At 64.1% G+C, this 405,239-nt stretch carries 375 protein-coding genes, 3 tRNA genes, 13 pseudogenes and 2 riboswitches (1 of these 393 only partly in view); of the genes and pseudogenes, 181 read left to right on the top strand and 210 right to left on the bottom strand.

The genetic code is table 11. The features are described 5' to 3' along the window. Positions 1-601 (bottom strand): aromatic amino acid lyase (locus tag ACOJB8_RS04765; protein WP_475011210.1); only part of this gene is annotated, 601 nt, incomplete at its 3' end. A 266-nt stretch (positions 602-867) separates the two neighbouring features. On the opposite strand from ACOJB8_RS04765, the gene ACOJB8_RS04760 reads away from it, so the two are divergent. From ACOJB8_RS04760 to ACOJB8_RS04730, 7 genes are all read left to right on the top strand, one after another. Next, a complete protein-coding gene (locus ACOJB8_RS04760) occupies positions 868-1,626 on the top strand; it encodes an ABC transporter substrate-binding protein (protein WP_342948657.1) in 759 nt (252 codons plus the stop codon). Positions 1,627-1,691: 65 nt separating this feature from the next. Continuing rightward, positions 1,692-2,381 (top strand): ABC transporter permease, encoded by a 690-nt coding sequence (locus ACOJB8_RS04755; protein WP_254315089.1) that lies wholly within the window; start codon positions 1,692-1,694, stop codon positions 2,379-2,381. Next, on the top strand, positions 2,378-3,091 hold the full coding sequence (locus tag ACOJB8_RS04750; protein WP_368618253.1) for an ABC transporter permease: 714 nt from the start codon (positions 2,378-2,380) through the stop codon (positions 3,089-3,091). The genes ACOJB8_RS04755 and ACOJB8_RS04750 overlap by 4 nt, the downstream gene beginning before the upstream one ends. A 30-nt stretch (positions 3,092-3,121) precedes the next feature. After that, positions 3,122-3,889: an ABC transporter ATP-binding protein gene (locus ACOJB8_RS04745; protein ID WP_342948656.1), complete on the top strand. Its 768-nt coding sequence runs from the start codon at positions 3,122-3,124 to the stop codon at positions 3,887-3,889. A 265-nt stretch (positions 3,890-4,154) separates the two neighbouring features. After that, entirely contained in the window at positions 4,155-4,520 is a 366-nt protein-coding gene (locus ACOJB8_RS04740; RefSeq protein WP_368618254.1) for a hypothetical protein, read from the top strand. Between the two features lie 98 nt (positions 4,521-4,618). After that, positions 4,619-5,152: a helix-turn-helix transcriptional regulator gene (locus ACOJB8_RS04735; protein ID WP_475011207.1), complete on the top strand. Its 534-nt coding sequence runs from the start codon at positions 4,619-4,621 to the stop codon at positions 5,150-5,152. A gap of 27 nt (positions 5,153-5,179) precedes the next feature. Next, positions 5,180-5,593 (top strand): VOC family protein, encoded by a 414-nt coding sequence (locus ACOJB8_RS04730; protein ID WP_342948654.1) that lies wholly within the window; start codon positions 5,180-5,182, stop codon positions 5,591-5,593. A gap of 255 nt (positions 5,594-5,848) precedes the next feature. On the opposite strand, the gene ACOJB8_RS04725 is transcribed toward ACOJB8_RS04730, so the two are convergent. Then, positions 5,849-6,304: a MarR family winged helix-turn-helix transcriptional regulator gene (locus tag ACOJB8_RS04725; RefSeq protein WP_069263201.1), complete on the bottom strand. Its 456-nt coding sequence runs from the start codon at positions 6,302-6,304 to the stop codon at positions 5,849-5,851. Positions 6,305-6,550: 246 nt separating this feature from the next. Between ACOJB8_RS04725 and ACOJB8_RS04720 the strand changes: the two genes are divergently transcribed. After that, entirely contained in the window at positions 6,551-7,069 is a 519-nt protein-coding gene (locus tag ACOJB8_RS04720; RefSeq protein ID WP_083245191.1) for an SET domain-containing protein, read from the top strand. A 47-nt stretch (positions 7,070-7,116) separates the two neighbouring features. Here ACOJB8_RS04720 and ACOJB8_RS04715 read toward each other — a convergent pair whose 3' ends face one another. From ACOJB8_RS04715 to ACOJB8_RS04700, 4 genes are all read right to left on the bottom strand, one after another. Then, the gene (locus tag ACOJB8_RS04715; RefSeq protein WP_475011205.1) at positions 7,117-7,953 is read right to left on the bottom strand and encodes a hypothetical protein; all 837 of its coding nucleotides are present in this window, start codon (positions 7,951-7,953) and stop codon (positions 7,117-7,119) included. A gap of 375 nt (positions 7,954-8,328) precedes the next feature. Continuing rightward, entirely contained in the window at positions 8,329-9,045 is a 717-nt protein-coding gene (locus ACOJB8_RS04710) for an SDR family oxidoreductase (RefSeq protein ID WP_368618257.1), read from the bottom strand. Between the two features lie 45 nt (positions 9,046-9,090). Next, the gene (locus ACOJB8_RS04705; protein WP_069263558.1) at positions 9,091-9,972 is read right to left on the bottom strand and encodes an NAD(P)H-binding protein; all 882 of its coding nucleotides are present in this window, start codon (positions 9,970-9,972) and stop codon (positions 9,091-9,093) included. A gap of 76 nt (positions 9,973-10,048) precedes the next feature. Beyond that, complete coding sequence (locus ACOJB8_RS04700) at positions 10,049-10,621, bottom strand: TetR/AcrR family transcriptional regulator (RefSeq protein WP_069263191.1); 573 nt, start codon at positions 10,619-10,621, stop codon at positions 10,049-10,051. 282 nt (positions 10,622-10,903) lie between these two features. On the opposite strand from ACOJB8_RS04700, the gene ACOJB8_RS04695 reads away from it, so the two are divergent. From ACOJB8_RS04695 to ACOJB8_RS04685, 3 genes are read left to right on the top strand one after another with little or no spacing between them, the layout of a single operon-like run. Further along, on the top strand, positions 10,904-11,359 hold the full coding sequence (locus ACOJB8_RS04695) for a (2Fe-2S)-binding protein (RefSeq protein ID WP_475011203.1): 456 nt from the start codon (positions 10,904-10,906) through the stop codon (positions 11,357-11,359). 1 nt (position 11,360) lies between these two features. Further along, positions 11,361-13,625, top strand: coding sequence for a xanthine dehydrogenase family protein molybdopterin-binding subunit (locus ACOJB8_RS04690; RefSeq protein ID WP_342948650.1), 2,265 nt, complete (start codon positions 11,361-11,363; stop codon positions 13,623-13,625). Positions 13,626-13,636: 11 nt separating this feature from the next. Next, on the top strand, positions 13,637-14,959 hold the full coding sequence (locus tag ACOJB8_RS04685) for a c-type cytochrome (RefSeq protein WP_475011200.1): 1,323 nt from the start codon (positions 13,637-13,639) through the stop codon (positions 14,957-14,959). A 70-nt stretch (positions 14,960-15,029) separates the two neighbouring features. Here the strand turns inward: ACOJB8_RS04685 and ACOJB8_RS04680 are convergent, their stop codons facing one another. From ACOJB8_RS04680 to ACOJB8_RS04645, 8 genes are all read right to left on the bottom strand, one after another. Continuing rightward, positions 15,030-15,833, bottom strand: coding sequence for a transporter substrate-binding domain-containing protein (locus ACOJB8_RS04680; RefSeq protein WP_069263183.1), 804 nt, complete (start codon positions 15,831-15,833; stop codon positions 15,030-15,032). A gap of 228 nt (positions 15,834-16,061) precedes the next feature. After that, positions 16,062-16,871 carry an N-formylglutamate deformylase gene (gene hutG / locus ACOJB8_RS04675; protein ID WP_475011196.1) on the bottom strand — a complete coding sequence of 270 codons (810 nt, stop codon included), beginning with the start codon at positions 16,869-16,871 and terminating at the stop codon, positions 16,062-16,064. A 27-nt stretch (positions 16,872-16,898) separates the two neighbouring features. Then, positions 16,899-18,317, bottom strand: coding sequence for a formimidoylglutamate deiminase (locus ACOJB8_RS04670; protein WP_475011193.1), 1,419 nt, complete (start codon positions 18,315-18,317; stop codon positions 16,899-16,901). A 4-nt stretch (positions 18,318-18,321) separates the two neighbouring features. Further along, on the bottom strand, positions 18,322-18,963 hold the full coding sequence (locus ACOJB8_RS04665) for a HutD/Ves family protein (RefSeq protein ID WP_475011192.1): 642 nt from the start codon (positions 18,961-18,963) through the stop codon (positions 18,322-18,324). Beyond that, positions 18,960-19,727, bottom strand: a complete 768-nt coding sequence (locus ACOJB8_RS04660) for an amino acid ABC transporter ATP-binding protein (protein ID WP_368618262.1) — start codon at positions 19,725-19,727, stop codon at positions 18,960-18,962. Before ACOJB8_RS04660 ends, ACOJB8_RS04665 begins: the two co-directional genes overlap by 4 nt. Continuing rightward, positions 19,724-20,392 (bottom strand): amino acid ABC transporter permease, encoded by a 669-nt coding sequence (locus ACOJB8_RS04655; RefSeq protein ID WP_069263172.1) that lies wholly within the window; start codon positions 20,390-20,392, stop codon positions 19,724-19,726. The genes ACOJB8_RS04660 and ACOJB8_RS04655 overlap by 4 nt, the downstream gene beginning before the upstream one ends. Before the next feature lie 17 nt (positions 20,393-20,409). Continuing rightward, positions 20,410-21,165, bottom strand: coding sequence for a transporter substrate-binding domain-containing protein (locus ACOJB8_RS04650; protein ID WP_069263170.1), 756 nt, complete (start codon positions 21,163-21,165; stop codon positions 20,410-20,412). Positions 21,166-21,235: 70 nt separating this feature from the next. After that, the gene (locus ACOJB8_RS04645) at positions 21,236-21,985 is read right to left on the bottom strand and encodes an IclR family transcriptional regulator (protein ID WP_475011189.1); all 750 of its coding nucleotides are present in this window, start codon (positions 21,983-21,985) and stop codon (positions 21,236-21,238) included. Positions 21,986-22,156: 171 nt separating this feature from the next. Between ACOJB8_RS04645 and ACOJB8_RS04640 the strand changes: the two genes are divergently transcribed. Then, positions 22,157-23,152, top strand: a complete 996-nt coding sequence (locus tag ACOJB8_RS04640; RefSeq protein WP_475011188.1) for an ABC transporter ATP-binding protein — start codon at positions 22,157-22,159, stop codon at positions 23,150-23,152. Further along, complete coding sequence (locus tag ACOJB8_RS04635; RefSeq protein WP_042270119.1) at positions 23,149-23,910, top strand: ABC transporter permease; 762 nt, start codon at positions 23,149-23,151, stop codon at positions 23,908-23,910. The genes ACOJB8_RS04640 and ACOJB8_RS04635 overlap by 4 nt, the downstream gene beginning before the upstream one ends. Before the next feature lie 34 nt (positions 23,911-23,944). Here the strand turns inward: ACOJB8_RS04635 and ACOJB8_RS04630 are convergent, their stop codons facing one another. The 4 genes and pseudogenes from ACOJB8_RS04630 to ACOJB8_RS04615 form a co-directional block, all read right to left on the bottom strand. Continuing rightward, on the bottom strand, positions 23,945-25,300 hold the full coding sequence (locus tag ACOJB8_RS04630; protein WP_475011185.1) for a tryptophan leader peptide: 1,356 nt from the start codon (positions 25,298-25,300) through the stop codon (positions 23,945-23,947). 101 nt (positions 25,301-25,401) lie between these two features. After that, positions 25,402-25,962, bottom strand: a pseudogene (locus ACOJB8_RS04625) (ParA family protein); the annotation flags it as partial. A 289-nt stretch (positions 25,963-26,251) separates the two neighbouring features. Beyond that, entirely contained in the window at positions 26,252-26,776 is a 525-nt protein-coding gene (locus tag ACOJB8_RS04620; RefSeq protein WP_475011184.1) for a nucleoside deaminase, read from the bottom strand. Between the two features lie 38 nt (positions 26,777-26,814). Then, positions 26,815-27,927, bottom strand: coding sequence for a BMP family ABC transporter substrate-binding protein (locus ACOJB8_RS04615; protein WP_069263165.1), 1,113 nt, complete (start codon positions 27,925-27,927; stop codon positions 26,815-26,817). Between the two features lie 207 nt (positions 27,928-28,134). On the opposite strand from ACOJB8_RS04615, the gene ACOJB8_RS04610 reads away from it, so the two are divergent. Then, entirely contained in the window at positions 28,135-28,572 is a 438-nt protein-coding gene (locus ACOJB8_RS04610; RefSeq protein ID WP_475011182.1) for a cupin domain-containing protein, read from the top strand. A gap of 19 nt (positions 28,573-28,591) precedes the next feature. Here the strand turns inward: ACOJB8_RS04610 and ACOJB8_RS04605 are convergent, their stop codons facing one another. After that, positions 28,592-29,932, bottom strand: coding sequence for a polyhydroxyalkanoate depolymerase (locus tag ACOJB8_RS04605; protein ID WP_406951287.1), 1,341 nt, complete (start codon positions 29,930-29,932; stop codon positions 28,592-28,594). A gap of 265 nt (positions 29,933-30,197) precedes the next feature. Between ACOJB8_RS04605 and ACOJB8_RS04600 the strand changes: the two genes are divergently transcribed. Both ACOJB8_RS04600 and ACOJB8_RS04595 read left to right on the top strand, forming a co-directional pair. Beyond that, the gene (locus tag ACOJB8_RS04600; RefSeq protein WP_069263162.1) at positions 30,198-30,857 is read left to right on the top strand and encodes a glutathione S-transferase family protein; all 660 of its coding nucleotides are present in this window, start codon (positions 30,198-30,200) and stop codon (positions 30,855-30,857) included. 157 nt (positions 30,858-31,014) lie between these two features. Then, a complete protein-coding gene (locus ACOJB8_RS04595; RefSeq protein ID WP_406951480.1) occupies positions 31,015-32,463 on the top strand; it encodes a circularly permuted type 2 ATP-grasp protein in 1,449 nt (482 codons plus the stop codon). 37 nt (positions 32,464-32,500) lie between these two features. Here ACOJB8_RS04595 and ACOJB8_RS04590 read toward each other — a convergent pair whose 3' ends face one another. Further along, complete coding sequence (locus tag ACOJB8_RS04590) at positions 32,501-33,574, bottom strand: zinc-binding metallopeptidase family protein (RefSeq protein ID WP_475011180.1); 1,074 nt, start codon at positions 33,572-33,574, stop codon at positions 32,501-32,503. A gap of 173 nt (positions 33,575-33,747) precedes the next feature. Here ACOJB8_RS04590 and ACOJB8_RS04585 point away from each other — a divergent pair, with 173 nt between their 5' ends. The 3 genes from ACOJB8_RS04585 to ACOJB8_RS04575 all read left to right on the top strand — a co-directional run bounded on the left by ACOJB8_RS04585 (position 33,748) and on the right by ACOJB8_RS04575 (position 40,807). Continuing rightward, positions 33,748-37,197 carry a transglutaminase family protein gene (locus ACOJB8_RS04585; RefSeq protein ID WP_475011178.1) on the top strand — a complete coding sequence of 1,150 codons (3,450 nt, stop codon included), beginning with the start codon at positions 33,748-33,750 and terminating at the stop codon, positions 37,195-37,197. Between the two features lie 77 nt (positions 37,198-37,274). Next, entirely contained in the window at positions 37,275-39,908 is a 2,634-nt protein-coding gene (locus tag ACOJB8_RS04580) for a circularly permuted type 2 ATP-grasp protein (protein WP_475011177.1), read from the top strand. After that, positions 39,905-40,807, top strand: coding sequence for a transglutaminase family protein (locus tag ACOJB8_RS04575; RefSeq protein ID WP_368683130.1), 903 nt, complete (start codon positions 39,905-39,907; stop codon positions 40,805-40,807). The genes ACOJB8_RS04580 and ACOJB8_RS04575 overlap by 4 nt, the downstream gene beginning before the upstream one ends. On the opposite strand, the gene ACOJB8_RS04570 is transcribed toward ACOJB8_RS04575, so the two are convergent. Further along, a complete protein-coding gene (locus tag ACOJB8_RS04570; RefSeq protein ID WP_368618273.1) occupies positions 40,794-41,543 on the bottom strand; it encodes a response regulator in 750 nt (249 codons plus the stop codon). The two genes, ACOJB8_RS04575 and ACOJB8_RS04570, sit on opposite strands and share 14 nt — an antisense overlap. A 231-nt stretch (positions 41,544-41,774) precedes the next feature. Between ACOJB8_RS04570 and ACOJB8_RS04565 the strand changes: the two genes are divergently transcribed. From ACOJB8_RS04565 to ACOJB8_RS04555, 3 genes are read left to right on the top strand one after another with little or no spacing between them, the layout of a single operon-like run. Next, positions 41,775-43,229 (top strand): ATP-binding protein, encoded by a 1,455-nt coding sequence (locus ACOJB8_RS04565; protein ID WP_475011174.1) that lies wholly within the window; start codon positions 41,775-41,777, stop codon positions 43,227-43,229. Then, a complete protein-coding gene (locus ACOJB8_RS04560) occupies positions 43,222-43,941 on the top strand; it encodes a response regulator (RefSeq protein ID WP_475011172.1) in 720 nt (239 codons plus the stop codon). The genes ACOJB8_RS04565 and ACOJB8_RS04560 overlap by 8 nt, the downstream gene beginning before the upstream one ends. Continuing rightward, entirely contained in the window at positions 43,942-44,070 is a 129-nt protein-coding gene (locus ACOJB8_RS04555; RefSeq protein ID WP_475011240.1) for a DUF3562 domain-containing protein, read from the top strand. Positions 44,071-44,151: 81 nt separating this feature from the next. Here the strand turns inward: ACOJB8_RS04555 and pstS are convergent, their stop codons facing one another. Then, a complete protein-coding gene (gene pstS, locus ACOJB8_RS04550; RefSeq protein WP_368602699.1) occupies positions 44,152-45,177 on the bottom strand; it encodes a phosphate ABC transporter substrate-binding protein PstS in 1,026 nt (341 codons plus the stop codon). 229 nt (positions 45,178-45,406) lie between these two features. On the opposite strand from pstS, the gene ACOJB8_RS04545 reads away from it, so the two are divergent. Further along, positions 45,407-45,901 carry a hypothetical protein gene (locus ACOJB8_RS04545; protein ID WP_475011171.1) on the top strand — a complete coding sequence of 165 codons (495 nt, stop codon included), beginning with the start codon at positions 45,407-45,409 and terminating at the stop codon, positions 45,899-45,901. A gap of 110 nt (positions 45,902-46,011) precedes the next feature. Here ACOJB8_RS04545 and ACOJB8_RS04540 read toward each other — a convergent pair whose 3' ends face one another. Then, the gene (locus tag ACOJB8_RS04540; RefSeq protein WP_069263547.1) at positions 46,012-46,380 is read right to left on the bottom strand and encodes an NUDIX hydrolase; all 369 of its coding nucleotides are present in this window, start codon (positions 46,378-46,380) and stop codon (positions 46,012-46,014) included. 232 nt (positions 46,381-46,612) lie between these two features. On the opposite strand from ACOJB8_RS04540, the gene ACOJB8_RS04535 reads away from it, so the two are divergent. Beyond that, complete coding sequence (locus ACOJB8_RS04535; protein WP_069263150.1) at positions 46,613-47,524, top strand: CHAD domain-containing protein; 912 nt, start codon at positions 46,613-46,615, stop codon at positions 47,522-47,524. Between the two features lie 16 nt (positions 47,525-47,540). On the opposite strand, the gene ACOJB8_RS04530 is transcribed toward ACOJB8_RS04535, so the two are convergent. The 3 genes from ACOJB8_RS04530 to ACOJB8_RS04520 all read right to left on the bottom strand — a co-directional run bounded on the left by ACOJB8_RS04530 (position 47,541) and on the right by ACOJB8_RS04520 (position 50,004). Next, positions 47,541-47,936 carry a hypothetical protein gene (locus tag ACOJB8_RS04530; RefSeq protein WP_368683134.1) on the bottom strand — a complete coding sequence of 132 codons (396 nt, stop codon included), beginning with the start codon at positions 47,934-47,936 and terminating at the stop codon, positions 47,541-47,543. Between the two features lie 164 nt (positions 47,937-48,100). After that, the gene (locus ACOJB8_RS04525; protein WP_475011169.1) at positions 48,101-49,576 is read right to left on the bottom strand and encodes a YncE family protein; all 1,476 of its coding nucleotides are present in this window, start codon (positions 49,574-49,576) and stop codon (positions 48,101-48,103) included. A 32-nt stretch (positions 49,577-49,608) separates the two neighbouring features. After that, positions 49,609-50,004 (bottom strand): DUF305 domain-containing protein, encoded by a 396-nt coding sequence (locus tag ACOJB8_RS04520; RefSeq protein ID WP_475011168.1) that lies wholly within the window; start codon positions 50,002-50,004, stop codon positions 49,609-49,611. A 317-nt stretch (positions 50,005-50,321) separates the two neighbouring features. Here ACOJB8_RS04520 and ACOJB8_RS04515 point away from each other — a divergent pair, with 317 nt between their 5' ends. Together ACOJB8_RS04515 and ACOJB8_RS04510 are read left to right on the top strand one after the other, a co-directional pair. Next, positions 50,322-51,905, top strand: coding sequence for an MFS transporter (locus ACOJB8_RS04515; RefSeq protein WP_368729846.1), 1,584 nt, complete (start codon positions 50,322-50,324; stop codon positions 51,903-51,905). 158 nt (positions 51,906-52,063) lie between these two features. Further along, positions 52,064-54,025: an acid phosphatase gene (locus ACOJB8_RS04510; RefSeq protein WP_475011166.1), complete on the top strand. Its 1,962-nt coding sequence runs from the start codon at positions 52,064-52,066 to the stop codon at positions 54,023-54,025. 57 nt (positions 54,026-54,082) lie between these two features. Here the strand turns inward: ACOJB8_RS04510 and ACOJB8_RS04505 are convergent, their stop codons facing one another. After that, positions 54,083-55,177 (bottom strand): porin, encoded by a 1,095-nt coding sequence (locus ACOJB8_RS04505; protein ID WP_368729844.1) that lies wholly within the window; start codon positions 55,175-55,177, stop codon positions 54,083-54,085. 57 nt (positions 55,178-55,234) lie between these two features. Beyond that, positions 55,235-55,368: riboswitch (cobalamin riboswitch) on the bottom strand. A 90-nt stretch (positions 55,369-55,458) separates the two neighbouring features. Next, positions 55,459-55,640: riboswitch (cobalamin riboswitch) on the top strand. Positions 55,641-55,743: 103 nt separating this feature from the next. Between ACOJB8_RS04505 and ACOJB8_RS04500 the strand changes: the two genes are divergently transcribed. Continuing rightward, complete coding sequence (locus tag ACOJB8_RS04500) at positions 55,744-57,684, top strand: TonB-dependent receptor domain-containing protein (protein ID WP_475011164.1); 1,941 nt, start codon at positions 55,744-55,746, stop codon at positions 57,682-57,684. Positions 57,685-57,741: 57 nt separating this feature from the next. Here the strand turns inward: ACOJB8_RS04500 and ACOJB8_RS04495 are convergent, their stop codons facing one another. Further along, positions 57,742-58,383 carry a glutamine cyclotransferase gene (locus ACOJB8_RS04495; protein ID WP_368729842.1) on the bottom strand — a complete coding sequence of 214 codons (642 nt, stop codon included), beginning with the start codon at positions 58,381-58,383 and terminating at the stop codon, positions 57,742-57,744. 35 nt (positions 58,384-58,418) lie between these two features. Then, positions 58,419-59,639 (bottom strand): helix-turn-helix domain-containing protein, encoded by a 1,221-nt coding sequence (locus ACOJB8_RS04490; RefSeq protein WP_475011237.1) that lies wholly within the window; start codon positions 59,637-59,639, stop codon positions 58,419-58,421. 149 nt (positions 59,640-59,788) lie between these two features. On the opposite strand from ACOJB8_RS04490, the gene ACOJB8_RS04485 reads away from it, so the two are divergent. Both ACOJB8_RS04485 and ACOJB8_RS04480 read left to right on the top strand, forming a co-directional pair. Further along, a complete protein-coding gene (locus tag ACOJB8_RS04485) occupies positions 59,789-60,553 on the top strand; it encodes a DUF899 domain-containing protein (protein WP_368729841.1) in 765 nt (254 codons plus the stop codon). An 8-nt stretch (positions 60,554-60,561) separates the two neighbouring features. After that, on the top strand, positions 60,562-61,371 hold the full coding sequence (locus ACOJB8_RS04480; RefSeq protein ID WP_368729840.1) for a copper chaperone: 810 nt from the start codon (positions 60,562-60,564) through the stop codon (positions 61,369-61,371). 234 nt (positions 61,372-61,605) lie between these two features. Here ACOJB8_RS04480 and ACOJB8_RS04475 read toward each other — a convergent pair whose 3' ends face one another. From ACOJB8_RS04475 to ACOJB8_RS04435, 9 genes are all read right to left on the bottom strand, one after another. Further along, the gene (locus tag ACOJB8_RS04475; protein ID WP_069263139.1) at positions 61,606-61,986 is read right to left on the bottom strand and encodes a BON domain-containing protein; all 381 of its coding nucleotides are present in this window, start codon (positions 61,984-61,986) and stop codon (positions 61,606-61,608) included. 33 nt (positions 61,987-62,019) lie between these two features. Further along, a complete protein-coding gene (locus tag ACOJB8_RS04470) occupies positions 62,020-63,171 on the bottom strand; it encodes a porin (RefSeq protein WP_368729839.1) in 1,152 nt (383 codons plus the stop codon). Positions 63,172-63,361: 190 nt separating this feature from the next. Next, positions 63,362-63,694, bottom strand: a complete 333-nt coding sequence (locus ACOJB8_RS04465) for a Rieske (2Fe-2S) protein (protein WP_368729838.1) — start codon at positions 63,692-63,694, stop codon at positions 63,362-63,364. A gap of 31 nt (positions 63,695-63,725) precedes the next feature. Beyond that, a complete protein-coding gene (locus ACOJB8_RS04460; protein ID WP_475011160.1) occupies positions 63,726-64,442 on the bottom strand; it encodes a DsbA family oxidoreductase in 717 nt (238 codons plus the stop codon). Then, positions 64,429-64,989, bottom strand: coding sequence for an RBBP9/YdeN family alpha/beta hydrolase (locus ACOJB8_RS04455; RefSeq protein WP_342948618.1), 561 nt, complete (start codon positions 64,987-64,989; stop codon positions 64,429-64,431). Before ACOJB8_RS04455 ends, ACOJB8_RS04460 begins: the two co-directional genes overlap by 14 nt. Positions 64,990-65,011: 22 nt before the next feature. Further along, positions 65,012-65,860, bottom strand: coding sequence for a TauD/TfdA dioxygenase family protein (locus ACOJB8_RS04450; protein ID WP_368618292.1), 849 nt, complete (start codon positions 65,858-65,860; stop codon positions 65,012-65,014). Positions 65,861-65,870: 10 nt separating this feature from the next. Continuing rightward, the gene (locus ACOJB8_RS04445; protein WP_069263134.1) at positions 65,871-66,851 is read right to left on the bottom strand and encodes a quinone oxidoreductase family protein; all 981 of its coding nucleotides are present in this window, start codon (positions 66,849-66,851) and stop codon (positions 65,871-65,873) included. A gap of 74 nt (positions 66,852-66,925) precedes the next feature. Further along, positions 66,926-68,257 (bottom strand): MFS transporter, encoded by a 1,332-nt coding sequence (locus ACOJB8_RS04440; RefSeq protein ID WP_475011156.1) that lies wholly within the window; start codon positions 68,255-68,257, stop codon positions 66,926-66,928. A gap of 132 nt (positions 68,258-68,389) precedes the next feature. Continuing rightward, positions 68,390-69,445, bottom strand: coding sequence for a beta-keto acid cleavage family enzyme (locus ACOJB8_RS04435; RefSeq protein ID WP_475011154.1), 1,056 nt, complete (start codon positions 69,443-69,445; stop codon positions 68,390-68,392). Between the two features lie 245 nt (positions 69,446-69,690). Between ACOJB8_RS04435 and ACOJB8_RS04430 the strand changes: the two genes are divergently transcribed. After that, positions 69,691-70,692 carry an AraC family transcriptional regulator gene (locus ACOJB8_RS04430; protein WP_475011152.1) on the top strand — a complete coding sequence of 334 codons (1,002 nt, stop codon included), beginning with the start codon at positions 69,691-69,693 and terminating at the stop codon, positions 70,690-70,692. An 81-nt stretch (positions 70,693-70,773) separates the two neighbouring features. On the opposite strand, the gene ACOJB8_RS04425 is transcribed toward ACOJB8_RS04430, so the two are convergent. Together ACOJB8_RS04425 and ACOJB8_RS04420 are read right to left on the bottom strand one after the other, a co-directional pair. Further along, positions 70,774-71,415, bottom strand: a complete 642-nt coding sequence (locus tag ACOJB8_RS04425; RefSeq protein ID WP_475011150.1) for a response regulator transcription factor — start codon at positions 71,413-71,415, stop codon at positions 70,774-70,776. After that, positions 71,412-72,695: a sensor histidine kinase gene (locus ACOJB8_RS04420; protein ID WP_368602720.1), complete on the bottom strand. Its 1,284-nt coding sequence runs from the start codon at positions 72,693-72,695 to the stop codon at positions 71,412-71,414. The genes ACOJB8_RS04425 and ACOJB8_RS04420 overlap by 4 nt, the downstream gene beginning before the upstream one ends. Positions 72,696-72,929: 234 nt before the next feature. Here ACOJB8_RS04420 and ACOJB8_RS04415 point away from each other — a divergent pair, with 234 nt between their 5' ends. After that, on the top strand, positions 72,930-73,067 hold the full coding sequence (locus tag ACOJB8_RS04415) for a hypothetical protein (protein WP_475011148.1): 138 nt from the start codon (positions 72,930-72,932) through the stop codon (positions 73,065-73,067). 255 nt (positions 73,068-73,322) lie between these two features. On the opposite strand, the gene ACOJB8_RS04410 is transcribed toward ACOJB8_RS04415, so the two are convergent. After that, the gene (locus ACOJB8_RS04410; RefSeq protein ID WP_475011146.1) at positions 73,323-73,550 is read right to left on the bottom strand and encodes a hypothetical protein; all 228 of its coding nucleotides are present in this window, start codon (positions 73,548-73,550) and stop codon (positions 73,323-73,325) included. 238 nt (positions 73,551-73,788) lie between these two features. Here ACOJB8_RS04410 and ACOJB8_RS04405 point away from each other — a divergent pair, with 238 nt between their 5' ends. Then, positions 73,789-75,195: a DUF3300 domain-containing protein gene (locus tag ACOJB8_RS04405; RefSeq protein ID WP_475011144.1), complete on the top strand. Its 1,407-nt coding sequence runs from the start codon at positions 73,789-73,791 to the stop codon at positions 75,193-75,195. An 11-nt stretch (positions 75,196-75,206) separates the two neighbouring features. After that, the gene (locus tag ACOJB8_RS04400; protein ID WP_475011142.1) at positions 75,207-76,124 is read left to right on the top strand and encodes a DUF2950 domain-containing protein; all 918 of its coding nucleotides are present in this window, start codon (positions 75,207-75,209) and stop codon (positions 76,122-76,124) included. 30 nt (positions 76,125-76,154) lie between these two features. Here the strand turns inward: ACOJB8_RS04400 and ACOJB8_RS04395 are convergent, their stop codons facing one another. From ACOJB8_RS04395 to ACOJB8_RS04350, 10 genes are all read right to left on the bottom strand, one after another. Next, complete coding sequence (locus ACOJB8_RS04395; RefSeq protein ID WP_475011140.1) at positions 76,155-76,988, bottom strand: hypothetical protein; 834 nt, start codon at positions 76,986-76,988, stop codon at positions 76,155-76,157. A 19-nt stretch (positions 76,989-77,007) separates the two neighbouring features. Continuing rightward, positions 77,008-77,640 carry a PqiC family protein gene (locus tag ACOJB8_RS04390; RefSeq protein ID WP_368618297.1) on the bottom strand — a complete coding sequence of 211 codons (633 nt, stop codon included), beginning with the start codon at positions 77,638-77,640 and terminating at the stop codon, positions 77,008-77,010. Next, on the bottom strand, positions 77,637-79,262 hold the full coding sequence (locus tag ACOJB8_RS04385) for a PqiB family protein (RefSeq protein WP_368729871.1): 1,626 nt from the start codon (positions 79,260-79,262) through the stop codon (positions 77,637-77,639). Before ACOJB8_RS04385 ends, ACOJB8_RS04390 begins: the two co-directional genes overlap by 4 nt. Next, positions 79,246-80,580 carry a paraquat-inducible protein A gene (locus ACOJB8_RS04380; protein ID WP_069263125.1) on the bottom strand — a complete coding sequence of 445 codons (1,335 nt, stop codon included), beginning with the start codon at positions 80,578-80,580 and terminating at the stop codon, positions 79,246-79,248. Before ACOJB8_RS04380 ends, ACOJB8_RS04385 begins: the two co-directional genes overlap by 17 nt. Before the next feature lie 72 nt (positions 80,581-80,652). Then, positions 80,653-81,039, bottom strand: coding sequence for a response regulator transcription factor (locus tag ACOJB8_RS04375; protein ID WP_342948605.1), 387 nt, complete (start codon positions 81,037-81,039; stop codon positions 80,653-80,655). Positions 81,040-81,135: 96 nt separating this feature from the next. Next, positions 81,136-81,726, bottom strand: coding sequence for a hypothetical protein (locus ACOJB8_RS04370; RefSeq protein WP_342948604.1), 591 nt, complete (start codon positions 81,724-81,726; stop codon positions 81,136-81,138). Between the two features lie 12 nt (positions 81,727-81,738). Next, positions 81,739-82,317, bottom strand: a complete 579-nt coding sequence (locus ACOJB8_RS04365) for a BPSL1445 family SYLF domain-containing lipoprotein (protein WP_475011135.1) — start codon at positions 82,315-82,317, stop codon at positions 81,739-81,741. Between the two features lie 187 nt (positions 82,318-82,504). Further along, entirely contained in the window at positions 82,505-82,921 is a 417-nt protein-coding gene (locus ACOJB8_RS04360) for a glycine zipper family protein (protein ID WP_256094611.1), read from the bottom strand. Positions 82,922-83,268: 347 nt separating this feature from the next. Next, positions 83,269-84,444: a porin gene (locus ACOJB8_RS04355; RefSeq protein ID WP_475011134.1), complete on the bottom strand. Its 1,176-nt coding sequence runs from the start codon at positions 84,442-84,444 to the stop codon at positions 83,269-83,271. 242 nt (positions 84,445-84,686) lie between these two features. Next, positions 84,687-85,538: an alpha/beta fold hydrolase gene (locus ACOJB8_RS04350; protein ID WP_475011132.1), complete on the bottom strand. Its 852-nt coding sequence runs from the start codon at positions 85,536-85,538 to the stop codon at positions 84,687-84,689. Positions 85,539-85,709: 171 nt separating this feature from the next. On the opposite strand from ACOJB8_RS04350, the gene ACOJB8_RS04345 reads away from it, so the two are divergent. Together ACOJB8_RS04345 and ACOJB8_RS04340 are read left to right on the top strand one after the other, a co-directional pair. Beyond that, positions 85,710-86,342, top strand: coding sequence for a CGNR zinc finger domain-containing protein (locus tag ACOJB8_RS04345; RefSeq protein ID WP_475011131.1), 633 nt, complete (start codon positions 85,710-85,712; stop codon positions 86,340-86,342). Positions 86,343-86,409: 67 nt separating this feature from the next. Next, entirely contained in the window at positions 86,410-86,598 is a 189-nt protein-coding gene (locus ACOJB8_RS04340) for a hypothetical protein (protein ID WP_368602728.1), read from the top strand. A gap of 95 nt (positions 86,599-86,693) precedes the next feature. On the opposite strand, the gene ACOJB8_RS04335 is transcribed toward ACOJB8_RS04340, so the two are convergent. Next, the gene (locus ACOJB8_RS04335) at positions 86,694-87,353 is read right to left on the bottom strand and encodes a glutathione S-transferase family protein (protein ID WP_475011130.1); all 660 of its coding nucleotides are present in this window, start codon (positions 87,351-87,353) and stop codon (positions 86,694-86,696) included. A gap of 174 nt (positions 87,354-87,527) precedes the next feature. Between ACOJB8_RS04335 and ACOJB8_RS04330 the strand changes: the two genes are divergently transcribed. The 3 genes from ACOJB8_RS04330 to ACOJB8_RS04320 all read left to right on the top strand — a co-directional run bounded on the left by ACOJB8_RS04330 (position 87,528) and on the right by ACOJB8_RS04320 (position 88,965). Then, the gene (locus ACOJB8_RS04330; protein ID WP_475011129.1) at positions 87,528-88,151 is read left to right on the top strand and encodes a glutathione S-transferase family protein; all 624 of its coding nucleotides are present in this window, start codon (positions 87,528-87,530) and stop codon (positions 88,149-88,151) included. Between the two features lie 129 nt (positions 88,152-88,280). Then, positions 88,281-88,496: a DUF3820 family protein gene (locus ACOJB8_RS04325; RefSeq protein ID WP_069263529.1), complete on the top strand. Its 216-nt coding sequence runs from the start codon at positions 88,281-88,283 to the stop codon at positions 88,494-88,496. Between the two features lie 58 nt (positions 88,497-88,554). Continuing rightward, positions 88,555-88,965 (top strand): VOC family protein, encoded by a 411-nt coding sequence (locus ACOJB8_RS04320; protein WP_368602731.1) that lies wholly within the window; start codon positions 88,555-88,557, stop codon positions 88,963-88,965. A 15-nt stretch (positions 88,966-88,980) separates the two neighbouring features. On the opposite strand, the gene ACOJB8_RS04315 is transcribed toward ACOJB8_RS04320, so the two are convergent. Continuing rightward, positions 88,981-90,264: an adenylosuccinate synthase gene (locus tag ACOJB8_RS04315; RefSeq protein WP_475011125.1), complete on the bottom strand. Its 1,284-nt coding sequence runs from the start codon at positions 90,262-90,264 to the stop codon at positions 88,981-88,983. 144 nt (positions 90,265-90,408) lie between these two features. Here ACOJB8_RS04315 and gcvA (ACOJB8_RS04310) point away from each other — a divergent pair, with 144 nt between their 5' ends. The 3 genes from gcvA (ACOJB8_RS04310) (at position 90,409) to ACOJB8_RS04300 (ending at position 93,164) form a co-directional block, all read left to right on the top strand. Further along, a complete protein-coding gene (gene gcvA / locus ACOJB8_RS04310; protein ID WP_475011123.1) occupies positions 90,409-91,305 on the top strand; it encodes a transcriptional regulator GcvA in 897 nt (298 codons plus the stop codon). 130 nt (positions 91,306-91,435) lie between these two features. Next, entirely contained in the window at positions 91,436-91,747 is a 312-nt protein-coding gene (locus ACOJB8_RS04305; protein WP_475011122.1) for a winged helix-turn-helix transcriptional regulator, read from the top strand. 34 nt (positions 91,748-91,781) lie between these two features. Continuing rightward, the gene (locus ACOJB8_RS04300) at positions 91,782-93,164 is read left to right on the top strand and encodes an MFS transporter (protein WP_368602734.1); all 1,383 of its coding nucleotides are present in this window, start codon (positions 91,782-91,784) and stop codon (positions 93,162-93,164) included. Between the two features lie 49 nt (positions 93,165-93,213). On the opposite strand, the gene ACOJB8_RS04295 is transcribed toward ACOJB8_RS04300, so the two are convergent. From ACOJB8_RS04295 to ACOJB8_RS04285, 3 genes are all read right to left on the bottom strand, one after another. After that, entirely contained in the window at positions 93,214-94,116 is a 903-nt protein-coding gene (locus ACOJB8_RS04295; protein ID WP_475011121.1) for a DMT family transporter, read from the bottom strand. Positions 94,117-94,408: 292 nt separating this feature from the next. Further along, positions 94,409-95,365: an alpha/beta hydrolase family protein gene (locus ACOJB8_RS04290; RefSeq protein ID WP_475011233.1), complete on the bottom strand. Its 957-nt coding sequence runs from the start codon at positions 95,363-95,365 to the stop codon at positions 94,409-94,411. Between the two features lie 218 nt (positions 95,366-95,583). After that, entirely contained in the window at positions 95,584-96,009 is a 426-nt protein-coding gene (locus ACOJB8_RS04285; protein WP_368602736.1) for a glutathione S-transferase family protein, read from the bottom strand. A 196-nt stretch (positions 96,010-96,205) separates the two neighbouring features. On the opposite strand from ACOJB8_RS04285, the gene ACOJB8_RS04280 reads away from it, so the two are divergent. Then, positions 96,206-96,778, top strand: coding sequence for a cysteine hydrolase family protein (locus ACOJB8_RS04280; RefSeq protein ID WP_141710623.1), 573 nt, complete (start codon positions 96,206-96,208; stop codon positions 96,776-96,778). Between the two features lie 143 nt (positions 96,779-96,921). Here the strand turns inward: ACOJB8_RS04280 and ACOJB8_RS04275 are convergent, their stop codons facing one another. The 4 genes from ACOJB8_RS04275 to ACOJB8_RS04260 all read right to left on the bottom strand — a co-directional run bounded on the left by ACOJB8_RS04275 (position 96,922) and on the right by ACOJB8_RS04260 (position 101,218). After that, positions 96,922-97,230, bottom strand: coding sequence for a DUF4148 domain-containing protein (locus ACOJB8_RS04275; protein ID WP_069263525.1), 309 nt, complete (start codon positions 97,228-97,230; stop codon positions 96,922-96,924). Between the two features lie 285 nt (positions 97,231-97,515). Then, positions 97,516-98,133 (bottom strand): response regulator transcription factor, encoded by a 618-nt coding sequence (locus ACOJB8_RS04270; protein ID WP_342949778.1) that lies wholly within the window; start codon positions 98,131-98,133, stop codon positions 97,516-97,518. A gap of 28 nt (positions 98,134-98,161) precedes the next feature. Next, positions 98,162-99,832, bottom strand: coding sequence for an MASE1 domain-containing protein (locus ACOJB8_RS04265; RefSeq protein ID WP_475011119.1), 1,671 nt, complete (start codon positions 99,830-99,832; stop codon positions 98,162-98,164). 369 nt (positions 99,833-100,201) lie between these two features. Then, positions 100,202-101,218 carry a 1-aminocyclopropane-1-carboxylate deaminase gene (locus ACOJB8_RS04260; RefSeq protein ID WP_069263105.1) on the bottom strand — a complete coding sequence of 339 codons (1,017 nt, stop codon included), beginning with the start codon at positions 101,216-101,218 and terminating at the stop codon, positions 100,202-100,204. A gap of 195 nt (positions 101,219-101,413) precedes the next feature. Between ACOJB8_RS04260 and ACOJB8_RS04255 the strand changes: the two genes are divergently transcribed. Continuing rightward, positions 101,414-101,914 carry an Lrp/AsnC family transcriptional regulator gene (locus tag ACOJB8_RS04255; RefSeq protein ID WP_342949775.1) on the top strand — a complete coding sequence of 167 codons (501 nt, stop codon included), beginning with the start codon at positions 101,414-101,416 and terminating at the stop codon, positions 101,912-101,914. Positions 101,915-102,022: 108 nt separating this feature from the next. Here the strand turns inward: ACOJB8_RS04255 and ACOJB8_RS04250 are convergent. Both ACOJB8_RS04250 and ACOJB8_RS04245 read right to left on the bottom strand, forming a co-directional pair. Next, positions 102,023-102,098: transfer RNA gene (locus ACOJB8_RS04250), tRNA-Ala, on the bottom strand. A 276-nt stretch (positions 102,099-102,374) separates the two neighbouring features. After that, positions 102,375-102,459, bottom strand: a tRNA-Leu gene (locus ACOJB8_RS04245). Between the two features lie 428 nt (positions 102,460-102,887). Between ACOJB8_RS04245 and ACOJB8_RS04240 the strand changes: the two genes are divergently transcribed. The 3 genes from ACOJB8_RS04240 to ACOJB8_RS04230 all read left to right on the top strand — a co-directional run bounded on the left by ACOJB8_RS04240 (position 102,888) and on the right by ACOJB8_RS04230 (position 106,716). Continuing rightward, positions 102,888-103,934 carry a ligase-associated DNA damage response exonuclease gene (locus ACOJB8_RS04240; protein WP_475011116.1) on the top strand — a complete coding sequence of 349 codons (1,047 nt, stop codon included), beginning with the start codon at positions 102,888-102,890 and terminating at the stop codon, positions 103,932-103,934. Further along, positions 103,931-105,598 carry an ATP-dependent DNA ligase gene (locus ACOJB8_RS04235; RefSeq protein WP_342949774.1) on the top strand — a complete coding sequence of 556 codons (1,668 nt, stop codon included), beginning with the start codon at positions 103,931-103,933 and terminating at the stop codon, positions 105,596-105,598. The genes ACOJB8_RS04240 and ACOJB8_RS04235 overlap by 4 nt, the downstream gene beginning before the upstream one ends. Before the next feature lie 203 nt (positions 105,599-105,801). Beyond that, entirely contained in the window at positions 105,802-106,716 is a 915-nt protein-coding gene (locus ACOJB8_RS04230) for a DUF72 domain-containing protein (protein WP_069263102.1), read from the top strand. On the opposite strand, the gene ACOJB8_RS04225 is transcribed toward ACOJB8_RS04230, so the two are convergent. Continuing rightward, entirely contained in the window at positions 106,701-107,210 is a 510-nt protein-coding gene (locus tag ACOJB8_RS04225) for a CinA family protein (RefSeq protein ID WP_342949773.1), read from the bottom strand. The genes ACOJB8_RS04230 and ACOJB8_RS04225 overlap by 16 nt on opposite strands. A 351-nt stretch (positions 107,211-107,561) precedes the next feature. On the opposite strand from ACOJB8_RS04225, the gene ACOJB8_RS04220 reads away from it, so the two are divergent. Next, positions 107,562-108,227, top strand: a complete 666-nt coding sequence (locus ACOJB8_RS04220) for a UdgX family uracil-DNA binding protein (protein WP_083245162.1) — start codon at positions 107,562-107,564, stop codon at positions 108,225-108,227. A 9-nt stretch (positions 108,228-108,236) separates the two neighbouring features. On the opposite strand, the gene ACOJB8_RS04215 is transcribed toward ACOJB8_RS04220, so the two are convergent. Continuing rightward, positions 108,237-109,475: a DNA topoisomerase IB gene (locus ACOJB8_RS04215; protein WP_342949802.1), complete on the bottom strand. Its 1,239-nt coding sequence runs from the start codon at positions 109,473-109,475 to the stop codon at positions 108,237-108,239. A gap of 215 nt (positions 109,476-109,690) precedes the next feature. Here ACOJB8_RS04215 and ACOJB8_RS04210 point away from each other — a divergent pair, with 215 nt between their 5' ends. After that, complete coding sequence (locus ACOJB8_RS04210) at positions 109,691-110,137, top strand: phasin family protein (RefSeq protein ID WP_475011112.1); 447 nt, start codon at positions 109,691-109,693, stop codon at positions 110,135-110,137. A gap of 137 nt (positions 110,138-110,274) precedes the next feature. Here the strand turns inward: ACOJB8_RS04210 and ACOJB8_RS04205 are convergent, their stop codons facing one another. Beyond that, a complete protein-coding gene (locus tag ACOJB8_RS04205; protein WP_342949771.1) occupies positions 110,275-110,817 on the bottom strand; it encodes a DUF4142 domain-containing protein in 543 nt (180 codons plus the stop codon). 180 nt (positions 110,818-110,997) lie between these two features. On the opposite strand from ACOJB8_RS04205, the gene ACOJB8_RS04200 reads away from it, so the two are divergent. Continuing rightward, entirely contained in the window at positions 110,998-111,528 is a 531-nt protein-coding gene (locus ACOJB8_RS04200; RefSeq protein WP_342949770.1) for a hemerythrin domain-containing protein, read from the top strand. Positions 111,529-111,598: 70 nt separating this feature from the next. On the opposite strand, the gene ACOJB8_RS04195 is transcribed toward ACOJB8_RS04200, so the two are convergent. Both ACOJB8_RS04195 and ACOJB8_RS04190 read right to left on the bottom strand, forming a co-directional pair. Next, on the bottom strand, positions 111,599-112,084 hold the full coding sequence (locus ACOJB8_RS04195; protein WP_368618319.1) for a GNAT family N-acetyltransferase: 486 nt from the start codon (positions 112,082-112,084) through the stop codon (positions 111,599-111,601). A 311-nt stretch (positions 112,085-112,395) separates the two neighbouring features. After that, a complete protein-coding gene (locus tag ACOJB8_RS04190; RefSeq protein WP_368602749.1) occupies positions 112,396-112,650 on the bottom strand; it encodes a DUF6723 family protein in 255 nt (84 codons plus the stop codon). A 388-nt stretch (positions 112,651-113,038) separates the two neighbouring features. Here ACOJB8_RS04190 and ACOJB8_RS04185 point away from each other — a divergent pair, with 388 nt between their 5' ends. From ACOJB8_RS04185 to ACOJB8_RS04170, 4 genes are all read left to right on the top strand, one after another. Beyond that, positions 113,039-113,236, top strand: a complete 198-nt coding sequence (locus ACOJB8_RS04185) for a hypothetical protein (RefSeq protein ID WP_069263094.1) — start codon at positions 113,039-113,041, stop codon at positions 113,234-113,236. 63 nt (positions 113,237-113,299) lie between these two features. Continuing rightward, the gene (locus ACOJB8_RS04180) at positions 113,300-113,473 is read left to right on the top strand and encodes a hypothetical protein (protein WP_475011107.1); all 174 of its coding nucleotides are present in this window, start codon (positions 113,300-113,302) and stop codon (positions 113,471-113,473) included. Positions 113,474-113,756: 283 nt separating this feature from the next. Further along, the gene (locus ACOJB8_RS04175; protein WP_475011106.1) at positions 113,757-114,047 is read left to right on the top strand and encodes a hypothetical protein; all 291 of its coding nucleotides are present in this window, start codon (positions 113,757-113,759) and stop codon (positions 114,045-114,047) included. Positions 114,048-114,421: 374 nt separating this feature from the next. Continuing rightward, the gene (locus tag ACOJB8_RS04170; RefSeq protein ID WP_342949766.1) at positions 114,422-115,186 is read left to right on the top strand and encodes an inositol monophosphatase family protein; all 765 of its coding nucleotides are present in this window, start codon (positions 114,422-114,424) and stop codon (positions 115,184-115,186) included. Between the two features lie 282 nt (positions 115,187-115,468). Here ACOJB8_RS04170 and ACOJB8_RS04165 read toward each other — a convergent pair whose 3' ends face one another. Both ACOJB8_RS04165 and ACOJB8_RS04160 read right to left on the bottom strand, forming a co-directional pair. Then, complete coding sequence (locus tag ACOJB8_RS04165) at positions 115,469-117,538, bottom strand: ATP-binding protein (RefSeq protein WP_475011104.1); 2,070 nt, start codon at positions 117,536-117,538, stop codon at positions 115,469-115,471. Further along, positions 117,525-119,039, bottom strand: a complete 1,515-nt coding sequence (locus tag ACOJB8_RS04160; protein WP_342949764.1) for an ATPase domain-containing protein — start codon at positions 119,037-119,039, stop codon at positions 117,525-117,527. The genes ACOJB8_RS04165 and ACOJB8_RS04160 overlap by 14 nt, the downstream gene beginning before the upstream one ends. A gap of 275 nt (positions 119,040-119,314) precedes the next feature. Between ACOJB8_RS04160 and ACOJB8_RS04155 the strand changes: the two genes are divergently transcribed. Continuing rightward, positions 119,315-119,536, top strand: coding sequence for a dodecin family protein (locus ACOJB8_RS04155; protein WP_069263088.1), 222 nt, complete (start codon positions 119,315-119,317; stop codon positions 119,534-119,536). A gap of 72 nt (positions 119,537-119,608) precedes the next feature. On the opposite strand, the gene ACOJB8_RS04150 is transcribed toward ACOJB8_RS04155, so the two are convergent. Both ACOJB8_RS04150 and ACOJB8_RS04145 read right to left on the bottom strand, forming a co-directional pair. Beyond that, complete coding sequence (locus ACOJB8_RS04150) at positions 119,609-120,652, bottom strand: lysylphosphatidylglycerol synthase domain-containing protein (RefSeq protein ID WP_368683176.1); 1,044 nt, start codon at positions 120,650-120,652, stop codon at positions 119,609-119,611. A gap of 131 nt (positions 120,653-120,783) precedes the next feature. Then, the gene (locus tag ACOJB8_RS04145) at positions 120,784-121,389 is read right to left on the bottom strand and encodes a hypothetical protein (RefSeq protein ID WP_368602754.1); all 606 of its coding nucleotides are present in this window, start codon (positions 121,387-121,389) and stop codon (positions 120,784-120,786) included. A 189-nt stretch (positions 121,390-121,578) separates the two neighbouring features. On the opposite strand from ACOJB8_RS04145, the gene ACOJB8_RS04140 reads away from it, so the two are divergent. Further along, entirely contained in the window at positions 121,579-121,878 is a 300-nt protein-coding gene (locus tag ACOJB8_RS04140; RefSeq protein ID WP_475011101.1) for a hypothetical protein, read from the top strand. Positions 121,879-121,975: 97 nt separating this feature from the next. On the opposite strand, the gene ACOJB8_RS04135 is transcribed toward ACOJB8_RS04140, so the two are convergent. Together ACOJB8_RS04135 and ACOJB8_RS04130 are read right to left on the bottom strand one after the other, a co-directional pair. Then, positions 121,976-122,281, bottom strand: coding sequence for a hypothetical protein (locus ACOJB8_RS04135; RefSeq protein WP_368618325.1), 306 nt, complete (start codon positions 122,279-122,281; stop codon positions 121,976-121,978). Between the two features lie 152 nt (positions 122,282-122,433). Continuing rightward, positions 122,434-122,673, bottom strand: a complete 240-nt coding sequence (locus ACOJB8_RS04130) for a hypothetical protein (RefSeq protein ID WP_342949760.1) — start codon at positions 122,671-122,673, stop codon at positions 122,434-122,436. A gap of 169 nt (positions 122,674-122,842) precedes the next feature. On the opposite strand from ACOJB8_RS04130, the gene ACOJB8_RS04125 reads away from it, so the two are divergent. The 3 genes from ACOJB8_RS04125 (at position 122,843) to ACOJB8_RS04115 (ending at position 126,076) form a co-directional block, all read left to right on the top strand. Further along, positions 122,843-123,676 carry an alpha/beta hydrolase gene (locus ACOJB8_RS04125; RefSeq protein WP_368618326.1) on the top strand — a complete coding sequence of 278 codons (834 nt, stop codon included), beginning with the start codon at positions 122,843-122,845 and terminating at the stop codon, positions 123,674-123,676. A gap of 81 nt (positions 123,677-123,757) precedes the next feature. Then, the gene (locus ACOJB8_RS04120) at positions 123,758-124,648 is read left to right on the top strand and encodes an alpha/beta fold hydrolase (RefSeq protein ID WP_256094586.1); all 891 of its coding nucleotides are present in this window, start codon (positions 123,758-123,760) and stop codon (positions 124,646-124,648) included. A 15-nt stretch (positions 124,649-124,663) separates the two neighbouring features. Beyond that, complete coding sequence (locus ACOJB8_RS04115; protein WP_368618327.1) at positions 124,664-126,076, top strand: hypothetical protein; 1,413 nt, start codon at positions 124,664-124,666, stop codon at positions 126,074-126,076. Between the two features lie 38 nt (positions 126,077-126,114). On the opposite strand, the gene ACOJB8_RS04110 is transcribed toward ACOJB8_RS04115, so the two are convergent. Together ACOJB8_RS04110 and ACOJB8_RS04105 are read right to left on the bottom strand one after the other, a co-directional pair. Next, positions 126,115-126,405, bottom strand: coding sequence for a DUF4148 domain-containing protein (locus tag ACOJB8_RS04110; RefSeq protein WP_475011098.1), 291 nt, complete (start codon positions 126,403-126,405; stop codon positions 126,115-126,117). A gap of 142 nt (positions 126,406-126,547) precedes the next feature. Further along, complete coding sequence (locus tag ACOJB8_RS04105; RefSeq protein WP_475011097.1) at positions 126,548-126,742, bottom strand: hypothetical protein; 195 nt, start codon at positions 126,740-126,742, stop codon at positions 126,548-126,550. 329 nt (positions 126,743-127,071) lie between these two features. Between ACOJB8_RS04105 and ACOJB8_RS04100 the strand changes: the two genes are divergently transcribed. Both ACOJB8_RS04100 and ACOJB8_RS04095 read left to right on the top strand, forming a co-directional pair. Continuing rightward, positions 127,072-128,208, top strand: coding sequence for a glutathione-independent formaldehyde dehydrogenase (locus tag ACOJB8_RS04100; RefSeq protein ID WP_475011096.1), 1,137 nt, complete (start codon positions 127,072-127,074; stop codon positions 128,206-128,208). 89 nt (positions 128,209-128,297) lie between these two features. Further along, entirely contained in the window at positions 128,298-129,161 is an 864-nt protein-coding gene (locus tag ACOJB8_RS04095; RefSeq protein ID WP_368602760.1) for an SDR family oxidoreductase, read from the top strand. 14 nt (positions 129,162-129,175) lie between these two features. On the opposite strand, the gene ACOJB8_RS04090 is transcribed toward ACOJB8_RS04095, so the two are convergent. Next, on the bottom strand, positions 129,176-131,866 hold the full coding sequence (locus tag ACOJB8_RS04090; protein ID WP_475011095.1) for an ATP-binding cassette domain-containing protein: 2,691 nt from the start codon (positions 131,864-131,866) through the stop codon (positions 129,176-129,178). Between the two features lie 380 nt (positions 131,867-132,246). Here ACOJB8_RS04090 and ACOJB8_RS04085 point away from each other — a divergent pair, with 380 nt between their 5' ends. From ACOJB8_RS04085 to ACOJB8_RS04045, 9 genes are read left to right on the top strand one after another with little or no spacing between them, the layout of a single operon-like run. Next, positions 132,247-133,536 (top strand): glycosyltransferase, encoded by a 1,290-nt coding sequence (locus ACOJB8_RS04085; protein WP_475011094.1) that lies wholly within the window; start codon positions 132,247-132,249, stop codon positions 133,534-133,536. 12 nt (positions 133,537-133,548) lie between these two features. Next, positions 133,549-134,205 carry a D-glycero-alpha-D-manno-heptose-1,7-bisphosphate 7-phosphatase gene (locus ACOJB8_RS04080; protein WP_342949750.1) on the top strand — a complete coding sequence of 219 codons (657 nt, stop codon included), beginning with the start codon at positions 133,549-133,551 and terminating at the stop codon, positions 134,203-134,205. Further along, positions 134,202-135,401, top strand: coding sequence for a glycosyltransferase family 9 protein (locus tag ACOJB8_RS04075; protein ID WP_475011093.1), 1,200 nt, complete (start codon positions 134,202-134,204; stop codon positions 135,399-135,401). Before ACOJB8_RS04080 ends, ACOJB8_RS04075 begins: the two co-directional genes overlap by 4 nt. A 36-nt stretch (positions 135,402-135,437) precedes the next feature. Then, a complete protein-coding gene (locus ACOJB8_RS04070) occupies positions 135,438-137,195 on the top strand; it encodes a carbamoyltransferase family protein (protein ID WP_475011092.1) in 1,758 nt (585 codons plus the stop codon). After that, positions 137,192-138,253 (top strand): glycosyltransferase family 2 protein, encoded by a 1,062-nt coding sequence (locus ACOJB8_RS04065; RefSeq protein WP_475011091.1) that lies wholly within the window; start codon positions 137,192-137,194, stop codon positions 138,251-138,253. The genes ACOJB8_RS04070 and ACOJB8_RS04065 overlap by 4 nt, the downstream gene beginning before the upstream one ends. 11 nt (positions 138,254-138,264) lie before the next feature. Further along, the gene (locus tag ACOJB8_RS04060; RefSeq protein ID WP_475011090.1) at positions 138,265-139,395 is read left to right on the top strand and encodes a glycosyltransferase family 9 protein; all 1,131 of its coding nucleotides are present in this window, start codon (positions 138,265-138,267) and stop codon (positions 139,393-139,395) included. Beyond that, positions 139,392-140,348, top strand: coding sequence for a glycosyltransferase family 4 protein (locus ACOJB8_RS04055; protein WP_368618365.1), 957 nt, complete (start codon positions 139,392-139,394; stop codon positions 140,346-140,348). The genes ACOJB8_RS04060 and ACOJB8_RS04055 overlap by 4 nt, the downstream gene beginning before the upstream one ends. Before the next feature lie 37 nt (positions 140,349-140,385). Next, positions 140,386-141,429, top strand: coding sequence for a UDP-glucuronic acid decarboxylase family protein (locus ACOJB8_RS04050; protein ID WP_069263071.1), 1,044 nt, complete (start codon positions 140,386-140,388; stop codon positions 141,427-141,429). Then, entirely contained in the window at positions 141,408-142,352 is a 945-nt protein-coding gene (locus ACOJB8_RS04045; protein ID WP_475011088.1) for a glycosyltransferase family 2 protein, read from the top strand. The genes ACOJB8_RS04050 and ACOJB8_RS04045 overlap by 22 nt, the downstream gene beginning before the upstream one ends. Positions 142,353-142,366: 14 nt before the next feature. Here the strand turns inward: ACOJB8_RS04045 and ACOJB8_RS04040 are convergent, their stop codons facing one another. Together ACOJB8_RS04040 and ACOJB8_RS04035 are read right to left on the bottom strand one after the other, a co-directional pair. After that, complete coding sequence (locus tag ACOJB8_RS04040; protein ID WP_176732853.1) at positions 142,367-143,089, bottom strand: PIG-L deacetylase family protein; 723 nt, start codon at positions 143,087-143,089, stop codon at positions 142,367-142,369. Positions 143,090-143,222: 133 nt separating this feature from the next. Beyond that, positions 143,223-144,227 (bottom strand): flavodoxin family protein, encoded by a 1,005-nt coding sequence (locus ACOJB8_RS04035; protein ID WP_475011085.1) that lies wholly within the window; start codon positions 144,225-144,227, stop codon positions 143,223-143,225. A gap of 312 nt (positions 144,228-144,539) precedes the next feature. On the opposite strand from ACOJB8_RS04035, the gene ACOJB8_RS04030 reads away from it, so the two are divergent. Beyond that, positions 144,540-145,157 (top strand): SAM-dependent methyltransferase, encoded by a 618-nt coding sequence (locus ACOJB8_RS04030; RefSeq protein ID WP_368729771.1) that lies wholly within the window; start codon positions 144,540-144,542, stop codon positions 145,155-145,157. Between the two features lie 14 nt (positions 145,158-145,171). On the opposite strand, the gene ACOJB8_RS04025 is transcribed toward ACOJB8_RS04030, so the two are convergent. Continuing rightward, entirely contained in the window at positions 145,172-145,855 is a 684-nt protein-coding gene (locus ACOJB8_RS04025) for a glycosyltransferase family 2 protein (protein ID WP_069263068.1), read from the bottom strand. Between the two features lie 386 nt (positions 145,856-146,241). Between ACOJB8_RS04025 and ACOJB8_RS04020 the strand changes: the two genes are divergently transcribed. Further along, positions 146,242-147,771: an FAD-dependent oxidoreductase gene (locus tag ACOJB8_RS04020; protein WP_368729772.1), complete on the top strand. Its 1,530-nt coding sequence runs from the start codon at positions 146,242-146,244 to the stop codon at positions 147,769-147,771. A gap of 126 nt (positions 147,772-147,897) precedes the next feature. Here ACOJB8_RS04020 and ACOJB8_RS04015 read toward each other — a convergent pair whose 3' ends face one another. After that, positions 147,898-148,059 carry a DUF1328 domain-containing protein gene (locus ACOJB8_RS04015; protein WP_069263066.1) on the bottom strand — a complete coding sequence of 54 codons (162 nt, stop codon included), beginning with the start codon at positions 148,057-148,059 and terminating at the stop codon, positions 147,898-147,900. Positions 148,060-148,216: 157 nt separating this feature from the next. Between ACOJB8_RS04015 and ACOJB8_RS04010 the strand changes: the two genes are divergently transcribed. Beyond that, positions 148,217-148,684, top strand: coding sequence for a PRC-barrel domain-containing protein (locus ACOJB8_RS04010; protein WP_069263065.1), 468 nt, complete (start codon positions 148,217-148,219; stop codon positions 148,682-148,684). Between the two features lie 464 nt (positions 148,685-149,148). Beyond that, entirely contained in the window at positions 149,149-149,754 is a 606-nt protein-coding gene (locus ACOJB8_RS04005; RefSeq protein WP_368618333.1) for a response regulator receiver protein, read from the top strand. An 11-nt stretch (positions 149,755-149,765) separates the two neighbouring features. On the opposite strand, the gene ACOJB8_RS04000 is transcribed toward ACOJB8_RS04005, so the two are convergent. From ACOJB8_RS04000 to ACOJB8_RS03980, 5 genes are all read right to left on the bottom strand, one after another. Next, on the bottom strand, positions 149,766-152,105 hold the full coding sequence (locus ACOJB8_RS04000; RefSeq protein WP_475011080.1) for a hybrid sensor histidine kinase/response regulator: 2,340 nt from the start codon (positions 152,103-152,105) through the stop codon (positions 149,766-149,768). A gap of 330 nt (positions 152,106-152,435) precedes the next feature. Next, positions 152,436-153,182 (bottom strand): endonuclease/exonuclease/phosphatase family protein, encoded by a 747-nt coding sequence (locus ACOJB8_RS03995; RefSeq protein ID WP_475011079.1) that lies wholly within the window; start codon positions 153,180-153,182, stop codon positions 152,436-152,438. Then, on the bottom strand, positions 153,179-155,437 hold the full coding sequence (locus tag ACOJB8_RS03990; protein ID WP_475011078.1) for a VTT domain-containing protein: 2,259 nt from the start codon (positions 155,435-155,437) through the stop codon (positions 153,179-153,181). The genes ACOJB8_RS03995 and ACOJB8_RS03990 overlap by 4 nt, the downstream gene beginning before the upstream one ends. Before the next feature lie 119 nt (positions 155,438-155,556). Continuing rightward, a complete protein-coding gene (locus ACOJB8_RS03985; RefSeq protein ID WP_342949738.1) occupies positions 155,557-156,804 on the bottom strand; it encodes a phosphatidylserine decarboxylase family protein in 1,248 nt (415 codons plus the stop codon). 135 nt (positions 156,805-156,939) lie between these two features. Further along, positions 156,940-157,941, bottom strand: a complete 1,002-nt coding sequence (locus ACOJB8_RS03980; protein WP_368729773.1) for an SDR family oxidoreductase — start codon at positions 157,939-157,941, stop codon at positions 156,940-156,942. Between the two features lie 215 nt (positions 157,942-158,156). On the opposite strand from ACOJB8_RS03980, the gene ACOJB8_RS03975 reads away from it, so the two are divergent. From ACOJB8_RS03975 to ACOJB8_RS03955, 5 genes are all read left to right on the top strand, one after another. Beyond that, the gene (locus ACOJB8_RS03975; protein WP_083245188.1) at positions 158,157-158,348 is read left to right on the top strand and encodes a hypothetical protein; all 192 of its coding nucleotides are present in this window, start codon (positions 158,157-158,159) and stop codon (positions 158,346-158,348) included. Positions 158,349-158,583: 235 nt separating this feature from the next. Then, positions 158,584-159,096: a DUF421 domain-containing protein gene (locus ACOJB8_RS03970; protein WP_069263057.1), complete on the top strand. Its 513-nt coding sequence runs from the start codon at positions 158,584-158,586 to the stop codon at positions 159,094-159,096. Positions 159,097-159,187: 91 nt separating this feature from the next. Then, a complete protein-coding gene (locus tag ACOJB8_RS03965; protein ID WP_368602778.1) occupies positions 159,188-161,584 on the top strand; it encodes an FdhF/YdeP family oxidoreductase in 2,397 nt (798 codons plus the stop codon). Positions 161,585-162,167: 583 nt separating this feature from the next. Then, on the top strand, positions 162,168-166,319 hold the full coding sequence (locus ACOJB8_RS03960) for a CheR family methyltransferase (protein ID WP_475011077.1): 4,152 nt from the start codon (positions 162,168-162,170) through the stop codon (positions 166,317-166,319). A 102-nt stretch (positions 166,320-166,421) separates the two neighbouring features. Next, the gene (locus ACOJB8_RS03955; RefSeq protein WP_368602780.1) at positions 166,422-167,420 is read left to right on the top strand and encodes a chemotaxis protein CheB; all 999 of its coding nucleotides are present in this window, start codon (positions 166,422-166,424) and stop codon (positions 167,418-167,420) included. A gap of 79 nt (positions 167,421-167,499) precedes the next feature. On the opposite strand, the gene ACOJB8_RS03950 is transcribed toward ACOJB8_RS03955, so the two are convergent. From ACOJB8_RS03950 to ACOJB8_RS03935, 4 genes are all read right to left on the bottom strand, one after another. Then, on the bottom strand, positions 167,500-168,615 hold the full coding sequence (locus ACOJB8_RS03950; protein WP_475011076.1) for a glycosyltransferase family 4 protein: 1,116 nt from the start codon (positions 168,613-168,615) through the stop codon (positions 167,500-167,502). A gap of 681 nt (positions 168,616-169,296) precedes the next feature. Next, positions 169,297-170,208, bottom strand: a complete 912-nt coding sequence (locus ACOJB8_RS03945) for a manganese catalase family protein (RefSeq protein ID WP_069263054.1) — start codon at positions 170,206-170,208, stop codon at positions 169,297-169,299. Positions 170,209-170,290: 82 nt separating this feature from the next. Continuing rightward, the gene (locus tag ACOJB8_RS03940; RefSeq protein WP_069263495.1) at positions 170,291-170,791 is read right to left on the bottom strand and encodes a YciE/YciF ferroxidase family protein; all 501 of its coding nucleotides are present in this window, start codon (positions 170,789-170,791) and stop codon (positions 170,291-170,293) included. A gap of 148 nt (positions 170,792-170,939) precedes the next feature. Then, complete coding sequence (locus tag ACOJB8_RS03935) at positions 170,940-172,175, bottom strand: DUF2252 family protein (RefSeq protein ID WP_368729778.1); 1,236 nt, start codon at positions 172,173-172,175, stop codon at positions 170,940-170,942. A gap of 185 nt (positions 172,176-172,360) precedes the next feature. On the opposite strand from ACOJB8_RS03935, the gene ACOJB8_RS03930 reads away from it, so the two are divergent. Next, positions 172,361-173,653 (top strand): Nramp family divalent metal transporter, encoded by a 1,293-nt coding sequence (locus ACOJB8_RS03930; protein WP_342949799.1) that lies wholly within the window; start codon positions 172,361-172,363, stop codon positions 173,651-173,653. Between the two features lie 37 nt (positions 173,654-173,690). Here the strand turns inward: ACOJB8_RS03930 and ACOJB8_RS03925 are convergent, their stop codons facing one another. The 5 genes from ACOJB8_RS03925 to ACOJB8_RS03905 form a co-directional block, all read right to left on the bottom strand. After that, a complete protein-coding gene (locus ACOJB8_RS03925) occupies positions 173,691-176,033 on the bottom strand; it encodes a hybrid sensor histidine kinase/response regulator (protein WP_069263052.1) in 2,343 nt (780 codons plus the stop codon). Positions 176,034-176,993: 960 nt separating this feature from the next. Continuing rightward, entirely contained in the window at positions 176,994-177,800 is an 807-nt protein-coding gene (locus ACOJB8_RS03920) for an oxidoreductase (RefSeq protein ID WP_368618341.1), read from the bottom strand. 33 nt (positions 177,801-177,833) lie between these two features. Next, positions 177,834-180,974, bottom strand: coding sequence for an efflux RND transporter permease subunit (locus ACOJB8_RS03915; RefSeq protein ID WP_475011075.1), 3,141 nt, complete (start codon positions 180,972-180,974; stop codon positions 177,834-177,836). After that, complete coding sequence (locus ACOJB8_RS03910; RefSeq protein WP_475011074.1) at positions 180,971-182,086, bottom strand: efflux RND transporter periplasmic adaptor subunit; 1,116 nt, start codon at positions 182,084-182,086, stop codon at positions 180,971-180,973. The genes ACOJB8_RS03915 and ACOJB8_RS03910 overlap by 4 nt, the downstream gene beginning before the upstream one ends. Before the next feature lie 83 nt (positions 182,087-182,169). Next, on the bottom strand, positions 182,170-182,787 hold the full coding sequence (locus ACOJB8_RS03905) for a TetR/AcrR family transcriptional regulator (RefSeq protein WP_069263048.1): 618 nt from the start codon (positions 182,785-182,787) through the stop codon (positions 182,170-182,172). Between the two features lie 77 nt (positions 182,788-182,864). Here ACOJB8_RS03905 and ACOJB8_RS03900 point away from each other — a divergent pair, with 77 nt between their 5' ends. After that, entirely contained in the window at positions 182,865-184,325 is a 1,461-nt protein-coding gene (locus ACOJB8_RS03900; RefSeq protein ID WP_368618343.1) for an efflux transporter outer membrane subunit, read from the top strand. Positions 184,326-184,361: 36 nt separating this feature from the next. Here ACOJB8_RS03900 and ACOJB8_RS03895 read toward each other — a convergent pair whose 3' ends face one another. The 6 genes and pseudogenes from ACOJB8_RS03895 to ACOJB8_RS03870 all read right to left on the bottom strand — a co-directional run bounded on the left by ACOJB8_RS03895 (position 184,362) and on the right by ACOJB8_RS03870 (position 188,090). After that, positions 184,362-184,655: a DUF6566 family protein gene (locus ACOJB8_RS03895; protein WP_342949726.1), complete on the bottom strand. Its 294-nt coding sequence runs from the start codon at positions 184,653-184,655 to the stop codon at positions 184,362-184,364. An 83-nt stretch (positions 184,656-184,738) separates the two neighbouring features. Beyond that, a complete protein-coding gene (locus ACOJB8_RS03890) occupies positions 184,739-185,152 on the bottom strand; it encodes an Hsp20/alpha crystallin family protein (RefSeq protein ID WP_069263045.1) in 414 nt (137 codons plus the stop codon). A 31-nt stretch (positions 185,153-185,183) separates the two neighbouring features. Continuing rightward, entirely contained in the window at positions 185,184-185,624 is a 441-nt protein-coding gene (locus tag ACOJB8_RS03885; protein WP_475011231.1) for an Hsp20/alpha crystallin family protein, read from the bottom strand. 373 nt (positions 185,625-185,997) lie between these two features. Next, a pseudogene (locus tag ACOJB8_RS03880) lies at positions 185,998-186,273 on the bottom strand (IS66 family transposase zinc-finger binding domain-containing protein); the annotation flags it as partial. Positions 186,274-186,881: 608 nt separating this feature from the next. Then, the gene (locus tag ACOJB8_RS03875) at positions 186,882-187,307 is read right to left on the bottom strand and encodes a GFA family protein (RefSeq protein ID WP_475011229.1); all 426 of its coding nucleotides are present in this window, start codon (positions 187,305-187,307) and stop codon (positions 186,882-186,884) included. 477 nt (positions 187,308-187,784) lie between these two features. Continuing rightward, positions 187,785-188,090, bottom strand: a complete 306-nt coding sequence (locus ACOJB8_RS03870) for a hypothetical protein (protein WP_475011073.1) — start codon at positions 188,088-188,090, stop codon at positions 187,785-187,787. A 554-nt stretch (positions 188,091-188,644) separates the two neighbouring features. Between ACOJB8_RS03870 and ACOJB8_RS03865 the strand changes: the two genes are divergently transcribed. The 3 genes from ACOJB8_RS03865 (at position 188,645) to ACOJB8_RS03855 (ending at position 189,992) form a co-directional block, all read left to right on the top strand. Continuing rightward, positions 188,645-188,842 carry a hypothetical protein gene (locus ACOJB8_RS03865; RefSeq protein ID WP_475011072.1) on the top strand — a complete coding sequence of 66 codons (198 nt, stop codon included), beginning with the start codon at positions 188,645-188,647 and terminating at the stop codon, positions 188,840-188,842. Between the two features lie 195 nt (positions 188,843-189,037). Then, positions 189,038-189,316, top strand: coding sequence for a hypothetical protein (locus ACOJB8_RS03860; protein WP_475011071.1), 279 nt, complete (start codon positions 189,038-189,040; stop codon positions 189,314-189,316). A gap of 82 nt (positions 189,317-189,398) precedes the next feature. Next, on the top strand, positions 189,399-189,992 hold the full coding sequence (locus ACOJB8_RS03855; protein WP_475011070.1) for a response regulator receiver protein: 594 nt from the start codon (positions 189,399-189,401) through the stop codon (positions 189,990-189,992). A 538-nt stretch (positions 189,993-190,530) separates the two neighbouring features. On the opposite strand, the pseudogene ACOJB8_RS03850 reads toward ACOJB8_RS03855, so the two are convergent. Continuing rightward, positions 190,531-190,693, bottom strand: a pseudogene (locus ACOJB8_RS03850) (H-NS histone family protein); the annotation flags it as partial. Positions 190,694-190,760: 67 nt separating this feature from the next. On the opposite strand from ACOJB8_RS03850, the gene ACOJB8_RS03845 reads away from it, so the two are divergent. From ACOJB8_RS03845 to ACOJB8_RS03830, 4 genes and pseudogenes are all read left to right on the top strand, one after another. Continuing rightward, positions 190,761-190,955 (top strand): D-cysteine desulfhydrase, encoded by a 195-nt coding sequence (locus tag ACOJB8_RS03845; RefSeq protein ID WP_428996029.1) that lies wholly within the window; start codon positions 190,761-190,763, stop codon positions 190,953-190,955. Positions 190,956-191,371: 416 nt separating this feature from the next. Continuing rightward, the gene (locus ACOJB8_RS03840; RefSeq protein WP_475011069.1) at positions 191,372-193,102 is read left to right on the top strand and encodes a methyl-accepting chemotaxis protein; all 1,731 of its coding nucleotides are present in this window, start codon (positions 191,372-191,374) and stop codon (positions 193,100-193,102) included. A gap of 295 nt (positions 193,103-193,397) precedes the next feature. After that, a pseudogene (locus tag ACOJB8_RS03835) lies at positions 193,398-194,272 on the top strand (site-specific integrase). A gap of 21 nt (positions 194,273-194,293) precedes the next feature. Further along, positions 194,294-195,430: pseudogene (locus ACOJB8_RS03830) on the top strand (IS91 family transposase); the annotation flags it as partial. Between the two features lie 520 nt (positions 195,431-195,950). On the opposite strand, the pseudogene ACOJB8_RS03825 reads toward ACOJB8_RS03830, so the two are convergent. After that, positions 195,951-196,121 (bottom strand): annotated as a pseudogene (locus ACOJB8_RS03825) (helix-turn-helix domain-containing protein); the annotation flags it as partial. Positions 196,122-196,565: 444 nt separating this feature from the next. Between ACOJB8_RS03825 and ACOJB8_RS03820 the strand changes: the two are divergent. After that, entirely contained in the window at positions 196,566-197,324 is a 759-nt protein-coding gene (locus tag ACOJB8_RS03820) for an SDR family NAD(P)-dependent oxidoreductase (protein WP_368730114.1), read from the top strand. A gap of 48 nt (positions 197,325-197,372) precedes the next feature. Beyond that, entirely contained in the window at positions 197,373-197,825 is a 453-nt protein-coding gene (locus ACOJB8_RS03815; RefSeq protein WP_342949716.1) for an iron-containing alcohol dehydrogenase, read from the top strand. Positions 197,826-198,442: 617 nt separating this feature from the next. Here the strand turns inward: ACOJB8_RS03815 and ACOJB8_RS03810 are convergent. From ACOJB8_RS03810 to ACOJB8_RS03750, 13 genes are all read right to left on the bottom strand, one after another. After that, a complete protein-coding gene (locus tag ACOJB8_RS03810) occupies positions 198,443-198,919 on the bottom strand; it encodes a DUF3788 domain-containing protein (RefSeq protein WP_368730116.1) in 477 nt (158 codons plus the stop codon). A 44-nt stretch (positions 198,920-198,963) separates the two neighbouring features. Next, positions 198,964-199,467, bottom strand: coding sequence for a YkgB family protein (locus ACOJB8_RS03805; protein ID WP_475011068.1), 504 nt, complete (start codon positions 199,465-199,467; stop codon positions 198,964-198,966). Between the two features lie 202 nt (positions 199,468-199,669). Then, positions 199,670-200,119, bottom strand: a complete 450-nt coding sequence (locus tag ACOJB8_RS03800; protein WP_368691653.1) for a GNAT family N-acetyltransferase — start codon at positions 200,117-200,119, stop codon at positions 199,670-199,672. Between the two features lie 167 nt (positions 200,120-200,286). Beyond that, entirely contained in the window at positions 200,287-200,757 is a 471-nt protein-coding gene (locus ACOJB8_RS03795) for a pyridoxamine 5'-phosphate oxidase family protein (RefSeq protein WP_368691652.1), read from the bottom strand. A gap of 87 nt (positions 200,758-200,844) precedes the next feature. Beyond that, positions 200,845-201,264, bottom strand: a complete 420-nt coding sequence (locus tag ACOJB8_RS03790; RefSeq protein ID WP_342923973.1) for a cupin domain-containing protein — start codon at positions 201,262-201,264, stop codon at positions 200,845-200,847. Between the two features lie 54 nt (positions 201,265-201,318). Next, positions 201,319-202,014: a glutathione S-transferase C-terminal domain-containing protein gene (locus ACOJB8_RS03785; protein ID WP_475011067.1), complete on the bottom strand. Its 696-nt coding sequence runs from the start codon at positions 202,012-202,014 to the stop codon at positions 201,319-201,321. Positions 202,015-202,135: 121 nt separating this feature from the next. Then, positions 202,136-202,681 carry a carboxymuconolactone decarboxylase family protein gene (locus ACOJB8_RS03780; RefSeq protein WP_266233118.1) on the bottom strand — a complete coding sequence of 182 codons (546 nt, stop codon included), beginning with the start codon at positions 202,679-202,681 and terminating at the stop codon, positions 202,136-202,138. 188 nt (positions 202,682-202,869) lie between these two features. Beyond that, positions 202,870-203,487 (bottom strand): nitroreductase family protein, encoded by a 618-nt coding sequence (locus tag ACOJB8_RS03775; protein WP_176733013.1) that lies wholly within the window; start codon positions 203,485-203,487, stop codon positions 202,870-202,872. A gap of 442 nt (positions 203,488-203,929) precedes the next feature. Beyond that, on the bottom strand, positions 203,930-204,886 hold the full coding sequence (locus tag ACOJB8_RS03770; RefSeq protein WP_475011066.1) for an AraC family transcriptional regulator: 957 nt from the start codon (positions 204,884-204,886) through the stop codon (positions 203,930-203,932). A 116-nt stretch (positions 204,887-205,002) separates the two neighbouring features. Further along, positions 205,003-205,713 carry an SDR family NAD(P)-dependent oxidoreductase gene (locus ACOJB8_RS03765; protein ID WP_368685916.1) on the bottom strand — a complete coding sequence of 237 codons (711 nt, stop codon included), beginning with the start codon at positions 205,711-205,713 and terminating at the stop codon, positions 205,003-205,005. Positions 205,714-205,726: 13 nt separating this feature from the next. Then, positions 205,727-206,011 (bottom strand): DUF3331 domain-containing protein, encoded by a 285-nt coding sequence (locus ACOJB8_RS03760; protein WP_342923969.1) that lies wholly within the window; start codon positions 206,009-206,011, stop codon positions 205,727-205,729. 15 nt (positions 206,012-206,026) lie between these two features. Further along, entirely contained in the window at positions 206,027-206,659 is a 633-nt protein-coding gene (locus ACOJB8_RS03755; protein WP_342923968.1) for an FMN-dependent NADH-azoreductase, read from the bottom strand. Continuing rightward, positions 206,656-206,913 carry a hypothetical protein gene (locus ACOJB8_RS03750; protein WP_475011065.1) on the bottom strand — a complete coding sequence of 86 codons (258 nt, stop codon included), beginning with the start codon at positions 206,911-206,913 and terminating at the stop codon, positions 206,656-206,658. Before ACOJB8_RS03750 ends, ACOJB8_RS03755 begins: the two co-directional genes overlap by 4 nt. 121 nt (positions 206,914-207,034) lie before the next feature. Between ACOJB8_RS03750 and pdxR (ACOJB8_RS03745) the strand changes: the two genes are divergently transcribed. Then, positions 207,035-208,444 (top strand): MocR-like pyridoxine biosynthesis transcription factor PdxR, encoded by a 1,410-nt coding sequence (gene pdxR, locus ACOJB8_RS03745; protein WP_475011064.1) that lies wholly within the window; start codon positions 207,035-207,037, stop codon positions 208,442-208,444. Positions 208,445-208,891: 447 nt separating this feature from the next. Here pdxR (ACOJB8_RS03745) and ACOJB8_RS03740 read toward each other — a convergent pair whose 3' ends face one another. Both ACOJB8_RS03740 and ACOJB8_RS03735 read right to left on the bottom strand, forming a co-directional pair. After that, entirely contained in the window at positions 208,892-209,347 is a 456-nt protein-coding gene (locus tag ACOJB8_RS03740) for a carboxymuconolactone decarboxylase family protein (protein WP_069268533.1), read from the bottom strand. A gap of 10 nt (positions 209,348-209,357) precedes the next feature. Beyond that, positions 209,358-209,789 carry a cupin domain-containing protein gene (locus ACOJB8_RS03735; protein ID WP_475011063.1) on the bottom strand — a complete coding sequence of 144 codons (432 nt, stop codon included), beginning with the start codon at positions 209,787-209,789 and terminating at the stop codon, positions 209,358-209,360. Positions 209,790-209,876: 87 nt separating this feature from the next. On the opposite strand from ACOJB8_RS03735, the gene pdxR (ACOJB8_RS03730) reads away from it, so the two are divergent. Continuing rightward, the gene (pdxR, locus tag ACOJB8_RS03730) at positions 209,877-211,292 is read left to right on the top strand and encodes a MocR-like pyridoxine biosynthesis transcription factor PdxR (RefSeq protein ID WP_342949707.1); all 1,416 of its coding nucleotides are present in this window, start codon (positions 209,877-209,879) and stop codon (positions 211,290-211,292) included. On the opposite strand, the gene ACOJB8_RS03725 is transcribed toward pdxR (ACOJB8_RS03730), so the two are convergent. Then, a complete protein-coding gene (locus ACOJB8_RS03725) occupies positions 211,268-211,420 on the bottom strand; it encodes a hypothetical protein (RefSeq protein WP_342949706.1) in 153 nt (50 codons plus the stop codon). The two genes, pdxR (ACOJB8_RS03730) and ACOJB8_RS03725, sit on opposite strands and share 25 nt — an antisense overlap. A gap of 50 nt (positions 211,421-211,470) precedes the next feature. Here ACOJB8_RS03725 and ACOJB8_RS03720 point away from each other — a divergent pair. The 5 genes and pseudogenes from ACOJB8_RS03720 to ACOJB8_RS03700 form a co-directional block, all read left to right on the top strand. Beyond that, positions 211,471-211,677 (top strand): annotated as a pseudogene (locus ACOJB8_RS03720) (NAD(P)H-binding protein); the annotation flags it as partial. Positions 211,678-211,871: 194 nt separating this feature from the next. Then, complete coding sequence (locus ACOJB8_RS03715) at positions 211,872-212,282, top strand: NAD-dependent epimerase/dehydratase family protein (protein ID WP_368730120.1); 411 nt, start codon at positions 211,872-211,874, stop codon at positions 212,280-212,282. 4 nt (positions 212,283-212,286) lie between these two features. Further along, positions 212,287-213,071: pseudogene (locus ACOJB8_RS03710) on the top strand (ferritin-like domain-containing protein); the annotation flags it as partial. 755 nt (positions 213,072-213,826) lie between these two features. Then, positions 213,827-215,158, top strand: a complete 1,332-nt coding sequence (locus tag ACOJB8_RS03705; protein ID WP_475011062.1) for a Rieske 2Fe-2S domain-containing protein — start codon at positions 213,827-213,829, stop codon at positions 215,156-215,158. A gap of 16 nt (positions 215,159-215,174) precedes the next feature. Beyond that, positions 215,175-216,353 (top strand): Gfo/Idh/MocA family oxidoreductase, encoded by a 1,179-nt coding sequence (locus tag ACOJB8_RS03700; RefSeq protein ID WP_475011061.1) that lies wholly within the window; start codon positions 215,175-215,177, stop codon positions 216,351-216,353. An 89-nt stretch (positions 216,354-216,442) separates the two neighbouring features. Here ACOJB8_RS03700 and nadC read toward each other — a convergent pair whose 3' ends face one another. From nadC to ACOJB8_RS03675, 5 genes are all read right to left on the bottom strand, one after another. Further along, positions 216,443-217,288 (bottom strand): carboxylating nicotinate-nucleotide diphosphorylase, encoded by an 846-nt coding sequence (nadC, locus tag ACOJB8_RS03695; RefSeq protein ID WP_475011060.1) that lies wholly within the window; start codon positions 217,286-217,288, stop codon positions 216,443-216,445. A 142-nt stretch (positions 217,289-217,430) separates the two neighbouring features. Then, positions 217,431-218,027 (bottom strand): MarR family winged helix-turn-helix transcriptional regulator, encoded by a 597-nt coding sequence (locus tag ACOJB8_RS03690; RefSeq protein WP_069268539.1) that lies wholly within the window; start codon positions 218,025-218,027, stop codon positions 217,431-217,433. An 89-nt stretch (positions 218,028-218,116) separates the two neighbouring features. Further along, positions 218,117-219,187: a porin gene (locus ACOJB8_RS03685; protein ID WP_141710886.1), complete on the bottom strand. Its 1,071-nt coding sequence runs from the start codon at positions 219,185-219,187 to the stop codon at positions 218,117-218,119. A gap of 109 nt (positions 219,188-219,296) precedes the next feature. Beyond that, a complete protein-coding gene (locus ACOJB8_RS03680) occupies positions 219,297-220,289 on the bottom strand; it encodes a PhnD/SsuA/transferrin family substrate-binding protein (protein WP_368729925.1) in 993 nt (330 codons plus the stop codon). Positions 220,290-220,335: 46 nt separating this feature from the next. Then, a complete protein-coding gene (locus ACOJB8_RS03675; RefSeq protein WP_368729924.1) occupies positions 220,336-221,682 on the bottom strand; it encodes an MFS transporter in 1,347 nt (448 codons plus the stop codon). A 236-nt stretch (positions 221,683-221,918) separates the two neighbouring features. On the opposite strand from ACOJB8_RS03675, the gene ACOJB8_RS03670 reads away from it, so the two are divergent. Then, on the top strand, positions 221,919-222,887 hold the full coding sequence (locus tag ACOJB8_RS03670; protein ID WP_342949700.1) for a PDR/VanB family oxidoreductase: 969 nt from the start codon (positions 221,919-221,921) through the stop codon (positions 222,885-222,887). Positions 222,888-222,983: 96 nt separating this feature from the next. Continuing rightward, a complete protein-coding gene (locus ACOJB8_RS03665; protein WP_342949699.1) occupies positions 222,984-223,487 on the top strand; it encodes a bacteriohemerythrin in 504 nt (167 codons plus the stop codon). 759 nt (positions 223,488-224,246) lie between these two features. Here ACOJB8_RS03665 and ACOJB8_RS03660 read toward each other — a convergent pair. From ACOJB8_RS03660 to ACOJB8_RS03625, 8 genes are all read right to left on the bottom strand, one after another. After that, on the bottom strand, positions 224,247-225,221 hold the full coding sequence (locus ACOJB8_RS03660) for an isoaspartyl peptidase/L-asparaginase family protein (RefSeq protein WP_368729932.1): 975 nt from the start codon (positions 225,219-225,221) through the stop codon (positions 224,247-224,249). A gap of 23 nt (positions 225,222-225,244) precedes the next feature. Continuing rightward, the gene (locus ACOJB8_RS03655) at positions 225,245-226,804 is read right to left on the bottom strand and encodes a peptide MFS transporter (RefSeq protein WP_475011059.1); all 1,560 of its coding nucleotides are present in this window, start codon (positions 226,802-226,804) and stop codon (positions 225,245-225,247) included. A 57-nt stretch (positions 226,805-226,861) separates the two neighbouring features. After that, positions 226,862-227,836, bottom strand: coding sequence for a MurR/RpiR family transcriptional regulator (locus ACOJB8_RS03650; protein ID WP_342949697.1), 975 nt, complete (start codon positions 227,834-227,836; stop codon positions 226,862-226,864). Positions 227,837-228,509: 673 nt separating this feature from the next. Further along, on the bottom strand, positions 228,510-229,457 hold the full coding sequence (locus ACOJB8_RS03645) for a Vgb family protein (RefSeq protein ID WP_342949793.1): 948 nt from the start codon (positions 229,455-229,457) through the stop codon (positions 228,510-228,512). Positions 229,458-229,994: 537 nt separating this feature from the next. Beyond that, positions 229,995-230,897, bottom strand: coding sequence for a CopD family protein (locus tag ACOJB8_RS03640; RefSeq protein ID WP_342949696.1), 903 nt, complete (start codon positions 230,895-230,897; stop codon positions 229,995-229,997). Positions 230,898-230,899: 2 nt separating this feature from the next. Beyond that, positions 230,900-231,265 carry a copper resistance CopC family protein gene (locus ACOJB8_RS03635; RefSeq protein WP_475011058.1) on the bottom strand — a complete coding sequence of 122 codons (366 nt, stop codon included), beginning with the start codon at positions 231,263-231,265 and terminating at the stop codon, positions 230,900-230,902. Positions 231,266-231,282: 17 nt separating this feature from the next. Continuing rightward, a complete protein-coding gene (locus tag ACOJB8_RS03630; RefSeq protein ID WP_342949694.1) occupies positions 231,283-232,182 on the bottom strand; it encodes a hypothetical protein in 900 nt (299 codons plus the stop codon). A 155-nt stretch (positions 232,183-232,337) separates the two neighbouring features. Then, entirely contained in the window at positions 232,338-232,643 is a 306-nt protein-coding gene (locus ACOJB8_RS03625; protein WP_368729931.1) for a DUF2946 domain-containing protein, read from the bottom strand. On the opposite strand from ACOJB8_RS03625, the gene ACOJB8_RS03620 reads away from it, so the two are divergent. Next, positions 232,539-232,874: a hypothetical protein gene (locus ACOJB8_RS03620; protein WP_342949693.1), complete on the top strand. Its 336-nt coding sequence runs from the start codon at positions 232,539-232,541 to the stop codon at positions 232,872-232,874. The two genes, ACOJB8_RS03625 and ACOJB8_RS03620, sit on opposite strands and share 105 nt — an antisense overlap. A 208-nt stretch (positions 232,875-233,082) precedes the next feature. On the opposite strand, the gene ACOJB8_RS03615 is transcribed toward ACOJB8_RS03620, so the two are convergent. The 5 genes from ACOJB8_RS03615 to ACOJB8_RS03595 form a co-directional block, all read right to left on the bottom strand. Further along, entirely contained in the window at positions 233,083-233,376 is a 294-nt protein-coding gene (locus ACOJB8_RS03615) for an H-NS histone family protein (protein ID WP_428996028.1), read from the bottom strand. Positions 233,377-233,973: 597 nt separating this feature from the next. Next, positions 233,974-234,657 carry a tyrosine-type recombinase/integrase gene (locus tag ACOJB8_RS03610; RefSeq protein ID WP_475011057.1) on the bottom strand — a complete coding sequence of 228 codons (684 nt, stop codon included), beginning with the start codon at positions 234,655-234,657 and terminating at the stop codon, positions 233,974-233,976. After that, positions 234,654-234,923 carry a tyrosine-type recombinase/integrase gene (locus ACOJB8_RS03605; RefSeq protein ID WP_342949324.1) on the bottom strand — a complete coding sequence of 90 codons (270 nt, stop codon included), beginning with the start codon at positions 234,921-234,923 and terminating at the stop codon, positions 234,654-234,656. The genes ACOJB8_RS03610 and ACOJB8_RS03605 overlap by 4 nt, the downstream gene beginning before the upstream one ends. A gap of 208 nt (positions 234,924-235,131) precedes the next feature. After that, positions 235,132-235,207, bottom strand: a tRNA-Lys gene (locus tag ACOJB8_RS03600). A gap of 45 nt (positions 235,208-235,252) precedes the next feature. After that, the gene (locus ACOJB8_RS03595; protein WP_069263043.1) at positions 235,253-235,816 is read right to left on the bottom strand and encodes an Hsp20/alpha crystallin family protein; all 564 of its coding nucleotides are present in this window, start codon (positions 235,814-235,816) and stop codon (positions 235,253-235,255) included. A gap of 180 nt (positions 235,817-235,996) precedes the next feature. On the opposite strand from ACOJB8_RS03595, the gene ACOJB8_RS03590 reads away from it, so the two are divergent. From ACOJB8_RS03590 to tcuC, 8 genes are all read left to right on the top strand, one after another. Continuing rightward, complete coding sequence (locus tag ACOJB8_RS03590) at positions 235,997-236,641, top strand: diguanylate cyclase (RefSeq protein ID WP_342949325.1); 645 nt, start codon at positions 235,997-235,999, stop codon at positions 236,639-236,641. A 168-nt stretch (positions 236,642-236,809) separates the two neighbouring features. After that, positions 236,810-237,127 (top strand): co-chaperone GroES, encoded by a 318-nt coding sequence (locus ACOJB8_RS03585; protein ID WP_238468788.1) that lies wholly within the window; start codon positions 236,810-236,812, stop codon positions 237,125-237,127. Between the two features lie 75 nt (positions 237,128-237,202). Beyond that, the gene (gene groL / locus ACOJB8_RS03580) at positions 237,203-238,825 is read left to right on the top strand and encodes a chaperonin GroEL (RefSeq protein WP_342949326.1); all 1,623 of its coding nucleotides are present in this window, start codon (positions 237,203-237,205) and stop codon (positions 238,823-238,825) included. Between the two features lie 111 nt (positions 238,826-238,936). Beyond that, positions 238,937-239,197, top strand: a complete 261-nt coding sequence (locus ACOJB8_RS03575; protein WP_069263040.1) for a hypothetical protein — start codon at positions 238,937-238,939, stop codon at positions 239,195-239,197. Between the two features lie 291 nt (positions 239,198-239,488). Continuing rightward, entirely contained in the window at positions 239,489-240,430 is a 942-nt protein-coding gene (locus tag ACOJB8_RS03570; RefSeq protein ID WP_342949327.1) for a LysR family transcriptional regulator, read from the top strand. Positions 240,431-240,503: 73 nt separating this feature from the next. Continuing rightward, complete coding sequence (gene tcuA / locus ACOJB8_RS03565) at positions 240,504-241,913, top strand: FAD-dependent tricarballylate dehydrogenase TcuA (protein ID WP_342949328.1); 1,410 nt, start codon at positions 240,504-240,506, stop codon at positions 241,911-241,913. Further along, the gene (gene tcuB, locus ACOJB8_RS03560; RefSeq protein ID WP_342949329.1) at positions 241,900-243,114 is read left to right on the top strand and encodes a tricarballylate utilization 4Fe-4S protein TcuB; all 1,215 of its coding nucleotides are present in this window, start codon (positions 241,900-241,902) and stop codon (positions 243,112-243,114) included. Before tcuA ends, tcuB begins: the two co-directional genes overlap by 14 nt. A gap of 68 nt (positions 243,115-243,182) precedes the next feature. Next, complete coding sequence (tcuC, locus tag ACOJB8_RS03555; protein ID WP_475011056.1) at positions 243,183-244,499, top strand: tricarballylate/proton symporter TcuC; 1,317 nt, start codon at positions 243,183-243,185, stop codon at positions 244,497-244,499. Between the two features lie 241 nt (positions 244,500-244,740). On the opposite strand, the gene ACOJB8_RS03550 is transcribed toward tcuC, so the two are convergent. Continuing rightward, positions 244,741-245,694 carry a LysR family transcriptional regulator gene (locus tag ACOJB8_RS03550; RefSeq protein WP_475011055.1) on the bottom strand — a complete coding sequence of 318 codons (954 nt, stop codon included), beginning with the start codon at positions 245,692-245,694 and terminating at the stop codon, positions 244,741-244,743. 100 nt (positions 245,695-245,794) lie between these two features. Here ACOJB8_RS03550 and ACOJB8_RS03545 point away from each other — a divergent pair, with 100 nt between their 5' ends. Next, positions 245,795-247,216, top strand: a complete 1,422-nt coding sequence (locus ACOJB8_RS03545; RefSeq protein ID WP_475011054.1) for an aldehyde dehydrogenase family protein — start codon at positions 245,795-245,797, stop codon at positions 247,214-247,216. 84 nt (positions 247,217-247,300) lie between these two features. Here the strand turns inward: ACOJB8_RS03545 and ACOJB8_RS03540 are convergent, their stop codons facing one another. Beyond that, a complete protein-coding gene (locus ACOJB8_RS03540) occupies positions 247,301-249,034 on the bottom strand; it encodes a methyl-accepting chemotaxis protein (RefSeq protein WP_368618354.1) in 1,734 nt (577 codons plus the stop codon). 149 nt (positions 249,035-249,183) lie between these two features. Next, positions 249,184-250,089 (bottom strand): class A beta-lactamase, encoded by a 906-nt coding sequence (gene bla / locus ACOJB8_RS03535; protein WP_475011053.1) that lies wholly within the window; start codon positions 250,087-250,089, stop codon positions 249,184-249,186. A gap of 97 nt (positions 250,090-250,186) precedes the next feature. Between bla and ACOJB8_RS03530 the strand changes: the two genes are divergently transcribed. Then, positions 250,187-251,065 (top strand): LysR family transcriptional regulator, encoded by an 879-nt coding sequence (locus ACOJB8_RS03530; RefSeq protein ID WP_069263031.1) that lies wholly within the window; start codon positions 250,187-250,189, stop codon positions 251,063-251,065. 28 nt (positions 251,066-251,093) lie between these two features. On the opposite strand, the gene ACOJB8_RS03525 is transcribed toward ACOJB8_RS03530, so the two are convergent. Genes ACOJB8_RS03525 through ACOJB8_RS03510 form a run of 4 tightly spaced genes read right to left on the bottom strand, consistent with a single transcriptional unit; the run spans position 251,094 to position 254,651 of the window. After that, positions 251,094-251,591: a 2-thiouracil desulfurase family protein gene (locus tag ACOJB8_RS03525; protein ID WP_342949335.1), complete on the bottom strand. Its 498-nt coding sequence runs from the start codon at positions 251,589-251,591 to the stop codon at positions 251,094-251,096. A 36-nt stretch (positions 251,592-251,627) separates the two neighbouring features. After that, the gene (locus ACOJB8_RS03520; RefSeq protein WP_475011052.1) at positions 251,628-252,656 is read right to left on the bottom strand and encodes a Zn-dependent oxidoreductase; all 1,029 of its coding nucleotides are present in this window, start codon (positions 252,654-252,656) and stop codon (positions 251,628-251,630) included. 35 nt (positions 252,657-252,691) lie between these two features. Beyond that, positions 252,692-253,900 carry a D-mannonate dehydratase ManD gene (gene manD, locus ACOJB8_RS03515; RefSeq protein ID WP_069263028.1) on the bottom strand — a complete coding sequence of 403 codons (1,209 nt, stop codon included), beginning with the start codon at positions 253,898-253,900 and terminating at the stop codon, positions 252,692-252,694. Between the two features lie 19 nt (positions 253,901-253,919). Next, positions 253,920-254,651, bottom strand: a complete 732-nt coding sequence (locus ACOJB8_RS03510) for a GntR family transcriptional regulator (protein ID WP_475011051.1) — start codon at positions 254,649-254,651, stop codon at positions 253,920-253,922. Between the two features lie 135 nt (positions 254,652-254,786). On the opposite strand from ACOJB8_RS03510, the gene ACOJB8_RS03505 reads away from it, so the two are divergent. Then, on the top strand, positions 254,787-256,262 hold the full coding sequence (locus ACOJB8_RS03505; RefSeq protein ID WP_475011050.1) for a mannitol dehydrogenase family protein: 1,476 nt from the start codon (positions 254,787-254,789) through the stop codon (positions 256,260-256,262). A 42-nt stretch (positions 256,263-256,304) separates the two neighbouring features. Then, the gene (locus tag ACOJB8_RS03500) at positions 256,305-257,606 is read left to right on the top strand and encodes an MFS transporter (protein WP_475011049.1); all 1,302 of its coding nucleotides are present in this window, start codon (positions 256,305-256,307) and stop codon (positions 257,604-257,606) included. Between the two features lie 24 nt (positions 257,607-257,630). On the opposite strand, the gene ACOJB8_RS03495 is transcribed toward ACOJB8_RS03500, so the two are convergent. After that, entirely contained in the window at positions 257,631-259,652 is a 2,022-nt protein-coding gene (locus tag ACOJB8_RS03495) for an oxidoreductase (protein ID WP_475011048.1), read from the bottom strand. 197 nt (positions 259,653-259,849) lie between these two features. On the opposite strand from ACOJB8_RS03495, the gene ACOJB8_RS03490 reads away from it, so the two are divergent. Then, positions 259,850-260,344 (top strand): MarR family winged helix-turn-helix transcriptional regulator, encoded by a 495-nt coding sequence (locus tag ACOJB8_RS03490; RefSeq protein WP_342949341.1) that lies wholly within the window; start codon positions 259,850-259,852, stop codon positions 260,342-260,344. A gap of 241 nt (positions 260,345-260,585) precedes the next feature. Further along, positions 260,586-260,810: a hypothetical protein gene (locus tag ACOJB8_RS03485; protein ID WP_368683318.1), complete on the top strand. Its 225-nt coding sequence runs from the start codon at positions 260,586-260,588 to the stop codon at positions 260,808-260,810. Between the two features lie 136 nt (positions 260,811-260,946). Here ACOJB8_RS03485 and ACOJB8_RS03480 read toward each other — a convergent pair whose 3' ends face one another. The 3 genes from ACOJB8_RS03480 to ACOJB8_RS03470 form a co-directional block, all read right to left on the bottom strand. Then, on the bottom strand, positions 260,947-261,960 hold the full coding sequence (locus tag ACOJB8_RS03480) for a zinc-binding alcohol dehydrogenase family protein (protein ID WP_475011047.1): 1,014 nt from the start codon (positions 261,958-261,960) through the stop codon (positions 260,947-260,949). Positions 261,961-261,979: 19 nt separating this feature from the next. Then, complete coding sequence (locus ACOJB8_RS03475; RefSeq protein WP_069263021.1) at positions 261,980-262,291, bottom strand: antibiotic biosynthesis monooxygenase family protein; 312 nt, start codon at positions 262,289-262,291, stop codon at positions 261,980-261,982. Positions 262,292-262,450: 159 nt separating this feature from the next. Beyond that, the gene (locus tag ACOJB8_RS03470; RefSeq protein WP_475011046.1) at positions 262,451-263,350 is read right to left on the bottom strand and encodes a LysR family transcriptional regulator; all 900 of its coding nucleotides are present in this window, start codon (positions 263,348-263,350) and stop codon (positions 262,451-262,453) included. A 280-nt stretch (positions 263,351-263,630) separates the two neighbouring features. Here ACOJB8_RS03470 and ACOJB8_RS03465 point away from each other — a divergent pair, with 280 nt between their 5' ends. Next, on the top strand, positions 263,631-264,485 hold the full coding sequence (locus ACOJB8_RS03465; RefSeq protein WP_475011045.1) for an urea carboxylase-associated family protein: 855 nt from the start codon (positions 263,631-263,633) through the stop codon (positions 264,483-264,485). A 17-nt stretch (positions 264,486-264,502) separates the two neighbouring features. On the opposite strand, the gene ACOJB8_RS03460 is transcribed toward ACOJB8_RS03465, so the two are convergent. Further along, positions 264,503-264,940 (bottom strand): PRC-barrel domain-containing protein, encoded by a 438-nt coding sequence (locus tag ACOJB8_RS03460; protein WP_069263018.1) that lies wholly within the window; start codon positions 264,938-264,940, stop codon positions 264,503-264,505. Positions 264,941-265,093: 153 nt separating this feature from the next. Here ACOJB8_RS03460 and ACOJB8_RS03455 point away from each other — a divergent pair, with 153 nt between their 5' ends. After that, positions 265,094-265,243 carry a zinc-binding dehydrogenase gene (locus ACOJB8_RS03455; RefSeq protein ID WP_083245153.1) on the top strand — a complete coding sequence of 50 codons (150 nt, stop codon included), beginning with the start codon at positions 265,094-265,096 and terminating at the stop codon, positions 265,241-265,243. A gap of 24 nt (positions 265,244-265,267) precedes the next feature. Here ACOJB8_RS03455 and ACOJB8_RS03450 read toward each other — a convergent pair whose 3' ends face one another. Next, positions 265,268-265,693, bottom strand: coding sequence for a Fur family transcriptional regulator (locus ACOJB8_RS03450; RefSeq protein WP_069263017.1), 426 nt, complete (start codon positions 265,691-265,693; stop codon positions 265,268-265,270). A 176-nt stretch (positions 265,694-265,869) separates the two neighbouring features. Between ACOJB8_RS03450 and ACOJB8_RS03445 the strand changes: the two genes are divergently transcribed. Continuing rightward, positions 265,870-267,081 carry a polysaccharide pyruvyl transferase family protein gene (locus ACOJB8_RS03445; protein WP_475011044.1) on the top strand — a complete coding sequence of 404 codons (1,212 nt, stop codon included), beginning with the start codon at positions 265,870-265,872 and terminating at the stop codon, positions 267,079-267,081. 345 nt (positions 267,082-267,426) lie between these two features. Here ACOJB8_RS03445 and ACOJB8_RS03440 read toward each other — a convergent pair whose 3' ends face one another. Both ACOJB8_RS03440 and ACOJB8_RS03435 read right to left on the bottom strand, forming a co-directional pair. Beyond that, positions 267,427-268,302 (bottom strand): LysR family transcriptional regulator, encoded by an 876-nt coding sequence (locus ACOJB8_RS03440; RefSeq protein ID WP_368729349.1) that lies wholly within the window; start codon positions 268,300-268,302, stop codon positions 267,427-267,429. 412 nt (positions 268,303-268,714) lie between these two features. Beyond that, complete coding sequence (locus ACOJB8_RS03435) at positions 268,715-270,148, bottom strand: DEAD/DEAH box helicase (RefSeq protein WP_475011043.1); 1,434 nt, start codon at positions 270,146-270,148, stop codon at positions 268,715-268,717. Positions 270,149-270,381: 233 nt separating this feature from the next. On the opposite strand from ACOJB8_RS03435, the gene ACOJB8_RS03430 reads away from it, so the two are divergent. Next, the gene (locus tag ACOJB8_RS03430; RefSeq protein WP_069263012.1) at positions 270,382-270,672 is read left to right on the top strand and encodes a hypothetical protein; all 291 of its coding nucleotides are present in this window, start codon (positions 270,382-270,384) and stop codon (positions 270,670-270,672) included. Positions 270,673-270,705: 33 nt separating this feature from the next. On the opposite strand, the gene ACOJB8_RS03425 is transcribed toward ACOJB8_RS03430, so the two are convergent. Together ACOJB8_RS03425 and ACOJB8_RS03420 are read right to left on the bottom strand one after the other, a co-directional pair. Further along, positions 270,706-271,011 (bottom strand): hypothetical protein, encoded by a 306-nt coding sequence (locus tag ACOJB8_RS03425; RefSeq protein ID WP_475011042.1) that lies wholly within the window; start codon positions 271,009-271,011, stop codon positions 270,706-270,708. Further along, the gene (locus tag ACOJB8_RS03420; RefSeq protein WP_475011041.1) at positions 270,987-271,277 is read right to left on the bottom strand and encodes a hypothetical protein; all 291 of its coding nucleotides are present in this window, start codon (positions 271,275-271,277) and stop codon (positions 270,987-270,989) included. The genes ACOJB8_RS03425 and ACOJB8_RS03420 overlap by 25 nt, the downstream gene beginning before the upstream one ends. Positions 271,278-271,365: 88 nt before the next feature. Here ACOJB8_RS03420 and ACOJB8_RS03415 point away from each other — a divergent pair. Further along, positions 271,366-271,848 (top strand): annotated as a pseudogene (locus ACOJB8_RS03415) (substrate binding domain-containing protein); the annotation flags it as partial. 12 nt (positions 271,849-271,860) lie between these two features. On the opposite strand, the gene rpsU reads toward ACOJB8_RS03415, so the two are convergent. The 5 genes from rpsU to ACOJB8_RS03390 all read right to left on the bottom strand — a co-directional run bounded on the left by rpsU (position 271,861) and on the right by ACOJB8_RS03390 (position 274,009). Further along, the gene (gene rpsU / locus ACOJB8_RS03410) at positions 271,861-272,073 is read right to left on the bottom strand and encodes a 30S ribosomal protein S21 (RefSeq protein WP_475011040.1); all 213 of its coding nucleotides are present in this window, start codon (positions 272,071-272,073) and stop codon (positions 271,861-271,863) included. A gap of 104 nt (positions 272,074-272,177) precedes the next feature. Further along, on the bottom strand, positions 272,178-272,444 hold the full coding sequence (gene infA, locus ACOJB8_RS03405; protein ID WP_083245150.1) for a translation initiation factor IF-1: 267 nt from the start codon (positions 272,442-272,444) through the stop codon (positions 272,178-272,180). 513 nt (positions 272,445-272,957) lie between these two features. Further along, positions 272,958-273,182 carry a hypothetical protein gene (locus tag ACOJB8_RS03400; RefSeq protein WP_368602836.1) on the bottom strand — a complete coding sequence of 75 codons (225 nt, stop codon included), beginning with the start codon at positions 273,180-273,182 and terminating at the stop codon, positions 272,958-272,960. Positions 273,183-273,460: 278 nt separating this feature from the next. Beyond that, positions 273,461-273,664 (bottom strand): cold-shock protein, encoded by a 204-nt coding sequence (locus ACOJB8_RS03395; protein WP_091997204.1) that lies wholly within the window; start codon positions 273,662-273,664, stop codon positions 273,461-273,463. 165 nt (positions 273,665-273,829) lie between these two features. Beyond that, entirely contained in the window at positions 273,830-274,009 is a 180-nt protein-coding gene (locus tag ACOJB8_RS03390; protein WP_475011039.1) for a hypothetical protein, read from the bottom strand. 129 nt (positions 274,010-274,138) lie between these two features. Between ACOJB8_RS03390 and ACOJB8_RS03385 the strand changes: the two genes are divergently transcribed. Together ACOJB8_RS03385 and ACOJB8_RS03380 are read left to right on the top strand one after the other, a co-directional pair. Then, the gene (locus ACOJB8_RS03385) at positions 274,139-274,513 is read left to right on the top strand and encodes a BON domain-containing protein (protein WP_475011038.1); all 375 of its coding nucleotides are present in this window, start codon (positions 274,139-274,141) and stop codon (positions 274,511-274,513) included. Between the two features lie 275 nt (positions 274,514-274,788). Next, positions 274,789-275,091, top strand: a complete 303-nt coding sequence (locus tag ACOJB8_RS03380; RefSeq protein WP_342949351.1) for a DUF4148 domain-containing protein — start codon at positions 274,789-274,791, stop codon at positions 275,089-275,091. Between the two features lie 174 nt (positions 275,092-275,265). Here the strand turns inward: ACOJB8_RS03380 and ACOJB8_RS03375 are convergent, their stop codons facing one another. Both ACOJB8_RS03375 and ACOJB8_RS03370 read right to left on the bottom strand, forming a co-directional pair. Next, complete coding sequence (locus ACOJB8_RS03375; protein WP_475011037.1) at positions 275,266-275,760, bottom strand: methyltransferase domain-containing protein; 495 nt, start codon at positions 275,758-275,760, stop codon at positions 275,266-275,268. Positions 275,761-275,828: 68 nt separating this feature from the next. Continuing rightward, positions 275,829-276,671, bottom strand: a complete 843-nt coding sequence (locus ACOJB8_RS03370) for an intradiol ring-cleavage dioxygenase (RefSeq protein WP_475011036.1) — start codon at positions 276,669-276,671, stop codon at positions 275,829-275,831. Positions 276,672-277,059: 388 nt separating this feature from the next. Here ACOJB8_RS03370 and ACOJB8_RS03365 point away from each other — a divergent pair, with 388 nt between their 5' ends. Continuing rightward, a complete protein-coding gene (locus ACOJB8_RS03365) occupies positions 277,060-278,208 on the top strand; it encodes a branched-chain amino acid ABC transporter substrate-binding protein (protein WP_368619705.1) in 1,149 nt (382 codons plus the stop codon). An 80-nt stretch (positions 278,209-278,288) separates the two neighbouring features. Here ACOJB8_RS03365 and ACOJB8_RS03360 read toward each other — a convergent pair whose 3' ends face one another. The 5 genes from ACOJB8_RS03360 to mdlC form a co-directional block, all read right to left on the bottom strand. Continuing rightward, the gene (locus ACOJB8_RS03360) at positions 278,289-279,425 is read right to left on the bottom strand and encodes a porin (RefSeq protein ID WP_368683328.1); all 1,137 of its coding nucleotides are present in this window, start codon (positions 279,423-279,425) and stop codon (positions 278,289-278,291) included. A gap of 197 nt (positions 279,426-279,622) precedes the next feature. Then, on the bottom strand, positions 279,623-281,020 hold the full coding sequence (locus ACOJB8_RS03355) for an MFS transporter (RefSeq protein ID WP_475011035.1): 1,398 nt from the start codon (positions 281,018-281,020) through the stop codon (positions 279,623-279,625). 73 nt (positions 281,021-281,093) lie between these two features. Next, positions 281,094-282,017 (bottom strand): ketopantoate reductase family protein, encoded by a 924-nt coding sequence (locus tag ACOJB8_RS03350; RefSeq protein WP_368619708.1) that lies wholly within the window; start codon positions 282,015-282,017, stop codon positions 281,094-281,096. Between the two features lie 9 nt (positions 282,018-282,026). Then, positions 282,027-283,478, bottom strand: a complete 1,452-nt coding sequence (locus tag ACOJB8_RS03345; protein ID WP_475011034.1) for an aldehyde dehydrogenase — start codon at positions 283,476-283,478, stop codon at positions 282,027-282,029. Positions 283,479-283,527: 49 nt separating this feature from the next. Next, positions 283,528-285,180, bottom strand: coding sequence for a benzoylformate decarboxylase (gene mdlC, locus ACOJB8_RS03340; protein ID WP_475011033.1), 1,653 nt, complete (start codon positions 285,178-285,180; stop codon positions 283,528-283,530). A 107-nt stretch (positions 285,181-285,287) separates the two neighbouring features. Between mdlC and ACOJB8_RS03335 the strand changes: the two genes are divergently transcribed. Further along, positions 285,288-286,196, top strand: coding sequence for a LysR family transcriptional regulator (locus ACOJB8_RS03335; RefSeq protein ID WP_475011032.1), 909 nt, complete (start codon positions 285,288-285,290; stop codon positions 286,194-286,196). A gap of 9 nt (positions 286,197-286,205) precedes the next feature. Here ACOJB8_RS03335 and ACOJB8_RS03330 read toward each other — a convergent pair whose 3' ends face one another. From ACOJB8_RS03330 to ACOJB8_RS03315, 4 genes are read right to left on the bottom strand one after another with little or no spacing between them, the layout of a single operon-like run. After that, positions 286,206-288,191: a heavy metal translocating P-type ATPase gene (locus ACOJB8_RS03330; RefSeq protein WP_475011031.1), complete on the bottom strand. Its 1,986-nt coding sequence runs from the start codon at positions 288,189-288,191 to the stop codon at positions 286,206-286,208. Next, the gene (hflK, locus tag ACOJB8_RS03325) at positions 288,188-289,222 is read right to left on the bottom strand and encodes a protease modulator HflK (protein WP_069262995.1); all 1,035 of its coding nucleotides are present in this window, start codon (positions 289,220-289,222) and stop codon (positions 288,188-288,190) included. The genes ACOJB8_RS03330 and hflK overlap by 4 nt, the downstream gene beginning before the upstream one ends. Next, positions 289,219-290,295, bottom strand: coding sequence for a protease modulator HflC (gene hflC, locus ACOJB8_RS03320; protein ID WP_475011030.1), 1,077 nt, complete (start codon positions 290,293-290,295; stop codon positions 289,219-289,221). The genes hflK and hflC overlap by 4 nt, the downstream gene beginning before the upstream one ends. A gap of 36 nt (positions 290,296-290,331) precedes the next feature. Beyond that, positions 290,332-292,218: an SPFH domain-containing protein gene (locus ACOJB8_RS03315; RefSeq protein ID WP_475011029.1), complete on the bottom strand. Its 1,887-nt coding sequence runs from the start codon at positions 292,216-292,218 to the stop codon at positions 290,332-290,334. 265 nt (positions 292,219-292,483) lie between these two features. Here ACOJB8_RS03315 and ACOJB8_RS03310 point away from each other — a divergent pair, with 265 nt between their 5' ends. Both ACOJB8_RS03310 and ACOJB8_RS03305 read left to right on the top strand, forming a co-directional pair. Beyond that, positions 292,484-293,887 carry a sensor domain-containing diguanylate cyclase gene (locus tag ACOJB8_RS03310; RefSeq protein ID WP_342949362.1) on the top strand — a complete coding sequence of 468 codons (1,404 nt, stop codon included), beginning with the start codon at positions 292,484-292,486 and terminating at the stop codon, positions 293,885-293,887. 291 nt (positions 293,888-294,178) lie between these two features. Next, positions 294,179-295,504, top strand: coding sequence for an MFS transporter (locus ACOJB8_RS03305; protein ID WP_475011224.1), 1,326 nt, complete (start codon positions 294,179-294,181; stop codon positions 295,502-295,504). A gap of 12 nt (positions 295,505-295,516) precedes the next feature. On the opposite strand, the gene ACOJB8_RS03300 is transcribed toward ACOJB8_RS03305, so the two are convergent. The 7 genes from ACOJB8_RS03300 to ACOJB8_RS03270 all read right to left on the bottom strand — a co-directional run bounded on the left by ACOJB8_RS03300 (position 295,517) and on the right by ACOJB8_RS03270 (position 307,023). Beyond that, positions 295,517-296,314 carry a sulfite exporter TauE/SafE family protein gene (locus ACOJB8_RS03300; RefSeq protein WP_406951186.1) on the bottom strand — a complete coding sequence of 266 codons (798 nt, stop codon included), beginning with the start codon at positions 296,312-296,314 and terminating at the stop codon, positions 295,517-295,519. 132 nt (positions 296,315-296,446) lie between these two features. Further along, on the bottom strand, positions 296,447-296,959 hold the full coding sequence (locus ACOJB8_RS03295) for an H-NS histone family protein (RefSeq protein WP_069262990.1): 513 nt from the start codon (positions 296,957-296,959) through the stop codon (positions 296,447-296,449). Positions 296,960-297,191: 232 nt separating this feature from the next. Continuing rightward, entirely contained in the window at positions 297,192-300,662 is a 3,471-nt protein-coding gene (locus ACOJB8_RS03290) for an ATP-binding protein (protein WP_475011028.1), read from the bottom strand. Between the two features lie 3 nt (positions 300,663-300,665). After that, positions 300,666-301,916 carry a metallophosphoesterase family protein gene (locus ACOJB8_RS03285; protein ID WP_475011027.1) on the bottom strand — a complete coding sequence of 417 codons (1,251 nt, stop codon included), beginning with the start codon at positions 301,914-301,916 and terminating at the stop codon, positions 300,666-300,668. A gap of 2,553 nt (positions 301,917-304,469) precedes the next feature. Continuing rightward, the gene (locus ACOJB8_RS03280; protein WP_069262986.1) at positions 304,470-305,468 is read right to left on the bottom strand and encodes a ParB/RepB/Spo0J family partition protein; all 999 of its coding nucleotides are present in this window, start codon (positions 305,466-305,468) and stop codon (positions 304,470-304,472) included. Continuing rightward, positions 305,465-306,673, bottom strand: coding sequence for an AAA family ATPase (locus ACOJB8_RS03275; RefSeq protein WP_062859876.1), 1,209 nt, complete (start codon positions 306,671-306,673; stop codon positions 305,465-305,467). Before ACOJB8_RS03275 ends, ACOJB8_RS03280 begins: the two co-directional genes overlap by 4 nt. A 14-nt stretch (positions 306,674-306,687) precedes the next feature. After that, positions 306,688-307,023 carry a hypothetical protein gene (locus ACOJB8_RS03270; protein WP_475011026.1) on the bottom strand — a complete coding sequence of 112 codons (336 nt, stop codon included), beginning with the start codon at positions 307,021-307,023 and terminating at the stop codon, positions 306,688-306,690. A gap of 1,048 nt (positions 307,024-308,071) precedes the next feature. On the opposite strand from ACOJB8_RS03270, the gene ACOJB8_RS03265 reads away from it, so the two are divergent. Next, a complete protein-coding gene (locus ACOJB8_RS03265; protein ID WP_256094574.1) occupies positions 308,072-309,415 on the top strand; it encodes a replication initiation protein in 1,344 nt (447 codons plus the stop codon). Positions 309,416-309,669: 254 nt separating this feature from the next. Here ACOJB8_RS03265 and argG read toward each other — a convergent pair whose 3' ends face one another. The 3 genes and pseudogenes from argG to ACOJB8_RS03250 all read right to left on the bottom strand — a co-directional run bounded on the left by argG (position 309,670) and on the right by ACOJB8_RS03250 (position 312,740). Then, positions 309,670-311,004: an argininosuccinate synthase gene (gene argG / locus ACOJB8_RS03260; RefSeq protein WP_069263475.1), complete on the bottom strand. Its 1,335-nt coding sequence runs from the start codon at positions 311,002-311,004 to the stop codon at positions 309,670-309,672. A gap of 175 nt (positions 311,005-311,179) precedes the next feature. Beyond that, positions 311,180-311,412, bottom strand: a pseudogene (locus tag ACOJB8_RS03255) (GntR family transcriptional regulator); the annotation flags it as partial. Between the two features lie 317 nt (positions 311,413-311,729). Then, positions 311,730-312,740 (bottom strand): glycosyltransferase family 2 protein, encoded by a 1,011-nt coding sequence (locus ACOJB8_RS03250; RefSeq protein WP_475011025.1) that lies wholly within the window; start codon positions 312,738-312,740, stop codon positions 311,730-311,732. Positions 312,741-313,064: 324 nt separating this feature from the next. Between ACOJB8_RS03250 and ACOJB8_RS03245 the strand changes: the two genes are divergently transcribed. The 10 genes from ACOJB8_RS03245 to ACOJB8_RS03200 all read left to right on the top strand — a co-directional run bounded on the left by ACOJB8_RS03245 (position 313,065) and on the right by ACOJB8_RS03200 (position 322,721). Beyond that, complete coding sequence (locus ACOJB8_RS03245) at positions 313,065-314,150, top strand: aromatic acid exporter family protein (RefSeq protein ID WP_368606556.1); 1,086 nt, start codon at positions 313,065-313,067, stop codon at positions 314,148-314,150. Positions 314,151-314,549: 399 nt separating this feature from the next. After that, entirely contained in the window at positions 314,550-315,833 is a 1,284-nt protein-coding gene (locus ACOJB8_RS03240) for an MFS transporter (protein ID WP_069262982.1), read from the top strand. A gap of 88 nt (positions 315,834-315,921) precedes the next feature. Next, entirely contained in the window at positions 315,922-316,851 is a 930-nt protein-coding gene (locus tag ACOJB8_RS03235) for a LysR family transcriptional regulator (protein ID WP_069262981.1), read from the top strand. Positions 316,852-316,981: 130 nt separating this feature from the next. After that, on the top strand, positions 316,982-317,476 hold the full coding sequence (locus ACOJB8_RS03230; protein ID WP_475011024.1) for a cupin domain-containing protein: 495 nt from the start codon (positions 316,982-316,984) through the stop codon (positions 317,474-317,476). Positions 317,477-317,517: 41 nt separating this feature from the next. After that, positions 317,518-318,537, top strand: coding sequence for a hydroxyquinol 1,2-dioxygenase (locus tag ACOJB8_RS03225; RefSeq protein WP_069262979.1), 1,020 nt, complete (start codon positions 317,518-317,520; stop codon positions 318,535-318,537). 52 nt (positions 318,538-318,589) lie between these two features. Then, the gene (locus tag ACOJB8_RS03220) at positions 318,590-320,056 is read left to right on the top strand and encodes an aldehyde dehydrogenase family protein (protein WP_475011023.1); all 1,467 of its coding nucleotides are present in this window, start codon (positions 318,590-318,592) and stop codon (positions 320,054-320,056) included. 7 nt (positions 320,057-320,063) lie between these two features. After that, positions 320,064-321,131 carry a maleylacetate reductase gene (locus ACOJB8_RS03215; RefSeq protein WP_368619721.1) on the top strand — a complete coding sequence of 356 codons (1,068 nt, stop codon included), beginning with the start codon at positions 320,064-320,066 and terminating at the stop codon, positions 321,129-321,131. A 55-nt stretch (positions 321,132-321,186) separates the two neighbouring features. Next, a complete protein-coding gene (locus tag ACOJB8_RS03210; protein WP_475011022.1) occupies positions 321,187-322,059 on the top strand; it encodes an intradiol ring-cleavage dioxygenase in 873 nt (290 codons plus the stop codon). After that, complete coding sequence (locus tag ACOJB8_RS03205; protein ID WP_069262975.1) at positions 322,056-322,376, top strand: YciI family protein; 321 nt, start codon at positions 322,056-322,058, stop codon at positions 322,374-322,376. The genes ACOJB8_RS03210 and ACOJB8_RS03205 overlap by 4 nt, the downstream gene beginning before the upstream one ends. 3 nt (positions 322,377-322,379) lie before the next feature. Continuing rightward, positions 322,380-322,721, top strand: a complete 342-nt coding sequence (locus tag ACOJB8_RS03200) for a Rieske (2Fe-2S) protein (protein ID WP_368619723.1) — start codon at positions 322,380-322,382, stop codon at positions 322,719-322,721. A 192-nt stretch (positions 322,722-322,913) separates the two neighbouring features. Here ACOJB8_RS03200 and ACOJB8_RS03195 read toward each other — a convergent pair whose 3' ends face one another. Further along, the gene (locus ACOJB8_RS03195; protein WP_368606562.1) at positions 322,914-323,363 is read right to left on the bottom strand and encodes an ester cyclase; all 450 of its coding nucleotides are present in this window, start codon (positions 323,361-323,363) and stop codon (positions 322,914-322,916) included. Positions 323,364-323,606: 243 nt separating this feature from the next. On the opposite strand from ACOJB8_RS03195, the gene ACOJB8_RS03190 reads away from it, so the two are divergent. From ACOJB8_RS03190 to ACOJB8_RS03135, 12 genes are all read left to right on the top strand, one after another. Further along, entirely contained in the window at positions 323,607-324,332 is a 726-nt protein-coding gene (locus ACOJB8_RS03190; protein ID WP_475011021.1) for a 2OG-Fe(II) oxygenase, read from the top strand. A 27-nt stretch (positions 324,333-324,359) separates the two neighbouring features. After that, complete coding sequence (locus tag ACOJB8_RS03185) at positions 324,360-324,911, top strand: methylated-DNA--[protein]-cysteine S-methyltransferase (protein ID WP_475011020.1); 552 nt, start codon at positions 324,360-324,362, stop codon at positions 324,909-324,911. Positions 324,912-324,930: 19 nt separating this feature from the next. Continuing rightward, positions 324,931-325,671, top strand: coding sequence for a 2OG-Fe(II) oxygenase (locus ACOJB8_RS03180; RefSeq protein WP_475011223.1), 741 nt, complete (start codon positions 324,931-324,933; stop codon positions 325,669-325,671). A gap of 239 nt (positions 325,672-325,910) precedes the next feature. Further along, a complete protein-coding gene (locus tag ACOJB8_RS03175; RefSeq protein WP_342949381.1) occupies positions 325,911-326,933 on the top strand; it encodes a DUF2891 domain-containing protein in 1,023 nt (340 codons plus the stop codon). A 171-nt stretch (positions 326,934-327,104) separates the two neighbouring features. Further along, positions 327,105-327,545: a CBS domain-containing protein gene (locus tag ACOJB8_RS03170; RefSeq protein ID WP_069267037.1), complete on the top strand. Its 441-nt coding sequence runs from the start codon at positions 327,105-327,107 to the stop codon at positions 327,543-327,545. Between the two features lie 242 nt (positions 327,546-327,787). After that, positions 327,788-329,353: a methyl-accepting chemotaxis protein gene (locus ACOJB8_RS03165; protein ID WP_069267036.1), complete on the top strand. Its 1,566-nt coding sequence runs from the start codon at positions 327,788-327,790 to the stop codon at positions 329,351-329,353. Positions 329,354-329,420: 67 nt separating this feature from the next. Further along, positions 329,421-329,819: a VOC family protein gene (locus ACOJB8_RS03160; protein ID WP_368687319.1), complete on the top strand. Its 399-nt coding sequence runs from the start codon at positions 329,421-329,423 to the stop codon at positions 329,817-329,819. Between the two features lie 35 nt (positions 329,820-329,854). Continuing rightward, complete coding sequence (locus tag ACOJB8_RS03155; RefSeq protein ID WP_406951172.1) at positions 329,855-330,109, top strand: hypothetical protein; 255 nt, start codon at positions 329,855-329,857, stop codon at positions 330,107-330,109. 255 nt (positions 330,110-330,364) lie between these two features. Next, positions 330,365-331,630, top strand: a complete 1,266-nt coding sequence (locus ACOJB8_RS03150; RefSeq protein ID WP_069267058.1) for an ABC transporter substrate-binding protein — start codon at positions 330,365-330,367, stop codon at positions 331,628-331,630. Between the two features lie 93 nt (positions 331,631-331,723). After that, a complete protein-coding gene (locus ACOJB8_RS03145; RefSeq protein ID WP_475011019.1) occupies positions 331,724-332,599 on the top strand; it encodes a branched-chain amino acid ABC transporter permease in 876 nt (291 codons plus the stop codon). Positions 332,600-332,622: 23 nt separating this feature from the next. Continuing rightward, entirely contained in the window at positions 332,623-333,549 is a 927-nt protein-coding gene (locus ACOJB8_RS03140) for a branched-chain amino acid ABC transporter permease (RefSeq protein WP_069267032.1), read from the top strand. Beyond that, complete coding sequence (locus ACOJB8_RS03135) at positions 333,546-335,066, top strand: ATP-binding cassette domain-containing protein (protein WP_475011018.1); 1,521 nt, start codon at positions 333,546-333,548, stop codon at positions 335,064-335,066. The genes ACOJB8_RS03140 and ACOJB8_RS03135 overlap by 4 nt, the downstream gene beginning before the upstream one ends. Before the next feature lie 31 nt (positions 335,067-335,097). Here the strand turns inward: ACOJB8_RS03135 and ACOJB8_RS03130 are convergent, their stop codons facing one another. Next, positions 335,098-336,840 (bottom strand): Na/Pi cotransporter family protein, encoded by a 1,743-nt coding sequence (locus tag ACOJB8_RS03130; protein ID WP_069267030.1) that lies wholly within the window; start codon positions 336,838-336,840, stop codon positions 335,098-335,100. A 39-nt stretch (positions 336,841-336,879) separates the two neighbouring features. Further along, positions 336,880-339,654, bottom strand: coding sequence for an HAD-IC family P-type ATPase (locus ACOJB8_RS03125; RefSeq protein WP_406951169.1), 2,775 nt, complete (start codon positions 339,652-339,654; stop codon positions 336,880-336,882). A 153-nt stretch (positions 339,655-339,807) separates the two neighbouring features. Here ACOJB8_RS03125 and ACOJB8_RS03120 point away from each other — a divergent pair. Next, positions 339,808-339,930, top strand: a pseudogene (locus ACOJB8_RS03120) (LysR family transcriptional regulator); the annotation flags it as partial. A 48-nt stretch (positions 339,931-339,978) separates the two neighbouring features. Next, positions 339,979-340,146 (top strand): annotated as a pseudogene (locus ACOJB8_RS03115) (amidohydrolase family protein); the annotation flags it as partial. A 36-nt stretch (positions 340,147-340,182) separates the two neighbouring features. Here the strand turns inward: ACOJB8_RS03115 and ACOJB8_RS03110 are convergent. The 3 genes from ACOJB8_RS03110 to ACOJB8_RS03100 all read right to left on the bottom strand — a co-directional run bounded on the left by ACOJB8_RS03110 (position 340,183) and on the right by ACOJB8_RS03100 (position 342,399). Continuing rightward, on the bottom strand, positions 340,183-340,749 hold the full coding sequence (locus ACOJB8_RS03110) for a helix-turn-helix domain-containing protein (protein ID WP_069267027.1): 567 nt from the start codon (positions 340,747-340,749) through the stop codon (positions 340,183-340,185). A 116-nt stretch (positions 340,750-340,865) separates the two neighbouring features. Further along, a complete protein-coding gene (locus tag ACOJB8_RS03105) occupies positions 340,866-341,258 on the bottom strand; it encodes a tautomerase family protein (protein WP_069267026.1) in 393 nt (130 codons plus the stop codon). A gap of 91 nt (positions 341,259-341,349) precedes the next feature. Then, the gene (locus ACOJB8_RS03100) at positions 341,350-342,399 is read right to left on the bottom strand and encodes a catalase family peroxidase (protein WP_475011017.1); all 1,050 of its coding nucleotides are present in this window, start codon (positions 342,397-342,399) and stop codon (positions 341,350-341,352) included. 114 nt (positions 342,400-342,513) lie between these two features. Between ACOJB8_RS03100 and ACOJB8_RS03095 the strand changes: the two genes are divergently transcribed. From ACOJB8_RS03095 to ACOJB8_RS03035, 13 genes and pseudogenes are all read left to right on the top strand, one after another. Next, a complete protein-coding gene (locus tag ACOJB8_RS03095) occupies positions 342,514-343,119 on the top strand; it encodes a helix-turn-helix transcriptional regulator (RefSeq protein WP_069267024.1) in 606 nt (201 codons plus the stop codon). A 254-nt stretch (positions 343,120-343,373) separates the two neighbouring features. Next, complete coding sequence (locus ACOJB8_RS03090; protein WP_475011016.1) at positions 343,374-344,747, top strand: LLM class flavin-dependent oxidoreductase; 1,374 nt, start codon at positions 343,374-343,376, stop codon at positions 344,745-344,747. A gap of 75 nt (positions 344,748-344,822) precedes the next feature. Further along, positions 344,823-345,332, top strand: a complete 510-nt coding sequence (locus ACOJB8_RS03085; RefSeq protein ID WP_475011015.1) for a flavin reductase — start codon at positions 344,823-344,825, stop codon at positions 345,330-345,332. Positions 345,333-345,334: 2 nt separating this feature from the next. Next, positions 345,335-346,615 carry an MFS transporter gene (locus tag ACOJB8_RS03080; protein WP_475011014.1) on the top strand — a complete coding sequence of 427 codons (1,281 nt, stop codon included), beginning with the start codon at positions 345,335-345,337 and terminating at the stop codon, positions 346,613-346,615. A gap of 172 nt (positions 346,616-346,787) precedes the next feature. Continuing rightward, positions 346,788-347,753, top strand: a pseudogene (locus tag ACOJB8_RS03075) (GNAT family N-acetyltransferase). 146 nt (positions 347,754-347,899) lie between these two features. Next, positions 347,900-348,913, top strand: a complete 1,014-nt coding sequence (deoC, locus tag ACOJB8_RS03070; RefSeq protein ID WP_475011013.1) for a deoxyribose-phosphate aldolase — start codon at positions 347,900-347,902, stop codon at positions 348,911-348,913. Between the two features lie 13 nt (positions 348,914-348,926). After that, positions 348,927-351,308 carry an aldehyde dehydrogenase family protein gene (locus ACOJB8_RS03065; RefSeq protein ID WP_475011012.1) on the top strand — a complete coding sequence of 794 codons (2,382 nt, stop codon included), beginning with the start codon at positions 348,927-348,929 and terminating at the stop codon, positions 351,306-351,308. A 42-nt stretch (positions 351,309-351,350) separates the two neighbouring features. Then, positions 351,351-351,830 carry an RbsD/FucU family protein gene (locus ACOJB8_RS03060; RefSeq protein WP_069267018.1) on the top strand — a complete coding sequence of 160 codons (480 nt, stop codon included), beginning with the start codon at positions 351,351-351,353 and terminating at the stop codon, positions 351,828-351,830. Continuing rightward, the gene (rbsK, locus tag ACOJB8_RS03055) at positions 351,827-352,768 is read left to right on the top strand and encodes a ribokinase (RefSeq protein ID WP_475011011.1); all 942 of its coding nucleotides are present in this window, start codon (positions 351,827-351,829) and stop codon (positions 352,766-352,768) included. Before ACOJB8_RS03060 ends, rbsK begins: the two co-directional genes overlap by 4 nt. A gap of 39 nt (positions 352,769-352,807) precedes the next feature. After that, entirely contained in the window at positions 352,808-353,845 is a 1,038-nt protein-coding gene (locus ACOJB8_RS03050) for an ABC transporter permease (RefSeq protein WP_368605141.1), read from the top strand. Positions 353,846-353,947: 102 nt separating this feature from the next. Further along, positions 353,948-354,952, top strand: a complete 1,005-nt coding sequence (locus tag ACOJB8_RS03045) for an autoinducer 2 ABC transporter substrate-binding protein (protein ID WP_069267015.1) — start codon at positions 353,948-353,950, stop codon at positions 354,950-354,952. A 73-nt stretch (positions 354,953-355,025) separates the two neighbouring features. After that, complete coding sequence (locus ACOJB8_RS03040; RefSeq protein WP_475011010.1) at positions 355,026-356,546, top strand: sugar ABC transporter ATP-binding protein; 1,521 nt, start codon at positions 355,026-355,028, stop codon at positions 356,544-356,546. Between the two features lie 35 nt (positions 356,547-356,581). Beyond that, positions 356,582-357,619: an ABC transporter permease gene (locus ACOJB8_RS03035; protein ID WP_475011222.1), complete on the top strand. Its 1,038-nt coding sequence runs from the start codon at positions 356,582-356,584 to the stop codon at positions 357,617-357,619. Between the two features lie 48 nt (positions 357,620-357,667). Here ACOJB8_RS03035 and ACOJB8_RS03030 read toward each other — a convergent pair whose 3' ends face one another. Then, positions 357,668-358,396, bottom strand: coding sequence for a DeoR/GlpR family DNA-binding transcription regulator (locus tag ACOJB8_RS03030; RefSeq protein ID WP_069267012.1), 729 nt, complete (start codon positions 358,394-358,396; stop codon positions 357,668-357,670). 251 nt (positions 358,397-358,647) lie between these two features. Here ACOJB8_RS03030 and aldA point away from each other — a divergent pair, with 251 nt between their 5' ends. From aldA to ACOJB8_RS03010, 4 genes are all read left to right on the top strand, one after another. Continuing rightward, positions 358,648-360,069 (top strand): aldehyde dehydrogenase, encoded by a 1,422-nt coding sequence (gene aldA, locus ACOJB8_RS03025; RefSeq protein ID WP_368619176.1) that lies wholly within the window; start codon positions 358,648-358,650, stop codon positions 360,067-360,069. Positions 360,070-360,316: 247 nt separating this feature from the next. Next, the gene (locus ACOJB8_RS03020; protein ID WP_475011220.1) at positions 360,317-361,606 is read left to right on the top strand and encodes an MFS transporter; all 1,290 of its coding nucleotides are present in this window, start codon (positions 360,317-360,319) and stop codon (positions 361,604-361,606) included. Between the two features lie 13 nt (positions 361,607-361,619). Then, a complete protein-coding gene (locus ACOJB8_RS03015; protein WP_475011009.1) occupies positions 361,620-362,837 on the top strand; it encodes a mandelate racemase/muconate lactonizing enzyme family protein in 1,218 nt (405 codons plus the stop codon). A gap of 17 nt (positions 362,838-362,854) precedes the next feature. Continuing rightward, positions 362,855-364,531, top strand: coding sequence for a GMC family oxidoreductase (locus tag ACOJB8_RS03010; protein WP_475011008.1), 1,677 nt, complete (start codon positions 362,855-362,857; stop codon positions 364,529-364,531). Here ACOJB8_RS03010 and ACOJB8_RS03005 read toward each other — a convergent pair. The 5 genes from ACOJB8_RS03005 to ACOJB8_RS02985 form a co-directional block, all read right to left on the bottom strand. Beyond that, on the bottom strand, positions 364,504-365,382 hold the full coding sequence (locus ACOJB8_RS03005) for a LysR substrate-binding domain-containing protein (protein WP_069267008.1): 879 nt from the start codon (positions 365,380-365,382) through the stop codon (positions 364,504-364,506). The genes ACOJB8_RS03010 and ACOJB8_RS03005 overlap by 28 nt on opposite strands. A gap of 90 nt (positions 365,383-365,472) precedes the next feature. After that, complete coding sequence (locus ACOJB8_RS03000) at positions 365,473-366,645, bottom strand: MFS transporter (protein ID WP_475011007.1); 1,173 nt, start codon at positions 366,643-366,645, stop codon at positions 365,473-365,475. Positions 366,646-366,655: 10 nt separating this feature from the next. Next, a complete protein-coding gene (locus tag ACOJB8_RS02995; RefSeq protein ID WP_475011006.1) occupies positions 366,656-367,480 on the bottom strand; it encodes a quaternary amine ABC transporter ATP-binding protein in 825 nt (274 codons plus the stop codon). An 89-nt stretch (positions 367,481-367,569) separates the two neighbouring features. Next, positions 367,570-368,535 (bottom strand): ABC transporter permease, encoded by a 966-nt coding sequence (locus tag ACOJB8_RS02990; RefSeq protein ID WP_475011005.1) that lies wholly within the window; start codon positions 368,533-368,535, stop codon positions 367,570-367,572. A 60-nt stretch (positions 368,536-368,595) separates the two neighbouring features. Beyond that, complete coding sequence (locus tag ACOJB8_RS02985; protein WP_475011004.1) at positions 368,596-369,633, bottom strand: ABC transporter substrate-binding protein; 1,038 nt, start codon at positions 369,631-369,633, stop codon at positions 368,596-368,598. Between the two features lie 281 nt (positions 369,634-369,914). On the opposite strand from ACOJB8_RS02985, the gene fae reads away from it, so the two are divergent. From fae to ACOJB8_RS02970, 3 genes are read left to right on the top strand one after another with little or no spacing between them, the layout of a single operon-like run. Beyond that, entirely contained in the window at positions 369,915-370,436 is a 522-nt protein-coding gene (gene fae, locus ACOJB8_RS02980; protein ID WP_133180932.1) for a formaldehyde-activating enzyme, read from the top strand. 28 nt (positions 370,437-370,464) lie between these two features. After that, positions 370,465-371,484 carry an aldo/keto reductase gene (locus ACOJB8_RS02975; protein ID WP_475011003.1) on the top strand — a complete coding sequence of 340 codons (1,020 nt, stop codon included), beginning with the start codon at positions 370,465-370,467 and terminating at the stop codon, positions 371,482-371,484. After that, positions 371,481-372,947: an NAD-dependent succinate-semialdehyde dehydrogenase gene (locus ACOJB8_RS02970; protein WP_475011002.1), complete on the top strand. Its 1,467-nt coding sequence runs from the start codon at positions 371,481-371,483 to the stop codon at positions 372,945-372,947. The genes ACOJB8_RS02975 and ACOJB8_RS02970 overlap by 4 nt, the downstream gene beginning before the upstream one ends. Positions 372,948-373,053: 106 nt before the next feature. Here ACOJB8_RS02970 and ACOJB8_RS02965 read toward each other — a convergent pair whose 3' ends face one another. The 3 genes from ACOJB8_RS02965 to ACOJB8_RS02955 all read right to left on the bottom strand — a co-directional run bounded on the left by ACOJB8_RS02965 (position 373,054) and on the right by ACOJB8_RS02955 (position 375,344). Next, positions 373,054-373,422, bottom strand: a complete 369-nt coding sequence (locus ACOJB8_RS02965; protein ID WP_475011001.1) for a GFA family protein — start codon at positions 373,420-373,422, stop codon at positions 373,054-373,056. Between the two features lie 106 nt (positions 373,423-373,528). Next, entirely contained in the window at positions 373,529-374,422 is an 894-nt protein-coding gene (locus ACOJB8_RS02960) for an alpha/beta fold hydrolase (protein ID WP_475011000.1), read from the bottom strand. Between the two features lie 79 nt (positions 374,423-374,501). After that, positions 374,502-375,344, bottom strand: coding sequence for an EamA family transporter (locus ACOJB8_RS02955; protein WP_475010999.1), 843 nt, complete (start codon positions 375,342-375,344; stop codon positions 374,502-374,504). Positions 375,345-375,452: 108 nt separating this feature from the next. Here ACOJB8_RS02955 and gcvA (ACOJB8_RS02950) point away from each other — a divergent pair, with 108 nt between their 5' ends. Further along, positions 375,453-376,385: a transcriptional regulator GcvA gene (gene gcvA / locus ACOJB8_RS02950; RefSeq protein ID WP_342949409.1), complete on the top strand. Its 933-nt coding sequence runs from the start codon at positions 375,453-375,455 to the stop codon at positions 376,383-376,385. A gap of 424 nt (positions 376,386-376,809) precedes the next feature. Continuing rightward, positions 376,810-377,184, top strand: a complete 375-nt coding sequence (locus ACOJB8_RS02945; RefSeq protein ID WP_069266997.1) for a BON domain-containing protein — start codon at positions 376,810-376,812, stop codon at positions 377,182-377,184. 120 nt (positions 377,185-377,304) lie between these two features. Here the strand turns inward: ACOJB8_RS02945 and ACOJB8_RS02940 are convergent, their stop codons facing one another. From ACOJB8_RS02940 to ACOJB8_RS02925, 4 genes are read right to left on the bottom strand one after another with little or no spacing between them, the layout of a single operon-like run. Then, positions 377,305-378,021, bottom strand: a complete 717-nt coding sequence (locus tag ACOJB8_RS02940; protein ID WP_069266996.1) for an aquaporin — start codon at positions 378,019-378,021, stop codon at positions 377,305-377,307. Then, positions 378,018-378,512, bottom strand: a complete 495-nt coding sequence (locus ACOJB8_RS02935) for an arsenate reductase ArsC (protein ID WP_475010998.1) — start codon at positions 378,510-378,512, stop codon at positions 378,018-378,020. The genes ACOJB8_RS02940 and ACOJB8_RS02935 overlap by 4 nt, the downstream gene beginning before the upstream one ends. A gap of 29 nt (positions 378,513-378,541) precedes the next feature. Then, positions 378,542-379,024: an ArsI/CadI family heavy metal resistance metalloenzyme gene (locus tag ACOJB8_RS02930; RefSeq protein ID WP_475010997.1), complete on the bottom strand. Its 483-nt coding sequence runs from the start codon at positions 379,022-379,024 to the stop codon at positions 378,542-378,544. Beyond that, positions 379,021-379,356 (bottom strand): ArsR/SmtB family transcription factor, encoded by a 336-nt coding sequence (locus ACOJB8_RS02925; RefSeq protein WP_475010996.1) that lies wholly within the window; start codon positions 379,354-379,356, stop codon positions 379,021-379,023. Before ACOJB8_RS02925 ends, ACOJB8_RS02930 begins: the two co-directional genes overlap by 4 nt. A 630-nt stretch (positions 379,357-379,986) precedes the next feature. Here ACOJB8_RS02925 and ACOJB8_RS02920 point away from each other — a divergent pair. The 4 genes from ACOJB8_RS02920 to ACOJB8_RS02905 all read left to right on the top strand — a co-directional run bounded on the left by ACOJB8_RS02920 (position 379,987) and on the right by ACOJB8_RS02905 (position 385,052). Further along, a complete protein-coding gene (locus tag ACOJB8_RS02920) occupies positions 379,987-380,277 on the top strand; it encodes a hypothetical protein (RefSeq protein WP_069266991.1) in 291 nt (96 codons plus the stop codon). A 167-nt stretch (positions 380,278-380,444) separates the two neighbouring features. Beyond that, on the top strand, positions 380,445-381,554 hold the full coding sequence (locus ACOJB8_RS02915; protein ID WP_475010995.1) for a DUF484 family protein: 1,110 nt from the start codon (positions 380,445-380,447) through the stop codon (positions 381,552-381,554). A 148-nt stretch (positions 381,555-381,702) separates the two neighbouring features. After that, positions 381,703-383,535: an SLC13 family permease gene (locus tag ACOJB8_RS02910; RefSeq protein WP_475010993.1), complete on the top strand. Its 1,833-nt coding sequence runs from the start codon at positions 381,703-381,705 to the stop codon at positions 383,533-383,535. 44 nt (positions 383,536-383,579) lie between these two features. Then, positions 383,580-385,052: an alpha/beta hydrolase gene (locus ACOJB8_RS02905; protein ID WP_475010991.1), complete on the top strand. Its 1,473-nt coding sequence runs from the start codon at positions 383,580-383,582 to the stop codon at positions 385,050-385,052. A 52-nt stretch (positions 385,053-385,104) separates the two neighbouring features. Here the strand turns inward: ACOJB8_RS02905 and ACOJB8_RS02900 are convergent, their stop codons facing one another. Then, on the bottom strand, positions 385,105-386,190 hold the full coding sequence (locus ACOJB8_RS02900) for a S1C family serine protease (protein WP_069266987.1): 1,086 nt from the start codon (positions 386,188-386,190) through the stop codon (positions 385,105-385,107). Between the two features lie 365 nt (positions 386,191-386,555). Here ACOJB8_RS02900 and ACOJB8_RS02895 point away from each other — a divergent pair, with 365 nt between their 5' ends. From ACOJB8_RS02895 to ACOJB8_RS02885, 3 genes are all read left to right on the top strand, one after another. Beyond that, on the top strand, positions 386,556-387,605 hold the full coding sequence (locus ACOJB8_RS02895) for an AI-2E family transporter (protein WP_069267055.1): 1,050 nt from the start codon (positions 386,556-386,558) through the stop codon (positions 387,603-387,605). A gap of 28 nt (positions 387,606-387,633) precedes the next feature. Beyond that, positions 387,634-389,103, top strand: a complete 1,470-nt coding sequence (locus ACOJB8_RS02890; protein ID WP_368683613.1) for a metal-dependent hydrolase family protein — start codon at positions 387,634-387,636, stop codon at positions 389,101-389,103. A 573-nt stretch (positions 389,104-389,676) separates the two neighbouring features. After that, entirely contained in the window at positions 389,677-390,873 is a 1,197-nt protein-coding gene (locus ACOJB8_RS02885; protein WP_368729043.1) for a hypothetical protein, read from the top strand. Between the two features lie 50 nt (positions 390,874-390,923). On the opposite strand, the gene ACOJB8_RS02880 is transcribed toward ACOJB8_RS02885, so the two are convergent. From ACOJB8_RS02880 to ACOJB8_RS02865, 4 genes are all read right to left on the bottom strand, one after another. Then, positions 390,924-391,844: a LysR substrate-binding domain-containing protein gene (locus ACOJB8_RS02880; RefSeq protein ID WP_368605118.1), complete on the bottom strand. Its 921-nt coding sequence runs from the start codon at positions 391,842-391,844 to the stop codon at positions 390,924-390,926. Between the two features lie 81 nt (positions 391,845-391,925). Beyond that, positions 391,926-393,062 carry a porin gene (locus ACOJB8_RS02875; protein ID WP_342949419.1) on the bottom strand — a complete coding sequence of 379 codons (1,137 nt, stop codon included), beginning with the start codon at positions 393,060-393,062 and terminating at the stop codon, positions 391,926-391,928. A gap of 82 nt (positions 393,063-393,144) precedes the next feature. Next, positions 393,145-394,185: an ABC transporter substrate-binding protein gene (locus ACOJB8_RS02870; protein WP_342949420.1), complete on the bottom strand. Its 1,041-nt coding sequence runs from the start codon at positions 394,183-394,185 to the stop codon at positions 393,145-393,147. 83 nt (positions 394,186-394,268) lie between these two features. Continuing rightward, on the bottom strand, positions 394,269-395,399 hold the full coding sequence (locus ACOJB8_RS02865) for a mandelate racemase/muconate lactonizing enzyme family protein (protein WP_342949421.1): 1,131 nt from the start codon (positions 395,397-395,399) through the stop codon (positions 394,269-394,271). Between the two features lie 197 nt (positions 395,400-395,596). Between ACOJB8_RS02865 and ehuR the strand changes: the two genes are divergently transcribed. Then, a complete protein-coding gene (ehuR, locus tag ACOJB8_RS02860; protein WP_342949422.1) occupies positions 395,597-397,051 on the top strand; it encodes a MocR-like ectoine utilization transcription factor EhuR in 1,455 nt (484 codons plus the stop codon). Between the two features lie 27 nt (positions 397,052-397,078). Here the strand turns inward: ehuR and ACOJB8_RS02855 are convergent, their stop codons facing one another. Further along, positions 397,079-398,005, bottom strand: a complete 927-nt coding sequence (locus ACOJB8_RS02855; protein ID WP_475010986.1) for a carbon-nitrogen hydrolase family protein — start codon at positions 398,003-398,005, stop codon at positions 397,079-397,081. Positions 398,006-398,083: 78 nt separating this feature from the next. On the opposite strand from ACOJB8_RS02855, the gene ACOJB8_RS02850 reads away from it, so the two are divergent. Both ACOJB8_RS02850 and ACOJB8_RS02845 read left to right on the top strand, forming a co-directional pair. Further along, positions 398,084-398,995: a LysR family transcriptional regulator gene (locus ACOJB8_RS02850; protein ID WP_069266979.1), complete on the top strand. Its 912-nt coding sequence runs from the start codon at positions 398,084-398,086 to the stop codon at positions 398,993-398,995. A gap of 117 nt (positions 398,996-399,112) precedes the next feature. After that, a complete protein-coding gene (locus tag ACOJB8_RS02845) occupies positions 399,113-400,222 on the top strand; it encodes an aromatic ring-hydroxylating oxygenase subunit alpha (protein WP_069267053.1) in 1,110 nt (369 codons plus the stop codon). 38 nt (positions 400,223-400,260) lie between these two features. Here ACOJB8_RS02845 and ACOJB8_RS02840 read toward each other — a convergent pair whose 3' ends face one another. The 6 genes from ACOJB8_RS02840 to ACOJB8_RS02815 all read right to left on the bottom strand — a co-directional run. After that, on the bottom strand, positions 400,261-400,668 hold the full coding sequence (locus tag ACOJB8_RS02840; RefSeq protein ID WP_475010984.1) for a DUF1801 domain-containing protein: 408 nt from the start codon (positions 400,666-400,668) through the stop codon (positions 400,261-400,263). 102 nt (positions 400,669-400,770) lie between these two features. Next, complete coding sequence (locus ACOJB8_RS02835; RefSeq protein ID WP_475010981.1) at positions 400,771-402,234, bottom strand: CHASE2 domain-containing protein; 1,464 nt, start codon at positions 402,232-402,234, stop codon at positions 400,771-400,773. Between the two features lie 42 nt (positions 402,235-402,276). Next, positions 402,277-402,891: an OmpA family protein gene (locus tag ACOJB8_RS02830; protein WP_342949426.1), complete on the bottom strand. Its 615-nt coding sequence runs from the start codon at positions 402,889-402,891 to the stop codon at positions 402,277-402,279. Then, on the bottom strand, positions 402,888-403,328 hold the full coding sequence (locus tag ACOJB8_RS02825) for a FecR family protein (RefSeq protein ID WP_475010978.1): 441 nt from the start codon (positions 403,326-403,328) through the stop codon (positions 402,888-402,890). Before ACOJB8_RS02825 ends, ACOJB8_RS02830 begins: the two co-directional genes overlap by 4 nt. 205 nt (positions 403,329-403,533) lie before the next feature. Continuing rightward, complete coding sequence (locus ACOJB8_RS02820; protein WP_475010975.1) at positions 403,534-404,874, bottom strand: MFS transporter; 1,341 nt, start codon at positions 404,872-404,874, stop codon at positions 403,534-403,536. Between the two features lie 56 nt (positions 404,875-404,930). Beyond that, a protein-coding gene (locus tag ACOJB8_RS02815; RefSeq protein WP_368619200.1) for a tartrate dehydrogenase crosses the window boundary here: on the bottom strand, positions 404,931-405,239 show its end. Its footprint extends 774 nt past the window's final position; only the last 309 of its 1,083 coding nucleotides appear in the window; its start codon lies off the right edge, out of view — the gene reads right to left on this strand; the stop codon is at positions 404,931-404,933.

The raw sequence follows: 405,239 nt of genomic DNA, 5'->3' as shown, positions 1-405,239 counted from the left end.
TGCCGTTGAGCAGCGCGAGACCTTCCTTGGCCTGCAGCGCGAGCGGCTTGAGGCCGACGAGACGCAGGCCCTCGACCGCGCTCATGCGCTCGCCCTTCGCGAACACGTCGCCGACACCCAGCAACACGCAGGACATATGCGCGAGCGGCGCGAGGTCGCCGGAGGCGCCCACGGAACCCTTCACCGGAATCACGGGCAGCACGTCGGCATTGAACAGCGTGATGAGCGTGTCCATCACTTCGCGGCGGATGCCCGAATGGCCGCGGCCCAGGCTCGACAGCTTCAGCGCCATCAAGAGGCGCACGACCGGACGCGACATCGGCTCGCCCACGCCCACGGCGTGCGAGAGCACCAGGTTGCGCTGCAGGAGTTCGAGCTGCTCACGCGGAATGTGCGTACTCGCCAGACGCCCGAAGCCCGTGTTGATGCCGTAGGCGGGCTCGCCCTTCGCCGTGATCTCGGCAACGGCACGTGCGCCTGCGTCGATGGCCGCGAAGCTGGCCGGATCGAGTTCGAGCTTCACGCCGCCGTTTTCATCGGCACGCGCGATCTGGCGCAGTTGGGACAGGGTCAGATTGCCGGGAGTGAGTTTGAGGTTCATTGCGGTGTCAAAGTTGTCTGGACAAGGTGGAATCAGATTACCGAAACGAGCTTGTCTATACAAGTTCAATCCGCTCCACGTATACCCGAATTCCGGCTTTCTGACGCCTGAATTACGCCGTCTTTCGATTGCAGCACAGTGAAATCCCCAGGTGATAACACCGATTGCCGGTCTCTTCGCCACATCGATAATTGTATAGACAACTTGCCGGGCCGGACCTCCAGTCCATGACCGGGCACACGCCAACCATTCCTATCGGAGACTTCATGAAGAAACTTGCCTTCTGTGTCGCCCTCGCCCTTGCCGCCGGTGGCGCGTATGCGAAAGACTGGTCCACGATCCGCTTCGGCACCGACGCGAGCTACGCGCCGTTCGAGTCGAAGGCGACCGATGGCAAGCTGGTCGGTTTCGACATCGACCTCGGCAACGAAATCTGCCGGCGCCTGAACGCCAGGTGCGTGTGGGTCGAGGAGGATTTCGACGGCATGATCCCAGGCCTCAAGGCCAGGAAGTTCGACGGCGCGCTCTCTGCGCTCACGATCACCCCCCAGCGCGAGCAGCAGATCGCCTTCTCGGCCAAGCTCTTCAACACGCCGACGCGCCTCGTCGCGAAGCAGGGCTCGCCGCTGCAGCCGACCATCGCTTCGCTGCAAGGCAAGACGGTGGGCGTCGAGCAGGGCTCGATTCAGGAGACCTACGCGAAGCAAAACTGGGCGCCCAAGGGCGTCAACGTGATTCCCTACCAGAACCAGGACCAGGTCTATCTGGATCTGCAGTCGGGGCGCCTCGACGCCGCGCTGCAAGACGAAGTGCAGGCCAACCTCGGCTTCCTGAAGACGCCGCGCGGCGCAGGCTTTGGATTCGCGGGCGCGGAAATCCCCACGGGCGCCGCCGCGATCGGCCTGCGCAAGGAAGATGCCGACCTCAAGGCGAAGATCGACAAGACGATCGCCGACATGATCAAGGACGGCACGTACAAGAAGATCGAGTCGAAGTATTTCGACTTCGACGTGTACGGCGGTTAAGCGCCGCCGTCTTCATCTGCAACAACCAGGGGGAGCGCTGCTCCCCTGAACAAGGACATCCTTCCATGGTCTTTCAAGGCTTCGGCCCGCTGCTCCTTGCGGGCACGTGGGAAACCATCAAGCTCGCGGTGCTCTCGCTCGGCGCCGCGTTTCTGCTCGGGCTTGCGGGCGCTGCCGCGAAGCTCTCGCCCAACCGCATGCTCTCGCGCATCGGCACGGCGTACACCACGCTGATTCGCGCGGTGCCCGATCTCGTGCTCATGCTGCTGCTGTTCTACAGCATCCAGATCTGGCTCAACGACGTAACCGACATGATGGGCATGGACCAGATCGACATCGACCCGTTCGTGGCCGGCGTCATCACGCTCGGCTTCATTTACGGCGCGTATTTCACGGAGACCTTCCGCGGCGCGTTTCTCGCCGTGCCGCGCGGGCAGATCGAAGCCGGTTTCGCCTACGGCATGAGTTCCACGCGCGTGTTCACGCGCATCCTGTTCCCGCAGATGATGCGTTTCGCGCTGCCGGGCATCGGCAACAACTGGCAGGTGCTCGTGAAGGCCACGGCGCTCGTCTCGATCATCGGTCTCGCCGATGTGGTGAAGGCCGCGCAGGACGCGGGCAAGGCCACCCAGGCGTTCTTCTTCTTCACGCTTGTGACCGGCGCGATTTATCTCGCCATCACGACGGTTTCCAACCTGGCACTGCACCGCCTCGAAAAGCGCTATTCGACCGGTGTGCGGAGGGCAGCGCTGTGATCGAACTGCTTCGTCAATACTGGCCCAACTATCTGTTCAGCGACGGCTTCAACACGAGCGGCCTCGCCATCACGCTCTGGCTGCTGGTCGTGTCGATCGTGGTGGGCTTCCTGCTTGCCGTCCCGCTCGCCATTGCACGCGCGTCGCGCAACCGGTGGCTTTCGCGGCCGGTCTGGGTCTATACGTACGTGTTCCGCGGCACGCCGCTCTATGTGCAGTTGCTGCTCTTCTACACCGGTCTCTACAGCCTGCACTTCGTGCAAGCCAATCCGGTACTTGGCGACTTCTTTCGCAGTGCCATGAATTGCACGCTGCTGGCCTTTGCATTGAACGAGTGCGCCTACGCCACCGAGATTTTCGCGGGCGCGATTCGCGAGACCGCGTATGGCGAGATCGAAGCGGCCCAGGCGTATGGCATGTCGAAGACCAAAATCTACACGCGCATCATCCTGCCTTCGGCATTTCGACGCGCGCTGCCTTCGTACAGCAACGAGGTGATCCTCATGCTGCACGCGACGACGCTGGCGTTCACCGCGACCGTGCCCGACATCCTGAAAGTGGCGCGCGATGCGAATTCCGCCACCTATATGACGTTCCAGGCGTACGGCATCGCGGCGGCGCTCTATGCGTCCATCGTCTTCGCCCTGATCTGGGGTTTCCGCCGCCTCGAAACACGTGTGCTGGCCTATTTGAAGCCGCAAGGCCATTAAGAATTTCAGTCCCGATGGAGTGAACCGAGTATGTACAAGCTGATAGTCGACGACCTGCACAAGAAGTTCGGCGAGAACGAGGTTTTGAAGGGCGTATCGCTCAAGGCAAAGGCTGGCGACGTGATCAGCCTGATCGGATCGAGCGGTTCGGGAAAGAGCACGTTCCTGCGTTGCATTAACTTTCTCGAATCGCCCTGCTCGGGACGCATCACGCTCAACGGCGAGGAGATCCGCACGAGCGCCGACCGTGGCGGCGCGCTGCGCGTGAGCGATCCGAAGCAGCTTCAAAAAATGCGTACTCGCCTTTCGATGGTCTTTCAGCACTTCAATCTCTGGGCGCATATGACCGTGCTCGAGAACATCATCGAGGCGCCGGTCAGCGTGCTTGGCCTCTCCCGCAGCGATGCCGAGGCCCGCGCGCGCAAGTACCTCGACAAGGTGGGGCTGGCCGCGGGTGTCGAGCACAAGTACCCCTCGCACCTTTCCGGCGGCCAGCAGCAACGCGTGGCGATCGCCCGCGCGCTGGCGATGGAGCCCGAAGTGATGCTGTTCGACGAGCCCACCTCCGCGCTCGACCCCGAACTCGTGGGCGAAGTGCTCAAGGTCATGCAGAAGCTCGCGGAGGAAGGCCGCACCATGATCGTCGTCACGCACGAAATGGGCTTCGCGCGCAACGTGTCGAATCACGTCGTGTTTCTGCACAAGGGTAAGATCGAAGAGCAAGGCGACCCCAAGGAAGTGCTCAATGCGCCGCGCAGCGAGCGGCTCCAGCAGTTCCTCGCGGGACGGTTGAAGTAAGGTCGTGGCGGGCAGTCGTTTCACGGCCCGCCAACGCACCTCGGGGGCATGCGCAACGATGCGCGGGCATCGACGTGCAGCCCCGGTTACACGCCTTGTGTGCGCCAGGCCACATTGGCGCAAGCGCCCGGCGCTATAGTGAAACGTCAACGGGAGCGACGTCCAACGCCCGCCTCCACGCCTCGCGTCGGGCTATCCGCCGGACGAGCGCGCCGCTCCATCGTGTCGAAGCAAGGCAGTAATCCGGCTTTTCAGGAGACCTCCCATGAAGAAGCTGCTTGCCCTCCTGCTCATCGTTCCCGCTGCGGCTTTTGCGGACTCGGCGGCATTCCCGGACGGTTCCGCGAGCCCCAGCGCGGCCGACATCCAGCAACGCCTCTCGGGCAAGGCGTTCGACATCAAGATTGCCGACGGGAGCACGTGGCATGTGCAGTACGGCAACAACGGCGACTACGACTTCAAGTCGAGCAAGGGCTTTGCCGATCACGGCGACTGGAAAGCCGAGGACGGCAAGATCTGCAGCAAAGGCAGCAAGATGCCGTATTCGTGCAACGAAGTGCGCATGAAAGGCGCCGACCTGTATCTCAAGCGCGACAACGGCGAGATCATCCAGTTCGTCGACTCGCAGTGAGCGACGCCTGGCAGGCCCAACCAATCGAAAGCCAATCGTCGGCCATCGATCGCCGTTGGGCCTAAACTACCGGCATGCCGCCCACTCCAGACGAGTGCATGCCAGCTAGCGCAGCTCTGCACGCCGATGCGCCCACGCTCACCCATGCGCATCCTGAACCGGCCGACGCCGAGCCCCTGCTCGACCCGGCACTGCTGCGCCGTCTATTGCGCGCGAAGGACCGCATGGACGCCGCCTCTCACGAGGCCTGGCCCGTCAAGCGCCTGGCCGAGGTCAGCGGCGTATCCGAAGCGCATTTCGCGCGTTCCTTCAAGCGCGCCTTCGGCCTCCCGCCGCATCGCTACCTGCTCACGCGGCGCATCGAGCAAGCCACCGCCCTGCTGCGCGACACCAATCTCGACATCACGGATATCGCCTTCGCCACCGGCTGGGAGAGTTTGGGCACCTTTGGCCGCACGTTCCGCGACGTGACCGGCTCGAGCCCCAGCGCCATGCGTGTTCAGGCGCGGGCCAACCTGCCCGGGATCGACCGCGTGCCCGCCTGTGTGCTGAAAGCCGCACAGCGCCCCGACCTCACGACAGCAGTTTTGGAGAAGCGGCGGCGTGCGGGCAACGCTAAAGTGCGGCCCTGAATTGCGGTCACTAACCAGGGAGGTGTTATGAATCAGGGTATCAATGTGGTGGGCCTATACGTCGACGACCAGGACGCGGCACTCAAGTTCTACGTCGACAAACTCGGATTCCGTGTGCATACCGACGTGCGCAATGGCGCGTACCGCTGGCTCACGGTCCAGCACCCGGAGCAGTCATCCTTCCAGCTCGGGCTTTTCCTGCCCGGGCCGCCCGTTCACGACGAGGCCACCGCGCAAACGCTGCGCGCCATGGTCGCCAAGGGCGCCATGCCGCCCCTCGTACTCGCCGTGGCCGACTGCCGCGCAAGTTACGAGCGCCTGAAGGGCCTGGGCGTGGAATTCACCCAGGAGCCGGTCGACCGCTACGGCAGCGTCGACGCGGGTTTCCGCGATCCCGCCGGCAACGGCTGGAAGATGATCCAGGCGCCGAAGCAGTCATAGCGGCCAGGCATGCGCGGCTTCGAAGGCGATGACTCGCACGCGCGCGCGATCGCCCACCCGGTCCAGATACGTTTCGCCAATGCTCATGAATCCATTGAAGCGCTTTTCGATTCATTGCCATTCTTTTATGCTTGGGTGCCACTGAGCGTTAACGCCTGGCGCACCACCAGGCGTCACTGCACTTCGCGGTGGCAATTTGATGACAATTCAATGACTGATCGCGTACCGGAAAATCATGCACGGATCAGGAGGCGGTCAGGGCGTGGCGTCCCAGCCGTGTGACGCGAGGATCTTGTCGAGCAGGAAGCGCAGCGCAACGCGCTCGGCCTCGTTCAGCCCGTGGTAAAGGTCGCTGTCGCGCTTGTCCAGGGTCGGGCCGATCTTCTTGAAGATCTTGCGGCCTTCGGCGGTGAGCGAAATGATGACGCTGCGCCCATCCTTGTCGTTGCCCGTGCGCGCGAGGATCTCCTTCGAGAGCATGGCCTCCACCGTGCGGCTCGCCTGACTCTTGTCGAGGTTGGCGCGCCGCGAGATATCCATCACGGTTTGCGGACCGAACGTGCCGATCGCGGCGATGATGCTTGCCTCCGGATACGGCACACCCAGCTTGTCGCGCGACATCTCACTGCTCATGCGGTCGGCGATCTTGGTCAATGCCTTCAGCCGATAGGTCAGCGAGGCGTCTGCGCCTGGCTCATTCGTGCTTGCCATATGCCCACTCGAGAATTGGATCCGCAAACCCGCGAAAGAAACCCGGGTATGTTGCCCTGATCCTGCCCGCGAGGTCAACTGTGGGGCGCACACTTGTCAGGAGCGAAGAGTGGGCGCCTTCCGCTTCAATACGGTGCATGCAGTGTGCGAAGACGCAATACGCAGCGTCGATGGCCATATCCATTTTCATCACTCGCATTCATCGTAGCCGCTTATACTGCACGCGTTCAACGCGCGAAGATGGCCATGAGCAAACGAATGACTGTCCGGCAGTCGCCGGTGCATGGAAAAGGCGTCTATGCGTTGCGTCCCCTGCGGGCCGGCGAGCGCATCTTTGAATACAAAGGCAAGATCATGAGCTGGCGTAGCGCGGCCCGGCGTTATCGTCTGCGTGAAGACGGCGCGCATACGTTTCTCTTCGGCCTTTCCGATGGCCGCGTAATCGACGGCGGCCAGGGCGGCAACTGGGCGCGCTGGCTCAATCACGCGTGCCAGGCGAACTGCGAAACCATCGAAATCAACGGCCACGTGTTCATCGACGCGTGCCGCGACATCCTGCCAGGCGAAGAGCTGTTCATCGACTACGCGCTCGAATTGCCCGACGACGCCTGCGAAGACAACGTGCGCGAATACACCTGCCGCTGCGGCGCGCCGGTGTGCCGCGGGACGATGCTCGCCGGCGCCAGTGTTGGCGTTGGTGTCAGCGCCGGTGTTGTCGCCGACACCGGCGTGAGCAGCATCGTCAGCGTAGTCAGCCTGTTTTAGGCGATGCGGAACTGACTTTGCCGAGGGGCGATTGAGCCGGCTGTCCCTCAATTCGAAGCCGTTTTGCGTGCGGCGGCGTCGGTGGACGGTCCGGTTCCGCGCAGGTTCGTCACGTTTTGCAGCAGGTCGAACCAGAACGGCGCGCCGAACAACGTTGCACTCGCCGTGAGCAGCCAGCCGACGATCATCCAGGCCACGCCGTCTGCATAGGCACCATCCCTTTGCCACCCGATCGGCAACTGGTTCATCAGGGAAACCGCGCCGGAAGACGCGTTTGCGTGCAACGCACCCGCGAGCGAGGGATGCAACCATAGAATCCTGAACAGAAACACCGTATCGATGTTCAGTGCGATCACGATGACGAGCGCCACGGCAAATGAAATGAACTGCGACCAGCGCTTGTAGGTGCCGGAGAGCCTGTCCATGCCGTTGTCGAACCACTTGCCGAGCGCGTCCGAAAACTGGCCGACATCCTGGTTGGCGTGGCGGTACATCGCCTGCAATACCTCCCTCAACTGCTGGTTCTGTATGGTGGCAATCGACTGACCGATGTCCTGGCCCGCGCCGGGCGCGCGCCGAAGGATATCGATCATCGCGAGGGCAAAGTCCTTCGACGGAATATAAGAGGGCTTATACTTCAGGTCGCTCGCATTCGTCGCGTCCCCAGAGTCGCGCGGGCTCACGAGCGCGTGGTTGTAGAGGTCGCGCGCCATGCCGTTGAACTGCGGGTCGTTCAGGATCTGCTTGATGCCAGATAGCAGACATTTCGCGCGCAACTGCAAGAGCGACGCAAAAAGCTCGGTCACGGTGCTGACGGCAAGGCTCACCGCGAAATAGCAGAACACTAAACCAATGCCGACTTCGAGTACGGTGCTGTTGAACATGTGCGGCTCCGCGTGCTTGCGCTTCAAAGAGATGAGAGGCTGCGCAGCCGGCTGCTCTTCAAAGCCTGTTCGTGACATTCGCGTGGCGGGAGCCCTCTCTTCAACAATCAGCTGTTTTGGCACGACGCTCAAGACCGTAAATGCGGGTTGTGTGGGCAATCTCACACAGAGAAAGCAACGGAGGAACTGCTCGCCTTAACTGCCGATACAAGAATTCAAACCTTCGCAGTTCGAATCATCCGTGGATCGAAACGATGATTCGAAACCTGTCGCACTCGGCACTTCGCCCCACGTCCAGCCGACATAGAGGGCCGGAGCCGCGCGGTCTTCATGCGCGTGCGGCAGCACCGGCACTTGGCGGCCTGCTACGGCACGCTATGCCTGCAGCACCGCGGGGTCGATATATCCCGGCACCGCAGCCGAAAGCGATTGCTTCAGTTCACGGCTGCCCGCATCCGCGAGCACTTCGCTCTCTCCCGTTTCGAGCGCATCGTAGGCCTGGCGAACGACATCGACGGGACTCGCTTTCGGCACGTCGAAATCCTTCGTGAGATCGGTATCCACGAAGCCGACATGCACGCCGACCACGCCGATCTTGCGTTCCCTGAAGTGCAGACGGATGTTGTTGGTATAGCTCCAGGCCGCCGCCTTCGAAGCGGAATACGGCGCGAGGAACGGCACGGCTCGCCACGAAACATCGGAGAGCACGTTAATTACGCCACCGTTGCCATCGCTGGGCAGCACGGCTTCGAACGCGCGCGTCGTGCGAATGACGCCATAAAAGTTCGTTTCGAAGATGCGCCGCGCCTGGTCTTCCGCCTCTGCCGCAAGCGGGGACGCGAGAATTTCCGCAATGCCCGCGTTGTTCACGAGCACGGTCACGTCCGAGGCGATCTTGGCGGCCGCCGTAACGGAGTCCGGATCCGTCACGTCTATCTTGAGCGGAATGATGCCGGGTTCGCTAAAGCCTTCCGGGTTGCGCACCCCTGCATAGACCTTCGCGGCCCCGCGGGCTAACGCCTCGCGTGCAAAAGCCAGACCGAGGCCACGGCTTGCGCCGGTTACAAACACAACGGAATTCCTGATCTTCATTTCGAATCTCCAAAAGAATGAGTCATGGACAGTGATAGTTTGAAATCAGGCCGGGAAGCGCTCGCGGTGGGCGCGAATGAACGTCTCTACCGTCTGCGGCGCTTTTCCGGTCACTTGCTCGATGATGCTGTCGGTACCCTTGAACACGCCGTTCTGGTAATCGACGGCGACTTCGATGAAATGCTGGATCGCAAACTCGGGAAGGTCGTACTTCTGCAAATGTGCGCGATATTCGTCGAGCGTGCCCGGGCGATAAACGATCTTCCGGTCGATGACCTTGCCGATCTCGTCGGCAATGCCATGGTGGTCGAGTTCGACCGGCCCGCAAAGCTCGTAGCGCTTGCCAATATGGCCCGACGGCTGCGCGAGCACCGTGGCGATGAAGCGCGCCTGATCAACGGCGGCGATCGGCGCGTGGCGTCCCGCTCCGTAAGGCAGCGTGATCTGTCCTTCGTTGACGATGGTGTCGCGCACCCACGGGAAAATCAGCCATTCGGAAAAGAAGGTCGGGCGAACATGAATGGTCGGCACCCCTGACCAGTCGAGCACGCGCTCGGCGATCCAGTGATCGCGCGCGGCGTGGCTCTTCGCGTTCTCGCGCGCGGAGATCTGCGACATTTCCACGACGACTTCGAGTCCGGCGCGGCGCGCGGCGTCCGCGAAATACGCGGTGCCCTGAATGAACCCGGGACTGACGGGATAGCACAGGTAAGCGCCCGTCACGCCCGAGGTGGCGCGAATCAGGTCGTCGTGATCGAGCAGATCGCCCACCACGACTTCGGCGCCGGCGGCGCGCAGCGAGGCACTGCGCGCGTCTTCCGCACGGACCATTGCGCGAACCGCGTGTCCGGCTTCGAGCAGGTTGTTGACCACGTGCACGCCGGTTTTGCCCGTGGCGCCGGTAATCAGAAATTTACGCTGTTGCATGATGAGTTCTCCGCCGAAAGTGCATATGCACATAGGTAAGCAAATAAAATCGCCAGTCTCTGGCGACAGCTTTCATTCAGATCGATTCGATGTGTTGCCTGACGTCTTCCAGCAGCGACGCAGAAGCGTCCGGATCGGGGATGATGCGCGCCATGGTCAGCGCGCCGATCATGGCCGCGAGTGCGAAAACGGCCTGCGAGCGGTCTGCCTCTTCCTCCGGTGTCGCCATGCGCGCCGCCAGCATGTCCACCAGCGCGTCGAACCCGCGCGACGCCGCCGCGCGCGTCGCGTCGTCCGCGCGCGCCAGCTCGCTGCCCATGCCGGCAAGCGGGCAACCGTTCGCTCGCGCGTCGCGATGACCGGTGGACATGTACGCGTCCACGACAGCGCGGAACGCGTCCTCGCCCGTGGCCCCATCCGCAGCGGCGACGAGGTTCTCGACGATGCCGGCCAGCCCCACTTCGCACGCCTCGGCAACCAGTTGGTCCTTCGACTCGAAATGGCGGTAAAAGCCGCCATGCGAAAGTCCGGCGGCGGCCATTACGTCGGCGAGTCCCGTTGCATGGATGCCATTCGCCCTGAATGCCCCGGCGGCGACTTCCACGATGCGCTCCCGCGTCTGCGCCGTTTCTACCTTCGACTTCCTCATGATGACCCGCGCTCCGTGCTTAGTTGTTATTTAGATGGTACTTATCATCTAAATGGAAGTCAAGGCGCGTTTTGGCGACGCGAACATCGCAGGGCAGCCACACGGACCGTTTTCTGCACGTATTTAACGGCGGCGCTACACTCGTGCGGTTGTCGAAAGGCCGCGCCCACTGGCCATCGCTTTGGCTGGCTCATTAGGCAGCAGAGGCGAAACAGCCAGCGCGCGGACGCTTCGATTGCACGATCAAGTACGACAAATCCCCACTCTCGGAGAGCCCCCTCCATGACGACGTTGACAATCAACGGAGAAACTCATACGGTCGACGCGCCGCCCGACATGCCGCTGCTCTGGGTCCTGCGCGACATCGTCGGCCTCACCGGCACGAAGTTCGGCTGCGGTATTGCGCAGTGCGGCGCATGCACGGTGCATCTCGACGGTGAGGCCGCGCGCTCGTGCGTGCTGCCCGTCGCGGTCGTTGCGGGCCGCAAGATCACCACCATCGAGGCGATCGGCGCCACCCCCGCCGGACAGAAGGTGCAGAAGGCCTGGCGCGAGATCGACGTCGTGCAGTGCGGCTACTGTCAATCGGGGCAGGTGATGTCGGCGACCGCGCTCATCGCCGCGAATCCGAACCCGAGCGACGCGGATATCGACGCCGCCATGGCGGGCAACATCTGCCGCTGTGGCACCTATGCGCGCATTCGCGCGGCCATCAAGCAAGCCGCGAAGGAGGCCTGAGATGTCACAAGGTCTCCTCGATGCGCAAAACGGCGCGCCAGAACGCAAGCTTCATGTCACCGCAAGCGGCCCACTCTCGCGACGCACGTTTCTCAAGCTCGGCGCGGCGGCGGGCGGCGGCCTGCTGCTCGGCATCAGCTTTTCTGCCGGCGCGCAGGGCGACAGCCAGACGCGCCGATCGGTCGTAGGCGGCGACGGCAACGAAGCCCCGCAAGACGGCGTGTTCGAGCCGAACGCCTTCGTGCAGATCGACCGCTCGGGCAAGGTCACGCTCATCGTCCCGAAGGTGGAGATGGGGCAAGGCGTGTACACCTCGATTCCGATGCTGATCGCGGAAGAACTCGAAGTGCCGCTCGATAGCGTCACGATCGATCACGCGCCGCCCAACGCGAAGCTCTTCACCGATCCGCTGCTGGGCGGCCAGCTCACGGGCGGCTCGACGTCGATTCGCTTTGCCTGGCAGCCCATGCGCGAAGCGGGCGCCGCCGCGCGCACCGTTCTGATCCAGGCGGCGGCGCAGCAGTGGCAAGTCGATCCGGCAACCTGCCACGCCAAAGCGGGCGAGGTGCTGCACGACGCGAGCGGGCGGCGCATCGCCTATGGCCAGCTCGTCGATGCGGCCGCTCATCTGCCCGTACCGCAGAAGGTCGCGCTCAAGGAGCCGAAAGACTTCACGCTGGTCGGCAAGCCCACAAAGCGCCTCGACTCGCCGGAGAAGGTGGACGGCTCGGCGCTTTTCGGCCTCGACGTGCGCCTGCCCGACATGGTCTACGCCGCCATCGTGAACTGTCCTGTGTTCGGCGGCACGCTCGCGAAGGTCGACGACACGCACGCGAAGCAGGTTCCCGGCGTCAAGCAGGTCGTGAAGATCGACAACGCCGTGGCCGTGATCGGCGCGCACACCTGGGCCGCGAAACGAGGCGCTGCTGCGCTCGTCGTCGAGTGGAACGAAGGCGCGGGCGCGACGGTTTCGATGCAGCAGATCGTCGCCGATCTCGCGAGCGCCTCGCAACGCGAAGGCGCCGTCGCGCGCAAGGACGGCGACGTGCAGCAGGGGTTCGGCACCGCAAAAACGCGCATCGACGCCGTCTATCAGCAGCCCTTCCTTGCACACGCAACGATGGAGCCGGTCAACTGCACGGTCCACGTGCAACCCGATAGCTGCGAAATCTGGGTGGGCAGCCAGGTGCCCACGCGCGCCGTGGATGCGGCCGTGGCCGTCACGGGTCTGAAGCCCGAGCAGGTCACGCTGCACAATCACCTGCTTGGCGGCGGCTTCGGGCGGCGACTCGAAACCGATTTCATTACCCAGGCCGTCAAGATCGCCAAACAGGTCGGCGTGCCTGTCAAGGTCTTCTATACGCGCGAAGAAGATATCCAGCACGACATGTACCGGCCGTATTACTACGACCGTCTCTCGGCCGGACTCGACGCGAACGGCAAGCCCGTGGCCTGGCAGCATCGCATCGCGGGCTCCTCGATCATGGCGCGCTTTGCGCCCCCCGCGTTCCAGCACGGCGTCGACCCCGACGCCGTCGAAGTCGCCGCCGACCTGCCCTACGACCTGCCGAACCAGCTGATCGAATACGTGCGCCAGGAACCGCACGCGGTGCCCACCGCGTTCTGGCGCGGCGTGGGGCCCACGCGTGGCACGTTCGTGGTGGAGAGCTTCGTCGACGAACTGGCCGTGGCCGCGAAAACCGATCCGGTCACCTACCGCCGCAACCTGCTCGGCAAGTCGCCCCGCGCGCTCAACGTGCTCGACGTGGCCACGCGCGCCGCGAACTGGGGACCACCCATGCCGAAGGGCCAGGGACGCGGCGTTTCGGTGATGCACGCGTTCGGCAGCTTCCTCAGCATGGTCGCCGACGTCACGGTGGACGACGGTGAGGTGCGCGTGAACCGCGTAGTCTGCGCCGTGGATTGCGGCATGGCCGTGAACCCGGAGACCATCGAGGCGCAGATCCAGGGCGGCATCGTGTTCGGTATCACGGCGGCGCTGTGGGGCGAGATCACGATCGAGCGCGGACGCGTCACGCAAACCAATTTCACCGACTACCGGATCATGCGCATCGACCAGACACCGGTGATCGAAGTGCATCTCGTGAAGAGCGCCGAAGCGCCCGGCGGGATCGGCGAACCCGGGACCTCGGCAGTCATACCGGCCGTGGCGAATGCGATCTACGCGGCGACCGGAAAGCGTCTGCGCCACTTGCCAGTGGGCCGCCAGCTCGTGAACGCGGGCGCGTCCGCGCACTCGGCTTGAGGGAGCGAACCATGACGAAAACGATCGACGCATCCCAACGAGCCCGCGGCTTGCGCCGCATTGCCGGTGCCACGCTCGCGCTAGCAGCATTCGCGTGCGTGACTGCGCGCCCCGCCCTCGCGGCGGGCGCTGCGGACGCCGCCACGATCCAGCGCGGCGCCTACCTCGCCGCCGTGGGCGACTGCGCAGCGTGCCACACGGCGCCGCACGGCAAGCCGTTTGCAGGCGGCCTGCCGATGAACACGCCGCTTGGGCGCATCTACTCGACCAACATCACGCCCGACCCGGACACCGGAATCGGCGGCTACACGCAAGCGGACTTCGCGCGCGCCATGCGCGAGGGCGTTGCCAAGGACGGCCACAACCTCTATCCGGCGATGCCTTATCCCTCGTATGCGAAGGTGCGCGACGAGGACGTCGCCGCGCTCTACGCATACTTCATGCATGGCGTGCAACCGGTCAAGCAGAGCAACCGCGATGCCGACATCAAGTGGCCGATGAACATGCGCTGGCCGCTCAAGATCTGGAACGCCGTCTTCCTCGAGAAGGGCGCGTACCAGGACAAAGCGGGCAAGGACGTGGCATGGAACCGCGGCGCGTACCTCGTGCAGGGTCTCGGCCATTGCGGCTCGTGCCACACGCCGCGCGGCATCGGCTTCAACGAGAAAGCGCTCGACGAAAGCGGCGACGCCTGGCTCACGGGCGCCCTGCTCGACGGCTGGTTCGCCTCGAACCTGACCGGCGCGCACAACACGGGCCTCGGGCGCTGGAGCGCAGCGGACCTCGCGCAGTTCCTGAAGACGGGCGCGAACCAGCACGCCTCGGCGTTCGGCTCGATGACCGACGTGATCAACAAGAGCACCCAGAGCATGAACGACGCGGACGTCAACGCGATCGCCGTCTACCTGAAGTCGCTGCCGGCGAAGGGCGACGACGGCGGAGCGGCCTACGCCTATGACGCGCAGGCGACGAAAGTGTCGCTCTCGCGTCCGGCGAACGATGCGGGCGCGCGCGTCTACACGGCGTATTGCATGCATTGCCACGGCGCCGACGGGCGCGGCTTCGCGCCGATGTTCGCGCCGCTCGCGGGCAATCCGAACGTGCTGGAGAAGGACGCGTCGTCGCTCATCAACGTCACGCTCAACGGCACCGGGGATCTCGTGATCCAGGGCATGCCCGCGCCGTACCCCATGCCCGCTTATGCAGATGTCCTAAGCGACAAGCAGATCGCCGATGTGCTCACGTTCGTTCGTGCGGGCTGGAACAACAAGGCAGGCGCGGTGGGCGCGGCAGAGGTCGCGAAGATGCGCACGAGGACGCAGGCGGCCCGGTAGGAGGGAGTGTTGAAGCGATCGCGCCGGCCATGATTGCGGCCGGCGCGATTGTCGTGAAACGACTGTAGCGTTAGTGAGCGAGCGGTTGCGTCACGTCCTGGCCGAACCACTGCATGGAGATTTTCTTGAGCGTGCCGTCCTGCTTGAGCGAGGTGAGCGCATCGTTGATCGCCTTCTCGAACTTCGGATTGCCCTTGCGGAACGGAATGGCCATTTGCTGATCGGCGCCCGGCAAGACGGCGCCCGGACGCAGCGGCAGGTTCGACGTCTTGATGATGTACGGCAGCATCAGGCGATCGTCCATCGTCGCGTCGATGCGCTTCGCGGCCAGGTCGCGCAGCTTCTCGGGCGCGCCGGGATACGTCTGCACGTTGATGCCCTGCACGGCGCGCGCCATCTGGTCATAGTTGGTGCCGAGCGTCACGCCGAGCTTCTTGTCGCCCTTGAATTCGTCGAGCGTCTTGAATTCGCGTTTGTCGTCGGAGCGCTGGATCAGCTGCGCGGCCGAGTACGTGTACGGCTGGCTGAAGTCGAGCGCCTGCTGACGTTGCGGCGTAATGGTCACCTGATTGACGATCACGTCGAACTTGCCGGCCTGCAGCGCGGCGATAATGCCGCTCCACTCGGTGGGAATGAACTCGGGCTTGACCCCGAGCTTGGCCGCCACGGCCTTCGCGACGTCCACGTCGAAGCCGACCAGGTCGCCCTTGCTGTCACGGGAATCGAACGGGGGATAGGTGCCTTCCAGACCGATCTTGAGCACCCCGGCCTGTTTGACCGAATCCAGCAGATCTTCCGCATGGGCGGAAACGGCGGTAAATCCGAGTGCCGATACGGCTAGCGCGCTTGTGAACAGGAGCTTCTTCAACTTCATTCAACCTCTCCTCTTTATGTGGATGTCTGGACTGCTTCGCGATGGCACATCAGCGCCCCCCGAGGCCGCGTCGCTAGAGAATACTACGATCGGCAGCGCGTTCGTAGCCCGCACAACTGAGTACTTTCCCGCGCTGGGCGGGGTGCGGAACGGGGCACATCGCCTTTGAGATCCGCGGCTTTCTGAAAGGTAGGGATTCGCTTAATAGCGCGCTCACGCGCGGCGCAATCAGCCTGCAGCAGCGTTCATCGCCTTCACGGCCTCGAACGCGCCGCTCACCATCGCGCTCACCACCGGCTCGACCTTCTGCGCTAGCGACGGCACGTAGTCGAACGGCGCAGCCTCGCTCATGTACGTCGACTGGCACATTTCGAGTTGCACCGCATGCACGCCGTCCTGCGGCGCGCCGTAGTGACGCGTGTTGTAGCCGCCCTTGAAGCGGCCATTCGCGATCCACGTGAAGTCGCTTGCAGCCGCCGCGCGCTCGACCGCCGCCTGCACCGGCGCTGCCGCCGTGCGCCCGTCCTGCGTGCCGATGTTCAGATCGGACAGCTTGCCGTCGAATAGCCGCGGCAGCACGCTCGCAATCGAGTGCGCCTCCCACAGCAGCACGTTGGCGTGCTGCGCGCGCAGGCGCTGCAGCTCGGCGCGCAGCGCGTCGTGATACGGCTGCCAGTAGGTGGCGACGCGGCGCAGCCGCTCGTGCGCATCAGGCGCGCGGCCCTCGCGATAGAGCGCCTCGCCGCGGAACGTTTCGGTCGGGCACAGCGAAGTCGTCGTCTGCCCCGGATACAGGCTTTCGTCGTTGGGCGGCCGGTTCAGGTCGATCACATAGCGCGACACCCGCGCACCGAGTATCGTCGCGCCCAGCGTCTTCGCAAACGCATAGAGCCGGTCGAGATGCCAGTCGGTATCGGCGACCGTGAGCGCGATGTCCGTATACGCGTCGCGCAGCGTCTCGGGAACCTGGGTGCCGAGGTGGGGAATCGAGATCAGCAGCGGCGCCGTGCCGCGTTCGAGCGTAAAGAGGTCGGTCATGGGAGCTCCGTTCGGTTGGCCGCGCACTTACGCGCCGGCAAGGAGATGGTTCAACGCCCTACGATAATCGGCGTACAGGCGCGCTTCGTCTCGGTGGCGGCGCTGCGCGACGACCTGCTCGCCGCCCACATAGACGTCGCGCACCGGCGTCTCGCCGTGCTCGCAGAACACCACTGACGATAGCCAGCTTTGCGGCGTCTGCTGCGCGAGGTTCGGATGCTGCGCGTCGAGCACGAGCCAGTCCGCGCGAGCGCCCTCCTGCAGCGCGCCCACCGCGCGCCCCGTCGCGCGCGCGCCGCCCGCGAGCGCCGCGTCGACAAGACGGTCGGCCACCTGCGCGGTCTCTGGCGACGCGAGCACGTTGCGTTCGCGCCGCGTGAGCCGCTGACCGTATTCGAGCAAGCGCAATTCGGCGCGCCAGTCTACGCCGATATGGCTGTCCGAGCCGATGCCGAACGCGCCGCCCGCATCGAGATACTCGCGCGCAGGGAAAATGCCATCGCCGAGATTCGCTTCGGTCGTGAGGCACAGGCCCGCAATCGCGCCGCTCTGTGCGAGCGCGGCGGTCTCCCGCGCATCGATATGCGTCGCATGGACAAGGCACCAGCGCGCGTTCACATCGAAGCGATCGAGCAGCCATTGCACGGGTCGCGCGCCCTCGGTTGCAAGGCAAGCCTCGACTTCCGCCTTCTGCTCGGCGATGTGAATATGCACGGGCGCGTGAGGAAGCGCGTGGTCCAGGCCTTCCAGCAGCGCACGCAACGAGTCCGGCGAAACCGCGCGCAGCGAATGCGGCGCGACGCCGTAGCACAACGCGCCGTGCTCGGGCCGCCATGCACGCAGCGCCTCGACGATGCCGAGCAAATGGTCGGGCGTGTTGATGAAGCGCCGCTGATCGTCGCGCGGCGCTTGCGCGCCGAAGCCGCTGTACTGATAGAGCACGGGCAGCATGGTCATGCCGATGCCGGTCACGCTCGCTGCCTCCACCACATGCTGCGCCAGTTCGGCGGGGCTCGCATAATGCTGGCCGTCCTGCGCGTGATGCACATAGTGAAACTCGCAGACGGACGTGTAGCCCGCCTTGAGCATTTCCACGTAGAGCCAGCTCGCGACCGCGGCAAGATCGTCGGGCATGATGCGCGCCGCAAAGCGGTACATCAGGTCGCGCCAGCTCCAGAAGCTGTCGGTGGGATTCGCGCGATATTCGGTGAGGCCGGCCATCGCGCGCTGGAACGCATGCGAATGGAGATTAGGCATGCCAGGTATGATCGGGCCCGACGCACGCGCGCCGCCTTCAGGCGCTTGCGCGAGGTCGGGCGTCACGCCGCGCAGCGTGCCCGTGGCGTCCCATTCGAGCAGCACATTGCGGCGCCAACCGCCGGGCAAATACGCATGTTCCGCAAAAAGCGCGTTCGTCATGGAAAGCGGAGGGATCAGGGTGCTCATGAAATCAGGCTTGCGCGATATCGAGTATGACAACCAGCAGCGCGCCTTCGCCGCACGTTTCGAGCTCCACGGCTTGCTCCGCATCGACGCGCAACGTGTCGCCGGGCGCGAGCGCGATGAAGCCCTCGCCCGCCACGCTCACCTCGGCCTGACGTTGCACGGCATGCAGCAACACGGTCTGCGCATGCACCCTGCGCCGCGTTGCCTCGCGCCACACTTCGAGCGCGCCGCGCGCGGCCTCCCGGCGCACCATCAGGTTGAACACGCGCACGGGGCCGGCGGCGATCCGTGCATCGATTGCGGCTTCACCGGCAAAGCGGGCGATATCCAGCGCGCGTTCCAGCGTATGCGTGGCATGAGGCTCTTGTTCTCCTGCGCGCGCCTCGTTCAAGTGCAAGGCCGCACCGTCGATCAACACGAGCGTGCGGTCTATGCCCTCGAAGCACGAAAACGGCCCGGCTTGCGCGATATCCGCGAGACTCGCACGCCAAGCGAACCCATCGGGCGATGCGCCCGCTGCACAACCCGTCGCGATTTCGCGCGTCACGCCGCCGCCGTTTTTCCAGGGCGCGGGCACAAGCTCGACGCCGCGCAGCAGCGTCACCTTTGCACCTGCGCAGCCTTCGGGTGCGGACGACCGGTTCATGTGCGCGACAACACCGCTTGCAGAAAACTGCGCGTGCGCGGCTGTGCCGGCGCGGTGAAGATCGTCGAAGGCGGCCCCGCCTCGACGATCTCGCCGCCGTCCATCACCACCACGACGTCGGCCACTTCCTTCGCGAAGCCCATTTCGTGCGTGACCACCACCATCGTCATGCCCTCGGAAGCCAGCAGCTTCATGACCTGCAGCACCTCGCCAACCAGCTCAGGGTCGAGCGCGGAAGTCGGCTCGTCGAACAACATCACGCGCGGCTGCATGGCGAGCGCCCGCGCAATGGCGACACGCTGCTTCTGGCCGCCCGAAAGGCTCGCCGGCATCACATGCGCCTTATGCGCGAGCCCGACTTTCTCGAGCAGCGCAAGCGCGGCGGATTCGGCCTGCGCCTTCGATGCCCCGCGCAACATGCGCGGTCCAACCGTGATGTTGTGCAGCACCGAGAGGTGCGGAAACAGATTGAACGACTGGAACACCATGCCGACTTCGGTACGCAGCGCATTGAGCGCGCGGTCCTTGAGCATCGCGCCGTTTTCCACGAGTCGATGACCGCAGATATCGACGGTGCCGCCCTCGGGCTGCTCGAGGCCATTACAGCAGCGCAGAAACGTGCTCTTGCCCGAACCGCTCGGGCCGATCACCACGACGACCTGTTGCGGCTGAATATCGAAGTCGATGCCGTTGAGCACGAGGTGCGAACCAAACGACTTCTTGAGTCCGCGAATGCTGACGATCGGATCCAGTTGCGCGCTCATTGCACCATCCCTCCCGCGCGCAGGCGGCGCTCGACGCGATGCAGCGCATAGTTGGTCGTCTGTGTCAGCACGAGATAAACGAGCGCGATCACGAGATACACCTCCAGCGAGCGATACGAAACGCTGATGATCTTCTGGCCTTCATGCATCAGGTCGTCGATCGTCAGCAGCGAGACCAGCGCGGAATTCTTGATGAGCGCGATGAATTCGTTGCCGAGCGGCGGAATCATGCGCACCACGGCCTGCGGCAGGATGATCGCGCGCATGGCCTGCGCCGACGACATGCCGATCGACCGTGCGGCTTCCATCTGCCCGCGATCGACGGACTGGATCGCGCCGCGCACGATCTCCGAGACATACGCGGCCGAATAGAGCCCGAGCCCGAGCATGCCGCAGACGAACGCCGGAAGCAGGATGTTGAATTGCGGCAGTCCGAAGAACAGCAGGAACAGCTGCACGAGCAGCGGCGTACCGCGAAAGAACACGAGGTAGCCCGTGCAGAAGCCGTACACGAGCCGCCGTTGCGGCGCGAGCCGGCCGATGCCGATCAGGAGGCCGAGCATGCAGCTGAGCACGAGCGCCGCGGCGGTCACTTCCACCGTGACCAGCGCGCCGTGTGCGATGTCGGCCCAACCGGCGATAGCCGGAGAGAAGTCGAGTTGCATGGATCAGATCCGCCGGTTCACTTCGAACCCGTGCCGAACCACTTGTTCACGATCTGGGCGTAGGTGCCGTCCGCCTTGATCTTCGCCAGCGCAGCGTTCAGCGCATCGCGCAGCTGCGGTTCGTCCTTGCGCACGGCAATGCCATAGGCTTCCTTCGTCAGCTCGGTGTCGAGCACGCGAAATCCTGCGCGCGTGCGGGCGAACTGATACGCGGCGGGCTTGCCCGTCACGGCGGCGTCCGCGCGGCCAATGCCGACCAGATCGAACATTTCCTGGTTCTTCTCGACCTCGACGCGCGTGACCTTCGGGTAGTTGTCGCGCAGGAAGTTCACCGACTTCGTGCCGACCTGAACCGAGACCTTCTTGCCCTCGAGATCGGCGAGCGTCTTGATGGGCGAGTCGGCCTTCACGAGCGCGACGAGGCCGCCCGCGAAATACGGCTGCGTGAAGTCCACCACCTGGCTGCGTTCAGGCGTGATGTAGATACCGGAAATCGCGGCGTCGAAGCGGTGCGCGATCAGACCCGGAATCAGCCCCTTGAAGTCGATGTCGGTCCACTGGACCTGCTTGCCCATTGCCTTGGCGAGCGCGTTCATCAGGTCGACGTCGAACCCGGTGCGCTGACCGTTTTCCGTGAACTCCATCGGCGGGAACGTCGCATCGGTCGCGACCTGGAGGACGTTCTGCGCTTGCGCGCTCGCGGTGCCGGGAGCGGCGGCCGCGAACATGGCGAGGGCGACGCACGTGGCGGACAGCAGTTTATGCAGTTTCATGTTGGACTCCTGTGTGGTTTCTCGGGACGCTGCGGTTTTGGGCTTCGTTCTTTGGCTTCGTTCGTTGCGGTCAATCGGTTTGCAGACGGGCGGAAATGCTGTGCGCGGTGCGCAAGGTCCAGTCGGCGAGCTGCAGCTCACGGCCCGCCACGCGCGACGACGGCGCCATCAAGGTGATCGACGCGTTGGCGCCCGCGCCCCGTGCAACGCGCCGGAACACCGGCGCACTCACGCCCCATACGCCAGGGTCGACTTCGCTTTCGCTCACCGCGTAGCCGCGCGCGCGAATCTGCTCCAGTTCCGCTTCCATGGCGGCGCGGCCCGGCGCGTCGCCGGCGAAGAGACGGTCGAGCGTCTCGCCGCGCGCCTTTTCGTGCATGAACGCGAGCAATGACCTCGCCGACGCCCCGGCCTTGAGCGCAACTGCGCGTCCCTTCTCGAACGAGCAGCGCAGCGAATGCGTGCTTTCGACCATTTCGAGGCAGACCACCTGGTCGTTCACGGCGACGACGAGGCCGACACTCTCCTGCGAGGTCCGCGCGAGTTGCAGCATGCCTTCGCGGCTCGATTCGACGAGCAGGGAATTGACGTCGAAGCCGAGCGCAAGCTGCAGACTGATGGGGCCCGGCGCGTAGTAGCCGGCGTCTTCGGTCACGAAGCCCCAGCGCTTGAGCACCGCGACCTGGCGGTAGAGTGTGCTTTGCGCGAGCCCTGTGGCCGCGAGCATGTCCTTCGCGGACATCGCCTTGCCGCGGCTCGCGAGTGCCGAAAGCACCAGTAGCAGGCGCTCTGCGCCGGTAACACCGGGTTCCTGTTTCACCTGAATGACGAAGTCTGAATTGATGCACTCAGCATGCCACGTCACTCCCGGAAATCAAAAATACGATTCCCAACGAATGGGAATGACATGCGAGGGTTTTCCCTGGCGATGTCCGATGTCCCGCGTGGGTCCGCGCGGTGTCTTTTACCGGCTTCTGGTAATGTCACGCACATGCAAACGATCCTCTCCATCGAGAATCTCTCGAAAGTCTATGCATCGGGACTCCGGGCGCTCACGAACATCAATCTCGACATTGCACGGGGCGAAATCTTCGCGCTGCTGGGGCCGAATGGCGCCGGCAAGACGACGCTGATCAGCATCGTCTGCGGCATCGTCAATGCGAGCGAAGGCAGTGTGCGCGTGGCCGGTCACGATATCCTCACCGACTACCGCGCCGCACGCTCGCTGATCGGCCTCGTGCCGCAGGAGTTGACGACCGACGCGTTCGAAACGGTCTGGGCCACCGTATCGTTCAGCCGCGGCCTGTTCGGCAAGCCGCCCAATCCCGCGTATGTCGAGCGCGTGCTGCGCGACCTCTCGCTGTGGGAGAAGCGGAACAACAAGATCATGACGCTCTCGGGCGGCATGAAGCGGCGCGTGCTGATCGCGAAGGCGCTCGCGCACGAGCCGCAAGTGCTGTTTCTGGACGAGCCGACGGCGGGTGTGGACGTCGAGCTGCGCCGCGACATGTGGGAACTCGTGCGCGGGCTCAAGGCGAACGGCGTGACGATCATCCTGACGACGCACTACATCGACGAGGCGGAGGAGATGGCCGACCGCATCGGCGTGATCAACGCTGGGAAGATCATGCTCGTCGAGCGCAAGGACGTGCTCATGCGCAAGCTCGGCCGCAAACAGCTGACGCTGCAGCTCGACGCCCCGCTGAGCGCGATTCCGGACGGCCTCGCTGCCTGGGGACTGGAGCTGGCCGACGGCGGCGCCGAACTCACCTACACCTACGACAGTGAAAACGAACGCAACGACATCATCACAACGCTGCTCAAGAACCTGAACGAGGCCGGCATCGGATTCACGGACCTGAAAACGAGCCAGAGTTCACTGGAGGACATCTTCGTGAGTCTCGTCCATAAAGACCCGGCGGCCGCTTCACGGCCCACGCCAGATTCGGTCGCAGAAGACGGCAAAGGACAGGTAACTACCCGATGAACCATTACGCAATTCGCGCCATTTACCGGTTCGAAATGGCGCGCACGCGGCGCACGCTGATGCAGAGCATTGTCGCGCCGGTCATTTCGACTTCGCTCTACTTCATCGTATTCGGCTCTGCCATCGGTTCGCGCATCAAGGAAGTGAACGGTGTCAGCTACGGCGCGTTCATCGTGCCGGGCCTGATCATGCTGTCGCTGCTCTCGCAGAGCATCTCGAACGCGTCGTTCGGCATCTACTTCCCGCGCTTCACGGGCACGATCTACGAGCTGCTCTCGGCGCCCGTGTCCTACCTCGAAATCGTGGTCAGCTATGTCGGCGCGGCGGCGACCAAGTCGGTCGTGCTCGGGCTCATCATCCTCGCGACCGCGGCGCTCTTCGTGCCGATCCAGATCCAGCATCCCGTGTGGATGGCGCTGTTCCTGCTGCTCACCGCGGTCACGTTCAGCCTGCTCGGTTTCATCATCGGCATCTGGGCGGACAACTTCGAGAAACTGCAGATCGTCCCACTGTTGGTCATCACGCCGCTCACGTTCCTCGGCGGCGCCTTCTACTCGGTCGACATGCTGCCGACGGCGTGGAAGGTGATCACGCTCTTCAACCCGATCGTCTATCTCATCAGCGGTTTTCGCTGGAGCTTCTACGGGCTCGCGGACGTCGACGTCGGCGTGAGTCTCGGCATGACAGCCGCGTTTCTCGCGCTGTTCCTCGCGATCACCGCGTGGATCTTCAAGACGGGCTACCGGCTGAAAACCTGACGTTAGCGAATCGACCGGGTGCCCGCCTCCAACCTCAGGCCGGCACCTCTCCCGGCGCGCCGTCGAGCGGCCGTTCGTGCTGGCCGTTCAGCGGAGCGTCGAACGTGCCGTCCAGAATGCGCAGCTTGTCGGTCATATCGGGAAAGTTGTGACCTGCCGCGCGCAGCTCGTTCACGAGCCGATGCGCAACGGCCCGGCAGTGCGCCAACGTTTCGTGCAGACGTGGATCCGACTGCAGGCCGGTCACCGCCTTCTCCAACTCCGCGGGAGATTCGCTCAGCAAAGCGGGAACGACTTCGTCCGGCGGGATTAGCGAGCCGTGACTGAGCAATTGCGCGGTCCAGTCGCAGCCGTACAGCAGTGAGCGCCGTTCGGCCCTGCGCGCTTCGTCCTGCTCGAGCGTGGCGAGGCTGTGGCGATTCTTCTGAATCTCGGCGCGCCACGGCGCCAGAACGTCGGCACGCAGCGCCGCGATCGCTTCGCCGAGCGCCGCGTTCTGCCCACCCGCGACCAGGCGGCGCTCATCGAGCCTGTCCACCTCGTCCCGGTAGCTTTCGAGGTACGCGAGCCAGTTCAACGGCAGTTCCGGCTTTTCGAAGAATGCGCGGCGCACGTCATTGAGTTCGTTGCGAATATCCTGCAGCGCCAGGTTGTCGGCGAGACGCGCCTCGTGCACGTCGTGGGCCGTCACCATCTGCCGGTGCAGCGGAAAGAGCGGATTGCTGTAGCGCCGCTGCAGATGCCGCTCGGCCGCACCCGGCCGGGCGCTCCATTTCCAGCTGGGCAGCGTTTTCGCGTCGAATTCGACCGCCTGGATCATCGGGCGGAAAACGGACAGCGCTTCAGCGGTCGCGTGGCGAAAGCAGTCCGCCAGCTTGTAGTCGTTGCCTTGCAGGGAGGCGGACTCATCCCCGGCATAAGGCGAGTCGGGCCTGAGCCTCAACGTGCCGGTGGCCAGAAAGAATTCCATCGGCAATTCGACGCTCAGGCCTTCGAGCCTGAACGCGCGCTGCTCGGCGGAAACCGTCTCGACGGCATGCGCGAGGCGGTTTTCCTGATCGAGGAGCGCATCGATCGCGTCTCCCGACGACGGCTGCGCCGCGTCGGCGAGCAGGCAGAACGTTTCGCGCGCCATTCTCGCTGCGATGGTGCCGTGCTTCTCGGCAAAGAGCCAGAACCAGAGGGCGAGCTGATAGCCCTTGACCCCATTTTGGGCGATCGCTTCGACTTCGGGTGCGAATGCGATGCCGGGCGCGGCCCAGTTCGCAAACGGCGGCGTGCCGACGCCCTGGTACATGCTCAGGAGTTGGCGTATCGATTCATGCGTATTGGTGGGCCAGTTGCGCGCCTCTTCCTGGCGCTTCTCTGTCTTCCAGAACCTCCAGTCCATTCTGAACCTCGCAAGAGAGCAAGAGTCTCGGTGCGACTCGCTGCGAGGGATACTTGCACACTCCGCCGAGGGCGTAAACCGGTGATGTCCGCGCTTGCCTTTCAAGCCCCGCTCAATTCCTGATGGAGCGCGACGAATTCGCGCGTGAGTTTGTGCGCCGGATCGAGGTGGACGACGGGCTTGGCCTGCTGATGCGATTCGCGAATCTTCACCGAAGAAGACAGCCGCGACGACAGCACTGGCAGCCCTTCATCGACGAGTTCGTCCACGAGTTTCTGCGGCAGGCTCGCGCGCGGCTGGAACTGGTTGATGACGATGCCTTCGACCGTGAGCGCCGCATTGTGGTCCTGCTGAATTTCTTTCACGTTCTCGAGCAGCGTATAGAGTGCGCGGCGCGAGAAGTCGTCGCAGTCGAATGGAATGAGGCAGCGCTCGACCGCGATCAGCGCGGAGCGCGTGTAGAAGTTCAGCGCAGGCGGCGTGTCGATGTAGATCGCATCGTACATGTCGAGTTCTTTGAGCGCGTCGCGCAGCTTGTAGATCTTGTAGCGCGACTCGAGCTTCCCATGCAGCGTGTCGAGATCGGGATGCGCGGGCATCACGTCGAGATTCTCGAAGGGTGACGAATGAATGAACGACGTGACCTCGACCGGCCGGAAGCTGCGGCGGTGCAAAAAAGATTTTTGGTGGCGGTTTTCCAGGCAAGCACAGTCACGCGGCTAATTACATAACCGCTTCATTTTCCAGAGCCTGGCTGGTTATAACCCGTACCGTCGCATGCGTAACTTGCGGTGGCTGGCAGCGCCAGCACTAGCGATAGAGCCAACAGGGCTGCAAAGATGCGCCGAGCTTTCATTTGCGTTTCTCCTGTTCAAATGGACGCCGGTAGGTTAAGGATAGGTCAGGTGACTTAAAGAGCAATTTCGCGTGATTACGACCGGAAATTCTGGCTCAAGCGTGTTCCCAAAACCTGCGCTGCACCTGCATCACTTCTTCCTCGACCTCGGCAACGGGCCCGATCAGGTCAACGCGCTTCTGGCAATGATCGAAAACATAGCGCGACGACACGCTCATCGTCGGATTCTCCGCGTGGTCGCCCGTGGCCTGCAGCAACCGCTTTTCCGTCATGCCGAACACCACGCGCCCGATGTTCGCCCAATAGGCCGTGCCCGCGCACATGCAGCACGGCTCGACCGTCGTATAGAGCGTGCAACTCCACAAGTACTGCGGCGTGAAGTTGAGCGCGGCGACGCGCGCGAGCACGGCTTCCGCATGATTGACGGTATCGACATTGCCCTGTTCGATGAGAACCGATTCCTGATCGGGTCCGACGAGAATGGCGCCAAACGGGTGATGGCCCAACTGCGTCGCGCGTTCCGCGACTACGCTTGCGTGCCGCAAATGGCGGACGATCTGTTCGCGCGTCGGCGCGAGCCCTTGCTCGGGGAATTCAGAAGCGTTCTGTTGTGGGGACATGGTCAAGCTCAAAGCTTGTCTCCTCCTTGCGGGCAATTTCATTTCGGCAACGCGCCGTCCACGCCCTGCACGAACCAGTTCAGCCGCAGCAACTCGGCGTCGGGCAGCGACGTGCCCGCTGCCACCTTGATCGCACCGCTCTGATCCTTGATCGGGCCGGCGAACGGATCGAATTTGCCGGCGATGATGTCGTCGCGCTTTTGCGCAAGCGCCTTTTGCGCGGCAGGCGAGACGGTTGCGGTGTTGATGTCGGCGAGGTCGATGGCTTTTTCCTTGAGGCCCCACCACGTCGGCGTGTTGCTCCACGTGCCGGCTTGCACCTGGTCGATCAGGTGAGAGTAATAGACGCCCCAGTAACTCACGCAAGCCCCCAACTGGGCATTCGGCCCGAACTTCTTCATGTCGGAGTCCCATCCGAACGCGTGCACTTTCTTCTGCTCTGCCGTCTGCATCGTCGCCGTCGAATCGGTGTTCTGGATCAGCACGTCCGCGCCCTGGCCGATCAACGTTTCGGCGGCCTGTTTCTCCTTACCCGGATCGAACCAGCTATTGATCCAGATGACCTTGACCTTCGCATTCGGATTGACCGAACGCGCGCCCATCGTGAAGGCGTTGATGTTGCGCACTACTTCGGGCACCGGCACCGAGGCGACGAAGCCGAGCGTATTCGTCTTCGTCGTATAGCCGCCAACGAGGCCGGCCAGATATGCGCTCTGGTACGTGCGCACGTCATAGGTCGCGAAGTTCGCGGCCTTCTTGTACCCCGTCGCATGCTCGAAGACGACGTCGGGATAATCCTTTGCGGTCTTCAGTTCGAAGTCCTGAAAGCCAAAACTCGAGCCTACGATAATCTTGTTGCCCTTGTTCGCGAGATCGCGAAACACGCGCTCCGAGTCGGCCGATTCGGGCACGTTCTCCACACGCGTGACCTTGATCTTGTCGCCGAACTTCGCTTCGATCGCCTTCACGCCCTGCTCATGCGCGTAGGTCCAGCCTGCGTCGCCGGGGTTGCCGAGGTAGACGAACGCGACGCCCATCGGGGCCGCTGCGGCGGCAGTGGGGCCGAACGCGACCCAGGCGCCGAGCGTGGCGAACAGCGTAGCCACGAGACGCAGTGAGCGCACTGACGTGCGAGCGAATCTTGTTGCCATGTGGTCTCCGGAACAGGGAATGGAAAGGTCAAATAGTGGTCAGTCAAAATCGAGGCCGAAATGTCGATTCATTATGTGATGGATAACGGAATCGATATAACGCTCCACGTGCCGTTGGCGCACGCTATCGCCAATGGCTTCACGATGGAACGCGTCGTGCTTGCCGAACCCGTTGCCCCTTCAACCGCTGCGCTCCGGAGACCTGCCATGCAAACCGCACTCGCTACTGACTTTTCGCACGTCAAGCCGCAGGACACTTCATTCACGGGCGGCGGGCTGCGCGACTTCTTTGTCTATCGCGACCTGGGCATCGCCAGGGCCACGCATGGCAAGGTGGTTGCGCAACTCGTCCGGGCAAATCTTGCGCCGGAACAGGGCACGGGCTGGCACCGGCATGAGGCAGAGTTTCATATCGTCATCATGCTCAAGGGCTGGGCGCGCTTCATGTACGGCGACAAGGAAACGCTCGTCGAAGCGGGCGACTGCGTGCATCAGGCGCCGGGCATCGCCCACTACCTCTTCGACTACTCGCCCGACATGGAGTACCTCGAAATCGTGAGCCCCGCCGACTTCAGGTCGATCGATGTAGAAGCGCCCTGCGCCGTGCCCGCGCCGACACCCTGGCAGGCGAGCCCCGCAGTCTAAGGCGCTCGACCTGGTCGGGCTACGTTGCGGCGGCGCGACTGATTGCCGTTGCCGCATGCGCGTCGGCATCGAGCAGCGCGCGCAGGGTCACCCGATCGTCGCTCATCGCCTCCGGCGCCGCGACGCGCCGCGCGCGCGGCTCGTGGTCGTGAATGGTCGAACGCACCAGCGGATAGATCTGCGTGTCCCAGCGACGGCCGTTGAATACGCCGTAATGACCCACGCCCGTCTGCACATGATGCGTCTTCATATAGGGGCGCAGCCCCCGGCACAGGTCATGGGCGGCCACAGTCTGGCCAACCGCGCAGATATCGTCCTTCTCGCCTTCGATCGTGAGCAGCGCGGTGCGGCGGATCGCGTGCGGTTCCACGAGACGCTCGCCCACCTTGAGCTTGCCTAACGGCAGGGCGTATTCCTGAAACACCGAGCTGACCGTTTCCAGGTAGAACTCGGCCGTGAGATCGGAGGTGGCGAAATACTCGCGATAGAACACGTTGAGCGCATCCGCTCTCGTGGGGTCGCCCTTCGCCCGCTCGTGGCGCATCTCCTCGAACGAAGCGAGATGGCGCTGGAGGTTCATCGACATGAACGCGCTGAGCTGCACGAAGCCCGGATATACACGCCGCTGCGCGCCCGGAAAACCGCCTGGCACCGCGCTGATGAGATTGCGCTCGAACCACTTGATCGGCTTGCTGTTGGCGAGTTCGTTGACCTTGGTGGGATTCACGCGGCAATCGATCGGTCCCGCCATCAGCGTCATGCTCGCGGGCTGCGCGGGATCGTTGTCGGCGGCCATCAGCGATACTGCCGCGAGCGCCGCGACCGTCGGCTGGCAGATCGCCACCAGATGCGCATCGGGGCCGACTCTCCGAATGAAGGACATGACGTGCTCGACGTATTCGTCAAAACCGAAGCGCCCCGCCGACAAGGGCACGTCGCGCGGGTTGTGCCAGTCGGTGATATAGACGTCGTGGTCGGCGAGCATGGTGCGCACGGTCCCGCGCAGCAGCGTCGCGAAGTGCCCCGACATCGGCGCGACGAGCAGCACGCGCGGCTGTGGCGTGGCGACGTCCTTGCGAAAGTGCAGCAGCGAGGCGAACGGCGTGCGCTTGACGACGGCTTCCGTCACCGGCGTGCGCACGCCATCCACCTCCACCCCATCGATTTCGAACGGCGGCCGCGCGTGCGAGAGCCCGGCAAGCTCGATCTGCTCCCACCAGGCGTCGAGATAGCGCGCGTCGAAGCCGCACGCGAGCGCAGGCCACGCCGCGAGCGCCGCGCGCGAGAACGACGCGCCGGCGCGCCCGAACCTCGTCAAGTCCGCGATCGTCTGGTAGGCAAAATAGGCGAGCAGGTTCATGGGCGCAGCTCTCGATTGTTTTGAACGCGAAGCGAAGCAGGCAATACGTATGCCAGAAGCGTTCATTGGCACAGTGCTTGCACCTGCACGGCCAGGCGCGCGGGCGCTTCGCACAAAGCGGCGGTTGCGCCTTCCTGCATGCTGCAATGTAGTGCGTCGAATCGGCGCGAGCGGTGCATGCAGGTGCGATGCGCGCATTCGGTGCATGCGGGTTCCTGCGCGTCGCACTGTTGGCCGCCATGTCCTCACCGTTCAGGAGCACTCGATGAGTCAGACGAATACGACCCTGACGATCAGCAGCCGGAACTATTCGTCGTGGTCCATGCGCGGCTGGCTGCTTGCCAGACTCGCCGGACTCGAATTCGACACGGTGACGGTGCCGCTCGACGACGCGGCCACGCGCGCCGAACTGCTGCTGCTCTCGCCTTCGATCCTCGTTCCTTGCCTGCGCCACGACGGCATCACGGTCTGGGATACGCTCGCCATCTGCGAATACCTCAACGAGATCCAGCCGCAGGCGCAGCTGTTGCCCGCGGACCGCACGGCGCGCGCGCACTGCCGCTCGGTGTGCGGGGAAATGCATTCGGGCTTCAGCGCATTGCGCTCCGCCCTGCCGATGAACCTGCGCGGCCACTTTCCGAACTTTCGCGTCTGGTCGCGTGCGCAGGACGACATCGCGCGCATCGTGACTATCTGGCGCGAATGTCTGCAGAAGTACGGCGGCCCCTGGCTCTTCGGCGAGATCGGCGCGGCGGATGCGATGTATGCGCCCGTCGTCACGCGCCTGCTCACCTATGACGTGCCGATCGACCCCGACATCGGCGACTACTGCATGCGCGTGCTCAAGCAGCCGTACGTCGCCGAATGGATCGCGGCGGCCCAGTCGGAAACGGAGGACATCGACGAACTCGATATGGAGTTCTGAGCGTCGCCGCGCACCAACATCGAGCATGTCGTGCCGCGGGATTCGGCATGGAAGTTGCATTGCCCCTACGCAACCCGGCACGAACAAACACGAACAATCGCGCGCAAAAGAGCAGCGAACGGAAAAAACGCACATGAAGCCAACAGCCTTCAACGAGATGTTCGAGTACGGGGATTTCGACGTTCGCGGCCTTGCCGCCACGGCGTTTGCGCAGGTCGGCGAGCCGCGCGCCCACTACCGCGAATTCTTCGCCTGGATGCGCAGGCAGAGCGAGCAGCAGATGCTCAAGAAGCGCGCCGAAGCCGATGCCATCTTCCGGCGTGTGGGTATCACCTTCGCCGTTTATGGCGAAAAGGACATAACGGGTGCGGGCACCGAGCGCACGATTCCGTTCGACGTGATCCCGCGCATCTTCCAGCGCCAGGAGTGGAACACGCTCGAGCGCGGCCTGCGCCAGCGCGTGAACGCGCTCAACCGCTTCATCCACGACATCTATCACGAGCAGGAGATCGTCAAGCGCGGCATCGTGCCAGCCGACCAGATCCTGCGCAACGCGCAATACCGCCCCGAGATGCAGGGCGTGCACGTCGCGCACGACATCTATGCGCATATCGCGGGCATCGACATCGTGCGCGCCGGCGAGGGCGAGTTCTACGTGCTCGAGGACAACCTGCGCGTGCCCTCCGGCGTCTCGTACATGCTGGAAAACCGCAAGATGATGATGCGGCTCTTTCCCGATCTGTTCGTGCGCAATCGCGTGGCGCCCGTTGCGCACTACCCCGACCTGCTGCTCGACACGCTGCGCGCCGCCGCGCCGCCCGGCACCGACAATCCGACGGTCGTACTGCTCACGCCCGGCATGTACAACTCGGCCTACTTCGAGCACGCGTTCCTCGCGCAGCAAATGGGCATCGAGCTCGTGGAAGGCCAGGACCTGTTCGTCGAGAACGATCACCTCTATATGCGCACCACGAAGGGCCCGCAGCGCGTGGACGTGATCTACCGGCGCGTGGACGACGACTTTCTCGATCCGCACGTTTTCCGGTCCGATTCGGCGCTCGGCGCGGCGGGCCTCATGAACGTCTACCGCAAGGGCAACGTGACGCTGTGCAACGCGGTGGGCACGGGCGTCGCCGACGACAAGTCGATCTACCCCTACGTGCCGGACATGGTGCGCTTCTATCTGGGCGAGGAGCCGCTGCTCAAGAACGTGCCCACGTGGATGTGCCGCAAGGCCGACGACCTGCGCTACGTGCTCGACCATCTGCCGGAGCTGGTCGTGAAGGAAACGCACGGCGCGGGCGGCTACGGCATGCTGATCGGTCCCGCTGCCACGCGCGCCGAGATCGAGGCGTTTCGCGCGGCGCTCGTCGCGAACCCGGACAAGTACATCGCGCAGCCCACGCTCTCGCTTTCCACCTGCCCGACGTGGGTCGAAACGGGCGTCGCGCCGCGCCACATCGACCTGCGTCCATTCGTGCTCTCGGGCAAGGAAGTGCGCATGGTGCCAGGCGGGCTCACGCGGGTCGCGCTGCGCGAGGGCTCGCTCGTGGTCAATTCCTCGCAGGGCGGCGGCACGAAGGACACCTGGGTGCTGGAGCGCTGAGCCGGCACCTCAACGAACTCGCGCGGCGCGTGGACGTTCACGACCGCGAAGACGAAGCCGAGATCACGCGATGAACGAAGCGCAATTTGTCGATGACGGGCGAAGCCAGCGCGAACGGGTAGCCGTCGGGCATGCCGAGGCTGCGGTTCAGGCTGTTCAGCGCGTAGGTGAGCGGAAACCAGCGCGCCAGCAGGCTGTCGAAGCTCGCCTCGTCCACCGGCGTCTGGTCGACCAGCGTGGGCTCGTCGGGGCTTTCGGGCAGCAGCGCGAGGCCGCAGGCCGTGGCCGTATCGAGCGTATCGACGATATGCAGGTAATGCGCCCACGTCTCGGCCCAGTCCTCCCACGGATGCACCGACGCATAGGCGCTCACGTGGCGCTCGGCCCAGTCGGGCGCGGGGCCGTCGGCGTAGTGCGCGGCGAGCGCGGCGGCATAGTCGGCGCGCTCGTCGCCGAAGCGGCGGCGAAACGGTTCGAGCCAACGCCCCGTCGGCTCCTGCGCGATGAGACGATCGAAATAGTAGTGGCCGACCTCGTGGCGAAAATGCCCCAGCAAGGTGCGATACGGCTCGTGCAGCGAAATGCGCGTGCGCTCGCGATGCGCGTCGTCGGCCTCGGCGATGTTCATCGTGATGAGCCCGTGATCGTGGCCCGTCATGATGCGCTGGCCGTCGCCCGTCTCTTCGAGAAACTCGAATTGCAGGCCGTGTTCCGGGTCTTCGGCGCGCGTGACGAGCGGCAGGCCGAGCGCCCCCAGCGTGTAGAGCAGGCGCCGCTTGGCCGTCTCGAGGCGATACCAGTAAAGACGGTTCTCGGGCCGCGAGAGGTCGGGAATCGTTCGCGTGAACTGGCAGGCGCGGCAAAGCGTGTCGTCGCAATCGGCCGGAATCATGCCGTTGCAGACCTTTTCGACTGCGTAGTTGTGGCACTGGCGAAAGAGCGCGCCGTGGGCCTGCGCATTCAGGCTGCGCCAGCGGCCTTCGCCCGCATCCTCGAACGCGTGCATCTCCCCCGTCTGCGGCACATAGCCGAGGCGCGCCTCGCATCGCTCGCAGCGCTCGTTTTCGAAAAACACCAGCTGATTGCAGTGATCGCAGTGAAAGGTCTTCATTGCCGCATTCCCGTGATGGCCGCGCGTTCCGCTGTGCCTCGCGCAGCACGCCGCGTGCCTCGCACTCGCGTGGCCGCCGCTGTCACATCCTGCACTCGCGCCGTGCGCATCATAGGCGCGTTGCGCCGTGAGCCTTTTCAGCCGTTCCATCCACGTCGATCGAGGAGTCGGGTGTGTCCATCCGTGTCGCGTTAAACCATGTCACGCAGTATCGCTATGACCGGCTCGTGCGTCTCGCGCCACACGTGGTGCGCCTGCGCCCCGCGCCGCACTGCCGCACGCCTATCCTCTCGTACTCGATGCGCGTGGAACCCGCCGGTCATTTCGTCAACTGGCAGCAGGACCCGTTCGCCAACTATCAGGCGCGGCTCGCGTTTCCCGAGCCGACGCGCGAATTCCGCGTCACGATCGATCTCGTCGCGGAAATGGCGGTCTACAACCCGTTCGACTTCTTTCTCGAACCGAGCGCCGAGCGCTTTCCGTTCACGTACGCGCCCGAGCTGGCCGCGGAGCTGGCGCCGTATCTCGCGCACAGCGAGCCGACGCCGCGCTTCGCCGCGTTCGTCGAGACGATCGATCGCACGCCGCGCGTGACCATCGACTTCCTCGTCGATCTGAACCAGCGCCTGCAACGCGAGATCGGCTACCTGATCCGCATGGAGCCGGGTGTGCAGACGCCCGAGGAAACGCTGGAGAAAGGCTCCGGCTCCTGCCGCGACACGGGCTGGCTGCTCGTGCAGACGCTGCGTCAGCTCGGGCTCGCGGCGCGCTTCGTGTCGGGCTATCTGCTGCAGCTCACGCCCGACGTCAAGGCGATCGACGGCCCGCGCGGCGCCGAGGCCGACTTCACCGATCTGCACGCCTGGTGCGAAGTCTATCTGCCGGGCGCGGGCTGGATAGGGCTCGATCCGACCTCGGGCCTGCTCGCGGGCGAAGGCCATATTCCGGTGGCGTGCACGCCGGAGCCCGGCAGCGCGGCGCCGATCTCCGGCGCGCTCGACGAATGCGAAGTCGAGTTCTCGCATTCGATGTCGATCTCGCGCGTGCTCGAAACGCCGCGTGTGACGAAGCCCTACACCGAAGCGCAATGGGCCGACATGCACGCCATGGGTGTCCAGGTGGACGCCGCGCTCGCCGGCCAGGACGTGCGCCTCACGATGGGCGGCGAGCCGACCTTCGTGGCGGCGGGCGACCGCGACGCGCCCGAATGGAACACCGATGCGCTCGGCCCGACCAAGCGCCGCTACGCCATCGCGCTGATGGACAAGCTGCGCGCGCACTATGGCGCGCTGGGCTTTCTGCATATCGGCCAGGGCAAGTGGTATCCGGGCGAGCAGTTGCCGCGCTGGGCGCTTTCGCTCTTCTGGCGCGCGGACGGCGAACCGTGCTGGCGCGATCCCGCGCTCTTCGCCGACGAGCGCTCGCCGACCCACCACACGGCCCAGGACGCGCAGCGCTTCATCGAACACCTCGCGGCGAAGCTCGCGGTCGATCCACAACACGTGCAGCCCGGCTACGAGGACACCTGGTATTACCTGTGGCGCGAGCGCCGGCTGCCCGTGAACGTCGATCCGTTCGACTCGCGCCTCGACGACGAGCTGGAACGCATGCGGCTGCGCCGCGTGTTCGACGCGGGCCTCGATACCGTCACCGGCTACGTGCTGCCGCTCGCGTGCGAGCGCGGCGAGCTGCCTGCGGCCCAACCCGCCCTGCAGGGCCCGCGCTGGGTGAGCGGCCCGTGGTTCTTCCGCGACGCGCGCATGTACCTCCTCCCCGGCGACTCGCCGATGGGCTACCGTCTGCCGCTCGATTCGCTGCCGTGGGTCGCAGAGGGCGACTACCCGTGGCAGCATTCCCGCGATCCGTTCGCCGCCCCGGCGCCGCTGCGCAGTGCCGCCGAGCTTCGCATGCAGTACGAGACAGGCTTCGATGCCAGCGCGCGATCGCGTCAGGTGGGGGGCACGGGAAGCGCGAACGGACCTGAAACAAACCGCTATCCGGAGCGCGGCGAATCCGCCGCCTGGATCCACCGCACCGCGCTGTGCGTCGAAGCACGCGACCCCGCGCGCGCCGCCGGGCCAAAAGCCGAAACCGCCTCCTTTGGCCGCGCGCAAGGCCAGCTTCACGTGTTCATGCCGCCGCTCGCCGAACTCGACGATTACCTCGATCTGCTGGCCGCCGTCGAAACCACCGCCGCCGAGTTGGCGCTGCCCGTCGTGATCGAAGGCTATCCGCCGCCGCGCGACCCGCGCCTGAAGATGCTCCAGGTCACGCCCGACCCCGGCGTGATCGAGGTGAACATCCACCCGTCGTCGAACTGGGACGAACTGGTCGAGCGCACCGAATTCCTTTATCAGGCCGCGCACGAAACGCTGCTTTCCACCGAGAAGTTCATGCTCGACGGCCGGCACACCGGCACCGGCGGGGGCAATCACCTCGTGCTCGGCGGCGCCACGCCCGCCGACAGCCCGTTCCTGCGCCGCCCCGACCTGCTTGCGAGCCTCGTGGCCTACTGGCACAACCATCCCTCGCTGTCGTACCTGTTTTCGGGCCTCTTCATCGGGCCGACGAGCCAGGCGCCGCGCGTGGACGAAGCGCGCAACGATCAGGTCTACGAACTGGAAGTCGCGTTCGCCGAGATCCAGCGCCAGGTCGATCTGCTGCGCGGCTTCGGGAGCCCCTTCGACGATGGCCCGCGCGTGCCGCCCTGGCTCATCGACCGCACGCTGCGCAACATCCTTATCGACGTGACCGGCAACACGCATCGCGCCGAGTTCTGCATCGACAAGCTCTACTCGCCCGACGGTCCGACCGGCCGCCTCGGCCTGCTCGAGCTGCGCGGCTTCGAAATGCCGCCGCACGCGCGCATGAGCCTCGCACAGCAACTGCTGCTGCGCGCGCTCGTCGCGCGCTTCTGGAAGACGCCGTACACGCAGCGCCTCACGCGCTGGGGCACCGAGCTGCACGACCGCTTCATGCTCTCGACCTTCGTGCAGATGGATTTCGACGACGTGCTCGCCGAAACGTCCGCAGCGGGATTCGCGCTCGATCCCGCCTGGTTCGCGCCGCACTTCGAATTCCGCTTCCCGCTGGTCGGCGAGCTGCAGACGAGCGGCATTGCGCTCTCGGTGCGCCATGCGCTCGAACCGTGGCACGTGATGGGCGAAGAAGGCGGAGCCGGCACGACGGTGCGCTATGTCGATTCGTCGGTCGAGCGGCTCGAAGTGCGCGTGCTCGGCATCAACGAGAGCCGCCACGTCGTGAGCGTGAACGGCCGCGCGCTGCCGCTTCAGCCGACCGGGCGCGTGAGCGAGAGCGTGGCGGGGGTGCGGTTTCGCGCGTGGCAACAGGCGGCGTCGCTGCATCCGACCATCGGCGTGCACGCGCCGCTCACGATCGATATCGTCGACACCTGGAGTGCGCGCGCGATCGGCGGATGCCAGTATCATGTTGCGCATCCGGGCGGCCGCAGTTATCAGACGTTTCCGGTCAACGCCTACGAGGCCGAGAGCCGGCGGCGCGCGCGCTTCTTCACGACCGGCCACACGCCGGGGCCCGTGGAAGTGGCGCCCCCCGAGCGCAGCCTCGAGTTTCCGTTCACACTGGATCTACGCTGCGGCTGATTGCGGCCGATAACCCGTCAAGCGCCCTAACCGAAGGCGTGCCTCGCGAGCGAGGCGCGCTGCCCCGACCCACGATCTTGCCGACCCAATCCACCCTGCCGTTCGATTCCTCCGCCAGCGACGACCCGGCGGCCGCGCCGCTGCGCACGCTGCCGGTACGCGCCGGTCACTGGGACGAACTGCAGACGGCGCAAGGCGAGCTGCGCGAGCCGTGGCGGCAGTTCTTCGGGCTGCTCGGCAAGCCGGGCGTGGCGGGTTTCGACGGCGCCGCGGCGTCGGTCGCGCGCCAGGTGCGAGAGAACGACATCACCTATAACGTCTATGCGGACGCGGGCGGCCCGCGCCCGTGGGCGCTCGACGTGCTGCCGTTCATCATCGACGAAGCCGAATGGGCGCAGATCGAGCGCGGCGCCGCGCAGCGCGCGCGCCTGCTCAACGAGATCGTCGCCGATATCTACGGGCCGCAAACGCTGCTCGCGCGCGGCCTGCTGCCGCCCGCGCTGGTGTTCGGCCACCCGGGCTATCTGCGTGCGGTGAAAGGCTTCGTGCCGGCCGACCGCCAGTACTTGCAGATCGTCGCGCTCGACCTCGCGCGCTCGCCCGAAGGTCAGTGGACCGTCGTCTCGCACCGCACGGAAGCGCCCTCGGGGCTCGGCTATCTGCTGGAAAACCGGCTCATCGTCTCGAGCCTCTTCGCCGAGCCGTTTCGCACCATGCGGGTGCATCGTCTCGCACCGTCCTATTCGCAGCTCATCGCCACGCTCGCGGCGGCCGCACGCGCGATCATGAGCGCCGACGAGCGCAGCGTGAGCGGCACGTCCGCGCATATCGTGCTGCTCACGCCGGGGCCGTTCAGCGAGACTTACTTCGAGCACGTGTTCCTCGCGCGCTACCTCGGCCTCACGCTCGTCGAGGGCAAGGACCTCACGGTGCGCGACGACATGCTGTACCTGAAGACGCTGGACGGGCTGGAGCGCGTGCACGCCGTGCTGCGCCGCCTCGACGATACGTTTTGCGACCCGGTCGAGCTTCGCGCCGACTCGACCATTGGCGTACCGGGACTGCTACAGGTCATGCGCGCGGGCAACGTGATGGTCTCGAACGTGCCCGGCGCGGGCTTCGTCGAATCGCCCGCGCTGCACGGCTTCATGCCCGGCATTGCCCGGGCGCTGCTTGGCGAGGAGCTTGCGCTGCCCGGCATCGCGACCTGGTGGTGCGGCGAAGACGCGGCCTGGCGCGACGCGCTCGCGCAGGTGCCCGAGGCGCTGCTCGTGCCGACGTGGCCCGGCGCGGCGAACGGGTCGTCCGCGCCGCCCGGACTGGCCGCCGGCGTGCAAACGCTCGCCGACTGGCGCGAGCACATCGAGCAGTTGCCCGACGCCTTCACGGTCCAGCAGCCGCTGCGCTACAGCTATACGCCGCGCTACGAGACCGGCGCGGGCATGCTCGGCGCGCGGCCCGCCGGGCTGCGCGTCTACGCGATTGCCGATCAGGAATGCGGCTGGCGCGTGCTGCCTGGCGGCTTCACGCGCCTCGCGGCCGAACATCAGGAATCCGTATCGATGCAGATGGGCGGCAGCAGCGTGGATACCTGGGTGCTGTCGAGCCAGCCCGGTTCGACCTTCACGCTCCTGCCGAGCCCCATCAAGCCCGGCGAGTTGCGCCGCGAACGCCGCCGCGTGCCGAGCCGCTCGGCGGAGAACCTGTTCTGGGCCGGGCGTTACGGCGAGCGCGCCGAAAACGGCGTGCGCCTGTGCCGGCTGATTCTCGGCTCGCTCGAAGGCAGCGACGCCGAAGAGTTGTTCGGCACCTTCGTCGAACTGGCCGCCGCCAACGGACTCGTGCCCGCCACAGTCAGCGAAGCCCGGCGCAGCCTCGACGACTTCGAGCGCTCACTCGTGGCCAATCTGCACGAAAATGCCGGCGCAACGGGCATCGGCCGCACGCTCGCGAGCCAGGCGTATGCGTGCGGTGAGATTCGCGGCCGGCTGTCGAACGATCACTGGCGCACTGTGCTTGCCTCGCGCAACGACTTCCGCGATGCGCTTCAGGCGCTTTCACTCGTGCCTGCGGCCGCGCGTCAGGGAGCGGCGATCGAATTCCGGCGTCCCACGCCGTACGACCGCATGGCGCTGATGGGCGCGCTCGATGCGCTCGCAACACAGTTGAGCGCCATCAGCGGCTGCCAGGGCGACCGCATGACCCGCGACGAAGCCTGGCGCCTGCTGTTCGCGGGGCGCCATATCGAGCGCGTGGCCGCGTTGGCCACCATGCTTCGCATCGCCGCGCACGAACGCACGCTCGCCACGCCCGCGGGCTTCGACGTGCTGCTGCAACTGTTCGACAGCACGCTCACGTATCGCTCGCTGTATCCGGGGCGACTCGAAGTGCCGGCCCTGCTCGACGTGATCGTGACCGACCCGACCAATCCGCGCGGCCTCTATGGCGTCTACGCGCGGCTGCGCGCGCGACTCGACGAAATCGCCCAGGCGGCGCGCGGCCCGAAGCGCGAGCCGTTCGCCTCGCAGCTCGCGCCCATCGAGGCACTGCCGACGCTGGAGGCGCTCTGCGAGCCCGGCGAGGACGGCCGATACCCCGCGCTCACCGCACTGTGCGACAGTCTCGCCGAGCGTATGGCCGCGATGTCGAACGAGATCAGCGCGCGCTGGTTCAGCCACGCCGTGCCGCTCGCCGCGCAGGTCTGGTCATGAACGGCACCCGCCTCGCGGTCACGCACCGCACGACCTACCGCTATTCGACGCTCGTCGAGACCGCCCAGCATCTCGCGACCATCCGCCCGCTCGACCTTCCCTGGCAGCGCGTGCTCGCGCACCGCGAGCGTATCGAACCCGCACCGTCGTATCAGACGAGCCGCCGCGACGCCTTCGGCAACGAGGTGCTCTACTTCTCGTTCGACGCGCCGCACGACTATCTGCAGATGACGAGCGAAACGAGCGTGCTGCTCTCGCCGCGCTACGCGACGCTCGACGCAGACGGCACGCCGGCCTGGGAAGACGTCGCGCACATGCTGCGTTACACGGCGGGGGACGCCTTCCATGCGGAGTCCGAATTTTGTTTCGCCTCGCCGAATATCGCGTTGCTGCCGGAATTTCGCGCCTACGCGCTGGAGAGTTTTGGGCCCGACGCCCCGGTTCTGACCGGCGCGATCGACCTGATGCATCGCATCCACGCCGATTTCGCGTACCGCCCCTCGGCAACGTCGTTCGACACGCCCGCCGCGCGCGCCTTCGAACTGCGCCATGGCGTGTGTCAGGATTTCGCCCAGGTGATGATCGGCTGCTTGCGCTCGATCGGGCTAGCCGTGCGCTACGTGAGCGGCTATCTGCGCAATGACCCGCCTGAAGGCGCCCAACCGATGATCGGCGCGGACGCCTCGCATGCGTGGGTGTCGCTCTACGTGCCTTCGGTGCCGTCTGCGCCCTCTGCCGGCTGGATCGACCTCGATCCGACCAATGACGTGCTCGCCGACCAGGGCCACGTCACGCTCGCCATCGGCCGCGATTACACCGACGTGTCGCTCCTGCGCGGCGTCATTCTCGGCGGGGGCGCGCATCGAGTCGATGTCGCGGTCAATGTCAGCGCGGATTGACTGCCGCGCTTACGCTGGCAGCGAGGTCCAGATCGGCAAGCGCGTCGTCAGGGCAAAAAACATAACCATCCCTGTAACGCGTTTGAATATATTGGCGGCCGCAAGGCGACAGGCCAAGCAGCTTGCGCAGACGAAAGACGACAACGTCGACGCTGCGCGCGTGAAGCGACGAATTGCGATCGATCATGCTCACGATGCGCTCGCGCGAAAGCGGCCGCAGGCGGTTCGCAGCGAACACCGCGAGCACGGCGAGCACCAGCGGCGGGGCGGGAATCTTGAGGCCGTCCCTGAACAGTTGATTATCGATGGCGTCGAGTTCGAATCCGTCGAAGACGTACTTCGTCTCCCTGCGCGGCGACGCGGGGTAATCGATCTTGCAACGCAATGCATGGTGCAGACGTGCGAGCAGTTCGCGCGGGTCGAACGGATCGACCATGTAGTCGTTGGCGCCGAATTCGAAGGCGAGCACCTTGTCGGCCACGTCGGCGGACTGGCTCACGATGATGGCGGGCGTCAGCCATCCGCGTTCACGCAGCGTGCGCAGCGCTGCAATGCCGTCGATCTTGAGCGCATCGTGCCGCAGAATGATGAGCGAGGGCGTTTCTCGCGCGAGACGCTGCTCCAGCCGCTCGACACCATACAGCACCGACACCGCGATCTGCTGACGCTGCAAATAAGTACGCAGGTCGTCCCGATACGCCTGATCGGGCTCGACAAGCAGCACGTGAATGTCCATCGACCTGTCCCTTCCTCTGAGATGCGCGTCTTCCATTCCGATCCCGCGCACGAACGCAGGGATGCGCTTCGATCTGCAGCGGATCATACGGAACAACGGTGCAGGAAAAAGAAGGGAAATCTGGAGAAAGTGTGGATTCGGACGGACCACGTACACCTTACGGTACGCTTCGGGCGAAAATAGTGCCGAATAAATTCGCACTCGCCTTTATCGCTCCCTGCTGAACCCGTCATGAAAGTCAGCGTCACCTCCAAGCTCTTCCTCGCGATTCTTTCGGCCTGCGTGCTCGCCGCCGTGGCCATGGGCGTCGCGATCCGGACGAGTTTCGAATTCGGCTTCGTGGATTTTCTGCAGGAGCAAAGTGCAAGCGAACTGGCGGCGCTCCAGCAGGAACTCGAAGCCTCGTACGCCCAACATGGCAATTGGGATTTCGCTCGCGAGCCCGCGCCAGACCGGCCTCCATTCGACGGCGGGCCGCCGCCAGGCGCGCCGCCGGACGATGGCCGCCCGCCCGATGCGCCGGGCGGCTTCCACGGCAACGACGGCAACGGTGGCCCCTTCGGCCCCGGCGCTACCGGGCACCCGCGGCCGTTTCGCCCGCCCTACACGCTTTACGACGCGAACATGAAACTCGTCACGAGCGCGGGCCCGCCCCCGCCGCCAGACGCCGTGCGCCATCCGCTGCGCGTCAAGGGTCAAACGGTCGGCTGGATCGCGGTGGGGGGACCCACCTCGCTCATCAATCAGGCGGAGCAGCGCTTCAAGGACCGCCAGCTGCAGGCGACGTGGATCATCGTGGGCTTTACGGCGTTGCTCTCCGCCGCCATGTCGATCATCCTCGCGCGCACGCTGCTCACACCGATCAAGCGGATCGTCACGGCCACGCATCGCCTCGCGGGCGGCGACTATGCCACACGCGTGCCGGCCAAAGGCAGCGACGAATTGCAGATGCTCGCGAGCGATTTCAACCGGCTTGCGGCGTCGCTCGAAAAAGCCGAAAGCGACCGGCGCGACTTTATCGCCGACATTTCGCATGAGTTGCGTACGCCCCTCTCGGTGCTGCGCGGCGAACTCGAGGCGATCGAGGACGGCGTGCGCCGGCCCGACGCGGCGACCATCACTTCTCTGCAGTCCGAAGTAGCGATGCTCAGCCAGTTGATCGACGATCTCTATGAACTTTCGCTGGCCGACATCGGCCAGCTTTCGTTCGAAAAAGTGCCGCTCGACCTCGTACCCATCGTGGAGGCCGCATGCGACGTATTTCGCGAGCGCCTCGCCGCCAAGGACATCTCGCTGGAATTCGATCCCGACGACGCTCACGCCACGCTCTCGGGCGATCCCTATCGCCTCACGCAGCTGTGGAAAAACCTGCTGGAAAATGCCCTGCGCTACACCAACGCCGGCGGCCGCGTGAGGCTCTCGGTCACGTCGAACGACAACGACATCCATGTCGACGTTCAAGATTCGTTTCCGCCGGTTCCTGCTCCGCTACTGCCGCATCTGTTCGACCGGTTTTTCCGCGTCGATCCATCGCGCAGCCGTCAAAGCGGCGGCGCGGGTCTCGGGCTCGCATTGTGCAAGCACATCGTGGAGCAACACGGCGGCACGATCGAGGCATCGCGCTCGCCGCTCGGCGGGCTGCGGATCCTGGTCCAACTTCCTCGCCTGCACACGCATCATGATTGATCCGACCATGCGGCCGTCCATCCTCGTCGTCGAAGACGAGCCGAAGCTCGCGGCCCTGCTCGCCGACTATCTCGCGAAGGAAGATTTCGCCACGACGATCCTGGCGGACGGCCGCGAGGTCGTGCCGTACGTGCGCGAACACCAACCGTCGATGGTGCTGCTCGACCTGATGCTGCCCGGGCGCAGCGGCCTCGACGTGTGCCGCGAACTGCGCACGTTCTCCGCCATTCCCGTGATGATCATCACGGCGCGCGTGGACGAAATCGACCGTTTGCTCGGGCTTGAACTGGGTGCCGACGACTACGTGTGCAAGCCGTTCAGTCCGCGTGAAGTCGTCGCGCGCGTCAAGGCGATCCTGCGCCGGGACGAACTGCTTGCGCGGGCGCACCAGGAAGCGGAAGGCACCGTGGCCTCGCCGTTTTCGATCGATGTCGCGCAACACGCCGCGCGCCTGGATGGTCGGGATCTGCACCTCACACCCATCGAATTTCGTTTGCTCGCGTTGCTGCATTCGGGCCCGGGCCGCATTTACGCGCGCGACTTTCTTCTGCGTGCGCTATACGACGATCACCGCGTCGTGGCCGACCGCACGATCGACTCGCACGTCAAGAACCTGCGGCGCAAAATCCAGTCGATCCGGCCCGAGCAGGACATGATCCGCTCGATTTACGGTGTGGGTTATCGCCTGGAGATCGCGCCTGCCGGCGAATGAATTCGACAGCCTGTATCCGAAACCTGGGCGGCATTCAGCGACGGCGCGCGCATCATGGATTACCTGAGCGTGCTGGTCGCGCGGCGCGTGCGCGAAAATCTTCGGAGTTTGCGCAGCGACGCACACTAGGCTCGTGAAGCCCCGAACGCTCTGAGTGGCAGGAGAGGCAAGCGCGCGCAATGCATGCGCGCACCTGGATTGCGTTTCCGATCAAGGTACGATCGGCTTGCCGCTCGCGTCCTTGACCTTCTCCTTCCACTGCGACTTGATTTCGCTGACGACCGACTCGGGCAGCGAGATGTAGTCGAGGCTATCGGCGGCGGACGAGCCGTTCTTGAAAGCCCAGTCGAAGAACTTGAGCGTTTCCTTGCCCTGCTCAGGCTTGTCCTGTGCCGTATGCAGCAGCACGAAGGTCGCGCCGACCACCGGCCACGCGTCCTTGCCCGGCTCGTTCGTGAGGATCTGGTAGAACGACTTCTTCCAGTCCGCGCCAGCGGCCGCTGCCTTGAACGTTTCGGTACTCGGCTGAACGACCGTGCCCGCTTCGTTCTTCATCGCGGCGTAGACCATGTGGTTCTGCTTGGCGTACGCCCATTCGACGTAGCCGATCGCGCCCGGCAGACGCTGCACGAAAGCGGCCACGCCGTCGTTGCCCTTGCCGCCCGTACCCGTCGGCCAGTTCACGGTCGTGCCTTCGCCGACCTTGCTCTTCCACTCGGGGCTGACCTTCGAGAGGTAGTTCGTCCAGATGAAGCTGGTGCCCGAGCCGTCGGCGCGGCGCACCACGGCGATGTCGAGATCAGGCAGCTTGACCTTCGGGTTCAGGGCGACGATGGCCGGGTCGTTCCACTTCTTGATCTTGCCGAGGTAGATGTCGCCGAGTACCGGGCCCGACAGGGTGATCTCGCCCGGCTTTACGCCCGGCACATTGATCGCCGGCACGACGCCCCCGACCACCGTCGGGAACTGGAACAGGCCGTCCTTCGCCAACTGGTCATCCTTCAGCGGAGCGTCCGAGCCCGCGAAGTCGACAGTCTTGGCCTGAATCTGCTTGATGCCGCCCGACGAGCCAATGCCCTGGTAATTCACCTTGCCGCCGCCCGACTTCTGATAGGCGTCCGCCCATTTCGTGTAGATCGGCGCAGCGAAGGTGCTGCCGGCGCCCGTGATATCCGCAGCCTGGGCGATGCCCGAGCCCAGCGCGAGAATGACAATCGCAAAGAGACTGACTCTCATCCCGTACTCCTTCAAATCGTTCTTGATGCGCTGGACGTTACGTTCGCAATGTGACGATTGGGTGACACTGGAATCGATCGCAAAAGAGAGCTTATGGATGCCGGCGTCACCATTCAGAAGACGTGTTAGCAAGGACTCACTGAGCAGGTTCGAAGGTGGCTCGCGACAGAGTGGAATGTCGCAATAAACCGGATATACTGTTTATACCGTTTTCAGACCGGAGATCGACATGACTGTAGCGACCACACGCAAACCCACCAGGAAGGCGTTCCACTTCCCGAAGTCCGCGGCAACCGAGGCAGCCGCGGATGCGCAAAGCGAAACGGCAAAGCCCGCTGCGGCAGCGCCAGCGGAAGCGGCGATTAAGTCCAGGCGCAAGAAGGCCGCGCCCAAAGCGCCTGCGAAGCCCGCTAACGGCGCCGCGCAGGCACCGGCGCCTGCACCTGCACCTGCAGCCGCACCCGCGGAGAAGGTCAAGGCCAAGCGCGTGAAGAAAGATAAGGTCGTGCGCGACAGCTTCACGATGCCCAAGGCGGACTACCAGCGCATCGCGCTCCTCAAACGCAAGTGCCTGGAGGCCGGCGTTGCGGTGAGAAAGAGCGAACTATTGCGCGCCGGCCTTCAATTGCTCGAAGCGGCGCCGCAGAAGCGACTGCTGGCTGCGATCGAAGCACTTGAAACCGTCAAGACGGGGCGTCCGGCCAAAGGCGACGAAAACGCGTGATGGGCGCGAAGCGTTGAAGATGTTGGGCTTGGGATAGCCGCCTGAGGAAGGCAGATGAATCGGGATTGAACGCCGTGGGCGTTCAATCCGTCACCACGAGGGCCGTGGTGTTACTTCCTGCGCCGCTGGTTGATCAGCCGCACGATATCGTTCGTCGGGCCGCTGGTGAGCAGGCGCGGGATGTCGTCGAGGTGGACCCATCGACACCTGGCTATCTCGCTGCTCGGCCGTGCCTTGGCCTGCCTGGGTATTTCACAGGAGAACACGTGATGGTGTTTCTGCTTGCCGCGAATGTCGAACAGGTACCTGGCCGACTTGCCCAGGAGCCGCGTCTCCTCCTTGAGTTCTCGAAGCGCGGCCTGCGTTAGATGCTCACCGCGCTTCAACATGCCACCCGGTAGAGCCCACTTCGACTGACTGCGTGCTACCAGGAGAATTCGCTTACCTCTACGGCAGATCACGGTGGCCCGTTTCTTCAACTCGAACTCCCACTTCGTTCCCGGGAGGCGCTTCTCGATGCATCCGCACAGCAACGCCTGACGTAGGTAAGCATCGTAATACAGAAAATCAGAAGGTCAACCTGCTGGCGACGCAAAGGCTGTCAACTTGTCAGAATTTGCACACTTCATCAAATCGTCACGAAGATCAGGTTGCCAACCGTCCGTATGGTATGGTTTGGGGCAACCTGTTTTCGTCAGACTCGAGGCTCGAATGGATATGGACGGTGACTGGCCTCTACCACGGCCGCGCACTCGCTTCAGAATCGATCGGCGACGCTCCGATGCGTCACTCACCAGCAAGACCTCCATCGCCAGCACCTTCTCATCATTGGCCATGCCAGTGGTCATCGAAGCGGTGCAAAGGACGAAAGCCCTGTCTTCAGGCGTCGACCCCGAAGCATTTCATCAGCTTCGGGTGGCCTTCAGAAAGCTTCGTGCATTGTATTGGGCGTACTCGCCCTGGCTCGGCGAGGAAGCCACCGCGCAGGCCAGCGAAGAATTCAAGCGTCTGGCCGCCGTAGCGGGCGGAACGCGCGACTGGGACATCGCCGGCGACCTCCTGGAAACCGCGCAGAAGTCAGACGCATCCATCGAACTGCTGGTGACCGCCGCGCGCGAGAAACGCGCGCAAGCGGTGGCGCATAGCCAGGCCATGATCAAGAGCGAAGCCGTCGAAGCATTTCTGAACGACGCGGTGCTTCGCGCGCAAACCACGCTGCAGTCGCGTTGCAGTGATCTTCCAATCCGCGCGTTTGCCAGGCAACGGGTCCGTATGGCGCAGCGCACGCTTCGAAAACGCAGCAGACGCGCCGCGCGAAGCGAGGCTGGCCACGAGGAAAGTCTGCATGACGTGCGCAAGGCCGGCAAAAAGCTGCGCTATCTGCTCGAGTTTTTTCAACCCGTCATCAAAGGCGACCACGATCGCACCATCAAGGAACTGACCTCCGTGCAAAAGACGCTGGGGGAATTCAACGACATTGCCGCGAGCGAAACCTTGATCCGCAACACCACATTCGACGAGGTGCCTGCCGACGTCGTCGAGAAGTCGTTGCAGTGGCTGGAAGAAAGGAAGTGCCAGCGAATAGACGTTGCCTCGCGGAGGGTGAGAGCCATTTCCGGCTGAACCGGCTGCGCCGCCGTCACTGGCAGGTCACGACGCTAACGGGCAGGTTCTCACTCGCCGTGCCGAGCCGCTCGCGCGATGCGGTGGTGATGGTACCGCCCGGCGGTATGCATGCCGATTGCCCCATTCCCCCGCCGCCTTCCGTTTGCGGCGCGCCGTGGTTGAACGACTGCCACGTGATGATGACCGATGCACCGCAGTTGTTGATCAGGTCGGTGTAGTCGAGACCCAGTTTGGCATTTTTCCCGCGATATTCCCGGTCGATGCAGTCTGTCGAAAGCTCGCTCGGCTCGAAGCCGGGTGAGGCGGCCGACACCGCACGATCGTCGGCGGCGTGGGCCGTGCCATGCACCAGAAGGATCAGGAACAGGACGGTAAGCTGGCTGTTAGCCAGATTGCGGGAAGCGCTCATTTCTTCCACCTCGCTTTCGGGTGCCGATCACCGTCAGTTAGCTTCCCGCAGAGGCAGGCGTCAAGCGTCAGGCGCCTGCGTACGTGGGCAAACAAACAGTGTCGCCCCCGAGCCGCAAGTTTTTACTAAGGAATTCGAAATGACCGGGACGATGCCCGGGATCCTCACAAGGCTTGCACCTGCACGACGGGTCCGGGCGCACCGCCCACGCTTGGCGCGATCACGAGATATCGTCGGCGGTCGGACACGCCGGGCGTGCCAGGCGCGACGACTTGTCGAATCTGGCCCAGCGTGTCGACGATTGCGGAGCCGGCCGGGTTGGCCTTGAAGCTTGCGAGGACGTCGATTTTGCCACTGCCGTCGGCGTGGTCCGAAAGTCCGAGGAAATACGGCTGGCCCGCCTGCAATCCCGTCACCGCCGCCTGCAGCACCTGCAGCACTCCCTGTTCGAACAACGCTACCGAAGTCGGCGCAGCGCCATGGTCGGCTGCGGCGCCACCCACCCGGATCAGCATGACATGCGTGGCCTCCCCCGCCGCGCCGAGCGGCTGCGTGTTGGCCGTGCCGTCGCCATCCGGCACGGCGTCGGGTACATACGCCACGGCTTGCGGCGCCTGGCCGACCGCAACCGTAGCGATGACCGTGTTGGTCAGCGTGTCGATTGCCGTCATCGCATCGCCGTTTTCGAGGCCCACGTAGACACGCGTGCCGTCGCCGGACGGCCAGATGCCGTGCGGCAGGCTGCCGACCGCAATCGTCGCTACCTGCGAAAAGTCGTCGGTGCGAAACACCTTGATCTGGTTCAGGCCGCCCACCGTCACGTACGCAAACATCCCGTGGGCGTTCTGCACGATGTTCACGTGATTGGTGATTGGCCCCGTGTCGAGCGTTTTCAGCAGCGCAAACGGCGGCCGGGCGTCGAATACCTGCGTCTTCCCCACATCCTTCAACGTGAACCAGACCTGCCGGCCATCCGGCGTCGCCGCGATGTTCGGGCAGAACGGGCTCGCCTGCGTGACGCGGGCCACGATCTTGTGATCGGCGACCGAAACGACGTCGGTTTCCGGGTTGAAGGACGAACAGATATACCCGTACTTTCCATCGGGCGAGAAGATCTGCATGCCCGGCCCGGCCGGCACGACAATGCGCGTCTTCTCTTCGAAGGTCTTGGCGTCGAGCACATCGACATAGTTCTCGCCGCGCACGGTCACCCACACCTCGTTGCCGTCGGGCGTGAAAAATGCCTCGTGCGGGGAGCGGCCCACATAGGTCACGTGCTTGACCGCATTGGTTTGCGTATCGATGAAGGTCACCGAGTTCGAGCCGATGGAGACGATGGCCAATGTGCGGTGATCCGGCGAAAAGCCCATCCCGTGCACGAGCAACTGACCGTGATAGAGCGGGCTGAAGTTGGCCGGGGTGGGCTCCCCGAGGCGGATGACACCGACCAGACGATTGGCCGCCGGATCGATGATCGACACGGTATTCGAAAACTGATCAGACGAATACACCCGGTCCCGATGGCTCACCGCAATATCGGCCGCCGCTAGCGAGCCGGGGACCTGCCCCGCCTCGGCGAGTGTCGTGGCGGCGAGCGCAGCGGCAGTCAGGGCCGCACCAAGCATGGCGTTGTATTTCATGACATTGTCTCCTGCGTCTTGATGCGAGCGGGTCAGTGGGACATCGGCGCCGGCGGCATGTTCGGGTCATGCACCGCGAGACGCATGGCAACGATCTCCTGCTGTTGCTCGACCACGATCTCCTGGGCGATCCTGCGTAGCTGTTCGTTGTGTCCGTGCCGCAATTCCGCCATGGCCATGTCGATGGCACCCTGGTGATGGGGAATCATTGTTGCGACGAAATCTCGATCGGTATCGCCTGTCGGCCTGGCCGCCATCCCGGCCATCATCTTCGTCATGGCCGCATCGTTCTCTGAGAGAAACGAGGCTTCGTCATCGCTGCGAGACGATCCCGCGTCACTCGCCGACGCGGCGCATAGAGCGGCCAGGGAAAGCGTGGCCGCAACGCTTGCCGTTGCCCGCAAAACGAGTCGAATTGCAGCGTTCATGACGTCCCCTCCGTTTTGGTCGAATCTCATTCGACATGAAGGCAAACAACGGACTCGCCGATTTACTCCATGCCGGGCGAAATCGATTTGCAGAGCGACGAGCCGCGAAACGTTGGCAAACGCTTCGCATCTCCCCTGTCTCGCGCGGGTCGTGTGGAATAACTTCGTCGATGACGTGTTCGTCCCGTGACATTCGCGTATGCGGGCGTACCATCATTGCACAACGCACGAAGGTCGCACGCGCGGGCCCGACCCATTCATTATTTGCCGGGCGCCGCATAGCAGATTAGCCGCGTCGCAGCAGTAAGGAGCGTTACATGGCCACGAGCATTGGGCTTCACGATCAAGGACGGCAACTGTTGCCGTTTCGCGAGTCGGTATTGGCGATGCTCGGCGTCGCTTCGGTTTCGATGCTGATCGCGCTCGACCAGACCATCGTCGGCACCGCATTGCCGCGCATCGTCGCGGAGCTCAAGGGCTTCGAACTCTATGCATGGGTCGCGACGGCCTACATGCTGGCGTCGGTCATCACGATTCCGATCTTCGGGCGTCTGGGCGATCTGTTCGGCCGCAAGCCCTTCATGCTGGCAGCCATCCTTCTCTTTACCCTCGCCTCGGTGCTCTGCGGGATCGCGACCAACATGCTGTTTCTCGTGCTCGCGCGCGGCCTGCAAGGCATCGGCGGCGGCATCATGATGGGGACGGTATTCGCGACCGTCGCCGACCTGTTTCCCGATCCGCGGCTACGCCTGCGCTGGCTGGTATTCGTCTCCTCCGCGTTTGGCCTGGCGAACGTGGTGGGGCCTACGCTCGGGGGCATGCTGACCCAGCACGGCAGCTGGCGCCTCGTGTTCTTCGTCAACGTGCCGGTGGGCGTGGCGGCGCTCTTCTTCGTGAATGCTTTCCTGCCGCATCTGCACCATGCCCGCGAAGGCGCGCGGCTGCGTCTCGACTGGCTCGGCGCTTGCGTCGTCGCCGTCACGTTCGGCGCGCTGCAGCTCGGCATCGAGCTTCTGCCGAGGCAAGGCTGGACGACTTCGACGATCGTGCTGGCCGCGATCGTGGTGGTCTGTTCGCTGACGCTTTTCTTCTGGGAAAAGCGCATGGGCTATCCGATCATCCCCGTTGACATGCTGCTCGACCGCAAACTCCGCCCGCTCTTTGCAATGTCGGTGCTCGGCGGATTTGCCTTGTTCTCGCTCGTTTTCTACGTGCCGCTGCTGTTCCAGGGCGGCTATGCGATGTCGCCGCGCGCCTCGGGCATGCTGATCACGCCGCTGCTGCTCGGCACAACGGTCGGCAGTTTCGTGAACAATCGCGTGGTCACGCGCATCCGGCGCGCCAATGCGATCCTTTACGTCGGCTTCGCGTTGGCGGCATTCGCGAGTCTGGCGGTGGTGGTGCTGCGAGGCAACGAGCCGCATCTCGTGTGGATGGCGTGCATGGGCGCGAGCGGCCTGGGGCTGGGCCTCGTGGGCACGAGCCTCACGGTCTGCTCGCAGCAGATCGTCTCGCGCGACCATCTCGGCGCCGCCACGGCGATGCTGCAATCGCTGCGCACATTCGGCGGCATGCTGGGCACGGCGATGACGGGCGCGTTGCTCGGCCACGTCTACACCATGGGCGTGAATCGCTCACTCGACTCGTATCAGGCGACGCAATGGTTCAGGTCGTTTGCGAGTCCCGAATTGCTCGTAGACCGCGCCGACCAGGCCGCGCTGATCAGCCGCCTCGTGAGCGCCGGGCATGCCGGCGACGCGATGATGAACTCCGCGCGCAGCGCGCTCGTGGATTCGATCCACATTGGCCTACTCGTCGCTGCCGTAGCCGCGCTGGCCGGCCTGTGTCTCGCGTGGTTCGTGCCGCCCGTGCGGGTCGGTTATCTCGAGGCGCAGCCGTAAATGGACGCCGCAAAATACTTCATACGCACTTCATTTCCATTGCCGTTTAACATCTGCGTAATAAATTGGTAATTAGGGAGTAATCGAGGGTAAGCATAATTCGCCGCCGTCAGTAGAAATAACCACACAGCATCAATCACGACGACGGAGCCCTCAGCATGCCCGCATCACGCCACCGAATTGCACTGCCGGTCTACCTGGCAGTGCTTACCAGCGTTGCCGCGCTGACCGCCTGTGGAGGCGGCAATAGCGATCCCGCCACCACCGCCGCGATTCCCGCGCCGCCAGCCGACCCCGGCTTCGTGGACAACGCACCGATTCCCGACGTACCGGCTTTTGTCGACAACATCGCGACCAACCAGCGCGGCGACGCGCGTTACGCCACGCTCGCGACGAATGCGGGCGTGCGCGTGGTGGCGCGCTTTCTCGATCTCTGGCAGCCGCTCACGCAGCTGGTGGACGCGGGCGTCTCCGCGCCCGCCAACGGCACATTCCCCGCGGTCGTGCAGTCGACGTGGACGGGCGTCCCCACCGACGGCACGCCCAACGGCACGATCCTCAACAGCACCGTGCTGAACGCGAACATCCAGTATGTCGTGACCGCGACGACCCAGCGCAGCCAGGCGCAGGCCGACGCGGCCTATTACGACGATCGCCGCGGCAAGGGCTACAGCGTGACCGACGGCATGGGGCCGCTCACCGCCGCCTGGCGCTCGGCTGCGCAGCAGACGACGAGCATCACGTCGATTCCCGCGGACGCGACCACGACGCTCTACAACGACTCGGGCAACAACACGGGCGTGGGCAGCACGAGCAACGCAACCTTCGGCAAGGTGGTCGACCTGCTCAACACGATGGGCAACAATGCTTCCACCGAGCCCGCCAAGCGCTTCTACAAATACGCGCGGCCGTTCCGATGGAGCACGAGCGTCGTGGTCGACCCCACGCTAGTGCCGGCCATCAGCACGACGCCGTCCACAGACGGCGGCTTCATCAGCGGCCACGAAGCCGAAGCCATGCGCGACGCGATGACCATGGCATACCTCGTGCCCGAGCGTTACCAGGAAATGGCGAGCCGCGGCCTCGAGCTCGGCGAAAACCGCATTCTCGCGGGCATGCATTCGCCGCTCGACGTGATCGGCGGCCGCATGTTCGCGCTGGCCGCCACTGCCGCGAATCTCTACGATCCCGCGAACGCCACGCTCAAGAGCGCGGCCTATGCGCAGGCGCACAGCGCGCTCGAACAGGCCACCGGCACGAGCGCCACGACCTTCCCCGCCTTCGCGCATTCGTCCACGACCGCGACCGACCGCTTTGCCGACTATGCGACCAACAAGTCGGAGTTCGCGCGCCGCATGACGTTCGGTTTCAGCCAGATCGAATCCACCGAAGCGCCGCCCGTCGTGCCCAAGGGCGCCGAGGTACTGCTCGAAACGCGCTTCCCGTACCTGAGCGCCGACCAGCGCCGCATCGTGCTGAAGACGACCGAAGTCGTCTCGGGCTATCCGGTCATGGACGACGCCGAGGGCTGGGGCCGTCTGAACATGTTTAGTGCTGCAGATGGTTATGGTGCGTTCAACGGCAATGTGATCGTGGCGATGGACGCGACCCAGGGCGGCTTCAACGCCGCCGACACCTGGCGCAACGACATCGCCGGCACGGGCAAGCTCACGCTGCAGGGCAGCGGCACGCTCACGCTTGCGGGCAATAACAGCTACACGGGCGGCTCACAGGTGAGCGGCGGCATGCTCGCTGCAGCGTCGACCACGGCCTTCGGCAACGGCGACGTGTACGTCGGGTCCGGCGGCGGCGTGACCGTGGCGACGAGCGCACCGTTGACGGTGGCGGGCAAGTACACGCAGCTCGACGGCACGACGCTCGAACTCGATATCGACGGCAACGGCGGCGGACGCCTGCGTGTGGGCGGCCAGCTCACGGTGGCGGGCGGCACGCTGCATGTGAAGTTCGTGAACGGCTATACGCCGAAAGCGGGCGACACGATCGACGTGATCGACGGCAACGGCGCATCGGTGAAATTCGCGACGGTCACGGTCGATGGCTTCAAGGCCACGCCGGTTTATTCTTCGACCGGCGTTTCGGTGAAGCTCTCGGCTTCGTGACGTAGCCACGCAGTATAAAGGCCCCGAATCGCAACGGTTCGGGGCCTTTTTTACGCATCAGAAGCGATGCCGGATGCCCGCGGCCACGAGCACCTGGTTGCGGCCGCCCGACGGGTCGCAGGTGTTGATCATCGCAAGCGCACCGGACGACGCGCGCTGATAGATCGCCTCGGTATAAACGTCCGTGCGTTTGGACAGTTGATAGCCGGCCTGCAGCGCGCCTTGATGCCAATGCGCGGAGGTCGCGCCCGTGTAGGCATACATGCCCGCCAGCGAGAACGCGGGCGTCACCTGCCATAGCGCATTCACTTCGTAATTGCTGAATGCGACCGAAGGCAAGGGCGCGCCGCCGTCGGCCTCGCTGACACGGGTATGAATGGAACGCGACCAGGCCGCGCCAAGCGTGACGTCGCCGAGCGCGTAGCTCATGCCCGCGCCGATGGTGTCTTCGCGCTGCACCGCGACCTCGGTCGGCACGAGGCCCGCACCCGGCAGCACCGATGTATCGTACGCACCCACCGAAGAGGCGCCGCGTCCGTTGATGTGCATCCACGCCACGCCTGCGCTGAACGGGCCGCCTTCGTAATGGACGCCGAAGCCGTAAGCGCGATTTTGCGCGAAGCGCCCCGCCTCGTTCGAAAACGCGTACATCGCGCCGGCGCTGAAACCACCGTACGTTGCGCTCGCGTACTTCACGGCGTTCGAGGCGAGCCACGAATTGTTGGCGTTGTCGTTGTCGAACGGATGCGCGAATGCCGTGCCGCCTGCGCCGCCCGTTAGTGTGAACGGGGCGAAGTAGTCGTGCATCGTGTCGTACTGGCGGCCCAGCGTAATCGTGCCGAGTCGTTCGGATTGCAGACCAACGTAGAACGGATGGTCGTTGAAGGCTTCGCCAGAGGTGGACGAGAAGCCGCGCTCGAGGCGAAAGATCGCGGCGTTGCCGCCGCCGAGGTCCTCAGTGCCCTGCAGGCCCCAGAAGCTGCCGTCGACAAGACCCGAGCCTGCACGATATTGGGTGCGGCCGCCAACGTCGCTGACATAGTCGACGCTCGCGTCCATCTCACCGTACAACGTGACCTGCTGCGCCGAGGCGCCAGCGCCGGTGAATGCCAATGCCGTCCCACCCAGGACGGCGAGAATGTTCTTGTTCATGAGTCTTCTTGTTTGTGTAGGTGGGATTGCGTGGACGAGCGCCGTCCGCCCCCGCTCGATGCGGCGAGGACGTAGCGAGGTCTGACTTCTGGCTCGATTGACCGCCGGTCACAGTGGCGCGACCGCGCCGGATTCTCACCGGCTTCCCTGCTGCGTTTCGCTTGTGCAGCGCCTACGCGCGAAAAACAGCCGCAAGGATAGCGTAAGTTGCGGGAGCAGCCAAACCGGGTGTTTTTGCCACACGACGCTCGTCAAAGGTTGACGCACCGATTGCGCGGCCCTTACCCTTGCGCCCTGATGGTTCCCGGCGACGGGATCAAAAGGGAACGCAGTGCAAGACTGCGGCTGCCCCCGCAACTGTAAGCGGCGAGTCCATGCCAGAGAAGGCCACTGGGAAACCGGGAAGGCCGGCTGCGGATGTCGACCCGCGAGCCAGGAGACCTGCCATCAACCGAGTCCAGCAGCCGCAGCGGGCGGGGATCCCCAATGCGCAAGCACCGCCCACGTGGCGATCGCCCGTTGCACGGACAGCCCGTATTTCAGGAGCTGTTTCCAGCCACCGCATCATGAAGTTTCGCCAATTCGTATTGACCTCCGCCGCGCTCGCCTGGGCGTGGCAAACCGCGCATGCCGCCGACGCCGCCAATGCATCGTCCGCCCAGGCGCCGCAGCAAGCCGGCGGCGACACCACGCTGCCCAATATCCTCGTCGTGGGCGACGCACAGCACCTGCCACAATCGTTCGATCAGCGCTATGCAACCACCCAGGTGCTCACGCGCCAGGACCTCGACCGCGTTTCCCCCGTCGACCCCAGCATCGCGCAGGCGCTCGCCACGCTGCCGGGTGTCACCGTCTCGCAGACCGGCGGCCCGGGGTCGTACACGGGGGTGAGCATTCGCGGCTCGTCGGCCGACCAGGTGGCCGTGTTCATCGACGGCATACGCATAGGCTCCGTCACCACGGGCACGGCCGAATGGGCCGATCTTGCGACTGCCTCGTTCGACCGGGTCGAGGTGATCTCCGGCCCCGCGGCCGCCTCGTTCGGCGCGGATGCCATGGGCGGCGTCGTGCAGCTCTTCACGCGCCATGCGTCGAACCAGCCGAACCAGACCACCGTCTCGTTCGGCGGCGGCTCGAACAAGACCTTCGACACGCAGGTGCGCACCTCGGGCACAATCCCATCGACAGGGCCGCTTTCCGCACTGAGCGGCCTCACCTACTCGCTGGGCCTGCACGACTACAACACGGCGGGCATCGACGCGACGCAGCCCGGGGCCTACGGCCACGAAGACGGCCGCAATCCATACCACGCGCAGAACCTGGACGCGCGCCTCGGCTACGCGCACGACAACTGGTCGATCTCGACCTTCGCGCTCTACCACCGCTCCGATCTCTCCTACGACAACGCGGGAGGCAACGACCGGCAGCGCGACACGCAGCTCACGACCGGTCTCGCGTTCCACCTCGACATCACGCCGACCACGCAGCTCGACCAGTCGGTGGGTTACGCGACGGATCGTCAGTTTCTCTATTCGAACGACCCGACGATCCCCTCCGACGAGATCGACTCGACGCGCTTTTCCACCTCCACGTCGATCACGCATCAGGAAAGAGGCCATACGCTCTTCGGCATGCCGCTCGACGGCGAGACCAAGCTCGCCTACGACTACACCCGCGAGCTGGCGTTCCTGCCCGTGGACGTGCCGGGCGGCCTGCCCGCGCGCAACGATTCGGCCGTGTCGATGCATCAGTCGTCCACGCTCGGACCCGTCACGCTGTTTCTGGCGGGGCGGCACGAAATCGTGCAGGGGCAATCGGTGAATACGGGCAACGTCGCGCTCTCGTGGGCCATCACGCCGGTCTACACGGCGCGCGTTTCGTACGGCAATGCGTTCCGCCTGCCGACGTTCAACGACCTCTACTATCCGGGCTACTCGAATCCCAACCTGCTGCCCGAGCGCAGCGACTCGGTCGAAGCCGCGCTCGATGCCACCACTTCCATCGGCACGTTCACGGCGGCCGTGTACGACACGCGCGTGCACGATCTCATCACGTACAACTCGCAGACCTTCCTGCCCGTGAACGTGGGCCGCGCGCACATTCAGGGTCTCGACCTCTCGTACAAGGGCACGCTCGGCCAGTACACGCCGGTGAGCCTTACGGTGGGGATTCTGAATCCGCAGGACGTGACCGACCAGACCTGGCTCAATCGCCGCCCGCGCCAGACGGTGAGCCTGAGCGTGGATCACACGTGGGACGAGTTCCAGCTCCACGCGCTCAGCACCGGCGTTTCGCTGCTGTATAACGGCTCGACGTTCGACGACCAGCTCAACACGATCTACCTTCCCTCGTGGACGACGGTGAGCCTGCGCGCGTCGTACAAGGTCAATGCGCATCTCGCGCTATCGGCCACGCTGGCAAACGTGTTCAACCGGCAGTATGTGACCGCCTACGGGTACAACACGCTGGGGCGCACGGCGTTTGGCAAGGTGACCTATACGTTCTGAGCGTTCTGAGCGTTGCGCTCGAGCGGGTGCTCATAAGTTTCTTGCGCACCCGCTCGCCTAGCCCTCGCGCTTCGGACGCCGCACCGCGCGAATCTTCCCACTGTTCCCGCCGCCGCAGAAAAACTGCTCGCCGCCATCGGACTCCAGCCCCGAAACGGCGGTGCCGGGCGGCATGTCGAGCTGTTCCAGCAGTTCGCCCGTGCCCGGATCGATACGCCGCAAATCGCTCTTGTCGCCTTCCCAGGTGCCGTGCCACAGTTCACCGTCCACCCACGTCACGCCGGTGACGAAGCGGCTCGATTCGAGCGTGCGCAGGATCGCGCCCGTCTGCGGATCGACCTGATGGATCTTGCGCTCGCGATACACCCCGACCCAGAGCGTCCCGTCCGCCCACGCGAGCCCCGAGTCGCCGCCGCCTCCGGGCGCGGGAATCGTCGCGAGCACGCGGCCCGTTTCGGGGTCGATCTTGTGGATGCGATCCTCGGCGATCTGAAACAGATGCCGGCCGTCGAAAGCCGTGCCCGCGTGCGCCGCGATGTCGATCGAGCGCTGCGTCTCGCCGCTCTGCGGATCGAGCGACGCGATGCGCTCGCCTACGGCGAACCACACCCGTTTGCCGTCGTACGTGACCCCGCCCACCTTCTCGATGCCGGGAAAAGGGCCGTACTCGCGGACGATTTCGGCAGTCGTTCGTTTCATGGTTTCCTCGTTGAATGAAGGGACAGGCGTTCATCCTAATCGCCTGGCAGCGGGGCGGGGAGTAACAAGGTCGTCGCGAATCCGGGGACGGGCGGCGTGGTCCAGCGGCGCGCGCGGCCGTAGCCGAACGACTGCACCTTGTCCGCCGCCGCGAGCGAATCGAGCGCGCGCTGCACGGTGCGCTGGCTCGCGCCGAGCGCGAGCGCCAGCGCCGAACTCGACCACGATTGCCCATCGGCGAGAAAAGCCAGCACGGCGGCGTGCTTTTCTTCCACGGGCCGCGCCAGTACCACCACTTCGCTCGCGTGGCGCGGCGCCAGCGCGAAGCCCTGCTGGGTCGCGCCGATCTCGGCCACGTCGCGCATCAGCGTGCGCAAGCGGCCGATTTCCACGCGCAGGCGGGCGCGGTGCGTTTCGTCGGCGTGCTTCGTGCGAAAGGCGCGGGCGATGAGCGCATCGCGCGGCACGTCGGCGGGCCACGCCTGCGCAAGCGCGCGGGCGAGCACGAACAGCACTGGCCGTCTTGCGAGTTCGATGACGGTTGGACCCTCGCGCGCGACGTAGCGGCACGCGTCCACGACGAGGGCCTTCGAGGCGAGCAGCGCCTCGACGTCTTCCAGCAGCAACACCCGCTCTTCACCGCGCGCGATGAGGCGCGCCGCCGGTGAGGTCAACAGCAGCGCTGCGCTCTCGATCTCGGCGCTCAGCGCCGCGATGCCCGCCTCACGCGCGGCGCGCGCGGCCGCGCGGAGCGCTTGCCGCGCCGCTTGCGTTTGAATGCGCCGCATGGCAATGCCGGCGGCGATCAGCTCATGCGCCGCGCGCAAAGCGGGCGGCAACGGCGCGGGATCGACTTCGGAAAGCATGCCCCCAGCCTCGTCGAGCCGGCCGATCAGCAGCAAACGGCGAATTTCCAGGTAGCGCGCGTGCGCGGCATTGAGGCGGTCGCCATGGGCTTCGAGCGTTTGCCGCGCCGCAGCGAGCGTATCGGTCGGCCAGCCGAGATCGCGCGAAGCGAGCGCGATTTCGGCCTCGGCGACGACGCAGCGCGCGCGAGCGACGGCCTCGCGCGCGCCGAAGCCGCGCGCCGCGCTGCGCAGCAGCGCTTTGGCGCGCGCGAAGTCGCCGAGCTGCGCCATGGCGATGCCGCGCAGCGCGAGCGCGGGCGCGTCGTCGCGCAACGCGACCCGGTTCAGCGCGCCGAGCGGATCACCGGCCGCGAGCGCGCGCGCGGCAGCCGTGATCAGCGAATCCATGGTCATGGGAATCCCGCCACACTTGTCACTCCCCCTCCTTCTCGGTCCGGACCTAATCTAACACGGCGATCAAATGAATCATCGATCGAACGACGCGGCAGTACCCCCAGCACGCCGCCACCGTAGTCAACCCATAGGAGGACCAGGCAATGGCAACCCATACCACAGGAACACGCGAAGACTGGCTCGCGGCGCGCATCGAACTGCTCGCGGCCGAAAAGGAGCACACACGGCGCGGTGACGCATTGGCGCAGCAGCGCCAGGCGCTGCCCTGGGTGCGCGTCGACAAGATGTATCGCTTCGAAACCGAAGAGGGCGGCGCCACGCTCGCCGATCTCTTCAAGGGGCGCTCGCAACTGCTCGTTTATCACTTCATGTTCGGGCCGGACTATGCGGCGGGCTGTCCGTCGTGTTCCTCGATTGCGGATGGTTTCGACGGCATCGCGGTACATCTCGCGAATCACGACGTGCGGCTCGTGGCGGTGTCGCGCGCGCCGCTCGCGAAGCTGCTCGCCTACCGCAAGCGCATGGGATGGCATTTTCCGTGGGCCTCGTCGAACGGCAACGACTTCAACTTCGATTTCAACGTGGCGTTCACCACGGCGCAGCAGCGCGCGGGCGACATCGAATACAACTATGCGCGCAGCGGCCACGCCATGGACATGAATCCGCCGCCCGCGCCCGTCGCCGAGTTCGCGGCGAGTTGCGGCACCGACGCGGCGACCTATACGCGCGACCGTCCGGGCCTGAGCGCATTCGTGCTCGAGGACGGCGTGGTCTATCACACGTACTCGACCTATGCCCGCGGTCTCGATGGCGTGTGGGGCATGTACCAGTGGCTCGACCGCGCGCCGAAGGGACGTAACGAGGCCGGCATCTGGTGGCACCGGCATGACGAGTACGCACAGAGCTGAGGCGCATCATGGATAACGTCGGCATGACGGTACGGCTGCGCGGCGGTATACCGCGCGCGGTTTTCTTCGGCGTTGCGTCGCTGGTCTTCGCGGCGAGCGCGGCGGCAACGTTCGTCCGGTGCGCTTCGATGCAGGCGATGGGCGGCACGCCGATGCCCGGCGGCTGGACGATGTCCACGCTCTGGACGCCCATGTGCGGACGCACCTGGTTCGACGCCGCCGTATCGTTTGCCGGCATGTGGAATGTGATGATGGTCGCGATGATGTTGCCTGCGGTCACGCCCGCTTTGTGGCGATATTTCGAGGCGCTGGGCGACGCACGCGCGGCGCGCGCGGGTGGGATGACGGTGATGGCTGGGGCGGGTTACTTCTTTGTGTGGCTCGTGGTTGGAGTGCTCGTGTTCGCGGCGGGGGCGCAACTCACCGCGCTAGCCGTCGATGCGCCTGCATTGGCGCACACCGCGCCAGCCGTGGCCGGTGTCGTCGTCGTGATGGCGGGCGTGTTGCAGTTCTCTGCGTGGAAAGCGCGGTGGCTTGCGTGCTGCGGGAACTTGCCGTCGTGCGGGCATGCGCGGCTCGACGTGCAGGCCGCGCTGCGGCACGGTTCGAGGCTCGGCCGGCATTGCCTGTACTGCTGCGGAAATTTGATGGCGGCGCTGCTTGCGGCAGGCGTGATGGATCGGCCTGCGATGGCGCTGGTCGCGGCGGCGATCGCAGCGGAGCGGTGGATGCCGGGCGGCACAAGAGTCGCACGCGGGATTGGCGCGGCTGCGATCGCGGCGGGCGTTGTGATGGTGGTGCGGGCGGTAGCTGCATAAAAAAATCGCCGTTCCGCACCCGCGAAACGGCGATAAAACGCTCCGACTCTAAGGTCGAACTCACGCCTCCAGACTCGCGCCTGCACACGAGTCTGATCGACGCTCCGGATTGTTGTTGGCAGTCCGGAGTAGCAGCAAGAGGCCGGCTGAATTCCACCTCTGTGCTGCCGGGCGAAGCGCGGCGCGACCAGGGGGACTCCCGGCCTCGCCGCACTCCGCGCCTCTTGTGGCGGCTTACATGCCGCCGAAAGACTTCTTGACCGTCAGCTTGTTGGTCACCGACGCCACGCCGGGAACGCCCTTCGCGATCTCCTCGACCCTGGCGATCTGCGCGGTGTCCGAAACGGTCCCGTTCAGCGTAATCGCGCCACCTCTGGCCCCGACGCTGATGTTGCCCGCGTTGATCGACTTGTCCTTCCCGATGGCCGCATACACCTTGCGGCGCATGGCACGATTCGCCTGCCTGTCCGTGGGAACTGCCGCGCCAGGAGCAGCCGTTGTCGACGCCGCCTGCGCCCCCGCAGCCGCGCTCGCGTCACCCTGCGCCCACGCACTCATGGAAGCCGCCGCGACGAGCGTCGCGATCGCCAATCCGGCTACCGTAGTTCTCTTCATGAATTGCTCCGTTCTTTCTTGAGTTTATGAGGATCAGAACGCGTGACGAATACCCACCATCGCCGCCGTCGTCGACTGGCCCGGCGCGACCGGCGCTCCGTAGATGATCGTCTGGTTCATGGTCCCCTTGTTGCTGACGTAGCCGACCTGGGCGTAGGCCCTGGTTGCCTTCGAGAGGTTGTATTCGGCGCCCACGGCGACTTCGCTCGAATGATTCGCCGAGTTGTTGCGGTCCTTCAAATAGTAGTAGCCCGAAGTGACCTTGAAGACCGGGCTGAACTGGTAACCCAGGCCAGCCGAGATCATTTCGAAGTTGTAGGTCGCTTTGGTGAACAGGCTGGACGAATTGGACGAACTGAACGAGCCGGATATCGAGAATCCGCTGATCGTGTACATCGCGCCGACATAATAGAAATTGTTGTTGTTGCGGCCCGTCGCCGGCGCGGCCGGCGTCGTCGGATAGGTGCCCGCGTACGGGTTGGTGTCGTGCCCGCTGTAGTAAACGCCAGCCAGGTTCAGGCCGTAGTTCGAGTACTTGAGCACGGCCGACTCGCGCGTGCCGCCCTGGAACTGCCCCGGCACACCACCCGGCGCGTATTCCAGCGCGAGCGATGCGCCATAGAACTTTGGCGAGTTATAGACGATCGCGTTGCTGTCATAGAGCGCGCCGATCGGCGCATTCGTGCTCGTGCCCGGCCAGCCGGCGGCCTGATTGAGGCCCAGCCACGCGGTGAGAATACTGCCGAAGTACTGCGCGCCGCGTACGTCCGTGTCCGCCATCGCGTAGATCATCGGGATGATCTGCCGGCCTGCGTCGATCGAACCGAACCAACCCGATCCGCCGATGGTCGTGATCTGGTTGAACAGCGCCGTCACGCCCGGCGTGTCGGACAGGCCCGGCTTGCCGTTGTTCGACGTGAACGACCCTTGAAGCTTGAAGTTGATCTTGTATCCGCCGCCGATGTCCTCGGTCCCCTTCAAACCCCAGATACTCGAAAAGATGCCGCCGTCCTTGAGTTGCCAGACGCTCCCCAGATTCTTCGCAGTCCCCGAAAAGTTTGCGGCCGAAGTGCTCTGGTACAGCACACCGGTGTCGACCACGCCATAAAGCGTGACCGACGATTGCGCATGCGCCGCGCTGGCGAACAGGACCAGCGCTGCCACGCTGCCGAACTTCACTTTCATTGCCTCTCTCCGTGTGTGTGGCTGCCGGGTGGTCCCGGCGCCTTTTGTTGTTGCCTGGTGGGGATTACATGACGTCCTTGCGGCGATCCATGATCTGCATGAAGCCGCTGCTCCATCATCAGACCCTGCATGGTTTGCTATCCTAAGTGACTTCGGTACGTATGCGGTTCTTGAGTGCGATGGCGCGCGGCTATGCCTGGCTCGGAGCCGGCGTTTCCATGACACTCACCAGCAGCTTTCCTTGCGCAGTCCGCACAGGAAATGTCGTGACCTTCAGCCCGCCCGCGCCCGGCATACAGCCGCTGCGCACGTCGAAGCGCAGTCCATGCGCGGGGCAGCGCACCATGCATCCTTCGAGTGGGCCGCTCGCGAGCGAGGCGCCGTTGTGGGGGCACGAATTGTCGATCGCGTGCAGCTGTCCTTCGATGTTGAACAAAACGATGCTGCGGCCGTCGACGAAAACCAGCTTGCGCTCGCCCGGCGCAAGTTCGTCGGCCCTACCGACCGATACTTCACGTGTCATTCCCGTTCCCCTCGACTTCCTTCAGCTTGCCTCAGTGCGCGACCGCCAGCGCCATCGTGCCGGCCATCGCGACCGGCGAGTACACGCCCGAGAGCGAATACCCCGTGTTGAACACGAAATACGGCACGCCGTTCACCTGTGGATCGGCGTACGGCGCGCGCTGACCGGTCGGGTCCGCGAGGCGCTTCGATGCGGCAATGTGAGCCGCCAGCCGCTCACGCTCGAGGCCGCATTCGAGCCCCAGACGCTCGAGCACCGCGTAATCGCCGATGTTCTGGCCTTCCATGAAGTACGCCTCGAGCACTCGGTCGATCAGCACCGCGCTCTGTTCGCGCATGCCGCGACTCGCGGCAAACGTGACGAGGTCGTGCGCGGCCGCGGTGTTCGGCAGCACTTCGATGCGATCGAATGCGAACTCGACACCCGCGTCGCGCCCCGCGCGCTGCACCTGCGCGCGCCTCGCGGCCACCGCTTCGTCGCTGCCCAGGCGGTCGCGATAGAACATCTGATACGGCATGCCTTCGAGCGGCGTCCACGGCAGCAATTGGTGTGAGCGCCACTGCACACGCACACGCACACGCACGTCGGGCCGCGAATTTGCGAAACGCGCAAGCGCTTCGTCCAGATTGCGCTTGCCGATCAGGCACCACGGGCAGATGAAGTCGAAGAAGGCTTCGATCGTCAGCACGGGCGGCTCGCCCGCGTCGCGACTCGCCTGCGCCGCCCACTTTTGATCAGACAAGTTCATGAATCAACATCTCCGCCATGGGCCATTCGCCGAAACCCGCTGCGGGATTCAGATGACCGACTTCGCCCAGGTCGACGAGGCTGCTGCCCCAGTCCTTCGCCATGGCCTCCACGCGCTCGAAGCGCGCGAGCGGATCGTTGCGGCTCGCGCCCACGATGCTCGGAAACGGCAGCGGCTTGCGCGGAATCGGGTTCCAGCCGTGCTCGGCCAGTGCTTCGAATGGCGGGTAACCCGGCGGCAGCGGCGTTTCGAGGTCGGCCGGCGCGGCCAGCAGCGCGCCGTGAATCTTGCGGCCGTGCTGCTGCGCCCAATGCACCGTGATCATCACGCCCGCGCTATGCGCCACGAGAATGACGGGACCGTCGATCTTCGCGAGCGCCGCGTCGAGCGCCGCCACGCGCGCTGCACGGCTGAGCTTGTCGTGCTCGAGCGGCGGCACCGAGACCGCGTTGGGCAGCTTTTGCTGCAGCAGCGTTTGCCAGTGCTCCGCCACGTGGTCGCGCAACCCCGGGACCATCAGCATGGTCGGTGTGGTCTTCAGCGTCATTCGTCCAGGTCTCCTGCGCGCTTCAGTACGGCTTATCGCCAATAATGCCGGCGCGTTCCATCTTGCGGTGGCACGGCGGGTAGTCCATCACCGCATAGTGCTGGGTGCTGCGGTTGTCCCAGATCGCGATGCTGTTCGGCTTCCAGCGCCAGCGTACCTGGTACTCCGGAATGTAGGCCTGGCTCACGAGATAGCGCAGCAGGTCGCCCGCGCCCGGATTGGCGTCCTGCCCGAAACGCACGCGCTCGGGCGTGTGATAGTTCGTGAAGTGCGTCGTGAATGCGCTCACGAACAGCACCTTCTCGCCGGTCTCCGGATGCGTGCGCACCACCGGGTGCTCCGCATCGGGAAACTGCGCCTTCAGCGCATGGCGTTTCTCGATCGGCATGGCCGCGCCGAAGCTCGCCTCGATGCTGTGGCGCGCGTACAGCCCGGCGATCTGCGCCTTCACGTGTTCCGGCAGCTTATCGTAGGCGAGCGCCATGTTCGCCCACATCGTGTCGCCGCCCACGGGCGGGCACTCCACGCAGCGCAGCACCGCGCCGAACTGCGGCGCCTCGCGCCACGTGGCGTCCGCGTGCCACGCGTTTTCGTAGCGGTCGTTCGGCTGCTCCGGATTCTTGTAGATGCGCACGAGGCCGGGATGCTCAGGGTCGCTGCCCGCCACCGGATGATCCTCCAGCTCGCCGAAGCGGCGCGCAAATGCCACGTGTTCGGTGCGCGTGATGTTCTGGTCGCGCAGGAACAGCACGCGGTGCTTGAGCAGCGCCGCGCGAATCTCGGCAAAGAGCGCGTCGTCGTGAACGGCATCGGCGAGATTCACGCCGGTCAGTTCCGCGCCGATGGCATAGGTCAATTGTTCGACTTGCATGCTGCGCTCCTCAGATGACGAAGACCGACGACCCCGTCGTCTTGCGTGCTTCGAGGTCGCGATGCGCCTGCACCGCGTCTTCCAGCGCGTAACGCTGGTTCAGTTCGATCTTGATGCGGCCCGCAGCGACGTGCCCGAACAGCTCGCCGGCCAGCTCGTTCTTCTCCGCGGGGTCCGCAATATAGTCCGCCAGCGCCGGGCGCGTGAGATAGAGCGAGCCCTTCATCGCGAGGATCTGCGGATTGAACGGCGGAATCGGACCGGAAGCCGTGCCGACGCAGACCATCAGGCCGCGGCGCTTGAGCGAGTCGAGCGACGCCTCGAAGGTATCCTTGCCCACGCTGTCGAACACCACGTTCACGCCCGCGCCGTTCGTCAGTTCGCGCACGCGCTTCGCGACATCCTCGCGGCCGTAGTACACGATGTGGTCGCAGCCATGCGCGCGCGCCACTTCGCCCTTCGCCTCGTTCGACACCGTGCCGATCACCGTGAGGCCCAGCAGCTTCGCCCACTGCGAGACGATCAGACCGACACCGCCCGCAGCGGCATGCAGCAGGATCGTGTCGCCGGCCTTGAAGTCGTGAATGCGGCGCATGAGGTACGACGAGGTGAGGCCTCGCATGGTCATGCCGGCCGCCGTTTCGCATGCGATCGCGTCGGGCAGCTTGATGAGCGGGGCCGCCGGAATCAGGCGTTCGGTGCTGTACGCGCCGAGCGTGTTGATGAAGCCGGTGTAGGTCACGCGCTCGCCCACCGCCACGTTGCTCACTTCGGGGCCCACGGCCTCGACCACACCCGCGGCTTCCACGCCCATGCCGGCAGGCAGCGGAACGGGGTACAGGCCCGAGCGGAAGTAGGTATCCGCGAAATTCAGGCCGACTGCCTCATGGCGCAGGCGGACCTGTCCGGGGCCGGGATCGCCCACTTCGACGCTCTCGTAGCGCAAGACTTCGGGACCGCCGGTTTCGTGGAAGCGCACTGCTTTCGCCATGTTCAATCTCCTATCCTTTACTCGAACGCATTGACTCGAACTCAGTCAAGCCGACAAGAACTACTTGTACAATTTCATCGTTGTGCGTGACCACCGGCTTCTTCGCGCAGGGCATTCACACGATCCAGATCGACGGTGTAGTTGCGCTTGCCGATCAGGAAAACCACTGCCGCCACGAGCGGCGCAAACGGTACGAGTTGCAGCGCGCCAAGCAGGCCGATATGGTCGGCGGCAATACCCGTGAGCACCGCGGCGGGCGCGAGGCCGAGCAGGTTGTTCGCCAGCGTTAGCGTGGCGAACGCCGAGGCATGGATCGAGGGCGGCGTGAGGTTCGCCACCATCGCGCCCGAGGGGCCCGCTGCGCCTGCACAGAAGAACATGGCCGCGCCGATCAGAACCAGTTGCGCGGGGCCGGCCGGCATGCGCAAGCCGACCGCGAGCAGCGTGAAACAGATCAGGCAGTACGCAATCGCGATGCTCCATTTGCGCGCGCCGTTATCCTTGCTGAAGCGGTCCGCGAGATTGCCGCACACCACCATGCCAACGCCCGTCACGAGCACGAACACTGCGGCGGTCCCGGCCGCTTTGCCGGTGGCCATGCCGTAGTAGCGGTTCAGGAAGCTCGGCAGCCAGCTCCACACGGCCGCCGGCACGAGCAGATGCACGCCGCTGCCCACATACGCGCACACCACGGAGCGCGTGGAAAACAGGCCCTTGAGCAGCGCGCGCAGGCTCATGCGCATCCCGAGGCCATTCACCTCGCGGCTCACGCTCGCCGGCTGCAGCGAGGCAATGCGCTTCTCCGTGACGACGATGCGATAGATCACGACCAGCACGATCCCCATGGCTGCCATCGCGCCAAACGCCGCGCGCCAGCCATGCTGCGCAGCCACCGCACCGCCCAGCGCCATGCCCAGCACCGAGCCGAAGGCGCCACCCGCCATGAATGCGCCCGTAATCGTGGAACGCAGGCGCACCGGAAAAATACTGAGGACAACGGCAATCCCCACGCTGCCATAAGCCGCTTCGCCGATGCCGACGAAGGCGCGTGCAAGCAGCATTTCGCCGTAGTTCGTCGAGAGCGCGCAACCAAGCGTCGCGAGACTCCACAACGCCGCCATCAGGACGATGCTCTTCACGCGGCCCCAGCGGTCGGCGAGCACCGACAGCGGAAACGTGAGCACGCCCACCATCAGTGCGACCACGCTGCTCAGCGAGCCGAGCTGCGTGTCCGAAAGACTCCATGCGGTCTTGAGCAGCGGAAAAACCGCATTCAGGACCTGCCGCGACATGTAGTCGGAAAGCAGCAGCCCGACCGTCAAGGCGAACACGACCCACGCATATGCGCGTACGTTCGCCCCGGTCTTCGTCAATTCGCCCGCGGTGGGCTCGGCATGCGTGAGCATGGGTTGTCTCCGTGGTAGCCCGCTCTTCGTCGGGTTCCGTTGTTCTCTCAGTTTCAGCAGGTACGACGCAAGCGCCAAACCCCCGCTTCGAGGCCCGGCACAAGCCTATGCCCGCGCCGGGCCCCACTGCCATTACGCCGCGCGCAGCGGCAGGTTCTTCACGCCGGCCACGCGGTTCGGCGCCATGCCGTTGGCCGCGAGCGTTTCGTCGACCGTCTCGTACTGCACGCCGATGCGATAGATATCACGCGCTTCCTTGCCCGTGGCAATCTCACGGCCCAGTTCGCGCGCCACGCGCACGCATTGATCGATCTGCTGCACGGACGTGAAGCGCTTGCCGTGCTGGTCGATGATCGTATCTTCAATGCCGCAACGCGGGTGCAGGCCCATGGACATCGCCATCATGTTGAACGGCAGCACGTTCTTGAGCAGCGACTCGGCGGTGACGGTGCAGCCATCGGGCGCACGGTGCACGAAGTTGAAGAAGTTGAACGGGTTCGGGCCGTCGAAGCCGCCGCCGATGCCGATCCACGTGAGATTCAGCGGCCCCTTGTACGCGCCCTTGCGCACGAGGCGATCGAGCGTTTCGAGCGCGTGGATGCCCGTGAGCTGGAAGTGCGGCTGAATGCCCGAAGCCTGCAGACGGCGCAGATGCTCCTCCACCCATGCCGGGCCGGCCGGCACCGTCATTTCGCTATACGCGGCCATGAACGCCGGGTTGGAGAGCGAGGTGCCCGCCAGGTATTCCGGGTAAAGCAGCTCCATGATGTTCATCTGCGTGGTGTTGATCGCCACGGTCACCTGGTCCGGCCTCGGCTCGAGGTCGGCCAGCATGTGACGCGTGTCGTCCGAGAGCCACTTCGCCGCTTCGCCCTCGTCTTCCGGCGCGAACGAGATCGAGCCGCCCACCTGGATGATCATGTCCGGCACCGCGGCGCGCACGCCTGCGATCAGCTCGTTGAACTTCGAGAGGCGTTTGGAGCCCTTGCCGTCGAGTTCGCGCACATGCAGGTGCAGCACCGTTGCGCCCGCGTTGTAGCAGTCCACGGCCTTCTGGATTTGTTCTTCCATCGTCACCGGAATGTCTTCCGGGAAGTCTTCGGGCATCCATTCCGGACCATACGGCGCGGTGGTGATGACAACCTTGTCCTGGTTCTCGGGGTGCAGCGAATCGTCGAGGAATTGCATCGTGTTCTCCAATATGGGGACGGTATTTCAACGTTTGGCAACGTGGCCGGAAGCCTGAAATAACGCTCGGAACCTGGCTGATCCGTTGAGATGCACGATACGGCAATCCTGCGCTACACTTTTCTGATTGCGCGCCATCGTTTTAGCTTTTCGCGCCACCAGGCGTTAACACCGAGACAAGCGCAAGCCCATGTTTGACGGGCTGAAAAGGCGCAACGAGGCCGCAGCAAAGAGGAGACACGACAATGGAAACCACGCTGAGCTCGGTCTCGCTGAGCGGTTATTTCGACGTGGCAAAGCGCGTGGGATTGAACCCGGTCGAGCTTGCCCACGAGGCGGGCGTGGACGCCGCGGCGCTCGCAACTCCGGACCAACGCGTCCCCGCCGCCGCTGCGTGCCGGTTGCTGGAGCGTTCGGCGGAAAAGGCCGCGTGCCCGACGTTCGCGCTGCAAATGGCCGAGACGCGCCACAAGTTCGGCACTGGCGTGGTCAACATTCTGCTCGCGCACAAGCGCACGCTGCGCGAGGTGCTGCTCGCCACCGCCGAATACCGGCATCTGCTCAACGAAGCGCTCGCGGTGTATGTCGAAGACGCGGGCCCAACCGTCACGATCCGCGAGGAACTGGTCGTCGATCCGGGCACCCCCACATACCAGGCCATCGAACTCGCAGTGGGCGTGCTCGCGCGTCACTCCAGTGCGCTGCTGGGCGAGCACTGGAAACCGCGCGCGGTGCACTTCGTTCACCAGGCGCCGCCCAGCCTCACGTTTCATCGGCGTTTTTTCGGCTGCCCGCTGGAATTCGGCAGCGACTTCAACGGCATCGTATGCGCGGCCGCCGACCTCGACTACCCGAACCCCGCCGCCGACCCGGAACTGGTGCGCTACGCGGAAAGCCTCGCCGAATCGCTCAACGCAACGGGCGTCGATTCCACGGCACTCGAGGTGCGCAAGGCGATCTACCTGCTGCTGCCGCTCGAGCAGGCCAGCGTCGAAGGGGTGGCCGCGCATCTGCGGCTGAGCGTGCGCACGATGCAACGTCAGCTCGGCGTCGCCAATACGAGCTTCACGCGGCTCGTGGAGGAAGTGCGGGGCGAACTTGCCGTGCGCTACATGAGCAACCCGCGCTATCCCATCGGACGTGTGTCCGCCCTGCTCGGCTACGCCCAGCAGGGCTCGTTCACGAACTGGTTCAGCGCGCGCTTCGGCATGACGCCGCGCGACTGGCGCAATAGCCATTTGATCTGAAGTGACGGGACGACGGCGCGCGTGCCCTGCCGTGTGGTCCTTTAGTCCTTTAGTCCTTTAGTCCCTTAATCCCCTGGTCCTTCAGCCCGTATACGGAAGCGGGTGCAAGTCAGGCGTGTCGGCATCGAACGTGGTCATGAGCCGCACCAGATCGGCAAGCGAGTTCGCCTTCATCTTCTCCATGACGCGCGCCCGGTGAATCTTGATCGTTTTCTCCGCCGCGCCCAGTTCGTCGGCCACGAGCTTGTTCGGCCGGCCCGTCACCACGAGCGCCATGACCTCTCGCTCGCGCGGCGTGAGTTTTTCCACCCGGCGCTGGATCTCCGCGCGCTGCTCGCGTTGTTCGTATAGCTGGCCTGCGCGTTCGAGCGCGCGCGACGTGGCTTCGAATAGCACCTGCGCGTCGATCGGCTTCGTCAGGAAATCCGATGCGCCCGCCTTCATCGCGCGCACCGCCGTATCCATGTCGCCATGGCCCGAAACGAAGACGATCGGCACCCTGCCCTCGAGCCGCTGCTGCAATTCAATGCCGCTCAGGTCGGGCAACTGGAGATCGAGCAGCAGGCAGGCAGGCGCGCTCGTCAGGTCCGCGCCGTCGAGGAAGGCGCTGGCGCTGCCGTACGCCTGTGCCGTGTAGCCGCCGGATCGCAACAAGCGGCATAGTGCGTTGCGAACGTGCTCGTCGTCGTCCACAACGAACACGATGGAAACTGGCGAGTTCATGGTGAAAAACGCGTGGTCGTCTGCACGCACGCGCCCTCCGCGGGAAGTTCGATATGGAACGTCAGGCCGCGATCGGCGTTGCGCTCGGCCCATAGCTGGCCGCCGTGCGCCATGACGATGGTGCGGCTGATGGAGAGGCCAAGGCCCAGCCCGTGGGGCTTGGACGTCATGAACGGCTTGAACAGCGTGACGAGCCGATCGGCATCGACACCCGGCCCATGATCGCGGATCGCGAGGCGCACCTTGCCGCGATCCTCGCTTGCCGTCACGAAGATGCACACCCTGCGATCTTCCGCGTGGCAGTCGTGCACCGCATCGAGCGCATTGAGGAGCAAATTGACGAGCACCTGCTGCAGTTGAACCGCATCGCCGTGCACTTGCGGCAGCCCGTCTTCGATGCGCGCGCCCACTGCCGCGCCACAGGTCTCCGTCTCGCGGCGCAGCAGGCGCACCACGTCGCGCACTAGGCTGCCGACATCGACGGGGCACAGCTCGGGCGGCTCGCAGCGCGCGGACTGGCGCATCTTGCGGATGATCGCGTGCGCACGCGTGCTGTCGGACACGACCTCGCCAAGCAGCTCCCGCAAGTCGCTCATGGCCGGCGGGCTCTGGGCGAGAAACCGTTGCGCGGCCTGTGCGTTGCTGAGAATGGCCGTGAGCGGCTGATCGACTTCGTGCGCGAGCGCGGCGGCCATGTCGCCCACCTCGGACGCCCGTTCCCGACGCAACCGGCGCGGTTCGCTGCCGGACTCCGCGAGCGTCGTGTCGCGCCTTTCCGGTTCGATGACGACCACCATGCGCGCCGCGGGTCCGGCGGCGAGCGATGCCGAAGCGCTCACATGCACGTCGATATCGGCGCCGTTCTTCGCGCGCGCGATGGCCACGCGCGTCACGCTATGCGGCAACCCTTGCGCGGACTTCAGTGCGCCGAACGATACGGGGCGTGCGTCTCTTCGCCAGGCGACGAGCACGTTTTCGATGCGCATGCCGATCAATTCGCCCAGGGCATAGCCGAGCACGTGGGTGGCCATGCCATTGGCCCATGCGACGCTGCCCGCTTCGTCGATCAAGAGCGCCGCCGCGGGCACGACTTCGAGAACGCTGTGCAGACTTTGCGCAATGGCCTGTGTGGCCTGCGCCGACGCGTGGCCGGTGTTGCGCGCGGCCAGTGCGTTGCCGTTCGGCAGAGTGCGCGGCTTGATTCTGTCGAGCCACGCCAGCAGGCCGGCCGCTGCGTGTTCGGCTCTCGGTCTGTTAAGTTTTAGTTTTTCGTTCCCCATGTCTGCCCTGATCACGGTGTCCTCCGACTACGCTGCCCCTGCTCCGGCAGCCTGCGAATCGTTTCAAACGCTTCAGCGCCCAGGCGGGGCGGATTTGACGAGCACCGGCATTCCGGCCGTTTTGCGGTGCAAACTGCGCCCCAATGATGACTGCAGCTTACTTTTGATTATCGAAGAACGCTCCGGCATGGGCGGAGAATGAGTCAGTCATTGAAGAAAAGAACGGATAGGATCATGATTGCAGAACCGCTTCGCTGTACGCTTTCACCGCGCGTTAATTATATGAAAGAAATTGCCGATGATTCGTTCCGCGCGCAATTGTTTTCGATAACTTTTTCCGCATATAACGCTAATCAAGGCGCTAAGGCCTGAATGCGCTTGCACCGGACTATATACACTGACTATTTACCGGGAATATTTGCGAACGTTTTCTCTGATTTGGTAATTGGCTCGCGAAATCATCTCTATTCAATACGAATGGCGAGCGTGCAGTTTGTCGCGTGGCATTATCTATTCCGTTTTTTATGAAATAGTCGCCACCATTATTTCGATCTGGAAACGCGCGAAATGGCCTGCAGAATCCATCACACGTCCGGCGCGTGACAGCTCGGTAAACGCCGTTGTCGATCAAGGCGCCGAAGCTGGCGCGGCTGCACTCGCCGCATGATGTTGCGTCGTATTTTGCTGACCATGTTGCCGGGACTGGTTCGAGCGGGCCTTGTGCTCCGCTTTGCGCTGCACGTCCCGCATCTGTTTGGTACCCATCGTTCCCGCTTGCGCAAATACTTCAGACATGAAGGCGGGCGCACAAAGCAGGAGCACCGTCGCACACGGCACAGCAAGGCGCATTTTCATTTGAGATCTCCAGGTGTCGGCGCTGCCGCCCTCGACGAGTGAATAGCATCATTGCGCCGCCATTGCGGTGTCAATAGGACTCTGGTCCGATTGCCAGCACAGCGTGGCTTGCCGGACTATACCCGTGGGGCTCTCCGCCTCGCCACACTCGAACAAGAATGCGCGCACGCGCTCGCCCCTTCACGTTGTCGCTATCCGTCCCGCACTCCGGTTGAGCAAACAATTGGAAGGATCGGCCATGACCTCATGGATCAAACAACGCACGTACACCCTCTGCCTGCTCGTGCTCGCGTTGCTCCTGGCAGGCGCTCAGGCGGTGCGCGCGCAAGACGCGCCGCAGCCCGCCCCCTACAAACCCGAGGAGCTGGAGGCGCTGGTCGCGCCCATTGCGCTCTATCCCGATTCGGTGCTGGCGCAAGTCCTGATGGCATCGACTTACCCGCTCGAAATCGTGCATGCGGCCCGCTGGGTCAAGGAGCACCCGAAGCTGAAGGGCGACGAAGCCGTGAAGGCCGTGCAGGACCAGCCATGGGACACGAGCGTGAAGTCGCTCGTCGCGTTCCCACAGGCGCTCGAGCCGATGAACGACAAGCTCGACTGGACCCAGAAGCTCGGTGACGCGTTCCTCGCCCAGGAAAAGGATGTGCTCGCCGCCGTGCAGCGCCTGCGTGCACGCGCACAGGACTCGGGCAACCTCAAGAGCAACGAGCAGCAAAAAGTCGTGGTCGAGCAGCCGCCCGCGCAAGGCGGCCAGACCATCGTGAAGATCGAGCCTGCCAAGCCCGAGGTGATCTACGTACCCGCGTACAACCCCACGGTCGTGTACGGCGCGTGGAGCTACCCGGCTTACCCGCCGTACGCCTGGCCACCCTATCCCGCATACTATCCCGGCGGCGCGCTGATGACCGGCTTCGCGTGGGGCGTCGGGCTCGCCGCCGCGGGCGCGATCTTCGGCAACTGCAACTGGGGCGGCGGCGACGTCAACATCAACGTGGACAAGGCGCGTAACGTCAATCGCAACTTCGACAGCACCAAGGTCCAGGGAGGCAAGTGGCAGCACGATGCCAGCCACCGCCAGGGCGTCGCATACCGTGACAACGCCACGCGCGAGAAATTCGGCAACAACGTGGCAGGCGCCGACGGCCGCCGCGACTATCGCGGCCGCAATGGCCAGAATGGCCAGAACGGCGCCAGCGTGGCGGACCGCGCCGGCAACCGCACGGGCGGCGGTGCAGGCGGCCAGGGCCTGGGCAATGGCAACCGCGGGAATCAGGGCAATCGCGGCGGCGCGGGCAACAACGCGAGCGTCGGCAATCGCGCGAACCTCGCCGACAACGGAGCGGGTGGCAATCGCGGAGACCTTGGCAATAACGGTGCCGGCGGCAATCGCGGCGGCATGGCTAACAATGCCGGCGGGAGCAATCGCGTGAGCACCGGGGCAGGCGGCGGGTTTGGCGGCGGCGGTGGAGGGAGCTACGGCGGCGGCGGCCGCGATGGCGCCTTCCAGGGTGTGGGCGCCGGCGGCGCCACCCAGCGCGACGCGAGTCGCGGCCGCTCCAGCATGCAGTCTTCAGGGTTCAATCGTCCGAGCGGCGGCGGCGGTATGCGCGGCGGTGGCGGCGGTCGTGGCGGCGGCAGACGCTAGGGAGAACGGCCATGAACAGACATGAGTTTCTCCGTCCGGCTGCATCGGCAGTACTCGCGGCGGCGATCGCCATCGCACTGCTGGTATTCGCGCCGCGGCCTTGCGCGGCCGCCGGGCAAAACACCTTCGCTACGCCCGACGCGGCGATGGCCGCGTTCGGCGACGCCGTGGCCGGCAACGACGAGGCGGAACTGCGCACGCTCTTCGGCGCAGATTTCCGCCAGCTCATCCCGCCGGTCGGCGCTCAGATCCGCGACAAGTTCCTGAGTGAATGGCAGACTTCGCACACCATTCAGGATACCGATGCAAATCACGCGATGATCGCCGTGGGCGACGACGGCTGGACCTTTCCGGTCCCGCTCGTCAAGACCGCCCAGGGCTGGCACTTCGACACGCACGCCGGTGTCGAGGAAATGCGCGTGCGCCGCATCGGCCGCAACGAGCTTGCCGTGATGCAGACGATGCTCGCGGTCTACGACGCGCAACGCGAATATGCGCAGACCTATCACGACGGCAGCGACATGCTGGTCTACGCCAGCAAGCTCGCGAGTTCGCCGGGCAAGCATGACGGCCTGTACTGGCCGACCGATCCCGACGCCGCGCCGAGCCCGCTAGGCGTCGCATTCCTCAAGGCCGGCGCGCGCAACGCCGAAAACGCAGGTTACTACGGCTACCACTACAAGCTGCTGACCTCGCAGGGTCCGCACGCGCCGGGCGGCGCATATAACTACATGGTTGGCAGCAAGCTGTTCGGCGGCTTTGGCGTCGTTGCGTGGCCGGTGCGGTACGGCGACACGGGTATCAAGACCTTCATGGTCAGCCACGACGGCGAGGTCTACGAGCGCGATCTCGGCCCGGATGGCGCGGCAAAAGCCGAAGCGATGACATCCTTCGATCCGGGCCCGGGCTGGTCGAAGGCTGCGCCGTGACACTCGGCACTGGCGCTGCGCCACTGCGTTTCACGGTGCGCGCGCGGGCTCGGGGGCCGACGCTCGCGCCGGCGCGTCTTCACCGAGCATGTAGAGCAGCAGCGCGTCGCGATCGGGTGCGCTCATCGCCGCCGTCGAGCGCATGAGCACCGCGCTCGCCCAGCAGACGTCGGCCATCGTGGCGCCAGGGCCGCCATTCGTGACGCGCTCGAGCCGCGCCACGGACTGCGGATCGCCAGCGAGGGCCGCGTTGACCGCATCGTCGAGATGCCGCAACGCCCGCTCGTATGCCACGGGCGTGGGCAGCCTGACTGGCGCGGCGAGCAGGGATCGGATCACCACGCGATAAAGCAACGAGAAGTATTCGGCCGTGTCGGCATCGCTCATGCTGCCGATCGAAATGCCCTGAGCAAGGTCCTGCACGCTCGCCATGCCCTGGCAATTGCCGCGCGCCGCGCGTCCCATGTATTTCGCGAGCAGCGTGAGGTACGCCAGGCGGTCTTGTGGCGTCAGGCGCGCGATGCCGCCGCGGATCAGGCGCTCGCGCGCCGCGTCGTCGCGCAGCCGGGCTTCGAGGCCCGCCATGCCGCCGGGCACGGCGACCGCCACGGCCGGGTCCGCACGCAGCCGGTAGAACCACGCTTCGACGATGCGCGCCTTGATCGTCTCCTGCTCGACGCCGGCCTCGCGCAATGCCACCGCGCTCTGCGCGGACCTCGGCTCGGGGGGCGCGACAACGTAATCGAGCACTGCGAAAAGTCCCGCCGGTGTGTCCTCGTTGCGCGGCACGCTGCCCGACGCATCGTGGCCCGCCAGCGCCAGCGCCGCGCTCAGTGCGAGCCACGCACAATGCAACGTCTTCATGAGATCCCGCGTGGCGTGCTCACTCCGTCGCACTGCCAACTGTTGGATGGTCCGCGCGAATCGCGGCGGCAATGTCAGCGCTGATGGTGGCGAGTGCGCGATCGTGCGCGTCGACGAGCGCACCGTAGTCCTGGCTCGTCACCTGCTCGTGCGCTACGGTGTGCCCGAGCGTCAGCGCCTGGTGACCCGGCGGGCGCACGACCCATTGCGCGTCGATCGTCACCGAGTCTCCCAGTACGCTGTCGATGCGCGTGATATCGACACGAACGCGCCAGACCGGCGGGGTGGCCGCGCCATCGAACGTCGAGACGTGCGCCGTCCCGAGCCGCTGTGCAAGGTCCGCGGCAACGACGCGCCCAACGTCCAGTTTGAGCGGCGTGGCCCAGCGCGCGAACTCGTTCATCTGGATCGTGTTGTCCGGATTGCGCGTGACGATTTGCGGCCGGTCCACCATGTCGGGCACCGTCACGGGACCGACGACGACATCGAGTGCAGCGGCGCTCGTCGGCACGGCGGGCGATGCGCTGGCCGTCGCGGCGCTCGCATCATCGGCGCGCAACGCATAGAACGTGGGCGACGGCGAGGAGCACCCGGCGAGACACGCCATCGCAACGGCGAGAACGGCAGGCAGAGTCAGGTTGCGGCGGTTCACTGCTTGCCTCCAGGTTTGCCCTGCACCACGGCCTCGGGATGGCGCTCGAGATAATCCGTAAGCATGCGCACGGACGCGGCGGTGCGGGCCAGTTCGCGCATGGCGTCGCTCGTGTTCTGCTGGAGCTGCGAGTCGGGCTGCAAGGCATCGGTGGCCGAGTTGAGCGTGGATCTTGCCGCCGAAAGCGTATCGTGCGCCTGCGGCACCACGTCGGTGCCGAGCTTCGCCACCACGTCGTTCGCACTTTGCAGCGTGCGCTGCGCACTCGCGCCGATGGCCTCGAACGGAATACCGTTGAGCTTCGCGAGCAGTCGCGTGAGCGAATCCTGCAGCGACTGCAACGTGCGCGGCACCGTCGGCATCTCGGGCGGCGTTCTCGACCAGTCGATCTTAGCCTTCGCAGCGTCCGGGAAGACGTCGAAGGCGACGTAGAGCTGTCCTGTGAGAGGATTACCCGAGCGCAGCTGGAACCGGAAGCCGCTGGCAACCAGGAATTCGGCAAGCTGGCGCGGTTGCGAAGTGAGGCGTCCGGCCGGCTGGCCTTTCTCGAAGCGCGACGTAAAGCGCTCCGGATACAGATTGATTTCAACAGGAATGCTGAACTGTTTCTTCACCGGGTCGAAGCGCGTGTAGATACGTGTGACCTCGCCAATCACGACGCCGCGGAAATCGACCGGCGCGCCCACTGTGAGCCCGCGCACGGAGTCGTAGAAGGTCACGACGTAGGTGTCGACAATGCGGTCATGCTCCTTCATCGAGTCGGCGTGCGTGGCGTAAAGCTCGAACTTCGAGTCTGCGTCGGCCTCGGGCGGTTCACCGCCGGCGTCGGCGTCGGGCGTTTCGAACGCCACGCCGCCGATGAGCAGCGACACCACCGACTGCGTGTTGATCTGCACGCCGTCCGGGCTGAGCGAGACGTCGAGTCCACTCGCATGCCAGAAGCGCGTGTCGCTGCGCACGAACCTGTCGTAGGGCGCGTTCACGAACACGCGCAGCGTCACGCCCTTGCCGTTCGGGTCCATTTCATAGGAAGCAATCTGTCCGACCTGAAGACGGCGGAAGAACACCGGCGAGCCGACATCGAGCGAGCCCATGTTCACGCTGTGCAGCACGAATTCGCGCCCCGGGATGTCGCTCGGAATCGCAGGCGGGACTTCGAGTCCCACGAAGTCGTGGCGCGCTTTGCTGGAGTTGCCTTCGTCCATGCCGACAAAAGAGCCCGAGAGCAGCGTGCTCAGGCCCGAAACCGTACCGCCGGAAATGCGCGGGCGCACGACCCAGAAGCGCGTGTTGTCGACGAGCATGCTCGCCGCGTCCTTCACGAGTTCGCCCGTCGCGATCACACGCTTGTGATCGGGCGAGAGCGTGACCGCCTTCACCACGCCGATATCGACGTCCTTGTACTTGATCTTCGTCTTGCCGGCCTCGAGGCCGTCGCCGGTCTTGAAGCTGATCGTGATCGTCGGCCCTTCCTCGATGATCGCCTTGGCAGCGAGCCAGCCGCCAATGAGCACCGCGACGATCGGCACGAGCCAGACAATCTGCATGCGCCAGCGCGAGCCGCGCGCCGGCTTCGCCTCGGGCAGGTCCGGCAAGGAATCGTCGTTACCGGGTGCTGCCATTTTCGTGCTCCATCGCGTCCCAGATGAGACGCGGGTCGAACATGTTCGCGGCGAACATGGTGAGGATCACGACGGCACCGAAAGCGATCGCGGCGGGCCCCGCCTTGATCGTGGCGAGCGCGTTGAACTGCACCAGCGCGACGAGCATCGTGATCACGTAGATGTCGAGCATCGACCAGCGGCCGACCAGCTCGATCAGCCGGTAGATGCGCGTGCGTTGCTCGGGCAGCCATGTCCAGCGGCGCTGCGTGGTCCACGTCAGATACGAAAGCCCCAGGATCTTCAGCATGGGCACGGCGATGCTGGCAATGAACACGAGCAGCGCGAGCGGCCACGAACCCGACACCCACAGATACACCACACCGCTCATGATCGTGTCCTTCTGCGAGCCGAACAGCGAACTCGTGTCCATGACGGGCAGCACATTCGCCGGTACGTACAGCACCATCGCCGCAACCAGCAGCGCCCACGTGCGCGACAGGCTCGCGACCTTGCGCATGTGCAGCGCGCTGCCGCAGCGCGGGCACGTCGCCGCATGCGCGGCCGCCGGCATGCGCGCGAGCATTCCGCACGCATGGCAGCGCGCGATGCCGCACGCGGCGCCCGTGAGCGGGCCTGCGGCGCGCTCGCCTCGCGCTCTGGGCGCCTCGCCCGACGCGTAGCGCGTCGTCACGCTGGGCGTGTCGAGAACCCTGACCGCGTTGGCCGGTTGCGTTGCCCGCGCCACGCGCGACCAGAACTGGCGCGCGTCGAACGCCGCGCTCGCGCCCGCGAGCACCAGCATCAACGCGCCGAACGACCACAACGCGACACCCGTCACGACCGTTGCGATATGGGACAGCTTCACGAGCGCGACCAGCAGGCCGAGTATCAGCACCTCGGTCATGCCCCACGGCCGTGCGATGTACATCGCGCGGAACAGGAGCGGCGCCTGCCACGGCGCGCGGTCGATCGCGAGCGGCACGAGGAGGGCGAGCAGACACACGACCTGCAGGCCAGGCATGAGGATCGTCGTGGCGAATACCAGCGCCGCGATGGGCCACATGCCGTCGAGATAGAGAATCTCGACCGAATGCCACAGCGTCGTGCGTACGAGATTGCCGTTCACCGAGAGTCCGACGATCGGATACAGGTTGGAAATGACGAACAGCACGAGTGCGCCCAACGCGAACGCGAGCGCACGGCCGAGGCTTTCCGGCAGATTCCTTTCCAGTTCGGCGTTGCAGCGCAGGCAGCGCAGGGTGCCCCCCGGCGGGCAAGGCGCGCCGCGCTGCATGAGATCGCAGTCGTGGCAAACGAGAAGCTCAGCGCGCTTCATTGCGGGGCCTCCCTGAATCCGGTCGTGGCGTGGTCGATTCATCGTCGCTGTACCGATTCGGCATGCGGGGCGTCAGCCCGGCGGCGGCACGCCCAGCACCGCATGGACCGCGCCGATGAGCGCGGAGTCGTCGAACGGCTTGCGCAGGTACGCAACCGCGCCGGCTGCCTGTGCCTGCTCGCGCACGCGCGCATCGTCGTGCGCCGTAATCACGATGCACTGGATGCCGGTGCCACCCAGCCGACGCTGTACCTCGATACCGTTGATGCCGGGCATCTGGATATCGAGGACCACGCACACGGGCGCGTGAGGCGCCGCGGCCGCCAGGGCGTCGAGAAATGCCTCGCCGCTCGTGTACACGTCGGAGTCGATGCCGACCGACTTCAACAGGCGCTGGATCGCTCGCCCGACCGACTCCTCGTCGTCGACGACGGCCACGGATCGTGTCACGGTGTTCATTTGACTTAGCGTTCGGTTACCGGTGAGGACAGCCAGAGCGGCGCCGCCGTGCGCGCCGACCGGCATCCTGAGCGCAAGCGGCTTCTCCATGCGCGACTACTTGTGTGGTGCAGGCTTGACGGATACGGCGAACGCTTCCGTATACACTGCCTCGACCTGATCGCCGACCTGCACGTTTGCAAGCTGCTGGGGATCCTCGACCCGCAGATCCATCGTTCCCCCTTCGGGGCCCATCAGCGTGACCGTTTTCGTCTTGGTGTCGACCGCTACGACATTCGCCGTGACTTTCACCTCACGCCCCACCATGCCGCCGGGCTTCTCGCCGGCAGCCGCACGCTCGACCTGCGGCGTTTCCTGCACCGAGGTCTCGCCGTCGCCTCCCTTCTTCAGGCTCAGCGTGAGTGATTCCTTATAGGTCATCGTCACGACATCTCCGACCTTTAGTTGATCGAAGTTTCTGACTTCCGGTCCCAGTTCGGCTTCGACCAGCTTGCCGTCGTGACGCTTGAGCGTGACGGTGCGGGTATCGGCGTCGATCTTCGTGATGGTCGCCGTCACCTTGTGCATGCCGGTGACGGTTGCCTTGCCCGGCTCGTGCGTCACGTTGGCCGTCGTCTGGCCCTGAGCCGCGGCAAGCTGCGCCGCGGCAACGATGACGGCTGAAACAACCCATTTGAGGTACGACATCGCGACCTCCTGTTACAGATCGAGCTTCGTCACCTTCGTGCCAGCGACCGACGCATCGGCCATGATGCCCGTATTGGTCATCACGATCGCCTGGACCGGCGCCGTTGCGGTTCGCGTGTCGATCTGCCCATTCGCACCGACCTTGACGAGCGCAACGGCAACATCGCCGCCAACCGACCAGCCCTTCGAGTTGCGGAACTTGTCGAGCGAGTCCTGCGTCATGAAGAGAAAGATCACGGCAGTGGACTGCACCCCTGCCTGCAAGCCGAACGAAGCGGCCGCCGTGCTGTAGTACCCGACCGTCGATCCGCCCACGCGCAACGCACCCTGGCCGTACGACCCGCCAATGATGAACGCTGCCTTGCCGACCGATGGAAAGACCAGCACGCCTTGCGACTTCGAAACGAGTTCCTGCGAGCCCGGGACAGTCGAGAACAGCCGGGACATCGTGCCGTCCACGGCGGCATCGATCTCCTGGCGTTTCGCCGCATCGGTCGCGCCGCTCGTCCCACTGCTCGTGGTCGTGCTGCAACCCGCTGCAGCGAGCCCGGCCGCGGTCGCCGCCGTAAGCACAAAAATCCGTCGCTTCATTGTTGTCCTCCATTGAGTTTAGACAGCCCGGACACGGCACTCACGCATGCGGATCGAACGTCACGCGGGAATGAGACGTTGCTCGCACATCGTTGCTCATCGTTCAGTTACATAGTCGCAGACGCGGCGCACAGGACAAATCGGACCTTGGTCTTACGCCGCCTCAGGCCACTCCATGCACGGCGCACTACTGCACCGTGTAGCCGCGCCCTTGCATACACGCGGCAAACGCGCGGTTGAACGTGTCGATCGCGCCCTGCTGCTGTTGCTGCGCGTTGGCCTGCTGGGCACGCCGTTCCTGGCGCGCGCGTGAGCCGCCCACCATCGTGCCGGCCGCCGCGCCCACTGCCGCGCCCCTGCCCGCATCGCCGGTGATCGCGCCGATCACCGCGCCGCCCGCCGCGCCGCGCGCCGCGCCCTGGACACGCTGGCCGCCGCCCACCGCCGGCCCCGAAGGCGGCGGTGGCGTCGACGCGACCTGTTTCGGGTCAATGCCCGTGTTGCTCCTGGCCCACGAGTAGCATGCCGATTCGTCCGAGTGCTGTTGCTGCGCGCTCTGCCCCTTCGCGGGATACGCAATAGGCGTTGCCTGCGCGGCACTCATCAAAAGCAGCACGGCGGCGCACAGGGCGCCGGTCCGACAATTTATATAGGTATCCATATCAACTCCTTGAGCGCGTGCGAGATCGCGCCGATTACGCCTGCTGCTATCGGCGGGAGATTGGACAATGACGGTCGTGCCTTCGGCACGACGCCCGAATGCGGGACGAACACCGCGCCGTGCAACCGGCGCAGTGGTCTGTTCAATGATGTGGGAACGGCACGGCGAAGACAATCAGACCATGGTCCTACCGTCGCCCATAGAGACAGGCAGGCGCCATGAAGCGCCCGCCGTCGCACGGCCGGAACGGCCATGCGGTGCGGCGGGCGTAGAAGAAAGGCTGCAGTGAATCAGAACTTGTGGCGGATGCCGAGGCTCACCATGATTTGCGAACTCGAGTTGCCGTTCAGCCCATAGTCCGCCACGGAAGCGACCGCGGTGGTCAGGATGGAACCCGTTGCGGTCGGTACGCGCTGCGTGCCGTTGGCGTGCTGCCACGCGCCGACGAGGTACACGTCGGTACGCTTGGAGAGGTTGTAGTCGCCGCCCAGCGAGACCTGGTTATAGGTCGCCGAGGTGTCGCCCGCGCTGTGCGTCCACGTATAGCCAACACCGATGAGCGACGCAGGCGTAACCGCGTAGTTCAGGAAACCGGCAGCGACGTTGTAGCGCTGGTTGGATGGGAAAAGCGATTGTGAGTCCGCCTTGTACTGCGCGTTGCTATACCGGCCGCCGAACGTAAACGGTCCGGCCACGTATTGCAGGGCAACGGAACCAATGCCGACCCACTTGGCGGTTTCATAGGCGAGGTTCTGAAAACCGCCGTCGAAGGTGCCGTCCGAGGTGCTGGTCCAACCGGTGCGAGGAATCGTGGAGTTGGCGTTAGTCATGCGGACGTAGCCCGCCGCGATGCTGAATGAGCCAGTCACATAGCTCGCCGCGGCCGACCAGGTCTGCTGCGAACCTGTCGCGCCCGCGACGCCGCCGAACGCATACATGCCTTCGATCTGGAAGCCCGCGAATTGCGGCGAGAGATACTTGATCGCATTGTTCGTACGAGAGCTGTTGTCGTTGTTGTCCACGTCGCCCGGCGTGGTGAAGGTGCTGCCCCAGTAATTGTCTGCGGTAAGCGGCTGGACCATGTCGACGACCGGGTCGTACTGGCGACCCAGTGTCAGCGTTCCATACTGCTGGTGCGTCAATCCTACGAAGGCTTGACGGCCAAATAGCAAGGTATTGCCGTTGTAGTTGCCCATCTTGCCGCTATTGATGTCGAATCCGCTTTCCAGCTGGAAGATCGCTTTCAGGCCGCCGCCCAGATCTTCCGTTCCCTTCAAGCCCCAGCGGGACCCTTGCAGATTGCCACCTTGCATCCGATACAGATTGTTGCCCTGAGCGTCGGCGTTGTGGACGAACTGAAAGGCTTCGTCGATCACGCCGTACAGGGTAACGCTGCTTTGCGCGTGAGCGACCGGAGCCAACATGGCGAGCGGAACAGGAAGCAACATAAGCGCAAGCTTTTTCATGTTTGCAACTCCTTCACGCACCGGGTAATCGGTATTCCTATATTAGTCGCTTGCTCCGGAACGACCTCAGCGTGAAATTGGTGCCGTTGTCGGCACAAGACATCCAATGCAACATGAATGAAGGCCATGGCTGTGTAACCGCAGCTTAACTAAAGCATTAAAACCGCCATGTTTGCAAATGCCGCGAAGCCCTTCGCTCATCGGGCCGATGTTCGTTTCGCACAAACAATCAGGAGTCCCCATCATTCGAGAAATTCCCTGATCGCGGTGGCAATCTCGTCGGCGTGCGTTTCCAGCGCGAAGTGGCCGGTGTCGAAAAAGCGCACCACGGCTAGCGGCAAGTCGCGCTTGTATGCCTGCGCGCCGGGCGGCAGGAAGAACGGATCGTTCTTGCCCCACACGGCGAGAAACGGCGGCCGATGCGTGCGGAAATACGCCTGAAATTCGGGGTAGAGCGCAACGTTGTTCCGGTAGTCGCGGAACAAGTCGAGCTGGATCTCCTGCGCGCCGGGGCGGTTCATATAGTAGTCATCGAGCGAATAGCCGTCCGGCGACACCGCCGACGCATCGGGCACGCCGTGCGTGTATTGCCAGATCGTCGCTTCGCGCGAGAGCAGCGCACGCAGTGCCTCCCGGTTGGCCGGCGACGCGTCCTGCCAGTAAGCGCGAATCGGATTCCAGCCGTCACTCAGGCCTTCCTCGTAGGCGTTGCCGTTTTGCGAAATGATCGCCGTGATGCGCTCGGGATGCGCAAGCGCGAGGCGAAAGCCCGTGGGCGCGCCGTAGTCGAACACGTACACCGCGAACCGGTCGAAGCCGATGCGCTCGGTGAAGCGCGCCATCACCTTCGCAATGTTCTCGAACGTGTATGCGAATTCCTCCCGGTCCGGCAAGTCCGATTGACCGAAGCCCGGCAGATCCGGCGCGACGATATGAAAGCGGTCGGCCAGCTTCGGAATGAGGTCGCGGAACATGTGGCCGGCGCTCGGAAAGCCGTGCAACAGCAGGAGCTTCGGCGCGCCGACGCGCCCGGCTTCCCGGTAGAACACGTTGTAGCCGTCGACATCGGCGCGGCGGTAGGCAATGGCAGTCATGGGTTCCTCCAGAGGTGAACGGAAAAGCTCGCTTTACCGTGAGACATGCTTCGCTCCTTATGTAACCGCGTTGATCGTGTATATGAGGTTACTAATCCGTGGTGTAACTTGTCAAGAATGATTTCAGCGGTTACACTGAATGCACCCTGATTACCCTTTTGCGGCAAGAAAATGGACTACCGCCCCATACCGGCGATATTCGTGGCCGACACGCCGGGGCTCGACTTCCTGAACTCGGTTGCCACACCGGTGGACGTTCCCATCGACTGGATCGCCGACGGCGAAGGTTTGCTGTCCTGGCTCGCACAGGCGGGCATGGTCCCCGCGCCGGCGCTTGCTGCGCTGCGCGCGCAGTTCACCGCGGCCGGGTTCGACACCGTCGCGGGCGAGGCGCGCGCGCTACGTGAATGGTTCAGGTCCTTCGTGTGGGACAGAAAAGGCCGGCCGCTCGCCGCCGCCGATCTGGGCGAACTCGCGCCGCTCAACGATCTGCTCGCGCGTGACGACCGCTATGGCGAAGTCGTTGCGGTCGGCAGTGACGGCGCGGCGACGTTCGAATACCGCGTGAGTCGCCGCTGGAAAACGCCGGAATCGCTCTTGATGCCGATTGCCGAGGCGCTGGCGAAACTCGTCGGCGAGCAGGACTTCACGCACGTGAAAGCCTGCGAAGGCCCGAAATGCACCCTCCTGTTCGCCGACCACACGCGCGGGCACGCGCGCCGCTGGTGCAGCATGGCGATCTGCGGGAATCGCGCCAAAGTGGCCGCGCACCGCAAACGGCTCAAGGAGCGTGAAAGCGCGTAGAACGTATTCGCGCGCCGGGCGCGAGCCTTGCGGGATCTGGCGGACCTACCGGAATGGGAGAGGAACGATGACCGCCAGCAACCCGAAGCGCCATGAACAGGGCGCCAGCAAAGCGAACGAAAACCAGCAGAAACACACCGAGCACAGCGACGACCAGCGCAGCGCCATGCCCGAGCGCGATGACAAGTCGCGCAAGCAGTCGCCCGCCGACCGCCCGGGCAAGCAGTCCGGCGAAGGTGAGCCTTCGGTGGGTTGATCTAGTGTCTGTAACGCGAAAGAGGCTTGCATGGCATCGTGCAAGCCTCTTTCACAATGGTGCCGCGCTTACTTCGCATCCCTGAACGAATCGCTTCAATCGCGATCCGGCGCGCCGAGCGGAAAGAGCGGACGATATGGCCGCGCCTCGTTCACGGCCCGCGCGAACGAAGGCCGCGCGAGCAGGCGCTCGCGATAGGCGCGCAGGACGGGATAGGTCGGGGCGATGCGATGCGTCCAGTCAGCATAGAAAAGCGATGAAGACCCGGCGCAGTCCGCCATCGTATAGTCCTCGCCCGCTGCCCACGTCTTGCCCGCGAGGTGGCCTTCGAGCCATGCATAAGCGAGCTCGAGTTTTTCCTCGGCAAAGGCGCGCCCTTCGTCGCGCCGCGCCGGGTCGCCGGTCAACGCGCCATCCACGGCGCGCTGCACGGGCGTCATGACATGCAGGTCGAAGAAGCGGTCCAGAAAGCGCACGTCGAGCGCGGCCACGGGATCGGCGGGCAGCAGGCGCGCCGGCCCGGGATGCGCGAGCTGCAGGTATTCGATGATGATGCTGGTTTCCGCAACGTTGCGCTCGCCGTCCACGAGCACCGGAAACTTGCGCAGCGGCCAGCGTTGCAGCCACTGCGCCGTATGCTCGGGAGAATCCGGACCGACGCCGCGGAACTCGAAAGGTGTGTCGTTCTCATACAGCGCGATAAGCACTTTCTGCGTGTACGAGGAAAACGGATGTCCATATAGCGCGAGCGGCATCGTCGAGTCTCCTGGTTCGAGCCGGGGAAAGTCGTTGAACCATGCACCGGTTGCGTGCGGATTGCAAGCGTTGCCGGGAACTGCAGCGGCGCATGTTCGGGGAACTGTACATGGCCGCGGCCACATGCATGACGTATCGTGCACGGGCGCGGCTCCCTCTTCTTTCCTTTCGATATGCTCAACATCCTCGGCAAAGCATCGTCCATCAACGTTCGCAAGGTGCTCTGGACCTGTGTCGAATTAAACCTGCCCTTCGAGCGCGAGGATTGGGGCTCGGGCTTTCGCTCGACGCATACGCCGGCGTTCCTCGCATTGAATCCCAACGCGCTCGTGCCGGTCATCAGGGACGGCGATTTCGTGCTGTGGGAGTCGAACACCATCATCCGCTATCTGGCGTCCCGCTATGGCGGCGCGCATCTCTATCCTGCCGATGCGTGCGAGCGGGCTCGCGTCGATCAATGGATGGACTGGCAGGCGACCGACCTCAACCGTTCGTGGAGCTATACGTTTCTCGCCTTGGTCAAAGCGTCGCCGGCTCACCAGGCGCCCGGCGAAATTTCCCTTTCCATCGAGAACTGGACCCGGCATATGCGCATTCTCGACGCGCGGCTGCAGGCGACCGGCGCGTTCGTCGCCGGCGCGCAATTCTCGCTTGCCGATATTCCCATTGGGTTGTCGGTGAACCGCTGGTTCGGCACGCCGTTCGAGCATCCGCATTTGCCGGCTGTTGCTGCATATTTCGAACGGCTTGCCGAACGGCCCGGGTTTGCAGTGCATTGCGCGAACGGGACGCCGTGAGGAACGGCGCGGGCCGCGGGTCAAATTGACAGGAAATTCGGGCAGCGAAGTCAGTCGATGTCGACAGCGCCTGCCACGTTTGCGTTCGTAGCATTCGCGCGCGAACGCCAGTCCGTGCACAATACCGCCATGCAAGCCCAAGACCTCGAACGCCTCGTCACCTTCGCCATGCCCTTCGGCAAATACAAGGGCCGGCTCATCGCCGACCTGCCGGGGCATTACCTCAACTGGTTCGCCCGTGAAGGGTTCCCGCCGGGCGAGATCGGCCGGCTGCTCGCGCTGATGCAGGAACTGGACCATAACGGCCTGAAGGGCTTACTCGAGCCGCTGCGCAAACGCGGCTAGCGCCAATCGGGCACCCGGCGCAGAATGCCCGGGCGAATCTCTTGCGAGGCTGCCCGACATGGCCAATTTTCAGCCCGATGGATGGCACACCGTTACGCCCCGAATTGTCGTACGCGACGCGGAGAACCTGGTCGCCTTCATCAAGACGGTGTTTCAGGCACAAGGCGCATTTCGCCATGGGTTGCCTGCCGAAATCAGGATCGGCGATTCCGTCGTGATGGTTAGCGGCGCAGATGGACTTCGCGAGCCGATGCCGGCATTTCTGTACGTCTACGTTCAGGACACCGATTCGACCTACCAGCGAGCGATCGCGGCGAATGCGGTCTCGCTCGAGATTCCTGCCGATCTGCCATATGGCGACAGGCGCGCGATGGTCAGAGATCCGTGGGGAAACACCTGGCAGATTGCCACCCATCAGCGCGACCTTTCCGCTGCCGAAGTCCGTTCAAGGATGGACAGCGAAGGTTAGGCCGATATTCGGGCATTACGCGAATGGGGATTGCAGGACAATCGCATCGTCGCGTTCAGGGCCGGTGGTGACCATCGCCGCGGGCACGCCGACTTCGTTCTGGATCGCTTCGATCAGCGCCGCTGCCTGCGGCGGCAGGTCGCCATAGGAGCGCACGCCCCGGGTCGAACCGGCCCAGCCGTCGAAGCGCCTGAGAACCGGCTGCAGACGCTGCTGCTCGGCGTTCGTGGATGGCATGTAGTCGATGCGCGCCCCATCGAGCATGTAGCCCACACAGAGCTGCACCGACTCGAAGCCATCGAGCACATCAAGCTTGGTCAGCGCGAGCTGGTTGATGCCTGCGACTTTGCAGCTCTGACGCAGTTGCACGGTGTCCAGCCAGCCGCAGCGTCGCGGGCGGCCGGTGTTGACCCCGTACTCGCCGCCGCGCTGCCGGAGCACGTCGCCGAGCGCGCCGTCCAGTTCCGACGTGAACGGGCCTTCGCCGACGCGCGTCGCATAGACCTTGCTGACGCCAAGCAGCCGCCCCAGTTGCGACGGCGCGATGCCAGCCCCGCTGGCCGCGCCCGCGGCGATGGTGCTCGACGACGTCACATAGGGGTAGCTGCCCCAATCCACGTCGAGCATGATCGCCTGCGAGCCTTCGAACACGACGCGCTTGCCCGACGAATGGGCGTGGTCGAGCTGTTCCCAGACGCGGCCCACGAACGGCAGGATGCGCGGCGCCATGGCAAGCAGGCCGCTCAGCATCGGCTCGCGCGGGAATGGCGCCTGGCCCGAGCCGCGAAGCCACGCGTTGTGGTGCTCGAGCAGAACGTCGAGCTTCTCGGCCAGCAGGTCCGGTTCGGCCAGGTCGCACACGCGCAGGCCGCGGCGCCCAATCTTATCCTCGTACGCCGGCCCAATGCCGCGCAAGGTGGTGCCGAGCGGCTTCGCACGCATCCGTTCCTGGGCAGCGTCGAGCGCGCGATGCACCGGCAGCACCAGCGCGGCCGTCTCGGCGATCTGCAACACCTCCGGCGTGACGCGGATACCCAGCGCCGCCATGCGGTCGATCTCCGCGAGCAGCGCCTCGGGATCGAGCGCGACGCCGTTGCCGATCAGGCCAAGCTTCCCGCGCACGACGCCGCTGGGCAGCAGCGCCAGCTTGTAGGTCCGGCCGTCCACCACGAGCGTGTGACCGGCGTTGTGGCCACCGTTGTAACGGACGACGATATCCGCCTTCTCCGCGAGCCAGTCGACGATCCGGCCCTTTCCCTCATCGCCCCACTGCGCGCCGACCACGACGACATTCGACATGCGAGATTTTCCCTGGTGAGTTAATCGAACAGATCCAGAACCGGAGCTGCTGCAAAGGGGCTCAATATAGGGCGACTCCGCCGCCACGAAAAGCGATGTAAACTCACGGCACTTGTCAGGAAAAGTCACATAGGAATCCGGTCGATGTCGCGTCGTCTGCCGCCGTTGAACGCCCTGCGCGTATTCGAAGCCGCCGCCCGCGCGGAGAGCTTTTCCATGGCGGCCGAGGAGCTTTGCGTCACGCACGGGGCCGTTAGCCGACAAGTTCGGCAACTGGAGGACTGGCTTGGACTCGATCTGTTCGAACGCAGCGGCCGCAGGGTCGTCTTGACTGCGTCGGGGCGCGCCTACCTGGCCGAGGTATCGGCGGCGCTGGATCGCATCGCGCTGGCCACCAGTGAGCAGCTTCGGGCCACGCGCGCACAGATCGTGAGGGTCAACGCGCCGACGACGTTCGCGTTGCGCTGGCTATTGCCGCAACTTTCCAGCTTCCAGCTGACCCATCCGGCAGTGGAGGTCCGGCTGACGACTTCGGACGAGCCAATCGAAAAGCTCGGCGACGAATGCGACGTGGCGATTCGCGGCAGCGAGCAATCGGCGGGCTATGCGGTCAAGGAGTTTTTATCGGAAGTCCGGCTCCCGGTGTGCTCGCCCAAGGTACTGGAGTCTCATCCGATACACCGTGTTTCGGACCTCGCGCACCACACCCTGCTTCACACGGCGACCTATCCCGGCCTTTGGGCGGAATGGCTTGCCGCGAGCGGCCACCCCGGGCTTGCCACGCGCCATTCCCAGCAACTCGATCACTTTTATTTGACCCTGCAAGCCGCCATCGACGGCCTGGGGATCGCAATGGGACCTACCGCGCTCGTCGCGCTCGACGTCAAAGAGGGCCGTCTCGTCTTCCCGTTCGACGGCCCCGCCCTGCCGGCATGGCGCTATTGCAGCTATGTCCGCGAAGCACGCCTCGACGATCCTGCGATCAACACCTTTCTGGCCTGGTTGCGCGAACTCGGCCAGCGCTTTTCACATCACGCGTAGCGCTGGATTGGCGCAGCGCCTGCTCCGCGGTCGCCGGTTGACAGTGCGAACTCGATGCTTTAAAAAGTAAAGCATGAAAATTCCACGGCCAGGACAACCTGTACGCGGCTCGACCACCGGACGGCCAATCATGGTCGTGCTGGACCTGCTCGGGCGGCGTACCGCACTGCGGATACTGTGGGAACTTCGCGGCGAGGCGCTGACGTTTCGCGCACTCCAGGAAGCGTGCGACACGAATGCCCGCCTGCTCAATACGCGGCTCGCGGAATTGCGGGCGTCCGGTCTCGTCGCGCATGGCGCTGGCGGTTACCGCATGACAGCCGAAGGCAGGAAGCTCCTGGCCGCATTGCAACCGCTGCTGGCCTGGGCGCATCAGTGGGCCGAGCGCGATCCGCAAGGGTTCGACGCCGCCGATCCCGATCACGCCGACCGCGAGGCGTAATTCGCGGTTTTTCATACAAGGGATGTTGCACACCGTGAATCATCTCCGCTGGAAGATCGTGGCAATGCTCGTTGCGCCACTGACGTTCGTGATGACGCTCGACCGCACGGCCATGGCTGTCGCGGCCCCGACGATCCAGAATGAACTGGGCCTGTCGATCGTCGAGATGTCGATGATTCTCACGATCTACTTCTGGGCGTATGCAATCGGGCAGATACCGGCCGGCCGTGCTGCCGAGCGCTTCGGGTCGCGCAAGGTGCTGTTCGGCACGAGCACGCTCTGGTCGCTCATGATGCTCGCCACGCCGCTGGGCACCTCGTTCGCCTGGCTCTTCGGATGCCGCCTCGTGCTGGGCGGGGCGCAGTCTGCGGACTGGTCGAGCAGTGTCGTCGCGCTCAAGCGCTGGGTTCCGGCCAGCGAGCGTGCGAAAGGCAATGCCCTGCTGCTCGCCGGGCTCTATCTTGGCCCGATCGTTTCGGCGCCGCTCACGGCGTGGACCATCGCCCGGTTCGGCTGGCACGCCGTTTTCTTCGGATTCGGCGCGCTGGGCCTGCTGCTCGGCGCGATCTGGTGGTTCGGCTACCGCGACACGCCGGCGGCGCACCCACTCATCACAAAGGCGGAAGTCGAGTACATCGCCGCCGGCCAGCCACCCGAGCGCGTGGCAGCCAGGGGTGCGCTCAGGCGCTGCCTGAAGCAGCCGCGCTTCTGGATCTTCGGTGTCCAGTACTTCCTGCTGGTGCTGATCCAGAGCTTCTACACGACGTGGCTGCCGACCTATCTCATGCGTGCGCGCGGGCTATCGCTCAAGGCGATGGGTCTGTACGCATCGTTGCCCTGGGTTGCCGTGTTCGTGGCGGTATTCGTCGCGGGGGCATTCAGCGACTGGCTGCTTCGAAAAACCGGCTCGATCTATCGGGCGCGCACGCCCGTTGCAATGACCGGATTCGTCGTGAGCGCGCTCGCATTGACGGCGGCCTCGCGTGCGGAATCGATGGCGATGGTCATCGGCTTGCTGTGCCTCTCTTTTGCCGCGGTGGGATTCGTGCAGGTGGTCGTGTGGTCGGCCACGCAGGATCTCGGGCGCGCGTTCGCCGGTGTCATGTCGGGCTGGACGAACGTGTGGGGCGCCCTCTCGAACGTCGCGGGCCCCATGACGCTGGCGTTGATCGTCAAGGTGACGCACAGCTGGGCAAGCGGCATGATCGTGATCGGCGCGGCGGCCGCCTGCGGTGCGCTGCTATGGCTGTTCGTGCACCCCGAGCGCCCCTTGCTCGGCGACGACGCGGCCGGACCGCTGCCGCCTGCAGAAACGGGCGCGGCACCGGAGACCGTCGATACCGGTGAGGTGTCCGAGGATGGTGGCTTTGCCGATGGCTCGCATGCGGTCAACGAAAGTCTCCATCGGCAGCGTTGAGTGTCTACCCTACGTCATGCCTCCCGGCCGAACGCCGGCGGATGACACGTCAGGCGAGCGGTCCTTCCTTGTCTTTCCGGCTGACCGAGACCGAAATGGCGCTGCCGACGATGAGTGCAATTCCCACCAGTGACAGCGGCTGAAGCATCTCGCCCCAGATGACGTAACCGAATAGCGCCGCCCAGACGATGCTCGTGTAGTTATACGGTGCGAGCTTCCCGACGTCCGCCTGGCGAAAAGCGACCGTCATCAAGATCTGACCTGCGGTCGCGAACGCGCCAAGAAGTGCCATGATCAAGAGCGCCTTCACAGATGGGGTGCGCCAGTTGAACACGACAGTAAGACCGGTAACGACCGTCCCTACGAGGGTGAAAAACAGAACCGTCGTCACCGAGTCGTCGGTAGATCGTATGCGTTTGATCTGGACGATGGACAGCGCGCCGAAGAAAGCACTGAGGAGAAGGAACACTGGACCGAGCCAGCTCGACTGACCGCCACCCGGGCGCACCACGAGCAGCACACCGCAGAATCCGACGAGCGCCGCGGCGACTCCACTTCCCGTCAATCGCTCTCGCAAAACCAAAGGCGCGAGCAGGATGACGATTAGCGTTTCCGAATACGCGAGTGCAACCGCTTCTCCCAATGGGACGTAAGGCAAGCCGGCAAAGAAAAGTCCTGAGGCGCCGAGGAGCGTCAGCGCACGTGCAGTCTGCCCTTTGATGTCGATGTTGGCCAGGCGCTCGGTTATCGAAAAACGCCCACGGCGGCACATCGCGACTGCCGGCGCCAGACCGAAGAGCATCCGGAAGAAGGTGACTTCATTTGCTGGATATTGCAGCGCGACTGTCTTCGCCAGTGCATCCACTACAGCGAAGCAAAACATCGAAGCCAGTATGGTGGCCACGCTGTTCAGCGCAAGCGATGTCGTTCGTGTTGCGCTGGATGATGGCATGGCGAGGCGCAGATGTGGTGAGTATTGGCATCATCGCATATGGCCTGCGTCCAAATGGCGAAAGTGGCCGACCGCGACTTGAACGGACAGGCAGGTGGCAATGGCCGAACAGTTGCATTTAAGGCTGCGCCAGCTCGAACGGCATCGCAACGTATATTGCGGCGCGATGCGAGTTTGTATGCGGCCGGCGCGTTCTGGTTGCCAGCACGCACGAACGGCAACTTTCAAGGTGCAATGGACGCTCGCCGCCCGCCTCATCCGGTACGTGCGGTCCGCCGGACCATGCTGGGATCTACCGAAGATTCGCTTGAAAAAACGTGAGCACCATTTCGTCAAACTGCTTGTGAAAGACTATCCGGTTGAAGCCGTTCGCATCGACGCAGAGGTCCGGCTCATTGTTCTTCATTGCCGCAGGACATGGAGCAAGAAAAGCAAAATGCGCCGCGCTGGAAACAATGTGATATTCAGGCCTGTGAGGAAGGGTCCTGGCGAGTGCGTCGGCGTTGCGCGGCAGCACGCCGGCGCCACCGAACTGGGAAGCCCAAAGCTGAATGGGCGCTTGCACATTCTTCAGGCTCGCCGCGGTTGGGAATGCATTGAACGGGTCCGCCAGCACAAAGGCTTTGATCCGTGCGTCATGAGTCAGGTGTTCGGTGGACACCACTCCACTTCGAACCTGTTTGCAAATCGGGGCGCCCGGGTCCGGGCACGTAATATCGGCGTGCGGGAAATCCGGGTTGCCGCCGGCCAACACCAGGCCCGTGTAGCCGCCGCGCGAAAAGCCAAAAAAGCCTATCCGTTGCGGGTCGATTCTGGCTGCGTCGGGGGCGGTGCTCAACATGTAATCGATAAGACGCTTGATGTCGGTCGGTCGCTCGACGAACACAGACATATCGTCGGCCCGGGTCATATCAGAGAATGTATCGCCTGGATGATTGATTGCCGCCACGACAAAGCCCGCCTCGGCCAGCGTCTCGGCAAGGTCTCTGTGGCCAAGGTACGATCCGGCATAGCCGTGCGAAATGACTACGAGGGGAAGCTTTTCGCCAACGGTCGGACAGTCGCGCCGCCCCTTCAGGACATATGGACCGATCGGCACCTCCTGGGCAGGCTCAGCACACGGTGTCCACACGATCGCTTTTAACGTCGGACCGGCGGCATCAGCCGGAATCTGCGCGAACTTTATTCCCGCGGCGTGTGCAATTGCCGTAGACAGGCACAACAGAAGGGCCAATATGGACGTTTTCATGTGGTTTTGCGAGGCGAGTTGTCTGCTTCCAATATCCTGATCGGCGGTATCACTGCGAAACGGCTCGAAGGTCGAATTCGGTCGGATCCTGATTTTATCCCCGTGCGCCAACGGCGGGATTTCGGATGATGCGGTCGCTCAGGTGTCCGATTTCCCAAGCAGACCAAACGCTCAATCGCTGGACGCGCGATTCGTCAGCTCGCAACTTCGCGCGCCTTCTAGTCACGCACGATGGCGTGCGGATCGATGGTGTAAGGATGCACGGGAGTGTTGGGACCAATCTCGGCAGCGACGCGCGACAGCCAGGCAGCGAGTGCACGGTAGGCTGGCAGGTCGATACCGATATCGCCTGCCAGGTGGGTATATGCGTAGATCGATATGTCGGCAATGGACAGGCCGTCACCGACCAGGAAGGTCGCATCCGTCAGGGACCGATCGAGGGCTCGCAGCGCCTTCGTGGCGGTCTCCTGTTTGTCTGGGACCATCGCAGCATTACGCTTTAGCCGCCCCGTCAATGTCCAGAAACGCAAGGAGCCGATGACCGGTTCGATGTAGTACTGCTCGAAGCTGAGCCATTGAGCAACCTTGGCGCGCCCGAATCGCTCAGAAGGCAGGAAGGCGGTCCCCTCAGACAGGGGCGGCAATTGTTGCGGGCGAAAATGCGGACCGACTCAAACCGACACGCAGACGATACTTCGTCTGCATGGCTAACCATGCGCGACGACATAATGTACTATTTGCACGGCAGTGGAACGTCGCGTTCGCAATACACGCTTCTCCGCGTTCGACGTTCTCGCGTTGTGAATATGAACCGCGTGTCGAAAGACAGGAGAACTGTGAATGGAGTCGATCCCGCCAATCGCGCCGGCCCAAACCGCGCTTCTCGTCATGCACTATCAGACCGACATTCTCGGGCTCTTCCCATCGGTCGCGCCGGCCTTGCTTGCCAATACGCGCAAGCTCTGCGACGCGGCGCGGACCAAAGGCGTCAGCGTTTATTTCGCCAACCTCCGCTTCAGCCCGGGCTATCCAGAAGTCAGCCCATTGAACAAGAATGGGCAGGGAATCAAGCAACTCGGTCTCTTTGTCGACGACCATATCCCGCCGGAGTTAGGGCGGCAGGCTTGCGAACCCGTCATCGTTGCACACCGGGCCAGTGTGTTCTTCGGCACCGACTTGCAGGCACGACTTCTCGCACAAGGTGTCGATTCGCTGATTATGGTCGGCATTGCATCGACGGGCGTTGTGCTGTCGTCGGTCGCGTATGCGAGCGACGCGGACTTCCGCCTGTACACGGTCAAGGATTGCTGCTATGACCCGGATCCGGTGGTACATGAACACCTGTTCTCCACCGCATTCGATTCGCGCACCACGGTACTCTCGCTCGCGGATGCCTTGCTGCTGCTCGCCTAGATGATCCTCGCCTTCTCTCCCCCAAACCCCGCGAAGCAATCAAAAAGCCCCTCTCGATTCGGAAGAGGGGCTTTCGCGTAACGTGTGATGCGTTGGTGCGACGTGCTGTGAGACCACTCAGGACAGTGCGACGACGCACTGTCTTACTGACCGAAGTAAACCGGCTTCAAACCGGGAATGGCCGCCGCGGGCGCGCCAGACGCTGACGATCCGCTGACCATCCCGCCGTAACTGCTCCCGCCGTTCTGCGCAGCCACGCGCGCTTCGGCAGCCTGGATATCGGCTGGATAGCTTGCATTGTCGCCGTCACCGACGTGATAGCCAGCCTGTTCGAGCTGGACGAGTTCGGCGCGAACTTGTTCAGTTGTCACGGGGCCGTTCGACTGTGCGAGCGAGAGCACCGGAGCAGCCGCGATAGTAAGGATAACGACAGTTTGAGCAAGGTATTTCATGATTCCTCCTGCAACGAACGAGATCTTGCTCAAGGCGAACCTCCTTGCCTTGAGCACGACTGGGTTGAACATATGCAAACTATCGGCGCTCGAGGGCTGCGACAGCGAGCGTCGCGCAGGCTCGCATCGCCATGCGCTTGCTGCTGCACGGCTTCGGCAAACGCCCGGCGACAGAGCGTCGGCGTTGGGTAGATAAGACTGTATGCGCCGACTCCATGTGCATGGACCAGGCACCTGTCCTAAAAGAGGCTAGGGGATTGCCTTATTCGGCGGGCTGGCTCAGCCCTATTGGCTCTCGATCCACTGAATGGCGAAGCGCGTCAGCTCCTTGCCGCTACGGATGTTCAGCTTTTCCTTGATATTGGCCTGGTGCGCTTCGATGGTCTTCACGCTCCGGTTCAGCTTCTCTGCGATATCGCGGGTGCTGAAGCCGAGTCCGATCAGGTGCAGAACTTCGAATTCCCGTTCCGAAAGGTTCGCAATTTGGCTCTCGGCCTTTTTGTGTGGGACGGCAAGCGCCCGCGCCAGCTTCTCGTGCATGGCGGCGCTCATGTAGATATTGCCCGCCAGCACTTCGCGGATAGCGCTCACGACATGCTCCGTGGCCTCGAGTTTCATGAGATACCCGTTTGCCCCGGACCGCAGTGCGCGTTCGGCAAACAGGCTTTCGTCGTGCATGCTAAGGACAAGGATTGCCAGATCCGGATAACGGTGCCGCAGCGTCTTGACCAGCTCGAGGCCGGAGTCCGTCTGCAGGCTGATGTCCACAATGGCCATGTCGGGCAGACACTTCATCGCCGCGAGCGCTTCGTCTGCGCTGCCCGCTGCACCGCAGACGTGCAGATCCTCCTGCAGATTGAGCAAGAGCGTCATCCCGTCCCGGATGATGGGGTGGTCATCCACGATCAGGATTTGAGTCGCACGGCCTGGGCTAGCGCATTTCCTCTGCACGGCCAGTACCCTCCGGTAGCGGATAGCTAATGGCGACGGTGGTGCCGCCCAAGCCGTTGCGGGTCACGGTGCAGGAGCCGCCCAGAAGGCTCGCCCGGTGGCGCAGGTTGTGCAGTCCAAGACCCGCGGCACGCTCCATTTCCTCAGGGCCGATGCCTACCCCATCGTCGCTGATCGAGAGCGTCTGCAGACCGCCCGCCCGCTCGAGGTCGATCCAGATGCGGTGGCCACGACAATATTTCAGCGCGTTGTTGACGGCTTCCTGTGCGGCTCGGTACAGGTTGATCTGCAGCAGCGGGTCCAGCAAGTCCACATCCGGCGCGATCCGCAGCTTGCAATCTACGCCATCGAGCGCGCCAGCCGTCTCCGCCAGCGCTTGCAATGCGTCCGCAAGTCCGCCGTATTCCATCGCGACCGGATCGAGGCCGTGGGCGATCCTGCGGGTCATCAGGGACGCCTGCTTCGCGAGGCCGACGACGGTAGCGGCGTCAGCGGCGGCCGGGTGGCCCTGGGTCTGCAGTTTCTGATTCAACGCCGCGCAGTACAGTCCCAGGCTGGTCAGGTGTTGCCCAAGTCCGTCGTGCAGTTCCTGGCCGATGAGTCTCTGCTGCTGATCGCCGATCCGGATCAGCTCGCCCTCCAGCAAACGGCGTCGCTGCATCTCATCTTTTAGCTCGTTGTTCGCCTTCGCGAGGTCTTCGGTGCGCTCCTCCACGCGTCGCTCGAGTTCGATGTGGGCCGCCTGCAGCAGATCATGGGCGCCCTGTTCCTGAGCGCGTGCCGCCGCCAGCAGCAGTCCCGTCACCGCCACGACGTTCGCGAAGGCGCACCACCTCACCAGGCTGTCCACAGGAGATTCGGCGGCAAAGGGCCCCGTACCGTGGGTAGTGCCCCAGATAGCCACGACCGAGACCACTAGCGTGACGATGCTCGCGCCAAGGCGATCGAAGCGCAGCGCCGCCCAGATAATGAATGGAAAGATCGCGAGCGCTGCCGGGTAGTAGCCGTGCCCCGCAAGTTGCGGGGCACCGAAGATGAGGTAGCTCACCCAAAAGGTCGCAGCAATCAGTCCGCACGCTTCCATGATCCGCTGTGCGGATCGCACAGGGTTTGAATACGTAAGGAGGCTGAACAGGGCCGGCGCCACGACGAGAACCCCCATCATGTCGCCGAGCCACCATTTCAGAAAGGCTGCGGCGTACCGGGCGGCAGGCACGAGTCCCCCTCCCAGCAGGGCGGTCGTGCCGATCAGCGCACTGACCCCCGTACTCGCCACCGCAGCGAGGGCGATGAAGGCCAATACATCGTTGATGCGCGCAAGGGTGATCCGGAATCGTGTCGCGCGGTTGAGCAATAGCGCTGCCGTCAACGGTCCAGCCACGGAGCCGATGCTTATCGCCGCGGCCACGGCAGCAGGCACGCCGCTCGACACGTTGGCGAGGAAGGACCCGACGGCAATACCCGGGGCGACTTCGATGCCGAGTGCGAGCAGCGCAACGAGTGCGATGCCGCTGGAAGGCCATACGAGTGAGATTGCGCCGCCCACTACCGCATAGGAAAGGCCTAGCTTTGCACCGGCGAAATACGCCAGGGCGACCATTCCGGTGTGCAGGAAAAGGCTGAATCTGGAAGTGTCCCGAACGGTAGCCATTTTCGCTTCCAATCCGGAAGCCGGAGTGCGGATACGCTACGTGCCCCCCGGGGGCGAACGCGGAGGGAGCCGCCCGTCAGTCCGTGAGTCACTCGGCGCTTGTTCCCGACCTGACTTTATGATTGTGGTGGCACCCACCGCGTTAATCAAACACTACACAGCACGCCTTATGCGTGAAGTGCTTCACGTTACGGCGTCATTTCGCTGACGATCGCCAACGCCGCAAACATCGAACCGTTTACGGCCTCATGTCGTAACGCCTTTCAACAACGTCAGGTTCTTCGCTCGTTGGTGCTGGTCGGATGCACACCGTGATCAAAGTCAAAGACCGTGGCGTCCGCCTCGCGCGCCAGCGAACCGCGTTTGAACTCAGCCGTCGCGGAAAATAAAGCTGTAAGCGCTCAAAGCCGGCACGCCGCCCAGATGCGCGTACAGCACCTTCGACCCCGGCTCGAATTCGCCACGGCGCACTTTGTCGATCATGCCGTGCATCGACTTGCCCTCGTACACGGGGTCGGTCAGCACGCCCTCCAACCGCGCGCACAAACGAATCGCCTCCAGCGTGCCTTCGTTCGGCAGCCCGTACTCAGGGCCGCCGTAACGTGTGTCGAGAATCACGTCCTTGTCGCTGATATCGCGGTTGAGATCGACGAGCCCGGCGGTATGACGTGCGATGCGCGCGATTTGCGCGTGGGTCTTCTCCGGCGTAGCCGAAGCGTCGATGCCGATCACGCGGTCCGCCCGGCCGTCCGCCGCGAAGCCGACCACCATGCCCGCCTGCGTGCTGCCTGTCACCGAGCACACGACGATGTAGTCGAACTTGAAGCCCAATTGCGCCTCCTGCGCCCGCACCTCCTCGGCAAAGCCCACGAAACCGAGGCCGCCGAGCGGATGCTCCGAGCAGCCCGCCGGTATCGCATACGGTTTGCCACCCGCCGCGCGCACGCTCTCTAGCGCCTCCTCCCAGCTCGGTCGAATGCCGATGTCGAAACCGTCCGGCACGAGCCGCACGTCCGCGCCCATCATGCGTGACATCTGGATGTTGCCTACGCGGTCGTAGACGGCATCGGAATAGTTGACCCAGTTCTCCTGGACCAGCACGCACTTCATGCCGAGATGCGCAGCGACGGCTGCAACCTGACGCGTCTGGTTCGACTGGATGCCGCCAATCGAGACTAGCGTGTCGCAACCTTGAGCGAGCGCGTCGGGAATCAGGTACTCGAGCTTGCGCGTCTTGTTGCCGCCAAACGCGAGTCCGCTGTTGCAGTCCTCGCGCTTCGCGTAGAGCTCGACCTTGCCGCCGAGGTGCTGGCTCAGGCGCTTGAGCGGTTGGATGGGCGTGGGTCCGAAAGTGAGTGGATAACGGGGAAAACGCTGGAGGTTCATCGAATATCTCCGGGAGGTCGGCTCATGCGGGGCGTCGTCAACGGTCGGTACGCGCCTGGAACGCGCAATCCGATGGAGAAATGTTAGGCGCGATGCCGCGAAATGAGCTTGCTAAAAAAATATCGACGGCCTACGTTTAAAGCATTCGTTTTGGCTTCGAAAAACTTTTAATGTGCAAAACGGTTAAACGACGCAATGAAATTAACCAGACACTCTCCCGCTACGCCGAATGAGCCGCCTGCATTGGATCGCATCGATCGCGCGATCCTCAGGCATTTGCAGCAGGACGCATCGATTTCAAATGTCAGCCTCGCTGCCAGGGTGAAGCTCAGTGCGCCCGCGTGCCTGCGGCGTGTGGAACGGCTCAAGGAGTTAGGGCTGATACGCGGAATCGTCGCGCTGCTCGACCCGAAGGCGCTCGGCGCAGGCATGCTGGTCGTGATCGGCTTCGTGCTCGACCGCTCGACGCCCGAGGCGTTCGCCGCATTCGAGAAAGCGGCCCAGAAGGTTTCAGGCTGTGTGGAATGCCACGTCGTGACCGGCGAATTCGATTACTTCATGCTGGTGCGCACGCGCGACAACGAAAGCTTCAACCAGCTGCATGCGGAGCAGTTGTTGTACTTGCCGGGCGTGCGGCAGGTTCGCAGCTTCATGGTGCTCAAGGAGATTCTGTCGACGCATGCGTTACCGCTGTGACGGTGCGCGCGAATGCAATCCATTGAAAATGGCTGCGCGAATTTCGATGCGATGCGGGGAAGTGAATCAGGATGATGAAGCAACGTGCTCGAAGGCCACGCGTTCTGTTGGTGGAGGTAAGCGGGATCGAACCGCTGACCTCTTGCATGCCATGCAAGCGCTCTCCCAGCTGAGCTATACCCCCATGCAGAACGGCTTCTGCGCCAGTGGGATGACGCAGAATCGAACAGGTCAGCTTGCGGACCTGCTCGAAGAGCGGCGATTATATACGCGGCGCACGCATCCTCGCAAGCACTCCCGCGCGCTCGCCTGGAACTATGCTGGAGTCCTTACGATTGCCCGCAAAATAAAAAGCCGGCTTATCAGCCGGCTCTCTTGCGCCATTCGCAGCAGAAGCGCGCGAATGCAATTCGTACCAGTATCACCACGCAGTTCCGCGCACGATACTCGATTCAATTTTTGGTGCCGACGGCGAGACTCGAACTCGCACAGCTTTCGCCACTACCCCCTCAAGATAGCGTGTCTACCAATTTCACCACGTCGGCAATCCAATACAACTCGGGACGCGTAAAGATCCCGTCTCTTCTCGCCTCGTGGGCTCGAAGGGTCGCCATTGTATCGACTCGCCGCGCATTTTTGAAGGCCCCGCGCGAAGATTTTTTGAAGCCCCGCGCCAACGCTTAAAACTCCGGCGTTGAAGTCAATTCAGGCGTGCGCCCGAGTCCCACGCCCGGTGATTCGACCCCGCCGCACTCCAGCAGCGCCGATTGGCCGCATTCTCCAGCCTTTCTTTGGTCGCTCATGACTATCTCCGCAGTTAATATCGCCTTGAGCGCATCGCGCGTGCCGGCAAAAGTTCGCCCTGCGTGGCGCCCGCGCCGGCATTCTGCAGTGATCCGGGAACATGTCTGGCTCCAGCTTTGTGAACCCACTCATAGGCTCCACGATCGTCGCGAGCGACGAGCCCAACGACATGAATACCTCCTCCGATTTGATCATTGCCCTTCCTGAGGGACTGTACTGCCCGCCGGGGGCGTTTTACATCGATCCATGGCAGCCGGTCGAACGGGCGATCATTACTCATGCGCATGCTGACCATGCACGCGTTGGTCATCGCCACTACCTGACGGCACAAGCGGGACTCGGCGTACTGCAGACCCGATTGCCAGGTATCGCAGTGCAGGGTTTGCCGTACGGCGAACAGATCGAAGTCAATGGCGTGCGCGTGTCACTGCATCCGGCAGGACACGTGCTCGGCTCGGCCCAGGTGCGGCTCGAGCATGCCGGGTGTGTATGGGTCGCATCGGGCGACTACAAGATCGAACCGGACCCGACATGCACGCCGTTCGAACCGGTCCGGTGCGACACGTTCATCACGGAATCGACTTTCGGCTTGCCTGTCTACCGGTGGGAACCGTCGCATGCCGTATTCGACGGCATCAACGCCTGGTGGCGGCATAACGCGGCCCAAGGGCTGGCGTCGGTGCTGTTTTGCTATTCCTTCGGCAAAGGGCAGCGTGTGCTCGCCGGCGTGGACCCTGGCATCGGCCCGATCTTCTGCCACGGCGCCGTCGAAACGTTGAATCGAATCTATCGTGATGCGGCAGTCGACTTGCCCGCGACGCGACGCGTCGGCGAAATCCCGATGCACGACAAGGCCGCATTCAGAAACGCGCTGATCATTGCGCCGCCCTCCGCGAAAGGCAGCGCGTGGACACGGCGTTTCGGCGAGCATCGCGACGCATTGGCATCTGGCTGGATGCGTTTGCGCGGTGCGAGACGCAGGCGCGGAGTCGACCGGGGATTCGTCTTGTCGGATCATGCGGACTGGCCCGGTCTCAACGATGCCATCAAAGCAACTGGCGCTGAGCGCGTGATCGTCACGCACGGTTACATCGAGCCGATGGTGCGATGGCTTCTCGAACATGGATTCGATGCCGGCACCTTCGCAACCGAATATGGCGGCGACGCGATCGAGGCAGACGCCGATGCCGCCACGACGGAGGACGCGCCGAAATGAAACGGTTTGCGGCACTCTACGCAGCGCTCGACGCGACGACGTCCACCAACGACAAGCTCGAAGCATTGGTTGCCTATTTTTCCGGCGCCGAACCTGAAGACGCGGCGTGGGCGGCGTACTTCCTCGCAGGTGGGAAGCCTCGCCAGTCGGTGCCTACGCGAATGCTGATCGAATGCGCACGCGATTGCGCCGGCCTGCCGCAATGGCTGTTCGACGAGTCATATCAGGCAGTCGGCGACCTCGCAGAGACGATCGCGCACGTGCTGCCGCCAGCGTCGCGTGAATCGGAACTGGGTCTGGCGCAATGGGTCGGGCAGCGCCTGCTGACGTTGCGAGGCAGCGAGCCGGACGCCGTACGCGAGCGTTTGACCGCCTACTGGGACGAACTGAACTGGAGCGAGCGGTTTTTGCTCACCAAGCTCATCGGCGGCGGTTTTCGCGTCGGCGTCTCACGGCAGCTCGTCGTGCGCGCGCTCGCGCAGGTCGCGGGCGTCGACCACAAACGCATCGCGCAGCGCTTCGTCGGGTGGACGCATTCGCACAAGACACCGACAGCCGCCGGGTATCTCCGGCTAATCACCGCTTCGGCCGATGGCGACGACACCGACACGCCGCAAGCCACCGACATCGGCTTGCCCTATCCGTTCTTTCTCGCGCATCCGTTGCAGGCCGACCCCACAACGCTCGGCCCGACCGCGGACTGGATCTTCGAATGGAAATGGGACGGCATTCGCGCACAACTCGTCAAACGCGCAGGACGCGTCTGGATCTGGTCGCGGGGCGAAGACCTCGTAACCGAACGTTTTCCGGAGCTGGAGGCGATGGCTGCTGCGTTGCCGAACGGCTCGGTCATAGACGGGGAAATTCTCGCGTGGGAACCGGGGGCGAGTGCACCATTGCCATTCGCGCGTCTGCAGCCGCGTATCACGCGCAAGTCGCTGACCAGAAAGGTGCTCAGCGAGTCGCCCGCCGCGATGGTCGCATACGACCTGCTCGAAGCCGAGGGTCGCGATCTGCGCACGCAACCGCTCGAAATACGACGCGCGCGACTCGACGCGCTTGTCCAGTCGTTGTCGCAATCGCCCGCGACCGAATTGCTGCGCGTATCGCCGGTCGTGGCCGCCGAAGACTGGAACGCGATCAGGCAATTGCGCGAGGAGAGCCGCGCGCGCAGCGTCGAAGGGTTGATGCTGAAACAGCGGACATCGATGTACGGCGTCGGACGTACCAAGGCATCGGGTACGTGGTGGAAATGGAAGATCGATCCGTTTTCGATCGACGCCGTGCTGCTGTACGCCCAACGTGGTCACGGCCGGCGGGCGAGCCTCTTCACGGACTACACGTTTGCGGTCTGGGACGAAGCAGACGGCGTGCGCACGCTGGTGCCGTTCGCCAAGGCGTACTCAGGACTCACCGACGAAGAAATCCGCAAAGTCGATGCAATCGTGCGCAAGACGACAATTGAGAAGTTCGGACCGGTGCACGGCGTCACACCAACCCTGGTGTTCGAGATCGGCTTCGAAGGAATTCAGGCAAGCTCGCGGCATAAGTCGGGCATCGCAGTGCGCTTTCCCCGGATGCTGCGTTGGCGCACCGACAAGTCAGTCGAGGACGCGGATACGCTCGACATGCTCAAGGGCTTCTTGAGCGAGGCACAGACATGAGCGCGTTCGCACCTGGCGCCTGAGTGTTGCGAGCGAGCGAGCCGCTTTCGTTGTGACGACGCCGCGGCCGCCATTACGCATGACTCGTACCTGTCAGGTCTTCGTTGGGTGCGCGGGAACAGGCTGTGCTGAGTGTCAGCAAACACCCGACTGGGATGAAGCGCGGCAGTGCTCCCGTTCGCAAGATCGAAGAGGAAACCATCATGGGCAAAGTGCGGATCGGCATTTCCGGCTGGCGCTATGATGGTTGGCGCGGCACGTTCTATCCGCCCGGCTGGCCGCAAAAGCGCGAGCTCGACTTCGCGTCGCGCGCCGTGCAGACCATCGAAATTAACGGCACGCACTACAGTCTGCAATCGCCGGCATCGTTCGAGCACTGGCGCGACGAAACGCCGGAAGGTTTCGTCTTCAGCATCAAGGGCGCGCGCTACCTCACACACATGCTGCGCTTCCGCGACGAAACGGCAACCATTGCGTGCGCGAACTTCTTTGCGCAAGGGTTGCTCGCACTGAACGACAAGTTGGGGCCTTTACTCTGGCAGTTCCCGCCAAATTACACCTTCCATGTCGAGCGCCTCGAACGCTTCCTCGCACTGCTGCCGCCCGACACGGAAGCCGCACTGCGTCTGGCGAGGCGCCACGACGCGCGGGTGAAGGCTCCGTGGCTCACCATCGACCAGAACCGGACCATGCGCCACGCCATCGAAATCCGTCATGCGAGTTTCGTTGTCCCTGCGTTCGTGGATCTGCTACGACGCTATCGGGTCGCGCTCGTGGTGTCCGACTCCACCGAGCCGTGGCCGTATGCCGAGGACGCCACGGCCGACTTCACCTACGCGCGGCTGCATGGCTCAACTGGAAGATATGCGGGCGCCTACAGCGACGCGTCGCTGGACAAATGGGAAGCCCGCTTCAGAGCATGGAGCGAGGGGAAATCCGCCGCGCACGCGCGACTCATCGCTCCGGAACTCGGTGCATCTGAGCGCAAGCCGCGCGACGTGTACTGCTATTTCGACAACGATCAGAAGACCGAAGCCCCTTTCGACGCTCGCCGGCTGATGACCCGGTTTGGTTGCGCGCAAGAAACGCCGCCACGTCGCGACTATACGGATTGCTGAGCAAGCTGGTTGAAGTAATGCTCAATACGCGAGAACGCGTATTGAGCGGCCGCGGCGCGAATCTCGTTGCGCGATCCCACAAAGCGCTCGGTTTCGGTGAAGGTCACGCATCGCCCATCTTCAAGACGCCAGGACCAGCCGAAGCACTGGGTGCCGGCCGGCGGCCCATTGCCGTCGCAGACCGCGTCGGCAACCCCGGTATTGGAGACGGCTACATCCGCGCTGCACCCATCCGCCGCCAGCGCTCCTTCGGCCATTTCGCGCGCGACCTCTTCGCTCGTGAGCCCGTAACGCTCCATCGTCTCTTCACGCACGCCGAGGAAACCGGCCTTTCCCGTGGGCGAATACGCGACGAACCCGACGTCCAGGCACCCACCGCTTCCCGGCACGGCAGCCAGCGTGGCGGCCATCAGTCCGCCCGTGCATGACTCCGCGGTGGCGAGTTTGCGCCCCACGGAGGTCAGAAATGAGACGACGTGCTGTTCGATACCCATCGCAAGTCTCCACGTTTTCCGGCACATCGCTCATTCCGGAACGACGGCGCTCACGGGCAACGTCCGCTTATGGCGCGTCGCTGCATGGAATCGCCGCATCATCAAACTCCCTTCGGATTTTTGAGCCGCGCTTTTCGCTCCCTCGCCTTCGTTCGCTCGGGTGCTGTCGTGTCCGCGCAAGCAGCGTGCCCTGGCTGCCGCCCGCGCGGTACGCCAGTTGCGCATCCTCCTGGACCGCAATAGCGATTCGCGTTTGTCGCGCGCGTCGCCCACCGTTTGGGGAGCAACGATGAAACTGGCCAGTCCGCGTTTCGTTCCAGTCAGCGCTCTCGCCGTGCGCGAGGCAACGCAGTGACATCGCGCACACCGCACGGCCATCGGGATCGCGACGAATCGCACCCCGCGCGCCGCACCGTTAGCCCGCAGGCCGATCCTCATCAGGAACCCGATTCGCTGGAAGCATGTCGGCGCTGCACGTTGTGGAAAGACGCCACCCACGGGGTGCCGGGCGCGGGCAACGCGCGCGCCACGCTGATGCTCGTCGGCGAGCAGCCCGGCGACAGCGAGGATCGCGCGGGTCTGCCGTTCGTCGGCCCGGCAGGCGCGCTGCTCGACACCGCGCTCGAAGAGGCGGGCATCGAACGGAAGGCCGTCTATGTGACCAATGCGGTTAAGCACTTCAAATGGGAACTGCGCGGCAAGCGCCGCCTGCACAAGACGCCTGCCCAGCGCGAGGTGGAAGCCTGCGCATACTGGCTCGAACGGGAACTTGCGCAAATCAGGCCGAAGGTCGTGGTCGCGCTCGGCGCAACCGCCTTGCGCGCGATTTTGCGCGACCCGAACGCGCGGCTGAAGGCCTACATGGAACACGCGGGTCGCATCGGCGATCTCGTCATCGTGGCAACCTGGCACCCTTCGTACGCGCTACGGGCGCCGAACGTCGAGGCGCGCGACAAAGCGCGCGCGCAGATCGTCGAGGCACTGCGTCTCGCAGACGCGCTTGCTGGCAAACGTTGACGAGCCGCGTCATGCAACGGTGTCGGCACGCGCGAATCGAGTCGAAGCAGACGAGCGCACGTGCCGCGACGCTGTCTTGCTCGTTTCCGGTTTCTGTGTCTTTGTCGCGCCGCCATTAGCGTGGTCCTTCGCCCCCTTCGCGCGTACTTTACGGCTCGTTTGCGCGAGCAGGCGGACGAGGCTCGCGTCGCTTGACTCGCCAGCGCGATCGCGGCGCGACATCTCACGCGTCCGCCGCTTCGCGTCGCGCTTCAGAAAGACGACGAGCGCCGCCTCGTCTGCCTTCAGTCCGCGCAGGCGCACTGCGGGTAGCGCCTGCGCGAGGGCGCCCGCCTCGAACGCTTCGATCACGGCCGGATGGATATAGCACTTGCGGCAAACCGCCGGCGTATTGCGCAGCATCTGGGAGATCTGCTTGACGGTGTCGGCGACGTGCTTGCGCGCCTGCGTCGTCGTTTGCCACTCCAGCTTGCGCAGCGCCGCAAGCGCAAACACGCTGCCCGCCCACGTGCGGTAGTCTTTTGCGGTGAAATCGGCGCCCGTGACCTCATGCAAATAGTCGTTGATGTCCGAGGAGGTGACAGAATACCGCGCGCCATCGGCATCGAGATACTGAAAGAGGTCCTGGCCCGGCAGTTCCATACAGCGCCTGACGATGCGCGCAACCCGTGCGTCGCTGACCGCGACGTCGTGCTCGATGCCGCTCTTGCCGCGAAACCGGAAGCGCAGCCGGTCAGACGACACTTCCAGATGCCGCTTGCGCATCGTGGTCAGGCCGTACGAGCGGTTCTCCCGCGCGTACTCCTCGCTGCCCACGCGAATCAGTGTGCTATCGAGCAGGCGCACGACGGTCGCCAGCACTTTGTTTCGCGGCATGCCGTCGAGCGCGAGATCGCGCGCCAGCCGGGCGCGCAATTTCGGCAGCGCGGTGCCGAACCCCAGCAAGCGCTCGTACTTGGTCGCGTCCCGTGTTTCACGCCAATACGGGTGATAGCGGTACTGCTTGCGACCCCGCGCGTCACGGCCCGTCGCCTGCAAGTGGCCACGCCCATCCGGGCAGATCCACACATCGGTATAGGCAGGCGGAACCGCCAATGCGTTGATACGGCGAATCTCGGCAGCGTCCTTGATGCGCTTGCCTCGCGTATCGAAGTAGACGAACGCTCCGTCGATCCGCTCGCGCGTGTACCCGCGATGCGAGTCATCGACATAGCGCAGGCCGCAAGGCCCGAGGTCAGTCGGCGATATGCCGCTCGCGCGCGCAGTACTTTTGCGGCCCGGCTTTCCTGAATTTGCGTGATTCTTTGCCACGGCTTGCCTCGGTCGGATTGCCTTGTTTGGGCACGAGGAGCAATAGCCGTGCCGCCAACGCCGGAGCGTAATTCTGCGCCGAGGCAGCGCGCAGCCGTACGTGCCGCCCTTCGTGCGAACCACCGGCCGCATCGGGAACAAGCAATGCGGCGATGCAGCAAGACCGCGGAACCCTATCTGCCCGGTCAAACCTCAAATCGGAGCCGATGATGATTGAACCACCGATCGCACTACCCGACGCAGGCCCAGGCAACGCGCCTGAACGAGTTACGTCCCTGGGCACGGAAATGAACGAGCTGGCACGCCTGTGTGTTGAGACCGCTGGCCGCATCGCAGAACTGAATAGCCATGCGTTCAGTACAACCCTGGATGAGCAGCGCGCAATCGCAATCGAATCGGCTAGCGAACGTTCGCCATTTGACGCATGGCGCTTGAACGCAGGCTATGCTTTAGCGGGCACAGTAAAGACTGCAGCCTACTGGCGGCACATCAACGAGATCATGCTTGGCGCGATCGTCGATTGCGTTAGCGGTATCGAAAGCCGCCTGAACCGGGACTTCATGGCCTGGAGTAACGCGTTCGAGGGCGCCACCTCGTAAGGGCATGCGGTGGGGGCCCGTGCGAGGGACACACGCCCCGCTCCCAACCGGTGCTGCGCGGGGTCAACAGAAGGCCTCACGCGCACCGCCGCAATGTTTCCTGCTGCAACGGCTGCCCCCGGGACGAAGCCGTTCACTCAGGAATGCGTACCGACTTTCTGGGCCAGTGCCTGGGCCATCCGGTAATGTTCTTCGATGGTTGGCAACGCCTTGCGCGCCGCCGCCTTCAGGCTGTCGTTCTTGCCGTCGCTGATTTCCTTCTGGAACGCGGCAACCGCTTCCTTGTGGCCTTCTACCCCCACCTTCTGCGCGTATGCACTGTCAAATTGCTCATCCTTGAGCGGCCGTAACGAATCGAGAATCGACGTATCGGAATTGTCCTTCGGCACCGTGACACCGTGCGGCGCCGCGAGCTTTAATTGCGCTGCAAGCTTCATATGATCGGCGATCATGTGCTCTGCAAATTTGTGCACGTCCTTGTTCTTCGTGTTATGCATGGCGAGCTTCGCGGCGTCGATTTCCGTCGATCCAGACATCGATGCCGCCTGAACGAAATCGCGATCCACATCCGGCAGCGGATTTGCCGCGGTGGCGGAAGCCGCTTGGGATTCTTGTGCTGTGGCCGCGAGCGGAAGACTGCATGCCATGGCCAAACCGAGAATAGCGAAAAGGAGTTTCATGGTTGACATCCTTGGGTCGTTGAACGGTCGCGGGGCCCATATGGACCGCGCATGGGCCGTCGCGCACGGTGCGTGCCGCGGCGCGTGCGGCCTCGCGCACCGCGCGGCCTGTTTTCATCGAGAGACCGGGAGCTGGGTACGCGCGGTGCGCCACACGGGCATGTCCCCTGGAGACCTGTCATGAACGAACCGAAACAGACCAGCGATGCGCTCGCGCTGCTGATCGCCGACCACCGCGCCGTCGATAAACTTTTCGATGCCTACCGGGGTGCCGGCGAGGCCACCGAAGATGCGCGCTTCACGATCGCCAAGCGAGCGTGCGAGCAACTCGCCGTGCATACGATGCTTGAGGAAGAGTTGCTCTACCCCGCTGCGAGCGAAGCACTACCCACACAGGCGCTTGATGTGGACGAGGCTCGAGTCGAGCACTACCTCGTGAAAACGCTCATCCAGCGCTTCACCACGCTGACACCCGCGCATGCTGGTTTCGACGCGACGTTCCGTGTGCTGGCCGACCTGGTTCGCCACCATGTCGAAGAAGAAGAGAAAGAGCTATTCCCGCTCTTGCGCCGCAGTAATCTGGACCTCGCAGCGCTGGGCCGGCGTATCGCGTCGCGCAAGGCCGAGCTCGATGCAAAGCTCGAGGCCGCCGGGGTGAAGAGCACCGGCGACAAGACGTTGGTGCTCTCGCACCTCGATATGCCGCTTTGAGATACCGCCCGGTGACGATGCTTCAAACACGGCGCAAATGCGAGGGATCACCGCGAAGAAGCGAGGCCGCTTAAGGCTGCGGTTTGACTGGAAGCGCTTTCCCGAAGCATCGAGCGTCGCTCATGGTCGTGTATTCGCCGTACGGGTCGATGTGTTGGTAACCGTGGCGCCGATAAAAGGCGATTGCGCGCCGGTTCGCCTCACGTGTCTGCAAGATGACCCGGCGAAAGTCCATTGCGGCGGCGAGTTCTTCGAGATATCGCAGAATCGCAGCGCCGGCTCCATGGAATTCGGCGCGCCGGTATATCCGCTTGAACTCCGCCACTTCAAACGAGAAACGGCGCAGGGCCCCACAGCCTATCGCCTGGCCGTCGGTGGTACGGGCAATGACAAAGGCGCCGCGCGGCGTCATCGCATCCTGCTCGTTGAATCGGGATTGGGCGCCATCACCGCAGTACAGCGCGACCATGGCGCTCAGTTCGTCGAGCAGTAAGCCCGCGTCGCGCGTAGCGGGATCCTCCCGTCGCACAGTGACCACTACGGGCGATTCCTTCATCGCGCATTTCCTCCCGGACCTAGTATTACGCACTCGCGTTGTCGCGCCGCGAGGTCTAGCCGCGCGTTCAGCGCAGCAGCGCCCAGCGTGTTTTCCATGAGGTCTGAGTGCTCATCGGGGCTCTCTTCCGCTCGGGGACGCGGCATCGCGCCCAGGCCCGATTCCGCATCGCTCATGCCCGGAACAGCCGCTGGCTCCGGTGTTGGTCGAAACCGCTTTTTCATGGCTTCCGTCGGCCAGGACAAACCCGGTGCATGAGCATCGGGGAGACCGAACCACCTCTGGATATCGACCACTCCAGCGATGCGTCATCAATCCTCGGGACGCTCGACATCCAGCCGCACAAACTCTTTGGCGAGTTCGCGCACGGCGAGTCGGGCTTCGTCGGCGGTTGCGAATGGCCCGGGAACGAGACAGCCGTCGAACGGGTAGATCAACTTCCCATCAGCCTTTCGCCTGATCCTTAGGTCTCCGACATATTGGCCCATCGCATTGATCCTCTGTCGGCAAACCACCTCGTAGCCCACAATTTGAAGTGCGTCTTCGGCGCGATCGGGCTTACCCATGGTTTTTCTCCCCCAAATACCGTCATAACAATCCCGCTTGATGCGCTGAGTGTCCAAGCATTCCGCGCACCTGACCTTACAAATGCGTCGTGTGGGTGAGCGCTCCGCGCGCTCAGCCCATGGGGAAACGCTTGTCCATAAGGATGCATTTACGGACACGCCTCCCTGATACTCGACAGGTGTCGGCTGGCATATGCTCCTATGAGCCACCAGCAAGCTACTTCCGGCCAAAAAGAGCGATCCGACTGGCGCACTACCAGCTCGCCTCGCGCATGTCACGCGGAGGTCGATCACACGCCACACGAGGAGGTGTGCGCGGTCAGATGTCGTTTCGGCGGAAAACTATCAGGGCGGCAAGACCGCTCGTTCGAGAATCCAGGAGACATAAGTGCTGAGCCCTCACGAATTTGCGACGCTCATGCTGGTCAAGTCATCGCCGGACCAGATCGACATGGGCCGCGAGGAACTCGACACACTGCTCGAGCAACAGCTCGTAGCACTCGAGAGCCTCGCCACCGGTATGCCGCGTCCGCGTATAACGGATGAAGGCGAATTCCTGCTCGAAACGATCATGCGAAAACGGTGACCGGCGCGCGGCACGCTCTTCGAAGAAGCCACCCGAAATGCGCCAGCCGGTTCCGAGGCAGCAGTGGCAGCATTCAGCTCGGCGATCACCGTGGCCAATGCGCTCTATGGGGCACTCGGGACCACCGGGCAGTCCGCGATCGAGGTTGCACAGGGCAAAGTCGATGTGATCGCCGACGCGGCGTCGAAAAGTGCGAGGCGCGTGAACCCGCAACGAGAACAAACGGCCAGGGAATGACGAGTGTCGCCGGCGCGAGGGCAACGTGACCGGATGCCGACTTGTTGAATGAAGGATGTATCGACAGGACAAGTACCACGGATCTCAAATCGGGATGAGCGTGAAAACGCGAGCCGCGCCTGCCGTCGCAGGGATCTGACGAATGTCCTGCGTCGACAAGGCGGAGATGGCCCGGACTCCAGCGTCACGTGGGACGACATGACCGCTCACGCGTGACCAGACGAGAGGGGCATGGGAAACAAAAATCTTCCAGCCGGTTACGGGGGGCAACGAGTAAGCTGCGATGGACGACGAGACTGAGCTACAAGCCCTGATACTTGCGGACCGCCATATCCACGAGGCGGTCTGGCGTATACGTAAGCAGCGTGCCTTACTGACGATCATCCACAGCGACGAACAACGGAAAGTCGGCGCCGTATTGCTGGCCGCCTTGTACGACGGTCTCAGGGTAGAAATCGGCACCGCCGTCTCATCCGGCATACGTGGTTTACCAGGCATCCCCCCGGTCAGAATAGTCAGCAATACGAAACGTAAGGGGTCGGGCTGTCCGTGGATACTCCGTCTCCGCCTGTGACACGGGCGGGCGCCCGAATGAACGGCGGCAGGAACAGAATATGCGCAGACGTTCACCGGGGTTAGGGTGAACGGTATGACTCACATACTTCACCTATCGATGCCGTTCATCAGTTCGCGATCTCCGGCTCAAGAAAAAGATCGGACAGCCTTCGCGGCCGTGGTCTCACTACGAAGCTAGAAAGCGAACTGTACGAACGGCTGGCATTCAGTATGCGGGCTTGCGTCAACATGAGTAGCGTACGAATCACCTTCCTGCGCGACGTCCCGAGGCGCGTTCAAGCCGGCAGGGAGCTTCGCAATGCACCGTCCTCGCGTGCCAGGCATGCACGGCGGACAGCGTCCAGGCGTTGCTGGGCTGTGAAGGAATCGAACATGTTGCCGACGGACGCCTGCGCGCTTCTCGAACTGCTCGGAGATGAGGCGCGAGCCGTTTCCCTGAAGTATTTCAGGACACAGCTCGACGTTACCGCAAAGTCCGACGATACGCCCGTCACGGTGGCGGACCGCGAGATTGAGCGACAGCTTCGGGAACGCATCCTGTCACGGTATCCTTCGCACAATATTGTGGGGGAGGAGGAAGGCGGAGACGTTGGGGATGGCATAACCTGGGTGATCGACCCCATCGACGGGACGAAAAGCTTCGTGGCAGGTCTGCCGCTGTTCGGCACACTCGTAGCAGTGCTTGAAGGGCGACGTCCCCGTTACGGCATGATTGAAGTCCCCGTACTCTGCGAGCGCTGGATCGGCAACGGCAATCGCACCGTTCTCAATGGGGTACCGTGCGAGGTCAGTGCGTGTAGGCAACTGCGAGATGCGCGGCTCTGCGCAACCGACCCCCAAACGTTCGCGGGCAAGGCGTCAACGGCCTTTTCAACCCTGTCGCGCGCTGTTTCAGTCACCCGGTTCGGCACCGACTGTTACGGCTACGCGTTGCTAGCCTCCGGACACGTTGACCTTGTTGTGGAAGCTGAACTGGAAATGTTTGACGTCATGGCGCTGATACCTGTCGTCCAGGGCGCGGGCGGCGTCGTGACGACATGGTCAGGTCGTCCAGTCGATAGACGTTTCGATGGCACGGTCATCGCAGCGGCGACCCCAGAGCTCCACGCCGAAGCGCTTCGATTCCTCGTGCAATAGGCTTCGAGGTTCCGCTACGTGCACGCCGCGGTTGCGTGCGAGAAGTGAACACCATGCGTTGACCACCGGCATCGCGGGGACGCGCGGGACAATCGAACCGAATGGGCAGGCGTAGCATCGATCGTCAATGAAGGCGACATTCGCTCAACGAGGGTGCAGTTCGATGTAGTCGCTGACGAGGAGGACCGACATAGCGTCAAGCAGGTTGGCGCCTGCTCGTCCAGCAATACGGCGGCGGTAGCGGCAGTCAACCAATACTGCCTGGAGACTGCCGTCGGACCCCTACCCGAAGGCCCTGGCCTTGGTGAGGGCCTTCGCTATTTCCGCGACGAGCTGATGTTGCTGATACGGCTTACGAAGCCTCTGAATTCCGACGTCGGCTCCCTGTGGAAGCTCTGCGTAGCCGGTAGCCAGGATCACAGGGAGTGTCGGGCGCAACTCGCGCGCGGCCAGCGCCAGCTCCAGGCCCGTCATCCGTGGCATCGAATAGTCGGTGAGCAGGAGATCGATCCTGCGTCCCGCCTTCAGGATCTCGAGTGCGGCGGCGCCCGAGTCGGCTTCGATCACCTCATGTCCCATATCCTGAAGGAGGTACGCGGTGCTCGTTGCGATCAGGGCATCGTCATCGACGAGAAGAATGCTCGCCTGGATCGGATCGATTACGCTGCCCTCGGGCTGCGCATCGTGCTGCAGATCAGGCATCGTGACACGTTGCGAGGTAACGGGCAGCCATAACTCTACCCGCGTGCCTCGTCCTGCTTCGCTCTCGAGGCGCAGGGCACCGTTCAGCTGCAGCGCGAGTCCGTGAATCATGGAAAGACCCAACCCTGTTCCCTTGCCGAGTTCTTTCGTTGTAAAGAACGGCTCGGTTGCTTTCGCAAGGGTGTCCGCATCCATGCCTTTCCCGGTATCAGCGACGATGATTCGGACATATTCGCCCGCGGGCAGTCCGTTGTCGCCCCGCGTTTGCACGTCATCGACCGCTATTGACAACGTCCCTCCCTCAGGCATCGCGTCGCGGGCGTTGACGACCAGATTCAGGATCGCGAGTTCGACCTGATTCCCATCGGCAAGGGTAAGCGGAATCCCCTCCGGCAATTTCAGCTCGAGCGCCACTCGCGGCCCTATCGACCGCTCCAGAAGATCGGTCATCCCCCGAACCACGGTCGGCAGGTGGGTCGGCTCGACCTTGAGATCCTGCTGCCGCGCGAAGGCCAGAAGGCGCTGCGTAAGGGCGGCGCCACGCTGGGCTCCCCTAAGCGCGCCGTCGATCAGTCGCGTTGCTCGAATGGCGTCCTGCGGCTGCTTGCGCAGCAGTTCGAGATTGGCCATGATGGCCATCAGCAGATTGTTGAAATCGTGGGCAACTCCGCCCGTCAACTGCCCGATCATTTCCATCTTCTGCACCTGGCGCAACAGCTCCTCTGCGCGCTCGCGCTGCCGCATCTCGTCCAGCACGAGTCGGTGGCTGCGCTCGAGCTCCGCAGTGCGCTGGGCAACCCTCGCCTCGAGCATGTCGTTGGCCTGTTGCAGGCTGTCTTCCGCTGCCTTGCGCATGGTGATATCGGATATCACCCCGACGAGCCGTGCGGTCTTTCGAGTGCCATCTCGAACCAGCCGCGCGCGCATGTCCGCCCAATGAACCGTCCCGTCCGGCCAGAGCGTACAGAGCTCGAGTGCGAAATCGCAGCCGGTTGCCAGGCTGCAGTCGATTGCGTCGGTCATCCGGGGCCTGTCGTCTCGACTGATGCCGGCAAGGAGATCGGAGTACGTGAAAGGCGCGCCTGACGCATGCCCGAAAATCGCGCGACACGCAGGCGAAACCACCAGTGCAAATGTCGACAGGTCCAGTTCCCATGAGCCCAGTTTCCCTGCTGTCAGGGCGGTGTGCAGGCGCGCTTCGCTTTCGCGCAGTTCATCCATACGCAGGCGCGCTTCGAATTGCCGCGCCCGGCCGCGCAGTGCTGTGCCAACCGCGCTGACGAACGTCCGCGGATGAAACGGGCGCTCGATGAATGTCGCGTTTCCCAGCGTCGCCGCGAGTCGGCTCAGTTCGGGGTCCTGATCGGGCGCGCCCCGGCGCTGTGTAAGGATGATGAACGGAAAGTCGGACCATGTGGGCTGCGCTGACACCCAGTTTCCGAGTGGCTTGAGGTCGGCGTTTCGCAGGCCCTCGTCGGTCACGATCGCGCAACAGATTCCCTCGTCCAGCATGGCGACGAAATGCTCGAGATCGCGACATACGAGCGCAAGAGCGCCTGCCTCTTTCAGGAGAGCCGTGGCAACGACAGCGTCTCGCCCAATAGGTGTAAAAACCAGTGTGGGACAGCGATTGAAATCAGGTGCTTTCATTACCAGCGGCGCCCGTCGGCATAAGCGGCCCTGAGTTACCCACAAACGTGGGTACACCGCGCAGGATGCCCTGGAAACTGTCGAGCGGTGCCCCGACGTTCAGACCGAATCGCCCAATGCGAAATTCCCGGATCGTCTCTTCGTGACGCCCGGTGCGTTTCTTGATGATCGACACCGCCCGCCGCACGCTTCCCAGCGCCTCGAAGTACCGCAGCAGGATGACCGTGTCGGCAAGGTACGTGACGTCGACGGGCGCTTTCATGTCGCCAACGAGCCCATGCTGCGCTACCGTCAGGAAAGTCGTCGCGCCTTGCCTGTTGAGGTATTGCAGCAATTCGTGGATATGAAGGACGAGCGCGTTCTCCTGCGGCATGGCGGCCTGGTAACCGTTGAGACTGTCGATGGCCACCGTTTTGGCCTCGGCGTGGTCAACGCAATCGCGGACGCGCTGGGCAAACTCGCCTGGCGAGAGTTCCGCGGCATCGACCTGCTCGACATGCAACCGGCCGGTCTCGCGCATCGCTTCAAGGTCGAAACCCAACGCGCGGGTCCGGTCGAAGAACAGTCCAAGTTCTTCGTCGAAGGCGAACAGTGCCGCCTTCTCGCCTCGAGCGACCGCAGCCGAAATGAACTGAAGCACAAAAATGCTTTTGCCGGTGCCGGCCGGTCCTAACACCAGGGTGCTCGAGCCCTGTTCGATGCCGCCGCCGAGAAGCGCATCGAGTTCCGCCACGCCGCTCGTCATTTGCTCGCGCGCAAACCGGGTGCGATGTTCCGCAGCAACGAGCCGGGGAAACACGGAAACACCTCCGCGTTTGATGGTGAAGTCGTGATACCCGCCACGGAACGCCTGCCCCCGGTACTTCGAAATCCTCAACCTGCGCCGCTCGGCTCCATAGTCGGGGGCAAGTTCTTCGAGCTTGATGACGCCGTGGGCGACGCTGTGTACGGTTTTGTCTGCGGCATCTGCAGTCAGGTCGTCGAGCAGCAGGACGGTCGCTCCTTGTCGCGAGAAGTAATGCTTGATGGCGAGCACCTGGCGGCGGTAACGCAGCGAGCTCTGCGCGAGCAGACGGATTTCCGAGAGGCTGTCCAGGACGACCCGCCTGGGCCGTACTCGCTCGAAAGCGTCAAAGATCAGGCGAGTCGTCTCGCCGAGCTCGAGATCGGACGAGTACAGCAGACTCTGCTGCTGATCCGCATCGAGCAGGCTCTCCGGGGGCACCACTTCGAAGACGGCGACGCGATCGCCCAGTTGCCAACCGTGGGACGCGGCGCCGTCGCGCAATTCCCGCTCCGTTTCGGACAGCGTGATGTAAAGGCCCTGATCGCCCGCCTCGGCACCTTCAAGCAGAAACCGCAGGGCGATGGTCGTTTTCCCCGTGCCGGGGCTGCCTTCGAGAAGGAAAAGGTTTCCCTGAGTCAGCCCTCCCGCCAGAACATCGTCCAGGCCGGGAACGCCAGTACGCACGACCCGCATGATTTTGGTCTCATCGTCCATCAGGCGCTCCTGACTGCTCGGTCTTTGACGCGATATTCCCGGATCGCGGGCGGTCTGCTCACTGTATCCGTCTCCATGCACTGACTGCGGCGCGCTACGTGCGCAAAACGCATGCCCGCCCTTCTTCCCCCGCCCCATGGAAGCAGCCGAAGGATATCTCGAAGCGAGTGCCAGCTTGCCGAGCAGCGGCCATGGAACGTGTCTGCCAGCGTATCCGCGAGGCACGCGGAATGCGCGTGGCAAGTCCATCGCCCATCTCAACACGGAGAAAGACCATGAGCAAAAGCACGGATTCCAGCGTCTATAAGGTGACGGAAATCATCGGCACGAGCACAACTTCCTGGGAGGAAGCCGCAAAAAATGCAGTGGAAACCGCAGCCGCGTCGTTGCGTGACCTGCGAATCGCCGAAGTCTGCAAACTCGACATCAAGATCGAAGACGGCAAGGTCGTTGAATATCGGACCCGGGTCTCCGTGTCCTTCAAATACGAGACCTGAGAAGATCGCAGGCGCGCGATTGCGCCCCGGGCGTCGTGAAGCAATCCGGAAGTGGCGCGCGCTTCGGTCCTTCTACTGCGCTTTGCGACGGGAAGCGCTTTGGCCGGAGTTCGCTGTCTCGCCGCCTGTTGCGGAACTGGCCGGCGCGCGTCGCTTGTCGCGCCATTCCGCGACTTGCCATGCGACGAGCCCGGGCACAAAGACGATGATGTCACGAAGCCTTCGCGCACCCGCAAGTGCGAGGCAAGTCTGCGGATTGAAACCGAGTACCGTCCCGATCAGCAAGAATCCCCCCTCCTGAACACCGAGTCCGCCAGGCACAAAGAACGCGACACTACTGAGCGCCTGGATGAGCGACTGGAGTGCGATCGCTTGCAGAAAGCTTCCTTTCGCCCCGAGAAAATAGAGCGCGAGCCAGAGTTCCAGCGCGGTTGCGATGCATTGAAGTGACTGCCAGATGAGCAGATAACGAATGATCATGCCGCGCTGACGCCAGAGATCGCTGATCGACTGATCGATGCGAACCGACTCGCCGACGAGCGAGCGGAACTTGCCGCTCGTGATGCGATTGAACAGTTTCGTCAGGCGAGCGAACGGACTCATGCGCTGCACGAACAAAAACGCGAGGAGCAGGACGGCAAGTATGGCGATACCTCCTCCGAGTCGCGCAGCGAGGTGCAACGCTCCGGCACCCGCATGTGCGATCAGATAGCCGATGGCTGCAATAGCAAAGAGCATCTCGCTGATCAGCGTTAGCTGAAGATCGACGACGAGGCTCGCCATCGCCGGGGCCGGCTGCATGCCCCATTTGCACATCATGCGGAACGTCACGACTTCACCGCCGACACGCGCAACGGGCAACGTACCGTTCACCGACTCCCGAATCCAGACGAGGCGCAGGACGCCCGACAGCGTTGGACGTCTCGCACCGCGCATCAACATTTGCCAGTTCCTTGCATTGGCGAGCATCGGCAGAACATGAGCGATCCCTGCAAGCGCGAGCCCGCCGCCGGCTGCGCGCATCAAACTGAGCACCGCTCGCGCATCGGCGTGCCAGACGAGCCAGACTGCGATGGCGAGGCCGGCGAGTGCGGCAATTCGGGGGAGATATTTCATGGGGACCTGTCACTGTGTCTGGCACGTCAGTGCGGCACAGCCGGGACGCGACGCTGCCCGAAGTCGTGCGTCACGCGGGATCGTTCGGCTACGAGCGCGAGCACTACGACGCGCCGCATCTCGACGATTCCCTACCGCAGGAGCTTCTCAGTGCCGCCGCCGCTCACAAGGGTTGCGTCCAGCCCGGAGACCAGTTCGTGGATCGAGCCAACTTCACGGATACGGGCGTCGGCGGATGTCTCCGCAGTCGACATCCGCTTGCCGCACTGCAGCATGAAGGTCGGCACCCACGGCGCGGCGCTGGCCATGCCGTCGATAGTGAGTGGGGCGTGCGACGCCCCGCGCTCCCGGTAAATGACAATCGCGCCGGCTTCCTGCGCCGCCATCACGCTTCGCAGCTCGAGGAGCGTGGTCGCTGAAATCGCGTGGTAGCCCTCCGCGCGAAGCAATACCGTCAACGATTTCCTGAGCAGTTCCGACTCGCTGAAAACGATGACGGTGATCGGACGACGACGCGTCGTTTGCCGGACTATCCCCCGGCTTCGTAGCCGAAGTTCGCACGAGAGCAAAATCACCCTGGCGAGATCGTAGGCTTTGCGCGCTTCGTGGGCCTGAGCCGAATCGACCGAATGGCGGCGTATGGCGCGCTCGAGTGCAGCAGACCTCGCGTCGAGGATTTCCAGGGCAAGGTCATATTCTCTCTCGAGCGAGCCGCCTTCAGGCTGGGAACTTGCCATGTCATCTCCCGCGACCCATTTCTTCGTGAGTGGCTACCGTAATTTTAGTAAATATTGCGAGCGAGACTCGCGCTCCGGGCGGCTACAACGGCGCGAGATTTGGTGTATTCCCCAGGCATCATTTCTATCTCCTCGATTTAACATTGATGCAATGCATCATCGAGTTGACCATGATGAGGGGGACAAAAAATGGTTTGCACGACCGACGACCTGCTGGTAGCCCTGCTGAATATCGATGCGGAGATCAAGGCGTGCATGGAGCGCCTTTCCGAGGTCGAACGCAGCACGGGCCACCACGCGGCAGCGTGGTCGACCGAGATTCGAACCGCCTTGCGAACCGACCTGGTTTTAATGAAGGAACGCCGCGAAGAATATTTTCTCCGGCTGAATGGCGCGCAGCCCGATCCGGCGCCCAGATCTGCATCATCGGTAAGTATCGATTCCCGCCCTGCGCGGCTGAGCGGCGCGAGAACCTGCGAGTGTCTGTGAGACGCCCCTGACAACGTCGGCATCGACTGCCACATCGAGCGTGAATCCGTCGTATTCGTCACTTCGATGCCTATCCGGCTCTGCGCGTCGCGTGCGATTAATCTTTCCGCGGCCCACGGTCATGGGCTGATTCGGGAGTGGACAGCACTGTCAAATTGAGCGCAGAGACTGTCATTTCGAGAGGTACTTTTCCGAGCGCAATCGCGATGTCTTCCGTACGCGACGGATCGGCTTCGATAATGTCGACTGTCATGAAATCCATGCCGTCATTGCGATCGGCATGGACATTCCAGCGAACGACCCTGGCACCGCTCTGTGCCAGGCATCGCCACACCGGGATGATTCTGAGCTTGCCCGGGGCAGCCCGAATTGTGAGCCTTTGCACAACCATTTCAGTACTCATGGTGTCACTCGTCCTGGCGGCGAAACGCTCGTATGTGGCTTGTATGAGCATATTCCAGCGGTGGCTCGCAAGTACAGAATGGACGTGTGTCCGTAAATCCATCCTTAAGGGCAACCGTCCCAGGCGGGCGCGAATGTCTTTCTGGTAGCGCCTTAGCGGCAAGGACCACCCCGATGGTTGCGGTCAATCCAGTCAATCGCTTGCAGCCTTGCAAGCGCCGCCATTTCATCCGGAGCACCCCGCATCTGCAGATCACCACTTGAGATGGGAATGCCGAGAGCCCTATGCGGATCGCTGGGCGTTAGCGTCCACTGCGCACCGAATGTATGACCGTCAACCGAAAATGGCGCAAAGTCGATTGTGAATCCGCGATAGATCAGTGAATAAGCCATTGCTCACACCTATGCGCATTTATCGAAAGGACGTTTGCAGAAGTCTGACTTCGGTTTCTGGAGCAGTGAATTATAGGTCGAGCCCTGAATTAGCTTTTTGTACGAAATCCGTTCTTTCCGGACATCGTGGCGAAGCCGCGGGAATGTTCGGTGCGCGATGAACGAGACCATGACCGCACCGCTATACATCGCCCTCGCTGTTGCCGCCGCCTTACTGATCTACGGTTGCGCCATGGCCTTGCTGTACTGGCTGCAAGGCCGTCTGATCTACCCGTCGGAGCGGCTGCAGCGCGGGCCGCTACGCCCGGACGCGCAGGGCCGCATCCGCCACGTGCGCGTGCATACCGCCGACGGCAACGAACTGGTTTGCGGCCACGCGGCACCGGCGGACCCCGCCCGCGCCACGGTCGTACTCTTTCATGGCAACGGAGAGGACCTCACCCAGCGAACGCACATCGCGCATGCGCTGCTCGACGCAGGCTACGGCGTCCTGCTTGCGGGCTATCGTGGTTACGGCGGCGCGCCCGGGCGTCCCAGCGAAGCGGGGCTCTACGCCGACGGCCGCGCTGCCATCGCATTCGCCGCGCGGCACTCGCGCGACGTCGTCCTCCATGGTTATTCGCTCGGCTCGGCCGTGGCAGTGCAGATCGCGACCGAACGCCCTCTCGCCGCGCTGTTGCTCGAAGCCCCGTTCACCAGCGTCGCCGATGTCGCCGCCGTGCACATGCGATGGCTGCCGCGCATCGTTCCCATGCGGTGGCTCGTGCGCGACCGCTATGACAATCTCGCCAAGATCGGCAGCGTGCGCGCCCCCATCCTCATTTACGGCGGCGACGCTGACCACGTCGTTCCCCCAGCGCAATTCTCACGGCTCTTCACGGCCGTCCGGGCGCCCCGGCGCTTTGCGATCATAGCGGGCGCCTCGCACGTCAATGCATGGGAGCGCGGAGGTCATGCTCACGTGTTGCGTTTTCTCGACGACGTGCTGGGCTCGCAGTCCTGATCCTGGTGGAACACGGTTTGCTGTTGTCACTGCGATAGCGCTCGGCGCCCGCAAGCGGTGAGCGCACAGGAGCGTGCTGCCGTGCTCATTTTTCTCATCGGCCTGTCGTGCGTCTGCGTTGTCGCCCTCGTGTCGATGACGCTTGCCTGGCGCAGGCTCAAGCAAACCGCTGCCATCGACCGAGGCAGCCGCCGCCGCGGCATCGAAGGCGCCTTCGTGCAGGCTGGGCCATACCGCATGTTCTATCGAGTCGCACGCTGCCACGCGCACGCGCCCCGCCGATTGCCAGTGGTGCTGGTCCACGGCCTCGTCGTCTCGAGCCGTTACATGGAACCGCTCGCGTACGCGCTCAAGCGCGACTTTGACGTGTTCGCGCCCGACCTGCCCGGCTTCGGCGAAAGCCCGCTCGCGCGGAGGCGCGACGCGCTGAGCCTCGCGCAACTCGCCGATGCGCTGCATTTGTGGCTCAACGCATGCGGCGTGAAACGAGCGATGTTCGTGGGCAACTCCTTCGGCTGCCAGGTCCTCGCCGATTTCGCAGTGCGCTACCCGCAGGCGGTGGATCGCCTCGTTCTGCAAGCACCCACACCGGACCCTCGCGCCCGCTCGCTGCCGCGCCAGGCGTGGCGCGACTGGATCAACGGACTGCGCGAGCGTCCCCACACGCCGGCGAAGGCCGGCCGGATCGACTACGCGAAGGCGGGATTGTGGCGCGCGTTTGCCACCATGCGCATGCTGGTGCGCGAGCCCGTCGACGAGCGGCTCCCGCGCATCGCTGCGCCCGCCCTTGTCGTCGTGGGCACGCGCGACCCCGTCGCGCCGCTCGGGTGGGGCGCGGAGGCCGCGCGCAAACTGCAGCACGGCAGGCTGATGACGATAGAAGGCGGCACGCACACACTCAATTACGCCGCGCCCAATGCGTTCGCGTTTGCGATCACACCGTTTCTCAAGGCCGGTGCCGTTGGCGTTTAGCAAGGGAGCACTTCAATGAACAAGCCGCCGCCGGGCATCGCCCGTTTCGATTCCGCCGCCGCCATGGCCCAGGCACTGGCGAGCATGTTGCACGGAAGACGTTTTTCGAGCCCCAGCCAGTCGCCCCTGCTCGACCGCCTCATGCCCGCAATCAATGCGCTGCCGAAACGCCAGCGCGAATGGGCCTATATCGTCGGCGGCATGAGCGAGGGCATCGATCCTCGCCGCGCGAAGAGCCTCGACGTCGAACGCATTGCGCAGTGGCTTGCCGACCTTTATCCGCAAGTCCCCCGCCGCTGCGCGTTTATCGGGTCGTCGAACGGTGCGATGATCCATCTCGCGGCCGCGCTGCGCGCACCCTGGCTGCCGCAAACCTTTCTATGCCCGGTCCGCGCGCCGTTCAGCGATCCCGATGATGCCCAGCGGGGCTTCGACACGAGCCGGCGCATCACGGAAGCCCTGCTCGCCGCCGACGATCGCATTGCCGTTCATCATATGCACGATCCCAACCAGGACCGTCTGATGTTGCATGGCATGCGCTATTTCCGGCTCAAGTTTCGACGCCTGCCGCTCGCGTTTCGCGAGTTCCTGCTCGGCAATCTCGAGCGCGGCGGGACCCTCTACGTGGTCAACTGCACGCGCGATTGGGCAGTCACCCGCACGAGCGAGCGTTCGGTGTTCCAGTTCGGCGCCACGGGTGGCGCGAGCGAAGACGAATATCTGCACGGCGGCGAGCGCGTGCGCGCGTTTCTCGCGCACTACGGCAGCGTGCGCACACGGTGGGACCCCCCGGCTCCCGACGCGCGCGCCCCGGAAGCCGAGTGGGGCTTCGACGCCGTTCTGCGCGACGATCTCGCCGAGCTGGCCGGGCCAATGCAATGGCGCATCGTCGAGATCCGGTTTGAGGAACCCGAAGCGCTGAGCTTCGCGACCGCGGCTGTTTATCGGCGCTGGTATCAGGAAAGCGTGATCGAGACGCGCCGCCTTCTCGTCGACTCTTTCATGCTGATGGATCCCCTCACGACGCTCGAGATTCACGCCATACCGTTCTGGCTGCTGTTCGGTGTCGAGCCCTCGGCCGACGCCCTGCAGCGCTTCCTCGACAGCACGCCCGCATTCGAGGACATCGACATGACGCTGTTCTCCCACGGCACGCAAAGCATCGGGCTCGCGCCGATCTCGCGCTGGCGAGCGCTGCTCGCCCACGCCGCTCACGAGGGGCGCTTCGCCGGCGTCGATAGCGAGCGCTACCCACGCGATTTCGCCACATTCGAGCGATACGGGCGGGCACTCGCGCAGTTGAAGCCGCGGCTCGGGCCGCCCTCGCCGCTCGAACCCGCGCACTTCGAAGCCTTGCTCGCCGAATTTGGCGAACCTTTCGGTGTGCAGTGCGAAACGACCACGCGCCCCGTGAGCGCCGAAATGTGACCTGGGGCGCAGGACCACGTCCACGCCACGAGTGTCATCTATTGGCTCGCGCTACCAGGCGTCGCCGCCTTTCTTTCGGCGTTCTGAATATCGTTCGGATAATTTGGATCGTTTCCCGCAGCCGGGTTATATCCATTTTCTTCGAGCTTCTTCAGTTCCGCGTTTCTTTGCGCTCGCGCCTGCTTGCGTGCTTCCTTGCGTTGCGCCTTCGATGTGCTCCCATTCGCTGACGCGTCAGGCGCGCTCGTCTGCGCGGCAGCTATGCCGGGCGCTAACGCGATCGAAAGCACCGTCATTGTCGTGACTAGCATGGAATGCGGCTTTGCCATCTCACTCTCCCTGAAAAGAATACGTCGACTGGCGGACGTCCCGAGGGCGCAACCATCGCACCCGGCCGCCTCGATTACGCCTGCAAAGGCGTTCTGCGTGACCACGCCCATGGTCCGCGATCAGCGCGCGGGGCACGCGATTTCAGGACGTCTTCTGCGTCGTTCCCGGTGGTATGGGATTCTTTTCCTGGGTGGACGGCAACTCGTTCTCAGACGCTTCGTGCTTGCTCTTCTCGCGCTCGTCGCACTTCTCCTGTCTCGTGCGTGCAGGCGGCGCAGTGTTGCGCCGCCCGGCTTCAGGCGATTGCGCGGGGCGCGTACCGGATTCATCTTTCATTGTCGACCTCCTTTCAGTATGGCGCGTCGTCCCGAACAGAAATTAGAGCGCTCTTCGGTCCGGTCGATCCAGTTCTCGATCAGGCTCGCCGTGGCGACGTGGTCCGGCTGTGTGCGCACCGGTTGTGCCTGGAGGCCGCTTCGCACTGGGGGGGCCGGCAGCGGCGTCGGAGCCCTCACGCCCACCGCTGCCGCTTGACATCCCTTGCCGCCGGCTCATGGGAACGGTCAATGCGCGTGCAACGGGCGGGCACGCATTCGCGATGAGGCGAGACATCGCGTGCGCCAGGCCAACTGCGCGCAACTCGCGCGCTTCCCGAGGAGAGTCACGTGAAAGCTGTCGTCTACGAAGGTCCGCGTAAAGTCACCGTTAAAGCCATGCCGGACGCAAAGATAGAGCACCCTACCGACGTGCTCGTCAAGATCACCAGCACCAATATCTGCGGCTCCGACCTCCATATGTACGAGGGACGCACCAGCATGGAAACCGGCCGCATCCTCGGCCACGAAAATCTGGGCGTGGTGATCGAGGTGGGTTCCGCCGTCGTGCGCGTGAAGGTGGGCGACCGCGTCTGCATGCCATTCAACATCGGCTGCGGGTTCTGCAAGAACTGCGAGCGCGGGCTCACCGGCTTTTGCCTGACGGCCAATCCGGGCATGGCGGGCGCGGCGTACGGCTTCGCCGACATGGGTCCGTACAGCGGCGGTCAGGCCGAACTGCTGCGCGTGCCGTTCGGCGACTTCAACTGCCTGCGCCTGCCGCCCGATGCCGAGGAAAAGGAGAACGACTACGTCCTCCTGTCCGACATCTTCCCGACCGGCTGGCATGCGACCGTGCTCGCGGGCGTGCAGCCCGGCGACAGTGTCGCCATTTATGGTGCGGGACCCGTCGGTCTCATGGCGGCGCTCTCGGCCCAGGTCCAGGGCGCAAGCAAAATCATGGTCGTCGATACCCACCCGGACCGTTTGCAACTGGCGGAAAAGCTCGGCGCGATTCCCGTCGACGACAGCGACGGCAACTCCGCGCAGCGCATCGTCGAAATGACCGGCGGCGAAGGCGCCGACCGCGGCTGCGAGTGCGTGGGGTATCAATGCACCTGTCACGGCCGCGAAGTACCGAACCTGACGATGAACAATCTCGTGAAGGCTGTGCGGCCGACGGGCGGCATCGGCGTGGTGGGCGTATTCGTGCCGAAGGATCCGGGCGCGCAGGACGAGTTGGCGAAGAAGGGGCAGTTGGCTTTCGACTTCGGCCAGCTGTGGATGAAGGGACAGCACATCGCCACGGGTCAGGCCAACGTGAAGGCGTATAACCGCAAGCTGCGCGATCTCATCGCGGCAGGCAAAGCGCGGCCCTCACAGATCATTTCGCATACCTTACCGCTCGGGCAAGCGCCCGATGCTTACCAGCAGTTCGACGCGCGCAACGAGGGCTGGACCAAGGTCGTGCTCAAGCCCGCCGACTGACCGGAGCCTCGCGGGGCGTGCGGCATATGTCTTGCGCTTCGCGCGGTACGCAGAAAACATGCAACGTCATTTCGAAGAGGTAAAGGACCATGAACGAACATCGCCCCGCCCCGCCCATGCCCGATCAGCAGCAGGACCGCACGCCCGGGCGCACCGCACCTATGGACCCGCAACCCGATCACGGCGAAAAGAGTTATCGCGGGTCGGGACGGCTTGCCGGCAAGGTCGCCCTCGTCACGGGCGGCGACAGCGGCATTGGCCGCGCGATATGCATCGCGTTTGCGCGCGAGGGCGCCGACGTGGCCATCGCGTACTACGACGAGCACGACGATGCGAAGGAAACGGCGCGCTGGGTGGAAGACGCCGGACGCCGCGCGCTCCTTCTGCCCGGCGACATCCGCGACCGTGCGTGGTGCCGCGAGCTCGTGAGCAAGACCGCGCGCGAGCTGGGCAAGCTCGACATACTCGTGAACAACGCCGCGTACCAGATGACGCACGAGTCGATCGAATCGATCAGCGACGAGGAATGGGATCGCACCTTCGATACCAATATCGGCGCCATGTTCCGCATTTCACGCGAGGCGGTCGCGCTCATGCAGCCGGGCGCTGCCATCATCAATACCGCGTCGATCAACGCGGACAAGCCCAAGCCCACACTGCTCGCCTATGCCGCCACGAAGGGCGCGATCCAGAACTTCACCGGCGGTCTCGCCCAACTCGTGGCCGGGCGCGGCATCCGTGTGAACTGCGTCGCGCCGGGGCCGATCTGGACACCGCTCATTCCGTCGACCATGCCGGCCGAAGACGTGCGCGACTTCGGCAAGGCGACGCCAATGGGGCGGCCAGGGCAACCTGCGGAGCTAGCCGGTGCGTATGTGCTGCTCGCGTCGCACGAGGGCAGCTACATCTCTGGCGCCACTGTTGCGGTGACGGGCGGCACGCCGCTCATCTAGACGGCGGGCCGGAGTCAGTGGCTGGCGCCGGCGCTTTCGTTACCGCCTTGCGTTGCCGCGACGATCGCGGCCAGCAGGGCCGGCACCGCAACTGGCTTGGTGAGCCGCGCGGCGAACAGGCTGCGTTCTTCGCCGGGGGAATCGGCACGCGCAACCTGGCCCGTCATGGCGATGGCAGGAAGCGCTTTGCCTGCATAGTCGCCGCGCGCTTCCATGTCTCGTAGCGCTGCGACGATTTGCGTTCCGTCTTCGCCGTCTAGCTGCAAGTCGCACAGCAGTACATCTGGCCACCTGGCGCGCGGCGTCTCGCGCAACCCGGCGAGCCATCGCGCACCGCTGCTTTCGAGCTGCACGATCGCCCCATGCAATGTGAGCGCAGCTTCCAGCGCATCGCGCGTTTGCTCTTCGTCGTCGAGCACGGCTATGCGCAGTCCAGCGAGTTCGCCGCCGCGCTCCGGGGTGCGCTCGGGCAGCAGCGCATGCAGCGGCAGCGCCACGGCGTAGCGCACGCGGCGGCCTTCGGGATCTAGCGTGAGACTCGCGCCCGCCTTGCGCAGCAGCGCTTCGATACGCGCGAGGGCGCTGTCGTCGAGCGGTGCGGGCCGCGCGCCGCCCGCCACGCCGAGCAAAACCGTATTGGCGCTGCGCCGCGCGGCCAGTTGCACGCCGCGCGTTTCTCGCGTGGCCCCTGCCGAGGTAACAGAAGCCGCGATCGACGCCGCATTCTGCACTTCGTTCTCCACGAGCAGCGTGAGGGCCACCAGCAACGCGTCGCCGTTCGCGACAGTGGCATAGAGCCCGTCGTCGGGTTGCGTGACGAGCCGCGCCGCCGCTTCGCCCAGCGAATCACGAACACGCTCGGCCACCCGTGCAAGCAGGTTCGCCACGTTCACGGGCGTCGTCACGAGCCGCCGCTCAGCGTGCTCGAGATCGTCCTGCTGCCATTGCATCGCCCACATCTTCGCGTACACGCCCTGGCGGGCGAGCAGCGCGTCGTGCCGCCCCTGTTCGACGATTCGGCCGTGCTCCATCACGAGGATCAGATCCGCGTCGACGATCGTCGAAAGACGATGCGCGATCACGATCGTCGTGCGCCCGTGGGCGAGGCGCTGTAGCTCGTTCTGGATCGCTCGCTCCGAGCGCGTATCGAGCGCCGAGGTCGCTTCGTCGAACACCATGATGCGCGGGTTCTTGAGAATCGCGCGTGCGATTGCGATGCGCTGCCGCTCTCCGCCCGACAGGCGCACGCCGCGCTCGCCCACACGCGTTTCGTAGTGGTCGGGCAGACGCTCGATCAACTCGTCGAGCTGGGCCGCGCGCGCGGCGCGCACGACATCCGCCCGGGTGGCGTCGGGCTGGCCGTAGGCGATGTTGTACGCGATGGTCTCGTTGAACAGCACCGTGTCTTGCGGCACGATGCCGATCGCTTCGCGCAGGCTGGACTGCGTGGCGTGCGCAATATCGTGGCCGTCGATGGAGATGGTCCCGCGCTGAGGCTGATAGAAGCGGAAAAGCAGCCGGATCAGCGTGGATTTACCTGAGCCGCTGCCGCCCACCACGGCAACGGTGCGCCCTGGCTCGGCCAGGAACCCCACATCGTGCAGCAGGGGCCGCCCCGCGTCGTAGCCGAAATCGACGTGCCGGAATGCCACCTCGCCTTCGCGCACGACTAGCGCGCTCGCTCCGGGCATGTCCTCATCCTCGCCCGGCGTGCCGCGCGCACAGAGGATGGCGAAGAGCCGCTCGACATCGACGAACGCATCGTTGGCCTCGCGAAACACGAAGCCGAGTGTATTGAGCGGTGCGCACACCTGAATGATGTACGCGTTGATGAGGATGAGGTCGCCCACCGTCATCGCGCGAGTCAGCACGTTCTGCACGGCGATCACCATCACCGCCGCAATACCTGCCGCCACCACGCCGCTCTGGCCCACGTGCAGCACGGTCAGCGCGCGCTGATTCGCCGTGCGCGCAAGGACCCAGTCGTCGAGCACGGTGCGCAGCCGAGCGACTTCGTGCTGCTCCGTCGAAAAGTACTTCACCGTGTCGTGATTGAGCAGGCTGTCGACGAGCCGGCCGTCCGCCTGCGCCTCCAGCGAGTTCACCGCGCGCTGGAACGCGAGCCGGCGGCGGGTGTAAATCGCGGTCCATGTCCCATAGCACGCAAAGGTCCCGGCGATGGCGAGCACAAAGGCGTTGTCGTAGTGCGACGCGACGATCGCCACGACCACGGCGATTTCGAACATCGTGGGCAGCACTGAAAAGAGCGCGGTGCCAAGCAGGAAGCCCAGACCATCCGCGCCCTTCTGGACGTCCCGCACGATCGCACCCGTTTCGCGCTGCGCATGAAAGCGCGCGCCCAGCCGGTGCAGCTGAGCGAACGTGCGTTCGCGCAGCGTGGCCACTGCGCGTTGCACGACGATGCTGAACGCCACATCGCGTGCCTCGCCGAGCGCGTCCGACAGGAAGCGCAGCAGCGCATAGACGATCGCGAGCAGCGCCGGCAGCGCCGCCAACGAGTGAATGTGGCCGAGATCGTCGATCAGATGCTTGAGCGCGATCGGCACCGAAATGGCACCGAGGCGCGCCAGAATCATCAATGACGCCGCCGCTGCGCTCGCGCTGCGGTGCCGCCACAGCGCTTCGCCGAGCGTGCGCAGGATGCGCGAGCGCACGGCGCGCCGGCTGGGCGTTGCTCCATTCATCGCGCGGCTGCCCCCAAAGTGATACTGAAGCGGACCGTTGCGCAATCGACGCTCCCGCGGCGCGCAGCCCGCCGACAACGCCCGGGGCGTTGTCGAAACGTCTTGCCGCCCGGTGTAAAAGCGCGTCGCCTCTTTGGCAGATGCGTTTTGGTATTCGTCACGGCTGAGCTGCGCCGATGCGGAAGGTCCACAGATGCCCGTTTCGAGCAATACACGCGAGGTTCGCGCACCGCGCCGCCCCCGGTTCCTGTGCACGTCCAATCAACGGCACAGCAAATGCGCTTACGCCGTTGCACCGGGTGCAACATTCGAGCAGTTCTTTCCGCGCCCCCTTTGAACGCGACACACAGCTCGCCATCCACTTCTCGCGAGGACACGTCATGAAAATCGCACTCGTCAGTGAACACGCGTCGCCGCTCGCCGTGGCGGGCGGCGTCGATACCGGCGGACAGAACATCTACGTCGCGCATGTCGCGCGTCAACTCCAGCGCGCCGGACATCAGGTCGACGTCTTCACGCGGCGCGACCGCGCCTTGCTGCCGCCCATTCTGGAGATGGACGGCGTACGCGTGATTCACGTCCCCGCCGGGCCGCCCATGCAGCTGCCCAAGGAACTACTGCTGCCCCACATGCCCCGGTTCGCCGAGTTTCTCGTGGACTTTTGCCGCGCCGAAAGGCGTCCCTACGACGTCATTCACGCCAACTTCTTCATGTCGGGCCTGGCGGCGCTCGCGGTCAAGGACGCGCTTCATGTGCCGCTCGTCATGACGTTCCATGCGCTCGGACGCGTGCGGCGCCTCCACCAGGGTGCGAACGACGGCTTTCCCGATGAGCGCTTCGCGATCGAAGACGAGCTCGTGCGACGCGCGGACTGTATCGTTGCCGAGTGTCCGGCCGATGAAGCCGATCTCGTCGAGCACTATCGCGCCGACCCCGCGCGGATTGCCGTCATTGCCTGCGGCTTCGATCCCGACGAGTTCTCGCCCGTGGACCGCCGGCAGGCGCGCCGCCGACTGGGCTGGGCCGCCGGCGAATTCTGCGTGCTGCAACTCGGCCGCCTCGTGGAGCGCAAGGGCATCGACAACGTCGTGCGCGGTGTGGCCGCGCTCGAGGCGCGCCACGGCGTGAAAGCCCGGCTCTACGTCGTGGGCGGCGACGCGCAAACGCCCAACGAAATCGCCACACCCGAGATCGCCCGCCTGCGCGGCATTGCGCACCGCTGCGGGATCGAGCCGCGCGTGACCTTCGTGGGCCGCCGCGAGCGCTCGCAGTTGCGCGACTTCTATAGCGCCGCCGACGTCTTCGTGACCACGCCGTGGTACGAGCCGTTCGGCATCACACCCGTGGAGGCAATGGCGTGCGCCACGCCCGTAATCGGGGCGGATGTGGGTGGTATTCGCCATTCGGTGCGTCACGGCGAAACGGGCTGGCTCGTGCCGCCGCGCGACCCCCAGGCGCTCGCCGAGCGCCTGTTCGCCATTCATGGCGACCCCGTACACGCCCGCGCGATGGGCGAAGCGGGACGCAAGCGAGCCCAGACGTACTTCACGTGGCGGCAGATCGGTCTCGAACTCGAAGACGTCTATGCGCAGCTTGCCGGAGTGCGCCTCGACACGCGCGAGGACGCGAGGGAAAGCACCCAGGGCCGCGTGCTGCGCGCCGTGGGTTGAGGAGCGAACCGTATGCTGAACCGAACCACCGGGCCCCGAGGGTTGCTCGCTACCCGCCCAGCGGTGTTCCTGGACAAGGACGGCACGCTGCTCGAAGACGTGCCGTACAACGTCGAGCCCTCGCGTATGCGTTTTGCCCCGGGCGCCGCGCAGGCGCTCACGCTGCTCGCGCGAACGCCACTACCGCTATTCGTGGTGAGCAACCAGCGCGGCGTTGCGCTGGGGCGCTTCGCGCACGCGGCGCTCGGCGACGTGGAGGCGCAATTGCGCCGCATGTTCGCCGGCTGCGGCGCCACGCTGCAGGCTGCGTACTGGTGCCCGCACGACCCGCTCGGCCATGTGGCGCCCTATGCGTGCAACTGCACCTGTCGCAAGCCTGCGCCCGGCATGCTGCTGCGCGCGAGCCGCGAGCATGGCATCGACCTCGCGCGCAGCTGGATGGTCGGCGACATCCTCGACGACGTGGAAGCGGGCAATCGCGCAGGTTGCCGCGCGATCCTCGCCGATTGCGGCAACGAGACCGAGTGGCAAAGCGCGCCGGCGCGCCTGCCCTACGCGATCGTTGCGGATCTGCACGAGGCGGCGCAGGTGATCGTGGAGCGTTACGAGCACGAACGGCGCGTGCGGGCGGCAACGCGCCACGGTGCACAGGAGGAGGCGCTGCGATGAACGGAACCGCCTTTGCGATCGCGCCGCGCGATGCGCACGCGCGCTCGCCCCGCCGCCAGCCTGCAAGCGAGCCCTGGGGGGCCGAGGTCCAGCGTATTCTCTGCGTGCGCCTCGATCAACTAGGCGACGTGCTGATGACCACGCCCGCAATGCACGCGCTGCGCGAAAGCGCGCCGCGCCGTCATATCACGCTGCTGACTTCGGCCGCAGGCGCGGCCATGGCGCCCTATCTGCCCGACGTGGACGACGTCATCGAATACGACGCGCCGTGGGCCAACGGCGCTCACGCATCGGCCAAAGGACACGCCGACGGCGCGGGCAACGAAGACGCCGTGCTCGCGCGCGTGCGCGCCGGACGCTTCGACGCCGCGGCGATCTTCACGGTCTACAGCCAGAATCCGCTGCCGGCCGCAACGCTGTGCTTCTTCGCGGGAATCGAGCGGCGTCTCGCGCATTGCCGCGAGAATCCTTACGCATTGCTGACTAACTGGCTGCCGGAGCGCGAGCCGCAGACGGACGTGCGCCACGAAGTCGAGCGGCAACTCGCGCTCGTGCGCAGCGTGGGCGCCGATCTCGCCGACCCGGCCGATTCACGCATGCGCATGAGCGTGGACCCCGCCGCGCGCATCACGCTCGCGCAGAAGCTGCGCATGTATGGCGTCGATCCGGCCGAGCCTTGCATCGTCGTGCATGCGGGCGCGAGCGCGCCTTCGCGGCGGTATCCCCCGGCGCTCTTCGCCGAAGCGCTCGATCTGCTCGCGCCCACAGTGCGTTGCCCGTTCCTGCTCACCGGAAGCCTCGGGGAAAGCGCGTTGACGCGCGACGTGATGCGTTTCTCGCGTTCTCCGGGCAGCACGCGTCTGGTCGATCTCGCGGGAGCGCTCACGCTCGCCGAATTGATCGCATTGCTCGACCAGGCTTCACTGCTCATCGCCAACAACAGCGGGCCGGCGCATCTGGCCGCCGCGCTCGGCAAACCCGTGGTCGATCTCTACGCGCTCACGAATCCGCAGCACTCGCCGTGGATGACGCCGCACCGCCTGCTCTATCGCGACGTGGCGTGCCGATGGTGCTATCGCGGCGAGTGCCCCGAAGGCCACCACGCCTGCCTGCGCGGCGTGCCCCCGGGCGACGTCGCGCGAGCGGCGCGCGAACTGCTCGAGGAAGCCGGCGCGCTCGTGCCGCAGCCCGCCTGACCCCTGCAACCCACCGCCCGCAACGGGAGCCCGTTCATGTACACACTCGGAATCAATGCCGTTTATCACGACAGCGCCGCGGCGCTGGTCCATGACGGCGTGGTGATCGCCGCCGCCGAAGACGAGCGCTTCACGCACGTCAAGCACGCCAAGCGTCCCGTGCCGTTCTCGACATGGCAACTGCCCTTCGACGCCATCGACGCCTGCCTCAGGGAAGCCGGCATCACGCTAGCCGACGTCGATCACGTTGCCTACTCCTACGACCCGGCTCTCTTTCCGGATATGCCGACCCGGCCCGGCGCGACCATCGCGTTGCCACTCGACCCCTCGCGCGCGCGCATGGAAGCCAACGCGTCGCCATGGGACCCGCTCTTTCTCAGCTATATCGTGAACGCGAAGGCGCAGTTGCTGGACGGCGCGCCGCATCATCTGCGCAAGCGCTTTGCGGGCGTGGACCGCGAAAACGGCTTCGTCTGGCATAACGTCGAGCACCACCTCGCTCACGAAGCGAGCGCGTTTCTCGCAAGCCCCTTCGACGCATGCGCCGTTTTGACCATGGACGGTCGCGGCGAAGGCGTCACCACGAGCCTCGGCGAATTTCGCGACGGCAAGTACAAGCGCATCACCCAGGTGGAGTTGCCGCATTCGCTCGGACTCCTCTACGAAGCCGTGACAGGCTGGCTCGGCTTCCTGCATTCTTCCGACGAGTACAAGGTCATGGCCCTCGCCTCGTTTGGCGAACCGGCCTATGCCGACCAGTTCCGCGAAATCGTGCAGTACAACGGCAATGGCCACTACACCGTCGCCGACCCGCGCCTCGTGGACCGCTTCGGCGTGCCGCGCGAACGCGGCGGCCCGCTGGAGCAGCGGCATTTCGATATCGCCGCCTCGCTGCAACTCGTGCTGGAAGAAACGGTGCTGGAGATGGCGCGCTGGCTCCATACGCGCACGGGACTGCCGAAGCTGTGCATGGCGGGCGGCGTAGCGCTGAACTGCGTGATGAACTCGTATGTGCGAGATAACGGCCCGTTCGACGACATCTGGGTGCAGCCCGCCGCGGGCGACGCAGGCACCGCGCTCGGCGCGGCGCTCTGGACCGACTACCGCTTGCGCAGCGAGGCGGCGCAAGCCGCAGGCGAACGCGCGGAACGCCGCTGGCAGATGGACCACGCCTACCTCGGGCCGGCGTTCGACGACGAGACCATCGAGCAGTTCCTGCGCTGGTCGAAAACGCCCTACCGGCGGCTCGACAACATCGCCGAGGAAGCCGCGCAACTGCTCGCCGACGGCGATGTGATCGGCTGGTATCAGGGCCGCACGGAGTTCGGCCCGCGTGCGCTCGGCGCCCGTTCGATACTCGCTTCGCCCGTCGATCCCGGCATGCAGGCGAAGCTCAACGAGATCAAGGACCGCGAGGACTTTCGGCCGGTCGCGCCGGTCGTGTTGGAAGAGCGCGCCGCGCAATGGTTCGTGGGCGCGAGGCGCGCGCCGTTCATGCTGTTCATCTTCGACGTGCAGCCCGGGAAGGCCGAACGCATTCCCGCCGTGCGCCACGTGGACGGCACCGCGCGCATTCAGACCGTCAACCGCGACCAGCATCCGCTCTACTACGACCTGATCGCGGCGTTCGAACGGCGCACCGGCGTGCCGGTGCTCGTCAACACGTCGTTCAACACCCGCGGCGAGCCGATGGTCAACTCGCCGCGCGACGCGCTCGAATCGTTCTGGACCTCGCCGCTCGATGCGCTCGTGATCGGCCCCTTCCTCGTGCGCAAGAGCGAGGCACGCGCATGAGACCCGCCGACGTCGAGTTGCGCGAGCCGCGGCCCATCGGCGCGGAGGAACCCCAGTTCGATGGCTATGCGGGCGCATTGCTCGAACACCTCCGCATTGCCGTGGTCGTGCCGACGTACCATCGCGCGACGCTGCTCGGACAGTGCCTCACCGCGCTGTGCGCGCAGGATCTCTCGCCTGACGACTATGAAATCGTCGTCTGCGACGACGGACCGGACGACGAGACGCGCGCGACGGTGGAACGCATGGCGGCGATGCAAGCCCCCCGCGGGCTGGCGATCCGTTACGTGCCGGTGCGCGCCACCCAAGGGCCGGCCGCGGCGCGCAATGCGGGCTGGCGCGCGGCGCGCGCGCCGCTCATCGCGTTCACCGACGACGACACGATTGCCGACCCCGGCTGGCTGCGCGCGGGGCTCGCCGCGCTCGCGCACGCGCAAGCCGCCGCGGGCCGCATCGTCGTACCGCTGGGCGTGGCACCGAGCGATTATGAGCGCGACGCAAGCGGCCTTGCGCACGCCGAATTCGCTACGGCCAATGCGTTCGTGCAGCGCGCGACGCTCTCGCAGATCGGCGGCTTCGACGAGCGCTTCACAGCGGCGTGGCGCGAGGATTCGGACCTGCAGTTCGCATTGCTGCAGGCGGGCGCGAGTGTAGTACGCGCCGACGATGCCGTGGTCGTGCACCCTGTGCGTCCCGCGCGCTGGGGTGTGAGTCTCGCGCAGCAGCGCAAGAGCCGCTTCGAGGCGCTGTTGTTCCGCAAGCATCCGGCGCTGTATCGCGAGCGCATCGGGGCGGGGCCGCCGCTCCTTTACTACGCGGTGCTGATCAGCGTACTCGTGCTGCTAGCTTCTCTCGCCTGGGGTCAGCCCAGGGTCGCCCTGGCTGCGTTCGCCGCATGGATCGCCTGCACCGCTGCGTTCTGCGTACGCCGCTTGCGCGGCACGCGTCGCGACGCGCTCCATGTAGCCGAAATGATCTGGACGTCGCTGTGGATTCCGTTTCTTTCGATTTTCTGGCGGCTCCAGGGAGCCGCCAGTTACCGCGTGTGGTTCCTCTAACGGATGTGCCCATGCCGACTCTGCTCGACGCCCTCGCCCCCCGCCGCATCGTGATCTTCCGCGCGCTGCAGCTCGGCGACATGCTCTGCAGCGTGCCCGCGTTGCGCGCGTTGCGTGCAGCCTGCCCCCGCGCGCACATCGCCCTCGTCGGTCTGCCGTGGTCAGCCGATTTCGTGGCGCGCTACCCCACGCTGGTCGATGAGCACATTGTCTTTCCCGGCGCGCGCGGCTTTCCCGAACAGGCCGAGGACGAGCGCGGCCTGCCTGCGTTTCTCGACGCGATGCGCATGCGCCGCTTCGATCTCGCGATCCAGCTTCATGGCAGCGGGGGCGTGGCAAACGTGCTGGTCGACGAGTTCGGCGCGCGCGCGCTCGGAGGCTTTAGCCAGCCCGGCGAAGCGCCGCCGCCCGGCTGTTACCTGCCGTGGCCCGACGCGCTGCCCGAGCCGCAGCGCTACCTCGCGCTGATGCACGCGCTGGGCGCGCGAGGCCATGCGCTGCGCGACGACACCCTCTGGTTTCCGCTCTACGACGCGGACTACGCTGCGTGCGACGACCTCGTCGAGCGCTTTGGACTCGAGCCCGGGCGGCTCGTGCTCGTGCATCCGGGTGCACAGCTGCCCTCGCGGCGCTGGCCGGCCCAGCGCTTTGCCGCCGTTGCCGACGCGCTCGCCTTCGACGGCTGGCAGATCGCCGTGACAGGCACCGCAGGCGAACGCGAGTTGACCGCGAGCGTACTGGGCGGCATGACGCAGACGGCTCATCATCTCGCGGGCGAAACCACGCTCGGTGCGCTGGCGGCGCTCGTGCGCCAGGCCCGGCTCGTGCTCTGCAACGACACGGGCATTTCGCATGTGGCGGCCGCCATGCGCACGCCGAGCGTGGTCGTCGCCTCAGGCAGCGACACGCGGCGCTGGGCGCCGCTCGACCGCGTCCGGCACCGCGTGCTCGCCGACTGGCCCGCTTGCCGCCCCTGCTCGTTCCACGCCTGCCCGTATGGCCACCCTTGCGCGCTCAACGTGAGCGCCGAGCAGGTCGCGGCCGTTGCGCAAGCGCACTTGCTCGATACCCACCGCATGCCCGGCTTCGCAGCCCGGGGAAGCGTTGCCCCCATGCCGATGAGGAGGACCCCGCCATGCTGATGCGAAACACGCGGCCCTTGCGTGTGCTCACCTGGCACGTACACGGCAACTATCTTTATTACCTTACGCAGGCGCCGCACGACTTCCATGTCGTGACCAAACCGGGGCGCCCGTCGGGCTACGCGGGCCGCGCGGGTGTGCTTCCCTGGGGCGCGAACGTCCATGAGGTCGTTGCCGAGGACGTCGCCTCGAATGAGTTCGACGTAGTCGTGTACCAGCAGCGCAGCCATTGGGAGCATGACCGGTTCGAGCTGCTGAGCGACGCGCAGCGCCGCTTGCCGCGCGTGTATATCGAGCACGACCCGCCGCAGGAGGCGCCGTTTGCGCAGCGGCACTGGGTAGACGACGGCGGCGCGTTGCTCGTGCACGTCACGCCGTTCAACGCGCTCATGTGGGACAGCGGCGCGACGCCCACGCGCGTGATCGAGCATGGCGTGCTCGTGCCTGAAGGCGCGCGCTACACGGGCACGACGCCGCGCGGCATCGTCGTCGTCAATCATCTGCGCGAACGGGGGCGGCGGCTCGGCGCCGACGTGTTCGCGCAGGTTCGTCACAAGGTGCCGCTCGATCTCGTGGGCATGGAGGCGCAAAGCCTCGGCGGCATCGGCGAGATTTCGAATGTCGAGCTCGCGCAGTTCGTGTCGCGCTACCGCTTCTTCTTCAATCCGATCCGCTGGACGAGCCTCGGTTTGGCCATTGTCGAGGCGATGATGGTCGGACTGCCCATTGTCGGGCTCGCCACGACGGAACTCGCAAGCGTGATACGCGACGGCGAGAACGGCTTCGTCGATACGCGCATCGACCGCCTGGTCGACTGCATGCGCACGCTCATCCGGGAACCTGCACTCGCACGGCGCCTCGGCGAAGGCGCGCGGCGCGGCGCGCTCGAACGCTTTTCCATCGATCGCTTCGCGCACGACTGGGATCTCGCGTTGCGAGAAGTGACCGCGTAAACGCGTGGCTTGCAGCGCTTTTCAAAGGACGGCAAACGTGAAAGAACTCATCCGCAAACGCATTCTCGTCACCGGCGGCGCAGGCTTTCTCGGCTCGCATTTGTGCGAGCGGCTAGTGGCGCTGGGCCACGACGTGCTGTGCGTCGATAACTTCTATACCGGCTCCAAGCGCAACGTGGCGCATCTGCTCGACAACGCCAACTTTGAACTGATGCGCCACGACGTCACCTTTCCGCTCTACGTGGAAGTGGACGAGATCTACAACCTCGCCTGCCCCGCCTCGCCGGTGCACTACCAGCACGATCCGGTGCAAACGACCAAGACGAGCGTGCACGGCGCGATCAACATGCTCGGGCTCGCCAAGCGCGTGCGGGCGAAACTGCTGCAGGCCTCCACCAGCGAAGTCTACGGCGACGCGCGCCGCCATCCGCAAACCGAGGACTACTGGGGCCACGTGAATCCCATTGGCCCGCGCTCGTGCTACGACGAAGGCAAGCGCTGCGCCGAAACGCTGTGCATGGACTACATGCGCCAGCATGGCCTCGACATTCGCATTGCGCGGATCTTCAATACGTACGGACCGCGCATGCATCCCCGCGACGGCCGCGTCATCTCGAACTTCGTCATGCAGGCGCTGGGCGGCGAGCCGCTGACCGTCTATGGCGACGGATCGCAAACGCGCTGTTTCTGCTACGTGGACGATCTGATCGACGCCCTCGTACTGCTGATGAGTCGCGCAACGCCCCCGGACGGCCCCGTGAATATCGGCAACCCGCAGGAAATCTCGATGCTCGACACGGCCCGCCGCGTGATCGCCGCCGCGCAATCGAGCTCGGAAATCGCCTTCGCGCCGCTGCCCGTGGACGATCCGTGCCGCCGTTGCCCTTCCATCGAACGCGCGCGCGCGCTGCTCGGCTGGTCGCCGCACACATCGTTCGATGCCGGCTTGAGCGCGACCATCGCGTATTTCCAGCGCGAGATCGCAAGCGCTGATCCAGGAGGCTTGCTCGCGAGCACCGCCGCGGCAGCGGCGAAGACGAACCGTGTGGAGACGCAGGTATGCAAGGTCTCTTCTTCCTGAACCGCCGCATCAGCGTGGTCGTGCTCACGCACAACCGGCGCGCCGAAGTCATGCGCACGGTCGCCTCGCTGTTGCGTCTGCCGGAGCGGCCCGAAGTCATCGTGGTGGATAACGGCTCGACCGACGGCACGCCAAACCTGCTCGCGCAGACGTATCCGGGTTTGCGCGTGCTGCGCTGCGAAGCCAACCTCGGCGCAGCCGCGCGCAATGCGGGCGCCGCCCGCGTGACGACGGACTATGTGGCGTTCAGTGACGACGACACCGACTGGCAGCCGGGGTCGCTTACACGCGCTGTCGAATTGCTGGACCGCCATGCGCGCATTGGCGTGCTCACGGCGTCCGTGCACGTGGGTGAGGAAGACACACTCGATCCAGCCTGCGCATTGATGGCCGCGAGCCCATTGGCGCATGCGGCTCATCCTCTGCCGAATCTGGTCGGCTTCATGGCAGGTGCATGCGTGTTCCGCACCGCGCTCTTCAACGCGCTGGGCGGTTATGAACCGCGTCTTTTCATCGGCGGCGAGGAAGCATTGCTTTCGCTCGATGTCTTGCAAGGCGGCCACGATATTGCTTATGCGAGCGAACTCAAAGTGCACCATCGGCCTTCGCTCGCGCGTGACAGCGCGCTGCGCCGCCGAATGCTGGCGCGCAATGCTGCGCTCGTTGCGTGGCTGCGTCTGCCCTGTGGCGAAGCGCTGACGGCGACGTGGCGGGCACTCGGCAGCGCGTGCCGTGCGGGACGGCCAGGCGAGGATCTTCGTGAGCTTTGGCGGGGCATAGGCTGGGCCCTGCGCCGCCGACGGCCCGTTGCTGCGCGCGTGCTGCGCATGCGCGCGGCCGTGCGGGAGGCAGAAAAAAACCGTGGCGATCGCGCGCCGCGGGGGGCCGTCGAGCACGCGGACACGTCGGCTTCAAATTGGTAGTGGAGGCGCTGTGCCTACGTGGGCAATGCAGGCCGCTCCACCTGCCAGTAACGCTCGGGCCGCTCCACATCCGGCGGAAACGGCCCAAATGCACGCATCTGGCTCGGATACGCCCCCACTGCGCGCCGCTTGATCGCCGCGAGCCGCCGAGCCGGATACCGGCCGAACGCCTGCGCGCGCATCGGGCTCACCCGCAAGCGCTCTGCTTCGAGGCGCTGGAAGCCTGCATCGAGCACACCGGGCATTGCGCGGTAAATCGCGTCCTCATAGGCGATATATCGTTTAATGCGCTCCGTTTGCAGCAGCGAACGGCACGCGGCGCCCACGAGTTGATGATCGGAATGCCACAGGCCGAACGGGCACACGGGCAGCCAGGCGCCGAAACGCGCGAACTGCTCGGCCAACGCGTGCGCAACGTCCGCGACGTCGGGCGTCGCGCCGTACTGTCCATCCAGAAAATCCAGCCACAACGGCGTCGCGCCACACAGCGCAAGCGCGCGCTCGTCCTCCCGCTTGCGCGCGCGCACGGCTTCGTGCGCATCGGCAAAGCCGCTGGCTTCATCCCATTGCGTATGCATCGGCGTGGCGGGTTCACCCGCGAACACCGTGCAAACGATCGAACCAGGGCACCTTGCGATGAGACCTGCGCAGCCGAGCACCGCGTCGTCCAGATGTGGCGAAACCACAATCAGCCGCGGCGCGCCGTCGCTCATGTCGTGAGGCAGAGCAATCGACATCGTTTCTCCTTTTGGGCTCCAGACGCCCAATGGCATGCACGTGATATGGCGCGGTGGTGCCCCGGATCGTATCGCTTGCAGCGCTTGCACGTAGCTTCTACAACTGCATATGGCCGTGCAATGCCGATCAGATTCATTTCGCACGCGGCGGCTCGATACCTTCGTCGGCGCGATGCAGCTTGCCCGCGCGGAGCGCGACCACCGCTTTTCCCACCGCGCGCGCCACGTTGGCCACCTCCTGCTGGAAGCGCACGTCGGCGTCGAGTGCGTCATGTGAGCTCGCGTAGGGTTCGTAGTAGCCCACCATGCGATCGATGCGCGCCGACGCGCCCGCGTCGACCCATCCCATCCAGTCGAGCCAGTCGGCAAGCGCGCGGCGAGTGTCCTCGATGCCTGCCACATCGCCATGCACGATCGCGCCGTACGCTCGTCCCGCAAGATGCCTGGGATAATGCCAGCCCGCCAGTTCAAGCGCTTTCGCTTCGTCCGGATGCTTGCCGTGAGTCGAGGAGGGATCGGGATTGCCGCCGTCCGCGCATACGAGCCGGTCCATCATCAGCTTGAGCGGGCTACTCACCTGATACCAGTACACCGGCGTCACGAAAATCGCGCCGTGGCAGGCCGCGAAGCGCTCGTAAATCTCCGCCATCCAGTCGTTGACCTGACCGAGCGAATGGTTCGGATAGCAGCTGCACGGCCAGTGGCATAGCGGCATTGCCGTGGAAACACAGGCCTTGCACGGATAAATGTGAAGGTCGGGTTCGGCAGCGAGGCGCGAGAGGTCGAGCATGTCGGCTTCGATGCCGGCCTGCGTCAGTTCATGCTCGCAGATCTGCGCGAGCCGAAAACTCTTCGACATCTCTCCCGGGCACGTATAGTCATTGCGCGACGACGCATTCACCACGATCACGCGGGAGCGCGTGCCGCTCTCCCGCTGGCGCCGCTGCGCGGCTTCAAGACGCTGGTGCGTCAGGCGCCATTCGGTGGAGAGGTCATAGTCGGGATCGGCGTAACCCTCCCCCGCCTTCGCGGTCAGCGGCGCCTTGCGTCCTTCGCTATAGGCATCCCAGGCAATCGTTTCGAGGCGCGCGAGCGCGGCGTCTTCGGCACGAAACGCGGGATCGTGATAGCGGGCCATAAAACGCGCCCGAAACGCCTCGCGCGACAGACCTTGCATCATCTGTCCTTTTCGCACCCGCGGCGTGCGTACTTCCGCCGGCTTCTGTTTCATAATGGATCCCTTGTCGATACGGCTTGTCGAACGCCTCTCCCGCGCAATTGGCGTTCCGGCTCGGCCCGTTGCCATGGCGCGCCGCCGCGGGCGCGCGGGTTGCGGAACGGTGTTTGCGTGCACACCTGGGCGCCGCCGCTGTGCTGCGCTCGCCGGCGCGGTCCTCGAGTCCGGCGAAGACTGGCGGCAGCGCTAAAACCCGCGATCGCAAGGATAACGATGGACCGTCCCCCCACATCGCTCGCCAGCTATTTCGACAGCAAGTTCGCCGCGAACCCCGATCCATGGCACTACCGCGACAGCTGGTACGAGGCGCGCAAGCGCGCGCTGCTGCTCGCGTCGCTGCCGCGCGAGCGTTATCGCATGGCCTTCGAGCCGGCTTGCGCAATCGGAGCCTTGTCCGCCGACCTGGCGCGGCGTTGCGAGCATCTGGTTTGCGCCGACTTCTCGCCTCGCGCCGTCGCCGTGGCACAAGAGCGCCTCGCCGCGTTCGCGAACGTGGACGTGCACGCGCTCGCCATGCCGCGCGACTGGCCCGCCGGACAGTTCGACTTGATCGTGATGAGCGAATTCGCGTACTACCTGAACGCAAGCGACTGCACTTCGCTCGCCACGCTAGCCGCCTCCTCGCTCGCCGCCGATGGCACGCTGGCATGCTGCCACTGGCGTCACGGCGGCGAGACGTGGATGCTGCAAAGCGCCCAGGTGCATGGCATCTTCGCGCAGGCGGCGGCAAACGCCGCGCTGCATGCGGTCGTTCAGATCGAAGACACGGATTTCCTGCTCGATGTCTGGAGCCGCGATCGGCTCAGTGTCGCGCGCCGCGAACGCGCGTGAAGACACGCTGAGACTCAAGGCGCAACCGACTGCTCGCTATCGTCCACGCCGTCCGCCCACGCGGCGAGCGTGTCGCCGAAGCCGCCGCGCGTACGCGCGTCGCGCCGCCCGCTGGTCACCACGCGCGGCGCCGCGCTCCACGCGAGCGTGGCGCCTGTCGCGATCAGCAGATCGACCAGCGCGACGTCTTCGCTGCAGGCAAGCGGCGGAAAACCGCCAGCGCGCAAATACGCGTGCGCCGCGACGCCCAGGTTTGCGCCATGAATGTGGCGATGCCCGTCCGCGTCGCGGTAGCGCCGTTCCCAGGTCGCGCGGGCGCAAGGCGCCAGCGCGCTCCAGTCGTCCACGCTCACGGGCCCGCACACGGCGTCCGCGGCAAGCGCGAGCTGCGCGGCAAGCCAGTCGGGCGCCACGTGACTGTCGGCGTCGGTGAAGGCCAGCCAGCGCGCGCCGCAGGCGAGCAAGGCCTCAGCACCGGCAGCGCGGGCGACGCCAACGTTGCGCGCTTCTATGCATAGGGCCTCGAACCCGAAGTCCGAGACGATCTCAGCCGATGCGTCCGTGCAGGCGTCGAGCACCACGAGCGGCCGAACCGCTTCGCCTCGCAGCGAAGGATGCGTCGCGGCGCACCGCACCGAGGCAAGACACGCGGCGATCAGGCCCGCTTCGTTGTGCGCAGGAATAATGACCCCGATCATTCGAACTCCATGGTGTTGGCGTGACATTGCGTCATGCCACCCGAAGTTCCATCGTGGCGTACGCAGCAAAGGCCAGACTGCATGCGCACGCATTTCGCGCTCGAGCGGCGCAGTCTCATCCCCTGCAGCGCACGCCGGATGCCTGCGCCGACCGCCCCTATACCGGCGCCTGCGCGGCCTTCGACACCCGGGGTCGCAATGTCGACGCGTACGTACCGTTCTCGTCCACTCCTTCGCCGATGCCTCAGTCGAACCTTTTCGCAGCGTTGCGCCGGCCCCGCTCGCGCCCGGGCGCGGCATTGGCGCACGCGTCTCCCGGCACATCGATTGCGCTTGGGGTCCCACAGAAGAGACCGGAGCACGCTATGGCTGGATGGATCAAGGCAATGGATGTGGCAGCAGTGCCCCCGACGGCCATGCGGCGCATCGAGCTGGAAGGGGTCGCCGTGCTGCTCGTGAACGCGGGCGATCGCATCCGCGCATTCAGCGCGGACTGCCCGCATGCGGGCGCGCCACTCGAACAGGGCGCGCTTTGCGCAGGCCGCATCGTGTGCCCATGGCACAAGGGCGTGTTCTCGATCGAAAGCGGCGCGTGTCTCGAACCGCCTGCGCTGGAGGGGCTGACGTCGTACCCGGTGCGTATCGAAGGGGACGCCGTCCTCGTCGAACTCACGCCACTGCGTGCCGCCGCGCCTCGCACGCCCTCCGCGCACGCCAGGTCCGCCCGTCGTTTCGCGGTGATCGGCGGCGGTGCGGCGGGCGCAGCGGCCGTCGCCACGCTGCTGGAAAGCGAATTCGCGGGCGAGGTGACGATATTCACCGCCGAGCCGCAAGTGCCCTACGACCGTACCTGTCTCAGCAAATTCGTGCCCGCCGGCGAGATGACGCCCGACGAGGTCCCGCCGATCCTGCCCGAAAGCGTGGCCCACGACAAGCGCTTGCGCGTCGAGCACAGAGCGGTCAAACACTGCGACGTCCAGACAAGACACGTCACACTAGCCGATGGCGACATGCATACCTTCGACGCCGTGCTCATCGCAAGCGGCTCGGTGGCAAAACGACCCGATATACCGGGCGCCGAACTTGGCAACCTGTTCACGCTGCGCACCCTGGCAGACGCCACAGCCATACTCCACGCGCTCGCGCCAACCGAGCGCGCCGTGGTGCTGGGTGACAGCTTCATCGGCCTGGAAACGGCCTCGGCATTGCGTAGACGCGGCGTCGAAGTCACCATCGTGTCCCCCGCAGGTGTGCCGCTGCAACGCGTGCTTGGCGAGCGTATCGGCGGGATGTTCCGCGACTGGCACGAATCCCACGGCGTGGTGTTTCGGCGCGCGAAGGCGCTGCGCTTCAGCGGCGCGCGCGAGGTCGAAGCGGTCGATCTCGACGACGGCAGCGCGCTGGGCGCGAAGGCCGTGATCGTAGGCATTGGCGTGCGCCCGGCTACGCACTTTGTCAGCGGCGCCGAGATCGGCGAAGACGGCGGACTCGATGTGGATGCGACGATGCGGGTCTGCGGCGAAACCTACGCGGCGGGAGATATCGCGCGATTCACGCTCAGCAGCGCGTTGGAAACGCCGCAGCGCACACGCATCGAACATTGGCGCGTTGCACAGCAACAAGGACGCATCGCGGCGCTCAACATGCTGGGCCAGACGGCAAGCTACGACGGCGTGCCGTTCTTCTGGACCCAGCACTACGACAAGCGCGTCGACTATCTTGGGCATGCCGGACATTGGGACGATCTGGTGATTGCCGGCCGCGCCGGGGACGATCGCTTTGGAGTCCTCTACGCTGAGTCGGGCCGCCTTCGGGCCGCACTCGCCTGCGGCTACGATCGCGAGATGGCGCTCATGAGCGAGCGCATGCGCAGGCCCCTGTCCGTCGACGCAGCGCGCGGAATTCTGGGCTTTTGATCAGGCGAGCTGCACATCGGCCATAAGCGCCGCGCCATCGTCTTTGCCGGACCCCGTTTCGTACCTTTCTCTGCGTGCCGGAAGAACAGAATGCGATGCGGACCCATGACTCGAGGCGCTGATTCTTTAACGCCTGGTAAGTCCAAACAGCAAGCTCGCCAGAAAGAGGATCACGAAAATGACGAACAGAATTTTGGCGATACTCGCCGCGCCTGCGGCGATCCCACCAAACCCGAAGACAGCTGCGATGATGGCTATCACGAAAAAAACGATCGCGTAGTAAAGCATTGCCCGCTCCTTGAAGTATGCCAACCAGAGCGCACCCTCTGTGCCTGGGCGCGCACTGCGAGGAACTGGCTGTCAAACGGAGTGTTTGCGTGAAATGGGATTGCGCGGCATGCGGGATGCTGTTCAGTGATCGCCTCTAACCACCCTGGAGCACGAAATGACTACCTCTGATCCCCTCTCGCCCAACGCTGGCGCCAAGATCACCGGAGGCGGTATCGGCGATGGGCCGGGCCCTGAAGTCATGGCCGCCGCCACGCTCGACGGCAACAAGGTTTATTCGTCCGACGGCGAACACGTGGGCAAGATCTCCGACATCATGCTTGATGTGCGAAGCGCCCGCGTTGCTTACGCCGTGCTGTCCGAAGGCGGATTTCTCGGTATGGGAACCACCCTTCACGCGATCCCGTGGAGCGCGCTGACGCTGGACACTGCCGAAAAATGTTTCCGCGTCGACCAGACGGCCCAGCGCATCAAGGACGACCCCGGCTTCGACAAGGATCACTGGCCTTCGATGGCCGACGTTTCGTGGGGTACGCAATTGCATGACTACTACAACCGACGCCCGTACTGGAGCGCGAGCGGATCGCCTGTCGCGCGTAGTGGATCGGAGGACCCACTGCTCTGAGAGCCAATGGCGGAGGTTTGGCAGTCATGCCTCCCTTCGGCTATGAATGTCCGCGCTGTGGCCTCTTCGAGGCCCGGCGCGCGATCGCCCAGCGAGACCACGAACGCGCTTGCACGGCTTCATGAGAACGCTATGCAGCGACGGCAGCGCCGGGCGGCTGCATGCCATTCTCCCAATGATGGTCTGACTATTCGCGATGAGCCATCCTGTTAACCATACCCAACCTCACTATCTCCATGGTTCGCATCGCGATGCATGCTCTATTGTGGCCGGAGCCCCATATTTTCTTTTAATTCGTTTCCCATCGAATTCAGAATTAATATTTGTGCTCCGGGCCTGAAGGCTTGGCTTCGAATTCGCAAGGTCCGGAAAAGCTTCCGGAATAAATGCCAATTTCTCGCGACTGATCGTCTGAAGGCGTGGCGCCCCTATGTCCTTCCTTATGTATCTCACGTGAAATCTCCATGCTGAAGCCCGACGACGCGCTCGCATTCGGTACTGCGGTGGCCGAGCTGAAAAGAGCGACGCAGGACCTGGAACGCCTTGAGCACGATCCAGCGACGTCCCCCGCTGGGCTTGCGAGGGCGCAGGATCGCTATTATCTGTCTCGACTGGAGTGGCTGCGCAGCGAGTGCCAGCTGCGCAGGTCTGCCGCCCATGGCGTACCGAAACCAGCGCCGGTATCCGGACCGATTGTGATTGTTGGGCACGACAAGTGGGTCCGGGATTCGTTAGCCGTTTTGCTCGACGTGAAGGGTTACGGGCGGGGTTACGGGCGGTCGAAGGCGCGTGCCTTCGATACCTGGCACGAAGTCTGGCTCGAACCATCGCAACTGATCGTCGTCGATGTCTCGCTGTTTTCTCGCGGCGCCTCCACGTTGCTGATAGAGGGCTTTGATACCTGCATCGAAAGACCACCTATCATCGCACTGGTGTGGCCGCAGGACGCGCCGGCTTTCACCGGCAAGGTCGACGAGATCATCCACAAACCACTGGCGCTCAATGAGCTGCTAAACGCGATCGACAGGATCGGCGACTGCCATGTCGAGCGCATAGCAGACGACCACTGACCGCGTGCCGATCATGCTCCCGTACGGGCCGACTCAATGAGATCGCGCAACTGCTCTGCCGAAAACGGTTTGCGCACGGAGGCGAACTCAAAGCCCACATCGTGGGCGGGCGGCGCCTCGGTGCCCGAAGCAAAGATGACTTTCAGTGTCGGCACCCGCTGAAGTGCAATCCGGGCGAGTTCGATGCCCGACCCGTCGGGCAGCGCGATATCAGTGACAAGGATCTGCACACTTTCACTCACCTCGCGCAGGGCGCACTCCAGATTGCCGGCCTCCCGGACTGCGTAGCCCATCTGCGACAGTAGTTCGCTCACTGCTTCGCGGGAAGCAGCGTCATCGTCGACTACAAGTATGGAAACTTGCGGCGCGCCCGCGTTGGGTGCACTTCGCGCAGCGGGACGAACCGAACCGGGCCGATGTGCCAGCATGCGCCGTATTTTCCTTGCCAGCTGTTCACGGCTGTACGGCTTGCTGAGCAGATGCACCCCCGGGTCAAGCCGTCCTCCATGGACGATGGCGTTCTGTGTGTAGCCCGAAGTAAAGAGCACCTTCAGGCCCGGCAAGACACGCACCGCCATTTTTGCCATTTCGGTGCTGCGCATCGGCCCCGGCATCACCACGTCGGAAAACAGCAGATCAATCCTGGCGCCGCTCCGGATGATCACCATCGCGCCTTGTGCGTCATCCGCCTTCAGCACGACGTAACCAAGTTCGGTGAGCATCTCGATCACGGTGGACTGAACACGCTTGTCGTCTTCGACCACGAGAATGGTTTCTGAGCCGCCCGGAACTCGTGGCATCGGTAAAGGCTCCGGCTCGACAACCTCTTCCGTCGATCGCGGCAGGTAGATCTTGACCGTGGTCCCGTGTTCGACTTCGCTGTAGATCCGCATGTGGCCTCTACTCTGCTTGACGAAGCCGTAGGCCATGCTCAATCCCAGTCCCGTCCCTTCCCCTTCGGCCTTGGTGCTGAAATACGGTTCGAACGCATGCTCCATCACTTCCGGCGGCATGCCCGTGCCTGTGTCCGTAATCGCAAGCAGCACATACTGCCCCTCGGCGACATCGTCAGGAAGCGCGTGATAGTGGCTGTCGAGCGTTGTGTTCGACAACTCAAGCGTCAGCCGACCGCCCCGGGGCATCGCGTCGCGGCTGTTGATGGCGAGATTCAGCACGACATTCTCCAGGTGATTGGGGTCGACGAGCGTGTTCCAGAGACCACCCGAGACCACCGTTTCCACCTGAATCATTTCGCCGAGCGCCCGGCGCAGCATGTCGTTCATATTCCTGAGCATGACCGCAAGGTTGACCACTGCGGGCTGCAATGCTTGCCGCCGACCGAAGGCGAGCAGTTGTGAAGCGAGGGTTGCGCCTTGCTCGGTCGCCTCGATTGCCTTTTCGAGGCGCTCGCGGGACCAGGAATCGCGGTGGCGGCGCTCCAGCAGCTCGAGATTGCCACGCAGCACCTGAAGGACGTTGTTGAAGTCGTGCGCGACTCCGCCGGTCAGCTTGCCGATGGCTTCCATTTTCTGCGACTGCAGCAATGCGGCCCGCGCCTTCTCCAGCTGTTCCTGGGCAACCTTGCGCTCGGTCACGTCGCGCGTGATCTTGGCGAAGCCAACGAGTTCGCCGTGCTCATCCCGAATCGCATCAATGATGGCGTTGGCCCAGAAACGACTTCCGTCTTTCCTGACGCGCCATCCTTCCGCTTCGAAGCGGCCCTCACGCGCAGCGATCTCCAGACCGCGTTCGGGTAGCCCCTTCGCAGCGTCTTCGGGCGTATAGAACCACCGCAGGTGAGTCCCGACGATTTCGTCCGCCTCGTAGCCCTTGATTCTGGCAGCGCCGACGTTCCAGTTCGTGACAATGCCCTCTGGCGAGAGCATGAAGAGCGCGTAGTCGGTAACACCCTGGACGAGCAGCCTGAAATTGCGCTCGCTTTCGAGCACTGCTTCGTGAGCAAGCCGCTTGTCCGTGACATCCCGGACGATGTTTGCGAACCCGCTCAAACTTCCGTCCGGTGCCGAAAGCGGTATAACCAGGACGTTCGCCCAAAAACGTGAGCCGTCCTTGCGCAAGCGCCACGCCTCGGCCTCGCAGTGCCCGTGCTCACGGGCAGACTGCAGCATCGCCTCCGGCACGCCGGCTTGCCTGTCCTCGGCGGCGTGGAAAACGGAGAAGTGCTTGCCGATTATCTCCGCGGCATCGTAACCGCTGATGCGCGCCGCGCCTGGGTTCCAGGTGGCGACGATTCCCGCATCCGTCAGACGGAAGATCCCGTACTCGGAGACGCGAGCGATCAGCGCCATTTCCCAGGCCATCGCTGGGTCGGTGGATGAAGACTGGGACATGCGCTGCTCCATTATCGCGACTCGCTGCGCGACTCCCGGCGCTTCCCGCAAACCGCGGCGTCGAAAACGGCGTCAACAATGACTTTCAGCATTGGCCCTCCCGATGGAATCCTGAACAGCACACCCCAGAGTGGACGTAGAGAGCAATTTCTGAGCCTTGGGTGAATTCGTCCCGAGCCCGACATTGGAACAAGCCGTATTTCCGTGAACGAGTCCATCCGCGGCGGGCATACGGCCAGGGGCGATATCCTTCACACAAATAATCTGCCAGTTTGGAGGGATGCCTCGGCGCCTGTTATGTCGCTTTCCCACGCATTTGGCTGAGATAGCTCATCTATCGCGCGCCCCTGCCGCGATGTGTGCGACGACCGGCAGATGATCCGAGGCCACCCGTGCCTCGCCGTGGCTCCAGGCCTGCACGCTCGCCAGGCGCGACGCTGGATGCATCCACACGCGATCGAGCGCGAGCATGGGCCAGCGCGAGGGAAAAGTGGCTGGTGCCGGCGCTGCCCGGAAATGCCCGGCCAGCATGCGCAATGCGCGGCCCCATAGCAACCACTCGTTGATGTCGCCCGCAAGTATGACGGGAAGCCCCGGCCGGTCGAATGCTGTCAGCAGCTGGGCAATCTGTGCGCGCCGCTCACGCGGCCGCAAACCGAGATGCGTCGCGACCACACGCAGCGCCTCGCCGTTGCACAGGAGGTCGACGTCGAGTGCGCCGCGTGGCTCGCGCCCGCCAAAGGAGAGGTCGAGCGTGCGCGCCTCGGTCACAGGCCACCGTGTGAGCACCGCGTTGCCAAACCGGCGCTGAGGCGTATCAAGCGTCGGGCCCGCTACGGCCCGGCGGTTCGTGGCGCGGGCGAGTCCCGCCAAAACATCGGCGCTCGCCGCAGCCGCGCCGCCGAGTGGCACTTCCTGCAGCGCAACGATGTCGGCCTCGATTTCGATAAGCACGCGCGCAATGCGCTCCGGTGCGCGCGCGCCGTCCGTTCCCACTGCGCCGTGAATGTTCCAGGTGACAAGCGTCAGCTCGCCGCCCCGCCCGCCTTGCACCTCCTTCACGAGACCGGCTGTCACTTCGGGCCGCCTTTCGCCGCAGCGTTTCCTTGCGATGCACGCGCTCCGAAAAAGCGCTGCAGCGCTGCGGACAGTGCCACCAGCACGGCACCGATTGCCACAAGCAATGCCACCGACCCGACTCCCGGATGGTGCACAGCGGCGGCAAGCTGTTGCGCGAAGGTGGCACCGAGGATAATGCCAGGCCCCATGCCAATGAGCGTGCCCAGCAGATAGTCGCGCAGTCCGATGTGCGAAGCGCCCGCCGCCAGATTGACGAGCACGAAAGGGGCCAACGGGAGAATGCGCAGCACGACCACCGCGGCCACGCCTTGTTTGCCAAGCCGCGCCGAAAGCAGGTTCAGGCGCGAACCGGCGTGCCGCCGCACCGCGTCGCGGCCAGCCCATCGGCCGATCGAATAGGTGATCAGTGCGGCGAGCAGCGATCCAGCCAGCGCATAGAGACTACCCGCGAACGCGCCGAACAGCACCCCCGCGCAGACGATCAGAACCGTGACAGGCACCGAAGCGACTGCCGCAAGTGCATAAGCGCCCACCACGAGCACGGGCCCGAAGCGCGCGGCCGCGAGCGCCCGGGCCGCGTTGCCGATACTGGCGAGGTTCGCATAGCGAGCGAGCCCTGTGTAGTGCCAGGCGAGCGTCATCAAAACGGCAAAGAGCGCGCCCAGGCCGAGCAGCATGAGCCGTCCGGTAATCGAGCGTCCCCCGCGGCCGGGCACGAACTCGCGCACGACTTCGTCCGGCACGGCAGGTTGCTCCGGATCGACTACGGCGCTTTCGGGAACCCATTGGTCGAGCATCGCACTGACCTTCGGCTCGAGCACGTGCAGACCGCGCGTGCCGCCTGCACAAGCACCGATCACGCGGTGGATGTCGCCCTCGAATCGCACGAAAGCGGCGTCGACCTGCGCGCGATCCACGCCCAGATGCTCGGCAAGCAGCGCATTGCGCATCGCCGCGATCGCGGCGCGCACACGTTGGTCGCCGGCGGCTTCCAGCACGACGTTGCATTCTGTATCGAGCACCATCGATCGATTGTTGAGGTTCGCACTCCCAACGATCAGCAGCGCATCGTCGACGATCATGAGCTTGCTGTGGACGTTTATGGATACGTCACCTGAGTCGCCGCTCCAAGGCGAGTACAGTCGTAGCCGCGCATACCGGTCCATATCACGCAGTCTACGATAGAGTCGCGCGCGCAGCGTGCCCATGGTCGCGGCTTGCAGCCAGCCGGTCTGTTCGCGCGGCATGACGGCGGCGACCGCGGGCGGATCGGGCTGCGAAAGCCGCTGCGCGAGTGCGTCGCCCACGGCACTCGCCGTAAAGTACTGATTCTCGATGTAGAGGGTTCGGCGCGCAGCGTCAATCGCGGCGCGATAGAGGGCGCCGATCTGCTGGACCCCTTCGCGGTGGTCATGGGGAGCGCACGTAAGCGCAATCCCCAGCTTCACGTCCTCGATATCGGGCGCGTAGCCCGGGGGCCAGGGATCGACGCTTGCAGATGGGGATGCCGGCGAGCGGACCGGCTCAGTCGCAGGCCACGGGGACACTTCCTGCGCGCGCGGGGCCCTCCGCGAGATCCTCTGCGCCATATGCCACCGCTCGTTCGCTATTGCCGCTACAGTGCGGGCGGCCTCGCCGTCGAACATGGCCTGTATGTCATGGGTCGGTCCATAGTACTGGCGCGGACCGTTGCTCCGGCGCGGCTCATATGGCGCGTGCGCGGACGAATCCCAACGTGAACGGGCAAGATCAATGCCTCCCACGAAGGCCAGCCGGTCGTCCACGACCACCATCTTCTGGTGATGCGAGGCACCCGGTGGGTGATGGCTGTCCAGCCGCACGTCCATGCGCTTGCCGCTGCGCCAGCCCAGCTTGTATGCGGGCAACCATTCGCGCTCGAGCGCATACAGCATGGCAAAATCCCACGCCAGAATCCGAACGTGCAACAGAGGACGGCTGGCCACCACGGCGGCAAGAAAATCGCCGAGCGGCTCGGGGAATCCATCGCCCGCGCCCGCGGGCACAAGCGTCATGCGGCTGTCAATGTCCCAGCCGACAATGATCACGCTGCGGCGCGCCCGGACTATCGCTACACGTAGCGCCGCGAAATAGTCCGCCGCGTCGATCAGCAGACGGAAACGCGCGGCATGACGAACGCATTCGCAGGTCTGGCCAGGCTGGAGCAAGTTTGGGGAACCGGCGCGCGGGTCCTCGAGCGCACCGCTTGGACGCCTCTTGATCTGCGGGTTCATGCGTGGACCGGCGCAATTCGCGGTCCCGAATCACTTAGCCTGCATACGACCGGATCAGACCACGGCTGGTCTCGGCGCAAGTGGCCCCGTGTAGATCACGGTTGCCACTGCGTTCCGGTTCAAGCGCCGCTGCGCGCGAAAGCCAACGCCGAATTGACGCGGAGTGGCGGCACGTCGTCATGCCACGGTGGTCGCGGCGCGAAGCGCTCGACGACGCCCGGCTGGAAAATCAGGCAGTAGGTGCTTCCCCCGTACTGAAACCACCCGAGCTCGTCGCCCTTTCCAAGCTCATCGCCTGGGCGTACGCATATCTGGCATGACGAAACCTCGGCCATGCCCACGAAGACGCACGCAACTTCCCCAATGACAGGGTTGTCGCTTTCGATGACGATCACTGCGCGAGCGGCAACGGCAGTGGTGTAGCCCTGGGAGTCGTTAAGTCCACTCGGGTCTTCGCCCTCCGCTTCGGCATCCGAATAGTAGGTGCCGTCGACGTTGTAGGCTTCGCGGACCCTGCCGTCGACAGGAGCGTGCCACCGATGGTAGTTGTACGCGCTCAGATAGCCCTGGTACACCGTGCCACCGACAAAGCGTCGGGCAAGCGCCTCGTCGCTCGACGTCAGTATCTCCTTGAGCGAATAGGGCTGCGACTTGATCCAGAAGCGGTCGATCAGCTGCACGCCCTCGCGCACGTCGAAGGGCGACGCTTCGCACGCGTTCACGATCACGGCAGGATCGTCCGGGCTCGCCACCGGCCGGGCGCCGGGACGCAGATGGCGCGTAAAGAAACCGTTCCACGAATCGAAGCCCCAATGCGCTCGCGTACGATCATGGACGAAGTCGTCCATCCCGAGCTTCTCCAACGCGGGAGGGCTGAACCAGCCCTTCGGCGCATCGTTGAGCCATACGCGTGACCGTGGGCCGCTGAGAAACGCGCACCACGTATTGAGGACGCGACGCAACTGCGCATTGAACGCCGGATCCCGGAAAACCGCATAGCCGGACGGCATGCACATTGGCCATTCAAGAACGGTATTGAGTGGCGTGGCCATCGGTGCATCGCTGTCGAATGGCGGGCTGTATGTCGTCAGATAGTCAATGATGGCGAGCAGCTCGTGGATATCCGAATACCCCAGCTGCTTACCCTGCTCAAGCGCCTCGCTTATCGCTCGCGCGAGGTTCATCCGTAGCACCGGATCGCCGTCAATGAGTTTTCCGAGATCCTGCACGACGCTGGACAGCGCTGCACGCGCCGCGCGCGCTCGGGCCTGCCGCGCGATTTCCAGCCTGAACGCCGCGCTTTTTTGCTCCTCGCCTGGCATCCAGTTACCGAGGCGCCGGCGCACTGCTCCCGTTTCCATACTCATTGCCCTCCTCCACGCAATGTCGAAGTCCCAGCAATCCGCACGCCCGCTACGTTGGCGAGCCGCGTTCACGAACAGCCGTCCTGCCACTGAGCGAAGCATAGAGAGTGGCAACACGACGACCATTCGTCGCGATACTCACGGGTTGCCCGCTCCACCCGAGGCGCCGTAGATCTGTCCGGTAATGTACGAGGCCTGCGCCGATGCGAGTTCGACATAGATCGGCGCGATTTCTGCCGGCTGACCCGGCCTGCCCATCGGCACCTGCTCACCGAACTTCTGCACGTTCTCCATGGTCTGGCCACCACTCACTTGTAGTGCGGTCCAGAAAGGTCCTGGCGCCACACCATTGACCCGGATTCCCCGCTTGATCATTTGCTTCGCGAGCCCCTTGGTGAAGTTCGCTATTGCCGCCTTGGTCATGGCGTAGTCGAGCAAGTTAGCAGACGGGTCGTAGGCGTTAACGGAAGTCGTGTTGATAATTGCGGCGCCTGCCTGCATGTGCGGAATGGCCGCCTTGGTGATCCAGAACAACGCATACAGGTTGGTCTTGAGGGTCCAGTCGAACTGCTCGGTGCTGATGTCGAGGATCGAGTCGTGGCTTTGCTGTCGTCCCGCATTGTTCACGAGGACTTCGAGGCCGCCTAGCCCTGACACCGCGCGTTCCACCAGCGATTGACACGCCGCTTCGCTGCGGATGTCGACTGCCAGCGGAACCGCCTTGCGGCCTGCAGACTGAATCAACTGTACAACTTCGCGGGCATCCGGCTCCTCCTGCGGCAGGTAGGCGATCGCGACATCGGCGCCCTCCCGCGCGAACGCGATGGCGGCTGCGCGGCCAATGCCCGAGTCGCCGCCCGTTACGAGCGCCTTGCGGCCGCTTAGACGCCCGGTGCCGCGATAGCTCGTTTCCCCGTGGTCGGGCCGCGGCGTCATGCGTCCCGCGAGTCCGGGCCAGGGTTGCTGCTGGGCAGGAAATGGCGGATGCGGATAAGCGGCGCGCGGATCCTCCTGCGGCGTCGGACCACTCGCGGTACCCGGCTCCTGCGCCATCGCGGCGGGCGCTACTGCGGCAAGGACACCTGCCGAGGCGGCTTGCATCCAGTTGCGACGGGACGCCGATATTTCGCGGGAAGGCATGCTGGACTCCAATAGGGATGGGCAACGGAAAGGCGAACCTGTCTGTTTGTGCCCGCCTTCTGCGCATTCACCGTACCCACGGCCTCGGCCGGTACGCCGTCGCGGTCGGCGCTGCGGGAGGGTCTTCGCGGGCTGGGCATGGCGACTGCGCTCAATCCTGCCTGATCGTCAGGCCTGAAAACGCCAGACGGGCATTCACTTTCAAGGGGCTAGCCATGCAACGTACAAAGCCGGAATCTGGCCAGAATGAAATTCCATTGAATCCGGGTGACGAAGGCCAACCGGGCGCGCCAGGCGTAGGCGAGGACCTGTGCGGAGCCTGCCACGGCACCGGGCTGGTGCAGGGCAAGCGCTGTGCCGTTTGCGGAGGCACGGGAAAGGTCATGCAAGGAATCGGCGGCGGCTGAGCCGCCATCGCTGCGCGCGCCGCTTACGCTCACGTCGTGCGAGGCACGGCACAATGACTTTGCCTCGACGTCTGCTTGCTGGCGGTTGCGGTCCTGATCGCGCTGCTGGTTCATTGCATGCCGGGTATCGTTCCCGCGCCACGCACGGTTGATGCGTGGGAACGGGGCGGCGGGGTCCAGGCGCTCGCGTCGCCTCGCCCCCCGGTGCTCGAAGCAAGGACTGGAGGTGCGAAAAATGAACACACTGAACGCGGTTTTCGGGGAAGGCAAGGATCTCGACGCGTGGCAGATGGCTGCCCGCGCCGCAGCAGCGTTCCTGCTTACCCTCGTCCTCATCCGTATTTCGGGCAGGCGGTCCTTCGGGCAGCGCTCGACCTTCGACTATGTCGTTGCCATCCTGCTCGGCGCAACCCTGAGCCGGTTCATTGTCGGCGCGTCGCCTGCCGTCCCCACCGTCGCGGCGTCCCTCGTGCTCGTGCTGATGCACCGGGCGCTTGGGTGGCTGTGTGTGCGCTCACGCTTCGTCGAGCGCGTCATTGGCGGTCAGGCCCGTACGGTGTACCGCGACGGGACCTTCGATGATGCGCAGATGTCCGCGGCGCTCATCACGCGGGCCGATGTGCTCGAAGCCGTCCGCGTCGGACTTCACGGTTCCTCGCTCGATAGGGTCGAGGCTGCGCTGCTGGAAAGGAATGGCGAAATCAGCCTGATCGTGAAGCCCAGCGCCGACGAACGCAACAGCCGCTGACAAGGCACTGCAAATTTCGCCCCGGACGGCCGAGCGCGTGGAATGGGGCTTGCGCACCGGAAGCGCGTTCACGTCCCGCGCGAGGCATGCCATGGCAAAAGGTCAGAGATCGAAGGAAACGCCCCAGGCGCGGGAGAGCCGCCGGACTTCGGAGTATCCCTACGCCTCCGGTGGCTGGGGATCGCTGAAGGCCGTCACCCGTATCCTCGTGAAGGAGAAGGTTGCGCTCAAGGACATGAGTCTGCTTCCCCTTCAAAACAAGCCGGAAGGCTTCATGTGCGTGAGCTGCTCGTGGGCCAAACCAGCCAGGCCACACGCCTTCGAGTTTTGCGAAAGCGGAGCAAAAGCCACGGCGTGGGACACGACGCCGAAACGGGCCGACCGTGAATTCTTTGCTGCACACAGCGTGACCGAACTCATGCAATGGCACGACCATGACCTCGAAGAGGCGGGCCGCCTGACCGAACCGATGCGCTACGACGCGGCAACCGATCATCTGGTGCCGGTTTCGTGGGAAGAAGCATTTGAGTCGATCGGCGCCGAACTTCGCGGGCTTGATCCGAAGGGCGTTGTCTTCTACACCTCGGGCCGCGCGTCCCTCGAGGCGTCGTACATGCTCCAGCTTTTTGCGCGAATGTACGGGACCAACAACCTGCCCGACAGTTCGAACATGTGCCACGAAAGCACGAGTGTCGGCCTGAAGGAGGCCATCGGCGTGGGCGTAGGAACGATCGGCCTCGATGATTTCGACACGACCGACCTGATGTTTTTCTTCGGGCAGAACGTAGGCACGAATAGCCCCCGCATGCTCCACCAGTTGCAGGATGCGCGTCGGCGCGGCGTGCCGGTCATCACCTTCAACCCGCTGCGCGAACCGGGCCTCGTCGCCTTTGCCAATCCGCAGTCGCCCCACGACATGCTGCTGCCTGCGAACACGCAGATCAGTACCCAGTACCATCAGTTGCGTGTGGGCGGCGACACGGCGGCGATAACAGGAATCTGCAAGGCCGTTATCGAAGCGCATGACAAGGCAGTTTCACTGGGGCAGCCGCCGGTACTCGATCTCGTCTTCATCGAAGCACACACCAAGGGTTTTGACGAATTCGCGCACTTCGTCCGCGAGACCGGCTGGGACGCCATCGAGCGAGAAAGCGGCTTGCAGCGCGTTGCGCTGGAAGCCGCCGCGCGCGAGTATAGCGTCGCCAACGCGGTCATCGTTCATTACGGCATGGGCCTCACGCAGCACCGTCTGGGCGTCCAGAACGTTCGCATGATCTGCAATCTCCTGTTCCTGCGTGGCAACATCGGCAGGCCGGGCGCAGGTCCCTCGCCAGTGCGAGGACACTCCAACGTGCAGGGACAACGCACGGTCGGCATCACGGAGAAGCCCGAACTCGCCCCGCTGGACGAGCTCGCGAAGCAGTTCAACTTCGAGCCGCCGCGCGATAAAGGGTTCAACACGGTCGAAGCCTTCGAAGCGATGCTGGAGGGCACGGTGAAGGCCGTCGTCAATTTCGGCGGCAACCTTGTGCGTTCGGTGCCTGACAGGAACCGCACACAACCTGCATGGGCGAACCTGCAACTTGCTGTGAACGTGGCGACGAAACTCAACCGCAGCCATCTGGTGCACGCGAAGACCACCTATGTGTTGCCTTGCCTGAGCCGTATCGAAATCGATCGAACCGGTGGACATGAACAGTTCGTCTCGATGGAGGACAGCACGGCGCGTTTCCATGGCTCGCGGGGCGTGGCCGAACCTGCCGCGCCGACCGTACGGTCCGAACCCTTCATCATCGCGGGGCTTGCTCGCGCCACGTTGCGCGAGCGTTCGACCGTCGACTGGGAGGACTGGTGCGCGGACTACGCGCGGGTGCGTACGGAAATGGGCAAGACATGGCCCGCGATGTTCGCCGGCTTCGAGTCGAGCATGTGGACACCTGGCGGGGTTGTACGGCCGCTGCCCGCGCGCGAACGCACGTGGAAGACCAAAAGCGGCAAGGCAGAATTCATGGTGCCCGAAGCGCTTTCAGAAGATCCCGACATGAATGAGCGCGAGCCCGACGCGCTGCGGCTGATGTCCCTGCGCGCGGATGGCCAGTTCAACACGACGCTTTATAGCCTTGACGACCGCTTCCGTGGCGTGAAGGGTTCGCGCATGGTTGTACTGATGAACCGCGATGACATGGAGGCACGCGACATAGAAGAGGGCGACCGCGTAACACTGCGCACCATCGCGGACGATGGCGTTGTGCGTGAGGTTGCGGGCCTTGCGGCGAAGCCCTACGATATCCCCCGCGGATGCGCCGCAGGTTACTATCCCGAATGCAATCCCCTGCTCCCGCTGTGGCACTACGCAAAGGAAAGCAAGGTCCCCGGTGCGAAATCGATACCGGTGCGCGTGGTCGCGATTGAACCAAAGCGTGCGCGCGGAAGTGGGTCCGACAGCGCGGGCAGCGACAAGTTGCCTGGAGCAACCGCGTCGCACTAAGTGCCACGACAGCGGGCGAGTGGCTCCGACGGTGAAACTCCGTAGCGCCGGCAATGCGCCGCGGCGGTGGCGGCCTGCTTGATGTCGACAAGACAGGGTGGCCCCCCTGGAGAACACCTGCCGTCGAGCGCCTGCTTCATCGCAACCCTGACGACTGTCGGCCGTTCCGCGCGTTTCGTCTCGTCCGTGCGTGCGTCGTCGAACCCGCTCCTCCGAAGCCGGATCGCTTCGCGCCCGCCGTCCGGACATACAAACAACGCTTTTATCTGGTGATATCCCCTGCGTTCAACCGTGCCAGGTCGCCGAAAAACGCCATCCCTGTCATGTGGCCGCCTTGTCAGACAAGCGGGCAATGATGGTGAGCTGCGAAGAGCGCGCAAGTGCCGCGTTCCATGCAACCGGCCCTCCCCGGCGCGCCACGGCGGGATCAGTGTTGAGCGCCGTTGACCGTCGGTCTCATCGGCAGTAATGTGCGATTCCGTCAGCGCATACGGGGCGCCCTCGCCGTCGGTACGCCCCGCAATGAAGCCGGACTGATGGACCCCGCGTGCCGGGCCGGCGGTGACAACGAAAGGACTTCAGCATGACAACTAGTGCTCCAGGCGAAGACAGCCATGCCAGCGGCGCGCGCCGCGTGACGACTGGCTCGCCATTCGCGGTCGTCGGCATTGGGGCGTCTGCCGGCGGCGTCCCCGCGCTGGTCGACTTCTTCAGTAACGTGCCCGCCTCAATGGAGATGGCGTTCGTCGTCATTCTGCACCTCTCACCGGAGCACGAAAGTCATGCCGACGCGATCCTTCAACGGGCGACCTCCATGCCCGTGAAACAGGTCACCGCGTTGACGCGCCTGGAGAAGGATCACGTCTACGTGATCGCGCCAGGCAAGCAGCTGCACCTGTCGGACGGCTGCCTGAAGGTGACCGATCGCTACGAACATGACCGCAGGATTCTCACGATTGACGAGTTCTTCCGCACCCTGGCCGACGCCCAGGGTATGCGCGCCATGGGAATCGTGCTCTCGGGCACCGGTTCGGACGGCGCAGCGGGGCTCAGTCGCATCAGGGAAAGCGGCGGCGTGACGATGGCTCAAGACCCGAGTGACGCCGAATATCCGGAAATGCCTCAGCATGCCATCACGACCGGTCATGTCGACATCATCCTGCCCGCGGCTGCAATGCCCGGCAAACTCCGCGAATTAAGGAACAACGCCCAGCGGATCCACGTGCCCGAACTGGACGGGATGACGCCCGGGAAGGACGCACCGGATATTCCGCGAACCGGTGACGAACGCGCGCTCCAGGATATCCTCATGCACCTGCGAGTACGTACCGGCCACGATTTCCGGCATTACAAGCGCGCAACGGTGCTGCGCCGCGTCGAGCGGCGACTGCAGGTGAACGGGCTGACAGATCTCGAGAGTTATCGCAATTTCCTGCGTAGCACGCCGGACGAAACCAGTGCGCTGCTGGCCGATATGCTGATCGGCGTGACGCAGTTCTTTCGGGACCGGGAGGCCTTCGATGTTTTGCGGCACGCAGTGATCCCCGGTTTGTTCCGTACTGCCGCCAGCGATGGGCAGATCCGGGCCTGGGTTGCCGGCTGCTCGACCGGCGAGGAGGCGTATTCCGTCGCGTTGCTGATGGCGCAGGCGCGCGAGGCGGCCGGATCGGCTTCGGCGATGCAGGTATTCGCGACGGATATCGACGACGCGGCCATTGCGCGGGCGCGTTCAGGATCCTATCCCGAGTCGATTGCTGTCGACGTGCCCGCCGACCTGCTGCGACGCTACTTTACGCATGAAGGGGGGCGGTATGCCATTGTCAAGCCGGTACGTGAGCGCATTCTCTTTGCCGCGCACAGCCTGCTCAAAGATCCGCCGTTTTCCCATCTCGACCTGATTACGTGCCGCAACGTGCTGATTTACCTGGAGCGCTCGGTACAGAGACAGATCCTCGAACTGTTCCACTTTGCACTGCGCCCCGACGGCTATCTGTTCCTTGGGTCCGCAGAATCGGCCGACGCTGCCGATGATCTTTTCGCCGTCGTCGACAAGAAACATCGCGTTTATCGAGCGCGCAAGATCGTCAATCGGGCAAGGCAAGCTACGGCCTTTCCCTCGCTCGCGCAGGCGAGCGGGGTCCCCGAGGAGGTGCAGGCGGTCGCGGGAAGCGCAGTCCCGCCGCCTCCGGTCGAGCGCCGGAGCTTCTCCTTCTCCGCCCTGCACCAGCGGGTCCTGGAAGAATACGCGCCGCCGAGCGTCATCGTGGACCGTGATTCGGCGATCGTGCATCTATCCGACAACGCGGGCAGGTTCCTGCACCACGCCGGGGGCGAGCCGTCGACGAATATCATGACCGTCGTCGTGCCGGAACTGCGTCTCGATCTGCGTACGACATTGTTCCGTGCCCTGCAGACCGGAGCGAGCGTCGAGGCGAGGCGCGTGAAGATGGTCCGCGACGGCCGCCCGTCGTGGATCAACATGACCGTTCGCCCGTTCCATGATCAGGGCGTGAACGCCGACTTCTTCCTGGTGCTTTTCGACGAGGTGCAGGAACGCATGTCGGACGAAGGCGAAGCCGAGCAAAAGGGGCAGGACCCGGTTCTCATGCAGCTCGAACAGGAGCTGCAGCACAGCCGCGAGCAGCTGTCCACTACCATCGAGCAGTACGAAACTTCCGTCGAGGAACTCAAGGCTTCGAACGAAGAACTCCAGGCAATCAACGAGGAGCTCCGCTCGGCAACGGAGGAGCTCGAAAGCAGCAAGGAAGAGCTGCAGTCGGTCAACGAGGAACTCACCACGTTGAACTCGGAGCTGCACGCGCGTGTCGAGGAAACCGCCAAGGCTAACGATGACCTGCAGAACATCATCGTCTCGACCGAGATTGCGACCGTGTTTGTCGACAGGAAGATCCAGGTCAAACGCTTCACCCCGAGCGCCACACACATCTTCAAGCTGATCGAGTCCGACATCGGACGCTCGCTGTTCGACATCACGCACTCGCTGAATCACCCCACGCTAGCCGCGGACGTCAAGGAAGCCTTCGAGACGCTCAAGCTGATCGAGCGCGAACTGCAAAGCCAGGATGGGCGTTGGTATCTGATGCGTCTGCTTCCCTACCGAACGGCCGACGACCGTATCGACGGCGCCGTGCTCACGCTTATCGATATCACTGCGCGCCACGAGGCAGAAGAGCAGGCACGCATCGGCGAGCAGCGGCTGCGGCTCGTGGCGCAGTCAACCAACGACTATGCCATCATCGTTCACGATCGCGCCGGCAGCATTGTCAGCTGGAATACGGGCGCGGAACGGATCTTCGGCTACACCGAACGCGAGGTCATGGGCCAGGATATCGCGCTCATCTACGAGCCGGACGACCGCGACGCGCACGTTGCGGCGAGCCAACGGGAAGCCGCCGGCATTGAGGGCCGCGCTGACGATGAGCGCTGGCACGTCACCCGGGACCAGCGGCGCGTATGGTGCAGCGGCGTCGTCACGCCGATCGCCGATGCCTCCTTCACCGGCTTCGCCACGATCCTGCGCGATCTCACGCAGCGCAAGCAGCGCGAGGATGCAAAAGAGATCGCGTTGCTGCACGAACAGGAGGCAAGGCAAAGGCAAAGCGAATCGAACCAGCTCAAGGACGATTTCATTGCGGTCCTTTCGCACGAGCTGAAGCACCCGTTGAATCTGATAGGCATGAAGGCAGAAATATTGACGCGGCAGCCCGAGACCCGCGAGATCACGTTTGTGCGGGAAACCGCCGACGCGATTCGCCGTGCGGTTCGGGGCCAGGCGCAGATCATCGACGACCTGCAGGACCTGTCGCGGGTGCGCACCGGCAAACTGGCGCTGGAGCTGGAGCCGCTCGACATTGCCTCGATGCTGCAGGGCATCGCGGGCGCCTGCACACAGGATACAAGGGCGAAAGGCATCGACCTGTCGGTAACCGTCCCCCCACCGCCGGTTATGGTCCATGCGGATCGCACCCGCTGCGAACAGATCCTGTGGAACCTCGTTTCCAATGCGATCAAGTTCACCGGTGACGGAGGCAGGATCGAGCTGCGCCTCGCTCCTGAAGCGTCGATGGTGCGGATCGATGTGATCGACAGCGGCCAGGGCATCGCCCAGGAGGAACTCCCGCACATCTTCGACATGTACCGCCAGGGAATGCGCGGGCGCTCAAAGACAGGCCTCGGAATCGGGCTTGCACTGGTCAGGCAGCTGGTTGAAATGCATGGCGGGCGCGCGGTCGCCCATTCCGACGGTCCGGGCCTCGGATGCGCGATGACAGTGTGGCTGCCGGCCGTCGAAGCGGCAGGCGAGTCCGGCGCTGCAGCGCTACCGGCCGGTTCGCTCTCAGGTGTACGAGCCATGATCGTACTTGATGATCCGGATACCGCAGCCTCGTTGGGAAAACTTCTCGAACTGGAGGGCGCATCGACCGTGATGCTGGCTGGCGCAGACACGGTCCTGGCGGCACTGGAAGCAGAAGTCGTTGATGTCCTGATTTGTGACATCGGCAGCTCTGGCATCGACGCCGCCACGATCACCGCCCATCTGAGGTCAGATCCGCGGCTTGCGAATCTTCGATCTGTCGCGGTGACCGCGAACGACACCGAGGCGAACCGGCGCGCCGCACGCGAAACTGGCTTCGACGCGCATGTGAGCAAACCGGTCGACTTCCAGACACTGGTTCGGGTGCTCCGCGACCTCCTGCCAGCGCTGCGCCGGTAAAAAAAGGGCGGCGTGCCTGAGCGCGACGCGCCGTTGCATGCAGGGTGTGCGGTTCCTGCCGGTCGCTGCACAGCGGGACCGCCAAATGCGCTCGCTAGAGGCATGGAACAACGTGACATTGTCGTCATTGGCGGCTCACGCGGTGCGTTCGGCGTTTTGCGCATGATCGCCGCCGGTCTGCCCGCCGATCTCCCGGCCGCCATCTGCATCGTGCTGCACGTTGGCAGGCACGATAGCGTGCTGCCTCAGTTGATGTCGAATTGGGGCCCCCTGCCTGCCAGCCATCCCGCCGACGGCGAAGCGCTCGAGAATGGCAGGATTTACATCGCGCCGCCTGACCGGCACATGCGGGTGTCGCAGGGGCGACTCAGACTGGATAGCGGAGCCGCCGAGAACTTCGCGCGACCCGCGGCGGATCCGCTATTCAGGTCGGCCGCGCTGGATTACGGAGCCCGCGTGGTCGCCGCCGTCCTTACCGGCGACCTCGATGACGGCGCGGCAGGCCTTGCCACCGTCCGGGCGCATGGCGGCTACTGCATCGTGCAGGATCCTGACGATTGCGAGGCGCATTCGATGCCCCGTTCGGCGCTTGCGGCCGCAGGCGCGGACGCTATCGCCGACGCGGCGCATCTGGCAGCGCGCATCGTCGCCGCAGTGCGCGGCGCTCCAGTGAAGGAGCCGCTCCCGATGTCCACGAACGACCTTTCTCTTGAGGCGCGTCTGGACCAGCTTGACGTGCTGCAGCCCGAGGACCTCGACCGGATCGGCGAGCGCTCGCCGCTCGCCTGCCCGGAATGCGGCGGCATGCTATGGCGCGTGCTTGACGATCGGGTGCTACGTTACCGCTGCCACACCGGCCATGCATACAATGCACTCTCGCTCGAAGATGGCCATGAAAAGGCTGAAGAAAACGCGATCTGGACGGCCATACGGACGATCAACGAACGCATTGTCTTTGCAAGAGAGCGGCAGAAATGGGCCGAGCGCGTCGGTGACAAACAGCAGATAGAGATCGAACAGGCGCGCATCAACGAAGGGATGACGCTCCTTGACGCGCTCCGGCATGCGTTTCCCGCAACCCGCACTGACCGGCGGCCTTGAAGCCGATACGACTACCGAGGCATACCCGCGTAGTGGATAGACAACCTGCCGCTCTCCCATGCGTGCGGCCAATCAGCGGTTATGACGCGAGCCTCGTTCGGCTCGCCTCACTCGCTTGCGATAGGCAGCTCCCGACCCATGCTGGCGCCGTATGCATCGCGCCGCGTCGCGCGATCAGCGTGTCGTATGCGGCGAGATAGTCATCGCACATGCGTTCGGCCGTAAAGCGTCGCTCGAATTCGGCGCGGCAGCTGTCGCGGGAAAGCGAAGGCAAGCGTGCTACCGCATCGACGGCCGCTTCCAATCCATCGACGATGAACCCGCTGACCCCATTGCGGAGGACCTCGGGCACAGCGCCGCGCCGGTTGGCAATCACTGGCGTTCCGCTCGCGAGTGCCTCGATCATGACAAGTCCAAACGGCTCGTCCCAGGTGATCGGCATCAACAACGCTTCAGCGCGGCTCAACAGCATCGTGCGCAACTCGCCGCCCACTTCCCCGAGATACTCCACGCAACTGGCATGTCGCCTGAGCAGTGGACGCATACGATCCTCGAACCAGGCGCGCTCTCCCGAATGGACTGCTGCCGCCATCTTCAACGGCTTGCCGGATCGTCGGGCGATTTCGATGGCCGCGTCGGGCCCCTTGCCCGGCATCATGCGGCCCATCCACAGCAGATAGCCGTCGTGAACCGCGCTGGGCCTGAACAGATCGAACGGCAAGCCGTGCCCGATCGTCGAGAGCCAGTTCGCGTGCGGAGCGCCCTCACGCTGCGCTTGCGACAGTGCGACGAGCACCGCGTCCCGCGATACATCCAGCAGCACGCCCAGATCCTGCGGGCGGATTACGCCGTGCAGCGTCGTGAGCGAAGCGACGTTCAGTCGGCACGCCAGCGGCAGATGCAGCGGTTCGGTGTGAAAATGCATGACGTCGAACTCGTGCGCTCGCGCAGCCACCCGCTCCAGCTGCGCAACATGGTGAACCAGTGTGTCGCTAACGTCCCGGTCGTGCCATAGGGCCCGCGCGCAGCAGGGGATGAGGGTGGCGTGAGTCTGCGAATCGCCACTCGCGAACAGCGTCACCTCGTGGCCGCGCTCGACCAGGGCTTCGGTCAGGTAATGCACGATCCGCTCAGTGGCACCGTAACGCTGCGGCGGTACGCATTCATAAAGCGGGGCGATCTGGGCAATACGCATGTCATTCCTTCGCAAGCGCAACCGGCGCCGGGAAATGTCGGCGCACTAGTCGGGGCCTGGTACGCGGCGCGCGACTCGATGGATGAGGGGCGAACGGTTCCGACGCCGCTGTGAGCGTCGGAGCGCGCACCCACTCGGTCGTGCCGGGCACGACGACTTCACTGCGTCGAGCTCGCCTTCGGATGGGTCGTCTTCCGGTGGTGCATCGTCCCGCTCGACGGGCCAGAATTGCCCATGGTGTTGCCACCCTGGGCATTCGATTCCGTGGCCGTAGAGCCGCCGGAGTTGGGCGCGCTCATGCCTGTGCCGCCGCCACCGCCAGAGCCTCCTCCGGTGCCACCTCCGGTGCCGCCTCCACTGCCACCTCCACTGCCGCCACCGCTACCACCACCTCCACCGCCTCCGGCGGCGAATGCGCCACCGGAAAGCGCAAGACAAGCCAGCGCTGCTATCAATTTAGACTTCGTCGTCATGTTTGCCTCCATTCCAATCGATTCGAAACTCAAGGGGTCGTCTCGCGACATCGACGCCGCCAGAGTCAAAGCCAGCGAGTGCGCCATGCAAAGCGCGGCAGTCGGCGTCCGCGGCGGCAGCAGTCACAATCCGCAAGGCACATGCCGGGTGACGGGGCTGGCGCATACGCACCACGCAGCCAGTCGACAATATGCTTCTGCGCTGTGGTCATTTTGAGTCTCCCTCAGGCGGCACCTGAACAGGGCTCTCGGGCCGGATGGCTGCCTCGCCAAGCTCGGCTCCCGTCTGCGGGTCCACGGCGGTCTCCGAACTCAGTCGCTCGCGCATGGCTTTCAGCGCGGCCTGCTGGCTCTCGTCCAGGTTGACCCACGCGTTGCCGTCGCCGCCATCAACCGCCGGTTCACCCTGGCGCATCTCCAGGCCGTTGCCGCTGTTCCATGGCGCGGCGATCGTTTCGCCTCCGTGCGACATCTTGTAGTAGACGTTGGCGAATTCGGCGACGGGCGGACGCTTTCCCGGCGGGAAGTTGCCCTGTATCGCATACAGGGCCTTCTCGAATGACTTCTGGTGCGAGACCTCGCGCGTCATCAGGAAGCCCAGGGCGTCACGGATACCAGGATCGTCCGTCACATTGATCAGCCGTTCATACACGATCTTTGCCCGTGCTTCCGCGGCGATATTCGAGCGCAGGTCTGCCGTCGGTTCACCGATGGTGTCGATGTAACCTGCGTTCCAGGGCACGCCTGCGGAGTTGACCAGCGGCGGCCCGCCACCGAACAGGACCTGCGTGACGTGGCTGTCGTTGCCAGCGCCGTTGAGCTTGCGGTAAAGCTCAGCCTGCTCATCTACGGCTTCGGCAAGCTCGCCCTTCGCACCCTTGTTGAGCATGGCGACGATCGACCCGATGATTTCCAGATGGCTGAGTTCCTCCGTGGCAATATCGAAGAGCATGTCCTTGCGGCCGGGATCTTCCTCGGCAACCGCCTGGGTGAAATAGCGCATCGCAGCGGCCAGTTCCCCCTGCGGCCCGCCGAACTGCTCGAGCAGCAGGTTGGCGAGACCAGGATTGGTCACGTCGACGCGGACGGTGTACTGCAGTTTCCTGTTGTGCATGAACATCAGGATCTCCCGGTATGACCGAAAAAATTACGCATTGCTAATCAGTCGTTGCCGCACGAAGCAGGCGCCGCTGCCGGGTCGCTCACCCCTTACCCGCCGCCTTCGCGTTGCCCGCCGACTCGGCAAACTTCGAGAGCTTCAGATCGGTAGCCTTTTCTTCCTCAAGCGTTTCCTTGAGCAGCTTCACCGCCTCGTCGTGACCGAGAAGCTTGCCCAGCGCACAGAGGCTGCCGTATGCCGCTATCTCATAGTGCTCCACCTTCTGTGCCGCCGCGATGAGGCCGGCATCGAGGACCGGGCCCTTTTCGATTTCCTCGATCAGTTCGTCTGCTTCCTCAATCAGGCCTTCCATCGCGACGCATTTCATGCGCTTCAGTCGCAATCCGGTGGATTCAACCGCCTTGTCGATGCGCTCGACCTGGCCGTGCGTTTCTTCCAGATGCGTCTTGAACGCTCCTGAAAGCTCAGGATCGCTGACCGTACGCGCGAGCTTTCCGAGGGCGCGGGTCAGCTGCTTTTCTGCGCTGTAGATGTCCGACAGCATATGGACGAACAGGTCGTCTACCGTCTTTCTCTGGCTCATGATCACCTCCGTGGTTTGGGTGATGCGCTTCACGCAACAGCCATTCCTGAGGGAGGGGTTCTGGACGGAAACGGCGCGCTCGCCGCTTCTCTGCGCGGCTCGTCAATCGACGCCAAACGGGGGCGGCACGACCAGCTGTCTCGCGGCATCACCGCTTGCCGGCGCCCCGACGAAGCGCGTAGCGCCGGCAATGCTCGAGATACTCCGCTTCGTGGGCGACAGCCAGCTCGACCATGCTGCGCCAAAGCCACGATGGCGCGCCCGGCGATCCGGGCCGCCTCGCCTGCAGTTCATGCAGCCAGCTCCGGCGGGTCGGGGCATCCATCTGTCCCGCGTGCGCCTGCCCGACCACCAGCGCCAGGAAATGTGCAGCTTTCACGGCGTCGGCTTCCGTGAGCCGGTCTGCGTCGATTTTGAGATCCTGTGGCATGAGCTCGCGGATCACAACCGCGCAGCCATCCAGACGGGCGGCGAGCATGCGGTCTCCAAGCAGCGGCGAGACGTGTCGGGCACCCTCCGCCACCCGCTTTGCATTGTCGCGCGGCATCGTGGCGCCGACGTGGCGAGGCGCAGCGGCGGCGGCGGCCTGCTTGATGTCGACAAGACAGGGCGGCCCTCCTGGAGAACACGTGCCGTCGATATCGAGCAGCACGGCATAGCGCCGCCGCCCGAGGGAGCTGCATCCCTTTACCCAGAAGGCAGCGTCAAGGACGTCTATTTTCCCGCCGCCCCGCACAGCGCGTCCCAGCGCTTCCCGTACCGCAAGCCCTGACTGCGATTCGAACAGCGTGCGCACCGCCTGCGATTCCTCTTCGGACAGGGGCCAAAAACGTTTGCCAAGTGGTATGCGAGGCGCGACGCCGTCAATCGTCTGCCGGTCCAGCTTGCGCCACGAGCGGTGCAGCGCCTGCTTCATTGCAACCCTGACGACTGTCGGCCGTTCCGCGCGTTTCGTCTCGTCCGTGCGTGCGTCGTCGAACGCCTGTTCGTATCCATCGATAAGCGCTTCAGCCATACGGCTGGTGATCACGCCGGGCAGATCCGCGCTACGGGCGGCAGTGGTCAACGACAGTCCCAGGCGCAGGAGATCGTGCACCGGGTTGCCGATGACGCTTTGATCCAGGTCCCGGATCTGGACTGCCACCCGCCCTGAGGCATCGGCCAGCGGGCCGAGATTGCCGAGGTGGCAGTCGCCGCAAATCCATACGGGAGGCCCGTCAGGCAATGTCCCGGATGCCTGGCTGTCGAGCCACGCATAAAAGCGGTCCGCGCTGCCGCGTACATACGCGTGCGCTGATCGCGCCATCTTGCGCATGCGTAGATCCGCCAGGCGGGGCGCCCGCTCCTCCGGAGTCGGGACACCTTTTAGCGATGCTTTTTTCACGACTTCTCCCTCAGCGCAACACCGGCTGCACACGGCCGCTGGCGCGGCCTGAACCCCGGGGCGCAAGGACCGTGCCAGACGCGCCGAAGCGGCAGTCAGGCATTCGGCACGGAAGTTGCGGAATGGGGCTATGCCGCAGGCTGCGGCTTCGAAAGGAGAGCTGCGCCGTGTCGGACGAAAAGGATCTGGAACAGGACCATCTCGAGCCCGAGGCCGCGGTCACCGACCGCACGGAACGCTCCTGGCTGTCGCGCCTCGGCCCCGGCCTTGTGACCGGCGCGGCGGACGACGACCCGAGCGGCATCGGGACGTACTCGCAAGCGGGTGCGCAGTTCGGCTTTACGCTGCTATGGACGCTTCTGCTGTCCTATCCGCTCATGGTCGCCATCCAGATGACGAGCGCGCGCATCGGCCGCGTCACGGGCAAGGGACTCGCCTCGAACATGCGCGCGTTCGGTCCGAAATGGCTCGTCGTCGTGCTGGTGCTGCTGCTGGCCGTGGCCAATACCATCAACATCGCAGCAGATCTCGCCGCGATGGGCGCGGCGATCCACCTTCTCGTTCCTGGCCCCGAGCATCTCTATGTCGTTGCCATTGGCGTGCTCTCTGCCATCATTCAGATTACGCTGCCCTATGAGAGCTATGCGCGCCTACTCAAGTGGCTGACCCTGGCGTTGTTCGCCTACGTCGCGGTCGCGTTCGTCGTCCCGGTCGACTGGACAAAGGTCGCCGTCTCACTGGTCTGGCCGCGCGCCAATATTTCTGGCGAGTATCTCACCACCGTTGTGGCCGTGCTTGGTACCACCATCAGCCCGTACCTGTTCTTCTGGCAGGCGTCACAGGAAGTCGAAGAAATGCGCTCGAAGCCTGGCGAGCGGCCGCTGCGATGGATCTCATCGTTCCGGGCCTACCGGCACATAGACCGGATCACGGCTGACACCTGGATCGGTATGGCCGTCTCGAACGGAGTGGGATTCTTCATCATGCTGACGGCCGCCGCGACGCTCTACACGCATCACATAAAAATCCAGACATCCGCCGATGCAGCGAGAGCCCTCGAACCGGTTGCAGGCCATCTGGCGGCATACATCTTTGCCGCCGGCATTGTCGGCACAGGCCTGCTCGCGCTGCCTGTTCTGGCCGGCTCCGCGGCGTACGGGGCTGCTGGCGCGTTCCGGTGGCGCAGCAGCCTTTCTCTGCACCTCACTCTTGCGCGTGAGTTCTATGCCGTCATCGCCCTGGCCATCCTCGGCGGCACCGCCATCACGTTCTGCCACCTCGATCCGGTCAAGGCGCTGTACTGGAGTGCCGTCGTCAACGGACTGGCGGCCGTGCCTGTCATGGTCGTGGTCATGCTGATGGGTACCAACCGGCGCGTGATGGGCAAGTTCGCGATATCCGGGCTGCTGAAAGCGGGCGGCTGGATCGCAACGGCATTCATGGCGGCTGCGGCCGTGGGCATGTTCATTCCCGGCTAGTGGACAACGTTGCAGTGCCGCGAGAGTGGGTGAAGCGTCAGGAAAGTGCCCCGCGCAGGTCGTCAGCCGTATAGGGCTTGCGCAGTTCGCGCCATGAAAAAGGCAGCTGCCCGGTTGGGGGAACGCTCGAGCCCGATCCAAATATCACGCGAATATGGGGCCGTTCGCGCACGGCTTTCAGGGCGAAATCCACGCCTGACATGCCAGGCAACGAGATGTCCGTCAGCAATACGTCGAACTCCTGCTTGCGCAGTGCCTCGTCGGCGCTCTCGGCCGATTTGTGCAACTGAGGGCAATGTCCAAGCATTTCGAGCAGCGCGCCCACGGCATCGGCCGAGCCCGCGTCGTCGTCGACCACCAGTACGCGCAATGAGCCGGGGGCCAACCCTTGTTCGCGCTCGCCTTCCTCGACCACTTCGAGATCGATGCCGGGCGAGCCAAGCAGGCGGCGGATCTTCCGCGCGAGCTGGTCGCGGCTGTACGGCTTGCTGAGGAGTTCAACGCCCTCGTCCAGCCGCCCGCCATGCACGATGGCGTTCTGGGTGTACCCGGAGGTGAACAGCACCTTTAGCTGAGGCAGCGTCTCGCAAGCCTGCCGCGCCATGTCCGGACTCTTCAGCGGACCCGGCATCACGACGTCCGTAAAAAGCAGGTCGATATGCACGCCGCTACGGATGATGGCCAGCGCCTGTTGTGGGTCGTCAGCCTTGAGCACCGTGTAGCCAAGGCCGCCCAGCATGTCGACAACGGTCGATTGCAGCTTCGCATCGTCTTCCACGACGAGCACGGTTTCCCTGCCACCGCGCAGCGGTGTGCTGACGGGCGACGGACGCTCGATCGCACTCCCCGTCGAGCGCGGCAAATACACCTTGACGGTAGTGCCTTGGCCGACTTCGCTATAGAGTCGCAAATGGCCGCCGCTCTGCTTGACGAAGCCGTAGACCATGCTCAGACCCAGGCCTGTTCCGTAGCCTTCCGGCTTTGTCGTGAAAAACGGGTCAATCGCCCGCGCCAGTATGTCGGGGGACATTCCCACTCCCGTGTCCGTCACTGCCAGCAGAACGTATTGTCCCGCTGGAACGTCCTGCAGTCCGGCCACATAACGGTCATCGAGCATTGTGTTGCCGAGTTCGAGCGTCAGCCTCCCGCCGTCGGGCATCGCGTCGCGGGCGTTGATCGCAAGATTCAGAATGACGTTTTCGAGTTGATGGACGTCCGCATAGGTGTTCCACAGACCACCGGCCACGACGGTTTCGACCTGGATGGTTTCGTCGAGCGCGCGGCGCAGCATGTCGTCCATGTTGCGCAGTGCCGTTGCCAGATTGATGACAACCGGCTGTAACGGCTGCCGCCGCCCGAACGCGAGCAATTGCGAAGCGAGCTTGGCCCCGCGCTCTACGGCGTCGATCGCCTTGTCGAGGCGCTCCTGTATCTGGCTGTCGCGACTGAGCCTGCTCTCGATCAGCTCGAGATTCCCGCGCACGACCTGCAGCACGTTGTTGAAGTCATGCGCGACACCGCCAGTGAGCTTGCCAATCGCCTCCATTTTCTGCGACTGGTACAGCGCCATGCGCGTTTCGTCGAGCGCGCGTTCCGTCTCGCGCTGCTCGGTAACATCCCGCGTGATTTTCGCGAAACCGGCCAGCGCACCGTCGTTGTCGCGAATCGCATCGATGACTACATGCGCCCAGAAGCGGCTGCCGTCCTTGCGCACGCGCCAGCCCTCGGATTCGAAGCGACCCTCGCGCGCGGCCGTTTCGAGCCCGCGCTGCGGCAGCCCTGCCGCGGCATCCTCGGGCGTATAAAAACGCGAAAAATGGGAGCCGATGATTTCAGGTGCCGCATAGCCCTTGATTCGCCGTGCACCCTGGTTCCAGTTTGTAACGCGCCCATCGGGCGACAGCATGAATATGGAATAGTCCGTGACGCCGTCTACCAGCATCCGGAATCGCCGCTCGCTTTCGACCACCGCGTCGTGCGCCCGCTTCTTGTCGCTCATGTCGCGCACAATCTTGCCGTAACCAAGCAGTTGCCCGGCAGGATCGTGCAGTGCCGTGAGAATCACACTTGCCCAGAAGAGACTCCCGTCCTTGCGCGAGCGCCAGCCTTCGGCTTCGCTGCGACCGGTTTCCCGTGTCTCGCGCAGTACATCCTCGGGTACACCGTCGCGACGGTCCTCGTCCGTATAGAAGATGGATAGTGGACGCCCCAGAATTTCCTCGGGGGCATATCCGTAGACCGACTCGCCGCCGGGGTTCCAGCTCGCAACGCGTCCGTCGGTCGTCAGCGCAAAAATCGCATAGTCGGAAGTTGAGTCAATCCATCGGGCCGCCCAGTCTGTCGTCTCCCAGACTACGGTCAGCTTTTGCGATTCGGCCATGCTGGTCCCCTCTTTTGCACAATGACGTCCCCGCACTGCCTGAAGCGCGGCGGAGCCCGCCGCGCTTCGCGCTTCGCGACGACAGTCGAAATGGCACCTTCGCCATTTTGCATGCTGTCGGCAAGTCGATCCGTTGCATTTCGTCGACGCGCCGCCCACGCGCCCTGATTTCATCGCCGTGCCGGGACGGAGTTCGCTGCACGGCTACGTAAAGGATGCGGCACAGGAAACCCGGCGAGAGAAAACTGTCATCAAGGCCGACGCTCGGGTTGCGCCGCACGCGCCACCCCGGCCCGTTTGGCGGCATCGCGACACACAGTTTGCACCAGTTCGAAGGCGGGGCGCCCCAACGAAAGCGAACGCGCATGCCGTGATCCTGGATCAACCGGGTGGCATGTGAACGGGAACACAAGCACCAGGTCACGTCGTGCAAGCGCTGCGAGACTATGCGAGCGACAGCTCCGTCACGTCAGCCAGACGAGATGCAAACTGGGTCTGCAGGTGCCAGTCCTGAGAGGCACTCTCACGCCAGAACAATATTCCCATATGTTGGGATATCTGGCACGATGGAATGGTGTCCACCCAAGGAAACCGCTCATGCGGCCCACGCCGAGTGTACCGGCAGTCGTGCACTTCGCTCACGCCTGCATCCACCCTCCGTCTAAGGTGGCGCTCTCACGACTTCCGGACCGACGACGGGGGTGCCACTCGTGACACCCAACAGGTGGCTGCTTCTCGGCGTATTGCTGCTTGTCGCATCGATCGCCGCACTGTTCATATGGCACTGATTGCGCGTCTATTGACTCGCAAGGATGCGCCTCACATGGCTTCGGGCGTCGCGGCGAACGGGCAGCTTGTCCAACATGCGTCGCGAGGTTCGCAAACGTTCCGATCAATCAAACATCACCCATCCCGGCATTGCGGAAAGCGCAGGAACTCGGGCTGGCTGATGGTACGGCTTCACAGGAGTCCGAACGTTTTCCTCAAGCTTGAATCGACGGGGCCGGTGGGCATAAAGCGTCGCAATTTTCTCAACAGAGAGGCCTCACCCGCCGGTGTGCGACGCATGCGCCAGCTCCCAAGCGCCGCTTCGACAATCGTGTTCGCTACGCCGTCGGGCGCGGGGGCGCCTTTGACACTCTTGACGACTGCGCTCGATGCAAGGCTACGCTCGCGATCATAGGCGGCGATTTTCGAGCTTGCCAGAGGGGCGTTGGTGTCCAGGTTGGTCCTGGTAAAGGACGGTTCGACCAGCGTTGCGCGTATGCCGAACTGGCGCACCTCATGGTCCAGGGTCTCGGTCAGCCCTTCGACGGCATGCTTGGACGCCGAATAGAGACCCATGTAGGGGGCGGGAAGGAAGCCAAGCACCGAACTGACATTGACGATCCTTCCGCCACGCTGTTCCCGCATGTGAGGGAGTACCGCCTGCGTCGTGCGTAGAATGCTGAATACATTGGTATCGAACAGCGACACGGCCTCGGCAGCCGAAGTTTCCTCCACGGCACCGATCAGGCTCATTCCCGCATTATTGACGAGCACATCGATTCGCCCGGCGAGTTCGATGACGGACTGGATTGCGGCCCGGACCGATGCATCGTCGCGAACGTCCATCTCGACGAGCTCGACGCCGGAGACAGGCACCGCTGTTGCGATGCTGCGCACGGTACCCAATACGCGGCAACCCCGGCCGGCAAACTTCTCGGCGGTGGCGCGTCCGATACCCGATGACACCCCGGTCACAACGACAACGGTGGATTTCGACATGAACAGCTCCCCTCAGGTGAAATTGATGATGTTTTAAGTGCGCGCGTCGAGCGCATCCTGCGTCACCGGTTCCGACTGCGATGACTGGTTATCCCGGCTCTTGTGCGAACCCGCGGAAGTGCCGGGGCGGATCTTGAACCAGATGGAATACATCGCCGGCAGGAACACCAGCGTGAGAATCGTCCCGGCGAACGTACCGCCGATCAGCGTGTAGGCGAGCGTTCCCCAGAACACCGAGTGGGTCAGCGGGATGAAGGCGAGGATCGCCGCCATGGCCGTCAGGATCACCGGGCGGGCGCGCTGCACGGTGGCTTCGACAACCGCATGGAACGGATCCAGCCCGGCATGTTCGTTCTGATGAATCTGCCCGATCAGGATCAGCGTGTTGCGCATCAGGATGCCCGACAGCGCGATGAGGCCGACCAGCGCGTTGATGCCGAAAGGCTGCCGGAACAGGATCAACGTCGGCACCACGCCGATCAGGCCGAGCGGGCTCGTCATGAACACCATCACCATCGCGGAAATCGAGCGAACCTGGAAAATGATGATGACCAGCGTGATCGCCAGCATGATCGGGAACAGCGGCAACATGGCGGTCGTCGCCTTGCCCGATTCCTCGATGGAGCCCGCCTGCTCGATGCGATAGCCGCCGGGCAGCTTCGCGATGATCGGCTGAAGCTGCCGCGTGATGGCCGTTGAGACGTCCGGTGGCTGCAGGTTGTCGGCAATGTCGCCGCGTACCGTGATCGTCGGCACGCGATCGCGCCAGCGCACGACCGGCTCCTCCATGCGCACGTCGACCTTGCCCACCTGCGACAGCGGGATGCGCTGCCCGTTGGCCCCGGCCAGCGTGAAGTCGCCGAGCCGGGCCGGGTCGAGACGCACATCGCCGGCCGAACGCGCGATGACCTGCACGCTTCGAATATCCTCACGCACGGCGGTGACGGGCACGCCGGTGAGCAGGAACTGCAGTTGTTGCGCGACGGCGCTGGAGGTGAGCCCCACCGCCTGCAGACGGTCCTGCTGCAGCGTGAAGTGCAGCGTGGGCGAGCGCGTGCCCCAGTCGGTGTTGACCGTGCGCATCATCGGACTGGCCTCCATCACCTGCTGAACTTCAGCCGCGATTGCGCGCAGCTTGTCCGGGTCCGGACCGGTGACGCGATAGGCGACGGGAAACGGCGAATACGGCCCGAACACGAGTTGCGTGACCCGCACGCGCGCTTCCGGGGCGAGACCGTCGGCGATGGCCTGACGCAGTCGCTGCTTCAACGCGTCGCGCTCGTCCTGGCTGTCCGTGCGGACCACGATCTTGGCGAACGACGGATCGGGCAGCTCCGGCCCCATGGCCAGGTAAAAGCGCGGCGCACCTTGCCCGACGTAAGCCGTGACGATTCTGGCTTCCTTTTGTTTTGCCAGCCACGCCTCCACCTTTTCGGTCGCGGCGCTGGTTTGGGAAATGGAGGTGCCATAGGGCATCTGCACCTCGACCAGCACTTCAGGACGGTCGGAGATCGGGAAGAACTGCTTCTTGACCACGCCCATACCGAGGATGGCCAGGGCGAAGAGGCCAACGACCGAACCGGCGACCAGCCATTTGTGCGCGATGACACGCGTGAGCAGCTGACGGAAGCGGTTGTAGCGGGGCGTGTCGTAGATCGCGTCGTGGCCGCCTTCGACCTGTTTGAAGTCGGGCAGCATCTTCACGCCGAGGTACGGCGTGAAGACCACAGCGACGACCCAGGATGCGATCAGCGCGATGCCGACGATCCAGAACATGTTGCTCGTGTATTCGCCCGCGGTGGACCGTGCGAAGCCGTTGGGCATGAAGCCGACCGCCGTCACCAGCGTGCCCGAGAGCATCGGCGCGGCGGTGTGGCTCCAGGCATAGGCGGAGGCGGCCACGCGGCTATAGCCTTCTTCCATCTTCACCACCATCATTTCGATGGCGATGATCGCGTCGTCGACGAGCAGGCCCAGCGCCAGGATCAACGATCCCAGGGTGATGCGGTCGAAGTTCTTGCCTGTCGCGGCCATGACCACGAATACGATGGCCAGCGTCAACGGCACGGCGGCGGCCACCACCAGGCCCGCGCGCCAGCCCATGCTCACGAAACTCACGAGCATGACCACCAGCAAAGCGGCGAAAAACTTGAGCATGAACTCGTCGACCGCCGAATGAATGTTGACGGCCTGATCGGTGACCTTGGTCAGGCTCATTCCCAGCGGCAGCCCGGCATTGATTGCGCCGACCTCGCTGTCCAGTGCCTTGCCGAGATCGAGCCCGTTCCAGCCGTCGCGCATGACGATGCCGAGCAGCAAGGCCGGTTCGCCGTTGTTGCGGATCATGAAGGTTGCAGGATCTTCATAACCGCGCTCGACAGTGGCGATGTCCGACAGCTTCAGCGTGCGACCTTGCACGACGACGGGCGTATCGCGGATCTTCTGCAGCTTGTCAAAGGCGCCGTCCAGGCGAATCAACACTTCCGGTCCTTTGGTCTCTACGGAGCCGGCTGGCGTCAGGGCGTTCTGGCCATTGAGCGCGGCGAACACGTCCTGCGGGCCGACACCGAGCGTTGCCAGCCGATCATGTGAGAACTGGACGTAGATGCGCTCGGCCTGCTCGCCGATGATGTCGACCTTCTTCACGCCCGGCACGTGCAGCAACCGCTGGCGCAGCGACTCGGCGTCGCGCACGAGCCGGCGTTGCGGTTCGCCCCTGGCCTTGAGCGCAAAGAGTGCGAAGGTGACGTCCGCGTATTCGTCGTTGACCATCGGCCCGATCACGCCAGCCGGAAGGTTGGCGGCTTCGTCGCCGATTTTTTTCCGGGCCTGGTAAAACTCCTCCTGCACCTCCGACGGTGGGGTGCTGTCGAGCAACGTCAGCGTTGTAAAGGCGAGGCCAGGCCGCGTGTAGGTCTCGGTCCGGTCGTACCAGCGCAGTTCCTGCATGCGCTTTTCGATTTTCTCCGCCACCTGATCGTGCATCTCCTGCGCGGTGGCGCCAGGCCACGCGGTGATGATGGTCATCACCTTGATGGTGAACGCCGGGTCTTCGGCGCGACCCAGCTTGAAGAAGGACAGGAGTCCGGCCAGCGAGATCAGGCAGATAAGGAACAGGGTGATGGAGCGCTCGCGCACGGCGAGCGCCGACAGGTTGAATCGGCCTTCGCTCACGGACGTGCTCCCTGGTTCGCCACTACGACGGCCTGGCCGGACATCCGGACCTGTTCACCTTCGCGCAGCAACTGGGCACCTAGCGCGACGACGCGCTCGCCCTGTTTCAACGTACCGGAGACGCGAGCGCTGTCGTCGTCCAGGTGAAGGACCGTGACCGGCCGCCATGCAACCCTGGCCGGCTCGCCGTTGACGACCCATACGCCGGGCCCTTTGCCCGCGTCGAGCAGCGCGCCGATCGGCACCTGCAAGCCGCCCTGGAGCGCCACGCGTGCGTCCGGTATCTCGATCGTGACGGTTGCGCCCAGCGGCGCGTCGGCCAGCGCACCCTGCAGGACATAACGCGCTTCGAAAGTGCGGGTACGCGGATCTGCCGTATCCGAGAGCTGGCGCAGCGTGGCTGGCACGCTCACGCCGCTGTTGCCGAACAGGGTGGCCTGGGCGACCGAACCGATGGCGGGGCGCAGGGTTTCCGGTAGCTGGATGACAGCCTCGCGCCGCCCGGCGTGGGCCAGGCGCACCACGGGTTGTCCGGCGCTGACGACCTGACCCGGCTCGGCCAGCGTTTCCATCACGACGCCATCCCCGTCCGCCACCAGCTCGGCATAGCCCGTCGCGTTGCGCGCCACGTCGGCGTCAGCCTCGGCCGCGCTGAGCTGCGCCCTGGCTGCATCGGCGGCCGCCTTGGCCTGGTCGTAGGCCGAAGCCGAGATCGCACCCGTGCCGCGCAGGTCGCGATAGCGCTCCTCATCCTGCGCGGTCTGCTGCGCCCGTGCCCGTGCAGCGGTGACCGCCTCCTGCCGGGCCTGCGCGGCAAGCTTGAGGTCGATGGGGTCGACGCGCATCAGCAGCTGGCCGCGTTTGACGGTTTGCCCGGCATCCACCAACCGCTCCAGCACCTTGCCGGAGACGCGAAATCCCAGGTCGCTTTGCACGCGTGCGGCGACGGTTCCGGTAAACGAACGGGACGCGGGGATCGCGGCCTCGGCGATGGCGGTGCGCACCAGGGGCGTCTCGGTGCGCGGATCGGAAGGCGCTTTGTCGCCGCAGGCGGCTAGCGCAAGTGGCAGTGCATAGACGACTGCAGAGGTAGCGAGGCGACGCCGGAGCATGAAAGTCCCATTGATGGAGGAATCGGGGCTTTCATTGTGGTTCTTGTGACCAATTTAGTCAATGGTCACAAACGAAATTTCCATCAAGGCGACAGACTGCGGAGCACGAGGCTGGACAGTTGCGCGGGCGCGACCTTCGTGTAATCGAAGCTGTACTGCAGGAGCATCGGGTTCAGGTAGGGGCGCATGACCAGATAGATCGCCATCGCGGTCTCATCGAGCGGCGTTTTGCGCTCGAAGTCCCCGCTCTGCCGGCCCTCCTGCAGGATGTCCTGAAGCAGCTTCTGGACGCGCGCCTCATACGAAACCACGGCCTGCCAGTTCTCCGTGGCCGCTGATGCTGCAATCTCGTAGAGCTTGCGGTCCTGGAAAAACAGACGAAGGCTCGCCTCGGTGAAGACGCTGAACATTCGCCGCAACTTCTCCGGCGGCAGATCGGTCTGGGCGATGGCCGCCCTGACCTCGGTTTCGATCTCGTGCAGGCAGTTCGCACAAATCATCTCGCCAATGGCTTGCTTGGACTCGAAAAACTTGTAGATGTAGGCCTTGGAAAACCCGATCGCCCTGGCGAGATCGGAGACCGTCGTTTTCTCGTAGCCATACCGGCTGAAGTGCTCGGTGGCGGCGGCAACGATCTGATCTCGTACCTCGTGGTCAGCGGGGCCGCGAGTCGTGATGGGAGGAGTGGTGGCGTTTTTCATGGGGATAAGCATACAACAATAGACAACCAGTGACCATTTGGTATTATGGTCACCACAGTAACCCTGCGAAGACGCTCATGCTACCCAATCACATGCTTGCCGCGATCATCGTTGCCGGCCTCTCGACAGCCTGCGCCGTGGGCCCTGATTACGTCCGGCCCAGTGTAGCCATGCCCGGGCAGTTCCAGGGCCAGGACGCAGTGGATCACCGGCACGCGATGGCCAGTTCTGACCTCGTCACGTGGTGGACGGGTTTCGGCGATCCGCAACTCACACGATTCGTCGCGCTCGCGCTGGAACAGAACCTGGACCTCGAGCAGGCCGCCGCGCGCGTCTCGCAGGCGCGCGCAGGACTCGGCGCAGCGAATGCCGCGCTGCTGCCTTCAGGCAATGTCAGCGGCCAGGCGGCGCGAGTCTACCAATCTGTCGAAACGCCCTTGGGGCGCGTCCTGAATTCAACGCCCGGATTCGACCGCTACGGCAACGACTACGAGGCCAATTTCAGCGCGAGTTGGGAACTGGATGTGTTCGGTGGCCTGCGTCGCGGGCGGGAAGCGGCACTCGCCGAGTATCAGGCTTCGGAAGCCGGCGCGGTGGCCACGCGCCTGGCTGTGGCGGCGCAGACTGCCGATATTTACATCACGATTCGCGGATTGCAGGCCCGTCTGAAGGTGGCCCGGCGGCAGGTGCAAACGCAACAGGATCTGCTTTCGACCATCAAGCTTCTGTATGGAAAAGGACTGGCGGCCGATCTTCAGGTAAGCCAGGCTGAGGGTGCGCTGGCCCAGGTGCAGGCATCCATCCCTGTCCTGGAGACGACACTGGACGCGGCCATGAACGCACTGGATGTGATGCTGGGCTCACAGCCCGGCACCCATCAAGCCGAACTGGTCGATGCTGGGGACATCCCGCCCGCCCCGCGGATCGCGCACACGGGAACGCCGGGAGAGTTGCTCAGGCGCCGACCCGACCTGATCGTGGCCGAGCGTCGCCTGGCTGCGTCGAACGCGCGTATCGGAGTGGCCATCGCCGAGTATTACCCGAAATTCTCGCTGAGCGGACTGATCGGGAGCGCAACGTCAATGGCCGCGGGCAATCTGTTCACTGGCGGCGCCAGTCAGGCGGCCGGGGTGTTGGGTCTGCGCTGGCGTCTGTTCGATTTCGGCCGCATCAATGCACAAATCGCGCAGGCCAGGGGCCAGGACGCCGAGATGTTGGCCGCGTATCGGCTCGCCGCACTGCATGCCACGGAAGATGTGGAAAACGCCTTTTCAGCGCTCGTCAAGCGGGAGGAACAGGCCGCGGTGCTCACCCAGGGAGTGAACTCACTTGGTCGGGCACGAGCCGCTTCGTTTTCGGCCTATCAAAAAGGTGTCGTCAGCCTGATTGAAGTCCTGCAGGCCGACGAAAATCTACTGCGCGCATCCGACGAGCGGGTGCAGGCGCAAACGGAATCGGCCCGCGCAGCCGTCGCTGCCTTCAAGGCGCTTGGCGGTGGTTGGCAGCCCGGCGATCCAGAGGCCGTGGCAAGCCGGTAGACAGCACGATGTACGCCTCATTCAGCCTCCGTCGCTTCACCCGGGTGATTCCGGTCGCCTCGTCTCTGCGAAGCTTTCCGTGCCGGCGAAGCGTCCCGCATCGATCGCGCGGATGGCGTACTCGACGGTCTCCCGATGTGCGTCTTCCGCACTCGCCCAGCGCTGTGCGACGCACGGCAGGTGCCAGTCCTCGACCGTCTGCTCGCCGCGCCGGATACGCACAATGGCCATGTACCTGCCTGATCCCTGCGGAAGTACGCAGTGCCGCACAGCAATAGCGCTGGTTTCGATCGCGAAGCCTTTCCAGTTCTGATTGCGTGTATCGTCCATGGTTGTCTGAGGTCGCATGTGCCGAAACGGCGCGGACCCGGCGGCCCGCGCCGCACGACCGGAAACATTCGTGTGCAATGTACCTAGCCAACGCTCACCTCGATACGACGGGGTTTCGCTTCCTCACGGCGAGGAATCGTCAGCATGAGCACGCCATCGCGCAGTTGCGCGTCGATGCGCGAAACGTCGAAGTCCGGGCTGAGCGCGAAGGCGCGGCGGAAATGCGGGTGGCGAACTTCGCCATGCTGCAGCCTCAGCCCGGATGGTGTCGGAATCACCGACTCGGCCTCGATCGTCAGATTGCCGTCCTGTACCCGCACATCGAGCTTCTCGCGCGGTACCCCCGGCAGGTCCGCATATAGCGTGATGCCCCTGCTGTCCTCCAACACGTCGACGGCGGGCGTGAGGCGTGTGGACTGCTTCGCGGGTCCGCCGCGCTCATGGTCGGCGATGTCGTTGCGCGCCGCACCGGTGGTCAGTTCAGTGCTGTCGTTCATGGTGTCCTCCGTGATCTATGGTTCACCGTGCTCACTGCACGGTGACCGCGCGCGGCTTCGACGCCTCGGAACGTCCGATGCTGATGGTCAGGCAACCATTTCCATAGCGCGCATTGACGTTCCCGGGATCCGCGTGCCGGGGCAGCTCGATCACGCGCCGGAATGCGCCCATGAAGCGTTCGCTGGCATACACGCGCGTATCGTCCCCCGCTTGCCGCTCGGGCGGCCTGCGTTCGCCGCTGATCGTCAGCAGTCCTTTGTCAATCGAGACGTCGATCGCCGCCGGATCGAGCCCCGGCGCAAACGCTACGATCTCGACACTGTCGTCGGTGCTGCCGATGTTGAGTAGTGGAAACGTCTCGCTGCGCGTGGCGCGCAGGCTTGCGGGAAAGGCTGGAAAGAGGCTGGCCATCTGCCGTTGCAGGCGGTCGAATTCGCCCAGCAGATCGGTGCTGAAGAAGGGATCGCTCATGACTGGCTCCTGGAAAACCGGGGCCGACACGGAGGACGAATGGAACCACGCGCTCCAGTCCGCCTGTCCGTGGGAAACCCCGCCGACAAACAAATCGAAACACGCAGCGCTTGTCGCGACTGCCTGAGCGATGAACAAAATAGCGCATGGAACGGAAATTTCAAGAGGCCCCGCAGCATGTCACGAGCGAAGTCTCATGGACGATAGCGACAGGCTTCAAGGACCGGCGCGAGTTTGCGCACGCCGCTGCGGCGCACAACCCCCGGTTTGATGGGGGCCGTACTGGATTCACATAGTAGCCTTTCAGGCCCGTCCCATAAGGGTATGGGCGATGCGGCGATGACCGGTTACCCCCGGATCTACCCCCACGGGAGGGGCACGCGTACTTCACGCGCTGATGCTGGATGACGCGTACCTGTTCGGGAATCACATTGAGCTGCTCGCTGGTCTCGACACCGATCTCAACCAGCGAATCGCCGTCATGCGCGCAGAAGCGGTCCGATTCGGGCAATTCGTGCCGCACGATCTCGCGCGGCAGATTCTGATCCAGCGGCTTGCGTCCGCGCTTGCCACGTGTGTGCCCGGCAACCTGCGTGGCAGTTTCTTCCTCACGCGCGGGCGCGACGTCAGTGCCGAGTGCTCCGGCATCCAAAGCCGTCGGTGTATGCGATCCGAAAACGGCCTCATCGACGTCGAGCCTGGTTTTTGCGTACGGCACTAACGGGGCCCAAGTCGCGACGCTGATTCCGGCGAGGAAAATGAGGCCCGCGTCGCTGCCCGCTTCTTATTTTCAATCCCTGTCTCGACAGCCATAGTTTGAGATGAATTTGTGAATCTAAGGTTTTCTATGAAATAGACTGATCTGACTCAGCCGTGGATATTTTCATTTCTGTTCGGCAGCAAAATTCAGTTGTCAATTAGCAAAATCAGCTTAAAAAAAGACCCCGAAAGCTTCTCGGGATCGAAGGGAACACGCAACCGCAGAAGACAAGGCGAAACGTGATCGCCCTGTCTATGAACAGAGTTAAGCCTTATGGCTTCGACCCAGTCGCTCGAAGATCTCTGGCCGCATATGTTTGAAGTACTGTGCCAATCCGATCCCGACAAACAGCACGCCGATACCCGCGATGCTGGCAGGCATTGAAGGAGCGGGCAGTATCCGGTTCGAGCGAAGTATCGAGACTCACACAGCATTGTTAATGCTGGCGTGCTGCATCATTTGTTCCCGGCATCTTGAGCGCCACTGCCGATGACCTGTTATCGCGCATACGTGGGACCATCCCAGCCGTCGAGATACTTCGGCAAATCATCCGAAACGTCAACTACACGCTGGCGATAGAACAGGTGCATTGTTGGAGCCAAGGCCGCATCGAGCTTCCCATCGGTAGCGCGGGCAACCAATGCATTTGGAACCACGCGCATTCCCAGGCGATTGGTACCGAACATCACTTCGCCGCAGACGTCGCAAAATGCTTTCGTCAACTGCTTTTCTGGATGTTTGAAAGTCCGGCCTGCGCCGTCAATGCTGATTGCATCAGCCGCCCAAGCTGTTGCAGAAAACATGGACGTCCCATAAAAGCTCCTGCATGACGCACAGTGACAGTTCGCACGTGCCGCCGGACTGCCGTGCAAGTTGACGGAAATCTTGCCACATAGGCACGTAACACAAAGGGACATAGTTATCTCGGTCGTAGTGACGGGTTCTCATTGTACTGTGCCATTGCTATGCAACCGCCGTTCGTGAACTCACGAAGCAGTTTTGTTAGCGACACTTAGCCCGCAGAGCGGTTCTCTTCGGTTTGCCGTAAGCAGTACTTTATATCAAGGCTGCTTCGACCATCCGCTCCGGCCACGAGGGCCCCGCCACTTATGCTCTGGCGGATGAGCTGATGGCGTGTGGCTCGTCCGACAAGACGTCGCGATTCCCGATGCTGGACTGGCGGAAATTGACGGCAACCTGGGATAACACACGGGCCGCTGCCGGAAGACTTCACGGGTCACTTCACGAAACCCGCCGACCGGCAGGCACTGCTGCCGATAGTCGACAACAGTTGAGCGACGCCCCGCGCACTGCGTGCACACCCCAAACGCGTCACCTGCGAATGTGACGACCCAAATACGCTCGAACTGAAGCAATGCGAGTGCGATCTGATCAGTGATTCAGACGTCCGTCTCGCCGGGATCTTTCCTGGCTGCAAAAGCGCAGGCAGCCGCGGCAAGATTCAGTTCGTTCAGATCGAGCATGAGCAGCAGGCTGTCTATCTCGCCCAGCTGACTTTTGTTGACGCGGCCGGTATCGAGCAGGGCATGCAGCCTATGGCACCAGTAGCTTGCAGGAAAGGCCGGCCCGGCAAGATCTCTTGCGAGCGAGACCGATATCGCGTGCCGGATATGTGCGATATCCTGGTCAATCAGGTTCGACACGGTGCATCCGGCCTGAAGGCGCTCTGCGTTTTTCTTTTCCATTTTGGCACCCGTTCCCGCTGGTTGATCGGCATGACAGGAAAGCATGGTCTGAAGATAACGATAGCACTTCGCTGTCGGTAGCGCCGCCCCTTTGTCTCTGGACGTTTCACCTCTTCAATATATGCCGCTCGAAAATAGCATTACCATTTAAATCGAATCATGCTGACTTTGAACGTGAGCGGCGTATTGCGATTGACCGACGGGCGGCTGCATGCCATTCGCAGAATCATTGTCTGACTATTTGTGATAAACGATCCTGCTATGCGCGCCATTGCGCGGGGAGATCCCTCCAACAGCCCATCAGATTCGGGGCGCTCCGCGATGCAAATACGTCCAGCCAGTGTGCTCTATTGTGGCCAGTGCTCCATATTTTCTTTTAATTCGTTTCCCCTCGAATTCAGAATTAATATTTGTGCTCCGGCCTTGAAGGCATCGAATTCGCAATGTCGGAAAAAAAGACCTGGAATAATTGCCAATGCGGATGTGCTGATGCGTCATCGGTAATAGATGCTCACAGTCAACGCCCAATCCAGAGAGAATACGGAGACACGTAAATGCTAAGCCCTCACGAATTCGCTACCCTGATGCTCGTCAAGGCCGCGTCTGAGCAGATCGATCTGGACCGCGAAGAGCTTGACACCTTGCTGGAACACCAGCTGGTTGCTCTGGAACAGCTTGCCTCTGGAGGCCAACGACCACGCCTTACCCGTGACGGTGACACGGTGCTTCAGGCAATCGCCGGGAAGCGCTGAGCGGCAATCGTCTGCGAACCTTGTTTCGGATTTCACTCGCCTTACGCGGCCATATCACGCGTATGGCCGAGGCTACGCTGGCAGTCAATTCCGTGGGGATCCCGCAGGCCGGACGTTCCCTGGCTGGTCGACTGGAACCATTAGTCATGCGGGTTTCACGTGGTGCGCGCATCATCGGTCGCAATGGAGCCGCATATGCATCCGAACGAGCATGTGGCGCAGGAACTCGCTCACATCCGCGCCATGATTTTGCAGCTTGAGCATCTGCTTATGGAGAACGATGGCGCGAAGTCAACGCCAGTGATGTCGCCGGACTACTGGCGCGCGCGGATCAATGGCGTGCGAGGAACTTCAGGGCTGCCCGCAACGCTGGAGGACGAGGCGCACGCCCTGTTGGTCCGTCTGGACGCGCTCCGGGAAGAATCAGGGAACCGCTGCCTGCAGGCTATCGGATCCGCGCGTCAGCCTCGCTGAACTCGATGAACTGACGGGTGATCGTCCGGAAACGGCATGGTGGTCCACATCTCCTTCTTTAGATTTCCTACGCGACATCCCCATGCTCAAGCCAGAAGACACGCTCGCATTCGATGCTGCGGTCGCTGAGCTAAACAGAGCGACACAAGACCTGGAACGCCTCGAGCACGATTCAGCGACGTCCCTCACTGGGCTTGCGAGGGCGCAGGACCGTTATTATCTGTCCCGACTGGAGTGGCTGCGCAGCGAATGCCCACTACGCAAGTCAGCCGCCCATGGAGTACCGAAATTAGCGCCGCTATCCGGACCGATCGTGATTGTTGGGCACGACAAGTGGGTCCGGGATTCGTTAGCCGTGCTGCTCGACCTGAAGGGTTACGGGCGGTCGAAGGCGCGTGCCTTCGACACCTGGCACGAAGTCTGGCTCGAACCATCGCAACTGATCGTCGTCGATGTCACACCGTTTGCTCGTGGCGCCTCCATGTTGCTGATAGAGGGCTTTGAGACCTGCATCGAAAGACCACGTATCATCACACTGGTGTGGCCGAAGGACGCGCCGGCTTTCACCGGCAAGGTCGACGAGATCGTCACCAAACCATTGGCACTCAATGCGCTGCTAAACGCGATAGACAGGATCGGCGACTGCGACGTCGAGCGCATCACGGACGACCGTTGACCGCGCGGCGATCAGGCTCTCCCGCGGGATCGCAGAACCGGCCAATCAGAAAACCGCCGGAACACTCGTCTGCTGCGTTCCGATATCCAATCCGTTCCGGGCGACCCGACAGTCCCGTTCATTCATCCTGCAGGTGATCTGCGAAATTTCACCCGAGGCGATCGAGGATCATTTTGGAGCCCGACGCGCCGACCGTTCATGGTTTGCCGATAGCATTTGAAGCGCATCGCGAGGAAATCCTGTCGTTTACGAGGAGCATGCTTCTGCACAGAATTTCAGCGTCTGCTGTTTTCAAGGGATTTTGCCCATAGGCAGCCGCGCACGCCTGACACACGACAGGCCAGCCACCGATGAAATTGTGACCACTTGCGACAATCCCGCACGTACGTGGGGGCATTCAGAAGCCAAGGGATGAAGCGGGGCGGGCCATTCTCGTCGGTCTTAACGCGGGGAGTACCCCGCGTGATGAATGATGACCCTCACCTTGCCTGGTCAGATCGATGTGCGGTGTAGCGGCGCGCTTCGGGTCTGCTGTGGTCGCGTCCTTGATCCAGTTAGGCGGCTCGTCCCCTGCCCGACCAAGTCGCGCCCGTCTTTGGATCACGATATTTGGGAGGCACGACGCCCCCGCCGGGCGTCGCACGCGTGCCCCTCCGGCGTCCGAAGATGTCCCGCTCGGTAAACCCATAGTCGGCTACCTTCTCGCCCGATGCCGTTCGCGTCGACTCATCGCAACTCGGCCCAGGCTACGGATTAGCAACGGACTCGATGCGCGGCGCCGTCCGGTTGCTTGCCTCGCAAGAGGGGCTACTGCTCGATCCTGTGTATAGCGGTAAAGCCTTCGCGGGGCTGATTGAAGGTGTCACGTCAGGTCGTTATGCGTCAGATAAAAACATGCTCTTTGTCATGACCGGAGGGTTGCCTGGCTTATTCGCCTACCGGCAAGAGTTTCAGGCTGCCTAAGGTGGCTCGGTGAGCCAGCCATGACGTCCAGACATGACCTCTGGAGACAGAGCAGGAATGCTCGACAATTGCCGTTTCCCGGAGATTCTGCAGCAGCAACGGGGAGCGGCATTTCCCGGCGAGCAGTTCTTGACGTACGCAACCGGCTAAAGTAATCCGGTCGTTCCGGGCAACCGGCGGAAACCTGAAAACGCCCCGCTGTTATGCCTTTCGCGTGAGACCGAGGGGCGGCTGCAAGCGTAGCCTGAATCCCCGAAGCTGAAAAGATTCATCTAACGTATGCATTTAGGGGAAATCCCGCAATTTCCTTAAGGCTGGCAGTTCGCTGCCGATACGAAGGTCAGCTGATTCAATTTGCTTCCTCCGGGCCAGTCGAACTTTGGCCGCCGATTTCTTCTCAACGCGAGGCGTCAACCGTGCAATCTCTCAAAAACCTTAAGGTGGTCACGCAGCTGATCCTGGGATTCTCGTCGGTCATCGTTTTGTTGGTGGGACTGGGCGCGTTCAGCGTATTCGAAGTCAGCAGTGAAAACGATCACGTTGCCCAACTCCGCGATAATTGGTTGCCCAGCGTGCGCAGCAGCTTGCAGATGCAAGCGGGATTGCGTGCGATTAGCCTCGCCGAATACCGCGCGTCCGGTGCCCAGACGCCGTCCGCAAGCCAGGAAGCGGACGCCCGGATCGACGCCGGCCTTGCAGACTACCGGCGCGCATCGGCCGAGTACGAGAAGCTTATTACCGAGGCGGAAGAGAAGACGGCGTATGCCGATATCCAGACGCTCATGTCGAAGTATCTCGAAGTCGACCAGCAGATCCGTGCGTTCGGACGAGCGAACAAACAGGCAGAAGCGATGGCGCTGATGCAGGGACAATCGGGCACGCTTCGTGACGCGATGGAAAAGGATATCGGGACGATCGTGGCCGTCAACGAGGCTGGGGCGGCCAAGGAAGGCGAGGCAGCCGGTCAGGCCTATTCGCACGCAATCGTGCTGGTGATCGCCCTGATCGTCTCGGCTTCTGCGGTTGCGCTGGGCGTGGCGCTGATCATCGCCCGTGGCATTGCGAAACAGCTTGGCGGGGAGCCTCGCGATGCAGCTGCGCTGGCCAGCGACATCGCAGCGGGTGATCTGCGCGTCGCGTTGCAGCTGAAGTCCGGAGACCGTTCGAGCTTGATGTTCTCGCTTGGCGCCATGAAAGACCAGCTGACTCGTATCGTGCAGGGCATCAAGACTTCCAGCGAGTCGATCTCGGTGGCGGCGGGCGAAATCGCTCAGGGCAACACTGATTTGTCGCAGCGCACCGAAGAGCAGGCCGCTTCGCTCGAGGAAACTGCCTCGAGCATGGAAGAACTGACGAGCACGGTGCGTCAAAACGCCGATAACGCGAAGCAGGCAACCGTGTTGGCCAGTACGGCGTCGGGCTACGCGCAGCGCGGAGGAGAAGTCGTGGGGCGCGTGGTCGACACGATGCACAGGATCACGGAAAGTTCGGCCAAGGTCGCCGAAATCATTAGCGTGATTGAAGGTATCGCGTTTCAGACGAACATCCTTGCCCTCAATGCCGCGGTCGAGGCAGCCCGAGCCGGTGAACAGGGACGCGGATTTGCCGTCGTCGCCGGCGAGGTCCGCATACTCGCCCAGCGCAGCGCGACGGCAGCCAAGGAAATCAAGGAACTGATCGGCGAGTCGGTCACTCGGGTCGACACCGGCTCGCAACTCGTTGAGGAAGCAGGCAGTACGATCAGCGAAATCGTTCAGTCGGTCAAGCGCGTAAGTGACATCATGAGCGAGATTGCGGCGGCGTCCGAAGAACAGAGCACCGGCATCGAGCAAGTCAATCAGGCCGTCACGCAGATGGATGAAGTGACCCAGCAGAATGCCGCCCTGGTCGAGGAAGCCTCGGCCGCGGCACAGTCGATGGCCCAACAGGCGCAGGCGTTGCGTCAAGCCGTGGCCGTTTTCAAGGTTGGTGAGGACCGCTCAATGGGCACATCCTTCGTCGCGACAGCGGGTCGGGAGCGGGTCCTGGATGCGGCGAAGAAGCCGGTGACGCTGTCGCCAACGCGTCACGCACAGCGTCCCTCGAAACAATCCGCAGCTACGAGGTCGTGCGACGTGCCAGCAGAGCCTGACTGGCAGACGGTCTGACGAGCGGGAAGGCTCGAAGCAGGGCCGGCCGTTCGCCGAGTTCGAGCCGCATGACCCGTGGATGACCGCAATGGCCGACAAGCTAAGGCCAGACGATAGCGAGCGAATGACGGTTGGACTCTGAGAGCAGCCGTCGCACCTCCGACGACTTGACCGGCAGCAACGGGTCGGCTGGACTAAACCGCTCGCGCGGTAGGGGCTACGGTCCGACGCTGGAGGTCAGGGAGAGGCCGGTCACGCGGTTTTATGTTGGCGAATGAGGCAATCCGCCTCGTTCCTCAACAGGAGCCGAATCATGACCTCCTCACCAGCAAACGCCAGCCCGCTGCGCCAGCGCATGATCGACGACATGCGCATGCGCCAGCTTGCTCCCAAGACGCAGGACATCTATCTGCACATCGTGCGTGAGTTCGCCCGGTTTCTCGGACGCTCACCTGACACGGCCACCGTCGAGGACCTCGGCGCTACCAGCTCTATCTGGTCGACCATGGCATATCGGCCGTGTCGCTGAACCACGCGATCACCGGCCTCAGGTTCTTCTTTACCGTCACGCTCGACCGGCCCGAGCTGATGGTCAGGATGCAACCAGTTCGCGTGCCCCGCGTATTACCCGTCGTGCTCAGTCCTGGTGAAGTGCGACGACTCATCGAGGCGGCCGGCAACCTGAAGCACCAGACCGCGCTGTCGGTCGCGTACGGCGCGGGGCTACGCGCCAGCGAAGTGGTAGCACTGAAGGTCACCGACGTCGACAGCGAACGCATGACACTGCGTATCGAGCAGGGCAAGGGCCGCCGCGATCGCTATGCGATGCTCTCGCCGGTGCTGCTCGAGCGCCTGCGTGTGTGGTGGCACGTGGCGCGGGCGCAGGGCAAGATGCTCGATGGCGGGTGGCTGTTTCCTGGGCTCGATCCCGTCGACCCGCTCAGCACGCGGCAACTGAACCGCGCCATCCATGCCGCTGCCGAGGCCGCGCAGATCGACAAGCGCGTGTCCATGCACACGCTGCGGCATAGCTTCGCGACACATCTCCTCGAACAAAAGGTGGACATCCGCGTAATCCAGGTGCTGCTCGGCCATGCGAAGCTCGAGAACACCGCGCTCTATGTCCAGGTCGCTACCGACCTGCTGCACGAGGTCACCAGTCCGCTGGACCGTCTGCCTCCCGGGTAGGCCCGCGCGCTGTAGCGCCTCATGCTGGAGGTTGCGGACATCTTCCGCAGCCACGGGCCAGCGTGGCGAGCCACGGCACACCTGAGCCTGGGGCAGCTGAAGGTCATGTCGGCCATCGAACGGTGCCGCACGGCGGCACTGGGCGGACATCTGCTGCGCTGTTCAGGCTGCGCGAGGACAGAGGTGTCCTTCAACTCGTGCCGGAACCGGCATTGCCCGAAGTGCCAGGCCAGCGCCGCACACCGCTGGCTGGAGGCACGCCAGGCCGGTCTGCTACCCGTCGAATACTTCCACGTCGTCTTCACCCTGCCTGCACCCATCAGCGCAATCGCCTGGTACAACAAACGGATCATCTACGGCCTGCTACTCGACATCGCCGCCGACACGCTGCGTACCATCGCTGCGGATCCGAAGCATCTTGGGGCCCAGATCGGGGCCACGCTCGTACTGCACACCTGGGGCTCGGCGCTCACGCATCACCCGCATGTGCATGGCATCGTACCCGGCGGCGGACTCTCACCCGACGACGAGCGCTGGATCGCGTGCCGGCCCGGCTTCTTCCTGCCGGTGCGCGCCCTGTCGCGTCTGTTCCGACGTCGCTTCCTCGACGCGCTCGAAGTGGCCCACCGGCATGGCCAGCTGCAGTTCTTCGGCGAGTACACCGGGCTCGCGGATCCCGCTGCCTTTGCCCGGTGGCTGGCGCCGCTGCGTGCCTGCGAATGGGTGGTCTACGCCAAGCGCCCGTTTGCCGGGCCGAAGGCGGTGCTCGAGTACCTCTCACGCTACACGCACCGCGTTGCCATCTCCAACCAGCGCCTCGTCGCCTTCGATGAGCGCGGCGTGACGTTCCGCTGGAAGGACTACCGCGCGAAGGGACACACCCGCTACAAGACCATGACGCTGGAGGCCGGCGAATTCATACGCCGCTTCCTGCTCCATGTGCTGCCCGGTGGTTTCCATCGAATCCGTCACTACGGACTGCTCGCCAACCCGGTGCGCCGCGCCAGGCTCGCGAAGGTGCGCGATCTGCTGCATGTTGCACCCGAAATCAGCCCGTTAGCGGACGACAGCGTCATCGCAACCCGGCCCGTCTTCATCTGCCGGCACTGCGGCGCACCGATGATCGTCATCGACATCCTCGCGCGCAGCCCCGATCCGGGCACCACCGATGCGGCGGAGGCAGACATGAGCATCGCGGTTCTTCGATCCGCCTGTCGAACGTCGGCTCTGCGGCAACGCGGCCCACGAGCGAACGTTTGCGCGAGTCGCTTCTCCAAGCGCCTCCCAAGCCCGCGTCATCATCGCGATCGCACCTCAGCACCGCTTCGTCACCGCGTCAGTGCCCACCCGACATCCCGCCTGAACGCACCGCATCCGGCACCGCTGAGCATCCTGGCCTATCAATCGCCATAGCCGCGAAGACTTCAAGCGCTTCGGGGCACTCCGCGGTTTCCTCCATCGAGGCTTATTCGACGCCTGCCGACACGCGCGGAGGCACCGTCACATTCCTGTGACCGATGGCAGGCATCGAATAACCCTTAACGAACTCAGCCGGACGTGTGGGACCGGGTTCGGCCATGAACAGACACTGGGCGTCGGTTCGGCGCGGACATTCGAACGGCGGCACCGGCCCAAGTAACGGACACTTGCTACCGCTTCCCAAAAAATTACCTGATGATCAGCACAACCATCCCATGCGGTTATTGCGCCAGGCGCGCGGCGTCATGCCGAAACGCCCGACGAACCAGTTCGTGAACGTCCCGTGATGCGCATATCCCACAAGGCCCGACACTCGTCCGATCGGAAAGCACGAGTTGCTCATGAAGCGCACGGCGAGTTCGTACCGGACTGCTAACTCTCACTAGTCTTCCGTGGTGAGCGGGCGAAGCGGCAGCGAACATTCGCACGCGAAGAGTCGTCGGCCAAGATCTGCGGTAGACACTCGCTCGGCAACACAATGCCGGGTTCACAAATCGGCGCCACGAAATATCCGTAGAGCGTTACGACGGTCATCGTTGCATCGCCGCGCATTCGGACTGGTCGGGAACGATACGCCTGACGAGGCAAAAGCCGATTATGCGAAATTCAATGGGTCTGCCTCCGTAGCATGACTCGAGCAAAATAGTCCCCGGAACTCCCGAGGCGATTCAATCGCAAATTTGCACGTCGCCAAGCATGCGTTTTATGAATGCTCGCCCACGAAAAATGTCGTGCAAGCTCTCTGCACCGTACCGAATCCTGCTCGGCTATCCTCATTCCCGGTTCGTATCTCAAACTTAAAAAGGAGACAACAATGTTCGACCTTTCAGGAAAGGTGGCGGTCGTTACGGGTGGAGCGAGCGGCATTGGGCTCGGCATCGCTCGCGGCATGGTTGCGGCTGGTGCGCGTGTTGTGCTGATTGGTCGCGATCGATGGAAAGGCCGTGCTGCAATTGAATCGCTGTCAGGCGGTAGTGCAAACGGCCATTTCATTCAAGCCGACATCACGAATCAAGGTGAGTGCACTGAGGCGATCGAGCAGGCCGAGCAGCATTTCGGTTGTCTAAATATCCTTATAAACAACGCTGGCATGAATATCCGCAAGCAAGGGCACGAGCTAGGCTCCGAGGAATGGCACCAGATTGTCGATACGAACCTGAGCGGCGCGCATTTCTGCGCTCAGGCTATTCACGGTGCGTTCACGCGCGCAGGTGGCGGCAAGATTATCAATATCGGCTCGATGCTCTCCCTGTTCGGCACGACCTACGGTTCGGCCTATGCGGCCAGCAAGGGCGGAATCGTGCAGCTCGGCAAAGCGTGGGCTGTTGAATGGGCACCTCATAACATTCAGGTCAACACGTTGCTGCCTGGCTGGATCGAAAGCGATCTGACCGCCGAGGCGAAACGGCTTTTCCCTGACCTCGAAGCGGGCATCTTGAGCCGCACGCCTCAGGGGCGCTGGGGCAAGCCCGAGGACCTTGCCGGCATTGCCGTGGCGCTCTGTTCAAGCGAATGCGACTTCATGACTGGCGCGGTCATTCCGGTAGACGGTGGATATTCGGTTCAAGGTTAGCCGATTCTTTTTGACGCTGCCATATCAAATACAAAGGAGACACCCAGCATGTCCAGCGCTTATGCCGGGCCCGGAAAATATATCCAGCGCGCGGGTGAGATCTCGCGCCTTTCACAGCACGTTGCACCGTTGGGCCGCAACGTGCTCGTTCTGATCGATCCGTTTCTGTTCGAACGCTTCAGCAGTTCACTACAGCGCGATCTCGAAGATGCCAAGCTGTCGGTACATCTGGAGAAGTTCGGCGGCGAATGTACGCTGGCTGAAATCGCGCACGTGGCCGCAATCGCCAGAGGCAAGGAGAGCCAGATTCTCGTGGGCGGCGGCGGGGGAAAGACTGCAGACACCGTCAAGATTGCGGCATTCGAAGCCAACGCGCGGACCGTCATCGTTCCGACGATTGCGTCAACGGACGCACCGTGTAGCGCTGTCGCCGTCCGCTATACGTCTAAGGGCGTATACGAGGGGTCCGCGCGGCTGCCTCTAATCGCGATCTGGTCGTAGTGGACACCAGCATTGTGGCGAGTGCGCCAGTACGCTTTCTCGTCGCAGGAATCGGCGATGCGCTATCGACTTGGTTCGAGGCACGTTCGAACCTGGAGTCGCGAACGAACAACTACGTCGCGGGACGGTTCCCTCCGACAGCTACTGGTATTGCCATTGCGCGAGCCTGCCACGATGTACTGATGCGAGACGGTCTGAAGGCAAAGCAGGCGGTCGAAGCCGTCTCTGTACCACGGCAGTCGAAAACGTCATCGAAGCTAATAGGCTGCTCAGCAGTATCGGCTTCGAGAACTGCGGATGCTCCGCAGCACACGGCATGCATGGTGGACTGACTACCCTAAGCGAAACACACGGCATGCTGCACGGCGAGAACGTCGCGTTCGGGACGCTATGCCTGCTCATGCTAGAAAATCGCCCGATCCAACGCTCGCGACGGTTTGGCCCAACTCAGCCGGAGCCCAGATTTACGTGCACCTTGGTGATTTTTACGCAGGTATCCGCGTGACCTTTGCGTGCCGGTCAGCCACGGATGGCCCGCAGAAATTTATATGAGGTGCGGAGCGAAAGCGCAAACAGGCGGTGCGCAACAATGCAGCCACCGCCCATGTGATACCGGGCTACAACCCGCGAAAAGGTGCAAGCGTGGGGCGTTTCATCCTCATGAGATCTGTCACCTCAACTCGGTCGTCCACCGACAGGATTGGGATTGTCATCCATTTCCCGTCATGATAAGTCCGGGATTCGTCGTACTGTTTGACCAGCGGCGGACTCCAGAAGTAACGCCTTTCTTCAAACTTCTCTCGTTCGGCCCGGCCTAAGACAACCAATACGGACAACAGCCTGTATGCCGGAAACAGACTGCAAAACGCCCTGTTCTCCTTGTAGCGCAGTGCCCAACCACGCTTCTTGCCGCCATATATCCAATCCGGCGTGAAAACATTGGGGTAAAACTCGTCGATCCAGCTTCGCAGCTCGCCCCAATGCTCGAACGCCTCCGGACCCAACCAGTCGCGGAGAGTACGCTCATCCGGATGTGAGGATTTGTCAGAAATGCTGTCGCCTATCTCAGCGCTTCGTGCGGTTTTGCTTTCCATTCTTCATCTCCTCAGCTTATCCAGATATTTAACTTTCCATCAACTCACCGCCGTGCGTCGCCGTGCGAAGTCCGGAGCGACCCCTGCAAGAGCGTCAACGATGCAGCCAGCAGGACGAGGTCTTTAAGCAGGAACTGGCCGGGCAACGCAGAAATCGCAGGAAAGCCACCTGCAGTCGCTTCGGCGACGCCAGGGGTGCTCAACATGAAGGTAAGCGTGATCAGATAGGTAGCGGCCGACATCGCAGCGCCCAACGCAGAGAAAAAGGGCTGAATCGACCCGATAATTAGGGCGACTGCGGTCGACAGCTCTAGCAAACCAATCACATCACTTGCCCCTTGAACACCGAACGCAGAATTCAACCAGCCCATGATAGGACTATTCACGATAAACGGCGATATTCCAGTCGCTTCATAGTGGGTGAATTTCATTGCTCCGAACCACAGAAAGATTACGACAAGCGCCCACCTCAGCAACAAAAGACCAGTTCGGGACCCAACGCTCCGTTCTGCGATTTGAAAGCGAAACTGACTTGTACGAATGCTCATTTTGATTTCCCGATTCAGTATGTTGAAGGGTTTTTTACCGATTCACAGCTTTACTTTTCCGATAGCGGCTCCGGGACTAACTTCGACCGAAATAGTCCAGGAAACGTTAGACACAATGGAGATCCGACCCGACGCCACCCCTTATTTCCATCCAGCTCGCGACGCCTCGCTAGTCTCCAGGCAAAGGTTGGACAAGTGAGTTTCACTTGAACACCTTCCGGTACTGTATAAAGCCAGAGCGCTCTCCCACGGCGTCGTAGAGGAGCCTGCCTGGGTAGTTCGTTTCGTGAGTCAGCCAGTGCACCCGAGGAGCTTTTCGACGTTTCGCCGCCGCGTACACATGTTCGATCAGTGCGCGACCAATGCCACGCCCACGTGCGTCAGGTCCAACAAACAGGTCCTGCAGATAGCAGTAGTCGGCAGATGTCCAGGTCGACCTTTGGTAGACCGTGTGCGCGAAGCCGCAAGGGTGACCGCATGTCATGGCGAGCACCGCGTACATCGGTTCGTTGGGGTCGAGGAAGCGCTCCCAGGTGTTGCGCGTCACAGCATGCGGGATATCAACCTTGTAAAACTGCTGATAGCCTTCCCAAAGTGGCAGCCACATATCGAAATCGCTATTTTCGATGGCTTTGATCTCAACTGATTGCATAGAGTTCTCCCGAAGTCCTATGGCAGTAGAGCGATGAAGCGCAACTGTGACCAAACCACAGCATCAAGCAATGCGATCAACCACAATTAACTTCAGTCTCACGGGCAATTTCTTTCCTCCGGTCGCGAAGGCGTGATTCGATCGAACCGCAGGTTGACATTTAAAGTCTATTCCCCGGTTAAGCGCATACCGTACTTCCGACGGTACGTACTCTGTATCTCATCTTGACTGCGAGGAGGCTCGGCAAAGATGTGCGCAGGGGAGAGCAATGAAGACATCGAAGTAACATCAATCCTGATGACGTGTTCGACTGGATATTCAGGCCCGTTGCTTATACGAACCCAGTCCGCGATCATTGAGTATTCGTCACCGTCAGGCGGCACAATGAACGCCTTTCCTCTGAACCGGTAACCACGCCTCAGGAACACGTCGACTACGTTGATCTCGACGGCGGCGTTGGCATTCAAATTCCTCAACGTCCCGGGCGACGCGATATCGGCGAAGTAGAGCTTGCCATTCCTGACCGTTAAGGAGGCCTTTGGCGAAAGATTCGGCGTCCCATCCTCATTGACCGTCGCGACGAACGACAGTATTGCCCCTTTTATGATCGCTTCGGCGTCTGCGGTGATTTCAATCATGGATTCACTCGTCTGAAAGGACTTCCTGCGCATTAAGAAAAACTCTCCAGTGCCTCGCAGGATTCGTGTTTGTCGGAAAAATTCCCGCTATCTGAGCGGCGTGGTCAGCGCTTTGTCGTCCGTGTCGACGACAAACACGGCAAGCAATTTCGCGGGCTGCGTTTTGCTCGCGTTTCGGCTGATCGAATGGATAGCGCCGGGCGGTTCTGACCAGCTCTCACCCGCTCGATAGATGCGGGTTGGGCCGTCATTCACCTTGGACTCGACAGCGCCCTCGATCACGTACGCGTAAATGAATGCGGATTTCGCGTGGGTGTGAGGAACAGATGCCGCGCCGGGCGCGTACGTAACTTCCAGTACAATCAGCGATTTGCCGGGGACGTTGGGAATCGCTGCGTCGAAATTCTTCGTGACGGTTTGTCCGTCACCGTCGTGAGCTTCCGCGGAGTCGGCGGCCATCGCAGCTAGTGCAACGAAGCTGGCAATGATGATGTTCCGTATCTTCATGGTCTTTTCCTTCTGCGTGTCAGCGAGGCTATGCGGCTAACTGCCCGGCCTGATTCAGGCTGATGGCATCTCGAGGCCGCGCTGCACAGCAGGGCGTGCGAGACCGTGATCGAACCAACGCTGGACATGAGTGAAGCGATCGAAGCCGACAAGGTCGCGCGCCTCGTAAAAGCCAATCAAGTTACGAACCCACCCGAGCAGAGAAATGTCGGCAATACTGAAGTCATCGCCCATCACCCAGTTGCGTCCGGCAAGCCGAGTGTCGAGCACGCCGAGCAAACGCGCGGCTTCCGACGCATAGCGGTCGCGCGGGCGCTTGTCTTCGTAGGCTTTCCCGGCGAATTTGTTGAAAAAGCCGACCTGTCCAAACATGGGACCGACACCACCCATCTGCCACATCAGCCACTGGATCGTCTCAAAGCGAAGCGCTGGGTCCGTGGACAAGAGCTGCCCCGTCTTGTCGGCAAGATAGAGCAGGATCGCACCTGATTCGAACAATGCGATCGGGCGGTTCCCGGGACCGTCTGGATCGAAGATCGCCGGAATCTTGCCGTTCGGGTTGAGAGAAACGAAAGCAGGTTCCTGGTTTTCGTTCGCCAGGATGTCGATACGATGGGCCTCGTACGCCAGGCCCGTCTCCTCCAGCATGATGCTGACCTTCACGCCGTTGGGAGTCGGCAGTGAAAAGAGCTGGAGCCGGTCGGGGTGTTGCGCTGGCCAGCGCGTGAAGACTGGATGCTGAAGGGTCATCTTTTTCCTTGATCGGGGACGGCCAGCCATTTAACGAAACTGGCTGACCGTCCCCGCGAATGGTGCCCCCAAGAACGTCGCTCTCGGGGTTACCAACGTCATGGGCGTCGCAGTCTCGAGCTCAGATCGAACCGGCCGGCGTGACAGCGGGGAAATCCATGTCCGGATCGAACACATTATTGAAGAAATTCGTCAGGGAATACATGGCCACCAGTGCGACGATTTCCATCACGTTTGCATCCGTGTAGCCCGCTTCGCGAACTGCGTTCAGGTCGGCGTCGCCCACCTTCCCACGGGTTTCGATGACCTTGCGCGCGAACTGGACAGCCGCATCGCGCTTCGGATCGGCGGCGTGGCCTTTGCGCGCGAGGATGATTTCTTCCGCCGGCAGTTTCGCCAGATGCTCAGCGGTGAAACTGTGGACCGTCAGGCAGTAGTTGCAACCGTTCACTTCGGAGACTGCCAGGCCGATGCTGTCGCGCGTCTTCACATCGAGCGCCTTGCTCAGGGAGCCGAGCAGGTAGGCCCAGGCGTTGAACGCGATCGGGCTTTGCGCGAACGCAGCCATCATGTTCGGCGTGAAGCCGATGTTCTTGGCGAAGCCATCGAGCGTTGCCTTCGATTCGGCGGGTACTTGTTCCGGCGTAAGAATGGTGGTACGGGTCATGATAGGATCTCTGATTAATTCGTACTACTTATTAAGAACGGTTCATTTTTGAACCCTTCTCTCGGATTGCTTCGTGCCCGGGCGCGGGTCGAAGCCGTTCAGGACTTCAGTTGAGCGTCATCTTGCCTACGACTACCCTTTTCGCGGCTGGCTGGTCCTTGTACGTAGTGAACACTCCAGCAACCCGCTTAGACGAGGTCGAGAACTTCGTCCACGGGACGGCGCGGCTTTTGCGCCCAGTTGCCTTGACGCTCGGCACCGACAGCGAGCAGAAGCGCGGGCACTTCGTCATCGGCCAAGCCGAATTCGCGATGAACCGCCTCAGCGTCGAAGCCGATCATCGGCGTGGACCCCATACCCAGCGAGCGGGCAGCGTAGATCATTGCCGACGCGCCGAATGTTGCCGTGCGTACGGCTTCGTCGCGACGACGCTGCGGATATTCCATGTACAGTTCGCGGGCCGGGGCCTCCCACTCCGACACCATCGTCGCCGGCATCACGCCTGCTTCGACCAGCGGAGCCAGGCGATCCGGAATCACGCTGGTGTCGACCAGCTGTCCGCAGATGATGAAGGTGACTGCCGCGTCAGCGACAGCCGGCTGGCTCCAGGCAAGCGGAAAGAGCTTGGCCTTCGCTGCGGGCGTGCGCACCGCAATGAAGCGCCAGTTCTGCAGATGAAAGGACGTCGGTGCGCTGGTGGAGATCCGCACCAGCTCGCGGATCTGGTCGTCGCTCAACTTCGCCGACGGGTCGTAATACTTCGTGGCGCTACGGCTGACGATACAGTCGATGACTGCGTTGGTCATGGTCGTCCCGCTGTTCAGGGTGGTTTCGCTGTTCATGATGATTCCTTTGGGTGGAGGGACCTGCTGGGTACAGAAGCGCCTCTTACGAGATCGCGCGGCAAAAAATCACTTTCGTGTGCAGATTGCGGATCACCGTCGCCGTGATGTCGCAGTCTCTACTGCGTGTTTGCCGTCAAGTGGTGAGGTGTTTCAACTTTAAGGCCCCACGAGGGCTATTTCGAGAGCGAAAATGCTCAATAAAGTGTCCAAAAGGATCAAACTCCACAAGGGCTCATTGGTTCGCTCGATCTTGCGACGCCGCAGCGTTCATCGCGCCGGCGCGATTGAAGTCCCTTGTCCAGATTGCATCGAAGGACGTACGGACGAAGAGCGGCCGCTCCGCGTCGACCTCGCCGGATCGTGTCCGATGCTGGTTAGAACCGGGAGCGACAAATTTCGGGGTCTATCGCCCCTGACGTGCGAGACGACGCCATTCACCTGGTGTCATGCCCATCCTCTCTGTGAACAAACGCCGGAATGAAGATACAGATTGGTAGCCAACTGATTCGGCTACGGCCTCTGTGGTCATCGTCGGCTTCTTCAACTCGTTCGCAGCGTGGCTCATGCGGATGTCGGTTAGCAAATCAACGGCTGAGCATCCGAGCGTTTCCTGGAAATGCCGCATGAACGTGGCGCGGGACATATTGCACAAGGCGGCCAGCTCGGGCAGGTTCCAGCCACGAGCGGGATCGGAAAACATCGCCGAAATCGCGGGGGCCAACCGTGGGTGGCCAGCCAGCGCCAACAAGCCTGTTGGGGCCTGCTCGGATTTACTTGCCTCGCGCAGCACGATGGTGAACAGCGCCGAACTGAGCGAATTAAGGACGGCGTAGCCGCCCACTTTTTCTCCCGTAGACTCATCACGCATGAGCCTCACAAAATTGGCGAGAGGGTTCGAGAGGGACTCGACACCCGACTCATCGTCGGTACTAGTAGTCCGCACCACCAGATTTGTCGGAAGGTAATTGCGAATCAGTCGGTCATGCGGCGGTTCAATAAAAAAACGACCGCATAACATATCGAGATGCTCGCCAACGCCGTCATTCTCGCTAAAGGTCCACCCAGCGAGACCCTGACGCTCGCGAGTAGGTCCGGGCTGAATACCACTCCCGTCGTGCAGGATGTGCGCCGAGCCGTGGGGTAACAAGACAACATCTCCAGCGACCAGTTCCTTTGCCATCCCCGTCTCGGGATCCTCGATGACTGCCTTGCCCCTGAGCACGACGTGGTACGGGATTTCGTGGGTTGCCGCTTGATCCCACTCGACCCGCCACGGTGCTCCATAGGCGCAGCGCACTTCAGGCCGGCCAGTGACGGTGATCAATTGCAGCAGGTGACTTAACCAGTCGACGTGAGACATAGAATTCCGTAAGGCCTCGGCATGGGGAAATCAGGTGACGGCAAAACTCACAATTTCAGCGCCCGAAAATCTCGACGAGAAGGGATGCTCATTCCTCGCCAACTGCAGGACCGAATCTATCGGCCAGCGCTCATCCCGCCGTCGACATGCAGTACCTCGCCCGTGACGAACGACGCTGAATCAAGAAAGACAATCGCGTCCGCGATATCGCCCACCTCGCCCATGAATCCGAGTGGAACCAACGCGGCGAGATCGTCATGGGCTTCTGGCTTGTGCATAGTCGACCTGATCAAACCCGGAGCCACCGCGTTCACCCGAATTCCCTTGCTTGCATACTCAATGGCGAGCGACTTCGTTGCGGCGTTGAGACCGCCCTTTGTCAATGCCGCTAGTGACGAAGAAACTCCGCTGTACGCGATGTCGGCGACGCTCGCAGTGACGCTCACTACGTGGCCGCGAGAATGCTTCTTCATCTCCGCAATCGCCAGTTGCGTGATGTGAAAGAATCCCGCCATGTTCACATTCATCACCGCTGCGTAGTCCGCCGCGCTATGTTCTGTGAAAGGCTTGCCGATATATATGCCGGCGTTGTTCACAAGCGTGTCGATCCGTCCAAATCGCGCGACCCCTTCGGCGATGACTTGCTGCGCCACAGCAGGATCACCAATGTCGCCAGCTATCGTCAGAACGTCTTTGTCGACAGAGGGTTGTATCGAGCGGGACGTCGCGACGACCGCGTAATCGAGCTTGCGGAACGCCTGAACGATGGCGGCGCCAATTCCCTGCGATGCTCCGGTTACCACCACGACCTTTCGCAATGCGCTCATGATCCAGTGCCCCCTAACATGATGGTTCTTCAGAAAAACAACCTACTGCGGAAGCCAGAATCACCGTATGGCGGTTGACTGGTTTATGCGTTCGACTCACACGAGGGCGAAATATCGGGTCGCCACGGTGTATGGCCTTACCGGACAGCGCACAGACCGCTTCCGCTGGTGCCGATCCAATAGTCCAGATCTGGCTCTCGTAACGTCCCATGCAGGGATCACTCCAGCGGACACTAATCGTCGTCGACGACAGTTTCTCCACAACGGAGACTTGCGAAGGCGTCGGCAGATTTGGCATGAGATATCCGCACGCTCAAACGTGGCTGCACGCGAGAGTGGTCAAAAGCGGCTCAATCGTGGCTATCAGAGAAGCCCGAAGTTGCGCGGATTGATCCTCATCGAGAAATGCAGTTGCCTGCAGCGGCAAATAGTGGATGGTGGTGAAGCCAATGCAAGCCAGTACGGCAGAAAGATAAGGCGTGAGGAAATCCGGCTGGTTGGCGCGTTCGCCAGTAAACACGCCGCCGGAGGCAATGCCGACGAATACCGGACGGTCCCGAAGCATTCCAACCTTGCCAGCGGGCGTCGACTGCATCGTGCGTCCGACGCGGATAAGCTGATCGATCCACGCTTTCAGGACGGACGGAACCGTCAGGTTATTCATCGGAGTACCGATGACGATCACATCGGAATCCTCGACCTCCTGAATGAGTTCCTCCGCGAAAAGTACAGCGCCAGCGGTCCTTCCTGCAGCAGCCAACGTCGCTGGCGTCGAGAGTATGTCGGCGTAGGCGGCTCCGAGATGAGGTATCGGCTCCAGCCCAAGGTCCCGGCGGCGAACCTCCACGCCCGGCAAGAGCGTTTGAATCTTTTCGACGATTCCCGCCGAGAGTTTTCGGCTATGCGATCCCAGTCTAGGGCTGCAGTCGATATGCAGAATATTCATACAATTTTCTCCAGCAGATTTTGCAGCAGCTTTGGTCGCGCGGCTGCTTGACCAGCAGACGAAATCGGGCGCGTGAAACATCGGGCACCGAGATCGAAGTGCGTCTTAAATGCCTGGTTAACGAAGGCTTTGTGCAGGCTGTTTCCATCTGTGCAACACTCTGCGCCCTTGCGGCTCCAGCACGGCATGAAAATGCCCCGCATTTGCAGCTCGCTCGCAGCTTCGACCGAATACGGAGAGAAAATCGGGTGCATGCTGCAAGAGCCACATTCCGTATTGACTTCGCGTTTGTAGCACTGTTGGTAGGGCAGATTCTGTACTATTCACGGTGCATAAAACAGTACCAAGATTGTGATTTTCGTGTGTACCAAGACTATGGCTTCAGACTTGCAGATACAGCTCGACCGGACAGCAAAACGGCCCCTCACAGAGCAGATTTTTGAGAGCATCAGCAGAGCAATAGAGTCTGGGCTGCTCGAATCCGGTACACGGCTGCCATCATGGAAAGACCTTGCGTCGCAGCTCGGGGTCGCGCGCGGGACCGTTAAGGCTGCCTATGAGCTTTTGAATGATTCACAGATGATAGAAACGTTTGGAGCTGGGGGAACGCGAGTCGCTCCGCGGCTTCGCGTCGCCACTGCTCAACGAAAGGCGGCGCGGCTCAGTTCGTTTATGAAATCATATGAGGAGATGAAGGCCGGGCCAGCGATTTTCCAACTCGGTATTCCCGCGTTTGAAGGACTGCCGGAAAAGCTTTTTTCGCGGGCTCGCTCTTCCAACCTGCTAAAAACAGCGGGCCTGTCGTCGCTGCTCTATCCTGATCCGAGAGGCGAATTCGACCTGCGCAGAGAGATCGCAGGCAATCTCTCCATCGCGCGAAACTTCCACTGTCATCCGGAGCAGGTTTTCGTGACGTCCGGATACAGCGCTGGCTTAGGCTTGACACTTCGGGTGCTAGGTCTGGAAGGCCAGAAGGTCTGGATGGAGGAGCCCGGTTTCATGCTCACCCGTAAGGGGCTGGAACTGGCTCGCTTGAATATCGTGCCGATCCCGGTAGACGCAGACGGTATCAACGTCGACTACGGCATCAAGACAGCGCCGGACGCCGCGTTAGCGGTCTTAACTCCTGGTCAGCAAGCGCCTCTAGGCTCGACCTTGTCGTTGAGACGGCGCCTTCAACTGCTTGAGTGGGCGGCTTCAAACGATGCGTGGGTCATTGAAGATGACTACCTTGGAGAACTACAGCTGGAAGGCAGGCCGGCGCCCGCCATGGCATCTCTTGGCGAAGGCAAGCACGTCATCCACATCGGCTCCTTCAGCAAGACTGTTAGCCCTGCTCTTCGGCTTGGCTTCGTTGTTGTCCCGGCCGACCTCGTCAATGCATTCGCGGAGGTGGCCGCGACACTCGCTCCCGCGCCGTCACCGGTCATTCAAGTCGCCACTGCGGAGTTTATGCGGGAGGGCCACTACATCCGACGTGTGCGCCGGCTTAAGCGTCTTTATTCCTCGCAGCGCGATGCTCTGACAGCGGAGTTGTGTAGCCGAAACGCGCAATGGGTAAATGCGGGCCTCGCCGTGCTTCTTCGCCTCCCAGAGGGCGCCCCCGATGTGCGAATCGTTCGCGCGGCAATGACTGCGGGCATCGCGCCATCACCCTTGTCCGCGTGGTTCGCAAATCCATCGTGGACGGTGCCAGGCCTTTTGCTCGGGGTTGCGACCGCGCCCGAACAACACCTTGCCAAATCGTGCCAACGATTGTTCGAGATCATTGAAGGGTACTGCTGACTAAATGGGTCACCCGGCGTTGCCTGATTAGCATAAGTGCAGTTTCGTCGAAAAGCGCAGCTATATGGCTGCTAACTGTTAGCAACGGGGAGGCGCTTTTCCGGCAAGATCGCCGTAGCCATACCACCGTGGGTGGCCATTCTCGAACGTACTTCAGGCTAACTGATCTTACCCACGAACCGCGGACACCTTGAGTTGCTACGGTCTATCGTTTTGCACGAGGCGACAGACCGATCGATATGCTCGCCGAGCGCGACCAAGTACCCAAGTCAATCGCGGAAATGATGAAGAGCTGGGACGTCGACGATGGGACGGTGGGCATGCTGACCGATGCGGCGCTGCTGCTAATGGCACGCTAAGGCCGGCCGCAGCAACAAGTTTAGGAAAAGCGCGCCGGACAGGCGCGTTCTTTTGACCGCTTCCGCTCGATTCCACGAGGCGACCGCTTCAGCGTTCCGCAGCCACGGCGGAGTCGGGGGGCCGGCGGAAGCTGATGGCAAGCCGGTTGTAGGCATTCATCAGGCTGATGGCCATCGTAAGGTCCGCTAGCTCCTTCTCGCTGAACGTCGTCGCGGCAAGCTGGAAGTCCTCGTCGGGTACATGGGTGTCGGCCACGCGGGTGACCGACTCCGCCCACGCCAGAGCGGCGCGCTCGCGATCGCTGAACAACGCACCCGCTTCATGCCAGGCTTGCACAAGCGCCAGTTTCGCGGGCGTGACGCCCTTCTTGATCAGGTCGCGGGTATGCATGTCGAGGCAAAAGGCGCACCCGTTGATCTGGCTGACGCGCAGATAGACCAGTTCGACGAGGACGTCTTCCAGGCCCGACTGCCTGACATAGCCATATACCCCCCCAAATGCCTTCACGCCGCCCGGCGATGCCTTGGCGTAGTCCAATCTCATTTCAAGCTCCTTACTGGTCGTTGGTTGTCAGTGCTGTGTCGTTCGAATCGACGACAAACACGGCCAGCAGTTTTGCCGGCGTGGTCTTGCTCGCATTGCGGCTGACCGGATGGCGCGAGCCGGGCTCCTCGAAGAACGCCTCCCCGGCCTTGTAGACGCGTTCCGGCTCATCGTTCACCTTGCTGGCGACGCTGCCTGAGACCACGTACGCATAGATGAACGCCGACTTCGCGTGGGTGTGAGGCAACGAAGCGCCCCCGGGCGGGTAAGTGACTTCCACGGCGATCACCGATTTGCCCGGAATGTTTGGAATTGCGTGGGAGAAGTTCGGCTTGACGATATCGCCAGCGCCATGGTCAGCGGCGCCGTGCGCCGCGGCAACCCCGGACATGGCCAGGCTGCCAGCGGCAACAACAGAAAGTAAGGTTCGTGAAATTATCATGATCAGCTCCTTGGTGGCTAGAATCATGCATCGGCTATGGTCCACGAAAAAGAACCAAGAACGCGAAAACTTGATGCACCACCCACCATGACAAATATTCTGGATCTGAAGCTCGACCGCGGTTCCAAGACAGCACTTGCGGAACAGATACGCCTGGCGATTACTGGCGTCATCGAGAGTGGTGTACTGGCCCCGGGCGCCAGGCTGCCGTCGTGGGTGGATCTTGCCGCGCAGCTTGGTGTGGCGCGCGGCACCGTCAAGACCGCCTATGAGAGGCTGACCGATGCGCAGTTGATTGTCTCGTCGCGCGCGGGCGGGACCAGGGTCTCCGAGCACATACCCACCGTGAGCCCCATCGCGGAACGGGCGCGATCGATAGAGACGGATTTGCAGTCGGCGCTATACCAGCACTTCCTGCCCGGCCCTGCAGTGTTCCAGATGGGCGTGCCGGCATCGGACTGTTTTCCAAACACGTTGTTTGCACGTCTGCGCGCCCGGGCGGCACGCGATGAAGTTGAAGCGCCCGCATCCTACCCGGACCCGCGCGGCGAACATGAATTCCGCCGGGAAATCGCCGCGCATTTGGCCTTGTCACGCGGCATTGAGTGCCAGCCCTCGCAGATCTACATCACGGCAGGATTCTCGGGGGCGCTCGGTATCGCGCTACTCGTGCTTCAGGCCCAAGGCCGCAAGGCATGGGTCGAGAATCCCGGATATTTGCTGAGTCGCAAGGCCCTGGAAATTGGCCAGATCACGACGGTTCCGATTCCCGTCGACGAAGAAGGCATTGACGTCGGCTTCGGCGAAACGCATGCGCCGGATGCCGCGTTGGCGCTGGTCACCGCGGGGCAACAGGCGCCGTTGGGTCCGACCTTGTCGCTCGCGCGCCGGCGGCAACTACTGGAGTGGGCGGCCCGGGCGCAGGCATGGATTATCGAAGACGACTATCTGGGCGAGCTGCAGCTGAAACGCCGCGCGGCGCCAGCGCTGGCGTCGCAGGATCGAGCGGGGCGTATCATTCACATCGGGACGTTCAGCAAGACCATCAGCCCGACGCTGCGACTGGGATTTGTGGTGGTGCCCCCCGCCCTGGTACCCCGCTTCGATGAAGCGGCAGCGTGCCTGTCTTCCGCACCGGGGCCGGCAGTACAGATGGCAATGGCCGAGTTCATGCGTGACGGGCATTACATGCGGCACTTGCGTCGCATGAAACGCATCTACGCGGGCCGCAGCCAGGCACTGATGACCGCGCTCGAGTCCAGGGGATTCGACGCCTATCCGGCTGGTCTGGCAGTGGTGGTTCGGCTCGCCGATGGCGCCGACGACAAGCGGATCGCACGGGAGTCCTATGCCTACGGGATCGCGCCCGCGCCGCTATCGATCTGGTACTGCTCCGAGTCCACGCAGCGCTCGGGGCTGCTGCTTGGCGTTGCGCCGGCGATCGAACAACAGATTCCAGCGGCCTGCGATCGCTTGCATCAGCTGATCCGCAAGCTGAGCTGATGCGAATGCGCCGGCAGGTCGTGGGCCAGCTGGTACACCATTTCTTCCGGTTTTTGGTACTTTTTTAACGACCAGTGAACGGACACGATGCCGTTCACTGGCTGGCGCGTCACGTTGCGCTGAGCCATATCGTTAAGTCACCGCTGCACTGCGTCGCCACGCAGTCTTAGGAGGAATCGTGAAGATTTTCGTTGCAGGCGCCGCCGGCGCAGTTGGACTGCCGCTGGTGCGGGTGCTCTGCGCGCAGGGTCATGAGGTAACGGGGATGACTCGCGCCGGCGCGGGGGCCGACAGGCTTCGCGAGCTTGGCGCCCGCGTGACCCTGGCGGACGCCTTTCATGCGGAGTCCGTGAAGGATGCCATCGCGAAGGCGGCGCCAATCTACTGTCCGCTGCCAAGGCGCTGGGCGTCAAACGCTATGTCTTGCAATCACGTGGCTTCTAACTCGAAGCCCCGCAGGGCTCGCTGGCCGACGAGACAGCCGCGCTCCGCTACGACGCGCCCGGCGAGATTGGTGATAGTGCGCGGGTCATTGGTGCCTACGAAAATCGCGTCACGGGCTCGATCGCGCTGGAAGGCGTGGTCCTGCGCTACGGCTTCTTCTACGGTCCCGGTACCTGGTACAGGCTCGACGGCACCATTGCGGAGCAGGCGCGAAAAGGCGGGATGGCGATCATCGGCGACGGCAACGCGGTCTGGTCGTTCGTCCACCTCGACGATGCCGTGGCGGCAACAGTAGCGTCACTGACGGCCGAAGCCGGCGTATATAACGTGGTCGATGACGATCCGCTTCCGGTCGCCACGTGGATGCCTGCATTCGCTCGCTGGGTCGATGCGCCCGGCCCCGCCCGCGTAAGCGTCGCAGTTGCCCGCGAGGCCGCTGGCGAAGAAGCGGTGTACTACCACACCCACCTGAGTGGTGCCTCGAATCGCGCAGCGAAGGAAAAACTCGGTTTCGCGCCGCGGCCGTTGCTCTGGAAGGATGCCTGAACCGATGCTCCACCCCGAACTGTCCAAATCGTTGGAGGCGGTCCGCTGGCATATGGACAAGGACATCCCCTGGATACCTTCGACGCCAGCCTGCTCACTGACGACCAGGCGAAGACCATCCGCATGAATGCCATCACCGAATGGTCGGCCCTGCCCGCCACGGAGATGTTCCTGCTCGACAACCGCCATTTCGGCGTTCATGAGCATCTGGCTTCGAGGAACAGAAGCACTCGCTGGTGCTGATGGAGTACCTGCGCTGTTTCCGCCCGGACCTGGTGCCGACCGAGGAAGAGCTGCACGCCGTGCGCTTCGAGTTCGGCCCGGCCCCGCCGCTGGAAACGCTGATGCTGCATTTCTGCGGCGAGATCCGCCTGAACCACTGGTATCGCCGTGGGGCCGAATGGCACTCGGAACCGGTGATCAAGCATATCTACCGCACGCTGTCGCAGAGCGAAGCACGCCACTGCGGCGCCTACCGGCGCTGCATGAAGAAGTACACGGGCCAGTTCGGCGACACGGCGCGCGCCGCATTCACCAAGATCGGCGTGCTGATGGCCTCGGCCCGCCGCACGGAAAAGCCGCTGCGCCCGACCAAGCTGCACGTGAACAAGGCATTGTTCCCGAACGACACCGTGCAGTGCCGCCTGCCCGATCCGGACTGGCTCGAGCACTGGCTCGACGAGCAGATCCGCTTCGACGAGGTCTGGGAAAAGAAGGAACAACATGTCGCTGCTGTTCGAGCGCACGTTCGACACCGTGCAGGACCTGAACCGCTACCGCAAGGTGCTAAGGATAAGCAACCAGGATTGCGAACTGAGGCAGCGAACCGGTTGGAATGTGAAGACCGTGTTAACGCACTCAGGGATCGAGCGGCTGCTCTGCGGCAGCTTCGGCCATCGGGCCTTGATAAAGCCGACGGCTCCGAAGGGTCGGCTACGGAAGTTCGAGACCGAAGCGTCGGAGGGACCGGACATCCGACTTCGAATTTCCAGGTTCGGCCAGTCCCCGTCACTCGGCATTGCAGCAACTCCGCCGTTCGAACGCCCCTTCCCCCTGGGAAGCGGTCGTTGCGCTAACACCGGTCAGCAGAAGCAGGTCCGGGCGACGGGCTCCCCCGGAAGCAGGGTGTCTGTCAAGTGGCCCGGTCGCGATACCCACTCGACGTCAGATACGCAGTGCAGAGGAGCGCATGAATACTCAATCAGCCGGAGGCGACGAGTTGCTGATAGCGCGACACCGCGTCTCCGCGGTATCGGCAATCTCATGCGCAGCGCATTCGCGCTCCGCAATGCCGTCGCGTGTCCCGAAACACGCCAAACACCGCAATCGCCGCGATGCGTAGCAAGGAAATCGCAAGGGGGATCCCGAGCCTCTGATGAACGGTGATTCGTCTCGCACATTAAATCCTGGTGTTCTGCCAGGGGCACTTCCGACCATACGTACTTTCCCGGATGTCCCGAAAGGTTCTTGCCAATTTAACTAGATCTCTAATATAGTTGAGCAACACCTGTTGATGAAGGCGACCTGTCGCCGGGAGACATTCCATGCTGACCCACCAAGAAAACGAATTGCTGTGCCGCGTTGAGGCCGATGCCCCGATGGGGCAACTGATGCGCCGGCACTGGACGCCGGTTTGCCTCATCGAAGAAGTCAGCGAGCCGGATGGCGCGCCTGTCAAAGCGCGCGTATTTGGCGAGGACCTCGTCGTATTCCGGGATTCGGAAGGCAGCGTTGGCGTGCTGGACGAGTACTGCCCGCACCGCCGCGCATCACTCGTCTACGGCCGCAATGAAGACTCCGGCCTGCGCTGCCTGTATCACGGCTGGAAGTTCGACGTCTCGGGCAACGTGCTTGAAATGGTGTCCGAGCCGGCTGCGGGCTGCATGACCGACAAGGTCAAGCACAAGGCCTACCCGGTGCAGGAATGGGGAGGCATGGTGTGGGCGTATATGGGCCCGCAGGACGCCATCCCCGAATTCGTGCCGCCGGCCTGGGCGCCGACTGCCGACACCCGCGTGAGCATTGCCAAGGCACTGCTGCCGTGCAATTGGGCGCAAATCCTCGAAGGCGCGATCGACTCCGCGCACAGCTCCAGCCTGCATTCGTCCGACTTCGTGCCGGCACGCGTCGGCGGCGCCGAAGCGACCGGGAAGAACTGGTTGCGCCCATCCACCGACAAGGCCCCGCGCCTGCAGGTCGAGCGCACCGACTACGGCTTCCGTTACGCCGCGCTGCGCCGCCCGATCTTCAACGCCAACACGCACGACTACGTGCGCTCCACGGTATTCGTGGCGCCGGGAACGGTGCTGATTCCGCCGAACAATCTCTACAACGTGGCGAACATCAACGTGCCGATGGACGACACGAACACGGCGTTCTACTTCATCGCCTGGGGCGATCCGGAGACGACGCCGGAAACCGAAACGTGGCGCAAGTTCCTGCGTCAGCAGGTCGGTGTTGATCTCGACCAGTATTATCGACCGCTGCGCAATCACGAGAATCGCTTCTGGCAGGACCGCCAGGCGATGAAGGCCGGTAATTTCACTGGCATTTCGGGCTTCCCGAACCAGGATATCGCCATGTGGGTCACGATGGGCCCGATTGCGAACCGCTCGGACGAGCGCCTCGGCGCGAGCGACCTCGCCATCGTCGAATTCCGTCGCCGCATGATCGATGCGATCGCTGAATTCGAGAAGGATGGCGAAGCAATTGGCACGGGTGCAAAGGCGATTTCCCGGGAAGTGTGCTCGTACCAGGCTGTCGTGCCGAAGGAAATCGACTGGCGCACGTATGCCGCGCGTTACGTCAGCAAGAAAAATCCGGAACCCGCAGATCAGCCGTCCGCGCTCGCAACGGACTACCAGGTCAAGCAATAACGGGAGGCACACGGCCATGGAGCAGCGCCGTTTGCGCATCGGGGTCGCAGGACTGGGACGGGCATTCTCGCTGATGCTGCCGACCTTCCTGCGCGACCCCAGAGTCCAGCTCGTTGCTGCGTGCGATCCGCGTGACGAAGCGCGGCGGCAGTTCGCCGCCGACTTCGCGGCGCCCACCTATGCGGACGTGGCGGAGTTGGCGGATGACCCCAACGTCGAAATCATCTACGTTGCGAGTCCGCACCAGTTCCACGCGCAACACACTGAAATTGCTGCGGCAAAGGGCAAACACGTACTCGTCGAAAAACCGATGGCGCTCGCCGCCGCGGACTGCGACCGCATGATCGCTGCCTGCCGCGCGGCGAACGTGCATCTGATTGTCGGCCATTGCCACAGTTTCGACACGCCGTACCTGCGTACGCGCGAATTGATCAGTCGCGGCGAATTCGGCGCGGTGAAGATGATCCAGGCCGTCAACTACACCGACTACCTGTATCGCCCGCGCCGACCCGAGGAGCTGGCCACGGCTGCAGGTGGCGGCGCCGTCTTCAGCCAGGCGGCCCACCAGGTCGACATCGTGCGAATGCTCGCCGGCTCGCGCGCGACGCGGCTGCGCGCGAGTGTGGGACGGTGGGATCCGTCTCGCCCGACCGAAGGCGCTTATTCTGCGCTGATCTGGTTCGAGAGCGGTGCCTATGCCTCGCTCTCGTACAACGGCTATGGCCACTTCAACACCGATGAATGGAGCGGCTGGATCGGCGAAATGGGCGATCGAACGAGCCCCGACACGTACGGAAGCGCCCGCCGCCGTCTGGAGACGCTCGCGACCTCGGACGAGGAGGCCAGACTCAAGGCGGCCGGCACTTACGGCGGATCCGCATACAAGCCGCCAACGGCCGACGCGGACGAGCCGCCGCGCTTTCATCAGCATTTCGGTCCGGTCATCGTCTCGTGCGAACGCGCAGACCTGCGTCCACTGCCCGATTCGATCGTCGTCTACGGCGACGAGCAGCGCCAAACGCTGCCGCTGCCTGCACCCGCCGTGCCGCGCGCCGAAGTGATCGACGAGTTGCATGGCGCGGTCGTCAACGGACATTCACCCCTTCACGATGGCGAATGGGCGAAGGGCACGCTGGAAATCTGTATCGCGATTCTGAAGTCGAGCGAAACGGGCGCAGATGTAACGCTTCGATAGTTGTTGTTGGCGGTCTAAAAGCGCGCGTAAACAGGAGCTTGAGCGAATCCGTCAACAATTAAGGGGCGCACACGTGCGCCCCGATCCCCCTATCCGGCGAACGCCGCGAAACGCAGCGAAAAATCAATCGCCCTGACGTTCTTCGTCAGCTTCCCTAACGAAATGCGATCCACGCCGGTTTCGGCGATGGTTCGCAGCATCTGCCCGGTCACACCGCCCGAGACTTCCAGCTCGGCGCGCCCTGCGGTGACACGCACAGCCTCGCGCATCGTCTCAATCGAGAAATTGTCGAGCAGAATCGCCGCGGCGCCCGCAGCCAACGCTTCCTCCAACTCATCGAGCGTCTCCACCTCGACCTGCACGGGCACGCCCGCACCCAATGCCTGAGTGGCGCGAAGCGTCGATGCAATGCCGCCGCCCGCCGCAATGTGGTTTTCCTTGATCAGAATGCCGTCGTACAGCCCCCGACGATGGTTTTCGCCGCCGCCAACACGAACTGCATATTTTTGCGCGAGGCGCAATCCCGGAAGCGTTTTTCGCGTGTCGAGAATCCGCGCGGTCGTGCCTTCGACGATCCGCGTCATCATGCTTGTCTCGGTGGCCACGCCAGAAAGCAACTGAATGAAGTTTAGCGCGGTGCGCTCGGCGGTGAGGATACCGCGCGCCGGGCCAGCGATCCGGCAGACGCTCTGCCCTTCGTGCATCCGTTCGCCCTCTCCGACAAACCATTCGATCGTGATGTGCGGGTCGACCTGCTGGAGTGTTTCATCGAACCACGGTCTGCCGCACAACAGGGCGGCTTCGCGTACGGTCAGGACCGCTTCGGCTGAAGCGTCGGGGTCGATCAGTAGCGACGTCCAGTCGGCCTCGCCGACATCTTCCGCGAGCGCATCGCGGACGTTGCGCGACATCGCCGCGCGGGTCATTCCATCCATTTCAGATCCGTATTTTTTGAGCGAAAGAGCGGCATGCCGTGGCCTGCCGTCGTGCCTGTCGTGGACCTGGCACGTCCGTCAATATTATTAGATCTATAATTAATATGCTACTCTGGAATGACCTGAAGCACCGAGCCGCGCCTCATTCCTGATCGATTTCTTCCCCGCGTGCCGCGATCAGATTACCCACTTCCCGCGTCGACGGGATGCGCAGCGCCGGGTTATCCGACTCGGATTCGTCGCGTGCCATGTTCTCGATGATCGTCAGCAGGACCTTCCGCGCGACGTTGATCTCGGTGGTTTTCAGGCCCCTGACGCTAATTTCGTTGACCTCTTCCGCGAGCGGGACGAGCTTGTTTTTCAGGCTCCGGCCGCGCGGCGTCAGATAGACGTGCGTGTTCTTGCGATTGCCGGGCTCGTAGCGGCGCTCGACATACCCGAGCTTTTCCATCGCCGACACCGCACTGAACGTGGTCGGCGTGGTGGTGCCGGTCTCGTCGCTGAGCTCCTTCTGCGTGAGCCCGTCGGTGACCCATAGCACACGCAGATACGCCCAGTGGCCGAACGAGACTTCGTGCTGCGCCAGGCGCATTTGCAGACCGCGAATCATTGCGCGGCCCGCATCCTTCACCAGGTGAGCAAGACGATCATCCGGAACCGCCTCGCGCCAGTGCCGCAGAATGGGGTCCTCGCTCGCGACCCCGCCCTTGCCCTTGCCCGAAGTACGTGCTGCTGCCATGCCTTCCTCGCCGTTATTGTGACCAGACAGGTGACAATCATAGCGCTTTAGCCCGCGCGAGAGGCACTGCAGCACATCGCCAAAGCCGCTTAGAAGGCGTGGCGAATGCCCACGGTCACGCCCGCCTGATCCATGCCTGACGCAATGTCTACGCCCGTGCCCCGAATACCCACATTGGAAAATGAACGATTGGCGACGTACGCCCCTTCCGCAAACACATCGGTGCGTTTGGATAGCGAGTAGTCGACGAGCAATGCCCCCATCGTTGGGCCGCCGTGCGGATTGCGAAACTGCGTGTGATAGACGCTGGCGGAGACGGAAAGCGGCGCATTCACCCTCCAGGTCACGCCACCCCAATAGAGCAGCGAGCTCGGCGGCACATCCGTGTTGCGCGTGTTCAGCCAGCGCAGGCCCGCCAGCGTCGTGACCGGCCCGAAGTCGTACGACACGCCGAGCAGCGCGCGCTGCTGCGCATTGCTCTGCGTCGCGATCGAGGTGCCCTGCAACTGGTCGTACGTCAAGCCGATGCTGAACGGCCCGCGGTCATACAGGACCGCCGCGCTCATTTCGCGACCCACCTTCGTTGCGCCGGGCACGCTCGCACCGTTCGGAATCGTCGCGTCGAAGCCGGTGCTGTACAGTGCCGCGAACGTGACGCCGCCTAGTTGCACGCCATAGCGCACCGAATTGTCCGCGCGGTTCACGAACTGGCTGTCCATGCTTTGCGCCGAGTAGCTGGGGTTGAACGTCAGCGCGTCGTACTTGTACATCAGCTCATAAAGCAGGTTCTGGTGACGTCCGAGCGTGAGCGTGCCGTACGGCGTTGAGACGCCAACGAATGCCTTGCGGCCGAACAGCCGTCCGTTCTGACCGAGCGCGCCGGTATTCACGTTGAACCCGCCCTCCAACGTAAATACGGCCTTGTAGCCGCCGCCAAGATCTTCCGAGCCCTTGAGCCCCCAGCGCGATCCGGCCAGATTGCCCGACTGTTCACGGATCACCGAACCCGTCTGACTGCCCTGGTGCACCCGGTTGACGTACTCGACGCCCGCATCGACGATGCCGTAGAGCGTGACCGAACTCTGCGCATGGGCCGCCGTGCAGGCGAGCGTCAGCAACCCTCCGCAGGCGAGCGGGAATGTGTGTCTCTTCATGTTCATCTGTAATATGGACTACTGAGTGTATTGGATTTATTTTCCCGTTCCGCGCATCCGCCGCGCACCCAGCGGCTGCCGGATGCGCAACGGCAGGAGCAACCGCCGCGAGGGGTCAGATCTTGAACCGCTCCAGGCTGGCCGGGTGGAACAGTTCGGCAGGCTGCAAGCGACGGCTCGACAATCCCTCGGCATGGTGCTGCGCCAGGAAGCGGTCGATCACGTGCTCATTGTTCGCGAATCCGTACGACCAGAAGTCGTGCCCCATCAGACGCCGGGCGTTGCGCAACTGGTCCTCGATGAACGGCAGCGTGACCTTGGTCGCCGAGGTATCGCTCAAACGGGCCAGCGCGACTTCCTTCGATTGCTCGAACGCCTTCGCGATTGCGCCGGGCAGCCAGGGGTGCTGGTCCGCGAGCGCCTTGCGAATGCCGAGCGTGTGCATGATCGGGAAGAGCTTCCTACGCTCGTACCATTCGGCGGCGCTTTTTTGCGGATCGTCGAAAAGGTATTTGACCTTCGGATGCCCACGATCGAAGCATGACGGCGCGCGCGGTCCGATCACGCCGTCAATCTCGCCGTCGGCCAGCAGATTCGAGATCGTTTTCCCTTCGGGTGCGCTTTCCAGCACAACGCCTTCAGGCAGCTTGAGCGCGATCTTCTCGACGCGCGTCGGATCCTCGTAGCCGCCCCGCACCCAGCGGATATCCGACGCCTTTACGCCATATTCCTCTTCGAGAAAGAGCCGCACCCAGACGTTGGCGGTGAGCTGGTATTCCGGCACGCCGATACGTTTGCCCTTCAGGTCCTCGGGCCGGTCGATCCCGCGGTCGGAACGCACGTAAATCGAGCTATGCCGGAAGGCGCGCGACGGAAAGACCGGCACCGCGATGTAGGGCGAGGTGCCCGCTGCCGTCTTCACCGAATAGCTGCTGAGCGAAAGCTCGCAAATGTCGTAATCGGCGTGCCGGAACGCGCGAAAGAAGATTTCCTCCGGGTCCTGCAGCATGAACACGGGATCGACACCATCGATCTGCACGTCGCCGTCTATCAGCGGCCGCATCCGGTCGTAGTTGCCCACCGCGATGGAAAGTTGAAGCTTGCTCATTCCTGTTCCTGTTTGACTGTCGAAATTCTGGCCGTCGCGTGCATCGTCACGCGCCGGATTGCGGTGCCTGCCGCTCGCGCGGCACGCCGAAGAAGACCGCGATGCCGCCGATGAAAACCAGCGCCGCGACCAGCAGGATGCCGGCCGAAAAGCTGCCGGTCACGCTCTTCACCCAGCCGAGGACGATTGGTGCGAAGAAAGCGCCCACCTGACCGAGGCTGCTGATCACACCGATGCCACCGGCGGCCGCCGCGCCCTTCAGATAGTTAGGCGGAATGGTCCAGATAATGGCTGCGGCCGCGAAATAGCTCACCGAAACGAGACTCAGGCACGCGATAGCGGCAACCGGGTTGTGCGTCAGAACCGTCAGGAGCACCGCGCCCGTGGCGCCCGCTGTGGTCGACAGTACGAAGTGCCAGCGGCGCTCGAGCCGCAGGTCCGAGCTGCGTGCGATCAGGAGCATGGCAACGGCGCCGACGATATAAGGCAGCGCCGACAGGAAGCCGATCTGCAACAGGTTGGAAACGCCCGCCTGTTTGATGATCGTGGGCGTCCAGTAGTTGAGGATGGTTCCGCAAATGGGCACCGTGGCCCAGCCCGCGGCAATCACGTATACGCGCGGGTCGCGCAGCGCCGCAAGGAGCGTGCTCGGCGAGCTATGCGGCTTGCTGCGACCTTCCTCGTCCAGAGCGCCAATGACAATTCGTTTTTGCTCGTCGGTCAGCCACTTCGCATCCTGCGGCCGGTCGATCAGATAGAAGTAAGCAACGACACCGGCAATCACGGCGGGCACGCCTTCAAGGAAAAACAGCCACTGCCAGTTGCGAAAGCCCCAGACGTCCATGAAGTGTTGCAGGATGAACCCGGAAAGCGGGCCGCCGACAATCCCCGCGACCGCGATCGCCAGCAGGAACCGCGACGTGATCCGGGCGCGGCGCTTCGACGGGTACCAGTACGAGAGATAGAGGATGATGCCGGGCCAAAAGCCCGCTTCAGCCGCGCCGAGGAGCGTGCGGGCAAGATAGAACTGCCATGGAGCGGTCATGAACGCCATGGCAGTGGAGATGGCGCCCCAGAGCAGCATGATCCGCGTGACGGTCTTGCGGGCGCCAATGCGCCGCAGCAACAGTGTGCTCGGCACTTCGAGCAGGATGTAGCCGATAAAAAACAGGCTCACGCCGAGCCCGTACGCCGCGTCGCTCAACCCAAGATCGTGCTTCAGTTGCAGCTGCGCGAAGCTGACGTTCACGCGATCGAGATAGTTGAGGACCCAGCACAGGAAAAGAAAGCTCATTAACCTGAACGTGATCTTGCGATAGGTCGCCTCCTCCGCCGCCGAGTCGGCTGCGGCAGACAGGGATAAATCCCCGGAGTGCAACGTTGAATGTGCCATGACTGAATGTCTCCGAATTTCACTCTGGATACTGGCGGAACAGGGTTCCTCTCGCCACATAATTAGAGCTCTAATTTTCAGCTTACGGGGACTTCACGCCGCTTGCAAGCACGGGTTTTTACCGAGAACAAGATCGCGAAGAAGCGTTTTTCTCGACTTGCATAATTAGAGATCTAGTAATAACATGCACTCATGTTGACACAGTACAAAACCGGATCGGTCAGAAGGAGACAGATATGACGCCCCCCCAGGAAGACGGCTTTCTTCGTCTGAAGATCGCAGGCAAGGAGAAGATCGCCCGTGACATCTGGCGCTTTGAACTGACCGACCCGAAGGGCGCGCCGTTGCCGCCGTTCGAGGCGGGCGCGAACCTGACCGTCGTGGTGCCGAACGGCTCGCGACGCAGTTATTCCCTGTGCAACGACTCGCAGGAGCGCAATCGCTACGTCATCGCGGTGAAGCGTGACAGCAACGGACGCGGCGGCTCGATGAGCTTCATCGATGATACGGCCGAGGGCGACGCCGTGGACGTCTCTTTGCCCCGCAACGAGTTTCCCCTCGATGAGCGCGCAAAGTCATTCATCCTCGTCGCGGGCGGCATCGGTATCACGCCGATGCTGTCGATGGCGCGACAGTTGCGGGCGGAAGGCCTGCGCTCGTTCAAGCTGTACTACCTCTCCCGCGATCCGGAAGGCACGGCGTTCTTCGATGAACTGAGCAGCGAAGAATGGCGTTCGGACGTGAAGATTCACCACGATCACGGTGACCCGTCTAAAGCATTCGACTTCTGGCCCGTATTTGAGAGGTCGAAGTCGGCGCAACACGTGTACTGCTGCGGACCGCAGGCGCTGATGGACACCGTGCGGGACATGACCGGCCACTGGCCGTCGGGCACGGTTCACTTCGAGAGCTTCGGTGCAGGCAATGCGAATGCGCGCGAAAGCACGCCTTTCACTGTGCGGCTTTCGCGCAGCGGCACGTCGTTCGACATTCCCGCCAATCGCTCGATCCTCGAGGTGCTGCGCGACGCGAACGTGCGCGTGCCGAGTTCGTGCGAAAGCGGCACCTGCGGTTCGTGCAAGACAGCGCTGTGCTCAGGGGAGGCGGATCATCGGGATCTCGTGCTGCGCGACGACGAGAAACAAACGCAGATCATGGTCTGCGTGTCGCGTGCGAAATCCTCGGAGCTGGTTCTCGATCTTTGAGTATCGCGGGGAGGAACAATGCGTCGGGCACCGCTCGACGCATTCTTATCGTTTGCAGAGCACAGCAGCACACCGAAACAGCAGGAGTAATCGAACATGACGGACGAAACTTCTCCACGAACGACTCCGACGAGAGACACAGAAGCCCCGGCGCCGGTCAGCGACAATAGTCTTGCCTGGAACGACGCGCGACTACTCGGCTTCACGCCGATGGACGACGTTCACAAGGAGTTCTATACGTTTGCGCTGCGCCTGGTGACGTGCTCGGACGCGACGGCCGCAGCAGCGTTAGAGCTGTTCGAACAGCACGCCGTTAGCCATTTCGAGCAGGAAGACGAGTGGATGCGTACGACGAACTTCCCGCCACGCGACTGCCACATCGAAGAGCATGCGGCAGTGCTGAAGTCGGTCGGTGACGTGAAGGCCGCGGTCGCAGAAGAGCGGGCCGGCGCAGAACTGGCGCGAGATCTCGGCCTGCGCCTTTTCGAGTGGTTTCCCGGTCACGCGGACTATCTGGACTCGGCGCTGGCGGCATGGATGACGAAACAGACAATGGGCGGCAAGCCTGTCGTGTTCCGACGATCGTTTGATTGCGCGTGAAAACATGGCCGACGATGATCAGGGTGCAAACCCGTCGCGACGCGATGGAAATTGCATCAGGACTTGGGAGCTCACTTAGCGTCCTTCGAGAGGTGTTCCCGCAGAAACGTTAGAAGAGGCTCGTTCATGCGTGTCTGTCAACCCATCGCCGGTGGCTCCGGGCACCTCGACAATACCCTGGTCGTACCCACGCCGACTCGAAGAACCTGTCGATGAGTGGCACTTTCTTCCGAAAGGCACGCGCCGTTCGTGGTCCAGCTTCGTCAAGCCGTACGAGGACGCGATTTCTGCCGAGAACGAAAGTTGGCTCACAAAGTGGATGAAAAAGCGTCGGGAAACGAGCCGTTATTATGTCAAGAATGACCGCTTCACCTTTGCGAGCAGATATTCGCCTCGCGGTGACTCCAACGGCTGGAGTGGGCGGGTTATGCCTTTTGCATCGAACGTACGGCCGAGACGATCGCCCCGTTCGGCCATCGGGCGCTAGCCGGCCAACTCCTGCCGTTCCTTTCCTTATGAACGGACATTCAAACGGCGGATCGCACTTCGTAAGCGGCCGCTGGAGTGCAGGCGCATTTGACGGCGAACATTCGCGACCAGTTCATGGTTCGCCAGCTCGCCGACGTGACGGGCATAAGCGCACGCAATTTCGCCGGTGCAGGCTCGTTGCTCCGACTATGGCGATCGCAAATGCACCGATTTCATCCGAACGGCTCTCAGGCGAAGGCCTTGGTCTCTGGCATTGTGAAGTGCCGTCAACTACCGATAGATATCGATGTACCGCTTGCCATCGCTCTGAACAACGCCGCGATACATCCCGTCGGTGTTGAACGGCATCGATACATGCCCCTCGACATCGACGGCAATGAGCCCTCCCGTGCCGCGTTGCTGCGGGATCGCCTCGTTTACGACCGCGCGCGCAGCTTCATCGATTGTTGCATGACCGTACCTCATTCGCGCTGCGACGTCATGGGCCGCGACAGCGCGGATAAACGCTTCTCCCGTTCCCGTCGTGGACACGGCCACGCGCGCGTCCGCAAACGTGCCGCATCCGATCAGCGGGGAATCGCCGATTCGTCCGTGGCGCTTGTTCGTCAAGCCACCGGTGGACGTCGCCGCGGCCAGATGACCCAGCGCATCGAGCGCGACGGCACCGACCGTGCCAAACTTGTGCTCGCCATTGATGAGTCCGCTCGCGTCGCAAGGATCTTGTTTGCGAAGCAATGCCGTGCCGTCGTGATCAAGCAATTCGCGTCCGGTATCGCGCACGGCGAGCCACTGCTGCCGGCGAAAGTCGGTATAGAAGTATTCGGGGCTCTCGAGAGCCAGGCCTTCGTCGGCGGCGAATTGCTCAGCCCCCGTTCCAGAGAGCAATACGTGTGTGGACCGATCCATCACGCGCTGTGCCGCGGTGACGGGATTCTTGATGCGAGACACGCCAGCCACCGCGCCTGCGCGCCCGGTATGGCCTTCCATGATGGCCGCGTCCATTTCGTGCGTGCCCGCATGCGTGAATACGGAGCCGCGCCCTGCGTTGAAAAGCGGGCAATTCTCCAGCGCGACGACGGCGGCAACAACAGCCTCGACGCTCGATCCACCGCCTTTAAGAATCTGATGGCCTGCGTCGAGCGCTTCTTCGAGTGCTGCCCGATGAGCGGCTTCCTGTTCCGCCGACATGACGCCGCGCTGCAGCGTTCCGGCGCCGCCATGGATTGCCAGGATGTACTGTGCCATTTCACTCCTCCTGCCGTATTCGATCAATGCGCGTGAGCCACGGCTTGGGGCGATTCCTCGCCGACGAGCTTTCTCATCATCGGCATCAAGAGGAACAGCAGCGCAGACACGGCGATGAGCCCCGCGGCGATGCCCCCATAGAGCAATGTCAGCCGTGCCGGGACAGGCAAGTAAAAGCCCGCAAGATAACCGGCCAGCTTGTAGCCGAATGAGCTTCCGAAGAACCAGAGTCCCATCATCAATCCAACCAGCTTCACCGGTGCGAGCTTCGTGACGAGGTTCAAGCCGACAGGGCTCAAGCACAGTTCGCCAAACACTTCGAACAGGAACAGACCGGCAAGCCAGAGCGGATTGATCCTGGCGCCGGCAGAAAGCGACGAGGCCATGATCGCAAACCCGGCATAGCCAACACCGATCAACAGCGGCGCCAGCGCGAGCTTCGCGAGGCTCGAGGGTTGACGAGGGCCGAGCCGCGCCCAGAGCGCCGCGAACACCGGTGCGAGCATGATCACGTACAAGGCGGTCAGCGACTGGAACCACGCTGCCGGCACGAGGAAGCTGCCGATATTTCGCTGCACCAGTTCCTTGGCAAAGAGACTCAGACTCGAGCCTTTCTGTTCGTATGCGGCCCAGAAAGCAATCGTCACGACGAAATAGATGCCCATTACGGCGAGGCGCTTCCACTCGGCAATTGTCAGTTGCTCCTGCAGACCCATTACAACGACGAGAACGAGCGCATCGAAGGCCAGCAGGAACGGAAGCACGTTCTGCCAGTTGCTTCCGGCGAGCAGCGTGCCGATGACGGTGAAGACGCCGAGCGCGATATAGATCGCCGTGTTCAGCCGACTGCCTTGCTGCTTCTGTGTCGCCGGTACAGGCTTTGTCACGTACCGATTGCCGACATGCTCGAGACGGCCTCTTTGCCGCCAGAAAACGATGAGACCGATCAACATGCCGACGCCTGCCGCTGCGAAACCGAAGTGCCAGCTATTGACCGGATCGATGCCGAACGAGCGCAGCAAATTCCTGAATGGCTCAGCTTCCGCAAGAAAGCCGCAGACAAGCGGCGCGAGGAATGCACCGATGTTGATGCCCATGTAGAAGATCGAAAACCCGCTGTCGCGGCGCTCGTCATCCTGTGGGTAGAGGCCGCCCACAAGTGCGCTCACATTTGGCTTGAGCAGACCCGTCCCGCATGCAACGAGCACCAGCCCGGCGAAGAACGTCGGGACCGCCGGAATGGCCATGGTGAAGTGGCCGCATGCGATGATGATGCCGCCGATCAGCACCGCCCGACGCGTGCCGAGCCACTGGTCGGCGATGATGCCGCCGGGAAGCGCGAGCAGAAACGCGGCCATTGAGTACGTACCGTAGATCGCCGTCGCATGGGGCGTGTCGTAGCCGAGGCCGCCGAGTCCAGGAGCCGCAACCATGTACAGCACGAGAATGGCTCTCATGCCGTAGAAGCTGAATCGTTCCCACATCTCGGTGAAGAACAGCGTGGTGAGCCCGCGCGGATGCCCTGCAAGCCCCGTCGTGTCCCTGACCGATGAACCGGCAGCGCTATCGGAGGTAGCGGTCATGTTGCGTCTCCTCTGCTTCTCAACCTGCTGAGACAATTGAAAGCGGCCATCGCAAAGTCACGATCGGTTGCGAATTCTGCGAGGCCCGCCAGCACCGCCATCGCCACCCTTTCGGCTGATGCCCCTGGTCTTGCTGCGGCGCCTCGTGCCCGCTTCGGCTTTCGCCTGCGTCGACGACGTGGTGTCGAACACGAGGTACGGCAGAACCGTTTGCGACAAAGTGGCCGCCATGGCTTTTGTCTGCGGTGTTGCTTTCAGCACTTCTGATGTCAATGTTTCGATGAGCGCCACCATGGCCACTGCACTTGACGACAGCACCCGATGCTCAGCCGGAGCCAGCAACACCGTGTCGGCCGTAGCGGCGAGAGGCGCGGTCGGGTTGTCGGTCAGGGCGGCGACGAAAGCGCCGCGTTCGCGGGCGAATCGCGCAAGTTCGACCGTGTCGCGCGAATAGCGAGGCAGAGAGATCGCGATCAACGTGTCGCCTGTGCCAATGTGCGCCATGTGTCGCGCGGCTTGCTCGCTGCCTCCTCCAGCCGCGGCCCAGATGACGCGCCGGTGATACGGCATCAACGTGTCCGCCAATAGTCCGGTCAAATAGGTGCTCAGGCCTAGCCCGAGACAATACACAGAGTTGCTCGAAACGATGCGCGTCACCGTCTGGGCCAATCGCTCTTGTTGCAGCGACGAATCCATCGCGACAAGGTTGCGTTGGTGATCTGCCAGCCATGCGCCGATTCCTTCCTGGGCCGTCGGCGCTTCCAGTTTCTCCACCGGTTGCAGCGCTTGCCGCACGACTGCGGCAAGTTCCGCCTTCAGCTCAGAAAACCCGCGATATCCGGCGTGCCTGGCGAACCGGTTGACGCTGGCAGCGGAGCCTCCACACGCTTCGGCGACTTCCTCGATCGTGCGCGTCGCGGCGTCGAGCGAATGAGAGGCAAGCCATCGCGCGACGGGCTTCAACGCCGCCGACGCGGTTGCGGATGCATAGTGGATGCGCTCGATCACGCCGGGCAGTTCGGTTTCGCTCACAGGCAGGAATGGGTCGTCCTGGTCAAGGTACGTTTGTAGTATGGCCATGTGAATTTAAATTTTCAAGCTGGTGAAAACGAGAAAAATTCTGTTCACCAGTCTGTGGGAGACGGCGCGAGGGTGCGATTCGTCTGACTACCGGGGGCCCTGGCGTCCTCGCTCCCATGTCGGAACAAGCGACCGATGTGCACTCGAAGGCGGCCGTTTTCAGTGTGGGAAATCGAACGGCAACATTGGGGTCGTTTCCGGAAGCTCGTGCCGCGCGACTATCAGCGGTCACCGCGTGGTTAGCAAACTTTCTGGGTTTCGGCCACAAGGCGACGCACACGCTCGCATCCGCAACGACCGCAATCCGCGTCGTAGCAGACATTCATGCGAGCGCATGACGGCGGAAACAGTCGAGCCGCCGGTCAGTGGCACTCACAGTGCTGCCTGTCAGCAGCTAGCGTCGCCCGCTGCGGCCCCATACGTACCGTACCCACCGATGCCATCGGCTTTTAGGCGTGGGCGCGTTGTGCGCGGGCTGCGCTTCGCAATCCCGCTGGACGGATTTTCGTACCTGTTCGTGGATCTGCCGCAGCGTCATGCCACCAGGACCCTTCAGTTTGTCGGGATCGGAATCGGAATCGTCTGTCATTGGGGGTGCCTGGAGAGAACAACGGTTGCAGTGGTCTCACTTGCTGCCGCCAATCGTTGCGCTGGACCGGTAGCGCAGCAGATGATCCGTGCCAGACTCCGACAGCCAGACTTCTCCCGGCCGGCCCATCATCTGGCGTACGTTCGCGTGTGGCCGCGGCAGCGCAAACGTCTCGAATCGTTCGGTTCTTGGGTCAAAGCGCACTAGCGCATTAGTGCTCCATTCGCTGAGCCAGACGATGTCTCTGTCGTCAACGAATATCGCATACGCATGCGGATCGGAGCCCGGGAGTTTCCATTCGCGCCAACGGTGCGTCGCCGGGTCAAAGACTCCCACCTTTCCTGCGTTCCACTCGCTGATCCAGACGCGTCCTTTTGAATCGGACCATACCCGGCGCGCTCCCTGTTTCGGTGTTGGCGGCTCGATGACCTCCGCCGCGCCGCTCACCGGATCGATGCGGCCGAGGTAGCTGCCAGCCAATGAAGCGAAGTACAAGCTGCCATCAGGGGTGACACAGATGCCATAGGCGCCCGGCCCTCGCGGCGCATCGAACACGCGCATGCTGCCGCTGCGCGGGTCAAGCTCACCATAGATTCCGCCCTGTCCGGTAAACCAAAGGTGCCCCCGTTTGTCGAAGACCGCCGTGTTCAGGTTGGCATTCTGTCGGTCTTCAGGCAACGGGAAGCGCGCGACAGCGAGTGTCTTCGGATCGACGCGTACGATCGCGTTCAGCCCGCCGTCGGTGATCCATGCGGCTCCATCCGGACCGACGATCACGCCGTGCGGCGCCGATCCGTTGCCGAGCGGGATCCGCTCGGACTTGCCGCTGCGCGGGTCCAACCTTCCGACTGCGCCTTGCGCCTGCGCGGTGTACCAGACGGTGCCACCAGACTCTGGCGCGACATCGTGCGGTGCGCTACCGGAGGGCACAGCAAATGAGTCGAACGAAAGGGACTGAGCCTGCGCCGAACCTGGTGCCAACATCGCACCAACAAGAACCGACGCAAAATATCGGAAGAAACGGGATGCGTTAATTCCGTTCACCGTCGCGCAAACCGCTGTATTTGCGATGCGAACCACGTCCGCCTCCGTGACGGGATATTGCTGGCACTGATGCGTGCTTATTGTGGCACTAACTGGGAGAATTCTCGGCCTGGGCGCAGACAAAGTGCGTGACAGGCATTTGTCTGCGATTAGCAGGCGGCTCGATGGGCGCGCAACGACGCATGGCGAGCTGAGCAAAGGGGCGGCCACGCGCGCGGTGGCCGTCTTATGAGGGCGAATGCGTGAATTCGGCCAGGAACTGACGTTTGCCATCGCCGCTACTCGGCCATTCGAACGGCTGTTCTACTCAATCGGCGGACCTTCGAGGTCAGACAGCACTAGACCCCGTCATGGGCCAACGCGGCGCGTTCCCTGGGCCATGGACAGGGGAGCCAAGACGATACCCAATGCACGCACCATGGATGAATACGAGGCGTCGCTGCGATGGACGTCAGGCAAATGCGAGGGCTGGCGTTGTCAACCGTCTGTCGGAGGCGTATGGCCCAGGACGGCAGCGAATGCGAGAACGGCCAACATGGCGACCGCTTCTATGGACAGCCACGCGTTGAAGCGTTCTTGTGCGGCCATGAAAGCGGGGCCGTCCTGCTGCGCCCGCCCGCGGAGCTCGGGGAGAACCACCAGCCGGTTCCAGCCGCCCAATGCCACGGCCGCTGCGACGCACACGAGCTTCGCCGTGAGTATCCGGCCCCATCCCATGCTGAGGAACGGCACGCCTGCCTGCGCGGTGTCCTGCATCACGTTGTAGAGGCCGGTGATCAACACGACGACAAGTGCAGCCGTCGCCAAATGCGAGAGCGCTTCGCAGAAGATCGCCCTTTCTTCGGCCGCCAAATGAGCGGTCGGCGAGCGCCGGAGCACGGCCGCCGCGACGATCACGGCGCCCGCCCAGAGCGCCGTCGCGCACAGATGCACGACATGGATCGCTTCTCGCGCCGAGAAGTCGCCCGCGTCGGCTGCGTGGCTGGCCGCGGCCTTGCCCGCCGCCCACGCGACGAGGCCCGCGGCGAAGAGAGGTAGGCCGCGACGGTCGAAGAGGCGGCTCAGCGTCGCCAGCAGCGCGCCGCTGAACCCAACCGACCACGCGACACCGTAGTGCGACTCCGTGAGCACGGCCATGACTGCGGGGCCGGCCTCGGCAAATGGCGAGCCGCTCATCACGGCGGCCTGCAGCCAGAGGTATGCGAGGCCCGTGAGCGCCAACGCGATCGCGAGGCCCGCCTGCCAACCGCGCAGTGTGGCCGGCGCGCCCATACCGCTCCGCTTCCCCATCACGGCGCACGCGAGGGAGCCCGCAGCCGTCGCGAACAGCACGTTCTGCACGGCTGCCACGGCGGTCTGCGCGGCGACGAGCGGCTCCATGCTCACTTCACCGTGAACATGTAGTGGCCCTGCGTACGGTGCCCGTCATCGGCTACGGCAACCCACGCTACCGTGTACTCGCCCGACGTCAGCGTGTTGAGCCCAACGGACATGTGCTTCCTGTTCGACGGGGCGACAACAGCCTTGCCGCTCGTCACGGACTTGCCCTGCGCGTCCGTGACGGTGATCGAGCTGAATGCGGGTTCGAGTCCGTCGTCGAAGTCGATCGCGACTTCCTTTTGCGGGCCCGTGACGGTCGAACCAGCCCCCGGCGCCTCATGGGTCGGGTAGGCGTGCGCCTGCGCGAGGTGACAGGCAGCGATGAAGAGCGCGGCAACGGCGCCGCGCGCGGTCGTATGCAGTTTCATGAAGGATTCCTCATAGGTCAGAACAGCGGCTTGCCGATCGAGTTCGGGAAAATGTCGTCGAAGTAGATATGGGCTTGCACCAGGATACCCGTGTGCGTGCCGGTCGCGCGATTGACGGGAATCTGTGCTTCGACGCCGAACTGCCCGTAGCGATTGATCCAGATCACGCCGGGGTTGATCGTGCCCGTCGTCTGTCCGGCGCACGCGCCTGCCGTGCAGGTGCTCATCGGGAATTCGACGACGGGAATCAGGTTGCTGAACGGCTGGGGCAGCCCGAGATCCTTCACCTGTTGTTGCAGGTACGGAATGCTGTACTGCAGCGTGACGCCCCAGCCGAGCGAGTTCGGCCCCTGGTCCGATGACGCGGTCGTCAGATTCGGGCCGATCGTGCCGGTGATGGCGAACGGCCGCAGGTAGCCGAGCGACGCGGGCAGGTCGCCGAAGCCCTTGCCGAAATAGACGGTCGGGGTGAAGGTCGAAAACGGGTTGGCGATCGATGTGGCGCCGGTGCCGCCAAGCGTGGCAAGCAGCCCGACAGACGCCATGAACTCGTGCTGCGGGTTTGCGTAGACGAGATATTTGACGCCGAGCGTGAAATTGTCCCAGCCCTTCGCGTTGCCGTCCGGCGAGTTCAGGCTCGCGTAGTTGCTCGCGACGCTGAACGCGAGATTCTTCGTGATCAGCTTGTCCCACTCGTACGACACCGTGTTGATGTTCGTGTCGTTGCCATTGCTGTTGGGCGTCTTGATGTGGCCGTACTCCAGGTTGAATTCATCGCCCACGCCGGGATCGTCGACCGCCAGCGTGGCAGGGAATACACGATCGCCGACCACCGCGTGGGCCGACGCATCGACTGAAACCAGGCACGGCGCAAGCGCGCACAGCGCTGCGGCACCCCGTTTGAGAGTGGTTCGCATATCCAGATCCTGATCGAATTGTGGTGAGGCGCCCTCGCACGCGGCCCCTGGTGTGGACGAGGAAGTCCTGGCAGGCTGGCGCAGAGCAGGTGTGCGCCAGCGCAGCGATGCCGTTCACCGGAATCGCCACATTGGCTGGAAAACGTCTGCGAAGATCAGGATGAGGCGGGCGGAGCGCGCGGCTGAGCCGGCGTCAGCACCGTGTACGGGCGGAACGCAGCGGTGACGAGGGGGGCAGGAAAGGAAGGGCGCTGCGGCGCGACGCTCGATGCGACGGCCACCCCAGGCAAGGCCGGCGAGTGCGCGAACAGTCCGCAATAGGGGCACGCGTCGCACAGCGACGACGAATCGGAGCCATGGTGGTGCCCGGCATGGGCATCCAACGCGACCTCGACCGCCGCGTGATGGTGATGGGAATGATGCTCGTGACGCGCGACATCGCCATGCGCGCCGCGCAGCACCTGGGACACCACAGGCGCGACCACACTCAGCAGGATGGCAAGCATCCCGAGCCAGGCACCGATCTTCTGACGGTGGCGGTTGAGCACGTGTATCGGCGATACGTAAAAAAATTTACGAGGAACGTCGAGCCATCGCCGCTCTTCACCGGCGGCTGGTCGAGCGCGACCAGTTTGCAACAGGCAGTGCAACGATTAGGTGGCCGAGCGTACCAAATCTTTCGCCTGGGGTGAGGTTCCCCATCACATAGCGGCAATTTGACGCTACGGATTAATTGTAGTGTGGCGGCGCGCCGCACAGGCCCTGAATCAGTGCGTGGTTTTTCGCCCGGACCTGGGCGAAAACGTCGACCTCGGTCGACCTCATCGGCCGGCAGCAACGGGTCGATCAGGGTCATTTGGCCGACTTGGCGGAGTCGCGCTGATGTCAGTCACGAATGAGTTACCTGTCGCGGTTCTTTGCGTCCGTGATCCAGTTGGCACACGCCCCCTCCCCGACCACGCCGCCTCCGTTTTCGGGGCGCGGTATTTGGGGGCGGCCACGCTCCCGTGTCTTGACGAGCGCCCACCCCGCGCGCGCGAAGATATTCCACTCGGTAAGCCCGTATTTGGTGACTTTGGCCCTGATGTCCGCAAGCACCGCCTCGAATTCTGCCGCTCTCGCAGCAGCCGCCTGCTCCACGAGCAGGGTCGTTTGTGCTTTCAGTTCCTGGAATATCGCCAGATTTGCCTCCAAAACTTGACACGGTGATGGCGCTCATAGCTCGCGTCGATTCGGCTCGATTGCAACTGGCCACTGACTAGCCCGACCCGGGTACAGAATCCGCCGACGCGCTGTGATCTATGTAGCGCTGGCAACGGAACACCAGAACGGTTTGTATGCCCATGATCGCTTCGCACCGCCCAATAGGAGTGGCCGAAGTTTCCTCCAGAAATCGACGCTCGGCATCACTATAAAGATAAGTATTCCTATCAAAACCATGTGGATACCTATTTAAACTTGCACCAATAGAACATACCCGCCATGCGTCTCGACGCTGATGATCGTGCCCAGGCCTTCCGCTCACGCAGTGTCATTCAAAGTCAGGTCACCAAATCTTAAAAGAAATCCGGGTGTGCTCTCTTGGGGTCGTCCTCGTCCGAAACGATCATCTCGATGCGCAATGGCTCAAGACTTCCTGGGCCACCGGGTTCGGACGATTCGCGAAGATGTAGGACTTTTGTGGGTCGCAAGGTAGAATGCCCCCCGCATCTTTGAACAGCGAGCGATGATTCCAGCTCGCGATGAACGCAGGGCGATGAGTCCTAGCGGTTCCTGCCGCGGCCCGGCACTTCAACACGCCTTCGGTAAATGCATTGTCAGGACTCTTGCGCCACGTTCCAATTCATCGAGATGATCGGCCCACGCCTGCATCATTTTCCGACGTACGGGCAGGTATTCAGCAAAGTTGTAAGCGCTCCGAACCTCGTCGCGTTCACCGTGTGATAACTGCCGCTCGATTGCGTCCCCCGGCCAACCGAGTTCGTTGAGTAGTGTAGAAGCAGTACTGCGAAATCCGTGGCCGGTCATTTCCTCACGGGTGTATCCGAGACGGCGCAGGGCGGCATTCACCGTGTTTTCGCTCATCGGCCGCTCGCTGGTCCGAACGCTGGGAAAAAGGTAGCGTCCATGGCTATTGACGGCATGAAGCTTTTCAAGGACGGCAACGGCCTGCAGCGAAAGCGGCACAATATGTTGCTCCTTCATTTTCATGCGTGCGGCTGGAATGCGCCATTCAGCCTGAACAAGGTCGAATTCGGTCCATTCAGCCTTGCGAAGCTCGCCGGGGCGAACAAACGTCAGCATGCCAACAAGAAGCGCGCATTTCGTTTCGAAACCTCCCTGGTAGTCGCGGATCGCGCGTACAAGCGCACCGACTTCCTTGGGGTCCTTTATCGAGGCATAGTGTTGCTTGGGTGCCGGCTTGAGCGCCTCGTGAAGGTCCGTCGTAGGGTCACGGTCTGCCCGTCCGGTCACAACTGATACCGGAAAATCTGTCCGCACTTCTGCAATGATCGATGTGCCGTGTCGACGGCGCCGCGTTTCTCGATTCGCCTCAATGCAGTCAGTAGTTCGACTGCGGTAATCTCATTGATCGGGCGTTTGGCGAGGGAGGGAAACATGTCCCGCTCCAGTCGATGCATGATCAACTTCGCGTATACCGCTTCCCACTTCCCTTTCGTCAACTGGAACCACTCGCGCGCCACGACTTCAAAGCTGTTCGTCGCCAGGTCTTTTTCCACCCTCTTCTGCGCCTTCCTCGCTTCGCCCGGATATTGGGGGTATCCCCTGTCGAAGACGGCAGAATACCCCCAAAACTACCCCCACCAAGCAGGGGAAGTCAACGGGCCAAGCCAGCAAACAGCGGAACAGCCGACTGCCTGAGACGCCCACCCAGTAAGGGCTATGGCTACTCCATCGGAATACGCTGGAGTTCTATGGAACAGCGAATGGTGGGCCGTACTGGATTCGAACCAGTGACCAACGGATTAAAAGTCCGCTGCTCTACCAGCTGAGCTAACGACCCGGTCGACTTCTACCGTCGCCGTCACAGCGCTTTCGTGTGCTTGCCCTAACCGATATCGATCGTCCGGTGCGCGGACGGCGCTGGTTCCATTTTCGGAATCGTCAACGTGAGAAGGCCATTGTCGAACTTCGCCAGAGCGCGGCCGGGATCGGCATATTCGGGCATCGGAATCGTGCGCACGAAGCGTCCGTGGGCACGCTCCAGCCGGTAGCAGCCGTTCTCCTCACTGTGTACGTCCTGCTTCTTCTCACCTCGGAGCACGATCGCGCCGTCCTCGACGCTCACTTTCACGTCTTCGCGCTCCATTCCGGGCAGCTCGGCAGTCACACGCAGCACCGGTCCTTCGTCGACAACGTCGATACGCGGCTGGAAACGCGACGAACTGAAGTCGCCAAACCACCGGTCGAGCGCACCACGGCCCGCAAACGGGTCAAGAAAAAATTCCTCCATTGCGCGCCATGGTTCGCGTGAAAACAGCCGCGCGATGTCGGGCATCGAGGCACGTTCGTTTTCGCTCGCCGACGTGCTTTCCCGGCCTTGCGCATCGGACTTGCGGGAAGCTGCTCGAAGGAACTTGAAGGGATTCCACCTTCTCGGATCAGGGCTCATCGTATCCTCCCCCAATGTTCTGGAAGGGCAACCGGACTGTGTAGCCGCAAGCGCCAGTGATCCCGCACGGGAGTCTGGCTGCATGACAGCAACGCTTGGCGCGGCTGCCGGAACGATGCATAAAATAGCCCATGGAACGGAAATTTCAAGTGGCCCTTGCAACAAGCCACGGGAGGCTTCATGGACCTTTTCGACAGACTTCGGGAACAGGCCGAAAGCGTGCGCCTGCCGCTCTTCGCGGTCACCGTCAGCGCCGCTGCGCAGGTCAATACGCCGCTCGTCGCGATACTTCACTGGCACGGTTTCCGGCGCGCGACGCCGCTCGTGCTGCCCGGTGTGGAGATACCGGCGCGGCCAGTCCCCGGCACCGCCATCCAGATTGATGCGCCCTGGCAGACCGTGGAAGCTGTCGACGCCATGCTGCTCGACGCGGCCTGGCAGTTCGGTGCGTGGGAGGTCGAGCGCATAGTGCGGCGCGGGTGCAATACGATCGGCGCCGGCGGTGCCGAAGCGCTCGCCTGTCGCCAGGCGTTTGGCGACTACGGAAGCGACATCCCGCCCGACGGGGCACTCATTGACGGCGCGAGTGATCGCGATGGCCTGATGCGACTGGCCGCGCGACGCGGCTACGTGCGCTGGCTCTTCCGACCGGTGAAGAGTGGCGTGTGGCGGGCGCTTGATGAAGCCGACGACAGCCTGGATGCGGACGGCGGTCGTCAGCCGCCCTGCCCCGTGCAACCGCAGCCGCGCAGCGCGCACAAGCGCGCGCTCGGACGTACGGTCTACCGCCTTGGGACCGTCGGCCGTATCCTCTTGCCGCGTTGAAATATTTTGTTACATTTGCGATTCGCGCTCCCTCTTGAACCTCGAATGCAGCGCCTCTATTTCGCTTTCCGCCAGACACTGGCACGGCTGCACGGAGGCCTCCCACGCGCCTCGTTCACGCAGCCGGATTCCCTTATTGGTGATCCTTTAATCGCTCAGGAGATGGAAATGCAGATTCGTCCCCTCTACGACCGGGTTATCGTCAAGCGAATCGAAACGCAGCGGACGACGGCCTCGGGCATCGTGATTCCCGATTCAGCGGCAGAAAAACCAGAACAGGGCGAAGTCGTCGCCGTCGGCAGCGGCCGGCTGCTGCAGGATGGAACGCTGCGCGCGCTCCAGCTGAAGGTCGGTGACCAGGTTCTCTTTGGAAAGTACGCAGGCCAGACCGTCAAGGTCGATGGCGAGGAACTGCTCGTCATGCGCGAGGAGGACGTCATGGGCGTCCTCGAGGCCGACGCGGGTGCCGCCCGCAAGGCCGCCTGAACTTTCGACCGGTCGCGGACACCCGCCCGGTCGTTCGCGACGTGTCGAGTCAACGACTTTACCCGGAGCAAGAACATGAGTGCCAAAGACGTCAAATTCCATGACAGCGCCCGCGCCCGTATCGTCAAGGGCGTGAACGTGCTCGCCGATGCCGTGAAGGTCACGCTCGGACCCAAAGGTCGCAACGTGCTGATCGAGCGCAGCTTCGGCGCGCCGACCATCACGAAGGATGGCGTGTCGGTCGCGAAAGAAATCGAGCTGAAGGACCGCTTCGAGAACATGGGTGCGCAGGTGGTGAAACAGGTTGCATCGAAAACCGCCGACGTGGCGGGGGACGGCACCACCACAGCCACGGTGCTTGCCCAGGCGATCGTGCAGGAAGGTATGAAACACGTCGCCGCGGGCATGAACCCGATGGATCTGAAGCGCGGCATCGACAAGGCTGTCGCCGCCGTGCTCGACGAACTGCGCAAGCTGTCCAGGCCGATTTCGACGAACCGCGAAATCGCTCAGGTCGGTTCCATCTCGGCCAACGCTGACGAGGCAATCGGGAAAATCATTGCTGACGCGATGGAGAGAGTCGGCAAGGAAGGCGTAATCACGGTCGAGGACGGCAAGTCACTCGAGAACGAACTCGACGTGGTCGAAGGCATGCAGTTCGACCGCGGCTACGTGAGCCCCTACTTCATCAACGATCCCGACAGGCAGGCCGCATATCTCGATGACGCGCTGATCCTGCTGCATGACAAGAAGATCTCGAATATCCGGGACCTGCTCCCGGTTCTCGAAGCGACGTCCAAGGCAGGCAAGCCCCTGCTGATCGTCGCGGAGGACATTGACGGTGAAGCACTGGCCACGCTTGTGGTCAACGCGATGCGCGGCATCCTGAAGGTCGCCGCCGTCAAGGCGCCCGGCTTCGGCGATCGTCGCAAGGCGATGCTCGAGGACATCGCCATCCTCACGGGTGCGACCGTCATCTCGGAAGAAACCGGCAAGCAGCTGCAGAAGGCCACGCTCGAAGATCTCGGATCAGCAAAACGCGTCGAGGTCCGCAAGGACGACACCATCATCATCGATGGCGCCGGTGACGAAAAGCGCATCGAGGCGCGCGTGCACTCGATCCGCAGGCAGATCGAGGAAGCGACGAGCGATTACGATCGCGAAAAGCTACAGGAGCGCGTCGCGAAGCTCGCTGGCGGCGTGGCCGTGATCAAGGTCGGCGCGGCCACCGAAGTCGAGATGAAGGAGAAGAAGGACCGCGTCGACGACGCGCTGCACGCCACGCGTGCGGCGGTCGAGGAAGGCATCGTGCCGGGTGGTGGCGTCGCGCTCGTGCGTGCGCGTTCGGCCGTGACGAGCCTGAAAGGCGTCAACAGTGATCAGGACGCTGGCATCCAGATCGTGCTGCGCGCACTCGAAGCGCCCATGCGCGTGATCGCCTCGAATGCGGGCGATGAGCCTTCGGTGGTCATCGCGAAGGTGCTCGAAGGCAAGGGCAATTTCGGCTACGACGCGGCCACCGGCGAATACGGCGATCTTGTCGTGGCGGGCGTAGTCGATCCGACGAAAGTCACGCGCACGGCTCTGCAGAATGCGGCATCGATTGCAGGGCTCATCCTGACGACGGATGCAACGGTGGCCGAAGCGCCGAAGGACGACAAGCCGGCGCAGGCGAGCGCGCCGGAACTGGAGTACTGACCGCACCGGGTCCGCTCTGCACCGGTCATCAAGCCCGACCGGTGCATTTCTTCGGCATCGTTCTTCCTGTCTTCGCGGGAGCGGTGCCGCTTTTTTTGCACCATAACCGTCATGAAACTCGAACTTCATATTGACTCAAGACCGCTCGACGTCGAGATCGATGATGTCGTGGCGGGGCTACTCGCCGTGCGGCTCAATCTGCCTGACGGCGAGGACCATCGCGACGCCCTCGCGCGCTATCTGAGCGAGAAGGGGAAACCCTGGATCCTGGACGAAGAGCATATGCGCAGGCGCATCCTTCGGCGGCTGATTCTGGAGATTGCCGACCCGGCGCTCGTAATCCGCCATCTGATGGCAGACGATTCACCGTGAGCAGACAGCCGAAATAATAGGCTTTCCGCACGCGACTCTATTCGCATTCCTGCATGAAATCCGACGATAAGCGAGCGCGCGTCTGATCATCAACGAGGCTTCCTCCCGGCGTGCTCGATCTCTGCCTGGATTAGCCGGCAACCCCAGTCGATCGCGACGCCGGGCGCGATTCATGATGAAATGGCAAGTGGCGAACCTGTTACGTTAGCCGCGCTTATGGGCATCGAGCAGCGGAAACTAGCTGGATGCGCGCGAACCGGTTCTCCGGGACCGCATACTCTGAGACTTTCGATGGAACTTCGGCAGTTGCGATATTTTGTCAGCGTCGTCGAACACGGCAGCATGGGCAAGGCCGCGCTCGAGCTAGGCATCGTCACGTCGGCGCTCAGCCAGCAGATCAGCAGGCTGGAAAGCGAACTCTCGACGCGCCTGCTACAGCGAACTTCGAGCGGCGTCGTTCCCACCGACGCGGGACTCGCCTTCTGGCGCCAGGCGCAACTCGCGCTGCGCCACGTCGACGATGCCGCACTGGCCGCGCGCCAGGCTCGCCTTTCGGGCCATGTCAGCGTGGGCCTCGCGCCGAGCACGACAGGCGTGCTCGGTCTCGCGTTCATGCAGGCAATGCGCGAGCGGTATCCCGACGTGCGGCTGCGCATGGTCGAAAGCCTCTCCGGTTATCTCGGCGCGATGCTCGGCGCCCGGCAAATCGATCTCGCGATTCTGTTTCGTGAAGAGCCCGCGCAGCGCTGGAGCGTCATGCCCTTGCTCGATGAACGGCTGTTCGTAATAGGCGCGTCGACGCTGCAAGGCATGCCCGGAAGATCGCGCACGTCGATCGCGAAACTGGGCGCCCTGCCGCTGATCCTGCCGAGCGGCACACACGGCCTTCGCGCACTGCTCGACGCCGCATTCAAGCGCGCTGGCTACACCCCGCGCATCGCCGCCGAAGTCGACGGCCTCGCCATGCTCATGGACGCCGTGCGCGGCGGACTCGGCGCGACGATTCAGCCCGGAGCGGCGCTCGCACGCGCAGAAAACGCTTCACTGGCGAGCGTGCCGCTCGTCGAGGCATACGCGACAAGACCGAACCTGATTGCGAGCGTCTCGGACGACGAACTTTCTCCCGCGGGGCTTGCCGCGCGCGTCGTACTCGCCGATGTCGCGCGCGATACCGTCCTGGCAGGCCGCTGGCCCGGCGCAACGCTGCGCCAACCCGCCCTTCACGAATCCTGAAGACCCCTTGCCGTCTCCCTGATGGCCGCGCCGGACGGAGCTTCTTATAGTTGTCTCAAAGGAGACAACCCAGATGGTGGACGTTCTTGTAATCGGCGGAGGCAATGCCGCGCTGTGTGCCGCTTTGATGGCGCGAGAAGCCGGCGCCTCCGTCCTGCTTCTCGAATCGGCGCCGCGCGAATGGCGCGGCGGAAATTCCCAGCACACTCGCAATCTGCGCTGCATGCACGATGCGCCGCAAGACGTGCTGGTCGATGCTTATCCGGAAGAGGAATATTGGCAAGACTTGCTCAAGGTGACCGGCGGCATCACGAATGAGGCGCTCGCGCGGCTCGTGATCCGGGCATCGTCGACATGCCGTCCGTGGATGCGCAAGCACGGCGTGCGCTTTCAGCCGCCGCTTTCCGGGGCGCTGCACGTCGCGCGGACCAATGCGTTCTTCATGGGCGGCGGCAAAGCGCTCGTGAACGCCTACTACCGCAGCGCCGAAGCGATCGGGGTCCAGATCCGCTACGACACGCCTGTCGACGCAATCGAACTCGACGCAGGCCGCTTCGTCGCGGCGCGCAGCGGCGTGCAACGTTTCGAGGCGCGCGCCTGCGTGCTCGCGGCCGGCGGATTCGAATCGAATCGCGAGTGGCTGCGAGAAGCGTGGGGACAAAACGAGCGCGGCGAATGGCCCGCCGACAACTTTCTCATTCGCGGCACGCGCTTCAATCAGGGCCTGCTGCTCAAGCACATGATCGAAGCAGGGGCGGATGCGATTGGCGATCCGTCGCAGTCGCACTGCGTCGCCATCGACGCCCGCGCGCCGCTCTATGATGGCGGCATCTGCACGCGTATCGACTGCGTGTCGCTCGGCGTAGTCGTCAATCGCGACGCGCAGCGTTTTTACGACGAGGGCGAAGACTTCTGGCCGAAGCGCTATGCGATCTGGGGACGGCTCGTCGCGCAGCAGCCGGGCCAGATCGGCTATTCGATCATCGACGCGAAGGCCGTCGGGCGGTTCATGCCTCCGGTGTTCCCGGGCGCGAAAGCCGCTTCGCTGAACGAACTGGCGCGTCAACTGCATTTGCCCGAAGCGGCCTTCGTCGAGACGATTCGCGCCTACAACGCCGCGTGCCGCGACGGTACCTTCGATCACACGGCGCTCGATGACTGCCGCACCGAAGGCCTCACGCCAGCGAAAACCCACTGGGCGCGGCCCATTGATACCCCTCCCTTCTTCGGCTATGCATTGCGGCCGGGCATCACGTTCACGTACCTGGGACTCAAGGTGAATGACCATGCGCAGGTGCATTTCGGCGGATGCCCCAGCGACAACCTTTTCGTTGCAGGAGAAATGATGGCCGGCAACGTGCTCGGCAAGGGTTATACCGCGGGCGTCGGCATGTCGATCGGCACCGCGTTCGGACGCATTGCCGGCACACAGGCTGCGATGGCTGCTGCTCATTACACTGGAGTTCAACGTGCAAAAGCTTGAAGCGCTTGCCCGCGAGGCGCGGGAACTCGCGTCGCCTTCCGTCATGACCGGCTACACGGCCACGAGCGAGCCCGCGGCGCCGATCATCCGCGTGCTCCCGCTCACGCAAAATGAAGCGGAAGTCGCACGGCAGATGCAGATCTGCAACGCGTGCCGTTACTGCGAAGGATTCTGCGCGGTCTTTCCCGCGATGACACGGCGCCTCGAATTCGCCAAGGCAGACGTCAATTATCTCGCCAACCTGTGCCACAACTGCGGCGCGTGCTATCACGCATGCCAGTATGCGCCGCCACATGAGTTCGCCGTGAACGTGCCGAAGGCGATGGCCCAAGTCCGTGTCGAAACCTATGCGGAGTATGCGTGGCCCGCACCGATGGGCGCACTCTACAAGTGCAACGGATTGACCGTCGCGCTTGCGCTCGCGATCGGACTCGCCCTCTTTCTGATGCTTGGCATCGGGTTCAGGGGTTCGCTGTTCGCAGGCAATCTGGGCGGCAATTTCTATGCGATTTTCCCGCATAACCTGCTCGCGGCGATGTTCGGTTCGGTCTTCGGCTTCGCGATCCTCGCGCTCGGCGTCGGCGTGTCGAGATTCTGGCGTGACGTGTCTGCGGGACCGGCCAGCGCACCGGCCATCGCCGAGGCCGCGAAGCACACGCTTACCCTGACGTATCTCGACGGAGGCCATGGCGACGGCTGCAACGAGTCGAATGACGCCTTTACGCTCGCACGCCGGCGTTTCCATCATTTGACCTTCTATGGATTCATGCTGTGCTTCGCGGCTACGGCGGTGGCCACCTTCTATCACTATGCGCTCAATCTGCACGCGCCTTACCCGGTCCTGAGTCTGCCCGTGATGCTCGGCACAGCGGGTGGTGCCGGTTTGCTCGTCGGGCCGGCGGGCTTGCTCTGGCTCAATCTGCGCCGCGACCCGAGCCGGGGCGATCCGAAGCAGCGCCCGATGGACCGTGGATTCATCGCGCTGCTGCTCTTGACCAGCGTTTCGGGTCTCGCGCTCCTCGCGTGGCGCGACACCGCCGCGATGGCGTGGCTCCTGGCCCTCCACCTCGGCGTCGTGATGGCACTCTTCGCCACGCTGCCTTACGGCAAATTCGCCCACGGAATCTATCGCTGTGCGGCGCTTCTCAAGTCATCGATCGAAAAACGACAGGCCAGCCGCCTGCAACCCGGGTCGGACTAACGGCGGTCCTCGAGGCAATACCTTCGACGGGCGGCCGCACTCACATAACACATCCATGGAGACAACTCATGCATCCCTCATCGCTCAATGCCGGGGATAGCGCGCATGGCCGAACGTCGAAGTTTGACGCAGTGCTGCGCGTGACCAGCGGCAATTTTCTGGAGCAGTTCGACTTCTTTCTTTTCGGCTTCTATGCGACTTACATCTCGCGCATCTTCTTTCCGTCCACGAGCGAGTTCGCCTCGCTGATGCTCACCTTCGCCGTGTTCGGCGTGGGCTTCCTGATGCGCCCGCTGGGCGCGATCATATTGGGCGCATACATCGATGAAGTGGGGCGCCGCAAAGGGTTGATCGTCACGCTGTCGATCATGGCGAGCGGAACGATCCTGATCGCGTGCGTCCCCGGATATGCGACGATCGGATTTCTGGCACCCGCTCTCGTGCTGCTCGGGCGCCTGCTGCAAGGCTTTTCCGCTGGCGCGGAACTGGGCGGCGTCTCTGTCTATCTGGCGGAAATGGCGACGCCGGGGCACAAGGGCTTCTATACGAGTTGGCAGTCCGCGAGCCAGCAGGTTGCAATCGTGGTCGCAGCCGCTCTCGGCTATCTGCTCAACCATCTGATGACGGCCAGTGAAATCGGCGCATGGGGATGGCGCGTTCCCTTCTTCGTCGGTTGCGCTATCGTGCCGGTTATCTTTCTGTTGCGACGCACGCTGCAGGAAACCGACGAGTTCAAGGCGCGCACGCACCATCCGCGCGCACGCGAAGTGTTCGCCACGATGCTGCAAAACTGGCGGACGGTGCTCGCGGGCATGATGCTGGTCGCCATGACGACTACCACGTTCTACCTCATCACGGTCTACACGCCGACCTTCGGCAAAGCCGTTCTGAAGCTCACTACCGCAGACAGCCTGATCGTCACGCTTTGCGTGGGCCTCTCGAACTTCTTCTGGCTGCCCGTTGGTGGAGCGCTCTCGGATCGCATCGGCCGCAGGCCGATTCTTATCGCCATCACCGCGCTCGCTATCTGCACGTCGTATCCGGCGCTCTCCTGGCTGTCATCGGCGCCGAGCTTTGCTCGCATGCTCGTCGTGCTGCTGTGGCTCTCGTTCTTCTTCGGCATGTACAACGGCGCGATGGTTGCAGCACTCACTGAAGTCATGCCCGCCGAGGTCCGCGTGGCCGGTTTCTCGCTCGCGTTCAGTCTCGCCACCGCGGTTTTTGGAGGTTTCACGCCCGCCGTATCGACGTATCTCATCGAGATTACCGGCGACAAGGCCGCGCCGGGATACTGGCTCAGTTTCGCCGCCGCGTGCGGACTCGTCGCGACTCTCGTGCTGTATCGCCGGGGCGGCGCAGCCGGGCGGTTCGCATCGCTCGCCTGAACGCTACGCCTGCGCCAGCCACCGCAAGCGAGGCCACCGCGGTGTCCCTTTTCCGTGTCGGCATTGAGAAACCTTGAATGATGACGTTCGCGGTCTTCGTGCGCGCGGTTCGATTCGTGATGTCCGTTTCCATGCGTCTCTCCATCGTGGAGAGGTCAGTATTGCGTTCGGACCGTACGCAACGGAAACGGGATTCCACGATAGTCGCGATCGGAACCGGCGATGATCGCGTGCGCCACGATCAACCCTTGGTGGCAGCCCCGCGCCGGCTCTTTTTCGCGGGCGCGGCAGCACGCTTACGCACGGCGTCGGCGTGTTCGCGAATCGTCTCGATCAGCGCACGCAACCCCGCCGGCGCGTGCCGCCGCCCGGTGTAATAGAGGCACAGCCCGTCGAGCGGCGGCGTCCAGTCCTCCAGCACGCGCACCAGCGTGCCCGCCGCCAGGTCCGCATTCACGTTCCATTCGGTCAAATATGCAAGGCCGAGTCCGTCGCGCGCGGCCGCGAGCATGAGACCGGGCTCGTCGAGCGTCAACGTGCCCTCCACGTCCACGCGCACGGCTTGCCCGCGCCGCTCGAACTCCCACTGGTAGATTTGCCCGCTCGGCATGCGACTGCGTATGCAGCGATGCGCCTTCAGATCGGCTGGCGTACGCGGCGGCTTGTGCTTCGCAAAGTACTCCGGACTGCCAACCACTGCGAAACGCTGACGGTCGCCGAAGGGCACGGCGATCATGTCCTGCGGCACCGTTTCGGCGAGACGAATGCCGGCGTCGTAGCCTTCGACCACGATGTCGATGAGCCGCCCTTCCGTAACGAGATCGAGCTTCATCTCGGGATAGCGCTGCAGATAAGCGATGAAAACGGGCATAACCTGCTTCGCCGCGCCTACAGAAGCGTTGATGCGCAATGTGCCGGAGGGCGTGTCGCGAAACCTCCCGGCCTGGTCGAGCGCCTCGCGGATCGTGGACAACGCGGGCGCGACGCTGCCCACGAACTGCGCGCCTGCTTCCGTCAACGCCACGCTGCGCGTCGTGCGGTTGAAGAGCCGCACGCCGATGCGTGCTTCGAGCGCCACCACCGCGTGGCTGAGCGCCGAAGTCGACACGCTCAGTTCGTCTGCCGCCGCGCGGAAGCTGCGATGGCGCGCCACGGCCAGCACGGCTTCGAGTTCCACCAGCCCCGATGTTTTCATTGTCCCAAATCGCTCAACACGTCATGCGTCATTGTACGGCTAGTCAACGCAATGCAAGGCGTCTATCTTGCGTTCATCGACTCACGTTTCTGGAACAGCCATGCAGATCATCGACAAAATCTATATCGACGGCGCGTTCGTCACGCCGCACGGCGAGGAACACTTCGACCTCTTCAACCCCGCGACCGAGACGGTGATCGGCCGCGTGCGCCTCGCCGATGCGGCGGACGCTGACGCGGCGATCGCCGCCGCCAAGCGCGCGTTCCCGGCGTTTTCGTGCACGCCGAAGGCGCAGCGCATCGAGATGCTGATGGCGCTGCACGAGGCCGTCGTCGCGAGCGAGGACACGCTCTTCGAAGCGATCGTGCAGGAGTACGGCGCACCGGTCTCGCGCGGCCGCTGGATGGCGCAGCACGCCGCCAACGTGCTGCGCGACGCCGCGCAGACGCTGGAAAGCTACACATTCACGCGGCGCGCAGGCACGGCTGAGGTCACCATGCAGCCGCTTGGCGTAGCGGGGCTGATCACGCCGTGGAATAGCGACGCGGGCTTCATCTGCGGCAAGCTGGCAGCCGCGCTCGCGGCGGGCTGTACGGCCGTCATCAAGCCGAGCGAGATGAGCGCGATCCAGACGCACATCGTGACCGAGGCACTGCATTCGGCAAGCTTGCCTGCGGGCCTCTTCAACATTGTCACGGGCCGCGGCGACACCGTGGGCGCGCGTATCGCCGCGCATCCCGACGTCGCCAAGATCTCGTTCACGGGCTCGACCGCAGTGGGCAAGTCGATCCTGCGCACGGCAGCGGAAACGCTCAAGCGCGTGACGCTCGAACTGGGCGGCAAATCGCCGGTCGTCGTGCTCGACGACGCGAATTTCGACGTAGCCGTGCCGCTCGCGCTGCAGGCCGGCTTCATGAACAGCGGGCAAGCATGCATTGCGGGCACGCGCATTCTCGTGCCGCAGTCGCGGCTCGTCGAATTCGAAGGGCGTGTCGTGGAAGCCGTCGCGCAGATTCACGCGGGCGATCCGCGCGACACGCGCACGAGCGTCGGCCCGATGGTGAGCCAGAAGCAATGGGAACGCGTGCAGCGCTATATCGGCATCGGCATCGAACAAGGCGCACGCCTGATTGCGGGCGGCGCGGGACGGCCCGAGGGTATCGAGTCGGGCTGGTTCGTGCGTCCCACTGTGTTCAGCGGCGTGACGAACGACATGACCATCGCGCGCGAGGAGATTTTCGGGCCGGTGCTTTCGATCATCGCGTATCGCGACATGGAGCACGCCATCGAGATCGCCAACGACACGCCCTACGGCCTGCAAGCCTACGTGCTCTCGACCGATGTCGCGCGTGCGCGCCGCGTGGCCGCGCAGATCGAAGCGGGCCGCGTGCTCGTCAACACGCTCGCCCATGAGCCGGCTGCGCCGTTCGGCGGCTTCAAGCAATCGGGGATGGGGCGCGAGTACGGCGCCTTCGGGATCGAAGCGTTTCTGGAACCGAAATCCACGCTCGGCGTGCTTTGATGCGCTGCTAGCCGCATCAAAAATGCAAACGCCCCGGTCGTGCTGCTAACCGGGGCGTTTGAACTGCGCTTTTAGCGCACTACATCAGAAGGTCTGCCAGTCGTCATCGGACGTGGCCGTTGCCGGTTCGCGGCGGTCGGCCTTCGGAGCGGACGCAGCGGGGGCACGCACGGGTGCAGGCCTGGAAGCTGCGGGACGCCTGACCGTTGCGCTCGCAACGGCCTTCGCCGCCGGCGCGATGCTCGTCGTGGCCGCACGGCCCGCCGAGCCGATGTTGAACACGGACACCAGTTCGCGCAACGCCGCTGCCTGCGAGGACATCGACTGCGCCGCCGCCGACGCTTCCTCGACGAGCGCCGCGTTCTGCTGCGTGACCTCGTCCATCTGCGTGACGGCCTGGTTGACCTGCTCGATGCCGGTACGCTGCTCGCCCGAAGCCGCCGAAATCTCGTTCATCAGGTCGGCAACGCGCTTGACCGATTGCACGATCTCGCCCATCGTGCGGCCCGCATCGTCCACGAGCGCCGTGCCGTTGTTCACGCGCTCGACCGATACGCTGATGAGTTCCTTGATTTCGCGCGCTGCCGTCGCGCTGCGCTGCGCCAGTGTGCGCACTTCGCCGGCCACCACCGCGAACCCGCGGCCCTGTTCGCCGGCACGCGCCGCTTCCACGGCCGCGTTGAGCGCCAGGATGTTGGTCTGGAATGCGATACCCTCGATCACCGAGATGATCTGCGCGACCTGCTCGGAGCTGTTGGCGATATCGCGCATCGTATCGACCACGCGCCCCACCACTTCGCCGCCGCGCGTGGCCGTCTGCGAAGCCTGGCCCGCCAGCGTGTTGCCCTGGGTCGCGTTATCGGCGTTCTGCTTCACGGTCGCGGTGAGCTCTTCCATGCTCGCCGCCGTTTCTTCGAGCGAAGCGGCCTGCTCTTCGGTGCGCTGGCTCAGGTCGGTGTTGCCGGCCGCGATCTGCGCGGAAGCCGTCGCAATGCCTTCGCTGCCCGTGCGCACGCGGCCCACCAGGTCGACGAGCCGCTCGTTCATGTGACGCAGCGCGCCGAGCAACTGGGCCGCCTCGTCGGTGCCCACCACTTCGATGCGTGCGGTCAGATCGCCGCGCGCCACCGTTTCGGCCACGTCCACGGCGCGAGCGATCGGGCCCGTGATCGAACGCGTGATGAAGAGCGCAATCGTGGCCCCAAAGCCGATGGCGATCACGATCAGCGCGATCGTCCACGCGACCGCGCTTCGGTACGCCGCCTTCGCCGCGGCGACTTCGGCGGTGGAGCCATTGTGATTGAGGGTCACGTCCTGGTTGATGAGATCCATCACGCCCGTGAACGACTTCGCCGATGCGGACGCGACCGCAGCGCGGGCATCGGGCGCTCCGCCGTCGGCGGACATGATCAAGGCCTCGATCTTCTTGTCGTCGTCCAGATATTGCGACCATGCGGTGCCGATCGAATCGGCCACGCGGCGCTCTTCAGCCGAAGAGACCAGCTTGGAATAGCTGTCGAACATCGTGCCGAATTGGCTGATCATCTGGGCGTGCTGGTCGTGCAGTGCGGCCTTCTCGCTGGCGTCGTTGGTGATCAGCATGCGCAGCGACGTGCGGCGCACGTCCTGCGCCTGATTGCGCATGTTCCCGAGCGTCTCGACGCTAGGCAGCCAATTCGTGCCGATTTCTTCCGTGCCGTCGAATATGCGCGAGGCCTGAAGGAGCCCGATGCCGCCCACCGCGCCGAGCAGGAGCAACACAATGGCAAAGCCCGCGCCGAGACGCGGACCGATCTTGATTCTGGTAAGGAATGACATGGGGACGCCGTAGTGAGAGGTCATCCCTATTGACGACATCGACGTCAAAAAATTAAGTCAATGTTGCAAATATAACAACGCGTAAGGAAGCGAACGTTGAGCGAACGATCGGTCTCTTTTCATACGATCAGGATGCCGTATCAATTGCATCAGAGATTCGCCGCCCATACTCCGACCTGCGCGATCGCCGCATCGCGCTGAACCGAACTCGCATGCGTTGCGCCGGTGAGATACGTCGTGACGAGAATAGGGGCGCGTTCCGTGGGCCAGACAATTGCCACATCGTTTGCCGTGCCATGGTCGCCGGTGCCGGTCTTGTCGCCCACGCGCCAGTCTTTCGGCAAGCCTGCGCGCAAACGCGCGTCGCCGGTCTTGTTGGCGACGAGCCATGCAATGAGCTGCTCGCGCGATGCCGCAGACAGACGCTCGCCCAGCAGCAATTCGCGCAGGTTCGCGACCATGGCGGCAGGCATGGTCGTATCGCGCGGGTCGCCGGGGATCGCTTCGTTGAGCGTGGTCTCGTTGCGATCGAGGCGCGTGACCGGGTCGCCAATGCTGCGTGCGAAGGCGGTGATCGCGGCCGGTCCGCCAATGCTTTCCAGCAACAGGTTAGCCGCCGTGTTGTCGCTGCGCGTGAGCGCGGCTTCGCACAGTTCGGCGACCGTCATGCCCTCACTACCCGCGCGCGGTCCGCTCACCGGCGAATACGACACGACTTGCGCAGGCGAATACACGATTTTGCGCGCGAGGTCTTCCTTGCCGTGATCCTTGCGCGTGAGCACGGCCGATGCGAGCAACACCTTGAACGTGCTGCACATCGGAAAGCGCTCGTGCATGCGCCATCCGCGCACGTGCCCGTTTGCCGTATCGAGCATCGCCACGCCGAGCCGCCCGCCTGCCTGCGCCTCGATGGCGGCGAGCTGCTTTTCCACTGCGCCAGCGGGCGCCGCGCCCGCTTCCGGCGCTCGTCCCGCCGTGGCGCCGAACGCGTGAGATGCAACGCCAGCTATCGCACTGCCCAACACTGTCATCGTGAATCGACGTCGCGTGATCATGGTCTCTCCCTGAAGTGCCGCCACTATCGCGCGTTCTCGCCAGGGTGACAAACGATGATAAATTGCGCGTTGCCCCAGAAAAACTTATGACTCGATCATGCGAACGTATCTGCCCCTCAATGCCCTGCGCGCCTTCGAAACGTCGGCGCGGCACCTGAGCTTCACACGCGCGGCGAGCGAGCTGAACGTCACTCAGGCGGCCGTGAGCCAGCAAGTCCGCACGCTCGAGGAGCGGCTTGGTGCGACCCTCTTCAAGCGCCTGCCGCGCGGCCTTGCGATCACCGACGAAGGTCTCGCGCTGCGCCCCGTGCTCACGGATGCGTTCGACCGGATCGAAGCCGTATTGCGGCAATTCGAGGGCGGCCACTTTCACGAGGTGCTGACCGTGGGGGCCGTGGGCACCTTCGCGGTGGGCTGGTTGATGCCGCGCCTGAAGTCGTTTCACGACGCGCATCCGTTCGTCGAGCTGCGCATCATGACGAACAACAATCTCGTCGATCTCGCGGGAGAAGGTCTCGACTTCGCCATCCGGTTCGGCGACGGCACCTGGCCCGGTTCGCGCGCCGCGAAGCTGTTCGACGCGCCGCTCGCCGCGCTCTGCACGCCCGATATCGCGCAGCGTCTGCAAAGCCCTGCCGATCTCGCCAACGAAAAACTGCTGCGCTCGTATCGCGCCGACGACTGGACGCTCTGGTTCGAAGCCGCCGGGCTCGCCCCGCGTCCGGTGCGCGGGCCCGTATTCGATTCGTCGCGGCTCATGGTGGAAGCAGCAATGCAGGGCGCGGGCATCGCGCTCGCCCCGGTTTCGATGTTCGAGCGCGATCTCGCGGCGGGCAGGCTCGTGCGGCCCTTCGATATCGAGGTGCAGGCCGGCAGCTACTGGCTCACGTCGCAAAAGGGGAAAACGGCGACGCCCGCCATGCGCGCGTTCAAGCAATGGATCGTGAGGGAAGCCGGCAGCGGCGAGGAAGCGTGATTGCGCGGTAATCGCCGTAGTTACGGTGCTACGCGCTGGCCTGCGTGAGCCGCGCGTGAAGCGCTTCGATTTCCGTTTCGGCAAAGACCTCGATGCCGTGCTCGCGCAGCAACGCAGTCGTCACCCCTGCGCCCGCATGCTTGCGGCCCGCAAAGCTGCCGTCGTAAATGGCACGGCTGCCGCACGAAGGGCTGCCATCGGTCAGCAACGCGTAGCGGCAGTCGTGGGCTAACGCCAGTTCGAGCGCGACGCGGGCGCCTTCGACGAAATACGCGGAGACGTCCTCGCCGCGCACGTCGATCACGTGTGCGATCCCCGCCAGCACCGCGGCGCCCGAAGCGGCGTTTGCGATCTCCGCAGGCGGCCTCGGCACGCCGAACCCGCCTGAAACTTCCGGGCATACGGGCACGAGCCGCCCCTCGCGCTGCCACTGCTCCATCAATGCATGCGCAACGGTTTTCGCTGAGCCGTCGTATCGAACCGGATGGCCAAGCAGGCAAGCGCTAACGAGTATTCGGGGGAGCATGCGCGAAGAGATTCTGTTGCACGAATGTCCCGCATTTTACGCGCCGAAGTCGAGCAACACCTTGCAAGTTTCGCGCGGATTGTGCTCCGCCAGTTCGAACGCGCTGCTCACCTCGCGAAAATCCACCTTGTGCGTGATGATCGATTCCGGTGTGACGAGCCCGCGCTCGAGCCAGTCGATCACGGTCGGGAACATCGCGCAGTTCAGGCGCGAGGCGCACAACGTGAGTTCCTTTTTCGTCAGCTCCTGCTGCGCGATGGCCGAAGGCGTCGACGAAAAGCCGAGCAACCCGATACGTCCCGCAGGCGCCGCGAGCCGCACCGCTTCTTCGAGGATGGTCGGATGGCCCACCGCGTCGAAGATCAGCGTGGGGCCGTCTTCCACGCCGCGCGTGCGCAGCGCGTCGGCGAGCGGCTCGTTGCGCGTGTTGATCGTTTCGTCGGCCTGCGCCCCGCAATTGCGTGCGAGTTCGAGTCGCTCGTCGAGCTGATCCGTAATGAAGGCACGCACGCCGTACACGCGCTTGAGCACCTGGAGGATCGTCAGGCCGACGGTGCCCGCGCCGTAGATCAACGCAACGTCGCTGGCCAGCACACCGGTGCGCGCTGTAACGTTCGCCGCCACGGCGAACGGCTCGACAATCGCCGCGCACGATTGCGCAATGCGCTCGGGAATGCGGTACGCGTTGCGCGCGGGCGCACACACATACTGGCTGAAACCGCCGTCGCGATGCACGCCCAGCACGACGAGATTGCGGCACACGTTCTGCCGCCCGATCTGGCATGCGTGGCAACGCCCGCAGCTGATGACGGGATCGACGGCCACGAGTTCGCCCACACGCGCGGTATCGACACCCTCGCCCACGGACTCGATGCGGCCCACGAACTCATGGCCGATGATTCGCGGATACGAGACGAACGGATTGTGCCCGCGATAGATGTGCAGGTCCGAGCCGCAGATGCCCGCATAACGCACCCGCACGCGCACTTCTCCCGCTGCGGGCGTGGGCGTGGGCATCTCGCGCACGGCGAGGCTGTTCGGTTGATCGACTACGACGCTCAACATAGTGGACGCTTCCATGAATATTTGATCAGGTCTGCCTACCAGTTCCACATCGACCCGTCGCGCAGACGGGCGACCGGCAGATAGGCGCGTTCATAGGGATACTTCGCGGCCAGCGTCTCGTCGATGTCCACGCCGAGCCCCGGCGCTTCGTCCATCACGAGGAAACCGTTCTCGAAGCGGTACTGATGCGGGAACACGGCATTCGTGAGCGCGTTGTGCGGCATCAGTTCCTGAATGCCGAAGTTCGGCGCCCACAGGCCGAAGTTCACGGCGGCGGCCATGCAGACCGGCGAAAGATCGGTGGCGCCATGAAAGCCCGTACGCACCTGGTACATGGCCGCGTAATCGGCAATGCGGCGCATATGCGTAATGCCGCCCGCGTGCACGATGGTCGCGCGGATATAGTCGATGAGCTGCTCGCGTATCAGGTCCTTGCAGTCCCAGATCGAGTTGAACACCTCGCCCACCGCAAGCGGCGTGCTCGTGTGGCTGCGGATCAGGCGGAAGCTCTCCTGGTTCTCGGCCGGTGTCGCGTCCTCCAGCCAGAAGAGGCGATACGGCTCCAGGTCGCGGCCCAGGCGCGCGGCCTCGATCGGCGTGAGGCGGTGGTGCGCGTCATGCAGCAGATGCGGGCCGAAGCCCACGGCCTCGCGCACCTTGCGAAAGAGTTCGGGCGTATGGCGCAGATAGAGCGCCGTGTCCCACGGTTCCTCGGGCGGCAGCCCCTTTTGGGCGGGCTCGTATTCGCCCTTGACCTTGCCCACGCCATACACCTTGTCGAGACCGGGCACGCCCGACTGCACGCGAATCGCCTGGTAGCCCTCCTCCACATGCTGGCGCACCGCGTCGATGGCTTCTTCGTGGTCGCGCCCGTTTGCGTGGCCGTAGACCATCAGCCCTTCGCGGCTCTTGCCGCCCAGCAGCTGATACACGGGCATGTTCGCGAGCTTGCCCTTGATATCCCAGAGCGCCATGTCGATCGCGGCGATCGCCGTCATCGTGACCGGGCCGCGCCGCCAGTACGCGCCGCGATAGAGGTATTGCCAGATGTCCTCGATATTGCGGGGGTCGCGGCCCACGAGGCACGGAAACACGTGATCTTCGAGGTACGAGCGCACGGCCAGTTCGCGGCCGTTGAGCGTCGCGTCGCCGAGACCGTACACGCCTTCGTCGGTCACGATCTTCACGGTCACGAAATTGCGGCCGGGGCAGGTGACGATCGTCTGCAACCGTTCAATCTTCAATCGCTGTCTCCACTCTGTTTCATTCGACGAAATAGTCGGGCACGCGCGCCTGCACTTCCGGCAGATGCGAGCCCACGCGGTCGATATGGCTCGCCACCGTCGCGCCCAGTTGCGCGAAGTTGCGCGAGGCAATATGCGCGAGGATCAACTCGTGTTCGCGCAGCGCGCGCTGCGCATGGTCCGCCACGCGGTCGAGCAGCAACCAGCGCACGCGATCGAACTGGCGTTTCATTGGCTGCAGCATTTCCCAAACATGCGAGCGGCCCGCGAATTCGAACAGGCGCCGGTGCATCAGCTCGTCGAGATCGAAAAAGCGATCGACGTCGCCGCGCGCGACGGCGTCACGCTGGTCATCGACGATCCGGCCGAACTCCGAGAGCTGCTCGGGCGTGATGGTCTGGGCCAGCTGCACGTGGTTCGCGCATTCGAGCGTGCTGCGCGCGAAGCGTCCCTCTTCGAGCTGGGAAACGGAGATCGGCGCGACGATCGTGCCGACCTTGCGGTAGATGTTCACGAGATGTTCGTCGGCGAGCTGCGCAAGCGCTTCGCGCACCGGCGTGCGGCTGACCTGCAGCGCTTCGGCAATCGCGGCTTCGGAAAGGCTTGCGCGCGGCGGCAGCGAGCCGCGCACGATGGCGTCGCGCAGGAAGGCGTGCACCTGCGGGCGATAAGACGCGTCGGGATTGGCGACGAATCCGGTCAGTGCGGCGAGGACGGTGTCCTCTTGCGGTTCGATGACGGTCTGGCTCATGTCGGTAACGGGAAACGGTTTGTACCATGGTAGCAAATGCGCTTTACGGTCACCGCATAGCGTTAACCCCGATAAAACGAGATAAAACATCGGACTAAGCTTCAGTCATCCGTATTCGTACCATGGTACAAAACAATGACGGCACCTCTTCTATGCGAGCGCTCACTAACTAAGGCCGCGTCGACCGTGCGCCAGCCGGGATACGACCGCCAGCGCGTGCGCCCCGGCATCGTCCATCTCGGGCTCGGTGCGTTTCATCGCGCGCACCAGGCGCTCTATACGGAAGCGCTGCTCGAGCGCGGCGACACGCGCTGGGGCATCGTCGGCGTGAGCCTGCGCGAGCGGCGCGTGCCGCAGGCGCTGGCTGCCCAGGACTACCTCTATTCGGTGACTGAGCGCAGCGGCGAGACGGCGGCGTGCCGCGTGGTCGGCGCGCTGCGCGGCGCGCTTTACGCGCCCGAGGCGATGGACCGGGTGCTCGGCGCAATTGCGGACCCCGGCGTGGCCATCGTGAGCCTGACCGTGACCGAGAAGGGCTACAGCATCGCGCCCGCCGGCGCCGAGCTGGACGCCGGCGACCCAGGCATCCGCCACGACCTCATGACACCCGATGCGCCCCGCACCACGCTTGGCGTGCTCGCCGCGGGCATCCGCAGCCGCCTGGCCAGCGCGCCGCTTACTGTGGTCTGCTGCGACAACATGCAGGCCAACGGCGACACGCTGCGCAAGCTCCTGATCCAGTATGCGGAGCAGTTCGACCTGGCGCTCGCGCGCCGCATCGGCGAGACGATCGCGTTTCCCAACACGATGGTCGATCGCATCGTGCCGGCCGCCACGCCCGCGTCGCTCGACGCGGCTGCCACGCAACTCGGCCTGCACGACGAAGCCGCGATCGTATGCGAGCCGTTCACCCAGTGGGTCATCGAAGACCGCTTCAGCGGCCCGCGCCCCGCGTGGGAAGACGCGGGCGCGCTGCTCACACGCAATGTGCACCCGTACGAGGCCATGAAACTGCGCCTCCTGAACGGCTCGCATTCGGCGATTGCGTATGTCGGCCAGCTGCGCGGGCGCGAAACCGTTTCCGATGCGATGGGCGATCCTGCCATGGCCGCCTTCGTGCGCGCGCTGATGACCGAGGACCTGCTCGCCACCGTGACGGTCCCACCCGGCTTCGACGTTCATTCGTACTGCCAGGATCTGCTGGCGCGCTTTGCCAACCCGACGCTTGCGCACCGTACCGGTCAGATCGCGACAGACGGCACCCAGAAAGTGCCGGTGCGCTGGCTACCCGCGCTGCGCGAGAGCCTCGCGCGCGGTATCGAGCGCCCCCATCTCGAACGCGCGCTCGCCGCCTGGCTGCACTACCTCGCGACCGAACGCAGCGACATGGGCGCGTCGCTCGCGGTGAGTGATCCTGGCGCCCCCGCACTTGCCGCGAGGCTGCGCAGCGCGAGCACGGCGCTCGATACCGTGCAAGCCGCCCTCTCGCACACGAGCGTGTTTGGCGCAACGCCCTGGCCGCAGGCGTTCGCCGATCGGCTCGCCGGACATCTGCAATCGCTGCGCCTGCACGGCACGAACGCGCTGCTGGCTTGCCCCGCCCCTGCCTGATGCCGCACGCGCGCCCATATCTATAAAGACTGGAGACTGAACATGAAGCAACGCACGATGGGATGGATAACCGTATTCCTGTTATTCCTCGTCTACGGCATCAACTATCTCGACCGGGTGGCGCTTTCGATTACCGCACCGCTCGTTCAAAAGGACCTCGGCATCGATGCGGCGCAGATGGGCATCGTGTTCAGCAGCTTCTTCGTAGGCTATGCGCTGTTCAACTTCGTGGGCGGCCTCGCGAGCGACAGGCTCGGGCCGAAGATCGTGTATGTCCTCGCGGTCGGGCTGTGGTCGATCTTCTGCGGGCTCACGGCCGTGGCCGTGGGCTTCGCGAGCCTGCTCGTACTGCGCGTGCTTTTCGGCATGGCCGAAGGGCCGCTCTGCGCAGGCGCGAACAAGATGGTCAACAACTGGATGCCGCGCGACATCGCCGCGACTTCCATGGGACTCCTGAGCGCCGGCTCGCCGCTCGGCGGCGCAATTGCCGGGCCGGTCATCGGGCTGCTCGCGATCAGCTTCGGCTGGCGCCCCGCGTTCTGGATCATCTGCGCGATTGGCCTCGTATGGTGCGTCGCGTGGATGCTGCTCACCGCCAACCGTCCCTCGGAAAGCCGCTTTGTCAGCACGCTCGACGAAGCCGAGCCCGCGCGGCGGGGGCAGGGCGTCGCGCACACGAGCCGCGCCGTGCCCGACAGCGCCGCTTCTTTGCCGCTTTCGGCATGGCTGCGCCAGCCGCTCGTGATCGCAACGGCCGTGGCGTTCTTCGCCTACAACTACGTGCTGTTCTTCTTTCTGAGCTGGTTTCCCAGCTACCTCGTGCAGGCGCATCACCTCAACATTCGCGAGATGAGTCTCGCCACCGTCGTGCCGTGGCTCGTGGGCACCGTTGGCCTCGCGGCGGGCGGCGCGATCTCCGATGCGATTTTCCGCTGGACCGGCAAGCTCATGCTCTCACGCAAGCTTGTCCTGTCGACGTGCCTCGCGGCGACGGGCGTGTGCGTGGGCGTTGCCGGCCTCGTCCATACGGCTGTCGCGGCCATCGCGCTGATGTCCATCGCGCTCTTCCTGCTCTATGCGACGGGTGCGCTCTACTGGGCGATCGTCCAGGACGTCGTGCATTCCGCGAGGGTGGGCAGCGTGAGCGGCTGCATGCACTGCGTGGGCAGCCTTTCGGGCGTGATCGGGCCGGCAGTGACGGGCTTGCTGGTGGAGCGCAGCGGCTCGTTCGCCACGGCGTTCGTGCTGGCCGGTGCGGTTGCACTCACTGGCGCGGCGCTCTCGGCAATTTTCATTCGCGACGCGCGCAAGAGTGCGCCGCTCACGGACGAAGCATATTCGTGACCAGCGCATGCGCCAGCGGCGACGTCACATCGTTAGCGCGAGCCGCGTGGCCTGATCGATAGCGCGCAATGCATCGAGTTCGGCGGCGACATCGGCGCCGCCTATCACCTTCGGTTTCGCTGCGCGCGCGACGAGTTCGTCATAGAGCGTCCGATTCGAATTCTGGCCCGCGCACAGCACGACATGATCGACGGCGAGCACATGCGGCTCGCCGTCGACGCAATAATGCAGGCCTTCGTCGTCGATCGCGTCATAGGTCACGCCCGACGTCATCATCACGTGCGCCTTGCGCAGCCGGGCCTTCAGGATCCATCCTGTCGATTTGCCGAGGCTCCTGCCGAGTGGTTCCTCCTTGCGCTGAAACATGTGCACGCTACGGCGCGGCGCGCCATGAGCGTCGATACGCGTCAAGCCGCCCGCATCCGCATTCTCAGGATCGACGCCCCACGCGCGGAAAAACGCACCGCGGTCCAGCGATTCCTGCTCATCGCCCAGCAGATACTCGGCCACGTCGAAACCGATACCGCCCGCGCCGATGATCGCCGCGCGCGCGCCCACTTCGACCTTGCCCGCGAGCACATCGATGTACGACACCGCCTTCGGATGATCGACACCTGCAATATCGGGCACGCGCGGCGTGACGCCGGTGGCGATGACGATCTCGTCGAACGCCTCGCTGGCGAGTTCATCAGCCGTAGCGGCTTCCCCAAGCCGCAACGTCACGCCAAGCCGTTTTAGCCGCACCTCGAAATAGCGCAGCATCTCGTGAAACTCGGCTTTGCCGGGGACGACCTTCGCCAGATTCAGCTGCCCACCCAGCCGCGCATGCGCTTCGAACAGCGTGAGCGTATGGCCACGTTCGGCGGCGTTGATCGCGAACGCCATGCCGGCCGGTCCGCCGCCCACGACCGCGATGCGTTTGGGCTGCAAAGCCTTGCCCGCCGCGAATTCGATCTCGCGCCCGGCGCGCGGATTGACGAGGCAAGTGGCCGTGCGTTCCGTGAAGATGCGGTCGAGGCAGGCCTGATTGCAGCCGATGCAGGTGTTGATTTCGTCGGCCACGCCAAGCCGCGTCTTCTTCGCAAAGTCCGGATCGGCGAGCAGCGGGCGCGCCATCGAAACGAGATCGGCCACGCCGGAGGCGATCAGTTCCTCCGCGACCTCGGGCGTATTGATGCGGTTCGACGCCATCACCGGAATCGACACCGCCTCTTTGACGTTGCGAATCGCGTCGCGCCAGGCCGCGCGCGGCACGCACGCCGCGATGGTCGGCACCGCCGATTCGTGCCAGCCCACACCCGTGTTGATGAGATCCGCGCCGGCCGCTTCGATCTCCTTCGCGAACGCCGCGATCTCGGCGCCGCTCATGCCGCCCTCCATGAGATCGATTGAAGAGATACGGTAGATCAGCATGGGCTCGCGGCCCATTTCTGCGCGTACGGCGCGCACGATGTCGAGCGCGAAGCGGATGCGGCCTGCGAAGCTGCCGCCGTATTCGTCGGCACGCGCGTTGGTGACGGCGGCCGTGAACTCGTTGATGAGATAGCCTTCCGAGCCCATGATCTCCACGCCGTCGTAGCCGGCTTGAACCGCCAGCGCCGCCGTGCGGGCGAAATCATCGATGGTGGCGCGCACTTCCTGAGTGCTGAGCGCGCGCGGCGGGTACGCGTTGATTCGCGCCTTGGCGGCCGATGGCCCCACGCACTCCGGCACCTTCGCATAGCGGCCCGCGTGCAGGATCTGCAGCACGATCTTGCCGCCCGCTTCGTGAACCGCGTGCGTCACCGCGCGATGCTCGTCGACCTGCTCCGCGCGATTGAAGAGCGGGCCGCCCGCCTCCATCACGCCTTCGGCGTTCGGCGAGAACCCGCCGCTCAGAATCAGACCGATCTCGCCGGCCGCGCGCGCCGCATAGAACGCGGCGAGGCGCTCTTGCGGACGGTCGAGCGTTTCGAGCCGCGTGTGCATCGCGCCCATCACCATGCGGTTGGGCAACAGCGTCGCGCCAACGCGAAGCGGGGTCAAAAGCCGATCGTAGGTCGCCATGGGGATGTCACTTATATTCTCGAGCGTCGTTTCCACACTCTAGGCGAGCCTCTTAATTACGTCAACATCATGATATATATTGAGGGCACGAGGAGGGGTATTGCCCAGATGGACGGCGCGCCCACTTCCCTTCACTATTTTCGTATCAGGTATTTGTCTCATTGCCGCCGCACTCGCGCGGCGACCGAAAGGCGCCCATGACCCAGAACGACCCTTCGTACGATCAATCCGTCTCGTCGATTCACAACCGCTTGTTCTTCCGGCTTTTCCAGGCGGGTAACACGCTCGACCGGCAGACGACCAAGGCGCTCGGCATCACGACCGTGCAGTGGTCGGTGCTCGGCGCGCTGTCGCGCCCGCAGGTTGCAGAGGGCATGTCGTTTTCCGAACTGGCCGATTATCTCGTCGTGAGCCGCCAGAGTCTCGACGGCGTGCTCAAGCGCCTGGAGCGCGACGAGCATGTGCTGCGCGTGGCCGACACCGTGGACCGGCGTGCGAAAAAGGTCGTGCTCACAGAGCAGGGCAAGGTGTTCTGGGAGAGCCTGCAGCCGAAGATCTACGAGTTTTATCGCCAGGCGCTCGCGAGCTTTCGCTTCGACGACAAGGTTTCGCTCGTGCACTTCCTGAATCAGCTGAACAAGGGCATGGACGAGATCGATCTCGGCGAACCGGCGCAGCGCGACGAGGCGTGAATGCACGCTCGCGCTTTCATATCGTGCAATGCGCGCCCGGTGTGTGCAAATTCCGCATTTGCGGCTGCGGGCCTGCAATTGCACATGGAAGGACACCTTCTCTTATCGTGAAAGACATCACGTAAACCATTGAACAACAAGGAAATTGCGGTTCCCCGATGCTGCAGGGAAGTCGTCTTTCACTGCGATAGACTGAATCCAACGACGCTTCTTATTCGCTTGTTAATCAATGGAGAAGACGATGGACGTCTATATCGAACCGTTACCGAGAGGCCAATGGGGGCCAATCGATGGCTATGCCCTGGAGTTCGCGGACGGCAGCAAGTTCGCCGAGAACATCTTTCGCTCCGAGCTTCTCGCGATCAGCGAAATCGTCCTGAGAGGCTATAAGCCGCTGCTGGCGAAGGTTCGCATTACGGACAAGCACGCCAACGCGCACTGGAAGCGCCCCGAAACTGCGCGCTGATGCGCTCGAGCTCGACGGCGTGGATTGCCGTCGAGCCGTGAGCACCATAACCGCACCCTGAGTGGCCCTTTCGTCAGGCTCATGAGCACGGCCCATTGTGCGTTCGACCGCGCATCCGAGTGACGGACGGCACGATTTAAAACCCTTCGAGCACGAGCTTGCCGCGCGAGCGGTTGGTTTCCACGAGTTCGTGCGCCCGGCGCAGGTTTGCCGCATTGATGGTCCCGAAGCTCTCGTTGAGGGTCGTGCGCAACACGCCCTCGTCGATGAGCGAAGCCATGCGCTCGAGCAGATCATACTGGCGAATCTGGTCTTTCGTCCCGAACATCGAGCGCGTAAACATGAACTCCCAATGCAGGGCCACGCTCTTCATCTTGAGCTTGCGGAAATCGAACAGCTCCGGATCGTCGATCAGCGCGAGATGCCCCTGCGGGTTGATCGAGGCGACGATCTCGTCGAAGTGATGGTCGGTCTGATTCAGGCTCGCGATATAGTCCACGCCTTCTATACCAATACGCTTGATTTCCTGCGAAAGCGGCTTCGTATGATCGATGACGTGATGCGCGCCCAGTTCGCTCACCCACTTCGACGTTTCGGGCCGCGACGCCGTGCCGATCACCGTGAGGCCCGTGAGCTTGCGCGCCAACTGCACGAGAATCGAACCGACGCCGCCCGCCGCGCCGATCACGAGCAGCGAGTCGCCGGACGGCGCCGTGCCTTCGGGCACCTTGAGGCGGTCGAACAGCAACTCCCACGCTGTGATGGAGGTGAGCGGCAACGCGGCCGCCTCGGCGAAGTTGAGGCTCTGCGGCATGCGGCCCACGATGCGCTCGTCCACCACGTGCAATTCGCTGTTGGTACCGGGGCGCAGCAGCGAGCCCGCATACCACACCCGGTCGCCCGGCTTGAAGAGCGTCACGTCACGGCCCACGGCGCGCACGATGCCGCTCGCGTCCCAGCCGATCACTTTCGGCTCGCCGTTTTCGGGCGCCTTGTTCGCGCGCACCTTCACGTCGACCGGGTTCACCGACACCGCGTGTACTTCGACGAGCAGATCGTGCGGACCCGGCTGCGGCTCGGGGAGATCGAGATCGATCAGCGAATCGGCGTCGCTGATGGGGAGATTTCGGTAGTAACCAATCGCTTTCATCGTGAATACCTCCAGACAGTCAAATTGCGGGAAACCGGCTTTGTTGAACGAGCGGCTCGAAGTGATAGAGGTCGGGGTCCGCCGAGAAGTACGGCCACAGCGTGTGCAGGAAGGTCTGGAAATCGCCGTGCATCATGAACGCGCTCTGCGCGTCGAGGGAGTCCCACTCCACTTCCAGCACGTAGCAGCCTTCGTCTTCGCACTGCGGGCCGAGGCGGTGCCCGCGATAACCCGGCTTGTTCGTGAGCAGCGGGCATACGCGCAGCCAGGCCGCCTCGAAACGCGAAATCTTGTCGGCTCGCAGGTAAAAGCGGCCTATCGCGACGATCATCCGAGCCTCCGTGCCGTTCGTCTTCGTACGAATAATCGGCCAGCGCGCCCGGCGCGCATAGGGGCAAACGGCGAATTCAGCTTCAACGCTGTTTTGAAGATCGAGGGGGCGATCGGGCCCGGTACCGAACAGCGAGCGGACTGACCGCGGATTCAAATATCAGGCGAGATACGCGGCAATGCGATCGCGCAGCCAATCGCGCAGTGCGTTGACGGTCGGCGAGAGCATCGTGCGGTGCGCGCAGACGAGATGCAGCGGCGCGCCTTCGCCCTGAAACGCGTCGAGCGCGGTTTCGAGGCGCCCCGCCTGGATATCGGCGAGCACGTCCAGACGCGACTTGTACGCCAGGCCATGCCCCGCCACTGCCCAGCGGCGCACGAGTTCGCCGTCGTCGCTGCTGCGGTTGCCCTGCACGTTCACGACGCTCGCTACGTCGCCGCGGTAGAAGGTCCAGCGGTCGTGCAGCGTGTCGCTCAACGCGAAGCGCAGACAGTTGTGGCGCGAGAGATCGGCAGGCGTCGCGGGTTTGCCGTGACGCGCGAAATAGCCGGGCGCGGCGCACAGCACGCGCCGGTTGTCGGGCGCGAGGGGCAGCGCGACGAGGGAGGAATCTTCGGGCACGCCATAGCGAACCGCCACGGCAACCGGCGACCGGAACATGTCTGTCACGTGGTCGCCAATGTGCACCTGGAACGACACCGCCGGATGCTGCACCTGAAAGTCGTCGAGCCAGGGGACGAGCACGTTGCGCCCGAGATCGGAGGGAATAGACAGCGACACCGTGCCGCCGATCATCTTGCGCCCATGCGCCACGGCGTTCTGGCCGGCCTCCACCTGCTCCATGACGCCGCGCGCGTATTCGAGGTAGCGTTCGCCGTCCGGCGTGAGGCGCAGGCTGCGCGTGGAGCGTGCGAGCAGGCGCGTGCCGAGTTCGGTTTCGAGGCGCTTGAGGCCTGCGCTCGCCACCGCGGGCGTGAGATCGAGTTGGCGCGCGGCGGCCGAGAGGCTCCCGTTGTCCGCTGCACTGATAAAGATAACGAGGTCTTCCAGTCTGATCATGTACCGTCGCGTCGTTGGGCTGCGCTCGCCTCGGAAGCAGGCGCCGCGGTCATGGAGTAAGCGAACTGTACACGATGCCACCTCGAGCGCGGGCAGGCCCGATCACGCCAAAAAGTCCGCGAATCCCCAACATTGCATCGTTGAACAATCTTTGGCTTACCGTTGCGCGATTCCTATACTCCCCAGCAGAGATCCCGCGAAGGCGGCGCCGTGCCCCATCGGCTTCGCGAATGCGGGCACAGGTCGTTCACGCAGGTCGTTCATACAGGAGTACGAGGCAATGCTGAATTATCCCGCCGCCTACCAGTCGACCAAGGGCTCCGCGCTCGACGTGAACAAACGCTTTTACCGCCGCATCGCCGAAGAGAAGGATCAGCGCGAGCTAATCGAATCGATCGTCGTGCCGATACGCTCGGGGCAAGCCTGGAGCGTGCCCGCCGGACACGTGTTCCGCATCGTGACGATCGAAGGCCCGCAGGTCGCCGACCTCAATCTGTGGAACCGGCACGATCCGCGCGAACGCATGTGGGCTTCGCGCACGCGCCAGCTCCAGCAGGCGCACGTGAGCACTTTCGACCGCCTATGGTCGACGCTGCCCTTCCTGCGCCCGCTCGTCACCATCACCGACGACAGCCTCGCCGACTACGGCGTGGACGAACATGGCGGACGCGTACACGACCTGCTCGGCACGCGGTGCGACCCCTACGTGAACCGCATGCTGACCGGCGAGGACTTTCATTTCCACTGCCACTCGAATCTCACGCGCGCCATCGCGCCGTATGGGCTCACCGAATACGACGTGCACGACGTGCTCAACGTGTTCCAGTGCACCGGCCTGAATCTGGAGGACAAGTACTTCATGAAGGCCTGCCCGGCGAAGAAGGGCGACTACCTCGAGTTTTTCGCCGAGATCGACCTGTTGTGCGCGCTTTCGACCTGCCCCGGCGGCGACCTGTCATTGCCGATGTGGGGACCCGATGCACGCGACCCGCTGGAAGTCTGCCGGCCGCTCGGCATCGAGATCTACCGGCTGGCGCCGGCGCTGCTGGAAGGCTGGTCTTCGCCGCCTGTCGCCGAATATCGCGGCCTGCACGGCATGGCGTTGCAGCAGCCGGACTGGAAGTGCGGCTGCTGAAACGCGACGGCTCTAGCTTACTGCTGCTTCTCGACCTTCTTCGGCTTCGGCGGCGATTCGACCTTCGCGTACTGGAACGCGGGCGTGGCCTTCAGCGCTTCCTTGGTTGCGCCGGGCAGATAGAGATTGCCCTGGCGCACGTCGAGCGAAGCGATGGGCACGGCCACGTCGTGCGAGCCGACGCCAAGGAAACCGCCCGCCGAAACGATGGCTGCGGAAACCGAGCCGTCCGGCGCTACGATCAGGTCGCGCACGGTGCCGATCTTCACGTTGTCGTCGTTATAAACGGACTTGCCGAGTACGCTCTTCTTCACGCTCCAGCCTTCGAGCAGCGCCTGCGACTGCTCGACCGAAACGCTCAAGGGCTGCGCGCCCGCGATCTGGGCATTCGCGCCGGCACTGGCCAGCACGGCGCTGAATGCGGCTACGGCCAACATCGTCTTGCGGAAAAGCATTTTCTTTCGCTCCTGTATTCCGGTTAGTTCGCCGCGCAGGTCGTTGCGAATCAGCGCGAGACTGCAGGCGGAATACCATGGTAGCCGGTATGGGGCGAGGATGCGCTCAAGCTGCTTGCGCGAGCAAACACGAAGCAGGCGGGTGCAAAAACGATGCGCTCCAAAGCCTTCATTCTGGACGGCCTGGAAGCGGAGGTACTACGGCCCGTCATAGCGAGGACGTTCCCCTTCGAGCAGATCGTCGAGGCGCACCGCTATCTGGAATCGAACGAGCAGTTGGGAAAGGTGATCGTTACGCTCTGAACCTGGCGCCGGCAATGCGCGAGTTCACGACGAAGCCGCGGCGCACTGGGCGCAAAGCCCGAACACGACGAGACTCGAATGCGTATAGCGAAAGCGTTTCGCTGCAGCGATGGCGGCGTGCTGTTCCTGCAGCATCGGCTCGTCGATGTCCACCACGGTCTTGCAGCTCTCGCACACGAGATGCGCGTGCGGCGCACCACGCCCGAGTTCGTACACCACGCGCGTTTCGCCAACCCAGGTGCTGTCGAGCAGCGACGATTCCATCAGTTGCGCAAGCGCGCGATAGACGCTTGCCAGGCTGCATTGCTCCACGTCTTTTGCAATGCGGCGAAAGACCTGGTCAGCCGTCAGATGCTCGTGCGGCGCCTCATGAAATACCTTCAGCACGGCCACGCGGCTGGATGTAGGGCGCAGGCGCGCGCTCTTCAGTTCGGAGTAGACCGTTCTCATACGCAGGGAAAACACGTCGGCAAGGCCGACAGTTTCCTCGAGAATGCTTAAGGTTTCCTTATGTCAGTATGGGAAGCGGCCCGACTTGCGGCCCCACTTCTTTATGCTGCGGCGCCGTATGGACGGGAGAGTATGGGACTGGCGGCTATTGAACAGAAGCACGATCTGAGGCGCGCATGGCTTCCACGCCCACTGTGATCTTCGGCGCCTTCGACCGGCACAATTTCGGCGACCTGCTGATCGCGCAGGTGGCGGCGCGCATGCTGCCACGCCGCGAACTGCTGTTCGCCGGGCTCGCCGCGCGCGATCCGCATGGCGATGGCGGCCCTGCCACGGTCGCACTCGCGCGCATCGCCGCTTTCGCGCGCGGCCGCCCCGTGAACGTGATTCACGCAGGCGGCGAGTTGCTGACCTGCAATGCCTGGGAGGCCGCCGTCATGCTCGCCTCGCCGCAGCGCGTGCCTGCGCTCATCGCAGCGGAAGACGACTGGCTGCGCGACGGACGCGCGTGGGCGCACCAGCATGTTGGCGTGGCGTCGCTCGCGCCGTATGTGCTGTCGAAATCCGCATTGCCGGGCGTGCGCGTGAAGCATCTCTCGTTCAACGCGGCAGGAGGCGTCGATCTCGATGCGCGCAATGCGCTGTTGGGCGCCGACGTGCTCGCCGCGCTGCAAACCGCGGATGCGGTCAGCGTGCGCGACCGCCAAACCCAGGCGCTGCTCGCCCAACGGGGCATCGAAGCCCGCCTGATACCGGACCCCGCCACGATGACAGCGGCCCTGTTCGGCACGGCAATACGCCGGCACGCCGCCAACTCCGCGCTGCCCTGCGTGCGGCAGGCGTTCCCACGCGGATATGTCGCCGCGCAATTCAGCGCTGACTTCGGCGACGATGCAACGCTCGATACGCTGGCCACCCAATTCGAACTCGCGGCGCGGGGGCACGGCCTGGGTATTGCGCTGTTTCGCGCGGGCGCCGCCCCCTGGCATGACGACCTCGCGGTGTACGAGCGGCTCGCGGCTCGACTGCGCGCGGTTCACGTTCGCGTGTTTGCCTCGCTGAACGTCTGGGACATCTGTGCGCTGATCGCAGGAAGCCGCATCTATTGCGGCAGCAGCCTGCACGGTCGCATCGTCGCGATGGCCTATGCACTTCCTCGCGTCAACATCAGTCATCCTGATTATTCTCTCGACGCAAGCAAGCATGCGGCTTATGTGCGGACATGGGAAGCGGCAGGTCTCGCAGGCGTTGTGAATCTGGGCAATCTTGCCGATGCGGTTGCCAATGCTCTCGCGACCGATCGCGAATCACTGCATGAAACCGCATCGGCACTCGCGCGGCGCTATCGGGAGGAATTCGAAACTATGGTTGCTGAGAATCGACTATAGGCCGTGCAAAAGATCGGTGCGGCGGCGGACGACGACACTGCCCTCGGTCAGATAAGCGCGCCATTTTTCGCACAACCATTCGCAAATCCTTTCGCGCACAGATCGACCGGCGAATTGCGGCTTCTGTGCGCGATTCGACGGTTCGATACTGGTTTACCCGGTCCGATTGAAAGTAAAAAAATACCATTCAATCTACACAGCGGCCGGCTTTCTCCAGAACCGGAATCAGGCGCAATACACGCTCTCCGGCACCGCCTACTCAGGCTTGACGGTGGCTCCCGGCAGCGACACGCGCGGCATAGGGGTCGGCCTGGTACACAAGTTCCAGGAACAGCCGCGCATCCACTAACCGTTCTTCATTGCGGCGCGCAAGAATGCAACAAAGCGCGCCGTAACCGGATTTTCCCGCATGGAAGGCCATGCGAGTCCCACGCGCCACTTGGCGTTTTTGCCATGAAGCGGCAGTACCGTAGCATCCCGCAGCAGGTGTCGTGCGCGAGAAGGAATGAACGCAATGCCCACTCCCGCGGCGACCGAAGTCAGGACCGACTGGATGTCTTCGGCCTGCTGCGTCACCTTCGGCACGAAGCGGTGCTCGATGCACCACCGGTCGATCTGTGCAGCGAGCCCAGGCCCGCGTGCACGCACCAGCGAGATGAAGCCGATTTCATTGAGCGCGTCGAGATTCGCCGGGAGGCGTGTGTACGGAAGGTGTGGCGGCAATGCGAGCGCAAGTCCCTCGTCTACGACTTTGAATGACGACAGACCATCCGCGGCAGGCAAGCGAAGGAAACCGGCATCCAGCTTGCCCGCCAGCAGACGGCGCGTTTGCTCTGCGGAAGACAGGTCGCTCAGGGTGACGGAGACGGCAGGATGCTGCTCTCGAAAATCGGCGATGAGCTTCGGCACAATCGTCAATACGGACAGGCAGATTCCGAGGCGCAAATGGCCGTGCCGGCCGCTGCTTGCCTCTCGCGCGCGCAACAGGATTTCATCCGCGTCGCGTACGAGCGCCTGCGCATCGGACAGGAACGTCTCGCCAAACGGCGTGAGTTGCGCACCGTGCCGACCGCGTTCGAACAGCCTGCCACCGAGGCTCGCCTCCAAAGCGCCGATCTGCTTGCTGAGTGCCGGCTGACTCATGTGCAACGCATCCGCTGCGCGGCTGAAATGGCGCAGGTCGGTAACCGTCAGAAACGTCCTCAGTAATTTCAGTTCCATTCGGAAAAGTAATCATACTGGTAAGAACATTCATTTTACTGATCGATGGGCGAGGAGTTCAATACGTGCATGCCCCCCTCGAAAATCATCCGCAATGCCAATTCGAACCTCGCCGGCTGACGGCCCCAAGGCGGACGTTGAAACCGACGCCATCGGTAAAACGGCGGTCGACAGCGAATCCGACACGCCCCCGGTCAGCCACTCCGATTCGCGCAGAGTGCGCAGTCGCGGTTCTCGCTTCGGCGACGTGTCCCACGACGCCCGCCTTCGCGCGGCGACGGGTGCGATTGCCGTAAGCTTCGCTGTCGTCTCTCGCAGGCACTGGCCGCTTTGAGCACGGTTGTGTGCGCGCCTGCGCCAAAGTGCGCCGGTGGCCAGCCTGTTCCAGGACTGGCGTTGCGCATCTCAAGGATCAGGGTTGGCGTTTGCCGCGGCCGCCAGCGGGTTTGCCAGCCGGCTTGCGCGAATCCGCAGCTGGCTTGCTGCGTGGCTTTTGCACGCTGAATGGGCTACCGCTCGTGAAACTTGTGCCCTTACCCGCGGCCACAGTGCGCTGCGTCGCAGGCTTGCCCTTGCTCTCGCCACTTTGCGGTCGCGGTTTTTTGCTGGCGACCTGCATGGCGCCCGGCACTGCATGGGGCACTTTGGGCTTCTTGGGCTTTTTGGGTTTCTTGATGAGTTCGCCCGTCGCGCTCGTTTGCGGCACGCGGTGTTCGGCTTCGAAGCCCGGTTCTTCTTCGCGGGGCAGCGTTTGCCGGATCAGCGCTTCAATCGCGGCCAGTTGCGGCGCTTCATCGGCGCACACGAGCGACACCGCCACGCCGCTGGCGCCCGCGCGGCCGGTACGGCCAATACGGTGCACATAGTCTTGCGCCACGATCGGCAGATCGACGTTGATCACCAACGGCAGATCGTCGATATCCAGCCCACGCGCAGCCACATCGGTGGCCACCAGCATATTGACTTCGCCCGTTTTGAAGCGCTCCAGCGCACGCAGTCGCGCCGGTTGCGGTTTGTCGCCGTGGATGGTGTCGACCGCATAGCCCGCTTCATCCAGCATGGCCGCCAGATAATCCACGCCACTGCGGGTTTTGACGAACACCAGCGCGTGCTCCCAGTTGTTCTCGGCCACGAGGTGCATGAAGAGCTCAGGCTTGTTCCTTTTATCCACCGGAACCACCCACTGCTTGATCTTGCTGGCCGTGGCATTGGGCGGGCTCACGCTGATATTGACCGGGCTGCGCAGAATGCCCGCCGCCATGGCGCGGATATCGTCGGTAAACGTCGCGGAGAACAGCAGGGTCTGCCGCTGAGCCGGCAAGGCAGCAAAGACGGCGTTGAGTTCGCGCGCAAAGCCCAGATCCAGCATGCGGTCGGCTTCATCCAGCACCAGCGTTTGTACCTGATCAAACTGCACGGCGTTCTGGCGGTTGAGATCGAGCAAACGGCCCGGCGTGGCAACGAGCACATCCACGCCTTTGCGCAACTTCATCATCTGCGGGTTGATACTCACGCCGCCATAGGCGGCCAGAAATCGCAAGTCGAGGCCTTTGCCGTAAGCGATAAAGCTTTGCAGCACTTGCTCGGCCAGTTCACGCGTGGGCACCAGCACGAGAACGCGCGCGCGGTTGCTGGACGCCGCCGGGCCGTGTTGCACCAGCCGCTGCAACAGGGGCAGCGCAAAACCCGCCGTTTTGCCGGTACCGGTCTGTGCCCCAGCCATGACGTCCTTGCCGCTGAGCACGGCAGGAATCGCCTTGGCCTGCACCGGCGTCGGCGTCTGGTAATTGAGGTCTTGCACATTACGCTGCAAGGGTTCGATCAGGCCAAGCGAGGCAAAAGACATCGGCGTATTCCGGGCTAAAACTGTAATTTTAGCGGTTACCACGCAGGTTCGATGGTCAGGAAGATCGATGCTGAACGCCGCTGAATAACGTAGCGGCGCCGCGCGCCGCGCCGGCATCATCGCTGAACATGACAGGTTTCGTTTTTATGTGTCATCGTACAGAACCCATTCATGTGCTACTGTAGGTACCCAGAGCCAGCAGGACGTTTCAGTCGAACACCAGAAGGATCCTCATGGAATTCAATAATGGCGCTGTACTAGAAGCTCTTCGACTTGCTTTGCATCGACAAATACCGTGGCACAAGCGACCGGCAATCTTCACGTTGCTTCGCGCACAGGGTTTGATCCAGACCGTAGACCAGAAACCTCCCCCCAGTACGAAGTACCTCCCCACCTTACAGATTGCCGTCCTGACGGATAAAGGACAGAGCGAAATCCAGCGCATCGAAGCGTCAAAGCATGTTTCAGGATGGCTGGACGACGACTACTTCGCAACGTTCCTTGCGGAAGTTGTGCTTGCCTGACCACGCATCATTGCGTGCCAGCGATTTCGATATTCACGAATCGGGCCAGATCCCTCCGGGGGCGCTCATGAGGCATTCAGGGAGATGACTCGCCCACGCTGCTGATGTTCGGACCGCGCGGCTCTCGGTATCGAAGAAGTTGCTTTCCGGCACGATCCTGTCGGCGATCGCGATGTGATGGCTGCCGCAACCCTTGAGCCCTGCCACGTGCCACGTATCCTCGATCTGCCATTCGGACGCCGGGAGAATGAAGCCGCGCACCAGCGGCGGCCCGTCTTCGCCAGCGTGACCGGGAAGCGGCTTTCCGTCTTTCGTCATCGTGCCGAAACACACATCCATTCGGTCTGCTGACAACCGCTCGCGAACGGCCAGCGCCCGCTTACGCGCCAGCCACCCGGCACCGGCTGTGCGGTGCCCCCAGGCTGGGGTGACCCGGCGAGTATGACGTCCGGAACTGATTCGTACACCTGATCATAGGTCCGAATGTTCAGCAGGGAGGCAATCAGCGCGCTTGCACTGGCAATCATCGCGGTCCAACCCAACGACCCATCGATCTTTGCGAGTTCGACGATCACCCTGAGCCCCTGCGGAAGATCCAGTTCCATTCCGCCGTGACTCTGGGTACGAACATGCGATACATGCCAATCGCTTTGAGCGTCTCCACCAGGTCTGAAGGCATTCGTCGCGCCGCCTCGCGCCGGCTCCACTAGCCACGCAGCCCGCAAGCTGGCGACATCGCAAAACATCCTGTGCGCGTCGCCGGCGTATCTGGCCCACTTCGGACAACCGGCCATGCCGGCGGACCTGATGCAGCACCGCTGCATCGGGTACACCTATGCGGCCACCGGCGATGAGTGGCAACTCATCGACCGTTGCGGCAAGACCCACGCTGTGAGGGTCGACTGCCACATGCATGCCAATAACGGCGACACGGCACGCTTGGCAGCGCTCGCTGGCCAAGGCGTGATCTGGCAACCAACATTCCTGACCGGCGACGATCTACGTGCCGGTAAACTCGTTCACGTGTTGCCGGATTATCGGCTGGCCGAGATCGACATACTCGCCATGTACCCGAGCCGTCGACAGCTGAGCGCCAGGGTGCGCGTCATGATCGATTTCCTCGTCGATGCGTTCAGCGGAGTGCCACCATGGGATCGGGGCAGTCGGCACAGGTAGATGCCGGTGCGGTCAGTACCGCTTCTTCGGCGGCAACGACCGTTTGATCTGCTTGCGCAGGCGTGCCACAGCAGCGGCCTTTTTGCGCTTGCGTACCGCGGTAGGTTTTTCATAGGGTGTCCGGGCACGAAGCTCCGGAATCAGGCCGGTGCGCTCGATCGAGCGACGGAAACGGCGCAACGCAACTTCCATGGGCTCGTCGGGTTTCAGAATTACGGTAGTCACTATTTTCCTTGGTTGAGATCCACCAGCCATGGCGAATCGTGATATGGATGTGCACGCTGCGTCGTGGCACAGGTAAGGGTCACAGCCGACGGTCGCGCGCTCCGTCAACGACGGCGAAATGGGGTTCTTGGCGTTGCGGCGCCGCTTCGCTCATCCTTATGCCGGAAATTGATTCGTCCTTTCGTCAGGTCGTACACCGAGAGTTCCAGCGTTACCCGGTCGCCCGCAAGGATGCGAATGTGATTCTTGCGAATTCGACCGGATGCGTACGCACCTACAACCACGCCATTGTCGAGCGTGACGCGGTAACGGCTGTCTGGCAGCACTTCGTCAACGATACCGTCGAGTTCCAGCAGTTCTTCTTTGGCCATTCAAGATTCCTGATCATTTGGCGGGACATGGGTTCGGACGCCGCATTGCGAAGACGTCGCGAGCGTTGATCGACAAGCGCTCGCGCGGCAATGGGGAGCATGAAATTGCCGGGCTGCCCTTGCGTCCCGGAAGTCATGGTCACCGCTCTGTCCGGGCGGCGACTGAGATACGCGAGGGGATGGGTAAAACGCGGCGGCTCGCAATACCGGACCGATACGCGTCGGGGCGTATAGTCCAGCGAGCACAGTTATCGCTGGACTATCAATCAAAGGAGGACTCGCGACTCACCCACACGCGTCTTGTCGGTGCTGTGCGAAGCGAACTAGTCCTGTATTGTAACCGAAGGCCGCTATTTATCCCGCCACTCTCGGCGGGGCCACAAGGAATGGGTGTTGTCAGCGACGCATGCCGACGACGCGCAGTTCGGGGTCCCGCGTGATGATTGGGCGCGCTTTGCTGCACCCGCCCTGGCGCTTCAGGGGCGTTGAGTGTTTCGCACTTTGGTGTCGTCTTTAGCCGCGCGTGTCGACCCAGTTGCGTGCCCACTGGGTCGAGTGCTGCAACGCTTGCTCTTCACTCTTGAAGTAATCGAGCGAATAGAACGAGTAGCGGCCTTCGGCTCGCTCGCCGTCGATGAGTTCGAGCGACAGGTTGGATGAAAAGCTACCATCGGGCAAGCGATGCGCCGAGGATTGGACGGCATAGCCGTTGTAATGTTGAATTTGCTTGTTCTGCATTTTAATTTTAATGATATTTGAGCGCGCACATGCCGTGCGAATCGCGCACGGGCGCGCCGATTCAAAGCCATTCGAGCCGAATTCTTCAGCCGTCGAAAAGCGAAAAAAGGGCGTTAAAGCCTGAGGGGAGAATGAGGCGCAACGAGGCGTATGGCGCCGGCAAGCTGCTGAATAAACAGATGCCAATCAGGAGTGATCGCGCCAACAGAGGGAGGCAAAGCTCCGCGAGGGTGTCGCTGCAACCCGGCGTCCGTCTGAGGAGGCCGGGCCCTTCAACTTTACAGCGGCTTGATGTTAGCCGCTTGCAGACCCTTCGGGCCTTGCTTCGTTTCGAAGCTCACCTTCTGATTCTCAGCCAGCGTCTTGAAGCCTTCGCTCCTGATTTCGGAGAAGTGAGCGAACAGGTCGTCACCGCCCTTGTCCGGGGTGATGAAGCCAAAGCCTTTGCTGTCGTTGAACCACTTAACGGTGCCGGTATCCATGAAGAATCCTTGAGAAAAAAATGCGAAAAATTGCTCTATTGAAGAGCGCGTGAAGCTTCAAGGAGGGAGAGGACAACGAATACCGCGGGGGCGCGAGCAATTGATGAACAGCAATCGAACTTCTTGAACTTCGATGCGAACGTTACCCTGCCGGATGGACCAGCGTCAATACTTATCTTGTAACTGTTTCACGAGGCGGCCCGCTTTGCCGGCGAAACGATGCGGCCCTACCTTGCTGCGCCCCTTGCCTGGCGTGGCATTGCGCGCAGCAGACCGCTGGACGCCCTTGCACTCGAGCGAACCGTTCCTCGAGAGGATCCAGAGGGTGCCGGTGAAGGTTGTCATGCTCGAAAGCGCCGGGCATTATCCACTCGAACAGCCCGGACTCTCGCAAATGGTGGACGCCAGTGACGCGTTCTACCGTGATGGAGCGGCTAGATAGCGGGAAATCGAAGGGCTGGCCTGAAAGGGAGCATGAAAGTGAGCGGTGTGAGCGTCAAAATCTGCGCGATCCTGGTTGCGGTCTCCATGAGTTGTGGCTCGATCCACGCTGGCGCGCAGACAGGTGAGAACACGGGTGCTGGCGCGACAGCGCATCGGGCGGCGTACTCGACGTCGCGGCTTCAGAACAGGCCGGACAGTGCCGTGACTCGTGACGTCCGCAGCGCCCTTGAGCGGACGCCGAACCTGGATGCTTCAGGGATTCGCGTCAGGGCGCGCCTCGGCGTCGTGACGCTCACGGGATGGGTGCCTGAGTCCAGGCAGATCGCGCTCGCCGGCAACACGGCAAGATCGGTGCGCGGAGTCAGGTCGGTGACGAATCAGCTGACCTTGCGGAACAGCCGTTAGACCATCCGCCCCCGAACAATCCAGGCAATCTCGGGAAAGGATCGAAATGCCGATCCCTGCTTCGACGCGCGTGGCCACACGATCCGCCGCGTCATTTCGAGAGCCTCCATCAAATGGTGGAGGCCAAAACGATCACCCGCGCAAACGATCGGAACAGAGGACAACGATAACGTATGAGCGCTGCAAAGTCTGGCAAGGGGTCGAACCAGGGTTCGGATGAACGGGCCGTTTGCAGCACGTGTGAGCCGGTGTCACTAACCCGGAGGTGGACCATTATGAAGACGCTAGTCCACGCAGTTTGCGCGGTCGCCGTCATGGCTGTGCCAATTGCTTCGTTGGCGCAGTCGGATGGAGGTCTGACGCGCGCACAAGTACAGGCCGAGATCGCACAGCTTCAGCAAGCCGGCTTCAATCCGGCCAATGCGAACACCGTCGACTTTCCCTCCAGCATGCCGGCCGCCGACGCTAGTGCCGCCGGCCAGGGCAGCGGCTACGGCCCTGCCATGAACGGCTCGTCGCAGATGGGCCATCCGGCCAGCCCGACCGGGATGAAGCCGGTGTTCTTTGGCGGGTCGTAAGCTTTTTCGTCTGACGAGGTCGCGCGATGGCGTGTATGCCGGCTCTTCCTGAGCCGGCATGGAGCGTCGTGCTATGCGCTTCGCACCCTTCAGGACCCCGAAAAGAGCAGGCGAAAGAAATAGGCACACGCTTGTTCTGCGATCCTGCTGAATGGCCGTTACCTGCCTGTTCGCTCATGGTTTGACAGCGAGCACGCAAAAAGCCTTCTCGGTTTCGACAAGCTTCGCTTCGACAAAGCCGGCGGCTGTTAGTCGTCCGATCAACCCGCCGGGCTTTTGTCCCGAATACGCAGTGAAACCGGGCGCGAAGGTGCTGGCTTCGCATGGCAACCGCTCCACTGAGCCGATTCGCAGACCGACCCGGCCGCGGGCGATTGCAGCGGCATTCCGCGCTGTGGCTTGCGCCAGCATTTCCTGTGATGGATCGATGCCGTCAATGTGCCCGGAGGGTGCCGCTGCGGCGAGAAGCTGAATACCCGCGCCAGGCCCGAACCCGATTTCAAGCACCCGGTCGTGTTCGCGAATCTCGAGGAGGCCGATAGCCCATGCCGCGCACGGCTGGCTCATCTTTGCCATGAGCATGCCGCCGAGCCGGCCGAGGATGCCTTCGGGTCGACCGAACGCTCGCATCAAGACACGCTCGAACGCCCCCACGATCGCTTCTCCCATGTTGCATGCAAGAAGTCTGTCAGCGCGCCTGGGCCAGCATTGCCGCCCCGCGCCCGGCGCGGCCGGGATCAGCGTGCGGGAGGCCCCGGAAGCGGTTCGAGCGGCTGCGGCTGCGCATCGGGATCGACCACCGCGCTCACGCGCGCACGCAACCCGGTGACGCGGCCATCAACGGCAATGGGGCTCGCGCTTGCGACCATCGTCGAGCCGGACTGATCGACGAATACCGGGTCTTCGCTCTGCGTGGTGCGCTGGATCGCGTGGCCGCGATACGGATCGAGTTGCATCAGCGTCACCATCAGCGATTCCGGCAAGAAGACCTGGCCGACATGCGAAACATGCGTGCGCTGCGGTTGTGACGCGCGTGCCGTGCGGACCTTGAAATGGATGTGGTTGGTGCGCCCGGGATAGTTGCCCGGCACGATGGTCTCGAACGTGACGATGCCCGCGCGATCGGTGTGCTGAATGCCGCGCAGGAAGGTCTGGTGGTCGGTAGGCCGCAGCGTGGGCGGCGTCATGGGCGGCGGACCAGGGGGCTGACCCGCAGGCGGGCGGCCAGGCGCCTTCGGATCGAAATCGGGCGGGGGCGGAAGTTCCATCTTCGTGTAGCCGGAGTAGACGCCCATCGCATCGCATTGCCATATGTCGACTGCCGCGCCTACGAGCGGCGCGCACGTTCTCGCGTCGGTAAGCACGATGTCGAGCGTCAACGGCACGCCCGGTCTGCCCTCCCGGACGTTGCTGCGCACGAGACCGCCGTCGATCCAGTAAGGGCCGACTTCCTGCTCGGGCGTGAGCCGGCAAGGCGCGGCGTTCGCGAAGGCCGCAGGGCTCGTTTCAATGGCCGCAACGGTCGTGCCGACCGCGATCGTCAGTTTGATGAATTCTCGTCGTGACAGGCGTGATGTCATTGTTGTGCTGCATTGCGCGTGATGGCGGGACTTTACCGGACCCCGCGCGGATGTCGATTACATTTCTATTACGCCTTATTTCGCCCCGGCAGGGCGTACTTGCCCTGATTGCCCCGATTCGGCCGGCTATGCAGAAATGCGCATGGAAGCCGTCGTGAACGGTCAAGACGAAGCGATATTGGCTTCCTATAGTCGCTCTCAGCGTCTCGCCCCGGCGTCTTGCGTGCGGGGCGCTTCGATCGATTCCACGCCTATTCTGGAGGAGCCCACCCCGCAGTCGACGCGAACAAGAGAGTCGTGAGCCGGCCGCTAACCGCGCGAAGCGGGCAAGCCTGGCCGGTATGCACGCCACAGCAGTAGACCCATGCTTGCCGACAAAGGAAACAACATGCGTTTTGCGAAGACTCTTACCCCTATCGCAGTTGCCGTTGGAGCACTTCTCGCTGTTGCACCGCTCGCCTCGCGCGCGGATACCGTCGTTAAAATCGGCTTTGCCGCGCCGCTCACCGGACCGAACGCGAATTACGGCAAAGACCTGGAAAACGGCGTCAAGATGGCCCTCGACGACGCCAAGGCGCAAGGCGTCAAGATCAACGGCCAGCCCGTCTCGTTCGAACTCGTTGCCGAAGACGATCAGGCCGACCCGCGCGTGGGCGTGCAGGTCGCGCAAAAGCTCGTCGACGAAGGCGTTTCGGTCGTCGTCGGCCACTTCAACTCGGGCACGACCATTCCCGCTTCCGAGCTGTACGAAAAGGCGGGCCTGCCCGACATCGATCCGGCCGCGACGAACCCGGTCATCAGCGGCCGCGGCTTCAAGAACATCTTCATGGTGATCTCGAGCGACGCGCAAAACGCGGGCACCGCGGGCGCCTACGCAGTCACGACGACGAAGGCCAAGCGCATCGCCGTCATCGACGACCGCACGGCGTTCGGCCAGGGCGAAGCCGACGAATTCGTGAAGGCCGTCAAGGCGCACGGTGGCGAGATCGTCGACCGCGAGTACACGACGAACCAGGCGACGGACTTCAAGACGCAGCTCACGAACATCAAGAGCAAGAACCCCGATCTGATTTTCGTGGGCGCCCTCAACCCGCAGGCGGCCGGCATCATGAAGCAGATGGCCCAGCTCGGCATCAAGGCGCAGTACGTGGGCGGCGGCGGCGTGAAGGATGTGGACTTCGTCAAGCTCGCGGGCGACGTGTCCGAAGGCGCCATGGCGTGGGAGTATGGCCGGCCGCTCGACAGCACGCCGGTCGGCGCGAAGTTCGCCGACCGCTTCAAGCAGAAGTATGGCGTCGACGTGCTCTCTTATGCGCCGTTCGGCTACGACGCGGCGTGGGCCGCCATCAAGGCGATGCAGGCCGCCAATTCGACCAAGCCCGACGACTATCGCGCGAAAATGCAAAGCATCGCCTTCGACGGCATTACCGGCCATATCGCGTACAACGCGAATGGCTCGCTCAAGAACGGTTCGTCCACGGTCTATCAGGTGAAAAACGGCCAGTGGGTGACGGTCAAGACGGTAAGCGGTCTCTGATCGCCCACGCGGCCCTCGCCTCGTTCAGGCGAGGGCCGCGTGCAACGCGAGGGTTTGCAACGCCACCGGCAGCCGCATACCTAGAAGCTATGCCGGATACCCGCCATGATCCCCAGTTGCCCCGCTCCCGGTGCGGGCGTCGTGCCGCCGCCACCCTGGCTCACCGTGTAGGCCGCCTTCGCGCTGTTCCACAAATACGCGCCCTGCAGATAAACGGCTGATCGCTTGGACAGCTGATACGTGGTGCGCAGCGCCGCAATCGTGCCGCGCGTGTCGTGGTCGCTATTGACGATGCGGTACACGCCGCCGTCGACGATAAAGGCCGCCGTCACCGGATACTGCGCCGTGAGATAGAACTGGTCCGAATGCACGTTGGGCGTTTCAGCCGACACCGTGTCGACGCGCCTGCCCAGCCAGCCGCCGCCGATGCGCAGCGCGCCGACATGGCCGTAGCCGTTGAGCTGGATGCGCACGTCGGTGTCGCCCGGGTTCGTCAGTGCGAAAGTCGGCGTGCCGTCGTAGAGGTTCGCCGCCGCGCCTGGGCCGCCGCGTTGTTCGTCATAGGCAGCGGCGACGCCGTAGCCATTGCGGTCGTAGCGCAGCATCGCCGACCATTCGCGGCAAGACTGCGAACTGCCCGGCACGGGCCCCGCGCAGGTGCCCTGGCCCGGCGAATTGCCGGTGCCGGCCGAATCGCGCCCGAATGACCACGTCGCGCCGAGCGTGAAGCCGCCGTAGCTGCCTTTGTAGACGATCGTGTTGTCGCTGCGCGAACTCGGCAGGTACTGGTCGAACGAAGCGGTGCCGCCGTAGATGTCCGGTCCGAGCAGATCGGCGTCGGCGATCGCCCAGAACGTCATGGTGTACTGACGCCCGAACGTCAGGCTGCCATAGGGGCTGCTCATGCCCACCCACGCCTGGCGCCCGAACAGCCGGCCGCCCTGATTCAACGTGCCGCCGCGCATGTTGAAGCCGCTCTCCAAGGCGAAAATCGTGGACCACCCTCCGCCCAGCCCCTCGCTGCCGCGCACGCCCCAGCGCGAGGGCATTTCGCCCGTAATGCCGGGCATGCGCACCACGCTGTCGCCCGCCGCGTTCGCGTGTGAAACATATTCAATGCCGGTATCGACGATGCCGTAAAGCGTAACGCTGCCCTGCGCGAACGCCGACGCGCTGAGGCCAGCGCAGACCAGCCCTGCTGCGATCCGAAGTTTCATGATCTCCGTGTTCTCCTGGTGTTCCGGTCTCGCGGACTTGCCGCCAGCCGGACGTTGTTTTCGATTCGACGCGTGAGAGGGCGACACACAGCCACGCCGCCTTGTCGTGCGTCGTTTTTTAGTACTCTTGATTGAATGCACTGACCGACCGAACGCGATGGCGCAGGCCCGCGCCATCGTCCAGTCTCAGGAACGGATCAAATCCGCTGCTGTCCCGCGCGCTTCGGGATATGACGGCCCACCACGGCCAGCGCGATCAGCACCAGCGCCATGGCTGCGCCGAGCATCGTCAGATAGCCTGCCGCGCCGCCTGCGGTAATCACCACCGCGCCGGCAAACGCGCTCAGGATCGCGCCCACGCGGCCGAATGCCAGCGCCGAGGCCGTGCCCGTCGCGCGCACGCCCGTTGGGTAGACGTAGGCGCACAGCGCGTACATGGTCGATTGCACCGCGTTGACGAAGAGGCCGTGCAGGCCGAGACCCGCAATGAGCAAGCCCGTGTGCTGGGTCGCGCCCACGCCGAGCATCACCCAGGCGCTCGCCGCGCCGCCCGCGCAGCACAGCAGGAGCGGCCCGCGCGAGCCGAAGCGCGCAATGGCGAGCGCGCACAGCAACGCGCCGATCACGCCGCCCAGGTTGTACGCGCTCAGCCCGTAGCCGGCGAGCGAGACGCTCAGACCTTCGCTCGTCAGCATGGCGGGCAGCCAGCTGAATGCGCTGTACACGGCGAGCAGGCACATGAAGAACGCCCACCAGATCGCCACGGTGTCGCGTGCGCGGCCGTCGCGAAAGAGCGCCGTGAAGCCCACGTGCTTTTCGGCGCTTTGCTCGCGCACGTCGGTGAACACCGCGTCCGGCGCAACCTCGCGCGCCATGCGGCCGAGCAGGCGCACGAGTTCGGGCCAGCGCTTCGGCCGGCGTGCGAGAAAGCGGGGAGACTCGGGCAGCGCCACGAGCAGCACGAGCGCGAGCACGAGGGGCAGCACGCCGCCAGCGAAAAAGAGCCCGCGCCAGCCGTACACCGGCAGCACTTGCGCCGCGAAAATGCCCGCCAGCATGCCGCCGAGCGGCACGCACACGATGGTTGCCGTCACCGCGAAGGTGCGAAAGCGCGCGGGCGTGAATTCGGCTGTCATCGTCGTCGAACTCGGCAGCGCGCCGCCAATGCCAAAGCCTGCTATGAAGCGCAGCGCGGCGATGGCCTCCACGTTCGGCGCGAGGCCGATCGCGCAGGTCGCCGTGCCGAACACGAGCACGCTGCCCACCACGGCCCAGCGGCGTCCGAAGCGATCCGCGAACAGGCCGGCGAATGCGCTGCCGAAGCCCATGCCGATCAGCCCCGCCGCCACCACGGGGGCGAACGCATTGCGCGTGATGCCCCACTCCTTGATCAGCACCGGAATCGCGAAGCCGATCAACTGGCTGTCGAAGCCGTCGACGACGATCGACAAGGCCGCCAGCACCACGGCGAACTTCTGCAGCGTGGAATACGCGCCTTCGTCGAGCGTGCGGCCGATATCGACCGTGCCGCCGGCGATGGCGTCGCTCTCGCGCGGGGTCGCTCCCGAGGCGGGGGCGGGCGTGGCATAAGTCATGAATTGTCTCCTTTGCTGCGCTGTGGACGCGCAGTCATTCGTTTGTCATGGTGGTGCGACGTTGACTGCTATTTCATACGGAATCCTTTGCATCGACGAGGCGCACGAGATGCAGCAGCGCTGTCGTATATGGCACGGCGATAGCACGCATGCCCGCCGCCTCGACGACCGCGCCGTTGATGGCCTCGATCTCGGTCTTGCGCCCGGCGATCACGTCCTGGAGCATCGAAGGCCGATGCGCGCGGTGATGCGCGAGCGCGTGCCGCACGTTGTCGGCCACATGCGCCTCGTTCACGGCCACGCCGTGCGCATGCGCCACCGCCGCGACTTCTGCGACGATCTTGAGCGCGAGCGCTTCGCCGTCCGGCGCGTTCGTGAGCTCGCCGACGGTGCAGCCCGTCACCGCGCACAGGCTGTTGAGCGCCGTGTTGAACGCGACTTTTTCCCAGATCGCGGCCCAGACATCGGCGTCCGCGCTGCAGGCGAGTCCGGCGTCGTTGAGCGCTTGGACCGTGCGGGAAAGCATCGGCGAATGCGCGCCGTCCGCGCTCATCAGGCGGATCACGCCCTGGCCGTGCGAACTCACGCGGCCAGGGCCGTTCTTGTCGGCGGGCCAGGTCGTCACGCCTATCATCACGCGAGCCGGGTCCGCGAACTGTGCGAGACGCTCGGCGTTGCCGAGGCCGTTCTGCAGCGACAGCAGCGCAGTTTGCGGCCCGAGCACGGCGTGCGCCGCGCCGAGCGCCGCCTGCGTGTGCAGCGTCTTGGTGAAGACGATCAACAGATCGGCCGGCGTGGTCGCCGCCTCCGGGCGCAACGCTTCGAGATTCGCGACGACGCGCTCGCCCGCATCGGTCGTGAGCCGCAGACCGGCTTCGTTGATCGCGTTCAAGTGAGCGTCGTCGACGTCGAGCAGCGTGACGCGATGGCCCGCAACGGCGAGCAGACCGCCGAACAGCGAGCCCATTGCGCCCGCGCCGAGTATGGCGATATGCATGGCGCGCCCTTAGAACGGATAGTGGCGCGGCGCGGTCTGCATCGTGATCCAGCGCAGTTCGGTGAATTCGGCAATGCCCGCCTTGCCGCCGAAGCGCCCAAAGCCGCTCTCCTTCACGCCGCCGAACGGCATCTGCGCTTCGTCGTGCACGGTCGGCCCGTTGATGTGGCAGATGCCCGACTCGATGCGCTGTGCGACGCGCCATGCACGCGCCGTATCGCGGGTGAAGACCGCCGACGAAAGCCCGTACGCGTTGTCGTTCGCGCAGGCAATCGCGGCGTCCTCGCCACGCACACGCACGATGCCTTTTACGGGACCGAACGATTCGTCGTGATAGACGCGCATCCCGGGCGTGACATGGTCGAGCAGCGTGGCGGGCATCAGCGTGGTTTCGGCCTTGCCGCCGCATACGAGCGTCGCGCCTTTGGCGAGCGCGTCGTCGATCAGCGCGTTGCAGCGCTCCACGGTGCTCATGTCCACCACCGATCCGAGCACGACCGGGCCCTTGCGCGGATCGCCGAGCGGCAGCGCGCGGGCGCGCTCGCCCAGACGCGCGACGAAGGCGTCGGCAATGCTTTCATCGACGATGATGCGCTCCGTCGACATGCAGATCTGCCCGGAATTGGCGAACGCGCCAAACGCGGCCGCGTGCGCCGCCGCTTCGATATCGGCATCGTCGAGCACGACGAGCGGCGCCTTGCCGCCCAACTCGAGCACCGAAGGCTTCAGATAGCGCGCACAGGTTTCGGCGATGATGCGGCCCACGCGCGTGGAGCCCGTGAAGTTCACGCGGCGCACTTTCGGGTGCGCGATCATGGCTTCGACCACGCGCGCCGCGTCGGCGGGCGCGTTCGTCACGAAGTTGACGGTGCCGCGCGGCAGGCCCGCCTCCTGCATCGCCGCAATGATGAGACCGTGCGTGGCCGGGCAAATCTCCGAGCCCTTGAGCACGACGGTATTGCCGCACGCGAGCGGCAACGCGATAGCGCGCACCGCGAGGATCACGGGGGCATTCCAGGGCGCGAGGCCGAGCACGACGCCCGCCGGCTGGCGCACGCCCATGGCGAGGCTGCCGGGCACGTCGGAGGGAATCAGCTCGCCGCCGATCTGCGTGGTGAGCGCGGCGGCCTCGATCAGGCCGGCTGCCGCGAGATGCACATTGAAGCCCGCCCAGATACCCGATGCACCGGTTTCCGCGGCCATCGCGGCGGCGAACGCTTCGGCTTTGGCTTCGAGCGCGTGCGCGGCCTTCGTGAGCAGCACGCGGCGTTCGCTCGGGCCCATGGCCGACCATACCGGGAAGGCGGCCGCCGCCGCATCGACCGCCGCGACTGCGTCTTCCACCGTGCCCGCGGGCGCGCGGCTCGCCACCGTGCCGTCGAGCGGATTGCGGCGCTCGAACGTCGCCCCGTTGCGTGCCTGCACCGCTTCGCCGTCGATCAGCATCGTTACGGTTTGCATGTCCTTTTTCCTCGCTTTACGTGAATTCGACAGGTTGCGCACGCACCGTTCAGGCGACGAGCAGCTCGACCAGCTTCGGGCCCTGCCCGGCCAGCGCGCGGCCAAGCGTATCGCGCAACGGCCCCGCCTCGCTCACACGCACGCCGGGGCAGCCCATGCCCGCGGCCAGCGTGACGAAATCCAGCCCCGGCAGGTCGGTGCCCTGCACCGGGTCGGTCGGCGCGAAGCCGAACACCGGCGCGAAGTCCTGTAGCGCTGCGTAGCGCGTGTTGTTCAGGATGACGAAGGTAATCGGCAGCTCGAGCTGCACCGCGCTCCAGATCGCCTGGATCGAGTACATGCTGGAGCCGTCGCCGACCAGCGCGATCACGCGTTCGCCGGGCTTCGCGAGCGCCACGCCCACGGCGGCGGGCATGCCGTAGCCCAGGCCGCCGCTGTCCATCGTGAGGAAGGTGCCGGGGCGCTCGTAGGGCAGGTACGCTTGCATCACCCGGCGCGAGCTGGGCGCTTCCTCGACGACGGTCGTGCCCGCGTCGCGCACTTCGGCGAGCGTTTGCAGCGCGTAGGCGACCGACATGCGCTCGCCCGGCGCAGCCGGCGGCACGGCGCGCGGCGGCACGGCGCGCCGCGCGGGCATCGCACGCTCGACGGCCGGCGCGGGCCGCTCCAGCAGATCCAGCACGCCCAGCCTCACATTGCCCACGGCGGCCATGCCCTCGGGCGTCCACGCGGCGGTGTTCGGATCGTCGATCAACTGGTACAGCGCGGCGCCCGGCGGCACGTGCGGCCCGTGGCCCTCCACGTGATAGGTGAAAGCCGGCGCGCCGATCGCGAACACGAGATCGTGGCCGCCGAGCAACTCGACGATGCGCTCGCGCATGGCCGGCAGAAAGCCCGCGAACAGCGGATGCTTTTCCGGAAAGCTGCAACGGCCCGTCATGGGGGCGACGAACACGCGCGCACGATGGCGCTCCGCGAGCCGGACCACGTCGTCGGCCGCGCCCGCGCGATCCACCGCGCCGCCCACCACGAAGACGGGGCGCGCACACGCGTCTAGCGCCACGCCGATGTTCGCCAGCATCGCGGGCTCGGGACGCGTGGTGTGCGCGAGCGCGCGCTCGGGCACGCGTTCGGCCGGCTGGTCCCAGTCGTCCACGGGAATCGACACGAACACCGGGCCGCGCGGCTCCTGCATGGCGATCGCATAAGCGCGTGCAATGGCGAGCGGCACGTCCTGCGCGCGCGCCGGCTCGATGCTCCACTTCACATAGGGCTTGGGCAGCTCGGTGGCCTGGCTGGCCGCGAGAAACGGATCGAACGGCAGGATCGAACGCGCCTGCTGGCCCGCCGTGACGACGAGCGGCGTGCGGTTGCGAAACGCCGTGAAGAGGTTGCCCATGGCGTTGCCCACGCCCGCCGCCGAGTGCAGGTTCACGAGCGCCGCATTGCCGGTGGCCTGCGCATAGCCGTCGGCCATGCCGACCACGACCGCTTCCTGGAGGCCGAGCACGTAGCGGAAGTCGGCGGGGAAGTCGCGGAACATGGGCAGCTCGGTCGAGCCGGGGTTGGCGAAGACCGAGGTCATGCCCACGCGGCGGGCGAAGTCGATGACCGCGTCGCGCACGGTATAGGCACGGCCGGGGCCGCCGGGTGCCGTGGTGTCCCGCTTCTGCTGGTTCTGCTGAGGCGCGCTGCCAGTCATCCAAGGCCTCCTGTCGAAAAAAGCGCGTCGTTCAATGGAGGATCATTATCGCGACGCTACGGGTAACCGAAAATTGCGGATTTCGCCAAAAGCCATTACCTTTAGGCATGACTTACAACCTCCAGCAACTCCAGGCGTTCGCGACCATCGTCTCGGCGGGCAGTCTCGGGCGCGCGGCGGAAACGCTGCACGTGACCCAGCCCGCGCTCTCGCGCGCGATCCGCCGCCTCGAAGAGCAAGTGGGCGCGCCGCTGTTCGAGTGGCATTCTCGCGGCATGCACCTCACCGCCGTGGGCGAAGCGCTCCTGCCGCACGCCATCCTGCTGCAGCGCGAAGCGGAGCAGGCGCGCGAGGAAATCGACGCCATGCGCGGCCTAGCGCGCGGCACGATCCGCGTGGGGGCGGTGGGCAGCATTGCGAGCCTCGTGCTACCGCTCGCCGTGAGCGGCGTGCTGCGGCGCTGGCCCGGGCTGCGCGTCGAGATTCTCGAAGGCGTGTGGGACCGGCTCGCCGATGCGCTCGTCAAACGCGAGATCGATCTCGCGCTCAGCATGGCCGTGCCCGATACCGACGAAATCGCAGCGATCGGCGATTGCCGCTGGGAGGATTCCAGCTATGTGGTGGCGGCGCACGATCATCCGTTGCGCGCGAAACCCGACGTCGCGCTCGCGGACACCCTGAACGAACAATGGGCGATTCCGCCGCGCGGCACTGCGCCGTTCGAGCACATGGAGCAGGTCTTCGCGGCGCACGGGCTGGGCCTGCCGAACGTGGTGGTGCAGACGCGCTCGATCACGGCGCTCAAGAGCCTCGTGGCCCGCTCGGGGTTCCTGAGCTGGATGGCATCGACGATGTACCTCACGGAAAGCAAGGCGGGTGTGTTCGATACGCTCGACATGCCGGGAGTCGAGGGCCGGCGCACGCTCACCGCGTTTCGCCGGCGCCACGGCATTCTGCCGAGCCCGGCGGTGAAGCTGCTGGAGCAGTTGCGCACGTTGACGGCGGTGCCGCACTAACGGCGTTCGTCATTCGTCGCGCAGGAGGCGCCCCGCGTTCGCGATCACGACGAACGTGCCCACGTTGTGCAGCACCGCGCTCGCCACGGCGCTCAACACGCCTAGCGCCGCGAGCGTGATGACGGCCACCGTCCACGCCAGCCCGATCGCCGCATTCGCCGTCGCGATGCGCCGGCAACGCCGCCCGAGGCGCACGCTGTCCGGCACGCGGCGCAGGTCGTCGGCGAGCAGCACGATATCGGCGGCGGCCACGGCGATATCGATGCCGCGCTCTCCCATCGCCACGCTGGTCGCGCCGGCCTTGATCGCGAGCACGTCGTTCAGGCCGTCGCCGACCACCATCGGGCGGCGCCCTGCGCCGATCTCGCCCAGCACATAGTCGAGCTTGTCGTGCGGCAGCGCATGCGCCACCACGGTGTCGATGCCCACTTCGGCGGCCACGCGGCGCGCCACGCGCTCGCGGTCGCCCGTGAGCAGCGTCGCACGCTCGATGCCGAGCGCACGCATTCCGTCCAACGCTTCGCGCGCTTCCGGGCGCACCGTGTCGGCGAAACCGAACCATGCGAGCAGGCGGCCGTTCAGCGCGATGCCTGCACATGGGCCGTCCAGCTGCGCGGGCGCGGGCGGCAGCGCGCTCACGTATCGTTCGAGCAGATCATGGCGGCCCAGCACCGCCTCACCTTCGGGCATCGTCGCGAGCACGCCGAGTCCGCGCATCTCGCGCGCGTGCGGGGGCGGCTCGGTTGGCGGCGTGCCCGGCGCGCCGTAGCGCAACAGCGCGCGACACACCGGATGCGCGCTGACCTGGGCGAGCTGCGCGGCCAGCGCCAGTGTGGTGGCTTCGTCCGCACCCGGCTGCAACATCACCGTCGTCACGCGCAATTCGCCGTGCGTGAGCGTTCCCGTCTTGTCGATCACGAGCGTATCGACTTCGGCCAGCGCGTCGATAAAGGCCGCATTCCTGAACAAGATGCCGCGCCGCGCACCCGCCGCGATGCCGGCGATCGCGGTGGAAGGCGCCGCCAGCACGAGCGCACATGGGCACGCGGCGACGATCACCGCCAGCATGGCCGAAGCGTTCGCGCTCACGAACCACACGATCGCCGCGATCAGCAGCACGAGCGCGAGATAGGCGTCCATATAGCGTTCGAGCGCCTGGGTGATGGGCGGCTTGGCGGCTTCGGCACGCTGCATCAACTCGACGACCTTGCCCAGCGTCGAGGCCTTGCCGACGTGCGTGATCTCCACGCGCAGCGGGCCGTCCAGATTCATCGCGCCGCCGAAGACGCGCGCGCCCTCGCCCGCGTCCTGCGGCAACGATTCGCCCGTGATCGGCCCGTTGTCGATGGCCGAGCGGCCGTGCCGCACGATGCCGTCCGCGGGCACGCGCGAGCCGGGCAGCACGTCGACGACGTCACCGGGACGAAGCGCGTCATAGGGCACAGTCTCGATCGCGCCCGCGGCGCTCACACGCCGGACGTCGCCGGCAGTGAGGCGGCCCAGTGCGCGGATCGCTTCCTGCGAGCCGAGCACGCTGCGCTCTTCGAGCGCGTGGCCGAAGGTCATCACGATCGGCAGGAGCGCGGCCGTCGTCATGTCGCCCACGGCCCACGCGCCGAGCATGGCGAGCGCGATGAGGCGGTCGGTCACGCCGTGCAGACTCGGCGTCCTGAGGCTGCGCCACGCGCCCGCGAACACGGGCGGCGCGACCACGAGCGAGGCGACCGCCGCCAGCACTTGCGCGAGCGTGGCGCTGCCGGGCGCCAGATGCGGCCACGCGAGCGAGAGCAGCAGCAATGCGCCCGCGAACAGCGCGAGCGACGTGTGGCGAGTGATGGCGCGACGCTCGGCGTCCGACATGACGAGCGTGGCGACGGATGGACCTGCGGGAGCTTCGTGACCCTCGCGTGCGTGGCCGTGGGCGTGCGCGGATCCGGTTTCCTGTGCGGCGCCGGGTGCGCGCTGACTCGTCGGCGTGTCGTATGGCGTGGTCATGGCGCGCGCCCCGGCAGCACGAGGCTCGATGCGTCGTTGGGGTCGAGCGTCGTCACGCGCGCGGCGTGCGCGAGCACCGCCTGCACGCGGTCGCGATACGCACGCGCAAGCAGCCCCGGGTCATGGTTCGCGCCGAGCGCCGCTTCGAGTTGCGCGATCGTCGAGGTTTCCGACTGCGCCGTCGCCACGCGCTCCGCGGCGCTCGCTTGCGCGTCCTGCACGATGCGGTCGGCGCTCTGCTGCGCGTGCTGCCGCGTTTTTTCCGCGAGCGTGCGCGCCTGCGCGACATCGCGCTCTGCGTTCTGCAGCGAAGTCAGCACGGCATTGAACGCATCGACCGCCGAGGCTGGAAACGACGCTTGCAGATCCATGCGCGAGACCTCGATGCCGAGCCCCGCACGCGCGGCAGTCAGCGCGTCGAGCTGGCGCTGGACCGCGCGTGCGAGGTCGCCGCGCAATTGCTCACGGCGCGCGGCCATCTGCTGATCGGCGGCCACCATCTCTGGGCGCGCGACGAGGATCGAATCGAGGTCGCGTTGCGCGGCGGTTTGCGCGAGCGCGGCCGAGACGATGCGCTCGAGCGCGGCGTCGAGATGCTCGAGCTGCAACGCATACGCGTAAGGGTCGCTCACGCGGTAGAACAGCGTCGCGCTCACCTGCACGACGCCGTTGTCGCCCGTGAGCACGTAGCCGGACCCCGCGAGCGCGTCGCTTGCATCGCTCAGTTGCGCGGGCGCACCCGGATCGCGCGTAAGCGAGACGATGCGCTTCTCGAGCACACGCTCGCTGCCCGGCACGAGCAGCACCGTTTCGAACGGTCGCGGTAACGCGACGAGCAGCCCAGCGCCCTGGCTGCGCACGTAGGCGCCAAAGCGCATCACGACGGCGCTGCTGTCGGCGGGAATGCGGCGCACGTTCGACGTGGCCCACGCGAGCGCGGCCAGCACGGCCAGCGCCGCCACGAACCAGAACGACAGACGCACCGCCTGTGCGCCGGGCCCGAGCGCCGGGAAGTTGTCGCTCGTGCTCATGGCGTGTGCCCGCGCGCGCGCGAAGTGGTTGCGGGTGCAACGACCTGCCCCGACGGCGCCGCGGCCGCTCCGAGCCCGGGCGGCCCCTGCACCAGTGCGCGGAACGGCGCGGCATCGGTGCGCAGGATCAGGTTCGTGTTGCTGTTGACGACGGTGCCGAGCGTGTCGAGCGAGCGCAGCATCGTATAGAGCTGCGGATCGGCGGCGTAGCTCTTGCCGTAGATCGCCGCCGCATCCTTGCGCGATTGCGCCTCGATATCGGCGGCTTTCACGCTGGCGTCGGCGATCAGCACGCGTGCGTCGCGATCGGCGTCCGAGCGGATCTGCGCCGCTTCGCGCAGGCCTTCGGCGGTGCGCTGCGCGGCCACGGTCTCGCGTTCGGCGCGCATGCGATCGACCGTTGCCGCCAGCGTCACGGCGGGCAGCGTGAGACGCTCGAGCCCCACCTGCACGACGTGCACGCCATAGGCCGCGTACACCTGCGCATCGACCTGGCGGCGCAGCGCCTCTTCGAATGCGCCGATGCGGACCTGCGACGGATCGGTGTTCACGAGCGAGGCAAGATCGAAGCCGGCAGACGTCGTCTGCAAGGCCGACCCGACGAGCGAGCGAATCTGGCGCGCGGCTTCGTCGGGTTCGTTGCGCACCGCGCGCACGAAGCGGCCAATGTCGTTCGCATTGGCGGGCACGCGCCAGGCCACATAGGCCTGCACGATGATGCGCAAGCCATCGCGCGTGCCGACGTCCTGCAAACCGCTCGACGTTGTGTGCAGCCGCAGGTCCACCGGCACCGCGGCCTCGATGGGCGCAGGCAGGCGCCACGCGAGACCGGGCCGCAGCAGCACGCGCACGGGGTCGCCAAAGCGCGTGACCACGGTGGCCTCGCCCTCGCGCACCTGCACGACGCTCGCCACGATGAGCGCGACGATCACGCAGAACAGTGCGAACGCCACGCGCAACGCAAAACGCCGGGGATTCACGGGCGCGAGGCCGCCTGCGCCACCCGAGCTGCCTGCGCCGTGGTCATGATGATGATGAGAATGCGCATCGCCGTGCGTATGCAAAAGGCTCACTGTCGAATCACCTTGCTCTGTCTATGGGGTAACGGGTCACCACGCCTTCTTCATGCCAGCCGCCGCGGCCGGGCTCAACGTGCGCAGATCGATCGTCGCGCGGCTGCCGCTCGCTAGCCGGTCGTCGATCACGGTCACGCTCGCGTTTTTCAGCCCTTTTTGCAGGCTGTGCAGGTAATACTCGAAGCCGAATGCCGGCCCGCCGAGTTGCTGCGCGATCACATCGGCGTCGAAGGCGATCTGCTGGGCGCGCGCGGCGGCAAGCGTGTCAGCCGCGTTCGCGCTACCCAGCGCGACGGTCTCGATCGCCTGCTGCTGCGCTTGCCCAAGCGCCGTCGCCGCAAAGCCGTGCGCCTGCACCACACTGGCCTGCGCGCGAATCTGCGCGGCCTGCACGCCGTGATACGCGGCGGCCGCGCCCGCAGGCGGATGCACGCTCTCGATCACCACGGCCACGACCTCGATGCCGCTCGCGAGCCGGTCCAATTCGCGCTGCACGGCGCCGCGCAACGCGCCGGCCATGGCCGTTTGCGGCGTGTCGAGCAGCGACGGCAGCGTGCGCGACGCGAGGTAACGCACGACCTCGCGGTTCGCGATCGAGCGCACCGTGTCGTCCATAGCGACAGCGCGATACAGCGAGGCACGCGCCGCCGCGTCCGTAAGCCCGACGCGATAGTCGAGCCGCACGTCCGCGCTCACGATCTGGAACGCCTGCTGGGCGCCGCTCGTGCCCGCGATCACCTGAGTCGTCTCCCAGGGATGCGTCACATCCCACAGGCGATTCAATTGCGCGGGTGTGTCGCCATCGGCGGAAACGGCAGGCGCGGCGCGGCTGCTGTCGTTCGCGCTGCCCGAGACGATCAGTTGATGGACCGCGCCGTTGTCGATCACGCGCGCGCGACCGAAGGGCCAGGGCAGGCCCACATGCAGGCCCGGCTGCCACACGGCGACAGGTGCGCCGAAGCGCTCGTACACAGCGCGCTGGTCGGGGCCGAGGATCGTCACGCCGCCGAGTAGCCAGCCCGCCACCACCATGGCCGCGAGCGCGCCTGGCAGGAGGCGAACGAAGCTCTGGAGCGCCCAGTTCTGCCGCAGATCGATGCCATAACGCATACGCAACTGGGCATTCAGTGCGGCGACCGGACGTGCCTGCACGCTCAGCACGCCCGCGATAGTGCTATGCAGGAAGCGGTCATCGCCGGGCTTTGCCAGCGCAGCGAGCAGCGCACGCAGGCCGAGTTCGACGGCAATCACACCGGAAAGCAGGGCGACGATACGCACTAGCCATGTAAGCGCCTCGCCCGCATAAGCCAGCGCCGCAACTGAAGCCGCCATACTCAACGCAGCGACGAGCACCAGACGCAACGGCCCCGCGAGCGCGGCGGATTCGCGTGACTGCGCGGCGCGCTGCGCATGAAAACGCTCGGCCACGAGCGCAGCAAAAGCGATGACGAGCGCAGCGGCTCCCGCTACGAGAAAAGGCGCGGATTCACGTTGCGAAACCGTTGGCGCATAGGCGGGGGACGTCCACGCAGAGATGGCGAACGCAAGCGAAAAGAGCGCGCCGAGCGGCGCGATCCACCCTTGCCACGGCAGCGACCGCAGCAGGCTGCGCATGTCGGCGGCCTCCGAATTGCGCTGGAACGCGAGGCGCAAGAGGCGCAGCGAAGTCTTCGAGACCGGTTCGCCGGCTGGCGCGCGCGCCGCCGAGAGCCGTGTGCCGAAGGCGACGATGAAGAGATTGAGGCACGCGCTCGACATCACGGCACATAGGCGTGCATCGAACGGCACAGCGAAAACGAAAGCCAGCGCGCCGAACACGCAAGCCAACCCCAACGCGGACCAGCCAAGCCTCGTCTGGCCCGCACGACCGCCGAGCCAGCCATTGCCTTCGCGGTGGTCGCGCGATACGCGATGCATCATCAGCAATCCTTACATGCAAATTACATGAGCCACGCCCGCGCGTGACGACCACCGATCGCGCGATGCCGAAATTCGCGCGCCCAATGTAGCGCGCTCATAACCGAAACTCAATATAACTGGGCTCGCGCATCCGTGCCCCACTATTTAGCCGATTCGGAGCACAATACCTTCAGTCAATTTAGTCTGCTTTCCGGACGCGAGCGGCCCTCACGCTGTCACGCCACGATCACATGCTCGAGCTGCGCATCAACCCAAAAGTCATCATATGGACGGCTTGCTGATCGGTCCGGCAACACGCAGGCAGGCGCTCTTCGCCAGCATATGCGCGTTTGCGATCCTCCTCACGCTCGCGCTCGCGGCGCCGCGTGCACGCGACGCGTTGCCCGGCATCGCCCCGTTCATGCCGATGTGCGCGCTCGCCGTATTCACCACGTCGAGCATCGCGGCGTTCCTGCTGGGCGCGCGTTTCGCGGCTACGCGCGTGGCCATGCTCGCGGCGCTGGGCGGCGCCTACGCGTTCACGGCCATTGCCGTTGCGCTGCAGCTGTTGATGTTTCCTGGCGTGTTCGCGCGCACGGGGCTGCTCGGCGCGCTCCCGAATAGCGCCGCATGGATGTGGGTGTTCTGGCACGCAGGCTTTCCCGCGCTCGTCATCGTCGCCGAACTGGTGAGAAAGCGCCTGCCCGCCCCGCCGTTCGCCCGCGAACGTCTCGACGCACGCGGCTGGCTGCTGATCGCGGGCCCGGCGGCGCTCGCCGCCCTGCTCGGCGTGCTCGTCACGCACGTCGATCTCGCATCGCCGTTTCACGACGTTGCGAACGCTGCGCCTGCTCCCTCGCCGGTGTCGGCCATCGCGAACAATCTCGCGGGTCTCGTGATCTGCGCGCTCAACCTGATCGCCATCGCGCTCGTGCTGCTCAAGGGACGGCTGCGCCTCGTGCTCGATTTGTGGATCGTGGTGGCGCTGCTCGCCTCGCTCGTCGACGCCGCGCTCAATACGCTCAGCATCGAGCGCTTCACGGTGGGCTGGTATGTCGCGCGCGTGTTCAGCATGTTCGCGCCAGGCGTGCTCGTGTGCGTGCTGGTGTGGGAAGTGACGGCGCTCTATCGTCAGCTCGCCGAAGAACACGCCACGCTGATCCGCGCCTCCGCACGCGATGCGCTCACGCGCGTCTACAACCGCAGCTATTTCGACGAGCAGTTCCGCGAGGCCTTCGAGCGCGCCGCGCGCAGCGGCCAGCCGCTGTCGCTAGTGATGCTCGATGTCGATCACTTCAAGCACTACAACGACGCCTTCGGCCATCTGCACGGCGACGCCTGTCTCGGCGCCGTAGCGAGCGCGCTCGCCGCCACGCTTGCGAGCACGCGGCACGCACCCGGCGGCTTTGTCGCGCGCTATGGCGGCGAAGAATTCGCGCTCGTCCTGCCCGATACCGGCGCAAATGAAGCCGCGGCGCTCGCCGAACGCGCACGTGCCGCCGTCGAGCAACTCGGCATTCCCTCCCCCTCCGCAGGCGGCCTCGTCACGGTGAGCGCGGGCTGCGCCACGCGCGACGCGATCGTTGCGTCGTCCCCTAATGCGCTGATCGAAGCCGCCGATGCCGCCTTGTATGCGGCCAAACACGCCGGCCGCAACCGCGTGAGCCACACAGGCGCGAGCATCGCGTAAAGCGCGGCCGACTCATTGCCTCCCTCGTTGGCATAAGCGGCATTGTCATAAGCGCAACGCATTTGGGTTTCAACCAGGTGCTTCCACGTCGCGGCACCCATAAAGTGCGTGCTATGGCCTGTTTCAGCATTTGCATACGTCGCGCGCAAGCCATGCAAACACATCGATGCAGGCGCATGTTGTTCCCCACACGCTTTCAAAATGTAATGAGGAATCGGGATGTCCATTGAAAAATCGGCGGAAATTGCCGCCCGCTTCGACCGGTTGCCGCCGTCGCGCACAGTCTGGTCGATGGTGATTCTGCTGTCGCTCGGCGGCGTATTCGAGTTTTACGACCTCTTCTTCACGGGCTATGTCGCGCCCGGCATGGTGCATTCGGGTCTTTTCACGCCGGAATCGCTCGGCTTCTTTTCCGCGCTCGGGCCGCTCAAGGTGGCCGGTTTCGGCACCTTCGTGTTCTCGACCTTCGCCGGGCTGTGGGTCGGCGCGCTCGCGTTCGGCCAGGTCGCCGACCGGTTCGGGCGGCGCATGATCTTCACGTGGTCGCTGATCTGGTACATCGCCTGCACGGCGATCATGGCGTTTCAGACGAGCGGCCAGGCGCTCAATATCTGGCGCTTCATTGCCGGCATCGGCATTGGCATCGAGCTCGTGACCATCGACACGTACATTTCCGAACTGATCCCGAGCGGCGAGCGCGGCCGCGCCTATGCGGTCAACCAGTTCATCACCTTCAGCGTGGTGCCCGTCGTCGCGTTTCTCGCCTATATCCTCAAGGACACGCGTCCTATCGGCCTCGACTACTGGCGCGTGGTGATCCTGATCGGTTCGGTGGGCGCGGTGGTGGTGTGGTTCCTGCGCCGGAGTATTCCCGAAAGTCCGCGCTGGCTCGCGCGCAATGGCCGTGAGGACGAAGCGGAACGCATCGTTGCCGACATCGAGCGGCGCGTCACGGCAGAAACGGGCACGGCGTTGCCGCCGCTCGGGGCGATCTCGCTTGAAAAGGCCGGGCGCGGCTCGCTTGGCGAAGTGTTGCGCGCGCCGTATTTGCGGCGCACGGTGATTCTGTCGATCTTCAACATGGCGCAGGTGATCGGGTTTTACGGCTTCGCGGCATGGGTGCCGACGCTGCTCATCGCGCGTGGCGTCCACATCACGCAGAGTCTTGCGTACGCCTTCGTGATTGCCATCGCCAATCCGTTCGGGCCGCTGATTGGCGTGTGGTTCGCCGACAAGCTGGAGCGCAAGACGCAGATCGTCGGCGGCCTCCTGATGATGGCGGTGGTGATTACGCTATTCGCGCAAGCCACGCAGCCGTGGGTCCTGATCGTGCTGGGCGTGCTCTTCACGCTCGCTTCGAACGTGATGTCCTACGCCTATCACGGTTACCAGGCCGAGCTTTACCCGACGCGTATCCGCGCTCGCGCCGTCGGCTTCGTGTACTCGTGGAGCCGCATCGCCGCCGCATTCGCTGGGCTCGCCATCGGCATCCTGCTCCATCATTACGGTGTGCCTGGCGTCGCGGTGTTTATCGGCGCTTCGATGCTCGTGGGCATCGTGATGATTCTGCTAGGGCCGGTGACGCGCGGGCTCTCGCTCGAAGCGATCAGCCATTGAATCAGGCGATCGTCAAAACAGCACGCGCGATTTGACGATCATCTGTACGGCCGCGGCCAGCACGCACACGAGCACGACCACGCGAAACGCGAGCGGATGCATTCTGTCGCGCAACGGTCTAATGAGCAGCATGCCCGCGATGGCGGGCACGCTGGCCGCCGCCGAAATCGCGAGATCGACGAGATTGGCGTGCGCGCCGTGGCTGAACGTCGTGATGAGCGTGATGACCGAAACGACGAGAATAATCGCAATCTGCTTCGTGAAGGCGCGGCCCGTGGCGCCCGACGCGATCAGATACATGGCGAGCAACGGCCCCGGCACGGCGGCAATGCTCTCCATGAGCGCCGCCCCGAAACCGAGCGCGAATCCCACCGGCCGCGCGAGTGCAGGCGCGAGCTTGAAACGCGGCGAGACGAGCAAAAGCAACGCCGCCACGATCAACGCGACACCCGAGGCCGCCTGGGCGTGATGCGGCTCAAGTGCGATCAGTACCGACACCCCAATCACATTGCCGATCACGGTGCCAATTAGCGGCGCCGCGATAGTGCGCACGGTAGGCAGCATTTCGCCCCCCTCCAGCGCCTGCGGAATATTGCCGAGAATGATCGGCATGGACAGCAGCAGCACCGCTTCCTTGACCGGCAAAAAATGCGTGACGATGGGCATGGCGACGAGCGGCACGCCTATGCCCGTCACGCCCTTCACCATGCCGCCCAGCACGAGCGCAACCGCAATGCCGAGCAATTGAAGTCCGTCGAGCGACTGCAGATGGGGCGCGAGAAGCCCCGAGGAAAACGAAAGACCGGACATCGATGACGATCAGGGCAATAGGCGCGCGTCGTTTCGCGCCGCTCATGTGAAAGTGGCCGCGGGCGTCGAAACGCCGGCGCGGCCACCGGTTCGCAAGCGAATTTCGCTTATGCGCTTTTCTCAGCGACTTTATTAAGCAGCCGCTGCGGCTTGTGCCGGCTTTGCCGCGGCTCTACGGCCTGCGGTTTTACGCGCCGCCCGTTTTGCGGGTGCGGCTTTCCTTGCGGGCGCGGCCTTGGCGCGCTTCGCCGCGGTCTTTTTCACCGCCGCCGCATTGGCGCGCGGTTTGCGTGCGACTTTGGTGGCGGCCTTTGCCGCGCTGCCGTCGATCTGGAATTTCGAACGGTCTTTCACGTCGCGAATCCACGCCGGCGCACGGCCGCGGCCGGTCCACGTGGCGCCCGTTTTCGGATCGGCGTATTTGGCCGCAACGGTGCGCTTTGGGCCTGCGGCTTTGACGCCTTTGCCAGGTTTGCGGCCACGCTTCTTGCCGACGAAGCGTTCGATGTCGGCCACGCTCAGGCCATGTTTGGCCATCAGATCGCGAATTTTCGTGAGACCGACCGACGTTTGTTTTTCCACGATCGATTCGGCCTGCTTTTGCAGCTTTGCGATCTTCGATTGAATTGCATCCAGGGTGACCATTCACACCTCCTTATTCACGGTTTTTACGGACACCCTTCAACCATCACTGGCCGATCGAATTGCGATCTTGTCGGCATGGGCGTCGCGAAAGACAAGGTGATTATGAAGTCAAATCACGCATGCTGGCAATTTAAACGAATGTTTTGTAGTGAAAAACATGTTTCCTGATCAGACTATTGATCGTTCCGCAAACAATGTCTCCATGAATTTCCATTGAGAAACATTCGCACCGCTAGGCGACGAGAGGCGCGCGCTGCAATTCGACGACATTGACCTGCACGCCGAATATCTCGCGAATCATGGGCAAAAGGTGATCGTGGTGCGTGAGAAACAACACCTGGGTTTTCGCGGAGAGATTCCGTAATGCCGCGAAACCGGCCTTTGCGCGCTCGTCGTCGAAATTGATGAAGAGATCGTCGGCAACGAAAGGCAGCGCCGCCTTGCTCACCAGCTGCAATTCGAGAGCCGCGATACGCAGCGCGAGAAAAAGCTGGTCGCGCGTGCCTTCACTCATTCCGCTCACTTCCACGGTTTTGCCGTTACTGCGCCGTGCATGCAATGCGGGCGGATTGCGTTCGTTATCCACCACGAGCCTCGCGAAATCACCGAGCGTGAGTCCGCTGAATATTTCACCTGCGCGACGCAGCATCGGCCCCTGCTTCTGGTCGCGATAACGATCCGTTGCCCATTTGAGCAAGCGGCTCGCGGTCGCGGCTTCGAGATATTGCTCGGCGGCTTCGCCCATGGCGCTCAGGGCTTCCTGGCGTTTTGCTTCGGCCAGCGCGGCATTGGCCTGGCCGTTGATGGCTTCGAACGCCTGCCTCGCGCTGACCTGCTGCTGCAGGCACTCGCTCAACGCACGGTCGCCGGCTTCGCGTTTCTGGTTCACCGTTGCCAGCAGCGCAGGCAGCTCGGTAATGGGCTGCTCCGCAATTTCTGCCGCGATGGCCTCCTGCGCAAGTCCATCGCCTTCGCGCACGAGCGTGTCCCGCGCCGCCGAGATCGCTTTCGACAGCGCACGGCGCGCGTCGGAACGCTCGGCGAGCGGCAATGCCGCATCGATTCCGTTCACGCCCGCGAGCTGCAGAATGGGCTCGATGCGCGCCTGTGCCCCCGCCACCGCCGCGGCGGCATCGGCCACGCGCGTGCGGGCAAGCTGCACTTCTGCATCGGCCTGGGCGAGGCATTTCGCCGTTTCGCGCGCGGCTGCCAGCCGCGCCGCGAGCTGACGCGCCACGTCGATGCCGTCACTCGACGCGGGCCATTCGGGCGCGAGCGCCTCGGCGAGGCGTCGCGCGTCGGTTTCCAGCATCGCCAGTTGCGTGCGGATCGCGCGAATGCGGTTACGGGGTGCTTCGGCGTCCGAAAAAGCGGCCGCAATGATATTGGCGAGTTCGACGGCGCCTTCCGCTGCTGCGAGCGTCGCCGCGCGAGCGCCGAGATTCGCTTGCGCGAGCGCCTCTCGCCATTGCGTCTGCCACTTTGCGTAGGCTTCCTGTTCAATGGTCAAACGGGATTGAGCGGATTCACTCGCGCGTTCGACGTCGCGAATCTGCGTTTCAAGACCTTCGCGCTGCACGGCGCTCTTCTGAGCCGATTGCACGACGGTTTCCGCGATGCCGATCAACGTAGTCAGTGCGTCGCCCTCGTTTGCCTGCGCCACCGGGCGCAACGTTTCGAGCAGCTCGGCATGCGCGGCGATGCGCGCCGCTCGACGCGCTTCAAGCTCACTCGCGCGGCGATCGCATTCGCTCTGTGCATTGAGCGCCGCTTCGCGATTCGCGAGCCAAGCGCCCATGTCCGCAATCGGCATGCCAGCCAGTTGCGCATCAATGGCAATTTGCGTCCAGGTATTGCGAAAGGCTTCGAGCTCGCGCTCGCGTTCGCTCAATGCCGCAAGCTTGCGCTGCGCATTCGCGCGCGCTGTTTCGACTTGCTGACGCAAGTTCTGCAATGTGGCCGCCGCCTGCGAGGTGCCGAGTTGCGCGTCGACGAGTTCGTCGGCGAGGCGCATCGCGTCGTCCACGACGGGTGCGCCATCCGCGAGACTGACGCGCGCCTGCCTGACTTCGTCCCACGCACTATCGCGGCGCGTGCGCGCCGCCTGCACTTGCGCAGTCGTGACAACCTTGTTGCCCTGCGTGAAATGCGTCTCCTGCAATTCAAAGCGCTCGATCTCTTCTTGCGCGGCTGCGGCCGCTTCTCGCGCTGCGGCCACCGCGCTCAGGCGATCGCTTTCTTCCTTTTGCAGCGCGGCCAGGCGCGTAGCCGATGGCAGGTCGAGCGCGCGCAGCGCTGGCACCGGCCTGTTCCATTGGCCCAGCAGCTGGCGCTTCTCTTCGACCGTGCGCTGAGCATCTGCGAGTTCGCGCTCGAGCGCGCTTTCCTTCGTCACACTGTTGCGCAATTCACGTGCATCGTCGAGCGCGGCGCGCAACGCGTGCGGCACTTCGATGCCCGGCAGCCGCACAAGCTGCTCCCGCAGCTGGGCGAGCTTGCGCGCCTGTTCGTCATATACCTCGCGCGCGGTCGTGAGCGCCTGCTCGCGAAGACCGTGATCGCGCAGCAGGTTCGTCACCGTCTTCAGCGCGAGCGCGCCAGGCAGCGCCGCGCGCAATGCGGCTTCGTCCCCCGGCCAGCCTAGCTGAGCCGCAGCGGCGAATGCGGCGTCGAGATGGTTGCGGATCTCGGTTTCACGCACCAGCAATTCACGCGGATGATTGACGCATTCGCCGCGCAGCGTATCGAGCGCATCGATTTCGGCGGCGAGTGCAAGTGCCGCACGATCGGGCTCGATCGCATCGCGTGAGGCTTCTTTGCCTGCGAGATCGGCCTGGCGCGCTTCCTGCACTTTGCGCTCGGCGGCAAGGTCGGCTTGCGCCTTCAACAGATCGGCATGCGCAGTGGGCGGTAAATCGACGACCTCGCCCAATGCGGCCAACTCGCGCTGCTTGAGCGAAAGCTCTTCTATATAGGGAGCGAGGCGGCGCACGCGTTCGAGCTTCGAGCGCTGCGATTCGAGACTGCGCTGCTCGGCGCGCAACCGCTCGATAGCCTGTTCGACCGCTTCGAGCGCGTCTTTCTTCTCGACCCAATCGCGCGTGCGCACCTGCGCGGCCTTCAGTTCGCTCGTTGCCTCGGCGAACGACGTTTCCGCCTGTGCATACGCACTGCCGCTGCGTCGCGGAGCCCAAAGTTCGGCCGCGCGATTCTCGAGCTCTTCGCGCACGGGCCCGAGGCTGCCCACACCCGCCGCCGATTCGAACAACACCTGGCCGAGCTTGTCCGATGCGTCGAGAATGCTGCGCCCGCCTTCAACGAGCCGCACATGATCGAGGCCGAACATCTGCTCGAAGAACTCCTTGCTCGTGCCGTCGAGAAATGCCGCGAGAAAATCGTCGGGCAGCTTGTCGTCCTGCGGAGTGCGCAGCGAATTGCGGCCGCGCGCGCGATGAAATCGTTGCTCGACCGCGCCGTTTTCCAGCACGCCGCCAATGCGCAATTCCGGTGTGTTGTGGAGAAAATCGAGCGGCGTTTGCAGGCGCATGCCGAACAACAACTCCGACACGGCGGTCCGCACTGTGGACTTGCCCGCTTCGTTCGGCCCGACGATGACGTGGAAATCGTGCGCCGCGTGCGGAAACGGCAGGGTCGTGTCGGTGAACTTGCCGTATTTGATCAAATCGAGTTGCTTGAGACGCACTGGTCATTCTCCCGTGGAAAGCCGCGCAAGCAGCGCGGGGCCGACCTGCTCCACCAGCGACGCGAGTTTGCCGTCGCGGGCGAGTTCGAGCAGCGGCGCGTCTTCTTTCACTTCGCTGCGCACCTTGCCGATAAAGGCGCGTAAATCACGTTCGAGCAGCGCGAGAAATTCGGCGTCTTGCGTGGCGGCCTCGAGTAGCAGTTTGAGGTCGGCGAGCGCTTCGATCTGCTCGTTCTGTGCGGCAGCCGTATCGGCCGCGCTCGTTTCGAGCTTGACCTTTTCGAGCCACAACTTGTCATTGCCGAGGATGCCGATCTGATTGAGCACTTCGGCGCGCAATTGCGTCGCGCGCCCGAAAAAGAGTCCATGTGCCGGCGACTTGCCCGTCACCGTCACGCGGACTGCGCGGGGCACATGCGCGTCGAAGGAGAGGAGCGCTTCGAGCGCAGCGCCGATCTTGCGCGCCAGATCCGCGACGCTTTCGCAGTCGCTCGCGTCGACGCGCACCGACTCCCAGCGCAGCACGTCGAGGTAGAGACGCTCGATCTGCGTGCGACCGTCTTCGACGCTCACGAGCACGGCGCCCCGGCGCCCTGTTTCGCGGATGTGCCGGCCCTGCAGATTGCCGGGGAAGACGATGGTCGACTCTTCCGCCCACTGCTGAAATTCGTGGACGTGACCGAGTGCCCAGTAGTCGTAACCCTTTGCGTGCAATTCGGCACGCGTGCATGGCGCGTAGGTCGCATGCGCGGCATAGCCTTCGAGCGCGGTGTGGAGCACACCGATGTTGTAGTAGCCGGGAACCGGCGACGGGTAGCCCACCGCCAGATTTTCGATCACGGCCTTGTCCTTGAAGCTCTGTCCGTGCAGTGCAACCTTGATGTCGTGCAGCGCGTGGGTTTCAGACTTGCGATGACTGAACACCACCACGTTGTCCGGCAACGTGAGCTTCCTGGTCATTTCGCTTTCCGCGTCGTGATTGCCCCACAACGCGAAGACGCGAATGCCGGCCTTGCGCAGACGTCCCATCTGCTGGCCGAAGAAGATGCCGGTGTTGTGGTCCTTCCAGTCGCCGTCGTAGAGGTCGCCTGCAATGACGACGAACGCGACCTCTTCTTCGATGGCCCGATCGACGAGCAGGCGCAATGCTTCGCGCGTGGCGTTGCGCAATTGGGCGACCGGCGCATCGGGATAGGCGCTCAGGCCATGTAGCGGGCTGTCGAGGTGTAGGTCTGCCGCGTGGATGAACTTCACGACGTATCCTCTTTGGTGTTTGCGAGCGCTGAATGGAGAAAGGGCGATTGCTGTTTTATCGCGCGAGCGGCGCGTGATGCGCGCTGGCGATTTGAACATGGCTGTGGTCCCGGATCGAAACCCTGACTGAGGCTTCGGCAATGGGGCCCAATTTTAATCGACGCGGATGGGGGCGGCTTCAGGTAACGTGGTACGGCGTGGGTGAAGCGCTGCTCGCGCGTCACGTCGGCTCGAATTTTCGAAAACTACAAAATACGTATTGAAATATACGATTGATGCCGACGAGCGGGATTTAGCGACTTCGCGGCTATTCTCACTGTGTTTCGGGGTCGGACGTCCGTTATCGCCGTGAAACAAGTACTAGAATTTGGATGGTTTCAGGCGTGGAGCGCCCGTGGGATGGGCGTTTTGCCGATTTCTCAGTTTTGAGTGAATTGTTTCACGCTGGTTTTCTGAGGCGCGGGCGCCGTTTAACTTTCTGCGATGTGTCTGTGTCTGTTGTTGTCGTCGTTTGGGTCGCTGGGCGGTTGGCTGATTTCCCACTGGCTTCCCATAGCTGCTCTGCGCCTCTGTTCGATTTCCTTAATGGTGGCGTGCTGATCGCTATTTTGCCTTCTCGTTATGGGGGAGCATTGGGCGCGTGTCTTGTGTTGCTTGCTTCATCTTTGGGGGCAGATTGGGCAGTTAGTTGCATTTGTAAACTTGCTGTGGAACGGACGAAACTACTTACTCAGTGACGAGAAGTCATGCTCCACAGTCGCTGGCCGGCTGAGCAACGAATAACAGAATGAGTTCGATGCGGGAGCGCGGAGACCGGCGCCGTGCCACGTCAACATGACGAGTGCTAGTGCCCCGCTGCCATACCGCGCGACAGGTTCGCCTCTTGCCTGCAGGCTACCCGTACGAAAAGACGCGTCACGCGGGCACCGTTAAGCGGGCTACTCCGGTCCCGAGGGCAACCGGGCCGGGAGTCTCGGCGCAAAGCGTCGGCTAAACGAGCGAACAGCGCGTGCACACTGCTTGAGCATGAACGCAAGGCGTGAAATTGAATGTGACGCGTACGGGGCGCACGTCGCCGAGAAGGTGTCAGGGAAAATCAATGTGGGCGATGTCGTTCTTAAGGAGTTGATGCGAGACATGGCACGTCTGCGGATCTTCGAAGCGGCGTGATCTCGTCCGATACTGTTGAAGCCGCTCGTTTTCCACTGGCGAGCAGCCTGACCCATTTGAAGCCGCAGGGCGTTGAGTGCGTCCACCGTGTGTCGAGTCGACACACCGGCACGCCCGATACTACGCACGCGCTGGCTACGCTAATCGCAACTGTGGCGGCCGGCGCCCAGGACAGTGGCATCTGCGGGTTTCACACGTGGCGGGCGCCAGGCACTTTGGAGGTATTCGCTTCCTCACGAGCCGCGCCCCACCGACGAGGCATCTCCCAGATCACGTTCGCCAGAGACCGCTAGCGCGGGAAGGCAACGACCGCGTGTCGACTCGACACACCGTTCCCGGTGGGAATTCAGCAAGCAAGCGAACAGACGACGGATCGTCTTCGCGGACACAACATGATGGAGGCGGCTGGAGATGTCACATCCTCATGCTTGTTGTCGTGCGCTCCATGGCCCTCCCGATTTGCCGCCACGGTCCGCGGGTGTCGACTCGACACACAGCCTCGGCCGTCAGATCAGCGCCTGAGCGATGGACCATGGTCCCGTGCTACACAGGATGTGTGCAGCCGAGGAGATGACCTCATGCCTTGTTCTCGCTTCGCACCGATGGGGCGTGTCTTGATCGCAATCCTCTCAGACGGGGACCGAGACGAAGTCGAGGCAGTGTGTCGACTCGACACACCGTTCTGGGTAGCAAGTCGGCTTGCAAGCGAACAGGCAATGCATCGTCCTCGCGGACGCGAAACGATGAGAGTGCTTGAGAGATGATCTCATCCCCGTGCCCGTCGTCGCGCGGTCTGATGACTCTCCGGTTTGCAGCGACGCTCCGCGTGTGTCGACTCGACACAGCGTCCAATCCCTCGCGGACAAAATCGTGGACCGCTGCTCGCAGTTTTCGAGTGCGCCCCACGCCGACAGCAGTCCGCGGGCGTCGCCGGCGGCGTACTCAAGCCGGCTATATGTTGCGTCTTTCGGCCGGCACGATCATCGCTCGTGTGTCGAGTCGACACACGACCGATCGCCGGGGGGAGCGCAGGCATTTTCGACGTCCACTCGGCTCGACGCGACGCAAGCCAAGCCGAACACCTTCTCCCCGCCGTGTGTCGACTCGACACACGGGGCAAGTCGATGGACCCAACGTCTGGAAACGCTCACCTCCAACAACCAACCCTCGACGAGCTGACGGCAACCGAAATCCTGGCACCGTGCACAGGGCATCGTCACAGCCCGCACACGTCCCGGCCACGACGCACCTTCCCGTGTGTCGAGTCGACACACGCTCGCCCCGCCGGACAACTGTGTGTCAACTCGACACACAACTTAACCCGCAAAAAGAAAAAGCCCGCCGAAGCGGGCTTCCATCCACATCAACAACCTCGAGGCCCAATCAGCCGGGCTTCACATTGAACAGCTGACTAATCAGCTCCCGAATTTGCGTTTCCTGGGCATCCGACAGCACACCCGTCTTGAGCTTCACCGTAAAGCTGTTGGTGTCTTTGGTAATGCTGCCGGCGTGGCTCTTGCCCGAGAAGATCTTCTCGATGCTGCGTTCGGATACGCTTTCGGTCGATTCCCCCCGACTCGCTTGCGCTCCAATCGCCGCGGCCAGCTTGCCTTGGTCCAGCGTCCGGCCGACCACGGCCGGCCACAAGTCGCGCGCAGCCGAAAGACCCGCCGAGCCGTACTTCTTGATTGCTGAAACAACCTCGTCAGCAGCCGAGCCGCCTAGCAGTCGTGGATTCAAATCAAGATCGCGCCGGATGAAGTCCGGCAGATTTTCAAAGGCCAAAAAGCGGTACAGGCCTTTGCGCGACATTCCCAACGCCTCCGCCATGCGCTTGCGCGTCGGAAACTCCCGTTCGGCGCGGCGCAGCGATTGTCCAATTTCATAATCAGTGAGATCTTCGCGACCGACGTTTTCCACCAGCGCGAGCACCGCCATGTCCTGATCGGAGCACTCGATCACGGAGGCGCGAATATCCTGTGCCTGAATCAGGGCGTGCGCGCGAAGACGTCGTTCACCGGCGATCAGCTGATAGCCGTTCTCCGCCCGACGAACGACGATCGGCTCGACGAGCCCGACTTCGCGGATCGATTCGGCCAGCGAGGCAAGGCCCTCGTCGCTGAAAATCTTGCGCGGCTGCCACGGGTTCGGCTGAATCGCGTTCACCGGAAGCATGAGCTTGTCGCTCGTGTTCTCCAGTTCCTGGATGCGCTGCTGCGCCACCGCCAACGCGCCGAGCATGCCGGGCCCGGTCTTGAACGCGCTGCTGCGGCGCGGCGGCTCGGCCGGAGCGACGGCTGCCGGCCGTTCGGCGGCTGGCCGCTCCGACGTCGAACCGAGTTCACGGGTCTTCGCCGCCATCTTGTCGCGGAATGAACTCACTTGCCGGCCCTCCATTGTTCGACGTAAAGATCGTCGATCCACTGTACGTAATCAGTCAGCGGCTGACGCACGCGCGCGACCGTCTTGTCAGCGAGGTCTCCCTTGCTGATGTCGAACACAGTCGCCATGGCGAGTGCGCCGTTACTCATCGCGGAACTGGCCGGCACCTCGAGCGCGTTCACCCAGTCCTTGTAAGTCCGCTGCACCCACGAGCGCACAACCGGTGCAGACGATGTCTTGCCGTAGTCGACCTTCGAAAGCAGGACGGAAACGAAGTCGTATGTCTTCTCGTCACCGCGTTCCATGATCGTGTGCGCGAGGTCAGAAAACAGGCTCCAGAACGAGACCGAGCTGATGAAGTCCAGGCTTTCGGGCACGAGCGGCATGACCATCGCGTCGGCGGCCATGAGCGCATTGATCGTGAGATAAGACAGCGACGGCGCCGTATCCAGAATGATGTAGTCGTATTGCTTGCGCAGCGCCTCCACCCCCTGACGCAGCAGATCCCAGAACTTGAACCCCGGGTTCTTGATCACGGTTCCGGGAATATGGAACTCCGCGGAAAACAGCGTGGGGTGCGCGGGAATGACGTCAAGTCCGTCCCAATAGGTTTCCTGCACAAAATTCAGCAGACCGCCTTCCATATGCGGGTCGTAGATGAACGGCAGGACCGTGCTATCCTCAGTCACTTCCTTTTCGGCATACAGACCGCAAAGCTCCGTGAGCGACGCCTGCGGATCCAGGTCGATCAGCAGAACCTTGCGACCACGCAAGGTCAGGCCTTGGGCGAGACACATGGTGGTGGTCGTTTTCGTCGAGCCGCCCTTGAAGTTGGCAACGAGGATCACCTTGCCGTCGGCGTCGCGCACCCCGGTATGGAGCGGTGTCTGATAAATATCGGAGACCTGCTGGACCCAGGTTCTCGCTTCCGGCAGCGTGAAGACCCGGCTGCGCCCGGAACCTTGCGCCACACCTTGCGGAAGACCCTCGCGGGTGGCGAGCAGGTTGTTCAGTTTGATGCGATCAATGCCGCACATCTCAGCGACCTGAGCGGACGTAAATGTGGGCGCCATCTTTCGCGGCCGCGGCGCCAGCATCATCTCCCGAAGCTCTTCAGATAGACGACCGGCCTCTTCGGCAAATTCAGTGATCGCGGAAAGATCCACACGTCGATCGATCGACGGCAATTCGATAGTTTTCGCCATTAATACGCTTTTTATCAGAATTTGGATAAAGCGTAGAATACAGCAAAAGCGTATGAAAACACACTAATTGAGTGCGATATGAAAAAAAATGACCCTTCAAAACGGCCCGTATTGCCCTCGTGGAACATTCCCAAGGGCAAAGTAGCAGCAAAAACCGGCAACGTCGCCCAGGCCGTTGTAGGCCCTTTCGCTGCGGTCTGCCTATTTTTTGTGCAAACCGCCGGGGCCAGAGCACCTCGTTGTTGACGATGTCGGTCGAGGTTTTTGTGCAAATTCAGCTTCAGATCATTCCCCGCAGGCTTCGTCGCTCCCATGCTCCCCGCACAGTCACGGTTTTTGTGCAGTTTCACCGGCTGATCCGCTTAGCCCCCCTGACCTAGCGGGCGGGTAACGATTTTTGTGCTTCCAGATTTCTGCGAGTCACCCTGGCCGGCCACGATTGCACAAAAACCGTTACCGTACGCGCAGGGAAAGCCTTGTTGCGCACGCGCCGACCACCGTAAAGGCACAAAAACCGTTACCCGATTTCCCCTGCGCGCCCAATGCCGCTGCCATTTCGCTATCCCGAGGCAGCCCAGTTCCACCAGGACGAATCTCACCGCCAACGCTGCACAAATTTCGTTACCTCGCGCAGGCGGCAAACGACGGAATCATCACACGGCGACCGCACAATAACCGTTACCTTCCGCCCGCCTTCCAGGATGTGCACAAAAAACGTTGCTATCACGGCGTCGCTCGGCCATGCACAAATTCCGTTGCCTTCCTTCCTCCCATCGAAAAGTCACTTCTGAATAACGTCCCATCGACCACCTTTGCCGCATCCAACTTGATGTCGGCTCGCGTAAAGACGTTCTGCACATAAACCACTTCCATAGATCACTGGAACTGCACAGAAATCGTTACCTTTCCATGGGTTTCGGTGGGCGAAAAGCAAATCCAGTCCCGATGCACCGCCACCGAGAGCCTTTACGTGCGGGGCTTTGAAGGGTTATTCCTCTTGAATTCCCTCACTGCATCGCGAGACACAACACGAAAAAGTTCGCACTGAGCATCTTTTTTTGTGAGCGGTTTGTTTGTTTACTTAAAGATAAAAACCCACCAACCAACTAACGTACGCACCCATTTTCTTGCTTTTCAAGGACTTGCCTTTCAAAAGCACCGTTCTATGTGCTCGCTGCACCGTTTTATGTGCGGCCGGGTGCCGTTTTATGTGCCGCCGCTGTAGAGATATTTGTGCGATCAGGTACGTTTTTTGTGCGCGAGCCGAATCCGGTGCCTGTTTGAGGTAACGTTTATTGTGTTGACTTGTGTTTGCGTAGTGATAGAGTGCCCGCCAATGTCGACGGGGAGAGCGTGCGTATGTCGGAGGAGAGCGGGCGAAGGACTACAACACTGCAGATGTCGCTGGGTCTCTTTGAGGAGATGTCCGGCCAGCCGATCAATGAGAGCACGCGGGAGATCGGTTTTCAGCGCAACAACGTGTTCGTCGCCATCAATGGGCTTGGGCTGTCTTCGCGCCGTTTCATCGACGCCGCCTATTTCATTGCCGCCCAGGAACCCGCGCCGCGCGATATCTACGACGTCGACCTGAATTACTTCAAGTGGCTCATGCGCTATGAGAGCCGCAATGTGCGCCATTTGCAGAGCGTCATCAAGGAAGCGCAGCGCGTGCTGATCGAGGTGACCGACACGCCGCCCGACCGCGCGCCCAGCGAAGACGACCAGTGGATTTCCGAGCAACTGATGGGCAGCGTCAAGATCGGCAAGGGGCGCATCCAGTTCCGCATTCCGCCGCTCATGCTGCGCCACATCACCGGGCCCGACAAGCATCACTGGCTGAACCTGTGCATCACGGCGTCGTTCTCGCAGACCTATGCGCGCGCGATCTACGACTATGTGTTGCCCTTCGTGGCGGCCGGCTTGACCGACTGGATCGAGCTCGACGTTATGCGGCGCTGGCCCGGCAAACTCGGTACGAGCGCGTCGGAGTTCAAGCATTTCCGGCCCAAGTATCTCGATCCGGCGGTGCGCCAGATCAACGAGCTATCCGACATCGACCTCAGCTACGAAACCCGGGCCGACTCGGAAACCTCGCGCAAAATCAACAAGATCCGCTTCCGGATGAAGCGCAAGGACACGGTCGCCGCGCTGCTTTCGCGGCAGCCCGACGCGCACGACCTGCTGCTCACGCTCAAGGAGGAGTTCGGCCTCTCCAACAAGCAGTTCGACGTGATCGCGGAGCATCGCATGAGCTGGACCGACGAGCGCATCCAGCAGGCCATCGAATACACGCGTTTCCGGCTCAACCAGGGCAAGGTGACCAAGAGCCCTGCGGGCTATCTGATGAAGGCGTTGAGCCACAACTGGCAGGTCTCGGAGGCCGAGCGCAAGATGGTGGCGATCCAGGGCGAGCTGGCCGTGGCTGCGACGGCTCAGGAGACCGCCAGGACGGTCGCGACCACGGCGGTGAAGCAGAGCATCGCAGCGCGCGACGAAGAGGCGCGCTCGCAGCGCAACGAGGAGGTCAAGCAAGGCCGCGAGCACTTCGAATCGGCCGACGAGAAGACCCGCAAGGAGCTGGTGCGGCTCTACATCGCCTCGCAGGCCGGCAAGCTCATGCTGCGCCGCCTGAAGCTCGAGGCGGGGGCGCTCTCCGACGGGAACATCCTCAACCACTCCGATCTGTCGTGGTATTTCGGGCAATTCGTCTACGGGAAGATGAAGCAACTTGCCGCGCAGTGAGTGTCTTCAATACGCTCGACGGCTGATATGTCGGTGGGCGTATTTCAGCCTGGCCTCGCAGTCCGTCACTGCCTTCCGCGCTCACGCAGCGGAAAACATCCAGTCGATCAACGAGTTAGGGCACTCGTCCCAGGTGTTCTCCACAAGCTTGCCAACAAAATCTGTGGGTAACTCGAGCGCCAGTCGCAAACCCGCGCAGACATAAAAAAAGGGAAGGCCCAGTGCCTTCCCTTTCTCCCTTGAGCGACGACGCCTTACTTCTTCTCGTCGTTCAGCTGCGGCAGCGTATAAGCCGCACCCGGTGCGAGCAGACCGACCTTCGAGTACACACGCAGCTTCTCGCGCGTGTCGGTGATGTCGAGGTTGCGCATCGTCAGCTGGCCGATACGGTCGCGCGGCGAGAACGTCGAGGCGACCTTCTCCATCGACAGACGCTCCGGCTGATACGTGAGGTTGTCCGACTTCGTGCTGAGGATCGAGTAGTCGTTGCCGCGGCGCAGTTCGATCTTCACTTCGCCGGTGATGGCGCGCGCCACCCAGTGCTGGGCCGTCTCACGCAGCATGATGGCCTGCGGGTCGAACCAGCGGCCCTGGTACAGCAGGCGGCCCAGGCGGCGGCCGTTCTCGCGGTACTGCTCGATGGTGTCTTCGTTGTGGATGCCCGTCACGAGGCGCTCATACGCGATGTGAAGCAGCGCCAGACCCGGGGCTTCGTAGATGCCGCGGCTCTTCGCCTCGATGATGCGGTTTTCGATCTGGTCGCTCATGCCCAGACCGTGACGGCCGCCGATGCGGTTCGCCTCGAGCAGCAGTTCCACGGCGTTCGGGAAAGTCTGGCCGTTCAGCGCGACCGGCTGGCCTTCCTCGAAGCGGATCGTCACTTCTTCGCGGTCGATCTTGACGTCGTCGCGCCAGAACGCCACGCCCATGATCGGGTTCACGATCTTGATGCCGCTTTCCAGGCTTTCGAGGTCCTTCGCTTCGTGCGTTGCGCCGAGCAGATTCGAGTCCGTCGAATAGGCCTTCTCGGCCGACATCTTGTATTCGAAGCCCGACTGGCGCATGAACTCCGACATTTCGGAGCGGCCGCCCAGTTCGTCGATGAACTGCTGGTCGAGCCACGGCTTGTAGATCTTCAGGTCCGGATTGACGAGCAGGCCATAGCGGTAGAAGCGCTCGATGTCGTTGCCCTTGTAGGTCGAACCGTCGCCCCAGATGTTGACGCCGTCTTCCTTCATCGCCGCCACGAGCATCGTGCCCGTCACAGCGCGGCCGATCGGGGTCGTATTGAAGTACGTGACGCCGGCCGTCGAGATGTGGAACGCGCCGCATTGCAGGGCGGCGATGCCTTCCGCCACGAGTTGCGCGCGGCAGTCGATCAGGCGTGCACCGGCGGCGCCGTATTCGGTCGCGCGGCGCGGGATCGAATCGTAGTCGTCTTCGTCGGGCTGGCCCAGGTTCGCCGTATAGGCGTAAGGCACGGCGCCCTTGAGCTTCATCCAGTGCAGCGCGGCGCTGGTGTCGAGGCCGCCGGAGAAGGCGATACCGACCTTTTGGCCGGTCGGAAGGCTTTCAAGAATTGTGCTCATGATGAGAAAGAACCCGGTAGAACGAGAATACGGAAGGAATTCGGTCGAATCGTCAAGTATGTTGTATCCCCGGCCTTTCGGCAAGCCTGGCGGGGAGGGCGGCAGGCCCCGTTCGCCGCGGTGTCCGCGTTAATAAAAAAGGGGCGCAGCGAGGGCGCTTGCTCAGCGCAGGCGGCGGGCGGCGGCGCGGCGACCAGTCGACGAGGCCTTCGCGCGTGAGCGCGAAAAGCGCCTCACGCACAGGCGTAGGGCTCACACCGAAGCGTTTGGCGAGATCGACCGAATTCGGGTCGTCGCCGGGACGAGCCGGCCTTCGATGATGCCGCGTGCCACTCGGTCGACAATCTCGGCGACGCTCGACTGCTCGCCCGTTTCCAGGGCGGCCAGTACGCCGACGTCTTCATCCATGCGCTTTCTTTCCCCCGGGGCGCCGCGGAGTGTAACAAATCCGCCGCCCGCTTCGCTCTCGAAATCGCAGGGCGGTTACGGAGATGTCAACACGGTCGCGAGAAGGTCTCGGAGAAAGGCGGGAATTCGCCATATGCTGAATCCAACTGTCGACACTAAAAGGCAATCCAATCGACTACCGGTCCGGCAAGGAGACGCCATGTACAGGTGCGCTCGCCAACGCCATGTGCGCGTATTCCAACGAGACGGACGACTGCGAGCCCGTCACGAAAGGTGCACCCCAGACCTGCAGCCCCGTTCACGGCGTGATGCGTTCGCTACGGCATGCGCGTTCGGGACGTATCCACGACCTGCTCGTCCTTCATGCCCAACAGGGCGACGGGGTCCGCGCCGGGCCGCCGCGTGGCTTTCCAGATCATCAGCAGGTGATAGTAGAGTCGCGGGCTGAAGCCGAAGCGGTACGCGTAGAGATTGCAGAGTGCGAGCTGCAACCCGGCGCGCGCCTCGCGATTGCGCGCGAGCAGCGAGACCACGATTGGCACGAGCCGGCGCATGGCGAGCTTGCGCGCCGGTTCGAGTTCGGGCGGCAACGTGAGGCTGTTGAGAAAACGCCACGCCGAGATCGACGAGGCATTGATGCTCGTGCGCGTCGCCTGGGATACCGAAACGTCTGTGATGCGATAGCACGAAACGTATTCGTTCACGTAGCACACGCGCTTTGCCGCGAGGCACAGGCGCGTGCCGAACACGTAATCGCAGCAGGTGCCGTAGCGGTCGTCGTAGCCGATGCGCTTGACGAGCGCCGCATTGGCAAGCCAGCCGTTGTTGGGGAACATCTGCACGATGCCCACGCGGCCCGGCGGGTGTTGCAGTCCCGCGGCGCTGGCCGTACGGTGATACGCGATGTTCATGCGTTCGCTGGCCGCGTGCATGATGCGCCCGTCGTGATCGGTTTCGTATTGATCGCCGAACGCGACTTCCAGATCCGGATAACGCTCCCACTGCGCAAGCAGCTTCTCGATGCAGTGCACGAGCAGATAGTCGTCGTCGTGGATCAGGAGGATCTTGTCTCCGCTCGCCCGCTCGAAAAGGCTGGCCACGTTGGGCGCCTGGCCGAGCGCCGGCACGTTGCGCCGGTAGGCGATGCGCGGGTCGTCTCCGTAACGCGAGGCGATCAGCTGCTGCGTGCGATCGTCGCTCGAGTCGTCGCCGATCACGATCTCGATGTTCGCATGCGTTTGCATGAGGCACGATTCGATGCAGCGAACCAGCAGTTCAGGCCGGTTGTACGTCGGCAGGCAAATGGAGACCTTCGTTGTTGTCGTCATGGGCAGACCCCAGTGCTTGAGGGATGCGGAGACGTTCGCAAAAGTGGGTTCGTAATGCGAACTTCATCCGTTGCACATGACGGTAAAGGAACAAAACGCGAAAGAAATTGAAAATAATTCGCAAGGAATGCGCCTTGCGCAGCGCGGCCCGCAAAGCCAACACTGGCCGGCATCCGCACAAAGTGCCGACGTTTGGTCTTACAAATCGGAAAAAAATCCGGGGTGGAAAAATGCTCCGGAATCGTCTGAGGTGGACTGAGTGCCGGAACAGTCGCGTCAATCGCGTTAACATTGGCGCTCCGCCTGAAACGACCGACGGCACCCATGGCCACCATCTCCTACGCCCACAAACCGCTCACGCCGTTTCGTCGTGCGCTCGCACGCTTTTCCCTCTCCGAACTCGCGAAATACACGAAACTCACGCTCGGTATGTGGATCGGATTCGGCGTGCCGTACGCGTGCGGGTATCCTGAAGCGGCGGTCGCGCTTTCCGGCTCGGCGATGCTCACACTCGCGCTCGGCAGTTCCATCTCGGCGGCGCGCGGATACTTCCACAAGCGCGTGATGTCGAATCTCGTCGCGATGCCGATCGGCACGCTGCTGATCTGGCTGACCGCGCCGCATTTGTGGCTGGGCGTGATCCTGCTGCCGCTCGTGATCTTCACGATCGTGCGCATGCGGCCTTCGGTGTTCCAGATGACGAGCATCACCGTGCCGATGACGCTCGTGCTCTACACGGGCGAGCACATACCGCTGCTGGAGCAGCGCCTGATCGGCGTGGTGCTCGGCATGCTGCTCGGTTTCATCATCCAGCAGGTTGCCTTTCCGCCCGATCACGGCTTCTGGGCGAATACGCTCGTGAACGACGGCAACGCACAGGCCGAAGCCTTGCTCACCGAGGTTGCAACGAAAACGCTGGACCGCACGAAACTGAAATCGGCGACGGCTGCGCTGCGGGTGTCGAGCAGCAATCTGAAGCAGGCGCACGATCTCCTCAAGTCCGATCTCGAGCAGTCGTGGGTGTCGGCGCATTTGAAGCGCAATCGGGATCGCCTGCCGCTGTTCGCGTGCTACCACGAGCTGTTCGATTCGATCGTCGGCTTCCTTGAAACGCTCGATACGTTCAACGCGCAATACGAGGCGCTCGATACGCAATGGAAAGAGGCATACCGGCTCGGCCTCGCGCGCCTCGTGGACGTGCACCGGCAACTAGCTTCGCAGGCCGACCTTCGGGTGGAGCGCCCAGGTCTACTCGTGGAGCCGCTGACTCGCGGTGAACTGCATGCGCTTGTCGAAGCGCTGCCCGCAACGGGCGTGTTCACGAGCGTCTATCTCGGGCATTTGACCGGCTACGGCATCCTGCTGAGCCGTCTGAGCGACATGCATACCGAGCACTTGCGCAAAGCGTGAGCGCCGCACTCATTCCTCGCGGATCTTCCCCGCGATCCGCGCGGCGGCGGCCTGCAGATCGCTCGGGCCCGGTCAACTCATGCGCTGAAAGCCTACCGCCCGGCGCGCCAGCGAGCGTCTACCCGTAATTGTCCTGGGGTGGGCGCGCCGCGATGCAACGCGTGGCGCGCCCCGCTCGCAGCGTCCCGTCTGCCGTGCCCGGCGGCCTTGCGCGCCCGATTGTTCGCGATCCGCGAATGACGTATTCGGGCGTTATCCGGTACTGATCACGCTGCGCTTGCGACTATCTTTGCGTCGTCGATGTCGATAGCGTCCCGCGCAGTGGCGCACGTCGCGTCGCACACCCGTTTTCGACCATGAACGAGTGGCGCGGCATCCGGCCGGCCCAAGGAGACAGAGATGAAACCGAACACATGGGACACGGCCTACGAATGGAAAGCCGTGACGCTGCTGGCACTGGGCTTCGGCCTCGTGGGCCTCGACCGCTGGCTGATCGCGCCGTTGTTCCCGTCCATCATGAAGGACCTCAACCTCAATGCGCAGGATGTCGGCAATTGCATCGGTATCCTGGGCCTTTCGTGGGGCGTGTTCGCGGCGGTCATGGGCGGCATGTCCGACAAGGTGGGGCGGCGCAAGGTGCTGATCCCGGCGATCATCGCGTTCTCGCTGCTCTCGGGCTTCTCGGGCCTCGCAGGCGGCTTCGCGAGCCTGCTGGCCGTGCGCGCGCTGATGGGCGTGGCGGAGGGTTCTTTCTGCCCGACCAGCTTCGCCGCCACCGCCGATGCCTCGCATCCGAAGCGCCGCGGCTTCAATCTCGGACTCCAGCAAAGCGGCTTCGCGCTGTTCGGTCTCGCGCTTTCGCCGATCATCGCGACGCAGTTGCTGGGCGTGATGAGCTGGCGCTGGGTGTTCGCACTCGTGTCGGTGCCGGGCCTCATTCTCGGCTTGCTGATGTACCGCGTGATCCGTGAGCCGCAAGGCGCGCCTGCGCCTGATTCGGGCGCATCCGCGGCGAAGGCCGAACGCGGCCACTGGCGTGACGTGATTCGCAGCCGCAACATTCCCGTGGCGATGGTCGCGCTCTTCTGCGCCATGACGGGCGTGTTCGTGCTCGGCGCCATGCTGCCGCTCTATCTCACGCAGTACCTTTCGCTCGACACCCAGCGCATGGGCGTGGTGGCCTCGGCAATTGGCTTTGGCGGTTTCGTCGGACAGTTCGGCTTGCCGGGGCTTTCGGATCTGTTGGGCCGGCGCCTCGCGAGCGTCGTCGGCTTTGTGGGCACTGCTGTCATGCTGATCGTGTTTCGCGGTCTTGGCGCGCAGCCGTTCGCGCTCTTCGCGGTGCTGTTCGCGGCGTCTTTCTTCACGCTCGGCCTTGTTTCGCTGCTCTCGGGGCCGGTTGCCACAGAAGCCGCGCCGGCCGGCATGGTCTCGACTTCGATCGGCCTCGTGGTGGGCGCGGGCGAAATCTTCGGCGGCGGCGTGGCGCCCGCACTCGCCGGATTCGTGGCAGCGCATTTCGGTATCCAGAACATTTTGTGGCTGCCGATCGGCGCGGTGTTCCTCGGCGTACTGGTGAGCCTCTTCCTCAAGGAAACCGCGCCTGCGAAGTTGCGGCGCAGCGAGGCCGCCGCCCCCGTTGCCCCCGGCGCGCCCTTGCCTGCAGCGGGGCAGGCCGAGTAGCGTGCGCGCCGCCCCGTGCAGAGCGGCGCGAGCGCCCGGAGGCGGGCCCTATACTTGAAGGGCCCGAACCCGAGAAGAAGAGAGGAGCATGGACCGATTCCTGAGCATCGAGGCGTTTGTGCGCGTGGCGGAAACGAGCAGTTTCGCGGAGGCGGCCCGGCAACTCGGCGTGACCAGTTCGGTCGTGACGAACCGCATCCAGCAACTGGAGAAGTTCGTCAACGCCCCGCTCTTTCATCGCAGCACGCGGCACGTGCGCCTCTCCGAAGTCGGCGAGGCGTTTTATCGTGAGTGCGCGGAGGTGGTGGGGCGTGTGAACGAGCTGACCGACCAGATGCGCGAGCTGCGCGCCACGCCCACTGGCAGGCTGCGCATCCAGATGTTGCCGGGCTTCGCGCTGGGCCATTTCGGCGCGCCGCTCGCCGAGTTCAACCGCCGCTATCCCGGCATCCAGCTCGACGTGATCGTCAACGACCGCGTGGTCGATCCGATCGAAGAAGGCTTCGACGTCGCTTTCCAGATCTTCCCGCCGATTTCCGATTCGCTGATCGAGCGACGGCTCTTTTCGGTGCGGCGGCTCTTTTGCGCCACGCCCGCTTATCTGGAGGAGCATGGCGCGCCGCAGCATCCGCGCGAATTGCTGCAGCACACCACGGCGCTCTATTCGGGCTATCCCTCGCGCAACCGCTGGACGATGACACGCGGCGACGAAGTCGTGGAGATGGAGTTGCCCGGCATGATCCGCTCGAACTCGGTGCATTTGCTGCGCGATTACGCGCTCACGGGCGGCGGCGTGGTGTGCCTGCCTACGCTCGTGGCGAGCGAGGCGCTCCTAAACGGTTCGCTCGTGCCGATCCTCACCGACTACCACCTATCGGCATTGAGTTTTGCCGCCGTGTATCCCTCCACGCAGCGCCAGGCCCTGAAAGTGAAGGCGCTGGTGGAGTTTCTGGCCGAGTATCTGGGCCCCGAGCCCGCCTGGGATGTGCCGCTGATCGAGCGCGGCTGGGTGCGCTAGCGCCTGCGACGATCGCCTGCCGCGATTATTTGCGAAACGCGAATGCCGTAGTTGCCTGGCCGCCGGTTGTTACCGCCGCGCAGCGCTCCTAAAGTTGATTCCAACGAACCTTCCAAAACAGGAGACAGCCATGACCGATTCGTCATTCCACACCGCCTTCGGTTCGCTCGAGCAGTATCGCAAGGGCGAGATCGAAATCACGAGCGGCGACGCCCGCCACTATGTTTTCTCCAATGTCTTCGAAGTCGCCGCAAGCTCGGCGCCCTACGAGAAAGTCGTGGTCGGCAAGAACCTCGACTACGTGATCGAGGTGCTGCGCACGGAAGGGCAATCGCGCTGGTTCGCCTGCGCCCACGATGAATTCGTGATCCTGATGGATGGCGAAGTGCGCATCGACTTCATCAAGCTCGATACGCCGCCCAAGGGCGGTACGGGCACGGTCGACGCGGGCGAGCAGCCCGCGGGCCGCAAGATGGGCCACGTGGTGTTGCGCCGCGGCCATCAAGCGCTGCTGCCGGCCGGCTGCGCGTATCGCTTCAGCGCGCAGAAGGCTGGCGTGGCGCTCGTGCAGACCATGGCCGGTGAACTGTCCGTGCAGAAGTGGGCGGATATCTGCCTGCACTGACAACACGCGCTATCCGAACACTCGACTACTGGAGACACGACATGGCCACCCTCGATACCCTCGACCATTCCGCAGGCTTTGCCGCCGACACCGTGCGCGCGAGCGAGCCCGACGCCGTGACCGGCTATCGCCGCTACACGCTCGGCGCGTTCGAATTCACGCGCGACGAGTACTTCGTGAAAGTGCTGTGGCCCGCGAAAGGGCAGACGCGCACGCACGCCATCCCCGCCGACGCCTTCCTGCGCGCCATGATGCGCGACGTGGCCTGGGGCTTCTTCTACGGCTGGGTGAACTTCGACCACGTGTTCGGCACGCGCAACCACTACGGCAAGGTGGACGTGTATGCGGGCTCGTTCAACGGCATCATGAAGGACGCCGGCGTGGACTATATCGAGACATTCGAAACGCCCACCATCATGGCGACCTTCAAGGCGATCCTGCACGACTGGACCAACGAAGGCTTCGACCCGTTCGCCGCGCCCGAGGAAACCGGTACCGCATTCGGCCGCAAGCATGGCGAGAACGATGCCGCGATCGAGCGTACGCGCATCGCCACGCGCCGCATGCCGGGCCTCGAAGGCGACTCGCCGCTGCGCGACGACCTCCCGGTGAACCGCGCCTTCGCCGACGTGCCTCAGGACAACCCCGAAGTGCACGCCGAGCCCGGCTTCGAAGGCGAGCTGCACGCGTTCAACCTCTTCAAGTACCTCTCGCGCTCGGACGTGACATGGAACCCCTCGGTCACTTCGGTGTGCGGCCAGAGCCTGTTCTGCCCGACCACGGAGGAATACATCCTGCCGGTTTTCCACGGCAACGACCGCGTGGAGTGGTTCCTGCAGCTCTCCGACGAGATCGTCTGGGACATCGGCGACAAGAACACCGGCGCGCCGCGCGCACGCATCACCATGCGCGCGGGCGACATTTGCGCCATGCCCGCCGATATCCGCCACCAGGGCTATTCGACCAAGCGCTCGATGCTGCTCGTGTGGGAGAACGCGACCGCAGGTTTGCCCAAGCGCTACGAGAGCGGCGAACTCAAGCCGTATCCGGTCGAGTTTTGAACGAGCTTCGCAGCTACACAGCAAGCCTTAAGCATCAACCGAGGAATGACTCATGCAAACGCAATTGTTCATCGCCGGCCGCTTCGTCGACGCCGTCGAGGGCGGCACCATCGACGTGCTCAATCCGCATGACGGCTCGCTGATCACGAAGATCGCCGCCGCCACCGCCGCCGACATCGATCTGGCCGTGGCCGCCGCTACGCGCGCCTTCCCGCAATGGTCGGCGATGCCGGCTGCCGAACGCGGCCGCCTGCTGCTGCGTCTGGCCGACGCCATCGAAGCGAACGGCGAAGAACTCGCGCAACTGGAATCGCTCGACACGGGGCACCCGATCCGCGATTCGCGCGCGCTGGACGTGCCGCGCACGGCGGCGTGCTTCCGCTACTTCGGCGGCATGGCCGACAAGCTGCAAGGCTCGGTCATTCCGGTCGAAACGGGCTTTCTCAACTACGTGCAGCGCGCGCCCATTGGCGTGGTGGGCCAGATCGTGCCGTGGAATTTCCCGCTCATGTTCACGAGCTGGAAGATGGGCCCGGCGCTCGCGGCCGGCAACACGGTGGTGCTGAAGCCCTCGGAAATCACGCCGCTTTCCACGCTGCGCATCGTCGAGCTGATGGCGGAAGTGGGCTTTCCCGCGGGTGTCGTCAACATCGTGCCGGGCTACGGACATACGGCCGGCCAGCGGCTTGCGGAACACGAGGGCGTGGGCAAGATCGCCTTCACCGGCTCGACGGCGACGGGGCGGCGCATCGTGGAGGCCTCGAAGGGCAACCTGAAGCGCGTGCAGCTCGAACTGGGCGGCAAGGGCGCCAATATCGTGTTCGACGACGCCAATCTCGACGCCGCCATCAACGGCGCGGCCTGGGCGATCTTCCACAACCAGGGGCAGGCGTGCATTGCGGGTTCGCGTCTGGTGCTGCACGAGCGCATCGCCGACGAATTTCTCGAACGCTTTGCGGCGCTCGCTGCTTCGATTCGTGTCGGTAATCCTTTGGACCCCGAAACAGAAATGGGGCCGCTCACTTCGCTGCAGCATCTGGAGCGCGTGAAGGCCTTCGTGGACGTGGCGCGCGAGCAGGGCGGGCGCGTCCTCACGGGCGGCACCGCGCCGCAGGACCCCGCGCTCGCCAACGGCTACTACGTGCGCCCCACGGTGATCGAGGCGAAGACGCCGGACGATCGCATCGCGCAGGAAGAGGTGTTCGGCCCGTTCGTGACCGTGCTGCGCTTCAACTCCGACGAAGAAGCGCTCGCGATTGCCAACGGCACAGACTACGGTCTCGGCAGCGGCCTGTGGACGCGCGACCTCTCGCGCGCGCACAGCATCGCGGGCAAGATTCAGGCGGGCATGTGCTGGGTGAACTGCTACAAGCGCGTGAATCCGGGCAGCCCGTTCGGCGGCGTCGGTCAATCGGGCTACGGTCGCGAAATGGGCTTCGAGGCGATGCACGACTACACGGAGGCCCGCTCGGTGTGGGTCAACGTGGACGCCCAGGTGCCGCCCCACTTCAAGCGTTGAGGCACGTATGGATCGCTTCGTTTATCAGGGCTTGCCGTCGCGCGTGGTGTTCGGCTGGGGCAACCTCGCGCGGTTGCCCGAAGAAGTGGACCGGCTGGGCGCGCGCCGCGCGTTGATCCTCTCGACGCCCGAGCAGCGGCCGCTCGCTGAAGAAGTCGCGCGCCTGCTCGGCGAGCGCGCCGCGGGCATCCATGCCGAAGCAGTCATGCACGTGCCCGTGGAGGTCGCGCGGGCCGCACGCGAGAAAGCGGCGGCGCTGGACGCGCAGTGCTGCGTGGCCGTGGGCGGCGGCTCGACCATCGGCCTTGGCAAGGCCATCGCGCTCGAATCGGCGCTGCCGATCGTCGCCGTGCCCACGACCTATGCGGGCTCGGAGATGACGCCCATCTACGGTCTCACCGAAGGGCGTCTGAAAAAGACCGGGCGCGACCTGCGCGTGCTGCCGCGCACCGTGATCTACGATCCGTCGCTCACGGTCTCGCTGCCGGCCGGCATTTCGGCGGCTTCGGGCATAAACGCAATGGCGCACGCGGTCGAGGCGCTCTACGCAGAGGACGCGAACCCGGTGATCAGCCTGATGGCCGAAGAATCGATTCGCGCGTTGGGCGAGGCGCTGCCCGGTGTCGTGCGTCGCCCGGACGACGCGGCGATGCGCAGTCGCGCGCTGTATGGCGCATGGCTCGCGGGCACTTCCCTGGGCGCGGTGAGCATGGCGCTGCATCACAAGCTCTGCCACACGCTCGGCGGCACCTTCAACCTGCCGCACGCGCAAACGCATGCGGTCATGCTGCCGCATACGGCGCACTACAACCACGCGGCCGCGCCACACGCGCTCGAGCGTGTGGCGCGTGCGCTCGGCGGCGCGCAGGCGGACGAAGCCGGGCCACGGCTCTACGCGTTGAACGAGTCGCTTGGCATTGCGCTTTCGCTCGCGGAGATCGGTATGCCCGAAGCGGGCCTCGACGAAGCGGCCGATCTCGCGTGTACGAATGCCTATCCCAATCCGCGACCGTTGGAGCGCGCGGCGATCCGCGCATTGCTGCAACGCGCGTGGGAAGGCTTGGCGCCGCGTTAGCCGGGCCGTGCCACGCCGCGAGCGTGGCGCGCAAAACGAAGGAAAGGAGACAACCATGTCGATGCATGACACCGAAGCCGAACGCGCCTTGACGGAACAGGTCGTGGGCCGCTTCGCGAACACACCCGACGCGCGCCTGCGCACGCTGATGCAAAGCCTCGTGCGGCACCTGCACGCTTACGTGCGCGAAGTCGAGCCGACAGAGGCGGAGTGGTTTGCCGCGATCCGCTTTTTGACCGAGACGGGCCAGATGTGCGACGACGTCGTCCGCCAGGAATTCATCCTGCTTTCCGACACGCTGGGCGTGTCGATGCTCGTCGACGCGATCAACCACCGCTACGCTTCCGGCGCGACCGATACGACCGTGTTCGGCCCGTTCTATATCGAAGGCATGCCGGAACGCGCCTATGGCGAGAACATGGCGTTCACGCCGGGTACGCCGGCCCTCGTGCATGGCCGCGTGCTGACGACCGACGGCAAGCCAATCGCGAACGCCTTGCTCGACGTGTGGCAGACGGCGGACAACGGCATGTACTCGGGGCAGGACACCGAGCAACCGCACGGCAACCTGCGCGGCCGTTATCGCACCGACGCCGAAGGCCGCTATGCGATCCGCACCATCGTGCCCGTGTGCTATCCCATTCCGACCGACGGCCCGGTGGGCCGCATGCTCGACGCCACGGGGCGGCATCCGTGGCGGCCCGCCCATCTGCACTTCATGATCACGGCGCCGAGCCACAGCACGCTCGTGACGCACCTGTTCAACCAGAACGACCCGTATCTGGATTCGGATGCGGTGTTCGGCGTAAAGCCCTCGCTGCTCGTCGACTATCGCGAGCACGCGGCGGGCGAGGCGGCCGCGCAGCAGTTCGGGTTCGAGGGCGGCTTTCGCGAGGCGCGCTACGACTTCGTGCTGGAGCGCGCATGAGACCGCACACGCGCTACTACGCCGTATTCGCCACCGACAAGCCCGGCATGCGCGACGTCCGCGAGCGCGTGCGCGCGGTGCATCGCACCTATCTGCGCTCGGCCGCGCAGCGTGGGGTGTTCGTGCGGTTGGGCGGCTCGACGCTCGCGCCGCATTGCGACGCGCTCAACGGCACGCTCCTCGTGATCGAGGCGGAAGGATACGACGACGTGATGCGCTTCGTGCGCGACGATCCCTATACGTTGGCGGGGTTGTTCGAGCACGTAGAGATTCGTCCATGGGACTGGAATCTTGGCAATCCTGAGCAAAGAGTGTGAACCATGCAGACCGTGTGCCTGTGTTGCCTTGACGATGTGCCCGACGGGGGCGCGCGCGTGATCGACGCCGCCCTCGCGGGGCGGCCGGTCGTCGTCGTGCGGCGTGCCGGCGAAGTGTGGGCGTACGCGAACCGCTGCCCGCACTTCTCGGTGCCGCTCGACTACGAGCCCGGCCATGTGCCAACGTATCGCGCCCAGGTGATCATGTGCGCGCATCACAGCGCATTGTTTCGCTTCGAAGACGGGCAGTGCGTCGAAGGCCCGTGCGCGGGAGCCAAGCTCGATGCCATTCCCGTCTGGCTCGATGCGCAGTCCAACGTCGTGGCGCATTGCGGCGGCGCCTGACCGTCTTCCACGCATAGGGCGTCGATGCTCGCACTGAGTCCGGCATGCGAATGCGAATGGCGCAGGAACAGTGCGAGCAGTTCAGGCCGCAGCCCGTCGCCGCGTTGAGCCGCGAGCGCGTGAAGGGCGAGGAGCGGAGCAAGCTGTGACATGATTCGACTCCCTATGTGAGACCTTCCATTCGCCGCGCTATCAGACGCGCTTGATGAGCCCGAGCTGCGTGAGCGCCGTTACGCCGTCGTCGAGTCCGATCTCCTCGACGATCTTGCCGTCTTTCAGGCGCAACACCGTCGTGCCGGTGAAATGCATCTTGCGGCCGCTCGCCGCCGGCAACGATCCCGCGAGAAAGTCCCCGAACGCCGGGCCCGAATGCGTGCCGCCGCCTTCCCACTGGCCCACCACGTACTCGCCTTCGGCGATCAAGTCGGCCGCGCCCCAGAAGTTCAGATTAGGGAACGCCGCGCGAAAGCCGGTCATGAACGCCTTGATGTCTTCGCGTCCGCGGCGCGGCTCGTGCAGCGAATACTTGAGCAGCATGTCCGGCGCGGCCAGCTCGTCGACGACGCCGAGGTCGCAGGTTTCGCCCCAGAAGCGCGTGAACCAGCGGCCAACGATCGCCTTGTTGTCCTCTTCCATCGACATGTTCGACTCCTTGCTGATCTCGATTCATGGCGAAGCAGGATTGCTGCGCCTGAAATGAACGATATCGACAGGCAAACCTCGTCAATACCCGTTTCTTGCCGTGACATTCGCATGGCATTCACGCCGTGGCGCGCGCCGAATTAGAGCGCAACATTCGGATCGGAACGCGCGGAGCGTAGGCGTATCGTTGGTCTGTATGGGAGATCGGCGAAAATGCCGCTTGCGAGAGGAGGGATACACGCGATGAGTACCGGGGCCATGCGGGCAGAGAAGCGGGAATCCGGAACATATGACTGGGTCGAGATCGAGCGATCGCTCGACATGCGCGGCTACGCAGTGCTGCCCCGCGTGCTCAGGCCCGAACAATGCGCACAGCTTGCCGCCCTCTACGCGAGGGACGATGGCTTTCGCTCGCGCATCGTCATGGCGCGTCACAATTTCGGGCGCGGGGAATACAAGTACTTCGCGTATCCGCTGCCGTCGCTGCTTCAGCGCTTGCGGCATGCGCTCTATCCGTCCCTCGCGCCGATCGCGAACCGCTGGAACGAGCAACTGGGGATCGACACGCAGTACCCGGCCGATCTCGACGCGTTTCTCGATCGATGCCACCGCGCGGGGCAAACGTGCCCGACACCGCTCATCCTCGAATACGGCCCGGGCGACTATAACTGCCTGCACCAGGACTTGTACGGCGAGCATGTGTTTCCGCTGCAGGTGGCGATGCTGCTCTCACGCCCCGGCGTCGATTTCGAGGGCGGCGAATTCGTGATGACGCAGAGCGCGTCGAACGGTCAATGCGCCGAAGTGATTCCGCTGGACCAGGGCGACGCGGTGCTGTTCACCGTCAACCAGCGGCCGGCTGCGAACCGGCGCGGCGGCACGCGCAGGGTCGCGATGCGGCACGGCGTGAGCGTACTGCGCAGCGGCAAGCGTCATACCGTCGGCCTGATTTTTCACGATTCACGTTAGCGCGCGCACGACGCGAAGGAACGCATCATGCAACTGTTTCTCAGCCGTATCGAGTCGCCGCCTGGCGATCTCATGCTGGTGAGCGACGTGCAGCATCGGCTGTATGCGCTCGAATTCTCCGATCACCGCGCGCGTCTGCATCGCGGTCTGCGCGATCGTTACGGGGGTGCCGAATTGATCGACGCCGCCGCGCCGGCGTCGATTGCCGACGCCATGACGCGCTATTTCTCGGGCGAATTGAACGCGCTCGATCCACTCCCGGTCGTCATGGCGGGCTCGGACCTGGAAGAAAAGGTCTGGGCGGCGTTGCGTCACATTCCGGCCGGCACCACCACCAGCTACGGCAAGCTCGCAAAAGCGCTGGGATTCGAAGACCCGCGCGCGGCGATCGACATCGGCGCGGCGAACGGCGCGAATCCCATCGCTATCGTCGTGCCGTGCCATCGCGTGATTGCCAGCAACGGCGAGTTGAAGGGCTACGCGTGGGGCCTGCATCGCAAGCGCTGGCTGCTCGAACACGAGAAGGCGATTGCGGCCGCGCGCGAGGTTCCGCAGACGGCAACGCTCCCGGGATTTTGAAACGAATATGTCCTTGTCTATGAGTTCAGCCGCCAACACATTCGATAAGCTCGATTGGAGCGCAATCGCCGCGCAACTGGATAGCGAAGGGTATGCGGTACTGCCTCGGCTTGCTGGCGCGGCCGAGGCCCGCATGCTCGCGCGCGAGGCCGGCACATCGACCGCGTTGCGCCGCGTTTCGCTGGACTCGCTCGATCTCGGTCGTGGCGATCTGCTGTATTTCGGCGCCGCGCTGCCGCAGCCGTGGGCGCAATGGCGTGCGGACCTCTATCGCCAGTTGGCGCCCATCGCCAATCGATGGAACGAGATGCTTGGCATGCCTTATCGATACCCTGCAGCGCTGGATGCATTTCTGGAGCGCAACCGTCGAGCGGGGCAAACGCAGGCGCAGTCGCATCTGAACCAGCTCCGCACCGACGACTATCTGGCGCTGCATCAACGCAGTGAAGGGGAGCATGTATTTCCGCTGCAAATGGTCGCCTTGCTCTCGGCGCCGGGGAAAGACTTCACGGGCGGCGAACTCGTGCTGACCGAGCAGCGTCCGCGCATGCAGTCGCGCCCGACGGTCGTTCCGCTCGGCTTGGGCGACGCGGCGATCATCGCCACGGCCCAGCGGCCATTCATAGGCAGCAGCGCTTACTACCGCGTGAACCTCCGGCACGCCATCAGCCGCGTGCGCAGCGGCGAGCGCATTGGCGCCGAGTTGTCGTTCCACGACGCGCCGAAGGCGGCGAACGATCAACACGCATTCGATCTCTGAATCCTGCTGAACAGGGATTCCAGTCCGCCGCGGCGAATGCAACTAACTGCCAAGCCCGCCAACCCCAGCCATACGCCGCGCCACAGCGCGGCGGCATTGATTCGCCTTCATGCCATGCCCATCGCCCAGGGACTTCCCTTACAAAGACTTTATCGACTATTTATCGATAAATTGTCGTGATAGATTTCTCAACACGCTGCTGATGTACGCCTTCGTTTTCCGGTTCTGATGAGCTCACGATGACCACACACCTCACCGCCGCCCATGCCTCGAAGTTCGCCTCGCTCGCGCTTGCCCACCTCACGCGCGAGTACCCGAACAAGCTGACCCACTCGCTCGACGGCCCACAGGACGTGCAAGGCCCGCGCGCGCTGCACCCGGTCTTTTACGGCAGCTACGACTGGCATTCGTGCGTGCACGGCTACTGGCTCGTGCTGCATCTGCTGGAGCGCTTTCCCGACTTGCCCGAGGGGCCGCGGATCGTCGCCGTGGTCGACGAACACTTCACGCCGGAGAAGATGGCCGGCGAGATGGCCTACCTCACGCTCGCGCACAATCGCGGTTTCGAGCGCCCTTATGGCTGGGCATGGCTGCTCGCGCTCGCGGCGCAAGTCGACGCGCTGGTCGAATCGATGAAGCTGCCGCAGGCCGCGCGCTGGAAGGCGGCGCTCGCGCCGCTCACCGACTGGTTCGTCGAGCGCTTCGAGGAATTCCTGCCGAAGGCGACCTATCCGCTGCGAGTGGGCACTCACTTCAATACGGCGTTCGCGCTCACGCTCGCGTACGACTTCGCAAAAGCCACAGCGCGTCCGGCGCTGGCGACGCTGATCGAAGACACGGCCACGCGCTGGCACGCGAACGACGCGGGCTGCCAGGCATGGGAGCCGGGCGGCGACGAATTCCTCTCGCCCGCGCTGAGCGTGGCCCTGCTGATGAGCCGGGTGTTGCGCGCACAGGATTTCGAGCCGTGGTTCACGCGCTTCTTGCCCAGCCTCGCGGTGCAAGAGCCGGTCACGCTCTTCACGCCGGCCACCGTGACCGACCGCAGTGACGGCAAGATCGCCCACCTCGACGGCCTCAACCTGAGCCGCGCGTGGTGTCAGCGCTCACTTGCACGCGCACTGCCGGCCGGCGACGCACGCGTGGCCGTCCTCAACGATGCCGCGCAATTGCATCTGGCCAGCGCGCTCGACCACGTGGCTGGGGACTACATGGGCGAGCACTGGCTCGCCACCTTCGCGACGCTCGCGCTCGAAGCATGACGAAGGCATGAAACGTGTGGGGCGTGCCGTTCGCGCGCGCCGCACGCCGCTTTCCAGACTGAAGATTGACGCGTCTGCGGTCGATATAACGGGCTGAAGCCCCGAGCTGCAGCCGGAATCGGCCGCGCATCGTCCGGCTCGGGACGTCGAACCCATTCAGGTCTGGAAGGTATGCAAGTAGAGAAATTCATGACGAGCCGTGTCGTCACCATTGGCTTCGATGACACGCTCGCGACCGTGCGCGAGATTTTCGCCGAAGCGAGCTTTCATCATCTGCTCGTGGTCGAAGACGGCAAGCTGCAAGGCGTCGTCTCCGATCGCGACCTGTTGCGCGCGATCAGCCCGTTCATCGACAGCGTGGTCGAATCCGCGCGCGATCTCGGCACGCTCAACAAGCGCGTGCACCAGATCATGAGCCGCAAGCCGCTCACGCTGCGGCCCGAGTCGAGCCTCTCCGACGCCGTGGCCCTCTTTCTGTCCAACAAGATTTCGTGCATTCCCATTGTGGATGCCGAATTCCGTCCCGTTGGCATCGTGAGCTGGCGCGACGTGCTGCGCTATCTCGTGCCGATGGACGAGGGCGAGGCGGGTGCGGAGCCAGCCAGCGCGTGATGCGGATTGATTCGTACGCGATCCCATATATTGGTCTGTATTGCGAAGCGTTGCTAACGGTCGTACTTCTTTGCAGCAAACCATAAAGTTCGCAAGCTCTCCTGCCGTTGTTATGTACTGGGCGCTTAATCAGCCTGAACGCCCGGGCTGCACTGGACAAGCGCACCGGAACAATCAATGAAAAACGACTGGGCCACGCGCGGCCTCCAGAGCCGCGCGCCCCCACGGAAGAGAGACCAGGAATGCTTCACAAGCTGTCGATACGCGCGAGCCTGACCCTGATGATCGCCTTCTTCGGCATCGTCCTGATCGTCGGCGCCGCCACAGGACTCCTGTCGATGCGAGCGGGCAACGAGTCGCTGCGCACCATGTACACCGTCAATACGCCGGCGGTCGCCGACCTCGAGGGCAGCGCCGGCCAGCTGCTGCGTCTGCGCCTGGCGCTCGCCACCAACGCATCGCTCTCCGATCTCGGCGACCACGATGCCGCGGACGCGGTGCTCAAGCGCTACGACCAGTACCTGAAGAACTCGAACGAGCGTCTGGACCACTATCTGTCGATTGCGAGCGGAGAAGGCGAGGCGCAGGATCTGATCGCCGACATGCAGGCCAGGCGCAACAGCTTCCTGCACGATGGCCTCGAGCCGGCACTGGCGGCGCTCAAGGCCGGCGACAAGACCGCATTCCAGGAACTGCAGGGCCACAAGCTGCCGTCGCTCTACAGCAACTACGAAAAGGCGATGCTCGTACTCGAGAAGCGCCAGATCGACCTCGGTGCGCAGCGCTACCAGGAAGCGCAGGACCGTTTCAACGCAGTGAGCGTCGCGGTGGGCGTGGGCATGGTGCTCTCGCTGCTGTTCGCGTGGATTGGCCGCGCCGCGCTCATGCGCGCGATCGTGCATCCCGTGGACGCGGCCATCGCCCAGTTCCAGCGTATCGCCGCGGGCGACCTGAGCGGCACGGTGCAGACGACGAGCAACAACGAAATGGGCCGCCTGCAGGCCGCGCTGCGGCAGATGCAGGATGCACTCATCAAGACGGTCAGCAGCGTGCGTGAAGGCGCGCTGTCGATCGACAAGGGCGTGAGCGAGATCGCGGCGGGCAATACGGACCTTTCGCAGCGCACCGAGGAGCAGGCTGCCTCGCTCGAGGAAACGGCGGCGAGCATCGAAGAGCTGACCTCCACCGTCAAGCAGACCGCCGAAAACGCACGCCAGGCCAGCACGCTCGCCGAGGGCGCTTCCGGCCTCGCCGCGCAGGGCGGCGCGCTCTCGCGCGAAGTGGTCGGCACGATGCAGGACATCGTGGGCGACTCGCGGCGCGTGGGCGAGATCGTCGGCGTGATCGAGGGCATTGCGTTCCAGACCAACATCCTCGCGCTCAACGCGGCGGTGGAAGCGGCGCGCGCGGGCGAGGAAGGGCGCGGCTTCGCGGTGGTGGCGAGCGAAGTGCGCTCGCTCGCGCAGCGCAGCGCCGCGGCGGCCAAGGAGATCAAGGAACTAATCGAGTCGTCGACCTCGCGCGTGGAAACGGGCGCGGGCCTCGTCGAGCGCTCGGGCTCGACCATGAGCGAAATCGTCGAAGCGATCGCGCGCGTGAGTGCGATCATGAACGAGATCGCATCGGCGGCGGCGGAGCAGAGCACGGGCATCGATCAGGTCAACGTCGCCGTGGGACAGATGGACCTCGTGACCCAGCAGAATGCGGCACTCGTTGAGCAGGCAACGGCTGCCGCGTCGTCGCTCGAAAACGAAGCGCACCGGCTGAACGCCGCGGTTTCGGTGTTCCGCGTCGGCCGCACCGGGTAACGCAAACGCTGCAGGGTGTGATCCGCCGGTTATAGTCGTGTATTCACGACTGCGGAGTGCCAGCACCATGCAGCTTCTCGATCACGTTTCGATCGGCGTGCCCGATCTCGACGCTGCGCGTCCCTTCTACGATGCGATCATGAATGCGTTGGGTGCGCTCAAGGTCTACGACCGCCCCAACGCGCTCGGCTACGGCGAGCGTTGCGACGCCGCCGAAACGCAGTCGTCGTATCTTTCCATCTACCTGGACGCCGGCGCCATCGAGCCGAACAAGCGGCACTGGTGCTTCAAGGCCGCTACACGCTCGCAGGTCGATGCGTTCCATGCAGCCGGTCTCGCTGCGGGCGGCCGCTCGGATGGCGATCCAGGCTTGCGGCCGCATTATCACGCCGACTATTACGCCGCCTTTCTCATCGATCCTGCCGGAAACCGGGTCGAGGCCGTGTGCCATACTGCATCGGCCTGAAGTTGCGCCTCACGCGAGGCGCGGGAGATGGGGACATGCCGGGCACTGGCAAATACTGGTTTCGAGCCAAACGCTATGGCTGGGGGTGGGGACTTCCGCTCACCTGGCAGGGGTGGGTGGTGCTCGTGGCGTATGTCTTGTCGATTGCCTTGAGCGCGATACTTTTTGAACCGCACGGGCAGCCGTACGCATTCGCGGCATTCGTGATACTCGCCACGCTCGCGCTTTCGGCGGTCTGCTGGCTCAAGGGTGAGCCGCCTCGCTGGCGCTGGGGCAAGGACCGCGAGTGATCGTCTCGTCCCCTGATGCGTTCAGCGAGCGCGAACGTGCGCGAGGTGCTGCGCGCATCGTTCGCAGCCGCGCGGGCAAGCGCGTTTTCTTGCCGCTTTGCACCATGAAATCAGCACGTTATCCGTATGTTACCTGTCATCGTTTTTCCCGATTGAGCGTGCAAAGGCGGGTGATACTGTTGGGGGCACATTCTTCAAAGCAGCTTTGAAGCGGGCAGATGTTCTTCAACGATCCAGGCGAATCGGAGATGCATGATGTCCTGTAACGGCGTGTGGCGAAACCTTCATCGCGTAGCGGCGACGGGTATGGTGGCGGCAGGGCTGGGCCTCGCGGCCGGCGCGCATGCCGCGGGCGACCCGATCAAGATCGGCGTGATCAGCGAGGAGTCCGCGGTGGCGGGCGCCTCGATCAGCAAGGCGGCGCAGCTCGCCGCGGACGAGATCAACGCGAGCGGCGGCGTAGATGGCCGACCCATCCAGATCATCGCCTACGACGACCACTCGTCGGCCTCGGACGGCGTGCGCGCGTTCCAGCGCGCCGCGACCCAGGACAAGGTCGTCGCCGTGATCGGCAGCTATATCAGCGAAGTGGCGCTCGCCATGGAACCCTGGTCGGCGCGGCTGAAAATGCCCTTTATTACGCCGGGCGCCGCGAGCAACGATATTTCGAAGCACGTTCACGACGACTACGACCACTACAAATACACGTTCCACGGCTGGATGACGTCGGCATTCATCGCGCAGTCGATCTGCGATTTTTCGCACGATATTCTCGTCGGCCAGTTCAAGATGAAGTCGACGGTCGTGATGAGCGAGGACGCGGCATGGACCAAGCCGCTCGACGAGCGCTTCATGGAATGCCTGCCCAAGGCCGGTCTTCAGGTGCTGGATCATATCCGCTTCAATCCGGATACTTCGGACTTCACACCAATTTTCAACCAGATCGAGGCCAAACACCCCGATACGATCACCACGGGCATCAGCCACGTGGGCGTGCAGCCAACGGTGCAGTGGCACGATCAGCAGGTGCCGATCCCGATGTCGGGCCAGAGTTCGCAGGCCACGACCACGAGCTTCTGGAAGGACACGAACGGCGCGACGGAGGGCGTGATCACGGCTTCCGCCGCGGCACCGGGCGTGGCGATCACGCCGAAGACGGTGCCTTTCGCGGATGCGTACCAGAAGAAGTTCGGCGTATCGCCTGCGTATTGCGGCTTCTCGACCTATGACCTCGTATACATCCTCGCGGATGCGATCAAGCGCAACAAGGGCTCGACCGATCCGGACCAGATGGTCGCCGCGCTCGAGAAGACGGATTACGTCGGCACGATCGGGCGCTGGGAATTCTACGGCAAGAACGACACGTTCACGCACGCGCTCAAGTACGGCCCGGGCTACATCACCGGCATCAACCTGCAGTGGCAGGACGGCAAGCAGATCGCGATCTGGCCCAAGTCCGTTGCAAACGGCAAGGTCAAGTTCCCGACCTTCATCAAGCTCCAGCAGGCTAGCGCAAACTAGCTTCGCGTAGTGCGTCGCGCGGTGCGGCCCTTCGTCTGACGAGGGGCCGCATGGCGCATGTTGCGACACGCCAATCCTCCTGAAAGGCCGGGCATGCTGCTCTTGCAGATCCTCATCGACGGCTTTGCCATCAGTTCGCTCTACGCGCTGGGCGCCATCGGCTTCACGCTGATTTTCGGCGTCTCCGGCATATTGAATCTCGCACATGGTGGCGTGATGCTCGTCGCCGCGCTGATGGGCTGGATGCTCGCGGGGGAGGCGGGCCTCGGCACCTATCTCGGCACGCTGCTTGGCGTGCTCGCCGGTCTCATCGCGGCCTATGTTACCTATCTGATGGTGGTGCGGCCTATCCAGCGTTCCGCTGCGATTCCGGCCGAAGAGAAGGAAATCTTCGTGCTCACCGGCACCTTGCTGTGGGGCATCATGATCCAGCAGGGCATGGCCTGGCTCTTCACCGACAACCCGGTGACGATGCGCCCGCTCATCGGCGGCGTGGCGATGATCGGCAGCGTGCGCGTGCCGTTCAACGAGATCATGATCGCCGTGGTCTGCTGGGCCGTGATCGGCCTCCTGTGGCTCTTCGTGAATCGTACGCGCGCGGGCAAGGCGCTGCTCGCCGCCTCGATGAATCCGCGCGGCCTCACGCTGCTCGGCTTCGAACTCTCGCGCATCTATCTGCTCGCGTGGACCATCTACGGCGTGCTGGCGGGCATTGCGGGCGTGCTGCTGGCGTCGTTCCTCGGCGTGAGTACGAACAATGCCGGGCAACTCACGGCTAGCGCGTTCTCCATCGTCGTGCTGGGCGGGCTCGGCAGCGTTTCCGGATCGTTGATGGCCGCGTATGTGGTCGGCTATCTGGAGACCGTCACCGCGTATCTCGTTGCGCCGACGCTGCGGCCGCTGCCTGCGCTGCTGCTGCTGGTGCTCGTCGTCTATGTGCGGCCCCAGGGCTTCCTGGGTCGTCGCTAACGGAGCGAAGGGAGCACATCGACATGTCCGGTCTTCTTCGTTCGCGTGGGGTGTGGGTGGCCGTGTTGCTCGCCGTTGCGGCGGCCACGCTGCCGTGGTGGATGTCGGGGTATATCCTCGGCGTGCTCACGGTCGCGTATTACTTCGGCGTGTTCGCGATGTCGTGGGACCTGCTGTTCGGTTTTGCCGGCGAGGTCAATTTCGGCCCGACGTTCCTGATTGGTCTCGGCGCCTATTCGGCGGCGATCATCGACGCCCATTGGGGGCTGCCGATTCCTGTTTGCGTGATCGCGGGCGGCCTCTTCGCGCTGGTCGGCGGCCTGCTGCTCGCGGTGCCCGCGCTGCGGCTGCGCGGCCCGTACTTCGGCCTCGTCACGCTCGTGGCGGTGCTGCTGCTGCAGAACGCCATCGTGATTTTCGCGGGCGTGACGGGCGGCGAGATCGGCATGATGGTGCCCGACGTGATGTCCGTCGACGCCAACCACAACTACTGGATCGCGCTGGCGTTTCTGGTCGTCTGCGCGATCCTGCTGTTCGGTCTCTCCCGCTCGGCAATCGGCCTCATCTTGCAGGCGAGCGGCCAGGACGCGACCGGTGCGCAGGCGCTGGGCTTCAACGTCACGCGGCACAAGCTCGTGGCCTTTTGCATCAGCGCCGTGTTTTCGGGCGTGGCCGGCGCGATGCTCGTGTTCTATCAAGGCACGGCTTCGGTGAGCACGGTGGTGGACCTGAGCGTCGGCGTGCAGATCATCATCGCGGCCGTGCTCGGCGGGCGCCGCACGATACTCGGCGCCGTGCTCGGATCGATCTTCCTGATCGTGGCCGGCGAATTCCTGCGCCCACTTGGCCAACTCAACACGTTCGTCGTCGCGGCCGTCGCGCTCGCGGCGCTGCTGTTCTTTCCGGACGGCCTGCTCGGCAACTTGCTGCGTACGAGGGCCCGCCAATGAACGACACGCCGCTGCTCTCGGTACGCGGGCTGACCAAGCGCTTTGGCGGTCTCGTCGCGGTGAAGGACATCGGCTTCGACATCCGGCCCGGCGAGATCCTGGGCCTGATCGGCCCCAACGGGTCCGGCAAGTCGACGGTGATGAAGCTCATCATGGGCATCGAGCGCCCCAACGCGGGCTCTGTCAAGGTGAACGGCGTAGAGATGGCCGGCTGGGCGCCGCACCGCATTGCGCGCGCCGGTGTGGGCATCGTGTTTCAGCATTCGCGCCCGCTGCATCGGCAAACGGTGCTGGAGCACATCAAGCTCGCACTGCTGCCCGACTCGCTCGTCAAGCTCGCGGCAGAGCCGCATGTGCATCAGCGCGCGCAGGAGATTGCCGCGCGCGTGGGTCTGGCCGCCGTCATGCACCGGCACCCTGCCACGCTGCCGTTCGCGGACCTGCGCCGCATGGAGATGGCGAAGGCGATAGCACGCGACCCGCAGGTCGTGCTCGTCGACGAGCCCTTCGCAGGACTCACGGTTGCGGAATCGGAGGCATTCTCCGAGCTGATTCGCGGTTTTCGCGCGGAGGGGCGCGCGGTGCTGCTGGTCGATCACAACGTCAAAAGCCTTTCAGCGCTCGCCGACCGCGTGCTCGCGATGTACCTCGGCGAGCACGTTGCCGAAGGCACGGCGGAAGAGGTGATGCAAAACGAGACGGTGCGCCGCGTCTATCTGGGCAGCAAGCTGGAGCTGCGTCAGCGCTCGAGCGTCGCGGGCGAGGCGAAGCGCGCCATCCTCGAGGTTTCGGACTTGCGCGTGCTGTACGGCAAGGCATGCGCGCTCGACGGCGTGAGCCTCCACGTGCGCGAGGGCGAGTTCGTTTCGGTGGTCGGCCTCAACGGCGCCGGCAAGACCACGCTCTTCAACGCGCTTTCAGGCCTCTTGCCGTACAAGGGGACGATCCGCTTCGACGGGCGCGATCTGAAGGGCATGAGCGGGGCGGCCGTCTCGCGCGCGGGCCTCGTGCAATGCCCGGAAACGCGCGAGCTGTTCGGCGACATGACGGTGCGCGAGAATCTCGAACTCGGCGCCTATCATCTCTCCGACGACGTGCGCAAGAAGCAGCTCACGTGGCTGTTCGACCTCTTTCCGATCCTCAAGTCGCGCCAGAGCCAAACCGCGCGCACGCTTTCGGGCGGCGAGCAGCAAATGCTGGCCATTGCGCGTGCGCTCATGCCTCAGCCCAGGCTGCTGATACTCGACGAGCCGACGCTCGGGCTCGCACCCGTGATCCTCGAACAGCTTTCGAAGGCGCTGGACGCGCTGCAGCAGTCCACGCCCATTACGGTGCTGCTGGGCGAGCAGAACGTTCGCTTCGCCCTGCCGCACGCGGACCGCGTTTATGTGCTGGAACATGCGCGCATCGTCTGGGAGGGGAGCGCTTCGCGCTTCGAGACGGAGATGGGGCGCGGCTTTCTCGAAGCGGTGCCCACGACCGTTCCTCATGCACTGACCTCGGGCGCGCCGCGTTGAAGGCCACGCGCGGCATGCGCGCGCCGCGTCTTCACGCCTGAGCTTCTGCCTCGGTCTCGGCCACGGCCTCTGCGCTTTCAGGCTCCAGCACTTTCACGTCGTGCAGCCACCGCGTGGCCTTGGCGATGGCCCGGGAAAGCCGCGCCACCTCGTTCAACTGCTCGATCACGTCGTTGGCGAAGCGGAAAAGGAACGCCGCTCCCTCGTTGCGCAACTGCAGTGCGGACATGATGCGCTGGCGCGCCGAGTCGGACTGCGCTTCGATTTCCGGCTTGGCGTTGACGATGCCCGTCACGACGTCGGCCTCCGGGTGCGCGATCATCTGCACGGCAAGCGTGAAACGCTCGATGACGGACCGGGCGAATTGCACCAGCTCAGGGTTGTTCGCCAACACGGTCACGTCCGCGCTTTGCGCGGCGCGCCTCTGACTCAGCGCGAGCATGCTCGTGGTGGCCACTTCCCGGATGGCGTCGAGGCAGGTGGCAATTCGCGCGAGATCCACCAGTTGCCGGCCCTCGTCGTCGCTTTGCACGGCATCCGAGAGCTTGCCGATATAGGTGAGTATGGCAGTGCTGAGCGAGTCTGCCGCCTTGTCTTCGTTCGACACCGTGGAAAGCGCCTGCGTGGAGCTTTCGACCAGCAGCGTGGCGCTATGCTCGACGAGAATCTGCACGAGCTTGCCGAGCGAAGCCAGTTCGAGTTGCACGCGGGCAATGGCGAGCGCTGGCATTTCGACCAGCGTTTCATCGAGGTAACGCGGCACGCCGGGGTCTTGCCACCCTTCGCGGCGTGCCGGGGCCAGGCGTTCGGCGAGCTTCGCAATGGGCCCCGTGAACCAGATCAGCACGAGGGTGCTGAACACGCTGAACACTGTGTGTGCATTGGCGGCCTGCCGCGGCGTTTCCGCCGCGAGGCGCGCAGCGCCGGTCAGCTCGGGCGCGGAAGGCGAGATCATGCGCACGAAATCGGCGAACTGCGGAATGACGAAGGCGAAGAACAGCACGCCAAGCACGTTGAAGATCAGGTGGACGATACCGACTTGCGCGGCCTCCGCCGACTTGCCGATTGAAGCGAGCAGCGCCGTGCCACAGGTGCCCACATTGGCGCCGAGTATCAGCGCAATGCCCGACTCGAGCGGAATGAGCCCCTGGCTGCCTAGCGCGATCACGATCGCGAGCGTGGCCGCCGAGCTTTGCACGATGGCCGTGAACACCGCGCCGATCACGATGCCGATGAGCGGATTGCGCATGTTCTGCATCGCGTCGATGAACGGCTGGTAATCGCGCAGGGGCCGGGTCGCGTTGCCCATCATTTCGATGCCGAGAAACAGCAGGCCGAGGCCGAGCAGCGCGCCACCCAGTTCGCGCAGCGTTTCGCGCTTCGCGAAGCCATAGAGCAGGAAGCCGCCGCCGAGCATGAACGGCGTGAGCGCGGAGATATTGAACGCGATGATCTGCGCGGTGAGCGTCGAGCCGATATTGGCGCCCATGATCATCGGGATGGACTGCATCAGCGTCATGAGCCGCGCGGAAACGAAGCCCACCAGCAGTACCGTGGTGATAGTCGACGAATTCAGCAGCGCCGTGATGCCGGCGCCCGCAAGCACGCCGCGAAAGCGGTTGGCGGTGAGCGAACCCAGCAGCGATTGCAGGCGCGCGCCGGCGATCGTTTTGAGCGCGCCCGTCATCAGATCCAGCCCGAACAGGAACAGGGCGAGCCCGCCCACCAGCAGTCCGGTCACCTCGACCAGGTTCAGGTTCGCACCAGGCAGCATGGCATTGGGCCCTCGCTCTCGGGACGGGACGAAACGATTCTACGCGTCATGGTACTGCCTTGTTGGCGCGCCGCGCGGTTGCGGGCTCACGGACTTCTTCAGCGCCGGTATCGAACGAATGACGAGCTTCTCCAGCTCCACCACGAGGAAGAACAGGATCGCACCCGCCACGAGCCAGAGCCAGGTCGAGAGCGGCAGGGACTCGGTATTGAACACCGCGTGAAAGGGCAGCGTATAGGTGAAAAGAATCTGCAGCACGACGACAGCACCGATGCCGTACCAGAGATACGGGTTGCCCATGTGCGCCCGCACTGATAGCGCTGAATTGAGCAGCGAACGGCTATTGAGCAGATAGAAGACTTGTCCCAGCGTAATGGCGTTGACGGCGGCCGTGCGCGCCATCGAATCCGCCACGCCCTGCGACTTCATCCAGAAGAATGCCGCGAGCGTATAGAGCACGAGCGTGGCGCCGACAAAGAGAATGCGCCACACGCCGAATGGTGTGACGATAGGACGGTCGATCGAGCGCGGCGGGCGCTGCATCACGTCGTTCTCGTGAGGCTCGAAGGAAATGACGAGGCCAAGCGCGACGGACGTGACCATGTTCACCCACAGCACCTGCGGCGCGGTGATCGGCAGCACGAAGCCGAACAGGATCGCGATGGCAATCACGGCGCCCTGGGCGATATTGGTGGGCAGCATGAAGAGCATGGCCTTTTCGATGTTGTTGTAGACCGTGCGCCCCTCCTTGACTGCCGCCGAGATCGAGGCGAAATTGTCGTCGGCGAGGATCATGCCCGCGGCTTCCTTCGTGACTTCCGTGCCCTTGATGCCCATCGCCACGCCGATATCCGCCTTCTTGAGCGCGGGCGCGTCGTTCACGCCGTCGCCCGTCATGGCGACCACCTGCCGGTTGGCCTGGATCGCCTTCACGAGCCGCAGCTTGTGCTCGGGGCTCGCGCGCGCAAACACATCCACGTCGCGCACACATTCCTGCAGCGCGGCGTCGTTCATCGCCTCGATCTCGGCGCCCGCCACGGCCGTCTTGCCGTCGCCGATGCCGAGCATGCCCGCGATCGCAGCGGCCGTGACCTTGTGGTCGCCCGTGATCATCGTCACGCGGATGCCGCCGCCGTGGCATTCGCGCACCGCATCGATCGCCTCTTTGCGAGGCGGGTCCATGAGGCCTACGAGACCGAGCAGCACGAGCGTCTTCGGCAGATCCTGCGGGCCGAGGTTGCCCACTTCGAGGCCGGGATCGGGCAGCCAGGCGAGCGCCAGCACGCGTTCGCCCTGCGAGGCGAGCCGCTCGCCTTCGCGCGCAAAGCGCTCGCGGTCGAGCGGCGCGGGGCCGCTTGCGGTTTGCTGGCGGTCGCAATTTTCGATGATCACTTCCGGCGCGCCTTTCACGAGCAGCATCTCGCCTTGCGCCGAGCGGTTCAGCGTGGCCATGAACTTGTGTTCGGACTCGAAGGGAATGCCGTCGATGCGCGGCGCTGCGGCGGCCTCCGCACTGCGGTCCATGCCGAGCTTGCCGGCGAACGGGTAGAGCGCGCCCTCGGTCGGGTCGCCTTCCACCTTCCATTTGCCGTCTTCTTCGAAGAGCCCGGCGTCGTTGCACAGCATGGATACCCGGCCCATGAGCGTGAGCACCTCCGGCCGTTCGGCGCCGAGCGCCTTCCCGCCCGCGCGGACTTCGCCTTCGGGTGCGTAGCCGTCGCCGGTCACTTCATAGGGCGCGTCGGCCGTCACGACCGAGGTCACCATCATTTCCATGAGGGTGAGCGTGCCGGTCTTGTCCGAGCAGATGCGCGAGACAGACCCCAGCGTTTCGACGGCGGGCAGGCGGCGGATGATGGCGTTGCGCTTCGCCATGCGCTGCACGCCGATGGCGAGCGTGATGGTGATGAGCGCCGGCAGGCCTTCCGGAATCACCGAGACCGCGATGCCCACCACCGCCTGGAACAACTGGATGAAGGTCATGTGGCCGAGCCAATGGCCCCATGCGAAGAGCAGCACGCTGATGATGCCGATGGCGATCGTAATGACGTATCCAAACTTCTTGATCTGGCGTAGCAGCGGCGTTTCCAGCGCGCTGACCTCGGCCAGCATCTCGTTGATGCGGCCAAGCTCCGTCTGGCTGCCCGTCGCCACGACGATGCCGGTTGCGCGGCCCGAGAGGACCATCGTGCCGGAAAAGGCCATATTCTCGCGATCGCCCACGGTGGCGTGCGCCGGCACCGCGCCGGTGTTCTTCTCCGCAGGCACGGATTCGCCCGTGAGCGCCGCCTCTTCCGTGCGCAGGTTGCGCGCCTCGACGAGGCGGATGTCCGCGGGGATCTTGTCGCCCGATTCCAGCAGCACGATGTCGCCGGGCACGACCTCTTCGGCGGGGACGAGGCGCACCTCGCCGGCGCGCAGCACGCGCGCCTCTGCGGAGAGCATGTTGCGAATCGAGTCGAGCGCTTTCTCGGCGCGCCCTTCCTGCAGGAAGCCCAGCAGCGAATTGAGGATGACCACCGCGAAGATGATCGAGGCGTCGAGCCACAGGCTCAGCATCAGCTTGATGAAGCCCGCCGCGAGCAGCACGTAGATGAGCACGTTGTTGAACTGGGCAAGCAGACGCACGAGGGGGCCACTCTTCTTGCCCTGGGGCAGGACGTTTGGCCCATAGGTGCCCAGGCGCTGCGCGGCGTCCGCCACATCGAGCCCTTGCGACGGATTCACGCTGAGCTGGCGCTCGATCTCGGCAGCGGGCATGGCGTGCCACTGTACTGCGCCCGCACCTGTTGCCGCATTCTCGGCAGAACTCATCTTCGCCCCCTTGGTTGCGCAGAGATTCAACGCAATAGTAAGTTTTTTTCGCAACAGGCACGCGCAACCTGGTGCGCGTGCAGTTTTTGTTCGAGGCTGCCGCCGTGGGATGTATGGCAACATCTTCCTGACACGACCCGCACGAGTCATTCCATGCGCATCACGCCACTGCCTCCGCTGCCCTGCCTCGTCGCGTTCGAAGCCGCCGTGCGTCACGCCAGCTTCACGCGTGCGGCTGCCGAACTGCACCTCACGCAGAGCGCGATCGGCCGCCAAGGCGTCGGGCGGTGTGGCTTCGCCGACGGACCCCATCAACAATACGCAGTGAACATGAAGGGCGAACTGGGCGTGATCGCGGCGGGTGCGATTGCCGATATGGTCGTGCTCGATGGTAATCCGCTCGCCGACATCGGCATGGTGGCCGGTGAGGTCGAGCGGATTGAATATGTGCCGCAGCGAGGGAAGATCGTGAAGGCGCGGGTGGAGGGATGAGCGCCCACCCTCGGTTAGTTGTCCAAATGCTCGCAGTCAGCGACGCACGAGCGCAACAACGTACACGCACGGGCCCTTGCCCGGATTGAAGAACGCGCAGTCGGCAGGCGGCCCGAGCTGGAGGCAGTCGCCGGCTTCGAGCGTGTGAACCTGCTCGCCTTCCTCGAATACCAGCGTGCCGCTGCGCACCCAGATCTGCTGATGCTGGAACGTGAACGCCGACGCCGGATACGCAACGCGAACCCCGCCCGGCAACGCGATCTCCACGAGGTCGAGCATGCCGCCGTTGCGCGGCGAGACGGCCCGGCGTGTGTAGCCGGTTTCGGGGTCCTGCCAGATTTGCTGGTCGGCGGCGCGGCTCAAACGCTCGCCGGTTTGCTCCGCGAGCGCGAGCAGCATGGACAGCTGCAGGCCAAAGGCACCCGAAAGCCGGCCGAGCACGGTAGCGGTAGGACTCGCTTCGCCGCGCTCGATCTTGCTGATCATCGCCTTGGAAACGCCCGAACGCTCGGCCATGTCCGCGAGCGACCAGCCGCGCGATTCGCGCTCGATGCGCACGCGCGTGGAAATGGCGGAGGTGGGGTCGGTGAGCGGTCGGTCCATGAGTCGATTATACGGGCCGGCTTGTGGCGTATCGGTCAGGCGCAGAGATTTTGAATGGCTCCTCGCCGGTGCGCGACTGTTGCTGCAGTTTTACCGTGGCCCCCCACCTCGCGACGCTATGTCAGTTCCCGGGTGATGAACTGCGCGCGCCCGCGGCCGAAGGACCAGTCCGCATCGTCGTTCTCGACGATCGACACGATGACGTCGTCCGGCGAAATGCCGCATTGGGTTTGCAGCTTTTCGACGAGCAGGCGATAGAACTCGACCTTTTGCGGCTCGGTGCGCTTGCGGCTCACCGCCGTGAGCAAGATGACGTCTCTCGATCGTGTGTACCCGAGTCCGGTGTCTTCCACCACCAGTTCGCCGGGACGATGCTGGTTGACGCTCTGGTAGCGATCGGTAACGGGTACATCGAAGGCCTGAACCATGGCCTCATGGGCGGCGTCGAGAAGCGCCCGCACCTGTTCGTCGGTGCGGCCCTCGATGATGTCGAATTTGAGCATTGGCATGTGAACTTCTCCTTGAGTGGGACAGCGTGAGGGTGGCACTCCGATAGCCCGTCAGACCTGAGTGCCGGGATTCACGATTTGAGTTTGGCGATTATTGCTGGCGGCGTGCGAACGAGACCGGGTAGGCAGCGGAACGCGCATTGATCATCGGGTCTTCGACTTCAATGCCGGCCGGCAAGGCGTTGGGAAGGAACAGCAGACTACGTTGGGCCACCTGATTGTCCGCCACGGCTTTCGTGATCGAGATCGTGCCCAGTTCCACGGTGCGATGCGCGCTCGACCACGCTACGGACGGATCGTCGAGCTTGTCGCCCGCTTGAGCGATCTGCAGAACGAGACGGAACCGCACGGGCGCATGCGATACGCGCTGGCGGATTTCCGACTGCAGGTAGTCTGGCGCCTTCTTTGCTGCGTCGGCATCCGCCAGGTAGTGCGCGCCGCCAACCGGCAGGATTTGATAGCGCCCGTACGTCACGATGCCCTTTGAATCAATAAACCTGAACGTGTTGACCCCGAAGTAGGGCAGTGACGCATAGCTGCGCGGGTATGGCTTGTGGGCGGTGAGGAATGCCTTTGCCACCGGATGGCTGCCCAGATAAACGTCCAGCGGAGTCGGCTTCGGTGTGTTCGGGCCACTCGTTCCGAGGGCAATCAGCAGATCGCGGAAATCGTCGGCCGTCGCGGAAGGAAACCCGTTGAACGAGTGCGCGACGATATCGGTGTCGCTGCCGTCCGGCAGCTTGAACTTGATGGCCATGCCGCGAGGGGACGCAAGGGGATGGTCGTCGGAAATATCGGGAATGCCGGCGAAGTTCGAAAACCGCACGACGACGGGGACAGTGGTCTGGAAATGCGGCGCCTTGCTCACGGCCGGCGCGCTCGCGCTGGGCGTGAAAGTGCCCTCGAGCACGATGCCTTTCGCATGCACCGCCCGCGCGTCCGGATGCTTGCCGAATACCCCATTCAGGGCGTCCACGAGTTGTACCGGGGTCGACTTTTGAGCGGGCGGGGATGCCGTTGTCTGGGCAGTCGCGGCTTGCCCCGTCGACAGGGCTAACAGGATCGCTAACGAAAAACGGGGCACGGATCGGTTCATGCTGGGGACTCTTCGGTTGGATGAGGGCTGGACGAGACAGCGCAAGTCTAATTGATATCGACAATAATGACAATTATATATGTCATTATGGTTAATATGGTCCCGTCCAGGGCGGGGCTATAATCGCCCGCTACGCCTGCTGATCCACACCTCTTTCCCGTGACTACCAAGAACGACGTCTTGCGCGCGCTGCAACGAGAACCGTTGACTGTCGTCCAACTCTGCGAGCGGCTTGCCGTGACGCGCACGGCGATCAACATGCAGTTGAAGCAACTGGAAGCGGAGGGGCTCGTTCAACGGCGGAAATTGCTGCAAACCGGGACTCCGGGAAAACCGGCAGTCCTCTATGAGGCCGCGCCGGGCAGTGAAGATGCATCGTCGAGCGCGTACCCCGGGTTCCTGCTCGGCCTTCTCGCCACACTCAAGCATCGGTTCGACGACCGTGAGCTCGAGGAAATCCTCACGGAAACGGGCCGCCGCCTTGCGCGCGAGAACGGCCTGCCCGCATCACGCGACTTCAAGACGAATCTCGCCGACGCCATGGCAATCGTCGACGCGCTCGGCGCGCACACGGAAGCCGTCCCCGATGGCGACGCAATCATGGTCCGCAATTACAGCTGCCCGGTTGCGGGTGCTGTGCGTGAAACGCCATGCGTATGTCGGGCGCTCGCAGCGTATTTTTCCGAGGCGACTGGCCGCCCGGTCAGCGAGCACTGCTTACGCGAAGGCCGGCTCATCTGCCAATATCGCATCGCCAGGAAATAACGGGACCACGCTGCCCGCGCCGCGCTGATCGGAGCCCGGCACGCGCCAACTGCAGCGCTGCGTCCCGGCAAACATACGCCACCCGGTCGAGCGGGACAAATGACAATCCGTGATGGGTGGCATCACATTTAGTGAAGCCGGCAGGCGAAGTTCACCTGAGTACTTTGCGCCAACACCGGATCAATCCCAGGTTTCACCGGTATCCGTTCGTCTACTATAGTAGATGGCATCGAGCGCGCCCAAAAGGAGCCGGCATGCCACGTGAAATCCGTCTGAACGCTTTCGACATGAACTGCGTGGGCCACATTCAGCAAGGCTTGTGGACACATCCGCGCGACCAGTCGAGCCGCTATACGGAACTCCAGTACTGGACCGACTACGCGAAGAAGCTCGAACGGGGCCTCTTCGACGGCATCTTCTTCGCCGATGTCGTCGGCGTGTACGACGTCTACGGCGGCAATGCCGACGCCGCGCTGCGCGGCGCGGTGCAGGTGCCCGTGAACGACCCCACGCTCGTCATTCCCGCCATGGCCGCGGTGACGCAGGATCTGGGCTTTGGCGTGACGGCCAATCTCACGTATGAACAGCCGTTTCTGTTCGCGCGGCGCATGTCCACGCTCGACCATCTCACGGGCGGGCGCATCGGCTGGAACATCGTGACGGGCTACCTCGACAGCGCGGCCCGCGCCATCGGCATGGACGGCCAGAACGCTCACGACGACCGCTACGATCTGGCCGACGAATACATGGCGCTCGTCTACAAGCTCTGGGAAGGCAGCTGGGACGACGACGCCGTCGTCAACGATCGCGCCGGCGGCATCTACGCCGATCCCGCGCGCGTGCGGATGATTCATCATCGCGGGCCGCAATACAAGGTGGATGCGATGCATCTGTGCGCGCCGTCGCCACAGCGCACGCCGGTGCTGTACCAGGCGGGGTCGTCCACGCGCGGCAGGCGTTTCGCCGCGACGCACGCCGAATGCGTGTTCATCAACGGTCAGAAGAGGGAAGGCGTAAAGGAGATCGTCGGAGACATTCGGGCGCAAGCGGTGCAACTCGGGCGCGCGGCCGACGACGTGAAGGTCTTTCTGGGCGCGACGCTGACCGTCGGACGCACGGATAGCGAAGCGCGCGAGAAGTTCGACGAGTACCGGCGCTACGTGAGTTCGGAAGCGGCGCTCGCGCACGCGGCGGCGTCGCTTGGCATCGACTTCGCGCGTTACGACCTCGACGAGCCCATCGAGACGGGCAAGAGCCAGGCGATCGTGTCGAACGTCGAGGCCATGACGCGCAGCGCAGGGCCGCAATGGACGCGCCGCAAGCTGCTCGAGCAGATGGTGCTTGGCAGCCGTCAGGCGCCGTGGGTCGGCTCTGCGCAGAGCATCGCGCAAACGCTGATCGAGTGGAGCGAAACGGCCGGCGTGGATGGCTTCAATCTCTCGCGCACGGTGGTGCCGGAATGCTTCGACGACGTGGTCGAACTGCTGGTGCCCGAACTGCAAGCACGTGGCGTGTATAAAAGCGCGTATCGTGAGGGCACCCTGCGCGAAAAGCTCTCCGGCCGCGCGCGCCTGCCGGCCTCCCACGCGGCAGCGCAGTATCGCGGCGCGCGCGTGAACGAGGCATGAGCGAGGCATGAGCCACGCATGAAAATCGGGCACTGAATTCCCGCTACGAGGAGACCGCCGCAAGCGGGCGAGAATATGGTAGACAAATCCCTCTTTCGCGACGCCATGTCCGGTCTTGGCGCCGCCGTGAACATCGTCACCACCGATGGCGGCGCCGGGCGCGCCGGCTGTACGGCGTCCGCCGTGTGCGGCGTGACGGACGAGCCTCCCACGCTGCTCGTCTGCATCAATCGCACGAGCCGCAACAACGCGATCCTGCGCGAGAACGGGCGGCTCTGCGTGAACGTGCTGGCGGCCGATCAGCGCGAGGTGGCCACGCGCTTCGCCACGAAAGACATCGACATGGACGAACGTTTCGCGCTCGCCGAGTGGTATCGGCTCGAAACGGGCGCGCCCGCGCTGCGCGGCGCGGTGAGTTCGTTCGATTGCCGCATCGCGCGCACAACCGAAGTCGGCACGCACACGGTGTTCTTCTGTGAGATCAAGGCGGCGCGCATGGTGGGCGGGCGCGACGGGCTGATCTGGTTCGGCCGCGCGTTTCATCGCGTGCTCGCACAGGCGCAAGCGGCAGCGGCGGCGGCCTGAGCGTGACGCGCACGCCTTCCCAAGGCGCTGCCGGTTCCCGTTCGTCGGACGAAACGGAGCCGCCGGGGCTTGGCGCGGCGCAACGCGGCAAGGCCGCCTCGCTCGCATTGCTGCTCCTCGCGCAAGTGGCGGCGATGGGCGTGTGGTTTTCGTCGAGCACCGTGGTGGTCCTCATCAAGCAGGCGCACGCCATTGCCGCCTTCGACGAAGCCTTGCTCACGAGCGCCGTGCAGTGCGGATTCGTGGCCGGCACCATCACGTCCGCATTGCTTTCGCTGCCCGACCGCTACGATCTGCGCCGGCTGCTTGCGGGTTCCGCGCTCGTGGCGGCCGTGGCCACGGCGTCGCTCGCGTTCCTGCCGCCGGTCGGCGGTGCGGTCGTTGCGCTGCGGTTCATCACGGGCATGTGCATGGCGGGCGTGTATCCCGTCGGCATGCGGCTCGCGGCCACCTGGGCGCAAGGCGATCTCGGTCTGCTCGTCGGCCTGCTCGTGGGCGCGCTCACGCTCGGCTCGGCAAGCCCGCATCTGCTGGCGGCCACGGGCGGGCTCGGCTGGCGCACGATCTATGGCGTCGCCGCGGCGTGCGCGGCGTGCGCCGCGGTGCTGATCGGCTTTGCGGGCATCGGGCCGAATATCCGGCGCGCCACGCGCATCGACGTTGCGAAGGTCGCGCAGGCGTGGCGGCGGCCCGCCTTGCGGCTCGCCAATCTCGGTTACCTCGGCCACATGTGGGAGCTTTACGCGATGTGGGCGTGGCTCGCGCTGTTCCTGCAGCAGACGTTCGTCGCGCGCGGCATGGCCAATGCCCGCACGCGCGCGGAGTGGATGACCTTCAGCGTGATCGCGATCGGCGCGGCGGGCGCGTGGCTCGGCGGCGTGCTGGCGGACCGCGTGGGGCGCACGGCCGTCACGGTCGGCGCGATGGCGACGAGCGCAACGTGTGCCGCGCTGATGGGCTGGCTGGCTCACGCGCCGCTCATCGTGATGGGCGCGGTCGCGCTCGTGTGGGGCGTCTCGGTGATCGCCGATTCCGCGCAGTTTTCGGCGAGCGTGGCCGAACTGGCCGATCCGGACTCGGTCGGCACGCTGCTGACCGCGCAGGCTTGCGCGGGTTTTCTGCTCACGCTGGTGAGCATTCATCTCGTGCCGTACGCGGTGGCGTGGCTGGGATGGCGGGGCGGCTTCGGCATGCTGGCCGTGGGACCGGCGCTCGGCTGTGCGGCGATGCTGCGGTTGCGGCGGCATCCCGATGCGGTGCGGCTTGCGGGTGGGCGTCGGTGATCCGCAATGGCGCACGCAGGCGGGAATCGAAAAGCAGAGGAAAACTGAACAATTGGTGTGCGCTGCGTGGTTCCACGCACCCTGCCGTTCGTGGACCTTTCCACAGAACCACGACATGCGGTAACTTAACGCGGATATTGGTTACGTCCCGCGCAAGAGGAGCTTGTCACGCATGTCCGCAAGACTGAACGAATTCCAGCAGCCCATCGGGGACCCTGTCAGCGGCTGGCAGCCGCGCGAACGGCCTGCGCGTGTGACGATCGAGGGCCGGTTCTGCCGCATCGAGCCGATCGACCTCGACCGCCACGCCGCCGATCTCTTCGAAGCCTACGGCACGGCGGCCGACGGTCGCGACTGGACCTACCTGTTCTCCGAGCCCTTCACCGACTTCGCCGCGTTTCGCGAATATCTCGCGAAAGCGGCTGCATCGAGCGACCCGTTCCATTACGCCGTGATCGACCGCGCGAGCGGGAAGGCCGTGGGTACGTTCGCGCTCATGCGCATCGAGCCGGTGCATGGCGTAATCGAAGTGGGCAGCGTGACGTTTTCGCCGCGCCTGAAGCAAACGCCGCTTTCCACCGAGGCGCAGTACCTGCTGATGCGCTACGTGTTCGACGATCTCGGCTACCGGCGCTACGAATGGAAATGCGACAGCCTCAACGCGCCTTCGCGCAAGACGGCGTTGCGTCTGGGCTTCCAGTTCGAGGGCATTTTCCGCCAGGCGATCGTGTACAAGGGCCGCAACCGCGACACCGCGTGGTTCGCGATCATCGACCAGGACTGGCCGCTCGCGAAAGCCGCATTCGAGAAGTGGCTCTCGAAAGAGAACTTCGACGCGCAAGGCCAGCAGCGCGCGTCGCTTGCGAGCTTGAGAGAAGCGGCAACCTCCTGAATGTGCGTGCTGCATGAAGGCACATGGGTCGATGCGCCCATTTGCTACCTCGAAGACCTGTTCGTCGATCCCGCTTGCCGCGGCCAGGGCATCGGCAGGCGGCTCATCGAAGACCTCATCGCACTGGCGCGTTCGCGCGCATGGTCGCGTCTTTACTGGCATACGCGCGAAGACAACCCCGCGCGCAAGCTCTACGACGAATTCGCGCAAGCCGACGATTTCGTACGGTATCGGTTGCAGTTCTAAACCGCTGTCTGGGTCAGCGTTCCCACGTCCCGAGCCCGATAGATAGGATTGTAACGAGTATTGTCACGATCGTTTCATCGGTATAGGATGAGTGCGAATAAACCACCACGGTTTGATGTGCATCGCACAAATTCGCTACCCAGCCTATGTCAGAAGCCTCAACGAACTCGCTCGTCGTGCTGCGCGGCGCGCCCGCCCAGCATGCTGCGCATTTAGCGCGCAACGCCGGCGTGGCGTTCGACGCGGCGTGGCTCGACGCCTTGCGCGTCAACCAGTCCGCCGTCGAGCGGCGCACGGCCACGCTCGGCACGCGCCGCGCGGTCAAGAAGGACCCGCAGGCCGCGTGGCTCCTGAAGGCCATCACCTGCATCGATCTCACCACGCTCAACGGCGACGACACCGAAGGCCGCGTGCGACGCCTGTGCACGAAGGCGCGCAACCCCGTGCGCGCCGACCTGCTCGCGGCGCTCGGCTTCGCGCCCGATGCCATCACGACAGGCGCGGTGTGCGTGTACCACCGCTTCGTTGCGGCAGCCGTGGATGCGCTGGCGGGCAGCGGTATTCCCGTCGCGGCAGTTTCCACCGGTTTTCCGGCGGGCTTGAACCCGCACGCGCTCAAGCTCAAGGAAATCGAGGCCTCCGTTAAGGACGGCGCCGAGGAAATCGACATCGTCGTCACGCGCGAGCACGTGCTCACCGGCAACTGGCGCGCGCTCTACGACGAAGTGCGCGAGTTTCGCGCGGCCTGCGGCGACGCGCATCTGAAGGCGATTCTCGCCACGGGCGACATCCGCGTGCTGTCGAACATCGCTCGCGCGTCGATGGTCTGCATGATGGCGGGCGCGGACTTCATCAAGACGTCCACGGGCAAGGAGGGGGTCAACGCCACGCTCGACGTTTCGCTCGTGATGGTGCGCATGATCCGGGAATACCGCGAGCGCACCGGCGCGCTGGTGGGCTTCAAGCCCGCGGGCGGCGTCTCGAATGCCAAAACCGCGCTCGCGTACCAGATCCTCATGAAGGAAGAGCTGGGGCGGCCCTGGCTCGAGCCCGAGTTGTTCCGCTTCGGCGCTTCGAGCCTGCTCGCCGACATCGAGCGCCAGCTCGAACACCATGTGAGCGGCCGCTATTCCGCCTTCCACCGCCACCCCGTAGCCTGAGCAGACCATACCGATGAGCGTAGCCGAGTATTTCCGAACGATGGATTACGGTCCCGCCCCCGAGGACGATCAGCCCGTGCGCGCGTGGCTCGCGCAGCACGAGGCCGCGTTTGGGCATTTCATTGACGGCGCGTGGCGCGAAAGTGCCGATGGCGCGCACTTCGAAGTACGCGCGCCCGCCACGGGCGAGGCGCTCGCCGCCGTGGCGCAAGGCGGTGCGGCGGACGTAGCGGCGGCCGTCGCGGGGGCGCGCGCGGCGCAGCCCGAGTGGTACGCCATGGGCGGTGCGGCGCGCGCGCGGCATCTCTACGCGCTCTCGCGCATGGTGCAGCGCCACAGCCGCCTCTTCGCCGTGCTCGAGGCGCTCGACAACGGCAAGCCGATTCGCGAGGCGCGCGACATCGACGTGCCGCTCGTGGCGCGCCATTTCCTCCATCACGCGGGTTGGGCGCAGCTTCAGGAGAGCGAGCTGGAAGGCTGGTCGCCGCTCGGCGTGATCGGCCAGATCGTGCCGTGGAATTTCCCGCTGCTGATGCTCGCGTGGAAAGTGGCGCCCGCCATCGCACTCGGCAACTGCGTGGTACTCAAGCCCGCCGAATACACGCCGCTCACCGCGCTGCTGTTCGCCGAACTGGCGCATCGCGCCGGCCTGCCCAAGGGCGTGCTCAACGTGGTGACGGGCGACGGCAGCACGGGCGCGGTGCTCGTCGAGCATCCCGGCGTCGACAAGATCGCGTTCACGGGCTCGACCGAAGTAGGTCGCCTCATCCGCACGGCCACGGCCGGCACGGGCAAGTCGCTCACGCTCGAACTGGGCGGCAAGTCGCCGTTCATCGTGTTCGACGACGCCGACCTCGACGGCGCCGTGGAAGGCGTGGTGGACGCCATCTGGTTCAACCAGGGCCAGGTATGCTGCGCGGGTTCCCGGCTGCTGGTGCAGGAGGGCGTCGAGGCGCGCTTTATCGAGAAACTCAAGCGCCGCATGGCGACGCTGCGCGTCGGGCCCTCGCTCGACAAGGGCATCGACATTGGCGCGATCGTCGATCCGGTACAGCTCGAACGCATCGAGTCGCTCGTGGAAGCCGGGCGGCGCGAAGGCTGCAACGTGTGGCAGCCGCGCGAAGTCGAGTTGCCATCGGGCGGCTGCTTCTATCCGCCGACGCTCGTGACGGGCATCGGGCCTGCCTCGACGCTCGCGCAGGAGGAAATCTTCGGGCCGGTGCTCGCGGCCATGAGCTTTCGCACGCCGGAAGAGGCCGTGGCGCTCGCCAACAATTCGCGCTACGGCCTCGCCGCGAGCGTGTGGAGCGAGACCATCGGGCGCGCGCTCGACATCGCGCCGCGTCTGCAGTGCGGCGTGGTGTGGATCAACGCGACGAACCTGTTCGACGCGAGCGTGGGCTTCGGCGGCTATCGCGAATCGGGCTTCGGCCGCGAGGGCGGCCGCGAAGGCGTATTCGAATATCTGAAGCCGGCCGCATGGAGCAAGCTGCCGATGCGCGCGCAACGTGAGGTGCGCCCGCCGGCGCCAGACTTTGCGCACGCGGGCGGCGGTCTCGATCGCACTGCGAAGCTTTTTATCGGCGGCAAACAGGTACGGCCCGATAGCGGCTATTCACACGCCATCTACGCACCAAACGGTGAATGGGTGGGCGAAGTCGGTGCGGGCAGCCGCAAGGACGTGCGCGACGCCGTTGCCGCCGCGCGCGGCGCGGGCAAGTGGACGCAGATGAGCACGCACGCTCGCGCCCAGGTGCTGTACTACCTCGCGGAAAACCTGAGCGCGCGCGCCGAAGAATTCGCACGGCAACTCACGCGCCGCGCGGGGCACGACGCGCGCGCGGCCGGGCGTGAAACGGAGATGGCGATCGACCGGCTCTTCAGCTACGCGGCGTGGGCCGACAAGTTCGATGGCGCGGTGCATACCCCGCCGTTGCGCGGTGTCGCGCTCGCCATGCACGAGGCGCTGGGCGTGGTCGGCATCGCCTGCCCCGACGAAGCGCCGCTGCTCGGCTTCGTTTCGCTGATCGCACCGGCGCTCGCGATGGGCAATCGCGTCGTGGCGCTGGCGAGCGAGGCGTGCCCGCTGGCTGCGACGGACTTCTATCAGGTCGTGGAAACCTCGGATGTGCCTGCGGGCGCGCTCAACATCCTGACCGGCGAGCGCGCCGCGCTGCTGCCGGCCCTCGCGAAGCACGACGACGTGGACGCGCTCTGGTGCTTCGGCACGGCGGCCGATTCGTCCCTCGTGGAGCGCGAGTCGGTGGGCAACCTGAAGCGGACCTTCGTCGATCATGGCCGCGAGGTTGACTGGTTTGACCGGACGAGCGCAGGATTGCCGTTCCTGCGCCATGCCGTGCAGGTGAAGAACATCTGGATACCGTACGGCGACTGAGCGCTTCGAACAAGAAAACGCCAGATCAATGGAGACAAAAGCATGCTGAAGAATCTCGACCCGCTTCTGAACGCCGATGTCCTGCAAGCGCTGCGCGCGATGGGTCACGGCGACGAACTCGTCGTTTGCGACGCCAACTTTCCCGCCGACTCCGTTGCGCGCGCCACGGTGCTCGGCAAGCTCCTGCGCATCGACGGCGCCGATGCGCCCCGCGCCGTGCGCGCGATCCTCTCCGTGCTGCCGCTCGACACCTTCGTCGAAGCCCCGGCCATGCGCATGGAAGTGGTCGGCGAACCCAACACGATTCCCGCCGTGCAGCACGAAGCGCAGGCCGAGGTCGACGCCGCGGAAGGCCGCGCCGTGCCGTTCGCGCCTATCGAGCGCCATGCGTTCTATGCGCGCGCCCGCAAGGCCTACTGCGTGATCGCCACGGGCGAAACGCGCGGCTACGGCTGCTTCGTGTTCACCAAAGGCGTGCTGCTCGCGCCCGACGCGCCGCGCGGCAGGGAGCAGGGCCAATGAGCGGACGCGTCGTCATCCTCGGCATCTATGTGACCGATCTCGCATTTCGCGCGAGCCGCATGCCGATGATCGGCGAGACGCTCGCCGGATCGGCATTCGCGATGGGGCCGGGCGGCAAGGGCTCGAATCAGGCCGTGGCCGCCGCGCGCGCGGGCGCGCAGGTGGTGTTCTGCACGCGTGTGGGCAACGACGCGTTCGGCGACATCGCGCGGGCGACGTGGGCCGCCGAAGGCATCACGGCGCGCACCCAGGCCGTGGACGGACTGGCCACGGGCGCGGCGCACATCTTCGTGGACGACACGACCGGCATGAACGCGATCATCGTCGCAGCGGGCGCAGCGGCCACGATGGAGCCCGGCGACGCCGAAGCGATCGAAGCCGATATTGCGGCCTCCCAGGTATTCGTCACGCAACTGGAGCAGCCGCTCGCGGCAGCGCGGCGCGGCCTCGAACTCGCGCGCCGGCATGGCGTGAAGACGGTGTTCAATCCGGCCCCCGCCATGGCGCTGCCCGACGACATCTTCCCGCTTTGCGACTACATCACGCCCAATGAGACCGAGGCGCAGGCGCTCACGGGCATCGAGATCCGCAACGCCGCCGACGCGCGCCGCGCCGCCGACGTGCTGCTCGCCAAGGGCGCGGGCGCGGTCATCGTGACGCTGGGCGAAGCCGGCGCGCTGCTCCACACGCGCGATGCTTCGGTCTTGCTACCCGCCTTCAACTGCGGGCCGGTAGTGGAGACGGCGGGTGCGGGCGACGGCTTCACGGGCGGCTTCGCGGCGGCGCTCGCGCGCGGCGACGACGCGCTCACGGCCACCCGCTTTGGCTGCGCGCTGGCAGGCATTTCCGTGACGCGCCCCGGCACCGCGCCCTCCATGCCGCGCAAGGAAGAAGTCGACGCCATGCTCGCACGCACGGCGAACGCCAGCGCGCATTGAACGTTGCCAGGTGAAAACACACCGCAAAGGATGAGGTCCATGAAGTCTGCACTCTTTGCCAAATGGTTCGGTGACCGGCAGTTGAACTTCCTGCTGGCCGTGAACCTGCTGGTCGTGCTGGTCGCGGTCTGGGTGTCGCGCGGGCAGTTCGTCGGCATCGACAACCTGCAGTCGATGGGCGCGCAACTGCCCGAAGTCGCGCTACTCGCGCTCGGCATCATGCTCTCCATGCTGTCAGGCAACGGCGGCATCGACCTGTCCGGCGTGGGGCTCGCGAATCTTTCGGGCATGATCGCCGCGCTGGTGGTGCCGCGTTTCGTGAGCGGCGACGATTCGCCCGCGCTCTATACGGCGCTCTTCATCGTGATCGTGCTTGGGATGGGGCTCCTTGGCGGTCTGCTCAACGGCGTGGTGATTGCGCGCCTCGGGCTCACGCCCATTCTCTGCACGCTCGGCACACAGTTGCTTTTCACGGGCTTCGCGGTGGCGCTGAGCAACGGCGCCTCCGTGCACGTGGATTATGTCGAACCGCTCGCCGATATCAGCAACGGCACGTTCTTTCAGATACCGATTTCGTTCCTGCTATTCGTGGCCGTGGTCGTGCTGCTGGGCTGGCTGCTCAGGCGCACGCCGTTCGGGCTGCGCCTCTACCTCATGGGCACGAACCAGCGCGCGGCGTTCTATGCCGGCATTCCGCGCGCGCGCATGCTGATCATGACCTACGCGATGTGCGGCGTGCTCGCCTCGCTCGCCGGGCTCGTGAGCGTTTCGCACACGCTCAGCGCGAAATGGGACTACGGCAATTCCTATCTGCTGATCGCCATTCTCATTGCGGTGATGGGCGGCGTGAATCCGGCGGGCGGCTACGGACGCATCATCTGCGTGTTCTTCGCCGCAACGGTGCTGCAATTCCTTTCGAGCCTCTTCAATCTGATGGGCGTTTCGCAGTTTTTCGGCGATTGCGCCTGGGGCTTCCTGCTGTTGCTCTCGCTCGCGTTCGCGGGCGGCGAGCGGGTGCGCGCGATTTTCGGTTTCGGTGGCTCCCCGTCTGCTGGCAAAGGGCGGACTTCGGGCTGACCAGCCGAACTGTGTAGCAGGCGGGCCTCGTGCCTCGGAGGTCCGCCGCCATCTCTTTCGGGGCGACGGTTAATCGGCTAATAAAAAACGGAGACATCGAACATGAAGATCAAGCGACTCAGTGTGGCGATCACGGCGTGTGCACTTGCCGCTGGCATGGCGGCCGTGGCGTATGCGGCGGAGAACCCGACCATCGTCACGGTGGTGAAGGTGACCGGCATCAGCTGGTTCAATCGGATGGACGACGGCGTCAAGGAATTCGGCAAGGACAACCCGAAAGTCTCGGTCTACCAGACCGGGCCCGGCCGCGCGGACGCCGCGCAGCAACTGAAGATCATCGACGACCTGATCGCGAAGAAAGTGAGCGCGATCGCGGTCGTGCCGTATGACCCGCCGACGCTCGAACCAGCGCTCAAGAAGGCGATGGACCGCGGCATCAAGGTCGTCACGCACGAAGCCGACAACGAAAAGAACACGATGGTCGACGTCGAGGCGTTCGACAACTCCGCCTATGGTGCCGCGCTCAACGACCGCCTCGCCTCGTGCATGCACGACGATGGCAAGTGGGCGACGATGGTCGGCTCGCTCGGCAGCCGCTCGCAGGTGCAGTGGGCCAATGGCGGCATCGACAACGCGAAGAAGAAGTTCCCGAAGATGCAGCTCGTCGAGACCAACCTCGAAACCAACAACGACGGCGAGCACGCGTATGAAGTGGCCAAGGAAGTGCTGCGCAAGCATCCGGACATCAAGGGCTTCCAGGGCTCGTCGTCGCTCGACGTGATCGGCATTGGCCGCGCCGTCGAGGAAGCGGGCCTGCAGGGCAAGATCTGCGTGTACGGCACCGGCTTGCCGACCGAGGCCGGCAAGTACCTCGAAAGCGGCGCGATCAACGGCATTGCGTTCTGGGATCCGAAGCTGGCGGGCATCGCCATGAACAAGATCGCGATGATGCTGATCGACGGCAAGACCGTGGAGAACGGCGCGAACCTCGGCCTGCCGGGTTACGAGAAGGTCACGGTGTCGAAGGGTCCGGGCAAGGGCATCATCGTGCGCGGCCAGGGCTGGGTGAGCGTCGACAAGTCGAACTACAAGCAATACAACTTCTGATCGGTAGAAGGTGGCGCGCGCAGCGGGCTCGCAGCCCGGCGCGCGCTTCGTCGCAACGTCACGAAGAGACGACATGGCTTCAGAACCGTTATTGCAGGTGCTCGGCGTGCACAAGCGCTTCACGGGCGTGCACGCCTTGCGCGGCGTGACGCTCGCGTTCGAGCGCGGGCAGATCTATCACCTGCTCGGCGAGAACGGGTGCGGCAAGAGCACGCTCATCAAGATCATCTCCGGCGCGCAGCCGCCGGACGAAGGCGAGCTGGTGATCGACGGCGCGCGCCACGCGCGGCTCACGCCGCTCGAATCGCTCGCGGCGGGCATCGAGACTGTGTATCAGGATCTTTCGCTGCTGCCCAACATGAACGTGGCCGAAAACATCGGGCTCACGACCGAACTCGCTGAGCACGCGGGGCGCCTCGCGCGCACGTTCGACCGCCGCGAACTCGCGCGCACGGCCGAGCGCGCCTTGAAGGCCGTGGGCCTGCCGGGCGACGCCGACTTCCAGGCGACGCTCATCGAACAACTGCCGCTCGCCACGCGCCAGCTCGTGGCGATCGCGCGCGCCATTGCGAGCGAGGCGAAGTTCGTCATCATGGACGAGCCCACGACCTCGCTCACGCAAAAGGAAGTGACCAACCTCATTGCCGTGCTCGGCCAGTTGCGCGCGCAGGACGTGACCGTGCTGTTCGTGAGCCACAAGCTCGACGAGTGCTATGCGATCGGCGGCGAAGTGATCGTGCTGCGCGATGGCCAGAAAGTGACGCAAGGCCCGATCACGAACTACACCAAGGCGCAGTTGAGCGAACTGATGACGGGCCGCGAGCTTTCCACCGAGCGCTACCGCAACGTCGCGGCCGAAGCCGAGGTGCTGCTCGACGTTCGCGGTCTGGGTCGAACGGGCCTGTTCAGCGACGTGTCGTTCACGCTGCATCGCGGCGAGATTCTCGGCGTGACGGGTCTGCTCGATTCGGGCCGCAACGAACTCGCGCGTGCGCTTGCGGGCGTCGCGCCCGCCGATGCGGGCGAGATCGTGCTCGAAGGCCGCGCGATCAAGCTTTCGACGCCCGGCGATGCGAGGCGTGCGCGCATTGGCTATGTGCCGGAAGACCGTCTGAATGAAGGCCTTTTCCTCGACAAGCCGATTCGCGACAACGTGATCACGGCGATGATCGCGAGCCTGCGCGACCGCTTCGGCCAGATCGATCGCACGCGCGCACGCGCGCTGGCCGAAAACACCGTGAAGGAACTGCAGATCGCCACGCCCGATGTGGACAAGGCCGTGCAGTCGCTCTCGGGCGGCAACCAGCAGCGCGTGCTGATTGGCCGTTGGCTCGCCATCGACCCGCACGTGCTGATCCTCCACGGGCCGACCGTGGGCGTGGACGTCGGCTCGAAGGACATCATCTATCGCATCATGCAGCGGCTCTCGCAGCGCGGCATCGGCATTCTGCTCGTGAGCGACGACCTGCCCGAGCTGCTGCAGAACTGTGACCGCGTACTGATGATGCGTAAGGGCCGCCTCGCTGAAGAGCACCACGCCGATCGTCTGACCGAAGCCGAGCTGTACCGTGCGCTGCTTGCAGAGGCAGCCTGAATTTCGCGTAACGTTTTGCCGGACACCGCATGAGCATGAATCAGACAATGAGCACGTCGTCCAACACCGTCGAAGTCGCGCGCCAGAGCGTACCGCTGAACTGGCGCGCGAAGCTCGCCCGCAACCCCGAATGGTTCACGGCCACGCTGATCGTCATTACCTGCGTGATCGTCGCCTCCATCAACCCGCGCTTTTTCCAGTGGGCCACGCTGTTCGACCTGCTGCACTCGGCGACGATCACGTCGCTGTTCGCGCTGGGCACGCTCGTCGTGCTGGCGTCGGGCGGCATCGACGTCTCGTTCACGGCGATCGGCGCGCTCACGATGTACTCGATCACGAAGGCCGTATTCGCGTGGTGGCCCGATGCGCCGTTCGCGCTCATTCTGCTCACGGGCGCCGTGGGCGGTATCGTGCTCGGCGTCATCAACGGCATGCTCGTGCACCGGCTGCAGGCGCCCTCGCTGATCGTGACGATCGGCACGCAATACCTCTATCGCGGGCTGCTGCTTACCTTCGTGGGCACGACGTTCTTCATGAACATCCCGCACAGCATGGATCACTTCGGCCGCATTCCGCTCATCGCCTACAAGACCGCCGATGGGCTCAACGCGGTGCTGCCGGTTTCCGCGATCGCACTCGTGGCAGGCGCGCTCCTCACGTGGTGGCTGCTCAACCGTACGATGATGGGGCGCGGCGTCTACGCCATGGGCGGCAGCACGGCGATTGCGGAGCGGCTGGGCTTCAACCTGCGCGCGATCCGGCTGTTCGTGTTCGGCTATACGGGGTTTCTCGCCGGCGTGGCGGGCATTTTGCACGTGGCGAACAACCGGCTTGCCAATCCGTTTGACCTGGTGGGCTCGGAACTCGACGTGATCGCGGCGGTGATTCTGGGCGGCGCGCGCATTACCGGCGGCAGTGGCACGGTCGTGGGCACGCTGCTCGGTGTGGCGCTCGTCACGCTCATCAACAACGTGCTGATTCTCGTGGGCGTGCCGAGCACGTGGCAGAAGGTGATCGTCGGCGCGTTCATTCTGGTGGCCGGCACGCTGTTCGCGCTGCGCCGGCGCGGCTGAGTCGGCAGACTATTGGCGCGAGGCCGGCGCCGCACGGCCGGTCGGCGCTTATGCGCTGTGCTCGCGCAGCGTCTGGCCTTTCTCGGTGATGACGGAATTGAAGTCGTCCAGCTGCGAAAAGCGCCACGCCTTCACGATGCCATACTTGCTGGCATCCACAACGAGATGGCTTTCTACGGCGCTGGCCATGGCGGCTTGCTTGAGCGCCACTTCGTGAAAGTTCCAGCACGTCACGCCGCGCGCGGCGTCCACGCCGCCCGCTGAAATAAACGCCTTGTTGATGCCCATGCGGCGCAGCGTTTCCAGGCTCTCCTCGCCGGAAAACGAATCCGACGACGGCACATACACGCCTCCCAGCAGGATCATGCGCACATTGGGCATGCGCCGCAGAATCTCGGCCACGTTGAGCGAATAGCACACCGCCGTGATCTGCAACTGGGAAGGAATGAGGCGCGCGAGTGCGGCAAGCGTCGTGCCGCAGTCGATGAAGACGGTGTCGTTCTGCGCGATGAGCCGTGCCGCGTGCGCGGACGCTTGCGACTTGGCCTGCGCGAAGTGGTCCTTTTCGTGTTCGAGCGAGTAGCCGGCGGTATTGGGCACGTCCTGCGCGCTCACGATATAGCCGCCCAGATACGTGAAACGCTCGGGATTCGCGGCGATGTCGCGCCGCACGGTCATCTCGGAGACACCAAGCACGCTGGCTGCATCGCGCAGATGCATGACGTTGTGTTTTGCGAGCGCGTCGGCAAGGGCGCGCAGCCGGTCGGTTTTGGCCATGGAGTGGGTGCTGCGCCGGACTGTGCTGCGTTCCGGCGAACGTTAGATTTGTTTCGTACGCTTGAGCGAATTATAACAAGCAAGGCGTGCGATGGCCACGCGCTTTGGCTCCTGCCGCCCCGGCGCCCGCTTCGGCGAGCATGCGTTTTTCGCATGCTCCGCTCGACAATTAATCGTTTGTGGCGTCCCGATGCCGCACGGATACTGCCCTTTCTCGTGAAGCGGCGGCAACGCCAAACCGGCAGCAATCCATGCGATCAGACCTCAATTTCATCAATGGGCAGTTCGTCGGCGCCGAAGGGCCGCAGATCGCTGTCCATAATCCCGCAACCGGCGACGCGATCGGCCACGTGAGCGCGGCGAGCGCCGCGGACGCGGTTCGCGCGGTCGTGGCCGCCAGGGCCGCGCAGCGCGCCTGGCGCAAGTTGCCCGCCGCCGAACGCGGCGCGAGCCTGAACCGGTTTGCAGAAGCGATCGTGGCGCGCGCGCCGAAGATCGGCGCGGCGCTTGCCGCCGAGTCGGGCAAGAGCGTCGCGGACGCAACCGCCGAAGCACAGTACGCCGCCGAAATCCTGCGCTACCACGCGCAGTGGGCGCGTCGCATCGAAGGCGAGGTGATTCCGAGCGACAGCGCGAACGAAAACCTCGTTCTCATGCGCGAGCCGATCGGCGTGGCCGCATGCCTGATTCCGTTCAACTTCCCCGTGTACACGCTGCTGCGCAAGGTCGCGCCGGCGCTCATCACCGGTAACGCGGTGGTCGTGCGCCCGAGCAACAACACGCCGTGCTCGGCGTTCGAAGTGGCGCGCGCCGCGCAGGAAGCCGAACTTCCGGCGGGCATTTTCAACGTGCTGGCCATGGACCACGACACGGCCGCTGTGCTCTGCACGCACGCGGACGTCGGCATGATCACGCTCACGGGCAGCGTGAGCGCGGGCCGCAAGGTGCTCGACTACTGCAAGGAAAATATCGCGAAGCCGTCACTGGAACTGGGCGGCAAGACGCCCGCGATCATCGAAGACGACGCCGATCTCGAAGCGGCCGCTACGGCCATCGTGCGCTCGAAAACCACGCATTGCGGCCAGCTTTGCACGGCGATCGAACGTGTGTACGTGCACGCTTCGGTGCATGACCGCTTCGTCGCGCTGCTGCGCGAGAAGATGGGCGCCGTGCGCTTCGGCGACCGCGCCGAAGACGCCGCTCGCATGGGTCCGCTAGTGAGCGCGAGCGCACGCACGGCGATCCACGCGATGGTCGAACGTGCGGTGGCCGAAGGCGCGAAGCTCGAAACGGGGGGCTACGTGCCCGAAGGCAAGGGCCATTTCTATCCGCCTACCTTGCTCACGCATTGCCGCCAGGACATGGAGATCGTGCAGGAGGAGATCTTCGGCCCGGTGCTGCCGGTGCTTTCGTACGAGACGCTCGATGACGCGCTGCGCATGGCCAACGATCACCAGTTCGGCCTTTCGTCGGTGCTCTTTACGGAGCGCTACCGCTCGACCCTGCGCGTCGCGAACGAGATCGAAGCCGGCGAGCTGTACGTGAACCGCACGCCCGCGGACCCGTATCAGGGCTATCACGCCGGCTGGAAGCGCTCGGGCCTCGGCGGCGACGACGGCAAGCACGGCATGCTCGAATTCACGCAGACACGCCTTGTCGTGATGCCGTTCTGATCGTTCGAGTTACTGATTAATCGCAGCAACGGCGCCCTTGAACTGGGCGTCGCAGATAAAGAAAAGACGCCTCGCGCGGGCAACCGCCCGCGTGCCGGTCGACAGCCTTGCATGGGACCAGAGTAAGTGCTTTGCACCAACTCTGGTCGACAGCTTTGCATGGGACCAGAGTAAGCGCTAAAGCGCCAACTCTGGTCGACAGGAGACAAACTTGCAGAAGTCCATCGGAAAGCCCAATGCGCCGGCGATGCCGCGCGCCGAAACCGCAGCGCTCACGCCCGTCGCTGCGGGCTCCATGCAGCGCTACGTGCAGTTGCTGCTGCTCGTGCTCGCCGCGGGCGGTATCTATCCACTGCTGTATCTGCGTCAGGTCTACCAGACCACGATGCTCGATGTCCTGCATATCGACAACGCCCAACTCGGCTATCTTTACTCGGTGCTCGGCATCGTGTTCTTCATTTCCTATCTGCCGAGCGGCTGGCTCGCCGACCGTGTCGCGCCGCGCCTGTTGATCTGCTTTTCGCTTATCGGCACCGGGGCGCTGGGCCTCTGGTACTCCACAGCACCCTCGTTCCATGCGCTGCTCGTGATCTTCTGCCTTTGGGGCGTCACGACCGGCCTCACGTTCTGGGCGTCCGTGCTCAAACGCGTGCGCATGATCGCGGGGGCGAACGAACAAGGCCGTTTTTTCGGGCTGCTCGATGGCGGACGCGGGCTCGTCGAAGCGCTGCTCGCCACTGCCGCGCTCGCGCTATTCGCCGCCGCAACCGGCTCGGGACGCGGTGAAGCGGCGGGCCTGCGCCACGTGATCTATATGTATTCCTTCACGTGTATCGCACTCGGCGCGTTGATGAGCTTCTTCAAGGATCCCGCGCCCGCGCAGGCCGAAAGCAAGCCGGTCGAGGCGAATGCGAACGGTTCGCTGTGGCGCGATCTCGCGACGCTCGCCGCGATTCCCCAACTCTGGCTGATGGCAGCCGTGGTGTTCTGCGGCTATCAGATCTTCTGGGCGACTTACAGCTTCTCCGCGTATCTCCAGCAGGGCGAGATGCATATGACCGTCGTGGCGGCCGGCATGGTCACCACCGCGAAGCTCTGGATGCGTCCCATCGGCGGCATTGGCGGCGGCTTTCTCGGCGACCGCCTGTCGAACCTGCGCGTGCTGATCTGGGCGCTGTTCCTCGCCGTCGCGGGCCTGATCGGCCTGATCGTGCTGCCCGCGCTGCGCAACATGGTGCTGCTCGGCGCGGTGGTGCTGTTCATCGGCCTCATGACCTACGCGATTCGCGGCCTCTACTGGACGCTGCTCGACTACTGCGCGATTCCCATGCGCATCACGGGCCTCGCCATCGGTCTCGTTTCGCTGATCGGGTATTCGTCGGACATCTTCCTGCCGCTCGTGAACGGCTATATCACCGAGCACTACGCGGGCATGCTCGGCTACCAGATCTATTTCGCCTATGTCGCCGCCATTGGCACGCTCGGCGGTATCGCCGCGCTCGTGCTCAAGCGTATGACCCACTCCAAACCTGCCTGAAACAGCCTGAACCATGAAAGTCGTTGCAATTGAAACGAACGTCGTCGCTGTGCCGCCTCCGCACCTCGGCGGCATGTACTGGATCTTCGTTACGCTGAAAACCGATTGTGGCATCGAAGGCGTGGGCGAAATCTACGCGGCCACGTTCCATCCCGACGTGATGGTGAGCGCGATCGAAGACGTCTTCACACGCTATCTGCTGGACCACGATCCGCACCGCGTCGAGCGCCTGTTCCGCGAGACCTATTCGAGCGGCTTCACGCAGCGCGCGGACCTCACGATGATGGGCATCGTGAGCGGCCTCGAAATGGCATGCTGGGACATCATCGGGAAGGCGGCGGACAAGCCCGTGTACGAACTGCTCGGGGGCATGGTGAACGAGCGGCTTCGTTCGTACACCTACCTGTACCCGAAGAACGCGCAAGGCGAATACGATTACGACGATCCCGATCTCGCCGCCGAATGCGCGGCCGAGAACGTGAAGCGTGGCTTCACCGCGGTGAAGTTCGATCCGGCGGGTCCGTACACGGCTTATTCGGGGCATCAGCTTTCGCTCGACGTGCTCGACCGATGCGAAACGTTCTGCCGCAAGGTGCGAGAAGCGGTGGGAAGCAGGGCCGATCTGCTGTTCGGCACGCATGGACAGATGGTGCCTTCCTCGGCGATCCGGCTGGCGAAGCGGCTCGAGAAATACGACCCGCTGTGGTTCGAAGAGCCGGTGCCGCCGGGCCAGGAGGAGGCCATCGCCAATGTCGCGAAGCACACGTCGATTCCCATTGCCACGGGCGAGCGCCTCACCACCAAATACGAATTTCACAAACTGCTGCAGGCGGGCGGTGCGTCGATCCTGCAACTGAACGTCGCGCGCGTGGGCGGCCTGCTCGAAGCGAAGAAGATCGCGACGCTCGCCGAAGTGCACTACGCGCAGATCGCGCCGCATCTCTACAACGGGCCCATTGGCGCGGCGGCAAGCATTCAGCTCGCGGCCTGCACGCCGAACTTCCTGATTCAGGAAAGCATCGGCACGTGGGACGGTTTCCACGCACGAGTGCTCAAGCAGCCGATTCAGTGGGAAGACGGCTACATCGTCCCGTCGAAGGCACCGGGCCTTGGCGTCGAGCTCGACATGGACGTCGTGCGCGCGCACTCGCCTTATACGGGTAAGCGTCTGCATCTGCAGATGGCGAGCCAGCCCGCCGACGTGCGCGATACCTCGCCCGCACGCGGCTGACCTGCCGGAGCACTCAGATGAACTACGACTACATCATCGCCGGCGCCGGCTCGGCGGGCTGCATTCTCGCGGAACGGCTCTCCGCTTCGGGGCGTCATTCGGTGCTGCTGCTCGAAGCGGGCGGACCCGACGATTCGTTCTGGTTCAAGATCCCGATCGGGTTCGCCAAGCTGTACTACAACAAGCAGTACAACTGGATGTACTACAGCGAGCCGGAGCCGGAGCTTGCCGGCCGGCAGATCTACGCGCCGCGCGGCAAGGTGCAGGGCGGCTCTGGCGCGATCAACGCCATGATCTACGTGCGCGGCGCCGCGCGCGACTACGACGACTGGGCCGCGGCGGGCAATGCGGGCTGGTCGTACCAGGAAGTGCTGCCGTACTTCCGCAAGCTCGAATCGCATCCGCTCGGCGACACGCCGTGGCACGGCGCGAACGGCCCCGTGCGCATCACGCCGATGAAGGAGGGCGCGCATCCGGTTTGCCGCACCTTTGTCGAAGGCTGCACGCAGCTCGGCTACGAGCGCAACGAGGACTTCAACGGCGCGCGGCTCGAAGGCGTGGGCATCTACGATGTGAACACGCGCGACGGCAAACGCGATTCGAGCAGCGTGGCCTACCTGCATCGCGCGGGGCAGCGCTCGAACCTGAAGATCGAGCATCATGCGCGCGCCACGCGTGTGCTGTTCGACGAGGCGCAAAAACGCGCCATCGGCGTGGAGATCGTGCAGCAGGGCGTGAAGCGCACGTTTCGTGCAAATCGCGAGGTCATCGTCGCGGCCGGCGCGGTCGATTCGCCCAAGCTGTTGCAGCTATCGGGCGTGGGCCCGCGCGAATTGCTCGCGAAGCACGGCATCGACGTGGTGCATGAACTGCCTGCGGTGGGACAGAACCTGCAGGACCATCTGTGCGTGAGCTTTTACTATCGCTCGCGCGTGAAGACGCTCAACGATTCGTTCAGCAGCTGGATGGGCAAGCTGAAGTTCGGACTGCAATACGTGCTTCAGCGCAAGGGCCCGTTCTCGATGAGCGTAAACCAGTCGGGCGGCTTCTTCCGCTCGAGCCAGGACGAGGCGCACCCGAACATGCAGGTGTACTTCAACCCGCTTTCGTACCGGATTCCGAAGTCGGATCGCGCGCAACTCACGCCGGAGCCGTACTCGGGCTTTCTCGTCTGCTTCAATCCTTGCCGGCCCACGAGCCGCGGCTCGGTGGAGATCGCTTCGGCGAACGTGGAAGACGCGCCGAAAATTCGCGGCAACTACCTCTCGACGCAGAAGGACCGCGACGAAGCGATTGCGGGCAGCCGCCTCGTGCGCAAGCTGATGACAGCGCGCGCACTGCAGGGCATCACCGAAGCCGAGGTGACGCCCGCCGGCGAAGTGACCGACGACGCGAGCATGCTCAAGTTCTTCCGCGAGCAAAGCGGCTCGATCTATCACCTGTGCGGCTCCTGCGCGATGGGGCCGGACCCGCGCACGTCGGTGGTGGACGCGCGCCTGCGCGTGCATGGCATCGAAGGCCTGCGCGTGGTGGATGCGTCGATCTTCCCCAATATCACTTCGGGCAACACCAACGCGCCGACGATGATGGTCGCGGAAAAGGGCGCAGACCTGATTCTGGAAGACGCCGATCAGGCCATCGCCGCAAAGGCCATCGAGCAGGGCCGTCAGCGCATGGCCGCAACTTCGTCCTGAAGCCATTGCCGGAAAAGCCGGAGCGGCTTCGAAGCCTTCTGTTCGGGCCGCACCACGAACCAGTATGACTGGCGGCCGTCCACGTGGATGTCGCGCACGGGCGCGAGCAGACCTTGGGCCAACTCGTGCTCGATCATGTGGCGGTCGGCCATCGTCACGCCGAGCCCTTCGATGGCCGCGCGGATCGCATGATCGAGCAAGTCGAATTCGTAGCCGCCCGAGGTGTCCACGTCTTCGATGCGCGCCGCGTCGAGCCAGTGCCGCCACGTGAGATAGCGCTGGTTGTCGCCCGCGAGCACGTGCAGCAAAGTATGCCGCGTGAGATCGATGGGCCCTTGCGCGAGCAGCGCGGGCGCGCACACGGCGATGTGCGATTCGTGCATCAGCAGCGAGCTGTCGAGGCCTTCCCATTCGCCATCGCCAAAGCGGATCGCGCAGTCCAGCGCCGTCGAATCGGCGAGACTGTCCTGCAGATGCGTGGTGAGGCTCAGTTCGAGTTCGGGATGGCGCGCCTGCAGACGCGTAAGGCGCGGCACGAGCCAGCGGCTCGCGAAGGTGGGCGGCGCGTTCACGCGCAGGCGGTTGAGGTCGCTCTTCTGCTGGATCGTGCGCACCGTCAGTTCGATGCGGTCGAACGACTGCTGGAGCGTGCGCAGCAGCGCACGCCCGGCTTCGGTCAGCTCGAGCCGGTGATGATGGCGCTCTAGCAGCGCCTCGCCAAGCTGCTCCTCGAGCTGGCGCACCTGGCGGCTCACGGCGCTCTGCGTCACGTTCAGCTGCTCGGCGGCGCGGGTGAAGCTGCCGCTCGTGCCTGCCGCCTCGAACGCCTTCAGGGCGTTCAGCGCCGGCATCTTTCGCTTCAAGGTCGTCTCCTCGCTCCGGGCGCCATGTCGAAACGACGCCTCCTGCAAACGACGCAGTATACCGGCCCGCGCCGCCATTCAGACGCCCCGCGCACGTGAGAGCGCAGCGAGCGAGAGCGTGACGACGAGCGCGAACACATAGAGCCCGCCCGCCCCCAACAGACGCATGAACAGCGAAGCGACGGTGGGTCCGGCCGCGCCGCCGAGCGAGAACACGAGCAGCAGCGTCGCGCTCGTCTGCACGCGTCGCGCCTGATCGACACGGTCGTTCACGTCGGAGACGATCACGCCGTAGAGCGTGAAGGTAAGCGCGACGTAGAGAAAGAGGATCGTATCGACGAGAACCGGTGCGCGCAGGATGGCGAGCGCCGCGGCCGCGCACGCGGAGACGAGCGAGATCAGGCCGAGCGTGGCGCTCCGCCCGAGGCGGTCCGAGAGCCGCCCCACGGGCCATTGCGAAAGCAGTGCGCCGATCAGCACGACACCCATGGCGCGCGAAATCCCGCTGGCCGGATAACCGATGCGCGCGAGATACACCGGCGTGAGCGCATAGAACGCGCTGGAAAGCAGCCCCGCGCCGATGCAGGCCGGCACGCTACGCGGCGCGACGCGGTGCAGTTCGCGCAGGCCGTCGAGCAGCAGCGTGGGGCGCTTCGGCGTGGCGAGCGCGGAAGGCGGCGCCGTGGCCGCAGGCGCGGGCGGTCCGGCTCCCGCCGATTGCCACTCGCCGATCAACGCCACCGGGATGAGCGCGGTCACGAACAAGCCGTTCACGAGCGCATGCTCGAAGATGCCGCCGGGCGCGCCCACGCCCAGCAGGAACTGCCCGGCGCTGACGCCGAGATAGGTGAGCACGAGATAAAACGCGAACGCACGCCCGCGCCGCTCGTTCGGCACCGCGCCGTTCACGCCGCTTTCGATCGAGGTGAACACGCCGACCATGCTGAAGCCGGTGATGAGCCGCAGCAGGGCCCAGATGTCAGGGGAATCGAACGAGAGATAGCCGAGCGCCGCGAGCGCGGCGAGCGCGCCAAAGCCGATGAAGGCGCGCTGTGGCCCGATGCGCCCGACGATCGGGCCGAGCCCCAGCGCGCCGACGATAAAGCCGACGTAATAGCACGATTGCACGAGGCCGACGTCGAGTGCGGTGCGCTCACCTTGCAGCATGCGCAGCGAGATCAGCGTCGTGAGGAGGCTGTTCCCGCAAACGAGGATCGTATAGCCGCCCAGCAGGCCGATGAGCGCCCGCATGTACGGCGGCTTAGTGCGTCGTCCCGGCGCGGCGCTCGACGAAGCGCCGCACGTAGTCGTCGGCGGGGCGGTGCAGGATGTCGTCGGGCGTGCCGCACTGGATGAGCCGTCCGTCGCGCAGAATCGCGATCTGATTGCCGATGCGCAGCGCCTCGTCGAGGTCGTGCGTGATGAACACGATGGTCTTCTTGAGCGTAGCCTGGAGTTCGAGCAGCTGGTCCTGCATTTCGGTGCGGATGAGCGGATCGAGCGCCGAGAACGCTTCGTCCATCAGCAGCACGTCGGTGTTCGCGGCCAGCGCGCGAGCGAGGCCCACGCGCTGGCGCATGCCGCCCGAAAGCTCGTCGGGATAGTGGTCCGCATAACCCGCGAGGCCCACCTTGCCGAGCCATTCGCGCGCGCTCGCGTGCGCCGCCGCTTTCTTTTCGCCGCGCGTGGCCAGCGCATAGGCGGCATTGTTGAGCACCGTCTGGTGAGGCAGGAGTCCGAAGCTCTGGAACACCATGCTCACGCCGTAACGGCGCAGATCGCGCAGGCCATTGTCGGAGAGCTTGAGCACGTCCTTGCCGTCGATGAGGATCTCGCCCACGGTCGGCTCGATGAGCCGGTTGAAGTGGCGTACCAGCGTGGATTTGCCCGAGCCCGACAGACCCATGATCACGAAGATCTGGCCCGAGCCGATCGATAGGCTCACGTCGTTCAGGCCTACGTTGCAGCGGGTCCTCTCGAGGACCTCGGCCTTGCCCGCGCCGCCGCGCAGCAGTTCGAGCGCGCGCTGGCTGCTTTCGCGCGTGCCGAAGATCTTGTAGACGTTCTTGACTTCGATGCCGCTCATGATCGTTACCTCATTGCATGCTCATTGCGTATGCTGGATGCGCCGGCCGGGTCTCCGCCATTGTGCCGGCGCTTTTGCCTTCGCGTTCGTTACTTGGCCGGCTGGCTCGTCAGGTCGTTGCCGCTGGCCGCGTCGGCGCTTGTGCTTTCCTGTTCGCGAACGCGGCGAAACGGGATGCGCGAGGGCTGCTTCGATTTGCGCGCGAGTCCGCGTGTGCGCCGGCCCTGGCCGTAGCCCTGGCTGATGCGGTCGATCACGATCGCGAGAATCACGATGGCGACGCCCGCTTGCGTGCCCTTGCCCACGTCGAGCGTCTGGATGCCCGCGAGCACGTCTTCGCCAAGACCGCGCGAGCCGATCATCGAGGCGATCACGACCATCGAAAGCGCCATCATCGTGGTCTGGTTGATACCGGCCATGATGCTCGGCCGTGCGAGCGGCAACTGCACGCCAAACAGCAGTTGCATGCGCGTGGTGCCGAAGGCGCGCGCGGCTTCGACGATTTCCGCATCCACGTGGCGGATGCCGAGGTCGGTCAGACGAATGAGCGGCGGCAGCGCATAGACGACCGTGGCGAGAATCGCGGGCACCTTGCCGAGGCCGAACAGCATGAGCACCGGAATCAGGTACACGAAACTCGGCAGCGTCTGCATGACGTCGAGCACTGGCAGCAGCACGCGGCGCAGCCCGCTGCTCGAAGCCGCGAGAATGCCGAGCGGTACGCCGAGCACGACCGAGATGAGCGTGGCGACGACCATCAGCGCGAAGGTCTGCATGAGCTTGTCCCACAGCCCGAAGCAGCCGATCAGCCAGAGCAGCACGACGAACAGCAGCGCCACGCCGATGCGCCGCGAGGCATGCCAGCCGAGCAGGCCCACGGCGGCGAGCACGACGACGGGAGGCGTGGCGCGCAGCAGGCTTTCGAGCGGCACGAGCAGGTCGCGCAGCATGAGCACGCTGAAGTTGTGGAATGCGTCGCCGTAGCGCTGCACGAACGCGGCGACCTGATCGTTGACCCAGTCGGCGATCGAGAGGTGAAGAAAGGGAGATTCCATGGTGAGCCTCATTCTGCGTGTGTCATGTGATGCGTACCGTCGTGCGGCCAGTGTCGTTGCTTACGTGCGCAGGCCGGCCTGTACGCGCGCCGCGACTTCCGGCGTGACCCATTGCTTCCAGATTTCCGGATGCTGCTCGAAGAACGTGCGCGCGACCGTGGAGGCGTCGAGCTTCTTGTCGTGCATCTGCTGGACCAGTTGTTCGTCGAGCGCGAGCGGCAGGCTCACCTTGCCGAAGAACGCGACGGCGTCCGGCTCGGCGTCGTAGAACGGCGTGGAGACCGCGACCTTCAGATGCGAGACCTTGAACGCGGAGGCGCACGGCGCGCCCTTCGGATCGGAAATGGTGTCCCAGCAGGCGTCGGAGTACGGCGCGCCCTCGAGCTGCACGAAGTGGTACTTCGCCATCAGGCCGGCGGGCTGCCAGTAGTAGAACAGAATGGGCTTGCCGCGCTCGTAGGCCGAGGCGATCGCCGCGTCGAGCGCGCCGCCGGTGCCGGGGCGGAAGTTCGTGTAGTCGTCGCCGAGCTTGTAGGCGGTGAGCAGGCGGTTGTTGAAGCGCTCGCAATCCCAGCCCGCGGGGCAGTTGTAGAAGCGGCCCTTGCCGGGTTCTTCGTCGTCCGTGAAGAGGGATTTGTACTGCGGCAGTTGCGCGACGGAGCGCAGTTGCGGCGCCATGGGCTTGATGCCGCGCCTGGCGTCGCCGTTGATCACATAGTCGGGGACGTACCAGCCTTCCTTGTCGCCGCCGGGAATCAGTTCGCCCACGAGCTTCACGCTGCCGTCCTTCAAACCGCGCGCGACGATGGGGCTGCGGCCCGTCCAGTGCTCGGCCCACACCTGCAAGTCGTTTTTCGTGAGCGCCGTTTCGGTGGCGGCCGTGGCGCCAGGCACGACTTCGGTCTTGCAGCCGTAACCCTTCTCCAGCACGGTGCGCACCATTTCGGTCATCAGCGCGCCGCTTTCCCAGGTGATTTGCGCGAGCTTCACGGTTTTGCCCGCCTGGCACCAGCCGGGGGCTGCAAAGCTGCTCGTGGCCGCGCAGGTCAGCGCGAGGGCGGCGGCAATACGCACGCCTGCCAGCGTGATACGTCTCATGTCGTCTCCAGTGATTGGAATTGTATGCGCGGGCCAGCGTGGGGCCGCCGCTTTTCGAATCAATCCGACCAGAGTCTAGCCGTGCCATTTCGGGTTGCGAAGCAACGAATAGTCATCGATGCATTACCTGATCTCATGCCACTTTCATCACGCGAATGATGCATGCGAGAGCGATGACTGCGCGTCATGCCCCCATGAGATTTCATAGCTTTTGGGCGCTTGCGGCGTGTGCTGGAATGCGTCTGGCCAAATTCGAACCCATGACACAGGAGACGGAAAACATGAAAGACCTGCAAGTCTATATCGGCGAAGGTTTCGCTGGACCAGGCGTAAACGCTGCCCACATCAACATCATGATCGGCCCGCGCAATGGCCCGGTGGGACAGGCGTTTACGAACAGCCTGTCGTCGCCTTCGCAAGGGCACGTGCCGTTCATGGTGGTGGCGCAGCCCAACGTGCCGGTCAAGCCCGCCACGCTCTACGTGAACAAGGCCGACATTCGCGGCGACCTGCACGGCAACGCCACGTGGGGCGCCTCGCAGGCGGCCATCGCGAAGGCGGTGACGGAAGCGATGCTCGACGGCACGCTGCCGCCGCAAGCGGAGAACGAGTGGTGCATCGTCACGGCGAACTGGGTGAACTGGTCGTGCGACGACCTCGACGCCGTGTACGAGAACAATTACGTGGCCTGCAAGACGGCTATTCGCGCCGCGATGAACGGGCTGCCGTTGCTGGACGACATTGCGAAGATCAAGGATCAGATCAGCAATCCGTTCTACACGCCGAAGGCTAAAGCGGCTTGAGTCGCGCCAATCGTTACAGGTGACTACGATGCAATACGTGCAACTTGGCCGCTCCGGCCTGAAGGTGTCGCGCCTGTGCCTCGGCACGATGAACATGGGCACGCCGGAATGGAAGCCCTGGATCTACAACGAAGAGCAGAGCGAGCCGATCGTGCGCCGCGCGCTCGAAGCGGGCGTGAACTTCATCGACCTCGCGGACTTCTATTCGACCGGCGTGGGCGAAGAAGTGGTGGGGCGCATCGTGCGGCGGCTTGCGAAGCGCGACGAACTCGTGCTCACGACCAAGGTTGGTTATCCGATCGGCAGTGGCGCGAATAACCAGGGCCACTCGCGCAAGCACATCATGGAAGGCATCGACGGCTCGCTGCGTCGGCTGCAAACCGATTACGTCGATGTCTACATGCTGCACTACTTCGACGTGAACACGCCGGTCGAAGAAACCATGGATGCGTTGAACGACATCGTGCGTGCGGGCAAGGCGCGCTATATCGGCGTGTCGACGATGTTCACCTGGCAGTTCGCCAAGATTCTGCAGGCGTGCGAGCGCTATCACTTCGCACGACCGATCAATATGCAGCTGCAGCTGAACTGCGCGTATCGCGAGGAAGAGCGCGAGATGATTCCGTTCTGCCAGGATCAGGGCGTGGGCGTGTCGGTGTTCAGTCCGCTCGCACGAGGCCTCCTTTCCGGCGACGCGAAGTCGGTGCGCAACCAGACCGACTTCTTCACCGTGCAGATGTACGACGACGAGGCCTCGCGCGATATCGCGCGTTCGGTGGCCGAAGTCGCGGCGGCGCGCGGCGTGTCGTGCGCGCAGATCGCGCAGGCCTGGGTGCTGGGGCGTGCGGGCGTCTCGTCGATGCTCGTGGGCGCGGACACCGTCGCGCAGTTCGAAAGCGCACTCGCGGCGCTCGACACGCAACTCACCGCCGACGAGCTGTATGAACTCGAGCGCAACTACACGCCGTGCGACGTGATCAACGACTACGTGAGCGCACGCATTCCGCGCGTGCCGCGCGCGGCGCGACGCCTGGAGATCGCAGCATGACGAGCTTGACGATTGACGGACTGAAAGAAGCGCGCCTGTGGCGCACCTCGAGCTTCATCGACGGCGAATGGGTGGCGAGCGAAGCGACCTACCGGATCATCGACCCGGCCACCGGCGCGCCGCTCGCGCAAGTGGCCCGCGCCGGTGCGCGCGAAGCGCTGCAGGCCGTGGCGGCGGCCTCGCATGCGTTCCCTGCGTGGCGCGACGCCACGGCGGCGGAGCGCGGCGCGAAGGTGCGCCGCTGGGGCGAGCTGATGCACCTGCATCGCGAAGACCTCGCGCGCATCATGACGGCCGAGCAGGGTAAGCCCTATGCGGAAGCGCTGGGCGAAGTGGCGTACGCGGCGAGCTTTCTCACATGGTTCGCGGAGGAAGCGCGACGCGCCTATGGCGACGTGATTCCCGCGCCGAAGAAGGGCGCGCGCATTGTCGTGACGAAGGAACCCGTGGGCGTGGTCGGTGCGATCACGCCGTGGAATTTCCCGCTCGCCATGGTGACGCGCAAGGCCGGCCCGGCGCTCGCGGCAGGTTGCACGATGGTGCTCAAGCCTTCGGAAGAGACGCCGCTTTCGGCGCTCGCGCTCGCCGAGCTGGCGGTCGAGGCGGGCATTCCGCGCGGCGTGTTCAACGTCGTTTCGGGCGATGCTCCGGCGATCGGCGACACGCTGATGGCCTCGAAGGCCGTGCGCAAGATCTCGTTCACGGGTTCGACGCGCGTGGGCAAGCTGCTCATGCGCGCTGCCGCCGATACGGTGAAGAAGGTGTCGCTCGAACTGGGCGGCAACGCGCCCTTCATCGTGTTCGACGACGCCGATCTCGATGCCGCCGTGGAAGGCGCGATCGCCTCGAAATTCCGCAACACGGGGCAGACCTGCGTGTGCGTGAACCGCTTCTACGTGCAGGCCGGCGTGCACGACGCGTTTGTCGAGAAGCTGGTTGCGGCGGTGCGCGCGTTGCGCGTGTCGGGCGGCATGGAGCCGGGCGCCACGCAGGGGCCGCTCATCAACGGCGCGGCGTTGCGCAAGGTCGAGGCGCACGTGAGCGATGCGCTCGAGAAGGGCGGCGCCATTGCGTGCGGCGGCCACCCGCATGCGCGGGGCGGCACGTTTTACGAGCCCACGGTCATCACGGGCGCGCACGGCGGCATGATGCTCGCGCACGAAGAGACGTTCGGCCCCGTTGCCGCGGTGTTCCGCTTCGAGACCGAGGAAGAAGCGATCCAGGCGGCGAACGATACCGACTTCGGCCTGTCCGCCTACTTCTACGCGCGCGACATTGGCCGCGCGTGGCGCGTGGCGGGCGCGCTGGAAAGCGGCATGGTCGGCATCAACGAGGGCATCATCTCGACGGAAGTCGCGCCTTTTGGTGGCGTGAAGGAGTCGGGGCTCGGGCGCGAAGGCTCGAAGTACGGGCTCGACGAGTACCTCGAAACGAAGTACCTGATGATGGGCGGGCTCGGCTGATTTTCCTTGCTGTTGCTACGCTTGCCAGCTTCTGGCGAAAGCCGCCGCGCGAAAGTGCGGCGGTTTTTTTGAGCCTTCACTTCGATATGCGAATGGCGCTGAGACCTCAGTTGGCTGCGATGAAACGCAGCATGCCCGCCAGACGCGCCTGCCCGCCGGTGTCGTTCGGATGATTCACGCCGTCCATGACAGGGACCTCGGCGAAATCGAACGGGCTGACGCCGTCGAGGCAAGCCACGTTCACGCCATACAGGTTCGGATTCGAGCGCCGTTGAAGATGGGTGGCGATTCCGCAGCGAGAACAGAAGAAGTGCCGCGCCGCTCCGGTGTTGAAGCGGTAGTCCGTTAGCATCTCCTCGCCCTGCAGGAATTCGATCCCACTCGTTTCGGCCGCGACGATGACCGCGCCTCGCATGCGGCAGTAAGAGCAGTTGCAGCGGCGGATCGAGTTGAAGCCGTCGCTTAGCGTCGCCACGAAACGCACTGCGCCGCAATGGCACTGGCCTGCCCGTTGGTTCGTATCGCCTACCATGTCTTTAGCTTCTCCTCTCGAATAAAGCGTGTTGTGCAAGGACGCGGCGTCAACCTGCCCACGCGTTGACGTCGAGCACCGCTTTGGCGAACACTTCTGGCGCCTCCTGCGGAAGGTTATGACCTGCATTCGGCACGATGCGGTTCTCATGGCGCCCGCTGAGGCGCTTCGAGCTTGTCTCTCGTGCGCCGGGCGGCTGGACGCCGTCTGCGTCGCCGTCGAGCGTGATCGTCGGCACGGTGATCGGCGGCGTGGCGGCGAGGCGTCGCTCGATGTCGTCGAAGCGGGGATCGCCTTCGACCAGTCCGAAACGGTGACGGTAAGAATGGACCACCACGTCGACGAAATCGGGATTGTCGAACGACGCTGCCGTGCGCGCGTAGAGGTCGTCGTCGAAGTGCCAGGTCGGCGACCAGAGTGACCACAGGAGACGGCAGAATTCGCGCCGTTTTTCAATCAACCCAGTGCGGCCGCGCTCGCCGTGCAGGTAGTACTGGTACCACATGCGGTGTTCCTTTTCGGGGTCGGCTGGCTGTGCGGCAGCGGCGATATCCTGGATGTTGTAGCCGTTGACGGAAACCAGGCCCCGCGCCCTCGACGGGTAGAGCGCCGCCACGATGCATGCCGCGCGGCCGCCCCAGTCGTATCCGCCGAGGATGGCCCGCTCGATCCGCAGGGCATCGAGCAGCGCCAGCAGGTCAGCGCCAAGCGCTGCCTGCTGGCCCGAGCGCAGTGTCGTGGGCGAAAGGAAGCGCGTTGGGCCGTATCCCCGCAGGTAGGGGACGATGACGCGGGCGCCCTCGGATACGAGGCGTGGCGTCACCTCGTCGTATGCGCGAATGTCATAGGGAAAGCCGTGCAGCAGCACGACCGGCCATCCATTCGCGTCGCCCTGTTCGTCATAGGCGATGTCGAGCAGGTCGGTTTCGATATGGTCAAGCATGGGGCGCTCCTTCGAACTCAAGTTGCGTGCTCAGTTGCGTGATGCAGCACGGGTAGCAAACAGTGTGCGTGAAATCATCTCAGAGCCCGAGACAAACCGCACCGGCCGCGACGACCACGCAGGCGAGCCAGCGCGATCCGCTCACCGCCTCCCGCAAAAACATCCGCCCGATCAGCACCGCGAACACCACGCTCGTCTCGCGCAACGCCGATATTGCGCCCATCGCGCCCGCCTGCAGCGCCCAGATCACGATGCCATACGCCCCGATCGACACGAGGCCGCCGGCCAGCGACGAGGCGATCGACAGCGGCTCGGCGCGTACCGGTGTCCATAGCGCCGGGGCCCCGCGGCGCGCAACGAACAGCGCCGGCATCGTCCAATAGGACAGGAACATCCATGCGGTGTAGCTGACCGGCTGGCCGTCGGACAGGCGCACGCCGATGCCGTCGATCACGGTATAGAGCGCGATCGTTGCACCGGTCGTCAGCGCGGCGAGTGCGCCCGCGCGCGACACGTGACGCCCCTGCAGCGCGATCGCGATGATGCCTCCCGAAATCATCACGATCCCGAGACCGTGCAACGGGCCGATCGCTTCATGCGCGAACAGTGCCGCCCCGAGCGTGACGAGCAGCGGCGACGAGCCTCTTGCGATCGGGTACGCGAGCGCCAGGTCGTTGCGGCGATACGAGCGCACGAGACTCACGTTGTAGAAGACATGCACGAGCCCCGACGCGGCGATGTAGGGCCACGAAGCGCGGGCCGGCGAGGGTACGGACAGGATGACGAGCGTGGCAACCAGCCCGATGGCGATGCTCATCCACGCCATGGAGAAAAACCGGTCGCGGTTGCCGTGGAGCATCGCGTTCCAGCTCGCGTGGAGCAGCGCGGCGAACAGCACGATACCGCCGGTATAACTGAGCATGAGGGTGCGGGCAGGGATGCATGAATGGTCTAGCAAGAAGGATATCTATCTTGTGACGGGCTAACAAACCAGATAAATTGGGTGCTTACGTTAGATAAACTCTCGCGAATGAAACCGGTGTTGCCCCCACTCAACGCCCTGCGAGCCTTCGAGGCCGCAGGCCGGCTCGGCAGCTTCAAGGACGCCGCCGCGGAACTGCACGTGACGCCCGGTGCAGTGAGCCAGCACGTGCGCTTGCTGGAGGAGTGGCTTGGCGCGTCGCTCTTCGAGCGGCACAACCGCCGCGTGGAACTGACGCCGGCGGCGAAGCACTATCTGGCGGAAATCGGCCCGTTGTTCGAACAGCTCTCGGCGGCAACCGCGCGATACGGCACGCCGCAAACGGTCTCCCGAACCCTGTCCGTGAATGCGCCCGCGACATTCACGCTGCGCTGGCTGGTGCCGAGGCTGGCGAAATTCCGCGCCGGCCATCCCGACATCGACGTCAAGGTGGAGACGTCGAACGAGCCGCTGGAGAGTCTGAAGGACGACTATGACCTCGTCATCCGGGGTGGCCCGGACACCTTCTACGGCTATTCGATGCAACCGTTCTTGTCCGAGGAGCGGCTTCCGGTCTGTAGTCCTACGCTTTTGAAGCGCGTACCGCTGCGCTCGCCTGGCGACTTGCGAGAGCACACGTTGCTGCACACGTCGAGTCTTCCTCGGCTCTGGCCCGACTGGCTGGCGAGCGTGCAGATGCCCGACCTGAGGCCGGCCGCCGCTTTGACCTTCGACCACTTCTTTCTGACCTTGCAGGCTGCCATCGACGCAATCGGCATCGCGATGGGGCCCACCGCGCTGGTCGCCGACGACCTCGCCGCTGGCCGGCTCGTCGCACCGTTCGCTGGCCCACGTCTGCCATCGCGCAGCTATTGCACTTACGTGGCGGACGAGAAGTCCGGCGATGAACGGGTCGCGTTGTTCCGTTCATGGCTCGAACGCGAGGCAATAGTGAAATCCGATGCGTCGCGCAGTGCAAGAGGAAGCCGGTCATCGCGCTGATCCAACGGCAAAACCGGCGTCGTAATAATGCGACGCCTGGCAGAATTTTGCCGCCCACGCGCGACCGTTTGCGCGCGCCATTTCGCTCCCAACGCGGAAATAGCGCATCGAAGCCGTTCGATCGTTGACGGATGCAATTAAGGGAGCGGGCGATGTGACCACAAGCCCGTGGTCACGAACGGTGTGCCTACTCCATGACGGGACCGATATCAAGCTAATGATTCGGCCGCATTTTCTCCGACCTGTGCCGTTCCTTTCATTCTTATAATTTGCCGCGCGCTCGCGCGAATGGATGCGATGTCGTCGAAAAATGCGGCATCGCGTCTAGCGCCGTTTCTGGCGCGCGAATGCTTAGTCGTAGATGGTGTAGTGCACCGGCCCGTTCGTGGGCCGACAACAAGACTGTGACAACAGGAGAAATTCCATGAAGGCTATTCAGGTATTCAAGCTGGCCGCGGCGACGGCTCTCGTGGCCGCGTCTTTGCACGCCTATGCGCAGGGCGACGCAGCTAGCGGTGCGACTGCCGCAGCCGAGCAACAGGCAACCCCGTCGAAGGCGCAATCGAAGCAGGCCAAGGCCGCTAATCGCGCGCTCAGCCGTAAGGTCCGCACCGCTCTCGCCAAGGACAAGAAGATCGATGTTGCCAACATCACCGTGCGCGCGCGTGACGGCGCCATCGTCCTGCAGGGCTCGGTGCCGGAGCAGTCGCAGATCGAACACGCCACTGAAGTCGCCACGGGCGTGCAAGGCGTCACGTCGGTCAAGAACGCGCTGACGATCCGTCCGAACGAGTCCTGATCATCCCCTCACTATGGCCTTGCGCCCGGCCGGGCGCATGCGCTAAAGCCCGGAGACAGGTCTCCGGGATCCTCCTGCGGGCTTTGTCTCGCGAAGCTGCAGCTGAGCCGCATGCGCGCATTAGCGAGCGTCGCCGTGTTCGCCGGACGACTCAACCAGGTTCGGGTGACCAACGCGTAGCTTGCGCGGTTCGAAGGCTGTATGCAGCGCGAGGCCAGTCGCCGCGCCAATCAGTTGGGCAATGACGAAGGCGGGTACGCTGGAAGGCGCAATGCCTGCAAAAGTGTCGCTGAACATGCGTCCGAACGCTGCGGCCGGATTCGCAAACGATGTCGATGCCGTGAACCAGTATGCGGCGCCAATGTACGCAGCCACCATGATCGCGGCGCGTTCTCCCGGCGCGCGCAGGATCACGAGGATCAAACCTGCAGTCGCCACGGCTTCGGCAATCCATTGTCCGGTGCCTGCGCGCACCTTGCTCGATAGCTCGACGATGGGCAGGTCGAACATGGCGTGCGCGAGCCATGCACCCAGCAGCGCGCCGACGAGTTGCGCAGCGATGTACGGCAGCAATTCCTGAGCATGCAGTTCACCGCGCAGCACCATGACAGCGCTGACGGCGGGATTGAAATGCGCCCCGCTCAAGGGCCCAAACACCTCGATCAGCACATACAGTCCGGCCACGGTTGCCAGCGTGTTGGCGAGCAGCGCGATCGCCGCGTTGCCGCCCGCAAGCCGTTGCGCCATGATGCCGGAGCCAATGACGACGGCGAGCAGCAAGGCCGTGCCGATCAACTCGGCCAGGACCTTGCGCTTGAGACTCGTGACTGCGGTCATGATCCGGAGATTGCAGTGAGCGCCTGCTGAAGTTCCTCGTCGCTCATCGATTCGAGCGGCAGCGCAAGGAGTTGCAGCATGCGATAACCGATCGCCTGGCGAGTGAGTTCGAACGCCACGCGCTTGCCTTCATCGCCACCGGGCGCGAGAGACGGATCCGGGTAGCCCCAGTGAACCTTGACGGGACTGCCAGGCCAATACGGACACGTCTCGGCGGCGGCACTGTCGCAGACGGTGATGACAATGCGCATGACAGGCGCATGGCTGGCGGCAAACTCATCCCAGCTTTTGCTGCGGTAGCCGCTCACGTCGATGCCCGTGCGCACGAGCGACTCGACGGCGAAAGGATTCAGGCGTCCGCCCGGCGCGCTGCCCGCGCTGAACGCGCGCACGTCCTTGCCGGCCTTCGAAGCGAGGTGATTCAACATGGCTTCGCCCAGCACGCTGCGAGCGGAGTTGTGCGTGCACAGGATCAATACGTTGGTCGTCATGGCGTTCCCGCTGGATCGTTCGCGGCTACTCAGCAGCACGCCGAAGACCTGGCCGGATTGCCAGCCGGCTTGTCCGACGACGGCGCGCAGCACGCAGCCACTTCGCGGGCGGGTGCACCGGTCGGCGTATTGCGCGACTCCCCGAACACGGGAATTTCATTGAGCGTGTGATACGACTCCCACGCGATGCCCTGGGGATCGACGCTCCAGTACTTGTTCGACTTCGCGTAGCAGCACGCGGTATCCAGCTGCGTATCCACCGGCAATGCCGCGCTTTCCAGCCGCGCGTGCATTTCGGCCAGTTCGGCTTCGTTCTCGACCTGCACACCGAGGTGATCCAGGCCCGGTGCGGCGCCGCGCTGCGAGATCGCGAAATTGACGCGCGGGTCCTCGAGCATCCACTTCGCGTAGTCGCACTTTACGACGGTCGGTTCAGCGGCAAACAGCGCCGAGTAGAAACGGATGCTCGAAGTGAGATCCGCAACGGCGACGTGAATGTGAAAGCGCTTCATGACTGCTTCTCCGTGGAGGGTGAGCACATTGATGTCGGCGAACAGGGATTGCCGCCGCAACAGTTCTCGGTGAGGTAGGCCAGCAGGCCGTTCATCGTCGCGAAGTTCGCGCAGTAGAAAACGAACCGGCCTTCCTGGCGGCTCGTGACGAGTTGCGCGTGAGACAGCTCCTTCAGATGGAAGGAGAGCGACGAGGGGGGCACGTCGAGCAGGGTAGCGATTTGGCCTGCGGGCAAGCCTTCGAGGCCTGCCTGAACGAGGGCGCGAAAGATCGCGAGCCTGGACTCGTGCGCGAGAGCCGCCAGTGCGGCGATGGTCTGGTTCGTTTCCATGTTTCGATAATAGTCGAAATATCGAAGAATTGGCAAGGAGATCGCTCGCACGACGTGAAAATTTTGGCCTCGGTGGCCTCGGTGGCCTCGGTGGCCTCGCTCGCGCTTCGTACGGTTTTTGCCGGCACGCTGCGGGCCGCATGCCAATGCAGAGACGATTCATGACCTCGATGCGCATGCAACGAAAATCGCGCAGACCGATTATGTGTGCCGCAATGAACGCGACCGATATTCCGCAATGTGGATGCGAAATGTAGTCTCGCAAAATGCGCTGTAAATCGTTGAGGTGGATTTCAATCAGGGCGCCAAAAAAAGGCTTCTCGCAAATACCACGTCAAATCGCCGAACCGCATATCGAACCGCGCCGCGCCCGGATTACAGGCCGATAAATCCATTACGCCATTACGGGTAATTGCCAAAAAACGAAATAAATCGTTGCGCACAATGCGCTTAATTATCCGCGATTGCTTTCCTAAACTTGACATGAACTGGTAGTGGTTTGCTTTACGTACACCACTGCGAACAGTTACGCGATTTGATCGTCGTGAGCCGCATATAACGACCGCCCAATGAGAAATATCGCGGGTCGTTTGTGCCGGAATTCCAGTCCAATCAAAGGAGGAGCAAGTCATGAGCAAGACAACCAGCACATTGATCGCGGCCGTTGCCGCGCTCACGCTGTCCGCCGGTGCGTATGCACAGAGCAACAACACACTGGCAACCCCAGGCGTTACGTCGCCGGCTGCCGCAGCCAATACCAATGCAACGAGCGGCTACGGCACGCCAGGCGCCACGGGCTCGGACAGCGGCATGAGCGCTGCGTCGCCGAATAGCATGGACAACAGCGCGGCGCCGGCCCCCGGCGGCCCTGACAACAACTCGCTGGCGAGGCCGAGCGTAAGGTCGCCGGCAGCGAAATAACAGCAGCCTGTGACCATAAGCAAGACCGCTGCCCTCACGGACAGCGGTCTTTTCTTTTGCCCTGACTCCGTTGGAACAGGCCGCCGCCGCGCGGGTGTCGTCGTTCGACGCTCAAGTCTGTCCCCAGGCTGCCGTAATAGCAGGCTTCGGAATATTCTCGATGCATCGTGACACATCCCGGGACTCAGCCTTCACTGGATCTTGCTGCGCTAATCGAAACCGTTCAGCGCAACGAGCGCGCATCGAAGTCGTTCCAGGACGTGGAACTGCGCCTGATCGGCGCGCACGACTGGTGCGCTTTTCTCGAAGGGATATTCGTTTATCTGCCCGAGGTGTTCCGGCTGGCTTGCGCCGGCCTCTGGCTCGACGTCCGTACGCCGCTGCTACGCGATCTGCTCGAATCCGACTGCGGGCGCGCCGACCTCGAAGCGAACCTGCGATCGGGGCTCCAGGGCGGCCTCGCGCTGTCGCGTCTGTGCGCCGGAAACCAGCCGTGGCTTGGCCGCGTGCGCGAACTGAGCGATCTCGAGCCCGCAGTGAGCGAGACCTTCTTCGACGCGCGGACCACGATCGGCAGTGCGATCGTGTTGCCGCTTCTGAACCGCACTCAACTGCTCGGCTATCTGTGCCTCGCAAGCGATGATTCCGCGCGTTTCGATGCCAGCATGGGCACCGATCTGCTCGCGCGCTTCAGCCGCGTTGCGGCGGCGAGTCTCGACAACGTCGCTCACCGCGAGCATCTGCGCAAGACCGGCGTGACCGACCCGCTCACGGGCCTGTCTAACCGCCGCTATTTCGACGAGCGCCTGCATCAAGAGATCCGGCGCGCGAGTTCGCACGCGGCGCCCATGTCGTGCCTCTTCATCGACATCGATCATTTCAAGCAGATCAACGACACGCACGGCCACGCAACCGGCGACCTCGCGCTGGGCGCCATCGGCACCTGCCTGAAGCAGCAGGTGCGCGTGGGGGATACGGTGTCGCGCTACGGCGGCGAGGAGTTCGTCGCGCTGCTGATGTGCGAGCTGCCCGACGCGCTGGCCGTTGCGGAGCGCATCCGGATTGCGGTCGAAGCGCTCGAAGTGCTCGACGACGAGGGTGAGCGCATTGCGCTCAGCGTGTCGATTGGCGTGGCGGCGTATCGGCTCAACAGCGAGACGAATGCCGGTGCCGCGAGTCCCGAAGCGTTGGCGCGCTCGCTGCTCGACCAGGCCGATCAAGCCATGTACCGCGCCAAGCACCAGGGGCGCAACCGCGTTTCACTGCTGGAGGCGTGAAGGCTTTGACGTTCACAAACGTTTCATTAAAACGGCGTCATCGCGGCCATGACGGCCCGAGGCCGCGCTGAAACGTAAGTTTTCAAAATCCGGCACTATTTGCGGTAGCAGTGGTTTCCGAGGCCCGTTGAGCAGGCAAAACGAAATCGTGTCTACCGACCTTTTGATGACCGTTGCCTGTCTGGCCTGCGCGATCGCGATGTTCCTGATCGGCCGGCCCCGCGCGGACGCGGTGGCGCTCATCATGATCGTCGCGCTGTCGCTCTCGGGCATCGTGACGGTCAACGAGGCGCTGGCCGGTTTCTCGGACCCGAACATCGTCCTCATCGCGGCGCTCTTCGTGCTGGGCGACGCGCTCGCGCGAACGGGCGTCGCCCAGCGCGTGGGCGACTACCTGATCGAGCGCGGCGGGTCCAACGAGCGTCGCCTCGTCGTGCTGATCATGATCATCGTCGGCGTCATGGGCTCCGTCATGAGCTCGACGGCCGTCGTCGCGATCTTCATTCCCATCGTCATTCGCATCGCACGCCAGTCGGGCGTGTCGCGCGCGCGCATGCTCATGCCGGTCAGCATGGCGGCGCTCACGAGCGGCATGCTCACGCTCGTCGCGACGACGCCGAATCTCGTCATCAACAGCGCGCTCGTCTATCGCGGCTACCGGCCCTTCAGTTTCTTCGCCATCACGCCGCTGGGCGTGCCGGTTCTCGCCGCGAGCATCGGCTGGATGCTGTTCGCAAGGCGCCTTCTGACCGGCACGGATGGCGCGGAGGCGACCACGCGCCCGTCGCTGAACGACTGGGTCGCGCGCTATTCGCTCGAAGGGCGCGCCTTTCGCCTCGAGGTCGGCGGGGACTCGCCGCTCGTCGGGCAGACGCTCGGCCACACCGGGCTCGACGACGACCCCGTGGCGCGCGTCGTCGCGATCGAGCGGCGCACGCGCATGGGCGCGACGGTCCTGCCCGCGACCGCGGACAGCAGCATTGCGCCCGGCGACGTGCTGCTACTCGACGTGGAATCCGCGAGTTTCGACGTGCAGGCGTTTTGCGCGCGCTATGCGCTCGCGACGCGCCGCATGTCGGGCGCGTACTTCACCGACCAGTCGCACGACGTGGGCATGGCCGAAGTCATCGTGCCGCCGGACTCGTCGCTCGTGGGCAACGTCGCGCGCAGTTCCTCGGCGCTGCGTCGGCACGGCGTGACGGTCGTCGGCCTGCGACGCGCCGCCGCCGCGCTCGAGCAGGACCTGCAGGCCACGCAGCTCAAGGTGGGCGACACGCTGCTGGTGGTCGGGCCGTGGATCGACATCTTCTCGATGCAGTCGGTGGAGCGCGACATCGTGTGTCTCGCCATGCCGGTCGAAAGCGATGCCTACGTGCCGGTGCCGCACAAGGCGCTGCACGCGCTCGCCATCATGGCGCTCGTCATCGCGATGATGCTCACGCCGCGCGTGCCGAACGTGCTCGCGGGCCTGATCGGGTGTCTGCTGATGGGCGCATCCGGTTGCGTGAGCCTCGACAGCGCGTATCGCGCGATTCACTGGCGCAGCCTCGTGCTGATCGTGGGCATGCTGCCGTTTTCCATCGCGCTGCAGCGCACGGGCGGCATCGATATCGCCGCCGACGCCGTGCTGCGCGTGGCCGGCAACTGGGGGGCGCACGGCTTGCTGGGCGCCGTTTTCCTGCTGACGCTCGTGATCGGCACCGTGATTTCCGGCACGGCGACGGCGGTGCTGATGGCGCCCGTGGTGCTCGCGATGGCGGCGCACCTGCATGCGTCGCCGTACCCGTTCGCGATGACGACGGCGGTTGCCGCGTCGGCGGCCTATATGTCGCCGATCTCGACGCCCGTGAATGCGCTCGTCAGCACGGCTGGCGGCTATCGGTTCCGGGAATTTTTCATGGTGGGCTCGCCGGCCGCCCTCGGGGCGCTCGTGATCACCGTCATGCTGGTACCGCTCATCTGGCCGGTTTTCCCGCGCTAGCGCGAGGAAGGGCCGGCCACCCGTTCACGAGGCATTGACCGGACATGGCGAATTACTTGACGAGAGCGTGGCTCCTTCGCTGGATCAAGCGGATTTCCCTTTTCGTGCTGATCGCATTCGTGTGCATTGCCGGCGTGCGGTTCTTCGACGCGCAGCGCAAGGCGCCGTTGAGCCTGTGGCACACGTACGTGCCGGAAGACATGCACGCGCACGAAATCGATCATGCGACGTGGGAGGAATACATCGCCAACGAGAACCGCCTGTTCGACTCAGTGAAGAAGAACGTGACCGACAAGCTGCCGGCGGACGAACGCATTCCCGCCAATCGTTACTTCTCGGGCAGCCCGATTTATCCCGGGCACTTTCGTACCAACTGGAACCGCTCATACACTCTTATGCCAGAGGGCGCGCCGCGCGGCGTGGCCGTGATGCTGCATGGGCTGACCGATTCTCCCTACAGCCTGCGGCACATCGCGCAGCGCTATCAGCAAGATGGTTTCGCCGTGGTGGCGGTGCGCTTGCCGGGGCACGGCACCGTGCCCTCGGGGCTGACCGAAGTGACGGCGGAAGACTGGGAGGCGGCCGCGCGCCTCGCCGTGCGCGAAGCGCGGCACCTCGTGCCGGCGCCTGCGCCGCTGCATATCGTGGGTTTTTCGAACGGCGGTGCGCTCGCGCTGCAATACTCGCTCGAGGCGCTGGACGACCCGAGCCTGCCGAAAGCGGACCGCCTGATCCTGCTTTCGCCGATGATCGGCATTACGCGTTTCGCGCGCTTTGCGGGGCTCGCGGCATTGCCCGCGATCCTGCCTGCGTTTGCGAAAGCCGCGTGGCTCGACATCGTGCCGGAATTCAATCCCTTCAAGTACAACTCGTTTCCGGTGAACGGCGCACGCCAGTCGTGGCGGGTCACGCGCAAGATCCAGCAGGAAGTGGCGGACGCGGCGCGCAACGGCAAGCTGGCGGCGCTGCCGCCCACGCTCACGTTCCAGTCCGTGCTCGACTTCACGGTGAGCACGAGCGCGATCGTCAGTTCGCTGTATGCGCAACTGCCTGCCAACGGCAGCGAGCTCGTGCTGTTCGACATTAATCGCACGGCGCAATGGAGCCCGCTGCTGCGCGCTTCGATGCGTGACGCGCTGCGCCGTCTCTCGCCCGTGCCGCCACTGCGTTACCGCCTGACCGTGCTCACCAACGCCTCCGCCACCTCGCCGCACGTCGTCGAAGAGAGTACGGCGCCGGGCGAGACAACGGCGAAAGTCGAACCCACGGGGCTCGACTATCCGCTCGATGTCTATTCGCTTTCACACGTGGCCTTGCCGTTTCCGGTGACCGATTCGCTGTACGGCCGCAACCCCGATCCCAACGACGACCTGGGCATCCATCTCGGCGCCCAGTCCGTACGCGGCGAAACCGGGGCGCTGATCGTGGGGGCGGGGCTTCTCACGCGGCTTTCGTGGAACCCCTTCTACGACTATATCGTCGAGCGTATCGACTACCTGGCGAGCCACGGGCCGTGAGCGCGCGTCTGGCGCGCGTCTGGCGCGCGTCAGGCCCGGACCCGGCCAGGGTTTATGCGTGCGGCGCGAGCTCGACCTGTGCGGTCATTTGCTCGCCGTCGCGGGCCACGACGATCGATACGTTGCTGCGTGCCCGCGCGATCATGCTTTGCAGCTGCTCGACGTTGTCCACCTCGATGCCGTTGACCGCGATGATCACGTCGCCGGCGCTGATGCCAGCCGCCTTTGCCGCACCGCCAGCCTTCACGACGAGCACGCCGCCTTCCACGCCGATCTGCTGCGCTTCGTCGCCGCTGAGCGCGCGCACGGCCACGCCCAGACGCGGGTGCGCATTGCGGGCCAGCGTGGTGCCATTGCCGTGGCCGCCGCCCTGCACGATCTGATCCTTCATGTGCATGGCTTCGTCGATCGGAATCGCGAACGAGAGGCCCTGGAAGCCGCCCGTGCGCGAATAGATCATCGAATTGATGCCGATGACTTCGCCGTTCAGGTTGAAGAGCGGGCCGCCCGAATTGCCCGGGTTGACGGGCACGTCGGTCTGGATCAGGTGCGTCGGGCTATCTTCCGAAAGCTGGCGCGACTTCGCGCTGATGATGCCCGAGGTCACGGTATTGTCGAGACCATAGGGCGAGCCGATCGCGACGACCCAGTCGCCGACCTTGCTGTTCGCCGGATTGCCGATCTTCACCGTGGGGAAACCCGTGCCGGCGATTTTCAGCACGGCCACGTCGCCTGCCTTGTCGGTGCCGATCACGCGTGCGGGGAACTTGCGGCCGTCGGTGAGCTTGACCGTCACGTCGTCCGCGCCTTCGACGACGTGATTGTTCGTCAGGATGTAGCCATCCTGGCTCACGATGAAGCCCGAACCCAGGGCGCCCGAATGGCCGTCTTCGGAGTCCGGGTTTTCCTTGACGACCTCGACATGGACCACAGCCGGGCCGTACTGCGCGACGATCGCCGAGAAGTTGGGCGCCGAGCCCCGGACGTCGTCTGCCTTCGGCACGGGTGCCGATAACGTCGTTTTCGTGATGGGGCTTTCGTCCGCGCTGGCGTGCTCATGGCTCACGACCCAGGCGCCGGCAAGCGCCACCGCTACACCGGCGATCAGGCCCCGGCGCCGATATTTGATGGTACTCATTGCTATGGTCTTCGAAGAGAGGGTGAAGGTGCGCGTAAGGTACGTTTAGCTGCTTAAACGTGACTTAAATGCAGGAGAGATCTTTTGACCGCGCGAAGAGTCGATGTGCGCGCAACGAAAAGCCGCGGCGCGGTTGTTCGGATTCCTCGCCAGCTAGCGCGCACGTCTTCTTCAAAGCGGCTAGTCTTGCGAAGTGGCGGCCGATCGCGCCCCGAAGACGCTTTATTGAGGGCCGGATGTGCGCGGCGAGGCGTGGATGGGTTGCAAACGTCTCGTGCCGGGTCCCCGCTTCGCCGCGCGACACGCTGTACGCAACCGCTGTCTACAACATCAACGCAACGTGGTTCGTCATCCCAAGCATCTCCATGAAACAGGATCTCGTCACGTTCACCTGCGTGGTCGTCATCGCCGTCATCACGGGGTGGGTGCTGTATATCGGGCGCCCGGTGCTGGTGCCGATCGCATTCGCGATCATCACGTCGTATGTGATCTACGGGCTCGCTGAAATCCTGCGGCGCGTGCCTCACGTGGGCACGCGCATTCGCGCGGGGGCGCGCTACTGGAGCGCGGCCGCGCTCATCCTCGTGGCCGCGTGGGTCGCGACCGAACTGCTGCTGTCCGACACTGACCGCATGCTGGCCGTGGCGCCGAAATACGAAGCCACGCTGCTCGCCTTGCTCGCAAAAATCACCGCGCTGTTTCATCTGGAGACCGAGGCTTCGTGGACGGCCTTCCGCCGCGAGCTGCTCGCGACCGTCAACGTCCAGTCGCTGCTCACCTCGCTGCTCGGCTCGCTCTCTTCGCTCATGGCAACGACGCTCGTCGTTCTGCTGTACACGGCGTTCTTCATGGTCGAGATGGGGCGGTTCCGCCGCAAGCTCTCCGCGGTCATGCGCGGCAAGGCGGACATGGAGCCCGTGATCGACGCCATCAATTCGAAGATCGGCACGTATCTCGCGTTGAAAGCGCTGCTCGGCGTGGTGCTCGGCATACTCAGCTGGATCTGCATGCATCTGGTCGGGCTGGAGTTCGCGCCGCTGCTCGCCGTGCTCATCGTGCTGCTCAACTTCGTGCCGTATGCGGGGTCGCTCATATCCGTTGCGCTTCCCGCCTTGCTCGCCGCGCTTCAATTCGGCCAGTGGAACGAGTCGATCACGTTGCTCATTGCGCTCTCCGCGATCAACTTCGTGATGGGCAACGTGCTCGATCCCTGGTTGATGGCGGGGTCGCTGAACCTGAGCCCCGCGGTCATCCTGATGAGCCTCGCCACATGGACGGCGCTGTGGGGCATACCCGGCGCCTTTCTCGCCGTGCCGGGCACCGTGGCACTCACGATCATTTTCTCTGCGTTCAGCTCGACACGGCCGCTGGCGCTGCTGTTGACGAAGGACGATGTAGTCAGGCGTGCAGAATAAATGCGTAGCTTACTTTCACAGGTGAACTATGGCTTCCAGAATCGACCGCCGCGGCAATGCAATCCGCCCTGTCTCCGCCTGCCTGGGCGACAAGGCGCTCGCGGAGTTCGCCAGTCGCCGCATCAGCGCCGATCTTGCCCGTCGCGGCTTCCTGATCGGCATGGGCGCATCCCTGTTGAGCGCGGTGCTGCCCGAGTTCAGCAGCGCGCAGCAGCCTGGCGCCGCCGCTCCCGCCCAGCCCACGACCTTCACGAACTTTCGCCTGTTCGACGGCAAGTCCGCGGCGCTGCAGGACGGCATGTCCCTCGTCGTCGATGGCAACCGCATTTCGCAGCTGCGTCGGGGCGCGCCTGACGCGCAGAACGCGTCGGGCGGGCGCGTGATCGACTGCGGCGGCAAGGTGATGATGCCGGGCCTCATCGACATGCACTGGCATTCGCTTCTCGCTGCGGTCCCGATCGCGACCATCCTCCAGTCCGATCTGAGCTTCGTCTACCTGGCCGCGGGCGCGGAGGCCCAGCGCACACTCTTGCGCGGATTCACGACCATTCGCGACGTAGGCGGTCCCGCTTTCGCCTTGAAACAGGCCATCGACGCCGGCATGCTGAGCGGCCCGCGCATTTACCCCTGCGGCGCGATGATCACCACGACGGGCGGCCACGGGGACTTTCGTCTGCTGACCGACGTACCGCGCACGAGCAGCCAGATCAGCGAGATCGAACGCACCGGCGCTGCCGCCATCGCCGACACGGCCGACGAAGTGCGCCTGCGTGTGCGCGAGCAATTCATGATGGGCGCCACGCAGATCAAGCTCGTGGGCTGCGGCGGTGTGTCGACCCCGCGCAGTCCGCTCGACATGCTCACGTTCACCGAGCCGCAGCTGAAAGCCGCGGTGGAAACGGCGTCCGACTGGGGCACTTACGTGCTCGTGCACGCCTACACGCCGGAATCGGTGAAGCGCTCGGTGGCTGCCGGCGTGCAATGCGTCGAGCACGGACACCTCATCGACGACCGGACGGCCGAAGTCCTGGCGAAGAACGGCACGTGGTTGAGCACGCAACCATTTACCAGCGAAGAGGACGTTGCGCCGCTGGCGCCGTCGAGCCGCGAAAAGTTTCTCGAGGTGACAGCCGGGACCGACAACATGTACAAGCTCGCGCGCAAGCATGGGCTCAAGGTGGCGTTCGGCACGGACCTGATCTTTTCGCAGGCGCTGGCCACACGGCAAGGCACGATGCTCGGGCACATGACGCGCTGGTATTCGAATGCCGAGTCGTTGCGCATGGCCACTGCCACGAACGGACAGTTGCTCGCGATGGCGGGCGAGCGCAATCCGTATCCGCACAAGCTCGGCGTGCTGGAGGAGGGCGCATACGCGGATCTGCTGATCGTGGCGGGCGACCCGCTCCAGGACATGACGCTGCTGGCCAACCCCGATCAGAACCTGAGCCTGATCATGAAGGATGGCCGCGTCTACAAGGACGCGTTGAAGGCGTGACACTGTGGGGCGCGGGCTCGCGGCGTCACCAACGTACTTAAAAAACAGCCGAAAACAAACGGGTCGCGGTCGCGATTTGGCACGCAAATCGAGGGCGAAATATCCGCGCAGGCGTTCCGAACGCTGCGCTCATGGCGTATCAGCCACAGTTAGCCACACGATTTCTGTATCAAGATGTCACGGCGCGGGGACGCATCAAGCGGGCCCATCTGCCTGCGCAGCGCGGCCATCATGGAACGCCCGGAGCGGCCCCAGCGGGGGTCGAAATCCCGCCTGTCCTTATCCGCCATCTGGCCGATTATGCCGGTTGAACTTCGCGGCGAAGTAGCTCATATTCAAATCGACTATTTGTTACAACCGTCCAACGATCTGCGCAATAGAGTAGAGACTACAGCGAATACTTCGAATCCGGGCCGCCTGGTTGCCTCCGCTGCGACGCGCACCAGCCGCCGGTAGCCAACCCGAAACCATCCTGTCAAAGCTTCCATGCCTGCAATGTTCAACGAACCTGGCCGATCCAAGTCTGGTCCGTGGGGATGTCCATACTGCGGGACCGGTTTTAATGCGCCACTGATGATCTGTCCTCAGTGCGGCGCGAAGCAGCTTTCCTCTGGCCCGCGCACGTCGCCGGCCAGCGAATCCGTCGCGCCCGAATGGCACGATGGTTTCGCGCGCCATGCGCGCACGCAGTGGAACCCTTCTGCATTCAGCTTCAGCGGCGGCGCGCCGCGCGACAGCGATTACGAGCCGCGCGATGAGGCGCCTCGGGCGCCACGCTCGTGGTTGCCCTTCTATGCGATTGGCAGCGTAGTGTCGATCGCGTTCCTGCTGACCGCGTACATGATTTCGCACCGGACCGAGCGCGAGCCGACCCCGGGCGCCCAGATCGTGGAGGGCGCGATTCTCGGACCGAAGGCCACCACACCGGCCGCGCGCGACTCGAAGCCGCATACGGTGCTCAGCGCGCCGCCCGTAGCCGTCGCGCAGTTGCCGCCTCCGGTTGCCAGTGTGCCGCCGCCTCCGGTCGCGAGCGTCAAGCCGCCTCCAGTCAATACAGCGCCGCCGCCCGTGGTGGCCCATGTCGCGCCGCCCGCACCGGCGCCGGCGCCTCAACCGACGCCTGCTCAAGTGCAGCCGCCGCGTACGGCGACCGCTCGCGCGGAGACCGCACCACCGCCGAGCGCTGCGGAAGAGCGCGCGCTCGCTGCAGCGAAGGCCAAGGCAGACAAGGCCAACGCGGAGAGGATTGCCGCCGCGAAGGCCAGGGCAGACAAGGCGAACGCGGAGAAGGTCGCGGCCGCGAAGGCCAACGCAGAGAAGGTCGCCGCAGCGAAGGCCGCCGCCGATTCGCGGGCCGACGTCTCGAGAAGTCTGTCGATGGCGCGCGCGAGCCTCGACAAGAACAGCCTCGGGCCTGCACGCAGTGCGATCAATTCCGCGCTCGCGGCACAACCGGGCAACGGCTCCGCGCTGCAAATGCAGGCCGAATTGACGTCGCGCGAAGATCAGCGCGATTCGTTGCTTGGCTACGCGCGGCTTTGCGCGCGCGATGGGCGGTGGGTGTGCGCCTGGCATAACGCGGGGCACGCACTGACCGTCGATTCGTCGAGCGGCGAAGCGCGGGAGATCCTCTCGCGTTCGATCGCGGCTCAGGGAGCCGGCAACATGGCACAGGGCGCCGGCCACGTGGCACAGGGCGCGGGCCCCCCCGCGGCCACGATGAGACAGGTGGACTCGGGCCCGCCGGGGCCACCGATCGATCCCAACTGACGATATCCAAAGCGCAGACGCGGGTGCGTGACGCGAGTCATGCACCCGCGCTAGCGTTGCTGGCTGCCCTGTTCGCTGTGGTAGCCGACCAGCCAGTCGCTGAAGTTGCGCACGCGTAGTGTCTCTTGCACTTCGGGACGCACGTCGAGCCAGTATCCCGAAGGTCCCACCACTTCCACTTCGCTCAGTTGCACAAGCGTGCCGTTCTCCAGTTCGGGCGCGATCATGTGCCGGTCGGCAACGGCGATGCCCAGACCCGCCACGGCCGCGTGGATCACTTGATCGAGCGTGCTGAACTCCAGTTCTCCGCGCGGCGCCATCTGCACGTCGAGCGCCGCGGCTTCGAGCCATGCTTCCCAGACCAGCAGGCGCCGGTCGATATCGAGGATATAGAGCCACGGATGCTGCGCGAGGATCTCGCGCAACGCGTCCTGATCGGCGGCGGGCTGGCTGAACTCGCGCGCCGAGCCGACCAGCACGTGGCGCTCGCGCATGAGCAGCGTGCTCTGGCCGCCCGGCAGCGGTTCCATGCCGAAGCGGATCTGGCAATCTTCGTTGCGCTCCGTGCCGTGCAGCGGCCCGTATTCGTTGGTGACGGAGATGCGCAAGTCGGGGTGGCGCACCTGGAAGTCGCGCAGGCGCGGCGTGAGCCAGCGCGTGGCGAGCGTGGGCGCGGCGTTCAGACTGAGCAGGCTGTTCGACGGGTCGGCGCGAATCGTGTCGAGCGTATGGGCGATGCTGTCGAACGCGGCCTGCAGCGTAGGCAGCAGACGCTTGCCCGCGGCCGTGATTTCGAGCCGGTGATGATGCCGCATGAAGAGCGGCGTGCCGAGATAGTCTTCGAGCAGGCGAATCTGGCGGCTGATCGCCCCCTGGGTCACGTGCAGGTTCTGCGCTGCCCGGGTGAAGCTGAGCGTGCGGCTCGCCTCCTCGAATGAACGCAGTGCCGATAAAGAGGGTAGGCGGCGCATGCAAGCCTCGCGATGCAGAAGCGCCGGCGCATTGTCGTTCGCGCCGGCGCATTTTCGGTGATAAGGACAGCGTGGAAAACGTTAGAACGCGTGTGTGATGCCCACGCGGGCGACGGCCTGGTTGTCGGTGCCCGAGGGGTTGAAGCCCGTGATCTGCGCGTTGTCCGCCGAGCCCGCCGCGTGCTGGTACACGCCCATCGCATAGAGCGAGGTGCGCCTTGACAGCGCGTACTGGCCGATCAGGTTGACCTGGTGATACTTCGGCGATTTGTCGGTGGCGTGGTCCTGGCCCACCGTGTAGGTGTAGCCCGCGCCCACGACGAACGCGGGCGTCACGGCATAGGTACCCGCCACTTCGAAGTTCTGGAAGTGCAGGTCGCCGCTGCCGGTGGCCGAGGCGAAGTCCACGTTCGAGTAGTTCGTCATCAGCTTGAGGCTGCCGATCACATACGACGCGCCGGCCGAGAGGATGCCCTGATAGCGTGCGTTGGCGAGCGCGTCGCCGAAAATCGAGTTCACGAAGCTGCCGCCGCTGCCATAACCGGCCACCGCCGTGATCGGATCGTTCACGCGCAGGTAGCCCACGCCCGCGCTGAATGAGCCGAGCGTGTAGGCGGCCGCCGCGCTATACGAGGCGTTGTTCGAGAACTGGCCCGCCTGGCCGCCAAACGAATAGTGGCCTTCGAACTGGAAGCCGGCGAGCACCGGGCTCACGTATTTCACGGCGTTGTTGACAGGGAACCCGTTGTCGAGGTTGTCCATGTCGTTCGGGTGTGCGAAATACCAGCCGCCGTAGTTGCCGTTGAGCGAATACGGCTCGATCAGATCGACGGTGGCGTCCCATTGCTTGCCGAAGGTGATCTGGCCGTATTGGTCCGACTTGAAGCCGACATACGCGTTGCGCGAAAACGCGAGACCGCCGCCCAGACCGCCCGTCGCCGCGTTGAAGCCGCTTTCGAGCCGGAAGATCGCGGCGTAGCCGCCGCCCAGGTCTTCGGTGCCGCGCAGACCCCAGCGACTGCCGGCGGGCACGCCGCTTTGCATCTGTACGAGCTTGCTGCCGGTGCCCGGCACGAGTTGGCCGTGCGCGCCGTTCGCCACATTGCTGGCGTAGTCCACGCCGAGATCTATGAGGCCGTACAGCGTCACGCTGCTTTGGGCGTGCGCGCCCGCCGCGGCCAGCGCTAGCGGCAGCGCCGCGAGAATCTTCTTATTCATTTAAGTCTCCTTATCATGGAGCCGCATTGCGCGGCCCGGCTTTTCTCGTTGGAATCGTTTTATCTCGTGGGGCGCGTCGCGCTTACGCGCCAAGCGACTTCTGCACCTTCTGCGCGACATCGGCGGGCACCCAGGTCTTCCACATCTCGGGGTGCTGCTTGAGGAACTTGAGCGCTTCGTCCTGGGCATCGACCTTATGCTCGGTCATGTCGAGAATCGTCGTGTTCAGGAAGTCGATGGGGAAGTTCACTTTCGAGAAGAACGCCATCACGTCGGGCTCGGCCTGATAGAACGGTGTCGAAACGCCGATCTTCAACTGCGAGACCAGATACGAGGAGGCGCATGGCTGCGCGCTGTTGGCATCGCGCAGCGTCTTCCAGCACGCTTCGTTGAACGGGGGCATCTTGAGCTGAACGAACTTGTACTTCGCCATCAGTGCGGCCGGCTCCCAGTAGTAGGTGAGGATCGGCTTGCCGCGCGCGTAGGCCGAGGAGATAGCCGCGTCGAGCGCCGCGCCCGTGCCGGGGCGGAAGTTCGTGTAGGTGTCGTCGAGCTTGAGCAGCTTGAGCAGGCGCGTATTCACGCGTTCGCAGTCCCAGCCCGAGGGGCAGTTGAGGAAGCGGCCGCGATCCGGTTCCTCGTCATCGACGAAAAGGCCCTTGTATTTGGGCAGATCGCTCACGGACTGAAGGTCGGGCGCGCTCGCCTTGATGCCGCGCTTCGCGTCGCCGTGCACCACATAGTCGGGCACGTACCAGCCTTCCTTCGTGCCGCCCGGCAGCGTGTCGCCCACGAGCTTGACCGAACCCGCCTTGACCGCGCCGGCGATGATCTCCGAGCGGCCCGTCCATTGCTCGGACCAGATCTGCAGGTCGTTGCGCGAGAGCGCCGTTTCGGTGGCCGCTGTGCTGCCCGGCACCGTGTCCGTCTGGCAGCTATAGCCGTTCTTGAGGATGTAGCGCAGCACTTCGCTCGTGAAGTTGCCGCTTTCCCATGTGACGCCAGCGAAGCGCACGGGTTTGCCCGCGCTGCACCAGGTGCCGGCGGCGTGCGCCGGCAACGCGGCGAGGGCGAGCGGGGCCGCCAGGCAGGCTGCGCGCAAGAGGGTGGTGAAGCGTTTCATTGTGTGTCTCCGTTTTATTGAAATGTTTCGGAATGCTTTAGATGGGGCTGGCATCTGGTTCGTTGCTGCGGCCCAAAGAGGTTTCAGTCGTAACGGCTGTCGTGTGCGCGTGTCGCGGCGAGCATGGCTTCGTCGAGTTCGATGCCAAGTCCTGGCGCATCGCTTAGCTCGATCCAGCCGTTCGCGTCGATGTCGATCACGCGCTTGATCGGGAAGTCGCGCCGCGCCGGCGTCCATTCAGGCGGGTCGTACGGAAACTCGACGAACGGTGCGTGCGCAACGCCTGCCACGACATGCAGGTTCGCCGCGAGGCCAATGCCGTTGCCCCACGTATGCGGCGTGAACACCTTGCCGTGCGCCTCGATTTGCGCCGCGAGCCGCCGTGCGCCTTCCATGCCGAGCGTGCAGACGACATCGGGTTGATAGACGTCGAGGCAGTCGTGCGCGAGGAGCGCTGCGAACTCGTGCGCGTCGCGTGTCATCTCGCCGCCTGCGATCCGCACGGGCGTTTGCTTGCGCAACTGCGCGTGGCCCGCGTAGTCGCCGCGATGCAGCGGTTCCTCGACCCAGTACACGCGATGCTTTTCGATCTGGCGAATCACGGCGAGCGCTTCGTCGGCGCGCCACGGCGCCTGGGTGTCCCACGGCATGCGCCAGCCCTGGTTGCAATCCACCATCAGTTCGATGTTCTCGCCTGCGGCTTCGCGCACGGCGGCGAGCGCGGCGAGATCGTCGGCGAGGGTCGGGCGGCCGAAGCGCACCTTGAGCGCCGGGAAGCCGCGGGCGACGGCATGCTCGGCCCACTGCGCCATGCCGTCGAGCGTGCGATGCACGCCCGAGGACGCATAGGCCCGCACGCGTTTCGATCGGCCGCCGGCCATTTGCCAGCACGGCTCGCCGCGAATCTTCCCGGCGAGGTCCCAGAGCGCGACGTCGAGCGGCCAGAGGCGTCCCGCGTGGAAGCTGAGGTTCTCGAGCACTGCCGAGTGCCGCGCGAGGTCGAGCGGGTCGGCGCCGATGAAGAGATCCCGGTAGTCGTCAAAGCCGTACATCGCGTCGCCGGAGCCGATGCCAACGCGGCCTTCGCTATCTTCTACGCGGACGATCGTCGCGGGGAAGGCGCGCCGCGGGCGGCTGTCCCACGAGGCGGGGAACGGCGGGTCGAGCGGCAGCCGGTGCTGGCTCATGGTGATGCGTGCGATGCGATTCGTCATGGCGCGTGGGGCGCCGCCTTGGGGCGGGCGATTGTCTCCTTGGCCTTGTCAGGCGTTACGGCATCCTAGAGGGTCAATTTCGTGCACTCAATGAAGTCAATTGAAGTAAATGACAGCCTTCATTTCCGCGGATTGGGCGCGATAATGACGCAGCCGTCGCGCCGTGCCGCAGCGTGCTGATCTCCTTCGGGAAAACCATGAATGGCTGGATGCCCACGCTCTCGCGCAGCAGCGAACCCAAGTACCGGGCGATCGCCCAGGCCTATTCACAGGCCATTCACGGCGGCCAGATGCTGCCCGGAGAAAAGCTGCCCGCGCACAGGCTGCTCGCGAAGAAGCTCAGCGTCACAACCGGCACGGTAAGCCGTGCTTATGCGGAGCTGGAGCGCGGCGGTCTCGTGGTGGCGCGCGTGGGAGACGGCACCTATGTGGCCGAGCCCGACGCCGACGGCGCGCGCATCCAGGACCGCACGCGCACCGTGCCCGAGTCCAGCGAGCGGGCCGCCGCCGCGCAGGTCACGCCGGGTGCGCCGGGCGTCCATGCGCCGGGACGCCTGATCGATCTCGGTCAGAACGTGCCGATGCCGACCGACGAAGCCTTCCTGTTGACACAGACCTTGCGCGAGCTGGCCGCCGACGAGCGGCTCGCGGGCGAACTGCTGCTCTATCAGCCCGAAGGCGGGCGCCGCTCGCACCGCGAGGCGGGTGCGCGCTGGCTCGCGCGCATGGGCTGCACGGTGGCTGCAGAGCGTGTGCTGGTGACGCAGGGCGCGCAGCACGGTCTTGCCTGTGTGTTGCGCGCGGTGCTGCGGCCAGGCGACACGATCTTCGCCGAGGCGTTGAGCTATCCGGGCATCGTCGCGCTCGCGCGGCAGCTGCGGCTCAATCTCGTCGGCATCGAAATCGACGAAGAGGGCATCGTCCCCGCCGCGCTCGAGCGCGCGTGCGGGCTGCTCGCCCCGCGCGCGCTCTTTTGCGTGCCGACGCTGCACAACCCGACCACGGCGACGCTCTCCGAAGCGCGCCGCGCGCAGATCGCGGAGATCGCGATGCGCCATCACCTCGTCGTGATCGAGGACCTCGTGCCCGCCGCGTTGCTCGACGCGCCGCCCACGCCGCTCGCCGCGCGGCTGCCCGAGCACGGCATCGTCATCAGCAGTCTTTCGAAAGCAGTGGCGCCGGGCCTGCGCGTGGGCTATGTGCAGGCGCCGCAGGACTGGGTCGGCAAGATCCTCGCGGTGATACGCAGCGACTGCTGGATGACGTCGCCGCTCGCAGCAGAGATCGCGGCGCGCTGGATCGTGGATGGCGAGGTCGATCGGCTCGTCGCGCAGCAGCGCGCGCAGGTGGACGCGCGCCATGCGATCGCCGCCGAAGTGCTGGCGGACTGGACGTATCGCACCGATCCGGCGAGCCCGCATCTCTGGCTGCCGCTCGCCGAGCCCTGGCGCGCCGCCGAATTTTCCGCGGCGCTGCGTCAGGCCGGCGTGCTCGCGAAAACGGCGGACAGCTTCGTGATCGGCCGCGGGTCGGCGCCGCACGCGGTGCGCCTGAGCCTCGGCGGCGCGCGCAGCCACGAGGCCCTGCGAGAAGGGCTGGAACTGCTGGCGCGCACGCTGCGCAACGGGCCGGAAGGGCTTTATTCGGCCTGACGGCCCGCCTTTCGCTTCCGCGCGGCGTTACTCCGCGATGAACGAGACCGTGCGCTTGCGCCGTTCGTCGACCGAAAGCGCGAACACATCGGGCCGTGCGTAGTGGCCCACCACATCGAAATCGTAGCGGGCGCGCGTGAGTTCGCCGGTATCGATCTCGGCGACGATGAGCCCGGTTTCACCGCGCAGCGGGCCGGCCAGCACATCGCCGAGCGGCCCGACGATCAGGCTGCCGCCGTTGATGAGCGGCCGGTTCTCGTCCCAGCCCGGCACTTCGACGCCGAGCGCCGCGGGCGAAGGCTGCACCTGGCACGCGCTGATCACGAAGCAGCGTCCTTCGTGCGCGATATGGCGCATGGAGCATTGCCAGATGTCGCGCTCATCCACGGTGGGCGCGCACCAGATCTGCACGCCCTTCGCGTACATCGCCGTGCGCAACAACGGCATGTGGTTTTCCCAGCAGATGGCCGTGCCCGCGACGCCTGATTCCGTGCGAACGGTCGGCAGCGTCGAGCCGTCGCCCTGCCCCCAGATGAGCCGTTCCGTGCCCGTCGGCATGAGCTTGCGATGCTTCGCCACGAGCCCCTCACCCGGATTGAAGAACAGCGCGGTGCAAAAGAGCGTGCTGCCGTCGCGCTCGATCACGCCGATCACGAGCGATGCGCCGCAACGCGTCGAAAGCTCCGCGAGCGCTTCGGTTTCCGCGCCGGGCACGTCGACCGCATTTTCGTAGTAGCGCGCGAATGCCTCGCGGCCTTCGGGCAAGCGGTAGCCGAGGCGCGTGCCGAATATTTCTCCCTTCGGGTAGCCGCCGAGCAACGCCTCGGGCATGACGACGAGCTTCGCGCCCGAGGCGCGGATCTGCGCTTCGAACGAGAGAATCTGTTCCAGCGTGTGCGCTTTGCCGGCGGCGGACGAACCGATCTGCAGCGCGGCGACTTTCGACTTGGCCATGATGGCTCCCAGGGGTTGGACTGCCCACATCTTTCCACGGCGATAAAATCGCGAGAACGTATATCGATACTATGAGATATGAATCATTTTGATATCGCCGGCGTGGACCTGAATCTGCTGAAGATATTCGAGGCGCTGTTCGAAGAGGGCGGGGCGAGCCGCGCCGCGATTCGCCTCGACATGACGCAGTCGGCCGTGAGCGCGGCGCTCAGGCGTCTGCGCGCGCTCTATGCGGACACGCTGTTCGTGCGCACCGGCCGCGGGCTCGCGCCGACCTCGCGTGCGCAGGAGCTCAAGCCCGTGATCAGCGAAGCGCTCGACCGTTGCCGCCATAGCCTCGCGATCGCCTCGCCCGATGCCACCACGTTTCACGGTCGCGCAGTTTCCATCGGGCTTTCGGACGACTTCGAAGTGGCTTTCGGCCGGCGCATCATCGAAACGCTGGAAACCAGCGCGCCGGGTCTGCGCATCATCTTTCGCCAGACGCACAGTCAGATCGTCGCCGATGCGCTTGCCAATCAGGACATGGATCTGGCCGTCGCGGCGGGCGGCTTCGCTTCGCGCGGGCTGAGTCACCGGGTGCTCGGCGAGGGCAGCTATGCGTGCCTCGTGGACGACGCACCGCGCACGCCGCGGCGTTTGACGCTGAGCGACTACGTGTCGAGAGGGCACATCCTGGTGTCGTCGGGCGGCGTGGTCGGGATCGTCGACGAAGGGCTCGCCGCGCGGGGCCTGAAGCGCAATGTCGTGGCCTCGACGACGCATTTCGCCGCGTTGCCCTTTCTGCTCAAGGGCACGCGCAGCGTCGCCACGATTCCGCGCCACGCGGCCGAGGCGATCGCGCGCGTGACGGGCCTGAAGCTGCTCGAGTGTCCGATCGATCTGCCGCGCTATCCCGTGGAGCTCGGGTGGCGCAACAGTTCGCTGCGCGACGCCGCCATCGTCAAGGTCCAGGCGGCCATCATCGCGTGCTTTCCGGCAAAACACTGATCGACACGCATGCGCCATTCGCGTTGAATGGGCGGGCACGAGAATTGCGTCGACGTACCGATTTCCCGGAACGACGATAACGACCATATCGACGGACTCGACAAGGAGTTTCTCCGCATGCGCGCAATGCCTTTCCCCGACGGCTATACGATCGAGTCACATTTGCAGGAACCGCGCGACCTGCGCCGAGTGCCCATTCATCCCGATCACTGGTATCCGCTTGCCTGGTCGCGCGAACTCAAGCCCGGCAAGACGCTGGGCACGCATTTCGCCGGCGAGCCCATCGTGCTCTTTCGCACCGCGTCCGGCGCGGTGCACGCGCTCGAAGACCGCTGCGCGCATCGCCAGGTGCCGCTGCATGCTGGCGTGGTGGAGGGCGAGTCGCTTCGCTGCGGCTACCACGGCTGGACCTACGATTGTTCGGGCCAATGCGTGGACGTGCCTTACCTCGGCAGGGAGCGCCTGCCCAACGGCGTGCGCGCCTATCCGTGCCGCGAGGCGCACGGCATGATCTTCGTCTTTCCCGGCAACGCCACGCTCGCCGAAGCAACGCCGCTGCCCGTGCTGGATTCGGTCACGGACAAGGCATACAAGACGCGCCGCTTCGGGCAGGAGGTGAAGTGCCACTACTCGTTCATGCACGAGAATCTGATGGACATGAATCACCAGTTTCTGCACCGCCGCCAGATGGGCCAGATGCGGGCGCGTTCGCTTGGCCGGCGGCGTGGCGAGAACTCCATCGAAGTGGACTACACGTTCGCGCGCATGGCGGGCAAGCAGCCCGCAGGCGAGGCGCTCGTGTTTGGCGCGAGCAAGAACCGCGCGGACCCGAGCGATCAGAGCGTGATGACGATCCGCACCGAATATCCGTATCAAACGCTGAAAATACGCTCGGGCGACGACTCGCTCCTCATGGACCTGTGGATCGTTTATGTGCCGCTCGACGCGCGGCAGCGCACGAACCGGACTTTTGGACTCCTTTCGATCCGCCGGCCCGCCATTCCCTTCCTGCTCGATGCGGCGTGGCCGCTGCTGGTCTGGTTCACGGAGCGCATCTTCAAGGAAGACCGCACCATCGTCGAACTCGAACAGGCCGCGCACGACAACCAGGGCGCCGACTGGAATCACGAAGTGTTTCCCGTCATCAACGAATTGCGCGACCTGCTGCGCGATTGCGGCGCGCGCACCGTGATTCCCATTCGCGAGATGATCGAGGCCGACGCCTGAGGCGAAGGTGCTTTGACGCGCGCCGCCTTGCGCTCGCGTCAGGCGGTTTTGCGGGCGCGCGGTTTGGCAGGCGCCTTTTTCTTCGCGTTGCCCTGGTTGAATTCGATCGCCGCGCGAATGAGCGCTGTGAGCGCGCGTTTGTCGACCTTGTCTCCCTCGAGCCAGTCGATGGCGCGTCGCGCGTTGCCGTCGAGCCCGGCGTTGAACAGCTGCTTCGGGTCGGGCAGGCTCGCGCCGTACAGGAACGTGAGCTTCACCTTGCCCTTGTGCGCGTTGCCCACGGCGATCATGCCGTCCCGATACCACACGGGGCTGCCCATGTATTTCCATTCCTCGACGATCGCCGGGTCGGCTGCGAGAATGGCCTCGCGTATCGCGACGAAGGTTTCGCGGCGCCAGTCGGTGAGTTCCGCGATCAGCTGGTCAATCCGTTCCGATGGGGTCATTCGCGCTCCGTGCTTGCATGACTTCCTGTTGTCGGGCAATCAGGATCGTAATGTAGCACCGAGGTTGCCAGGTCGAAGCCATGCAGGCAACCGAAGCAATCGTTAAGTGTTGGTCGTCGCGCTCGAACCGGGCGTCTTGGCGGAGGTGGATGCGTTGTGCGCTTCCGGCTCCATGAGGGAGATGGTGAAGAAACTGCCCATGACCGCGGAAAGAATGATGAAGATCGATGCGGCATCGACGAGGAAGCCGAAATAACGGAATACGAGGAAGCAAATCGAAAGCGTCAACAAGTTAAGCGTAAGGCCGATGATCGCGGAGGCCTTCGGCACGGCGCGCATGAAGACGGCAAGCCGCGAATCGTTGCGCGGCACATACCAGATGAAGAACAGGCCGAGCGCGAGGATGAAAACCGTCTCACACCAGATCAGCCAGTCCGGGCGCTGCAGGAATCTGCCCTCGAAAATCGTTTCGATGACCTGCGCCTGAATCTCGATGCCGGGCACCAGTTCGCCTAACGCCGTTGTGCGCATGTCGGTCAAGCCCGTGCCGGTGAGGCCGACGAGAATCAGCTTGTTGCGGATACGGCTCGCATCGACCGCGCCTTGCAAAACGTCGCGTGCGGAAACATAACGCTGCTGCGTACGCGCAATCGAGGCGAAATGCAGCCAGATATCGCCGTCGGGCTGCGTGGGCACCCGCACATCCGCCACGCCGACGGCGCGCACGCCGGATGGGCCCGCGAACACCTCGATGGCTGGCGAGCCGGTGGCCACGCGCAGTATCTCGATGGGCAGGCTCGGCACAAGTTTGTCGCCAAGACCCAGCACGAGCGGAATGCGCCGTACCGTGCCCTGTTCCTGTGCAACGTTGAGCATGGCCTGGCCGTGGGCGGCGCCCTGCAATTCGGGGAGGCTCGCGAGCACGTAATTGAAGCGGTGAACGTTCGCGAGGGCGTCCGGGCCGTGCACGAGCACGGGGGCGCTCAGGATGTCGGTGCGCGTCGTGGAGGTCGCGTAGTCGAAGGCCGCTGCACCGAGAATCGAAGGCGATGCGCGCAACGCGGTCGCGAGAATGCGCTCATGGCTGGGCAGCGCGCGCAGTTGCGTAGCGAGCGCGGCCTCCGAGGCGGGCAGATTGTCGGCCACGATGCCAGGCGAGGTCTGGTCGGGCTCGGGCATGTAGATGTCGAGGCCGATCGCCAGCGGTCTGTTCGCCTCGATCGCATCGACGAGCCCGGCGAGGCGGTTGCGCGGCCAGGGCCATTGGCCGAAGGTTTCGAGCGTCTTGTCATCGATCTCGACGATGGTCACCGGCTGCGTCGTTGGCACACGCGGAAAGCGGCGCTGGTAGTGGTCGAAAAGAAGCTGGCGTGCCGAGCCGAAGGTGTCGGGCAACACGGTATCGAGCGTGTCGAGCAAGGCCGGCCGCGCAATATCGCCGGGCCATTCGCTGCACAGGTTGATGAACAGAAGCGTCAAGAGCACCGCAAGCGCCCAGGGGCGCCCTTTGCGCGCCCGGATCATGCGCCTGAGGAAGGCGATGCATGAGTTGCGGTAGCGTTTCATGGTGGCATGGGATCGATGAAGCGCATCGCGGATCGATACGGATTACTGAACGGTGATGACCGCGCGACGGTTTGCCTGGTTGGGTACGCCGTCCGCGGTATGGACGAGCGGCTCGCGCTTGCCTCGGCCTGCAACTTCGATCTGCTGCGCGGGTATGCCTGACTTGACCAGAAACGACGCCACGCTTTGCGCCCGGCGCATGGAAAGCCGGTCGTTGAACTCCTGGGAGCCTGCCATATCGGTGTGGCCGACCACCGTGAGGTGAGGCGCGGGCCAGTTCGCCAATACCTTTTTCAACTCGGCGACGGTGGCCGCGGACTCGGGCGCAAGCTGCGTGGCGGAGTCGAATACGAAGTTGATCGTGAACGTTCGGGGCCTGGGCGGCTCTGCGGCCAGCAGGTCGCCGTACTGGGCATCCACCGCGGCTTTGTTGCCGGCGGTTTGCTCGATCGCACCGCCTTTCGAAACATCGGCGCGCGTGTAGGCCTTATTGATGACTTGCGTCTTGCCGCCGTTATGCACGATCACGTTGCCGACGCTGCCGTCCGGGTTGGGCAGGAGCGTGATCTTGTCGGGCGTGCTGCACGCGCAGAGGCACGCGCACAGCGTAAGCGCCATGCATTGCGGCAGGCAGTGTGCGGCGTTCGTCGTCTTCAATGATCGGTCTCCCCGCTTCCTCCCACCTCGATGATGAACTCCGTGCCGCGTACGCCGAGTGTGGTGGTGGGCGTGCTGTAGCGCACGGCTTCCGGATTGGCCTTTGCGAGCTTGCCGTCGACCACGGCGAGCGAGCCGCGCTTGATGCTCACGTCGAGCGCGCCGTCGTAGGTGGTGGTGTCGAATGCGAACTTGTTGAGATCGAGAACGGAGTTGGCGCCCTCGGTCAGCAGCGTGTCGTCGCGCAGGGTGATGCCGACGGAAGACGCGGGGCCGGTCAGGACGCGGTCGCTCGCGAACACCTCGCTGCCGACCGCGACGCCGACCGGCTGACTCGCACGCTCGATATGCACCGAGCCTTTGATCGTCTTGACTATGCCAATTGCATCGGCTGCGTGCGCATCGAAGGCTGGCGGGCACCCGCAGGCGAGAAGCAAGGCATATTGGATGGCTTGGCTACGCACTGGCGATACCGTTTGGCGAAACGAACGTGGGGGCTCGCGCCGGGTCTCTCGGGCACCCGGCGAGGATAATGACTCCGCGCGGCCTGCTCCGTGCGCTAGCGCACATAGTGCAAGCGCACTCAACGTGCGCCAGAATCGGCAAAACTCGGCCGATGCCCGCGCAAGGGCCTGCCTGCTTTCAGTGATCGTGCCTTACCTGCGCCATCACCGGCTGGCTCGCCTTGCGGCTCAGCATCAACGTCACGACCGCGGAAAGCGCGAGCGTCGCGCCAACGACGTACAAGCCCGCGGCATAACTCCCGGTCTGGGTTTTCAGCCATCCGATCACGGCGGGCCCGACGAATCCGCCGAGATTGCCGATCGAATTGATCATGGCGATGCCCGCTGCGGCCCCGGCGCCGGAGAGGAACATGCTGGGCATGGCCCAGAGCGGCGCCTTGGCGGCGCTGATGCCGACATTGACCACCACGAGCGCCAGCACGATCATCAGCGCGGTGCTGGCCTGCCCCGCGAAGATGAAGCCCACGCATGCCAGGACGCAGGGAATCACGACGTGCCAGGTGCGCTCTGCGGTGCGGTCGGAGTGCCGCGCCCAGAGAATCATGGCGACGACCGCCACGATGCTCGGAATCGCGTTCAGCAGCCCGGTTTCGAGCGCGCTGAAGCCATATTGCCGGATGATGAGCGGCGCCCACAGACCCAGCGTGTACAGGCCGGCCGAGGTGCCGAAGTAGATCAGCGCGAGCGCCAGCACGCGCGGGTCGCGCAGGGCGCTCAGCGCCCCGGCTGTGTGGCCTGCGTGGCCTTCGCGCGTTCTCGCTTCGTCGGCGAGCTTCGCCATGAGCCAGTCGCGTTCTTGCGGCTTCAGCCAGTGTGCTTTCGAAGGCGCATCGGTGAGAACTTTCAGGACCACGAAACCGAGCAGCACAGCGGGAACCGCTTCGATCACGTAGAGCAGCTGCCAGTTGGCGAGCCCGAACAGGGTCGGCAATTGCATGAGCGCGCCGGAAATCGGCGAACCGAGCGCCGTCGAAATCGGCGCCGCCGCCATGAACCACGCCGCGGCTGCCGCGCGTTGCTTCGTCGGGAACCAGAGGCTCAGGTAAAGGATGATGCCGGGGAAAAAGCCCGCCTCCGCTACGCCGAGCAAAAAGCGCAGCGCATAGAAACTGGCGGGGCCGGTCACAAAGGCTGACGCCGCCGAAACGATGCCCCACGTGACCATGACGCGCGCGATCCAGATGCGCGCGCCGACGCGGTGCAAGATGAGATTCGAAGGCACTTCGAACAGAAAGTAGCCGATGAAGAAGAGGCCGCCGCCGAGGCCGAACGCCGTGGGCGAGAGGCCGATCGCCTTGTTCATCGTCATTGCCGCGAAGCCCACGTTGACCCGGTCGAGAAAGCTCACGAAATAGAGCAACATGACGAACGGGATGATGCGCCACATGAGCTTGCGCGTGACGATTGCTTCGGTATCCGAATTCACGTGTCTCCTCCATGGAGGGTTCGGCGGGGGCATGCGGGTATTTTTGGTGTCACGCCCCCGTGTCTGCTTTTTTAACGGCGCGCTAGCGCTCAGGCAGCGACGGCCGCCTTCTCGACGAGTTCGCACACCGCGGCCGTGACCTGCGCGGTGGTCGCCTTGCCGCCCAGGTCGCCGGTGTGCAGCGCGGGGTTCGCGGTCACGGTCTCGATGGCCTGCATCACATGAGCGGCGGCTTCGGTCTCGCCGAGGTGCTCGAGCAGCATCGCGACCGACCAGAACGTGCCGATCGGATTCGCCAGCCCCTTGCCCATGATGTCGAAGGCCGAACCGTGGATCGGCTCGAACATCGACGGATAACGCCGCTCGGGATCGATGTTGCCGGTCGGCGCAATGCCCAG

The organism is Paraburkholderia sp. BR10141, from assembly GCF_056155635.1.
This window is presented reverse-complemented; position numbering and strand designations above follow the sequence as displayed.

Coding starts and splice junctions, on each gene's coding strand:
- ACOJB8_RS04545 (WP_475011171.1), top strand. CDS start 45,407: ATGACTGTAGCGACCACACGCAAACCCACCAGGAAGGCGTTCCACTTC.
- gcvA (WP_342949409.1), top strand. CDS start 375,453: ATGAAACCGGTGTTGCCCCCACTCAACGCCCTGCGAGCCTTCGAGGCC.
- ACOJB8_RS04195 (WP_368618319.1), bottom strand. CDS start 112,084: ATGAAGGAATCGCCCGTAGTGGTCACTGTGCGACGGGAGGATCCCGCT.
- ACOJB8_RS03955 (WP_368602780.1), top strand. CDS start 166,422: ATGGAACAACGTGACATTGTCGTCATTGGCGGCTCACGCGGTGCGTTC.
- ACOJB8_RS03380 (WP_342949351.1), top strand. CDS start 274,789: ATGAAGACGCTAGTCCACGCAGTTTGCGCGGTCGCCGTCATGGCTGTG.
- ACOJB8_RS04370 (WP_342948604.1), bottom strand. CDS start 81,726: ATGTCGTACCTCAAATGGGTTGTTTCAGCCGTCATCGTTGCCGCGGCG.
- ACOJB8_RS04235 (WP_342949774.1), top strand. CDS start 103,931: ATGAAACGGTTTGCGGCACTCTACGCAGCGCTCGACGCGACGACGTCC.
- ACOJB8_RS03160 (WP_368687319.1), top strand. CDS start 329,421: ATGCAGCTTCTCGATCACGTTTCGATCGGCGTGCCCGATCTCGACGCT.
- ACOJB8_RS04135 (WP_368618325.1), bottom strand. CDS start 122,281: ATGAGTACTGAAATGGTTGTGCAAAGGCTCACAATTCGGGCTGCCCCG.
- ACOJB8_RS03790 (WP_342923973.1), bottom strand. CDS start 201,264: ATGAAGATACGGAACATCATCATTGCCAGCTTCGTTGCACTAGCTGCG.
- ACOJB8_RS03665 (WP_342949699.1), top strand. CDS start 222,984: ATGACGGACGAAACTTCTCCACGAACGACTCCGACGAGAGACACAGAA.
- ACOJB8_RS03755 (WP_342923968.1), bottom strand. CDS start 206,659: ATGAATATTCTGCATATCGACTGCAGCCCTAGACTGGGATCGCATAGC.
- ACOJB8_RS02920 (WP_069266991.1), top strand. CDS start 379,987: ATGAGCAAGACAACCAGCACATTGATCGCGGCCGTTGCCGCGCTCACG.
- ACOJB8_RS04025 (WP_069263068.1), bottom strand. CDS start 145,855: ATGATCGGGGTCATTATTCCTGCGCACAACGAAGCGGGCCTGATCGCC.
- ACOJB8_RS03975 (WP_083245188.1), top strand. CDS start 158,157: ATGCAACGTACAAAGCCGGAATCTGGCCAGAATGAAATTCCATTGAAT.
- ACOJB8_RS04110 (WP_475011098.1), bottom strand. CDS start 126,405: ATGGCAAAGCCGCATTCCATGCTAGTCACGACAATGACGGTGCTTTCG.
- ACOJB8_RS04715 (WP_475011205.1), bottom strand. CDS start 7,953: ATGTTCAACAGCACCGTACTCGAAGTCGGCATTGGTTTAGTGTTCTGC.
- ACOJB8_RS03040 (WP_475011010.1), top strand. CDS start 355,026: ATGGCTTCAGAACCGTTATTGCAGGTGCTCGGCGTGCACAAGCGCTTC.
- ACOJB8_RS04560 (WP_475011172.1), top strand. CDS start 43,222: ATGATTGATCCGACCATGCGGCCGTCCATCCTCGTCGTCGAAGACGAG.
- ACOJB8_RS04065 (WP_475011091.1), top strand. CDS start 137,192: ATGAGACCCGCCGACGTCGAGTTGCGCGAGCCGCGGCCCATCGGCGCG.
- ACOJB8_RS03740 (WP_069268533.1), bottom strand. CDS start 209,347: ATGAGATTGGACTACGCCAAGGCATCGCCGGGCGGCGTGAAGGCATTT.
- ACOJB8_RS04340 (WP_368602728.1), top strand. CDS start 86,410: ATGACCGCCAGCAACCCGAAGCGCCATGAACAGGGCGCCAGCAAAGCG.
- ACOJB8_RS03705 (WP_475011062.1), top strand. CDS start 213,827: ATGCTGACCCACCAAGAAAACGAATTGCTGTGCCGCGTTGAGGCCGAT.
- ACOJB8_RS04165 (WP_475011104.1), bottom strand. CDS start 117,538: ATGAAAGCACCTGATTTCAATCGCTGTCCCACACTGGTTTTTACACCT.
- ACOJB8_RS03855 (WP_475011070.1), top strand. CDS start 189,399: ATGCTCAAGCCAGAAGACACGCTCGCATTCGATGCTGCGGTCGCTGAG.
- ACOJB8_RS04095 (WP_368602760.1), top strand. CDS start 128,298: ATGAACGAACATCGCCCCGCCCCGCCCATGCCCGATCAGCAGCAGGAC.
- ACOJB8_RS04005 (WP_368618333.1), top strand. CDS start 149,149: ATGCTGAAGCCCGACGACGCGCTCGCATTCGGTACTGCGGTGGCCGAG.
- ACOJB8_RS04495 (WP_368729842.1), bottom strand. CDS start 58,383: ATGAAACGAACGACTGCCGAAATCGTCCGCGAGTACGGCCCTTTTCCC.
- ACOJB8_RS04615 (WP_069263165.1), bottom strand. CDS start 27,927: ATGGCAACAAGATTCGCTCGCACGTCAGTGCGCTCACTGCGTCTCGTG.
- ACOJB8_RS03365 (WP_368619705.1), top strand. CDS start 277,060: ATGCGTTTTGCGAAGACTCTTACCCCTATCGCAGTTGCCGTTGGAGCA.
- ACOJB8_RS03105 (WP_069267026.1), bottom strand. CDS start 341,258: ATGCCAATGCTCAAATTCGACATCATCGAGGGCCGCACCGACGAACAG.
- ACOJB8_RS04570 (WP_368618273.1), bottom strand. CDS start 41,543: ATGGACATTCACGTGCTGCTTGTCGAGCCCGATCAGGCGTATCGGGAC.
- ACOJB8_RS03660 (WP_368729932.1), bottom strand. CDS start 225,221: ATGGCACAGTACATCCTGGCAATCCATGGCGGCGCCGGAACGCTGCAG.
- ACOJB8_RS04385 (WP_368729871.1), bottom strand. CDS start 79,262: ATGGCAGCACCCGGTAACGACGATTCCTTGCCGGACCTGCCCGAGGCG.
- ACOJB8_RS04635 (WP_042270119.1), top strand. CDS start 23,149: ATGAACCATTACGCAATTCGCGCCATTTACCGGTTCGAAATGGCGCGC.
- ACOJB8_RS04690 (WP_342948650.1), top strand. CDS start 11,361: ATGTCACAAGGTCTCCTCGATGCGCAAAACGGCGCGCCAGAACGCAAG.
- ACOJB8_RS04105 (WP_475011097.1), bottom strand. CDS start 126,742: ATGAAAGATGAATCCGGTACGCGCCCCGCGCAATCGCCTGAAGCCGGG.
- ACOJB8_RS03620 (WP_342949693.1), top strand. CDS start 232,539: ATGGTGGTGCCCGGCATGGGCATCCAACGCGACCTCGACCGCCGCGTG.
- ACOJB8_RS03200 (WP_368619723.1), top strand. CDS start 322,380: ATGCAGACCGTGTGCCTGTGTTGCCTTGACGATGTGCCCGACGGGGGC.
- ACOJB8_RS04060 (WP_475011090.1), top strand. CDS start 138,265: ATGCCGACTCTGCTCGACGCCCTCGCCCCCCGCCGCATCGTGATCTTC.
- ACOJB8_RS04160 (WP_342949764.1), bottom strand. CDS start 119,039: ATGGACGATGAGACCAAAATCATGCGGGTCGTGCGTACTGGCGTTCCC.
- ACOJB8_RS04445 (WP_069263134.1), bottom strand. CDS start 66,851: ATGGCGAAAGCAGTGCGCTTCCACGAAACCGGCGGTCCCGAAGTCTTG.
- ACOJB8_RS04575 (WP_368683130.1), top strand. CDS start 39,905: ATGAACGGCACCCGCCTCGCGGTCACGCACCGCACGACCTACCGCTAT.
- ACOJB8_RS02930 (WP_475010997.1), bottom strand. CDS start 379,024: ATGAAGCGCTTTCACATTCACGTCGCCGTTGCGGATCTCACTTCGAGC.
- ACOJB8_RS04665 (WP_475011192.1), bottom strand. CDS start 18,963: ATGAACCGGTCGTCCGCACCCGAAGGCTGCGCAGGTGCAAAGGTGACG.
- ACOJB8_RS03230 (WP_475011024.1), top strand. CDS start 316,982: ATGACCGATTCGTCATTCCACACCGCCTTCGGTTCGCTCGAGCAGTAT.
- ACOJB8_RS03275 (WP_062859876.1), bottom strand. CDS start 306,673: ATGGCGAAAACTATCGAATTGCCGTCGATCGATCGACGTGTGGATCTT.
- ACOJB8_RS03005 (WP_069267008.1), bottom strand. CDS start 365,382: ATGCCGGCGCTGAACGCCCTGAAGGCGTTCGAGGCGGCAGGCACGAGC.
- ACOJB8_RS04145 (WP_368602754.1), bottom strand. CDS start 121,389: ATGGCAAGTTCCCAGCCTGAAGGCGGCTCGCTCGAGAGAGAATATGAC.
- ACOJB8_RS03680 (WP_368729925.1), bottom strand. CDS start 220,289: ATGAGCAAGCTTCAACTTTCCATCGCGGTGGGCAACTACGACCGGATG.
- ACOJB8_RS04640 (WP_475011188.1), top strand. CDS start 22,157: ATGCAAACGATCCTCTCCATCGAGAATCTCTCGAAAGTCTATGCATCG.
- ACOJB8_RS03980 (WP_368729773.1), bottom strand. CDS start 157,941: ATGCCTTCCCGCGAAATATCGGCGTCCCGTCGCAACTGGATGCAAGCC.
- pdxR (WP_342949707.1), top strand. CDS start 209,877: ATGACAAATATTCTGGATCTGAAGCTCGACCGCGGTTCCAAGACAGCA.
- argG (WP_069263475.1), bottom strand. CDS start 311,004: ATGAGCACAATTCTTGAAAGCCTTCCGACCGGCCAAAAGGTCGGTATC.
- deoC (WP_475011013.1), top strand. CDS start 347,900: ATGTCAGAAGCCTCAACGAACTCGCTCGTCGTGCTGCGCGGCGCGCCC.
- ACOJB8_RS04190 (WP_368602749.1), bottom strand. CDS start 112,650: ATGGGTAAGCCCGATCGCGCCGAAGACGCACTTCAAATTGTGGGCTAC.
- ACOJB8_RS03820 (WP_368730114.1), top strand. CDS start 196,566: ATGTTCGACCTTTCAGGAAAGGTGGCGGTCGTTACGGGTGGAGCGAGC.
- ACOJB8_RS03475 (WP_069263021.1), bottom strand. CDS start 262,291: ATGATCGTCGCGATAGGCCGCTTTTACCTGCGAGCCGACAAGATTTCG.
- ACOJB8_RS04080 (WP_342949750.1), top strand. CDS start 133,549: ATGCTGAACCGAACCACCGGGCCCCGAGGGTTGCTCGCTACCCGCCCA.
- ACOJB8_RS03585 (WP_238468788.1), top strand. CDS start 236,810: ATGCAGATTCGTCCCCTCTACGACCGGGTTATCGTCAAGCGAATCGAA.
- ACOJB8_RS04075 (WP_475011093.1), top strand. CDS start 134,202: ATGAACGGAACCGCCTTTGCGATCGCGCCGCGCGATGCGCACGCGCGC.
- tcuC (WP_475011056.1), top strand. CDS start 243,183: ATGCATCCCTCATCGCTCAATGCCGGGGATAGCGCGCATGGCCGAACG.
- ACOJB8_RS03890 (WP_069263045.1), bottom strand. CDS start 185,152: ATGAACGACAGCACTGAACTGACCACCGGTGCGGCGCGCAACGACATC.
- ACOJB8_RS04015 (WP_069263066.1), bottom strand. CDS start 148,059: ATGCTTTACTACGCGATCGTTTTTTTCGTGATAGCCATCATCGCAGCT.
- ACOJB8_RS03990 (WP_475011078.1), bottom strand. CDS start 155,437: ATGAACCCGCAGATCAAGAGGCGTCCAAGCGGTGCGCTCGAGGACCCG.
- ACOJB8_RS03350 (WP_368619708.1), bottom strand. CDS start 282,017: ATGCATATCGCCATACTCGGCGCGGGCGCAATGGGCTCGCTGTTCGGC.
- ACOJB8_RS03770 (WP_475011066.1), bottom strand. CDS start 204,886: ATGTCTCACGTCGACTGGTTAAGTCACCTGCTGCAATTGATCACCGTC.
- ACOJB8_RS04470 (WP_368729839.1), bottom strand. CDS start 63,171: ATGAAAGTGAAGTTCGGCAGCGTGGCAGCGCTGGTCCTGTTCGCCAGC.
- ACOJB8_RS03480 (WP_475011047.1), bottom strand. CDS start 261,960: ATGAAAGCGATTGGTTACTACCGAAATCTCCCCATCAGCGACGCCGAT.
- ACOJB8_RS04030 (WP_368729771.1), top strand. CDS start 144,540: ATGGACCGTCCCCCCACATCGCTCGCCAGCTATTTCGACAGCAAGTTC.
- ACOJB8_RS02850 (WP_069266979.1), top strand. CDS start 398,084: ATGAATCATTTTGATATCGCCGGCGTGGACCTGAATCTGCTGAAGATA.
- ACOJB8_RS04420 (WP_368602720.1), bottom strand. CDS start 72,695: ATGGGGAACGAAAAACTAAAACTTAACAGACCGAGAGCCGAACACGCA.
- ACOJB8_RS03400 (WP_368602836.1), bottom strand. CDS start 273,182: ATGCAGAACAAGCAAATTCAACATTACAACGGCTATGCCGTCCAATCC.
- ACOJB8_RS04655 (WP_069263172.1), bottom strand. CDS start 20,392: ATGCAACTCGACTTCTCTCCGGCTATCGCCGGTTGGGCCGACATCGCA.
- ACOJB8_RS04475 (WP_069263139.1), bottom strand. CDS start 61,986: ATGAAGAGAACTACGGTAGCCGGATTGGCGATCGCGACGCTCGTCGCG.
- ACOJB8_RS04455 (WP_342948618.1), bottom strand. CDS start 64,989: ATGACGCTGAAGACCACACCGACCATGCTGATGGTCCCGGGGTTGCGC.
- ACOJB8_RS03645 (WP_342949793.1), bottom strand. CDS start 229,457: ATGTTGGCACCAGGTTCGGCGCAGGCTCAGTCCCTTTCGTTCGACTCA.
- ACOJB8_RS03370 (WP_475011036.1), bottom strand. CDS start 276,671: ATGACATCACGCCTGTCACGACGAGAATTCATCAAACTGACGATCGCG.
- ACOJB8_RS04010 (WP_069263065.1), top strand. CDS start 148,217: ATGACTACCTCTGATCCCCTCTCGCCCAACGCTGGCGCCAAGATCACC.
- ACOJB8_RS04465 (WP_368729838.1), bottom strand. CDS start 63,694: ATGACACGTGAAGTATCGGTCGGTAGGGCCGACGAACTTGCGCCGGGC.
- ACOJB8_RS04740 (WP_368618254.1), top strand. CDS start 4,155: ATGAAGAAGCTGCTTGCCCTCCTGCTCATCGTTCCCGCTGCGGCTTTT.
- ACOJB8_RS03805 (WP_475011068.1), bottom strand. CDS start 199,467: ATGAGCATTCGTACAAGTCAGTTTCGCTTTCAAATCGCAGAACGGAGC.
- ACOJB8_RS03590 (WP_342949325.1), top strand. CDS start 235,997: ATGGACCTTTTCGACAGACTTCGGGAACAGGCCGAAAGCGTGCGCCTG.
- ACOJB8_RS04525 (WP_475011169.1), bottom strand. CDS start 49,576: ATGAAATACAACGCCATGCTTGGTGCGGCCCTGACTGCCGCTGCGCTC.
- ACOJB8_RS04255 (WP_342949775.1), top strand. CDS start 101,414: ATGAAATTAACCAGACACTCTCCCGCTACGCCGAATGAGCCGCCTGCA.
- gcvA (WP_475011123.1), top strand. CDS start 90,409: ATGTCGCGTCGTCTGCCGCCGTTGAACGCCCTGCGCGTATTCGAAGCC.
- ACOJB8_RS03170 (WP_069267037.1), top strand. CDS start 327,105: ATGCAAGTAGAGAAATTCATGACGAGCCGTGTCGTCACCATTGGCTTC.
- ehuR (WP_342949422.1), top strand. CDS start 395,597: ATGAATGGCTGGATGCCCACGCTCTCGCGCAGCAGCGAACCCAAGTAC.
- ACOJB8_RS04175 (WP_475011106.1), top strand. CDS start 113,757: ATGGACGACGAGACTGAGCTACAAGCCCTGATACTTGCGGACCGCCAT.
- ACOJB8_RS04320 (WP_368602731.1), top strand. CDS start 88,555: ATGGCCAATTTTCAGCCCGATGGATGGCACACCGTTACGCCCCGAATT.
- ACOJB8_RS02955 (WP_475010999.1), bottom strand. CDS start 375,344: ATGCTCAGTTATACCGGCGGTATCGTGCTGTTCGCCGCGCTGCTCCAC.
- ACOJB8_RS03145 (WP_475011019.1), top strand. CDS start 331,724: ATGCTGCTCTTGCAGATCCTCATCGACGGCTTTGCCATCAGTTCGCTC.
- ACOJB8_RS03435 (WP_475011043.1), bottom strand. CDS start 270,148: ATGTCTTTTGCCTCGCTTGGCCTGATCGAACCCTTGCAGCGTAATGTG.
- ACOJB8_RS04400 (WP_475011142.1), top strand. CDS start 75,207: ATGAACAGACATGAGTTTCTCCGTCCGGCTGCATCGGCAGTACTCGCG.
- ACOJB8_RS03110 (WP_069267027.1), bottom strand. CDS start 340,749: ATGGACCGACCGCTCACCGACCCCACCTCCGCCATTTCCACGCGCGTG.
- ACOJB8_RS03530 (WP_069263031.1), top strand. CDS start 250,187: ATGCGAACGTATCTGCCCCTCAATGCCCTGCGCGCCTTCGAAACGTCG.
- ACOJB8_RS02865 (WP_342949421.1), bottom strand. CDS start 395,399: ATGACGAATCGCATCGCACGCATCACCATGAGCCAGCACCGGCTGCCG.
- ACOJB8_RS04515 (WP_368729846.1), top strand. CDS start 50,322: ATGGCCACGAGCATTGGGCTTCACGATCAAGGACGGCAACTGTTGCCG.
- ACOJB8_RS03125 (WP_406951169.1), bottom strand. CDS start 339,654: ATGAGTTCTGCCGAGAATGCGGCAACAGGTGCGGGCGCAGTACAGTGG.
- ACOJB8_RS03985 (WP_342949738.1), bottom strand. CDS start 156,804: ATGAGTATGGAAACGGGAGCAGTGCGCCGGCGCCTCGGTAACTGGATG.
- ACOJB8_RS03655 (WP_475011059.1), bottom strand. CDS start 226,804: ATGACCGCTACCTCCGATAGCGCTGCCGGTTCATCGGTCAGGGACACG.
- ACOJB8_RS04725 (WP_069263201.1), bottom strand. CDS start 6,304: ATGGCAAGCACGAATGAGCCAGGCGCAGACGCCTCGCTGACCTATCGG.
- ACOJB8_RS04695 (WP_475011203.1), top strand. CDS start 10,904: ATGACGACGTTGACAATCAACGGAGAAACTCATACGGTCGACGCGCCG.
- mdlC (WP_475011033.1), bottom strand. CDS start 285,180: ATGACTGGCAGCGCGCCTCAGCAGAACCAGCAGAAGCGGGACACCACG.
- ACOJB8_RS03130 (WP_069267030.1), bottom strand. CDS start 336,840: ATGCTGCCTGGTGCGAACCTGAACCTGGTCGAGGTGACCGGACTGCTG.
- ACOJB8_RS04685 (WP_475011200.1), top strand. CDS start 13,637: ATGACGAAAACGATCGACGCATCCCAACGAGCCCGCGGCTTGCGCCGC.
- ACOJB8_RS03455 (WP_083245153.1), top strand. CDS start 265,094: ATGCGCTCCAAAGCCTTCATTCTGGACGGCCTGGAAGCGGAGGTACTA.
- ACOJB8_RS04115 (WP_368618327.1), top strand. CDS start 124,664: ATGAACAAGCCGCCGCCGGGCATCGCCCGTTTCGATTCCGCCGCCGCC.
- ACOJB8_RS02820 (WP_475010975.1), bottom strand. CDS start 404,874: ATGCCCCCGCCGAACCCTCCATGGAGGAGACACGTGAATTCGGATACC.
- ACOJB8_RS03030 (WP_069267012.1), bottom strand. CDS start 358,396: ATGGCCAAAACCGACCGGCTGCGCGCCCTTGCCGACGCGCTCGCAAAA.
- ACOJB8_RS04510 (WP_475011166.1), top strand. CDS start 52,064: ATGCCCGCATCACGCCACCGAATTGCACTGCCGGTCTACCTGGCAGTG.
- ACOJB8_RS04150 (WP_368683176.1), bottom strand. CDS start 120,652: ATGAAATATCTCCCCCGAATTGCCGCACTCGCCGGCCTCGCCATCGCA.
- ACOJB8_RS03570 (WP_342949327.1), top strand. CDS start 239,489: ATGGAACTTCGGCAGTTGCGATATTTTGTCAGCGTCGTCGAACACGGC.
- ACOJB8_RS04210 (WP_475011112.1), top strand. CDS start 109,691: ATGCAGCAAGACCGCGGAACCCTATCTGCCCGGTCAAACCTCAAATCG.
- ACOJB8_RS04410 (WP_475011146.1), bottom strand. CDS start 73,550: ATGAAAATGCGCCTTGCTGTGCCGTGTGCGACGGTGCTCCTGCTTTGT.
- ACOJB8_RS02880 (WP_368605118.1), bottom strand. CDS start 391,844: ATGCGCCGCCTACCCTCTTTATCGGCACTGCGTTCATTCGAGGAGGCG.
- ACOJB8_RS03760 (WP_342923969.1), bottom strand. CDS start 206,011: ATGCCAAATCTGCCGACGCCTTCGCAAGTCTCCGTTGTGGAGAAACTG.
- infA (WP_083245150.1), bottom strand. CDS start 272,444: ATGGCCAAAGAAGAACTGCTGGAACTCGACGGTATCGTTGACGAAGTG.
- ACOJB8_RS03925 (WP_069263052.1), bottom strand. CDS start 176,033: ATGGCCGAATCGCAAAAGCTGACCGTAGTCTGGGAGACGACAGACTGG.
- ACOJB8_RS03015 (WP_475011009.1), top strand. CDS start 361,620: ATGAAAGTCGTTGCAATTGAAACGAACGTCGTCGCTGTGCCGCCTCCG.
- ACOJB8_RS04605 (WP_406951287.1), bottom strand. CDS start 29,932: ATGAACCTGCTCGCCTATTTTGCCTACCAGACGATCGCGGACTTGACG.
- ACOJB8_RS04630 (WP_475011185.1), bottom strand. CDS start 25,300: ATGGACTGGAGGTTCTGGAAGACAGAGAAGCGCCAGGAAGAGGCGCGC.
- ACOJB8_RS03785 (WP_475011067.1), bottom strand. CDS start 202,014: ATGACCCTTCAGCATCCAGTCTTCACGCGCTGGCCAGCGCAACACCCC.
- ACOJB8_RS04480 (WP_368729840.1), top strand. CDS start 60,562: ATGGATAACGTCGGCATGACGGTACGGCTGCGCGGCGGTATACCGCGC.
- pstS (WP_368602699.1), bottom strand. CDS start 45,177: ATGAGAGTCAGTCTCTTTGCGATTGTCATTCTCGCGCTGGGCTCGGGC.
- ACOJB8_RS03375 (WP_475011037.1), bottom strand. CDS start 275,760: ATGGGAGAAGCGATCGTGGGGGCGTTCGAGCGTGTCTTGATGCGAGCG.
- ACOJB8_RS04085 (WP_475011094.1), top strand. CDS start 132,247: ATGAAAATCGCACTCGTCAGTGAACACGCGTCGCCGCTCGCCGTGGCG.
- ACOJB8_RS03065 (WP_475011012.1), top strand. CDS start 348,927: ATGAGCGTAGCCGAGTATTTCCGAACGATGGATTACGGTCCCGCCCCC.
- ACOJB8_RS03470 (WP_475011046.1), bottom strand. CDS start 263,350: ATGATCAGACTGGAAGACCTCGTTATCTTTATCAGTGCAGCGGACAAC.
- ACOJB8_RS03780 (WP_266233118.1), bottom strand. CDS start 202,681: ATGACCCGTACCACCATTCTTACGCCGGAACAAGTACCCGCCGAATCG.
- ACOJB8_RS03390 (WP_475011039.1), bottom strand. CDS start 274,009: ATGACAACCTTCACCGGCACCCTCTGGATCCTCTCGAGGAACGGTTCG.
- ACOJB8_RS04325 (WP_069263529.1), top strand. CDS start 88,281: ATGCAAGCCCAAGACCTCGAACGCCTCGTCACCTTCGCCATGCCCTTC.
- ACOJB8_RS04280 (WP_141710623.1), top strand. CDS start 96,206: ATGGAGTCGATCCCGCCAATCGCGCCGGCCCAAACCGCGCTTCTCGTC.
- ACOJB8_RS03220 (WP_475011023.1), top strand. CDS start 318,590: ATGCAAACGCAATTGTTCATCGCCGGCCGCTTCGTCGACGCCGTCGAG.
- ACOJB8_RS02845 (WP_069267053.1), top strand. CDS start 399,113: ATGCGCGCAATGCCTTTCCCCGACGGCTATACGATCGAGTCACATTTG.
- ACOJB8_RS03640 (WP_342949696.1), bottom strand. CDS start 230,897: ATGGAGCCGCTCGTCGCCGCGCAGACCGCCGTGGCAGCCGTGCAGAAC.
- ACOJB8_RS02895 (WP_069267055.1), top strand. CDS start 386,556: ATGAAACAGGATCTCGTCACGTTCACCTGCGTGGTCGTCATCGCCGTC.
- ACOJB8_RS04140 (WP_475011101.1), top strand. CDS start 121,579: ATGGTTTGCACGACCGACGACCTGCTGGTAGCCCTGCTGAATATCGAT.
- ACOJB8_RS03360 (WP_368683328.1), bottom strand. CDS start 279,425: ATGAAACTTCGGATCGCAGCAGGGCTGGTCTGCGCTGGCCTCAGCGCG.
- ACOJB8_RS03575 (WP_069263040.1), top strand. CDS start 238,937: ATGAAACTCGAACTTCATATTGACTCAAGACCGCTCGACGTCGAGATC.
- ACOJB8_RS03310 (WP_342949362.1), top strand. CDS start 292,484: ATGGACGGCTTGCTGATCGGTCCGGCAACACGCAGGCAGGCGCTCTTC.
- ACOJB8_RS04460 (WP_475011160.1), bottom strand. CDS start 64,442: ATGAACTTGTCTGATCAAAAGTGGGCGGCGCAGGCGAGTCGCGACGCG.
- ACOJB8_RS04735 (WP_475011207.1), top strand. CDS start 4,619: ATGCCAGCTAGCGCAGCTCTGCACGCCGATGCGCCCACGCTCACCCAT.
- ACOJB8_RS04620 (WP_475011184.1), bottom strand. CDS start 26,776: ATGTCCCCACAACAGAACGCTTCTGAATTCCCCGAGCAAGGGCTCGCG.
- ACOJB8_RS02870 (WP_342949420.1), bottom strand. CDS start 394,185: ATGAAACGCTTCACCACCCTCTTGCGCGCAGCCTGCCTGGCGGCCCCG.
- ACOJB8_RS04295 (WP_475011121.1), bottom strand. CDS start 94,116: ATGCCATCATCCAGCGCAACACGAACGACATCGCTTGCGCTGAACAGC.
- ACOJB8_RS03450 (WP_069263017.1), bottom strand. CDS start 265,693: ATGAGAACGGTCTACTCCGAACTGAAGAGCGCGCGCCTGCGCCCTACA.
- ACOJB8_RS04700 (WP_069263191.1), bottom strand. CDS start 10,621: ATGAGGAAGTCGAAGGTAGAAACGGCGCAGACGCGGGAGCGCATCGTG.
- ACOJB8_RS03765 (WP_368685916.1), bottom strand. CDS start 205,713: ATGAGCGCATTGCGAAAGGTCGTGGTGGTAACCGGAGCATCGCAGGGA.
- ACOJB8_RS03240 (WP_069262982.1), top strand. CDS start 314,550: ATGAAACCGAACACATGGGACACGGCCTACGAATGGAAAGCCGTGACG.
- ACOJB8_RS03035 (WP_475011222.1), top strand. CDS start 356,582: ATGAATCAGACAATGAGCACGTCGTCCAACACCGTCGAAGTCGCGCGC.
- ACOJB8_RS04395 (WP_475011140.1), bottom strand. CDS start 76,988: ATGAAGACGTTGCATTGTGCGTGGCTCGCACTGAGCGCGGCGCTGGCG.
- ACOJB8_RS03815 (WP_342949716.1), top strand. CDS start 197,373: ATGTCCAGCGCTTATGCCGGGCCCGGAAAATATATCCAGCGCGCGGGT.
- ACOJB8_RS03970 (WP_069263057.1), top strand. CDS start 158,584: ATGAACACACTGAACGCGGTTTTCGGGGAAGGCAAGGATCTCGACGCG.
- pdxR (WP_475011064.1), top strand. CDS start 207,035: ATGGCTTCAGACTTGCAGATACAGCTCGACCGGACAGCAAAACGGCCC.
- ACOJB8_RS04230 (WP_069263102.1), top strand. CDS start 105,802: ATGGGCAAAGTGCGGATCGGCATTTCCGGCTGGCGCTATGATGGTTGG.
- ACOJB8_RS03940 (WP_069263495.1), bottom strand. CDS start 170,791: ATGAGCCAGAGAAAGACGGTAGACGACCTGTTCGTCCATATGCTGTCG.
- ACOJB8_RS04590 (WP_475011180.1), bottom strand. CDS start 33,574: ATGAAGACCTTTCACTGCGATCACTGCAATCAGCTGGTGTTTTTCGAA.
- ACOJB8_RS04505 (WP_368729844.1), bottom strand. CDS start 55,177: ATGAACAAGAACATTCTCGCCGTCCTGGGTGGGACGGCATTGGCATTC.
- ACOJB8_RS04260 (WP_069263105.1), bottom strand. CDS start 101,218: ATGAACCTCCAGCGTTTTCCCCGTTATCCACTCACTTTCGGACCCACG.
- ACOJB8_RS04315 (WP_475011125.1), bottom strand. CDS start 90,264: ATGTCGAATGTCGTCGTGGTCGGCGCGCAGTGGGGCGATGAGGGAAAG.
- ACOJB8_RS04305 (WP_475011122.1), top strand. CDS start 91,436: ATGGTCGTGCTGGACCTGCTCGGGCGGCGTACCGCACTGCGGATACTG.
- ACOJB8_RS02990 (WP_475011005.1), bottom strand. CDS start 368,535: ATGGAATCTCCCTTTCTTCACCTCTCGATCGCCGACTGGGTCAACGAT.
- ACOJB8_RS04330 (WP_475011129.1), top strand. CDS start 87,528: ATGCTCAACATCCTCGGCAAAGCATCGTCCATCAACGTTCGCAAGGTG.
- ACOJB8_RS04200 (WP_342949770.1), top strand. CDS start 110,998: ATGAACGAACCGAAACAGACCAGCGATGCGCTCGCGCTGCTGATCGCC.
- ACOJB8_RS03190 (WP_475011021.1), top strand. CDS start 323,607: ATGAGTACCGGGGCCATGCGGGCAGAGAAGCGGGAATCCGGAACATAT.
- ACOJB8_RS04660 (WP_368618262.1), bottom strand. CDS start 19,727: ATGAGCGCGCAACTGGATCCGATCGTCAGCATTCGCGGACTCAAGAAG.
- ACOJB8_RS03885 (WP_475011231.1), bottom strand. CDS start 185,624: ATGAGCGATCCCTTCTTCAGCACCGATCTGCTGGGCGAATTCGACCGC.
- ACOJB8_RS03180 (WP_475011223.1), top strand. CDS start 324,931: ATGAGTTCAGCCGCCAACACATTCGATAAGCTCGATTGGAGCGCAATC.
- ACOJB8_RS04535 (WP_069263150.1), top strand. CDS start 46,613: ATGGATATGGACGGTGACTGGCCTCTACCACGGCCGCGCACTCGCTTC.
- ACOJB8_RS03545 (WP_475011054.1), top strand. CDS start 245,795: ATGCAGATCATCGACAAAATCTATATCGACGGCGCGTTCGTCACGCCG.
- ACOJB8_RS04090 (WP_475011095.1), bottom strand. CDS start 131,866: ATGAATGGAGCAACGCCCAGCCGGCGCGCCGTGCGCTCGCGCATCCTG.
- ACOJB8_RS03330 (WP_475011031.1), bottom strand. CDS start 288,191: ATGACCACGCCATACGACACGCCGACGAGTCAGCGCGCACCCGGCGCC.
- ACOJB8_RS04730 (WP_342948654.1), top strand. CDS start 5,180: ATGAATCAGGGTATCAATGTGGTGGGCCTATACGTCGACGACCAGGAC.
- ACOJB8_RS02995 (WP_475011006.1), bottom strand. CDS start 367,480: ATGAGCGGCATCGAAGTCAAGAACGTCTACAAGATCTTCGGCACGCGC.
- ACOJB8_RS03895 (WP_342949726.1), bottom strand. CDS start 184,655: ATGGACGATACACGCAATCAGAACTGGAAAGGCTTCGCGATCGAAACC.
- ACOJB8_RS03750 (WP_475011065.1), bottom strand. CDS start 206,913: ATGCACCCGATTTTCTCTCCGTATTCGGTCGAAGCTGCGAGCGAGCTG.
- ACOJB8_RS04130 (WP_342949760.1), bottom strand. CDS start 122,673: ATGGCTTATTCACTGATCTATCGCGGATTCACAATCGACTTTGCGCCA.
- ACOJB8_RS04680 (WP_069263183.1), bottom strand. CDS start 15,833: ATGAAGTTGAAGAAGCTCCTGTTCACAAGCGCGCTAGCCGTATCGGCA.
- ACOJB8_RS02900 (WP_069266987.1), bottom strand. CDS start 386,190: ATGAGTACCATCAAATATCGGCGCCGGGGCCTGATCGCCGGTGTAGCG.
- ACOJB8_RS04670 (WP_475011193.1), bottom strand. CDS start 18,317: ATGAGCACCCTGATCCCTCCGCTTTCCATGACGAACGCGCTTTTTGCG.
- ACOJB8_RS03010 (WP_475011008.1), top strand. CDS start 362,855: ATGAACTACGACTACATCATCGCCGGCGCCGGCTCGGCGGGCTGCATT.
- ACOJB8_RS03155 (WP_406951172.1), top strand. CDS start 329,855: ATGCCGGGCACTGGCAAATACTGGTTTCGAGCCAAACGCTATGGCTGG.
- ACOJB8_RS04375 (WP_342948605.1), bottom strand. CDS start 81,039: ATGAACACCGTGACACGATCCGTGGCCGTCGTCGACGACGAGGAGTCG.
- ACOJB8_RS03300 (WP_406951186.1), bottom strand. CDS start 296,314: ATGTCCGGTCTTTCGTTTTCCTCGGGGCTTCTCGCGCCCCATCTGCAG.
- ACOJB8_RS04565 (WP_475011174.1), top strand. CDS start 41,775: ATGAAAGTCAGCGTCACCTCCAAGCTCTTCCTCGCGATTCTTTCGGCC.
- ACOJB8_RS03345 (WP_475011034.1), bottom strand. CDS start 283,478: ATGCAAACCGTAACGATGCTGATCGACGGCGAAGCGGTGCAGGCACGC.
- ACOJB8_RS03335 (WP_475011032.1), top strand. CDS start 285,288: ATGACTTACAACCTCCAGCAACTCCAGGCGTTCGCGACCATCGTCTCG.
- ACOJB8_RS04355 (WP_475011134.1), bottom strand. CDS start 84,444: ATGAAAAAGCTTGCGCTTATGTTGCTTCCTGTTCCGCTCGCCATGTTG.
- ACOJB8_RS02835 (WP_475010981.1), bottom strand. CDS start 402,234: ATGAAACGCTACCGCAACTCATGCATCGCCTTCCTCAGGCGCATGATC.
- ACOJB8_RS02945 (WP_069266997.1), top strand. CDS start 376,810: ATGAAGGCTATTCAGGTATTCAAGCTGGCCGCGGCGACGGCTCTCGTG.
- ACOJB8_RS03685 (WP_141710886.1), bottom strand. CDS start 219,187: ATGAACATGAAGAGACACACATTCCCGCTCGCCTGCGGAGGGTTGCTG.
- ACOJB8_RS02855 (WP_475010986.1), bottom strand. CDS start 398,005: ATGGCCAAGTCGAAAGTCGCCGCGCTGCAGATCGGTTCGTCCGCCGCC.
- ACOJB8_RS03510 (WP_475011051.1), bottom strand. CDS start 254,651: ATGAGCCAGACCGTCATCGAACCGCAAGAGGACACCGTCCTCGCCGCA.
- ACOJB8_RS03690 (WP_069268539.1), bottom strand. CDS start 218,027: ATGGCAGCAGCACGTACTTCGGGCAAGGGCAAGGGCGGGGTCGCGAGC.
- ACOJB8_RS03205 (WP_069262975.1), top strand. CDS start 322,056: ATGAGACCGCACACGCGCTACTACGCCGTATTCGCCACCGACAAGCCC.
- ACOJB8_RS03430 (WP_069263012.1), top strand. CDS start 270,382: ATGGAATTCAATAATGGCGCTGTACTAGAAGCTCTTCGACTTGCTTTG.
- ACOJB8_RS02935 (WP_475010998.1), bottom strand. CDS start 378,512: ATGACGACCAACGTATTGATCCTGTGCACGCACAACTCCGCTCGCAGC.
- ACOJB8_RS04705 (WP_069263558.1), bottom strand. CDS start 9,972: ATGCAACAGCGTAAATTTCTGATTACCGGCGCCACGGGCAAAACCGGC.
- ACOJB8_RS03395 (WP_091997204.1), bottom strand. CDS start 273,664: ATGGATACCGGCACCGTTAAGTGGTTCAACGACAGCAAAGGCTTTGGC.
- ACOJB8_RS03550 (WP_475011055.1), bottom strand. CDS start 245,694: ATGAAAACATCGGGGCTGGTGGAACTCGAAGCCGTGCTGGCCGTGGCG.
- ACOJB8_RS02875 (WP_342949419.1), bottom strand. CDS start 393,062: ATGAATAAGAAGATTCTCGCGGCGCTGCCGCTAGCGCTGGCCGCGGCG.
- ACOJB8_RS04335 (WP_475011130.1), bottom strand. CDS start 87,353: ATGCCGCTCGCGCTATATGGACATCCGTTTTCCTCGTACACGCAGAAA.
- ACOJB8_RS02985 (WP_475011004.1), bottom strand. CDS start 369,633: ATGAGACGTATCACGCTGGCAGGCGTGCGTATTGCCGCCGCCCTCGCG.
- ACOJB8_RS03315 (WP_475011029.1), bottom strand. CDS start 292,218: ATGATGCATCGCGTATCGCGCGACCACCGCGAAGGCAATGGCTGGCTC.
- ACOJB8_RS03630 (WP_342949694.1), bottom strand. CDS start 232,182: ATGCGAACCACTCTCAAACGGGGTGCCGCAGCGCTGTGCGCGCTTGCG.
- ACOJB8_RS03920 (WP_368618341.1), bottom strand. CDS start 177,800: ATGTCGAAATCCACCGTTGTCGTTGTGACCGGGGTGTCATCGGGTATC.
- hutG (WP_475011196.1), bottom strand. CDS start 16,871: ATGACCGACCTCTTTACGCTCGAACGCGGCACGGCGCCGCTGCTGATC.
- ACOJB8_RS03960 (WP_475011077.1), top strand. CDS start 162,168: ATGACAACTAGTGCTCCAGGCGAAGACAGCCATGCCAGCGGCGCGCGC.
- ACOJB8_RS03210 (WP_475011022.1), top strand. CDS start 321,187: ATGTCGATGCATGACACCGAAGCCGAACGCGCCTTGACGGAACAGGTC.
- ACOJB8_RS03865 (WP_475011072.1), top strand. CDS start 188,645: ATGCTAAGCCCTCACGAATTCGCTACCCTGATGCTCGTCAAGGCCGCG.
- ACOJB8_RS03215 (WP_368619721.1), top strand. CDS start 320,064: ATGGATCGCTTCGTTTATCAGGGCTTGCCGTCGCGCGTGGTGTTCGGC.
- ACOJB8_RS03355 (WP_475011035.1), bottom strand. CDS start 281,020: ATGACTTATGCCACGCCCGCCCCCGCCTCGGGAGCGACCCCGCGCGAG.
- ACOJB8_RS03135 (WP_475011018.1), top strand. CDS start 333,546: ATGAACGACACGCCGCTGCTCTCGGTACGCGGGCTGACCAAGCGCTTT.
- ACOJB8_RS03520 (WP_475011052.1), bottom strand. CDS start 252,656: ATGTTGAGCGTCGTAGTCGATCAACCGAACAGCCTCGCCGTGCGCGAG.
- ACOJB8_RS04040 (WP_176732853.1), bottom strand. CDS start 143,089: ATGTCGATTGCTCTGCCTCACGACATGAGCGACGGCGCGCCGCGGCTG.
- ACOJB8_RS03670 (WP_342949700.1), top strand. CDS start 221,919: ATGACGCCCCCCCAGGAAGACGGCTTTCTTCGTCTGAAGATCGCAGGC.
- ACOJB8_RS04450 (WP_368618292.1), bottom strand. CDS start 65,860: ATGCAAGTCGAACAATTGACCTATGCCATCGGCGCGGAACTGACCGGC.
- ACOJB8_RS02970 (WP_475011002.1), top strand. CDS start 371,481: ATGACGAGCTTGACGATTGACGGACTGAAAGAAGCGCGCCTGTGGCGC.
- ACOJB8_RS04035 (WP_475011085.1), bottom strand. CDS start 144,227: ATGGCCCGCTATCACGATCCCGCGTTTCGTGCCGAAGACGCCGCGCTC.
- ACOJB8_RS04425 (WP_475011150.1), bottom strand. CDS start 71,415: ATGAACTCGCCAGTTTCCATCGTGTTCGTTGTGGACGACGACGAGCAC.
- ACOJB8_RS04530 (WP_368683134.1), bottom strand. CDS start 47,936: ATGAGCGCTTCCCGCAATCTGGCTAACAGCCAGCTTACCGTCCTGTTC.
- ACOJB8_RS04225 (WP_342949773.1), bottom strand. CDS start 107,210: ATGGGTATCGAACAGCACGTCGTCTCATTTCTGACCTCCGTGGGGCGC.
- ACOJB8_RS03965 (WP_368602778.1), top strand. CDS start 159,188: ATGGCAAAAGGTCAGAGATCGAAGGAAACGCCCCAGGCGCGGGAGAGC.
- bla (WP_475011053.1), bottom strand. CDS start 250,089: ATGATCACGCGACGTCGATTCACGATGACAGTGTTGGGCAGTGCGATA.
- ACOJB8_RS04600 (WP_069263162.1), top strand. CDS start 30,198: ATGAGTCAGACGAATACGACCCTGACGATCAGCAGCCGGAACTATTCG.
- hflK (WP_069262995.1), bottom strand. CDS start 289,222: ATGAGCACGAGCGACAACTTCCCGGCGCTCGGGCCCGGCGCACAGGCG.
- ACOJB8_RS04290 (WP_475011233.1), bottom strand. CDS start 95,365: ATGAAAACGTCCATATTGGCCCTTCTGTTGTGCCTGTCTACGGCAATT.
- aldA (WP_368619176.1), top strand. CDS start 358,648: ATGCGATCAGACCTCAATTTCATCAATGGGCAGTTCGTCGGCGCCGAA.
- ACOJB8_RS03000 (WP_475011007.1), bottom strand. CDS start 366,645: ATGCGGGCGCTCATCGGCCTGCTGGGCGGCTATACGATCCTCGTTTGC.
- ACOJB8_RS02975 (WP_475011003.1), top strand. CDS start 370,465: ATGCAATACGTGCAACTTGGCCGCTCCGGCCTGAAGGTGTCGCGCCTG.
- ACOJB8_RS03735 (WP_475011063.1), bottom strand. CDS start 209,789: ATGATAATTTCACGAACCTTACTTTCTGTTGTTGCCGCTGGCAGCCTG.
- ACOJB8_RS03905 (WP_069263048.1), bottom strand. CDS start 182,787: ATGAAAAACGCCACCACTCCTCCCATCACGACTCGCGGCCCCGCTGAC.
- ACOJB8_RS04490 (WP_475011237.1), bottom strand. CDS start 59,639: ATGGATTCGCTGATCACGGCTGCCGCGCGCGCGCTCGCGGCCGGTGAT.
- ACOJB8_RS04520 (WP_475011168.1), bottom strand. CDS start 50,004: ATGAACGCTGCAATTCGACTCGTTTTGCGGGCAACGGCAAGCGTTGCG.
- ACOJB8_RS03420 (WP_475011041.1), bottom strand. CDS start 271,277: ATGGAACTGGATCTTCCGCAGGGGCTCAGGGTGATCGTCGAACTCGCA.
- ACOJB8_RS04020 (WP_368729772.1), top strand. CDS start 146,242: ATGGATGTGGCAGCAGTGCCCCCGACGGCCATGCGGCGCATCGAGCTG.
- ACOJB8_RS03800 (WP_368691653.1), bottom strand. CDS start 200,119: ATGCAATCAGTTGAGATCAAAGCCATCGAAAATAGCGATTTCGATATG.
- ACOJB8_RS04205 (WP_342949771.1), bottom strand. CDS start 110,817: ATGAAACTCCTTTTCGCTATTCTCGGTTTGGCCATGGCATGCAGTCTT.
- ACOJB8_RS03945 (WP_069263054.1), bottom strand. CDS start 170,208: ATGTTCATGCACAACAGGAAACTGCAGTACACCGTCCGCGTCGACGTG.
- tcuA (WP_342949328.1), top strand. CDS start 240,504: ATGGTGGACGTTCTTGTAATCGGCGGAGGCAATGCCGCGCTGTGTGCC.
- ACOJB8_RS03495 (WP_475011048.1), bottom strand. CDS start 259,652: ATGGCGACCTACGATCGGCTTTTGACCCCGCTTCGCGTTGGCGCGACG.
- ACOJB8_RS02890 (WP_368683613.1), top strand. CDS start 387,634: ATGGCTTCCAGAATCGACCGCCGCGGCAATGCAATCCGCCCTGTCTCC.
- ACOJB8_RS03460 (WP_069263018.1), bottom strand. CDS start 264,940: ATGCTTTTCCGCAAGACGATGTTGGCCGTAGCCGCATTCAGCGCCGTG.
- ACOJB8_RS03700 (WP_475011061.1), top strand. CDS start 215,175: ATGGAGCAGCGCCGTTTGCGCATCGGGGTCGCAGGACTGGGACGGGCA.
- ACOJB8_RS04350 (WP_475011132.1), bottom strand. CDS start 85,538: ATGACTGCCATTGCCTACCGCCGCGCCGATGTCGACGGCTACAACGTG.
- ACOJB8_RS03185 (WP_475011020.1), top strand. CDS start 324,360: ATGCAACTGTTTCTCAGCCGTATCGAGTCGCCGCCTGGCGATCTCATG.
- ACOJB8_RS03295 (WP_069262990.1), bottom strand. CDS start 296,959: ATGGTCACCCTGGATGCAATTCAATCGAAGATCGCAAAGCTGCAAAAG.
- ACOJB8_RS04345 (WP_475011131.1), top strand. CDS start 85,710: ATGGACTACCGCCCCATACCGGCGATATTCGTGGCCGACACGCCGGGG.
- ACOJB8_RS03385 (WP_475011038.1), top strand. CDS start 274,139: ATGAAAGTGAGCGGTGTGAGCGTCAAAATCTGCGCGATCCTGGTTGCG.
- ACOJB8_RS04170 (WP_342949766.1), top strand. CDS start 114,422: ATGTTGCCGACGGACGCCTGCGCGCTTCTCGAACTGCTCGGAGATGAG.
- nadC (WP_475011060.1), bottom strand. CDS start 217,288: ATGGATGGAATGACCCGCGCGGCGATGTCGCGCAACGTCCGCGATGCG.
- ACOJB8_RS03675 (WP_368729924.1), bottom strand. CDS start 221,682: ATGGCACATTCAACGTTGCACTCCGGGGATTTATCCCTGTCTGCCGCA.
- ACOJB8_RS03085 (WP_475011015.1), top strand. CDS start 344,823: ATGGTAGACAAATCCCTCTTTCGCGACGCCATGTCCGGTCTTGGCGCC.
- ACOJB8_RS03900 (WP_368618343.1), top strand. CDS start 182,865: ATGCTACCCAATCACATGCTTGCCGCGATCATCGTTGCCGGCCTCTCG.
- ACOJB8_RS03305 (WP_475011224.1), top strand. CDS start 294,179: ATGGTGATTCTGCTGTCGCTCGGCGGCGTATTCGAGTTTTACGACCTC.
- ACOJB8_RS03250 (WP_475011025.1), bottom strand. CDS start 312,740: ATGACGACAACAACGAAGGTCTCCATTTGCCTGCCGACGTACAACCGG.
- ACOJB8_RS03445 (WP_475011044.1), top strand. CDS start 265,870: ATGGCTTCCACGCCCACTGTGATCTTCGGCGCCTTCGACCGGCACAAT.
- ACOJB8_RS04610 (WP_475011182.1), top strand. CDS start 28,135: ATGCAAACCGCACTCGCTACTGACTTTTCGCACGTCAAGCCGCAGGAC.
- ACOJB8_RS04435 (WP_475011154.1), bottom strand. CDS start 69,445: ATGCAATTCCTCGACGATTCGCTGCACCCCGAGAACCAGGACAAGGTT.
- ACOJB8_RS03635 (WP_475011058.1), bottom strand. CDS start 231,265: ATGAAACTGCATACGACCGCGCGCGGCGCCGTTGCCGCGCTCTTCATC.
- ACOJB8_RS04745 (WP_342948656.1), top strand. CDS start 3,122: ATGTACAAGCTGATAGTCGACGACCTGCACAAGAAGTTCGGCGAGAAC.
- ACOJB8_RS04650 (WP_069263170.1), bottom strand. CDS start 21,165: ATGAAACTGCATAAACTGCTGTCCGCCACGTGCGTCGCCCTCGCCATG.
- ACOJB8_RS03810 (WP_368730116.1), bottom strand. CDS start 198,919: ATGGAAAGCAAAACCGCACGAAGCGCTGAGATAGGCGACAGCATTTCT.
- ACOJB8_RS04710 (WP_368618257.1), bottom strand. CDS start 9,045: ATGAAGATCAGGAATTCCGTTGTGTTTGTAACCGGCGCAAGCCGTGGC.
- ACOJB8_RS03465 (WP_475011045.1), top strand. CDS start 263,631: ATGCTGAATTATCCCGCCGCCTACCAGTCGACCAAGGGCTCCGCGCTC.
- ACOJB8_RS03195 (WP_368606562.1), bottom strand. CDS start 323,363: ATGTCGATGGAAGAGGACAACAAGGCGATCGTTGGCCGCTGGTTCACG.
- ACOJB8_RS04415 (WP_475011148.1), top strand. CDS start 72,930: ATGATTGCAGAACCGCTTCGCTGTACGCTTTCACCGCGCGTTAATTAT.
- ACOJB8_RS03485 (WP_368683318.1), top strand. CDS start 260,586: ATGGACGTCTATATCGAACCGTTACCGAGAGGCCAATGGGGGCCAATC.
- ACOJB8_RS03795 (WP_368691652.1), bottom strand. CDS start 200,757: ATGATTGAAATCACCGCAGACGCCGAAGCGATCATAAAAGGGGCAATA.
- ACOJB8_RS04760 (WP_342948657.1), top strand. CDS start 868: ATGAAGAAACTTGCCTTCTGTGTCGCCCTCGCCCTTGCCGCCGGTGGC.
- ACOJB8_RS04275 (WP_069263525.1), bottom strand. CDS start 97,230: ATGAAATACCTTGCTCAAACTGTCGTTATCCTTACTATCGCGGCTGCT.
- ACOJB8_RS04720 (WP_083245191.1), top strand. CDS start 6,551: ATGAGCAAACGAATGACTGTCCGGCAGTCGCCGGTGCATGGAAAAGGC.
- ACOJB8_RS04240 (WP_475011116.1), top strand. CDS start 102,888: ATGAATACCTCCTCCGATTTGATCATTGCCCTTCCTGAGGGACTGTAC.
- ACOJB8_RS03265 (WP_256094574.1), top strand. CDS start 308,072: ATGTCGCTGGGTCTCTTTGAGGAGATGTCCGGCCAGCCGATCAATGAG.
- fae (WP_133180932.1), top strand. CDS start 369,915: ATGAAAGACCTGCAAGTCTATATCGGCGAAGGTTTCGCTGGACCAGGC.
- ACOJB8_RS03060 (WP_069267018.1), top strand. CDS start 351,351: ATGCTGAAGAATCTCGACCCGCTTCTGAACGCCGATGTCCTGCAAGCG.
- groL (WP_342949326.1), top strand. CDS start 237,203: ATGAGTGCCAAAGACGTCAAATTCCATGACAGCGCCCGCGCCCGTATC.
- ACOJB8_RS03175 (WP_342949381.1), top strand. CDS start 325,911: ATGACCACACACCTCACCGCCGCCCATGCCTCGAAGTTCGCCTCGCTC.
- ACOJB8_RS03845 (WP_428996029.1), top strand. CDS start 190,761: ATGCGCGGCGCCGTCCGGTTGCTTGCCTCGCAAGAGGGGCTACTGCTC.
- ACOJB8_RS03140 (WP_069267032.1), top strand. CDS start 332,623: ATGTCCGGTCTTCTTCGTTCGCGTGGGGTGTGGGTGGCCGTGTTGCTC.
- ACOJB8_RS04755 (WP_254315089.1), top strand. CDS start 1,692: ATGGTCTTTCAAGGCTTCGGCCCGCTGCTCCTTGCGGGCACGTGGGAA.
- ACOJB8_RS03860 (WP_475011071.1), top strand. CDS start 189,038: ATGCATCCGAACGAGCATGTGGCGCAGGAACTCGCTCACATCCGCGCC.
- ACOJB8_RS03050 (WP_368605141.1), top strand. CDS start 352,808: ATGAAGTCTGCACTCTTTGCCAAATGGTTCGGTGACCGGCAGTTGAAC.
- rbsK (WP_475011011.1), top strand. CDS start 351,827: ATGAGCGGACGCGTCGTCATCCTCGGCATCTATGTGACCGATCTCGCA.
- ACOJB8_RS04000 (WP_475011080.1), bottom strand. CDS start 152,105: ATGTCCCAGTCTTCATCCACCGACCCAGCGATGGCCTGGGAAATGGCG.
- ACOJB8_RS03165 (WP_069267036.1), top strand. CDS start 327,788: ATGCTTCACAAGCTGTCGATACGCGCGAGCCTGACCCTGATGATCGCC.
- ACOJB8_RS03910 (WP_475011074.1), bottom strand. CDS start 182,086: ATGCTCCGGCGTCGCCTCGCTACCTCTGCAGTCGTCTATGCACTGCCA.
- ACOJB8_RS03525 (WP_342949335.1), bottom strand. CDS start 251,591: ATGCTCCCCCGAATACTCGTTAGCGCTTGCCTGCTTGGCCATCCGGTT.
- ACOJB8_RS03505 (WP_475011050.1), top strand. CDS start 254,787: ATGACGGCACCTCTTCTATGCGAGCGCTCACTAACTAAGGCCGCGTCG.
- ACOJB8_RS04360 (WP_256094611.1), bottom strand. CDS start 82,921: ATGAGTGCCGCGCAGGCAACGCCTATTGCGTATCCCGCGAAGGGGCAG.
- ACOJB8_RS04405 (WP_475011144.1), top strand. CDS start 73,789: ATGACCTCATGGATCAAACAACGCACGTACACCCTCTGCCTGCTCGTG.
- ACOJB8_RS03595 (WP_069263043.1), bottom strand. CDS start 235,816: ATGAGCCCTGATCCGAGAAGGTGGAATCCCTTCAAGTTCCTTCGAGCA.
- ACOJB8_RS04440 (WP_475011156.1), bottom strand. CDS start 68,257: ATGCTCACGCATGCCGAGCCCACCGCGGGCGAATTGACGAAGACCGGG.
- ACOJB8_RS04125 (WP_368618326.1), top strand. CDS start 122,843: ATGACCGCACCGCTATACATCGCCCTCGCTGTTGCCGCCGCCTTACTG.
- ACOJB8_RS03725 (WP_342949706.1), bottom strand. CDS start 211,420: ATGGCTCAGCGCAACGTGACGCGCCAGCCAGTGAACGGCATCGTGTCC.
- ACOJB8_RS03440 (WP_368729349.1), bottom strand. CDS start 268,302: ATGGAACTGAAATTACTGAGGACGTTTCTGACGGTTACCGACCTGCGC.
- ACOJB8_RS03245 (WP_368606556.1), top strand. CDS start 313,065: ATGGCCACCATCTCCTACGCCCACAAACCGCTCACGCCGTTTCGTCGT.
- ACOJB8_RS02885 (WP_368729043.1), top strand. CDS start 389,677: ATGATCTGTCCTCAGTGCGGCGCGAAGCAGCTTTCCTCTGGCCCGCGC.
- ACOJB8_RS03020 (WP_475011220.1), top strand. CDS start 360,317: ATGCCGCGCGCCGAAACCGCAGCGCTCACGCCCGTCGCTGCGGGCTCC.
- ACOJB8_RS03425 (WP_475011042.1), bottom strand. CDS start 271,011: ATGGATGTGTGTTTCGGCACGATGACGAAAGACGGAAAGCCGCTTCCC.
- ACOJB8_RS04595 (WP_406951480.1), top strand. CDS start 31,015: ATGTTCGAGTACGGGGATTTCGACGTTCGCGGCCTTGCCGCCACGGCG.
- ACOJB8_RS03090 (WP_475011016.1), top strand. CDS start 343,374: ATGCCACGTGAAATCCGTCTGAACGCTTTCGACATGAACTGCGTGGGC.
- ACOJB8_RS03870 (WP_475011073.1), bottom strand. CDS start 188,090: ATGGAAAAGAAAAACGCAGAGCGCCTTCAGGCCGGATGCACCGTGTCG.
- ACOJB8_RS03540 (WP_368618354.1), bottom strand. CDS start 249,034: ATGTCATTCCTTACCAGAATCAAGATCGGTCCGCGTCTCGGCGCGGGC.
- ACOJB8_RS04265 (WP_475011119.1), bottom strand. CDS start 99,832: ATGGCTACCGTTCGGGACACTTCCAGATTCAGCCTTTTCCTGCACACC.
- ACOJB8_RS04045 (WP_475011088.1), top strand. CDS start 141,408: ATGCAAGGTCTCTTCTTCCTGAACCGCCGCATCAGCGTGGTCGTGCTC.
- ACOJB8_RS04155 (WP_069263088.1), top strand. CDS start 119,315: ATGAGCAAAAGCACGGATTCCAGCGTCTATAAGGTGACGGAAATCATC.
- ACOJB8_RS03235 (WP_069262981.1), top strand. CDS start 315,922: ATGGACCGATTCCTGAGCATCGAGGCGTTTGTGCGCGTGGCGGAAACG.
- ACOJB8_RS03500 (WP_475011049.1), top strand. CDS start 256,305: ATGAAGCAACGCACGATGGGATGGATAACCGTATTCCTGTTATTCCTC.
- ACOJB8_RS04485 (WP_368729841.1), top strand. CDS start 59,789: ATGGCAACCCATACCACAGGAACACGCGAAGACTGGCTCGCGGCGCGC.
- ACOJB8_RS02905 (WP_475010991.1), top strand. CDS start 383,580: ATGGCGAATTACTTGACGAGAGCGTGGCTCCTTCGCTGGATCAAGCGG.
- ACOJB8_RS04430 (WP_475011152.1), top strand. CDS start 69,691: ATGGAAACCACGCTGAGCTCGGTCTCGCTGAGCGGTTATTTCGACGTG.
- ACOJB8_RS04365 (WP_475011135.1), bottom strand. CDS start 82,317: ATGAAGCGACGGATTTTTGTGCTTACGGCGGCGACCGCGGCCGGGCTC.
- ACOJB8_RS03775 (WP_176733013.1), bottom strand. CDS start 203,487: ATGACCAACGCAGTCATCGACTGTATCGTCAGCCGTAGCGCCACGAAG.
- ACOJB8_RS02960 (WP_475011000.1), bottom strand. CDS start 374,422: ATGCTTGACCATATCGAAACCGACCTGCTCGACATCGCCTATGACGAA.
- ACOJB8_RS03490 (WP_342949341.1), top strand. CDS start 259,850: ATGACCCAGAACGACCCTTCGTACGATCAATCCGTCTCGTCGATTCAC.
- ACOJB8_RS03150 (WP_069267058.1), top strand. CDS start 330,365: ATGTCCTGTAACGGCGTGTGGCGAAACCTTCATCGCGTAGCGGCGACG.
- ACOJB8_RS02840 (WP_475010984.1), bottom strand. CDS start 400,668: ATGACCCCATCGGAACGGATTGACCAGCTGATCGCGGAACTCACCGAC.
- ACOJB8_RS04070 (WP_475011092.1), top strand. CDS start 135,438: ATGTACACACTCGGAATCAATGCCGTTTATCACGACAGCGCCGCGGCG.
- ACOJB8_RS03225 (WP_069262979.1), top strand. CDS start 317,518: ATGGCCACCCTCGATACCCTCGACCATTCCGCAGGCTTTGCCGCCGAC.
- ACOJB8_RS04380 (WP_069263125.1), bottom strand. CDS start 80,580: ATGAAGCGCGCTGAGCTTCTCGTTTGCCACGACTGCGATCTCATGCAG.
- ACOJB8_RS03045 (WP_069267015.1), top strand. CDS start 353,948: ATGAAGATCAAGCGACTCAGTGTGGCGATCACGGCGTGTGCACTTGCC.
- ACOJB8_RS02940 (WP_069266996.1), bottom strand. CDS start 378,021: ATGACCGCAGTCACGAGTCTCAAGCGCAAGGTCCTGGCCGAGTTGATC.
- ACOJB8_RS03950 (WP_475011076.1), bottom strand. CDS start 168,615: ATGCGTATTGCCCAGATCGCCCCGCTTTATGAATGCGTACCGCCGCAG.
- ACOJB8_RS04500 (WP_475011164.1), top strand. CDS start 55,744: ATGAAGTTTCGCCAATTCGTATTGACCTCCGCCGCGCTCGCCTGGGCG.
- ACOJB8_RS02925 (WP_475010996.1), bottom strand. CDS start 379,356: ATGGAAACGAACCAGACCATCGCCGCACTGGCGGCTCTCGCGCACGAG.